Genomic DNA, 457,801 nt, shown 5'->3' on the forward strand with positions numbered 1-457,801 from the left:
GGCATCGCCCGCCGGGATCACATCCTCTTCGGAATTGGACCAGACATTGCCGATGATGTGGTCGGCCGGGAAGCCGACCTTCTGCGCGGTCTTCAGCGCCACCGGATTCATCACGCCCCAGCCGCGCAGCACCACATAGTCGGGCTTGGCACGCCGAATCGAGAGCCATTGCGATTGCTGCTCGTTGCCGGGATGCGGCACCTCGATCTGCTCGACGCTGAAATGATACTTGTCCGCGAGGAGCTTGTAGATCGGGATCGTCTCCTTGCCGTAGGGCGAGCCGTGATAGAGCACGACGATCTTCTTGTCCTTGAGCTTGTCGACGCCGCCTTCGCGGCTCGCGATGTAGTTCACGATGCCCGAGGTCTCGCTGTAAGGATTGAGCAGCAGCGGGAAGACGTAGGGAAAGACGCGACCGTCGGTTGAATCGGTGCGGCCATGGTTGACGGTGATCAGCGGCACCTTGTCCTTGGTGATGCGGTCGATCATGGCGTAGGCGATGCCGACCGAGAGCGGATTCCAGGCGGCGACGCCGGGCCGGTTCTTCAGCCGCTCATAGACCTCGACGCCGCGCTCGACCTCGTACTGGGTCTCGCCCTCGTCCCAGGTCAGTTTTACGCCGTTGACGCCGCCGTCGCGGATGTTGATCAGGTTCAAATAGTCGATGAAGCCGCCGAAGAAGCCGGTACCGCCGGCGGCGTAGGGACCGACCCGATAGCTTTGCAGCGGGAAGAACTGCTCGTCGGCGCGCGCCCCCGGTGCGCCGGCCATGGCCAAGGCAGCCACCAAACCCAGCGCGAACTTCAAATGTCGTAACGTCGTCATCGTCCACTCCTTCATTTGTCAGTTGTAGGAAATGTCCTGCCGTGGCCGTCCAGTGCGGCGGCCGATCGCAGCACGAAAGCGATCCCACAGCGCGATCAGTCCGCGCGGCTCGGTGATCAAAAAGGCGATGATGAGTGCGCCGATCACGATGCGCTGGCTCATCTCCAGCACGCCGGAGTCGAACACACCGCCGAGCAGCGCCGCGCCCAGCCGCGACAGCATCAGCGGGAACACCACGATGAAGGCCGCGCCAAGGAATGCGCCGCGCAACGACGCCAATCCGCCGATGATGATGATGAAGAGAATCTGGAACGAGCGGTCGAGATTGAATCCGGCCGGCTCGACCGTACGCAGGTAGGCGAACGCCCACAGCACGCCCGCGACGCCGATCAGGAACGAGGAGACGCCGAATGCCAGCAGCTTGGTCTGCAGCAGTGGCACGCCGATGACCTTTGCGGCGATTTCGTGATCACGGACGGCGATGAAGTTGCGGCCGGTCTGCGATTGCAGCAGCCGCAATGTCAGGATCGTCGCCACTGTCACGACGGCCAGCGAGAACAGATAACGGCCGGCGGCGCTGGTGAAGGAATAACCGGCAAAGCTAAGCGCCGGCGCATCGATCACGCCGGACGGATTGTCGTTGGAGAACCAACCGAACTTGGTCAGCGCCCATTGCACGAAGAACTGCGCGGCCAGTGTCGAGACCGCAGGATAGAACCCGCGCAGCCGCAGGCTTGGCAGTCCGAACACGATGCCGATCGCCGCCGCGACGAAACCGGCGAGCACCAGATCGAGCAGCAGCGGCAGCTCGGGCACGCGCAGATGAAGATTGTAGGCGGCGTAGGCCCCGACCGCGAAGAACGCGGCCGAGCCGAGCGACACCTGCCCGGCATAACCGGTGAGGACGTTGAGCCCAACCGCGGCGAGCGCAAGCGCGAGGAATGGCGTCAGCACGGCGTCCATCAGGTAATCCGAGCCGGCAAGCGGAATCACGCCGAAGGCGATCACGGCGGCAACGCCGACCAGGATACTCTCGGCGACCGGCCCGGTCCGGTGCGATGTCGAGGCGATGGTGTCCATGCCCTACGCTCTCTCAACCAGTTTCTGCCCGAACAGCCCCGAGGGCCGCACCAGCAGGAACGCCAGCGCCACGACATAGGCGGCCCAGGCTTCAATGCCGCCGCCGACCAGCGGGCCGACATAGACCTCGGCGAGCTTCTCGATCGCGCCGATCAGGAGGCCCCCGACGATGGCGCCGGCGATCGAATCGAAGCCGCCGAGCACGAGCACCGGCAGCGCCTTGAGCACCACCAGCGACAGCGAAAACTGCACGCCGAGCCGCGCGCCCCACAGCAGTCCGGCGACGAAAGCTACGATTCCGGCGACGGTCCACACGATTGCCCAGACCCGCTGCAGGCGAAGGCCGACCGCAAGTGCTGCAAACGGATCGTCGGCGACGGCGCGGAACGACAGGCCGGTCCGCGTGATGCGGAAGAACAGCGCGAACAGCGTCACCAGACTGCCCGCCACCGCCGCCGCGAACAGGTCGAATTGGCTGATGAAGACCCCGGCGATATCGAGCGGCACGTCGCTGATGCCGATGTCGAGGCCGTGGACTTGAGTGCCCCACAGCAGTTGCGCCGCCCCCTCGATCACATATGAGAGCCCGAGCGTTGCCATGAACAGGGTGATCGGCGGCTGGTTGACCAGCGGGCGCAGCACCGCACGCTCGACCCCGACGCCGAGCGCGACCATGATCGCCAACGTCGCCAGCAACGCCAACGGAAACGCGACGCCGCGCTCGACCAGGCTGACGAAGGTCAGCGCCGCGAACAGCAGCATCGCGCCCTGCGCGAAGTTGAGCACGCCCGAAGTTTTGTAAATCACCACGAAGCCGATCGCGACCAGCGAATACATCACGCCCGACAGCAGGCCGCCCACCAGCACTTCGATGAGGAATTGATAGTCAAACATCAAAGTGCGAGCTCCGTTTCGTCCGCATGCGCAACGCCGAGATAGGCATCGACCACCGCCTGGTCTGATCTCACCTGGTCCGGCGTGCCGTCGGCGATCTTGCGGCCGTAGTCGAGCACCGCGACGCGATCGGACAGTCCCATCACCACGCCGATGTCGTGCTCGATCAGGACAATGGTGGCGCCATAGAGGTCGCGCGCGTTGCGGACATGCGCGGCTAATTCGCGCTTCTCGCCGAGCGAGACGCCCGCAAAGGGCTCGTCGAGTAGCAAAAGCGACGGCCGCGCCACCAGAGCGCGCGCCAACTCGACGCGCTTCAGCAAACCATAGGGCAAGGTTCCGGCGGCACGGTCGCGCACCTCGCGAAGGTGCAGGAAGCCGATGACGTCTTCTGCGGCGGCGCGGTTTTCCGTGTCGATCCGCCGCGCCAGAGGCGTGCCCGCGATTTGGCGCAGGAAGCCGGCGCGGACCCGGTGCGCCAGTCCCATCAGGACGTTGTCCCGCACCGAGAGGCCCTTGAACACGGCGAGATTCTGGAACGTCCGCACCACACCATGCTGCGCCAGCCGCGCCGTCGGTACATGGGCGAAGGAATGCTCGCCGAGCCGCACCCGGCCCCGGTCCGGCCGGTAGAGCCCGCTGATGACATTGAGCAGCGAGCTCTTGCCGGCACCGTTGGGGCCGATCACCGCGCGGATCTCGCCTTGTGCCACCTCGAGATCGATGTCGCGCAATGCGGCGACGCCGCCGAACGAGAGCGAGATGTCAGCAAGCGCGAGCACCGGCTGGATCTCGCCACTGCCTCGTTTCACGAACGCACGGTCCGCAACGTCCGCGTGCGTGGACAAGGGCGCAGAGAGCGCCGGCTCGACAAGGCCGCCATCCAATGGAAGAACACCCGCGCTTGCTGCGATCATGGTCACGCCAGTGTTTTCCGCATCACTCGGCGGCCTGGACGTGCTGCAGCGCGTCCGCTTCCAGTGCACGCACCAGCGGAATGATGCGGCGGCCGAAATACTCGACCTCTTCCTGGAAATGCAGGAAGCCGAGCAGCACCAGGTCGACCCCGACCGCCTTGAGCGCGATGATGCGCTCGGCGATCTGATCGGGCGTGCCTATCAGGTTGGTCTTGAAGCCGTCATTGTACTGGACGAGATCCTCGAAGCTCGATTCGGCCCAATTTCCCTGACCTTCCGGTGAGGCCTTGCCGGCGTTCTTGACCTCGAGACCGAAGGCATTGACGGCCTCCGGATCGGCCTTGGCGATGATCTCGTTGAGGACGCTGCGCGCCTCGGCCTCGCTGTCGCGCGCGATCGCGAACGCGTTGACGCCGATCCTGACCGAATGGTTATTGGCCCTTGCCTTGGCTCTAATATCGTCGACCTGCTTCTTGATCTCATCGACTGAATTGCCGTTGGTGAAGTACCAGTCCGACACCCGCGCGGCCATGTCGCGCGCCGCGCGCGAGCTGCCGCCCTGGAAGATCTCGGGCAGCGGCTGGGGCGGCTTCGGCTTCAGCGTGTAGTCGCTGAAGCGATAGAAATCGCCGCGGAAGCTGAAGTTGTCCTGGGTCCAGATCCCGCGCAGCGACCGGATGAACTCTTCCGAGCGCCGGTAGCGTTCGTCGTGATCGAGCCAGGGTTCGCCGATCGCGGTGAACTCGCCACGGAACCAGCCAGAGACGATATTGACCGCAACGCGGCCCTCGTTGAGTTGGCTGATGGTGGCGATCTGCTTGGCGGCGACCGCCGGATTCCAGGGCCCTGGCAGCAGCGCCGCGATCACCTTCAGCTTCGTGGTCGCCGCGAGCAGCGCGTGGCTGAAGGCGACCGGCTCGTGCTGGAACTCGGCGCCATAGCCGGCCGTGAAGCGGATCTGGCTCAGGGCATAGTCGAACCCCGCCTGTTCCGCGATCTGCGCCAGCCGGCGGTTATAATCGATATCCCAGCCGGTTCGCTGCTCGATCTTGCTGATCACGAGGCCGCCGGAAACGTTCGGCACCCAATAGGCGAATTTGATTTGATCATGGTTTGCGGTCATAGGAATGTCCTTCTGGAGTTTGGATTTGCAGATGGATGTGACGCAAGCAGCACGATGCATTCACGCTGCGGTTGGTCAGCGGGCTACGACACGGCTCGTTCGAGCCGTCACTGAGATCGGGATGATGGGAAAGTTGGCGCGATCAGTCCTGATCCGCGCCGGCGCGCAATTGTGCGTCAACAATACGGTGCGCGAGACGACATCAGCTGCGTGACGCAGGTTCGAGATCGGTCAAAGAGGCACCTGAAATTCATTCGCGTTCCCCTCGCAAGCGTCATCGGCGAGCAACCAATACTCTCAGAGAAAGTTGGGACGAGCGAGTCCAAGGCAAACTCTTTTTCAGCGCGTCCGGGAAAGCGGTATTCTTTTGTTGACGCGAAACGCGACGATTGTTGCCATGCGGGCGAAATCTCGGTTGCGAAGACTCGCCTGCTGAAGATAATGGCGAGCGGTTGAACACTAATGTTTCCAAGATTCCGATTTGGGTGGCTGCGCTAGAATTGCTTTCTGGTTTCGAGGCGGTTGTCCGCTTTGTAAGCCTCTGCAAACACAGCACCGCATTTGCAACGTTTTTCAGACCGATCTTTCGTAGGCGAAAGCCGTTCTTGGCCACAGTTGCGCGAACACCGCGCCTCTCTTGATGGCGAGAACGCGATGTCACGCCCCTAACCTTGGCGGCATCTGAAGTCGCGGAAGTACAGGGCTTGACCTCGATGTCATTATCGCACTTCGAACGCCTCCCCGATGATCGCTCGGGAGCGCCGTAACGGTAGCCGGTGAATAAAGAACGACGTCGAGCTTGCAAGGCCTCCTCCTTGGGGCCGCCTCACAATTTGGAGACACTCCGACAGACGGCTAATCGAGAGCCGTATGTTTTGATAGCAAAATCGATGGCCCGTCCAACAAGTGTATCGCTGGACCTCCATTGCATCAGCAGTTGAATTTCCTGCCGTCGGAATGACACGAGCGCAAAGACTGTGGTTATCCGTTTGCCAGATCCAAGCAGCACGTGCGATGCGGCGTCGCTGGCATAGTTTATCCAAGGAGGTTGCAGCCGCCATCAATCGATAGGTTGGATTGGACAGGCTACATTGACCACCTCTATTCAGAAACGAAGTGGTCGGCGCTGTCGCGTTCGGGGCAGCGAGGGTCTATTTCGCCGCAGGGTCTCCCTCACGAAGCGAGGCATGTTTGCCTTTCATTTGGAACGTTATCTCGCGGTGAGATCCTTCTCCGTCGAGACTGTTTCGAAGAACGCTTTTGCCTTTAGATGATTTCGCAGAGCGACCGGCCTGTACGGGCCAAAGCTTGTAAAGTTGCGGACCGAACTCATCGCAAGCCTTTGATAGACCGTCTCGTGAAGTTGCGCGGTTTCTGGCACGTCGCGGACCGCTTTCGACCAATGGAATGCGGTTCCGCCCATCCCGACCATGCATTCGTCGTGCATCATTCCATCGGCCGACGGATAGAGCCGTAACAGGTTCTTGTCGACGATCACGCGACCTGCTTCGGGAATCTTCTCGGTGATGAATTCCACCATCCAGTCGAGTGTGATGTCAGACAGCCGAGACTCGTTCTCAGGATAGCTCCCGCCGATGTCGGCGTGGTTACCCGCGAACCAGATCTGATCGAACTGCTCAGGCTCGCCCTGCCGGTCGGGCCACTTGACAGTCCCGCTCCCTCCCCACGGCACCCGCTTGAAGTCCTTGCGGCCCTCGTCGATCGACTGCAGATGCCGCGCGTACTGGACGTCTGTAGTGAAATGCCGATCGTATGCCCAGTCGGGGAAGAAGCGCTGCCACCCAATCGCGGCGACAGCATCCCAGATTCCTATGAAATAAGCGGAAGCACCTGCAGGGCGTCCGACTTCCGATTTGTAGGTGGATCTGAATTGCGCCGCTCGCTTGTGCGCCTCGTCCCCGTCTCGCGGCATTCCGAGCCAGTATGCGGAAGAGACGGCCTCCTTGGCGACCCGCCTCAAGGATTTTGGTTCGAGGCTGATGGACGCGCCATTCTGGCCTTTCCGCGGAATCCCGCAAAGCTCAAGTACGTGCGCGAGACATCTGACCGTGTATGCACCGCGGCTGAAGCCGAACAGATAGATCCGGTCTCCTGGTTCCCAAACGCCGACAATTGCCACATAGCAGCCGACGATTTTCGTCGTGAGTCCGAAGCCGAACGTCTGCTGAACGGTCTCCTTGAGTCGATTCCAGCCGTTGTCGTGCCTCGGAGCCGGCGTTCCGATGCCCGGAACATAGAGCGCGAGCTGCTTCTTTGGGTCCACGATCGAGTCAGGCCCTGTCCGGGTCGCTCGATACAGCTTGTAGACGTTGGTGCGGCTCTCATCCGGCAAGAGGCCGCCCTCGTTGCCCGTACCGTCAGCGAAGACGAGGATGTTTTTGGGCATGCCACTCCTTCAAATGATGACGGGCTCGAGTGAAGCGTCGGCAATAATGATTCCGGTCGCATCAGAGAAGATCGCTGCGACATCCCTCGCCTTCTGTCGGTACTCATCGTAGACGTCCTGTCCTATCAGCGGGATTGCTTCCGCCAAACTCGCAACTTGACCTTGCTTTTTGGCGACCGCGGCGGCTTTGAGCTTCTGTTCGTCGGTGCGAAGGCCGGCAATGGCGGCATTTAGATCGGAAATGTTGGTAGGCGTCACGAGCTTGCCACCGATATAGACGACCTGACTCAATCCGACGATGCCCAGGATCGTGTTCGGGACGACGAACGTCGATAGCTGATTGACGCCCGCCGCGATCAATCCGCCGATCACCACGAGTCCGAAGATGAAGCTCTGGTATCGATACACATCGAAGACACCGTCTGTCGTGAAGAAATCGCGCCACGTCGCGTTGGACGGATCGACGACGGTCTTGGCCATTGGAATCCAACCACGCCTGAGGAGCCATGCCCGGTTGTCGGCCGACAGCGTATTGCGCTGGCTATCTGTGCCCTTCGCGATTGTGGCTCCGATCCCGCTGATGCCGAGCAGCGTCAAGATCGAGCCCGAAAGGTCTACCAAGGTCCCTGTCTGCAACAGTAGGAGCGTAATTAGGGCGGCGACGGACAGAGAAAAGGCCAACGTCTGGAACGTCGAGAGACTGCCCTTTCCGTCCGGCCCCGCGGAGACCTGGGCAGGGTTCAATGCACGGAGGAACGATGCGAGCGTGTGATCCTGCTTGCGGAGCGCGAACCCGATCCAGACATAAAGGATGAGGATCTCAGCGACGACAGCAAAGATGCTAAACCAGTATGGACTGAGCCGGACGCTCACTGACGAGACCCGCCACGGAGATTGTCCGACCGGGCTGTTGCACGTGTAGAGATAGAGATCGACCCGGCTCCAGAACCAAGCCAGATCGTCGCCCATGTTTAGCGTGACGATGGTCTGATCGGGTTCGAGCAGATGCTTCTGAACCAACGGATCGGATTCTGTCGCGCGGTGGGTGACCGCGTCCTGCCGCTTGAAGAGGTAGGTCTCGTCGCCGTAATCGATGCCCGCGAAGTAACGGACGCCGTCGACGAACGCCGCGCGCACGCCGACGTCAACGTGCTGGTTCGTCGGCAGAAAATTCGTCGCAAGCACGATGGCGGCGCCTACCGGATTACGCCCGGACCGAAGCTCTACCGCAAACTCGTTGGCCCCTACGCACTGCTTCTGCGGATCGCTCGGCGTGACCGCCGCCGGCATCTCGGCACCCGCAGGCGTCGCCCCGGGCTTCTGGGCCGGCTGAGCAGCGCGTGGCGGTTCGGGCGTGGTACTTTGCGCTGCAGGCGCTGGACTATTGGCCGGCGTCGTCGGCTGCTGCTGAGATTTCGCCGGCGTAAGAAGGAGTACGCTCGCGAGCGCAATGGCCCACACGGGAAAAAAACACGATCTAGACATTGCGACACCAAAATCCGAACGACGAAAATGCTATTTACCCATGGTTGCATCGTACTCGCAACTAACCTCGCCGAATGGATGTCGTTCTCCCCGACCAGTCAAGCTTCTTTCGGGTTTGGTCAGGGATTGTCACCGGCTGTCACAGGTTGTTGAGATTGCAGAACCTGCGATAGGGCGGCGCCACCTCAAGCTCGAATAAGATCCTCCCGCCTGTTGCGGCTGCCCCCCACTGTCCCCGGAGCAAGGGGCCGCCGCCACTCCACTGCGCTTCAGGGCTGCAAGCAAAATTGTCCGATTCGCAGTCGTAAGCCGCCGATTACCCCATTTACGCATCGGTAGACTGCTCAAAGAGTGGATTTCGTCTACACTTAGGACCTAACGCTCCGATCCAAAGGCAGCGCGAACCCACGAGCAACGCGTTCGAGGAATGCCGAAGCGCAAGATCGACAAGCTGGCTCGCGCAAAAGCGCGGCCCGATCCTGCCCAATGGGGTGAGGATGAAGTAATGACCCTTGTCGAGGCCGTGGCAGTGTTTTTCCCACTCGGTCCGTTGACAATATCATCGTTGCGCAGAGCCGCGGCCACTGGGACTCTTGAAATCGCCAAAGTTGCGGGCAAGGATCTGACAACCCCTCGAGCGATCTGCAAATTGGTCAAGCCGTCATGCCGGGCCGCAAAGCCAAGCCGCCACGACTCTGGTTTAGAGAGGACGATGAAACCTGGATCATCCTCGATCGTGGCCGGCAAATCCGCACAGGCTGCAGCCGCGACGACATTGACGGAGCTGCGAAGGCGCTCGAGACCTACATCGGCGAGCGACATACCAGCACCATCGGGGCAACTGACCCGAACATCCTCGCGATAGCCGACGTCCTCACAGCCTACGAAATTTCAAAGCGGCCCAAGGACACGGGCAACGAACGCGCGTGGGCACAACATGACCTGCTGCTCATTCGCTTGCTCGATCTTAACAATTTCTTTGGCGATAAAACCGTCAGTCAGCTCAGAGCTCAGCTTTGTCGCGACTTTGTCGATTGGTCCACCGGTACTGTGAACGACAATAATAGGAAAGCTGGCATCAAGCCACGCAACGGGACAGTCTCTGATCAAACGGCACGACGTCGCCTCGAAGATCTACGCGCTGCGGTGAACGCCTACCACGCTGAGCATACGCTCAGCGTCGTTCCAAAGATCACTCTTCCTCCTAAAGCCGAAGGACGACACCGATGGCTAACGCGCAACGAGGCAGCGCGCCTACTCGGAGCAACAATCGGCTACGTGTGGGACACCGAGCAGGAAACGTGGAAGCGCAGCGAGGATGGCGAGCTCGCGCGCCGGGAGCGGTGGATCATTCGTCGTCGCTATGCCGCGGCGCGCTTCTGCCTGATTGGTATCTACAGTGCTCGTCGCGAAGAGACCATCCGGCGCACCCAGTGGCTGCCAACAACGACCCATCCGTGGATGAACCTTGACGCGATGGTCTACCAGGGCAAAGGGGCGCTGGAGCGGTCGACCAAGAAACGGCGGCCGCCGGCAAAGATCGCTAGCCGCCTGCGTCCGCATCTGATTCGCTGGCGCAGGATCGACCAAGCTCGGTCTGCAGAACTCCGCGCCTCAGGAGTCATGAGAGACGGTGAGCAAATTCGCTTCGTCGTGAACCGCATGCACGACGGCAAGCCGCTTGCCGGCAAGATCAGGTCAGCCTGGAATGGTATTCTGGAGGATGCCGGGCTGGGGGACGACGTCGTCCGGCATTCCCTGCGCCATACAGCGGCGACATGGTTGATGCAGGCGGGCGTCGACATGTGGGAAGCCGCCGGCTGGCTTGGGATGACCGTTGAGCAATTAGAGGCCAACTATGGCCATCACCACCCGGACTTTCAGGAAGAGGCGGCGGAAGCGTTTGGGGCAAGGCGCTGAGCTGACCACTACTCTGTGCGAGCTATTCGTGCCAAAATGAGCTCGTAGGTCCGAAGGGAGGACTTGTGGTGCTAGCTGGTGTTCGATGCAACATCCCGACAGGGGCTAGTTCCCTCGCGCTCCCCGATCGTCTTTTTTCCGGTTTAGAACAGTACAAGGCCGTCGCGGACAGCTCTTCGACATCCTTGACGGGTGCCTCGAGGGCGACAGACATGGCTGCCGAGCTTCAAATCGTTGCGCATTTCGTTGCGCACAAAAAACGCAGAACCTATAAGTGCTTGAAAGAATGGTCGGAGTGGCAGGATTCGAACCTGCGACCCCTGCGTCCCGAACGCAGTGCTCTACCGGGCTGAGCCACACTCCGACTGAGAGCCGGGCTTATAGCGTCGGGTTTCCGGGACCGCAAGGCACCCTTTGAGGATTTAGTCATCGTGGATACAGGTCTGAAAACCCACGTTTTGCTCGCCGGCGCCGCCGCTACCGCAACCGCAGCCGGGGTTTTGGCCGAAGGCGGCCTGGTGGCGTTTCCGACCGAGACGGTTTACGGCCTCGGCGCCGACGCCGGCAATGCCGGTGCAATCGCCCGCCTTTACGAGGCCAAGGGCCGGCCCGCCTTCAATCCGCTGATCGCCCACGTCGCCGATCTCGCCGCGGCGCGGCGGATTGCCCTGTTCGACGGCCAGGCGCTGCGGCTCGCGGAGGCATTTTGGCCCGGACCCCTGACCCTGGTGCTGCCAAAGGCCCTGTCCTGCCCGGTGGCGGAACTGGCGACCGCAGGGCTCGATACGGTGGCGATTCGCGTTCCCGCCCACAAGGTGGCGCGCGACATCATCAGGACGTTTGGCGGCGCCGTGGTGGCGCCTTCGGCCAACCTGTCCGGCCACGTCTCGCCGACCACCGCCGAGCACGTCAACGGCGACCTCGCCGGCCGCATCGACCTGATCATCGACGGCGGCCCGGTCGAGGTCGGCGTCGAATCCACCATCGTCGGCTGCTTCTCCGATCCGGTGCTGCTGCGGCCCGGCGGGCTGACCCGCGACGAGATCGAACGCGTGCTCGGCCATCCCCTGCTTTCGCCGCCGCCCGAGGCGGAGAGCGACAGCGCCCAGCCGATCGCGCCCGGCATGCTCGCCTCGCATTATGCGCCGCGCACGCCGGTCAGGCTCAATGCCAGCGACGTCCATGTCGGCGAGGCGCTGCTGGCGTTCGGGTCGGGCAAGGTCGCCCGCAGCGAATGCGCCTCGGTGGTGATGAACCTGTCGACCCGCGGCGATCTCGCCGAGGCCGCCGCCAATCTGTTCGGCTACCTCCGCACCCTCGACAAGCGGAACGCCGATGCGATCGCGGTGATGCCGATCCCCGAGGACGGGCTCGGCGAAGCGATCAATGACCGGCTGCGCCGCGCCGCCGTCGGACGAGGCTAGATTCCAATTCGCGTGAAAGACCAAGAACAAGATGAACATCGCAAAGCCTGCCGTGCCGCCGCTTCCGCCTGAATTGATCGAAAAATTCCGCGCCATCGTCGGCGCAAAATATGCGGTGACCGACGCCGCCGACATCGAACCCTACGTCACCGAGGAGCGCGACCTGTTCCACGGCCGCTCGCCGCTGGTGCTGCGCCCCGGCTCGACCGCAGAGGTCGCCGCGATCTGCAAGCTGGCGAGCGAGCACCGCATCGCGCTGGTGCCGCAGGGCGGCAATACCGGCCTGGTCGGCGGCCAGACGCCGCACAATGGCGAGGTGGTCGTGTCGCTGCGGCGGCTGGACAAGATCCGCGACATCGACGTCGAGTCCAACACCATGACCTGCGAGGCCGGCGTGGTGCTGCAGATCGCGCAGCAGAAGGCTGCCGAGGTCGACCGGCTGTTTCCGCTGTCGCTCGGCGCCGAGGGCAGTTGCACGATCGGCGGCAATCTGTCGACCAATGCCGGCGGCACCGCCGCGCTGGCCTATGGCGTGGCGCGCGAGATGGCGATCGGGCTCGAGGTCGTGCTGGCCGACGGCCGCGTCCTCAACGCGCTGTCGAAGCTGAAGAAGGACAACACCGGCTACGACCTGCGCAATCTGTTCATCGGCGCCGAGGGCACGCTCGGCATCATCACCGCGGCGACATTAAAGCTGTTTCCAAGGCCGCGCGCGATCGAGACCGCCTATGTCGGCCTCAAGTCGCCGGCCGCGGCGCTAAAGCTGCTGTCGATCTCGCGCAACGAGGCGGCGGGCGCGCTGACCAGTTTCGAGCTGCTCGCCGACATCGCGGTCGATTTCTCGATCCGCCACGGCATCGACATCCGCGATCCGCTGACCAGCAAGCACCCTTGGTACGTGCTGATGGAGCTGTCGTCGTCGCGCGACGACGCCCGCGACACGCTGGAGGCGATCCTCGCCAAGGGCATGGAGGACGGCATCGTCGACGACGCCGTGATCGCCGCCAATCTCAGCCAGCGCCAGGCGTTCTGGAAGCTGCGCGACGAAATGTCGGCGGCGCAGAAGCCGGAGGGCGGCTCGATCAAGCACGATATCTCGGTGCCGGTCGCAGCGGTGCCTGCCTTCATCGAATCGGCCAATGCGGCGGTGGTGAAGCTGATTCCGGGCTCGCGGCCTGTGCCGTTCGGCCATCTCGGCGACGGCAACATCCACTACAACGTCTCGCAGCCGGTCGGCGCCGACGCCGCCGACTTCCTGGCGCGCTGGCACGACGTCAACGCCGTCGTGTTCGAGATCGTGCTGCGCATGGGCGGCTCGATTTCGGCCGAGCACGGCATCGGCGTGCTCAAGCGCGACGAATTGCCCGACGTCAAGGACAAGGTCGCGATCGAGCTGATGCGCTCGATCAAGGCGATGCTCGATCCGCAGGGCATCATGAACCCGGGCAAGGTGCTGTGAGTACGGAAGCGACGATGCCCTCGCTCGCCATTGCCCCGATTGCCGACGCCGACGTCACTGACGTCATCGCGCTGTGGCAGGCCTGCGGTCTGACGCGGCCGTGGAACGATCCTGCCGCCGACATCGCGCTGGCACGCCGCGGACCGGGTTCGGCCGTGCTGGTCGGCCACGACGGCACCGCGATCGTCGCAACCGCGATGGTCGGGCATGACGGCCATCGCGGCTGGGTCTATTACGTGGCGGTCGCCCCCGATCGCCAGGGCCAGGGGTTTGGCCGCACCATGATGGCGGCGGCCGAGGATTGGCTGCGCCAGGCCGGCGTGCCGAAGCTGCAATTGTTGGTCCGCCGCGAAAACGCCAAGGCCGGCGCGTTCTACCAATCGCTCGGCTATGAAGAATCGACCTCGGTGATGCTCGCCAAATGGCTCGACGGCCGCGAAGCGACGCCGTGAGGAGTTGGGGTACCGCATGAGCATCGCCGACCGCGTTCGCATCAAGGACGTCCAAACGCTCGCCAAGGGCCGCTACGAGCTCAAGCGCGCGACCTTCGACTATCGGCGCGCCAACGGCGAATGGCAGACCCAGCTGCGCGACATGTTCGAGCGCGGCAGCGGGGCTGCGCTGCTGCCCTACAATCTCACGCAGCGTACCGTGGTGCTGGTGCGCCAGTTCCGCTTTCCCGCCTTCGCCAACGGCTATGACGATCTCCTGATCGAGGTCGCCGCCGGCCTGCTCGACGATGCCGAGCCGGAAGCGCGGATCAGAGCCGAGGCCGAGGAAGAGATCGGCTACCGGCTCATTCATGTGCGAAAAGTGTTCGAGGCCTTCACCAGCCCGGGCGCGGTGACCGAGAAACTGCATTGCTTCGTCGCCGAATACGACGCGGCGATGCGCGTCGGTGACGGCGGCGGGCTCGCCGACGAGGGCGAGGATATCGAGGTGCTGGAGCTCTCGATCGACGAGGCGCTCGCCATGATCGCCGACGGCCGCATCGTCGACGCCAAGACCATCATGCTGCTGCAATACGCCGCGCTGCATCTGTTCAAGTAAACGTGCGCGCGCCGCGGTGTTGAACCTGTTCCGGGGGTTGCAACACTCACAGCATGTCCGGGGCGATCGGCCCCTGAGCTCCGACATTGCCCTGCGGAGCGCATTGTTTTCAAACCGGAGATTCCTATGCGCCGTCTTACGATTGCCTGTGCCACGATTGCCGTCACCGTTGCTGCGCTTGCCGCGGCGAGCCCGGCCAGCGCCAACCCCTATCACCTGATCCGCTGGCAGGATTCCGGCTTCTGCCAGATCTGGGATCAGGGCATCCCGACCACACCGTTCCCGGCGAACTACAGCGTGGTCAGCGTGGAGCTGCCGACCTTCGAGGCCGCGTTCGCGCTGAAGACCGGCCTCCTGAGCAGCGGCACCTGCTCGTTCTGAGCCGCGCTCGATCGCACAGAATTCGTGGTGGGCAAGGCGCGCAAGCGCCGTGCCCGCCACTGCCGTTCGAATGTGAGACCGCGGCGCGCTGACGCTTTGCTCAACCTGCGGTATCGAGCTAAAAAGAGCTCCTTCGAATTCTCGGGGGCTAGTGCGATATGCTCACGCTCTATTCCTACCCGCCGCTGTTCGGCGTCGCCGACAACAACGGCTACGGTCTGAAGGTGTTCGCCTTCCTCAAACTCGCCGGCGTGCCGTTCCGCCACGAGCACATCTTCGACGCCTCAAAGGCGCCGCGCAGCCAATTGCCCTATGTCGTCGACGGCGAGGATACGGTCGGCGACAGCGAGACCATTTTGGCCTGGCTCACGCAAAAATACCGCCTCACCATCGACGCCGCGCTGACGCCGCAGCAGCGCACACAGAACCTGCTGATCACGCGGATGCTCGACGACCTCTATTGGGTGGTGTCGTATTCGCGCTGGCAGGACGAGCGCTACTGGCATCTGTTCCGCGATGCGCTCAAGCGCGAGCACCCGGCGGTGACGGACGAGGTCCTGGTCAAGGCGAAGGCGTTCAACGCCCAGCGCTATTACTACCAGGGCATCGGCCGCTTCGATCCGGATGCCGCGATGGCCCGCGGCCTCGCCGATCTCGCCGCGATCGCGGCGCTGATCCCGGCACAGGGCTATGTGCATGGCGACAAGGCGACCGCGATCGATGCCGGGCTCTACGGCTTCATCGCCAATATCTATTTCTACGACATCGATACGCCGCTGAAGCAGTTCGTGGTCGCCCACGACAACATCGTGCGGCACTGCCGCGCCGTCCATGCCGCGGTGAATCCCACCAAGCCCTAGTGATGCTTGATCAGCGCGTCGCGCGCGGCGGCGAGCTCGAGGAACGCGGGGCCATTGCCGCCGCCATCGGGATGCGCGGTCTTGGCGGCATGCTTGAACGCCTGGTGGACCTCGCTCGGCGCAAGGCGGCGGCCGAGCGGCAGGCCGAGCATCTGACGGTACTGGTCCTCCTGCGTCAGCACTTTGGGTGCGAGGCCGCGCCGGCCGAACTGCGGCGCCGAGAGCATGTGCAGCGCATCGCTGATGATGCCGAGACGGCGCAGCGCCATCGCTTTGGTGCGGCGGTCGGCCGACCTTTGCGCCGATTGTCGGGCGATCGGCAGCACCTGTGCGGCCGCTTGCCGCAGCGTTTCGTCGATGTCGGTCGCCGCGATCTCGGCCACCATCCGTGCCATTTCGCCATAGTCGGGATCGGACGCCTCGCGAAACCGATCGATTGCAAGTTTCCACCGTCTGATATGCGGGTCCATGTTTGTCATCCGAATCTGGATGACAGCAACGCGCAAAGCCGGCTTGGCGTTTCGGTTGGCGCGGTTTTGAATAGTGTTGTCGACAACGCAATCAAAAACGAGGAAACGCCATGCCCTTACTCGCCAATCACATCGCCGTCATCACCGGTGCAGGCTCCGGCATCGGGCGCGCCATCGCGGCCGGCTATGCACGGGAGGGCGCACACGTCGTGCTGCTCGACCAGAACGGCGACGCGGCGGCGGAGGCGGCGAAGGAAATCCGCAACGCCGGCGGCAAGGCCGACAGCTTTACGCTCGACGTCACCGATCGCGACGCCTGCAGCGCGATGGCGAGGCACGTGGCGGACAAGGTCGGTGCTGTCTCGATCCTGGTCAACAATGCCGGCATCGCCCGCCGCAACGGCATGCTCGGCGCCGACGAGGCCGTGATCAAGGATTGGGAAGACATCATCTCGATCAATCTCACCGGCGTCTTCAACGTCACGCATGCGTTTCTCGCACCGCTGCGCAAGAACAAGGGACGCATCGTCAATATCGGCTCGATCCAGTCCTTCGTGCATCTGCGCACGCCGAGCTCGCCGGCCTATACCGCCTCCAAGCACGGCGTGCTCGGCTTCACCAAGGCGCTCGCCGCCGAGCTCGGCAAGGACGGTGTGCGCGTCAATGCGATCGGCCCGGGCTTCATCGAGACGCCGCTGAACGAGAAGGTGCGCGCCAGCAATCCCGATCTGGTGAAAGTGTTCATCGACCACACCCCGCTCGGCCGCGCCGGCAAGGCGGAGGACATCGTGGGCCCCGCGATCTTCCTCGCCTCGGATCTCTCGGCCTATGTCTCGGGATCGATCGTGATGGTCGACGGCGGTTATCGGACGCTGTGACCCGGGGAACCGCAATCGTGGCGATTTCAGGGTATTTTCGTTGCAGCGCAAACAGTTAGAGGCGCGTTAAGGACCTGTTAACCAAACTGGCACACCGTGAAACCACGGGTCTTGGGGTAGTTGGGTACTCGATGTTTCCGCTTCATCGACGAGGCGGGCGTTGATCGGGAGATGTTCATGTCCTACGCGTCCACCCTGCCTGCGCCGGAAGCTGCGCTGCCGTCGCTCGCACCAAATGAAATCGTTCCCTTGCTCATCGGCGCGACCGTCGACGAAGTCGAGCGCGAGCTTGTGCTGCAGACGCTGGCGCGATGCGACGGCAACCGCACCCGCGCCGCGCGCGTGCTCGGGCTGTCGGTGCGCACGTTGCGCAACAAGATCCGCGAATATTCCGCCGAGGGCATCGACGTGCCCGCGCATGGCGACAACGCGGTGGGATAACAACCCGCGTCGGCAACGTCAGATCGGCAAATCGATCGCCAGACGCCGCCAGCGCGACAGCAGCGGGCTGTCGTCGGGGCCGAGATAGCGCGCAAGCGTTACCTCGGCCACCGCGGTGCGCTGCAGCGTCTCGGCGACCAGCGCCGTCGCGTAGTCCCAATAGCCGCGCCGGCGGTGCGGGTCCTCGTCGACCAGCGACTTTGCCAGGATCTCGACATAGATCGCCTCGACCGCTTGCCGCCAAAGCTCGCCTGCGCTTGACGGCGCGGGCGCTGCGCTCTCTCGCGCGTGCCACATCAGCCAGTAGTCCTCCTCGGCGCCGACCCATTCCGTTGGCGGCAACGCCGGATCGAGACAGGGCGAGCGGCATTGCAGCGGCCGCGCGGTAGCTGCGTCGCAGAAGAAGCGATAGCCGAGCTTGTGATACCAGCAGACGCGAAGGAATTTGCGGATGGTGGCCGCTTCATGGGCTTCGAGCTGCCGCCGTCCTATTTGTTCGAGATCGGCGATGACCGTCTCGAGGTGGTCGCGATCGAACGGCTCGACTTCGAGCACCACGCCGATGTTGCGCGGACACAGCTCGTCGAGCATGTCGACCATCTCGCGATAGAACGCGCGCGCCAGGCCGCCGCCCCGCCACGCCGGCGCGACACCGACATAGTTGCAGAAGATCAGATGACTTGTGTGATCGCAGGTGAAGAAGCCGAGCCCGATTGCGCGCTCCGCCGCGCGCAGGATGAAGCAGCGCGAGTCGAGGCAATACGACAGCAGCCGATCGCCGAGCGCGAACTGCCTGCGCTCGCCGAGATCTTCCGACAATACCCAGCGCACGATGTCGTCGGAGCTGTCGCGCTCGCTCAAAGGAAACAGCGCCTCGTAGAGCTCGAGGACGCCGCTGCCGCGAAAGCTCGCTTCGTCCGTCACATCCTGCCGTGTCACGACGATGTCGAGCGGCGGCGTCGCCTCGCCTGCGGCTTCGCCGCCCACGTTCTTCAGAAACCGCAACGCGCTCTCCCTCGTCGCCGGCGCATCGAATTATGACTGTTGATCGCTCGGATCAGTGCGGGCCGGCAGAATTGAAGCCGTCCGCAAACCTCTGTTACAAGCGGCTTCACATCGCGACGGAGCATAGCAGTGGCTGACGACACGACTTCCCGCCAGGGGCTACGGGGACCGCAAGGGCCGCAGGGCCGTCAGGGCGAGCCGGGACGGCCCGGTCCGCAGGGTCATCCGGGCCGGCCGGGGGCGGAAGGTGTGCGCGGCAAGCCGGGCCCGGTGGGCAAGCCCGGTCCGGTCGGCAAGCCAGGTCCTCAGGGCAAGCCGGGCGCGGCAGGAAAGGCCGGACCGCAGGGTCCGCGCGGCGAGGCCGGTCCGCAGGGTCCCCAGGGACCGGCAGGCCCGCGCGGCGAAGCCGGACCGCCCGGCCAGTTGCCGTCGATCGACCAAGTGATGCCGTGGCTGCACATGATCTTCGACGCTTATGAAGACTACAAGCGCACCAGGGAGCGCGAAGCCGCCGAGCAGGCCGAGCGCGACGCCATCGAACGCGCCGCGGCTGAGGCGATCGCCCTCGATGTCGACGCCGTCGACTTCGAGGACGATGAAGATGACGACGACGATCGCAAGAAAAAGAAGAAGCACCGCAAGAAGGACAAGAAGTAGAATCTTCTCGTTCTCAGGGGTGATGGGATGATTTGCTCAACTTACTCGATGTCATCGCCCGGCCTGTGCGCAATTGCGCACATGGACCGGGCGATCCAGTATTCCAGAGACAGGCGTGCTTGAGCCGATAGGCCGCGGCGTACTGGATCGCCCGGTCCATGTGCGCAATTGCGCACAGGCCGGGCGATGACAGCGGTGGATGAGGACAAAGCTTCACACCTCTCAGTTCGGCAGGCTTGCCCTGTAGCCGAACCGCTTGATCAACATCGCGCCCGAACTCGCGTTCACCGGTCCGCACCGGGATTGGCCGGAGGGGCGCATGGCGGCGCGAGGCGAATGTGCTGGAAGACCCAGCGCATCGCGTAGTACCAGGCAATGCCGGCGAACGCCCCGCAGACCGACAGGATGATCACGTCGGTACTGTCGACTGCGCCGCTCGACAACAGCATGCCGCCGGTCCAGAGAACGGCGAACGCGATCGAACCGAGGGTGAGCAGGACGGCAGACTTCATGGCAGCGCTCCGGTGCCGGGGTGAAGGACAACCATGCCTGCCCCGGCGCCGCGATACCGTGAGCTACGTCACGGACGCCGCCGCGCCTCAGCCAAATCGCAGGCGCGAGCGTTCCTTGGCCTTTTCCGCCTCGATCTCGCGATCGCGCGCCGGCGCCGTGGTCTGCAACGAGGTCAGAAGCCGTCGCGCCGCGTCGGAGACCTCGGCCACCGCAAGGTTGAACGCAGCCTCATTGGCCTGCGACGGCTTGTTGAAGCCGGACAGCTTGCGCACGAATTGCAGCGCCGAGGCGTGGATCTCGTCCTCGGTGGCGGGCGGCTCGAAGTTGAACAGCGTCTTGATGTTGCGGCACATGATGAACTCCCTCGCGCCCGCCTGACCGGGGCGACTCTTTTAAGCGTGAGCATGATCTTTCCGGAAAACCGGCACCCACTTTTCCGGATCATACTCTAAGCGTGAGCATGATCTTTCCGGAAAACCGGTACCCACTTTTCCGGATCATGATCTAGGACGATCGGCTGCTGCAAAATACGACATCGTGGACTATTCTGGCAGCCTCATCGTCCAACGGCGGAGCGAGGTTCCCGATGAGCCACGTGGTCTACAAGGTCGTCCAGCACGACGGCGGCTGGGCCTATACCGTCAACGGGGTGTTTTCGGAACCATTTCCAACCCACGCTGCGGCGCTTGCCGCGGCGCGGCGCGCCGCCAACGAGCAACGGGTCCCCGGCCGCACCGAGGCGATCCAGTACGAGACCTCCGACGGCAAGTGGTTGACCGAAACCGCCGCCGGCAATGATCGCCCGGAGACCGAGGTCGAGGACGGGCGCTAAAACGGAACCTGCACTCCGAGCCGATCGAAGAAGGCGCGGCCTCGGTCCGTGATCCGCAACGCGCGAGGAATGCGGTGCGGCGCAACGCAGCGCGTATCGAGCAGTCGCGCCAGCACCGCGTTGGCGAACGGACCGGCGAGATGCGGCACGCGCTCGGTCCAGTCGTTGCAGAGCCGAAGTTGTGGCTGCTGCGCGGGATCGAACTCGATCGCTTCGGCGCGGCACCAGGCCAGCCCCTGTTCGGTGACATGACCGCCGCGGCCGTCGATCGCGACCAGCCGGCGGCGGATCAGTGCGTTGGACAACAGCACGCCGAGCTGGCCCGCCAGGTGATGATAGCAGGTCCGCGATTTCCTGAGCTGCTCGGCCGGCAGCGCCCGCTTGCGCGCGCCGTGGCTCTTCGCCGCAAGGTCGACCAGGTTCTCGATCAGCGCCGCGACGTCGTCGTCCCTGATCCGGTAGTAGCGGAACCTGCCCTGCGCCCAGACCGAGAGCACGCGCGCATCGACCAGCTTCTGCAGATGTGCGCTCGCGCTCTGCGGCGAGATGCCGGCGACCGCGGCAAGCTCGCCCGCCGGCAACGCCTTGCCGTCGGCCAGCGCGCTGACCATCGCTTCCCGGATCGGGTCGCCCAAGGCTTCGGCGATCCGCGAAAATCCGGTCTGCACGGATTGGTGCGTTTCCATCGCATCGGCCTCCACCGCAAACGGCACTCAACGTATATGGGATGCCGCGAAACTCATTTCAGATTTTCCTGAAACATCGGCGCCGCGCCATCGGCTGAGATCGCCCCAGGTCCAACACAAGGATAGGGAACAAGCATGACGGCAAACCACCACGACTCAGAACGTATCTACAGGCTCTGGGACGAAGCCCTCGGCAACAAGGATCTCGAAGCGGCGCTCGCACTCTATGCGCCGGACGCCTCGATCGAGAGCCCGCTGGTTCAGCACCTGATGCAGACCAATGAAGGCATCGTCCGCGGCACGGAGGCGCTGCGCGTCTTCATCACGCGCGTGTTCCAGACCAATCCGCCGCAGCGCAGGCGCTTCAAGCAGGGTTTTTTCAGCGACGGCCGGATCCTCACCTGGGAATATCCGCGCCAGTCGCCGGATGGCGATCAGATGGACCTCGTCGAGGTCATGGAGATCGCGGATGGCCTGATCCAGCGCCACCGCGTCTATTGGGGGTGGTACGCGCTCAACATATTGAGGCAGAGCTAGACAATTCTCCACGGCGTCCCTCTCGGACGGTTTGTCCTGTCATGCTAGGCTTGCGCCCAAGCGGCTGGACAAACGTGCCGCGCCCAGGGAGAACGCACCATGATCCGTTTGTGCGCGGCGCTGTTGGCCGCCCTCATCTCGATTTCGGTACCGGCCATGGCTGCAGACTATCCCGCGCCGCAAGACGGCGAGTGGATCGCGAAGGATTTCAAGTTCCACTCGGGCGAGGTGATGCCGGAACTGCGGCTGCACTACACCACGGTGGGCGCGCCGACCGGACAGCCGGTGCTGGTGCTGCATGGCTCCGGCGGCTCGGCCGCGAGCATGCTGACGCCGACCTTCGCCGGCGAACTGTTCGGGCCCGGCCAGCCGCTCGACGCCACGAAATATTTCATCATCATCCCCGACGGCATCGGGCACGGCAAATCGTCGAAGCCGTCGGACGCGATGCGAACCAGCTTTCCGAAATACGACTACAACGACATGGTCGACGCGCAGTACCGGCTCGTCACCGAAGGCCTCAACATCAAGCACCTGCGCCTGGTGATCGGCAACTCGATGGGCGGCATGCACACCTGGATCTGGGGCGTGCGCTATCCGCAGACGATGGACGTGCTGGTGCCGATGGCCTCGCAGCCGACCGCGATGGCGGCGCGCAACTGGATGCTGCGGCGGATGATGCTGGAGACGATCCGCAACGATCCCGACTACAAGGGCGGCAACTACACGAGCCAGCCGCGGATGATGAAATACGCCATCTCCGCCTACCGTTTTGCCAGCGCCGGCGGCACGCTTGGCTATCAGACGCTGGCGCCATCAGCGCCGCAGGCCGACAAGATGGTGGACGAGCAACTGGCGCTGCCGGTTACCGCCGATGCCAACGACTATGTCTATCAATGGGAGGCCTCGCACGATTACGACCCATCCGCCGGCATGGAGAAGATCGAGGCCACCTTGCTTGCGATCAACGCCGCCGACGATGAGCGCAATCCGCCGGAAACCGGCGTCACCGAGGCTGCGGTGAAGCGGATCAAGCACGGCAATATCTACCTGATCCCGGCGAGCACCGAGACGCGCGGCCACCTCACCACCGGCAATGCCAAGTTCTACGTCAGGCAATTGCAGGAATTGCTGCAGACGGCACCGCAACGCACGATGTAGCGGCAAGCGGAAGCGTGCGATGTCGCAAGCTTGGAGAGAATGACGCTGCCATCTCCGTCATCCTGACTGGAGGACGACATCTTGCACCGCATCAAACCGCGCTGCGCGGCGCCGCTGATTCTTTGAGCATGCATCCGTTGCGCGGTTCGTGTCCAATCACGCCAACAACGGGATTCGCGCGCACCACACACCGCGCGAATGATCCGATACGTCACGTGGAGGAACGGAATGCGAAGGCTGACGCATGTCGCGCTGCTCGCGTGGCTCTCCATGGCAGGCGCCGCGCTCGGTTTCGACAACGGGCAATACGAGAACGTGCCGCCCGAGATTCGCGCCTGGTTCAAGAGCGTGATGGCACCGAACGGCGTGCCCTGCTGCGACATCTCCGACGGCCATCGCACCAGCTACGATGTTCGGAACGGCGCCTATTGGGTGCCGATCGAGGGGGAATGGATGATGGTGCCGGAGCGCGCCATCATCCGCGACCGCGGCAATCCCGTCGGCGAGGCCGTGGTGTGGTACGTGCATCACGGTGGCGGCATCATCATCAGCTGCTTCGTTCCCGCCGATGCAGTGTAGCCGGCATGAAATCGATCGCGGCAGACGCCCGGCTTCGACGCGACACGACGTCGCCTCCCGCGGTTTTGAAGCGATACGGTCTGTTAACCTTACTTCTTAACCAATAATTAAGGATGGGTTTGCGGGCGTTACGGAGCACGGCTTAGCGTCGCACAATGCTCCGTTAACCGAGTTGGTGCGTGCTATGGCGTATCGAACCTTGCTGGCTGCGTCGCTCGGCGTTGCAGCGCTGCTGCTTGCTCCCTCGACCGAAAGCTTCGCCAGATCGGGATCGGCAGCGCCGCGCGGCGCCTCCGCACCATCGGCGCGTCCGGTTCATCCGGCCTTCCGCCATCACGGCCGCGGCGTCAGCACGTTCTGGCCGGGCTATGTTTATGACTACGCGCCATATAGCAGCGAGCCGCTGGCCCAGGCCGCGCCGGCAATCCCGAACGACGTCCGCTACACCTACACCTATGACGTCCCCTGGGACTGGGCCCATCGCTATCCGCCGGCCGTGGTGCCGTCGGATCGCCCGTATGTGTCGAGCTGCCCGACCGAGAGCGTCACCGTCCCCGGACGCGGCGGCGACCGCACCGTCAACATCACCCGCTGCTACTAAAGCGCGACGAAATTAGGTTGAGCTTGAGCGCCATGGGAGGGTTCACTTCTCCCTTGGTAGAGGTCGGGGCGCACCGCCGAGACTGTCGGAACTGACCCGTAGCTGAATAGGGCTTTGGCCATCCGCACTGAAATTTTCATTGACCGAACGGTTCGGTCAATGGCAAACTTCCGCCGGAACTGAAGAGGCGTGCCTTAACCCAACGTGGAAACACAGAAGGGGACTTCAGATGTCGGAACCAGCGCGCAATGTGCGAACTACGTTCATCTGCACAATCCCTTCAGCAATCGTCACGCAAGCCTTGGCGCAGGCAGGTGCAGACGTCGTCGTAATCGATCAGGAGCACGGAGCAATTGGCCCCGAACACCTCCACGCAATGATTGCGTCTACAGCTGGTACGAAATGCCGTCCCATCGTGAGGGTCGGCAAGGCCGATGAGGCCATGGTGAAGCTGGCTCTCGACATGGGGGCCGCAGGGATCGCGTTTCCGCTGGTGAACACCGCGCAAGAGGCGGCAGAATGCGTAGCGATGACACGCTATCCACCCCGGGGCAGGCGTGGCTTCGGCCCTTTTATCGGCCATTCCAGATGGGGAGTATCGTTCGAAGATTATTTGGCCAAAGTTGGGGGCACAATTATTTGCAACATAATCGTCGAAACCAAGTCAGCCATCGACAACATCGAGGAAATTTGCGCGGTTGAGGGCATCAACGCCTTGATCCTCGCGCCGCATGATCTTTCCGTTGATCTCGGATGCCCCGGCCAGTTCGACACCCCGGAATTCTTGAAGGCCGTTGAACGGTTCGAACGAGCTACGACGGCAGCCAAAGTGGCGAAGAGCGCCGTCGCCACGACGGAAGAGCAAGTCCAGTCCGCCATTGCACGCGGCTATGCGAATGTGATGATGGGTTGGGACGTTTTGATGCTCAAGAATGCCGCTGCAAATGCAATCAGCTGGATAAAATAATCTCCGTTCTAGGAGGCAGTCACACGGCGCCGCTAGGTTTACGGCCAAAATTCATCACGCGTTGAAGCGCCGGAAACGCGTTCGATCGCGGAAAGAAAAGAGGCCGCCCACAATGGACGGCCTCTCTCCATTTTAAGGGATAATCTCCGATAGCCCTGCCGCCGCTCAGGACTCCTCGCCCTTGAGATGGCCGACGTGCTTCTGGGTGTAGAGCTCGAGCCCGATGCGCTTGATCAAATCAAGCTGGGTCTCGAGGAAGTCGATGTGGTCTTCCTCGTCCTTCATCAGCTGCTCGAACAGGTCGCGGCTGACATAGTCCTTGACGCCGTGGCAGTAGGTCGCCGCCTCCTGGTACAGCGTGCGCGCGCCGATCTCGGAGGCGAGGTCGCAATCGATGATCTCCTTGACGTCCTGGCCGATCTTGAGCGGGTCCAGCACCTGCAGGTTCGGAAAACCGTCGAGGAACAGGATGCGGTCGACGAACTTGTCGGCGTGCTCCATCTCCTCGATGGATTCCTTGCGCCAAACCTTGGCCATCTCGAGCAGGCCCCAGTTGTTCAGCATCCGGTAGTGCAGCCAGTACTGATTGATGGCGGTCAGTTCGCTGCGCAGCCCCTTGTTCAAATAGTCGATGACCTTCGGGTCGCCTTGCATGATCCACTCCACCTGTCGCCGGCCAAAATCAGCCGAGATCTCAATTTAGAATGCTTCTAAATCAGATTGCGGGCAAGGGCAACCCTTCGCAAAAGCGCACGCGGACCGGATTTTGTGGATTTCAGGGGATCAGCAGGCGGCGAGCGCGAATTCGGCCGGCTCGGCGTCTTCGTTGGCGGCCTTCGGATGGGCGGCGTGCGGACAACCGGCACAGCAGGCCTTGGCGCAAGGTCCCAGCGCCTCGTCGATGATGGCCTTGATCGTGCGCGCGCAGCGGCCGCATTCGGCGCTGCAGCCGAGGCAACCGTAGACTTGCTTGGCGTTGCGGGTCACGGGACCGCCGGCACTTACGGCATTGCGGACATCGTGGTCGCTGAGGACGTTGCAGGAACAGACAATCATCAGAATTCGGCTGGTCGGTCGGTGATGCTGACCATTATCGATATTGTCCGCCCCGCCCGGACGCAAAGGGAAAAAGCGCTTTTTGAAGCAATTCCAAACTGATGCAGGATTCATTTTGGAACGAGTCTAAATCGAAAGCCACCGGGCCGACCGCGGCTTAACCGACATCCACCGAAAGCATTTTTGATTTGTGCACCGCCGAATGAGGCGGCCGCGTTCATTGATCATTCAAGCGAAGTATGGAACCCTTGCTTGGACAAACCGCTTTGCAAGCTCAGCTTTCGGGAAAGGTGAGGTCATGAAGAAAACAGTGCTCGCGCTTTGCGCCGTCGCCACCCTCGCAGTTTCGGCTGTGGCGGTGCCCGCCCCTGCCCATGCTCAACGCGGTGTCGGCGCCGGCGTCGCCGCGGGATTGATCGGAGGCGCCATCATCGGCGGCGCGATCGCCTCGCAGAACGGCTATTACGGCCCCGGCTACTACGGCCCCGGCCCGGCCTATGTGGTCGATCCCGGTTACGGCCCTCCGCCCGGCTGCTTCTGGCAGCGCCAGCGCTTCTGGGACGGCTACGCCTGGCGCGTGCGCAGCGTCAGGGTCTGCGATTAATCGCCGTTCATCTCGATTAAATCGAACCAGATGCCCCGGAAAAACGACTGTACTCCGGGACATCTGTGCTTGATGGCCCGAAAAAACCGCTTTTTAAGTGATCATCGGTTGGACGTTTACTTTCAATTGACTGTTATGCGCTGTTTAGCGAGACAGCAGTTCGAAACCAGCGTGAGTCACCTCAAACCGGCGCCGGCCGATGGCGCCACCTCAGGAGTGCCCTAGACATGAAGAAGACCCTGGCTGCCTTCGTCGCTGTCGCTGCGATCGCTGCTACGTCGTTTGCCCCGACCCCGGCCAGCGCCCAGCGCGGCGTCGGCGCGGGCATCGCCGCCGGCCTGATCGGCGGCGCCATCGTCGGCGGCGCGATCGCTGCCAGCCGTCCCGCCTACGGCGGACCGGTGTATGTGGAAGAGGCGCCCCCGCCCTGCCGCATGGTCCGTGAGCGCTTCTGGGATGGCTACGCCTGGCGCTTCCGCCGCGTCGAGGTCTGCGACTAAGGCTCGCGTCTCGCGCCTATCAAGCTTCGAACCCGGCCCTTGCGGCCGGGTTTTCGTTTTGGGCGATCCGCCTACGGATGCGCTTCAGGAATGCCGTGCCTGAGGCTCAGCACGCGCAGGATGGCGTCCTTGCCTTCGACGAAGCGGCGGCCGTGGGCGGTTCCCGTTTCAAGCCCGGCCTCGGCATCGTCGCCCAGCACGAGCACCGGAAGCGACTGGTTCCCGGCGCCGATCAGTTCGACGACCTCGCGCCGTGGCCGCGGCCAGGCGATCCGCTCAACGTCGATCATTTCAGTGAGTTGCGGAAACGATGCCAGCACGCCTTCCAGGAGCGCGCAGTGCCAGCAGTAGAAGTGCTTGCCGGGAAAGGCCGGATCCTCGAAGCCGGGCGTCAGCAGAAACAGCCTGTCGCGCATCCGTGCCCCCGCTCTAGCGCGCCGAACTCATCGCGCGCAGCACCGTCTCGCTCGGCCAGCAATCGACCTTCAGCCCGGCTTGCTTCTGATAGGCGCCGAGCGCGGCGCGGGTCAGCATCCCGGCCTTGCCGTCGAGCTTGTCCTTGTAGAGGCCGATCTTGGTCAAATGCCGCTGCATCGCCTCGACGTCGGTGGAGCGCAACTGCTTCGATGCCGACCAGGGCGTTGCGAACGGCAGAGCAACGGTCATGCGATCGGCGAGATGGCCGACGAACAGCACGTAGAGATCGGAGAAATTGTACTCCTTGATCACGAAGTAATTCTGCGTGGTCAGGAAGGCGGGGCCGTAGATGCCCTCCGGCTGCAGCAGCGAGGCCGGCCGCGCCTGCTCGGCAGCGCTGAGCTTCTGCCCGCGCACCGGCACGAAGCCGGCGCGCAGCCATTCGCCGATCGGTTTTGTCACTTCGGGCACGCCCATCGTGCAATCGACATTGCCGGGCGCCGTCACCTCATAGGCCCAACGCACGCCGGGCTGCCAGCCCTTGTTGACGAGCTGCTGCGCGGCGGAGGCCAGCGCGTCAGGCACCGAGTGCCAGATGTCGACCTTGCCGTCGCCGTCGAGGTCGACGCCGTGCTTGTAATATTCCGACGGCAGGAACTGGGTGTAGCCGGTGGCACCGGCCCAGGACGACGTCATCGCCTTGCGCGTCACCACGCCCTCGCCGAGGATTTTCAGCGCGAGGATGAATTCGGTGCGATACTGGTCCTTGCGGCGGCCGACGTAGGCCTGCGTCGCCACCACGCGCAGCGTGTCGTAGGGCAGCGCATAGCGGCCGTAATCGGTCTCGCGGCCCCAGATCGCCAGCACGATGGTGGCGGGCACACCGAAGCGCTTTTCGATCGCATCGAGCGAAGCGCGATATTTCTGCAGCAGCCGCTGCCCCTCGCCCGCCAGCCGCGCGATCGAGGCTTCCCTGACGTAATCGGCCGGCACCTGCACGAACTCGGCCTGCGCCGGCGCGCCGGTCTTGGGACGCCCAGGCAAGATCAGGTCGGGCAGCTTGTAGTCGGGCTCGAGCCCGCGCGTCTCGCGATCGAAGGTCTCGCGCGACACGCCGGCGGCCTGCGCCTCCGGCCACAGCGAGGCGATGAACTGGGTGAAGGCGGCGTCGGCGGCGCGCGCGGGCGAGACGGCGGGCAAGGATGCAAGCAGCAGCCCGAAGGCGAGCGCGCGGAGGAAGGTCAAATCCAACAGCCTGTTCACGCAGCGGTCCAATGGGCGCGCCGTGCGGCGGTCACCCGGCGTAGTCGTGCCGTGAGCCTTATCACGGCACCGGATCGCTGTGAACGGCGAAGCCGCAGGCGGCAGCGCTCAGTGCGCGCCCTGCTGCTTCGCTCCCTCGATCGAATCGTTCGACAGCTTGTCGACGACGGCGATGCCGATGGCCGAGAGGATGAAGACGCAGTGGATGATGGTCTGCCACATCACGCCGGTCTCGGTGTAGCTGCTCTTGCCGGACGCCAGCGCGCCGGCCTCGATGAAGGTACGCAGCAGATGGATCGAGGAGATGCCGATGATCGCCATCGCCAGCTTGATCTTCAGCACGCTGGCATTGACGTGGCTCAGCCATTCCGGCTCGTCCGGGTGGCCCTGCAGATTGAGCCGCGACACGAAGGTCTCGTAACCGCCGACGATCACCATCACCAGCAGGTTCGAGATCATCACGACGTCGATCAGGCCGAGCACCGCCAGCATGATCTGCTGCTCGCTGAAATCGAAGGAATGGGCGAACAGGTGCCAGAGTTCCTTGAGGAACAGCACGACATAGACGCCCTGGGCAATGATCAGGCCGACATAAAGCGGCAATTGAAGCCAGCGCGATCCGAAGATCAGCATGGGAACGGGACGCAGCGACCGACCCTTCGCGTGGGCGGGCGCGTCTGACATGGCGGACATATTGGAGAGCTCGCGGAATTGGATTTGCGGAGCGCTCTATCTACGCAATCCCGCGCGCTTGCCAAGCGACAACTGGCCGCAGAACCTGCCGCGAAGCCGTCATGATCCTGAAGATGAAAAGTGGCGCGAGCTTGCTTTATCCATCCGTCATGGCCGGGCTTTGTTCCGGCCATCCACGTCTTTGTACCGACGAAGCAAAGACGTGGATGCCCGGCACAAGGCCGGGCATGACGATATTCAGCTCACCGCGTCAGCTTCTTGTACTTCACGCGGTGCGGGATGATGCTGTCCTGGCCGAGCCGGCGCATCTTGTCCTTTTCGTAATCCTGGAAATTGCCCTCGAACCATTCGACGTGGCTGTCGCCCTCGAAGGCCAGGATGTGGGTCGCGATGCGGTCGAGGAACCAGCGATCGTGGCTGATGATGACGGCGCAGCCGGCGAAATCCTCCAGCGCCTCCTCCAGCGCGCGCAGCGTGTCGACGTCGAGGTCGTTGGTCGGTTCGTCGAGCAGCAGCACGTTGGCGCCGGACTTCAGCATTTTTGCCAGATGCACGCGGTTGCGTTCGCCGCCGGACAGCGCGCCGACCTTCTTCTGCTGGTCGGCGCCCTTGAAGTTGAACGCCGAGCAGTAGCCGCGCGAGTTGACTTCCTTCTTGCCGAGCAGGATCAGCTCGTTGCCGCCGGAGATCTCCTCCCACACGGTCTTGTTGCCTTCGAGCGCGTCGCGCGACTGGTCGACATAGCCGAGATGCACGGTCTCGCCGACCGTGATGGTGCCCTTGTCCGGCGTGTCCTGCTTGGTGATCATCCTGAACAGCGTGGTCTTGCCGGCGCCGTTGGCGCCGATCACGCCGACGATGCCGCCGGGCGGCAGCTTGAAGGTGAGATCGTCGATCAAGAGGCGATCGCCAAATCCCTTGCTGAGGCCTTCGAAGTCGACGACGTTGGCGCCGAGCCGCTCGGCCACCGGAATGATGATCTGCGCGGCCTGGGTCTGCTTCTCGCTCGCCTTCTTGAGCAGTTCCTCATAGCGCTGGTAGCGCGCCTTCGACTTCGCCTGGCGTGCCTTCGGCGAGGACGCCACCCATTCCTGCTCGCGGGCCAGCGTCTTCTGGTGCGCGACCTCCTCGCGGCCTTCCTGCTCCAGCCGCTTCTGCTTCTGCACCAGCCAGGACGAGTAGTTGCCCTCGTATGGGATGCCGCGGCCGCGGTCGAGCTCGAGGATCCAGCCGGTGACGTTGTCGAGGAAGTAGCGGTCGTGGGTGACGATCAGGATCGCGCCGGGATAGTTGCGCAGATGGCCTTCCAGCCACGACACCGACTCGGCGTCGAGATGGTTGGTCGGTTCGTCCAGCAGCAGCAGTTCCGGCTGGTCGAGCAGCAGGCGGCACAGCGCGACGCGGCGGCGCTCACCACCCGACAGTTTTGTGACATCGGCGTCATCGGGCGGGCAGCGCAGCGCGTCCATCGCCTGGTCGACCTTGCTGTCGAGATCCCACAGGCCCTGGGCCTCGATCTCGTCCTGCAGCTTGGTCATCTCGTCGGCGGTCTCGTCCGAGTAGTTGACCGCAAGCTCATTGTAGCGGTCGAGGATCGCCTTCTGCTTGGCGACGCCGAGCATGACGTTGTCACGGACGTTGAGCGCGGGATCGAGATGCGGTTCCTGCTCGAGATAGCCGACGCGGGCGCCCTCGGCGACCCAGGCCTCGCCGGTATATTCCTTGTCGAGGCCGGCCATGATCTTGAGCAGCGTCGACTTGCCCGAGCCGTTGACGCCGAGCACGCCGATCTTGGCGTCCGGGTAGAAGCTCAAATGGATGTTATCGAGCACCTTGCGGGTCGGATAGCTCTTGGTCAGACCCTGCATGAAATAGATGAACTGGCGCGCCATCCGCTGTCCCTGAATTCGATCCGATTTGTGGAAATTTTGCTGCCGCCGATGTAACGGCCGGCCCCCGAAAGCGCAACCGCGCGGGCTCGGTTTTCCGGTCTTTCGCCGCCGGAGGTAACGGGTCCGATACCATGTGCGCGCCGGCCACCCCCGTGTGTGCCCGGGATCACGACAATTGAAACCATCTTTTAATAAATCAGGCCAAAACTCGTCTCGAACGCCGAAAACGGCGTTTTTCGCGGCAAAACCGCGACCGAAACAGCAGAGGCCGCGTCATGGCTGCCATCACCTCGGCATCTCTCGCGCGCCCGGCCTCTAGAGGCGGGGCAACGCTGTTCGCTGAAATCCGCGCCTTCTGGCGTGCCTTCGCCGCCAAGGCCTTCAACCCGTACCGGCCGGAACTGCACTATATGCGCGGCCCGGGCCCGGCCTGCCGCGCCAAGCAGAGGACGTTGTCGCCGGCGGTGCAGTCGATGCTGTCAGACATCCGCACCGCGAAGGCGCAGAAGGCTCCCTCCGCATAACAGCCGTTCAGCCGCGGCCGCTTGCGCGCCTATCGATTGCGCGCGACCATGACGGGCCTTCGACGGTTGATTTCCGCCGTCCTCCTCGCCAATAACGGACCTGCCAATGACGCGGCTCAGCTGTGCAATCCTCGACGATTATTTCGATCTCGCGCTGTCGGTGGCCGACTGGCCCCGCATCAAGGACCGGGTCGACGTCACCGTGTTCGACGAGCCGTTCGCGAGCGAGGCTGATGCCGCCGCCAAGCTGAAGGATGTCGAGATCATCTGCGCGATGCGCGAGCGCACGCCGTTTCCGCGCACCCTGCTCGTGCAGTTGCCGAAGCTGAAACTCCTGATCACCTCGGGCATGCGCAACGCCTCGATCGACGCCGAGGCAGCCAAGGAACGCAGCATCGTGTTTTGCGGCACCCAGTACAGCCGCGATCCCACCGCCGCGCTGACGATGGGTCTGATCCTGGAACTGACCCGCGGCATCGGCCGCGAGAACGCGCGGATGCACGCCGGCGAGCCCTGGCAGACCTTTGCCGGCACCGAGATCGAGGGCAAGACGCTCGGCATCATCGGCCTCGGCAAGCTCGGCAGCAAGGTCGCCGGCATGGCCAAGCCGTTCGGCATGAACGTGATCGCCTGGAGCCCCAACCTCACGCCCGAGAAGTGCAAGGAGGCCGGCGCCGGCTACGCCAGCAAGGACGAGCTGTTCGCGACATCGGACATCGTCACCATCCATGTCGTGCTGAGCCCGCGCTCGCGCGGCCTGGTCAGCGCCGCCGACATCGCGCGGATGAAGCCGTCGGCCTATCTCGTCAACACCGCGCGCGGGCCGATCGTCGACGAGGATGCGCTGTTCGCGGCGCTTCGCGACAGGAAGATCGCCGGCGCCGGCATCGACGTGTTCGCGGTCGAGCCGCTGCCGACAGACCATCCGCTGCGCAAGCTCAACAACGTCGTGATCACGCCGCATCTCGGCTACGCCACCCGCGAGGGCCTGCAGATGCATTACCAGCAGATGGTCGAGTGCATCGATGCCTTCACCAAGGGCGCCGAGCCGCCGCGGCGGCTGGCCTGACCGTCGCGGGCGCCGGTCGACGCGACCGGGTCCGCGGGATGGTCAGGACTTCGGTATCCAGCGGAACGCGCGCCGCAGCTCGGCGCGGCCGTTCCACTTGTACCAGCGTCCATGCGCCAGGATGATCCGCTCCGGATTCCATGCGATCATGCGCGCGACCGCGTCCCGCAGCGCGGCCTTGTTCCGCGCAAACGTCGATCGAAGGTCGCTCGGCGTGCTGCCATCGGGATCGCGCACGCCGCCGAGCCAGGTCAGGAATCGCATCAGGGGCGAGCCGAGGCGATCGGCTTCGAAGTTCTCGATCAGGTCGGTCAGCACCAGCGTTCGCGATGGACGGTGGAAGAACACGATCTCGGTCATGTAGCTGCCGGCGACCGGAAGCGTCGCGATCCACGCGTCCCAGGGATAGCCTGTTTCGCGCTCCAGCAGTTCGCCGTCGAGCGTGAGCGCATCGCCGGCCTGCTCCCTGATGCGGGGAGCGAGGAAGACGCGCGCATTGGGAAACGCGGCGTGCCACTGCGGTATCCACCAATAGTGCAGACGGTTCGGCCCGATGATCCAGCTCGGCACGCCCAGCGATGCGATCTCGGCTTTCAGCTCATCCACCAATGGCGTTGGCGAGTGAATGAACAGACGCCGATCCGGCAGGCGGATGATGGTGGCGCGGGTCGAAAATGGAATCTTGAACCAGCGCGGGCCGAACCGGATCACCGGGCCGTCGACGATCCAGACATCGTCGGCAACCAGTTTTGGCGTATTCAGCGGCGGATAGATCAGGCGGGAGTCGTGCATCGCGTTGCCTCATCGCGGCAACGTCGAGAGCACCAGCTTGTTGCAACAAAAAAGGCGCGCTGTTCGCGCGCCTTTTTCAAAATCGATCGCCGTCGGGCCTAGCGGACCGTCACCGGCGGAGGCAGCGGCTGCACGCTGGTCGGCTGGGTGCCGGGCAGCGGCCCAGCCTGCGCCTGAACCGGTGCGGGTGCGCCGGCCGCGGGGCTGCCGGGGGGCGGCGCTGCGGAGGCCGTCGCCGTTCCCGGGGCCTGTCCACCGGGCAGCACGACCACGCGGGTGCCGACCTTGGTGCGCTCGAACAGGTCGGAGACGTCTTCGTTCAGCATGCCGATGCAGCCCGACGAGACGAACTTGCCGATGGTCGACGGCTGGTTGGTGCCGTGAATGCGATACACGGTCGAGCCGAGATACATCGCGCGGGCGCCGAGCGGGTTGCCGGGGCCACCGGCCATGAAGCGCGGCAGATAGGGCTGACGCTCGATCATCTCGGTCGGCGGATGCCAATCCGGCCACTCGGCCTTGCGGGTGATCTTCTGCACGCCGGTCCAGGTGAAGCCGTCGCGGCCGACACGGACGCCGTAGCGGATCGCCCGGCCATTGCCGAGGACGTAGTAAAGGTAAGTGTTCGGCGTATCGACCACGATGGTGCCCGCGGGCTCCTTGGTGGCGAACGCGACTTCCTGGCGCCGCAGGTTCGGCGGCAGTTGCGCCTTGCCGTCCTCCGGCTGCTCATCCGGCGGCAGTGCCGCGATCTGCAACGGCCGGCCATTGGCATCGACCGGAGGCTGCTGCGACGGCACCGCTCCGGTGACGCTCGTGCCGCCAACCGCTTCCGGCGGGCGCATGCCGCCACGATCATCGCCGCCCGGCGTGGCGGGATAGACCACGCCTGCGGCCGGAACGCCGTTGCTGTCGCGATAGGCATCCTGCTGCTGTGACCCCGGCGGACGGTCGGCGTAGATCACCGGCGGCGGGCCCATCGGGCGGCCGTAACGGGGATCATCAGGCGACATCACCGGGCCGGTCGGTGCGCGCTCGGAGTAGACCGGCGGCGCATTCATCGGACGGCCGTAGCGCGGATCGTCGGGCGACATCACTGGTCCCGCCGGCGCGCGATCGGAATAGGCGCGCGGGGCGTTCATCGGGCGGCCGTAGCGCGGGTCGTCCGGCGACATCACCGGACCGGGCGGCGGCAATGCGGCCGAATCGTGCGGCGCATCGTCGTCATCGTTGATCGCGTCGAAATCCGGCAGGCTGCCCGGCGGATAAGGCTGTGGCGCAGCCGAATAGGTGGTACCCCGGGGCGCCGGATAACCCTGCGCATGCGCGAACGAGGTTCCTGCCACGCCAAGCGCCGCGGCAGCGCAAATCGTCAGAATGCGATTGATCATCATTGCTCTTGTATAGTCCCCAAGCCACACCGGACTGTTAACGGGCAGATGACGGAAGATAGCGGCGCATTCAAGACAAATCCGCGAAATCCGGTCCAATACGGGCATTTTGTGATTGAACATCACGCTGCGGCAAAGATGTCTCACGGCCCGCGAAACGCTGTCCATGTGCCTGAAGTCATCAATCGCCCGCATTTTGTAACAAACAGTCCCCAAGCGTTGCGATATTCTCGAATCGGCCTGATTCGCGCTTCGCGTGCCGGCCTTCCTCGTGTGGTCACCGCGTACCCCTGACATCAAGACCCTCCCGCAGAAGGGGGAACCGCGCCCATGCTCCCCGGACTTCGTTTTCTGTTCGCCGCGATCGTACTGGCGACCTCGCTGCTGATATTCGGGCTGGGAGCCGCCGCGTTACTGCGTGCCGCGCATGAGGAATTCGCCAGCATCCCGGCCCGCCGGGCTCCGCCCGAACCCCCGTTCGCCCAGCAGGTGGACACGCAGCCGGTGCTCGCCATGGTGCGCGTCGACCCGCCCGCCGAGACGGTGACGGCCGACAGCCCGGCGCCGCAGACTTTGCCTTCATCCGAGCCGCCTGCCGCTGCCGAGACGCCGGCCGAGCCCGAGAAGGTCGCCGCCGCGACGACCGCCGATCCCGCTCCGGCGGCCGAGCCGAAGCAGGAGCCGCAGGCGGTCGAGGCGCCGGCACCTGTTGAGGCAGCCGAAGCCCCCGCGCAGGCACCGGCCGTGGAGGCCTCGCCGGCCCCGCAGCCCGCGCCGCCCGTCACTGAGGCAGTCCCGTCTCCCGTCGAGGTCAAAGTCGCCGCGGTGGCCGAGCCGGCTCCGACGACGGCCATCGTGCCGGCCCCCGCTGCACCGACGCCGGTGACGGTTGCGCCCGAACCGCCGCCGCCCTCACCCGAAGCGATCGCGGCGGCGAAGACAATCGCAACGCTGGGGGGACCGGAAGTCGTAGTTGAGCCGGCGGCGGCGCCGAAGGTCGTGGAGAAGAAGTCGAAGGTCGAGGAGAAGAAGAAGTCGGAGCGCAGCGAGCCCAAGCGGACGGCACGCAAGAAGGAACGGCGCCGGGTCACCCGGGCGCGGCCGCCGCGGCAGGCGCTGGTTCAGCAGCAACTCGATCCGTTCGGCCAGCCGGTGCCGGCCACTACGCGGCGCTAAGCCGGCCCGGTCGCGATCGGCGGGCCGCTCGCCTGGCCCCATTCGGACCACGAGCCGTCATAGAGCGCGGTGTCGGTGATGCCGAGCCGGTACAGCGCGAGCGTCAGCACGCCGGCCGAAACGCCGGAACCGCAGCTGGTCACGATCGGCGCATCGAACTTGACGCCGGCGCCAGTGAATGCGGCGCGCAGATCGTCGAGCGGCTTCATCGCGCCGGTCGCGGCATCGAACAGCTGGTTGTAGGGCACGTTGCGGGCGCCCGGGATGTGGCCGGCGCGGATGCCCGGCCGCGGCTCCGGCGCGCGGCCCTCGAAACGGTCGGCGGCGCGCGCGTCGATCACCTGCTCCTTGCGGCTTTCGACATTGGCGATCATCTGCTCGATGCTGCGCACGCGCTTCGCATCATAGCTCGCCTTGAAGGTCGCGGGCTTCCGCTTCACCTCGCCGCTCTCGACCGGCCGGCCCTCGGCGCGCCACTTCTTTAAGCCCCCGTTGAGGATGCGCACATTGCGGTGGCCATAGGACAGAAACATCCACCAGGCGCGCGGCGCTGCCACCCAGCCGCCGCCGTCGTAGATCACGACAGTGTCGGCATTGCTGACGCCGAGCCCGCCGATGTCGCGGCCGAACTGCTCGGCGCTCGGAAACATATGCGGCAGCGGATTGGCATGGTCGGACACCGCGTCGACATCGAAGAACACCGCGCCGGGCAGATGTGTGGCGAGATAGTCGTCCTTCGGCAGCGGCAGCACGCCCGGCAGCTTGAAGGTCGCGTCGAGCACCTTCACGTTGGCATCGTTGAGATGCGCGGCCAGCCATTCGGTGGAAACAAGCGGATCGTCGGCGGTGGTCATGGTGTTTCTTTCCCGTCATTCCGGGGCGATGCGGAGCATCGAACCCGGAATCTCGCAAGGCAATCTCTGGATTCCGGGTTCGAGCTTCGCGCGCCCCGGAATGACGATGGCGAGAACGGCAGCGCCCCTCACCCCTTCTTCTTCGGCTCCCAGGCCTCGATCGGGCCACCGGCGTCGCGCCAGGCGGCAAAGCCGCCGCCCATATGCGCGACCGGCTTCAGGCCCATGTCCTTGGCGGTCTTGGCGGCGAGCGCCGAGCGCAGGCCGCCGGCGCAGTGGAAGATGAACTTCTTGTCCTGCTGGAAGATCGGCTTGGCATAGGGGCTGTTCGGATCGATCCAGAACTCCAGCATGCCGCGGGTGCAGGGGAACGCGCCGGGGATCCTGCCGTCGCGCTCGATCTCGCGGGGATCTCGGATATCGACGATCACGACGTCGTCCTTGCCGATCAGCGTGATCGCATCCTTCGCGCTGATGGTCTCGATCTCGGCATTGGCCTCGTCGATCATCGCCTTGATGCCGCGGTGGATGGTCTGGGGCATGGCGCTCTCCCTCGTTTTGTCTGTCATTCCGGGGCGCGAAGCGAACCCGGAATCTCGATCGAGTTTCATCAACTCGAGGTTCCGGGTTCGCACTCCGTGCGCCCCGGAACGACGGAAACGGCTACCGCACCAGTTCCTTCATCGCATTCTCCAGACCCTCGATCGTGATTGGATACATGCGCTCGGAGAAGATGCGGCGGATGATGGTGGTGGATTCCGAATAGTCCCAGTGCTTCTGCGCCACCGGATTGAGCCACACCGCATGCGGATAGGTGCGGATGATGCGGTCGAGCCAGACCGAGCCGGCCTCCTCGTTGACATGCTCGACCGAGCCGCCGGGCACCATGATCTCGTAAGGCGACATCGAGGCGTCGCCGACGAACACCACCTTGTAGTCGTGCGGATATTTGTGCAGCACGTCCCAGGTCGGCGTGCGATCGGTGAAGCGCCGCTTGTTCTGCTTCCAGACGCCCTCATAGAGGCAGTTGTGGAAGTAGAAATATTCCATGTGCTTGAATTCGGTCTTGGCGGCCGAAAACAATTCCTCGACCTGCTCGATATGCGAATCCATCGAGCCGCCGATATCGAAGAACACCAGCACCTTGACCGCGTTGCGCCGCTCGGGGCGCATGTGCACGTCGAGATAGCCGTGGTTGGCGGTCTCCTTGATCGTGGTGTCGAGATCGAGCTCGTCGGGCGCGCCGGTGCGGGCGAACTTGCGCAGGCGGCGCAGCGCGACCTTGATGTTGCGGATGCCGAGCTCGACATTGCCGTCGAGATCCTTGAACTCGCGCTTGTCCCACACCTTCACGGCGCGGTTGTTGCGGTTCTTCTCCTGGCCGATGCGGACGCCTTCGGGATTGTAGCCGTGGGCGCCGAACGGCGAGGTTCCGGCGGTGCCGATCCACTTGCTGCCGCCCTGGTGGCGGCCCTTCTGTTCCTCGAGGCGCTTCTTCAGGGTCTCCATGAGCTTGTCCCAGCCCATGGCCTCGATCTGCTTCTTCTCTTCCTCGGTGAGATATTTCTCCGCGAGCTTCTTCAGCCACTCCTCGGGGATCTCGGCCTTGTCCATGGCATCGAGCAGGCTCTCGAGCCCCTTGAACACGGAGCCGAACACGCGGTCGAACTTGTCGAGATTGCGCTCGTCCTTCACCAGCGCGGTGCGCGACAGATAGTAGAAATTCTCGACCGACTGATCGGCGAGATCGGCGTCAAGCGCTTCCATCAACGTCAGATATTCCCGGAGCGTGACCGGGACCTGGGCGTCGCGCAGCGATGTGAAGAACTGCAGGAACATGGCTACTTAAATCGCCCGCCCCGCCGGTGCCGTCAAGGGCCCCTCCCCGGCGGGACCCGCGGATCAGCCATTCACCTTCACTTAACCACCCTGGCCAGCTTCGGTCTTGCCGGCCGAAACGTCACATTAAGATGGCGCGTTGATCACTGGAGGCGGCATGACGCCAGTGGACACCGACTTGCCCTACAGCTCCGCCAAGCAACCGAAATTGTTTTCGCCGCGGGCCATCGTGACCACGGTCGTCGTCGCGATGAGCGCGTGCGTGCTCGGACTGCTGGTCTGGAAGGCAATCGAGGGGCGCACCGCGGCGCTGGCCCAGGGCGAGCGGGACATTCACAATCTCACCCATTCGCTCGCCGAACACGCCTCGCATTCGATCCAGGCCATCGACGTGGCCATGGGCGCCATGGTCGACCTGCTGAAATACCAGAAGCCGCGCGTCGACCGCTTCAATGCCGCGCTGCGCAAGACCGCGGACGCCCTGCCGCAGATTGGCGAGATCGGGGTGATCGGCCCGGATGGCGCCAGGATCTACTCGTCCGCCGCGGAACTGCCGGCGCACAACAACGCCGATCGCAGCTATTTCATCGCGCACCGCGATTCCACCGATTCCGCGCTGCATATCAGCGAGCCGCTGGAGTCGCGCCTGACCGGCCGGCCGACCATCGTGCTCTCGCGCCGCATCACCAAGGAGGACGGCAGCTTTGGCGGCATCCTGTTCGCCACCATCGAGAGCCGGTATTTCGACAATTTCTACCAGGCGTTCCGGTTCGGCCCGCATGCCGGGATCACCCTGCTGCGGCTCGACGGCATCGTGCTGGCGCATTGGCCGTCGGGCAAGTGGAACAAGGAGGTGTCGGCGGCTTTCAAGACCAGGATCGAGCAGGACCGAACCGGCTATACCAAGACCACCTCGCCGTTCGACGGGCGGATCAAATATCTCGGTTTCGAGCGGGCCTCGCAATATCCGATCGTGGTGACCGTTGCGCTGCCGGAGGCCGAGGTTCTTGCCGCGTGGCACGAGGATTTGCGCAATGACCTGCTCGTTGCTTTGGTGCTGATGGGAATCGTCGTCCTGTTTGCGGTCCTGCTGGCGCGCGAATTCGGCAAGCGAACCCGGGTTGGACTGATGCTGCGTGAACGCGAGGCGCGCTATCGGCTGCTCGCCGACAACATCGCCGACGTCGTGATTCTGCTCGATCGCAACGGCCGGTTTCTGTTCGTGTCGCAGTCGGTCGAGACCATTCTCGGCCGCAAGGCGGACGATTTGATCGGCAAGTCCTGCTTCGAGTTCGTGCATCCGGACAACCTCGCCGACGTCGCCAAGGCGACGTCGGAGCTGACCGACTGGACGATCACCAAGACGGTGGAATTCAGAACCTATCGCGCCGACGGATCGGAGGTCTGGGTCGAGATCAACTTCAAGCTTGCCGGCGCCGCGGACGATCACCGCGGCATCGAGGTGGTCGGCGTCCTGCGCGATGTGACCGAACGCCGCAAGATGGAGGACGAGCTCAACGCATTGAACGTGCGGCTGGCCGCGCTCGCCACCACCGACGGCCTGACCGGGCTCGCCAATCGCAGAAGTTTCGACGTGGCGCTGCCGCGCGAGTTTCGCGACCGCGAGCACATCTCGCTCATCATGCTCGATATCGACCACTTCAAGGGCTTCAACGACAGCCTCGGCCATCAGGCCGGCGACGAATGTCTGCGTCGCGAACGTGATCGCCGACGCCACCGACAAGACGACGGCGCTGGCGGCGCGCTACGGCGGCGAGGAATTTGCCATCATCCTGCCCAGCGTCGGCGAGCAGGACGCGCTCAAGGTGGCGGAAGCCATCCGTCTCATGGTGCGCTCGCTGGCGATCGCCAATCCCGCCGCGCGCCGCGGCGTGGTGTCGATCAGCGTGGGAATTGCCAGCCGCTCGGCCGTCACCACTGACGAGAGCGAATTGCTGCGCCGGGCCGACCACGCGCTCTACGAAGCGAAGCATTCCGGGCGCGACCGCACCGTGCTGGCGTCGTCGCTGTCGGGTGACAGTCATTCCGCAGGGCGGAAACAGTACGCGTGACATACTATGCGCACGGCGCTGTCCGGGCCCCGCTGCGCTGCGGAATCCGGCCTAGACCGCCCTGCTTTTTCATCTAGTATGACAGCTGACAAGACATTGGACAGGATCTGCGACCGCCGCGAGAGCGGTCGTTTCATGTCGGGCCCCGCGCGGCCGACGAACGAACCAAGGCAAACAGATAGATGAAATTCACGGGTACAAAGGATTACGTCGCCACCGATGATCTCAAGGTTGCCGTCAACGCCGCCATCGTGCTCGAGCGCCCGCTGCTGGTGAAGGGCGAGCCCGGCACCGGCAAGACCGTACTGGCCGAGGAAGTCGCCAAGGCGATCGACGCGCCGCTGCTCACCTGGCACATCAAGTCGACCACCAAGGCGCAGCAGGGCCTCTACGAATACGATGCGGTGTCGCGGCTGCGCGACAGCCAGCTCGGCGATGCGCGCGTCTCCGACATCAAGAACTACATCAAGCGCGGCAAGCTGTGGGACGCCTTCACTGCCGAGAAACGCCCGGTGCTGCTGATCGACGAGATCGACAAGGCCGACATCGAATTCCCCAACGACCTGCTGCTCGAGCTCGACCGCATGGAGTTCTACGTCTACGAGACCGGCGAGAACATCAAGGCGAAGCTGCGCCCGATCGTGATGATCACCTCGAACAACGAGAAGGAACTGCCCGACGCCTTCCTGCGCCGCTGCTTCTTCCACTACATCAAGTTCCCCGACGCCGACACCATGGGCCGGATCGTCGACGTGCACTTCCCCAACATCAAGAAGCGGCTGGTCGAAGAGGCGCTGCGCATCTTCTTCGAGGTGCGCGAGGTGCCCGGCCTGAAGAAGAAGCCGTCGACCTCGGAGCTGCTCGACTGGCTCAAGCTGCTGCTCAACGAGGACATCACGCCGGAGATGCTGCGCGAGCGCGATCCGCGCAAGCTGATCCCGCCGCTGCACGGCGCGCTGCTCAAGAACGAGCAGGACGTGCACCTGTTCGAGCGACTGGCGTTCCTGAGCCGCCGCGAAGTCTAGCTTCGATATCGGCGAGCGCCGGAGCGAAAGCTCCGGCGTTTGCTTCTCAGCCTCAACCAACAAGAAGACCAGGGAAGATGAACGTCCAGACCCAGATCCGGGCCGCCGAGCCCGTTACATCAGAGCATTTTGACGTCCTGATCGCAGGCGCCGGCATCTCCGGCGTCGGCGCCGCCTATCACCTCACCACGCAATGCCCGGGCACGACGTTCGTCGCGCTGGAGACGCAAAAGACCTTCGGCGGCACCTGGTCGACGCATCGCTATCCCGGCATCCGCTCCGACAGCGACCTGCACACCTTCGGCTATCGCTTCAAGCCGTGGACCAGCGCGCCGATCGCGAGCGCGGCCGAGATTTTGAAATACATGGGCGAGGTGATCGAAGAGAACGATCTCGCCCGCCATATCCGCTACCGCCACACCATCACCGCGGCGGAATGGTCCAACGAGACCAATCTGTGGACCATCGATGCCACGCGCATCGACACCGGTGAACACCTGCGCTTCACCGCCAACTTCTTCTGGATGTGCCAGGGCTATTACCGCCACGACGCCGGCTACACGCCGGAATGGACCGACATGGCGAAGTTCAAGGGCACCATCGTGCATCCGCAGACCTGGCCCGACGACCTCGACTACAAGGGCAAGCGGGTGATCGTGATCGGCTCCGGCGCTACCGCCGCGACGCTGATCCCGGCGATGGCCAACGATGCCGGCCACGTCACCATGCTGCAGCGCTCGCCGACCTATTTTCGCACCGGCCGCAACGCGATCGAGATCGCCGAGGAGCTGCGCCGGCTGCAGGTCGACGAGGCCTGGATCCACGAGATCGTCCGCAGAAAAATCCTGTTCGAGCAGGATGCCTTCACCAAGCGGACCTTTGCCGAGCCCGAGGGCGCCAAGAAAGACTTGCTGGCGGCGGTCGAGGCCGTGCTCGGCAAGGATTTTGACATCGCCACCCATTTCACGCCGAGCTACCGGCCGTGGCGGCAGCGCATTGCCTTCGTCCCGGATGCCGACCTGTTCCACGCCATCAAGGGCGGCAAGGCTTCGGTCGTCACCGACGAGATCGAGCGCTTCACCGAGACCGGCATCCTGCTCAAGTCCGGCAAAAAGCTCGAGGCCGACATCATCATCACCGCGACCGGATTCCATCTCTCCGCCAATGGCGGCATCGAGTTCGCAATCGACGGCAAGCCGCTCGATTTCAAGGACACCGTGACCTATCGCGGCATGATGTTCACCGGCGTGCCGAACCTCGTCTGGGTGTTCGGCTATTTCCGCGCCAGCTGGACCTTGCGCGTCGACCTCGTCGCCGACTTCGTCTGCCGCATGCTCAAGCACATGAAGGCGACCGGCGCCAGCAAGGTGACGCCGGCGCTGCGGCCCGAAGACCATAACATGCCGCTGCTGCCGTGGATCGACCCGGAGAATTTCAACCCCGGCTACATGATGCGCGGCATGCACCTGTTGCCGAAGCGCGGCGACAAGCCGGAGTGGCAGCACAACCAGGACTACTGGGCCGAGAAGGACGAATTCCCGGCGATCGACCTCAAGGACAAGGCATTCGTCTACGGGTAGCGCCCGCTTCTGATCCGGTCACCCTATGCCAATCCCGTCACCCTGAGAGGGTGTGAAGCTTTGTCCTCACCACCTGTCATCGCCCGGCTTGACCGGGCGATCCAGTACGCCGCGGCCTCTCGGTACAATCACCACTGCCTCTGGAATACTGGATCACCCGCCTACGCGGGTGATGACACCGAGCAAGTTGAGCAAACCAACCCGTCACCCTGAGGTGGCCGCTTCTTCAGCGGCCCTCGAAGGGTCGACGGCCACCGGTGGCGGCCGATTCATCCTTCGAGGCTCGCAAGAGCTCGCGCCTCCAGCGACAAAGGCGAAGCCTTTGCGCGGGGATGACGGTGATAGGGCGTGCGCGCTGATCGAAAACCTCACGCATACTCCGGCAATTTCGCCGCGGCTTCCGGCGTCTTGCCGCGGATCATGTCGGAGGCCTTGTCGGCGATCATCAGCGTGGACGCGTTGAGGTTGGCCGAGATCATTCGCGGCATGATCGAGGCGTCGATCACGCGCAGGCCTTCCATGCCGTGAACCCGAAGCTGGTCGTCGACCACGGACCACGGTGCATCCGCCGGACCCATCCGGCAGGTGCAGCCGGGATGGAAGGTGGTGGTGCCGCGCTCCGTTGCGGCGGCGAGCAGCTCGTCGTCGCTCTGCACCTTCGGGCCGGGAAAATCCTCGTAAGCGTAATACGGCTTGAGCGGCTCGGAGGCGAGCAGCCGGCGCGCCAGCTTCATGCCGGCGACGACGACGCGGCGGTCGAGTTCTTCGGCGAGATAATTGGTCTGGATGATCGGTGGCGCAAACGGATCGGCGGAGCGAATCCGAACATAGCCGCGGCTCTCCGGCCGCTGCTGCCATGACGCCACCGTCATGCCGGGCTCGTCCTCGAGCTGGCCCTGCACGCCCTCCTTGTAGCTCGCCGGCGTGAAGGTGAGCTGCAGATCCGAGCTCTCGGTGGTCTCGCCGGAATGCCAGAAGCAGTACACCATGGTCGGCGACAGCGACAGCAGGCCGCGCCGCGTCGTCGCCCATTTCAGCGCCTCGACCCACAGGCTGAGGCCGCGGCGCAGCTCGTTGATGGTCCGGATGTTCTTGACCCGCGCCACCGAACGCGGCGCGTAGTGATCCTGCAGGCCCTCGCCGACACCGGGCAGCGCGTGAACCACCTCGATGCCGTGGGTCTTCAACAGCTCGGGCGCGCCGACGCCCGAGAGCTGCAGCAGCTGCGGCGAGTTGTAGGCGCCGCCGGACAGGATGACTTCCTTGTTGGCGCGGATCTCCAAGGGATCGCCGTACTTGCCGCCGCGATTGTAGCGCACGCCGACTGCGCGCTTGCCCTCGAAGATGATGCCGGTGACATGCGCATGGGTGCGCACATCGACGTTCGGCCGCCGGTTGGCCGGATGCAGGAAGGCGGTGGCGGCGCTGACCCTGCGGCCGTTCTGGATGGTGCGCTGGCAGTACGACACGCCCTCCTGGATCTGGCCGTTGTAATCAGGGTTGCGCGGAATGCCGAGGCTGACCGCGCCCGCCATGAAGGCCTCGCAGAGCGGGTCCTGCCAATCCATCGTGGTGACGGTGAGATTGCCGTCGCGGCCGCGGTAGGTGTCGTCGCCCTCGCCGATCCGCTTCTCCATGCGCCGGAAGTACGGCAGCACGTCGGGATAGCCCCAGCCGCGATTGCCGAGCTGCGCCCAGGTGTCGAAATCCTGGCGCTGGCCGCGGTTGTAGATGTGGCCGTTGATCGAGGACGAGCCGCCGAGCGTCTTGCCGCGCGGCGCATAGATGCTGCGCCCGCCGGTGTAGGGACCCACCTCCTGCTGGTAGGCCCAGTTCACGCTCTTCATATGGAAGGTCTTGATGAACCCGGCCGGCAGATGGATGTAGGGATGCCAGTCGCTCGGCCCCGCCTCCAGCACGCACACGCGGGTCGTGCGGTCTTCACTCAAGCGGTTGGTCAGCACGCTCCCGGCGGAGCCTGCGCCGATGATCACATAATCGAAGGTTTCCATCGTTCCGTTTCTGGCGCCGACTCCGTCAGCGCGGTTTATCGTTGAGCTGATAGGTGAGATGCGCCTTCACCGTCGGCCATTCGCTGGCAATGATGCTGTAAACCACGGTGTCGCGCAACGTGCCGTTGGGCGCGATCTGGTGACTGCGCAGGATGCCGTCCTGCTTGGCGCCGAGACGCTCGATGCCGCGACGGCTCTGGTGATTGAAGAAGTGGGTGCGGAACTCGACCGCGATGCAATCGAGCTTTTCGAACGCGTGGGCCAGCAGCAGCAGTTTGCACTGCGTATTGACCGCGCTGCGCTGCACACGCTTGGCGTACCAGGTCGAGCCGATCTCGACACGGCGGTTCGGCGTGTCGACATTCATGTAGGTGGTCATGCCGGCGATCTTGCCGTCGGCGTCGAACACCGTGAACGGCAGCATCGACCCGGCGGCCTGCAGGCCGAGCCTGCGGTCGATCTCTTTCGTCATGTTCTCCGGCTGCGGGATCGCCGTGTACCAGAGATTCGAGAGCTGGCCGTCCTTCACCGCCTCAGTCAGCCCGGCGAGGTGATCGTGCGACAGCGGTTCGAGCCGCGCATGTGCGCCGCACAGGGTGACCGGTTCAAGCCAGGGCATCTTCGATCCTCCCTCCACCTTGTCATTCCGGGGCGATGCGAAGCATCGAACCCGGAATCTCGAGATCCCCGGTGCGCAATTGCGCACCTGGGGTCTGGTGCTTCGCACCATCCCGGGATGACGATTGCGCTAACGCGCAATCGTCATCGATTCAAAAAATTCAGCGGCAATCCGCCCCGCGGCCAGTCCATCGCGATCAGCTCGCCCTTGCCTGACAGCGTGATGTAGGCGGTCTTCAGCTCGGGGCCGCCGAAGGCGATGTTGGTGGTGACGCGGTCGCCGGTCGGCACCTGCTCGACCAGCGTGCCGTCGGGCGCGATCACCGAGATGCAGCCCGAGACCAGCGTCGCGACGCAGACATTGCCGTTCGCTTCGACCGCGAGCGAGTCGAACATCTGGTAGCCGCCGAGGCCGGCGATCGGCTTGCCACGCTCGCCGCGATAGATCACCTCGCGCGGCTTGATCGTGCCGGGCTCGGAAACTTCATAGGCCCACAGCCGTGCAGTCGGCGTCTCCGCGATGTAGACGGTCTTCTCGTCCGGCGACAGGCCGATGCCGTTGGCGGGCAGGATGCCGTGCACGGCCTCGACGATCTCGCTCATCCCGGGCTTCAGGTAATAGAACGCGCCGACATCCATGTCGCGCGCGCGGCGCTTGCCGAGGTCGGAGAACCACAGGCCGCCCTGTTTGTCGAACACCAGATCGTTCGGCCCGCGCAGGCCATGCTCGCCGCACTTCGTCACCACGGTCTCGACTTGGCCGGATTGCAGATCGACACGCTGGATCGAGCCGCCGAGATAATCCTCCGGCTGCGGTCCCGGCATGATCATCTTGCCGGCCGGCATCCAGGAGAAGCCGCCATTGTTGCAGATGTAGATCTTGCCCTCGGGACCAAGTGCCGCACCGTTCGGGCCGCCCGGCACTTTCGCGACAATCTCTTTGCGCCCGTCGGGATAGACCCGTGTCAGCCGCTGGCCGCGGATTTCCACCAGCACCACCGAGCCGTCGGGCAGCACGACTGGCCCTTCGGGAAATTCCAGATCGGTGGCGAGAACTCGGATATTGGCCATGGCATCCTCCCGGCTCATTGGCTGCCGGCGGATTTTATGACGGTCCCGCGCGCGCAACGTTGTCGTTTCGGCCTGTTATGGCAAAGCGGGTTTGGCTTGCCAAGCAAGGCGCCCGCAAGGCTGCCCGGCGTTCAGGTGGGCCGAGCTATGGCCTCAATATTGGTGTCGTCCCTGCGAAGCTATCAGACCCGTCATCCTGAGGTGCGAGCCTCTTCGGCGAGCCTCGAAGGATCGACGGCCACCAGCCGGGCCGATTCATCCTTCGAGGCTCGCCCAGCGGCGCAATTGCGCCGCAAGGCTCGCACCTCCAGCGACAAAGGCGTAGCCTTTGCACGGGGATGACGGTGATCGCTTTTGGCGCATCGATCTCCACGTATCGTCCCGGCGAGATTGTTGCGACATCGAGAGTCATACCACCGTATTCTCGCAACATGATGGTGGGCACGCTGTCGCTTTGCCCACCTACGCCATTGCGCGTCGCCTCAGCTCAGCGTGCCGGCGTGCACCCACCAGCCGGGCTGGTCGGCGCGGAGCTTTTCGCCGGCGGCGCGGGCGTCGGCATCCGTTGCGAAGATCGCAAAGCAGGTCGCGCCGGAGCCTGACATGCGCACGAGGCGGACGCCGTTGGCCTGACGCAGCGCGGACAGCACGTCGCTGATCACAGGCTCGACGCGCGCGGCAGGGGTTTCGAGATCGTTGGTGCCGCTTGCGAGCGCGTCGATCCAGTCGTCGATCGCGCTCGAGGTGTCGGGCCAGGACGGGGCCTGCATCACCACATCGGTGGCGCCGATCAGGAGCTCGCCGTGACGCAGGCCGAGCGCATTGAAGACGTCCTTGGTCGCAACCGGCACGCGCGGATTGACCAGCACGCACGGCAGCGTCGGCAGGTCGAGCGGCAGCAGGCTCTCGCCGACGCCGCTCATGTCGCAGGCGCGCGAGGCGACGCACACCGGCACGTCGGCGCCGGTCTTGAGCGCGACCTCCATGATCCGTTCGTCGTCGAGCGACAGCTCGTTGAGCCGTGCCAAAAGCCGCAGCGCGGCCGCGGCATCCGCCGAGCCGCCGCCGATGCCGGCAGCCACCGGCAGCACCTTCTCCAGCGTGAAGTGGCCGACCTTGAGGTCGGCGACACGCTCGCCGAGCAGGCGCGCGGCCTTGAGCACCAGATTGTCCGAGGTGTCGCCGCAGGCATCCGCCAGCGGCCCGGACATCGAGAGCGCCAGCACCTCGCCCGGCTCCAAGATCAGGCGATCGGCGCAATCCGCAAACGCGACGACGCTCTCCAGATCGTGCAATCCATCGACGCGCCGCCCGACCACCTTCAGCGTCAGGTTGACCTTGGCACGCCCCTCTTCAATCAGCGCCGGCACGGCGAATAGCCCCTAAAAAACAAACATCGTGAAGCGATTAGCGTAAATCGCACCACGATCCTATCCCTTTGTTGGCGCAGAAATTCCGGCACCACTCGTCATGCCCGGGCTTGACCCGGGCATCCATCGCCCGAAAGGGCATCTCGCGAAGGGGGATGGATGGCCGGGTCAAGCCCGGCCATGACGATCTCATTCTGCGGAAGGCCTTGGCCCATCTAGCGAGACGCTAACCGCCCTTGCCGCCGTCGTCCTTCTTCTTGTCGTTGGCGGCGGCAGCCGGCGAGGCATCTTCGGGCAGGCCGTTGTCGATCTTGGCCTGGATCTTCGGGAGCTCGTCCGGCTCCGGCTTGAGGTCGCGGGCATGCGCCCACTGGAACTTGGCCTCCAGCGTGCGGCCGATGCGCCAATAGGCATCGCCGAGATGGTCGTTGATGGTCGGATCTTCCGGCTTCAGGTCGATGGCGCGCTCGAGGTTCTTCACCGCTTCCTCGAAATTGCCGATCCGGTAGTAGGCCCAGCCCAGCGAATCCACGATGTAACCGTCGTCGGGGCGCTGCTCGACGGCACGCTTGATCATCTTCATGCCTTCGTCGAGGTTGATGCCCTGGTCGATCCAGGAATAGCCGAGATAGTTCAGCACATGCGGCTGCTCGGGCTGCAGCTCTAGCGCCTTGCGCATGTCGGTCTCGGCCTTGTTCCACTGCTTGGAGCGCTCCTCGCAGATGCCGCGATAGTAGTAGGTGACCCAGGCATTCTTGTCGCCGCCGGCCGGCAGCGCATCGATCGCCTGCGAATAGGTCATCGCGCAGTCGCCGAACTTCTTGCGGCCGCGCTCGATGTTGCCGAGCGCCAGGATCGCCTCGATGTCCTTCGGGTATTCCGTCGCGACGTCCTTGAGGATCTTGATCGCCTCGTCGCTGCGGTCGGCGGCATCGAGATTGGTCGCGAGCTGGATCTGGGCGTTGCGCTTCAGCGGCGAGGACGCCGGCATCCGCTCATAGATCTTGATCGCCATCTGCGGCTTCTTCACCGATTCATAGAGATCGGCGAGCGAGAGCAGCGCCATCGGATGGCTCGGCTGCAGATAGAGCGCCAGCTGCAGATAGACCAGCGCGAGGTCCTCGCCGCCGCGGCGGGTCAAGGTCGCGCCGATGCCGTAGAGCGCCTCGGCGGCGCCGGCCTGCGGACTATCGACCAGCGGCGGCAGCTTCTTGCCGGCCTTGGTCTCCTTGATGCCGTCAAGCACCAGCGGGTGGCGCGGCAGCTTCTTGTCGAAGGCTTCATACAGCGCGGTGGCGGAGGCGGCATCCTTGTTGCGCGAGGTCCAGCGCGCATATTCATCGACCGTGCGCAGCGCCGAATCGTCCAGCTTGTAGGTGCGCTCGAGCCGGGTGCCGGCGTCCTTCTCCTTGCCGGCGAGCTCGTAGATCATGCCGGCATGCAGGTCCTTGAAGATCGGATACCAGTCCGGCCCGGTCAGCTTGTCGATTCCGGCGATCGCGGCCTTGGAGTCGCCGGCGCCATAGGCCGCCCAGGACGACAGCAGGGTGGCGACGAGGTCGGTGATCGGGCCGCGGATCGACTGGTTGATGTTGGTCTGCGCGGCGGCGTACTTCTTCAGCTTGAGGTCGCGCACGCCGACCACGAGGCGGGCGACGCGGTTGGCCTTGTCCTGGGTCAGGATGCGGTCGGCGAGCTTGACCGCCTCGTCGATGTCGCCGTCGGCGAGCGAGGAGATGAAGGCGCGGTCGAGCAGCTCGGAGTTCTTCGGATCGGTGCGCAGCGCCGAGCGGTAGAACGCCGCGGCCGAGGCCGCATCGCGCTCGACGCTGGCATGGCGGGCGGCCAGATAGCTGCCGGCGGTGGTCAGCGATTTCAAATCGTTCTTGGTCGGGAATTGCGCCGTGTTGTCGGCGGGATGGTCGGGCGTCTGCGCCGCCAGCTGCGCCGGCGCGGCGAGCGCGGCTGCGGCGAGTGCGGCAATGGTCAGGCGGTTGAAACGGGTGAACAGCATCACGGTCGCCTTGCTCCAGGAATTTACGGCCAGATCCTTACAAGATCTCGCTTGCGATCAGCTTCAAAATGCGACCCAAGCGGCGGCATCACGGCCGCCGACAATGCCGCTTTTGGCGTTCAACCGCAAGGATAGGCATGACGAATCAATCGGCAGATTAGGCCCTTAGGGCCGCCGATCCAGCCAGCCTGCTCCGCAAGACGCTTCTAGTGTGGCGGTATCGTGGCCGGCGCGCGCACAAAACGCGTTGAGACACAGAAGGATGCCCTGGAAACAGTTCCGCCTCCGCTCGCAAGCGGAGAAGCGGGGGTGGTCAGGAGCGCGTGCCCTCACGCAATTGTGGTCAGGCTTACATCGCCTCGTAGTTCGGGCCGCCGCCGCCTTCCGGAGGAACCCAGGTGATGTTGCCGTTGGGGTCCTTCACGTCGCAGGTTTTGCAGTGGACGCAGTTCTGGGCGTTGATCTGGAAGCGCGGGCCCGAGCTCTCCTCGACCCATTCATAGACGCCGGCCGGGCAATAGCGGTTGGAGGGACCGGCGAACACGTCGTGCTCGGAGGTCTTCTGCAGGTTCATGTCGGCGACCTTGAGATGGACCGGCTGGTCCTCCTCATGGTTGGTGTTCGACAGAAACACCGACGACAGCTTGTCGAACGTGATCTTGCCGTCCGGCTTCGGATAGGCAATCGGCTGGTGCTGCGTGGCGGGATCCAGCGTCTTGCGGTCGGGCTTGGCGTGCGACTGGGTGCCGAACAGCGAGAAGCCGAGCGTGTTGCACCACATGTCGAAGCCGGAGAACAGCGTTCCGAGGAGATTGCCGAACTTCGACAGCAACGGCTTGGCATTGCGGACCTTGAACAGGTCCTTGCCGATTGCCGAGGAGCGCCAGGCATTCTCGTACTCGACGAGCTCGTCATTGGCGCGGCCGGCGCCGAGCGCTGAGGCGACATGCTCGGCCGCGAGCATGCCGGAGCCCATCGCGTTGTGGACGCCCTTGATGCGCGGCACGTTGACGAAGCCGGCGGCGCAGCCGATCAGCGCGCCGCCCGGGAACGACAGCCGCGGCACCGACTGGTAGCCGCCCTCGGTGATGGCGCGCGCGCCATAAGCGAGACGCTTGCCGCCCTCGAACAGCTCGCGGATGTCGGGATGCGTCTTGATGCGCTGGAATTCGTCGAACGGCGACAGATACGGATCGTTGTAGTTCAGATGCACGACGAAGCCGACCGCGACGCGGTTGTCGTCGTAGTGATAGAGGAACGAGCCGCCGCCGGTCTTGTCGTTCAGCGGCCATCCGAGCGTGTGCTGCACCCGCCCCTTCTTGTGCTTCGCCGGGTCGATCTGCCAGACCTCCTTGAGCCCGATGCCGAACTTCGGCGGCTCGGAGTTGGCGTCGAGGTTGTATTTCGCGATCAGTTGCTTGGACAGCGAGCCACGCGCGCCCTCGGCGAACAGCGTGTACTTGCCGAGCAGCTCCATGCCGCGGGTGTAGGAATCCTTGTGGCTGCCGTCCTTGGCGATGCCCATGTCGCCGGTGGCGATGCCGCGCACCGCGCCCTTGTCGTCATAGAGCACTTCCGCCGCGGCGAAGCCCGGATAGATCTCGACGCCGAGCGCCTCCGCCTTCGGCGCCAGCCAGCGGCAGACATTGCCGAGCGAGCCGATGTAGCAGTGATGATTGTTCATCAAGGGCGGCATGATGAAGTTCGGAATCCGGAACCAGCCCTGCGACGTCGCCCAATAGAAGCGGTCGCTGGTCACCTGGGTCTTGAGCGGACAGTCGGCGTCCTCGCGCCAGTCGGGGATCAGTTTGTCGAGCGACACCGGATCGATCACCGCACCCGAGAGGATGTGCGCGCCGACCTCGGAGCCCTTCTCCACCACCACGATCGACAGCTCCGGATTGAGCTGCTTGAGCCGGATCGCGGCCGACAGGCCCGACGGGCCGGCGCCGACGATGACGACGTCGAATTCCATGGATTCGCGCGGAGGAAGTTCTTCACTCATGATCTGATCTCAGCCCATCGAGAACGCTTCTAAGCTTTTCAGGGTCGTTGTTTCCGATTTTTCGGGGAAGGACAACCATGGAATTGCGCTTCCATGGGTCTGCACAGCCCCGATACCGCCCGGCATGATCTTTTCCGAAATCCGGGCTCCATTTTTCTCGTTCATGCTCTAAATTGCACCCCATCATGGCCCTGACGCCCGAACCCGCCCCTACGCTGCAGCAATTGCTGGCCTTTTACCTCGAGGCCGGGGTCGACTGCGCGCTGGGCGATGAGCCGATCAACCGCTTGGCGGAGGTCGACGCGGTTCCCGCGCCCGCCGCGCCGCGTCCCGGTGCCGCGCTCAATCCGCTGCGTCCGCCGCCGCCGGTGATGCCGTCAGTTCCGCGCAGCGAAATCGCCGTGGCGCCGGACGCCGCGATCGCCTCGGCGCGCGATGCGGCGCGGATGGCGCCGACGCTCGAGGCGCTGCGTGAACTGTTGGAGACATTCGACGGCTGCGCGCTGAAGCACACCGCGACGAAATTGGTGTTCGCCGACGGCAACCCCGAGGCGCGCGTGATGTTCGTCGGCGAGGCGCCGGGCCGCGACGAGGACATCGAGGGCCTGCCGTTCGTCGGCCGCTCCGGCAAGCTGCTCGACCGCATGATCGCGGCGATCGGGCTCGATCGCGGCAAGGCCTATATCGCCAACGTGATCCCGTGGCGGCCGCCCGGCAACCGCACGCCGACGCCGCAGGAGACGCAAATCTGCCTGCCCTTCATCCAGCGCCAGATCGAACTGGTGAACCCCGACGTGCTGGTGACGCTCGGCAATCCCTCGACCCAGGCGCTGCTCGGCACCCGCGAGGGCATCATGCGTACGCGCGGCAAATGGGTCGACTACGACACCGGCACCCGCACCATCCGCGCCATCGCGACGTTCCATCCGGCCTATCTGTTGCGCTCGCCGTCGTACAAGAAGATGACGTGGCTCGATCTGCGCGCGATCGCGAAGGCGTTGGCGGCGGCAAACATGTAAACGTCATCACCCCTTCGGCCGCACGATGGCCCAGCCGATCCGCAAGGTCGGCAGCCGGCCGTTGACCAGCCGGTCGAACGAGCGCGGCACCTCCGGCACCAGGTTCGGAAAACGCTGCGCGATCTCCGGCGGCGGGGTGCCGGCGGTGTCCTGCGCGCGCCACACCACAACGCCGCCGGTCTCGTTGAATTTTGCGATCGACAGCCACGGCGTCCGCCGCGGCGCGGCATCGAGCAACAGATGCGGACGCCGCGCCTGCATCGCGATCAGGCTGGCGAGCTCAGGGTCGCCGGCCACCGCGCGCAGGCGCTGATTGGTGCGGCGCTCATAACTGTCGTCGAAGAAGCGCCCGATCGCGGCCGACGGCAACGAGGTCGCAAGCTCCGTGGTGCTGGTCCAGGGCAGGAACAGCGCCATGACCAGTGCCAGCGCGGCGGGTGCCGCCACGGCAAGCGCCCAGACCGAGCGCAGCAGCCGCTGCCGCCGCAGCCGGATCAGGTCGCCGCTCGCGACCACCACGGCGAGCCCGGACATCAACAGCGCGACGCCGGCGCCGCCGAACACGCGGTCGAGGTTGAACAGGCCGGAGACGAAGCTGCCGACGATGCCTGGTGCGAAGGCGAAGAAGTAGACGAATTGCTGCCCCAGCGGATCGACCGGCGGACGGTAGATGATCGGCGGATCCTCTTTCTCGCGGGCGAACCAGCGCGAATTGAGGATCACAAGCAGCACGATCGCGGCGGTCGCCACGATCAAGCCGCCGAGCACGATGCCCCATCGGGTGGCGCGGGCGCCAAGATCGGCAGCTGCGGGCAGCGGCGGCAGCGACAATGCGTCGGCGCGGACCAGCCAGATCAGATAGGGCAGTGCCAGCACGATGACGACGAGCAGCGCGTAGATCGGATCGACCGCGCGCAAGGTGCGGCGGCCGCGCTCGGTTGCGACCGCAAAGCCCGCGACCAGGAGGATCATGCCGATCGCCGCCGGCGTCGTCAGCAGCAGCAGGCCGCAATCGATCGACCAGGCGAACCAGGCGCTGCGCCGGTTCTGCCCGATCAGCTGCCAGGAATGCAGCAACAGCAGCGCCCACAGCGGACGCGCCAGAATCAGCGGGCCGAACTCGACGCTCGGCGAGGAGAACACGACGACCGTCATCGACAGCAGCACCGCGAGCACGCCCTGCGGCCCGCCGACGATGGCGCGCGCCAATTGATAAAGGGCGATGAAGGTCGCGATCTCGCAGATTTGCGCCAACAGATAGACGCCGAACACGTGGTTGCCGGCGGCGCGGTAGGCGATGTCGGCGAGCCAGAACGAGAGCGGCGGCCCCATGTCGGTGCCGACCTGATATTCGCGGCCGAACGCCAGCACGGTGGCGAGGTTGCCGGGCGGGCTGCCATAGACGATCAGCGGCAGGAACAGCCAGATCGCGGCCTGCGCCAGCACCACGATCCACACCACCAGGCGCGGCCGGGCGCGGATCAGTTCGACGACGAGGGAGGTAAACCGCATGAAACGCCTGAAATGCCCCAACCACCCGTGTCAGCGGCGCAAGCTGGTCCTTGCGGTTTGATAACGGGCGGCGGGGATGGAGGCAACCGGTGTACGCACGACTCTCTCCGCGACAAACCAACAGTGCGACTCGCGGCCACCCCTCTCCCCAACCCTCCCCCGCAAGGGGGGAGGGAGCCCTTCCGTCGGCGGCTCACTCACTTGCTACCGAGGGATAGCTTTCGCGCACGTTCGAACGTACGACTCGATGTGAGGTGGGCACGCAGGTCAGGCTCCCTCCCCCCTTGCGGGGGAGGTGGGGAGAGGGGTGGCCGCAAGCGATGGCGTACGTTTGGACGCTACTCAGCCGCGGAGGCCACGGCTTCGCTCTCCGGATCGACGGTGAACAGGTCCGGCGTCGGCGGCTCCGGGAAATGCTTTAGCCGCGCCGCGACGACGGGGGCGAAGAAGCTGCGGTGATGGGCGCTGGGGCCGAGCCGATCGAGCGCTTCGAGATGCTCGGGCACGGCGTAGCCCTTGTGCTGCTCGAAACCGTAGCCGGGGCAATCCAGCGCCAGTGCGCTCATCAGGCGGTCGCGCGTCACCTTTGCGATGATCGAGGCCGCGGCGATCGACGCCACCAGGCCGTCGCCGCCGATCACCGCCTCGCAGTCGCAAGGCGTGGCGAGCCTGTCGCGGCCGTCGACGAACACGTGCTTGGGCGCCTCGGGGAGCGCGTGCACTGCGCGAGCCAGCGCCCACAGCGAGGCGCGCAAAATATTGTCGCGGTCGATTCGCGCCGGCGAGGCCACCGCGACCGAATAGGCTGCCGTCGCGCAGATCTCCTCGAACAGTTCCTCGCGGCGCTCGGCGGTCAGCCGCTTGGAATCGTCGAGGCCTTTCGGGATGCGCTTCGGATCCAGCACCACCGCGGCGGCGACCACGGGGCCGGCCAGCGGGCCGCGCCCGGCCTCGTCGCAGCCGGCGATCGGCCAGACCCCGCGCTTGATCAGCGCGCGCTCGCGCCGAAAGCTCGGCCGCACGATGACGCGCTTCTCCGGCTTGGCTGGCTCGGCCGGCGTCTTCTTCGCCGCGGTCTTCGCGCCTTTGGGCACGCTGTTGGATTTGTCCCGAATCATGCCGAGATGGTGGCGCAGGCCGAACCGGCAGCGCAACCGGGAACCCGGCGCCCTTCCCCGCTATTCAGGCGCGAGGGGGCGCGTTGCCAAAACAGCAAAAACAACCCCATGCAAAGTAGCCGGCGCCCCGGATGAGGAGGAGCGGAGTACCGCCGCGGCGAGCCCGAACTAGTCCGGCAGCGACACAAGGCGGTCGTCGCCGACCGTAAAGCCCGGCGCGCGGACCACCTCCCAGGCGTGGCCGTCGGGATCGGCGAAATAGCCGCAATAGCCGCCATAGCTGGTCGGCTTCGCCGGATTGAGCAGCTTTGCGCCCTTGGCGAGCGCGAACGCCATCACGGCATCGACCTCGGCATCGTCGCGGCAGTTCCAGGCAATGGAGACGCCATGGAAGCCGGCCGGCCGCGGCTTGTCGGGCAGCGCGGCGTCGGCGGCGAGCAGATGCCAAGGGAACAGCCCGATCACGGTGCCGCCGGTGTCGAAGAAGGCGACCTCCTCGCCGGTCGCGCGCATTTTTCTGGTGAAGCCGAGCGATTCATAGAAGGCGATGCTGGCGCGCATGTCATTGACGCCGAGGGTCAGGACGGTGAAGCGTGGGGTCGGAGCGTTACTCATGGTTACCTCATTCCCGTCATTGCGAGCGAAGCGAAGCAATCCATCTATCCCAACGTTGCGACATGGATTGCTTCGCTTCGCTCGCAATGACGCTCTTGGTTGCAGTTTCGAAGCCCGGATGGAGCGAAGCGTAATCCGGAAACTCTCCGCGGAGAGGCCGGTCCCGGATTGCGCTGCGCTGCATCCGGGCTACTGGTCCCTGCCCTAGAACAAACTCAGCTGCTGGCCATTCCGCTTCGGCCTCGCAAAATGATCGGTGGTCAGCTTGGTGCGGCGCTTGTTCAGGCCGAGCTTTTCGCAGGCGATCTCGAAGCGGCGGCCGATCATCCAGGCCATCGGGCCGGTGCCCTTCATCCGGGTGCCCCATTGCGAATCGTAGTCGCGGCCGCCGCGCATGTCGCGGATCAGGGTGAAGACGTGGCGGTAGCGGTCGGGATAGTTCGCCATCAGCCACTCGCGAAAGAGATCGCGGACCTCGAGCGGCAGCCGCAGCAGCACGTAGCTCGCCTCCTTGGCGCCGGCATGCGCAGCGGCATCGAGAATGCGCTCGATCTCCGAGTCGTTCAGCGCCGGGATGATCGGCGCCGCCATCACCGTGGTCGGGATGCCGGCATCACTGAGCCGCTTGATCGCCTCGAGCCGCTTCGGCGGCGTCGAGGCCCGCGGCTCCATGGTGCGCGCGAGTTTCGGGTCGAGCGTCGTCACCGAGAGCGCGACCTTTGCCAGGTTGCGCTTGGCCATCCGCGCCAGGATGTCGATGTCGCGGGTCACCAGTGCGGATTTGGTCACGATGCCGACCGGATGGCCGGCGCGTTCCAAGACCTCGAGAATGCCGCGCATGATCTTCCGTTCGCGCTCGATCGGCTGATACGGATCGGTGTTGGTGCCGATCGCGATCATACGCGCCTCGTAGCCGGGCGCGGCAAGCTCCTTCTCGAGCAACTCGGGCGCATCCGGCTTGGCGAACAGTTTCGATTCGAAGTCGAGCCCCGGCGACAGGCCGAGATAGGCATGGGTCGGCCGCGCGAAGCAGTAGACGCAGCCATGCTCGCAGCCGCGATAGGGATTGATCGAGCGGTCGAAGCCGATGTCGGGCGAGTCGTTGCGGGTGATCACCTTGCGCGAGGTGTCGAGCGCGACCGAGGTCTTGAACGGCGGCAGGTCGTCGAGGCTCTGCCAGCCGTCGTCGAAGGCCGTCCGCGCCTCGGCCTCGTAGCGACCGCTTGCATTGGACTGCGCGCCGCGGCCACGTCGCCGTTCGCGCTCGATCGCCACCGCGATCTCCGGAAAAGGGGAAGCACCCGCCGGGTTATCGGAGGGCGCCGTTGCCGGCGGGTGCCTGAGGGCATGAGAGGATGCTCTGCTCATGCCCGTGAAGCTAACACAGCTTGAGAACAAATCAAGAACATGTACGGAGAAATTCCACAGAACCGTGGCGCAAAAATCTGCAGACGAGAAGGCTGCTTTGAATATGACATGGTGATAACACAGCGCGGTTTTTCCACCCCTTTGAGCCGTTGAGCCTCAATGCTGAGCGTGATCATTCCGACCGACGGGGTCGAACGCACCGCGGTTGCGACACTGGCGGCGCTGGTGCCGGGCGCCGCCGCGGGGGTCATCCGCGAGGTGCTGCTGGTCGAGCGCACCAATACCGACGTGATGGAGCGCGTTGCCGACGTCGCCGGCTGCCGCTTCCTGCGCTTCGAGGGCAGCCGCGCCGCGGCGCTGGCCGCCGGCGCCAAACAGGCGCGCTCGCCCTGGCTGATGTTCCTGCATCCCGGCGCCGTGCTCGACACCGGCTGGATCGAGGAGACCACCCAGTTCATCCAGATCGTGGCGGCGAGCGGCAAGGACCGCGCCGGCATTTTTCGCTATGCCCGATCGCCCTACACCGATCCCGGGCTGCGCGACGGCTTCAAATTCGTCGCCCGGATGGTCGCCGGCCCCTCGGCCGAACAGGGCCTCTTGATCGCGCGCGAACATTACGAGCGGCTCGGCGGCTACCGGCCCGACGCCCGCCGCTCCGAGGCGCGGCTGCTGCGCCGGCTCGGCCGCTCCTCCCGCACCATGCTGCGCAGCCGGATCATGGTCGCATAGACGATACGCGCCCAAGATATACTTGCCAAAGTCAAATAATTATTTGACACTGGCAAATATCGAGGTGCGCCATGACAGACCCCGACGACCAGGTCACCGCCGTCCGCGGCTTCAACCGCTTCTACACCCGCAAGCTCGGCATGCTGGATCAGCATCTCGTGCACAGCCCGTTTTCGCTGAGCGAGGCGCGGGTGTTGTACGAGCTGGCCCATCGCGAGGACGCCGCCGCGCGGGACATCGGGATCGAGCTCGGGCTCGACGCCGGCTATCTCAGCCGTATCCTGCAGAAATTCGAGGACGACGGCCTGCTCGCCCGCAAGCCGCTGCCGACCGACCGGCGGCAGATCCGGCTCAATCTCACCGCCAAGGGGCGGCAGGCGTTCGCCAAGGTCAGCCGCGCCTCGCATGACGAAGTCGCCGCGATGCTGGCGCCACTGTCGCCGGAGGACCGCATCCGGGTCACCGCCGCAATGGCAACCATCGAACGGCTGCTGGAGCCGCCGGCCGCAAAGCCGGCCGGCTTCCTGCTGCGCAGCCACCGGGTCGGCGACATGGGCTGGGTGATCTCGCGGCAGGGCCGCGCCTATGCGGAGGAATACGGCTGGGACATCAGCTACGAGGCATTGGTCGCCGAGATCTGCGCCCAGTTCATCAGAAACTACGACCCGGCGCGCGAGCATTGCTGGATCGCCGAGGTCGAGGGCGAACCGGTCGGCTCGGTGTTCCTCGTCAACGGCGGTGACGGCATTGCAAAGCTGCGCCTGCTGATGGTGGAGGAGAAGGCGCGCGGGCTCGGCGTCGGACGGGCGCTGGTCGAGCAATGCATCCGCACCGCGCGCGACAACGGCTACAAGAAGATGACGCTATGGACCCAGAGCATCCTGCTCGCCGCCCGCGGCATCTACGACCGTGCCGGCTTCGAGCGGGTCAAGGAAGAGAGGCATCACAGCTTCGGCGTCGACCTGGTCGGCGAGACCTGGGAGCTGGACCTGTGAAGCCGCAGCGCCGCGACGAAGGGCGGCGCGTGACGGCAGAGCTCATCACGTTCTATGCGCTGCGGGCCCATGCGCTGCGCGCCGCGGCGTATCGCAACGCGGTTCGGGCGTTGTGGCGGGCGGTGGTCAGGATGGTCAGAGGCAGGTGATCGGTCCCGCACACTGAGTGCGTAGCCCGGATGCAGCGCAGCGCAATCCGGGACCAGTGTCGCCACCGGATGGACCGCCCCGGATTGCGCTGCGCTGCATCCGGGCTACGGAGCGAAGAACGACTACGCGCTGGCGCCTTTTGCCTTCGGGCGGCGCAGATGCTCATCCAGCCGCGGCATGATCTCGACGAAATTGCAAGGGCGCGTGCGGTAGTCGAGCTGCGCGGCCAGAATGCCGTCCCAGCCGTCGCGGCAGGCGCCGGGCGAGCCCGGCAGGCAGAAGATGAAGGTGGCGCCGGCGACGCCGGCGGTGGCGCGGCTCTGGATCGTCGAGGCGCCGATCTTGGCGTGGCTCAGCATGTGGAAGGCGATCGAGAAGCCATCCATCCGCTTCTCGAACAGCGGCTCGACCGCCTCCGGCGTGACGTCGCGGCCGGTAAAGCCGGTGCCGCCGGTGGTGATCACGGCGTCGACGCCCTCATCCGCAATCCAGCGCCGGATCACGGCTCTGATGGCCTCGACATCATCGGTGACGATCTCGCGCGCCGCGAGCTTGTGGCCGGCCGCGGTGAGGCGGTCGGCGAGCGTGGTGCCGGACTTGTCGTCGGCGAGCGATCGCGTGTCCGAGATCGTCAGCACCGCGATGTTGAGCGGGATGAAGGTTTTGGTTTCGTCGGTTGAGGACATTTCAGCTACTCCACACACTCCGCCGTCATCCTGAGGTGCGAGCCTTGCGGCGCATTTTGCGCCGCGAGGCGAGCCTCGAAGGATGGGCCGCGGGCTCCGTCATCCTTCGAGGCTCGCCGAAGAGGCGAGCACCTCAGGATGACGCGATCTAGAGCTACCCGCCGCTGCCGAACGTATTACACGCCTGCACCGTGCCCTGCTGGTAGCCGCGCATGAACCATTCCTTGCGCTGCGCGGCGGAGCCGTGGGTGAAGGAATCCGGCACCACCCTGCCCGTCGCCTGGCGCTGCAGCGTGTCGTCGCCGATCGCATTCGCGGTGGTCAGGGCGGCATCGATGTCGCCGGCCTCGAGGAAGCCCGGCCGCTTCTTCTCCTCGCGGTTGACCCAGACGCCGGACAGGCAGTCGGCCTGCAGCTCGACCCTGACCTGCAGCGCGTTGGCTTCCCGCTTGTCGCCGGCCTGCTGCTGCAGCCGCGTCACCCGCGGGATGATGCCGAGCAGATTCTGGATGTGATGGCCGGCCTCATGCGCGATGATATAGGCCGCGGTGAACTTGCAGGCGTTGCCGGAGCAGCCGCGGAAGCGGGTCTCGACCTCGCGGAAGAAGCCGGTGTCGAGGAAGATGGTCTTGTCCGGCGGGCAGTAGAACGGGCCCATCGCCGACTGCGCCATGCCGCAGCGGCCGCCGTTGGTGGCGTTGCGGAACAGCACGATCTTCGGGCCGGTGTAGTTCTGGCCGCTCGCCTGGAAGATCTCGCTCCAGCGATCGTCGATCTCACCCAGGATGCCGGCAATCATGCTGCCCATCTCGTCGGTCGGCGCGCCGCGCTTGACCTGACCGCCCGACGACTGCCGGTCGGTCTGATAGGTCGGAGCGTGGCCGCCGCCGGTGAGAATCTCCGCGCCGCCGATCAGGATGCGCGGATCGATGCCGAAGGCGTAGCCGAGCAGGCCGAGCACGATGATGGTGCCGATGCCGAGCCCGCCACCGCCGCCCATCGGAATGCCGAAACCACCGCCGCCTCCGCCCATCCCGCCTTCATCGCGACGGTCTTCGATGTCGTCGCTGCGGCGGAAGTCATCATAGCGCATGGCGGTTTCCCTCCATTCCAGTCCGTGCCCCGATGCGGGACACATCAGACGTAAAATTTTCACTCTGTTAATCAATAACCCGGCCGGCAAAAATTGCCTAGTGCACCGAGGCGGCTGCCCTCGCGGAGTTTGCCGCGCGAGCGAAGGCAATTCTAGCGGTCGAATCGTGCCGGTTTGATGATCGCGCAATTCGCATCGCACCGTGCAGATGCGAAAGCCGACGATGCAAATGACGACGCGCCGCGCGGTTCGAAAGTCGCTGCAATCTTTTACGCGACTATTTCCAATTAAGTCGATTTTTACTTTGCCGGGTCAATGTGTGGTCAGTCGGTTGTTTAGTCCCGCGTCGCCGACAGCGTCGCCTGAGTCAGAGTTCTTGAGTCATGGTAGTGTCGCGTCGCGGGGCGTCTGCAAAGGCGCCCCGCACTAAATTTGAGAATACCCCGTCGAGCCGGATCGTCGTCGGCGATTGCGTCGCCGAGTTGTCGAAGCTCACCGCAAGCTCCGTCGACCTGGTGTTCGCAGATCCACCCTACAATCTGCAGCTCAAGGGCGACCTGAAGCGCCCCGACGAATCGCATGTCGATGCCGTCAACGACGAATGGGACAAGTTCACGTCCTTCGCCGCCTATGACGATTTCACCCGCGCCTGGCTCCTGGCGTGCCGCCGCGTGATGAAGCCGTCGGCGACGCTGTGGGTGATCGGCTCCTATCACAACATCTTCCGCGTCGGCGCCATGATGCAGGACCTCGGGTTCTGGCTCTTGAACGACATCGTGTGGCGCAAGTCGAACCCGATGCCGAATTTCCGCGGCCGCCGCTTCACCAACGCGCACGAGACCATGATCTGGGCCGCGCGCGATGAGAAGGCCAAGGGCTACACCTTCAATTACGAAGCGCTGAAGGCGGCCAATGAGGACGTGCAGGCACGCTCCGACTGGCTGATCCCGCTGTGCACCGGCGAAGAGCGCCTGAAAGGCAACGACGGCAAGAAGGTGCATCCGACGCAGAAGCCCGAGCAACTGCTCGCCCGCGTGCTGCTGTCGTCGTCGAAGCCCGGCGATCTCGTGATCGACCCGTTCAACGGCACCGGCACCACCGGCGCGGTCGCAAAAAGGCTCGGCCGCAACTATATCGGCTTCGAGCGCGACAAGGCCTATGCCGCGGCTGCCGAAGCGCGCATCGCCGCGATCGAGCCGCTGCCGGACGCCACGCTGGCGCCGTTCATGACCGCGCGCGAGGCGCCGCGCGTCGCGTTCTCCGAACTGATCGAGCGCGGCATGATCCTGCCCGGCGCAAAGCTGGTCGACGCCAAGAAGCGCCACGGCGCGCTGGTCCGCGCCGACGGCGCCATCATGCTCGGCGACAAGGTCGGCTCGATCCACCGCATCGGCGCGGTGGCGCAGGGCTCGGGGGCCTGCAACGGCTGGACCTTCTGGCACGTCGAGACCAAGAACGGCCTGAAGCTGATCGACGAGTTGCGCGCCGAGATCCGCTCCGGGATGGCGGCGGGCTGAGCGCAATCTGCCGAATTCTCCACCCGTTATTCCGCGGCGCGCCTCTTGGCGCGAGCCCGGAATGACGAGCCGAGCGTACCGGACGCAGGGCAGCCATTTGTTTTTCGATTGCCGCCCCACGACGCGCGGGCCTAGGATACCGACGCTGTCACTTGCCGTTTCGATTGGTCGCCCGATGCGCAGACAATCCGAGACCTTGCTGCTGGTGCCGCTGCTGCCGATCTTCCTGATCGGCATGTTTCCGATGCTGCTGATCGGCCTGCTCGGATTTTTCGGCCTGATCATTTTCGGCATCCTGCTGGTCTGCGTCGGGCTCACGCTCGGCCTCGAGGCGCATGGCGAATTCAACGAGGGGATCATCGTCCACGGCTACGCGCGTCCGTCCGAACGCGCGACGCAGGTCTCCAACCTGCATGCGGCGACCCGCTCCGCGGCGGTGCTGGAGATCGTCGGACTGGCGCTGGTCGTAACCGGACTGGCCGGCTTTTTCGGCTATGGCTGACCGGCGCGCCGCGCACGGCTCTCTCGCAAACTCGTCGCTTGCGCATCGCAGCAAAGTTTGCGCATGAAGGCACACGCGCGGGCTTTCCCCCCGCAGCGTCCCGATCCCGTCGGTGAAAACATCAACCGGTCATAAAACCAGGGGAGTTCCTCCATGCTCAAATTCTATTTCAACGGCGCGCCGAACCCGATGAAGGTCGCGCTGTTCCTGGAAGAGTCCGGCCTGCCGTTCGAGGCGATCCCGGTCGACACCCGCAAGGGCGAGCAGTTCGCGCCGGACTTTTTGAAGGTCAATCCGAACGGCAAGGTGCCGGCGATCGACGACGACGGCATCCTCGTGTTCGACTCCAACGCCATCCTGCTCTACCTCGCCGAGGAGCACGGCAAGTTCCTGCCGGCCAACACCCCGGCCAACCGCGCCGCGACGCTGTCCTGGCTGATGTTCATCGCAACCGGCCTCGGCCCCTATTCCGGCCAGGCCGTACACTTCAAGCATTTTGCGCCGAAGGATCTCGACTACGCCCACAACCGCTACCAGTACGAGGCGCATCGCCACTACAAGATCCTCGACGATCACCTCGCCAAGTCGCGCTACATGGTCGGCGACGCCTATTCGATCGTCGACATGGCTTTTTGGGGCTGGGTTCGCATGGGAACATTCATCCTCGGCGAGGAAGGTTTCGCGAAGTATCCGAATGTGAAGCGGCTGCTCGACGAGATCTCGGCGCGTCCCGCGGCGGCCCGCGCCAACGCGCTGAAGGACAAGCACACCTTCAAGGCCGAGATGGACGACGAGGCCCGCGGCATCATGTTCGGCCACCTCAAGACCAAGGTGGCGTGAGGCCAGCCGCCTCAACGCGACAAGGGTGGGCACGCTTCGGCTTTGCCCACCCACACAAGCAATTTGCTGGCGCGACCTATCTTCGTCCCTGCGAAAGCACTATGGCATGCACACATCTGGTGCGAGGGCTTACAGGTCAGGAAGGCACCACCGGATGGGTTCCCTCCTCCCTTGCGGGGTCCGAGGCGAGCGAAGCTCGCTCTCGAGGTTAGGGAGAGGGGTAAGCCGCGCGGGCGGTGTTTGTGGCTTACCCCTCTCTCCAACTCTCCCCCGCAAGGGGGGAGAGAGCCCTCCCACCTCCCGTGTAGCCTTAAGCAAGAGACGCTCGTCAACGGTTCAGCCCGCGGCGCGCACCTCGGCTGCCGGGAACGGGCCTAGCGCCCGCTCGGTCAAGACCGAGTCGCAATATTCCCGCACCTCCTTGATCCTGCCGGCCTCGAAGCGGAACACCAGGCAATAATCGTTGTCGTAGCGCTGGCCTTGCTTGGTGAGGTTGTTGCCCTTGGCCTCGACCACGACGATGTCGCCGTCGGCGATGATGCGATGGGCGATGGTGCGTGCGCGCTCGACCAGTTTCGAGCGTACATGGCCGTGCAGGTCGGTCATGATCGATAGCCTACCGGTGAAGCTGCGCGACCAGGAATACTGCCCGGTCACGGTCCAGACCGCGTCGTCGGCGAGCAAGGCCATGAACAGCGACTTCTCGCGTACCGCGGGATCGGGATCGCCCGCGATCGCAAACATCTCCTGCACCAGTTTCTTGTTGTCGGCTGCGCTCATGGCGGCTCTCCATTTGATGGGGTGGTGAGGCCATCATTGCCACGCGGCTGCGCATTCTTCCAATCGATAGACGGTATGATATATATTCGTCCAATGAATTTGAATTCGCTTGACCTCAATCTGCTGGTGGCGCTCGACGCGCTGCTGAAGGAAATCAGCGTCAGCCGCGCCGCGCTGCGGCTGCATCTGTCGCAGCCGGCGACCAGCCACGCGCTGCAGCGGCTGCGCGAGCTGATCGGCGATCCGCTGCTGGTGCGGAGCGGCGCGCGGATGGAATTGACGCCGCGGGCGCAGGCGCTGCGCGCGCCGCTGGCGCAGGCGCTCGACCAGGTCCGCGCGCTGTTCGTATCAGACGATTTCGACGCGATCAGCAGCGAGCGGCACTTTCGGCTGATGATGCCCGACCTCGCGGTCGAGCTCTTGATGCCGCCGCTGATGGAGAAGGTGACGCGGCTCGCCCCCAACGTCACCATCGACGTGGTGCCGTGGCGGGGGCCTGCGATCTTCACGCCGGAGTTCGCCCGCACCATCGATCTCGTGATCTCGATCGGCGACGCCTTCAAGGGCTTTCACCGCCAGCGGCTCTACACCGACCGCGATGCGCTCGCGGTGCGGAGTGGCCACCCGGTCGGCGCCAGGCTGAAGAAGCGCGAGGTCTTCCTCGCGGCGCGCCATGTCGCCGTGATCATCCGCGGCCAGAACGAGGACCTGATCGACACCTGGCTGCGCGCAAAAGGCATCGAGCGGCGGATCGCGCTGGTCGTGCCCGGCTATATCGAGGCGCTGCACGTCACCGCGCGCACCGACCTCGTCGCCTTCGTGCCGCACCGGCTGATCGCGGCGCTGGCGAGGCAATTGTCACTGGTCGCCGTGACGCCGCCGCTCGATCCCGGCATTGACGAGCAGCACATGTTCTATCCGACGCGGGCCCAGATGGATCCCGGCTCGATCTGGCTGCGCAGGCTGATGCTGGAGACCGGACGCGAGCTGGAGCAGAGGAAAGTGTAGGGTGGGTTAGCCGAAGGCGTAACCCACCATTTTGACCGCAATTGCGGATAGGCGATGGGTTACGCTTCGCTAACCCACCCTACGAACCTTGGCCGGCGTGATCGCCTCTTACGCCTTCTGCTCGGCCAGCACCTTCTGCACCGCCGGACGCTGCTCCATCGCGGCGCGATGCGCCTTCACTTTCGGCAGGGTCGCGATGTCGACGCCGTCGCCGTCGAGCCAGAGCGTCAGCGTGTAGAGATAGGGATCGCACACCGTGTAGCTGTCGCCCATCACCCACGGGCCCTTCAGCATGTCACGCTCGATCAGGCCGAAGCTCGCCGCCATGGTCTTCGACACCATCGCCTTCATGTCGGCGAACGAGGTCTCCTGCGTCGCCCAGCGATAGCCGCGCCCCTTGTGGGCGTGGTTCACATGCACGGTGGAGCAGAGATAGGAGTTGAACGCCTGCACCCTGGCAAACTCGAAGGCGTCGTCGAGCGGCGCCAGCTTGGCCTGCGGAAAGGTCTGGGCAATGTAGGCCAGGATCGACGGCGTCTCGGTCAGCACGCCGCGATCGGTCACCAAGGTCGGCACGCGGCCCTTCGGATTGATCTTGAGATATTCCGGGCTGTTCTGCTGGTTGGTCTTGAAGTCGAGCCGCTCGACCGTATGGGGCGCGCCGGCCTCGACCAGCGCGATGTGGGAGGCGAGCGCGCAGGTGCCGGGCACGTAATAAAGCTTGAGCATGTTGCTGTCCTCTCCGAGCCTTGCCGGTTCGTTCAGAACCATGGCTCCGGTTCTTGTTTTGACGCGGCGGAGGTTACCGGCGCGGCCGATTGCCGTCCATCCCCGTAACCTTTCGCGGTTGCCCACCGCAGCGCTGTCATGCCATGACCATGGCCGACCGAAGAGGATTTTTCATGACTGTACTCATCGCGGGTGGCGGAATTGGCGGGCTGACGCTGGCGCTCAGCCTGCATCAGATCGGCGTGCCCTGTCGCGTGTTCGAGAGCGTATCCGAGCTGAAGCCGCTCGGTGTCGGCATCAACGTGCTGCCGCATGCGGTGCGCGAATTGATCGAGCTCGGCCTGCACGATGTGCTCGACGCCTCGGCGGTCCGCACATGCGAGCTCGCCTATTTCTCCAAGCACGGCAAGCCGATCTGGAGCGAGCCGCGCGGGCTCGAGGCTGGCTACAAATGGCCGCAGTTCTCGATCCATCGGGGCAGGCTGCAGCAGATCCTGCTCGATGCCGCGACCGAGCGGCTGGGCCGTGAGAACATTCTCACCAGCCATCACCTCGCCGGCTGGAGCGAGACCGCGGACGGCGTCCGCGCCGATTTCATCGACCGCGCCACCGGCAAGCCTGCGGGCAGCCATGACGGCGCGATCCTGATCGCCGCCGACGGCATCCATTCGGCGGTGCGCGAAAAACTGTATCCGCAGGAAGGGCCGCCGATCTGGAACGGCCGCATCCTGTGGCGCGGCATCACCCGCGCCGACGCCTTCCTCACCGGCCGCACCATGATCATGGCCGGTCACGAGATCCTGAAATTCGTCTGCTACCCGATCTCGAAAGCGGCCGGCGCGGACGGCAAATTCGACATCAACTGGGTCGCCGAGCGCCACATGCCGCCGACCTATCAGTGGCGCCGCGAGGACTATAACCGCACCGCCGATCCGGGCGAGTTCCTGCCGTGGTTCGAGGGCTGGAATTTCGACTGGCTCGACGTCCCCGGCCTGATCCGCAACTGCCCGCACGCCTACGAATATCCGCTGGTCGACCGCGATCCGATTCCGCAATGGACCTTTGGCCGCGTCACGCTGATGGGCGACGCCGCGCACCCGATGTATCCGATCGGCTCCAACGGCGCCTCGCAGGCGATTCTGGATGCGCGCGTGCTGACCCGCGAGATCCTGGCGCAGGGCGCGACGCAGGCCGCGCTCACGGCCTACGAGGCCGAGCGGCGGCCGGCGACCACTGATCTCGTGATGCTGAACCGCCGCAACGGGCCGGAGCAGGTGATGCAGCTCGTCGAGGAGCGCGCGCCGGACGGATTCGGCGTCGTCACCGACGTGCTGTCGCGGCAGGAGCTGGAAGACATCGCCGCCAATTACAAGCGCGTCGCCGGATTCCAGGTCGAGGGCCTGAACGCAAAACCGCCGATCGTGCCGCGCGGCGCAGCGGCGCGGGCCGGTTCAACCTGACATTGCGTGAATCGTCATCACGCTTTAGGTCTTGTTTGGGCATGATCTCCGCGCAAGCGCGTTCCGCGTTGGTCGCGCGCGGGACAATCGAACGGGGGCCGTGGGAATGAGCGACTGGGTGCACAATCTGCCTGTCACGGCAATGGCGCTGGTTGTGTTTGGCTTCACCTATCTGCTCGCGGCCGCGGCGTTGATGGCGGTGACCGCGCTCGCAACGGGCGAGCGGGCAAAGTCGTTCAAGGCCATCTCGCCCGGCCTGCTGCCGGTGCTCGGCATCATCTTCGGCCTGTTCGTGGCATTTACCGCCGCTCAGGTCTGGAGCGACAGCGACCGCGCCAATACGGCGGTCAGCCACGAGGCGAGCGCACTGCGCGCCGTGGTGCTGCTCGCCGCCGGCTTGCCGGCGGAGAAGCAGGCCAAATTGCGCGGCCTGGTGCGCGACTATGTCGAGCAGGCTGCAAACGTGGAATGGCCGATGATGGCGCGCCAGACCGCCTCGCTGCGGGCAAGTCCGCCCAATCTTGTCGAGGCCTTGCAACTCGTCATCGCGCCGCAGGAAGGCCAGCCGATTGCGCAGCGCGAACTGATCTCCGCGCTGCAGTCCGCGCTCGACGCGCGCCGACAGCGGATCATCGTCAGCCAGGCCGAAGTCAATCCGGTCAAATGGTTCTGCCTCTATCTGCTGGCGATCTGCGAGATGCTGGCGATCGCGCTGGTGCATTGCGACAACCGCCTGGCCTCGGCGCTTGCGCTCGGGCTGTTTTCCACGGGCGTCGCCGCCGCGGTGCTGCTGATCGCGGCCCATGACCGTCCCTTCACCGGCCAGATCTCGATCCGCCCCGAGCCGCTGCTGCAAATCATGCCGAACGATCCGGCCGGCCGGTAGGCACTGCGCGCATCGTTCGGGCGTGAGCTGAGGCGTCCGGATCTTATCCCCGTCACCCTGAGGTGAGAGCCTTGCAGCGCAATCGCGCTGCGAGGCGAGCCTCGAAGGGTGCACGGCCCGGCTGATGGCCGTCGACCCTTCGAGGCTCGCAAGAGCTCGCACCTCAGGGTGACGGGACTGGCTTCGGCGCGTGACGCGTTACCGCAGCGCCCGCGCTGCTTCCACCAGGCGGATGCTGCTCGTCGCGGTGGCGAGTAGCGTGCCGTCTTCGGCGGTCAGCCGCCCCTCGACGAAGGCGATGGTCTTGCCGAGTTGCGTGACGGTCGCCTCGCCGGTGATCGGCCCGGGTTTTGCCGGCGCGAGGAAATTCACCGTCATCGTGATCGTCGTGGTGAACAGCTTCCCCTCGGTCATCACGAACACCGCCGGCCCCATCGTGTCGTCGAGCATCGAGGACAGGATGCCGCCCTGGATGAAGCCGGCCGGATTGCAGAAATCCGGCTTGCCGTCGAACGCCATCCTGATCCAGCCGTCCCGCGGACGGGCGTCGACGAGCCGCCAGCCGAGCAGTTTTGCCACAGGCGGCATCGGGATCTGGTCGAGCGCGGTTGCGATCATGGCGGCCTCCGTTTGCCCGCCGTGATAGCCGGGCCCTGCTGCCAGCATGGTGTCAGCAGGCATGATCCGGAAAAGTGGATACCGGTCTTCCGATCAGATCATGCTCAAAAAAACCTAGAGATCGAGCCCGTGCGCGATCACCTTGCGCATCACGTTCGGGAACGCCTCGCCATCCAGCGTCGCGACCGGCACCCAGCGCATGCCGTCGGGCGCGCGGGTCCGTGCCGGAACGCTGGCCGTATAGACCACGAGCTCCAGCGGGAAATGCGTGAACACATGGCTGACCACGCCGGCCTTGCGATGCCAGCGCGCCACGCCTTTCAGCGCAGGCGCCTGCGCCAGCGCCGCGTCGTCCTGTTGTCCGGCATGCCATTCCGACCCCGGCACCTCGGTCATGCCGCCGAGCAGGCCCTTGTCCGGGCGCGAGCGCACCAGCAGTTCGCCGCCGCGCGTCACCACGAAGGCGGCGCCGCGGCGCAGTGTGCCGCTCTTCTTCGGCGCCTTACGCGGAAACGTCTCCTGGTCGCCGCGCCTGCGCGCTGCGCAATCGTCGTTCAGCGGACACAGCGCGCAGGCCGGCTTCTTCGGCGTGCAGATCGTGGCGCCGAGGTCCATCAAGGCTTGCGCACTATCGCCGGCGCGAGATGGGCCGAGCAAGGTCGCGGCCATCTGCTGAATTAGCGGTTTTGCTTGCGGCAGCGGCTCCTCGATGGCGTAGAGCCGCGACACCACGCGCTCGATATTGCCGTCGACCGGCATGGTGCAGCGGTCGAACGCGATCGCGGCGATCGCGGCCGCGGTGTAGGGACCGATGCCCGGCAGCGCGCGCAGACCCTCCTCGGTATCCGGAAACATCCCGTCATGGTCGCGGAGCACCGCGACCGCGCAGGCATGCAGGTTACGCGCCCGCGAATAATAGCCGAGCCCGGCCCACATCCTCAGGACGTCGTCGAGCGAGGCGCGCCCGAGCGCCGACACATCGGGCCAGCGCGTCACGAACTTTTCGAAATAAGGCCCGACCGCCCGCACCGTGGTCTGCTGCAGCATGATCTCCGACAGCCACACCCGGTACGGATCCGCCAGTTCCCCCGCCGCCGCCCGCCACGGCAGCTTCCGGCGATGCCGGTCATACCAGGCAAGCACCCGCGCCGGGCGGTCAGCCTGATGGTCGGTCGGTTTCGGTTTGGCGGCTGCGCGAGAACTCATGGATCTATTCTAGGACAAATCTCTCTACGTCATGCCCGGGCTCGTCCCGGGCATCCACGTCTTTCTTTGTCCGTCAACTGACGGCGCAGTGCTATAACCCCCCGATGTCAAAACCCGGCCCGATCAGCGCAAAGCCCCTCTCGATCCTGCTCAGCGACGTCTTTACCGACGCCTACGCAAAGCAGGGGTTTGCGGCGCGCGAACTGGTGACGCGCTGGGGCGAGATCGCGGGCGAGCGGATCGCGGCCTATTGCGAGCCGCTCAAGATCCAGTGGCCGCGGCCGGTGGAGGGCCAGCCGCAGGAGCCGGCGACCTTGGTGCTGCGGGTCGAGGGGCCGATGGCGCTGGAGATCCAGCACTCCTCCGACGTGATCCTGGAGCGGGTCAACCGCTTCTTCGGCTGGCATGCGGTGGGACGGCTGACCATCCGCCAGGCCCCGCTGTCGCGCCGCGACCGGGTGGTGCGGCCGCGCGCGCCGGACGCCAGGGCGGTGGCCCGGGAGGCCGCAAACCTCAAGGCGGTGGAGGATGACGAGCTGCGCGCGGCGCTCGCCCGTCTCGGCGCCTCGATCAAGCGAAATTGACGTTTTTCGCTGGCTCTGGCGCGGGATCCCGGCATTGCCACAATGGTCGTTTCAAGCTAGCGAAGGCTTCTTTTCGAGACCCCTATTCATTCGGCGTGAACGCGCCAATCGGGAGCTGACCTTGATCATCACGCGCCGCGCCTTCACCACCGCTCTCTCGCTGACCGGGCTCGCCGCCCTCGCCGGCCTGTCGCCGCTGCGGCTGATCACCGGAGCGTTCGCGCAGAGCGCCACCGACGTCGCCAAGCCGCAGTCGCTGCCGGACATGGTGCTCGGCTCGCAGGACGCCAAGGTGACCATCACCGAATATGCCTCGATGACCTGCCCGCACTGCGCCAACTTCAACGCGACCGTGTTCCCGAAGCTCAAGTCGACCTATATCGACTCTGGCAAGGTCCGCTACGTGTTCCGCGAATTCCCGCTCGACATCAAGGCGGCCGCCGGCTCGATGCTGGCGCGCTGCATCGCCAAGGACGACGCGCCGAAATTCTATGCTGTGATCGATCTGTTGTTCCGCCAGCAGGAAGACTGGGTGATGAAGAACACCACCGAGACGCTGACGCGGATCGGCAAGCAGGCCGGCCTCAGCCAGCAGCAGGTCGAGGAGTGCCTGAAGGACCAGAAGCTGCTCGACAAGATCGCGGCCGACCAGAAATACGCCAACGAGGTGCTGAAGGTGAACTCGACGCCGACCTTCTTCATCAACGGCGAGATGCTGAAGGGCGAGACCTCGTTCGAGGAGTTCAGCAAGAAGATCGATCCGCTGCTGAAGAGCTGATCGAGCCCACGGGAACCTAACTCGATGTCGTCCTGCGAAAGCCAGGACGACGAACATCCTCTCGGGTGACGTCGCGGCAAGAATATCGTCGCCCGCGTTCGCGCGGGGCACGATAATTGTGGATGGCCAGCGATCGCGACCACGGCCGTCGCATCATTTCGTTGTTGAAAACTTGATTCGCGCGATGCGAATCTTCAATGACGTGCAGGGAGCGCAAAACCCTGCAAATCCCTTGCAAATCCCTTGGGAAAAGCTGCGTCAAGCGGTTGCCCTGAAGCGCGCACCTCGCCATTGTCGCCCGGCATGAGAGCTGCCCGCAGCAACTCACACCCACACCGACATTGCCTTCTATGGTACTGTCACGGCAGGGAGATTCGCGCCCGGCCAAGCGAGATTTGTGTACATGAAGCTCACGCGCCTCCGCCTTCACGGTTTCAAGTCGTTCGTTGAACCCACCGACTTCATGATCGAACCGGGCCTCACCGGTGTCGTCGGACCGAACGGCTGCGGCAAATCCAACCTCGTCGAAGCGCTGCGCTGGGCGATGGGCGAGACTTCGCACAAATCGCTGCGCGCCGCCGACATGGACGCGGTGATCTTCGCCGGTTCCGGCAATCGGCCGGCGCGCAACCACGCCGAAGTGGTGATGACGATCGACAATTCGGATCGCTCGGCGCCGGCCGCCGTCAACGACAGCCAGCTGCTCGAAATCTCCCGTCGCATCGAGCGCGAAGCCGGCTCGGTCTATCGCATCAACGGCCGCGACGTCCGCGCCCGCGACGTGCAGATCCTGTTCGCCGACGCGGCCACCGGTGCGCGTTCGCCGGCGCTCGTCCACCAGGGCAAGATCGGCGAGATCATTCAGGCCAAGCCCGAGCAGCGCCGCCGCGTGCTGGAAGACGCCGCCGGCGTCGCCGGCCTGCATGCCCGCCGCCACGAGGCGGAACTGCGGCTCAAGGCGGCCGAAACCAACCTGACCCGCGTCGAGGACGTGATCGGCCAGCTCACCGGCCAGATGGAAGGCCTGAAGAAGCAGGCGCGCCAGGCGATTCGCTACCGCGAGGTCGCGGCCAAGGTGCGCAAGTCCGAGGCCATGCTGTTCCACCTGCGCTGGATCGAGGCCAATGCCGACGTCAACGACGCCGCGCACACCCACGATGTCGCGGTGCGCGAGATGGCCGAGCGCACCCGCGAGCAGGCGGAATCGGCGCGCATCCAGGCGATTCGCGCCGCCGAACTGCCGGCGTTGCGTGATGCCGAGGCGCGTGCCGCCGCCGGCCTGCAGCGCCTGACCAATGCGCGCGAGATGCTCGACCGCGAGGAGCAGCGCGCCAAGGAGCGCGTCGGCGAGCTCGATCGTCGCCTCACCCAGTTCGCCCAGGACATCGCCCGCGAGCAGCAGCAAACCTCGGATGCCGACGTCGCCTTGCTGCGGCTCGACACCGAAGACGCCGAGCTGAAGGAAGAGATCAAGACCCGCGTCGAGAAGCGCTCCGGCGTCGACGAGCGCGTCGCGGAGGCCGAGGCGATCCTGGCGGCGACCGAGCGGCAGTTCACCGATCTGACCACGGAGCTCGCCGACCTCACCGCGAAGCGCAACCAGCTCGAGGCCGGCGTGCGCACCCATCGCGACCGGCTGGCGCGGCTCGAGCAGGAGATCGCCAACGTCCAGGCCGAGGAGGAGAAGCTCGCGCAGGAGACCGGCAGTCTCGGCGACATCGACGCACTCGCCGCCGCCATGGAAATGGCGCAGCAGGCGGTGGCCGAATCCGAAGCCGCCGTGCAGGCCAGCGAAGCGCATCACGCCGCGGCGCGGCAGACGCTGGAATCCTCGCGCAATCCGCTGGTCGAGGCCGAGAAGCGCGTGCAGCGACTCGAGACCGAAGCCCGCACGATTTCAAAACTGGTCAACAGCGAGACCAAGAATCTGTGGCCGCCGATCATCGACGGCATCACGGTTGCCAAGGGTTATGAGAAGGCGATCGGCGCCGTGCTCGGCGACGACCTCGACGCGCCGGTCGATCCGTCGGCGCCGATGCGCTGGACCAATATCGGCACCGCCGCCGACGACCCGTCGCTGCCTGACGGCGTCGAGCGGCTGGCCGACCATGTTCAGGCGCCGCCGGAGCTGGCGCGCCGCCTGGCGCAGATCGGCGTCGTGGCCAAGGAGCGCGGCGCGGCGCTGGTGGCGCAACTCAAGACCGGCCAGCGGCTGGTGTCGCTCGAGGGCGACGTCTGGCGCTGGGACGGCTTCGTCGCCGATGCGCATGCCCCGACCGGCGCCGCGCGCCGGCTCGCCGAGCGCGCCCGCCTGGTCGATATCGAGCACGAGCTGGAGCAGGCCCGCCTCGATGCCACCGCCAAGCGCCAGGCGCTGGAGACGGCCGAGATGGAGCTGCGGACCGCGTCGGCCGCCGAGGGTGCGTCCCGCGAGGCCGTGCGCGCCACCCGCCGCGAGGCCGATGCCGCGCGCGAGCGCCATGCCGCGACCGAACGCGAGATCAACCGTCACGCCACGCGCAAATCCGCGCTGACGGAAGCGCACACCCGCGTCGCCGCCGACCGCGCCGAGGCCGAAGCCGCGCATGAGAGCGCGGTCGGCGCGCTGAACGAGTTGCCGCCGGGTGTCGAGACCGAGGCCCAGCTCGCCGCGGTCCGCGCCGAGATCGACAACCAGCGCCGCGCCGCCGCCCAGGTGCGCGCCGAGGCGCAGGCGCTCGCCCGCGAGGCCGAGCTGGCGGACCGCCGCGTGCAGGCGATCCTCGCCGAGCGCAACGAGTGGCAGAACCGCAAGACCAGCGCCGCCTCGCAGGTCGAGACCATCGAGGCCCGCATCGCCGAGGTGTCAATCGAGCGCGAGGAGCTCGCCAACGCGCCGGAAGTGTTCGCCGAGAAGCGCAGCGCGCTGATCACGGAGATCGAGCACGCCGAGGGCGACCGCCGGATCGCCGCCGACGCGCTTGCCACCGCCGAAGCCGCCATGGCGGAGACCGACCGTCTCGCCAAGGCCTCGCTCGAAGCGCTGTCCTCTGCCCGCGAGGGCACCGCGCGCGCCGAGGAGCGCATGGAAGGCACCCGCCGCCGCCTCGCCGATATCGAGCGCGAGATCCACGACATGCTCGAGGTCGAGCCGAACGCGGTCGCCGCGATGGCCGAGATCGAGCCCGGCGCGGAGCTGCCGCCGGTCGCCCAGGTCGAAGAAGAGCTGGAAAAACTGCGCCGCGACCGCGAGCGGCTCGGCGCCGTCAATCTGCGCGCCGAGGAGGAGCTGAAGGAAGTCGAGACCCAGTACACCGCGTTGACCACCGAGCGCGACGACCTGGTGGAGGCGATCAAGCGGCTGCGCCAGGGCATCCAGAGCCTCAACCGCGAGGCGCGCGAGCGCCTGCTGACCTCGTTCGAGACCGTCAACAGCCACTTCAAGCGGCTGTTCACCGAGCTGTTCGGCGGCGGCGAAGCGGCGCTGCATCTGATCGAGAGCGACGATCCGCTCGAGGCCGGCCTCGAGATCATCGCCAAGCCGCCGGGCAAGAAGCCGCAGACGCTGTCGCTGCTGTCGGGCGGCGAGCAGGCGCTGACTGCGCTGGCCCTGATCTTCGCGGTGTTCCTCACCAACCCGTCGCCGATCTGCGTGCTGGACGAGGTCGACGCGCCGCTCGACGACCACAACGTCGAGCGGTTCTGCACCCTGCTGCACGAGATGACGTCGTCGACGGAAACCCGCTTCATCATCATCACGCACAACCCGATCACGATGGCGCGGATGAACCGGCTGTTCGGCGTCACCATGGCCGAACGCGGCGTGTCGCAGCTGGTTTCGGTCGACCTGCAGGGCGCGGTGGATATTCTCGACCAGAACGTGGCGTAGGAGCAGCCGACTCACGTTAAGCTTTGAACGGGGCCTCAGGGTCCCGTCATTGCGAGCCAACGGGTCGCGCGAACGCGCGCCCGATGACGGGCTCCGCGAAGCAATCCATGCCACCACAGGCGGATCGATGGATTGCTTCGCTTCGCTCGCAATGACGTGGCAAAGTGCGTCGTATGACCTCTCCCGACTTGCCCGCTGAACTACGAGCTGCCCTGAACACGCGACTCGAAGGCCTCTCCCGCAGCGACGCCGCGGGCCGCGCGGCGGTGATCTCGCAGACCTATCGCGAAGGCGGCGGCTCCGGGACGATCAGGACCGAGACCGATGCGCTGGCCTACGCGCTGGCGCGGATGCCGGCGACGTATGCCGCCGTTGTGGCGAGCCTCAATGCGCTCACCGAGATCCGACCGGATTTTGCGCCGGCCAGCCTGCTCGATGTCGGCGCCGGCCCGGGCACCGCAACCTGGGCAGCCTCCGAAACATTTTCCTCGCTGCAACGCTTGACCCTGCTCGACGCCAACGGCGCGTTGCGCACGTTGGCGCAGGAACTGTTTCGCGACAGCGCGCGGCTGAACGACGTCAGCTACACGCTCGGCCAGGCCGGCGCGCTGCTCGCGCAGACCGGGCCGGCCGATCTCGTTGTCGCGAGCTACATGATCGGCGAGCTCGGCGATGCCGAACGCGCGGCGCTAGCCGAGGCGCTGTGGGCGAAGACAAAGGACACGCTGCTGGTCGTCGAGCCCGGCACGCCCGCCGGCTATGCGCGGATCATCGCGCTCCGCGCCCGGTTGATCGCTGCCGGCGCCCATGTCGTCGCGCCCTGCCCGCATGACGCCGCCTGCCCGCTGGTGGCGCCGGACTGGTGCCATTTCTCGCAACGCCTGCAGCGCTCGCGCGCGCACAAGCAGGTCAAGGGCGTCGAAGTGCCGTTCGAGGACGAGCGCTTTGCCTATGTCGCACTGAGCCGCGCGAAGGTCGCGGCGCGGCCGTCGCGCGTGCTGGCGCAGCCGGATGTCGGCAAGGTCGAGATCGCAGCCAAGCTCTGCACGGCGGACGGCGTCGTCGTGGCAAAAGTCCCGCGCCGCGCCAAAGCCGACTATGCCGCCGCGCGGCGCTGGCGCTGGGGCGACGCGGTTTAGGCTTTCAGGCGTCCCGGCGATCCGCCGGCCACTCGCATTTCGCGGTCAATCAGCATATATTTGGGACATGAACCAGGTCTTGGAAGACGCCATTGAGAAAGTCCGCCGGCTGCCTGCGGACCGCCAAGCGTATATCGCCGAAGTGCTGGAGCAGATTGCTGCGGCCGGCGCGGACGTGTTCACGATCCCCGACGATCATCGTTCCGCGGTGTTGGAAGGCCTCGATCAGGCCAAGCGCGGCGAACTCGTGAGTGACGAGGAGATGTCGGCCCTCTGGAAGAAATGCGGCCTGTGAAGCTGCGCTTTGCACCGCGGGCACGCAACGACATCGACGATATTCACGAATACATCGCGGAACGCAACAAGCGAGCGGCCACGGCGGTGGTGCGACAGATCCGGCTGACCTGCGAGCTGCTTGCACGATATCCACGCCTCGGGCGAGAAACCGATATGCCAGAGGTCAAGGTCTTTCCGACGTCTCGCTATCCGTATCTGATCTATCACCGGATAACGGAGCAGGAAATAATCATTATTCATGTCCGCGATGGGCGACGGGACACCCCGAAGGCCGGCGAGCTTGGCACCTAGCCCAGGTTACCACCTGGGAGAACGTTGAACTAATTCGGCACCATCTCCGACCAAGGCAATGCCCACCTTTTCGCGGCGGGCTGCCGTATGGCCTGTTTTGGGCTACGGTGCCGCCGTTTCGTCCCATCAGGAGCTGCCTGTCATGTCGACCAGCTGGATCGTTATCGGCGTCATCGTCCTTCTCGTGCTGTTTGCGTTCGGCGCCTACAATCGCCTCGTCGCGCTCCGGCAGCGGGTCGACCAGGCCTTTGCCGACGTCGACGTCCAGCTCAAGCAGCGCCACGACCTGATCCCGAACCTGGTCGAGACCGTGAAGGGCTATGCCGCGCATGAGCGCGGCACGCTGGACGACGTGATCAAGGCGCGCAATTCGGCGCTGTCGGCGCAGGGGCCGGCGCAGGTCTCGGCGGCCGAGAATCAGCTGACCGGCGCGCTCGGCCGGCTGATCGCGCTGTCGGAGGCCTATCCGGACCTCAAGGCCAACGCCAACTTCCAGCAGCTCGCCTCCGAGCTCTCCGACCTCGAGAACAAGATCGCCGCCAGCCGCCGTTTCTTCAACAACGCGGTGCAGGAGTACAACACCGGCATTCAGCAGATGCCGGCCGCTTTGTTCGCCGGCATGTTCGGCTTCACCCGCAAGGACTTTTTCGATCTCGGCGCCAGCCGCGCGGAGGTGGAGACGGCACCGAGCGTGAAGTTCTGACCCGCATGGCCTGCAGCCTGCCCCGTCATTCCGGGGCGATGCGAAGCATCGAACCCGGAATCTCGACCTGCCAGAAAACCTCTGGATTCCGGGTTCGCGCTTGCAGCGCGCTCCGGAATGACGGTGGTTAGCGGAAGCGCAACATGGCCGCCTACGGTCTCTACACGCATATCGCATCGAACAAGTTTCGTTCGATGCTGCTGCTCGCCGGCCTGTTCCTGCTGATCCACGTGCTGGTCTATGCCGGCGCGCTGGTCGCGGAGGTGATGATCGACAGCAACCGGACCGTCGATTATTATTTGCGGCACGCCTCGCGCGACCTCGTCTCAGCGTTTCCCTGGGCGACGCTCGCGGCGGCGGCGTGGATCGTGATCGCCTATTTCTTCCACCAGAACATGATCGACGCCGTCACCGGCGGCGAGAGCGTAACGCGGCAGCAACAGCCGCGGCTGTACAATCTCCTGGAAAATCTCTGCATCTCGCGCGGCATCCCGATGCCGAAGCTGAAGATCATGGACAGTCCGGCGCTGAACGCGTTCGCGGCCGGGCTGAACCCGCGGCAATATTCGATCACCGTCACGACGGGTCTGCTCAATGCGCTGAACGACCAGGAGATCGAGGCCGTGCTCGGCCACGAGCTCACGCATATCAAGAATGGCGACGTGCAGCTGATGGTGATCGCCGTGATCATCGCCGGCGTGGTCGGCTTCTTCGGCGAGATGTTCTTCCGCGTCTTCACAAATCTGTCGTGGAACTCGAGCGGCGGCAGCTGGTCGTCCTCATCATCCTCCCGGTCCTCCTCGTCGGACCGCGACAGCAAGGGCTCCGGCGGCGGCGCGATCATCGTGATCATCATCGCGGTGGTGCTGATCCTGCTGGCCTGGCTGCTGTCGCAGGTGGTCAAGCTCGCGCTGTCCCGCTCGCGTGAATTTCTCGCCGACGCCGGCTCGGTCGAGCTGACCAAAAATCCCGATGCGATGATCTCGGCGCTGCGCAAGATCGAGAACCGCGGCGAACTGGAGGGCGCGACCTCGGCGGTGATGGAACTGTGCGTCGACAATCCGCGCGAGGGCTTTGCCGATCTGTTCGCGACGCATCCGTCGGTGCAGTCCCGGGTCGAGGCCCTGGTGAAATATGCCGGCGGACGCGATCCCGGGCCGCTGGCGCTGCCCGATGAGACCTCGGACGAGCCCGGGACACAGGATCCTGGGGCGCAGGACCAACTGCCGGGACAAGGCGACCAGCCTCCCCCGATCAAGCATGGCCCATGGGGCGATGCGCCGCCCGCGCCGGCCGGCAATCCGCCCGCACCGCCGGGCATCAATCCGCAGCAGGGACCATTGGGACCTCTTCAGGGCCCCTGGGGCCGCCACCTCCGATAGCGCGCTAGCCACCTCAGTCCATTAAGGAAATCCCCACCAAACCAATCGCTGGTGCCTTAAAGGTTTGAATTCCCCCTCGTTTCTGCCATGTTCGCGCCCAAAGCAGATGTGGGGACTTGCCGATCGCCATCGCGGTCGGGAGCGCGCTTTTATAAGGACTTCCATGGCAAAGCCAGTCGTGATCGTGGTGGGCGCAGACAAGGGCGGGGTCGGCAAGACCACGGTCTCGCGGACGCTCCTGGACTATTTCAGTGCCAATAACGTGCAGACCCGGGCATTCGACACCGAATCGCCGCGCGGCACGCTGAAGCGCTTCCATCCTGACATCACCGAGATCGTCGACATGACGACGACCGCGGACCAGATGAAGATCTTCGATACGCTGAATTCCGGTCCGTCGGTGACCGTGATCGACGTCCGCGCCGGCCTCTTGTCGCCCGCGCTGGCCTCGCTGCGCGACATCGGCTTCCTGGACGCGGCGCGCTCCGGCCAGATCACCTTCGCCGTGTTCCATATCCTGGGCCCGTCGATCGCCTCGCTGGACGAGATCGCCGAGACGTCCAGCTTCATGACCGGCGCGAAATATTACCTGGTCAAGAACTTCATCAACGACACCCAGTTCTTCCAGTGGGATCAGTCGACCTACAATTCCTACTTCCACCGCATCAAGGATGCGACCGACCTCACCATCCCCAAGCTCAACGAAATGGCCTATGAGCAGGTCGAGGTCGCCTCGGTTCCATTCCTGAAATTCGTCGCCAACAAGCTGATGACCGACGACGCCGCGAACTACTCCTTCGTGCTGCGCGGCTATGTCCGGCACTGGCTGGCCAACGTCTGGAGCGAGTTCGACCGGATCAAGCTGACCGACCTGGTCGGCGCCAAGTCGACCACCCGCGGCGGCGAAAAATAGTCGCGATCCCGCCCGCGATGGGGCTGGATTAGGGGAAAATTTGGATTGATATAACGGGCGATGTCGTCCACGCCCGTTTACATCATCTGCTCGCCCCGCCCGCAGGTCGGCAAGACGCTGATCGCGCGGCTGCTCAGCGAATTCCTGCTCCTGAAGAACGGGGCGGTGCTGTCCTTCGACATCAACCTGAAGGAGCCGTCGCTGCTCGACTATCTGCCGCGGATCACCGAAACCGCCGATGTGATCGACACCTACGGCAAGATGCAGCTGATGGACCGGGTCATCGTCAATGACGGCATCGCCAAGGTGATCGACCTCGGCTACCACGCCTTCGACGAATTCTTCAAAATGTGCGACGAGATCGGCCTGATGAAGGAGGCGCTGCGCCGCCGCGTCGCGCCGGTGATCCTGTTCGTGGCCGATACCGACCGCGTCTCGGTGCGCAGCTACCAGATGCTGGAGGGCCTGATGCCGCCGAACGCGCTCGTCGTCATCGACAACGAGTTCGTGGTGCGCGGCGAGCTGCCGCCGGCCATGACCCGCAGCCGCATCCTGCGCCTGCGCGCGCTGCCGGTGTTTTTGAAGACCTATATCGACCGGCTGAGCTTCTCCTTCACCGGCTATCTGCGCCAGGAAAAGGATTCCTCGACCGAGCTGCACCAGTGGATCCGCAAGAACTACACCACGTTCCGCGATCTCGAACTCAGCATGCTGCTGCAAAGGTCGTAGTTCTCCCTCGCCCCGCTCTCTTGTCCGCCGAAGCCCGCCTTCGGGCGAAGGCGGATGCGGGGAGAGGGTTGGGGTGAGGGGCTCTCTCCGCAAATTCGATCAACATTGGAGTGCGCGGAGACTCCCCCTCACCCGGATCGCATTGGCATGCGATCCGGCCTCTCCCCGCAAGCGGGGCGAGGCGAAGGAAGATTAATGCCCCTCGAACGCCATCAGGGTGCGCACCGGGACGTCCATCGCGCGCAGCTTGGCGGCGCCGCCGAGATCGGGCAGGTCGACGATGAAGCAGGCCGCGACCACGTCGGCGCCGATCTGGCGCAGCAGCTTCACCGCACCCTCCGCGGTGCCGCCGGTCGCGATCAGGTCGTCGACCAGGATCACGCGCTCGCCGGGCTGCACCGCGTCGGCGTGCATCTCCATCTCGTCGATGCCGTACTCCAGCGAGTAGGCGATCCGCACCGTGGTGTGCGGCAGCTTGCCCTTCTTGCGGATCGGCACGAAGCCGGCCGAGAGCTGGTGCGCCACCGCGCCGCCGAGGATGAAGCCGCGGGCCTCGATGCCTGCGACCTTGTCGACCTTCGATCCGGCCCAGGGATGCACCAACTCGTCGACCGCGCGACGGAACGCGCGGGCGTCCGCGAGCAAGGTCGTGATGTCGTGAAACAGGATGCCCGGCTTGGGGTAATCCGGGATGTGACGAACGGTCGACTTGATGTCCTGGTCGAAGGTCATTGCTCTCGCTTTCTCCGCGTCGTCATTGCGAGCCAACGGGTCGGCGCGTAGCGCCGCCCGATGACAGGTTCCGCGAACCAATCCATCCCTCCGCACCTGCGGGGAAATGGATTGCTTCGTCGCTTCGCGCCTCGCAATGACGGTTCAAATCAATTCGCTCCCGGGTTAAGCCGGAACGCATTCTCCACGATACGCAGTCCCACCTCGCCCCCGAGCGACATCAGCGACTCCGGATGGAACTGGACGCCGGCGACCGGCAGCGTCTTGTGCTCGATCACCATTGCAACGCCGTCCTCGGTGGTCGCGGTCACATCAAGCACATCGGGCACGCTGTCGCGCTCGACGTAAAGCGAATGATAGCGGCCGATCACGATCTCGTTCGGCAGGTTCCGCATCAGCCGACCGCCGCGCACCTGGACGCGCGCGGGCCGACCATGGGCAGGCTGCCCGAGCTGGCCGAGCTGGCCGCCAAAATACTCGCCGATCGCCTGTACCCCCAAGCAGACGCCGAAGATCGGCAGCTGCTTCTCCAGCGCCGTGCCGATGGTCTTGGCGATGCCGAAATCCTCAGGGCGCCCCGGCCCCGGCGACAGCACCAGCAAATCCCAGCCCTTCCGCTTCAGCATGTCCTGGGCATGGATATGCCGGACCACGGTGACATTGGCGCCGACCTGGCGGAAGTAATCCGCCAGCATATGCACAAAGCTGTCGTCGTGATCGATCAGCAGCACATTCTTGCCAGAGCCGGTGGCATCGGGCGCGGAGTCGGACAGCGGCTTCGGCGGATCGCCGCGCAGCGCCTGGAACAGCGCGGCGGCCTTGACCTGGCACTCGCGGTCCTCGGCCGCCGGATCGGAATCGAACAGGCAGGTGGCGCCGACGCGCACCTCGGCGAGGCCGTCCTTCATGCGGATGGTGCGGATGGTGAGGCCGGTGTTGATGCTGCCGTCGAAATTCACCGCCCCGATCGCGCCGGCATACCAGCGCCGCGGCGAGCGCTCGTGATCCTCGACGAACTGCATCGCCCACAGTTTTGGCGCGCCGGTCACCGTCACCGCCCAGGCGTGGGTCAGGAAGGCGTCGAGCGAGTCAAAACCCGGGCGCAGCATGCCCTCGACATGATCGACGGTGTGGAACAGTTTCGAGTAGGTCTCGATCTGCCGCCGCGCCAGCACCTTGATGGTGCCGGGCACGCAGACGCGCGCCTTGTCGTTGCGGTCGACGTCGGTGCACATGTTGAGCTCGAACTCGTCCTTTTCCGAGTTCAGGAGCTTGCGGATCTGCTCGGCGTCGCCGATCGAGTCCGAGCCGCGCGCGATGGTGCCGGAGATCGGGCAGGTCTCGACCCGGCGGCCGTCGGAGCGCACGAACATCTCCGGCGACGCGGAGACCAGGAACTCGCCGTCGCCGAGATTCATCAGCGCGCCATAGGGCGAGGGATTGATGCGGCAGAGCCGCTGGAACACTTCCGCCGGCGAACGCTCGCAGGGCTCGGCGAACAGTTGCCCGGGCACCGCCTCGAACAGATCGCCGCGGGCGAATGCCGCGCGCGCGGTCTCCACCGTCGCCTGGTATTCGCCGGGCGCGTGATCGGCAAACCCCTGCCGGCCGGTCTTGGCGTAGAGGCTCGGCGCGGTCTCGTGTGCGAGACCTAAGGTGGATTTGCCCTTCCACGCGAATTCGTAAGTGAGCGCCACGCCGCGGCCGGTGGCGCGGTCATAGGCCAGCAGGCGATCCGGCACGTAGAGCACGATGTCGCGCTGGTCGGCCTCGCGGGCGCGCTTCTGCACAAGGTCCTCGATCTGGAACACGAGGTCGTAGGCGAAGGCGCCGAACAGCCCGAGCAGCGGGTCGGCATTGGACGTGAACGCCGCCACTATGTCACGCACCAGCGACATCACGCTGGCGCGGCGGGTGCGCTGGTCCTCCTCGACCGGCGCGGCGCCGCGGATGATGTGGCCGGACAGCCTGGTCGCGCTGCGCTCGCTGATCACGACACAGGGCTCGCGCAGCACGTCGCCGAGGAAGGCGATCAAGACCTCGCCGCGCGGGTTCAGCGCGGACAGCGAGAAGTCGGTGCCCGAGGTTTCCAGCACCAGCGGCGGATCGGCAAAGCCGAGATCAAAGCTCTCGTAGCGGCCCGGCACTGTGGTGCCCGAGGACAGCACCACGCCGCGGCGGCGGTCGAGCAGCGCGATCAGGTCGTCGAGGCGGCTGGCGCCGCCGGTGAACTGCTCGACCACGCGCGCGACCGCAAGGCCGCCATTGGTCAGGTATTCGCTTCGGGCCGGCAGGGAGAAGACTGTCCTGTTCATGTGATCCTCTTACGAGACTTGCCGAGAGAGCGCCACACAGGACAAGGGAAGGTACCGTCGCACTGCGATGGCGACCTTCGACGATTTTGGGGAATGAAATCGCACCGGCCACCTATGAGAAGGTGGGCCACCAACGACGGGATGGGCTGGCAACGGCGCGCATGGCCGTTACTCACCACCGGGCGCGGGCCCTGTCAAGGGAGGGGGCGAGCCCCTGCCCCGCTCCGGGACACCCTTTTTCCGGTTTGAACGGACGGAATTCCGCGTAGGATTTGCGCCCAACGGCGGCCGATCGACCGCCCAAAAAACAGACAATGGCGGAGCGCGCGCATGGCGATTTTGGGTCTCGGATATGCCGGGTTCGGTTCGGACGCCCTCGACGACTGGCGGCAGTTCGGCACCGGCCTGGTGGGCTTGCAGGCGATCGAGCGCGGCAACTCGCTGCTCGCGTTTCGAATGGACGACCGCAAGCAACGCATCGTGATCGACCGTGCACAGGGCGAAGGCACGCGCTTCTTCGGCTGGGAGGTGGCGGATGCCGCCGCGCTCGACGCGCTGGCGGCGCGGCTCGAGCGCGCCGGCGTCGGCGTGACCGCCGAGCCGCAGGCGCTCGCCGACGCGCGGCGGGTGCGCTCCCTGATCTCGTTCCACGATCCGGCCGGCAACCGCCTCGAGGCTTTTCACGGCGCGGAGATCGACGACACGCCGTTCAAGCCGGGGCGGTCGATCTCCGGCTTCCGCACCGGGCCGCAAGGCCTCGGCCACGCCGTGCTGACCGTCGAGCACCTTGAGCCGGTGATGGCGTTCTATGTCGACGTGCTCGGCTTCGGCCTCAGCGACTACATCGAAAAACCGTTCCGCGCCTATTTCTTCCACGTCAACCCGCGCCACCACTCGCTGGCGCTGATCGAGACCGGCACCAACGGCATGCATCACCTGATGATGGAGCTGTTTTCGCTCGACGACGTCGGCCAGGCCTATGACATCGCGATGAAGGAAGACCGCGTCAATGTCACGCTCGGCCGCCACACCAACGATCTGATGACGTCGTTCTACGCCAAGTCGCCGTCGGCCTTCATGGTCGAGTGCGGCTGGGGCGGCCGCGAGATCGATCCGGCGAGCTGGACGCCGTTCGAGATGCATGACGGCCCGAGCCTGTGGGGCCATGAGCGGGTCTGGCTGTCGCCGGAGGACCGCGCCATCGCGCGCGAGATGCGGATGCGCGCCGCCGCCGAGGGCAAGCGCGCGCCGGTGCAGGTGATGGAGGGCAATTTCAAGCTGATGTCGGGGACCTGCCCGTGGTGGGACGGGGTGCGCAACAATTGACACTGTGTAGCCCGGATGGAGCGCAGCGCAATCCGGGACCACCTTCTCAACAGAGGCTGTCCCGGATTGCGCTTCGCTCCATCCGGGCTACAGACTTCGCCGGGACGACGCCGATGGTGGTGCAGGCAGCGCTACCCCAGATGCTTGCGGAAAAACTCCGTCGCGCGGCCCCAGGCCAATTCCGCGCACTGCCGGTCGTGGACCGACAGGCGCTGCTCGTTGCCGAAACCGTGCTCGGCGTCGTAGCGGAACAGTTCCAGTGATTTGCCGGCGGCCTTCATGCCCTTCTCGAAACCATCGACCAGCGCCGGCGTGCACCAGTCGTCCTTGTTGGCAAAATGGCCCTGCAGCGGAATCCGGACGTCGGCCGGCTTGGCCGCCTGCTCCGGCGGAATGCCGTAGAACACCACGCCGGCCGTCAGTTCCGGGATCTTGGTGGCGCCGATGATCGTTACCGCGCCGCCGAGGCAGAAGCCGGTGAGGCCGACCTTGGTGCCGTTCTTGCCGAGGTATTGCGCGGCGCCGCGCACCGTCTGCGTGGTGGCGTCCATGAAGTCGAGCGAGTTCATCTCTTTGGCGGCCGCGTCGGTGTCGTGATACGGCACCACGGTGCCCTTGTAGAGGTCGGGCGCCAGCGCATCGAAGCCGGCCAGCGCGAAGCGGTCGCACATGCCCTTGATCTGGTCCTGCAGGCCCCACCATTCCTGGATCACGACCACACCCGGCGCATTGCCGCGCGCGGCATTGGCGAGATAGCCCGACGCATCCTTGCCGTCCGGACGCTTGAAGCTGATGATCGTACCCATAGTTTCCTCCGCGATGTTTGCCGGCCGATTAGGCGGCATTCTGTCCGTACTCGGTGACGGACGCAATTGACGACACCGTCATTCCGGGGCGATGCGTCAAGCATCGAACCCGGAATCTCGAGATTCTCAGGTGCGCAATTGCGCACCATAGTTCGCTCTGGCGAGCGCCCCGGAATGACGTACCTCGAAAACAAAAAAGCCCCCGCAGGGGCTTTTTCACGATCGCGATACGGCGGCCTTCGCGTCAGTGCGCGTCGGCCCAGACCTTCTTCTTGGTGAAGTACATCAGACCGGCGAAGATGATCAGGAACGCGAACACCTGCATGCCGAGGCGCTTGCGCGCTTCCATATGCGGCTCGGCGGCCCACATCAGGAACGTCGTGACGTCGTGGGCATACTGCGCAACCGTCGCCGGCGAGCCGTCGTCAAAGGTCACCTGGCCGTCGGACAGCGGCTTCGGCATCTTGATCGCGTGGCCGGGGAAGTACTTGTTGTAGTACGAGCCCTCCGGGATCGTGACGCCGGCCGGCACCTTGTCCTCGAAGCCTTGCAGGATGGCGTCGACGTAGTCGGGTCCCTGCTCCTGATACTGGCTGAAGAAGTCGATCACGAACCGCGGGAAGCCGCGCTTGTAGGACCGCGCCTTGGCGATCAGCGAGAGGTCGGGCGGCGCCGCGCCGCCATTGGCCGCGCGTGCGGCCTGCTCGTTCGGGAACGGTGACGGGAAGTAGTCTGCCGCACGGCCCGGACGCTCGAACATCTCGCCCTGGTCGTTCGGACCGTCCTTGATCTTGTACTCGGACGCGAACGCCGAAGCCTGCGCCGGCGAGTAGCCGGGGCCGCCGGGATCGGCGAGGTTGCGGAACGCGACATAGGACAGACCGTGGCAGGCCGCGCAGACTTCCTTGTAGACCTTCAGGCCACGCTGCAGCGAACCGCGGTCATAGGTGCCGAAAGGGCCGGAGAACGACCATTTCTGCGCCGGCGGCGCATCGCCGCCCTCCTCGGCCTTGGCGGTCTGGGTGCTGCCGGCGAACAGGCCACCGGCCACCACCAGCGCAAGCATCACGGACGCGGCGGTCGCGACCTTGCCCTTGCTCTTCGCCAGCACGTCGTCGGCGATCGAGTTCGGCACCGGCCGCGGCGTCTCGATCCGCGAGAGCAGCGGCAGCACGATCAGGAAGTAGGCGAAGTAGCAGACCGTCAGGATGCGGCCCGCGATCACGTAGATGCCTTCCGGCGGCTGCGAGCCGAGATAGCCGAGCCCGATGCAGACCACCACGAAGATCCAGAAGAACTGCTTGGCCAGCGGACGGTACTTCGACGAGCGGGTCCTCGCGTTGTCGAGCCAGGGCAGGAACGCCAGGATGATGATGGCGCCGAACATGCAGGCCACGCCGGCGAGCTTGTTCGGGATCGAGCGCAGGATCGCGTAGAACGGCAGATAGTACCATTCGGGCACGATGTGCGCCGGCGTCACGCCCGGGTTCGCCGGAATGTAGTTGTCGGCGTCGCCGAGATAGTTCGGCATGTAGAAGATGAACCAGGAATAGAAGATCAGGAAGCAGGACACGCCGAACATGTCCTTGATCGTCGCATGCGGCGTGAACGGCACGCTGTCCTTCTCGGTCTTCATTTCGACGCCGGCCGGATTGTTCTGGCCCGCGACGTGCAGCGCCCAGACGTGCAGCACGACCACGCCGGCGATCACGAAGGGCAGCAGATAGTGCAGCGAGAAGAAGCGGTTCAGCGTCGGGTTGCCGACCGCATAACCGCCCCACAGCAGCGTCACGATGCTTTCGCCGAAGTACGGGATCGCCGAGAACAAGTTGGTGATGACGGTAGCGCCCCAGAAGCTCATCTGGCCCCACGGCAGCACGTAGCCCATGAAGCCGGTCGCCATCATCAAGAGGTAGATGATGACGCCGAGGATCCACAGCACCTCGCGCGGCTCCTTGTACGACCCGTAATAGAGGCCGCGGAACATGTGGATATAGACCGCGAAGAAGAACATCGACGCGCCGCACGCGTGCATGTTGCGCAGCAGCCAGCCGTAATTGACGTCGCGGACGATCAGCTCAACCGATTTGAAGGCGAAGTCGGCATGCGGCGTGTAGTGCATCGCCAGGATCACGCCGGTCAGGATCTGCAGCGCCAGCATCATCGACAGGATGGCGCCGAAGGTCCACCAGTAGTTCAGGTTGCGCGGCGTCGGATAGGCCACGAACGAGGAGTGGATCAGGCCGAAGATCGGAAGGCGCCGTTCGATCCACTTCAAGGCGGGGTTGGTCGGTTGAAAATCGGATGGTCCGCTCATTGATGCGATCCTGAGAAGAAAAACGACGCGATGGGTTCCGAGTGCAGGCCGAAGCCCCGGATGGTCCGGGGCTTAGCCGATCTGGATTTTGGTGTCGGAAACGAAGGTGTAGGGCGGCACTGCCAGGTTGGCGGGCGCGGGCCCCTGGCGGATACGGCCGGAGGAATCGTACTGCGAGCCGTGGCAGGGGCAGAAGAAGCCGTCGTAATTGCCCTCATGGGCGATCGGGATGCAGCCGAGATGGGTGCAGATGCCGATCACGACCAGCCACTGATCGTGGCCCGCCTTGACGCGCGCCGAGTCGGGCTGCGGATCGGGCAGACTCGAGAGCGCCACGCTCTGGGCTTCCTGGATCTGTTTCTTGGTGCGATGGCTGATGTAGATCGGCTTGCCGCGCCAGAAGACCTTGATGTCCTGTCCCTCGGCGATCGGCGTCAGGTCGACCTCGATCGGCGCACCGGCCGCAATTGTCGCAGCGTCCGGGTTCATCTGGGAAACCAGCGGCCACACGGTGGCGGCTGCGCCGACCGTAGCGACGGCCCCGGTTGCAACAAAAAGGAAATCACGGCGTGTCGGATGGTCCGCCGAAGACGCTGTCGTCACGTTTCCAAGCCCTTTCATATCCGCAGCCGGTGGAACCGCCCCGGAGACGCAGAACGCGCCCAGGAAAGGCTGCCGGCGCCCGCGGCCCCCGCGGCGGCAGAAAACCGCCATTCCACACCCCAAACGGCGGAACAGCAGTCCAGAATCGTTCTATTGGCACCCTTGCCGGACAAGCGCAAGCCCGCTATCGGCTCGCAAGCGTGCAATGCACGAAATCCGCCCCGGGCGATGTTTTATTGAGACAATTTCATCCAGTCTTCACAGGCCGTGAGCACCATGCAGATCGCGCTGTTTCAGCCCGATATTCCCCAGAATACAGGGACCATCCTGCGGCTCTGCGCGTGCCTGGACGTCTCAGCCCATATCATCGAACCGGCGGGTTTTGACACCTCGGACCGGCATTTCCGCCGGGCGGGTATGGACTATCTCGACCATGTGCGGTTGAAGCGTCACGACTCATGGTCGAAGTTCGAGGAATGGCGCGCCGAGGCCTCCTGCCGGCTGATCCTGTTCACGACCAAGGCGGCGAAGTCCTATCTTGATTTCGCCTATGCGGCCTCCGATGTGCTGCTGTTCGGGCGCGAGACGGCAGGGGTCACCGATGCGGTGGTGGCGGCCGCGGATGCGCGGCTCTTGATTCCGATCAAGCCGCCCTTGCGCTCGCTCAATGTGGCGGTCACGGCGGCGATGGCGGTCGGCGAGGCGCTGCGCCAGACCGGCCAGATGCACGACCAGGTAAGTTAGAGGATTTTTGGTGAGCTACGCGGTCAAGGAGATCTTTCTCACCCTGCAGGGCGAAGGCGCCCATGCCGGCCGCGCCTCCGTGTTCTGCCGCTTCGCCGGCTGCAATCTGTGGAGCGGCCGCGAGCAGGATCGCGCCGGCGCCGTGTGCCGGTTCTGCGACACCGACTTCGTCGGCACCGACGGCACGCTCGGCGGGCGCTATCCCGACGCGGCCGCGCTGGCCGACACCATCGCCGCGCAATGGACCGGAGGCGAAGCCGACCGCTACGTGGTGCTGACCGGCGGCGAGCCGCTGCTGCAGGTCGATACGCCCCTGATCGAGGCCCTGCACGGCCGCGGCTTTGCCATCGCGATCGAGACCAACGGCACCATCGCCCCGCCCGACGGGCTCGACTGGATCTGCGTCAGCCCCAAGGCGGCCGCCGAGCTCGTGGTGCGCAAGGGACATGAGCTCAAGCTGGTCTATCCGCAGCCGGAGAACCGGCCGGAGGACTTTGCCGGCCTCGCCTTCGAGCGCTTCTCGCTGCAGCCGATGGACGGCCCGGACGTGATCGAGAACACCGAGCGCGCGATCGCGTATTGCCTGAAGCACCCGCAATGGCGGCTCAGCGTGCAGACGCACAAGGCGCTCGGCATCCGATGAACTCCCTTACCGAATTGGATTGTTGAAAGAGATGTGGGAATTGACGAAAGCGTTTCGGTTCGAGGCTGCGCACGCGCTGCGAGGGACGACCCTTGGCGCCGACAGCGAGGAGATCCACGGTCACTCCTTCCGCGCCGAAGTCACGGTGCGCGGCACGCCGGATCCGGCGACCGGGATGGTGGTCGATCTAGGCGTGCTCGAACAGGCCATGGCGGAAGTGCGGAAGACGCTCGACCACAAGCTGCTCAACAAGATCGAGGCGCTCGGCCCGCCGACGCTGGAAAACCTCTCGCGCTTCATCTGGGAGCGGCTGCAGCATGCCGGAAAACCGACCCGCGTCAGCGTCCATCGCGACAGCTGCAACGAGAGCTGCACCTATTACGGACCGCAGGGATAGAAATGCTCCCCACAGACCCCGCCATCACCGAGGACCGCAAGGCCCGGGCCCGCAGCTGGTTCGAGGCGCTGCGCGACGACATCTGCGTCGCGCTGGAGAAGCTCGAGGACGACGCCCCGGCCACGCTCTATCCCGGCGACGCCGGCCGCTTCACGCGCACGCCGTGGGACCGCACCGACCACTCCGGCAAGCCGGGCGGCGGCGGCGTGATGTCGATCATGAAGGGCCGGCTGTTCGAGAAGGTCGGCGTGCACTGCTCGACCGTGCATGGCGAATTCGCTCCCGAATTCCGCGCGCAGATTCCCGGCGCCGCCGACGATCCGAGGTTCTGGGCCTCGGGCATCTCGCTGATCGCGCATTTGCGCAATCCGAACGTGCCGGCGGTGCACATGAACACGCGCTTCGTCGTCACCACGAAGGCGTGGTTCGGCGGCGGCGCCGATCTGACGCCGGTGCTGGACCGGCGGCGCACCCAGGACGATGCCGATACGGTCGCCTTCCATGCTGCGATGAAAGAGGCGTGCAGCAGTCCTGTCGCCGACTATGAGAAGTACAAGAAGTGGTGCGACGAGTATTTCTACTTGCCGCATCGCAAGGAGGCGCGCGGCATCGGCGGCATCTTCTATGACTGGCACGACAGCGGCGATTGGGACGCCGACCTCGCCTTCACGCAAGACGTGGGACGCAGCTTCCTGAAGATCTATCCCGAGCTGGTGCGGCGCAATTTCGCGCAAGCGTGGAGCGCCGCGGACCGCGACGAGCAGCTGGTGCGCCGCGGCCGCTATGTCGAATTCAACCTGCTCTATGATCGCGGCACCATCTTCGGCCTGAAGACCGGCGGCAATGTCGATTCGATCCTGTCGTCGCTGCCGCCGGAGGTGAAATGGCCGTGAGAGACCTGCCGCGCGCGATGCTGATCGACATGGATGACACCATCCTGTCGGCCTATGGCCGCCCCGAGATCGCCTGGAATACGATCGCCAGCGAATTTGCCGATGAACTCGCACCCCTGCCGCCGGAGCAGGTCGCGACCGCGCTGCTGGCGTCGGCGCGAAAATTCTGGTCGACGGCGGAGCCGATCTGGCGGATCAGGCTCGGCGAGGCGCGGCGCCTCACGGTGCGGGGCGGCTTCGCGGCGCTCGCCGCCGACGGCCACCGCGCGCTGCCGGACGAACTCGCCGACCGCATCGCCGATCGCTTCACCGCCTATCGCGAGGAGGAGATGTTCGTCTTCCCCGGCGCGCATGAGGCGATCGACGCCTTCAAGGCGCTCGGCATCAAGCTCGCATTGGTCACCAACGGCGCCGCCGACATGCAGCGCGCCAAGGTCGAGCGCTTTGCGCTCGGCCATCGCTTCGATCATATCCAGATCGAGGGCGAGCACGGTTTCGGCAAGCCGGAGGAGCGTGCCTATCTGCACGCGATGCAGGCGCTCGGCGTCACCGCGCCGGACACCTGGATGGTCGGCGACAATCTGGAGTGGGAAGTCGTGGCGCCGCAACGGCTTGGCATCTACGCGATCTGGATGGACGTGCACGGCGTCGGATTACCGGTGGGGTCCACGATCAAGCCGGACCGCATCATCCGCTCGCTGGCCGAGTTGGTGCCTGCCGCGCGCTAATAACGCCGCATCGGCCGTTTTCCACGTCAATTGATCGCGTGAGCAGCGGTCCGTGATCGGACTGTCATCACCGCTCGCTAGCCTGCCGGCCGCGTCATCAAGCGCGGAGGGAAGATCATGGAACTGAAGCCAGGCGATGTTGTCATCCTGAAGTCCGGCGGTCACCCGCTGACGGTGGTGGAAGTCAACGAGGAAAACGTCGAGTGTCTCTGGATGGGTGTCGACGGCGACCTGTTTCGCGAGACGCTGCCGGTCATCGCGCTCGAATCGACCGAGCTCGATCCGGAAGAGGATGAAGCGGAAGACGACGAAGAGGAAGACGAGGACGAGGACGAGGAAGAAGAGGACGACGAGGACGAGGACGACGACGGCGACCGCAAGAAGAAGCGCAAGGCGGCGTAGCATTTCCGGTGCGATGCTGCCTGGCGCAACGCCGGCGGCATCGCCTCCGCCCCTCTTCGGCGCGGCCGCATCATCGCCGCGCCACCGTTGCTGTTACAGCCGATGGTCGCGGGTGAACCGGGCGACGGTCTGGTCGGCGATATCGGACAGCGTCTTCGGCTCCAGCGGAAAGTCCGCGGCGAGCCAGGCGTCCTCGGCCAGCGTCAGAACATGTCCCAGCGCCGGCCCCTCGGCAATTCCGCGTGCGATGAAATCCGACGCCCGCAACGGAAAATGCGGCGCGCGCCAGCGCTGCGGCAGCGTGGCGAGCGCGCGCCATTGCTCGACGTCGCCGCGGGTGCCGCTGCGCGCCCAAGCCAGCAACAGCCGGTCGCGATAGGCGTCGTCGCCGAGCCGGTAGAGCCGGCGCCGCGCATGCGCCTCGTCCATGCCGGGCAGGCGCCACCAGCGATGCCCCATCGAATCCAGCGCCTTGGCCTCAGTGTTGGAGAGCCGCAGCCGGCCCGCGATGCGCCGCGCGTCCTCGGTCACCGCGACCGTCAGCGCGGCGAGCCGTCGCATCGCGCTCGGCGAAAGCTCCATGCAGCTCTCGATCCCGATCATCGCCGCGAACGGCCCGGTATAGGCGACGCCGCCGAACAGCGGCTGCAGCAGGCCGCCATCGCCCATCGCGACCACCGCGGCCGCTGCGCCGTCGGCGACCACGAGCTTGAGCATCTCCATGCGGATGCGTTCGGCGGAAAGCTCGCCAAGTCCGTCGCGCCCGCTGACGCAGGCGAGATAGCCGGCGCGATCGACCTCGCCTTCGCCATAGGCGGCGTGGAAGCGGAAGAAGCGCAGGATGCGCAGGTAATCCTCGGCGATGCGCCGCGCGGGATCGCCGATGAAGCGCACCCGGTTTGCAGCGATGTCGTCCAGCCCGCCGACGTGATCGTGCACGACGCCATCCGCATCGACCGACAGGCCGTTGATGGTGAAATCGCGCCGCTCGGCGTCACGCACCCAGTCGCGCCCGAACGTCACCTTCGCCTTGCGGCCATAGGTCTCGGTGTCCTCGCGCAGCGTCGTCACCTCGAACGGCTGGCCCTCGACCACCAGGGTCACGGTGCCGTGCTCGATGCCGGTCGGCACGCTCTTGATGCTGGCGCGCTTGGCGCGGCGCACCACCTCGTCGGGCAGCGCCGTGGTCGCGATATCGATGTCACCGAGCGGAATCTTCATCAGGGCGTTGCGCACCGCGCCGCCGATCACCCGCGCCTCCTCGCCGTCGGCATTGAGCAGCGCCAGCACGCGCGCCGCCGGGCCCGAGGCGAGCCACGGCGCATCGGACAGAAGGCGCGCCTCGCTCATTTCTCAACTCCGGGCACCAGCTTGCCGTTCTCGATATGGGCAGGCACGTAGGTCGAGTTGGGCGGCGCGCCGGTATACTCGGCGAGCAGCAGGAAGCTGACGATGACCAGGACGAGGGCCGCGAGCGTCAGCTTCGCCAGCATGTCGAGCGGCCAGGACGCCGGCAGCGTCACGCCGGCGCGCGTGGCCATGAGGAAGACGGCATAGGCGACGAACGGGATCAGGAAGACACCGACCTCGGTCAGCACCGTGCGGATCATGACAGATAGATCCGCTCATACAGCACGCGCAGGATGCCGGCGGTCGCGCCCCAGATGTAGCGCTCGGCGAACGGCATCGCGTAATAGGAACGGTCCATGCCGCGGAATTCCTTGGTATGGATCTGGTGATTTTCCGGATTCATCAGGAATGCCAGCGGCACCTCGAAGGCATCGACGACCTCGGCCTCGTTGATATCGAGCGCAAAGCCGGGCTCCACCTTGGCGACCGTCGGCAGGATGCGGAAGCCGAATGCGGTGCCGTAGAGGTCGAGATAGCCGACCGGATCGATATATTCCCGCTTCAGCCCGACTTCCTCGCACGCCTCGCGCAGCGCGGCGTCGAGCGGCGAGGCGTCGGTCGCGTCGATCTTGCCGCCGGGAAAGGAAATCTGCCCGGCATGGCTCGACAGATGCGGCGAGCGCTGCGTCAGCAGCACCGTCGGCTCGGGGTGATCGACCACCGGGATCAGCACCGCGGCCGGCCGCACCGGCTGTTCTTTGGCTACGATCTCGAGCATGCGGTCGTTACCGGAGTCTCCGGTGCGCGGAATGATATGCGGATCGACCAGCCCCGCCGGCACCTCGAAATTGAGCCGGGCGCGGGCCCGCGCAAAAAATTCCGACGAGCCGATCCTCGCGGGCTGCGCCTTCACCATCGGCTCGTTCAAAGCGCGTCCCTCACCTGCTTGGCATCCGCCATCGCGAAGAATTCGCCGCCGGACTCGATGCCGAACATCTCTTCACCATCGACCATCCGCGCCTCGCCCATGTCAACCAGATCGTAATAGAGCGCGCGGGTCACCTTGGCCCAGAGGTCGGCGCGGACATGCAGATAGGGCGTCAGCCCGCCATCCTCGGCAGCCTCGAATCGGAGACCGTGGCCCTGCTCGCAATCGACCCAGTCGTCGACATTGGTGCGGAACCTGAGCAGACGCCCGCGCGCGTCGTGCTGCGTCTGCATTTCCACGGCAAGGAACGGTGCATCGTCGACGCGGATCCCGACCTTCTCCACCGGTGTCACGAGAAAGTGCTTGCCGTCCTCGCGCTTCAGAATGGTGGAGAACAGCCGCACCAGCGCCGGCCGGCCGATCGGCGTTCCCATGTAGAACCAGGTGCCGTCGGGCGCGATTCGCATGTCGAGATCGCCGCAAAACGGCGGATTCCACAGATGAACCGGCGGCAGGCCCTTGCGCCCGGCAGGACCCGATGTCGCAGCCTGGTTGGCCGCGGCAGTGAGCCCGTCGAGGCCGGTCTTTTCGAGACCCTTGCCTGCGATATCCGTGGTTTCCCTGCCCTGACCCGTTTGCCCTTGCTTCGCCATTGTTTGCCTTAAAGTTTCAACCCTCAATCTGGCACGTTTTGTGTACGTCTTCTGAGATGTGGTCGGGACGTCATTCTCGCCACATCGTGATGCCGTTCATACCCCGAAATGCCGATAAGGTGGGGATAGTTTAATTCAACGAATACATGGCCTTCTCACCGGTTTAGCATGTGGGCCATGACATGACGACGCGCCGATGCGGTGCGAATGTCGAGAAGGAGCGGACCGAATGGCTGGTGTAGACAGCGTCGAGAAACTGGAGGACGTGATCGTCCGTTCGGCCGAGCAGGTCGCGGGCCAGATTCGAGCCGCCAAGGAGGCGGTGTCCACCGTCATCTTCGGCCAGGACCAGGTAATCGAAAACACCCTGGTGACGATCCTGTCCGGCGGCCACGCGCTGCTGATCGGCGTCCCCGGCCTTGCGAAAACAAAACTGGTCGAGACGCTCGGCGTCACGCTCGGGCTCGATGCCAAGCGCATCCAGTTCACGCCCGATTTGATGCCGTCGGACATTCTCGGCGCCGAAGTGTTGGACGAGAGTTCGGCCGGCAAGCGCTCGTTCCGCTTCATCGCGGGTCCGGTGTTCGCGCAGCTGTTGATGGCCGACGAGATCAACCGCGCCAGCCCGCGCACCCAGTCGGCGCTGCTGCAAGCCATGCAGGAGCAGCACATCACCATTGCCGGCGCGCGGCATGATCTGCCGAAGCCATTCCATGTGCTGGCGACGCAGAACCCGCTGGAGCAGGAGGGCACCTATCCGCTGCCCGAGGCACAGCTCGACCGCTTCCTGATGGAAATCGACGTCGACTATCCCGATCGCGACGCCGAACGGCGCATCCTGTTCGAGACCACCGGTGCCGAGGAAACGGCGGCGAAACCTGCGATGGATGCCGAGACGCTGCTCACGGCACAGCGGCTGGTGCGCCGGCTGCCGGTCGGCGATTCCGTGGTCGAGGCGATCCTGTCGCTGGTCCGCGCCGCGCGCCCCGGCCCCGACGGCGGTGAATCCGGCAAGCTGATCGCCTGGGGACCGGGTCCCCGCGCCAGCCAGGCCCTGATGCTCGCGGTGCGCGCCCGTGCGCTGCTCGACGGGCGGCTCGCGCCCTCGATCGACGACGTGCTCGACCTTGCCGAACCCGTGCTCAAGCATCGCATGGCGCTGACTTTCTCGGCGCGCGCCGAAGGGCGCACCATTCCGGACGTGATCAAGCAATTGAAGACGCGGATCGCTTGATGGCCGCTGACAACAAGCACAAGGACGAGGAGAATGTTGCGGTTCGACGTGCAGATGGCGAAAGCCGATCGCTCGCCGCTTCGCTGCCGCGCCTGGTGCTTGAGGCCCGCCGCATCGCCGCCAATGTGATTCACGGCCTGCACGGCCGCCGTCGCGCCGGCGCCGGCGAAAGCTTTTGGCAGTATCGCCGCTTTGTCTCCGGCGAGCCGGCGCAGCGCGTCGACTGGCGCCGCTCCGGACGCGACGACCATCTCTATGTCCGCGAGCAGGAATGGGAGGCCGCGCACACCGTGTGGATCTGGCCCGACCGCTCGCCGTCGATGGCCTTTGCCTCGCGCGATGCGCGCGACAGCAAGCTCGAGCGCGGCCTGATCGTCGCCTTCGCGCTTGCCGAGCTCTTGGTCGCCGGCGGCGAACGCGTCGGCATTCCCGGCCTGATGAATCCGACCGGCAGCCGCGCCGTGATCGACAAGATGGCGCAGGCGATGCTGCACGATGACAAGACGCGCGCCAGCCTGCCGCCGTCCTTCGTGCCGTCATCGCTCGCCGAGATCGTGGTGCTGTCGGACTTCTGGTCGCCGATTGCGGAGATCACCGCCATGCTGGGCGGGCTCGCCTCGTCGGGCGCGCATGGCACGCTGATCCAGGTGGTCGATCCCGCCGAAGAGACCTTTCCCTATTCCGGCCGCGTCGAATTCGTCGAGCCGGAGATCGGCAGCGTCATCACCGCGGGCCGCGCCGAAAGCTGGACGACCGACTACGTCGCCCGCGTCGCGCTGCATCGCGACCAGATCCGCGCCGAGACCAACCGGCTCGACTGGCTGTTCTCGACCCACACCACCAGCCGCTCCGCGGCCGAGCTGCTGTTGTTCCTGCATGCCGGTATGATGGTGAACAAGGGCGGCGGACGCACCACCGTCAAGGCGGGACGCAGCGCATGATCGCAGGCCTCCCCCTCTCCTTTGCCGAACCGCTGCTGCTGCTGGGCCTGCTCAGCCTGCCCGTGCTGTGGTGGCTGCTGCGCGTGATGCCGCCGCGGCCGCGGCGCATCGAATTCCCGCCGACCCGGCTGTTGTTCGACATCGCGCCCAAGGAGGAGACGCCGTCGCGCACGCCGTGGTGGCTGACCTTGCTGCGGCTTGCCGCTGCAGCCCTCGTCATCCTCGCCGCCGCCGGCCCGATCTGGAATCCGCAAACCGGCATCGCGGCAAGCAAATTGCCGCTGGTGATCCTGCTCGACGACGGCTGGAGCTCCGCCTCGAGCTGGGATGCGCGGATCAGGGCGGCGGACGAGCTGGTCACCGATGCCGACAGCGACCGCCGCGGCGTCGCGCTGGTGCCGTTGTCGGAGCCGGCGCGCGACATCACGCTGATGCCGGCCGGCGCCGCCCGCGTCGCGCTGCGCCAGCTGGCGCCAAAACCCTATTCGGTTGACCGCGTTGAAACCCTCACGGCGCTTGGACGTTTCCTCAAATCGACCGGCGATTGCGATATCGCCTGGCTGTCGGATGGCGTCGACACCGGCCGCGGCAGCGAATTCACCGAAGGCCTTGGCAAGGTGATCGAGGGCCGCAATTTGACGATCTTCTCGGGCGGCGCGCCGTCCGCGCAGGCGCTGGTCGCGGCCGAGAACGCCGCCGCCAAGATGACCGTGAAGGTGCTGCGTACCGAGACCGGCGTTGCCGGCGGCACGGTGCGTGCGGTCGACGCCAAGGGCTCGCCGATCGGCGAGGCCCGCTACGCATTCGCTCCGCAGGAGCGCGAGACCGAGGCCGCCTTCGATCTTCCGGTCGAACTCCGCAACGACATCGCGCGGCTCGAAATCTCCAGCGAGCGCTCGGCCGGCGCCGTGCAGCTGCTCGACCGGCGCTGGCGCCGCCGCGCGATCGGGGTGGTCTCGGGCTCGAGCAGCGACACTGCGCAGCCGCTGCTGGCCTCGACCTTCTATCTCTCCCGCGCGCTGTCGCCATTCGCCGATATCAGGCTCGGCGATCGCGGCGCGCCGCAGCAGGTGATCGCGCAATTCCTCGATCAGCGGCTGCCGATGATCGTGATGGCCGATGTCGGCACGCTGTCGCCGGAGATCCGCGACCGCCTCAACGCCTGGATCGACCAGGGCGGCGTGCTGGTGCGCTTCGCCGGTCCGCGCCTCGCGCAGGCCGATGACGACCTCGTGCCGGTTAAATTGCGCAAGGGCGGCCGCACGCTCGGCGGCAGCCTGACCTGGGAGAAGCCGCAACACATGGCCTCGTTCGCCGCCGACGGGCCGTTCAACGGCCTCACCGTGCCCAAGGACATCACCGTCAACCGGCAGGTGCTGGCCGAACCCGATGCTGTGCTCGCAACCAAGAGCTGGGCGTCGCTGGAAGACGGCACGCCGCTCGTCACCGGCGAGCACCGCGGCAAGGGCGTGGTCAGCCTGTTCCATGTCGGCGCCGACATGCGCTGGTCGGACCTGCCGATGTCCGGCACCTTCGTCGAGATGCTGCGGCGGCTGATCGACATGTCCGGCTACACCTCGACGCCCGGCCCCGGCGTCGCCAGCGATCCTGCGGCCGCGACGGTGGCGCCGCTGCGCACGCTCGACGGGTTCGGCGCATTCGGTCCGCCGCCGTCGACCGCCAAGCCGATGCCGGCGGATTATCGCGACCGCGCCACGGCAGATCATCCGCCCGGCTTCTACGGTCCGGCGGAAAGCCCGATCGCGGTCAACACCCTCGCCTCCGCCGACCGCATCGCGCCGATCGACACTTCCGGCCTGAAGGCGCAGCATGCGAGCTACACCAACACCGAGCCGCGCGACCTGCGCGGCATCATGCTGTCGACCGCGCTGGCGCTGTTCCTGATCGACGCGATCGTGGTGGCGATGCTCGGCGGCGGCATTGCCGCGCTGCTGCGGCGGCGCGCGGCGCCCGCCGTCCTTGTCCTCGCCTTCGTGCTGGCGGCGATGTCGCCCTCGCCGAGCTGCGCCGAGAGCAGCGACGACTTTGCCATCAAGTCGGTGTCGCAGACCCGGCTCGCCTATGTCGTCACCGGCAATGCCGACATCGATTCCGTCGTCAAGGCCGGGATGTCCGGGCTGACGCTGTTCCTGGCGCAGCGCACCGCGCTGGAGGCCGGCGATCCCGTCGGCGTCGACCCGGCGCACGACGAGCTGGCGTTCTTCCCGCTGATCTACTGGCCGATCGTGCCGGGCGCGGCGAAGCCGCCGCAGGACGCCATCAACAAGATCGACGCCTACATGAAGCAGGGCGGCACGGTGATCTTCGACACCCGCGACGCCGTCGAGGCGCCGCCGGGCGACAATGGCGGCGCGCAGACGCCGGCGATGCAGACGCTGCGCGAATTGCTGTCGACCCTCGACATCCCCGAGCTCGAGCCGGTGCCGCGCGAGCACGTGCTGACCAAGACGTTCTATCTGCTGCGCGACTTCCCCGGCCGCTTCAACAACGGCCAGACCTGGGTCGAGGCGCTGCCGCGCGACGACGACGACGAGGCCGCGCAGCGCCCGGCGCGCGGCGGCGACGGCGTGTCGCCGATCATCATCACCTCGAACGACCTCGCCGGCGCCTGGGCGATCCGCCCCGACGGCCAGCCGATGCTGCCGCTGACGCCGGGCGAGCCGCGCCAGCGCGAATTCGCCTTCCGCGCCGGCGTCAACATCGTGATGTACACGCTGACCGGCAACTACAAGGCCGACCAGGTGCACGCGCCTGCCCTGATCGAGCGGCTGGGACAATGAGATGCGAGTGATACATTCAACCGCCCACACCGTCATTCCGGGATGGTGCGTCAGCACCAGACCCGGAATCTCGAGATTCCGGGTTCGATGCTGCGCATCGCCCCGGAATGACGGAGTGACGCCATGAACTACGGCATCGCGTTCACACCGCTGGTCCCCTCGCTCGTGCTGTGGCTCGCGCTCGGCGCGATCGTGGTGATCGCCGCGCTGCTGCTGGTGGCGCGGTCGCGCGGCGCCGCAGTGCGTGTCGCCGCGCTGGCGCTGATCCTGCTCGCGCTGGCCAATCCCTCCTTCACCCGCGAGGACCGCGAGCCGCTGTCCTCGGTCGCCGCGGTCGTGATCGACAAGAGCCCGAGCCAGAATTTCGGCACCCGCAACGAAGAGACCGACAAGGCGCGGCAGGCGCTGGTCGACAGCCTGAAGCAGATCAGGGGCCTCGAAGTCCGCGTCGTCGAGGCCGGCCAGGCCGACGGTGAGACCGACGGCACCAAACTGTTCGGCGCGCTGTCATCGGCGCTGTCGGACGTTCCGGTCGAGCGCGTCGCCGGCGCATTCATGATCACCGACGGCCGCGTGCATGACATTCCGTCCAACGCCCAGGCGCTCGGCTTCCAGGCGCCGGTGCATGCGCTCATCACCGGCCGCAAGGACGAGCGCGACCGCCGCATCGCGATCACGGCGGCGCCGCGCTTCGGCATCGTCGGCCAGACCCAGACCATCACCTTCCGGCTCGACGACCAGGGCGTTGTCGGCGAGCGCGCCAAGGTCACCGTCCGCCGCGACGGCGAGACGATCAACGAGCGCACGATGAGCAGCGGCCAGACCGCCAGCGTCGACATCGACATCAAGCACGCCGGCCAGAACATCGTCGAGATCGAGGCCTCGCCGCTCGCCAACGAGCTGACGCCGGTGAACAACCGCGCCGTGGTCGCGATCGACGGCGTGCGCGACCGGTTGCGCGTGCTGCTGGTCTCCGGCGAGCCGCATGCCGGCGAGCGCACCTGGCGCAACCTGTTGAAGTCCGATCCCAGTGTCGACCTCGTGCACTTCACCATTCTGCGGCCGCCGGAGAAGCAGGACGGCACGCCGATCAACGAGCTGTCGCTGATCGCGTTTCCGACCCGCGAGCTGTTCCAGCAGCGCATCAACGACTTCCAGCTGATCATCTTCGATCGCTACGCCCGCCAGGGCGTGCTGCCGATCGCCTATTTCGACAACATCGCGCGCTACGTCCGCTCCGGCGGCGCGGTGCTGGTCTCTGCCGGGCCCGACTACGCCTCGACCACCAGCATCTGGCGCACGCCGCTGGATTCGGTGCTGCCGGCCGAGCCGGTCGGCGTCACCGAAAAGCCGTTCTATGCGCACTTGAGCGATGCCGGAAAACGCCACCCGGTGACGCGCGGGCTGGAGGGCGCGAACGCCGAGCCGCCGCATTGGAGCCGGTTCTTCCGCACCGTCGATACCCGCAACGCGATCAACCCGCCGGTCATGACCGGCGCCGACGGCAAGCCGCTGCTGCTGCTGTCGCGCTTCGGCGAAGGCCGCGTCGCGCTGCTGCTGTCCGACCATATCTGGCTGTGGGCGCGCGGCTATGAGGGCGGCGGCCCGCATCTCGATTTGTTGCGGCGGATGTCGCACTGGCTGATGAAGCAGCCCGACCTCGACGAAGAGTCGCTGCGCATGCAGGTGCAGGGCAAGGACCTGATGGTGGTGCGCCAGACCATGGCCGACACCGTCTCGCCCGTCACTGTGACGTCGCCGGGCGGCACCACGCGCGAATTGACCCTCACCGCCGGCGATCCCGGCGAGTGGCGTGCAACGCTGCCCGCCAATGAGCTCGGCCTGTGGCAGGCGACCGACGGCACGCTGAAGGCGCTGATCAATGTCGGCCCGACCAATCCGAAGGAGTTTTCGGAAGTCACCTCGACCACCGAGATGCTGAAGCCGCTGGCGCAGGCGACCGGCGGCGACGCGCGGCGCATCGTCGACGGATCGAGCCTCGATATGCCCCGCGTGGTGCCGGTGCGCGCCTCCTCGATCTTCCGCGGCGACGGCTGGCTCGGCGTCAAGATGCGCGACGCCAGCGTCGTCAAGGGCGTCGGCGTGCTGCCGATGTTCGCCGGCATCGTTGGCCTGCTGCTGCTGCTCGGCGCATTCGCGGCGACCTGGCTGCGCGAAGGACGCTGAAGCGGGACGCGTTGCGTCAATCACACACCGGCAACTGATCGACACGGTTCATCTGGCCGACGGTTGACATCACCATCATCGTCAGATGTTATAATGTAACATCGGACGGCATGGGGTCGTGACGCCGTTCCGATCGGGTGGGCGTCAATCGTCATGAAGTGGTTTCGGCGGCACATCAAAACTGGCTCGCGGCTGGCGCTGTTCGCGCTCGCCGTCCAGTTCGCGCTGTCGTTCGGCCATTTCCACCGGATTGCGGCCGCGCAGGCGGCTCCGGCGCTGCAAACCGGGCTGTCGCAGCTCGACTTCGCCTATCTCGGCACTTCGGCGACGCCGGACCTCGCGATCCAGGTGGTCCAGAAGCAGCCGCCAGCCCACCCCGACAATGACCCGCAGCCGGCCGACACTTGCGCGATCTGCGCCATCATCTCGCTGGCCGGCAACCTTCTGGCCGCGACCCCGCCGGTGCTGCTGTTGCCGGAAGCGGTGGAGTTTCTCCACCGCACCACCGATGCCGAATTCCTTCACCTGAAATCCGCGCCCGCGGCATTCCGCTCCCGCGCGCCTCCGCTGTCCTGATCGACTGACCGCCGTGCCCTCGCGCCTTCACGCCCTCAATCCGGGCGTCGGCGAAGGGAAATCGAAGTCGATCCGTCGCATCGGTCGACGGGATCAGGATCGGGACCAATGACATTCCAGGGACGACGAACACTCACCATCGGCGGAGCGAGCTGGCTCCTGCTGTGCGCGGCAAGCCACGGCGCGATCGCCGACGATACGCCATCGGCATCAACGCCGACGCAACTGCCTGACATCACCGTGACGGCGCCAAGCCCGATCCAGCGGCACCGGACCGTGACGACGCGCACGCCGACCCGCGCGGTCCGCGCCGCGCCAAGCCGCAATCGCGAGCGCGCGCCCGCCGCGCAGCCGGCGCCGGCTGTCGCCGCCGCGCCCGCCCCCCAGCAGGGCGTGCTGCCCGTGGTCACCGACCAGTTCGCCACCGTCACCGTGGTGCCGAACGAGGAGCTGCGGCGCCAGGGCGGCGCCACGCTCGGCGATCTGCTGTTTTCCAAGCCCGGCATCACCGGCTCGAGTTTTGCGCCCGGCGCCTCCAGCCGGCCGATCATCCGCGGCCTCGACGTCAACCGCGTCGGCATTGTCGAGAATGGCCTCGGCGGCGGCGGCGCCTCTGATCTCGGCGAAGACCATTTCGTGCCGATCGATCCGCTGTCGACCAACCAGGTCGAGGTGGTGCGGGGACCTGCCGCGCTGCGCTACGGCTCGACCTCGATCGGCGGCGTCGTCAGCGCCACCAACAACCGCATTCCCGATGCGATGCCGACCTGCACGGCCGCGCCGTTCCAAACCTATGGGCTTCCGGCAAAGGCGCCGCTCGCCGACGTCGGCTCGCCCGGTTGCCTCAACGTCGAGACCCGCACCTCGGTCAGCTCGGTCAATCGCGGCGTCGAGGGCGGCATGCTGCTGGACGCCGGCGGCAACAATGTCGCCGTGCATGCCGACGTCTATGGCCGCACGACCAGCGACTACAGCATCCCGAGCTATCCGTATCTGTTCGACCAGACCCGGCCGGTGAACGGCCGCCAGCCGAACTCTGCGACGCAGTCCGACGGCGCGTCGGTCGGCGCATCGTATTTCTTCCAGGGCGGCTATATCGGCGCATCGATCACCCAGAACGATTCGCTCTACCATATCCCCGGCATTGACGGCGCCGATCACCAGACCCGGATCGACGCGCACCAGACCAAGATCGCCGTCAAGGGCGAATACCGGCCCGACGCGGCCGCGATCGACGCAGTGCGGTTCTGGCTCGGTGCGACCGACTATCGCCACAACGAGCTCGGCCTTGCCGATCCGGCCGACTCATCCAGCGACGGCGTACGGCAGACCTTCACCAACAAGGAGCAGGAGGCCCGCGTCGAGGTGCAGATGATGCCGTTCAACGCGCGCTTCGCCACCGTGACGACGGCATTTGGTCTGCAAGCCGGGCACCAGGAACTGACCGCGCCGAGCCCTGACGATCCGACGAGCCCGCTCAACGGATTATGGGACCCCAACAAGAACAACAGGGTCGCTGGTTACGTATTCAACGAGCTAAAGTTCACCGACACCACCAAGGCACAGATTGCGGGGCGGATCGAACATATCGATCTCTCCGGCACAACTCCGGCTTTCATTCCCCCCATATTCGACGTGGCCACCGATCCCGCAAGCATCGGTCCAGCTACAGCGCAAAATCCGAATTTCACGCCCAAGAGCGGCAGCCTCGGCTTGATCCAGAATCTGCCGTGGGATCTGGTAGCAAGCGCGACCGCTCAATACGTCGAACGTGCGCCGAAACCGGCCGAGCTCTTTTCGCGCGGCCCCCACGATGCGACCGCCACCTTCGACATCGGCAATCCCAATCTCGGCATCGAAACCGCCAAATCGATCGAGATCGGCCTACGGCGGGCGACCGGACCGCTGCGGTTCGAGCTCACCGGTTACTACACCAGGTTCGACGGCTTCATATTCCGCCGGCTGACGGGCAACACATGTGACGAGAGCGCGTGCCAGCTGGGCCCCGGCCTCGAACTGAACCAAGCGCGCTACTCGCAGCGCGACGCGATCTTCCGCGGCGCCGAGTTCCAGAGCCAGCTCGACATCGGCCCGCTGAACGGCGGCATCTGGGGCATCGAGAACCAGTTCGACGTGGTGCGCGCCACCTTCACCGACGGCACCAACGTGCCGCGGATTCCGCCGGCGCGGCTCGGCGGCGGATTGTACTGGCGCGACAGCAACTGGTTTGCGCACATCAATCTGGTGCACGCCTTTGCGCAGAACGACATCGCTGTGATCGGCGAGACGCCGACCGCGGGCTACAATCTGCTCAATGCGGAGATCACCTACAACACCAAGCTGACGTCGTCATGGATCGGCGCCAAGGAGATGACGATCGGCCTGGTCGGCAAGAACCTGCTTAACCAGGACATCCGCAACTCCGTGTCCTACACCAAGGACGAGGTGCTGCTGCCCGGCATCGGCGTGCGCGCGTTCGCCAATCTGAAGTTCTGAGCCGAACGTTTCGAGCCAAAGCAACTCCCTCTGCCGTTCGCGGCAGAGGGAGTTACATTCGCGTAGCCCGGATGGAGCGAAGCGCAATCCGGGGACAGCGTGCCACGCGTCCAGAATCCCGGATTTCGCTTCGCTTCATCCGGGCTACGAAGCGTGATCAGTGGCCGACGACGACTTCGCTGATCTGGATTACCGGTTGCTGATCGGTGTAGTTCGGGATGTCGGCCAGGATTTCCTTGCCATGCTGCCCCATACCGGCCGCAAACGCCTCGACCGTGTCGCAGAAGATGTGGCACATCCCGACATAGGTCGCGGGTGCGCCCGGCGCGCCGCCGGCAAGACCCTTGTCGATCGTGTAGTATTTGCAGGCATCGCCCAGCCGCGCCTTCACCAGCGGCATGTGCTTGTCGCGATAATAGTCGTGATCGAAGCGCGCGCCGGGGTTGTTCGGATACATCACACTGACCTTGATCATGGCGCACACTCTCCCTGTTGACATGAATTGCGCCGGTCTGGTCCCGGCGCTTCGCTCAACTGTGCGTCAGATCGTGCAACGGCGCAACCGTTCCGGCGGCGCTCGCGTGCAGGTCAGATCGCCTTGCTCCAATCCGGCTGGATCGGCCCGGAGACGCCCTCGAAGGCGCCATCGGCCAGTTCCATGACGAGCAGACGACTGGGATCGACCGGGCCCGGCATGGTGACCTGCCCCTTCGGAATCAGCTTGAAGCCGACGCGCGAATAGTAGGGCTCGTCGCCGACCAGTACGATCAGCCGGTGGCCCTTGGCGCGGGCGCCGGCGATCGCACGCTCGAGCAGCGCGCGGCCGACGCCGCGGCTGCGGAACGGCGGCTCGACGGTCAGCGGCCCCAGCATCAGGGCCGGCGTCTCGCCGATCAGGATCGGCAGCTGGCGCACCGAGCCGACCAACAGCGTGCCGATCCGTGCCGTGAAGGAGACATCGAGCAGATGATCGACATGCTCGCGCAGCCGGTAGGCGCTGAGCACGAAGCGGCCGGGCCCGAAGGTGCGCTCGTGCAGGCGCTCGATCGCCTGGGCGTCTTTCGGGGTCTCGGGCAGGATGGCCAGGGACAGTTCAGTCATGATGGAGCGCGGGATAGCATCTGATGCGTGCGGGGTCCATCACCGCCACGTCTCGGTGGGCGGCCTGCCGTCGAGCACCTCGGCGATCCGCAGCCGCGTGCCGGGGGTGGTGTCGTCGGGCAGATCAGCCGGATCGAAGAAGCCGCAGGCCACGATCTCGTGGTTCGGCTCCGGCAGCCGGTCCTGGCGGTAGTTCCTGATCACATAGACCACGACATGGTCGCGGCGCGAGACGTGGCTGTTGTAGAAGACGCCGTGCAGCACCGGCTCGCCGACCAGTTCGATCCGGCCCTCCTCGACCAGCTCGCGGCGCAGCGACTCCAAAATGCTCTCGCCGACCTCGACGCCGCCGCCCGGCAGATACCAGCCATGGACATAGCTGTGCTTGACCAGAAACACCTTGTTGTCGGCGTCGAGCACCACGGCGCGGACGCCGAGCGTCATGCTGCGGACCAGCCGCCAGTAGAAATGGAAAATCCACCTGATCTGCGGCTCGAAGCGCTTGCGCAATTCCAGCAGGAGCGTCACTGAACCCTCATGCGTTTGATCCTTGCGCGGATGCCCGCGGCTTGCCAATACAGAGGCGGATTTTCGGGATAGCACATGACCGGTTGCCGGCCACTCGTCACGGAAAGTTCACACGGAAGCGAATGATGGCGGCGTTCCGGCTGGCGCATCTGTCCGACCCGCATCTGCCGCCATTGCCGGCGGCGCGGCTGCGCGATCTCGCCGGCAAGCGCGCCTTCGGCTACCTCAACTGGACCCGCAACCGCCACAAGTACCACCGCCGCGACGTGCTCGACACGCTGGTGGCCGACATGCAGGCGCAGCAGCCGGACCATGTCGCCGTCACCGGCGATCTTGTCAACCTCGCGCTGGAAGGCGAGTTCAATCCGGCCCGGCAATGGCTGGAGGGCGTCGGCCCGCCCGCAGACGTCACCGTGGTCCCCGGCAATCATGACGCCTATGTGCGCGCGACGCGGCACCGCTTCGTCGCCATGTTCGGCGACTATCTGCGCGGCGACGCCGATGGCGCGGCGACGCATTTTCCGTTCGTGCGCCGGCGCGGGCCGATGGCGCTGATCGGGGTCTCCTCGGCAGTGCCGACGCCGCCGCTGATGGCGACCGGCTGGCTCGGCCATGCCCAGCTCGGCGAGCTGGACAAGATCCTGGCGCAGCTGTCCCGCGAGGACGCCTTCCGCGTGCTGCTGGTGCATCACCCGCTGCACTCCGACGGCCGCGCCAAGCGGCTGACCGATGCGCACCAGCTGCTCGCGCTGCTCAAGCGGCACGGCGTCGAGCTGGTGCTGCACGGCCACGACCACATCCATTCGACGATGTGGTTCGACGGCCCCGAGCGCAAGATCCCGGCGATCGGCGTGCCGTCGGCGTCGGCGCTGCCGCGCAAGCATTATCCGGCCGCGGCCTACAATCTGTTTTCGATCGAGCGCGACGGCAATGGCTGGCGCTGCGAGCACACCGTGCGCGGATTTGATTCTCACGACGGCATCCGCGAGCTGCAGCAGATGCGGCTGTGCTGAATGCGACGGCTGCTCCGGAGCATGCGCTAGTCGCCGCCCCCACCGCCGCAGCCACCTCCGCCATCACCGCCGCCGCCGTCGCCGCCACCGTCTCCGCTGCCACCATCACCGCCGCTGCCATCGCTGCCGCCGCTGTCACCGAAGCCGGCCGACGAGCCGTCGATCGACGAGTCGGCGAAATCGCCGCCGCAATAGGGACTGCTGCCGCCGGCGCCGCTGCGACGCAGCGCCTCGCAGTCGGGGTGATAGACAAAGCCGTTCGGGATGTTCAGCTTGGCGTCGAGCGCGAACAGCAGCGGCAGCCGGGTTGGCCGCACAGGATCGAGGTTCTCGTATTTGCAGCAGTACCACCACACCCGGCGCAGTCCCTCATTGCTCCGCCGCCGCTCCTTCACCAGCACCACCGCGGGCGTGTGATGCAGGAAGCTGCCGAAGGCGCGGCGGCAGAACGCATCATATTCGCGGGTGTAGAGGATGAATTCGTGCCAGAGGTCGTCAGCGGCCTGCGAGGGCATCGAGACGTAGCGCTTGCCGCTCATGAGGTAGGCAAGGAAGAACTGGCGCAGGCCGCGCGAGACCAGCGCGCTGTCCTTGCGGGTGAAACCCGGATGGCGCTTCTCGAGCCGGGCAAGCAGCCCCTGCGGCAGGGTGAAGGTGCGGATGAATTCGGCGCGCCGCAGCGTCTGCCACTTGCCGAACAGCACGGCGCTGCCGATCACCGCGGCGGCCGCCACCACGCCCATCAACGCCGACACCGGTGTTACGACCACGATGCCCCCCGCCGCATCGGCGGCTTAAAGATTTCTCAGACTGGCAAACAGCGCGAGACCGAACAGCGCCACCGCGCCCATCAGGAAGCCGAACACGAACATGCCGAAGCCGCCGCGGCGCCGCGGCGTCGCCACCAGAACCGGCGGCGGCGGCCCGAGCGGCTCGACGGCGGGCAGCGGGGTCGCCACCATCGCATGCTCGCGCTCGATCATCCGGCGCGCGACATAATCGGTGACGGCGTCGACCATCACGGAGGCGTCGTGCGATTCGGCGAGCACGATGCGGCCGAACCGCGTGTCCTGCACGAAACGGTAGATGCGCTTGTCGCGGCCCATCAGCACGTGCGCGACGACGTCGATCCACAGCCGCGGCGTCTCGCCCTGGCTGATGCCGCGGTCGAACAGGTCGACCTTCTCCGGCACCTGGGCAAACAGCGGATCCAGCGCCTCGTTGAGGATCTCGAGCCGCGCCACCTCGGCATCGCGCAACTCGACCACGACGCCGGTGCGGTCGGCGGCCTCGATCCGGGCCCGCCGCAGCGCCTCGCGCAGCGTCGGCCGCAATTCGCGGGCCTCACTGCCGGTGTTCTGCGGATCGGACATCGCTGGCGGCCTCAGGTTGCGGTTTTCCCTGCCGTTAACCTATCAGCAACCATGACGTCCGCAAAGGCGGTTGGTTCCCAAGGGGTTGCGCGGCCACTTATCCCCAGCGCAAAAACGCCGAAACGTTGTTCCAAAAACGGACGACCCCACCCGGATGAAACCGGATGGGGCCGCCGTCCTTGGACGTTTCTTGATCCGATCGTGATGCTTTTCGCATCACGATCTATCTCTTGTTTGAGCATGATCCTTTCGGAAAACCGGTTCCCACTTTTCCGGATCATGCTCGAAGGCAACTGTCTCAGGCCGAGACGCGCGACGGCTCCTCGACGATGGAGAAGCGGACGCCGGCCTTGTGGCGGTTCTCTTCAGAGACCTCGCGCCAGCAGTCCTCGGCTTCCTTGCGGGTCTTGAACGGGCCTTTGACCTGGGCCGAGCCTTCCACGAGCTTGTGGAAGTTCATCGAGCCGAACTCACCGCCGATCACCCAGAAATTGCTGCCTTTGGTCATTGTCAGTCTCCTGTTGCCGGCTGACCTCACTCAGCCGCCTGAAAAAAGTTAGCCGAACTGGTTCATCGTGTTGTGGGCGCCGCCCGCCTTCAGCGCGGCCTCGCCGGCGAAGTATTCCTTGTGATCGTCGCCGATGTCGGAGCCCGCCATGTTCTGATGCTTGACGCAGGCGATGCCCTGACGGATCTCCTGACGCTGCACGTTCTTCACATAGCCGAGCATGCCCTGCTCGCCGAAATACTCCCGCGCCAGGTTGTCGGTCGACAGCGCAGCCGTGTGGTAGGTCGGCAGCGTGATCAGGTGGTGGAAGATGCCGGCGCGCTTGGCCGAATCCGCCTGGAAGGTCCGGATGCGCTCGTCGGCTTCGATCGCCAGCGGCGTCTCGTCGTATTCCGGCTTCATCAGGTCGGCGCGGTTGTACTGGCTGACATCCTTGCCGGCTTCCTTCATCGCGTCGTAGACCTGCCAACGGAAGTTGAGCGTCCAGTTGAACGACGGCGAGTTGTTGTAGGCGAGCTTGGCGTTCGGCACGACCTTGCGGATGCGGTCGACCATCGAGGCGATCTGCTCGATATGCGGCTTCTCGGTCTCGATCCACAGGAGGTCGGCGCCGTTCTGCAGCGAGGTGATGCAATCGAGCACGCAGCGATCCGCGCCCGTGCCGGGACGGAACTGGTACAGGTTGCTGGCCAGCCGCTTCGGACGCATCATCTTGCCATTCTGGTTGATGATCACGTCGCCGTTGCGGGCGTTCTCCGGCGTCACTTCCTCGCAATCGAGGAAGCTGTTGTACTGATCACCGATGTCGCCCGGCTTGTGGCTGACCGCGATCTGCTGGGTGAGGCCGGCGCCGAGCGAGTCGGTGCGGGTCACGACGATGCCGTCTTCGACGCCGAGCTCGAGGAAGGCGTGGCGGCAGGCGCGGATCTTCGCCAGGAAGACCTCGTGCGGCACCGTCACCTTGCCATCCTGGTGGCCGCACTGCTTCTCGTCGGACACCTGGTTCTCGATCTGCAGCGCGCACGCGCCCGCCTCGATCATCTTCTTGGCGAGCAGGTAGGTCGCCTCGGCATTGCCGAAGCCGGCGTCGATGTCGGCGATCACCGGCACGACGTGGGTCTGGAAGCTGTCGATCTTCTCGATCAGCGCCTTCTCCTTGGCCTGGTCGCCGGCCTTGCGGGCGGCGTCGAGCGCGCGGAAGATGTCGTTGAGCTCGCGGGAGTCGGCCTGCCGCAGGAAGGTATAAAGCTCCTCGATCAGCGCCGGCACCGAGGTCTTCTCGTGCATCGACTGATCCGGCAGCGGCCCGAACTCGGAGCGCAGCGCGGCGATCATCCAGCCGGACAGATACAGATAGCGGCGATCGGTCTTGCCAAAATGCTTCTTGACCGAGATCAGCTTCTGCTGCGCGATGAAGCCGTGCCAGCAGCCCAGCGACTGGGTGTACTTGGTCGGATCGGCATCATAGGCCGCCATGTCGGCGCGCATCAGCGCCGCGGTGTAGCGGGCGACATCGAGGCCGGTCTTGAAGCGGTTCTGCAGCCGCATCCGCGCCACGGCTTCGGCAGTGACGCCATTCCACGTCGGCTGGGTCTCGAGCAGCGCCTTGGCGGCTTCGACCTCTTTCAGATAGGACGCCGGTCCCTGCAGTGCCCGGTCGCTGAGTCCGCGTGGCTGGTAATTCATGTGCTTGATCCTTCCGATCGACATTCTTGACAGTGCGTTGCGAAATGCGTGTCGGGAGATAAACGCGAGAAAACCAAATACGTATAGATGCCTTGTTTTTTATTGGTGATGTCATGTAACATATGCACTTGTAACAAATGTTGATTTGTAAATTTTGTCACATATAGGTCAGGAAGACTGCCATGGTTCGTGGTTCTGGAGGCGGTTTCTCTTCGCCTTTCCCCGCGCGCGGGGAGAGGCCGACGCGCGCCGAGCGATGCGAAGCATCGTCGGAAGCGCGGCGGGTGAGGGGGACTCTCCGCGAGTCCCGCCGTGGAGAGAGCCCCTCGCCCCAACCCTCTCCCCGTAAGAACGGGGAGAGGGAGAGCACCTCGGGAGTTCCCCATGCCCGCTGAGTCCGGAAAAAAGCTCTTCGTCGGGCCGCGGTTCCGGCGGATCCGCCAGCAGCTCGGGTTGTCGCAGACCCAGATTGCCGAGGGGCTCGGCATCTCGCCGTCCTACGTCAATCTGATCGAGCGCAACCAGCGCCCGGTGACGGCGCAGATCCTGCTGCGGCTGGCCGAGACCTACGATCTCGACCTGCGCGACCTTGCCACCGCCGACGAGGACCGCTTCTTCGCGGAACTGAACGAGATCTTCTCCGATCCGCTGTTCCGCCAGATCGACCTGCCGAAGCAGGAACTGCGCGACCTCGCCGAGCTCTGCCCCGGCGTCACCCACGCGCTGCAACGGCTCTACGCCGCCTACACCGAGGCGCGCCGCGGCGAAACGCTGGTGGCGGCGCAGATGGCCGACCGCGAGGGCACCCAGTTCGAGGCCAACCCGATCGAGCGGGTGCGCGATCTGATCGAAGCCAATCGCAACTACTTTCCCGAGCTCGATACCGCGGCGGAAAATTTGCGCGACGAGCTCAACGTGCCGGCCGAGGGGCTTTACGCTGCGCTTGCCACGCGCTTGCGGGAGAAGCATTCGATCGTCACCCGGGTGATGCCGGTCGACGTGATGCGCGAGACGCTGCGCCGCTTCGACCGCCACCGCCGGCAGCTGTTGATCTCGGAGCTGGTCGACAGTTCCGGCCGCAGCTTTCAGCTCGCGCTGCAGATCGGCTTTGCCGAATGCGGCGCCAGCATCGATGCCATCGTCGGCCGCGCCGGCCCGCTTGACGACACCGCGCGCAGGCTGTACCGCATCACGCTCGCGAATTATTTCGCGGCGGCCGTGATGATGCCCTACCAGGCATTTCATTCCGCCGCCGAGGCGCTGAGCTACGACGTGCACGTGCTGGCGCAGCGCTTCAACGCCGGCTTCGAGCAGGTCTGTCACCGCCTCACCACCTTGCAGCGGCCGAACGCGCGCGGCGTGCCGTTCTTCATGCTGCGCGTCGACAATGCCGGCAACGTCTCCAAGCGGTTTTCGTCCGGCACCTTCCCGTTCTCGAAATTCGGCGGCACCTGCCCGCTCTGGAACGTGCACTCGACCTTCGACATGCCCGACCGCCTGCTCAGCCAGGTGATCGAATTGCCCGACGGCACGCGCTATTTCTCGATCGCGCAGATGGTGCGCCGCCCCGTGGCGCCCTACCCGCAGCCGCAGCCGCGCTTTGCGATCGGTCTGGGCTGCGAAATCCGCCATGCATCGAAGCTCGTCTATGCCACCGGCATGGATCTGGAGAAGGCCGAGGGCACCCCGATCGGCGTCAACTGCCGGCTCTGCGAGCGCGAAAACTGCAGCCAGCGCGCCGAGCCGCCGATCACGCGCAGCCTGATTCTCGACGAGACTACGCGGCGGGTGAGCTCGTTCGCGTTCTCGAATGCGCGGGAGTTGTAACCTGGGTGGGGTGTCTCTCAACACGGGCACCGATCGGGTGGAGAGACCGTCACCCCATCCCGCCCCACGTTTCGCCATGCTCAACGCGAGCCGACCCTCCCCCTCCAGGGCCCTCCAGGGCAGGGTCAAGAGTCAGTCCACCGCCGCAAACGCCTTGCACCAGCCGTCCTTGCTGATCGCGCCCTCGACCACCTTGCAGCCGTCGGGCGCGACGAACAGCGTGCACAGGCCGCAGGAATAGATGCCGTTCGGCATGTCCTGATAGTCGGCCTGCGGTTTTGTCATCTTGTCGGAGGCGGAAGCGGCGCGAAGCAGGAGCGTTGCGGGAAGTCCCACCCCAGCGGCACAAATGAACGCGCGCCGCGAATGATCCTGTCGTTTGGTCATGGTGTTCACCCCATGCGTCTGCGAAAGCACTGCGAAAGCAGGACGACACCGAATATGCAGCACGCTCCGCTCCATGCCCGTCATCCTGAGGTGCGAGCCTTGCAGCGCAATTGCGCTGCTCGGCGAGCCTCGAAGGATGAATCGGCCACCAGCCGGGCCGTGCATCCTTCGAGGCTCGCCGAAGAGGCTCGCACCTCCAGCGACAAAGGCGAAGCCTTTGCGCGGGGATGACGGTGCAGCGATATGCGCTCGCGTTCTCGCGACATGATTTGTCCGAGTTTTGCTCTTCGTTTCGCCCTCTCTTGATCAGAGGGCGCAGGGAAAGCCGGGTGCCGATTGCACCCATGGGCCCGGTGCAACAAAAAAAGCACCGGGGGTAGGACCACAGGTGAAACCGGAAACAACCCGGCTTTCCCTGCGCGATGGGTTACGGCTTATACGTGCTCTCCCCGGCGAGACTGGGCTTTTTTGTCACCGTCCTCGCAAGACGCATTTCCATCCTGCGAGAAGACACCTGCCACTAGGGCGTCAGGCCTGCACGACTTCACCGTCCGCCGCGCGCGTTCTCGTCAGTCGCACGCGCGGCGTCCACCGCATCTCACCGCAACACCATGACGACCGCGAAGCGCCCCTCGATCGGGTGAGACGGGCAAACCATACACCTGAGTTGCCATTCCTGAAAACAGAAATATTTTCGCCGCGCATGCTTGACCTATCCCTAGGGGCAAATCGGCAGCGGGCGCGGCAGGCCTTGTTCCCCGATCCACCTGCGATGCCGGAACCGGAACTCGCAGGTGGGATCCGGCGTTGTCGACGCGGACAGTTGCAGAACGCAATGCACGACCTCCGAACGATGAAGAATTTTCCCGATGCTGCTTTTTCGCCCGAAGTGATCGACCTGATGTCCCGGGCACTGGAGTCTTCGATCGCGACGCTGCCCGATCCGGTCAGCACCTCGCACATCACGCTGATCGCGGAATCGATCCTGCGCACCGCGAACGACGGCGAGCGCGAGGTTGGCGCGCTGCAGCGGATCGCGCTGCTGGAACTGGCGCTGGCCGAGCGCGAGTAAAGCGCGATCAGATCAGGCTGGCCTCGGACTCGATTCACCACCCGACGCGAGAGGTGCACCTCCAGCGCGCGCCGGCCCAACCCGGCCTCCATCATGCGCTACGGTTTGGGCTGATCGTGTTCGCGAAGGTCTGGAAATAGGCCCACGGCTAGCAAACCAGAATTCGCGGCCCCGGGGTCGAGACGCAATCGCCGGTGTGCCATCATGGATGGCTCGACCGGTCCCTTAGGCGAGACCTCCCAGTCGCTACGCCATGTCATTGTTTCTACATCTGAATCTTGGCGATAGGCGAGGTTCATCAAGCCACCCTCTTCCGCGTGCTCCCATTTTTTGATATCAAAAAATATCAGCAATTGTGCTGGATGCATCGGGGTTGCTCCCATGACCATTCAAGATCATTCCGGTTCAGGCCTCTCCACGATCAGGGTCCGGGTCGACGATCGCCCGGCGATTCTGGTCGGCAGCGGCTACGTTGCGCTGCTGATCGCCTTCGTCTTCTTCCTGCTGGCCGGCTGGATCGCCTATGGCGGATTCGCGCGGGATGTCTACGGCGGCGTCCACGTCTCGGGCTGGTCGCTGTTCGTTGCGCTGCTGTGCCTGATCGTCGCGGCGCTGTTCGGCGCGTCGATCTATTCGCTGCAGCCGAACGAGAGCGCGGTGCTGACGCTGTTCGGCGCCTATGCCGGCACCGACTCCGCGCCGGGGCTGCGCGCCACCGTGCCGCTGTTCAAGATCGCAAAGGTGTCGCAGCGCGTCCGCTACCATGAGTGCGGCAAGCTGAAGGTCAACGATCTGATCGGCAACCCGATCGAGATCGGCGCGGTCGTGGTCTGGCGTGTCGACAACAGCGCCAAGGCGATCTTCCAGATCGACGACTATGCCGACTTCGTCGGCGCGCAGACCGAGTCGGCGCTGCGCCACATCGCCGGCCGGCATCCCTATGATTTCGACGAGGCGGTCGCGCATAGCGGTCACGACGATGGCGCCAGCCACGCGCAGATCGCGGCGCGGACGCTGTCGCTGCGCGAGAGCGGCGACCAGGTCACCAACGAGTTGATCGCCGAGCTCCGGGAGCGCCTCGCGGTCGCCGGCGTGACCATCGACGAGGCCTGGATCAACCATCTCGCCTACGCGCCGGAGATCGCGCCGGTGATGCTGCGCCGTCAGCAGGCGAGCGCGGTGATCGCCGCGCGCAAGCTCGTGGTCTCGGGCGCGGTCGACATCGTCAAGGAGGCGCTCGACAAGCTGCGGGAGCAGACCGACATCGATCTCGATCCCGAGCGCAAGGCCGCAATGGTGTCGAATTTGCTGGTCGTGCTGGTGTCCGACAAGGACGCAACGCCCGTAGTCAACACCGGAACGCTGTATGCCTAAGCGCGGCCGCCCCAAGGGGCCGGACAAGGAGCCGATCCTGCTCAGGCTCGGCAGCCCGCTGCTCGACATCCTCGATCGGCTGGCGGCCGCGGAATTCCGCTCGCGGCAAGGCCAGATCGAAAAGCTGCTGCACGAGGCGCTGGTCCGCCGCGGCGCCTGGCCGCCGAAGGCGGGGGAAACTGAGCCGAAAGAGGGGTCCAGCTGAGCCGCGCGCGAGCGGGGCTGTGCCTTGCAAACAGCGGCGATCTGCCTCAGTCTTCGCGCGCCCATCAAGAATAACGAAAGAAAAACGCATGAAGCTTCGCGCGCTCGGCCGCTCCGGCCTCTCCGTTCCTCCCCTCTGCTTCGGTTGCAATGTGTTCGGCTGGACGGTCGACGAGGCCGCATCGTTTCGCCTGCTCGACACCGTGCTGGAGCACGGGCTGAGCTTTCTCGATACCGCCGATGTCTATTCGCGCTGGGTGCCGGGCCATAGCGGCGGCGAGTCAGAGGTCATCATCGGCAAATGGATGAAGGCGCGCGGCAACCGCAACCGCGTCATCCTCGCCACCAAGGTCGGGATGGACATGGGCAACGGCAATGTCGGGCTGAAGGCCGACTATATCGCGCGCGCTGTCGAGGATTCGCTGCGGCGGCTGCAGACCGACACCATCGACCTTTATCAGTCCCACAAGGACGACGAGACGACCCCGCAGGAGGAGACGCTTGCGGCCTATGACAGGCTGATCAAGGCCGGCAAGATCAGGGCGATCGGCGCCTCGAACTTTTCAGCGGAGCGGCTGAAGAGCGCGCTCGAGATTTCCGCAAAGACCGGGCTGCCGCGCTACGACAGCATGCAGCCCGAATACAGCCTGTCGGAGCGGTCGAGCTACGAAGGCGCGCTGCAGCGCGTCTGCGAGGACAACGACGTCGGCGTGATCACGTTCTTCTCCCTCGCCGCGGGATTTTTGACCGGCAAGTACCGCTCGGAGAGCGACTTCGCCAAGAGCCCGCGCGGTCCGCGCAGCATTCCGAAGTACCTCAATCCGCGCGGCCTGCGCATTCTGGCCGGTCTCGACGAGGTCGCCGCGGAAACGCGCGCCGAGCCTGCCGCGGTCGCCCTCGCCTGGCTGATGGCCAAGCCGTCGATCACCGCACCGATTGCCAGTGCGACCAAGCCCGAGCACGTCGCGACGCTGGTCGCGGCGACCAGGCTGGCGCTGACCAAGAGTCAGGTCGAACGCCTCGACGCTGCAAGCGCGTAGCCCGCAGTCCAAAGCGTGATGAGATTGGATCGAATATCGACCGCGCCGGCACTGCGCTCCCTCTCCCCGTTCTTACGGGGAAAGGATTGGGGTGAGGGGCGTCCGCGCGTACACGGTGATAGCTGTATTTGCGGAGCCTCCCCCTCACCCGGAACGCATCTAGCGATGCGTCATAGCCGAGGCTTTGCCTCGGCGTTCTAAGTAACGGCCGCCCAAGGGCGGCCTGCGCCTCTCCCCGCACGCGGGGCGAGGCGGAGCGGAGTCCGCGGTTCAATTGGAGCAGAATTGTCTAGCCCCACGGCCCGCGTGGAGCCGACGGGCCTGACGAGCCACCCCACGGGCTGCGCGGCGGATAGCTCGCACCGGCGGGGCGCGGCGCGGTCTGGGTGCCGAGTTCGGCGGCGAGCTGCTGCAGGGCGGCGATGCGGTTCGCGGTCGAGGGATGGGTGGCGAACAGATTGTCGACGCCGTGGCCCGACAGCGGGTTGACGATGAACATGTGCGCGGTCGCCGGATTGCGCTCGGCCTCCATGTTCGGCACCTGATGCGCGGCGTTCTCGAGTTTCGCCAGCGCCGAGGCCAGCCACATCGGCTGGCCGACGATGCGCGCGCCAAGATTGTCGGCGGCGTATTCGCGGGTGCGGCTGATCGCCATCTGCACCAGCATGGCGCCGAGCGGCGCCAGGATCATCATCGCGATCGAGCCGATGATGCCGGGGCCGTTGTTGTTGCGGTTGCCGCCGAAGAACATGCCGAACTGCGCCAGCATCGAGATCGCGCCGGCGATCGTCGCGGTGATCGTCATGGTCAGGGTGTCGTGATGCTTGATATGGGCGAGCTCGTGCGCGATCACGCCGGCGAGCTCCTCGCGGCTGAGCTGCTGCATCAACCCGGTGGTGACGGCGACCGCCGCGTTCTCCGGATTGCGGCCGGTGGCAAACGCGTTGGGCTGCGCCTCGTCCATCACGAACACCCGCGGCATCGGCAAGCTCGCGCGCTGCGCCAGCTCGGCGACGAGGTTGTAGAGATCGGGCGCGGTGTGCTGATCGACCTGATGGGCGCCGTACATCGACAGCACCATGCGGTCGGAATTCCAGTAGGTGAACAGGTTCATCGCAGCCGCGACGAGCAGCGCGATCACGGCGCCGCTGCCGCCGCCGATCAGATAGCCGACGCCCATGAACAGCGCGGTGAGGCCGGCAAGCAGGAGCGCGGTGCGGAAGTAGTTCATCGTGGTTCCCTGACGGCAGGCGGAATGCTGCCATAACTGTCGCGCCTGAGGTAGGGATTTTGCCGGCGGCACCGCAAGGCCAAGCCGTGCGTCGCAGCGACGCGGGCGCGGGTTACGGATTAGTCATGTGCGGCTAGCCTGTGATCTCTCCGAGCTCGGGCGGCGTACAAGTCGCTCAGTCGGGCTGCAGAGCCGTTGACCCGGCCGATCCGTCTGGCACGATCAAGTCGTGCGCTTCGAGATTCTAGGCGATATCTCCGATGTCGAAACCTTCGCGACCGGGTCCGGTATTCGCGAGATCGCGCGGCTGCGCCGCATCTACGGGCGTGGCCGCTGGCGCAAGCGGAAAGGTATCGCACGCGTGCGATTATCGGATGGCTCGGTTCATACAGCTGAGCTACACTGGTACGAGGCTTCCGGAATCGGCCGCAAGGAATTCAAGATCAAACATCTGCTCTAGGACGATGACAAAAGCACAAGCAAGGCAACTGGTCGTCTGCGTCAATAACGATGGCTACGCAGCTTCACTGGAAAAGCGCAAGATCTACGTGGCGCTTCGCGATGCCGCCGCCGAGAAACACGGCATGTTTCGAATCGTCGATGAATCCGGTGAGGATTACCTCTACCCCAGGACCTTGTTCCGGTCGATCGCCCTTCCGCTAGCCGTGAGACGGGCGGTGCTGGCCGCGTAAGCCAGCAAGCAGCGAGGCTAGCCCGGATGGAGCGCAGCGAAGTCCAGGACAGCGCCCGCGGTGGCAGAGGCTCCGGATTGCGCTTCGCTTCATCCGAGCTACGGGATCGTGGCTACTCCGCGCGGTGCCGACCACCTCCTCCTCGCGCAGCGATTGTAGCCCGGATGAAGCGCAGCGAAATCCGGGGCAGTGCCTGCGGCGAAACCGCTCCCGGATTACGCTTCGCTCCATCCGGGCTACGAGGACCGTGGGGTGAGCAAGGTTCGTAGCCCGCATGAGCGTAGCGATATGCGGGACGGACGGCCCCGGATATCGCTGCGCTCATCCGGGCTACGGCAGCGCAACTACTCCGCGGGCACGCGCGCGGCGGCGGTTTCCTGCTCGCGCAGCGCGATGCGCAGCATGCGGGCGAGCTCGGCGCGGCTGTAGGGCTTGGCGAGGAACAGGATGCCCTCGTCGAGCCGGCCGTCGTGGTCGAAGGCGTTTTCGGTGTAGCCGGAGGTGAACAGCACGCGCAGGGCAGGCCGCCGCCGCAGCGCCTCGGTGGCGAGCTCGCGGCCGTTCATGGCGCCCGACATGATGACGTCGGTGAACAACAGATCGACCGGCGCGCCGCTGTCGAGCACGGCGAGCGCCTCCGCGCCGTTGCTGGCCGACAGCGTGGTGTAGCCGAGGCTCTCGATCTGGGCGAGCACATAAGTGCGCACCAGCCTGTCGTCCTCGACCACGAGCACGATCTCCTGCGCGCCGCGCTGGTTCGGCTGGCGCCGCTCGGGCGCGACCGCCGGCGAGATCACCACCGCGCGCGGCAGGTAGAGCACGACGCTGGTGCCGCGGCCGACCTCGCTGTCGAGCACGATGTGGCCGTTGGATTGCTTGACGAAGCCGTAGACCATGCTCAGCCCAAGGCCGGTGCCCTTGCCGACATCCTTGGTGGTGAAGAACGGCTCGAACACTTTGGCGAGGTCCGCCTCCGCGATGCCCTGGCCGTTGTCGACCAGCGTGATCGCGACATAGTCGCCGGCGGCGAGCCCGTCATGGCCATGCACGTCGGCGGCTTTCAGCTCGGCGGTACCGGTCTCGATCCGCAGTCGGCCGCCCTTCGGCATCGCGTCGCGCGCGTTCAGCGCCAGGTTGATGATCGCGGTGACGAGCTGATTGGAATCGACCAGCGCGCGCGGCAGGCGCGCCGTGGGGCGGAAGTCGATCTCGACCTGGTCACCGATGGTCGGCCGCAGCAGCTCGATGGTGTCGACCATCAGCGCGTTGACGTCGACATCGGTCGGCTGCAGCGGCTGCTTGCGCGCAAACGCGAGCAGATGCCGCGTCAGCGACGCGCCGCGGTCGGCGGCGTCGCGGATCAATCCGGTGATCTCGACCAGCTGCCGGTTGTGGGTGACCGCCTCCGCCAAGATGTCGATGGTGCCGGTGATAACGGTGAGGATGTTGTTGAAGTCGTGCGCGATGCCGCCGGTGAGCTGGCCGACCGCCTCCATCTTCTGCGCCTGGCGGATCTTGCTCTCATTAGCCTCGGCCTCGCGAAACCGCTGCAACAGGAATTCCTGGCGCTGGCGCTGCCGTCCCTCCTCGGCCAGCGCGACATGCGCCTCGCGCAGCTGCTGCTCGGTCGGGATGGCGAGGATTTTCGGGATCAGCGGCCACAGCAGCACCGCGGTGAACACCGAGGCGATCGCGGTCATCGCCTTGAGCAGGCCCTCGAGGCCGTAGATCGGAATCCACAGCGTGTAAATCGCGAACACATGGGTGAGCCCGCAGAGCAGGATGAAGGCGGCGAACAGCCAGGCCATCCAGCCGAACTGGAAATCGCGCCGCTTCGACACCACGATCGCGAGCGCGAACGGGATCGAGAAATACGACGCGGCGATGATGGCGTCCGAAATCACGTGGAGCCAGATCAGCTCCGGCTCCCAGAGCAGGCAGATGCCGTGCGGCGAGAACGTCGATGAATCCAACAGACGCTCGAGAAAACTCCACATGGGTCGCTCCGGGCGTGATCGATCCGCCGACACCCCCTGCCCGCGAATCGCTTTTGCCGATCATACCGGCGGCGACTCGCGCTGCCGAAGCCCAATTGGTCTAAGGCCGCCCACCCCGTTGTTGCCCGGTGCCGCCCTGGTGTATGCAGGCGGACCTCTCCCGATCCCACCCCGGTGACAGCGATGCCAGCATCTTCCGTGAGCGCCCCGATCGTGATCGCAGCGGTGGCGCTGACGCTCTCGTCCGTAGCATCGGCGCAACAGCTGCTGCCCAGCCCCGTAGAACCACGGCCTGCTAAGCCGCGGCCGGTGGCGGCCTCGCCGCGTGCGGCGTCCTGCCACAACGGCCAGAGTTTTGACCGCTTCCTCGCCGAGCTGAAGCAGAAGGCGGTGGCCGCCGGCGTCTCGCAAGCCACTATGGCGGAGGCCGCGCCGTACCTGATCTACGACCAGGGCATCGTCAACCGCGACCGCGGCCAGCGCGTGTTCGGCCAGATCTTCACGGTGTTCGCCGGACGCATGGCCGCGAACTACCGGATGCAGCAGGGCCAGCAATACATCAAGACCTACGCCGCCGCATTCGCGCGCGCCGAGAAGGAGTATGGCGTGCCGCCGGCGGTGATCGCCGCGTTCTGGGGACTGGAGAGCGACTTCGGCGTCCAGATGGGCAATCTGCCGACGCTGAAATCGCTGGTGTCGCTGGCCTATGATTGCCGCCGCTCCGAGATGTTCCAGGCCGAGACCATCGCAGCGCTGAAGATCATCGATCGCGGCGACCTTTCGCCCGAGGAGATGATCGGCTCCTGGGCCGGCGAGCTCGGCCAGACGCAATTCTTGCCGACGCACTATTTCAACTATGCGGTCGACTACGACGGCGACGGCCATCGCAATCTGCTCGCCAGCGGCCCCGACGTGATCGGCTCGACCGCGAACTACATCGCCAATGGCTTGAAGTGGCGGCGCGGCGAGCCGTGGCTGCAGGAGGTGCGGGTGCCGCAGGCGGCCAACTTTCCGTGGGACCAGGCCGACCTGACCATCAAGCTGCCGCGCTCGAAATGGGCCGCACTCGGCGTGACCATGACCGACGGCAAGCCGTTGCCGAACGACGAGATGCCGACCTCGCTGCTGCTGCCGATGGGCCGGCTGGGACCGGCGTTCCTCGCCTACGCGAATTTCGCCGCCTACACCGAATGGAATAACTCGCTGATCTATTCGACCACCGCCGGCTATCTCGCCGGCCGCATCGCCGGCGCCCCGCCGATGCAGAAGCCGCACGCACCGGTGGCGCAGCTGCCGTTCAATGAGATCAAGGAACTGCAGGGCCTTCTGGTGCGCGCCGGCTACGACGTCGGCAAGGTCGACGGCGTGCTCGGCCAGGCGAGCCGCAGCGCCGTGAAGGCGATGCAGATCAAGTATGGCCTGCCGGCGGATTCCTGGCCGACCGCGGAGCTCCTGGCCCGCATGCGCGGCCCGCGCACGCCGCCGGCCGAGGCCGCGATGCCAGGGTTGCGGTAGGCTCCAGTCCGCCGCGCACCACCACCTTATCTCCGTCACCCTGAGGTGGCCGCTTCTTCAGCGGCCCTCGAAGGGTCGACGGCCACCAGCCGGGCCGTGCATCCTTCGAGGCTCGCAAGGGCTCGCACCTCAGGATGACGGGGCTAAGAATGGGGCCCGCGGCAGAATATTTGACCAAGTGTTACAGCCTCGCGCAGTTGTATTCATCCCCCGGCCGCCCCATGTGCAGCATCGCCGTTCGGCACATCCGACCTCCACAGCGCGAGAGCATCACATGTCCTTTCATGACGCCGTCGTCCCCGCCTACCTGCAAATCCTCAACAGCCTGACCGGGCTGCTGACCAAGGCCGAAGCGCATTGCGAGGCCAAGAAGATCCAGCCCGAGGTGCTGCTGGGCGCGCGGCTCTATCCCGACATGCTGCCGCTGACCAAGCAGGTGCAGCTGGTCTGCGATCACGCCGCACGCGGCTGCGCGCGGCTGACGCACAGCGACGTACCGTCGACGCCCGACACCGAGAAGAGCTTTGCCGAATTGAAGCAGCGGCTGGCGAAGACCATCGACTATGTGAAGTCGTTCAAGCCCGAACAGTTCGACGGCGCCGATGCCAAGGACGTCACCTTCCCGGTCGGCCCCGAGCGCACCATGACGCTGAAGGGCCAGCAATTCCTCTCGGCGTTCTCGTTCCCGAACTTCTACTTCCACGCCGTGACCGCGCACGGCATTTTGCGCCACAACGGCGTCGAGATCGGCAAACGCGATTTCCTCGGCGTGAGCTGACGCGAAGGGCGCGTCAAATTCCCCGCCGCGGGATTTTCGTCTCACGCACAATGCCGTGCTACTGCTCCCTGACAACAACAAGACGTCAGGGAGCACGCTTATGTCCGCCACGACCCACGCGCCGAAATCCGTCGATCCCGCGGCTTCGCTGCACGCGGAATCGCTCGGGCAGGCCAAGAGCCACGGCCGCCTCGCCGGCCGGCGCATCATCGTGGTCGGCGCGGGACAGCGCTCAACCGTCGACGAAGAACCGCCGATCGGCAACGGCCGCGCCATGAGCGTGCTGTTCGCGCGCGAGGGCGCTTCCGTCGCGTGCATCGACATCAACAAGGAGGCCGCCGACGACACCGTCGCGCAGATCACGCGCGAAGGCGGCAAGGCCTTCACCGACGTGGTCGACGTCTCCGACGTCGCGCAGATCGCACCGGCAGTCGCGCGCTGTGTGCAAAAGCTCGGCGGGCTCGACGGGCTGGCGCTCAATGTCGGCATCTCCTGCGGGCTGTCGCTGCCGAAGATGACTGCCGAGGCCTGGGATCGCGACTACGCCGTCAATGTGCGCAGCCACATGCTGTTCGCGCAGCAGGCGCTCGCGGTGATGGCGCCGGGCGGCGCGATCATCCTGATCTCCTCGATGGCGAGCCAGCGCGCCGGCGGCCGCAATCCGGCCTATGAATCCTCCAAGGCGGCGCAGATCGCGCTGGGGCGGGCGATCGCGCGGGCCGGCGAAGAGAAAGGCATTCGCTGCAATGTGATCGCGCCCGGCTTCATGGATACGCCGATGGGCCGCGACGCCAGCCGCCGGCGTTCCGACCGCGCCGTGACAGTGCCTTTCGGCCGCCAGGGCACCGGCTGGGAGGTCGGCTATGCTGCGCTGTTCCTGATCTCGAATGAATCTTCCTACGTCAACGCACACCCTGTTCCTCGATGCCGGCCACATGGCTGGCATCGTGCGCGGCTAGCCTGCATTAGGCGAATGCCTCGGCCATTGCGCTTGCCGCTGCAATGCACAAGTCTCCTTCATCAATCACATCCTGGAACCTTCCGATGAGCCAACCGACCAAACTCCTCGAGCCCTACAAGCTTGGCGCGCTGACGCTGCCGAACCGCCTGGTGATGGCGCCCTTGACGCGCAACCGCGCCGAGCCCGGCAGCTTCGTGCCGAGCCCGCTCGCGGTGGACTATTACGGCCAGCGCGCCTCCGCCGGCCTGCTCGTCACCGAAGCGAGCCAGGTCTCGCAGCAGGGCCAGGGTTATCAGGACACGCCCGGCATCTATTCCAAGGAGCAGGTCGCGGGCTGGCGCAAGGTCACCGACCGCGTGCATGAGCGCGGCGGCCGCATCTTCATCCAGCTCTGGCATGTCGGCCGCATCTCGCACACCTCGCTGCAGCCGGGCGGCGGCAAGCCGGTGGCGCCGAGCGCGATCCGCGCCAAGGGCAAGACCTTCGTGAACGGCACCTTCACCGAAATCTCCGAGCCGCGCGCGCTGGAGCTGTCGGAAATTCCCGGGATCATCGACGACTTCAAGCGCGGCACCGCGAACGCGCTGGCCGCCGGCTTCGACGGCGTCGAGATTCATGGTGCCAACGGCTATCTGCTCGACCAGTTTGCCCGCGACGGCGCCAACCAGCGCACCGACGCCTATGGCGGATCGATCGAGAACCGCGCGAGGCTGATGCTGGAAGTATCAAAGGCGGTCGCGACCGAGGCCGGCGCCGAACGGACCGGCATCCGCATCTCGCCGGTGACGCCGGCCAACGACATCACCGACTCCAACCCGCAGCCGCTGTTCGACCATATCGTCGACCAGCTCAATGCGCTGAAGCTGACCTACATCCACGTCATCGAGGGCGCCACCGGCGGCCCGCGCGACATCGCACCGTTCGACTACGCGAGCTTGCGCAAGCGTTTCAAGCAGGCCTATGTCGCCAATAACGGCTACGACTTTGCGCTGGCAGAAAAGGTGCTGGAGCAAGGCGCGGCCGACCTGATCGCGTTCGGCAAGCCGTTCATCTCCAATCCGGATCTGGTCGAGCGTCTCAGGGCCGGTGCCCCGCTCAACGAGTGGGACAAGGCGACCTTCTACGGCGGCGGCGCCAAGGGCTATACGGACTATCCGACGCTGAAGGCGAAGGAAGCGGCGGAGTAAGGTACGCTGCGCTCTCGCCCCGCTCTTGCGGGGTCGAGACGAGCGAAGCTCGCTCTTAGAGGGTTGGGGTGAGGGGCTGCTTCCACGAGCTGTGAACGAGGTGAGACCTGTACCCCCTCACCCGGATCGCATCTAATGATACGATCCGACCTCTCCCCGCAAGCGGGGCGAGGTGAGAAAGAAAAAAGGCCGGGATCGCTCCCGGCCTTCTCAGTTTCATGCAAGGCGTGGGCTGGTACGCCTTACTTCGCCTCGGCGCGCTTGGGCGGCGTTGCCGGCCACGACTTGATCAGGGTGTCGTAGTCGACCGTCTCGCCCTTCGGCTTCTCGTTCGCGAGCTTGCGTTGCGGCGCGATGGTGCCGTCCTTTTCCGCCTTCTTGAACCAGAACTCGGCGGTCTCCTTCTTGTTCAGCTTCGGTCCGCAGGCGCCCTGCACACCGGACTTCTCAAGACGCTCCATCACCGAATCCTGGGCCGCGGCGAGCGCGTCCATCGCCTGCTGCGGCGTCTTGGTACCGGACGACGCATCGCCGATGTTCTGCCACCATAGCTGCGCCAGCTTCGGATAGTCGGGCACGTTGTTGCCGGTCGGGGTCCACTGCACGCGCGCGGGCGAGCGGTAGAACTCGATCAGGCCGCCGAGCTTCGGCGCACGCTCGGTGAACGACTTGTCCCAGATGTCGGATTCACGGATGAAGGTGAGACCGACATGGCTCTTCTTCAGGCTGACCGTCTTGGAGACGATGAACTGCAGATAGAGCCAGGCCGCCTTGCGGCGATCGGCCGGGGTCGACTTCAACAGCGTCACGGAGCCGGCGTCCTGGTAGCCGAGCTTCATGCCTTCCTTCCAGTACGAGCCGTGCGGCGACGGCGCCATGCGCCACTTCGGCGTACCGTCGGCGTTCATCACGGCGATGCCGGGCTTCACCATGTCGGCGGTGAAGGCGGTGTACCAGAACATCTGCTGGGCGATGTTGCCCTGCGCCGGCACCGGGCCCGATTCCGAGAAGGTCATGCCCTGGGCCTGCGGCGGGGCATACTTCTTCAGCCAGTCGAGATATTTGGTGATCGAGTAGACCGCGGCCGGACCGTTGGTGTCGCCACCACGCTCGACCGAGGAGCCGACCGGGCGGCAGCCTTCCATGCGGATGCCCCACTCGTCGACCGGCAGACCGTTCGGAATGCCCTTGTCGCCGTTACCGGCCATCGACAGCCAGGCGTCGGTGAAACGCCAGCCCAGCGACGGATCCTTCTTGCCATAGTCCATGTGGCCATAGACCTTGACGCCGTTGATCTCCTTGATGTCGTTGGTGAAGAACTCGGCGATGTCCTCATAGGCCGACCAGTTCACGGGCACGCCGAGATCGTAGCCATACTTGGCCTTGAACTTGGCCTTGTACTCGGGATTGGTGAACCAGTCGTAGCGGAACCAGTAGAGGTTCGCGAACTGCTGGTCGGGCAGCTGATAGAGCTTGCCGTCCGGCGCGGTGCCGAACGACTTGCCGATGAAGTCGTTGACGTCGAGCATCGGATCGGTGACGTCCTTGCCCTCGCCGGACATGTAGTCCGAGAGCGCAATGGTCTGGTTGTAGCGGAAGTGGGTGCCGATCAGGTCGGAGTCGTTGATCCAGCCGTCATAGACGTTCTTGCCGGACTGCATCTGGGTCTGCAGCTTCTCGACGACGTCACCTTCCTGGATGATGTCGTGCTTGAGCTTGATGCCGGTCAGCTCGGAGAACGCCTTGGCCAGCGTCTGCGACTCGTATTCGTGGGTCGTGATCGTCTCCGAGACGACGTTGATTTCCATGCCCTTGAAGGGCTCGGCCGCCTTGGCGAACCACTCCAGCTCCTTCTTCTGGTCGTCCTTCGACAGCGTCGAGGGCTGGAACTCGGCGATCCACTTCTGGATCACGGCATCGTCGGCGGCGCGGGCCGGCGCAGCCACCGCAAGCGAAGCCGCGATCAATGCGGCCGCGCTGGTCATAGTCAAAAGACTATCCTTCGTCGTTTTAAAATGTCGCATCATGTTTCCTCCGGTTGCAGCGACAAACCAAACCCCAGGCCCGGGTAGACCCCGGATCTGCTCTTCTTCGCTCGGGTCAGACGGTGCGAAAGATCGCCACGGCCGACAGAAGCGAAATCAGTGTTGCGAGCCACAGGCTCGAGATTTCCACGCCCTCGCCGATCGGCAGGGTGAGGATCGGATCGGTGCCGACGAGGCCGATCCACACCAGGTGGATCACCGCCGCCAGCACCAGCGAAATGAACAAACGATCGCCGCGCGTGGTCGGAATGCGCAGCACGCCGACGCGCTCGGCCTCGGGATAAACCGCCGCGAGCCAGGTCATCACGCCGAGCGTCGAGGCGAGCAGCGCGAAGAAGATCGCGGTCGGCAGCGTCCAGGCCATCCATGCAATGGATTCCATGACTCATCTCCCTCCAGGTGACGCACTGCGCCCCCTCGCCCCGTCCTTCACGGGGAGAGGGTTGGGGTGAGGGGCTCTATCCACGCGGTCGATTCGCGGAGAGCCCCCCTCACCCGGATCGCATCTGCGATGCGATCCGACCTCTCCCCGCAAGCGGGGCGAGGTGAAGTTCAGCATGCGGCTGGGCTTCGTCATGGTGCTACACCCGGCCGAGCGCGAAGCCGCGCGCGATATAGTTGCGGACAAACCAGATCACGAGCGCGCCCGGAATGATGGTGAGCACGCCGGCGGCGGCGAGCAGGCCCCAGTCCATGCCGGCGGCGGAGACCGTGCGCGTCATGATCGCCGCGATCGGCTTGGCCTGCACGGATGTGAGCGTGCGCGCCAACAGCAGCTCGACCCAGGAGAACATGAAGCAGAAGAACGCGGCGACGCCGATGCCGCTTGCGATCAAGGGCACCAGGATCTTGATGAAGAAGCGCGGGAACGAATAGCCGTCGAGGAAGGCGGTCTCGTCGATCTCGCGCGGCACGCCGGAGACGAAGCCTTCGAGGATCCACACCGCGAGCGGCACGTTGAAGATGCAGTGCGCGAGCGCGACCGCCCATGGCGTATCGAACAGGCCGATCGCCGAATAGAGGTTGAAGAACGGCAGCGCATAGACCGCGGCCGGCGCCATGCGGTTCGACAGCAGCCAGAAGAACAAATGCTTGTCGCCGAGGAAGCGGTAGCGCGAGAACGCATAGGCCGCAGGCAGCGCCACCGCGATCGAGATGATGGTGTTGAGCACGACATATTCGAGCGAGTTGATGTAGCCCGAATACCAGCTCTCGTCGGTGAAGATGCGCTTGTAGTGCTGCAGCGTCGGCGTGTGCGGCCACAGCGTCATGGTCGAGACGATCTCGGCGTTGGTCTTGAAGCTCATGTTGACCAGCCAATAGATCGGCAGCAGCAGGAAGATCAAAAACAGCGCCATGATCAGGCGACGGCCGGGAATCGAGTGCATCACGCCACTCCTTCCTTGGCCGGGCGCTCGGCACCGGCATTGGTCATCACGGTGTAGAACACCCAGCACACGATCAGGATGATCAAATTGTAGACCAGCGACAGCGCCGCAGCCTTGCCGAGGTCGAACTGGCCGAGCGCGATCTTGACGAGCTCGATCGAGATGAAGGTGGTCGAGTTGCCCGGACCGCCGCCGGTGACGACGAACGGCTCGGTGTAGATCATGAAACTATCCATGAAGCGCAGCAGCACCGCGATCAGCAGCACGCGGTTCATCTTCGGCAATTGGATCGCCTTGAATACCGCCCAGCGCGAGGCGCCGTCGATCTGCGCCGCCTGGTAATAGGCCTCGGGGATCGACTTCAGCCCGGCGTAGCACAGCAGCGCGACCAGGCTGGTCCAGTGCCAGACGTCCATCACGATCACCGTGATCCAGGCGTCGACGTCATTGGAGACGTAATTGTAGTCGAAGCCGAGGTGGTTCAGCACGTAGCCGAGCAGGCCGATATCGGGCCGGCCGAAGATCTGCCAGATGGTGCCGACCACGTTCCACGGAATCAGCAGCGGCAGCGCGAGGATGACGAGGCAGGCGGCGACGGTCCAGCCCTCACGCGGCATCGACAGCGCAACGATGATGCCGAGCGGCACCTCGATGGCGAGGATCACCGCCGAGAAGAACAGGTTGCGGCCGAGCGAGGCCAGGAAGCGGCCGCCGAGATCGGTGGAGGGATCGAGCAGCTCCTTGAACCAGCCGACGCCGTTCCAGAAGAACTGGTTGTTGCCGAAGGTGTCCTGCATCGAATAGTTCACGACGGTCATCAGCGGGATCACCGCGGAGAACGCGACCACCAAAAACACCGGCAGCACCAGGAACCAGGCCTTCTGGTTGACGATCCTGTCCATCAGGCAACCCCCTCGACCAATTGGCTGTCGGCGTAGACGTGGACATGCGCGGGATCGAAGATCAGCCCTGTCGTGTCGCCGGAGACCGAGAAGCCCGGCGGCACGCGTGCTGCGAGCTTGGTGTTGCCGACGCGGACGCGGGCGAACTGGATGCGGCCGAGATCGTCGATCCGCTCGACCTTGGCCGACAGCAGCCCCGAGGCGGGCGTCGCGACATCGACGAATTCCGGCCGCACGCCGATCTCGATCTTTTTGCCCGCTGGCAGGACGCCGTAGTTGCGGCGCAGCCCGATGACGTGACCATCGATCCGCGCCTCGTGGCCGGAGACCTCGGCGGGCACGATGTTCATGCCGGGCGAGCCGATGAAGTAGCCGACGAAAGTGTGCGCCGGCTTGTCGAACAATTCGGCCGGCGTGCCGCTCTGCACCACGCGGCCGTCATGCATCACCACGACAGTGTCGGCAAAGGTCAGCGCTTCGGTCTGGTCGTGGGTGACGTAGATCATCGTGAGATCGAGCTCGCGATGCAGCGCCTTCAGTTTGGAGCGCAGTTGCCACTTCAATTCAGGGTCGATCACCGTCAGCGGTTCGTCGAACAGCACGGCCGCGACATCGGAGCGCACCAGGCCGCGGCCCAGCGAGATTTTTTGCTTGGCATCCGCAGTGAGCCGCGTCGCCTTGCGATTCAGATAGGGGCTCAAGTCGAGCAGGTCGGCGATCTGCCTGACCCGCGCATCGACCTCGGCCTTGGCGACACCGCGGTTCTTCAGCGGGAAGGCCAGGTTCTGGCCCACCGTCATGGTGTCGTAGATGACGGGGAACTGGAACACCTGCGCGATGTTGCGCTTCTGCGTCGACAGCGGCGTGATGTCCTTGCCGTCGAACATGATTTTTCCGCGCGACGGCGTCACGATGCCGGAGATCAGATTGAGCAGCGTGGTCTTGCCGCAGCCGGACGGGCCGAGCAGCGCATAGGCGCCGCCCTGCCGCCAGGTCATGGTGACCGGCTTCAGCGCAAAGGATGCCGGCGGCGCGTCGTTGCCGCCGTAGGAATGGGCCAAATCGACGAGGTCAATGCGGGCCATGAAGCATCTCCCTCACTTGCTCTGCTTGATCGGCGCGTTCGCTTCACGCGAACCGCCGCGCACTTCGCTTGAAAACGCTGTTGCAGGCGACGCGACCAGGCGGTCGGACGCGTCGAACACGAAGATATTGTCGGGATCGAGCGCGGCGTCCAGCATCTGCCCCGGCTCGTACTCGTGCACGCCGTGCAGCACCGCGACCCAATTCGATCCATGGACATGCAAATGCACAAAGCTCTCCGAGCCGGTGATCTCGGTCACCGTCACGGCGGCGGAGAATTTGTGGCGTCCCGCGGCGGCGCTGCCGACCTCGAGCTGATGCGCGCGAAAACCGACGCGGTAGGTGCCGTTGGGCAAATTGGCATAGAGGCCGGCCGCCGGGGCCTGCTCGCCGCCGCCGTAAGTCACCTGCCCGCCCTTCTTCTCGATGCCGATGATGTTGAGCGGCGGATCGGAGAACACCTGCGCGACCCGCAGCGTGTCGGGGTGGCGGTAGACCTTTGGCGTCGCGCCGACCTGCAGCGCCTTGCCCTCCCACATGCACACGGTGTCGCCGCCGAGCAGCAGCGCTTCGGAGGGCTCGGTGGTGGCGTAGACGAAGATCGCCCCCGACGCCTCGAAGATGCGCGGCAGCTCGGTGCGCAATTCCTCGCGCAGCTTGTAGTCGAGATTGGCGAGCGGCTCGTCGAGCAGCACGAGGTCGGCGCCCTTGACCAGCGCCCGCGCGATCGCCGTGCGCTGCTGCTGGCCGCCGGAGAGTTGCAGCGGCGTGCGCTTCAGGAACGGCTCGAGCCGCAGCAGATGGGCGGCTTCCGCGACGCGCTGCTCGATCTCGGCGCGCGGCTTGCCCTGCACCCGCAGCGGCGAGGCGATGTTCTCGTAGACCGTCAGCGAGGGATAGTTGATGAACTGCTGGTAGACCATCGCAACCGAGCGCTGCCGCACGTCGGCGCCGGTGACGTCCTTGCCGTCGACCAGCACGCGCCCGGTGGCCGGCTTGTCGAGGCCGGCAAGCAGCCGCATGATCGAAGTCTTGCCCGACAGCGTCGGCCCGAGCAGCACGCTGAGCGTGCCACGCTCCAGCGTCAGCGAGACATCGCGGATGGTCGGAATGCCATCCACGGTCCGCGTGACGTTTTGCAGCGCGACGCTCATGTCCGTCCTCCCGCTTCGCGAAGGGGACGTTCACCCGAGACGCGGTTGGCGGCCATCCACTCGTCGAGCGCGGCGATTTCACTCGCCGTCATCCGCAGGCCCAGCTTGGATCGTCGCCAGACGACGTCTTCCGCGGTCCGCGCCCACTCGTTGGCCATCAGGTACCTGACTTCGCTCTCCGTCAAGGTGGCGCCGAAGGCGCGGCCGAGATCATCGGCCGATGCTGCATTGCCCAGCAGTTTTGTGGCGCGCGTGCCGTACGCATGCGCGAGGCGATTGGCGTGCGGCTGCGCGAGGAACGGATAGCTGCGCACGAGTTCAGCCGACAGCGCCGTGACCGCGGAGACATCCATGTCGCCGCCGGGCAGCGGCGCCTTGCCGGTCCAGCCTTCCTTGGCCTTCGCGCTGCGCAGATAGGGCGCCAGCCGCTCCAGCGCCTCTTCGGCGAGCCGGCGATAGGTCGTGATCTTGCCGCCATAGATCGACAGCAGCGGAGCACCGCCGGGCGTGTCGAGTTCGAACACATAGTCGCGGGTCGCGGCCTTGGCTTCGCTGGCGCCGTCGTCATACAGCGGTCGCACGCCGGAATAGTCCCAGACCACGTCCTCGGGCTTCACCGGCTTGGCGAGGTATTCGCTGGCGGAGGCGCAGAGATAGGCGATCTCCTCGGCCGTCGCCTTCACCTTGGCCGGGTCGCCGTCATAGTCGCGGTCGGTGGTGCCGATCAGCGAGAAATCGCCCTGATAGGGGATGACGAAGATGATGCGGCCGTCGGCATTCTGGAAAATGTAGGCGCGGTCGTGGTCGTAGAGCTTCTTCACCACGATGTGCGAGCCCTGCACCAGCCGCACCTTTGCGCGCGCATTGACGCCGGCGCCGGACGACAGCACCTGCTCGACCCAGGGACCGCCGGCATTGACCAAGACGCGCGACTTGATGGTCTCGCGCACACCGCTGTCGCGGTCCTCGACCGTGACGTGCCAGACGCCGTCGACCTGCCTGATCTCGACTGCGCGGGTGCGGGTGCGGATCTCGGCGCCGCGATCGGCGGCATCGCGCGCGGTCAGCGCGACCAGCCGCGCGTCGTCGACGAAGCAGTCGGAATACTCAAAGCCCTTGCTGTAGCGGCCCGGGATCAGCGGCTTGCCGACCGCGTCCCGCGTGAGATCCAGCGAGCGCGTCGCCGGCAGCAGATGGCGGCCGCCGATGTGGTCGTACAGGAACAGGCCGAGCCGCAGCAGCCAGGCCGGACGCAGGCCGGCGTGATGCGGCAAAACGAAGCGCAAGGGGCGGATGATGTGGGGCGCGATCTGCCAGAGGATTTCGCGCTCGATCAGCGCCTCGCGCACCAGACGAAACTCGTAATATTCGAGGTAGCGCAGTCCGCCATGCACGAGCTTGGTCGACCAGGACGACGTCCCGCTCGCCAAGTCATTCATTTCACAAAGGAAAACAGAGTTGCCCCGGCCCGCCGCATCGCGCGCGATGCCGCAGCCATTCACACCGCCTCCAATGATGGCGAGGTCGTAAATTCGATCCAAGAACGCTTCCCCGGCAAACCGTCTTCGCTTTGGCGGTCTTACTTTCGGATTGCATTAGATCACAACCAAAAACGAAAGCAAACCGAAAATGGGAACCTTGCGCTGGGGATTTTTTAGGCAAGTGCCTTCGGTCGGGTTAGGTGGCCATTGCCGGACCCGTCACCCTGAGGTACGCGCCTAGCGGCGCAATTTGCGCCGCTAGGCGAGCCTCGAAGGGTGCACGGCCCGCGCTGGTGGCCGTCGACCCTTCGAGGGCCGCTGAAGAAGCGGCCACCTCCAGCGACAACGGCGAAGCCGTTGCGCGGGGGTGACGGGTTGGTTTGCTCAACTTGCTCGGTGTCATCACCCGCGCAGGCGGGTGATCCAGTATTCCAGAGGCAGTGGTGATTGATCCGAGAGGCCGCGGCGTACTGGATCGCCCGGTTAAACCGGGCGATGACAGGTGTAGCTGCGGACAAAGCTTCACACACTCTCAGGGTGACGGGTTGATAGTGTGCGTGTGGAGACTTGAGGCTACGCGCTGCGTAGCGTGGCCGGGGCGGGCTCGGCGGCGGTGTCGTCGATGTCGGGTTGCGGCTTGTCCATCGCCACCACCACTTCGATGCCGCGGCTGTGGCAAATGTTGGCAAGGCCGGTCGGCAGCGGCGAGTCGGTGATAAAGGTCTGGATCTGGCTGATATGGGCGATCCGTACCGGCGCGCTGCGGCGGAGCTTTGTCGCATCCGACACCAGCATGACGTTGCGGGCGTTGGCGATGATCGCCTGTGCGACCTGCACCTCGCGATAGTCGAAATCGAGCAAGGCGCCCTCCTCGTCGATCGCGGAGGCGCCGATGATGGCGTAGTCGACCTTGAACTGGCCGATCAATTGCGTCGCGGTCGAGCCGACCACGGCGCCGTCGGCGCGTCGCACCGTGCCGCCGGCGACCACCACCTCGATGCGCGGATGGCGATACAGCAGCATCGCGACGTTGAGGTTATTGGTGATGACGAGCAGGTCCTCGTGCGAGGTCAGCGCGCTCGCGACTTCCTCCGTCGTGGTGCCGATGTTGATGAACAGGGAGCAGCCGTTCGGGATCCGCGCCGCGGCGGCGGCGCCGATCGCCTTCTTCTCCTCGGCGGCGACGAATCGGCGGGCCTCATAGGCAAGATTTTCCACGCCGGAGGCGATGATCGCGCCGCCGTGGATGCGGGTCAGCGAGCGCTGGTCGCAGAGATCGTTGAGGTCCTTGCGAATCGTCTGCGCCGAGACCTCGAAACGCTTTGCCAGATCCTCCACCATGACCCGGCCGAACGCGCGTGCGATGTTAAGGATCTCGGTCTGGCGATGGGAAAGTCCGGCCACGGTGGCACCCTTGAAGCGGCGAGTCGCCCATGCTGCGACTGTTCGGCGCAGAGGTCAACGATCGCGCTTCTGTCATTCCGGGATGCTGCGCAGCACCAGACCTCAGGTGCGCGATTGCGCACCGGGGAATTCCGGGTTCGATGCTATCGCATCGCCCCGGAACGACATCTCTCCTACGACGCCATCTGCAAGGTCTGGCCGGTCACGAGACGGCGTGCGGCGCGTTCGGCTTCGCGGGCGTTGCGGAAAATCTGGCCCTCGAGGGGGGCGAAACGGTGCGACGCAGCAAAGAACCGGTAACCACTGATATCTCGCACCACGATACCCGCGGTCTGCGAACTCACTTCGATCACGTAGCTATCAGACATAGTCGGCCTCTGTTTGATTCCGGGCCGACAACGGGGTTGCTGGCGGTTTGTTCCTCGCGCCCGCGCCTTGTTTGAGCATGATCTTTTCGGAAAACCGCTTCGCACTTTTCCGGATCATGCTTTAGGTCGTGATCGTCGCACCGTCGCGCTGGATCGGCTGCGGCTGGCCGTGTTCGTCGATCGAAACATAGGTAAAATTGCCGTCAGTCACCAAAATGGCTTGCTGCGCGCGGCGGCGCAGCACCCAGGCTTCGAGATGCACCGTGATCGAGGTGCGGCCAAGCCGCACCAGCGTGGCGTGCACCGAGACCAGATCGCCGACATAGACGGGCTTGCGGAAGTTCATCGCATCGATCGCGACCGTCACGGTGCGCGACTTCGCGACCTTGGAGGCGAACACGCCGCCGCCGACATCCATCTGGCTGAGCAGCCAGCCGCCGAAGATGTCACCATTGGCATTGGTGTCGGCCGGCATCGCCAGCGTGCGGATGCAGAGATCGCCCTGCGGCTCGGCGTCGGTGGAGAGCGGCGGGTGAGCATGGACGTCGGTCGTTTGCGAGTCGGTCACTTGAAAGCCTCCCAGCCGGGATCGGGCGCAAATCGTCCGCCGAACTTGCGCATCAGCGTCTGCATGGTCGACACCACATTGTCGACGCCGCGGCTGCGCGCGTAGTTGAGCGGGCCGCCACGGAACGGCGCATAGCCGGTGCCGAAGATCATCGCGCCGTCGACCATGTCGGCGTTGTCGACGATGCCTTCGCGCAGCGCGGCGACGCAGACATTGGAGATCGGCAGCACCAGGCGGTCGATCATCTCGTCGGTCACCTTGGGGCCGGTCTCCGGCAGCGGCGCTTTCTCCGCCTTGCCGTCCTTCCAGGTGTAGAAGCCCTTGCCGGTCTTGCGGCCGAGCTCGCCTTTGGCGACCTTGTCGCGCAGCCAGGCCGGCGTCGGCGGCAGCGCATCGCCGAACTTCGAGCGCAGCATGTCGCCAACGTCGAGGCAGATATCGAGGCCGACCTGGTCGGCGAGCTCGATCGGGCCCATCGGCATGCCGAACTGCACGGCCGCCGCGTCGATCAGGCGCTGGTCGGTCTTCTCGTCCAGCATCATCATCGCTTCCAGCATGTAGGGCGTCAGCGCGCGGTTGACGAGAAAGCCCGGCGAGCTCTTAACCGGCAGCGGCAGGCGGTCGATCGCGCCGACGAAGGCCAGCGCCTCCTTCAATAGCGTCGCTTCGGTGCCGTCGTGCTTGACGACCTCGACGAGTTGCAGCCGCGACACCGGATTGAAGAAATGCAGGCCGAGCAGCCGCTCCGGCCGGGCAAGCGTGGTGCGCAAATCCTGCAGCGGGATGCTGGAAGTGTTGGTGGCGAGGATCGCGCCCGGCTTCATCCGCGGCTCGAGCGAGGCATAGACCTTCTGCTTCAGCTCGAGCTTCTCCGGCACCGCCTCAATGATCAGGTCGGCGTTGCGGACGCCCTCGCCGTCCATGTCGGGGACCAGGCGGTCGAGCGCGTCGCGCTGGTCGATCTTCTTGCGCTTGATCTTGCCGAACAGCTCGGAGGCCCGCTTCATCACGCCGGCGATCGGCTCGGCCTTCATGTCGGCCAAGGTCACCCGCATGTCCTGGTTGGCGCACCAGGCCGCGATGTCGCCGCCCATCGCGCCGGCGCCGATGACATGGACGTGCTGCACCTTGTTGCCGGGGCCGGCGGCCTTCTTCATCTGCTCGCGCAGGAAGAAGACGCGGATCAAATTCTGCGCTGATGGCGTCACCATCAAATTGGCGAACGAGGCCTTCTCCGCGTTCAGCATCGTCGCGCGGTTGCCGGCATGCTTCTCCCAGAGATCGATCAGCGCGTAGGGCGCCGGATAATGCGCGTGCGGCGCCGCCTTCTCGGCCTCGCGGCGCATTCGGGAGGCGAGAAAGCCTCTGGCGGCGCCGAGATTGAGCAGCTTGTTGAGCGCGCCGGGTCTCGTGCGCTTGAGCCGGCCGAACACCGCGTCCTTGACCGCATTGCGGACGTGGCGCTCCTGCGTCACGGCATCGACCAGGCCGAGCGCCTTGGCGCGGCGGGCGTCGATGGTCCGGCCGGTCAGCATCAGGGTCATCGCCTGCAGCGGGTTGACCAGCTCGGTGAAGCGCACGGTGCCGCCGAGCCCGGGATGCAGGCCGAGCATCACCTCGGGAAAGCCGAACCGCGCGTCGTCGATCGCGATCCGCATCTGGCAGGCGAGCGCGACCTCGAGGCCGCCGCCGAGGCAGAAGCCGTGGATCACCGCGACCGACGGCACGCGCAGCGCCTCGAGCCGGTCGATCACCGCATGCGCGCGGCCGATCTCGGTCTCGACCGCACGCGGATCGCTGGCGCCGCGGAATTCGTTGACATCGGCGCCGGCGATGAAGCCGCTTTTTTTCGCCGAGCGGATCACGAGCCCGGTCGGCCGCTGGCTCTCCAGCGCGGTGACAACAGCGTCGAGCTCTTCCAGCAGATCGGCCGACAGCGTGTTGGCGCTGGCCCCGGCGCGATCGAACAGCAGCCAGGCGATGCCGTCCTCGTCGCGGGTCAGCTTGAAATTCTTGTACGGGCTGTCGGCAGCCGGCGCCGGCCCGAGCTCGAGCACGCGGTCGGCGAGAAGGTCCATGATCCGAGAATCCATGATCACACCATCTCAATCAACATCGCGCCGCCCTGCCCGCCGCCGATACATTCGGTGGCGACGCCGCGCCTGGTGCCGAGCCGCTTCATCGCGTTGACCAGATGCAGCACGATGCGGTTGCCGCTGGTGCCGACGGGATGACCGAGGCTGATCGCCCCGCCGTCGACGTTGAGTTTTGCGCGGTCGATCTCGCCGGCGGCGCCGTCGAGGCCGAGAATCTCGCGGCAGAATTTGTCGTCGTTCCAGGCGGCGAGGCAGCCGAGCACCTGGGTGGCGAACGCCTCGTTCAGCTCCCAGGTCTCGACGTCCTGCAAGGTCAAGTCATTACGCTTCAGCAGCGCGCTCGCCGACAGCACCGGACCGAGCCCCATAATCGACGGATCGAGCGCCGACCACTGGCTGTCGAGAATGACGGCCTTCGGCGTCAAGGCGTGCTTGGCCACCGCCTTCTCGGACGCGAGGATCACCCAGGAGGCGCCGTCGGTGATCTGCGAGGAATTGCCGGCGGTGACCTGGCCCCAGGGGCGCTCGAACACCGGCCTCAGTTTTGCGAGCGTCTCCGGCGTCGAGTCGGGGCGGACGCCGTCGTCATGATCGTAGAACTTGCCGTCGCGAGAGAACGCGGTCTCGACCTCGCCCTTGAGAAAACCCTGCTTCTGCGCATTCGCCAGCCGCTGGTGGCTTTCGGCGGCATAGGCGTCGGACTGGGCGCGGGTGATACCGAAGAGATGGCCGACCTTCTCGGCGGTTTGCCCCATGTTGAGCTCGGTGATCGGATCGGTCAGCCCGCGCTCGAGCCCGATGATCGGTTTGAGATAGCTCGGCTTGACCTTCAGCGCCGCCATGATCTTGGCGCCGATGCCCTTGGCGCCGGCAAGGCCCGCGAACCAGCGCACGCCGGAATTCGGCCACACCAGCGGCGCGTGGCTCAACGCCTCGGCGCCGCCGGCGAGGATGAGGTCGGAAATGCCCTCGCGGATATAGCGATAGCCGGTGTCGATCGACTGCATGCCGGAGCCGCAATTGATCTGCACCGTGAAGGCGACCATCTGCTCGCCCATGCCGAGCCTGAGCGCCGCGACGCGGGCCGGATTCATCTCGTCGGCGATGACGTTGACGCAGCCGAGGATCACCTGGTCGAAGGCGGTGGGCGCGAACGGCTGGCGCGCCAACAGCGGCCGGCCGCATTGCACGGCGAGATCGACCGGGGTGAACGGGCCGGGACCGGAGCGCGCCTTCAGGAACGGCGTCCTGCTGCCGTCGACGATAAAGACCGGTCGCGCCATCAGCTCGCCGCCCTCTGCTCACCAAGCTCCTGGAAGAACTGATGCACGTCGGCGGATTTCTTGTAAATCGGGGACAGCGCCTCGGGCGCAAAATCATCGACCTCGATGACTTTTGTGACGGCTTCATGAGCGGCCGCGAGTCTGGCGCCGTCGCTCTCGGTGATGACGCCCTTCTTGACTGCCTCTTTCCAGTCATGGATGCGCGCCGCACGCAGCTGCTTGGCGGCATCCTCGGCCTCGTGCACGAGGCGGAAGGCCTTCTCCAGCCGCGCGATGCCGCCGTCATCGTCGACAAAGGCGAGATCGGGCGTCAGGCGATCGCGCGCCGCCGATGGCGACAGCACGAGCTGCGCGCATTGATGCACGACACGATCCGACGGTCCGACGACGCGTGCGCCGAATGGCTGGACCAGGAATTTCAGGATGATCGCGACGAAGCGGTTGGGCAGATTGGCGAGGATTTCCGCAAAGCGGTTCTCGATGGTCTTGAAACCGGTCGCCATGCACCATTCCAGCGCCGGCAGATCCTCCTTCTGCCGGCCCTCGTCCTGCCAGCGCTTCAGCACAGCAGAGAGCAGATAGAGCTCAGAGAGAATGTCGCCGAAGCGGGCGGAGAGCATCTCCTTGCGCTTCAGCGCGCCGCCGAGCGTGAGCAGCGCCATGTCGGCGCACAGCGCGAAGGCCGACGAATAGCGCGACAGCTGGCGATAATATTCCGTCGCCTCGCCGGCATCGGGCGCCGGCGCGAACAGGCCAAAGGTCCAGCTGCGGCCCCAGGCGCGGAACATGGTCGCAAGACTGTGGCCGACATGCTTCCAGAACGCGGTGTCGAACGCGGTCAGCCCCTTCTCGCGATCGGTGTCGCCGAGCGCATTCATCTCCTGCAGCAGGTAGGGATGGGCGCGGATCGCGCCCTGCCCGAACACGATCAGGTTGCGGGTGAGGATGTTGGCGCCTTCGACCGTGATGCCGACCGGCACCGAGCGGTAGAGGTTGCCGAGATAGTTTTGCGGCCCGTCGATCACGGCCTTGCCGCCATGGATGTCCATGGCGTCGTCGATCGCGATCCGCATCCGCTCGGTGGCGTGCAGCTTCATGATGCCGGAGATGACGGCGGGATGATGCCCCTCGTTCAGCGCGGCGCAGGTCAGTCGCCGCGCGGCGTCGAGCAGGTAGGCGGTGCCGGCAATGCGCGCCAGCGGCTCCTCGATGCCCTCGAACTTGGAGATCGAGATGCCGAACTGCTCGCGGATGCGGGCATAGGCGCCGGTGGTGCGCGCGGCATAGGCGGCGCCGGCGGCCGACAGCGACGGCAGCGAAATGCCGCGGCCGGCGGCGAGCGCGGTCATCAGCATCTTCCAGCCCTGGCCGAGCCGCTCTTGGCCGCCGATGATGTAGTCGAGCGGGATGAAGACGTCGCGACCCCAATTCGGGCCATTCTGGAACACCTGCATCGCGGGCAGATGGCGGTGGCCGATCGAGACGCCAGGCAGATGGGTCGGGATCAGCGCCACCGTGATGCCGAGCTCTTCTTCCTGGCCGACCAGATGATCGGGATCATAGGCCTTGAAGGCGAGGCCGAGCAGCGTTGCGACCGGGCCGAGCGTGATGTAGCGCTTGTGCCAGTTCAGCCTCAGGCCGATCACCTCACGGCCTTCGAACATTCCCTTGCAGATGATGCCGGTGTCGACCATCGAGGCAGCGTCCGAGCCGGCCTCGGGGCTGGTCAGGCCGAAGCAGGGAATGTCGCGGCCGTCGGCGAGGCGCGGCAGCCATTTCTCCTGCTGCTCCCTGGTGCCGAAGCGCATCAGCAGTTCGCCCGGCCCGAGTGAGTTCGGCACCATCACGGTGACGGCCGCGGTCAGCGAGCGCGAGGAGATTTTGCGCACCACTTCCGAATGCGCATAGGGCGAGAAGCCGAGGCCGCCGAACTCCTTCGGGATGATCATGCCGAAGAATTTGTTCGCCTTGATGAAGGACCAGACCTCGGGCGGCAGGTCGCGCCATTCCCAATTGATCTTCCACTCGTCGAGCATCTTGCAGAGCTCGTCGACCGGGCCGTGCAGGAAGGCGTGCTCCTCGTCGGTCAGCTTGGCCGGCGCATAGGCGAGGAATTTCGGCCAGTCGGGATTGCCGGTGAAGAGATCGGCATCCCACCAGACGTCGCCGGCCTCCAGCGCCTCGCGCTCGGTGTCCGACATCGTCGGCAGCACGCCACGCGCCCAGGAGAAGATCGGTTTTGTAATATTGTCGCGGCGGAAGCTCATGGCGGTCCTCATGAAACGGCAGCGCGGATAGCTGATCTTATCGGAAAGTGCCGTTCACCGGTGAACACTTCGCTGTTCAAATAAAGCGAAATTGACGCGGCCAGCACGCCGTTCGTTAACGGCGCGCCGCGCGTCGGGTTCCGAAAACCGAGGTGCGGCAATCAGGTAGCGGGGGGTGCGCGGTGCTCACCTCTCCCATTGGGAGAGGTCGGCGCGGAGCGCCGGGTGAGGGGTTATGGTCTCTCGTTGGAGCCGCGGCCCCTCACCGATTTGCTGCGCAAATCGACCTCTCCCCGCTGGGGAGAGGTGACGCAAGTCAGCCCGGTCCGGCGCCCTGGGTGGCCAGGTAGACCGCGTAGAGCGACTGGCTGGCGGCCATGAACAGGCGGTTGCGCTTGGGGCCGCCGAAGGTGATGTTGCCGCAGACCTCCGGCAGGCGGATGCGGCCGAGCAGCTTGCCGTCCGGCGACCACACCGTCACGCCGCTGTAGCCGACGGCGCGGCCGGCATTGCTGGAGCACCAGACATTGCCGTTGACGTCGCAGCGGATGCCGTCGGGTCCGCACTTCACGCCGTCGATCATGAAATCGCTGAAGCGCTTGCCGTTCGAGAGCTTGTTGTCGGCGCCGACATCGAACACGAAGACGTCGCCCTTGCCGCCCGGACCGCTGTCGCCTGGCCCCTTGCCGGTCGAGACCACGTAGAGCTTCTTGTAATCCGGCGAGAAGCAGAGGCCGTTCGGGTCAGGCACCTGGTCCTCGGTCACCACGAGATCGACGCGGCCGGAGGGATCGATGCGGTAGCAGTTGGTCGGCAGCTCGCGCTTGCCCGGTACGAAGCCCGCCGGCTGGCCGATCCGCGGATTGAGCTTGCCGGCGGGGTTGCTCGGGCCGCTCGCGGCGTCGGGCTCACCCTCGTAGAGCTGGCCGCCATAGGGCGGATCGGTGAACCAGTAGCTGCCGTCGGGATGCGCGACGATATCGTTCGGCGAGTTCAGGCGCTTGCCATTGTAGGAATCGGCGAGCACCGTCGCGGTGCCGTCGTGCTCGTAGCGCGTCACGCGGCGGGTCAGATGTTCGCAGGACAGCTGGCGGCCCTGGAAGTCGAACGAGTTGCCGTTCGAGTTGTTGGACGGCGTGCGGAACACGCTGACATGGCCGTCATCTTCCGACCAGCGCGTCTGCCGGTTGTTGGGGATGTCGCTCCACAGGAGATAGCGGCCCTGCGAGCTCCAGGCCGGCCCCTCGGCCCAGAGCAGTCCCGTGTAGAGACGCTTGATCGAGGTGTTCGGCTGGGCGAGGTCGTTGAAGGACGGATCGACCGCGATGACGTCGGGGTCCCAGAAGTAGGTGGTCGGCGCCCCGCGCGGGCTGAAGTCGCGCGGCGGGCTGGTGATCGTGGTCGGCGGTCCGACCGGGGCGGCGTTCTGGGCCAGTGCGCTGCCGATACCCGTTGCGCCGGCGGCTGCGGTGACCGCAAGACCCTGGACAAGCGTTCGTCGTGAAACGTTTGGATCGCGCTTCTGTTGGCGTGTCATCGCATCCTCCCACTGGGTTGACCGGCCGTTGATCCGGCCTGGCGGGTGGAGGTTAGACTGCTCCCGGCGAGGTTGCGAGTGACGGTTTTTCATGCCTGCGCGCGAAAAGGTCACGGCGCTGCGTGCGCGCTCTTCACCGCGTCGTTGCGAGCGAAGCGAAGCAATCCATCTATCCCGCGCGTGGATGGATGGATTGCTTCGTCGCTTCGCTCCTCGCAATGACGGCGCGCGGGCTGGCGCCTTCACCTCTCCCCGCTTGCGGGGAGAGGTCGGAGCGCATCGGCAGATGCGTTCCCGGGTGAGGGGGTACAGGTCTCACTGCGTTCACGACTCGCGGAGGCGGCCCCTCACCCCGCCCTCTCCCCGTGAAGAACGGGGAGAGGGAGACGATAGAGCGCGGCTCAATCCGGCCGGATCATCTCGAACATGTTTTCCGGCTTGATCTCGAAATAATCGCCTCGGCGGCCGGCGCGGACGATCGGGTGGGTGAGCGCGGTCTGGTAGACGCCGTCCTTGATGAAGGCCTTGTCGATATAGACGGCGACGACCTCGCCGAGCGTCAGCCAGGCTTCCGCCTTCTTGCCGTCGGCGCCCTGCAGCTGGACGATCTGGCTGACCTTGCACTCGAACGACACCGGGCTCTCGGCGACGCGCGGCACGTTGACGAGCTTGCCGGGGAGCTGCGTGAGGCCCGCCAGCTTGAACTCGTCGACGTCGCGGGCGACATGCGCCGCCGTCGCGTTCATGTGCTTGGCGAGATCCATCGTCGCCAGATTCCAGACGAACTCGCCGGTCTCCTGGATGTTGGCGACGCTGTCCTTCCAGTTGGTCGAGGAGAAGCCGATGATCGGCGGCACGTAGCAGAAGGCGTTGAAGAAGCTGTAGGGCGCAAGGTTGACGTTGCCGTCGGGGTCGCGCGAGGAGATCCAGCCGATCGGGCGCGGCGCGACGATGGCATTGAACGGGTCGTGCTTCAGGCCGTGGCCGTACTTCGGCTCGTAGAAATGCAGGTCTTTCGCGGTCACGGCTGGAGCCTCCTCGTCATTCCGGGATGGTGCGCTAGCACCAGACCCGGAATCTCGAGATTCCGGGTTCGATGCTACGCATCGCCCCGGAATGACGGGCAAGTCAACTGACGAGTGCGTTAGTATATGGGGGTCAGTTGGGCCGGGTGCGCGGCGACAGGCCGGCGATGACGAAATCGATCATTTCGTCGATGGTCGGGCCCGGCTTGGTGGCGCACTGGGCGATCATCTGCGGGTGGAAGAAGCGCATCATCGCGGTGCAGGCGCACAGCGAGGCGAGCTGCAGGTCCTTGACCTCGAATTCGCCGGTGGCCGCGCCGTGCGCGATCACCTCGCCGATGACGCCCGCGATCATCTCCATGTGGGCGACGCAGACGTCCCAGTCCTCCTGCATCGCGATCTCGACCATCTCGTGCAGCTTGTTGTCACCGACATAGCGCTCGGTGTTCATGCGATTGACGGTCGTCATCACCTCGCGCAGGCGAACCACCGCCGGGCCGGGCGTCCGGGCAATGCGTTGCGCCTCGAGCTCGACCTCGCCCATCAGCCGCCGGGCCACGCCCTCGTGGATCGACTTCTTCGAATCGAAGAAGCGGTACACGTTGGCGGGGCTCATCCGCAGCTCTTTGGCGATGTCGGCCACCGTGGTCTTCAGGTAGCCGATCTGCCGGAACAAACGCTCCGCCACCACGAGAATCCGTTCGCGGGTATCGGTTTCGGTATGTTCCGAGATGAGCGTCATGTTTGGCCTACTCAATCTTCAATTATTCGGCCGCCTCAGCAAGCGGAATTGCACGTTGCGCATTCCCGGCATGCTGCGGCGCAGTATCGGCTTGCTCGCTGGGACCGCACTCGTCCAGGGTCTTGCGGAACCAGAGGGCGTAAAGGCCCGGCAAATACAGCAAGGTCAGGAAAGTCGCAACAAACAATCCACCCATGATGGTGATCGCCATCGGGCCCCAGAACGCGGAGCGGGACAGCGGGATCATGGCCAGGATGGCGGCAAGCGCGGTCAGCACCACCGGCCGGGCGCGCCGGACGGTGGCTTCGATGATCGCCTCGCGCCGGGTCAGGCCACTCGCCACATCGCTCTCGATCTGGTCGACCAGGATCACCGCGTTGCGCATGATCATGCCGGCCAGCGCGATCAGGCCGAGCAGCGCCACGAAGCCGAACGGCTGGTTGGCGACGTTGAGCCCGAGCGAAGCGCCGACGATGCCGAGCGGCGCGGTCAGGAACACCAGGAACAGGCGCGAGAAGCTCTGCAGCTGGATCATCAGGAGCGTCAGCATCACCATCACCATCACGGGGAAGAGGATGAAGATCGACGCATTGCCCTTGGCGGATTCCTCGAACGCTCCGCCCGGCTCGATCCGGTAGGCCGGCTCGAGATGGGCCTGGATGTCCTTCAGCTTCGGCGCGATCTGGTTGGTGACGTCGGGCGCCTGCACGCCGTCGACGACGTCGGAGCGCACCGTGATCGCCATGTCGCGGTTGCGCCGCCACAGGATCGGCTCCTCGTGGGCATATTCGAGCTTGGCGATCTGCTGCAGCGGCACCGCCACGCCGTTGCGCGAGGTGATGGTGAGATCGCCGACGCGGCCGAGATCGAGCCGCTCGGCCGGCACGGCGCGGGCGACCACGCCGACCTTTTCGATGCCGTCGCGGATCGTGGTGACCGGCGCGCCCGTGATCAGCATCGACAGCGCCTGCGAGACGTCCTGCGGGGTGAGGCCGAGGGCGCGTGCCCGATCCTGGTCGACGACCAGCTTCAGGTAGGGCGACTGCTCGTTCCAGTCGAGCTGGACGTCCTTGACGCTGGGGTTCTGGCGCATGATCTCGCGCACCTGGTAGGCGATGTCGCGCACCTTGTTGGCGTCGGGGCCGATCACGCGGAACTGGACCGGGAAGCCGACCGGCGGGCCGAAATTGAAGCGGTCGACGCGGACCCGCGCCTCGTTCAGCATGCCGTCAGCGGCCGCCTGCTCGATCTTCGCCTTGACGCGCTCGCGCGCCTCGACGTTCTTGGCGAGGATCACGATCTCGGCGAAGGCCTCGTTCGGCAGCTGCGGGTTGAGGCCGAGCCAGAAGCGCGGCGAACCCTGGCCGACATAGGCGGTGTAGGTCGCGATGTCCTGGTCGTCCTTGAGCAGGCCCTCGGCCTTCTTCACGGCCTTCTCGGTGACGTTGAAGGCGGTGCCTTCCGGCAGCCGGAGCTGCAGGAACAGTTCGGGACGCTCGGACAGCGGGAAGAACTGCTGCTGGACGTGGCCGAAGCCGACGATCGAGGCGACGAACACGCCGACGGTCGCCGCCACCACCGTGATGCGGTGGTTGACGCACCACTGCACCACGCGGCGCAGGCCGCGATACATCCGCGTATCGTAGATCGCATGCGGGTCGTGGTTCTGGTGCACCTTGATGTTGGGCAGCAGCTTGACGCCGATATAGGGCGTGAAGATCACCGCGACGAACCAGGAGGCGACCAGCGCAATCGCCACGATCCAGAAGATGCCGCCGGCATATTCGCCGACCGCAGAATTGGCAAAACCGATCGGCAGGAAGCCGGCCGCGGTGACCAGCGTGCCGGTCAGCATCGGAAACGCGGTGGATTCCCAGGCAAAGGACGCCGCCTTCATGCGGTCCCAGCCCTGCTCCATCTTCACCACCATCATCTCGACCGCGATGATGGCGTCATCGACCAGAAGGCCGAGCGCGATGATCAGCGCGCCGAGCGTGATGCGGTGCAGGTCGAGCGACATCGCGTTCATCACGATGAAGACGATGCCGAGCACCAGCGGCACCGACAGCGCCACCACGATGCCGGTGCGCCAGCCGAGCGCTATGAAGGAGACGAACAGCACGATCGCCAGCGCTTCGACGAAGGAGTGCACGAACTCGCCGACGGCGTGCTCGACCACCTTGGGCTGGTCGGCGATCTGCTCGATCTCGACACCCTGCGGCACCGCCTTGACGAAGTCGGCGGTGGCCTGCTGCACCTGCTTGCCGAGCTCGAGGATGTTGGCGCCCTTGGCGGTGACGAGGCCGATGCCGAGCGCTGGCTTGCCTTCCTGGCGCACGGTGAAGGTCGGCGGATCGACATAGCCGTGGCTGACGGTGGCGATATCGCCGAGCCGGAATACGCGGCCGTTGCTCTCGACCGGGGTCTCGGCCACCGCCTTGACGCCGTCGAGCGCGCCGGTAACGCGCAGCGGCACGCGCTGCGAGGAGGTTTCCACGGTGCCGGCCGGCGTCACGTTGTTCTGCTTGGCGAGCGAATCGAACAGCGCCTGCGGCGTGATGCCGAGCGTCGCCAGCTTGGCGTGGGAGAATTCGACGTAGATGCGCTCGTCCTGGATGCCGTAGAGGTCGACCTTGGTCACGCCCGGCACCTTCAGCAGGCGCTGGCGAAAGCCCTCGGCGACCTTCTTGAGCTGCGCGTAATCGGCGCCGTCGCCGGTCATCATGTAGAGGATCGAATCGACGTCGGAGAATTCGTCGTTGACCACGGGACCTAAGATGCCGGACGGCAGCTGACCCTGCACGTCGACCAGCTTCTTGCGCAGGAGGTAGAAGAGATAGGGCACATCCTTCGGCGGCGTCGAGTCGCGGAAGGTGACCTGCATCGCGGTGAAGCCCGGCTTGGAATAGGTCTGCACCTTCTCGAAGAACGGCAGCTCCTGCAGCTTCTTCTCGATGGGATCGGCAACCTGCATCTGCATTTCCTGCGAGGTCGCGCCCGGCCACATCACCGAGACGTTCACCACCTTGACGGTGAAGAACGGGTCCTCGGCGCGGCCGAGCTTCTCGTAGGAGAAGAAGCCGGCGGCGCCGAGCACGAGCATCAGGAACAGCACCAGCGTCGGATGGCTGACCGCCCAGGCCGAAAGGTTGAAGCGCTTCATCGAACTCTCCAAGTCCAATTCGAAGTCCAATTCGTTTCGACTTCAGCCGTCATTGCGAGCGAAGCGAAGCAATCCATTCTTCCGCTTGCGACGACATGGATTGCTTCGTCGCGGAGCCTGTCATCGGGCGCGCGATCGCGCGACCCGTTGGCTCCTCGCAATGACGAGCGACTAGAACGACAGCGACGAGACGACCCGTACCTTCTGGCTCGGATCGAGCTTCTGCACGCCGAGCGTCACGACCCTGGCGCCCTCGTCGACGCCGCCGGCGATCACGACGTTGTCGCTCTCATAGCCCTTCACCTTGACCGGCTTCAGCGCGAGCTCGCCCTTGTCGTCGACGATGTAGAGCGAGGGATCGCCGCCCTGGCTGTACAGTGCCGACAGCGGCAGTTTTGCCACCCGCTCGCTGGCCTTGTCGGCCAAGGTCAGCGTCGCGGTCATGCCGAGCGAGACGGCCTCGTCGGCATCCGGCAGCGAGAACTTTGCGAGATAGGTGCGGGTGGCGGCATCGGCCTGCGGCGCGACCTCGCGCAGCTTCGCGGCATAGGTCTTCTTGGCGTCCGACCACAGCGTAACCGTGGCTACGCCCGACCTGGCACGAGCGAGAAGCGTCTCTGGGATCGCGACGACGGCTTCCTTCTCACCAAGTCGGGCGACACGGATCGAGGCCTGGCCCGCGGCAACCACCTGGCCGGGCTCGATCATGGTCGCGGTGACGACACCCTTCGTGTCGGCCACCAGCGTTGCGTAAGAGAGAGAATTCTTGGTCAGCTCGACCGAGCGCTCGGCGCGGTTCAGCCGGGCGCGGGCTTCATCGCCGGCGGCCTTGGCGGAATCGAGCTGGGCGTCGGTGGTCCAGCCCTTGGCCTTCAGATCCTTGGCGCGCTGCTCGGCGGCGGCGGCCTGCGCCAGCACGCCGGTGGCGGCGCGGAATTCGGCCTCGGCCTGCTCGGCCTGCAGCTTCAGATCGACCTCGTCGAGGGTGGCCAAGGGCTGATCGACGTCGACTGTCTGTCCGACCTCGACCAGCCGCTTGGCCACCTTGCCGGCAACCCGAAAGCCCATATCGGCTTCGATCCGGGGCTTGATCGTGCCAACAAAACTGCGCTCAGGGGTCTCGGCTTCGTAATGGACGGTCGCCACCAGAACCGGGCGCCCGGGATCGGCCTTTTCGGCCGCCTTTTCGTTGCAGCCGGTCAGCGCGAACACCGCGAAAGCCAGCAGCGCTCCAGTCAAGAGCCTGTAATAGCTCGAGAAAACGGAACGGACGAACATCTGATCTCTCCATCGGGCTGACGACTGATGAAGAGTATCGATTTATCACTGACGAATGTCAATAATCGTCACTGATAACCAATTCGTGAGATTTGGGTGATTAACGGGTGATTCACCGTGTGGGCTGCCGTCGCCGGAAGGAGCCAAACGGATCGCGCGATGAGGTGCAGGACCGGATGGGTAGCGCGAACTTACTTCGTGCCGGCGAACTCGGCCTTGGTCTCGTGGCCGCCGAGGAACACCAGCAGGCCCGCGACCAGCGGCAGCAGCGACAGCACCAGCAAGCCCGTGGACGTGCTGCCGGTCGCTTCCTTGACCCAGCCGATCAGATACGGACCGCCGAACCCGGCGAGGTTGCCGATCGAGTTGATCAGCGCGATCGCGCCGGCGGCCGCGGTGCCGGACAGCCAGGCGGTCGGCAGTGTCCAGAACACCGCAAAGCAGCAGAACACGCCGATCGCCGCGATCGTCAGCACGATCATGGTGATGGTCGGATCGGTGATGTAGCTGGAGATGCCGAGCGCCAGCGCGGTCAGCAGCAGCGGCGCGCCGACGTGGAAGACGCGCTCGCGCGTGGCGTCGGAATGGCGCGCCCACAGGATCATCGCGATGGTGCCGAACAGATAGGGGATCGCGGTGACGAAGCCGGTCTGCGCGTTGGTGAGGCCGAACGCCTTGACGATCTGCGGCAGCCAGAACTGCATGCCGTAGAGCGCGCCGACGAAGCCGAAATAGATCGCGCTGAGCGCCAGCACCTTTGGCGAGGCCAGCGCCTCGCCCAGCGAGAAATGCTTCACCGCCTGCTTGGCCGCGATCTCGGCGTCGAGCTTTGCCTTCAGCCACGCCTTCTGCTCGGCCGAGAGCCAGTCGGCCTTCTCCGGCTTGTCGGTGAGATAGAACCAGGTGACGATGCCGAGCAGCACCGAGGGAATGCCCTCGATGATGAACAGCCCCTGCCAGCCCTTCAGCCCCATCGCGCCGTCGAGCCCGAGCAGGAGACCCGAGATCGGCGCGCCGATCACGGTCGAGACCGGCACGGCGAGCGCGAACGCGGCGAGGAAGCGCGCGCGGTATTGGGCCGGATACCAGTAGGTGAGATAGAGGATGATGCCGGGGAAGAAGCCGGCCTCGGCGACGCCGAGCAGGAAGCGCAGCACATAGAAGCTGGTCTCGCCCGAGACGGTTGCCATCAGCGCCGAGATGACGCCCCAGGTCACCATGATGCGGGCGATCCACTTGCTGGCGCCGAACTTCTCCAGCGCCAGATTGCTCGGCACCTCGAAGATGAAGTAGCCGATGAAGAAGATGCCGGCGCCGAGCGAGAACACCACCGGCGTGAACTTCATGTCCGCGTTCATGGTCAGCGCGGCGAAGCCGAGATTGACGCGGTCGAGATAGGAGAAGAAGTAGGCCAGGATCAGGAACGGTATCAGCCGCCACGAGATTGCACGGATCGTCGATGTTTCGACTTCGCTACGTGCGGCGCCGTCGGACGCGAAGGTTGTGGTCTGGCTCATTGGTTTCCCCCCGGGCTATTGCTTGGCTTGAGGATTATTGGGTCACCCCGCATTGAGCAATGGCAAAATCTCATAGCTCACAGCGCCAAACGGGAACCGAGTGGGACAGCGATCGGCCGAACCGACCACCACCGTCATTGCGAGCGGAGCGAAGCAATCCATGGCTCCGCATATGCGGCTCGATGGATTGCTTCGCTCCGCTCGCAACGACGGATAGAAGTGAGCCCTACTCCGCCAGCTGAAAGCGCTCGAAGCGGCCGAGTTCGTCCTCGATGCGGCGCTTCAGCTCCTTGCGCGCAGCTTGCTTCTTGCCGTTGCCGACCCAGGTCCATTTCTGCATCAAGAGCTTCTTGTTCTGGCGGTCGGTCTTGAGGTCGATGGCGGCGACGATGTCGTCGCCGACCAGCACCGGCAGGGCAAAATAGCCGAACACGCGCTTTTCTTTCGGCACATAGGCCTCGAAACGATGGCCGTAGCCGAAGAACAACTCGGTGCGCTTGCGCTGGATGATCAGGGGATCGAACGGCGACAGGATGTGGACCAGGCCCGGATCGGCATCGCCAACCTGCTCCAGCAGCTCCGGCCGAACCCAGTGCTCCTGCTTGCCGGCGCCCTCGAGCGCGAGCGGGATCAGCTCCTTGCGGCGGACGCGCGCCTCGATCAAGCGGCGCACCGCCTTCTTGCTCGGCGCATCGAGATGGCAGACCGAATCCAGGCTGACGACGCCCTGCGAACGCAGCGCGCGGTCGAGCAGATAGGCCGTCTGCTCCGACGCCGACGCCGGCTTCGGCGGCTTGTCCCAGCCGAAATGCCGCGTCATCAGCTCATAGGTCTTGAGCATGCCGTTGCGCTCGCTGACCGTGGCGACGCCGCCGTAGAAGGCGAGCTGCAGCGCGCGCTTGGACGGCTTGCGGCTCTGCCACAGATGCTCCTTCTCGGTCAGCACGTCGTCGTCGATGTCGCGGATGGTGAGCGGGCCGGCGCGCAGCAGCCGCATGATCTTGCGGGTGTCGGCCGGCGTGACGGACGAATACCATTGATGACCGTCGCGCTTGTGCGCCTTCATCGCCGGCAGGAAGAAGCGAAAATCCTTCGACGGCACGTAGGACAGCGCGTGCGTCCAATACTCGAACACGCTCTTGTCGGTGCTCTGCGCCTGCTTGAGGTCGGCGCGGCGATAGTCCGGAATCCGCGAGAACAGGATGTGGTGATGGCAACGCTCGATCACGTTGATGGTGTCGATCTGCACATAGCCGAGATGGTCGACGGCATCAGCCACCGCCGACGCGCCCTCGGCGAACGGCGCTCTGGTATCGAGCCGCTGCGCGCGCAGCCAGATGCGGCGGGCGGCGGCATTGCTCAACGGCTGGGGGTCGGCTCGGCGGGGCATTTGCCCGGCAATGTAGTGAGATTCGCGCGATTGTGGAGAGCGGTCCGGCTGCGCGTCATCAGTCCAGCGCTTTGCCCGTTCCGGCACCGTGCCGGTCGACATCCCGGTCACCGACAACGCAACCGTGACCAAGATCACATTCGAAGGTTTGAACCGGTCCTAGAGTTCCCGCATCAAAACGACAGCAAGCCAGATCTGGTTGGCACGATTTCAAGGACCAAAGCCATGACCCGCTCTCTCTCCGTTTCCCTTCTGACGATCGGCGCTGCGCTGTCGATGACGGCGGGCCTCGCACTGGCCGGCAGCGACACCGTTCCCGCCGCCAAGATCCTCGATGCGCTGAAGCCGAAATCGGCCACCCGCGGCCTGTCGGCCGGCCCGCAGGTCGACCCCGCGGCCTCGGCCAAGGAATCGGCCAAGGAAGCCGGCTTCCTCAACAGCGTCCGCAACCGCTCCACCCGTTCGCTGTCATCAGGCGAACGCCAGGAGATCGCCGAGATCGCCGCCAACAAGCCGAAGATCGATCTGGAGATCCACTTCGACTACAACTCCGCCGACATCAGCAAGGGCTCGACCCAGGCGGTGCAGGAACTCGGCAAGGCGCTGTCGGACGCCAGCCTGAAGGGCTCGACCTTCGTGCTCGCCGGCCACACCGATGCGGTCGGCGGCGAGAGCTACAACCAGGATCTGTCGGAGCGTCGCGCCGACACCATCAAGAAATACCTGGTCGAGCATTACGGCCTGATCGGTTCCAACCTCGTCACCGTCGGTTACGGCAAGACCAAGCCGAAGGATCCGAACGCGCCGTTCGACCCGACCAACCGCCGCGTGCAGGTCGTGAACATGGAGACCAAGACCGCGTCGCAGTAGGCGTTGCTGCCTCCTCCCGTCATTGCGAGGAGCGAAGCGACGAAGCAATCCATGTCTCCGCTTGCGTGGAGGGATGGATTGCTTCGCGGAGCCTGTCATCGGGCGCGCGTTCGCGCGACCCGTTGGCTCGCAATGACGAGACTTAGATCCAGCTCTGGAACAGCATCAACCGGTTAAACGTCGCCATCGACGTTTCGACGATCGCCGCCGTGACCGGCAGCATTGCGACGAAGCCGATGCAGCCGACCGCCACGAACGCCCACAGCAGCCAGCGCGGCGCTCCCTTGCGGGTCAGCGCATAGACCAGCGCGTAGCTCGCCGTGGTCGCCGCCGGCAGATAGTAATAGATGAAGCCGAGCGTGCGCGGCAGCAGCGCCCAGGCGAGATAGGGGCCGAGATAGAACGCCAGCACCAGGAATGCGTCGCGCTGGCGCGCCACGATCCAGTCGCGCAACGCGACAACGAGCGCGATCAGCGCCGGCCACAGGATCAGCGGATTGCCGAGAAACACCACCGCCGCGATCCGGTCATCGCTGAGCTTGTCGAAGAGATACCAGACCGGCCGCACCAGGAGCGGCCATGACGGCCACGGGCTCATATAGGTGTGGCCTGCGATCGCGGTCGTGGTGTTGTCGGCAAAGATGCGGCGCTGCGCCTCCACGATCGCGGAGACCGAGAAACCGTATAACGGCACGAAGGTCGCGAGATAGACGACCGCCGGGATCAGCACGAAGCAGGCGATGAAGTGATGGACGCGAAAATCCGGCCACAGGTCCGGCCGGTACCAGTCCTCGGCAGTGGCGTCGGCAAAGCGGGTGCGCCAGCTCCGCAGCAGGCTGACAGCCGCGACGATGACGATACAGGTCGCGAGCACGAACAGGCCGCTCCATTTGCAGGCGGCCGAAAAGCCCGCGGCAAGCCCCGCCAGCGCGAAAGCGAGCTGCGGCCGCTGCTGCCTGAAGCCATGGATGAACGCCGCGATCGCGAACAAGCCGAAGGCCAGCGCGAAAATATCCAGCATCGCGATCCGCGACTGTACGAACAGCATCTGGTTGAAGAAGGCGAGCAGCGTGGCCGCGAGCGCGCGTCCCTGTGCGGCGAACAGCGCGAGGCCGCCGAGATAGACGCCGACCAGCGCCAGCGCACCGAACAGCGCGGCGGGATAGCGCCAGCCAAACGGATTGTCGCCAAACACTTTGATGGAGCGTGCGATGATCTCCTTGGCCAGGGGCGGATGCATCGGGTTGAGGATCGGCGCCTCCGGCGCCGGCGAGAGCATCTGCCGCGCCGCCGGCACGTAGTGCACCTCGTCGAAATAGAGCTTGTCGGGCACCGTGATCCCGATCAGCAGCACCATGTGGGCGACGACGAAGATGATCGCGGCGACGACGGCCGTGCGCGGCAGAACAGAATGTGAATCGGGTTGGACGCTCACGGATTGGACGCAATGCGAGGCGAACGCATGTGAGCGAAGGAGCTAGGTTGGCGTCGTGGCGCGTGATGTGTGTGAGCGGAACTTACGTTCATATCCACCGCATTGAACGAATTCACCTTCGTCGGTAACGAGCCTACAGTATCAGATGCAAGCGCGATCCGGTACGATGACAAAGGGTCTTGCAACGCGGCTGATCGACCGCGGCGTCGGGTTGCGGATCGATGCTTGATCCGCCGAGCTGCCTAGCTTCTGGATTTCTTCGCTGACTTTTTCGGTGCTGCCTTGCGCTTTCGAACGGCCTTGGCGACCTTCTTGGCTTTTCGGGCCGGCTTGGCCTTCTTTGCCTTCTTTGCAGTTTTGACCTTCTTGGCCTTTTTGACCTTCTTGGCAGTGGCGCCCGGCTTGGTCGCGCCAGCCGTTGTCTTGCCCGTTGCGGTCGATCCCGGTCCCGGCTCCAGCACCGAGCCCCTGCGTTTGGTGATGGGGAATTTCGGGATGCGCGCCGCGAGTGGCTGACCCTCCGAAACCCAGAACAGACGCTCCAGCATCGCCATGCTCGATGGATCGAAGTAGCGGTCCTGCCAGCTGTCGTTTGGCTCGTTGTGCTTCCAGCTGACGACCTGATCGAAGAATTTCGAGGCGGGGAAGTTCTTCTTCTGATCCTTGTCGCCACCCGCCTTCATCCAGGCTGCGTTGGCGAGCCGCTGGGCCTTCAGCATCTGGTAGTAACGCCAGCGATAGTGGCTGTAGATGTCGAAGACGTGGGTCGCGTAGGCCTGGGCGATGCGGCGGTCGCCGCGCAGGATCAGCAAGTTCTCGTCGTTGTTGTGGGAGGCACGATAGCCCAGATTGTGGCTGCCGGTCGCAACGACGCAGTTGGTCGGGGAGAATGGATCGATCACGACGATCTTGTCGTGCACGATCGCATTGCCGAACCGGTAGAACTCCTTTTCCCATTCCGCAAAGCCGTCGAGAATGCCCGCCGGCGCGATCACGTCGGCGTCCTCGTCCGGATCCCGGAATTTCATGAATTCCTCGGCCTCGGCCTGATCGCTGATCACACCGCGGATCAACAGATACGGCTTCTTCTCCGATACGCCGGACAGGAACTTGACGATTGTGGAAATTTCCGAGCCGGCGCCGCCGGGCTGGAAGCAAAGGAACATCACCGCCTGCTCGGCGGCCTCGCAGAGCGCAAACAACTGCTTGAGGTCGGGCGGCAGCTTGGCGGGTTTTCTGATTAGCCCCGGCATGTTCGGAGAGAACCACACCTGCGCGCTCGGGCCGCCCGCGATTGCAAGCGCGGGCCGCGGCTTGGCATCGTCCTTGCGCAGCGTGTCGCCCTGTATGTCCGGCATCGGCTCGGGCGTCGGAGGAATGCCGGCCGTCTCGGCGTCGGCCTTAAGCTCATGCCAATAGTCGAGATACTGTTTGGCAAGGTCGGACGATTCGACGATCATGCAGTTGTTGGATTGGGTGCAGAGGCCGGTCGCGGTCCAGTTGGTGCTTCCGGTCAATACCGACTTCGGCGCGCCGTCCGGTCCGACATAGACGATGAACTTGTTGTGGCCGATCTGCCCCTTGGGCATGTAGCGCCGGGTCAGTGGCTTGCCTGCCAGTTGTTCCGCCGCGAAGGCATTGCCGTCGTCATATGGCTTTCCATCGTCGCCGGTCCCGTTGTTCGACAGGATGATCTCGACCTTGTCGAGCGAGACCAGTTCGGCGATCAGCTGGGTGTCGGTCAGTTCGTACAGCGACGCATAGCACTTGCCGCCTTCCAGCTTGGCGCGCTTGATGATCGACAGCAAGGCATCAAGCAGCTGTCCGGTCAGGCCGAGCCTGATCGGGTCGCCCTCCTTCCTGATATGCGGATCCAGCGCGGCCGGCGACGGCTTCTTGCCTTCGGCGATCAGCGCTCGTGACAGGTGTTGGGTGGAGAGAATGCCGCGGTTGAAATAGACGCGGATATTTCCATAGGTGTCGGTCGCGGTGACCGCCGGGGTAATCATCGGCTTGAAGTTCGGCACCGGCTGCGGGTTTTGCGGCGGCCCCTGCATCGGCACGATCTTGTAGCGGACGGGTTTGCCACGCTCAGGCGCAAGGTCGCGCCAGCGAAAGTTGGCGATAGGCTGCAGCGTGGTCGGCTTTGCGATCCACTTGTTGGGATCGGTCTCCTCGAATCCAACGTGCGATGTGAGCGGCACTTCGGGGAGATCGACGTCCGCGGGGAGACGATACACGGCGAAGCCAAGACACCCGGGCAGCTTCTCGTCGATGCTCCAGCCGATCTGCACGACATCGTTGTTCGCGTATGCGATTGCCTTCGCCGCCATCACCGCCCCCTCTGATGCAGACGTGCTGATACAGACCTGCGTGCGTTGTAGCAGGACACCTGAATCAAGGCAACCTGTAGTTGTTTCAATGCAAAAGGCGACGAAGAAAGTTTGTCGGATGCTGGCGCGGAGGGCCGCGCCGGCTCGACTGGAGATCACATTCGCGGGGCTGCTCAGCCCGAAACAAAAGCCGGCCGGACCGTGCTCCGGCCGGCGCCGCCACGGTTCACCCAGGACGCATCACACGCCCTGATAGGCCCGGCGCAGGCCTTCGACATCGAGCTTGATCATGCCGAGCATCGCCTGCATCGCGCGTCCGGCGCCGGCCGGGTCCGGTCCGGCGATGGTGTCGTGAACGGCCGTGGGCACGATCTGCCACGGCACGCCGAAGCGATCGCGCAGCCAGCCGCACTGCTCCGCCTTGCCGCCATCGGCGAGCAAGGCGTCCCAGAGCCGGTCGACCTCGGCCTGATCGGCGCAATCGATCGAGAACGAGGCGGCGTGCGAATATTCCATCTTCATGCCGCCGTTCAGCGCGATGTAGCTCTGGCCGGCCAGCGTGAAATAGACCACCAGCACCGTGCCGGCCTTGCCGGCCGGGCAGTCGACGACGTTCTTCTGGACCTTCTCGATCCGGGAATTCGGTAGCAGCGAGACGTAGAAGTTAGCGGCCTCCTCGGCCTCGCCGTCGAACCACAGGCAGGGCGACACTTTTGACATCATGCAACTCTCCTCGCGTCGGCGGATGCGATCAGGCGTTGGCGGCAGCCGGCTGGCCCTTGGTCGCGGCCTCGACGTCCATCCACATCACTTCCCAGATGTGGCCATCGAGATCCTCGAAGCTGCGGCCATACATGAAGCCGTAATCCTGCTTCGGCGAAGGATCGGCGGTGCCGCCGGCGCCCGTCGCCTTGCTCACGGTGTCGTCGACCGCCTCGCGGCCGTCGGCGGAGAGGCAGATCAGCACTTCGCTCGAGGTCCTGGCGTCGGAGATCTTCTTTGGCGTGAACTGGCGGAATTTGTCGTGGGTCAGCAGCATCACGAAGATGGTCTCGGAGATCACCATGCAGGACGCGGTGTCGTCGGAGAATTGCGGATTCTTCGTCGCGCCAATTGCCTCGTAGAAGGCGGTCGATCGGGCGAGATCGGAAACCGGCAGGTTGACGAAGATCATCTTGGCTTGGGACATGGGAAGGCACTCCTTTGGCGGGGTTGTGCCCCAAGGACGAAGCCGAGGGCGCGCTCCCGACATTTGATCTTGAGAATTTTCGTTGCGACGTCCTGCCGCAGGCCTCAGGTGACGATCGGGGTCGGCATGGTCAGGAACGCCCGCGTCACATGCCAGAACAGCTCGCGGTTGGTCGCCAGCGCCACCGAATGGGCGGTGCCGGGCAGGATGACGAACTGGCGGTCGCCGTTCGGCAGCTTGTTGTAAAATTCTTCGAGATCGGGGACGGTCGCGATCCCGTCATATTCGCCGCGGACCAGCAGCACCGGCGCAATCACTTTTTCCGGATGCACCACCGGCAGATTGGCGGTCATGTCGAGATAGGTGCCGGTCGGGATCTGGTCGCCGAACTGCATCTCGACATCAGCCAGCACTTCGACCACGGCGGGATCCGACGTGCCCGGCTTGTCGCGGGTCGCGATCGAGCGGATCATGTCGCGGTCGCGCTTGCGCATATTGTGGCTGCGGTAATAGGCGAGCTGCTCGGCGCGTTTTGCCAGCGTCGGCGAGCCCTCGCCCTTGTAGGTGAAAGCCGCGAACACCAGCCGGTCGATCCGCTCAGGCGCCGCCATCGCATAGGCGCCGGCGCGCAGCGCGCCCGAGGATTCGCCGACGAAGTGATATTTGGTTTGCCCGGTCTCGCGGGCGATCACCTCGACCGCGGCTTTGAGGTCCTCGACGCCGCTCGCGATATCGGCATTGCCGGAGGTGCGTCCCGACTTGCCGTAGTTCTCGTGGTCCATGGTCCAGCAATCGAAGCCGTAGCGCGCGAAGGTGTTGAGCAGTGAATACTCGCCCTTGCCGGGCACGGTGAGGTCGAACACGCGCGATGTCACCGACGAGCCGTGGACGAAGAACACCACGGGCCGCGCCGCCTCGCCCGGTTTCGGCGCGCCGATCCGCTTGCGGAACATCCACAGCGGAATGTCGCGCTTCTTCGCCCAGTACTCGCTGCTCCAGATTTCGCCCTCGGCGGGAACCGCGGTTGCGGCCTGCGCGCCGCCGAGCATGCCCCCTGCCGCTGCAACGCCTAGGCCCTTGATGATGGTGCGGCGCGAATGGTCGGAATGCGTCATAGCTCGCCTCCCTTCATGGTGGGGCTTCGTTCGGTCCCCAAAGGTTGAGCAATGCTAGCATCCACGCCCGTCATTGCGAGCGCAAGCGAAGCAATCCATGCCGCCGCTTGCGGAAGCATGGATTGCTTCGCTTGCGCTCGCAATGACAGCAAATTCGGCGCACGATTTTGTGAATGGCGGCAACGGCGATCGGGACGGGACGGCGGCCGGACTTGCGCCTAGTCTCCGCCGCGGTCCGACCGGAAATATCCGGCGAGAAGCGGGAGCGAAGAATGAGCAGCAACCTCACCGACGAAGAACTTGCCGCCTTGATGCCCTCCGAACTGTGCCAGTACCAGACGCCGATCCCGACCCAGATCGTTTCCAGCGACGAATTCTATCCCGATCCGCAGAATGAACGGCAGCGCGAGGTCGAGGCGCGGCTGCTCGCGATGGCCGACGATCTCGGCGGCAAGCAGGGCCTCGACCGCCGCAGATTTTTTCAGACCGCGGCTGGCATGGCCGCCTCGTTCGTCGCGATGAACCAGGTCTACGGCCCGTTGTTCGATGTGACGCCGGCGGAAGCCGCGACGCCGGCAATGGCGCAGGAGCGCGCCAGCGCGCTGAAGGACCAGTTCATCATGGACATGCACACGCATTTCCTGCGCGACGACACCCGCATCATGGGCTTTGTCGAAATGCGCAAGGCGGTCGGCAAGGCCGGCTGGAACAAGCAGCTCAGCGACCACGAGCAGACCATCGAGGATCTGAAGTTCAACAACTACAAGAAGGAGATGTTTCTCGATTCCGACACCAAGATCTCGCTGATCTCCTCGGCGCCGTCGGATATCGAGCAGGACTGGTTCCTGACCAACGAGCAGATGGCCGACGCCCGCAAGAAGATCAACGACGAGGCCGGCGCGCGGCGGGTGTTCTGCCATGCCATCTTCACCCCCGGCCAACCCGGCTGGCTCGACAAGCTCGACGCCGCATTGGCGCTCAAGCCGGAGTCCTGCAAGGGCTACACCATCGGCGACAACACCCACAAGGAGATCAGCCGCTATCCGTGGCGGCTCGACGACGAGAAGGTGGCCTACAAGGGCTACGAGAAGATGGTGCAGGCGGGCATCAAGAATGTCTGCGTCCACAAGGGGCTGTTCCCGCCCGGCATCGAGAAGCAGTATCCCAATCTGCGCGGCTTTGCCGACGTCGCCGATGTCGGCCAGGCGGCCAAGGACTGGCCGCAGCTCAACTTCATCATCTACCACTCGGCCTATCGCCATGTCGGCGGCGATCCCCGGGTTGCGCTCGCCGAGTTCGAGCGCACCGGCCGCATCGCCTGGACCTCCGACCTCGCCGACATCCCGGCGCAATACGGCGTCAACAATGTCTATGGCGATGTCGGGCAGCTGTTCGCGACCACGCTGGTCGCCGAACCCAATGTCTGCGCCGCGCTGATGGGAACGCTGATCAAGGGCCTCGGCGTCGATCACGTTTGCTGGGGCACCGACGCGCTGTGGACCGGCGCGCCGCAATGGCAGATCGAGGGTTTCCGCCGGCTGGAGATCCCCGAGGTGATGCAGAAGAAGTTCGGCTACGCGTCGCTCGGCCCCGCCGACGGACCGGTGAAATCAGCGATCTTCGGCGACAACAACGCCCGGCTCTACAACGTCCAGCCGAAGCGCGCGATGCTGGAGCTCAAGGGTGACCGCTTTGCGATGATGAAGGCGCAGTATGAGAAGGCCGGCGTCGAGCCGTCGAACACGCGCTACGGCTATGTGGTGCCGAACGGGGCGATTGATCACCGGGTGTTTGTGTGACGCTCTAACCGCGTCATTGCGAGCCAACGGGTCGCAATGACGGTAGGATGGAATCCTACTTCCCCGTGAACCGCGGCTTCCGCTTCTCCGCAAACGCCTTGACGCCTTCCTTGAGATCGTCGCTGTCCCTGACTTCATCGAGCAGCCGCCGCACGTCGGCGACGGTTTCCAGCGGTCCCTTCGGCATCGCCTCGCGCGCCAGCCTCTTCAGCGCGCGGACCACCAGCGGTGCATTGCCGGCAATTTTCGCCGCCATCTCCTGCGCCATCGCGACATGCTGGCCTTTCGGCGCGACCTTGTTGACGAAGCCGATCTGGTAGGCGCGCTCCGCCGACATTTCCTCGCCGACCAGCAGAAACTCCATCGCGATCTTGTGCGGCATCCGCGCCATCACCGATGACACGCCGCCCGCGGTGGTGCCGATCTTGCCCTCGGGATAGATGAAGCGCGTCGTCTCCGACGCCACGCACAGGTCGGCCATCTGCACCAGCACGAAGGCGCCGCCGACGACCCAGCCGGAGGTCGCCGCGATCACCGGCTTGTCCAGTTCGACGCCGAGGCCGGGCACGGCGTGCCACATGTTGACGGGGAGATCGCCGACATCGGCGCCAACGGAGAAGTACTTGTCCTCCGACGAGGCCAGCACAGCGACCCGATCGTCGCTGTCGCGAAACCGTAGCCAGGCGTCACGCAACGCCGTGCACAACGCGTTGTTGAGCGCGTTGTGCTTCTCGCTGCGCGCCATCGTGATGGTCGCGACGTGGTCGGCGCTGTCGTAGCGGACGAGTGTCATGCTGGCCTCCCTCTGATGCCGTCATTCCGGGGCACGCGCAGCGTGAACCCGGAATCTAGAGATTGCAGCGCGAGATTCTCAGGTGCGCAATTGCGCACCATAGTTCGATGCTGCGCATCGCCCCGGAATGACGGTGGGGGTTACCACACCGTCATTTCTTCTCATCCGGATGCCGGTGCACCGGATCGACCCACAGCACCGTCTCCGGCTTCTCCACCGGCTCGATGTCGAGATTGATCGCGACCGCCTCGCCGTCGGAGCGCACCAGCACGCATTCCAGCACCTCATCGCGGCTGGCGTTGATTTCCTGGTGCGGCACGTAAGGCGGCACGAAGATGAAATCGCCGGGCCCGGCTTCGGCGGTGAACTGCAGCTTCTCGCCCCAACGCATCCGCGCCTTGCCCTTCACCACATAGATGATGCTTTCGAGATGGCCGTGGTGATGCGCGCCGGTCTTGGCGTCCGGCTTGATGCTGACCGTGCCGGCCCACAATTTCTGCGCGCCGACGCGGGCGAAATTGATCGCGGCCTTGCGGTCCATGCCGGCGGTCGAGGGCACGTTGGGATCGAGCTGGTTGCCGGGAATCACGCGGACGCCGTCATGCTTCCAGCGCTCGTCGTCATGATGATGGTCGTGGGAATGGGTATGGTCGTGGGAACCGCTCATCGTGCTTGCTTTCGCGAGTAGAGTTTCGTGTACGGAACGCTAGCGAAAAGCGTTGGTTCGAGCGAGGGGAAAATCGGAACATTGCCATGTTCCGGCGCGTTGCCTCCATGCATGACGAAGAAGAAATCCAGGGAGAAATCCAAATCCAGGGAGAAATCCATGGGCAGCACAACGGACAGAATCAAGGGGACCGCCAACGAGGCGATCGGCAAGGTCAAGCAGCGGCTCGGCGAGGCCACCGGCTCTTCGGCGATGCAGGGACGAGGCGCGATCCAGCAAGCCAAGGGCAAGGGCCAGAAGGCGTGGGGCAGCGCCAAGCAACTGGTCAGGAATGCCTTCAACAGGGCCACCGGAACCGGCACCTGGAAGACTTGAACGCCGGACGATGAATTGCGGAGACCGGTCGAACGGGCCGGCCGTTTGCGCGTCAGTGACGCTTGTCAGCCCCGCGGGCGGGCCTTTGCCAGCACATCCGGATTGACCACATCGGTCGGTCTGCCGGCGGCGTAGGCCAAAATCTGATCGAAGATGTCGGTGAACTGGATCTCGTACTCGTCGCGCGAGACGTAGCCGAGATGCGGCGTGCAGACGACGTTGTCCATGTTGAGCAGCGGATCTGAGGTGTCGCGCAGCGGCTCTTTCTCATAGACGTCGACCGCGGCCATGCTGGGCCGGCCGGCGCGCAGCGCACCAACCAGCGCGCCCGGCTCGATCAGCGGCGCGCGGCTGGTGTTGACGATCAGTGCAGTCTGCTTCATGCGTGCCAGATCTTCCGCCTTGACGATGCCGCGCGTGGCGTCGACCAGCCGCATGTGCAGCGAGAGCACGTCGCAGCGCGCGAAGAAATCCGCCTTGCTGGCGGCAGTCTCGTAGCCGTCGGCGCGCGCCTTGGCCATCGCGGCCTCGCGCGCCCAGACCAAGACGTTCATGCCGAAAGCCTTGCCGTAGCCTGCGACCACCGCGCCGATCCGGCCATAGCCGTAGATGCCGAGCGTCTTGCCCCGCACCGAGTGGCCGACGCCGATCTGCCACTTGCCGGCCTTCAGCGCCGCCATCTGCTGCGGGATCGCGCGCATCGCCGCCAGGATCAGGCCCCAGGTGAATTCGGCGGTGGCGTAGGACGGCGTATCCGCATGCTGGCCCGAGGACACGACGATGCCGAGCCGCGTGCAGGTGTCGATATCGATGTGCGGATAGACGCTGCGCTGGCTGATCAGCTTCAGCTTCGGCAGCCGCTCCAGCAGCGGCGTGCGGATCTGGGTCCGCTCCCGGATCAAGACCAGCACGTCGGTGTCGCGCAACCGCTCGACCAGCGCATCGACGTCCTGGACATGATCGTTCCAGACCGTGACGTCGTAGCCGTCGAGCTTGCGGAAGGCGTCGAGGGTGCGCAGCGTGTCGAAGTAATCGTCGAGGATCGAGACCTTCATCGCTGCGCCTCCCCTTGTTGCGGGCTTGCTACTTCACGCCCAGCAGTTCGACGTCGAACATCAGCGTCGCATTCGGCGGGATCACGCCGCCGGCGCCGCGCGCGCCATAGCCGAGCTCCGGCGGGATGATCAGCGTGCGCTTGCCGCCGACCTTCATGCTGGCGACGCCCTCGTCCCAGCCCTTGATGACGCGGCCGGCGCCGATCGGAAACTCGAACGGCTCGTTGCGGTCGACGGAGGAGTCGAATTTCTTGCCCTTCTGGCCGTTCTCGTAGAGCCAGCCGGTGTAGTGCATGACGCAGATCTGGCCGGATTTCGGCGAAGCGCCGGTGCCGACCTTGCTGTCGATGATCTGGAGGCCTGAAGCTGTGGTCATGGGCTTTCCTGCAGTTTGGGCCGCTGCCATCTCGCTGACAACGGGCGTGGAGACCGCGGCCGCAAGGCCGGCGAGCGCAGTCCTGATGATCGTGCGTCGGGAAGATCGCATCTTATCGTTCTCCTTGATATGGCAATCAGTAGCCGAGCGCGCAGCCGTCCTTGCGCGGATCGGAGCCGCCGGTCAGCGTGCCCTTGTCCCAATCGATCCAGATCGCCTGGCCGCCGCCGAGCGGCGGGACCACGCGGACGGTCTTGTGGCCGATCTTCTTCAGCCCTTCGACGATCTCGGCCGGCACGGAGTCCTCGAGCTGGTAGACGCCCTCGTAGTGCAGGCCGCGCGGCATGTCGATCGCCTCCTGCACGTCGCAGCCATAGTCGAGGATGTTGGTCAGCACATGGGTCTGGCCGACCGGCTGGTACTGGCCGCCCATCACGCCGTACGGCATCACGGCGCGGCCGTTCTTGGTGGCCAGCGCCGGGATGATGGTGTGCAGCGGACGCTTGCCCGGCGCGATGCAGTTGGGATGGCCGGGCTGAATGCGGAAGCCGCCGGCGCGGTTCTGCAGCAGGATGCCGGTCTTGTCGGACACGATCGCCGAGCCGAACGAGTGCGCGATCGAATTGATGAACGAGCAGGCGTTGCGGTCCTTGTCGACCACGGTGATGTAGACCGTCGACGGATTCATCGGCGGTGCGACGTTGGGCAGATCGAGCAGCCGGTCCATCCGGATGTTCTTGATGTGCTCGTCGGCGAATTCCTTCGACAGGATGCCGGCGACGTCGACATGCACCTGCTGGGGATCGCCGATATGCTGCTCGCGCATCATGTAGGCGATGCGCGCGGCTTCCGCCTCGAGGTGGAAACGCTCGATGCTGAGCGGCTTGAATTGCGTCAGGTCGAAGCGCGACAGGATGTTGAGCATCACCAGCATGGTGATGCCCGGGCCGTTCGGCGGGCACTGCCAGACGTCATAGCCCTTGTACATCGTGCCGATCGGCGACGTCGTCTCGGTCGAATGCGCGGCGAAATCCTCCAGCGTGTGCAGGCCGCCGATGCGGCGCAGCGTGTCGACCATGTCGGCCGCGATCTCGCCGGAGTAGAAGGCGTCGCGCCCCTTCTGGGCGATCGCGCGCAGCGTCTCGCCGAGTTCGGGCTGGCGGATCACGTCGCCGGCCACCGCCGGCTTGCCGTGCGGCAAGAGATAGCGCTCGGTGTTGGTGCCGTTCTTCAGCTTCTCAAAACCGTTCTTCCAGTCGAAGGCGATGCGCGGGGCGACCACATAACCCTCCTCGGCGGCCTTGATCGCCGGCTGCAGCAGCCGGTCGAAGCCGAACTTGCCGTGATCCCGCAGGATCACGTCCCAGGCGTCGATCGCGCCCGGGATGCTGACGGCGTGCGCCGAGGTCAGCGGCACCGAATGGATCTTGCGCTCGAGGTACCAGTCCGCGGTCGCCGCCATCGGCGCGCGGCCGGAGCCGTTATAGGCGATGATCTTGCCCTCGCCGCGCGGCTGGATCAGCGCAAAGCAATCGCCGCCGATGCCGGTCGATTGCGGCTCGATGACGCCGAGCAGTGCGCAGGCCGCGACCGCAGCGTCGGCCGCGGTGCCGCCCTCGCGCATCACCTCGATGGCCGCGAGCGCCGCCTCCGGATGCGAGGTCGCCACCATCGCGTTCTGGGCGTGGACCGTGGAACGGCCGGCGAAATGGAAATTCCTCATAATCGAGCGCTCGCTTGCTTCTGATGTTCTGACGCGGCTGCGGTGGGTGCGAGGTACATGACACATTCATCCCCGGCTGGGCAATGCCTGGCATACCAGTGAATCATCAGGGGAATTATCTCGCTAGCGCATGGCTTTGCGGGGTTTCGCCAGCCTGGTCGGGCTGATAAACCCCCGCCATCATGCCGCTCAAGGTCGCCGCCTTCTACCAGTTCGCCGCGCTGCCCGATTTCCGCGCACTGCGCGAGCCGCTGCGCGCGCTCGCCGCCGGGCACGATCTCAAGGGCAGCGTGCTGCTGGCGCATGAGGGCATCAACGGCACCGTCGCCGGCCCGGCCGCAGGCATCGACGGCTTCGTCGCGGAGTTGCGGCACGGACCGCTGTTCGGCGGCCGGCTCAGTGATCTCGAGCTGAAATTCTCCGCAGCCGCGCAGATGCCGTTCGGGCGGCTCAAGGTGCGGCTGAAGAAGGAGATCGTGACGCTCGGCGACACCACGGTCGACCCGACCCGGCAGGTCGGCACCTATGTCGACGCCGCCGACTGGAACGCGCTGATCGCCTCGCCCGACATGCTGCTGCTCGACACCCGCAACGCCTTCGAGGTCGCGATGGGCACGTTCGAGGGCGCGCTGGATCCCAAGATCGCGCGCTTCGGCGAGTTCAAGCAGTTTGCCGCGCGTCACCTCGATCCCGCCAAGCACAGGAGGATCGCGATGTTCTGCACCGGCGGCATTCGCTGCGAGAAGGCCAGCGCCTATCTGCTCGCCCGCGGCTTTGCCGAGGTCTATCACCTCAAGGGCGGCATCCTGAAATATCTCGAGGCGACGCCGGAGCGCGACAGCCGCTGGCGCGGCGACTGCTTCGTGTTCGACGAGCGCGTCGCGCTCGGCCACGGCCTGCGCCAGCGCGGCTTTGAGGCCACCGCCGATGAGTGACGCCGCAAAGCTCAGCGAACGGATCGATGCGCTGGAGGTCCGCCTGACCTACCAGGACGAGACCATCGAGACGCTGAACCAGACCATCACGGCGCAGTGGAAGCAGATCGACGCGCTGACGCGCCAGATCGCCGAGTTGCGCGACCGGCTGCAGGAGGCCGAGCGCCAGGCGCCGGACCCCGCCAACGAGCGCCCGCCGCACTACTGACCGGCGCCGCCGTGGCGGCGCCAGGCTTACAGGTTGCTCACCTGACGGATCGGCTTGGCGCCGCTGAAGAACAGGCTAGACAGGCGCTGCACCAGCGCCGTCGCGCGGCTTCCTTCGAGGCCCGGGCGCACGCACAGCAAGCGCTTCTGCACCGGCAGCTCCGGCAGGTAGTAGTCCTTGGCCGAAACCAGGAACGGCGGAATCATCCGCTCGGGGCACGCCGTCAGGCCGTAGCCGGCCCGTGCGGCCTCGAGCCGCAGCTGATGGTTCGGGCTTCTGAACACGATCTTGTAGGAGATGTTGTGCTTGGTCAGGGTGCGGATCATCCAGTCGTCACCCGGCCACGCCAGCACCGGGATCGGCGCCCCCGGCCGCAGCACAAAATCGCGTGATCGCACCCAAACCGAGCGTTCGTCGGCCTCGTTGGCGATCGTCATCTCGTCTTCGGCCTCGAGCAACGGATTGCTGTAGACGAAGGCAATGTCGATGTAGCCGTCGATCAAGCCTCTGATGATCGTCGGCGACATGTCGGCGTGGACCAGGACATCGGCCAGCGCGTCGGACGGATGCAGCTTGAGGAATTCCTCGGCGAGCATCGTGCTCAACCCGAGCCGCAGCGGCTGCGGTCCTTCATGAGTGCCACCGAGCCGAAGCAGCTGGTCGTTCGCCTCCAGGATCCGCCGGGCCTGCTGCACGGCGACTTTTCCGAGTTCGGTGGTCGTGGTGCCATTGGCCGTTCTGATGAAGAGCGCGCCGCCGACCAGGCTCTGCAGTCGCTTCACCTGCGAGCTTATCGCCGGCTGGCTGAGACCGAGCCGCTCCCCGGCCTTCGATAGGCTTCCTGTCTCTGCAATGGCAACGACCGTGCGAACGATCTCAGTAGGAATATTCAAATGCTGACGTGGTCTGTGCATCGCGAGCGCTCCAATCTCAGCACGGGACGCAGTTACGATCTCCATAGTATGTGGTTGAGCTATACTAACATTTGGTTGCAGCTTGGTTTAGCTGCAATTTTCGGCGCCGATACAGTATTCCAGCCCCTTATGCATCGTTACGTGCATTGCTACGTAGTGCTACGGTATCGGACGAGGGCATCCGCCAGTCCGCGCTGCTGCACACCCGCATTTCTCCGGACATCGCATCAAGGATTTTGATCGCCCCATAAGGCATCGCGGACCCAATAAATTTGGTGCGGCCATTTGTCCGGATTGGCACCACTGATTCGCGGAAGCGTTTTCATAGTTTTCCTTAATCAAAGCCTCGCAACGTGGTGGCACAAATTGCATTGCGAGGTATGTGCAATGATCAGGTTTTTCCGCTGTCGAAGCGGCACATCGGCCGTCGAATTCGCACTGATGCTGCCGCTGTTTCTCGCCGTGATATTCGGCATCGTCGTGTTCGGCTCGTATCTGGCGATGGTGCATGGCGTTCAGCAACTCGCCGCCGAGGCGGCGCGATCATCGGTCGCCGGGATGACCGACACTGAACGCAACAGCCTCGCGACGAGCTACGTCGCCGCGAACGCTTCGACCTACCCGCTATTGGTGCCCGGCAATCTCACGGTCAGCGCCGCGCCGTCGCCGTCGAACGCCAACGTCTATGTGGTGACGGTCAACTACAACGCGGCCAACAGCTTCATCTACAGCCTACCCTTCGTTCGCGCGCCGTCGACCACCATCGTGCGCTCGGCCGCAATCCAGTACGGAGGATTCTAACAATGAAAATGGCAGGGACCGTCAATCTGGTTCGGCGCTTCGGCGCCGATGAACGAGGCAACTTCGCGATGATCAGCGCGGGCCTGATGACACTGGTCATCGGCTGCGCCGGGCTTGCGGTCGATCTCGGCTCCATCTTCGCCGACCGGCGCAAGACGCAGAGCACCGCCGACCTCGCCGCGATCGTCGCTGCCGCCAATCTGAACAACCCGACCAACGCCGCCACCGCGACGGTGACGCAGAACAATTATCCGGCCAGCGCGCTGGTCAGGGTCGAAACCGGGACCTACACCGCAAACAGCGCGATCGCACCGCAGGCGCGGTTCGTGACCCCGGCCGTCGGCACCCCCAACGCCGCGCGCGTCACGCTGAATACCCAGACCCCGCTTTATTTCGCGCGCTACCTGACCGGCTCGAGCACCTTCTCGATCCGGACCACCGCCACCGCGACGTCCACCGAGATGGCGGCGTTCCAGATCGGCTCGCGGCTGCTCGCGGTCAACGGCGGCGTGCTCAATGCGATGCTCGGCAGCATGCTCGGCACGACGATTTCGCTCTCGGTGATGGACTACAATGCGCTGATCAGCGCCAAGATCGACGCGCTGGATTTCCTGTCGGCGCTGGCGACGCGGGTCAGCCTGACCGGCGTCACCTACAGCGACCTCTTGAGCAGCAACATCAAGGTCGGCGACATCATGGCCGCCGCGCTGACCACGCAGCAGATCACCAACGGCGCGAACGCCGCGACCACCGCGCTGTCGACGATCTCGCAGGCCGTGACCGGCTCCTCGACCAAGATCACGCCCGGCTCGCTGGTCGACCTTGGCCCCTTTGCCAACCTCACGGTGGGGCAGAAGCCCAAGGTCGGCGCCAGCGTTTCGGTATTCGACCTCGTCAGCACGGTGGCGCAGATCGCCAACGGCAGCCACCAGATCGCAACCAGCGTGAATCTCGGCCTGCCCGGCATCGCCAATGTGAGCGTGCTCGCCACGGTCGGCGAGCGCCCCGTCGGCTCGAGCTGGATCGCGGTCGGCACCCAGGGCGTCAGCGTCCACACCGCGCAGACCCGGCTGCTGGTGTCGGTCCAGGTGCTCGGCAGCGGCAGCGTCTCGACGATCAACCTGCCGATCTATGTCGAGGTCGCCTCCGGCACCGCGACGCTCAATGCGGTGTCCTGCGGCCATCCGAACATCAACACGTCCCAGGTCACGATCGGGGTGACGCCGGGAATCATCGATGCGTGGATCGGCAATGTCACCGTTGCCGACATGACCAACTTCACGCACAAGCCGAATCCGCCGCCGGCGACGCTGGTCAATGTGCTGGGCGCCACGGTCAGCGGGCTTGCCCATGCCGGCATGGGCAACACCACGCCGACCAACGTCAATTTCAGCTACAGCGAGATTCAGTCGGGAACGAAGAAGACGGTGACGACGACCAATTTTCTCTCATCGCTGACCAGCAGCCTGCTCGGCGACCTGTCCCTCACCATCGGTGTCGGCCCGCTCGGATTGCCGATTCCGGGACTGGGCGGCCTGGTCACCGGCATCCTGAACGGCGTGACCGGTCCGATCGATCAGGTGCTGGCATCCTTGCTGGCGACGCTCGGCGTCGGTCTCGGCCAGGTCGACGTCACGGTGATGGGCATCCGCTGCGACGGCGCGGTTCTGGTGAACTAGCGCATGACCCCGGAGATGGGTGAAGCGGCTTTCCCTCGCGACCAACGCGGAACGCGTTTGCGCGGCGAACATGCGCAAACAAACAGCCAAAGCGCGATGACGATTCAACACAATCTCGTCGCGCATTAGCGAACGTTCTCGGCCGGCACCATGACAGGGTCAGGAGACCTGCGGTGAGCACAACAATAAAACGGTACAAAACCGACAGCCAGCGAAACATCCTGATGAAGCGCGGCACGATCTACTTCCGCGACAGCAGCCTCGGATGCCTCGTGCTCAACATCTCGACCGGGGGCGCAGGTCTCGCCGTGGAAAGCGACGTCGCAATCCCGCTCGCGTTCGAACTCGAGATCGAGAGCGAACCGATCCGGCGGCGCTGCGTCGTCGCCTGGCGTCTGGAGCGCCGGCTCGGCGTGACCTTCGAGTTTGATCGGGTGCCGCGCCCCGGTCCCGGACCGATCTAGGACTTCGCGTGCTAGAATCCGGCTTGCATCGTGGTTAGCGAAGCGCTGGTGCAAAGCCGCTAATTGTCTCGATCGCCGTCGTGCTTCGAGGGCGCAGGCTGCGTCACGCTGACCGGGTCGGATGCCGGAAAGCTGTCCTCCAGCTCGGCCTCCAGCCGCTTGTGAATTTTGCGGTCGGCGGGCCGCGCCTCGCGCGGCTTGTCGGCATGCTTGTCATGCGCCGCAGGATTGAATTTCTCGGCCATGTCATCCCTCCATTTGAAGGACAACGCGCCCGTGCAAAGCAGGGTTCCAGAGCCGCCTTGCCCGGGACCTTGGCCCAAGACTTGGCCCAAGACGGCACAGCGTGTATCAGGGGCGGCAACTTTTTCGACCTTGATCAGGAACCTTTCGCGTGCCCCAGGCCCCCGCCACCCAACCGCTCATCGAGGTCTTGTCCGGCCGCCGGCAAGCCGTGCCGCCGCTCTGGATGATGCGGCAGGCCGGACGCTATCTGCCCGAATATCGCGAGCTGCGCGCCAAGGCCGGCAGCTTCCTCGATCTCTGCTTCACGCCGGACTATGCGGCGGAGGTGACGCTGCAGCCGATCCGCCGCTTCAATTTCGACGCCGCGATCATCTTTTCCGACATTTTGGTGATCCCCTACGCGCTCGGCCGCGCGGTGCGCTTCGAGGCCGGCGAGGGTCCGCGGCTCGATCCGCTGGCGACGCCCGAGGAAATCGCGACGCTGGCAACGCAGGCCGATTTCGCCAAGCTCGAGCCGGTCTATGAAGCGCTGCGCCGGGTGCGGCGCGAGCTCGCGCCCGAGATCGCGCTGATCGGCTTCTGCGGCGCGCCGTGGACGGTCGCGACCTACATGGTGGCGGGGCAAGGCACGCCGGACCAGGCGCCGGCGCGGATGCTCGCCTACCGCCATCCGGACGCATTCGCCAAGATCATCGACATCTTGGTGGAGAACTCGATTCAGCATCTGGTCGGCCAGATCAAAGCCGGCGCCGATTGCGTGCAGCTGTTCGACACCTGGGCCGGCGTGCTGCCGCCGCGCGAGTTCGCGCGCTGGTCGATCGAGCCGGCGCGGCGCATCGTGGCCGGGGTGCGCAAGCAGGTGCCGGGCGCCAAGATCATCGGCTTTCCGCGCGGCGCCAGCGGCCAGCTGCCGGCCTATGTCGAGCAGACCGCCGTCGACGCGGTCTCGATCGACTGGGCGACCGAGCCAGCGATGATCCGCGAGCGCGTGCAGCCGCGCGCCGCCGTGCAAGGCAATCTCGACCCCTTGGCCCTGATCGCCGGCGGCGCCGCGCTCGACCGCGCCATCGACGACGTGCTGGAGAATTTTGGCAAGGGCCGGCTGATCTTCAATCTCGGCCACGGCATTTTGCCGGAGACGCCGATCGCCCATGTCGAGCAGATGGTGCAGCGGGTGCGGGCGTATCGGGGGTGAAGTAGCCCGCAATCCGCTCTCTCACCGTCACCCTGAGGTGGCCGCTTCTTCAGCGGCCCTCGAAGGGTCGACGGCCGGGTTGCCGCCACGAGTGGAACGTGCCGCGCGTGGAGATTTCCGGGCCGTGCATCCTTCGAGGCTCGCCGAAGAGGCGAGCACCTCAGGATGACGGATTACCGCGCGTCCTCCAGAATCATATCCGAGGCCTTTTCCGCGATCATGATGGTCGGCGCGTTGGTGTTGCCCGACATCAGGTCCGGCATGATCGAGGCGTCGACCACGCGCAAGGCCTCGATGCCGCGCACCTTCAGCCGCTGGTCGACGACGGCGAGCGGATCGTTGCCCATCCGGCAGGTCGAGGTCGGGTGATAGACCGTGCCGCCGGTGCGGCGGCAGAATTCGAGCAGATCGTCGTCGCTGACCACCTTGGCGCCGGGATCGACCTCCGCGACCGCATAAGGCTTCAGCGCCGGCGCCGCCAGAATCTTGCGCAGGATGCGGATGCCGTCGATGAAGGCGCGGCGGTCGGTCTCGGTCGCCAGATAATTGATGCGGATTTCCGGCGGCACGCTGGCGTCGGCGCTCCTGATCTTCAGCGAACCGCGGCTTTCCGGGCGCAGCTGGCAGACCGAGGCGGTGAAGCCCGAGAACGGGTGCAACCTCTCGCCCATCTTGTCGGTCGAGAACGGCAGGAAGTGGATCTGAATGTCGGGCGAGGCCAGCCGCGGGCTGGTCTTGAAGAACGCGCCCGAGGTGCCGGCCGCGATCGTCAGCGGCCCCTTGCGCAGCGCGGCGTAGCGCAGGCCGGCCATGACCCGGCGCACCGGATTGTTGACGATATCGTTCAGCGTGACCGACTGCGCGCAGCGCGTGATGAGGCGCACCTGCATATGGTCCTGCAGATCGTTGCCGACGCCGGGCGCATCGAGCACGATCTCGATGCCGTGCTGCTTCAACAGATCGGCGGGACCGACGCCGGACAGCTGCAGCAATTGCGGCGAGTTGTACGCGCCGCTCGACACCAGGATCTCCTTACGCGCCTTCGCCTTGCGCAGTTGCCCGTGCTGTTTGTACTCCACCGCGCTGGCACGCCTGCCCTCGAACAGGATGCGCTGCGCCAGCGCCGAGGTCTCGACGTGCAGATTGCCGCGCGTCAGCGCCGGCCGCAGATAGGACCACGCGGTGGACGCGCGCCGGCCGCGCCGGGTGGTGGTCTGGAAGAAGCCGGCGCCCTCCTGGGTCGCGCCGTTGAAATCCGGATTGGTCGGAATCCCGACCTCGGCCGCGGCATGCACGAACGCTTCCGACAGCGGATCATGATGCCGCCAGTCCGACACCGGCAGCGGACCGCCGGCACCGTGATACTTGTCGCTGCCGCGCTGCTGATCTTCCGCCTTCCTGAAGTACGGCAGCACGTCGTCATAACCCCAGCCGGCATTGCCGCGCTGGCGCCAGCGGTCGTAGTCCTCGTGCTGGCCGCGCACATAGAGCAGGCCGTTGATAGAGCTGGAGCCGCCGAGCACCTTGCCGCGCGGCTGGAACACCTGCCGGCCGTTCAGACCCGGCTCCGGCTCGGTCTGGTACATCCAGTTGACGGATTTTTCCTTGAACAGCTTGCCGTAGCCGAGTGGGATGTGGATCCAGATGTTGCTGTCCTTCGGGCCGGCCTCGAGCAGCAGCACCGAATGCTTGCCGTCGGCGCTCAGGCGGTTGGCGAGCACGCAGCCGGCCGAGCCGGCGCCGACGATGACGTAGTCGAATTCGGCCGCGTCATGATTGCTGTTCACTGGCTTCCCCCGGGAGATGTTGTTTCCTCGGTGGTACAGACAAAGCAGCGGCTTGAAAAGATTAGCGCCCTGCGCTGAGGTTCTGGAGCAGTTGTCCGACAAGCATATTGAGCTCGTCGGCGCTGGCGGCGGCACCGAACACATAACGGTCGGGCCGCACGATCACCGCCGCGACGGTATTTTGCCGCATCCAGTCAGCGAACAATCCGTCGCGCTCGACCACGGTGAGGATGCCATTGCTGTCCGTGGTCTCGCCTGACGTCGCGATGACGACGCGCTCGCCGGAGAGACGCTGCCAGGCGGCGCGTGACGCATCCGACAACCATGCCAGCGTCTCCGTTGTTGCCGCGACGATCGCGAACTCCGGTTTCAGCAGATCGTCCAGGCGGCAGGTCCGCCGATCCGGCGCACGCACATGGGGCTGCACGAACAGCCGTCCCGCGAGCTTTGCATCGCGCGCGATCAGGCCGGAGACGAGATCGGGAATGAACTTCTGCCGGATCGTCTCCGCCCGGCCGGCCTTCAGATCGGCGCGCAGCCGCGCATCGCGCTCGGCGGCGGCGACCGGATCGAGCTCGCCGATCACCTTGCCGAATTCCTTGGCGCTGGCGACCACCGCGCGGACATGCGGCTTGCGCTCGATCTCGTAGCTGTCGAGCAGCGCCTCGCCGGCGTCGCCGCGCAGCACCAGCCGCAGCTTCCAGGCCAGGTTGGCCGCGTCGCGGATGCCGGCGCAGAGTCCCTGCCCGAGGAACGGCGGCGTCTGGTGCACGGCATCGCCCATCAGCAGCACGCGGCGGTCGCGCCAGCGCTGTCCGAGCAGGGCGTGGAAGCGATAGACCGCCGAGCGCCAGATCGTGAGGTCGGAGATGTCGGTAAAACCTTTCAGCAGTTTTGCGACATTGTCGGGCGCGCCGGCGGCGTCCGGATCCTCGCCCTGCAACAGCTTGATCTCCCAGCGCCGCAGATTGCGCGGGCCGGGGATGAAGGTGCCGGGACGCGCTGGCCAGCAATACTGAAAGCCCTTGGCCGGCCGCTTGGCGGGCTCGCTGGTCAGGGTATCCACCACCATCCACCATTCATCGAAGGCGAGGTCTTCGAGGCCGACACCAAGCTGCTTGCGCACAAAGCTGTTGGCGCCGTCGCAACCGACCAGGTACCGCGCGCGGATCACGAGCTCGTCGCCGGACTCGCGGCGGGCGACCAGGGTGGTCGCATCGTCATCCTGCTGCAGCGACACGCCGGTCGCGCCGAGAAAGACGTCGGCATTGCCGTGTTCGGCCAGCCTGTCGCGCAGCGCCTGTTCCGCCTCCGGCTGCACGAAGGTGACGTTGGGCATCCAGCCGAGCGGAAACGGCGGCGGCATCGGATCGAACTTCTTGATGATCTCGCCGTCGACGCCGAGAAAGTGCGAGCCGTTGTGCGGAGCGATCGCCCGCTCCATGGCGTCGCCGAGCCCGATCGCCTGGAAGATCCGCAGCGCCTCGTGGTCGAGCGTGATCGCGCGCGGCTTGTCGTAGACGACGCCGGCGCGCTCGACCACCGCGACGCGCAAGCCGCTGGTCGCGAGCAGATTGGCGAAGATCGCGCCGACCGGTCCGAGGCCGACGATCGCCACATCATAGATCGAATTCACCGGGGACGCCGACATGCTATTTCGCGAGATAGGCTTCGAGCGTCAGCGGCTTCGGCTTCAGCTGCGGCTCGCGGATCGCGACATCGGCGAACGGCGTCGCCTCCTCGAACCAGGCCTGCCGCGCCGGCAGGCCCCACGGAAACGAGATCGCATGGTCGGACGGATCCCAGCCGACCGGCTCGTTCTCGATGTCCATGATCTGGTAGTGGGTGTTGAACAGCTCGACGCGGTGGCCGTCGGGGTCGCGCATGTAGACATACATCGCGTGCCCCGGCCCGTGCCGCCCCGGGCCGCGCTCGACCGACGCGCCGTAGCCGAGTTCGCCGGCGACGTCGCAGGCGTGCAGCAGATGATGCACCTCGGGCGCCAGGAACGCGAAATGATGCAGGCGCGGGCCGGCGCCGTTGAAGAACACGATGTCGTGCGGATTGCCCTTGCGCTGCAGGAACACGCCGCGCAAATCGAACGCGCCTGAGGGCGCGATGTACTCGCTGAGGCGGAAGCCCGCGGCGGTGTAGAACTCGCACGCCTTGCGCACCTCCGGCGTCAGCACCTGGTAATGATCGATCGAGCCGCAGCGCCGAGCCGCCGGTGTGACGGCTGAACTTGGTGATCATGCGCGGCACGACCGGCATGGTCGCACAAAACTCCAGCGGCGTGCCGGCGGGATCGGTCGCCTGCAGCGTGCGTCCCTGGTGCGGCACATCGACCCACATCGCGGTGCAGCCATGGGCCTCGAAAAACGCCTTCAGCCGCTCGAGGTCATGCTCCTGGAAAACCCGCAGGCCGAGCCGCGCGCACGCCGGCGCGTCGCCCCTGCGCAACACCAGGCTGTGATGGCACGCTTCCTCGATCCCACGGAAATACAGCGCGTCTCCGTCCTCCGCGGTCAGGATCAGCCCGATCACCTTTTCGTAGAACTGCCGGCTCGCCGCGAGGTCGCGGACGTGAAGCACGACATGGCTGGCGCGCGTGATGCGAAACCCGGGATCGTGGTTCGTGGTCGGGAGGCTCATGCGCACCTTCTGGTTTGCCGTCGCGGGACATGACTCATCGCGAAAAACCGACGTGGGATCAAGCAGCGCGGCCGGCGGCAGCTTTTGCCGGTCACGTCACGTCACGGATCCGGCGCCGGGGTCAGGCGTGCATTTGTATCGATTTGTTAGCAATGCCCGCGAACGGGAACCGGAACGCCCACCCGCCGCGGCACGGTTGATCCCAATAGTTCATAGTTTGTCAAAGGTTTGCAGCGAATTTTGCCGACGCGGCGCCGGGGCCCCATCGCGCGAGCAGCGTAGTGATGCGTACCTACCTGAGTTCATATTTCGCGAAACTGTTCGCCGGCGATCTGGCGGCCTTCGGTGCACCACCGACGGATGAAGCGTTGGCCGGCCACATCCGTGCCGAGCAGGTCTCGCTGGTGCTCGGCTATTCCTTCGGCATCATGCTCGCCAATGCCTGCAACGCGCTGGTGCTCGCGGTCGCGCTGTGGCAATCGCCCGACTGGATCTTTGCGCTGGTGTGGGCAACCGCCGTAAGCTGCGCTGCGCTGTTCTTCGGCCTGCAGGCGCGCGCCGCGCGACGGATCGCCAAGCCGCAATTCGTCTCGCGCCGGGCCATGTACCGGCTGGTGCGCAACGCACTGGCGCTCGGCACCGCCTGGGGCATCGTTCCGGTGGCGTTCTTCGCCGACGCTTCCAGCGGCGCGCAATTGGTGATCACCTGCCTGTGCGCCGGAATGCTGGCCGGCGGCGCCCTCGCCTTCGCCACCATCCCGATCGCGGCGATCGCATTCACCGCGCCGATCTTCGTCGGCACCGCGATCTGCCTCGGCCGCGAGGGCGACTACGTCTATCTCCTGGTCGCCGCTTTGGTCGTGGTCTACGGCACCGTGCTGCTGCGCGGCGTCTTCGTCAACGCGTTCGAGTTCCGGCGGCGGATCATCGCCCAGCACGAAGCGGAACGGACGGTGCGGCAGGATTCGCTGACCCATCTGCCGAACCGCGTCGCCTTCAACGAAGCGCTCGATGGCGCGCTGAAGCGGCTGGACCGCTCCGGCGAAGAATTCGCCGTGCTGATGCTCGATCTTGACCGTTTCAAGGAGGTGAACGAGAGGTTCGGCCGTCCGGCCGGCGACGAATTTCTGGTGCAGGTCGCAGCGAGGCTGCAGCGCTGCACGCGCGCGAGCGAGCACGTCGCGCGCATCGGCGGCGACGAGTTTGCGCTGATCATGTCCAATCTGGCCCGGCCCGAGGATGCGCTCGCCATCGCCGAGCGTTTCGTTGCGGCTTTTGCCGACCCGTTCGTGGTCGAGGGATACGAGGTCACTGGCGCGACCAGCGTCGGCATTGTGCTGGCGCCGCGCGACGGCAACACGCCGCATGACCTGCTCAAGCATGTCGACACGGCGCTCTATCGCGCCAAGAAGTCCGGGCCCGGAACGATCTGCTTCTTCGAGGCCAGCGACGACACGTCGGCGCGCGAGCGCCGCGCCTTGCAACACGACCTCGAACACGCGATCGAGGCCGACGAGCTGTTCCTGGTCTATCAGCCGTTCCTGGACATCCGCCAGGGCCGCATCACCGGCTTCGAGGCGCTGCTGCGCTGGCAGCACCCGGTGCGCGGCCTGATCCCGCCGAGCGTCTTCATTCCGATCGCCGAGGAGAGTGGACTGATCCACCAGCTCGGCGAATGGGTGGTGCGCCGCGCCTGCGCGATGCTGGCGCGCTGGCCTGACGGCATCAGGATCGCGGTGAACTTCTCCGCGGTCCAGTTCCAGAATGTCGGCATCCTGCAGACCATCGTCGAGGCGCTCGCAGAAGCGAAGGTCGCGCCCGACCGGCTCGAAATCGAGATCACCGAATCGATGCTGATCTCGAAATACGGCGCGGCGCCCGCGATCCTGAACTCGCTGCTCGAGCTGGGGCTGACGGTCGCGCTCGACGATTTCGGCACCGGTTTCTCGTCGCTGACGTACTTGCGCAAGCTGCCGTTCAGCCGCATCAAGATCGATCAGTCGTTCATCCGCGATATGCTGACCCAGCCGGACTGCGCCGCGATCGTCAAATCGGTGATCGGCCTCGCGCAGGAGCTCAAGATCGGCGTCGTCGCCGAGGGCGTCGAGACGGTCGACCAGCTCGAATATCTCAGGCAGACCAGCTGCGACGAGGTGCAGGGCTATCTGATCGGCCGCCCGATGTCGGCGAGCGAGATCGCCAGCATGCTCGACACCAAGCCGCGGCAGTCCGTGCACGCCGCGTAGCGCGGGATGAAGTTAGGTTAAATCTGTTTGACCGCGGGCTCGTCCACCTCTCCCCGACGGGGAGAGGTCGATTTGCGCAGCAAATCGGGTGAGGGGTCGCGGCTCCAACGAGAGACCGTAACCCCTCACCCGGCGCTGCGCGCCGACCTCTCCCAAGGGAGAGGTGAACTTCCGATGCCGCCCAGCTCAACCCACTCTCATCGTTCCAGCGTTCACATCGCATCTGCGCGGTGCAGCGTGTCGACCGTGACGGTGCCACGGGCGCGCGAGACGCAGGCGCAGATCTTGCGGCCTTCGCGCTTCTGGTGATCGCTGAAGAAGACGTCGCGATGGTCGATCTCGCCGTCGACCTCGACCACATCAAGCGCGCAGACGCCGCATTCGCCGCGGCGGCAGTCGCTCATCACCTCGTGACCGGCGGCGTTGAGCACGTCAAGCATCGAGCGGTCAGGCGGGATCACGAGATCGACGCCCTCCTGCTGCAGCCGGACGCGGAAGGCTTCGGTCGGCAGCAATCCGCTCGATCCGAAGGTTTCGTAGCGCAGGTCGGTCAGCGGCCGGCCGCCGGCTTCCCAGGCGTGCCGCGCCGCGTCCAGCATCCGCATCGGACCGCAGAGCAGCGTCATCGCGCCCTGCGGCAGCGCCGCGAAGGCCGCACCGAGATCGAGCCGGCGGCCCTCGTCGCCGGCATGAACGACCAGGCGCGAACCGAGCAGCGCTTCGAGCTGATCAAGATAAGCGGCATCACCACGCGAACGCACCGCGTAATGCAGCGTGACGTCGGCGTTGCGGCGCGCCAGCGCCTGGACGGCACCGAGGATCGGCGTGATGCCGATGCCGCCCGCGATCAGGCAAAAATGCCGCCGCGTCCAGTCGAGCTGGACCAGCGACGCCGGCAGCGTGATGGTGATGCGCGCGCCCGGCACGAGCGACCACATGTAGCGCGAGCCGCCGCGGCTATCAGGCGCGCGGCGCACCGCGATCCGGTAGCCTTGCGTATCGGCCTCGCCGACCAGCGAATAGGACCGCGTCTCGGGCCGGCCATCGATCGTGACGGCGACCTGGATGTGGCTGCCGACCGGATAGGGCGACACGTTGAAGCCGTCGGGACGCAGCAGGAATTCGCGAATGCCGGGCGTGAGATCCCGGATGGCGACGACGGTTGCGGCCGTCCAGGTGTCGATGAAGCGCACAAGCCTCTCCGTTCAATCAGCCGCCGCCGATTTGATCAGCGCCAGCGCCGGCAACAGGTTGAGATGGGTGCGGTTGCGCAGCGCCAGCCGCAGATTGCGCGCGGCAAGCCGCGCATGCTCGCGCATGATCGCCTCAGCCCGCGCGCCTTCGCGGTTCTCGATGGCGTCGACCACGATGCGATGATGGTCCTGCGCGATCAGCAGGATCTGCCGCGCCTCCGGCAGGGCCGATTGCGCCATCACGAAGCCGCTCGGCGAGGCGAACGGCAGCGCCGAGGCACGGTCGATCTGCCGGATCACCGGCGCACTGCGCGACAGTTCGGTCAGCAGCGCATGGAAGCGCGCGTTCAGCGCGACGTAGGACGAGAACGCCTCGACCGAGATCGGGTCCTGGCGCACCAGGCCGTCGATCTCGTTGAGGCATTCCTTCAGCGGCTCGAGATCGCGCGACGAGACGCCGCGCTCGGCGGCAAAGCGCGCGGCGAGCCCTTCCAGCGTGCCGCGCAGCTCGATCGAATCGAGAATGTCGCGCTCGGAAAACGCCTTCACCATGAAACCCCCGGACGGGATCGCCTCCAGCAGCCCTTCCTCTTCCAGCCGCACCAGCGCCATCCGCACCGGCGTGCGCGATACGCCGGTCGTTTCGACCGCCTGCAATTCCGAGATGCGCTCGCCGGGACGCAAGCCCCCCGAGAGAATGAGATCGCGCAGCGCGAGCTGCGCCCGCACGGTCTGCGACACGGAACGATCGGCCTCGCGCTCGGCCATGGCCTACTCCGCGGCCTGCAGATGTTGCGGCGGATTCTGCGGTGGATTTTCTTGCGCCACCATGCGGTCGATCACGCGCCGCGCCCACATCGCGCCGGCGTCGATATTGAGGTTGTAGAACACCCGATCCGGATTCTCGTCCATCGCGCGCTGCTGCGCCTCCAGGATGATCTCGTCCTCGTGGAAGATGCCGGCGACGCCCTCGCGGATCTCCGTGGTCAGCCGCTGCTCGGTGAGGCGGTGATTGCGGACGAAGGCCCAGAAGTAGTGGCAGGTCTTGTCGGTCTCCGGCGTGATGGTGTTGAGCACATAGCCGTTGACGCCCTGCGCGCGGTCGCCTTCGGGCGCGCCGGTGCCGGCCGGCGCGACGCCGACGTCGATGTTCACGGTGCACGGCGCCTCGAAGCGGATGATCTGCCAGCGGTCGACCGGGCCCGGCTTCTGCAGCTGCTTGGCCCAGAACGGCGGCGGCGCGATGCCCTTCATCCAGCGCGTCACCGTCACGGTCTTGTCGCCATGGGTGACGTCGAACGGCGCCTCGGCGACCGCGTCGTTGCCGATGCTGGAGCCGTGCACAAAAGTCTCGTGCGTCAGGTCCATCAGATTGTCGACGACGAGGCGGTAGTCGCACTTCACATGAATGGTCTTGCCGTCGCCGGCCCAGGCGGGATCGTCGTTCCAGTGCATGTCGGGCACCAGCGCGGGATCGGCCAGCGCCGGATCGCCCATCCAGAGCCAGATGAAGCGGTGGCGCTCGACCACCGGATAGGCGCGCACGCAGGCCGACGGATTGATCGTCTCCTGCGAGGGCATGAAGGTGCAGCGGCCCTGCGCATTGTATTTCAGCCCGTGATAGCCGCAGACCACGGTGTCGCCGTCGAGCCGGCCCTTCGACAGCGGCACCAGGCGGTGCCAGCAGGCATCTTCCAGCGCCACCACCTCGCCGTCGCCGTTCCGGTACATCACGACATGCTTGCCGCAGATCGTGCGCGGCAGCAGCGCGTGCTTGATCTCGGCGTCCCAGCCCGCTGCGTACCAGGCGTTCATGGGGAAGGGTTTTGGCATGCGATCCTCCGCATTGGATACGAGATGCATACAATAATCTGGACGAATAGGCAATATCCGCGGAAAGTCGGCAATTTATGGGGCCTAATGTATACCAGATCATCCAAATGGCCGCCGAGCGACGCAAGGGGAATTCCCTAGCCGCTGTCGAGCCAGAACGATGGTGAGTGACCGGTATGGGAGGGTCGCCGGCAGAGCCGAGACGGCGCGGGCTGCTTACGAGTTCGAGGCCGAGCGGGTCGAGGCCGACTGGATGTCCTTGATGCTGACCACGACGGCGATGCGCTTGACGGTGCCGTTGCGGTAGGCCTGCAGGAACTTGTCGTAGTGCTTGACCGAGATGCAGCCGTTGGAGTCGCCGTTCGGCCCGAGCATGTAGCTGTGCACCAAGAGGCCGACGCGGCCAAAGGTGTCGCTGCCGTCGACCGGGTTCATGCGCAGCGCCGGCACGCCGTGGAACAGCTTTTCGCGCGGCTTCATTTCATAGATGCCGGGCGGCGTCGCGCCGGCATTGCGCGCCTTTACGTGCGCGGGATCGTCGAGCAGGTTGCCGAGGCCGGAATGCGCCTCGTATTTGGTGCCGTCGGGCATGTACACCACGCGGGCGGTGATGTCGTAGACGGCGGTGCTGCCGTCGTAGCCGAGCGCGTTCAGATCCGGGCTCGGACCGGACAGCACGTCATTGGGATCGATCGAAGCCAGCTGCAGCTTGGCCGGCATCATGTCGGCGATTTTCTGCAGGAAGGTGCGGTTGTCGGCCTGCTGGATTGGCGCAGACGGCGGTGCCGAAACATCGTTCCGCGCCAGATTTGCTTCGGCCGGCCGGGAGCGCGGCATCGGCACCGTGGTGGTGGCGACGGCCTGCGGAGGCGTGATCACAGGCTGGTTGGTCAGATCGGCCTGCGTATTGCGCAATTGACCGGCCAGCGCGTCCTCGATCCGATCGAACTCGGTGTTGAAGTCACCACGGTCCGACCGAATGCCGCGGCGCAACGGATAGTAGATCGACGCCGTGCTCAGCGTCGAGCGCGAGCCGAAGCGATCGTCGAAGTTCAGCGCAGCGCTGGTGTTGGCGAGGGCGGCTCCATGCAGCCAGGCGACGGGATTGATGCCGACCATCCAGGCGGCAAAACTCGACGACAAAGCGAGCGCGCCGACGGCGAATGCCGTGCTGCCCACCAAAGAAATGCCGCGGCTTGACTTACGCGCGGCAGCTTTCGTCGTACGTTGACCCATTCATCCCCAAGTTCGGTGCGTCTCGGGCCAGTTACGGCCCCCTCCGGGATTCACCGATCACTCATCATATCAGGGAATTAGAGTAAGGCATAATCGAGACCGATCGGGCAACGATAAGCTTTTTAAGCATTTTTCCGATCGCACTGGCGCGCGAATCAGGGCCGGCGGCGGCCGAAAGCGCCCAAAATAGTCCCGAATCGGGACGATTTTACCGTCAGGCGATCTTCTCTTCCCCGGAGGGTGAAGACCGGGACCGGCTTTCCGATGGCATAGCCCTGGGCGTAATCGACCCCGATCTGGCGGAGTTCCTCCAGGATGGCGGCGCTTTCGACGAATTCCGCCACCACCTGCTTCTGCATGATCTTCGCGGTCTTGGTGATCATCTCGACCATCGCGCGATCGACCTTGCTGTTCAAAATCTCCCTCACGAACGAGCCGTCGATCTTGATGACGTCGACCGGCAGGTGCTTCAGATAGGCGATCGACGACATGCCGGTGCCGAAATCGTCCAGCGAGAAGCTGCAGCCGATCTCGCGCAGCCGCGCGATGAACTTCTGCGCCTCGTCGAGATTGGAGATCGCGCTGGTCTCGGTGATCTCGAAGCACACCTTCTTCGGCGGCACGTCGTGCTGCGCGAACAGCTCGGCGACGAAGTCGACGAAATCGCCATCGCCGATGGTGGCGCCGGACAGGTTGATGGCGTAGCCGACCACCTTGTGCGAACTGCGCCGGCGCTCCGCGATCAGCTCGAAGGCGCGGCGGACCACCCAGCGGTCGATCAGCGGCATCAGCCCGTAGCGCTCGGCGGCGGGCAGGAAGCTGCCGGGCGGCACCAGGCCGCCGCTTTCATCGCGCAGCCGCAGCAGCAGTTCGCGCCGCTCCTGGCCTTTCAGCGCAGCGGTGATGGGACGGATCTCCTGCTCGTAGAGGCAGAAGCGCCCTTCATCCAGGCCTTTGCGGATGCGATTGACCCAGCTCATCTCGGCGACCCGGACCGTCAGATCGGTATCCGCCGGGAAATGCTGCTGGACGCGGTTGCGGCCCTTGTCCTTGGCGAGGAAGCAGGCGACGTCGGCAAGCTGCAGCGCGTCCTGCACGCCGGCGCAATCGCCGAGCCTGACCAGGCCGATGCTGGCGCTGATCCGGAAGCTCGAGCCGTCGTGCACGAAGCTCGATTGCTCGACCACCGCCCTGATCCGCTCGGCAACGTCGGAGGCGACATCGTAGGCGGCGGTGCCGTCGGCGCGCAGCAGGATGCCGAACTCGTCGCCGCCGAGCCGCGCCACCAGCCCGCTGCCGCCGACTTCCGCGGCCAGCAGCCTGGCCACGTGCTTCAACAGCCGGTCGCCGGCCATGTGGCCGCAGGTGTCGTTGACGATCTTGAACTGATCGAGATCGATCAGCATCAAATCGGCGCGCGCGGCCGCGGGTCCCGACATCAAGGCATGAAGCTCGAACTCGAACTGCCGCCGGTTGGCGAGCCCGGTCAGCGCGTCGTGGGAGGCGGCCCAGGCCAGTTCCTCGACCAGCCGCCGCTCGGCGGTCATGTCATGGATGATCATGACGCGGCCCGCCCAGTGCCCGTCATGCACGATCGGGGTTTCGACCACCGAGACCGGCACGCTGGACTGATCCGGCCGCACCAGGAGCCGCTGCTGCAGCCGCTCCTCGCCCTCGGCCTCGGCGGTGCGGAACGATCCCTGCACCGACTGCTCGGTGATGCTGAACAGCGACGACAGCAGCCGGTCGGTGACATCCTGCCCTGCCGCGATCATCCGCTCGGCGGCCGGGTTCATGTAGCCGACGCGATCCTCCGGCGTCGTCACGATGACGGCGTCGCCGATCGAGGCCAGCGTGAGCTGGGCGCGCTCCTTCTCGACCGCAAGCGCGGTCTCGGCGAGCCAGCGCCGCAACAGCATCCGCCGCGTATGGAACAGGACGATGCCGGCGAGGCAGGTTCCGATCAACGCGTTGACCAGCAGCAGCAGCGAGGAGACCTGGCGCGAGGCATGGCCGAGATGATCAGAGAAGCCGATCGCGAGGATGCCGAGCGCCGCGTCGACGGTACCGATCCGTTCCGCCCAGTGCCGGATGGTCGCAGCCGACGGGTCGTGCAGCGCAACGTCGTCCGCGGCCTCGTTGCGGATCGCGATCAGCTGGTCGAGCAGGGCATCCGACTCCTGCCACGCCTTCACCGCGGCAGCGACGTGGTGCATGCCGCGGAAATATTTGAACAGCCAGATCAGGCCGCCGATGTCGTCGTCATGATTGCCCGCCTTGGCGAAGCCGGCGCGCGCCACCGCATCGTTGTTGCCGGGCGATTTCAGCGCGAGCCGCGCGGTGCGATCGGCGAGCGGCACCGCGATCGCGGCGTCGAATTTCTTCAGATAGTCCGGCGTGCCGGTGCTGACATAGGACTGCAGGTAGTAGACGGCGTCCTTCTGCCCCTTCGACCACATGCTCTCGCCCGCCACATAGGCGCGCACCGCGGACATCACCTGGAGGCTGCCCGCCGACACGCTGGCCTGCAGCAACACGATCGCGACCAGTGGCCCGACCACCCGCCACAGGGACCAGCTTCGGAACGAAAAGAACATGCCCAAATGCGCCCACCACAAACCTGCCGGGCAAGCCTAGGAATCGTGACTTAACCTCACGTTGCAAAACGCGATGAGTTTGAAACGACTTGGTTGCAGTGAAATTGCGTCAAACTTTACGCGTCCGGGAGCGGAACCGGGCCGCGCCGCCGCTCACGGCTGCAGCGTTGGCGTGGTGTTCGGCGCCGGCGCCTGCTCCATCTCGGCCTCCTCGGGCAGCTTGTCGGCGTGGACGGCGAGCGGCGTGCCGATCCAGAGCGGATCCTCGGCATGATCGCGGCGCGGATTGGTGGTGTTGGGATGCACCAGGATGCTGAGGCTGCCGCGATTGAGCATCAGCCATGGCACGAAGGTCGGAAACAGTTCGGTGGCAAACGCCACCTGATACATCGCCTGATCATGCGGGCCGACCTTGATGTCGTGCCAGCGTCCGAGCGTGACCAGAAAGCGTTCGCCGATCCATTCGCGCAGCCGCTCCGCCTCGCCGCGGCTGGTCGCGGGATCGTAATAGACATGGGCGTGATAGCTCGCGATCTCGCCGATCGCGCGTGGCGCGTCCATCATCTCGACTTACCTCTCCTTCGACCGCCGCAGGACACTGAACTGGAACGACTGCGTCGCGCCCCACGGCGTGACGTGTTGATGTGGCACCTCGGCGATCAGCTCGAACGCCGGACCGATGGTCCGGCTCAGCGTCGCGGCATCATAGCGCTGCACCGGCAGCCCGCTGCATTTCTCCGGACCGTCGAGCGCGAACGTGGCGATGATGGCATGGCCGCCGGCCCGCACGCCGCGATGCAGCCGCTCGATATAGGCCTCGCGGTCGCGCGGCTCGACCAGGAAATGAAACGCCGCGCGATCGTGCCAGACGTCGAACGGCTGCGGCGGCTGCCAGACGGTGGCATCGGCGGCGATCCACTGCACGGTGCTTGCAGCGGCGCCGACGCGCTCCCTCGCCCTGCGCAGCGCCGCCTCCGACAGATCGAGCACCGTCAGCGCATCAAATCCCCGTTCGAGCAGCGCATCGACGAGGCGCGACGCGCCACCGCCGATATCGACGATCGATGCGTGACGATCGGCAACGGCGCTTTCGATCAGGCGCAGCGACGGCTGCGGATCGGCCTGCGACCAGCTGACCTGCTGTTCGTTCTTTGTCTGATAGACGGTCTGCCAGTGCGATTGACGATCCGGGGCGGTCATGGCGATGGTCTTTGGCGATGTTCTTTGGCGATAAGCTCCAGCAGCAGGCGGTGGCGAGCAACCCGCGTCACGCGCCGGCTAGCCATGAGCTAGGCGCGGCGGCCTCGACCGTCAACCCGACGCAGGCCGCCGCCTGCATGCCGGCCTGCCGCGTTGCGGCAAATGCCGCATTTGCTTCGACGAAATTTCCATTTAACCTGACGGGAGGGTAGCGATCGGGGCGCTCGATATGGCCACTTTTGGCTGGACACGCGTCAACAAGCCTGATCCCGCGGAGGACGCCGCCGTCGACCTGCGCGGCCTCACCGATCCGTCGGCGTTGCTCACCGCGCTCGGCAAGGTGGTGCCGCGCTATCTCGATCTCGCCGACAACGGCGTGCTGGTCTATCCGGCCTGCAAGCGCAAGCCGACCGACCTGTTGGGCGACCTCCGCGCGATCTGGGAACACACCCGGCTCGAGGCGATGCGCTACATCCCGATGGTGCCGCGGCAGGAAGCTGCGCTGCTGGTCGATCCGGCCCGCCAGGCCGAGATGATCGACGCCTTCCTGCGGCAACAGCCGCACGAAAATACGGTGGTCGATTTCACCGGCACCGCGATCGAGGATTACGGCATCGCGATCTACGCCGGGCTGAACTGGCTGAACCATTGCGGCGCGGTCGCGGGCGCCGATCCGCAAAAATTCTCCGGCACGCTGCGCAGCTTTCGGCGGGTCATGGTCGTGGCCCGGCAATGGTGGGCGATCGACGGCGCGGCGGAGCGTTGCCGCCAACTGCTCGAGGCCCGCGAGCGGCCGCCGCTGGTGTTCTTCCTGCTGTGGGCCGAGTGCACCAATCTCGGCCGCGAAATCGCACTCGCGGCCGCCGGCGCGAGCTTGCCGGAGGACGCGCTCGCGCGCGTACGGTCGGCGCTGGATCCGGAAGAGCTCGAGGCGAAGGGCTAGACCCCGACGGAAATGCCCCAAAGCAAACGCGTTTGAAAGTCCGGAAGTTGCCATGTCGACGAGAACTCGCGTATGCATGACGCGCAGGATCGTAACGTGAGACATTCAAAATGGCGATGGAACTGAAGGGCGCGAGCGGCGAGGGATTTGCGACGATTGCCGCCGATGGTCGCGTGCTGGACTCCTGGTTTCTTCAGCCGCGCCTGGTTGCGGAGGCCGGCAAGGCCGCGACGGTCCGGCTGACGAGCGAGGAGATCATCGGATCGCTGGGTGAGTCAGCAGACGGATATGCGCGCCACGACGACATCCGCAATGTCGAGATCGTTGCCATTCGCACGGAAATCGACTCCCTCGCATCCGCGCCGGCTGATGTGCACGACGCCTATCTCCGGCTCCATCTCCTGAGCCACCGGCTGGTCCAACCGAATTGCCTGAACCTTGACGGAATTTTCGGTCTGCTGCCGAACGTGGCCTGGACGACGCTCGGTCCCTGTGAAAGCTCTCGTGTACCGCAAGCGCGCATCGCAGCGCGCAAGCGTGGCCTCGCGTTCGAGGTGACCGGCGTGGACAAGTTTCCGCGCATGACGGACTATGTGACGCCCGCCGACGTGCGCATTGCAGATGCGGATCGCGTCAGGCTCGGAGCCCATTTGGCGGCGGGCACGACCGTCATGCATGAGGGCTTTTGCAATTTCAATGCGGGTACGCTCGGTCCCTGCATGGTCGAAGGCCGGATCAGCGCCGGCGTGGTCGTCGGAAGCGGCAGCGACATCGGCGGCGGAGCCTCGATCATGGGTACGCTGTCCGGAGGCGGCAAGGAGCGGATCACGGTTGGCGAGCGCTGCCTGATCGGAGCCAACGCCGGTATCGGCATTTCATTGGGTGACGATTGCATCGTCGAAGCGGGCTGTTACGTCACGGCAGGCGCGCGCATCCTTTTGCAAGATGGCCGAGTCCTGAAAGCCAAGGAACTCTCGGGCCAGAACGGCCTGCTGTTTCGTCGCAATTCCCAGAGCGGCGCGCTGGAGGCGACCAGACGTAACCAGAATTGGGACGGCCTCAACGCGCAACTTCACGGCTAGGCCGCTCGATCGAAGAGGTCGGCGGCGACATGTGGCGCGCGATGTCACGTTGTGGCTTGGCGTGATCGCCGTTCACCACCAGTATGGCCAGCGCCACGCCTCATAACGGACCCACGACGACTCCAGCGGCGGACCGTATGGATCGACCCGGTCGTCTTCAGGGCGAAAACGATATCGTGGAACAACATTATAATCCCACGGAGTTGGCCTGATCACGGGCGTCGGGATGATAACCCGTCTTGGTTCATGAACGACTTGTACTTTCCGCGCCCGGGCTTCAGCACCGGACGTCCCGAGGTTGCACAGCACGAGGGCCGCTCCGAGAGCGCACGCGACGGTCATTTTCTTCATGCATCGGCCTCCTTGCCTGAGAGTGCAAAAGGACTCGAAGCAAGACAAGCTAATTCTCGCTCGGGCAGACGGTGCACGGCAACAAATCATCGTGGCAAAGCATCATGTGTACGTCCGCTTCTGATCTGATCCCGCGCCGGTCTAGCCGCCCTGCTCGTTCTTTGCCGCGGGTTGCGCCGGCTTCTTGCCGCGGCGCAGGAAGGTGACGCCGATCTGATCGCCATTGACCCAGGCCAGCTTGCAGCGCCGGTAGGCAAGCCCTTTTGTCGAGAGCAGCAGGAAGAACTCTTTCAGTTGCAGGCCTTCGATCGAGGAGCCGACGATCAGCTTGGCGCCCTCCTCGGAGACGTCCTCGATCGCGCATTCACGGCGCCAGGTTCCGTCGATCGCCATCATTTGCGCAGGCATCGGCTTCTCGAACCTGACACGTGGAGTTGATCGTCGTTCGTGCGCTGGCATCGTCTCAGGCGACCGTGTCCGCCGCGGCGGACACGGTCTGAAGCTCCTTGGTCTTGCGCGCAATCAGGCGCAGCAGGTCATTCTGCTTGTAGGTCTCGACGAACTTGATCGCGAAGCCGCTCGGAAGATGCCGGACCACGCGCCCGACGCAGGCGCCGATCGCCAGCGGCGTGCCGAGCGGCGGCTGCGCGGCGGAGGACACTGCGGCACCCGACAGCGACATGTCGATGATGAAGCAGCTCTGCATGCTGCCGTCCGCCAGCGTCAGCATGGCGTGCGGCGCGGCGGGAATGAAGCGCGGGCTGTTGCGCGCGTCGCGGATGCTCGGATCCTTCTGCTTCTTCTCGATCCAGGTCAGCTTGTCCGCGAACTTCTCGCGCATCGCATGCGTCATCTCGAGCTCGTACAGGAAGCTGCCGCTCATGGTCTCGGTGATGCGGCCTTCGAACTTGCCGAACTCCTCGAAATAGGACGTCAGGCGGTCGCCGACCTTGCCGACCACGGGGACGTCCACGATCATGCGGAACGGCGACACGCGCGTGGTGCGGCAGGCGAAGCTGCGCAATCGGCCCTGCGCGTCGTACCAGTTCGGCAACGTGTAGCTGCCGTCCACGGTGATCTTGACTGCGCGCTGCTTGAGGAACTTTTCGACAGACACAACTGGACCCTCGCCTGAGGCGATGAGAGTGCATGGGGTCGGGGATTGACCGGCTCCCTTGCCGGTCCGGCGGTAAGGACGTCCGTGACCGACGCGAATGCAGCAGGAAGGAGAGCAGTGCGGCACGCGTCCCAGCGCGTCGCGGGCTCGTCCTGGCGCGCAGGTACGTACAGGCGTACCGTCGAAAAACTAAGAAAGGCTGAATCGGACAGGGAGCGGGCGACGCACTGTATGGCCGAACCCTTTCCGATTGGTTTATTTTGCGAGCCGTACAACTACCGGAGGAAACATCGCGCAGCGATGCAATCGTGGCGCGCTGTAAACCGCCTGCCTCGTCTTCCGAACGGATGCTACTTTGGTCCGAAACCAGATTTGGAACCCGCGCATGGCCGATACTTCAGAGCAATCGCTTGCCGACGGCAAGATCCTGCAACGCGTCGTCGACGGCGTCGGCGTCGTCACCTTCAACAATCCCGACAAGCGCAACGCGATGTCGCTGGAGATGTGGGAAGGTTTTGGCGAGGCGCTGGCGGCATTGCGCGACGATCCCGCCGTCCGCGTCGTGATCCTGGTCGGGGCCGGCGACAAGGCCTTCGTCTCGGGCGCCGACATCAGCCAGTTCGAGAAGACGAGGCACAACGCGGAGGCCTCCGAGGAATATTCGCGGCGCAGCGAGGCGCAGCGCGCGCTGCTCGCGAGCTATCCGAAGCCGACGATCGCCTGCATCCGCGGTTTCTGCCTCGGCGGCGGCATGCAGGTGGCGATGCTCGCCGACATCCGCATCGCGGGCAAAAGCGGGCAGTTCGGCATTCCCGCCGCCAAGCTCGGCATCGCCTACGGCTATCAGGGCTTGCGCAATCTGGTGTCGCTGGTCGGGCCGTCCTGGGCGCGGCTGATCATGTACACGGGCATGCGGATCGACTCGGCCGAGGCGCTGCGGATCGGGCTGGTCGACCGCGTGCTGCCGGATGCCGAATTGTGGGACGCCACCATGGAGATCGCGCGCACCATCTCCACCAACGCCCCGCTCGCGATCAAGGCCGCCAAGATCACCATCGCCGAGGTGCTGAAGGATCCGGCCGAGCGCGACATGGCCGCGATCAGGCAGATCGGCATCGACTGCATGGACAGCGAGGATTTTCGCGAAGGTCGCCGCGCCTTCATGGACAAGCGCAAGCCGCAGTTCAAGGGGCGGTAGCTATCCGGTGTCATCATCCGCGCAGGCGGGTGATCCAGTATTCCAGAGACGGTAGTGCTTGAGCCAATGGGCCGCGGCGTACTGGATCGCTCGGTCCATGTGCGCAATTGCGCACAGGCCGGGCGATGACAGTTGAGGATGAGGACGCCGCCGCCCCCCGCAACGCGCTATTTCTCGCTGACCGGCACCGTGTAGTTCAGGATCAGCCGCCCGCCGTCGGGATAGATGGTCTGGCCGGTGATGTAGGAGGCATCGCTGGAGGCGAGGAACGCCACCACGGCGGCGACCTCGCTCGGCTCGCCGCAGCGGCCGGCCGGCGTGCGCGACAGCACGCTGCGCCGCGCGTCCTCGGATGAGAAGATCGCAGTCGCCACCATCTCGGTCAGGATCGTGCCGGGCCCGACCGCCACCACGCGGATGCCGTGCGGCGCCAGCGCCACCGCGGCCACCGAGGTGAGCTGCTTCATCGCGCCCTTGGACATCGCATAGGTCGCGAGCGAGGGGATCGCCAGCAGCGCATTGACCGAGGACATGTTGACCACGACGCCGCCGCCGCCCTGCGCGATCATCTGGCGCGCCGCGGCCTGGACGCCGAAGAACGCGCCCTTCAGGTTGATCCCCATCACGTCGTCGAACTCGGCCTCGGTGATCTCGAGAAAATCGCGGTTGCGCGCCACCCCGGCGTTGTTGACCATGACGTCGAGCCGGCCGAACTCCTTCGCCGCGGTGGCGACGATGCGGTCGACATCGGCGCGCTTGCTGACGTCGGCCTCGACGGCGCGCAGGTGGCTGGACGGTCCGAGTTCGCCGGCCGCCCTGGCGAGCGAGGCGGCGTCGACATCCGAGATCACGACCTTGGCGCCGTCGGCCAGGAAGCGTTCGGCGCAGGCCCTGCCGATGCCGCGCGCTGCGCCGGTGATGGCGACGACCTTGCCGGAAAACTTCATGGGAGTGCCTCCAGGACTTCGGTTTGCGCCTTCCGCCAGAGCCTGACTGACGCATGCAGTACGAGCAATAGCCCATTCCCGGACGCGAGGGAACGCGGCGGATTCACCGCTGCGTGCCGTTTTCGACCGCGCTTCAGAAACGACTCCGCCCTGTTCGTCAAGCGGGCAAGTCAGCGCGGCAGCCAACCACTTCGCGCGCCTGCTCCCGCTCGGGATGGCCTGATATAGCGCGATCGATGTCGGCTCACCCAGCCGCCCCACCAATCTCGCTCCGGGAGACCACCATGTCGATCACCGACCGCCGATCGCTGCTGCAGGCTGCGGCCACCATCCCCTTCGTCGCGTCGGCCGCGACCTCGGCGCTGGCGCAGACGCCGGCCGAACCGGCCAAGGGAGCGCCGGCAAAGGACGTGACGCGCAAGCTCGCGCAATATCTCGTCGGCGCGACGTACGAGGACTTGCCGGCCAATGTCCGCAAGGAAGGCGTCCGCACGCTGTTGAACTGGGTCGGCGTCGCGATCGGCGGGTCGCATCACCAGACCGTCGACATCGCGGTCTCGGCGCTGGCGCCGTTCTCGGGTCCGGCGCAGGCATCGCTGTTCGGGCGGCGCGAACGCTTCGACATCATGAACGCCGCCTTCCTCAACGGCGTGTCGAGCCACATTTTCGACTATGACGACACCCATTTGAAGACGGTGATCCATCCGGCCGGCCCGGTTGCGTCCGCCATTCTCGCGCTGTCGGAGCTGCAGCCGGTGTCGGGCAAGGAGTTTCTCAACGCGCTGGTGCTGGGGGTCGAGACCGAATGCCGGATCGGCAACGCGGTCTATCCCAATCACTACGACGTCGGCTGGCACATCACCGGCACCGCGGGCGTGTTCGGCTCGGCGGCCGCGGTCGGCAAGCTCTTGAACCTCAACGAGCAGCAGATGGTGTGGGCGCTCGGCCTTGCCGCATCGCAGCCGGTCGGCCTGCGCGAATCCTTCGGCTCGATGAACAAGAGTTTCAATCCCGGCCGTGCTGCATCGAACGGCATCTTCGCGGCGATGCTCGCTTCGAAGAATTTTACCTCGTCGGACGGCATGATCGAGGCCAAGCGCGGCTGGGCCAACACGATCAGCACCAAGCAGGACTATGCCGAGATCCTCGGCGACCTCGGCAAGCGCTATGAGGCCGCGCTCAACACCTACAAGCCGTTCGCCTGCGGCATCGTCATGCATCCGGCGATCGACGCCGCGATCCAGCTGCGCAACGAGAACAAGCTGACCGCCGACCAGATCGAGCGCGTCGATCTCAAGGTGCATCCGCTGGTGCTCGAGTTGACCGGCAAGAAGACGCCGCGCGAGGGCCTCGAAGGCAAGTTCAGCATCTACCACGCGGTTGCCGTCGCGCTAGTCGAGGGCGCCGGCGGCGAGAAGCAGTTCAGCGACCGCGCGGTGACCGATCCGACCATCGTCGCGCTGCGCTCCAAGGTGGTGCCGGTCGTTACCCCCGGCATCGATGCGGCGCAGGTCGACGTGACCATCGTGCTGAAGGACGGCCGCACCCTGCATCGTCATATCGAGCATGCGATCGGCAGCGTCGAGGCGCCGATGACCGACAAGCAGCTCGAGACCAAGTTCGCCGACCTCGCGGACGGCATCATTCCGACCGCTGCGGCGCGCCGCGTGATGGACGCCTGCTGGAATATCGAGAGCCTGCCGAATGCCGCCGAGATCGCCAGGATGTCGGTCTCGACCTGAAGTCAGGCTAAGTCGGTCTCGCGGCAGGCTCGCTGCACCTCTCCCGCTTGCGGGGGAGGTCGCATTGCATTGAAGATGCAATGCGGGTGGGGGCTCTCTCCACATTGCGACTCGCGGAGAGAGCCCCCACCCCACCCTCCCCCGCAAGCGCGAGAGGGAGCCCACGGCCTTCGCGATGACTGTTCAACCTGATCTCATCCTGCTCTAAGACATCGTCGAAGGTGGTCACGCTGTCGCCTTGCGTGACCCCGAACTGCGCCGCGCCAAAATCCGGTCGGCCTCGGTGCGCCAGTCCCCGCTGCGGGCGAATTCGGGCGATCCCTTGATCCCGAACACGCCCTCGTCGGCGAGGTCGGCGACCCAGGCCCGGCGTTCCGCCGTGCCCGATGCCGACCATGGCGTCAGCCCGGCCTCGCGCACGGTCTCCGCCACCTCGCGCACCTCGTCGGCCCGCCGCCGTCCGTGCTCGATCACGCGCTGGAAGAAATAGGCACCCTGCTTCTCCCAGTCGATGGCGGGAAAGGTCTCCTTCAGCGAGGCGAGCACCGCATCCTCGACGCCATAGGCGCGCGCGGTCGTAAAACTCTCGATCACCATGGCCTCGAGGCCCTTGATCATGATGCTGCGGCACATCTTGACTGCCGAGGACACGCCGAGCTCGTCGCTCGCGACCTTGGCCGCAAAGCCGAGCGTCACCAGCAGCGGCGCCAGCTCGCGCGCGCCGCTGCCGCCGAGCAACAGCGGCACCTTGATGCGGTACGGCGGCACCGAGGTCATCACCGCGCCCTCGACATAGCGCCCGCCGGCGCCGTCGATAAGAGCTGCGGCGCGCTGCTTGGCGCCGGGCGACGCCGAGTTGAAATCCAGGAACCAGGTGTCCTTCCGGATCGCCGGCGCGCAGGCCTCGGCGACCGCCACCGCCTGGCTCGCCGTCACCGCCGAGACGATGAAGTCGGCGCCGGCTGCCAGCTCGGCATGCGACCGCATCAGCTCGACCCCGATGCGAGCGGCGTGCTCGCGCAGCGACGCGCCCTGCTCGCGGTCGAGCTTGATGTCGTAGGCGGCGACCTTGATATCCTGCTTGCGCAAATCCTCCGCGAGGATGCGGCCGACCTCGCCATAGCCGAGCAGGCCGATCTGCCACCGCCGTGGATCGCTGGAGACTGTCATCAGTTCAAATCCCGTGTTGTATCGTCGAACAGTCGTCGACCGAAGACCAGGTCAGCGTTCGCCCTTGGCGGTGGCGAGCGCCTTGCGCCGCGCGGGTGTCGCCTGATCGAGCGGCGCGGCCTGCAGCGAGGCAGCGGTGGCGCGCACCAGCTGCTCGATGGCGTGGCCGGCATCGGCGCCGTCGGCACTGCCGCGCGACAGGCGCGAGACGCGCTCCGGCGTCACCAGCGAATAATACAGCGCGCCGAGCAGGAAGTGGCTGCGCCAGACGATGTCGGTGCGCGGGATGTGCGGCAGGCTCTCATGGATCGCATCGATGAAGGCGTGGCTGGTGTCGTCAAAAGTCTGCGCGATGATCTTGCGCACCACCTCATTGCCCTCGGCCGACATGATGGCGCGCAGCCGCGTAAACCGCGTGCCGCCGCCGGCGAGGTCGCTGCCCGAAGTGAACGCGGGCAGCACATAGGCGCGCACGATCGCCTCCAGCCGGTCCTGCAGGTCGCGCACCCGCCGCGCGGCCGCCAGCAATTCGGAACGCCGCCGGTTCATCGGCCCGCAATGGCGGCGATAGATTTCCAGCAGCAGGCCGTCCTTGGTCTTGAAATGATAGGTCACGCTGCCGGGATTGGCGCCGGCGGCCTGCGCGATGTCGCGCACCGATACCGCATTGAAGCCGTAGGTCGAGAACAATTCCTCCGCCGCGGCGAGGATCGCCTCCCGCATGTTCGGCTTGCGTGTGCTCGCGGCCTTGACGTCGGCTTTGGCGGCTTTGCGGACCATATTTGTACTATCGTACAAACGATCAGGTCGCGTCAACAAGACGGCGTCAGGCGAGCCTGACGTCCGGCTCGGCGCGACCGCGTGCGCTCGCCTCGAGCAGAAACGTCTTGCCGTGCTCGGGATCTGCGGCGCGCTGCGCCGCGTCCATGTCCTGCCAGGCCGAGGTCACCAGCAGGCGCGAGAAATCGCGGCCGACGAACGCCGGGCAGCTCGATTGCCTTGCCGGCACCTGCAGCGAGCGCAGGCGGCGGCCCGCGGGATCGTAGACATCGACGCAGCCGCCGCCCCAGCGCGCGTTCCAGATCAGCCCGTCGGCATCGACCACCGCGCCGTCGATCCCGCCCGTGCCTTCATGCCGGATCAACACGGCGGGCTCGCCGGCCGGCAATCCGGTCGACGCATCGAGCGGCACGCGGTACAGCAGGTTGGTCGCGGTATCGGCGAAATAGCCGATGTCGCCGGCGGGCGAAAAGCAGATCGCGTTCGGGATGGTGATGTCGGGGTAAAGCCGCGTGATGCGGCCACGGTGCAGCGCATAGATCGCGCCGGCCGCTTTCTCCGCGCGCTTCCCCATGGTGCCGAGCCAGAACGTGCCCGACGGATGCACCCGCGCGTCATTGGAGCGCGTCAGAGCATTGTCGGCCTCGAGCGCGGCGAACAATTCCATGCGGCCGCCGGCGATCTGCCGGATGTAAAGCCCGTCCTCGGTGAGGATCAGCTGCCGCGCATCGTCGATCCGCGCCAGCGCGCTCGCCATCTTCGGCAATTCGTGGATGACCGTGCGTCCGTCGGCAAAGCGATGCTCGAACAGACGGCGCTCGCGGATGTCGAACCACCAGGCCGTGTCGGTCGTGGCATCGTAGGTGGGTCCCTCGCCGAGATGGCAGCGTTCGGCCGACAGCACCGACGTCGGCACGTCTTCCATCAAGGCATCGGCGCCGTGGTCTGTCATGTCGATGCTCCATCCGTTGCGAAACGATAGACGATCGTGCGCCGGTAGGTCTGCCCGGGATCGAGCCGAGCCGACGGAAAATCCGGCCGGTTCGGCGTATCCGGCCAGGCATGCGGCTCCAGACATAGCGCATCCGATTGGCGGTACAGAAGCCCGCCCTTGCCGGCCGTCGAGCCGTCGAGGAAATTGCCGGAATAGAACTGCAGCCCGGGCTGATCGGTGAACAGCTCCATCACCCTTCCGCTGCGCGGCGCCTCGAGCCGGGCGGCGAAACGCAGGCCGGTGCCTGGAGCCAGGCAGAAATTGTGATCGTAGCCGCGCCCGAGCCGGAGTTGCTCGTCGTTCATCCTGATCCGCGCACCGATCGCGGTGGGCTCGCGGAAATCGAACGGCGTGCCGTCGACCGGCCGCGGCGGTTCCGGCAACGGTATAGCCGTCGCGTCGACGGCCAGGAAATGATCCGATGCGATGGTCAGCCGGTGATCGAGGATCTGGGTGCCGGCGCGGGCGCCGTCGAGATTGAAGAAGCTGTGGTTGGTGAGGTTGAGCACGGTCGGGCGATCGGTGGTCGCCTCGTAGGTCACCGACAGCTCGGTAGCGTTGCGCACGCAATAGGTGACGCGGGCTTGCAGATTGCCGGGATAGCCCTCCTCGCCATGCGGGCTCTCGCGCTCCAGCACCAGCGTCGGCTCCGGATGGTCGGTGAGCGCGGCGATCCGCCAAAGCTTCCGATCGAACCCCTGCAGCCCGCCATGCAAGCCGTTGGGGCCGTTGTTGGCGTCGAGCGTGACGGGCGTCCCGTCGAGGACAAAACGCGCGCCGGCGATCCGGTTGGCGTAGCGCCCGATCGTCGCGCCGAAGAATTTTCGTTGCGCGAGATAGCCGTCGAACCCGTCATGGCCGAGCACGATGTCGTCGCAATGCCCGTTGCGATCCGGCGTCAGCAGCGCCTGCAGCGCGGCGCCGAAGGAAAGGATCGCGGCCTCGAAGCCGTCGGCGCCGCGCAGCGTCACGCGCTCGACCAGGGTGCCGTCAGGCAGCTTGCCAAAGGGCGCGCGATCGATCGTGGCACTCATGGTCAGTCCTCAAACGCCTCGACGACGTGCCGCCGCCCGAGCATAAAACTGTCGGCGACGAGCTGCAGCGGCGCCAGGTCGACGTCGGATCTGCCGTCGGCCGTCAGCGCGAGAAAGTGACGATAGAGCGCGGGATACTCCTCCTTCTCGGCGTCGACGATCAGCCGGCCGCCATCGCGCAATTGCCTGCCGCCCTTCAGCAGCGCCACGGGTCCGGTATCGGTCTCGCAATGGATCTCCCAGGTCTGCGGGCCGGTCTGGCGGAAATCGAACGCGGCATGAACCGGCAGGCCGTTTTGATCGGAGAGTTCGAGCTCCGCCGCAATCGGCGCCGCGCGATTGGACGGAAATATCAGCTCCGCGCTTTTGGCAAACACCGGCTCGCAGAGGATCCGCGTCAGGATCGACAGCGCGTTGATGCCGGGATCGAACACGCCAAAGCCGCCGGGCTCGAAGATCCAGGCCTGCCCGGGATGCCAGACCCGCACGTCCTCCTTCCAGGTGATCGCCACTTTGGTGATGTTGCGGCCGGCCAGCAGGGTCCGCGCCGGCTCGACCGCGGGCGCGAACCGCGAATGCCAGCTTGCGAACAACGTCCGTCCCGCTGCGTGCGCGGCCGCAACCAGCGGCGCGAGCTCGCTGACGGCGGTGCCCGGCGGCTTCTCCAGCAGCACATGCTTGCGCGCGGCGAGCGCGGCGGCGGCCTGCTCGCGACGCAGCTGCGGCGGCGCGCAGAGCGCGACCGCGTCGATCTCCGGACCGTCGCGCAGCAGCGCCTGCAGATCGCGGAAATGCGGCAGGTCCGGCGACGATCGGACGGGATCGGCCACCGCGACCAGCGCAGCGCGTGACGTCCTGGCGATCGCCGGCATATGCTGGCGGCGCGCGATCTCGCCGAACCCGACGATGGCGATACGTAGCGGTTCTGTCACTGCGGACTCATGTCTTGGATTTGCCGTCGTACAAGGCGGGATCGACCACCGCCGCGCCGTGGCGGCGGATGCCGTGGAAGATGGCTCCGGTCATCGCGGCGGCGGCATCGGCGGCACGACCGTCGGCGATCGCATCGACGATGCGCTGGTGCCAGTTCAGCACCGTCTCGCGGTCGGCCGGATCGACCGGCGCGCTGACGACGAAGGATGCGCGCAGCGCGGCCTCGATCACGCCGTCGACCGAGCGCATGAACGGATTGCCCGACGCGTTGGCGACCGCGATATGCAGCGCCAGATCGCCGTCAGTGAAGGCATCGGAATCCGACGGCTCGCGGCGCATGATCTCGACGCAGCGGCGCAGCTCGGCGATGTCCGCGTCGGTGCGGCGCAACGCGGCCAGCGCCGCCGTGCGCGGCTCGATCGCAAGCCGGATCTCGGCGAGATCGCCGAGGAACTGCTTGTCGATGCCGACGTCGAGATGCCAGGCCAGCACGTCGGCATCGAACATGTTCCAGGCATTGCGCCCGCGCACCACGGTGCCCACCCGCGCCTTGGTGGTGAGCAGGCCCTTGGCCACCAGCGTCTTGATACTTTCCCGCAGTACCGGGCGCGACACGCCAAAGCTCGACGTCAGTTCGGCATCGCCCGGCAGCCGCGCGCCCTCGGCATAGCGGCCGGCGATGATGTCGATGCCGATGCTGCGCGCCACCTCGGCGTGGTTGGAATGCGCACGCCGCGCCGGAATGATCACGAGACCGGAAGTCATCGATCGATCGGCTGCCCCTGATCGGCTCATGCCGCAAGGATGACCACAAGTCGGCGCCAATTCCTAGTCATATAATCTTACTTTTGGTGGCGCCCGGGCTACTTTGCATGGGGTTGTTTTCGCTGGTTTGGCCGCGCCCCCCCTGCGATGACCCGCAAGCGGGAGGGGAGCAGCCAAATTCATCGCCAGATCACCGTGTCAGCGCGCGGCCTCGAACCCGCCGAGCACGGCGGTCAGGTTGGCGCCGAGGATATCGGAGAGATAGCCGCCCTCCTGCACCAGCACGGTCGGCAAGCCGATCCGGGCGAGCCGCTCGCCGATACGGCGAAAACCGTCGGTGGTGACGGCAAGGCCCGCCAGCGGATCCTTTTCCGAGGCATCGAGGCCGAGCGCGACCACCAACGCCGTCGGCGCAAAGGCGCGGATCGCCCTCTCCGCCGTTGCCAGCGCCTTGATGTAATCGTCGTCGCCGGTGCCTCTGGCGAGGGGAATGTTGAGATTGGTGCCGAGACCGGCGCCGGCACCGCGCTCATGCGCATAACCCCAGACGAAGGGATAGAAGAATGACGGATCGGCGTGGATCGAAACGGTGAACACGTCCGGCCGCTCGTAGAAGATGCCTTGCGTGCCGTTGCCGTGGTGCACGTCGACGTCGAGGATCGCGACGCGCTCGTGCCGCTGGCGCAGATGCTCGGCGGCGATCGCGCTGTTGTTGAGGAAGCAGAAGCCGCCGGCGAGATCGCGATAGGCGTGATGGCCGGGCGGACGGCACAGCGCATACACCGCGTCCTCGCCATCGAGCACCATTTGCGCCGCGCTCACCGCGACATCGCTCGACGCGCAGGCGCCGGCCCAGGTGCCGGGACCGATCGGCGCGGCAGTGTCGACCGTGTGCCACCCCAGCTTGCCGACGATATGCGTCGGATAGGTGCCGGCGTTGCGCACCGGATGCATGTTGGCGATCATCTCCGGCCCGGCATCGCCGAGCGCGGTCCAGGCGTCCCAGGCTTCGGCGAGAAAGCTCAGATATTCCGGGCTGTGCACGCGCGCCCGCGGCCCCTGCCCGAATGTCGTCGGCTCGACCAGCGTGTGCTTGCCGGCCTTCAGCCCCGCCAGCAGGCGGTCGGCGCGCTCCGGCTGCTCGGTGGTGCGCTGGACCACACCGCGGACCAGGAAGAATTGCGGATCATGGCTGCGGTGCAGATCACTGTAGACGGCCTTCACGGGACACTCCTGCTCAATCGGTAGCGTTGTAGACTATCAGCGGCAACGATGATCCGAAACACCGCCTCGATTTCATGCTATGCCCGCATGCACGGCAGTGATTCAAACATGCAGGGGACGAATTCCGGCGATGGCGCGCAGCAAGGCGGAGACCGAGGATGCGACGACCGCGCGGCGTGGCCGGCCGCGCTCCGCCGCGACCACGGCCGCGATCCTGCAGAGCGCCTACGCGCTGATGGCGAGCACCGGCCTTGCCGCCACCACCATCGATGCGATCGCAAAACACTCCAACGTCTCGAAGATGACGATCTACAAATGGTGGCCGTCGCGCGAGGCCTTGCTGATCGATGCCTTCCTCGACCAGGCCTCGCGCGCCGTGCCGCTGCCTGATACGGGCAACCCGGTGGCCCGGATCCGCCGCCATGTTGGCACCTATGTCGAGGCATTGCAGGGCGAGTTCGGACGGGTGCAGCTCGCGGTGATCTCGGAATGCATCTCCAGGACCGGATCGGCGGAGCTGTTCTACGAGCGCTACCTCGGGCTGCGCCGCACCAAAATGCTGGAGATCATCGCCGCCGGCCAGAAGGACGGCAGCATCGGTGCGCCCGGCGTCCCCGGCGATATCTATGACGCGATCTACGGCAGCCTGTTCTATCGCTATGTGTTCGGCATCGGGCCGTTGACGCCGGCCTATGCGCGCAATCTCGTCAATCTGGTGCTGCGGCCGCGCGCGGACGCGTGATCGCGGGCTCTCTTGCTCGAACATCAAGTAGTCTGCCGCTGGCGGCGAAACCAGGCCCAGGTCTCGCGCGTCACGGCGCGATAGTTGCGGCCGCGATACACGATGTGGCCATCGACGATGGCGTTCAGCTTCGGCAGCGCATGAAACGGCACCGTCGGATAGGCATGGTGCTCGACATGGTAGGGCATATTCCAGGCGAACCACTTCATGACCCTGCCGGTCATCGTGGTGCGGGTGTTCTCGAACGCGCTCCGCGTCCGCTCGCACCCGGTGTGCTCGGCATAGAGATACGGACGCAGGATGAGCTGGCCGGCCAGCAGTGGCACGATCCACACCCAGAGCAGGATCGCGCTGTGCAGCACCAGCGACGCCGCCAGGAGCAGCAGATAGCCCGCAAGATAGAGCCTTGCTTCCAGCACGATCGATCCGCGCTTGGCTTGCGGAATCCACGGCACGATCACCTGTCCGGTGATCGCATGCCGCAGCATCAGCCGGATGCGGACCAGCACCTGCAACAGCCCCGAATAGGCGATCGCGAGCTGCGTATCCGATTTTGGCTTGGGGCCGACAATCAGCTCCGGATCCTTCTCGGGATCCTGAGTGTAGCGATGATGGTCCCAGTGGAACAGGCGGTAGTATTCATAAGGCAATCCGATCATGAACGCGGAGAGATTGCCGACGGCGAGATTGAGCGCATGGCTGCGGAACGCCGTCTTGTGCGCGGTCTCATGCACCACCATGAACAGGAACGCGACGAAATAGCCCTGCACGGCGATCAGCGGCACGGCCCACGCCAGGCCGTAGCGCGACGCGACCAGCCAGATCAGTGCGCCGACGATCGCGATCATACCGTAGTGGCTCGCCGCGCGCACCGCGCCTGAAAAGTTCGACTTGACCGACAAATCGCGCACATCAGCGGCGCTCAGCGGCTTCAGGCGAGGTCCGCCGTCATGGGTCTCTGCGATGCTCATGATCGTCCCATCGGTCAGCGTTGCAGGAGCGCCGAGATCTCGGCGTTGATGAAGGCGCGGTCCGCGGCGTTGTTGACCGGATTGCCGGCGCGGTGGCCGTGGATCGATGGGATCGCGTGCAACGCAGCCGAGCGCGCATTGACCAGGCGGCCGAGCTCGTCCTCGTTGTTGCGCATGTCGAAGTAGCGGTCGGTACGCCCGGGCATCAGCAGCATATGCGCGCTGATCGCTGCGAGCGCGCGATCGAAGTCGCCGCCGAATTCATCGCAGCGGCTGATGTCGCCAGCTTGCCAGATCGCAATCTGCGCCAGCAGGTCGTTGGCATCGCGCCGCGCGAACGTCGTGTCCCACGAGCCGGCGAGGTAGTCCTCGAGAGATGTGAACCCAGCCTCGCGCCAGACTTCCTCGCGATAGAACTCGTGCGACATCGCCCAGCCGGCATAGACGCGCCCCATCGCGCGAAAGCCCGCCGTCGGCTTGGCGACGAAGCGGCCATCTCGATAGGCGGGATCGGCGGTCAGCGCTGATTTCACGCCTTCGAGGAACACATGGTTGTACGGCGAGCATCGCGCGCTGCCGCAGACCACCGCCGCGCGCTCGACCATCTCGGGGTGGCGCGCGGCCCAATGATAGGCCTGCATGCCGCCCATCGACCAGCCATAGACCAGCGCGAGCTTGGTCACGCCGAACCGCTCGACCAGCAGCCGCCGCTGAACGGCAACGCCGTCGTAATAGCTGAAGGCGGGAAACCGCGCCGCGCCCAGCATGTCGCGCGAATTCGACGGCGAGGATGACAGGCCGTTGCTGAACTGGTTCGCGATGACGATGAAGTAGCGGTCGGGATCGAGCGCCCCACCCCTCTGCACCAGCCATTCGATGTCGGCATGCTGGGCGGAGAAGGACGTCGGATACAGGATGACGTTGTCCTTGGCCGCGTTCAGCGTGCCAAACGTCTTGTACGCCAGTTTGAGCCGCGGGAACACGGCGCCGCCCTGCAGCGTGACGTCACCGGCTTCGAAGATCTCGTAATCGCGTGGCGCGGTCATTGCCGATCGCCTCCGGTCAGGCTGCCCGCGCGGCGGTTGCGCGCTTAATAACTGTACTATTAGTACATTATTTGTCAACGGTGACATGACACCGGGCCGATCAATTCAAAACCGGTATGGATCGATACCCGTTTGGGCTTGGACCCATTGCCGTCAACTCTCTAGGAGAGCCCTCGAGGAAATTTTCGAGGAGGCGCTAATGAGCGCAATTGCAACAGCTGCGGATACGCGGCGATCCCGCGTCCGACTTCTGATCGTGACGATGCTGTTTCTCGTCACCACCGTGAACTACGCCGATCGCGCCACGCTCTCGATTGCCGGCCCCGCCCTCTCCAAGGAACTGCAGCTCGACCCAATCGCGATGGGTTATGTGTTCTCGGCGTTCGGCTGGTCCTATGTGATCGCGCAGGTTCCCTGCGGCTGGCTGCTCGACCGTTTCGGCTCGAAATGGGTCTACGCGATCAGCATCATCGTCTGGTCGATCTTCACTGCGGTGCAGGGCCTAGTCGGCTTCCTGTCCGCGGGCGCCGCCGTGATCATGCTGTTCGCATTGCGCTTCCTGGTCGGCATCGCCGAGGCGCCGTCATTCCCGGCCAATGCCCGCATCGTCGCGTCCTGGTTCCCCGGCAATGAGCGCGGCACCGCGTCGGCCTTCTTCAATTCGGGGCAATATTTCGCGACCGTGATCTTCGCGCCGCTGATGGGCTGGATCGCGCACAGTTACGGCTGGCGCCACGTGTTCTACGTGATGGGCGGGCTCGGCATCGTGATGGGCATCGCCTGGATCAAGACGATCCACGAGCCGAAGGAGCATCCCGCGATCAACGAGGCCGAGTTCGACTACATCAAGCAGGGCGGCGCGCTGGTCGACATGGATGCGGCCAAGGGCGGCAAGACGCACCATGGCGGCCCGGGTTGGAACCATATCCGCCAGTTGCTCGCCAACCGCATGATGCTCGGCGTCTATATCGGCCAGTACTGCATCAACACGCTGACCTATTTCTTCCTGACCTGGTTTCCCGTCTATCTGGTGAAGGAGCGCGGGCTGTCGATCCTGCAGGCCGGCTTCGTCGCGACGCTGCCGGCGCTGTGCGGCTTCATCGGCGGCGTGCTCGGCGGCGTGATCTCGGACGCCATCCTGCGCCGCACCGGCTCGCTGACCATGGCGCGCAAGATCCCGATCGTCGGCGGCATGCTGCTGTCGATGTCGATCATCGCCTGCAACTATGTCGATGGCCAGGCGCTAGTGGTCGGCTTCATGGCGCTCGCCTTCTTCGGCAAGGGCATCGGCGCGCTCGGCTGGGCTGTCGTTTCCGACACCTCGCCGAAGGAAGCCGGCGGCGTCTCCGGCGGCCTGTTCAACACCTTCGGCAACCTGTCCTCGATCACGACGCCGATCATCATCGGCTACATCCTGGCCGCCACCGGCTCGTTCAACGGCGCGCTGGTGTTCGTCGGCGCCAACGCGCTGGTCGCGGCGATCGCCTACCTCTTCATCGTTGGCGAGATCAAGCGGGTGCAACTGAAGGCGGCATAAGGGAGTGATGGCTTCACCTCTCCCCGCCCTTCTGCGGGGAGAGGTCGAAATTCGCGAAGCGAATTTCGGGTGAGGGGCAAGGCAACACATCTCCGCAAAGACAGCCGCTCCGACTCGTTCGGATCGCGCGTGCAAATTGAGACAGTTATTGCGCGAAGAGAGCCCCTCACCCCAACTCTCTCCCCGTAAGAACGGTGAGAGGGGGTAGAAAACCAAACGGCGGCTGCGGCCGCCGTCTTCGTCTGTTTGCGTCCTTGGCCACTGGGAGGCATCGATGCTAGAACGCACAAAACCCCGCGCGATCCATTCCGGGCTTGCATCGATGTTCGACCTCAACCAGCTCCGCTGTTTCGTCACGGTGGCCGAGGAGCTGCATTTCGGCCGCGCCGCAGTGCGGCTCAACATGACGCAGCCGCCGCTGAGCCGGCAGATCCAGGTGCTCGAGCACATCATCGACGCGCCGCTCCTGGAACGCACCAGCCGCTCAGTGCGGCTGACGCCGGCGGGACGCAGCTTTCTGCCCGAGGCGCGGCGCATCCTCAAGCTTGCGGAATCCGCCTCGCAGGTCGCGCGCCGCATCGCGCTCGGCAAGACCGGCTCGCTCAAGATCGGCTTCACCGCGGCGGCCGCCTACGGCTTCCTGCCCGACCTGATCGCGGCCTGCCGCGTGCGGCTGCCGGAGGTCGATTTCTCGCTGAAGGAGATGGTGTCCGGCGACCAGTTCGAGGCGCTCGCCACCGGCCAGATCGATGCCGGCCTGCTGCGCCCGCCGGTGGCGCGGCCCGAGCTTGCGAGCCGGCGCGTCGTCGCCGAGCCGCTGCTCGCGGCGATCCCGAAGAAGCATCCGCTGGCGTCGGCTGAAACCGTCACGCTGAAGGACTTCGACGACCAGCCCTTCGTGATGTATTCGCCCTATGAAAGCCGCTACTTCCATGACCTGCTGGTGGCGCTGTTCACCCGCGCCGACGTGCTGCCGCGCTATGTCCAGCATCTCAGCCAGATCCACGCCATCCTCGCCATGGTGCGCGCCGGGCTCGGCGTCTCGATCGTGCCGGAAGCCGCCGCGAGCCTGAAGATCGCCGACGTCCGGCTGAAGCCGCTGAAGCTGCGCACGCCGGTGCCGGTCGAGCTGTTCATGGTGTGGCGGCGCGATCACGAGAACCAGCTGCTGCCGTCGCTGATCGAGATCGCCGGCGAAATCGCCGCGCCGCATCTGCGCGGCGATTGATGCCGATTCGGCATCGCTCGATACCGCGTTTGGCTTGGACGCGCATCGAACCGTTTCCTAAAAACGACGCCACGGACGCGCGCTCTCGCGCATCCGGTTCCCAGGAACTTTGCAAGAATTTTGCGAGAATTTTGAAGGAGTGGCGCCATGAGCAAGATGACCCCTCAGGAGATGGCCCGGAAAATCGGCGGCGGCCTCCTGTCGTTTCCCGTGACCCCGTTCAAGGCGGATTTTTCGTTCGACGAGGCGACTTACCGCGCGAACGTGGACTGGCTGTGCGGCTATGACGTCGCCGGCCTGTTCGCGGCCGGCGGCACCGGCGAGTTCTTCTCGCTGACGCCGACAGAGGTTCCGCAGATCGTGAAGGTCGCGGTCGACGAAACAAAAGCCCGCGTGCCCGTGCTCGCCGGCACCGGCTACGGCACCGCGATTGCGCGCGAGATTGCCATCGGTGCCGAGAAGGCCGGCGCCGACGGCCTGCTGCTGCTGCCGCCCTATCTCACGCATTCCGAGCAGGACGGCCTCGCTGCGCATGTCGAGGCAATCTGCGCCTCGGTGAAGATCGGCGTCATCGTCTACAACCGCGATAATGCGATCCTGCAGCCCGACACGCTGGCACGGCTGTGCGAGCGCTGCCCGAACCTCGTCGGCTACAAGGACGGTATCGGCGATATCGAACTGATGACCCGGGTCTACACCAAACTCGGCGACCGCCTGACCTATATCGGCGGGCTGCCCACGGCGGAAACCTTTGCGCTGCCCTATCTCGACATGGGCGTCACGACCTATTCATCGGCGGTGTTCAACTTCGTGCCGGAATTCGCCACGAACTTCTACGCCGCGGTGCGCCGGCGCGATCATCAGACCATCCATGCAGGCTTGAAGGATTTCATCCTGCCGCTGATCGCGATACGCAATCGCAAGAAGGGCTATGCGGTGTCGATCATCAAGGCCGGCATGAAGGTGATCGGCCGCGATTCCGGCCCGGTGCGCCCGCCGCTGACCGATCTCACCGAGCAGGAGATCGCCGAGCTCGCGGCGCTGGTGGCAAAGCTGCCGCAGGCGGCGGCGCAACAGGCGGCAGAATAGACCGCAAGGCGAAGAACGAGACAGAGGGAGGAGCAGATGATCCAGGATACGATCCGCGCCGGTTTTTCCGGCGCTCCCGTCGTCACGGCGATGGAGGTGATCCCGGTTGCCGGCCGCGACGGCATGCTCCTCAATCTGAGCGGCGCGCATGCGCCGTTCTTCACCCGCAACCTCGTCATCCTCACGGACAATTCCGGCCACACCGGCGTCGGCGAGGTGCCGGGCGGCGAGAAGATCCGCAAGACGCTGGAGGACGCCAGCGACCTCGTCGTCGGCCAGACCATCGGCGCGCTCAACAACATCCTGGCGTCGATGCGCGAGAAATTCGCCGACCGCGACGCCGGCGGCCGCGGCAAGCAAACCTTTGACCTCCGCGTCACCATCCATGCGGTGACCGCGGTGGAGTCAGCGCTGCTCGACCTGCTCGGCCAGCATCTCGCGCTCCCGGTCGCGGCGCTGCTCGGCGAGGGCCAGCAGCGCGCAAGCGTCGAGACGCTCGGCTATCTCTTTTTCGTCGGCGACCGCAGGAAGACCAGCCTTCCCTATGTCGAAGGCGAGACCGGCAAGCCCGACTGGTTCAATCTGCGTCACCAGGAGGCGATGACTTCGGAGGCGATCGTGCGCCTTGCCGAGGCCACCCAGGCGCATTACGGCTTTGCCGATTTCAAGCTCAAGGGCGGCGTGCTGCGCGGCGAACAGGAGATCGAGGCCGTCACGGCGATCGCAAAGCGCTTCCCGAACGCCCGCGTCACGCTCGATCCGAACGGTGCCTGGTCGCTCGACGAGGCGATCCGGCTCTGCAGCAACATGGGTGGCGTGCTCGCCTATGCCGAGGATCCCTGCGGCGCCGAGGCCGGCTTCTCCGGCCGCGAGATCATGGCCGAGTTCCGCCGCGCCACGGGGCTACCGACCGCAACCAACATGATCGCCACCGACTGGCGCCAGCTCAGCCACGCGCTGCGGCTGGGTGCCGTTGACATACCGCTTGCCGATCCGCATTTCTGGACCATGCAGGGCTCGGTGCGGGTGGCGCAGACCTGCCGCGACAACGGCCTGACCTGGGGCTCGCACTCCAACAACCACTTTGACATTTCACTGGCGATGTTCACCCATGTCGGCGCCGCCGCGCCCGGCAAGGTGACCGCGATCGACACCCACTGGATCTGGCAGGACGGCCAGGCGTTGACCAAGGAGCCGCTGCAGATCAAGGGCGGCAAGATCGCGATACCGGACCGGCCGGGCCTCGGCATCGAGATCGATCGCCCTGCCATCGAAGCCGCGAACGCGCTATACAAGCAGCATGGCCTCGGCGCCCGCGACGATGCGCTCGCCATGCAGTTCCTGATCCCGGGCTGGACCTTTGACGACAAGCGTCCCTGCCTCGTGCACTAACAACGAAAAGGTTGGAGAGAACCATGACCGCTCATCAGAAGAATTTTATCGCCGGCGAATGGATCGACGGATCAGGCATCACGCGGGACATTAACCCCTCCAACACCAACGACGTGGTCGGCGAATACGCCAAGGCCGACAAGGCGCAGACCGAAAAGGCGATCGCCGCCGCCAAGGCCGCCTTCCCGGCCTGGTCGCGCGCGACGCCGCAGGAGCGCTTTGACGCGCTGAACAAGATTTCGGTCGAGATCCTCGCCCGCAAGGAAGAGCTCGGCCGCCTGCTGGCGCGCGAGGAAGGCAAGACGCTCCCCGAGGGCATCGGCGAGGTCGCGCGCGCCGGGCAGATCTTTGCGTTCTTTGCCGGCGAGGCGCTGCGGCTGACCGGCGAGAAGGGCGCGTCGGTACGTCCCGGCCTCGAGGTCGAGATCACGCGCGAGCCGGTCGGCGTCGTCGGCATGATCACGCCATGGAACTTCCCGATCGCGATCCCGGCCTGGAAGATCGCGCCCGCGCTCTGCTACGGCAACACCGTGGTGTTCAAGCCGGCCGAATTGGTGCCGGGCTCCGCACATGCGCTGTCCGAGATCATCGCGCGCTCCGGGCTTCCCTCAGGCGTCTTCAATCTCGTGGTCGGCTCGGGCTCGGTGGTCGGCCAGACCCTGCTCGAGCATCCTGATGTCGCCGCGATCTCCTTCACCGGCTCGGTCGCGACCGGGCGCAAGATCGCGCAGGCCTGCGTGCTCTCGACGCCGATGAAGAAGTTCCAGCTCGAGATGGGCGGCAAGAACCCGCTGGTGGTGCTCGACGACGCCGACCTCAAGGTCGCGGTCGAGGTCGCGGTCAACGGCGCTTATTTCTCGACCGGCCAGCGCTGCACGGCGTCGTCGCGCCTGATCGTCACCGCAGGCATTCACGATCGCTTCGTCGCCGCGATGACCGAGCGGATGAAGGGTCTCTCGGTCGACGACGCCCTGAAGAGCGGCGTGCATGTCGGCCCCGTCGTCGACCAGAGCCAGCTCGACCAGGACCTCCGCTACATCAAGATCGGCCAGGACGAAGGCGCCCGCCTGCACTGGGGCGGCGAACTGCTCAACCGCGAGACGCCCGGCTTCTATCTGCAGCCCGCACTGTTCACCGAGACCACCAATTCGATGCGCATCGCGCGTGAGGAAATCTTCGGCCCGGTCGCCTGCGTGATCCGCGCCAAGGATTATGAGGAGGCGCTGGCGATCTCCAACGACACCGAGTTCGGCCTCGCCTCCGGCATCTGCACGACCAGCCTGAAATACGCCTCGCACTACAAGCGCAACAGCGAGTCCGGCATGGTGATGGTCAACCTGCCGACCGCCGGCGTGGATTACCACGTGCCGTTCGGCGGCCGCAAAGGCTCGAGCTACGGCGCGCGCGAACAGGGCGCCTATGCCCGCGAGTTCTACACCACGGTGAAGACGGCCTACACGTTCCCGGGTTGAGACCGTAGGGTGGGTTAGCCGAAGGCGTAACCCACCATATGACCACGACGCACAAACATGGTGGGTTACGCCTTCGGCTAACCCACCCTACAAATCCTGGAGTCCGCATGGACCAGTCGATCGGCGCCAAGGAGCAGCCCCGCTACATCAAGCTCAACGCGCGCGACAATGTCGCGATCGTGGTCAATGATTTCGGCCTGCCCGCCGGCTCGCGCTTCGCCTGCGGCCTGACCTTGCGCGCCTTCGTGCCGCAGAGCCACAAGACCGCGCTGGAAGGCATCGCCGAGGGCGCGCCGATCATCCGCTACGGCGAAGTGATCGGATATGCGCTATCGCCGATTCTGGCCGGCGAATGGGTCGACGAAGCGCGCATCCGCATGCCCGAGGCGCCGCCGCTCGATCAGCTCGAGATCGCAACCGCGGTGCCCCCCGCGCTGCCGCCGCTCGAAGGCTTTACCTTCGAGGGTTTTCGCAATCCCGATGGCTCGGTGGGAACAAAGAACATTCTCGGCATCTCCTCGTCCGTGCAATGCGTCAAGGGCACGATGGAATATGCGGTGAAGCGCATTCGCGCCGAGCTGCTGCCGAAATATCCCAATGTCGACGACGTGGTGCCGCTGACCCATGCCTATGGTTGCGGCGTCGCGATCTCGGCGCCCGACGCCGTGGTGCCGATCCGCACCTTGCAGAACCTCGCACTCAATCCGAATTTCGGCGGCGAGATTCTGGTCGTCGGGCTTGGCTGCGAAAAGCTGGCGCCCGAGCGGCTGGTGCCCGAGGGCGTGAGCGACGCCATCGTGCGGATGCAGGACGAGGCGTTCGACGGCTTTGGCGCCATCGTCGAGGCCATCATGACCCAGGCCGAGGCGCGGCTGAAGGTGCTCAACACCCGCAAGCGCGAGACCTGCCCGGCCTCCGATCTCGTGATCGGCCTGCAATGCGGCGGCAGCGATGCGTTCTCCGGCGTCACCGCCAATCCCGCGGTCGGCTTCGCCGCCGACCTGCTAGTGCAGTCGGGCGCGACCGTGATGTTCTCGGAAGTGACCGAGGTGCGCGATGCGATCCAACTTCTCACCCGCCGCGCCGTCAACGAGGAGGTCGGCCGCGCGCTGATCCGCGAAATGGCGTGGTACGACGCCTATCTCGCCCGCGGCGGCGCCGACCGCAGCGCCAACACCACGCCGGGCAACAAGAAGGGCGGGCTTGCCAACATCGTCGAGAAATCCCTCGGCTCGATCGTCAAGTCGGGCTCCGGCCCGATCGCCGGCGTGCTGGCGCCCGGCGAGAAGGCGCGGCAGAAGGGCATGCTGTTCGCCGCGACACCCGCCAGCGATTTCATCTGCGGCACGCTGCAACTCGCCTCCGGCATGACCTTGCAGGTGTTCACCACCGGCCGCGGCACGCCCTACGGCCTTGCGGCTGCGCCGGTGATCAAGGTCGCGACTCGCAGCGAGCTGGCGCGGCGCTGGAAGGATCTGATCGATTTCGACGCCGGCTGCATCGCGACCGGCGAGACGACCATCGAGGAAGCCGGCTGGGATCTGTTCCACCTGATCCTCGATGTCGCCAGCGGCAGGACGAAGCCGTGGTCGGACCGCTGGGGCATTCACAACGATCTCACGCTGTTCAACCCGGCGCCGGTGACTTAGGCCCCGACCGTCATTCCGGGGCAACGCGAAGCGTCGAACCCGGAATGACGAGCAATCCGCTCAGAACCGCTCCAGCCCGCGCACTTCCTTCGCGGCGATCTTGATCAGCGGCTTGACCGCCTGCTGCTCGCGGCCGAGCACCACGCCTGACGCAAAGGCGCGGGCGCGCTCCTTCTGATGCGGCGCCTTCAGCGCGGCATCGACCGCGAGCTTGCGATGCGCCGCGAAATCGTTGAGCGAGCCGAGCGCGTCCTGGACGCGCTTCAGGTGCTTTGACAGCCGCGCAAGCCGCTTCCGCTCGCGCTTGCCCGGAAACAGGCTTTCAAAGAAATCGACCGCATATCTGATCTTCTTGGCCCGGATCCGGACCTTGTGCCGCTCCTCGGCCGACAGGCGGTCGAGACGCCGGCCATCCCTGCGCAGCTTCCTGATCCGGCGATGCAGCACCGCGGCAGCGAACGCGTCGATCGGGCCGCCCTCGTCTTCCGCTGCGACCGTCTGCTTCGCTTCGATCCATTGCAGGGTGTCGATCAGCAAGGAGCGGTACCGCGACGAGCTCACCGCCTTCTTCGCGCGCGCAAAGGCGCGATCACGGCGCCCGGAAAATTCCCGCCTGATCGCGCCGCCACCACGCCGTAGCAGCGCATCATGCGAGGCCGGCTCGATGTCCTCCCTGACGAACACATCAAGTTCACGCGCGGGCGCAAGCTCGTTGGTCAACCACTTCAGCTCGCCCTTGATCTCTTCGGTGCTCGGCCCGGTCAATATCTTCGAGAACAGCGAGATCGCCGCACGCAGCCGGCGCAGGCCGACCCGCATCTGGTGAATGCCTTCAGCCTCGCCTTCGCGAACCGCATCGGCATTTGCCGAAAAGTGCCGGAACGCCGACCGCGCGATCACCCGAAACGCATCGCCGGCCGTCAGCCCGCGGCCCAGCACGATGCTTTCGGCCGAGACGGCGAGATGATCCGCATCGCCGCCAAGCTCGTATCCGTGCTCGGATTTCGAGCGCATGTCGAGCTCGGCGCCGGCCTTGCGTTCCAGTGCCCTCGCAACCCGAAACAGGTCGAGCGGCCGCCCGCTCTTCAGCTCAAGCTCGATCTCCTGAATGGGGTGCGAACGCTGTCCGGCCGTGGTATGGCCGCGATCGATGGCAAGCTCGATCGCGCTCCGCTTGGTGCGCAGCGGCACGGTGATGCGCCGCACCGATGTCTCGAAGACGGGCTTCAGCTTGTCGCGCAGCTTCCGGGATACCAGCCCGTCGAGCGGCGTGCCCTCTACCTTGCCGAGATCGGGCCCATCGCCGTCGAGCTCCCTCTCCCATTCGCCGCGGCCGAACTGCGTGCATTCGGCTGCCTTGATGGTCTGGACGCGCGTGTCGCCGTCCTGCCGCACCCGAAGCGTGATACCATGCCGCTTCAGCTTGTGCTTCGTGGTGTCGAAATAGGTCGAGACCAGCTCGCGCGCGGATGGCTCATGACTCCTGACGCCGGCAATCCGCGGCTTCGCCAGCATCTTCAGCTTGCTCGCGGGAACGCGGAACTTGAGTTCCGTCTCAATCGCCATGGTACCTCCGCGGCATTCATACCGCTCGATCCGACAACGCCGGCGGCGCGTTCACGGCGCAATCACGAAGCGGCCGGGGCAAATTGTCCACAGGCGCAATCGTGGAACTCGGTGAACGCGCGTTCACCACTGTGGCGAAATGATCACGTTCCGCGCGTTGAATAGCCTGAAATGATCTCCCACGTCCTCATTAACAAGGAGGACGTTTCATGAAACAGTCGCAGCATTTTCTCGACAATGCGGAAAACTGCGCCCAGCTCGCCGAGCACGCATCCGACGAACCGACCTGCAATCGCTACAAGCGGATGGAAGCAGCCTGGCGCGCGCTGGCGCGGGAGCAGGACTGGCTCGACGGCGAGAGCTCGCCGTCGGAACACGCAGCCTGAGACTTCAAGGGCGGCCCGAGCTGACGCTGAGATGCGTTCCGGGCCGCCTCTTACTCCGCGGTCCGCTGCCGCTGCCAGCGCAGCAGATAGGCCTGCAGCCGCCAGATGATCGCCGACAGCACGACGCCCACCAGCATCAGCACGACCACCGCGACCATCATGCCGGAGGCCTCGCCGCGCGCCTCCGATTCGATGATGAGCCGGCCGATGCCGCGCTCGGCGCCGATGAACTCGCCGACGATCACGCCGATCAGTGCGAAGGAGATCGCAGGTGTCAGCGAGGCGAACACCCACGCCATGGTCGACGGGATCACCACCGTGCGGGTGATCTGCCACTCGCTGGCGCCGAGCAGCCGCGCGGCGTTGGTAAAACCCTCGTCGATCGAGCGGGCGCCCTCAAAGGTGTTGAAGAACACCAGGAACACGACCAGGATCCAGGAGGTCACGATCTTCGACATGTCGCCGATCCCGAACCCCAGCACGATGATCGGCGCCAGCGCGATCCGCGGGATCGAATTCACCGCGGTGATGAACGGCTGAAAGATCGCGCTCAGGCGATCGGAGCGCCCCAGGATCAGCCCGGCGATGAAGCCGGACACCACGCCGGTGACGAAGCCGAAGAAGGTGTTTTTCAGCGTAATCGCCGTTGCCGCCCACAGATTGTTCTCGTTGCGCGCCAGGCATTTGGCAAAATCGCCGTTGAACCAGCCGTTGAAGACGCCGAGCTTCGAGGTCAGACAACTCTGGATCAAAAAATTGTCCCAGATCATCGACGGCTTGGAGATGAAGTACGGATCGAGCAGGTCCGGCACCAGCCACGGCAATCTCGCGTGCAGATCATGGCCCCATTGCCAGACCGACAGCACGATGGCGCAGATCAGGACCTGCCAACCCACCGTGTTCAGCGTGCTGTATCGCTTCATGCGCTGCGGCCCTTGACGAATTCCTCGCCGAGCGAATGCCAGATGTGCTGGAACAGCTCGGCATAGCGCGGAGTCTCGCGCACCGTCACCGCGTCGCGCGGCCGCGCGAAATCGACCTGGAACACGTCCTTGATGCGGCCCGGCCGTGCCGAGAACAGGATGATGCGGTCGGCGAGCGTCAGCGCCTCGCCGAGATCGTGGGTGACGAACAGCACGGTCTGCTGCTCGCGCTCCCAGATCCGCAAGAGCACCTCGTGCATGTCGATCTTGGTGTGGGTGTCGAGCGCGCCGAACGGCTCGTCCATCAACAAAATCTGCGGCTCGACGATCAGCGTCCGCATCAGCGCCGCGCGCTGCCGCATGCCGCCCGACAGCGCTGACGGATAGGCGTTCTCAAAACCCTTCAGCCCGGCCTGCGCGACGCATTCGGCGATGCGCGCCTTGCGCTCTTGCGCCGGCACGCCCGACAGCTCCAGCCCGTAGCCGATATTGTCGGCGACGGTGCGCCAGGGAAACAGCGTGTCGCGCTGGAACACATAGCCGACGTCAGGTGTCGCCTTGCCGGGGACGACGCGCTTGCCGTCGATCAATATCTCGCCGCCGGTGGGGCGGATCAGCGAGGCGATCATGTTGAGCACGGTGCTCTTGCCGGAGCCCGACGGCCCGAGCAGCGCGACGAACTCGCCGCGGCGGACGTCGAACGTGACATCGCGCACCGCCTCGATCGTGGTCTTGGCGAGTTGGAACGACTTGCTCAGCCCCTTGACCTCGACGCGGCGATCAGCCTGCGAGCGTGGCGCTAACCTTTCGCTTGTCTCCAACGCGCTCAACCCGGATAGGCCTTTCGTGCTGCCTCGATCAGGGTCGAATTGATCACGTCCGCGATCTTCAGCGGCTTGATGCCGGTCATCTCGCGGAACCAGACTTTTTCACCGCGCGCGAAGCTCGCAGCGTCGACTCTGCCGTCATAATCCGCGACCTTCTGGATCGAGGCGATCTCGAGCATGTTGGATTCACGCGACGTGCTGCCGACATATGGCTCGATCGCGTCGTAGACCTCGTCCGCCTTGTGCGCCTTGATCCACTGCGCCGCGCGCCATAGCGCGGTGACATAGGCCTGCATCTTGGCCGGGTCCTTGTCGATCGTCGCCTGCAAGGTGAAATGCCCCGTGACCGGGACCTTGCCGCCGATATGCTTATTCCAGATCGCCTCGTCGGTGCCGTCGAACAGCAATTCGCCCCAACCGTTTTTCTGCGCGTCGGTCAACAGCGACAGCGAAGAGACGAGGATGTCGACCTGCTTCGACTTCAAGGCTCCCAGCATGGTGTCGACATTGCCGGTACCGATCCAGGTCACCTTGTCGTCGAGCCCCATGGTTTCCATGTAGTAGGACGACCAGACATGGTTGGTGCCGCCGAGCGAGGACACCGAGACGATCGGCTTGCGGCCGTCGGGCCGCTTCCACTGCGTAAAAGCCTCCAGCGAATTGATGCCCTGGTCCTTCAGATCCTTGCGGATGATGAACATCACCGAGTTCGACCGCGTATCCACCGGCAACAGCACGCGCGCAGCGCGGCCGTGGTTGGTCAGTTGCATCGGATGGGTGACGTCGCCGATCCCGATGTCGCCCTGCGACGAGGCGATGATCTCGCGGGTCTTCACCCCGCTGCCGCCCTGCAGCAGCTTGCAGTCGAGCCCGGCTTCCTTGAAGTAGCCGATGCGGTCGGCGATGAATTGCGTTTGGTAGACCGGCACCGCGACCGGATAGATCGCGCGGCCGGCCATCGCCTGCGCCCCGGCCCGCCGGGTGGCAAGTGCCGCGCCGCTCGCCGCGATGACCGTCAGCGCCGAGCGTCTCGATATATTGGCCATCAAGCGTTCTCCTTCGCTGACACCTTGTCCAGCGCGCGCAGCACCGCGTCGCCCATCTCGACGGTGGAGAGTTTTTTCGCACCGGCCTCGGCAATGTCAGCGGTGCGCGCGCCGGAGGCGAGCGCGGTCTGCACCGCCTGCTCCAGCAGGTCGGCGTCCTCCGGACGGTTAAGCGTCAGCCGCAGCAGCATCGCGACGCTGAGGATCGAGCCGAGCGGATTGGCGATGCCCTTGCCGGCGATGTCGGGCGCGCTGCCATGCACCGGCTCGTACAGCGCCTTGCGGCGGCCGTAGCGATCGACCGGGCCGAGCGAGGCCGACGGCAGCATGCCGAGCGAGCCCGAGGCCATCGCCGCGCAGTCGGACAGGATGTCGCCAAAAATGTTGCCCGTCACCATCACGTCGAATTGCCGCGGCTCGCGCACGATCTGCATCGCGGCGTTGTCGACATAGAGATGGGTGAGCTCGACGTCCGAGAACTCTTCCTTATGCAGCGCGATCATTTCCTCGCGCCACACCACGCTGGTCTCCAGCACATTGGCCTTGTCGACCGAGCAGACCTTGCCCCGGCGAGTGCGCGCCAGCTCGAAGGCGGCGCGTGCCACCCGGCGGATCTGGTTGGTGGTGTACTGCTCAGTGTTGAAGCCGCGGCGCTGGCCGTCGTGCAGCGTCTCGATGCCGCGCGGCTCGCCGAAATAGATGCCGCTGGTCAACTCGCGAATGATGACGAAATCGACGCCGTCGAGCACTTCGGCCTTGAGCGGCGCAGAGGCCGACAATGACGGACTCGCCGCGATCGGCCTCAAGTTGGCGTAGAGATCGTATTTGCTGCGCAGCCCGAGCAGGCTGCCGGCCTTGCGCGCGGCCGCCGGCACCTCGGTGGTTTCGGGGCCGCCGGTCGCACCCCACAGGATCGCGTCGGCCTCATCCATCGCCTCGGCAGTGTCCTCCGGCAGCACCTTGCCTGTCTTGAGATACGGGATCAGGCCATATTCGGCATCGCGCAGCGTCATCGGCACGCCGCGGTTGGCGGCGAACCATTCGAGCACACGGCGCGACTGCGTGGTGACTTCGGGGCCGATGCCCTCGCCACCGACCACGGCGACCTTGATCATGTTGGATTGCGTGCTCATGCTGATATCCTTGTCGAATGGATCCAGGGGCGTGCCGCGCGGTCGGCGGCCTGGAAGGCGTGGATTTCGTCGTCGCGCTGCAATGTCAGCGCGACCTCGTCGAGGCCTTTGAGCAGCCCCTCGCGCCGCCGCGGGTCGATCTCGAATGGATGCTGCTTGCCCGACGGCGAGACGATGGTCTGCGCCTCCAGGTCGACCGAGACCTTACCGGCGCCCTGCGTCGCCTCGATGTCGGCGGCAAGCTGATCGACCACCGCCTTGTCGACGATGATGGGCAGGATGCCGTTCTGGAAGCAGTTGGCGAAGAAGATGTCGCCGAAGCCGGAGCCGATGATGGCGCGGATGCCGCGCTCCTGCAGCGACCACACCGCGCCCTCGCGCGACGAGCCGCAGCCGAAATTCGGCCCGGTGACGAGGATCTCCGCCTCGCGATACGGCTCGCGGTTGAGGATGAAATCGGGATTCTCCGAGCCATCGGGCAGATAGCGCAGCGATCCGAACGCCCATTTGCCGAGCGTGCCGCGGATCGAATTGCCGACCAGCCGCTCGATGCGGATGATCACGTCGGTATCGATGTTGGCGCGCATGATCGGCGCGGCCGTTGCGGTGAGCTTGTCGAACGGTTTTGGCATTTTTCAGCGCCCCATCATCCTGACGTCGGCGATTGCACCGGCAATAGCCGATGCTGCGGCACTCGCGGGGCTTGCCAGATGGGTCCGCGCCCGCGGCCCCTGCCGGCCGACGAAATTGCGGTTCGAGGTCGAGACCGAGCGCTGCCCGGGCGCCACCACCTCGCCATTGGCGGCAAGGCACATCGAGCAGCCCGGCTCGCGCCATTCGAAGCCGGCCTCGACGAAGACCTTGTCGAGCCCTTCGGCGACCGCCTCGCGCTTGACGTTTTCAGAGCCCGGCACCACCCAGGCGCGGACGCCGGCCGCGACCTTGCGGCCGCGCGCCACCTCGGCGGCCGCGCGCAGATCGCTGAGCCGGCTGTTGGTGCAGGAGCCGATGAACACCCAGTCGACCGGCGTGCCCGCAATCGGCGCGCCGCCCTTAAGACCCATATATTCCAGCGCGGTCTCGATCGCGGCGCGGCGCGCGGGATCGTCGACCGCCTTCGGATCGGGAATTTTGCCGTCGACGCCGATGACATGCTCGGGGCTGGTGCCCCAGGTCACCTGCGGAATGATTTTTGTGACGTCGATCGTGACCTCGCGGTCGAACACGGCGTCGGGATCGCTCGGCAGTTCGCGCCAGGCCTTGACCGCGAGCTCCCACATCTCTCCTGTCGGCGCATAAGGGCGACCGCGCAAATATTCAAAGGTCTTCTCGTCGGGCGCAACCATGCCCATCTTGGCGCCGAGCTCGATCGAGAGGTTGCAGATCGTGAGCCGGCCCTCGATCGGCAGCTCGCGGATCGCGCTGCCGGCATATTCGACCGCATAGCCGGTGCCGCCGGCGGCGCCGATATGGCCGATCAGCGCCAGGATCATGTCCTTGGCGGTGACGCCGAGCGGCAATTTGCCCTCGAACCGCGCGCGCAGCGTTTTCGGCCGGCGCTGGATCAGCGCCTGCGTCGCCAGCACATGGGCGAGCTCGCTCGATCCGATGCCGAAGGCGAGTGCGCCGAGGCCGCCATGGGTGCAGGTGTGGCTATCGCCGCAGACGATGGTTGCGCCCGGCAGGCTCAGGCCAAGCTCCGGCCCAATGACATGGACGATGCCCTGGCCGGGCTGATCGACATCGAACAATGTGATGCCGCTCGCCGAGGTCTCGACCCGAAGCGCGGCCAGCAATTCCAGTCCGATCTTGCTGGTTCCAGCACGGCCGGGCGCGGTCGAGAGCGCGTGATCCGGCGTCGCAAAAGTCAGCTCGGGATTGTGGACCTTGAGCCCCCTGCTCTTCAGATCGAGCAGGCCGCGCGAGCCGCCGAGATCGTGCAGTAGATGGCGGTCGATATGAAGGAGGTCGGTGTCCTCGTTCAACCGGGCAATGACATGCTGGTCCCAGATCTTCTCGAACAGGCTTCGTCCGGGCATCCGCCTTCCCCTGCGCTCTGCGTTTCCATGCGGTTTGATCTAATTGACGCCAATCTGTGCCAAAGTTGCCCTGAAGTGAAGCCATTCCGCCCTAACATCACATATGTGATAAAGCTGCGGCAATTGCCCCGCGCGGAGACAGGCATGCCGAAATCGAGCAAGACGACCATCGTCAAATCGGCGATGCGGACTTTTGCGGTTCTGGAGTTCTTTCGGGAAACAAAGCGGGCTGCGTCCGTGACTGAAATTTCTGCCGCGCTGGAGATGCCCCAATCGAGCACTTCGGTGTTGCTGAGCAGTCTCGTTGAGTTGAACTACCTCGAATACGACCGACTGACCCGGCGTTTCCTACCCAGCTATCGGGTAAACCTGCTTGGTGATTGGATCCGTCGTTCTCCGTTTCGCGATACAAAGCTCACAGACCTGATGGAGGAACTCTGGAGGGCGACTGGCGGCGAAACCGTTATGCTTGGACATCAGGCGGGTGCCGCGGGGATGCAGTATCTACATGTTGTACCCAGCACCTCGCGGCTTCAGTACACTGCTCAAGCCGGTCAAATACGACCGATGGTTCGTACCGCCCTCGGACACGTGCTGCTGAGCCAAATGCCAAACGCAACCGTGCGCGGCATTATCCGTCGCAATAACGCTGAAGAGCCGGATCAATCGATGCGCGTTCGAGAATCGGTCTTTCTCGAAGAGGTCGAGCGCATCCGCCGACGCGGGTTTTCCGAGTCAAGCGGCCGCACGACGCCGGGCGCAAACACGATAGGCATGCTTGTTCCCCTGCCGAAGAGACGCGCTCCGCTCGCTATCGGCATTGGCGGACCAATCGAACGAATCGCGGCAAAGCGCGAGCTCATCATTGAAGTCATGCAGCGTCGGCTGGAAAAACTGACAGATGAAACCGGGCGAGGATCTTCTCAGAAATGACGTCTCAGGACGGCGCATCGTGCGGATGACGGTGACGGATGTCGCAACATCCTGAGCACCAGACGACAGTGCGTAGCCCGGATGCAGCGCAGCGCAATCCGGAGCCGGCCTCCGCGGAGGGACCTACCCGGATTTCGCTTCGCTGCATCCAGGCTACAGGCTAAAGATCTGTCTTCTCCTTCCCCCTGAAAGGGGGAAGGTCGGGATGAGGGTCAGCCGCAGACGACGCTGCTCGTGGAGAGCGCAGATCCCCACCCGCTTTGCTCTTGCGAGCAAAGCGACCTCCCCTTTTCAAGTAGGGGAATCGCATATGGCGCTGGAGGGGTGTTGCAAAGCGGTAGGAACTGGATTCTTTGGGTGTCTCTCGATTCCCGAGGGAGACCTGAATGCGCAAGCTCAAGCGCCTGTTTCGACCGCTCAAGGACCCGCGCGCCAGCAACACTCGACACGATCTGGTGGAGATCCTCGTCATTGCATTGGCGGCCACGCTGGCTGGCGCCAAGACCTGCACCGAGTTCGAGTTCTTTGGGCAAGGCCGCGAGGAGCTGTTGCGACGGTTCCTGGAGCTCAGGCACGGCATCCCGAGCCACGATACGTTCAGCAACGTCTTGCGTGCGCTGGACCCGAAGGGTCTGGAAGCGGTGTTGCGCAAGTTCAGCAAGAGCTTTGGCATCAAGGGCGTGGTCAGCATCGATGGCAAGGCCCTGCGCGGAGCCTTCACGCGTGGCCGGCGGGCCACGCCGCTGCACATGGTCAATGTCTGGGCGGCAGGCACTCGCATGGCCTTGGCTCAGCGGAAGGCCCCCAATCGCAACGAGATTGCCGGTGCTCTCGAAGTTCTCGCGCTGCTCGATCTGGACGGTGCTCTTGTTACCGCCGACGCCTTGCATTGCCGACCCGACACGGCGCAGGCCATCCGCGACCGGAGGGGGCACTATGTGTTGGCCATCAAGAGCAATCGCGGCAAGCTCTTCAAGGCCGCCAGGACGCTGGTCGACACGGCCCGAAGGCCAGCGCGGGCGAGCCAGCGCGGGACCACAACTCACGGCCGCGTCGAGCGTCGGCAGGCCATCGTCGCCCCGGCACCGCAATTGGCGAAGCAATACGACTTCCCCGCTATCGCTGCCGTCGGTCGCATCGACAGTTGGCGCACCAACGCCGGCAGGGCTGCCAAGCATACAGTCCGGTACTTTCTGGCCTCGCGCGTGCTGTCTGCCAGGAAACTGCTCGAAGTCGTGCGCGCCCATTGGAGCATCGAGAACAACCTGCACTGGGTTCTCGACGTTCTATTCGACGAGGACGCCTGCCGCAGCCGCAAGGATCATGCCGCGGAAAATCTCGCCGTCATCCGCAAGCTGGCCATCAATGTCCTGCAGGCAACGCCAGGTCCAGCCCGCATCAGCCACAAAATGCTCCAGGCCAGATGGAACAACGACTTCCTTCTCTCCGCCCTCGCCCATATGCGATAGCCCTACCCCGCAAGGGGGGAGGGAGCCCGACTGGCGTGCTCACCTCACATTGTTTCCCGCCATCACAACAGCTTCCGCTGCGCGAGGTTCTTCATCAGCGCGCCGACGCCGAACGTCCACGGTTCGCATTCGTCGCTGCTGCGCATGCGGTTGACGAGCTTGCCGAGCTGCGGGGCGGCGATGGTGACGATGTCGTCGCGCTTGTGGGTAAAGCCCTCGCCCTTGGTGTCGCGGTCCTTGACGGGTGCGAACATCGTGCCGAGGAACAGCGCAAAGCCGTCGGGGTATTGATGCACGGGGCCGATGGTCTGGGCGACCAGATCGGTCGGGTCGCGGCTGATCTTTGAGATCGAGGAATGGCCTTCGAGCACAAAACCGTCGGTGCCCTTCACGGTGAGGCCGACGTCCATCTTCCTGACGTCGTCGAGTGAGAACGTCGCATCGAACAGGCGGAGCAGCGGGCCGATCGCGCACGAAGCGTTGTTGTCCTTGGCTTTCGACAGCAGCAGCGCCGAGCGGCCCTCGAAGTCGCGCAGGTTGACGTCGTTGCCGAGCGCGGCGCCGACGATCTTGCCGCTAGCTGACACGATCAGCACGACCTCGGGCTCCGGGTTGTTCCAGGTCGATTTCGGATGCAGCCCGGCGTCCATGCCGGTGCCGACCGAGGACAGCGTCGGCGCCTTGGTGAACACTTCGGCGTCGGGGCCGATGCCGACCTCGAGATACTGGCTCCAGGCGTTCTGATCGATCAGCACCTGCTTCAGCCGCGCCGCCTGCTCCGAGCCCGGCTTCAGCTTCGAGAGATCGTCGCCGACCAGGCGCACCACCTCGGCCCGGATCGCCTCCGCCGAAGACGGATTGCCGCGCGCCCGCTCCTCGATCACGCGCTCCAGCATCGAGATCGCGAAGGTAACGCCGGCGGCTTTGAGCACCTGGAGGTCGACCGGCGCCAGCAGATGCGGCTTTGCCGGATCGCGGTGGTCGGGGGGCGTGTTGGCGAGGATCGCCGCGAGGTCGCCGATCCGCTCGCCCTTGGTCGCACGCAGCGCGGCGGCGGGGTCCGCCTCCTCGCACAGTGCGCTCACCGTCGGGAACCGGGCGGTGACGTCGAACACGCCGTCTGCCCGCACCGCGACGACGGCCGGACCGCGCGCCTCGGGCAGCCAGACTCGCCCGACCAGCGTTCCGCTGGTGCGGTCTTCCGGCAGGACATCTTGTGGCGTGAGCGAAATCATTCGGCTTCTCCCGTTTCTGGTCTTTGAGGCTTGTTAGCACAGTCTCGCGGCGGACGTGAAACACCCGTCATGACAATGTCACACACGGGTAACATCGGCCGTCAATGCTCCGGTCCGCTCCATCTAACATACTGAAAGACGGACCTTCATGACCGCCCCCCTCACCGACCAAGCCTTGCATGGTGAAGCCTTGCACGATGAAGCCGCGCACGACGAGGCGCTGCGCGCCCGCATCCATCAGGAGCTTGCCGACAGTCTCGACGAGGAGCTCGAGCTCGAGCTTGACGACGTCAGGCTCGACGAGCTCGAGCACGAGGCGGGGCTCGGGCGGCCGGGGCTCGACCGCAAATTCTATTTCCGCGAGCTGCTGCGACTGCAGGGCGAGCTGGTCAAGCTGCAGGACTGGGTGCAGCACGAGAAGAAGAAGGTGGTGGTGCTGTTCGAGGGCCGCGATTCCGCCGGCAAGGGCGGCGTCATCAAGCGCATCACCCAGCGGCTCAACCCGCGGGTCTGCCGCATCGCGGCGCTGCCGGCGCCGAACGAGCGCGAGCGCACGCAATGGTACTTTCAGCGCTACGTCTCGCATCTGCCGGCCGGCGGCGAAATCGTGCTGTTCGACCGCAGCTGGTACAACCGCGCCGGCGTCGAGAAGGTGATGGGGTTCTGCAACGACGAGCAGTATGAGGAATTCTTCAAGTCGGTGCCGGAATTCGAGCGCATGCTGATCCGCTCCGGCACCATTTTGTTGAAATACTGGTTCTCGATCACCGACAACGAGCAGGCGTTCCGCTTCACGATGCGGATTCAGGATCCGCTGAAGCAGTGGAAGCTGAGCCCGATGGACGTCGAGGCCCGCACCCGCTGGGAGCTCTACACCAAGGCCAAGGAGGCGATGCTGGAACGCACCCACCTGCCGGACTCGCCGTGGTGGATCGTCGACGCCGTCGACAAGAAGCGTGCCCGGCTCAACTGCATCTCGCATCTCTTGAGCCAGATCCCCTATCAGCCGGTCACCCACCAACCCGTGGTGCTGCCGCCGCGGGTGCACAACCCGGATTATCACCGCGGCCCGATCCCGCCGGAGATGTATGTGCCGGGGCGGTATTGAGCCGGGGCGCTCGCCGCGAGCACGCTGCGCTCCCTCGCCCCGTTTTTACGGGGAGAGGGTTGGGGTGAGGGGCCTCCATCCGGCGAGCGCTTCATGGCTTGTTGAGCAGCGTGCCATGCCCCTCACCCGGATTGCATCTTCGATGCAATCCGACCTCTCCCCGCAAAGGGCGGGGAGAGGTGACGCGATAGGCATCACGCGCCTACCAATGGCGCAGGGCGATGGTATTGCCGCCCCCTGACGCCGACGCTAGGCTTCCCCGATTTGGTGCAGGGAGGCCTACGTGACTCAATCCGACGACACAAAGATTTCCGAAGACCGCCGCGACGCGCTGCGCTATGCGCTCGGGATCGGCAGCGGCGCGGCGCTGGCGGCGGCGCTGACGACGCCGGCCGCCGCGCAGGCGCCGGCCGACAACACGCTGGACCGCATCCGCGCCAACAAGGTGCTGCGCATTGCCGTGCTGCCGGGCGAGCTGCCCTATTTCAACAAGGATCTCGCCTCCGGCACCTGGTCCGGCTTCTCGATCGAGATGGCCAACGATTTGGCAAAGCTGCTCGACGTCAAGCTCGAATACGTCGAATCGACCTACGGCAACTCGATCCTCGACCTGCAGGCCAACAAGATCGACCTCGGCTTTGCGCTCAACCCGACGCCGCAACGGGCGCTGGTGGTCGATTTCACCAGCCTGGTGTTCCCGCATCCGTTCGGCGCCATGCTGAAGAAGGGGCTGGAAGCAAAAACCTGGGCCGACATCAACAAGCCCGAGGTCAAGATCGCGGTCGACGTCGGCTCCGCCAACGAGGCGGTGGCGCGGCGCTTTGCGCCCAACGCCACCATCAAGTCGCTGAAGTCGCGCGACGAGGTGATGCTGGAAATGTCGTCGGGCCGGGTCGACTGCGTCGTCAACGCCCTCGTGCTCGGGCTGACCGCGATCGCCAAGAACCCGAACCTCGGCACCTACAAGATCCTGCAATCGCCCGCGGTGACGATCGCGAGCGGCACCGCGGTGCGGCGCGAGAGCGACAAGCGCTGGCGCGATTTCCTCTCGGTGTGGATCGACTACAACCGCGGCATCGGCCAGATGCGCGAATGGTTCGTCAAGGGCCTCGGCCTCGCCGGCGTCAAGCCGGAGGACGTGCCGGTGGAATTGAGTATCTAGCCGCGCGATCGACGCGGCCGCGCCCTCTTTACCTCTCCCCGCTCTTTGCGGGGAGAGGTCGGATCGCATCAAAGATGCGATCCGGGTGAGGGGCGAAGCACACTGCTCAACAAGCCACGCACTGCTCGCCGGATAGAGGCCCCTCACCCCGACCCTCTCCCCGCAAGAGCGGGGCGAGGGAGAACTTAGACCTTGTCATAAGTCAGCCCGCGCTCCAGCCGCCTTGCCGCCAGGGTCGACGGAAACAGGATCGCAAAATAGATCAGCGCCACGATGGTGTAGACCTCGAGCGGGCGGTAGGTGTCCGCGTTGATCAGCGTCGCGTTGTAGACCAGATCGGGTACCGCGATGATCGACACCAGCGAGGTGTTTTTCAGCTGCGTCACCGACTGGTTGACATAGGGCGCCATCATCGGCTTCAGCGCCTGCGGCAGGATCACGAGCCGCATCAAGCGCCAGCCGCGGAAGCCGAGCGCCTTGGCGGCATCCCACTGCCCGACCGGCACGCTCTCGATCGAGCCGCGCACGATCTCGGCATAGAACGCGCCGCCATAGAGCGAGAGCACGCTGACGGCGGCGACATGCGCCGGGATGTTGACGCCGATCACGACCGGGAAGGCGTAGTAGAACCAGATGATCTGCACCAGCAGCGGCGTGCAGCGGAAGGTCTCGATATAGGCGATCAGCAGCCAGTCGATCACCGGAACCCGGCGGAGCCGCGCCATGCCGACGATCAGGCCGATCAGCGTGCCGAGGATGATGGTGCCGATCGTGTAGGCGACGGTCCAGCCGAGCCCGAGCCAGAACAGATGGCTGTACTTGGCAAGGATGCCGAAATCCCAGACGTAGTTCATCCTGCCCCTCGGTTATCGACCATTCGCGCGCCGGCTCATTCCCAGCATCGCAGGCAGGCCCGCGCGAGTCACGCGATATACCGGCTTGGCGCAAACGCGCTCGCATCGAACGGCGGCGCCTCGCCCGCGATCATCGCCGCGATCGCGGCGCCGGTTCCGGGGCCGGTGGTGAAGCCGATGTGTTGGTTGCCGAACGCCAGCCAGAGCCCGCGATGCCGCGGCGCCGCGCCGATCATCGGCAGGCTGTCGGGCAGCGTCGGCCGCGCGCCACGCCAGCGCTCGCCGACCGCATCGCCGAATTCGACCACGCTGCGCGCCATCGGCACCACCGCCTCGAGCTGGGAAAAATTCGACGGCGCGTCGCGCGCGGCAAGCTCGACGCCGCTGGTGACGCGGATGCCCTGCTCCATCGGCGTCATCAGAAAGCTGCCGTCGGAATCATGGATCGGGCGCAGCAATTTGCGCGCCGGGTTCGGCACGAAATGCTGGTGATAACCGCGCTCGAACGCCAGCGGCACGCGATAGCCGAGCGGGCGCAGCAGCTCGGCCGACCAGGGCCCGAGCGCGACCACGAGATGGCGCGCGGCGATCTCGCCATCGGCGAGCAGTACGCGCCAGCCGCCGTCGTGCGGGTCGATCCGCCTGACCTCGGATTGCCTGACCGCGCCGCCGCCATCCGCGAGCATCTTGGCGTAGGCCTTCACCACCGCGCCGGGCGAATCCACCGATGCGGTCTGGGTGTGCAGCAGACCGGTGCTGTAGGCCGGGATGATGTTGGGCTCGAGCGCGGAAATATCCTGGCGGTCGAGCACCTCGCTCTTGATGCCGAATTCGGCGAGCGCCGCCTGCTCGGCCTTGGCGGCCGCAAGCCCGTCACTGCGCCAGGCCTTCAGCCAGCCGCTCTCGCGGATGCGATGCCCGGCGCCGGCCTGCACGATCCAGTCGCGATGCAGTTTGAGCGAGGCGCCGATCAGACCATGCAGCGCGGCCGCGCGCGGCTTTGTCTGTGACGGCGCAGCGCTGGCGAGGAAACGGATCACCCAGCCGGCGTTGGCGATGGCCCACGGGAGATTCCAGCGCAACGCCGGATGCGTGTTGCTGAGGTATTTCGGCAGGTTCTTCCACAGCGCGGGCGTGTTGAGCGGCAGGATCGAACCTGACGAAATGATGCCGGCATTGCCGTAGGAGGTCTCGCTGCCGGGCTCGCGGCGATCGACGATGATGACGGAGAGACCGCGCTGCCGCGCCGCCAGTGCTGCGGAGACGCCGACCATGCCGGCGCCGAGCACGATCACGTCCGTCTGTTGTCCTGCTGCGCCCTCGCCCATGCCGATCACATCAGGGTCAGGCCGCCATCGACCGGCAGCGTGGCGCCGGTGACGTGGCCGGCTTCCGCCGACAGCAGGAAGGCGACGACGGCGGCGACCTCGTCGGGCTCGGCCAGCCGCTGCATCGGATTGGCCTTTGCGACGTGCTCCCAGGTCGCTGTATCGAGCGCGCCGAACAGACCGGGATCCTTGCGGGTGTAGCCGGGCATCACCGCATTGGCGGTGGCGCCGGATGCAGCGAGCTCAATCGCCAGCGACTTCACCAAGACCTCGAGCGCGGCCTTTGCCGCGGCCGAGCCCGGATAAATGGCGCCCGGCAAAAACCGATGCGGCCCAAAACTCGAGACCGCGACGACGCGGCCTGCCGCGCTGCGCGTGAGATCCGGTAGCGCCGCCGCGGTGATCTCGTGGAACGCCGCAGCCATCACCGCGAAGGCGCGCTCCAGCGCGGCGCGCGGCAAACTGGCGAATTCGCGGCGGTCGGCAAAGCCAGCGGCGTGCACGATGGCGTCAACCGGTCCTAACGCGGCGCGCGCAGCATCGACGAGCGCCGCGCCTGTGCCGGCCTCGGCGAGATCGCCGGTGCAAATCTCGACCCTCGCGCCCTTGCCGCGGCATTGCTCGGCCACCGCATCGAGCCGCGCGCGCCCGGCGGCGTCCGCGCCCTGGCCATGCAGCACCAGACATTGATCCGATGCGGCGAGCCGGCGCGCAATCGCGGCGCCAATGCCGGAGCCGCCGCCTGTGATGATCGAAACGCGCATGAGGTGACGTGAGTGGAGTTCAGAGGATGGAGAACTATAGGTGCGATGTCGTGAAATGCAAATTGCGCGCCGTTCAGCACAAGAGCCGTGATCGAAAGCCAGGACCAGCAGCAAGACCAGCAGCACGGCGAGGAGCTATGCCGCAGCGAACTGTCAGCCATCACCGCAGAGCCGTCATGGCGCGCGCCTCACCCCTCGACACCGCCCGGATTGTCATGTCGAATATTGCAGTGAAATGCCCGTGACTGGTGATGCAATGGCGGAAGCTTCTGTTCTGGCCGCGCCGAGCGCGGATCTGGCTGACAACTCCCGCAGGGCGATCTGGGCCGCGGCGATCGGCAATCTGCTCGAGTGGTACGATTTCGGCGTCTATGCCTATCTCGCCGGACTGATCGCGACAAAATTCTTCCCGAACACCGATCCCACCGCCTCGCTGCTCGCCGCCTTCGCGGCCTATGGCGTCGGCTTCCTGGCACGGCCGCTCGGCGGCATCGTGATCGGCCGCCTCGGCGACACCAGAGGCCGCAAGGCGGCACTGATGCTCACCATCTTCCTGATGGCGTTCGGCACGGTAGGGCTCGGTCTGCTGCCGTCCTATGAGGCGATCGGCGTCTGGGCGCCGATCCTGCTGGTCGGCTTGCGCATCGTGCAGGGGCTGGCGGCCGGCGGCGAATGGAGCACCTCCACCGCCTTCATGGTGGAGTGGGCGCCGCAACACCGCCGCGGCCTGTATGGCAGCTTTCAGCAGGTCTCGACCGCCGGCGGCTCGCTGCTCGGCTCCGCCGTCGCCGCCATCATGACCTCGTCGCTCAGCCAGGCGGCGATGCTCGACTGGGGCTGGCGCGTGCCGTTCCTGTTCGGCGTGCTCCTGCTGTTCGTCGGCGCCTATCTGCGCCGCAACGTCGAGGAGACGCCGTCCTATGAAGCAAGCCGCCGGGCCGTCGCCGACCAGCCGGTGATCGCCGGGTTTCCGCTCGGGGCTCTCGCGTTCGGCTTCACCATCTTCTGGACCGTCGCCTATTACACGCTGCTCGCCTGGATGCCGAGCTTCACCCAGCGCTTCGCCGGACTGACGCCATCAGAGGCGTTGTGGTCGAACACGATCGGCCTGATCGCCATGGTGATCGCGGTTCCGTTCTGGGGCGCACTGTCGGACAGGATCGGCCGCAAGCCGCTCCTGATGGCGAGCGCGATCGGCATCGGGCTGCTCGCCTATCCGCTGTTCTCGCTGATGACAGGCGGCACCGGACTCGCGCTGGTGATGCCGCTGCAGATCCTGCTCGGCATCCTGCTCGCGCTCTATTCCGGCGCGGGACCCGCGGCGATCTCGGAAATCTTCCCGACCCATCTGCGCTCGACATGGATGTCGAGCGGCTACGCGCTTTCGGTCGCCATCTTCGGCGGTTTCGCGCCGTTCATCGCGACCTGGCTCATCCAGGCCACGGGATCGCCGGTGTCGCCGACCTATCTCTATCTGCTGCCTGCGGCGGCGATCTCGCTGGCCGTGATCTGCAGCCTGAAGGAAACCGCCGGCACCAAACTGCGATGAGAGGCTGAAGCGCCCGCCATGCTCATTCGATTCGACGGACGCACCGCGATCGTGGCCGGAGCCGCGCGCGGCATCGGCCAGACCATCGCGCGATCGCTGGCCAATGACGGCGCGCGCGTGGTCGCCTGCGACCTGCTGCTCCATGAACTCGCACCGATCGCGGGCCGCGTCGATGGCGGCGGCGAGATCGTCGCGGCCAAGGTCGACGTCACCGATGAGGCCTCCATTGCCGAGGTCGTGGGCATTGCCGACGGCGCCGACATCCTTGTCTATGTCGCGGGCGGCGTACGTGGCCAAAGGCCCCGGCCGCTGGAAGAGGTGAGCGCGGACGATTTCGACGCCATCCTCGATGCCAATCTCAAGGGCGCGTTCCTGTTCATCAAGGCCACAGCGCCCGGCATGAAGACAAAAGGCGGCGGCCGCATTGTCACCATCTCGAGCCGCGCCGGCCTCGCCACCAGCCTCACCGGCATCCAGAGCTATCCCGCCGCCAAGCACGGACAAATCGGCCTGGTCAAACAGCTCGCCCAGGAGCTCGGGCCGTTCGGCATCACCGTCAATTCGGTCGCGCCCGGCTTCATGGCGACCAGCCCCGACTACGAGCGGCAGTGGAACAACTGGCCGGCCGCGTTCCGCGACAATTTCGTCAACACGATCGCGATGCGGCGCATGGGCGCGCCGCAGGACATCGCCGATGCGGTGACATTCCTCGCCTCGGACCACGCCTCATGGATCACAGGGCAGACCATCCCCGTCACCGGCGGCCCGCTGTAACGATCATCCGGGAGAACCATCATGAACGAGACGTCGAAGCTCGAAACATCGAAGCTTGAGCCTTGGCAATGGCCGGAGGCGCACTGGCGCGGACTGGTCAACCAGGTCCGCGCGGGAAGAACCTATCGGCCGAAGAGGTGGAAGGACGGCGCGCGATGCGCGTTCGCGCTGTCATTCGATTCCGATCACGAGACCAACGAGCTGCGCGACGGCGGCAAATCGATCGGACGCATGGCGTGGGGACAATACGGCAATCGCGTCGGCGTCCCGAACATTCTGAAGCTGCTGGCAAAATACGCGGTCCCCGCGACCTTCTATGTACCGGCCGTGTGCGCACTGATCTATCCCGACGAGCAGCGCCGCATCATCGCCGAGGGCCACGAGATCGGCATCCATTCCTGGATCCACGAGTTGAACTCGGTGCTGCCGTATGAGGCCGAAAAGGACCTGATGACGCGCGCCGCCGACGTGCTGGAGAAGACGACCAGGGTGCGACCGGTCGGCGCGCGCACGGCGTCCTGGGATTTCTCGCCGCACACGCTGCGGATCACCAAGGAGGCCGGCCTGCTCTACGATTCCTCGCTGATGGCCGACGTCGATTGCTACGAGCTGCTGCTCGACGGCGAGCCGACCGGCGTCATCGAGTTTCCGGTGGAATGGATCCGCGACGACGCCGTGTATTTCATGATGCACCGGTTCCAGGGCCTGCGTCCGTACACGCCGCCATCGGACGTGTTCGACGTATTCAGGCGCGAGTTCGAGGCGGCCTATGAAGAGGGCGGCGTCTTCCAGCTCACCTGCCACCCGCATATGATCGGCTACCGCTCGCGGCTGTGGATCATCGAGGAGCTGATTCGCCTCGCCAAAGCCAAGGGCGACGTCTGGTGCGCAACCCATGCCGACGTGGTCCGCTACGCGCGCGACCACGCCGCTTGAGGATTTGCCCAAGGAATCTGTTCAAGGAACCTGCTCATGACAAAGACCGCCCTCGTCACCGGCGGCGCGCGCGGCATCGGCCGCGCCTGCGCGCTGGCACTTGCCGATGCCGGCTTCGACGTCGCCCTCGTCGATCTCCTCGAAGTGGAGATGGCCGCAACCGCGCGCGATATCGAGGCGCGCGGCAGACGCGCGCTGACCTTTCAGGCCGATGTCAGCGATTTTGCCCGCGCACATGCCATCGTCGAACAGGTCGGCGCGACATGGAAGCAACTCGACGTGCTGCTGAACAATGCGGGCGCGGCGAACCCGAAGCCGATCCTCGAGATCACCGAGGCGGAGTTCGACCGCACCATCGCGATCAATCTGAAGAGCTGCTTCAACTTCATTCACGCCGCCGCGCCGGTCATGCTGGAGCAGGATGCCGGCGGGCGGATCATCTCGATCTCGTCGATCAACGCGCTGTCGGGCGGCGTCACCAGCGCCGTCAGCAAGCATGCCTACGCGGCTGCCAAGGCGGGAATCCTCGGCCTGACGCGGTCGCTCGCAAAGGAGCTCGGACCCAAAGTGGCCGTCAATGCGATCTGCCCGGGCATCATCGCCACCGACCTGTTGCGCAACCTGCTCGATGACCGGAAGGAACAACTGACCGCCGGCATTGCCATGGGACGGGTCGGCACGCCCGAGGACGTCGCCAGCATCGTGCGCTATCTGGCGACCGAGGCGCACATGTTCATGACAGGCCAGCATTTCGTGGTCGATGGATTTCAGTGGAGCTGCTGAGAAGAGCTCACCGCCACGGCTCGACCAGGATCTTGGTGTGCGCCTCGGGATTGGCGAGATCGGCGAACGCCTGCGCGACGCCGTCGATGCCGACGCGCCCCGTCACCAGCGCGCCGGCGTCGACCTGGCCTTCGGCGATCAGACGCAGCGAGTAGGCAAATTCCTCCGGCGTGTAGCCGAGCACGTACTGGACGTTGAGCTCCTTGATGATGCCGAGCATCGGCTCGGAGCGGTCGGTCTCCATGCAGACGCCGACCACGACGACGCGGGCGTGGCGCGGCGCGCCCTCGAACACCTGCTGCAGCACGCCGGGCACGCCGACGCATTCGAAGATCAACGCCGGCTTCAGCGCCGGCAGATGCGCCTGCAACGGCGGCCGCGCCGCCTTCTCCGCCTCCGTCATCTGGGCGTGCTCGGCCCAGCTCGCATAAGGCTGCGTCTTCGCGGGATCGATCACGACGTCGGCGCCCATCCTTTCAGCAAGGGCGCGCCGCGCCGGCGAGTAATCGGCGGCGACGATCGGACCGAGCCCCCTGATCTTCAGCGCGGCAATCACCGCTAGGCCCACCGGGCCGCAGCCGATCACCAGCGGCACCTCACCGCCTCTGATATCGGCCATCGCCACCGCATGAACGCCGACCGCGAGCGGTTCGGTGAGCGCGGCATGCTCGGCGGCAAGGCCATTGGGCACTTCGAGCAGCAGCGGCTCGGAGAGCAGCATCTGCTCGGCATAGGCGCCGGGATTGTCGTTGGAATAGCCGATGCCCTGCGGCCCCTGCGGCGTCAGCAGCGCGGGCAGCGAACAGACCCGCGTACCGGGCTTCAGCCTGCGCGTGGTGCCCGGACCGTAGTCGAGGATCTCGCAGCAGAACTCATGGCCGAACACGACGTCGCGCGCGAGGTCCATCGGCTTGCGGCCGGGCAGGAATTTGCTCAGCTCCACCATGCGGTGGGCGTGCTTGCGCGCGTGCAGATCGGAGCCGCAGATGCCGCAGGCGAGCGATTTGACCAGCACCTGGCCGGCACCCGGCTTCGGCTCGGGCATGGTGTCGACGACAATCTCGCCGTTCCTGAAGATCGCTGCGCGCATGGTTCCTCCCTGTTTTCACAAACAGTAGCACGGAGGATCACCACGAATAGCGCATAACACCCTTGCCGGCGTAGGATTGCGTCACGTTGGAAAACTCGCCTTCGAAGGTCGCGGCCGCCGACCAGCCGTTGCGCCACTTGATCTCGGCGGAGGCCGTGGTCAGCGCGGAGTCGGAGGCCTGCGCGGCGCCGTTGACCACGAAGGCGGCGCCCGGCAGCGCCTGGAACACGGCGGCGATGTTGCGGTCCGGGTTGAAGTCGTGCGCCCACGCAACGCGGCCGCGCAGCGTCACCACGCCGCTGTCGACGGCGAAGGATTTGTCGGCGCGCAGGCCGAGCTCGCTGCGAGTGTCGGTCACGCTCTTGGCGGTGGTGTTGAGCGCGAAGGCGCCGCTGCCGGCGACAACGGTCTCGGCATAGCCCGGCAGGCCGAACGTCGTGAACTGCCCCGCGGCGTAGGGCGTCAGCCCGAGCCACGGCGTCGCGTAGCGATAGCCGCCTTCGAGCCGGCCCGACCAGGCGTTGGCCTTGAACTCGGCGCGCAGATGATCGGCGCCGGCGGCGGTGACGATGCGATCGGTGGTGACGTCCTGCCAGCCATAGGCCAGCGCGGCGCTGAGATAGGCCGCGCCGATGTTGTGGCGGATGAACGCGCCGGCCTGGAACAGGTCGGAGCGGCCCCAGCCGAGGCCGTTGACGCTGAAATTGGTGCCGCCGCCGGCGACCGCGAAACCGGCCAGCGTATTCGGCGACAGGCGGTAGTCGGCGCCGACCGCAGTGCCGTAGATGCTGCTGGACGTGTTGTTCGAGCCCACCACCGCATTGCCGTCGGTCCGCTGCGAACCGCCATAGCCGGCCGCCCACACGCTCCAGCGCTGCTCGAAGTCGAGCGGGGCCGCCGGCGCCTTGCGGTAGATGCCGGCGAAGGCGTCGCGCGCATCGGTGCGGCGCGCGGCATAGGCGAGCGAGGCGCTCTCCTCGGCGAACGGAGTCGCGCCGGCGCCCGCGCCCAAGCCGCCGTCGCGGCCGGCGACGAACGGATCGGTCAACAGGCCGATGAACAGGTTCATCGCATTGAAGGTCGCCTGCTGCGAGGCGGTGGCGCTCTCGCCCGAGGCCTGGGTCAGGCCGTTCGGCGTCAGCGTGCCATAGACCAGCGGGATGCCGCCGGTGGTGTTGAAGAAATTGACCAGCGTGTTGGCGACCGCCTGCTGGTTGCCGGACAGGCCGCGGCCGAAATCCGGCGGGGTCGGCGGCACGAAATTCAGCGTCAGATTGAGATAGGCGTTGTTGGTGTCATAGCTCAGGCTCGGCGTGAAGTTCGCCGGCAGGTTGGCATTGACCAGCGACGAGAATGCCCCGTTAACGCCACCGCCCGCGCTGATAATCGTGTATTGCTTCGTCACGTAGCTGCCAGGCGCGAAGCTCGCCTTCACCGTGGCGCCGCCGAGTGCCGCCGTGCCGGTCACATTGGTACGGTCGGCCCCCACCGTCGAGACCTCGACCATGTAGCTCGCCGCCGCGGTGAAGACCAAATTGCCCTGCACGGTCAGCGTGCCGATCGAATTGCCCGGCGCCAGCGAGCCGCCGCTGACAACGGTATTGCCGAGAATGCCGTTGCCGCCGAGCGTGCCGCCGGCATTCACCGTGGTGAGGCTTGACGAGGCGATCGAGCCGTTGACGCTGAGCGTGCCGCCATTGATCGTGGTGCCGCCCGAATAGGTGTTCGCACCCGACAAAGTCAGCGTTCCCAAGCCGACCTTCTCTAGCGCGCCGCTCCCGGTGCCGTCCGCGATCACGCCACTGACAGTTGTCGAAAGATTGTTGTTGCCGACGACGAGCGTGTTGCCGCCGCCGATGAAGTACCTGCCCGAGCCTGCGATCGAGCCTGCCGTGATGCGGCCGTCGCCGTTCGGCCCGCGGCTACCCCCGAAATCGACGATGGCGCCACCGTTGGTGATGAACTGCGCGTTGCCGCCGGTCGCGTTGTCGGCGAAACGGACCTCGCTCGGGGGAGGCTGCCCGAAGAAATCGTCGTACGGACTGCCCGGGCTTTCAGTGATGATGATGGCATTGCCCGCCGTGGACCGGCCGCCAAAAGACAACACCGGGGTGGAAAAGCTCGTGCCGTCTGAACGGGTGATGATCGTCGCACTGGCAGCAGTTGCCGTGTCGGAGAAGAAGGTAAAAAAGGTGTTGTAGATCGTCGCATTGGCCGCCGTACTGCTGTTGTTAAAATTCCCGCCCGCGAGGAGCGTTGCCGAGCCGGCCGATGCGAAATCGCCGAACGAGGCTCCGCCGACGAGAGTGGCCTGACCGGCGTTGGTGTTCGCCAAGAAGGTCACGCCACCGTAGATGATGGCATTGGCGGCAGTGCTGGTGTCGGAGCCGCTGCGCACACCGAATGTCGTCGTGCCGAAGATCCGGGCGCTTCCGGCGGAACTGTTGTCGCGAAATACCGTGGTGCCGCCATCCGAGTTGGTGATCGTGGCGTTTCCGGCCGACGTGGCGTTGTAGAACGTCGTGATTCCAGGTCCAGCGTTGAGGGATAACCTGTTGGCATCGTTGGTGATGCTGACGAGGCCCGCGGTGCTCCCGTTGACGATATCCAGCCGACCGTTGACGACGAGCGAGCCGCCGATCGATGAGGCGTGCGTGGCGTCGCCAACCTGCAGCGCCCCACTATAGTCGACGGTCGTGTTGCCTTGGAGGTCGTTGGCGCCGAGCAGCACCACGCGGCCCGAGCCGATCGAGTCGGAAACGGTCAGCGAGGTGCCGTTGCCGGCGGTGATGCCGCCGGAGATCGTGAGCTGCTTGCCAACGCTATTGATAGTGCCGCTCGACGAGTCGCTGATCCTGAAGTTGTTGTTGAAGGTCAGGTCGCTGGTGCCGTCGACCTTGAAGACGCCACCGTTCAGCGTCACCGTGCCGGTGCCGACCGAACTGGCGTTGGTGGCGATCACCGTCGTATGGTCGACCAGCGTACCGCCGGTGTAGGTGTTGACGCCCGAGAGCTGAATGGTCCGTTGGGTGCCCGTGCTGGTCAGGCGTAGCACGCCGGCGCCCGCGCCGTCGGCGATCACGCCCTGCAGATTAACCGCGGCTGAATTGGCATCGATCGTGCCGCCCGCGGCACTGACGGCGATGCTGTTGGCGAAGGCGATGCCGGTAAGGCTCGGCGCCATCTGGAAGATGCCGCCATTGAGGGTGATGGTGCCGCTGCCGAGCGAAGCAACATTCGTCGCTTGTACCGTTCCGGCCGATATCAGCGTGCCGCCGGTATAGGTGTTGACGCCCGACAGCACGGTGGTGCCGGCTCCAGTCAGTTGCAGGACGCCGGTGCCGCCGTTGCCGTTGGCGATGACGCCGGCAATCGTCAGCACCGCGCCGCCATTGTCGATGCCGCCGCCCGTGGTGTTGACCTTGAAGGCGTTGCCGAAGGTCAGGTTGCTGGCGCCGTCGGCCTTGAACGTACCGCCGTCCAGCGTTACCGCGCCGGCGCTGACGGCATTGACGTTGGTCACCTCGATGACGCCGCCGGAAATCGTGGTCCCGCCGGTATAGGTGTTGGCGCCCGCCAGCGTCAGCGTGCCGCTTCCGGTCTTCACCAGCGTGCCGGATCCGCTGGTCGGGCCGATGCAGCCGCACGGATCGAAATCCGCGAGCAGACCGCTGACCGTGCTCGACAGATTGTTGCTGCCGACGATGAGCGTATTGCCGCCGCCGATGTAATAGGTGCCGGAGCCAGCGATCGAACCCGCGGTGATGCGGTGATCGCCGTTCAGCCCGAGGCTGCCGCCGAAATCGACGAAGCCGGTGCCGTTGGTGATGAACTGCGCGTTGCCGCCGGTCGAATTGTCGACGAACGTGGTCGCGGCGCCGCTCTCGGTGGTGATGGTAGCGTCGCCGGCGGTGGCATGCGCGGCAAAGTTCAGGACGCTGCCGGAACGATTGATGATCGTCGCATTGCCCGCGGTCGGCGCCTCGGCGGCGCTGAAGCCGCCGGTGCCGAAATAAAGCAGGCCGCTGTTGTCGATGGATGCGCTCCCCGCCGTGCTGTTCATGAAGAAGAAGACGGACCCGCTGGCCGAGTTCGTGATCTTCGCCGAGCCCGCCGATGAGAATTCGAAGAACTGCGCCGACGTACCGAGGTCGTGATTGGTGATGGTGGCCTGTCCCGCGGTGGTGTGGCCGAGGAACACCACAGAGCTGCCGCTGAAATTGTCGATCACAGCGTTTCCGGCCGTGGCGGTATCGGTGCCGCCGGGCGGACCGAGCGCGTCTCCGAACACCACGGTGCCGCCATTGGTGTTGGTGAACACGGCGTTGCCGGCGGAGCTCGTGTCACGGAAGATCGTGAGCGCGCCGCTGGACGTCAGCACGTTGGCGTTGCCCGCCGTGCTGCTGTCGCGAAACTCGGTGATGCCAAAATTCTTGCTCTCGATCGTCGCGGTGCCGGCCGACGTCGAGTTGTAGAATGTCGTGGTGGCGACGCCGTTGAAGCCGTCGTTGACGATCTTGCTGATCGCGGCCGTATTCGCGTTGACGATGTCGAGCTTGCCGTCGACGGCGATCTCGCCGGCGAGCGACGCAGTACGGGTCGCATCGCCGAGCTGCAGCGTCGCGCAATCGCAGATCGTGGTACCGCCGCTATAGGTGTTGGTACCGAGCATAATCACGCGGCCGAGGCCGCCCGAATTGTCCAGCACCGTCAGCTGGGCGGAGTCGTTGCCGTCACCGATATTGCCGGCGATCGTCAGCTGCACGCCATTGGCGTCGATCGCGCTGCCGGTCGCCGACTGGTTGATCGCGAAGTTGTTGCTGAAGGTCAGGTTGCTGACGCCCTCGGCCTGCAACACCGAATTGTCCAGCGTCACTGCGCCAGTGCCGAGTGAACGGTTGTTGGTGGCGATGACGGTCGTCCCGATCACCGTCGTGCCGCCGCTGTAGGTGTTGACGCCGGAGAGCTGGACGTTCGACGTTCCGGAGTGGGCGGTGTCGACCAGGAACAGCGTGCCGGCGCCGACGCCGTCCGAAATCACGCCCTGCAGATTGACCTGGGCGCCGTTCGCATCGACCGTGCCAAACGCGCCAACGCTGATGTTGTTGGCGAAGGCGATGCTGGAGACCGTCGGCGACTGCATCTGGAAGGTGCCGCCGTTGAGCGTGATGGCGCCGGTGCCGACCGAATCGGCGTTGGTGACCTGCACCGTTCCGGCCGAGATCAGCGTGCCGCCGGTGTAGCTATTGGTGCCCGCCAGCACCAGCGTGCTGTTGCCGAGCTGCTGCACCATGACCGGGCCGCCGCCGCCCTCGGCGACGTTGGCGTTGATGGTGATGGTCTGGCCGTTATCGGCGTTGTTGATCAGGCCGCCGGTCGGCCCCGACCTGCTGAACTGAACCGGGTTGCCGTTGATCGTGAAGTCGCGCGAATTGGCGTTGAAGGTCCAGGAGTCCGGCAGCTTCGGGCCGGGACCGATGTTGATCGTCGGCGATCCCGTCGAATCGAAGATCGCCGATTGCCCAGGAAGGGTTGGTGGCGCGGTGCCCGGATTGGACCAGTTGGTATTGAGCTCGTATTCGGTGGTGGCGGTCGTGCTTCCGGTGCCGCCCCAAACGAAGCTCTGCGCCGCTGCCGGGCCAAGCGGGAACACGCTTGCGGCCGAGGCGCAGAGCGCCAGGGCCGTCACACCACCCCGCGAGCGACTTCCAAACGAAAACGACGACGACAACGAACCAAAAAACCGCACTTCCCTGCCCCAGTAAAATGCCCGGCGGAGCTTGGGGTCAGGCTAGCATGCCGGAACCGGGAAGATTGCCGGTTTGTTTCCGAAACCGTTGAATTCGCTTCCGATCCTGAAACTTTCGGCCGGCCTGTTGTACGCGCGCAACGTTCACGCGACCCGATGTCGCAACCGGCGCACGATTTTCGGCGGCGCGATCAGGCGTTCGGGGACGGCTCGCTGGCGACGGCCAGCAGTTGCGAGCGGCGGACGCGCTCGCGGTGGGCGGTGTAGAGGCCCGAGGCGACGATGAAACCGGCGCCGACGATGGTCCAGCCATCGGGCAGTTCGCCGAACACCAGGAAGCCGAGGATACTGACCCACACCAGCTGGGTGTAGGAGAACGGCGCCAGCACCGAGGCATCGCCGTAGCGGAACGCGAGCACCACGATCCACTGTCCCGCGGTCGACGCGACGCCGACCAGCAGGCCGAACATGATGTCGTGCCAGCTCGGCGCGACCCAGACGAACGGCACCAGCGCCGAGACGATGGCGACGCCGACGATCGACGAATAGGCCATCACGGTGAGCGGACGTTCGCTGCCGCTCATCATCCGCGTCATGATCAGCGTGCACGCCCAGGCCAGCGCCGAAAAGATCGGGAAGAACGCCGCGGGATGGAAGGCGGCGGTGCCCGGCCGCAGGATGATGAAGACGCCGACGAGCCCGACCGCGGTTGCGATCCAGCGCCGCAGGCCGACCTTCTCGCCGAGGAAGGCGATCGACAGCGCGGTGACGAACAGCGGCGAGACGAAGCTGGTGGCGGAGGCTTCCGCGATCGGCAGGAAACTCAACCCGGTGATGAACAGCAGCGAGGAGCCGAGCAGCGCCGAGCCGCGCAGCACGTGCAGGCCGGGCCGCTTGCTGTGCAGCGCGAACAGCGGCGTGCCCGGCAGCATCACCGGCATCATGATCAGCGCGAACACCACGAATCGGATCCAGGTGATCTCGATCGGGGGCAGCGTCTTGGCGAGATATTTCGCGGTGACATCGGAGGTGCCCAGAAACACCGTCGACAGCAGGATCAGCGCGATGCCCTTGAACGGCCGGTCGGTGCGCGCAGCCACTCTGCGCGCGACCGAGGCCTTCTCAGGCAATGCAAGGGGAACGCTGTCCAGCCTGGCGGCTGCGGCGGGGGGCGGAGTCACGACAATCTCGATGGCGCAATAATGGGAATCTGCTGATCGCAGAAAACTCCAATTCCGCAGCAAGGACAATGCCCGAAAACGGGACTCCGATATGCGTCAGCGCGCGCGACGGCCCGTCGCAGCCACGGCACGGCCGCGAATGCAACACTTTGTTAGCAAATGTGTGCGGCGGCCCGCTCCGCGCTCGATGCTCAGAGCATCGGCAGCGAGCGCGGTTTTGGTCCGCGCGGAAACGCCTTGTCGAGCGCTGCGATCTCGCTGTCGCTGAGCTTGAGGTTACCCGCCGCGGCGTTCTCCGCGGCATGATCCGCGCTCGATGCTTTCGGGATCGCGAGCACGGACGGCGCGCGGGTGAGGAAGCTCAGCGCGACCTGGCGCGGCGTCGCCTTGTGCGCCTGCGCGATGGATTGCAGCGCCGCGCCGCCCTTGCTCGACGCCGACGGAAAATCATTGTGGCCGAACGGCGAATAGGCGACGACGGCGACGCCGTGCTGCTCGCACCACGGGATCACCGCGTGCTCGATGGCGCGCTCCTGCAGATGGTAGAGCACCTGGTTGCAGGCGATCTTGCCTTCGCCGGCAACCGCGAGCAGTTGGCCGAGATCGTCGGCGTCGAAATTGCTGACGCCCCAGGAGCGGATCTTGCCGGCCGCGACCAGTTCGTCAAATGCCGCAACGGTGTCGGCAAGCGGATAGGAGCCGCGCCAGTGCAGCAGATAGCAATCGAGGTGATCGGTCTTCAGCCGCTTCAGCGAGCGCTCGCAGGCGGTGATGGTGCCGCGCCGCGACGCGTTGCTCGGCAGCACCTTCGACACCAGGAACAGTTTTTCGCGCTGGCCGGCGATCGCGTCCGCAATCACGAGCTCAGCGTCGCCATACATCTCGGCGGTGTCGATATGGGTCATGCCGGCATCGATGCCGCGCTGTAGCGCCGCGATCGCCGCCTTGCGATCACCGCGATCGAGATACCAGGTGCCCTGCCCGATCACCGGGATCTGCGGGCCGCTCTTGCCGAATTTTTTTGTCTGCACGATCGCCTCGTTTCTCGTTGGCCCTGGCCCACTGAACGATAAATCAATCGAGTGACAATGTCTCCCCATCGTCGTCCCGGCGAAGGCCGGGATCCATAACCACAGGACTGCGTTGTTGAGGCAAGCTGGGGCCGCAGCGTCGCGTCACAATGCAGAGTTGGGGTTATAGGTCCCGGCCTGCGCCGGGACGACGGCGAGTTTGCGGCGCGTTCCGCGCAAGCCCAACGGCGCGGATCCGTCGATCCGCGCCTGGTCTGTCCGCGTTACGCGCGGTCAGCCGTTGAGGTTCATCCACACCGCCTTCGGTTCGGTAAAATTATCGAGCGCGGCGGTGCCGTGCTCGCGGCCGAGGCCGGAGTCGCGCTCGCCGCCCCAGGGCAGCCGCACGTCGGTGTAGCCATAGGTGTTGATCCACACCGTGCCGGCGCGCGCCTTTTTGGCAAAACGCTGGACGCGGCCGATGTCGGCGCTCCAGACGCCGGCGGCGAGGCTGTAGGCGGTGCCGTTGGCGATGCGCAGCGCATCGGCCTCGTCCTTGAACTTGATCACGCTGACGACGGGACCGAAGATTTCCTCCTGCGAGACCCGCATCTCGTGCGCAACGTTGGCGAACACGGTGGGACGGATGAAATAGCCGCGGTCGCCGACGCGTTCGCCGCCGGTCGCAAGCTGCGCGCCTTCCTTTTTGCCGATCTCGACATAGTCGAGGATCGAGCGCATCTGCTTCTCCGAGATCACAGGCCCGAGCGCGGTGGCGCGGTCGGCGGGATCGCCGACGCGCAAGGCCTCGGCGCGCGCAACCAGGCGCTCCACCACCTCGTCATAGACCTTCTCCTGCACCAGCACGCGCGAGCCGGCCGAGCAGACCTGCCCGGCGTTGAAGAAGATGCCGGCGGCCGCGGCTTTCGCGGCGGCTTCGAGATTGGCGTCGTCGAAGATCACGTTGGCGGATTTGCCGCCGAGTTCGAGCGAGACACGTTTGAAGTTGCCGGCGGCCCCCTTCATGATGCCGCGGCCGACGCCGGGCGAGCCGGTGAACGTCACCTTGTCGACATCAGGATGGTTGACCAGCGCGTCGCCGACGACGCGGCCGGGGCCGGTCACGATGTTGAGCACGCCCTTGGGCAGGCCGGCCTCGAGCGCGAGTTCGGCGATCCGCAGCGCCGACAGCGAGGTCAGCTCGGCGGGCTTCATCACGATTGTGCAGCCGCAGGCCAGTGCCGGCGCGAGCTTCCACATCCCGATCATCAGCGGGAAATTCCACGGCACGATCGCGGCGACCACGCCGACCGGCTCGCGCACCGTGTAGGTCAGCGCGTCGTCGCGGGTCGAGACCACGTCGCCGCTGATCTTGTCGGCCCAGCCGGCGTAGTAGGTCAGGGTGTCGACCGCGGCTGGAAAGTCCTGGCGCAGCACGCCCGAGATCGGCTTGCCGGCGTCGAGGCTTTCCAGCGCGACAATCTCGTCGGCGTGCCGCTTCAACAGCTCGGCCCATCGCATCAGGATGTGGCCGCGCTCGGCGGCGCGCATGGTGCGCCACGGCCCTTCGAAGGCGCGGCGGGCGGCGGCGACCGCGCGGTCGACATCGGCCTCATTGCCTTCGGCGATGGTCGCGATCACCTGCTCGGTGGCGGGGTTGAGCGATTTGAAGCTGCGCCCGGACAGCGAGCGGACGCGGGCGCCGTCGATCAGCAGCAGCTCGTCCCGGATGGTCGGCACCTTGCGAGCATCCTGGCGTTCGTGCCCATAGTCATATGCAACAGGCATCATATTTCCTCCTGGTATTGAACTTGAAAGTAGGAGGATTTGCTGCGCAGTAAATATGATATCTTGTACCTATTGGCATGCCAGGATATGAATTCGACTTCATAATTTGAAGGCTGCGATGCTGCAGATCGAGATCGAGACCGTCTGGCGCTTCCGCAAGGAGAACTCACCGCAGACCACGGTGGTGATGCTCGGCATCCTCAACGAGATCAGGAAGACCGGGAAGATCACCAGCGCCGCCAGCGACGCGCATCTGTCCTACCGCCATGTCTGGAACCTGATCGAGCAGTGGACCGAATTCTTCGGCGTGCCGCTGGTCGAGACCCAGCGCGGCAAGGGCTCAAAACTGACGCCGTTCGGCGAGAAGCTGGTGTGGGCCGGCGAGCGCATGCAGGCGCGGCTCGGGCTGCAACTGGAAAACCTGGCGCAGGAGCTGGTCACCGAGATCAAACCGTTCCTCGAGCAGCGGCCGTCCGTCATCCGCGTCCATGCCAGCCACGGCTTTGCGGTGTCGAAACTGCGCGAGTTCCTCGACCGCGAGAGCGGCATGGGCGTCGATCTGCGCTATGTCTCCAACCAGAACTCACTGGTGTCGCTGGCGCAGGGCGCCTGCGATCTCTCCGGCGTGCATCTGCCGCGCGGCGAGTTGCGCGCGCAGGGCATCAAGGCCTGCCGCGAATGGCTCGATCCGCGCGAGGACCGCGTGATCAATTTCGTCACCCGCGAGATGGGCCTGATGGTCAAGCGCGGCAATCCGCTGAAGATCACATCGCTGAAGGATCTGGTCGCGCGCAAGGCCCGCTTCGTCAACCGCGATCACGATTCCGGGACGCGGATCCTGTTCGACCAGCTGCTGGCGCTGCACCGGATCCCGCAAGGCAAAATCAACGGCGCGCAGCACATGGAGTTCACCCATGCCGCGGTCGCCGCCTATGTCGCGAGCGGCATGGCCGATGCGAGTTTCGGCGTCGAGGCGGCGGCGCGGCAGTTCGGGCTGGATTTCATCCGCCTGCTCACCGAGGATTATTTCTTCGTCTGCAAGCGCGCGTTCCTGGAGACCGAGCCGATGCAGCGCGTGCTCGACATCATGAAGAGCAGCGCGTTTCACAAGGCGGTGGGCGCCCTGCCCGGCTACGTCGCCTCCAAGACCGGCGCCGTCAGCGGCGTGAAGGAGTTTCTCGAGAAGCTGCATTCCGACCGCTGATCCGGCCGTGCGGCGTGGCCGGTCAGACGCTCGCTGCGCCTGACCTGCCGTCCGCACTCACGGCATAGCTTCCCGGACCGTTGACCGCGATCAGCGCGAGCGCGCCGAGCAGGCCGAGGTTTTTCATGAAGTTGATGGTCTGGGTGACGACCTGCGCCTCCGGCGCGGCCCAGAAATTGTGAAACATCAGCGTCGCCGCGATCGTGAACAGGAACAGCACGACGGCCGCCTGGCGCGCGAACAGGCCGAGCACTAGCGCGACGCCACAGCCAAGCTCGACCGCGATCGCGCCCGACGCAAGAATGGCGCCGATGCCATCGGCGCCGCCGAGCCGTCCGGCGGTAACGGTGAACGCCATCACCTTGCCGATGCCGCTGTAAAGAAACAGCGGCGCGATCGCCAGCCGCGCAAACAGCAGAACCAGCGACGAGGAAAGCCCGGCGGTCTTGTCGCCTGCCGCAAGTTGAGTGGAACTGGACATCAGCAATCTCCTTGGTGGTGACGTCGTCAATCGGCCGCGCTGCGTTGCGCAGGCTGCGGAAGCGGTTTCAGGCCAAATCGGTAGCTGAGGCTGCGCTGCGGGCGTCCTGACCGGTCATCGCGGGAAAACTCGGCGATCAGCGAGTTCTTGACGCCGAACACCGCATCCGAGTCGAGATACGGACTTTCGGCATCGAAGATGTGGGTGATCAGCGTCTCGTAACCCTTGGCGGCGATCATGAAGTGGACATGCGCCGGACGATACGGATGGCGGCCGAGCGCCTGCAGCATCTCGCCGACCGGGCCGTCATGCGGGATCGGGTAGAACGCCGGCATGATCGACCTGAACGAAAACCGTCCGTCGCGATCGGTCCTGAACCGCGCGCGCATCGTCAGGGATTGCAGGTCGGGTTGCTGCACGTCGTAATAGCCGTCGTCGTCGGCGTGCCAGACGTCGACGGTCGCGTCCGCCAGCGGATCACCGTCGGGCGAGCAGACGACGCCGCTGACGCTCAGCGGCTCGCCCTCCATGCCGCCGGAGATATCGGCGCCCGATTGGACCTCCGGCGCCGCGGCCACGAAGAACGGGCCGAGCACGGTGGTCTCGGTCGCGCCCGCGGGCATCCGATGGTCGATCGCATCGACCAGCATCGAGACGCCGAGCGTATCCGACAGCAGGATGAACTCTTGCCGCCTGTCGTTGCACATCTGCCCGGTCCGGGTCAGGAAATCGATCGCGGCATTCCATTCATCGAAGCTAATCTCGACGTCGCGGACGAAATCATGGAGATGGCGGACCAGGCTCGTCATGATGGTCTTGAGCCGCGCGTCCCCGGTTTGCGCCAGGCTGTCGATCACGGCGTCGGTGATGTTGTGCTCGTCGAAATCGCGCATGGTCGTGCCATCACTCCGCCGGCGCGGTATCGATGGCGGTCGGCCGCGGCGTAGCGGCGAGACCGAGCGAGCCGATCGCGAATGCGCCGACGATCGCGGCACCGCCGATCGCCCAGAACACGACGTCGGGACCGCCGGTTGCCTGCTGCAGCAGCCCGATCACGTAGGGACCGAGGATCGCGCCGACCCGGCCGACGCCGAGTTCCATGCCGACGCCGCTGGCGCGCAGCAGGGTTTCGTAGGAGCCCGCCGTAAAATTGTTCAGCACGTGCTGGGCGCCGATGATGCAGAACCCGGCGATGGCGACGATCGCAAGGTTGACGCCGTGGCCGCTGATGAACACCAGCGCCAGCACGGCGATGCCGCCGCTCAGCCACCACGTCGCGAGATAGCGCGGCGTCAGCACGTGATTGCGGTCGGCCAGCATCGCCAGCGTCAGGCCGCCGACGAACGACATCGCCTGCATCAGCGCGCCGAAGCCGAACGATGCCGCAAAGGTCTCGCCGCGCTTCTGCATCACGGTCGGGATCCAGCCGGTCAGGCCGAAGATCGCAAACAGGCTGAGGAAGGCGGTGATCCAGATCGTCAGCGAGACCCGGCGATAGCGCGGGCTGAGCAGCGCCGCGATCGGATTTGGCATGCTGGCGGCGTCCGCCGAGACAAAGCTCGCGTCACGATAAGCCGCCGCCCGTTCCGGGCGAAGCCGCGCCAGCAGCGTGCGCAACTCCTCGGTGCGACGCCGCGCCGCCAAAAATTGCGGGCTCTCCGGCAGCACCGCGTGCGCCACGAAGGTCAGCGGAATCGACAGTGCGCCGAGATAATACAGGATCTGCCAGCCGTAATGCGGCGTCAGATAGACCCCGACCAGGCCGGCGCAGACGCCGCCGAGCGACCAACCGAGCGTCACGCCCCACAGCGAGAATGCATTGCTGACGCGGCGCGGCGCCATTTCGTTGACGAAGGTGGTGCCGAGCGGCAGCAGCACGCCGAGACCGAGGCCGGTGGCAAAGCGCAGCGCGCAAAAGCTCCAGAAATCGTTTGCGATCGTGGCGGTGAGCAGCGTGAAGACGTTGACGACCCAGAGGCCCGCCAGCAGCGTGCCGCGGCGGCCGAGCCGGTCGGCGACCGCGCCGTGGCCGATCGCGCCGAACAGGAATCCGACCAGACCCGAGCTCACCAGCAGCCCCGCCTGGCTCGGCGACAGGCCCCAGGGTTTTGCGACGTAGTGGATGACATAGGCCGGGTTGAAGGTGTCGTAACCATCGAACAGCGTGATCAGCGTGATCAGGACGCCGAGGATCTTGTGCAGCCGGCCGATGGCCGCGCCGGACAATTCCTCGTGCACGTCGATTGCGGGCGAAGTGCTCACGGTTTCCTCCATGGTGACTGATGATGCGCCCTGCTCTGCGGCAGGTTGGAATGGCTCGGTGTCAGAACTTGAACAGCCGGAGCGCGTTGTCGCGGCCGATCTTGAAACGATCAGCTTCGGAGATCGTCGCGGTATCGAACCACTCGGCGGCGTGGTCGATGTTCTCGAACGGCCAGTCGGCCGAGAACAGGATGCGGTCGGCGCCGATCTCGAGCATCGCGTCGATCAGGGCCTGGGTGCGGAAATCGCCCGACGTCGTGATGTAGAAGTTCTCACGAAAATAGTCGGCGATCTTGCGCTTGGCCGGATAGACGTTCTGCGCGCACATCCACTTGTTGTGATTGTCGACCCGCCACATCGAATACGGCAGGCCCTCGCCCATGTGGCCGAGAATGATCTGCAGCCGCGGATAGACATCGAACAGGCCGGAGCCCATCAGGCGCAGCGCGTGCACCGCGGTTTCCTGGCCGAACGCCCAGGTCGGCCCCATCAGCCAGCGATGACCCTCGTAGATCGCCGCATCCTTCGCCAGCGGATTGCGCGGATGCAGGTAAAAGGGAACGTCGAGACGCTCGACCTCGGACCAGAACGGCCAGAACTCCTTGCGGTCGTAATACAGCGCGCCGTCGTGGCTTGACGACTCGCTGAAGCCGTTGACCAGCGCGCCGCGGAATTTCAGCGCGCCGACGCAGCGATCGAGCTCGCGCGCCGCAGCCTCGGGATCCTGCATTGGCAGCGCGGCGAGGCCCTGGAAGCGCAGCGGCCGCCGCGCGACCTGCTCTGCGAGAAAATCATTGGCGCGGCGCGACAGCTCCAGCGCGCGGTTGCGATCGGGAATCGCCTGCACCGCCGGCGCGTTGAGCGACAGCAGCATCATCTCGATGCCGTGTGCGTCCATCTCGGCAAGGCGGCGCTCCTGAATGTCGAGCAGCCGGGCCTTGAGCTCGACCCAGTCGTCGGCCGGCGAGAAACCCGCGCTGTCGCGCACCGTCTCCTCGATGGCGAAGTGCTCCTCCAGCGCGATCTTTCCCTGCATGGCGTCGTCCTTTCCGGCTTCAAAGCGCGTTTCCGTGTTGACAGGAGGAAACATCCGGTCCAGATATTTGTCAATGAGAACGTTGCAAATGCAAATGATTGATACGCAACTGTTGTCGGTACGAAGACCGGCGGCTATTCCGGGCGGCGATCTCCCGCCAGAAATCAAGCCCGGACCTAAGCTCATGTACCGATTTTCGAATTCGCTCCCCTATCTGCTCGCGCGGCTCGGCGTGCGGATGGGCGATCTGTTCGTCCGCGTCATCCGTCACGAGAAGTTGACGCTGCCGATGTACCGCGTGCTCGCCGCGCTGTCGGAGCAGGGCCATCCGCTGCGGCTCGGCGAAATCGCCGAGTTGACCTCGGCCGACGTCTCGACGCTGTCGCGCATCGTCGCCGAGATGAGCCGCGCCGGCCTGTTGACGCGCGACCGGCCGGAGAACGACCAGCGCAGCCTGCAGGTCGCGCTGACGCCGAAAGGAGCCGAGCTCGCCGGCCGCCTGATGCCGATCGCGCAGCATTATGAAGAGGTCGCAACCGGTGCGATGTCGGCGAAGGAAGCCGCCGAGCTCAAGCAGGTGCTGGTCGCCCTCTACAAGAATCTCGATCAGCTCGAGCAGGAGGTCGAAGGCGGCCTGATCGAGGTCCCTCCGCCCGCAGCGTCGAAGGAGACGCGCGAGCAGAAGCCCGACAGCAAAACCGGCGCCGGCCGGCGGCGCAAGGTACCGAGAAAATAACCACACACCAGGGAGAGGACATGCGCAGGGATCCGATCATCATTGCAGGCGGCGGCATCGGCGGACTTGCTGCGGCGGTCGCGCTGGCGCGCAAGGGATTTTTGGTCACCGTGCTGGAGCGCGCGCCGCGCTACCAGGAGATCGGCGCCGGCATCCAGCTCGGCCCCAACGCCTTCCATGCCTTCGACCATCTCGACCTCGGCGATGCCGCGCGCTCGATCGCGGTGTTCATCGACCAGTTGCGGCTGATGGACGCGATCTCGGCCGAGGAGATCACCAGCGTCGATCTGACCAGCTATTTCCGCCAGCGCTTCGGCAACCCCTATGCGGTGGTGCATCGCGGCGACCTGCACGGCATCTTCCTGCGCGCCTGCGAGATGCATCCCGGCATCACGCTGCGCAGCGATTGCGACGTGATTGGCTACAACCAGGACGGCGAGACGGTCAGCGCGCGGCTGAAATCCGGCGAGCGCGTTAAAGGCCGTCTCCTGATCGGTGCAGACGGGCTCCGATCCCGCATCCGCCAGCAGTTCGTCAATGACGGCCCGCCGCGGATCGCCGGCCACACCACCTATCGCTCGGTGATTCCGACCGAGCAGATGCCTGAAAATTTGCGCTGGAACGCCGCGACGCTATGGGCCGGGGCGAAGTGCCATCTGGTGCACTATCCGCTCTCGGGCTGGAAGGTGTTCAACCTCGCCATCACCTGCCACAACGACCCGCCGGAGGCCTTTGCCGCCAAGCCCGTCACCCACGACGAGGTGCTGGAAGGTTTTCGCGACGTCCACCCGCGCGCGCAGGCGATCATTCATCACGGCAGGGACTGGAAGGCGTGGGTGACCTGCGACCGCGATCCGATCGAGCGCTGGGTCGACGGACGCGTGGTGCTGCTCGGCGACGCTGCGCATCCGATGCTGCAGTATTTTGCCCAGGGCGCCTGCATGGCGCTGGAGGACGCAGTCTGGCTCGCCGAGCTATTGGGCGAGATGCCCGATAACTTCGCGCAGGCGCTGGAGAACTACCGACAGGTTCGCCTGATGCGCACCGCGCGGGTCCAGCTTCAGGCCCGCGAGCTCGGCACCCATGTCTATCATCCGGCCGGCGTGCACGCGCTGCTGCGCAACCAGCTGATGCGCGAGACCAGTCTCGAGCAGTTCTGCGACAAGCTCGCCTGGCTTTACGACTCGCCCTTCGCCAGCCGGCCGAGTATCGCTGCCTAGAGACCACCGATATCGGCGACCAGCACCGAGCCGGTCACCGATTCCGTGATGTAGAGCCGGTCGCGATTGGCGCCGCCGATCGCGACATTGGTGCAGCTCTGACCGGCGCAAGATTTGATGCGTGCGATGCATTCGCCGTTCGGCGCGAAGACAAAGACATGGCCGAGCGAGGCGTGCGCGACGAACAGCCGCCCTGCCCGATCCATCGTCATGCCGTCGGGCCCGCTCGGCCCGAACAGCGAGCAGAACCGCCCGACCTTGGAGATGCTGCCGTCCTTCATGAACGGCGCGCGCCACACCGCATTGTCGCGCGTCATCGCGACGAACAGCACGGCCTCGTTCGGATCGAGCACCAGGCCGTTCGGGCTGATGCCGGTGTCGATCAGGCAGTCGAGCTGGCCGCTGGCGCGCAGCCGATAGACCCGGCCGGTCGGATCGTGCAACCCGGTCTGGCCCTGATCGGTGAAGTAGATGTCGCCGTTGGAGGCGATATGCAGGTCGTTGCAGCCGCGGAACGATTCCGAATTGCGCGAGCGCAAGAGCGGCGTGACCGTGCCGGCCTTGGCATCGAGCTGCATCAGTCCGTGCCGGTAATCGGCGATCAGGATGCGGCCCTTGGCGTCGATCTTCAGCCCGTTCGGCCAGCCGTCATACTCAGTGACCAGCGACCAGGTCTTGTCCGGCGCGATCCGAAAAATGCGGCCGAACGGAATGTCGACGATGTAGAGATTGCCCGCGGCGTCGAACGACGGCCCCTCGATGAAGCAGTCGGTGACCGCACCGGGCCGGTTGGCATCGGCCCATTCGGTCGAAACCTTGCGGCGGAACTCGGCGGGAACTGCGGTGAAGATTTCGGTCGGGATCAGTTTGGGCGGCGTTTCCAGGTACATCATCTTCTTGGTTCACCCGTTTGGTGGAACGGGCGGACCATAGTGATTTCCCCGCGTCATTGCGAGCGCAGCGAAGCAATCCACCTACCCGCTTGCGGAGGTATGGATTGCTTCGCTGCGCTCGCAATGACGTGGATCGCGCGGCAGGCGCCGACGATGTCCTTACTCGGCCGCCTGCGCGCTGCCATAGGCCTCGGAGATCATATAGCCGGATAGCGTGGCGTACGCCGCGGTCCAGGCAGCGGCGACGTCGGGCGTCCAGGCTTCGCCCAGGCCTTTCTCCAGCGTCCACAGCAATGCGCCGCCGACCACGGGATAATGCTCAGGCTTGGCGCCGTAACTGACATGACGCTTGGCGAGTGCACTCGCGGCCGGCAGGATCGCGTCGAGATTGCTCAGCCCGTTGACGACAACGGCAAGCGTTGTCATCAACTTCTTGCGTTGCTCCTTCATGTCGGCCGGAAACATCGCCTTTACGGCGGGCGCGACTTCGAACAAGCGATCGTAAAAGATGACCGCGGCCTGCTCCGAGATCGGCGCGACCTTGCCAAAGCTATCTTGAACCAGCTTGATCTGGGCCGGATTCATCTCAACTCTCCCTCGTTCTCAAACGACTTTGAAAAATACGGGCATTGGTAGCGGACCGCGGCGCGTTGGTTCAGAGCGGCAACGCCGATGCCGAGATCACTTCAAGCCGCCTCGACAAAGCTGTGGCGCTCGTAGAGGAATTCGAGCACGCGCTGCCGGCATTTCAGGTAGGCGGGATTGGTCGCGAGCTCGAGGCGTTTGCGCGGGCGCGCCAGCGGCACCTCCAGCACCTCGCCGATCCGCGCGCTCGGCCCGTTGGTCATCATGACGATGCGGTCCGACAGCAGCACGGCCTCGTCGACGTCGTGGGTGATCATCAGGATGGTGTTGCCGAGCTTCTGGTGCAGCGCCATCACCGAATCCTGTAAGTGCGCCCGGGTCAGCGCATCGAGCGCGCCGAACGGCTCGTCGAGCAGCAGCACCTTCGGCTCCATCGCCAGCGCCCGGGCGATGCCGACGCGCTGCTTCATGCCGCCGGAAATCTCGCTGGGCCGCTTGTCCCTGGCGTGCGCCATCTGCACCAGGCTGAGATTGTGCATCACCCAGGCGTCGCGCTCGGCCCGGCTCTTGGTTTTGGCGAACACCTTGTCGACGCCGAGCCTGACATTCTCGTACACCGTGAGCCACGGCAGCAGGCTGTGGTTCTGGAACACCACGGCGCGATCCGGCCCCGGCGAATTGACCTCGCGATTCTCCAAGAGCACGCAGCCATTGGTGGTGCCGGTGAGGCCGGCGACGATGTTGAGCAAGGTCGACTTGCCGCAGCCGGAATGGCCGATGATCGAGACGTATTCGCCCTTCTCGATCGTCAGATTGATGTCCTTCAAGACCTCCGTCGTGGCGCTGCCGCGGGTAAAGGTCTTGTCGATGTGATCGAGCTTCAGATAGGCCTGCATGATCCCTCCCCTCAGTTCGCCGCGGTGCCGCGGGTCACGACCTTACCCAGTCCCGCGATCAGGCGGTCGAGCAAGAAGCCAATGATGCCGACATAGAACAGCGCCAGGATGATTTCGCTGATATGCGAGGAATTCCACGCATCCCAGATGAAGAAGCCGATGCCGACGCCGCCGATCAGCATCTCGGCGGCGACGATCGCAAGCCACGACAGGCCGATGCCGATGCGCAGGCCGGTGAAGATGTAGGGCGCGGCGGCCGGGATCATGATCTTGGTGAAGAACTCCAGCGGATTGAGCTGCACCACGGCGGCGACGTTGCGGTAGTCCTGCGGGATGTTGCGAATGCCGACAGCGGTGTTGATGATGATCGGCCACACCGAGGTGATGAAGATGACGAAGATCGCCGATGGCTGGCCGTCACGGAACGCGGCGAGCGACAGCGGCAGCCAGGCCAGCGGCGGGATGGTGCGCAACACCTGGAACAGCGGATCGAGCCCGCGCATCGCCCAGACCGACTGACCGACCAGCGTGCCGAGCGCGATGCCGGCGATCGCCGCCAGCGAATAGCCGTAGGCGACGCGCTGCAGGCTGGCGGACAGATGCCAGAACAGGCCCTTGTCGATGCCGCCATGGTCGAAGAACGGATCGAGGATCAGCTCCTTGGTGTCCTTGAACACCTTTGAGGGCGGCGGCAGGCTGGAGCCGGCGCGCCGGCAGATCAGCTCCCACACCACCAGCAAAAGCGCGACCACGATCAGCGGCGGCACCACGCGCACCGCCGCCTCCTTTGCCATCTTGGCGTAGGTCTCGGCGCGCGGGACGCGCTTCGGCGCAATGCTTACGACCGGCGCCGCTGACGGGGTTTGCGGAATCGCGACCGGGGTAATTTCGGTCTTCATGGCAGGCATCGACATCGAAAATAAATCTCCATAATCAAAAGACGGGCCGCGCCGCGCGGCCAACATGGCCAAATCAGACGTCAACGCGCTTGATGGAGAGCGACTTCAGGTAGGCCGCCGGATTCTCCGGATCGAACACCTTGCCGTCGAAGAAGGTCTCCTTGCCGCGCGAGGTCGAGGTCGGAATGTCCGACACGCCGAGCTCCTTGGCGGCTTCCTTCCAGAGGTCCTCGCGGTTGACCTTGGCGATCAGCGCCTTGGTGTCGAAGCCTGGCTCGTACTTGCCCCAGCGGATGTCCTCGGTGAGGAACCAGAGGTCGTGGCTCTGATAGGGATAAGACGCGTTGTCCTGCCAGAACCGCATCTGCTGCGGCGAGTTCTCGACGACGCGGCCGGTGCCGTAGTCGAACTTGCCCTTCATGCGGTCGGTGATGTCCTCCACCGGACAGTTGATCCACTGCCGCTTGGCGCAGATCACGGCGGTCTCCTCGCGGTTTTCCGCCTTCTCGCACCACTGCTGCGCTTCCATCACGGCCATCAGCAGCGCCTTCGCGGCCTTCGGGTTCTTGTCGACCCAGGCGGCGCGCAGGCCGAACGATTTCTCCGGGTGCTTGTCCCAGAGCTCGCCGGTGGTGATCGCGGTGTAGCCGATGTCCTGATGGATGAGTTGCAGATTCCACGGCTCGCAGACGCAGAAGCAATCCATGGTGCCGACCTTCATGTTGGCGACCATCTGCGGCGGCGGCACCACGATGGTTTCGATGTCCTTGTCGGGATCGATGCCGCCGGCCGCGAGCCAGTAGCGGATCCAGAGATCATGGGTGCCGCCGGGGAAGGTCATCGCGGCCTTCACCGCCTTGCCGGAGGCCTTCTTCTTCTCCAGCGCCGCCTTGAACGGCGTGGTGTCGATGCCGACCTTGAGATCGGCATATTCCTTGGCGACCGAGATGCACTGGCCGTTCAGATTGAGCCGCGCCAGGATGTACATCGGCGTCGGCTGATTGTTCTGCGTCACCTTGCCGGACGAGATCAGATACGGCATCGGGGTCAGGATATGCGCGCCGTCGATGCCGTTGCCTTCGGAGCCGAGCACGAGGTTGTCGCGCGTGGTGCCCCACGAGGCCTGCTTCTGCACCTCGACATCAGGCATGCCGTATTTGGCGAAGATGCCCTTTTCCTTGGCGACGAACAGCGGCGAGGCGTCGGTGAGTGCGATGAAGCCGAGCTTGGCGCCCTTCACTTCCGGACCCGCGCCTTGTGCGAACGCGCCGGCGGGAAAGTTCAGCTTCGCGGCGGCGAGCAGCGCCGCGGTGCCGCTGGCGGCCTTGAGGAGTTGGCGACGGCTCGGTCCGCGGCCTGAACGAGGGTCGTTGCGCTTGGTCATGGGCAGTGTCGTCCTTCTGCATCTGTGCTGAGGCTGGGGCCGTCCGTCAGGCGTCGCCGCTGTCGCGCATGAGGGCGCGTTCCGGGGTGGCCCCGGGTGCGGCAGACACAATTCGGATCATTGGTCACAAGGGACGGCGTCGATGGCGTCGACGACTAACTATTCAAACCGCGTGCCAAATCGCTGCATCGCAAAAAAGCAATGCAAGAGAATGAGATGCGAAGGATGTCGCAGGACGCAGCCGCCCTGCCGCGCGCATCCAAATATGGCGCAGCGCTCAATTCTTGTGCGACGCACAAGAATTGAGCAGGCACGTACAACGAGTGATCAGGCGTGCTCGGGGACCTTGGTGCCGAGCGGCGCGGGCGCCATGCCGCCGCCCGGCTTGACGCGAAATTCGTAGGTCATCAGGTGCCAGACACCGTCCGATCGCTTGCCGTCCGGCATCGTGGCATCGCTGCGCTTCTCGACCTTGGCGATCAGGTCGTTCTTCACGCCGAACACGACGTCGGAGTCGATGTACTTGTCGCCATCGATGAAGACATGGGTGATCAGCGGCTCATAGCCCTCGGCATTGACCAGGAAGTGCACATGCGCGGGACGCATCGGGTGGCGGTTGGTCTGGGTGATCATCTGGCCGACCGGACCGTCGGTCGGGATCGGATAGCTGCACGGCAGGATGGTGCGGAAGGTGAAGCGGCCGTCGGCATCGGTGATGAAGCGCGCGCGTGACGACGGGCCTTCGGTGGCGTAGCTCGGCTTCTGCGAGTCGTAGTGGCCGTCGGTATCGGCATGCCAGACATCGACTGGCACGCCGGCCAGCGGCTTGCCGGCGAGATCGGTGACCCGGCTCTGCACGAACATGCGCTCGCCGGGCAGGCTCGCCGAAATGTCGGTGCCGTGCGGCGTCACCTTGTGCTCGCCGACATAGAACGGGCCGAGCACGGTGGTCTCGGTGGCGCCGTCGCGATCCCTGTGGTTGACCGCATCGACCAGCATCGAGACGCCGAGCACGTCGGAGAGCAGGATGAATTCCTGGCGGATGTCGGTGCACTTCTGCCCGGTGCGGGTCAGGAAACCGATCGCGTAGTCCCACTCCTCGAAAGTGAGATCGGTTTTCCGCACATAATCGTGCAGCGACTTCACCAGTTCCTGCAGCAGGAACTTGGCCCGCGGATCGGGCGTCTGGTCAAAGCTCTTGATGACGGCGGCGGTGAGCTCGGTGTCGTTGAACTGGGTCATCTCTGGCGTTTCCCTTGCTAGTTCCTTGCAGCCGCGACGGGCGCAGTTGCGGGCGGGAGCGTATACCAGCGGCGGTTTGCCGGTAAGCCGGGGCCGATTGCTGCGGCGGACACTTTTCGGCTATCAAGACGGCCCTGCAGCCGGAGAAATGCCTGATGCTAGCCCCCACCCCTGCCTCGCCCGAATCCGCGGGCATGTCGACGCCAGCGCTCAATCGCCTCGAAGCGCATCTGAAGGCCCGCTACATCGATGCCGGCCGCTTTCCCGGGACGCAGCTCTTGATCTATCGCCGCGGCAAGATCGTGCATTCCACCGTGCAGGGCTTTGCCGATCTCGAGCGCAAGGTGCCGGTCAAGGACGACACCATCTACCGCATCTATTCGATGACCAAGCCGATTACGTCGGTCGCCTTCATGATGCTGGTCGAGGAAGGCCGCGTCGCGATCGACGAGCCGGTCGCAAAATACATTCCGGAATGGAAAAACCTCGGCGTGTTCCTCGCCGGCAACGCGCCCGCCTTCCTGACCCGCTCGCCGAGCCGGCCGATGCTGATCGTCGACCTCTTGCGCCACACCTCGGGCCTCACCTACGGCTTCCAGCAGCGCTCCAACGTCGACGCCGCCTATCGCGAGCACAAGATCGGCGAGGTCGAAAAGGCCGGCTCGCTCGACAGCATGATCGAGGGCCTCGCCAAGATCCCGCTGGAGTTCTCACCGGGCGAGGCCTGGAATTACTCGGTCGCCACCGACGTGCTCGGCTATCTGGTCGGCAAGATCTCCGGCATGCCGTTCGAGCAGTTTTTGAAGGAGCGTATCTTCAAGCCGCTCGGCATGAACGATACCGATTTCTTCGTGCCGGCCGACAAGGCGCACCGCTTCGCCGCCTGCTATTCCGCCGACCCGCAGGGCGGCTTCAACCCGCTCGCCGCCGAGCGCAAGGGCACGCTGACCCTGCAGGACGATCCGACCACCAGTTCGTTCCTGTCGCCACCCTCGCTGGTCTCCGGCGGCGGCGGGCTGTGCTCGACCGCGGCCGACTACCTCACCTTCTGCCGGGCGCTGCTCAATGGCGGCGAGCTCGGCGGCGTGCGGCTGCTCGGTCCGAAGACGCTTAAGCTGATGACCTCCAATCACCTGCCCGGCGGCGTCGACCTGCCGGCGATGTCGCGCTCGCTGTTCAGCGAGGCCGCCTATAACGGCATCGGCTTCGGCCTCGGATTTGCCGTCACCATGCACCCGTCGCAGACCCTGATCGCCGGCAGCCCGGGGGAATTCAACTGGGGCGGCGCAGCGACCACGTCGTTCTTCATCGACCCGGCCGAGGAGCTGATCACGATCTTCATGACCCAGGTGCTGCCGTCGAGCGCCTATCCGCTCCGGCGCGAGCTGCGGACCATGGTCTACGCCGCGATCACCGAGAGCAACCTCTAAAGGGGGCGCCATTCGGCGGCGCACCCGGCAGGGCGCGCAGCCAAACCAGCGAAAACAACCCCATGCAAAGTAGCCGGCGGGCCCGGCGGGCGACATGGCCACTGCAGGCGACATGGCCACTTGACACGTCGGGCAAGTCACCGGTATTCTTCCATTATTCCGAAACCGCGCAAGCACCCGGGGCTCACGCAGATGGCAGTTGCCGACGTCTGCAACTGCCCTTTCCACATCGTCATGGCCGGTCCATAGGACGTGGCCGATAGCCAAATGCTATAACCCTGCCCCGGGGGCGCGCCGCGGGATTTTTCGGCCCGATATCCTTGGCGGATTTTTCCGCTTCCCCTAAGCTCGCACCATATTGGGCATCGAGCCGGGGACTTCGTGCCAAAACTGACATTGCCAGTCCGTCTCGCGCTGCTGGTCGCGGGAACGATGTTGCCGCTGATCATTTTCGCGGTCGGCATCGTCGTCTACAACTACCAACAGGATCGCCAGGACGCCACGCAGCGCGTGCTCGAGACCGCGCGCAGCATCCGCCTGCTGCTCGATGCGGAGATGCAGCGCATGACCGGCGCCCTGCAGGTGCTGGCGCTGACCAACTCGTTGCGCAACAGCGATTTCGACAGTTTCCGCCGCACCGCGTTCGGCTTCCTCGACCAGTACGGCAAGGACGGCGTGGTGCTGGTGGCCGACCGCCAGGGACGCCAGCTGTTCTCCTCGCTGACGCTGGACACCTCGACCCTGCCGCCGCGCAGCAACCTCGGGATCGTCGAGCGGGTGTTCACGACCAAGCTGCCGGTCTACTCCAACCTGTACTTCGGCGCGGTGAAGCAGCGCCAAATCATCACCGTCGAGGTGCCGGTGCTACGCGACGGCGACGTGATCTACGACATCTCCTTCAGCCCGCCGCTCGAGGTCTTCCAGGCCATGATCGAGAAGCAGCGCCTGAGCCAGGACTGGACCATCTCGATCTTCGACGGCGACGGCATCAACCTGGCGCGCGTCCCCAATCCGCAGGCGACCATCGGCCAGCGCGCCTCGCCATCGCTTTATGTCGAAATGTTCCGCGGCGGCGAAGCGACGCTGCCGACCGTGTCGCTGGAAGGCGTCCCGCTGATCACCGGCTTCACGCGATCGCGCATCACCGGCTGGACCGTCGCCGCGGGGATCGCCGAGGGATCGCTGATTGCGCCGCTGTGGCGCTCGCTGGCGATCACCAGCGTGATCGGCGGCGTCCTGCTGCTGGTCGGGCTCGGCTTCGCGCTGCGGATGGCGACCACGATCGCGCGCGCCGATGCGCTGCACGACCTGCTGATCGAGGAGCTCAACCATCGCGTCAAGAACACGCTGGCGATCCTGCAGTCGATCACGACGCAGACCTTCCGCAACGCAGGCCGCGCCGAGCGCGAGACCTTCGAGGGACGGCTCGGCGCGCTGGCCGAGGCGCACAACCTGCTCAGCATGGCGAAATGGCAGGGCTCCGACCTGCAGGACGTGGTCGGCCGCGTGCTGCAGCCCTATCTGCTCAACAAGCCGGAGCGGATCAGGGTGTCCGGGCCGCGGGTGCCGCTGTCGCCGCGGCTTGCCGTGGTGCTGTCGATGATCGTGCACGAGATCGCGACCAATGCCGCCAAATACGGCGCGCTCTCCAACGACACCGGCACGGTGACGCTGGACTGGGTGGTCCGCGGCAACGAGCCGGGCCGGGCGCTGCGGATGATCTGGGCCGAGGCCGGCGGGCCCGAGGTCGTGGTGCCGGTACAGCGCGGCTTCGGCTCCCGCCTGATCGAGCGCAGCGCCCGCGACCAGCTCGGCGGCGAGGCCACGGTCGATTTTCGGCCCGACGGCGTCGTCTACACGATGACCTGCGCGCTCGACGGCGAGGAATGACCGGCACGGCCCGGCCGCCGTCCCCGCGACATTTTGGCACGCAAGTTGCTAAGGTTGCTTAAGGTGATGCCGGGCTCGTTGCAGGGCTCGGACTGGCAGAAAATGAGGGGGCAGTCATGTCGACTATCGCAGCGGAAGCCATCGCGATCCGCAAGCCGCTTTACACGTCGCTGTTCGTTCAGGTGCTGGTTGCGCTCCTGCTCGGCATCGTCATCGGCATGGCAGCACCGGATTTCGCGGTCGGGCTGAAGATCTTCAGCGACGCCTTCCTGAAGCTGATCTCGATGATCGTGGCGCCGATCGTGTTCTGCGTCGTGGTGCACGGCATCGCCGGCGCCGGCGACCTCAAGAAGGTCGGGCGGGTCGGCGTCAAGGCGCTGCTCTATTTCGAGGCGATGACGACAGTCGCGCTGGTGGTCGGCCTCGTGCTCGCCTACCTGTTCGGGCCCGGCCACGGCATGAACATCGACGCCTCGACGCTGGATCCCAAGGCGCTCGGCAACTATGCCAGCAACGCGCAGAAGCTGAAAGGCGAAGGCATCGGCAGCTTCCTGCTCAACATCATCCCGACCACCTCGTTCGACGCGCTGTCGCGCAACGACGTGCTGCAGGTGCTGTTCTTCGCCATCATCTTCGGCGTCAGCCTGGCGCTGGTCGGCGGCGAGAAGGGCGAGAAGGTCACCTCGTTCATCGACGCGGTTTCGACCGTGCTGTTCCGCGCCATGGGCCTGATCGTGCGCATCGCGCCGATCGGCGTGCTCGGCGCGGTCGCCTACACGGTCGGCAAATACGGCGTCGGCTCGCTGAAGCAACTGCTGTCGCTGGTCGCGCTGTTCTACATCTCGGTCGCAATCTTCGTGCTCGGCGTGCTCGGCACCGTGATGGCGCTGGCCGGCGTCAACATCCTCAAGTTTCTCGGCTACCTGCGCGAGGAGCTGATGATCGTGGTCGCGACCGCGTCATCCGACGCGGTGCTGCCGCAGGTGATGCGCAAGCTGGAACGCTTCGGCGTCAAGGACTCGGTGGTGGGCCTGGTAATTCCGACCGGCTATTCCTTCAACCTCGACGCCTTCTCGATCTATCTGACGCTGGCGGTCGTGTTCATCGCGCAGGCCACCAACACGCCGCTGTCGTTCGGCGATCTGCTGCTGGTGCTCGGCGTCTCCCTGATCACCTCGAAGGGCGCCCATGGCGTACCGGGCTCGGCGATCGTGATCCTGGCGGCAACGCTGAATGCAGTGCCGAGCATCCCAGCGATCGGCCTCGTGCTGGTGCTGTCGGTCGACTGGTTCATCGGCATGGCGCGCGCGGTCGGCAATTTGATCGGCAACTGCGTCGCCACCGTCGTGGTCGCGGCATGGGAGGGCGATCTCGATCGCGAGCAGGCGCGACGCGTGCTCGACGGCACCGATGCAGTGGATGTCACGGCCGGATGATGCGCCCGGCAACGTGCACATAGCGCGCGCTCCGCGATGCGGAACGCCTGGCGACGATCAACGACCTATTTGACGAGCTTGAGGTAGGGCGGAAATCGCCTGACCGCCGGTCGTGGCTCGTCGGACGCCATCATGTCACACAATGCTTTCAACTCGGAATCCGTCACCTTGTGCAATTCCATCCGAAGCTCGAGGATGGCAAGGGACAACAACCGCGCCGTCTCAGCGTTGGCCCGGTCAAGCAGAACGGCCTCGCACTCTTCCAGAGTCGCCAGCAGCGACCGCAACCGTTCTTCCGTATTTGCGACGGGCATATCTTCCACTCCCGAAGCCGCGAGCTGTAATCGAGGCGTACCCCTCTTTCGCTTCATTGGCCTCTCCCGCCAAAGGTCGCCCATTTGTGGCGGGCGCATGGCTGCTCCGGATGATCCCTATCTTTTGTGTAATTGTCCAGCAACATTCCGAAAGCCTGACTTGGACTTATCTCAAACTTTTATCCGATACCGCCGCCCCGGCCCCGCCACATGCCCCGGACCCGCGCGACCTCAAGGTGCAGCTAGCAGGGGTTGCATCTCCGCCGAGACGCTCCTAAAATGATCATCGCCCGTACAAATACGGGCAAAGTGCCTAGTGCCGCCGGTAAGCATGCGGGCAAAATCTGTGACGATCAAACTCGCGCTAGTTGTGGTTCGGTCAATATTTTGCCAAATGTAGAGGGCGGGGTGTCGAGAGACACCTTGGCACGATCGACTCCAGGTAGTCGGGCGTGTCGGTAAAAAGGGTGCTTCCAATGCGCATGTGCGTTTGGATACCATCCCGCGATCTTCTTGGATCTTGCTAGTTCGACGAACTGACGATCCACACGAGCTTAACGCGGTACATCATGGACGTGTCCCTGACCCAGCCGGGCCAGGGATTCCCGATTGAAGGACGGGTCACAAGAATGAACAGATCAGCAGCAAAGAAGATGAAACAGCGCAGTGCCGGCAAACCGGACATTGAGTTGGGCAAGCGAATTCGCCTGCGCCGTGTCGAGCAGAAGATTTCGCAGGCCGAGCTGGGCGACAAGCTCGGCGTCAGCTTCCAGCAGGTGCAGAAGTATGAGAAGGGCGTCAACCGCGTCGGCGCCGCCCGTCTTCAGCAGATCGCATCCGCACTCGATGTGCCGGTGACCTTCTTCTACGACGGCGACAACAAGGCGCGCGAGGTCGAAAGCCTGCTGTTCCTCGACAGCGCTTTCAGCCTGCGGTTGCTGCGCGCCTACAGCAAGATCAAGGACCAGACCGTGCAACGTCAGCTGGTGTCCTTGATGGAATCGATCGCCGCCAACGAAGACTGAGCGGTATCGCCGTTCAGGTCGCGCCGCCGCGGACGCGACCGACTAGCCCGAACGGATCGGCCGCGAGGCCGGTTGCTGTGACACATCCGCCGGTCGGGCCGGGACCATATCAAAGCGCTGCCATCGGCGATGGTGGCGCTTTTTTCTTTGCCGATGCAGATGCCGCGCGTGTGGACCGCGCGCTGATCGCGCACCGCGCGCAAGCCGGCGCGACACCTTGCCATTCTGTCGCGCGGCCAATCGTCGCCCGAATGTGCGGCGACCTCAGAACTCCGCATTTGCCGCGTTGAAGCAGCGTCCGCAAACCAAGTGCGCTGGACCAGTCTGCAGGATCATCTGCAAGCCTCGTCTTTTTGTCGCAGCAACCCGGCGACCGCATGGACGTTTTCAAGCTTCAACCAAGGAGAACTCAATGAACATCAAGCTTGCTGTGATTGGACTGGCCGCGCTCGGAAGCGCAGCCCTGATGTCCGGCGCCGCGTCCGCGATGCCGAACGGGCTGCCGCAGGCCAGCCACATCGCAGGCGAAGCGTCCAATGTCGGCCAGGTGCGCCAGGTCTGCGACCGCTGGGGCCGCTGCTATTGGCAGCCGGGCGGTTACGGCTACGGGCCGCGCCATCATGGCTGGCATCATCGCCCGCATTTCCACCATCGCCACCATCACCACGGGCATCGCCATCACGGCGGACACCACGGCGGTGGACATCACGGCGGGCACCATGGCGGACACCGACGCTAACTTTCAGCGAGGGGGCTTCGGCCCCCTCGTCCTTGTCAGGCTAAAGTGCCGCCAGCACCGCCTTGGCGACGTCGGCGGTGCCGTTGCTGCCGCCGAACTCCATCGGCCGGATGCCGCCGGCATAGGCCTTGTCGACCGCACGCTCGATCCGTTCAGCGGCCTCAGTCGCGCTCTCGATGCCGTGCTTGTCGGCAAGCCAGTCCAGCATCATCGCCGCCGAGAGGATCATCGCGGTCGGGTTGGCCTTGCCCTGCCCCATAATGTCGGGCGCGGTGCCGTGACACGGCTGGAACACGGCGTGACGATCGCCGATATCGGCCGACGGCGCCATGCCCATGCCGCCGATAAGGCCGGCGGTGAGGTCTGACAGGATGTCGCCGAACATGTTCTCCATCACCATGACGTCGAAATCCCAGGGCCGCTTCACCAGCAGCGCCGAGCAGGCGTCGACATAGAGGCGGTCGGTCTTGACGTCGGGATGGCGTTTGGCGGCATCGTCGAACATGTCGCGGAAGAACGCAAATGCCTTGAACACATTCGCCTTGTCGACGCAGGTCAGCCCGCCGCCAACGCGGCCGCGCGCCTTGCGCCGCTCGGCGAGGCGGAAGGAGAATTCGAACAGCCGCTCCGAGGTCTTGCGCGTGATCACCAGGGTCTCGCGCGCCTCGCTCTCGGTGACGACGCCCTTGCCCATCGAGGCGAACAGGCCTTCGGTGGATTCCCTGATCACGACGAGGTCGATACCCTTCTGATCGGCGCCGACGATCGGGCTCGGCACGCCGGGGATTAGCCGCGCCGGACGCACGCCGGCATAGAGATCGAAATGAAAGCGCAGCTCGACCTGCGGCATGATCTCGGTGTTATCGGGGTAGCGCACCGACGGCAGGCCGCAGGCCCCGAGCAGGATCGCGTCCGCTTCCTCGCACAGCCGTACCGTGGAGTCGGGCATCGACTTGCCGGTCTCCTTGTAGTTGTTGGCGCCGGCCGGCGCCTCGGTAAAGCGGAAGCTGAGGCCGGTCGAGGCCTCGATCTTGCGCAGCACTTCGAGCGCCGGCGCCATCACCTCCGGTCCGATGCCGTCGCCACCGAGCACGGCGATGTGGAATGCGTTGTTGGCGGACATGGGAGGCTCCTTCGGAAGACGAACTAGACTGTCATTCCGGGGCGATGCGAAGCATCGAACCCGGAATCTCGAGATTCCGGGTTCGCTTCGCGCCCCGGAATGACGATGTGAACTACGGCGTCAGCACGGCACGGCCGACCAGCTGGCCCTTTTGCAGATTGGTCAGCGCCTCGTTGGCCTTGGCGAGCGGCATCGGCGTCACCGGGATCGCCGGGATCTTCTTGGTGCGGACGAGGTCGAGCAGTTCCTGCGTCTCGCGCAAATTGCCGACATAGCTGCCCTGAATGGTCACCGCCTTGATCGGGATCAGCGGCAGCGCCCAGGTCGCGCCGCCGCCGAACAGGCCGACGATCACGAGCTTGCCGCCCTTGGTCAGGCAATCGAAGCCGAGCTGCGAGGTCTGGGCGTTGCCGACCAGGTCGATCGCGGCGCGGATCGGCTGGCCGGCCTTCTTCATCAGCTGTTCCAGCGCATCGGGCGCCTTGCCGTCGACGGTCGCGAGCGCACCGGCAGCTTCCGCCGCCTCGCGCTTCCTGGCATCGATGTCGACCACGATGGCGCCCTTGCCGCCCATCGCCTTCAACAGCGACAGCGCCATCAGGCCGAGGCCGCCGGCGCCGAAGATTACGATCGGGGTGTCCAGATCCTTCTCGACCTTCTTCAGCGCGCTGTAGGTGGTGACGCCCGAGCAGGCGTAGGGCGCGGCGGTGACGGGATCGAGCCCCTTCAGGTTGAGCAGATATTTCGGATGCGGCACCGTCATGTGATCGGCATAGCCGCCGTCACAATAGACGCCGAGCGCATTCGGCTTGATCGCGCACATGTTCTCGTCGCCGCCGAGGCAGGTCGGGCACTTGCCGCAGCCGAGCCAGGGATAGGCCAGCGCGACGTCGCCGACCTTGAGGTCGCCCTTGTCGGCGTCCTTGACGTCCGGCCCGAACGCGACGACCTCGCCGACCGTCTCGTGACCCATCGTGCGCGGCAGCGAGACGCCGCGATCCTTCAGCGACAGCGGCTTGCGGCCATGGCCGAGATCATAGCCGCCCTCCCAGATATGCAGGTCGGAGTGACAAACGCCGGCCGCCTTGACCTTGATCAGCACCTGGGTGCCCGACGGTTGCGGCGTCGGCTGATCGACTTCCTTCAGCGGCGCATTGAAATCGACGACCTGAAAGCTCTTCATCGCTGTTCTCCCGGTAGCTTTGTTCTTGCGGCGGACCTTGCCACGCCCGTCCCTTGAGGACAAACGCAGTATTGGTCACCCCTTATTCAGACCAGCGGATGATGGCAAGCCGCGAACTGGCCGGGCGCGACGATGCGCAGTTCCGGAACCTCGCTGGCGCAGCGCGCATCGGCCCGCGGGCAGCGGGTACGGAAGCGGCAGCCCGAGGGCGGCGCGATCGGCGACGGCGGTTCGCCGACCGGAATGCTCTGGGTCGGGCGGACATCCGGATCGGGCACCGGGATCGCCTCGATCAGCAGCGCGGTATAGGGATGCGCCGGGCGCGCGAACAGCTGCTCGGACGGCCCGACCTCGCAGAGCCGGCCGAGATACATCACCGCGACGCGGTCGCTGACCGCCTTCACCACCGCGAGATCGTGGGCGATGAACAGCAGCGTCAGGCCGTAACGCGTCTTCATCTCTTCCAAGAGGTTGAGGATCTGGGCGCGGATCGAGACGTCGAGCGCGGAGACCGGCTCGTCGCAGATGATGAACTCCGGATTGAGCACCAGCGCGCGCGCAATGCAGATGCGCTGGCACTGCCCGCCGGAGAACTCGTGCGGCAGTCGCCCGCTCACCAGCGCCGGATCGAGGCCGACCGCCGCCAGCACGTCGCTGACGCGGCGCCGGCGCTCCTCGGGATCCCTGACGCCCGAGATCACCAGCGGCTCGGCGACGATGTCGCCGATCCGCCGCCGCGGATTGAGCGAGGCGATCGGGTCCTGGAAGATCAGCTGCACGCGCTGGCGCATCCGGCGCAAGCTGTCGCCGTGCATGACGGTGAGATCGTGGCCGTCGAACAGCACCTTGCCGGAGACCGCCTGGCGCAATTGCAGCACGGCGCGGCCGAGAGTCGACTTGCCGCAGCCGGATTCACCGACCAGGCCCAGCGTCTCGCCGCGCGCGATCTCGAGGCTGACGTCGGACACCGCATGAATGACCTTGCCGCCGACCGCATATTCGACGACGAGGTTTTCCACCTTCAGCAGCGGATCGGATGCGGCCTGCAGCATCATGGGCGTGCTCCCGCGGCGATCGGGTGGAAGCAGGCGAAGAGATGCTGCGACGTCTCGGCGGGGCTGAGCGACGGTTTCTCCCTGTTGCAGCGCTCGACGGCATAGCGGCAGCGCGGGGAGAACGAGCAGCCCTTCAGCGGCCGGGTCGGATCCGGCGGACGTCCCGAAATCGCCGGCAGCGGCGTATGCGGCGCGGCGTCGAGCTTCGGCAAGGCGGCCAGCAGCGCCTCGGTGTAGGGCATCCGCATCTGTTTGAACAGCGAAGGCGTCGGCGCGCGCTCGACGATACGCCCGGCATACATCACCGCGACCTCGTCGGTGCGGCCGGCGACGACGCCGAGATCGTGGGTGATGATGATCATCGCCATGTGGCGGCGCTGCTGCTCGCGCGCCAACAGATCGAGGATCTGGGCCTGGATCGTGACGTCGAGCGCCGTGGTCGGCTCGTCCGCGATCAAAAGCTTCGGCTCGCAGGACAGCGCCACCGCGATCGCCACCCGCTGGCGCATGCCGCCGGAGAGCTGGTGCGGATATTGCGCCAGCCGCTGCTCGGGCGCGGGAATGCCGACCGCCGCCAGCAGCTCGATGCTCCGCTGCCTGGCCTGCGCCAGGTCGAGCTCGAGATGCTCCTGAATGGTCTCGATCAGCTGGGTGCCGATGGTCAGCACCGGATTGAGCGAGGTCATCGGATCCTGGAACACGACCGCGAGCGAGCGGCCGCGCAGCTTGCGCAACTTCTCTGCCGAGAGGTTCGGCAGATCCTGGCCGTCGAACATCACCCGTCCCGACAGCTTTGCCTTCTTCGGCAGCAGCTGCAGGATCGCCCGCGATAGCATGGTCTTGCCGCAGCCGGACTCGCCGACGATGCCGAGCGTCTTGCCGGCGCCGACCACGAGATCGACCTGGTCGACCGCCCGCAGATTGCCGCGCGGCGTCGGCAAATCGACCACCGCATTCTCGACCGAGAGCAGCGCGCCGTTCATAGCGCGCCCTGCTTCGGGTCGGTCAGCGCCCGCGCGGTGTCGCCGATCAGGTTGAACGAGAGCACGGTCAGGAACATCGCGATCGCCGGAATGAAGGCGAGCCGCGGCGCGACGTCGAGGCTTTCCCGCCCCTCCCCGATCATGCTGCCCCAACTCGAGATCGGCGGCGGCACGCCGAGGCCGAGGAACGACAGCGCGCCCTCGACCACGATGGTGACGGCGACCGCCAGCAGGAAGAAGGCGAGCAGCGGCAGCAGCACGTTCGGCAACAGCTCGCGCAGCAGGATGCGGCTGTGGGTGGCGCCGAGCGCCTGCGCCGCGATGACAAATTCGCGCCGCGCCAGCGACAGCGTCGCGGCGCGCGCCACCCGCATGAAGGCGGGGATGCCGAGCACGCCGAGGATGCAGGTCAGGTTGAAGATCGACTGGCCGAGATAGGCGGTCACCGCCAGCGCCAGGATCAGCGGCGGGAACGCCAGCAGCACGTCCATGCTGCCGACCACGAACGACTCGAAGCGGCCGCGGAAATAGCCGGCAAGCATGCCGAGCGCGCCGCCGAAGACGAGCCCGATCACCGGCGCGCAGAGCCCGACAATCAGCGAGATCCGCGCGCCGTAGATCAGCCGGGACAGTTCGTCGCGGCCGAGGCCGTCAGTGCCGAGCCAGTGCTCGGCCGAGAATGGCGCGCGCCGCTCCAGCATGTCCATGTCGGTCGGGCTCGGCAGCGGCAGCACGTCGGCCAGGATCGCGACCGCGAACACCAGGGTCATCCAGCCGATCGCCAGCCAGAACAGCGTGCCGAGCCAGCGGCCGCGCCGCACCGGCTCCGTGCTGGTCTCGTCGAGGCTGAGTTCAAGCGTGGCCATGGCGGATCCTCGGATCGAGCACGGCGTAGAGCATGTCGACGATGAAGTTCATGATCACGAAGCCGGCCGCGACCAGCAGCACCACGCCCTGCAGGATGATGAGGTCGCGGGTATAGATCGCGCTGACCAGGAGACGGCCGATCCCCGGCAGCGCGAAGATCGTCTCCACGATCACCGCGCCGCCGATCAGCCGGCCGATATTGATGCCGGTGATGGTGACCAGCGTCAGCGACGACGGTTTCAGCGCATGCACGAACAGGATGCGCGACGGCTTTAGGCCCTTCGCCTTGGCGAGTGCGATGTAGTCCTCCTGCAGCGCCGCGATCATGTCCGAGCGCAGCACGCGCATGATGCCGGGCCACTCCGCCAGCGCCAGGGTCAGCGCCGGCAGCACCATGAAGCGCAGATTGGCGAGCGGATCCTCGCTGAACGGCACGTAGCCGGTCGCCGGCAGCCAGCCGAGCCCGACCGCGAACAAATAGATCAAGAGGATCGCGGACAGGAAGCTCGGCACCGAGAGCATGCCGAACGCCGAGCCGGTCATGAAGCGGTCGAAGGCGCTGCCGGCCTTCGCCGCGCAGGCGATCGCCAGCGGCACGCCGATCGCAAGCCCGATCAATTCGGCCAGGACCATCAGTTCGAAGGAAACAGGCACGCGCTCGCCGACCGCCTGCAGCACGGTCTGCCCGGTGCGGAACGAGCGGCCGAAATCGCCCTGCAGGATGTGCCAGAGCCAGCCGAAATAGCGCTGCCAGATCGGCAGGTCGAGCCCCATGTCATGGCGCAGCGCCGCGACGTTCTCCGGCGTCGCCTGGTCGCCGAGGATCACGTAAGCGAGATCGCCCGGCAGCAGCGAGGCGATCACGAAGGTCAGCACGGAGACGGCGATCAGCACCGGCACCAGATACAGGAGCCTCCGCGCAACGAAGAACAGCATGCAGCGCTATTCCTTCCAGGCAGTCGAGACGTCGAGCACCCCATTGAACATTTTCGGCAGGCCCTTCACCTTCGCGCTCGAGATCGCGTAGTAGGTGTTCTGGAAGGTCCAGAACCAGATCGCCTGCTTGTTGATCAGGCGGCTGATCGCACAATAATCTTCGGTGCGCTGGCCGACATCGGCGGTGGAGCGCGCGTGCTCGAGCAGCCGGTCGAGTTCCGGATCGGAATAATTGGCAAGCGCGACCGGGCTGCCGGTGTGGAAGTTGGCGTACATCTGCGGATCGGGATCGGCGAGATCGACGATGCGCCACGGCGTCATCTGGAACTGGCGCATGAACGCGCGCGGCACGATGGTGGCCTGGTCGACCTGCTCGATCTCCATGTTGATGCCGGCGCGCTTCCAGAGCTGCTGCAGCACCTGGCCGACGGTGCGGCCGCGCGGCGTCGCCGTGACCAGCATCTTGAACTCGACCGGCTTGCCGTAATCCTTGACCAGCGCCTTGGCCTTCTCGAGGTCGAACGGCAGCGCGCCGTCGTCCTTGCACTTGACCCAGGAGCCGTCGCCATACGGGTTCGACGCCGGCCGGCTCAGGCCGCTGCTGACCGCCTGCGACATCTTCGGCCGGTCGAGCGCCATCACCACCGCCTGCCGCACCCGGATGTCGTCGAACGGCGGGTTCTTGGTGTTGACGGCATACACCGCCGCGCCCGAGCCCTTGTAGGTGTGCACGGTGAGCTTGGAGTCCTTCTGCGCCTTCAGGATATTGTCGGCGTCGGCCTCGTCGTCCCAGACGATGTCGGCCTCGCCCGATTGCAGCGAGGCGAAGCGCGACTGCGCGTCCGGCAGTGGCTTCAGGATGATGCGGTCGAGATAGGGCTTGCCCTTGTCCCAATAGTCCGGGTTCTTCTCCAGCACCATGCGGTCGCCGGCGGTCCAGGATTTCAGGATGTAGGGACCGGTGCCGACCGGATTGCGGTTGTAGTCGTCGCCCTTGGTCTTCCAGGCGGTCGGCGATTGCATCACGTTGTTGGAACTTTGAATGGACTGCGTCGCCGGAAAATTCACCGCCGGGTCACTAAAATTGTAGACGACGGTGAGATCGTCGGTGGTCTGCACGCTGATGATGTTCGAGATGTAGAAGGCGCAGCGGCACTTGTTGGCGGGATCCTTCTGGCGGTCGAAGTTTTCCTTCACCGCCTGTGCATTGAACGGCGTGCCGTCGTGGAATTTGACGCCCGGCCTGAGCTTGAAGGTCCAGGTCTTGTAGTCGTCGGAATGCGACCACGATACCGCGAGCTTGGGCACCGGCTCGCCCTTGTCGTTGAGGGTGGCGAGCGTGTCGAAGATCGCGGCTGCAGCCGTGTTGGCCGAGGTGTCGTAGACGCCGACCTTGAGCGGATCGAACCCCGGAATATCCAGTTCCTGGCCGACGGTCAGCGAGCCGCCCGACTTCTGCGCGCTGGCGGGTGCTGCGACCGCAGCAGCAAATCCCGCGACAAGAAATAAACGCGCAAACGCGTGCGCGCGACCGACCGGCTTCATCCGTGCTCCCTCCCGAGATGCGCCACGTCCGGTGTTCCGGATCGTTGTGATGGAGCATAACATTGTCCGGAATCGCCGCGCGCGGCAAGGCCATAACGCGGATGAAAAGCCGCGGGTTAGCCACGCACCGATTTTTGCGGTTGCGCCGCCAAAGCTGCGATCTCGTCCTCGGAGAGGCCGACCTCCTGCAGATAGGCGCGTGTGTGCTCGCCGAGCGTCGACATGCGTTTGCCTGCGGCGACCGCCGCACCCGACATGCGGAACGGCAGGTTGAGCACCTTGAAGGCGCCGCCGCCATCCTCGACCTCGGCCAGCGCGCCGCGATGGGCGAGTTGTGGATCGGCCAACGCCTCGCTCACGGTGCGATAGGCCGAGGACGGCACACCGAATTCGTTAAGCGCGTCCAGACAGGCGCGCGTGCTCACCGTGCGCGACCACGCCTCCACGCCGTCCATCAGGCTGGTCCAGTTCTCCCGGCGATCGGAATATTTGGCAAAGCGCGGATCGGACACCCATTCCGGACGGCCGATCACCTGCATCAGGTTTTGAAAGGTCTTCTCGCTGGCGATCGCCACCATCACGTAACCGTCGGAAGTCTGGATCGGCCCGAAGGTCGGGCGCTGGCTCGGCCTCACCTCGAATTGCGACCACTGCACCTCGTTCAAGGTCAGGCTCAGCATCGATTCCAGCATCGAAACGTCGATGTGCTGGCCCTTGCCGGTGACGCTGCGCTGATAGAGCGCCGCCGAGACCGCGCCGAAGGCATAGGTGCCGGTCAAGACGTCGGCGTGGTAGATGCCGCAATGATCCGGCCGGGTGCGGCCGCGCTGATAGGCGAGATGCGCCATCTCGTAACCGGAGGCGGCATGGATCACCGGCGCATAGGCCGGCAGCTCCGCCGACGGGCCGCTCTGGCCGTAGCCCGAGATCGAGCAGTAGATCACCTTCGGATTGATGCCGCTGACCGAGGCGTAGTCGAGCTGCAGCCGCCGCATCACGCCGGGACGGAAATTCTCCACCAGCACGTCGGCGGTCGCGATCAGGCGGCGGATCGCCTCGCCGCCGGCCGGCGACTTCAGGTCGAGCACCAGGCTCTGCTTGCCGACATTGAGCTGGCCGAACGCGGTCGAGCAGTTGTTGCGCAGCGGCGGCCGGGTCCGCATCGTCTCGCCCTCGGCGGGCTCGATCTTGATCACCTCCGCGCCCATGTCGGCGAGCATGCGGGTGCAATGAGGGCCGGCGATCGTGGTCGAAAAATCCAGCACGCGAAGGCCGGAGAAGCTCCGTGTCAAATTCCCCTCATCGTTGCCGGCTATTGTCGTTGCCAAGGCACCCTCCATCGCGCGGTCTTCTTTGATTGCGCGTGACACTAAAGTGAGCCGTGCGGACAGGAAAGCGTCTCGTCCAGACCGGGCCAGCGGGCCGTCTTGCATTTTACTCAACAGCAAACTGGACCCGATCTTGCATAGCCCTTGATGGGGCTGGAACGAGGGCGCGCTTGTTGAAGGTCTTGTTCGTCACGACGGAGATCGACGATTTCGTCCGCGTCGGCGGGCTCGCCGCCGTTTCCGCGGCACTGCCGCGGGCGCTGCGTCCGTGGAGCGATGTCAGGATCATGCTTCCCGGCTACCGGGACGTGGTCGAACAGTTCACTTCCATTGAAATCGTCGGGCAATGCGCCGCACGCGCCGAGATGCCGGCCTGCACGCTGGGGCGCGCATCGACCAAAGACGGGCTGCCGGTCTATGTGCTGCTGTGCCCGGCCCTCTACGACCGGCCAGGCAATCCCTATGGCGACGCGTGCGGCCGCGACTGGCCGGACAACGACATCCGCTTCGGCCGCTTCGCCTCGGCCGCTGCCGAACTTGCAGCCGGCATGCTGGACAAGAACTGGGCAGCCGACCTCGTGCACGCCAATGACTGGCAGGCGGCGCTCACACCGGCTTACCTCGCGTGGCGGGGTCTGCGGATTCCCTCGATCCTGACCATCCACAACCTCGCCTATCAGGGCCTGTTTCCGAAGGAGGCGCTGCGGCGGATCGGCGCACCGGAAAGCTCATTCCACATCGACGGGCTGGAATTCTACGACAAGGTTTCCTTCCTCAAGGGCGGCCTGGTCTACGCCTCGCACCTGACCACGGTGAGCGCGACCTACGCCAGGGAGATCACGACCGCCGAGCTCGGCTGCGGACTGGAGGGCCTGCTGCGGATCCGCTCCGACGCCAACGAGCTCACCGGGATCCTGAACGGCATCGACGAGAGCTGGGACCCGCGCACCTGCGCGCAGCTGGCAAAGCCATTCGCCCCCGGCGACTGGAAGGGCAAGCAGGCCAATGCCGATTACGTCCGCCGGCAGTTCGGGCTTGCGGTCTCGCGCGGGCCGATCTTCGGCCTGGTCGCCCGCCTCGTGCACCAGAAGGGCGTCGACCTCGTGCTGTCGGCGGCCGATGAGATCGTCCGGGACGGCGGACAGATCGTGGTCACCGGCAGCGGCGAGCCCGCATTCGAGGATGCGCTGGTGGCCGCGCACCGGCGGCGGCCGGATGCGATCGGCGTCATCATCGGCTTCAACGATGCGCAGGCGCGCCGGATCTTTGCCGGCAGCGACTTCACTCTGATGCCGTCGCGCTTCGAGCCCTGCGGGCTGAGCCAGATGTACGCTCAGCGCTTCGGCTCGCTGCCGATCGGCCACCAGACCGGCGGCCTCGCCGAGACCATCACCGACGGGGAGACAGGCTTTTTGTTTCCGCAGCCGTCGGCGGAATCGCTCCTCGGCGGCATCCGGCGTGCCTTCGACGCCTATCACGCCAAGGACCGCCTCAACGCGATGCGCACCAGCGCCATGGCCAAGTCGTACAGCTGGGACCTCTCCGCCGCCTGCTACGGCGCGCTCTACAGGAAGCTGGTCATGCCATCGATGGCGGCGTGAGATTCATTCCGCAGCTTCTGCCAGCAATACGTTCGACTGCTGCTCGTGCAGGATCACGCCCGATAGCGGATCGAACTCGCCGATCCAGGGCTTGCGCTGCAGCACAGCTCGGGTGTGGACGTAACCGGCTTCCCAGCGCTTCATAATCCCGACCGGGCTGAAGTCGATATCCTTGGTGTGAGTTTCATGATCGAGCTGGGGAGCCAGCAATCGCACGATATGCATCCGGGTCGGACAGCCGTAGCTCATGAGCTCGCGCACCGCCTCGCTGGTCCGCTCCGCTTCCGGCAGCCGCGCCGCGAGCTGGTTGATGACATGGCGAAGCCGATGCGCCTGCTGCTGGCGCGCGATGTGACTGGCAATTCGGCTGGAATACTGCACGTCCTTGTGACGGTTCAGAACCTCCGCCATCGTCGTCGGCTCGGCGCCGGCCGGATTCCACAGATGCACCGCAAAAATCAGGGAATTCTTGCGCGGATTGTCGTCGAACACGGCCTCGGTCGGCGTATTCGATAATATTCCGCCGTCCCAATAGAGCTCACCGTCGATGCGGATGGCGGGAAAGGCAGGCGGTAGCGCGCCCGACGCCATGAGATGGCGCACATCGAGCTTGCAGTTGCGGCTGTCGAAATAGCGCATCTCGCTGCTGCGGACGTGTGCGGCGCCGACCGTTAGTCGGGGCGAGCATTGATTGACGAGCTCGAAATCCACGAGGTCAGTCAGCGTTCGCTCCAGCGGCGCCGTCGCGTAATAGCCGGCATTATCCGCACCGAGCGGATAGTCGTTGCCGGCATGCGCGAGCGGATTCGGCCGGAAGAACCCGGGAATTCCGTGCGTCACGGTCGACCAGTAGGACAGCTTCTCATTGAAGCCGGGAAAGATGTCGCGAAAGCTCCACACCGGGTTCTGCTCGACCTTCTTCCAGAACTCGCGCAGCCGGGACAGCCGGTTCTGCGGCGAATTGCCGGCGATCAGACCAGCGTTGATCGCGCCGATCGAAGTGCCGATGATCCAGTCCGGCTCGATGCCGGCCTCGTGCAGCGCCTGGTACACGCCGGCCTGGTAGGCGCCGAGCGCGCCACCACCCTGCAGCACAAGCACGACCTGCCCCGGATGGGGCAGCTCCGCGGAGGTCAACCTGCGCGATGAAAAGCCGTCTTGAGCATGGGTCATGTCATACTCCCTGTGCCTGCCCTGCTCGCAGAGCGTCGCGAGCCGACCGTCCTTGAAGTTCGCCTCCCCGCAATCTGCCCGCCGCGCGCAGCAGGCGGAAATGCCGTTTGGCTTCCGAAGCCATGCACGGCCGCTATCGCGGTTCTGCTGTCCCGGACGAGGCTTTCGGGCTAGCTTTGCGCACAGGCAGACAGGGCAGCACCGTCATGGAGATGCATCAGGTCAGGTATTTCCTCGCAGTCACGCGGCTGTTGAACTTCACGCGCGCCGCCGACGAATGCAACGTGACGCAGCCGTCCCTGACACGCGCGATCAAGCAGTTGGAGGCCGAGCTCGGCGGCGACCTGTTCCGGCGCGAGCGCCCGGCCGCGCAACTGACCGAACTCGGTCAACACATGTTGCCCCTGCTGCAGCAATGCTACGACGCGGCTTCCGGTGCGCGGGTGCTGGCCTCTTCCTTCAAGAGCGGAGAGATCGGCGCACTGCGGATCGCGCTCAGCCACGCGATCGACCTTTCGCTGTTGACGCCGCATCTCGACCAGATCAAGCGGCAGTTCAACCGGTTGGAATTCCACTTCCTTCGCGGCAATAGCGCCGAGGTCGCAAAATATCTGAAGAGCGGCGAGGCCGAGCTTGGCATTGCCGCCGAGCTCGGCGCCGATTGGGACCGACTCGACATCTGGCCATTGTTCACCGAGGATTTCGACCTTGTCACGAGCAAGCGACATCCTTTGGCTGCCCGCGACCGCGTCGCCTTCGACGACCTTCGGAATGAGCAGATGCTGTCACGAAGCTACTGCGAACATTGCGAGCATGTCGGCAGATCCCTGCGCGAGCACGGCGTCGCCATCGACCGCCGCCACGAAATCTCCTCCGAGCGTGACCTGATCCAATTGCTTGAGGCGGATATCGGTATCGCCGTCATCCCGCAGACGTCGATGATCCCCGAAACACTGAAGCGCCTGGCCGTCCACGGCCTGGACTCGCGAAGGACGGTGCATCTCTACGGCGTCGCCGGACGCCAACGCACCGCGGTCGCTTCCGCCGTGATGCGAATGCTGCGCGGCACCGACTGGCAGCAATTCCTGAACCGGAATGTCTGACGGTTAGAGCCTTTCCCGTTCCGATGGAATCGGAACGGGTCTCTAGATTCTTGTTTTGACGCGTTTTCTTCACGCGAACCGGTATCGACTTCGCTCGAAAACGCTCTAGACAGGCTTTTCGCCCGCAGTTTTCACCGCGGCGATCAGGTCGTCGATTTCCATTCGCTTGCGGAAATCCGGATCGACGAAGCGGGCCTTCACCCGCCCGTCGCGTCCGACGACGAAGACCGCGGGGATCGGCAGTATCCAGGCCTCATTGCCGTGGAAGCCCGATATGTCCAGATAGGACAGCAGCTGCTGGATCTCTGCGCCGAGCCAGATCGCAAGGTTGAGCGACAACGCGTAGCCATTGTCGAGATCGGTCAGCACCGGAAACGGCGCGGCCGATTCGAGTTTGAATTGCGCGGCGTATTTCTGGGTTTCCGGCATGATCGCAACGATCCGCCCGCCGAGCGTCTCCAGCAGCCCCTGCGCCTTGACGACCGCGCTGACGTTCAAGCGGCAGTATGGGCACCAATGCCCACGATAGAACATCACGACCACCGGCCCGCCGGCGATGAGTGCCTGCAAGCTGACCAGCGAACCGGTCTCGTCCGGCAGCAGGAACGGAGGCATGAGGTCTCCAGGCATTGGCGCATTCTCGCCGCCTCCGTTCTTCTTGAGGCGTGTCACGAGGCGATCGACCGCTTCGCTGTAGGCCGGAAACACATCACGGCTTGTCGCGGCATAGGCCGACAGGCGCTCGTCGAGCGTGCCGTCCATTTCGCGGCAACTCAGGAACGCCTGTCTCAGGCGATCGGCGTCGGCGGGCGACAGTTGCGTCATTCCAGGCTCCTACCGAGGCGGTGGTGGCAATCTTATTTTCGGCTGCGTGCCGCCCGCAAGGGGCGCCGTTCACCTTTTCCATCAGAAGCGGATTCCGCAACGGCTAGAAATGCCGATCGCCAATCGGTTCGATAGCCGGCGTGCATCATGGGGCCAATAGCCGGCGGCTATCGATGCGAAAGCCGATTGGTATTTCAGATCGAGAGCCGGAACGCGCATCCTGCGCGCCAGCGATGCCATGAGCACGCACAGGCCCGACAGGAGTTTCGCCATGACACAGATCGCCAAGCGCTTCACAACTGCTTTCGGCAGCCTGCTGCTCGCGCTGCTGCTGATATCAACCGCGCCGCTCGCCCGCGCCGACGGCGATGACGGTATCGTGCGCATCAAGAGCGCCGTGCCGATGGCCGAGGCGGTTGCACGAATCAAGGTGGATGTCGCCGGCAAGGGCATCCGATTCTTCTCGGAAATCGATCAGTCGAAACTCGCTGCCGATGCCGACATCGCGCTGCGGCCCTCGACGTTGCTGGTGTTCGGCAATCCGCCGCTCGGCACCCAGTTCATCACCTCGAACCCCAATGCCGGGCTCGACTGGCCGGTGCGCCTGTTGCTGACGCAGGACGACAACGGCGATGTCTGGGCGATCTGGACCGATTTTCAATGGATCGCCAGGCGTCACAACATCAGGGATCGCGACGCGCAGTTCAGGATGGCGACCTCGGTGGTCCAATCGATCGTCTCGACCATCACGACGAGGTAACGCAGCGCAGTCCGCATAGGTAAGGCTGTCAGGCTGCGCCGTCGGCGCGGCCTGACGTTGCATTTTCGGCGCGCATTTCATCGATGATGCGGATCAGGAACTGGTGAATCTCTTCGGCCCTGCGATCCGCTTTGGCGTCACGGCTCGCCAAATCAGGGGGCAAGTCTGCGCCTATCCGACCTTCACGTCAGATATCCGCAACATGCTCGGCCGCGCATAGCGCGGTGCTATGGAGTCGAGAGCCAACCGGTATTTCATCTCGCGCGCGATCCCTGAGACACTCCTGCCATCGCCGGCCGCTACCAAGGGCCGAGGCGCAACAAGGAGACCATCATGATGAAATCCACGCCGTCACACATGCTCCGCAACGGCCTGACGCTCGCCGCGATCATCGCCGGGTCGATCGCGGCAGCATCGGCCGCGATTGCCGGGGAATGCCCCGCGGACAAGCTGAAGCCCAGTGTGCGCGAGAAGGTCGACTACAAGCCGGTCGGCGTAACCGACGTCACGCTCGGCGCGATCGACCTCGAGAAGCAACCGGCGCACATCGCGGGCCGCGAGTTGCGCTTCCGCAAGCTGACGATCGAGCCCGGCGGAATCGTCCCCTGGCACAGTCACGACGACCGCCCGGCGCTGATCTTCGTGCAGCAAGGCGAGATCGTCGAATACGCCAGCAACTGCGCCGAGCCGATCGTGCACAAGGCCGGCGATATCCGGCCCGAGGTGTTCGGCACCTCGCACTGGTGGAAGAATCTCGGCAAGGAGACCGTCATTCTCTACGTCGGCGACGTCCGCAGAGATCCGCGCGACCACAACATGTAAGGGATGCAACGAGCGCCCGCCCTGAGCCTTGTTGCCGATGTGACGTCCGGAAGGCCGCGTGATGCCACGGCTCCGGGCGTCACATCTCCCTTCCTCCCGCGAGGCACGCCATGACCGAGACCGCAACGTCGATGAGAGTTGAAGCGGTGGCTGTCGACGGGCCGTTGCCCGGCGCTGCGCTGCGATCCCTGACCATCGGCCTGACCGCTTTTCTGACCGTCGTCGATCTGTTCGCGACGCAGGCCATTCTGCCTTCCCTGACCCGCCACTACAATGTGACGCCGGCGGCGATGGGCTTTGCGGTCAACGCCAGCACGATGGGCATGGCAGTTGCCGGTCTCGTGATCGGCGTGCTCAGCCCGCATATCCAGCGACAACGCGGCATCCTTGTGAGCCTGGTGCTGCTCGCCGTTCCCACTGCCCTGCTCGCGGTCGCACCCAACCTCACGATATTCACGCTGCTCCGCGTGGCACAAGGCCTCTGCATGGCCTCCGCGTTCGCGCTGACTCTGGCCTATCTCGGCGAGCAATGCAGCGTAGCGGACGCCGGCGGGGCCTTCGCGGCCTATATTACGGGTAACGTCGCCAGCAACCTGATCGGCCGCCTGGTCTCGGCGGCGGTCGCAGATTGGTTCGGACTGGCATCGACGTTCTATTTTTTCGCCCTCCTCAACCTCGCAGGCGCCATGCTGGTCTATGCCACGATCAAGCGCGTTCAGCCAATGCATGCGATGCCGGTGGCCCAGTCACCCCTTCAAGTCATGATCGCGCAGTGGCGGGATCCGGCGCTTCGCGCCGCGTTTGCAGTCGGCTTTTGCATTCTGTTCGCCTTCATCGGGACGTTTACGTTCGTAAACTTCGTCCTGGTTCGTCCGCCGCTCTCGCTGGGACGAATGGATCTTGGCTTCGTCTATTTTGTTTTCCTGCCGTCGGTGGTTACGACGCTGCTGGCAGGCAACATTGCCGCGCGGTTCGGAACCCGCCGGGCCCTGTGGGGCGCCCTGGCGGTCACGGGCGTCGGGCTGCCGCTGCTGCTGACGCCGCAGCTTGCCGCGGTGCTGGCCGGAATGGTGCTGGTCGGCGTCGGAACGTTCTTTGCGCAGGCCGTCGCAACCGGCTTTGTCGGACAGGCCGCGCGGGAGAACCGTGGGGTGGCGAGCGGAACTTACCTTGCGTGCTATTTCCTCGGCGGTCTCGTCGGCAGCGCCGCGCTGGGCCAGTTGTTCGATCGCTTCGGATGGACCGCATGCGTTGCCGGGGTCGCGACCGCGCTGGCCGGGGCGGCTTGGCTGACTGCGCGCCTCGTGGTCACGCCGTCCGCCGCGTCTCCGGCATCACCAGCCAGATGATCAGCAGGCCGAGCGCGGCGACGCAGGCCAGCCCGATGAAGGCCGTGCCGCTGCCGAGCTTGTCGCTGACATAGCCGGCCAGCACCGTGCTGAGCGACGCGCCGATGCCGACCGCGGTGCCGACGATGCCCTGCGCCAGGTTGAAATGGCCGCTGCCGAAGGCGACGTCGGCCACCACCAGCGGCACCATCACGCTGAACACGGCAGCGGTGATGCCGTCGAGGATCTGCACCACGACCAGCAGATACGGATCGCGCACCGTTGCGAACAGCAGGCCGCGGATCGCCAGCGCGGCGAACGCGATCAGCAGCAGCGGCCGCCGGCCCCAGGCCTGCGCCTTGCGGCCGACCGACGGCGAGGACAGCGCCACGATCGCCTGCGGCACGATGATGCAGGCCGCGATCAGGACCGGCGCCCACTGGCTCGATCGCGTCGTGACCACGCCGGCCATCAGCGGCAGCATCGCGGCGTTGGCGAGCTGGAACAGCATCATGGCGCCGGCAAAAATCAGCAGCGGGCGCTGCCGTACCAGGCTGAACACGCTGGTCGCCTTCTTGTCGGGCTTGTCGCGCTTCACCTCGCCATGGGCCTGCGCGATGTCGATCTCGCGTTCGCGGATCCGCGCCAGCGACAACAGAGTCGGGATCGCGAGGATGAAGGTGACGAGGAACACCGAGCGGTTCGACAGCAGATAGCCGACGGCGCCCATCAGCGCCGCGGCCGAGCCGTTGCCGAGCGAGGCGAAGCGCGCGTTGCGGCCGAGCCGCTCCCCGATCGCGTGCGGCCCGACCAGGCCGAGGCTGATCGCGGCGATCGCCGGTCCCAGCACGCAGCTCGCCAGCGCATGGAAGGTCGCGGCCACCGTCACCACGGGAAGGATCGGCCAGAGCGCGTAGGCCAGCGCGCAGATGCCGATGGTGGCGACCGCAAACCCTGCGACGATCCGCTCCGAACGCGCCGCATCGACGATGGCGCCGCCCGGCATCTGGCCGAGCAGGCCGATGATGCCGCCGATCGAGAGCACGAAGCCGATCTCGACCTGGGTCCATTTCTGCGTCGTCAGGTAGACCGCGATGAACGGGCCAAAGCCGGTCTGCACGTCAGCCAGGAAGAAGATGAACCAGTCGAGCCCGCGCTGGCTTTCGCGCGACGGCGTGCGCAGCTCCTCCGGATTGGGCTGATCGGGAACGAGCGGCACAATATTGCTGCCGCCGGCTGATCGCTTGTCACGACCGTCGCCAACCGTCTCTAAGGAAGAGTTCGGACGTGCGACCAGCTTTTAATCCCCTAATGTTCGTAATCCCACGGATGGAGGCTTCCGGCCGCACCCAGCACGATGAGCGGCGCATCTTCCTTGTATTCGGGCGCCGCGCTGACCTGCTGCTTGTTCAGGTCGAGCGAGATGCTGTCGCTCTTGCTGGAAACGCCGGCAAAGCGCAGCGCGTTCCAGTCGACGACGATCTTGCGGCTGCCGACGCCGAGGAAGCCGCCGAAATCGATCACCGCGGCGCGAACCTTGCCGTCGCGATCGACGATGACGTCGACGATGCGGCCCATGTCTTCATTGGCGGAGCTGCGCACGTCACGTCCGAGAATGCCGTGGGCGTCGCGCGCGCCGATCACGGTAACCGACGCCGGCGGCGCCGGTTCCTTGGCTTGCTCCTTGGATGGCTCCTTGGCGCCCTCCTTGGCAGGTTCTTTGGCCGGTTCTTTGGCTTGCTCCTTCGCTTGCTCCTTGGCCGGCTCCTTCGGCGCGGCCTGAGCCGCGGCCGGCGGTGCCGATGACGACGGTGACGGCGAAGGTGCCGCCTCGTCGGCGGCGCGGACACCGGCCGCAGTGACCAGCACCGCCGCGGCCAGCGTGACAATGATTCTCGGACGCATGAAACTCTCCCACAATATTCCCAGCCTCACGCGGCGCTGCCGCATGAGCGCGCTCAATGCGTCAGCACGATCGACACCTGGATCTGCCCGCGCGTGCGCAAGACTTCGAGCGACACCTCGCCGTTGTGGCGGCGCAGCCGCAAATCGACGCTGGAGGCGCCGAGCCTGAGATCGCGCAACACCACCTCGTTGAGGAATTCCGGCAGGCGCGGGTCGCGCAGGCGGATCTCGCCGCGCCCTACATCGAATTCGAGCCCGAGCGCCGCCTCCAGCAAGGTGAACGGCGTCGCGCTGGCCCAAGCCTGCGGCGCGCAGGCCACCGGATAGAGCACGGGCCCGCGGCGGGGCTCGCGGCGGAAGCCGCAGAACAATTCCGGCAGCCGCCGCAGCTCCATGTAGCTCGCGGCGTCGAACAGCCCGTTGAACAGATGCGCCACCGAATGCTTCAGGCCGTAGCGCGCGAAGCCGAGCGCGATCAGCGCATTGTCATGCGGCCAGATCGAGCCGTCGTGATAGGACATCGGGTTGTAGCGGGCTTCGCCGACCGCGACGGTGCGAATGCCCCAGCCCGAGAAGAATTTCTGGCTCATCAGATCGGCCGCGACCAGCCGCGCGCGATCCTCGCCCACGATGCCGGTGAAGAGAAGCTGCCCGGCGTTGGAGGTGCGCACCTTGCACGGCTGCTTGGCGCCGTCGAGCGCGACCGCGTAGGTGCCGAGCTCCTCGCACCAGAATGCCTCCTCGAACTGCGCGCGCAGCCGCTCGGCCTCGGCCTCCAGCTTCACCGCCTTCTCGGGCATGCCGAGCCGCTGCGCCGCGCGCGCGGCGAGCCGCTTGCCGACGAACACATAGCCCTGCACTTCCGCCAGCGCGATATTGCCCTCGGCGAGCCGGCCATCGGCATGGAAGATGGCGTCGAACGAATCCTTCCAGCCCTGATTGCGCAGGCCCTCTTCGGTGGCGCGCTGGTATTCGAGAAAGCCGTCGCCGTCCGGATCGCCGGGACCGTCGATCCATTGCAGTCCGGCCTCGATTGCGGGCCACAATTCGCGCAGCGTCTCCTCGTCGCCGGTGCGCTCGAGATAGAGGCCGGCGAGCAGCACGAACAGCGGCGTCGAATCGACGCTGCCGTAATATTGCGCGAACGGCACCTCGCGCAGCGCCGCCATCTCGCCGCCGCGCATCTCGTGCAGGATCTTGCCCGGCGCGGCATCCGCCAGCGGATCGACCGCCTTGGCCTGGAACACGGCGAGCCGCTTCAGCACGCCCTTGGCGATGCGCGGATCGACCCACAGCATCTGCAGCGCGGTGATCAGGCCGTCGCGGCCGAACGTCGTCGAATACCAGGGGATGCCGGCATAGGGATAGCGGCCCTGCGGCGTTTCGGTCATCAGCATGTTGAGGTCGGCCATCGCCTGGCACAGCACCTCGTTGAAGATGTTGTTCGAGGTCTCGATCGAGGCCGCGCCGGCCGACGAATTCCGCATCTCGCGGCGATGCGCCAACAGCCCGCGGAAGAACGGCACCGGCTTCTGCATGATCGGCTTGTTGCAGGACACCGCGACGAACAGCGAGGTGACCTGCGCCGGCGCGAGGTCGAAATGGTAGGTCGCCGCGTTCACCGACAGCCGGGTCGGCCGCGGATCGAAATGCAGCGCCGTGATCCGCGCCAGCGCGTCGAGGCCGTGATATTCCAGCACGACATCGGTCGGCCCCAGCAGCTTGCTTAGCCCGGTGCCGCGGTGCGGCCGGCGCTCGCCGCGCACCTCGAACAGGTCGGCGAAGTCGTTGTCGAACAGCAGCGTGAGGTCGAAGCTGGCCGGACGTTCGCCGTGGTTCTGCAAACCGATGCGCTGATACGCGGTGCCCCGCCACAGGAAGATCGAGCGCACGATGTGCAACGTGTCCTTTGGCAAGGTCAGGCGATCGTCGCGGTAGACGTCGGAATTGGTGAGGTCGACGGTCAGCGACGAGTTGTCGTCGCGCAGGTTGGAGCCGAGCAGCAGCGGCTGGACATTTTCCAGCACCATCTCCAGCCGCGCCAGATAACGCGTGTCGGCATTGAACAGCCCGTCCGGCCCGCCGGCCGAGGCGCCGATGTCGCCATGGCTGTCGAGCACGATGAAGGTGTCGTCGTGCTTGAGCGAGCGCCGCGGCCGGGCCGCCGGCCCGGTCATCGGAATGTAGAACGGCGATTCCACGACGCGTTCGGTGATGCGGGTGGTGATGATCTGCGTAACGACGTCGGCTGTCATCGGAACCTCGGGCGACTTCTTTTGCTCGAAGACTTTTGGCTCGAAGATCTTGGGCTCGAATGTTGGTTCGAACCAACGCACCGCAACGCAAGAACACGTGATGACGCGGGATCAGGCCGCGCTGGTGGAGAGCCGGCCCATCTCGCGCGCGACCAGGTCGCGGTAGGGGCCCCTGCCCTTCACGAGGATATCGGGCGGGCCGTCCTCGACGATCCGGCCGCCCTGCAGCACGATCACGCGGTCGAAGCTGCGCAGCGTCGCCAGGCGATGCGCGATCGCCACCACGGTACGCCCGCGCATCAGCCGCGACAACGCTTCGCGGATCGCCTCCTCGGAGTCCGCGTCGAGCGCGGCGGTGGCCTCGTCGAGCAGCAGGATCGGCGCGTCCTTCAGGAAGGCGCGCGCGATCGCAATGCGCTGGCGCTGGCCGCCGGAGACCTTGACGCCGCGGTCGCCGACGATGGTGTTCATGCCTTCGGGCAGGGTTTCGATGAAGTCGCAGCGCGCCGCGATGGCCGCGCGCAGCACCTCGTCATCGGTCGCATCGGGTCGGCCGTAGCGGATGTTCTCCATGATCGAACGATGGAACAGCGAGATGTCCTGCGGAACCACCGAGATCGCCGCACGCAGGCTGTGCTGGATGACACGGGAGATGTCCTGGCCATCGATGGTGATGTTGCCGTGCTCGACGTCGTAGAAGCGCTGCAGAAGCGTAAACAATGTTGACTTGCCGCCGCCGGACTGGCCGACCAGGCCGACCCGCTGGCCGGGCTGGATGCGCAGGCTGAAGCGCTCGAACACCTGCAAGCCGCCGGGATAGCGGAACGAGACATTGTTGAAGGCAATCGCCGCGCCGCTCTTCACCAGCGGCTCGGCCTCCGGATGGTCCTTCAGCTCGTGCGGCTGCAGCAGCGTCGCCAGCGCCTCGGTCAGCCGGGCGACGTGCTGGGTGACGTCGACCAGGGCAACCGCGAGATCGCGGGTGGCGCTCAGGATCGAGATGCCGAGCGTGCAGACCAGCACGACGTCGCCGGTGGTGGCCGCGCCCTGCTGCCAGAGGCTGAGCGCCCAGGCCAGCATCGCGATGGTCAGAACCACGGTCACGCCGGCGTGAACGAGGCGCAGCTTCTCGAGATAGCGCAGGGAACGGCCCCGCGCGATGAGTTCCCGGTTCACGGTCGAATCGAAGCGGTCGTGCTCGTAGCCGAGGCCGCAGAATGCGCGCACCAGCGGCAGGTTGTTGATCACATCGACCATTTCGCCGTCGACCGACGCCGCCTTGCTGGCGAAATCGTCATGCAGCGGCCGGCCGGCGGCAGCCATGTGGAACATCGCCACCACCATGGTTCCCGCGATCAGGATCAGCACCGCCGACATCGTGACGCTGACGGTTCCAACCAGGGTGATCGCCGCGAATGTCGCAATGCAGGGCGGCAACACGTTCCATACGAACATGTTCTCGACGGTGAACACCGCGTTCGAGGTCGCCGTGATCCGGCTGGTCAGCATCCCCGGCAGCCGGTCCGTGAAATAGCTCGGCGCATGGCCGGTGAGATGGCGGAACAGGTCGCGGCGAAGGTCGCCGGTGACGCTGACAAAGGTGTAGCTCGCCGTCCAACTGGCGATCCGCCACAGGAAGTTGTCGGCCGCGATTAGCGACATGAGCAAAGCGAATGCCAGCCATACGCCATTTGCGGACGAAGGTCCGGCCGACAGCGCGTCGACCAGGTTCTTCACGCCGTATTGCGTGCCTACGGAGCAGGCAACCGCGGCGACGACAGCCGACAAGATGACGACATGTGAAGGCAGGCGCCGGCGCAGATAGCGCAGCACGAACGGAAAGGGGCGGTGCGCATATCCTGACAGATGATCCATGGCGTCCCTGCAAAAACCTGTTGGAAGTGAACGGGATTTCTTGAGTTCGGTTTCCCGTGCACGATGACGTGAAGAGCGGCGGTTCGTTTCCTTGGTGTGGCCACCAATGCGCGACATTTTCGCACCGCTCGCACCGGCAAAAACGTGTTGGAGCGTGATGGCATCACCAAGACCACAGTGTGAAGGAAGAAAGAACCGTCGGAATTCACACGCTTAAGGAACCACGCACGTGCGAGAACGTTCCCGTCTTCGGCATGTCGGGTGCCATCAACGGGCTGAGGGGTCTTGTTCATCCACAATGCACATACAGGAGACGGAGAATGCGCATCGCGCAGGTTGCCCCGCTGACGGAGGCTGTTCCCCCCAAACTCTACGGTGGCACCGAACGGGTCGTGCACTGGCTCACCGAAGAACTTGTTACCCTCGGACATGACGTCACGCTGTTCGCCAGCGGCGATTCACAAACCTCCGCGAAGCTCGATGCGACCTGGCCCAAGGCACTGCGCCTCGATGGTTCGGTCCGCGACCCCAACGCGCTGCACATGGTGATGCTGGAGCGGGTCCGGCAGAAGGCCGATGACGACGAGTTCGATTTCCTGCACTTTCATCTCGACTATTATCCGTGGTCGGCGTTCTCCCGGCAGCCGACGCCGTACGTGACCACGCTGCACGGCCGGCTCGATCTGCCGGAGCACCAGCCGGTGTTCAATACGTTCTCCAAGATTCCCGTGATCTCGATCTCGAACGCGCAGCGGCGGCCGGTGCCGCAGGCGCATTGGGTGCGCACCATCCATCACGGCCTGCCCGAGAACCTGCTGACGCCGCAGCCGGTCAAGCCGTCCTACCTTGCGGTGCTCGGCCGCATCGCGCCGGAAAAAGGCGTCGATCGCGCCATCAAGATCGCGACGCGCTGCGGCATTCCGCTGAAGATCGCCGCCAAGGTCGACCGCGCCGACCAGGAATATTATGACGAGCTGATCAAGCCGCTGATATCAGGCAATCCGCTGGTCGAATTCATCGGTGAGATCACCGACCGCGAGAAGCCGGATTTCCTCAGCGGCGCGCTCGGCCTGCTGGTTCCGATCGATTGGCCGGAGCCGTTCGGTCTCGTGATGATCGAGGCGATGGCCTGCGGCACGCCCGTGATCGCCTACAACCGCGGCTCGGTGCCCGAGATCATCGAGGAGGGCCTGACCGGATTCATCGTCGAGGACGAGATCAGCGCGGTGTCGTCGGTCGGCCGGCTCGAGACGCTGAACCGCGGCGCGATCCGCAAGCAGTTCGAAACTCGCTTCACCGCGCGGCGGATGGCACTCGACTATCTCGCCGCCTATCGCAGCCTGATGGAATCCAAGCCGCGCTTCCAGCTGGTGGCCAGCGCCGAATAACAGTTGCAGCGGCCGATCGGATGATCCGGCGGGCCGACATCATGTCGGTCCGTCGGGTCATCCGATTGTCAATAATAGCGGGCCCTTTGGACGGGAGCTCTTGCGCGGCCAACCTGTCGCTATTCGCGCAATAAGTGATTGCTGCGATGCACTTCCCGAATGGCCTTCTGCATAAGTTTGGCTGATATCGCCTTTGCGATTGCTGAATTACGTGCTCTTATGCTTCCCGCCTGATGAAAAATAAGAAGCGAGCGGACGGAGCAACCGTGCCGCGATCGCACAGGGGGGAATGCCATGACTGGGGACCGCACGCCTGTCACCATTAATAATACCGCTCCGGCCGACGCCTCACGCAAAAAGCTGAACCGCCGCAAATTCCTCGCCAGGACCGGTGGCGTGCTGGCCGCAGGCGCCTTCGGCGCCGTGCCCTTACGCGGCTGGGCCGCCGATCCCATCAATATCGGCGCGCTCTATCCGACCACCGGCAGCATGGCCCAGATCGGCGTCGGCTGCGTCGCCGCCGCTAAGCTCGCGGTCGACATGGTCAACGAGGCCGGCGGCATCAAGTCGCTGGGCGGCGCCAAACTCAACCTGATCGTCTCCGACGTGCAGAGCGACACCACGGTGACGCGCACCGAGACCGATCGCCTGATATCAGGCAACAAGCTGTCGGCGATCCATGGCTGCTACGCCAGCGCGCTGACCCTGATCGCCAGCGAGGTCTGCGAGCGCGCAAAAGTCCCGATCATCACCGGATCGAGCTCGGACCAGCTCAACAAGGGACGCAGCTACACATTCACGCCGTTTGCGCGGGCCTCGCAGTTCGCCAAGACTCAGCTGCAGATGGCCAAGCTCGTCAGCGAGCAGGCCAAGGTCGCCGTGATCTTCGAGAATACGGCGTTCGGCACCTCGACCTCGAACGGGCTCAAGGAGCTGGCGCCGGGCGAAGGCGTCGAAATCGTGATGTTCGAGCCTTATTCGGCCGGCTTCACCGATGCCAGCCCGCTGATCAACAAGGTCAAGGCCTCCGGTGCCAACACCCTGTTCTCGATCTCCTATCTCAATGACCTCATCCTGATCGTGCGCACCGTCAAGCAGGTCGGGCTCAACATCGCCATCAATGGCGGCTCCGGCGGCTTCGTGATGCCGGACTTCTACAAGAATGTCGGCCAGCTGGCCGAGGGCCTGCAGGGCGTCGGGCACTGGAACCACGACGTCAGCGAGGAAGCCCAGAAGGTCAACCTCGAGTTCAAGAAGCGCACCGGCGAGTTCGCCTTCGAATATGCCGGCGGCCTGGTGGCGCAGACCTTCATGCTGGCCGACGCGCTGGAGCGCGCTGCCTCGACCGATCCCAAGAAGGTGCGTGAAGCGCTCTCCACGCTCGACGTCTCCTCGGGCTATGCGGCGATGGCGCCCGGCGGCAAGGTGAAGTTCGGGCCGGACGGCAAGAACGTCCACGGCAAGCCGGTCGGCGTGCAGTGGCAGAATGCCGATCTGGTCAGCGTCTTCCCGAAGGAAGACGCCCGCGCGCCGCTGATGAAGACTTAGAACACCGGTCGCCTCGCATGTGGGAGACACTGGCCCAGGCCGTGATCAACGGCCTGCTCATCGGCGGCATCTACGCGCTTGTCAGCATCGGCGTCACGCTGATCTTCGGCGTGGTCAAGATCGTCAACTTCGCCCAGGGCGAATTCGTGATGATCGGGATGTACATCTCGTTCTTTCTCGCTACCCAGTTCGGCATCGATCCCTTGGTGTCGCTGGTGGTCTCGATGCCGGTGCTGTTCGTCGCCGGCATGCTGATCCAGCACTTTTTGATCCGCCGGGTGCTCGGGCCGAACGACATGCCGCAGATATTCCTGACCTTTGCGCTGTCGCTGCTGCTGCTCAACCTTTCGCTGATGCTCTTCACCGCGAATTACCGCACCGTCCACACCTCCTATTCGGACGCGGCGCTGCACATCGGCGGGCTCTACATTCCCGTCGCAAAGCTGATCGCGTTTGCGGTGGCGATGGCGCTGAGCGGCCTGCTCTGGGTGTTCCTGCACACCACCGATCTCGGCAAGGCGATGCGCGCCGCCTCGCAGAACCGCGACGTTGCCATGCTGATGGGCATCAACCCGAACCGGGTGTTCGCCGTGGCGTTCGGCACCGCGCTGGCGCTGGCCGGCGCCGCCGGCTCGCTGCTGATGCCGTTCTACTCGGCCTATCCGTTCGTCGGCCAGGTGTTCGTGCTGATGGCGTTCGTCGCCGTCGTGATGGGCACGCTCGGCAATGTCGTCGGCGCGCTGATCGCGAGCCTGATGATGGGGGTCGCGGAATCGCTCGGCATCCAGTTCGTCGGCGCCGATTCCGGCCTGATCGTGGTGTTCGCGATGCTGCTGCTGACGCTCGCCTTCAGGCCGAGCGGGCTCGGCGCCAGGAGGGGCCGCTGATGCAGGCGCTCATCAAGCTGAAATGGCTCTGGTTGGCGATCGCGGCCGCGATCATGCTGGCTTTGCCCCAGATCGTCACCTCGTCGTTTGCGATCGACATCCTCATCCGCATCCTGCTGTTCTCCTTCATCGGCGTCGCCTGGAACCTGATGGGCGGCTACGCCAAGCAGCTCTCGCTCGGGCACGCCGCCTATTTCGGGCTCGGCGCCTACACCTCGACGATCATGCAGGTGAACTACGGCATCTCGCCCTGGATCGGGATGATCGCCGGCGGTGTGGTCGCGATGCTGGCGAGCCTGCCGATCGGTTGGCTCTGCTTCCGCCTGCGCGGCCCCTATTTCACCATCGCCACCATCGCGACCGCGCAGGTCTTGATGCTGATCTTCCTGAAATTCCGCGATTTCGCCTGGGGCGCCGAAGGCACCACGATCCCGAACCTCGGCAGCGCGCCCTTGATGATGCAGTTCGAGGAGAAGTCGTCGTACTACTACGTCGTGCTCGGACTACTGGTGATCGGGCTATGGATCACCCACAGAATCGAAAAATCCTGGATGGGCTACTATCTCGTCGCGATCGGCGAGGACGAGGATGCGGCGGAGGCGATCGGCGTCAACGCGCCGAAGATCAAGCGCGACATCTATATGATCAGCGCGTTCCTGACCGCGCTCGCCGGCACCTTCTACACCCAGTACATCTACTTCATCGATCCCGCGACCGCGTTCAGCTTCAACGTCTCGATCGAGGCGGCGCTGGTCTCGATCGTCGGCGGCATCGGCACGCTGTGGGGTCCCGTCATCGGCACCGTGCTCTTGGAGACCACCTCGGCGTTGCTGCAGAGCTGGCTCGGCAGCTCGGTCGGCGGCATCCAGCTCACGGTCTACAGCCTGATCCTGATGGCCGTGATCCTGTGGCGGCCGACCGGGCTGATCGGCTTTGCGACCGACGCCTACCACCGCACCACCCGGCGCAAGCCGGCGCATGCCTGAGGGTCTCGCGATGGCGGAAGCACTGGTCATCAAGGGGCTCAGCAAGCGTTTTGGCGGGTTGAAAGCCGTGCAGGACGTCAGCTTCACGGTGCAGGAGAACGAGACGGTGGCGCTGATCGGCCCGAATGGCGCCGGCAAAACCACGAGCTTTCATTTAATCACCGGATTTCATCGCCCCGACGCCGGCTCGGTGCTCGCCTTCGGCCAGGAGGTCGTCGGCCTCAAGCCGCACGACGTCTGCGCGCTCGGCATGGCGCGCACCTTCCAGGTGGCAAAGCCGTTCGGCGCGATGACGGTGCTGGACAATGTGATGACCGGCGCCTTCCTGCGCGACCGCCATATCGCCGCCGCCGAGCGGAAGGCGCGCGAGGCGATCGAATTCGTCGGCCTCGCCGCCCGCGAGCAGACGCGGGCCAAGGACCTCACCACCATCGATCAGCGCCGGCTTGAGATGGCGCGCGCGCTGGCGACGCAGCCCAAGATCCTGCTGCTCGACGAGGTGATGGCCGGGCTCAACCCGTCGGAGATCGACCAGGCCGTCGCGCTGGTGAAGAAGCTCGCCGCCAGCGGCCTCACCATCGTGATCGTCGAGCATGTGATGCGCGCGATCATGGCGGTGGCCCGCCACATCGTAGTGCTCGACCACGGTCAGAAGATCGCCGAGGGCGCGCCGAAGGAGATCGTGGAGAACCCGGAAGTGATCCGCGCCTATCTCGGCTCCTATGTGCATCCGCCGGCGCAGGGAGACGCCCATGCTTGAGCTCTCCCGCGTCAGCGCCAGCTACGGCTCGGTGCCTGCCATCACCGACGTCAACATCTCCATTGCCCAGGGCGAAGCCGTCGGCCTGTTGGGGGCCAACGGCGCCGGCAAGAGCACGACGCTGCGCGCCGTCTCGGGCCTCGTCAAACTGTTTGCCGGCAAGGTCACGTTCGCCGGCGTCGACCTCGCCAGCCTGCCGCCCTACCGCATCCCCGAGCTCGGCATCGCGCATGTGCCCGAGGGGCGCCAGGTGTTTCCGGAAATGAGCGTGCAGGAAAACCTCGAGATCGGCGCCTTCGTGCCCAAGGCCAAGACGGATCGCGCGCGGACGATGGAGCTGGTCTACAGCATCTTCCCGCGGCTCGCCGACCGCAGGAAGCAGCTCGCCGGCACCATGAGCGGCGGCGAGCAGCAGATGCTCGCGGTCGGCCGCGGCCTGATGCTGAAGCCGCGGCTGTTGATGCTCGACGAACCGTCGCTCGGCCTCGCGCCTGTGATGACCGACGTGACCTTCGAGAAGATCGGCGAGATCCACAAGATGGGCACCGCGATCCTGCTGGTGGAGCAGAATGTCAGCCGCGCGCTGTCGCTGGTGCAGCGCGCCTATGTGCTGGAAAGCGGCAACGTGATCATGCACGGCACCAGCACCGAGCTCGCCAACAACAAGCAGGTGCAGGCGGCGTATCTGGGGATTTGAGGCGTCCCGCTGTTAGTCCCGTCATCCCCGCGCAAAGGCTTCGCCTTTGTCGCTGGAGGATGCACCGCTGTTCAATCCGTCATCCTGAGGCGCGAGCCCTTGCGAGCCTCGAAGGATGAATCGGCCACCAGCCGGGCCGTCGACCCTTCGAGACGCGCGCAAGAGCGCGCTCCTCATGGTGACGGGTTGGTTTGCTCACCTTTCTCAGTGTCATCACCCGCGCAGGCGGGTGATCCAGTATTCCAGAGGCAGTGGTGAATGAACCGAGAGGCCGCGGCGTACTGGATCGCCCGGTTAAACCGGGCGATGACAGGTGTGGGTGAGGACAAAGCTTCACACCCTCTCAGGGTGACGACGGCGCTACGTCACCAACGTCCGCTTCGGCTCGACGATCTCGAACATGCGCGGGAATTCGTCCATCAGCGCCATCAGCTCGCCGAGCTTTAGCGGCTCGCCCGACACCTTGATCTTGCCGGCGTCGACCGCGTCCGGGAACGTGGTCAGCTTGGCGATCACCTCGTCCAGCGTGCCGCGCGCCAGGGTGAAGCTCGCATCCGCATCCGCCGCCTGCGCGCCCTTGACGTAGGTCAGCGCCGAATTCTCCAGATTGAGCACGAACGTCTCGCCGGTATCGGTAAAGCTCCAGTTCAACACGATACGCTTGCCTTCGGCCTTGGGGCCGTTGAGGCGGATGCCGAGCACGTCCCAGAGCTGCTCGGTGCGCAGCGCGGCCAGCGTCTCGCGCGGCATCGGCGAGCGCGGCGGCGTCTTCGGCATGCCCTGGCGCAGCTCCTGCGCGCCGAACAGATAGGCGTTGCGCCAGGTCGAGCTTTCCGCGGCGTAACCGAGCTGCTCGAACGTGTCGGCCAGCATTGCCCGCGCCGCCTGGTTGTCCGGCTCGGCGAACACGAGATGGCTGACCGCCTGCGCCACGAAGCGGAATTCGCCCTTGGAAAAATCCGCCACCGCCCGTTTCAGGATCGCGTCGGCGCCGCCCATGTATTCGACATACTTCTTGCCTGCCTCGACCGGCGGCAGCGGATCCAGATTGACCGGATTCGCGTCGTACCAGCCAAGATATTTCTGGTAGATCGCCTTCACATTGTGCCTGATGTGGCCGTAATAGCCGCGGCCGTGCCAGGCGCCCTCCAGGCTCTGCGGCAGGCGGATCGCCTCCGCGATCTCGGCGGCGTTGAGCCCGTGGTTCATCAGCCGGATGGTCTGGTCGTGCGCGTATTTGTAGAGATCGCGCTGCTGACGGATCATGGTGTCGATCCGCGCCGCGCCCCACACCGGCCAGTGATGCTGGCCGCACATCGCCTCGGCCTTGCCGCCCCACATCTGCAGCGCCTCGCCGAGATATTTCGACCAGGCCAGCGCATCGCGGACATCGGCGCCGCGGAACGGCAGCAGATTATGGAAATTATGCGTGCAGTTTTCCGCGAGGTTGAGCAGTCTGTAGCGCGGGATGAAGAAATGCATCTCCGCCGGCGCCTCGCTGTTCGGCGCCATCTGGAATTCGAATTCGACGCCGTCGATCACCCTGACATCGCCGGTCGCGATGATCAGGTCGGTCGGCCGCAGCAGCGCCACGCCGCCGGCCGCCATGGTCTTGCCGAGCCCGCAGTCGACCTGTCCGTGCACGCCCTTGGCGAGGAACGGCCCGAACTGATACTGCGCGCGGCGCAGCATCGCCGGACCCGCGATGATGTTCTCGGAGACCGCGTGCTCCATGAAAAAATTCGGCGCGATGATCGGCACGCCGGCCGCCAGCATCGCGTCGTCGAGCACGCCGCGGGCGCCGCCCCAATGGTCGGTATGGGTGTGGGTGAAGATGACAGCCGCGACCGGCCGCTTGCCGCGGTGCTGGAAGTATAGCTCCATCGCCGCCCGCGCCCCCTCGATCGAGGTCAGCGTGTCGACCACGATCACGCCGGTGTCGCCCTCGATCAGCGTCATGTTGGCGATATCGAGCCCGCGCACCTGGTAGACGCCGGGCACCACCTCGAACAGACCGTGATGCATGTTGAGCCGCGACTGCCGCCACAGGCTGGGATCGACGGTCGGCGGTGCATTTTCCTCCGCCAGGAAGCCGTAAGGCTCGAGGCTCCAGACCGCGCGGCCCTGCGCCGAGGTGACCTTTGCGTGCTCGATGGTGCCGAGGAAGCCGCGCGCGGCGTCGTCGAAATCCCTGACATCGGAGAACGGCAGCGCCTTCAGCATCGCCGCATGCTGCGCGATGACCGAGGCGGATGCGGGCTTCGGAGCTTGCGATATGTCACCGGCGCTTGTCATGATCGTTCACTCCTCTCACACCACGAAAACCTTGATCATCCGCCTCAGCGAAACTGCACGCCCTCGAACTGGCCGCTGCTGCGCCATCCCTCGATATATTTGAAATAGGCCAACGCCCCCGCGGGATGGCCGACATTGAGCTTGGCGGCGGGACCGGGCTCGCGGCCCTCATTGTTGTAATAGCCCGGCGTGCAATCCGGCCCGCCGATCATGCGGCCGACACCGGTCAGGAGCAGCTCGACCCAGCGGCTCTCGGCCTCCTTGCTGACTTCGATTTGCGTGAAGCCGTTGTCGCGCGCATGACCGACCATCAGCGCGATGGTCCGCGCCGCTTCCGTCAGATTGTGCGGCACGTTGGAGATCAGGTTGGCGCCCTGCGTCGGCTGCACGAAGAACACGTTCGGAAAGCCGTGCACGTGAATGCCGTGCTTGGTGCGCATGCCCTCGCCCCAATAATCCGACAGCTTGACGCCGTCCCGCCCCGTCAGATCGAAGCCCGCCCGCCGGCGATATTCGGTGCCGACCTCGAAACCCGAGGCATAGATGATGCAATCGAGCTCGTATTCCCTGCCCGCGACGACGATCCCTTTCTCGGCAATCCGCTCGACGCCCTTGCCGTCGGTGTCGACCAGATGCGTGCCCGGCGTGTTGAACGCCTGCAGATAGGAATCGTGGAAGCACGGCCGCTTGCAGAGCTGGCCATACCAGGCCTTGAGATTCCTGGCGGTCTCGCGATCGCGGACGATGGTGTCGATCCGGTTACGGATTTCCTCCATCTTCTCGAAGTCGGAATCCTCGAACGCGGCCCGCATGTTTTCTACGGTTCGCTGCTCGTGCGGCAGCACCATGATCTTGGCGCGGATCCGCTTCGACAGGTCGGTCCAGCCATCCTGCACCAGATCCTCTTCGGCGGAGCCGCCGGCCTGGTTGGCGGTGAAATTCTCCAGCCAGCGCTGCTGCCAGCCGGGCGTCGCAATGCCGGCGAACCAGTTCGGATCGATCGGCGCATTGCCGCGCACGTCGACCGACGACGGCGTGCGCTGGAACACGTAGAGCTCCTTGCAGGCTCGCGCGAGATGCGGCACGCACTGCACCGAGGTGGCGCCGGTGCCGATGATGCCGACGCGCTTGTCGGCGAGCCTGTCCATCGGCGCGCCCTGCGGACTGCCGCCGGTGTAGTCGTAATCCCAGCGGCTGGTGTGGAACGAGTGGCCGGCAAAATTCTCGATGCCGGCAATGCCGGGCAGTTTTGGCACGTGCAGCGGGCCGGTGCCGATACCGACATATTGCGCGGTGAAGGCGTCGCCGCGGTTGGTGCGGATCCTCCAGCGCGATTGTCCCTCGTCCCAGTCGAGGCTGACGACCTCGGTGTGAAACAGCGCGTTGTCGTAGAGCCCGAAATGTTTGCCGATGCGCTGGCAATGCGCGAGGATCTCCGGCGCATGCGCGTATTTCTCCGACGGCATGTGGCCGGTCTCTTCCAGCAGCGGCATGTAGACCATCGATGCGGTGTCGCACTGCGCGCCGGGATAGCGGTTCCAGTACCAGGTGCCGCCGAAGTCGCCGCCCTTTTCGACGATGCGCACATCCTTGACGCCGATTTCGGTCAGCCGCGCCGCGGTTGCCAGCCCAGCAAAGCCGCCGCCGATGAAGGCGAAGGTGACGTGGTCGGTCTTCGGCGCCCGCTCGGTGCGCGGCGTATAGGGATCGTCGAGATAATGCGCGAGCTGTCCCTTGATCTGAAGATACTGATCGTTGCCGTCGGGACGCAGCCGCTTATTTCGTTCAGCGAGATATTTCTGGCGCAGCCGCTCCTTGTCGATCGCGGCCGGCTTCGCATCCCGGGATTGATCCGTCATCGTCATCGGAGGGCGCCTCGCTCGATCGGCTTTTCTGTCATTGGTTCCGCAACAGATAAGCTAACATCGACGCGATTGGCAAATCCCCGCCGTCCCGGCATTCTCGGCGTGGCCTGACGGTTGGCCCCCCTCATTCCGGGCGTATTGCCCTGGAATGACCCGCGTTCACTTCTTCACCTTGCTCGCATCCATCTTGATGCTGGCGTCGAGCATTTTGGTCGAGAACGCGGTCGTGACGTCGAACGGCTTCTCCATGCCGAGATAGGTCTGGACCAGTTCATAGTCCTTCTTCATCCGCTCGCCGTCGATCCAGCCGAGCGCCTTGGTCGTGGTGAACTCGTCGGTCATCAGATACTTGATGCGCTCCCACTGCCGCTCCTGGTTCTCCTTGTCGAGGCCGGAGGCCTGGTCGAGCAGCGCCTTGAGGCAGGGCGCGACGTCGGCGACGCAGGCCGCGTAGGCCTTCTGGCTGATCCGCACGAATTCCTCGACCAGCTTCGGGTTCTTCGCGAGGTAGGCGCCGTTGACGATCAGCGAGTTGCCATAGGGGTTGAGCCCGATGTCTTTCCAGTTGACGAAACCGAGGTCCTGGCCGAACTCGATCACCTTGAGATCGTGCTCGTTGTAGAAGTCGCTGATGATATCCACGGTGTGGCTCTTCAGCGCCGCGATCTTCGCGGTCGGCCCGACGTTGACGAAGGAGACCGCGTCGGGCGCGATCCCGGCCGCCTTGGCGAACGCCGGCCACATCACGCGCGAGGCGTCGCCCGGCGGGTTGCCGATCTTGTGGCCGACGAAATCCTTCGGTCCGTTCACGCCGTAGCTCTTCAGCCAGTAGAAGGTCTGGCCGGTATTGGCGTAGATGCTCATCAGCGCCACCACGTCGGCGCCCTTGCTCTTGGCCACCAGCGTGGTGGCGAGGTCGGCGATGCCGAACGGCGAGCCGCCGGAGCCGACCTTCAGCGCCGAGACACCGGAGCCCTTGCCGACCTCGATGGTGAGATCGATGCCGGCCTTCTCGTACCAGCCCTGCGCCTTGGCATAATAAAACGGCGAATGGTCCGCGGTCGGCGTCCAGTTCAACACCAGGTTGACCGCCTCGCCCGCGAACGACGGCGCGATCGGCATCGCCGGTGCGATCGCCAGCCCAATCGTCAAGGCGGCGGCTCTCAATCCCCTCATCGCATCCTCCTCGAACGACAAGGCCGGCCTTGTCGTTGCGTGTCCCTGACGCTACCAATGCAACAGAGGGCGGGACCAGTTGTCAACTGTTTGGTTGGAAATGCTGAAGAGACGATCGGACGACATCAAGCCGCAGCGGCGGGATCCCGTCGCCACCCGGAACAAGCTGCTGACCGCGGCGCGGCGCGAGTTCGCGCAGAACGGGCTGGCCGGCGCCCGGGTCGACGAGATCGCGGCGCGCGCCGGCGTCAACAAGCAGCTGGTCTACCACTATTTCGGCGACAAGGACGCGCTCTACCTCGCCGTGCTGGAATTGGTCTATGAAGAGATCCGCGCCCAGGAGCGCAAGCTCAATCTCGAGGGCCTGCCGCCCGAGCAGGCGATCAAGACGCTGATCGAGGCCTCGTTCGACCATCTCGACGCCCACCCCGATTTCATCGTGCTGTTGAACGACGAGAACCGCGGCGGCGCGCGCCATGTGCGCGGCTCGCGCAAGCTCGAGGCGATGCATTCGCCCCTGGTCAGCATGGTCTCGAAGATCCTCGCCGAGGGCCTGCGCGCGGGAACCTTTCGCAAGGGCGTCAACGCGGTGCATCTCTACATCTCGATCGCCGGCCTCAGCTACTTCTTCTTCTCCAATGCGTCGACCCTGTCGGCGATCTTCGGCAAGGACCTGTCCAGCGCCGCCGAGAAGCGCGCCCGGCGCAAGCATGTGGTCGATCTCGTGCTGAAGTCGCTGCGGCCGTAGCGTTGGGCAGTGGCCCCCCATATTCGGTGTCGTCCCGGTCTTGAGCCGGGACCCATAACCACCAACGCGCGTTGGTTTGCGAAGCTGGGGCCACGGCCCTCGTAGCAACAACGTCCTGTGGTTATGGGTCCCTGCTTTCGCAGGGACGACACCACAATTTGCGGCGCGGCTTGTGAACTTCGACCCGCTAATCAACCAACTGGTTGAAACTTGCCGGCACCCGGGATAGGCTGCGCTCGCGCCCGGAGGACGGCGCGAGCAACGGAGCAGCCTGTGTTCAATGACGGCGGACGGTCGGCGCGGTCGATTGCGATCATCCTGATCGTGCACCTTGCCGTGATCGTGCTCTGGCAGGTCGCCGTCGACGCGTTCCAGGTTCCAAAGTTCATCCTGCCCTCGCCGCTCGCGACCGTGGCGACGCTGGGCGCCGCAAAGTATGCCTGGCTGTCGAACCTGCTGGTGACGGCGGCGGAAATCCTCGGCGGCTTCTGCCTCGGCGCGCTGGTCGGCGTCGCGCTTGCGGTGATCTTCACCTGGTCGCCGCTGGTCAGCCTGCTGCTGCTGCCGCTGTTCGTGACCTTGAACATGATCCCGAAGGTCGCGCTGGGGCCGCTGTTCATCGTCTGGTTCAGCTACGGCATCTTTCCGAACATCCTGATCGCGTTCTCGATCTGCTTCTTCCCGATCCTGCTGACCACCGCGCGTGGCCTCTCCGAGGTCGAGCCCGATCTGCTCGACCTCGTCAAATCGCTGCGCGGCTCGCGCTGGACGCTGTTCCGCAAGATCCAGCTGCCGGGCTCGCTGCCTTACGTGTTCTCCGGCATGAAGGTCGGCGCCATCCTCGCGGTCGCCGGCGCCATCGTCGGCGAGTTCATCGCCTCCGAGCGCGGGCTCGGCTACCTGATGATCCAGGTGCAGTCCTCGCTCGACACCCCGGCGATGGTGATGGCCGTGGTGCTGCTCACGCTGCTCGGCGTCGCGCTGTACGGCCTCGTGCTCGGCCTCGAACGGCTGTTCGTGGTCCGCGACGTCAGGCTGCAATAACAAGGACACAACATGCTGCTCACCCGCGCCACCCTGCCCGCAACGATCCCCGATCTCGATGCGCTCGACGAATTGCTGAGCCGGCCGAGCCAGGCGCTGATCGACAATCTCGGCAAGGTCGACGGTGACATCATGATACTCGGCGTCGCCGGCAAGATGGGACCGACGCTGGCCGATCTCGCCAAGCGCGCGCAACCGCAGCGCCGGGTGATCGGCGTCGCGCGCTTCAGCGACCAGGGCGTCAAGGAGTGGCTGGAGACGCGCGGCATCGAGACCATCAATTGCGATCTACTCGACGAGAACGCGATCGCGCAATTGCCGAAGAGCCCGAACGTGATCTTCATGGCCGGCCGCAAGTTCGGCGCCGAGGGCGACCTGTCGCTGACCTGGGCGATGAATGCCCATGTGCCAGCGCTGGTCGCCCAGGCCTTTGCGACATCGCGGATCGTGGCGTTCTCGACCGGCTGCGTCTATCCGTTCGTACCGGTCGACGGTCGCGGCTCCGACGAGGCGATGCAGCCGAACCCACCCGGCGAATACGCGCAGTCCTGCGTCGGGCGCGAGCGCATGTTCGAATATTTTTCGCGCAAGTTCGCCACTCCCGGGCGGCTGTTCCGCCTCAATTACGCGATCGACATGCGCTACGGCGTGCTGCACGACATCGCCACCAAGGTCCTTACGGGCAAGCCGATCGACGTCAGCCTCGGACATGTCAATTTCATCTGGCAGGGCGACGCCGCCGCGCAGGCGCTGCGCTGCCTCGCGCATTGCGACACGCCGACCTCGCCGATCAATGTCAGCGGCCATGAGATTCTCGCGGTGCGTGACCTCGCCGCAAAGTTCGGCCAGCGTTTCGGCCGCGCGCCGGTGATCGTAGGCAAGGAGGAGCCGACGGCATGGCTGACCGACACCTCGCAAGCGGTGAAATTGTTTGGCCTGCCGATCGTCGATACCGACCAGCTGATCGCATGGACCGCCGATTGGGTGGCGCGGTCGATGCCGAGCCTCGGCAAGCCCACCAAATACGAGGTGCGCGATGGCCGCTACTGACTCGCTCGCGATTGTCGAGCTCGGCGTCGACGACGCGCCGGCAGGCCTCGCGCTGTCGGCGGAAGCGCATTGGAACCAGAACGAGGCCGACTGGCGATTTTTCCTGAGCCGCGGCATCGTGCTCGGCGTGCGCGACGGCGACCAGCTGATCGCCACCGCGGCGCTGCTGCCTTACGCCGACGGCAACGCCTGGATCAGCATGGTGCTGGTCACCGCGCGCTGGCAACGCCGCGGCATCGCGACCCGGCTGGTCGACGCCTGCCTCGATGCGGCGCGACAACGCCAGCTGACGACATGGCTCGACGCCACACCGGCCGGCGCCGCGGTCTACGGTCCGCTCGGCTTCACGCCGACGCTGGAGCTGCGCCGGCTTCGCTTGACCGATCCGCCGCGCGCCGTGGACACCCAGGCGCTGCCGGCCGGAGAACCAGACGAGTTGATCGCCCGCGACCGCCACGCCTACGGCTTTGCGCGCGAAGCGCTGCTGCGCGCGTTCTGCGCGCGCGCCGGCTCGCGCCTCGTCGCCGGCGACAAGGCGATTGCCCTGGTCCGCGACGGCCGCGTCGCCCGCCATATCGGGCCGCTGCTTGCCGACGACGCCGCCAGCGCGCTGGCGCTGGTCGCAGCCATCGCGCAATCCGAGACGCGGCCGCTGATCATCGACGCCGTTCATTCGCAGTTCGACTTCCTGAACGGCCTGACCAGCGCGGGCTGGAGCATCGAGCGGCCGTTCCAGCGGATGCGGTTCGGGCCGCGGACCACGCCGGGTGACGAATCGCCCTTCGCCGTCGCCGGCCCGGAATTTGGATAGGGACACGCCATGCACCACAGCGACATCAAGCCCGAGGTCCGCAAGCTGATCGCCGACGGCACCGTGCTGCCGGCGCATCCGCTCGCGCTCGACGCCGACCGGAAGCTCGACCTCAGGCACCAGCGCGCGCTGACCCGCTACTACATCGACGCCGGCGCGGGCGGCCTTGCGGTCGGCGTCCACACCACGCAATTCGCGATCCGCGACGTCGGCCTCTACCGGCCGGTGCTGGAGCTCGCCGCCGAGACCGCGGCCGCCTGGACCACGCGGCCGCTCGCGATGGTCGCCGGCCTCGCCGGCGCGACCAGCCAGGCGACCGCCGAAGCCAAGGTCGCGCGCGGCATCGGCTATCACGCCGGGCTGCTCAGCCTCGCCGCGATGAAATCGGCCTCCGAGGACGAGATCATCACCCATTGCGAGGCGGTGGCGAAGGAAATCCCGCTGGTAGGCTTCTATCTGCAGCCGGCGGTCGGCGGCGTCATCCTGAGCGCCAATTTCTGGCGACGCTTCGCCGGGATCGACAATGTGATCGCGATCAAGATCGCGCCGTTCAACCGCTACCGCACGCTCGACGTGCTGCGCGGCGTCGCTGCCGCCGGTGCACTCGACCGCGTTGCGCTCTACACCGGCAACGACGACCATATCCTGCTCGACCTCATGCTGCCGTTCGACCTGCGCGACCAAGGCGTCACCACGCGGACATATTTCAAGGGTGGCCTGCTCGGCCACTGGTCGGTGTGGACCGCCAGCGCCATCAAGCAATTCGAGATGTGCAAGGCGGCGCGGCACAAGGAGACGGTCCCGGCGGATTTGCTGGCGCTCGACGCTCGCGTCACCGATTGCAACAGCGCCTTCTTCGACGTCGCCAACAATTTCCACGGCTGCATCGCCGGCTGCCACGAGATCCTGCGCCGCCAAGGGCTGATGCAGGGCATCTGGTGCCTCGATAAGGACGAGGGCCTGAGCCCGGGCCAGATGGCCGAGATCGACCGCGTCTGCCGCGAGCACGCCGACCTCTCGGACGATGCGTTCGTCGCCGAGAACCTGCAGAAATGGCTGGCATGAAGGCGGAGCCCTTCATCAGCCTGCGCAACGTCCGCAAGGTCTACCGGTCCAGGGGCGCCGAATTCCTCGCCGTGTCCGACGTCACCATGGACGTGCAGGAGGGCGAGTTGGTGTCGCTGGTCGGCCCGTCCGGCTGCGGCAAGACCACGGTGCTGAAGATTCTTGCCGGCCTGCATGGCGCCGATTCTGGCACGGTGAAGATCGGCAACGCCACGACGCTGTTCGATCCGGCGCGCGACATCGGCATGGTGTTCCAGCAGGCGCTGCTGCTGAAGTGGCGCACCATCCTCGACAACGTGCTGCTGCCGGCCGAGATCGTCGGCCTGCCGATGAAGGCGGCGCGCGAGCGGGCGCGCGACTTGCTCCGGCTGGTCGGACTTGCCGGCTATGAGGACAAATATCCGCAGCAACTCTCCGGCGGCATGCAGCAGCGCACCGCGATCGCGCGCGCCTTCGTCCATGACCCGAAACTGATCCTGATGGACGAGCCGTTCGGGGCGCTGGACGCGCTGACCCGCGAGCAGATGAACCTGGAGATGCTGCGGATCTGGCGTGAGAGCGGCAAGACCATCATTTTCGTCACCCACTCGATCCAGGAAGCGGTGTTCCTGGCCTCGCACTGCGCCGTGCTGACGGCGGGCCCGGCCAAGATGGCCGAATATTTTCCGATCGACCTGCCCTTCCCCCGCGACCTGCCGATCAAGACCACGGACGCATTCGGCGCCTATGCGCGACGGATCTATTCGAGCCTCGGGCTGAGCGCCTAGAGTCAGGATCATGCCCTACTCATGCGACACCGGCCCGCTGTCGCGATAGGCCCACAGGCATTCGCGCGGCAGCGAGACCGGCGCTTCGACGCCGACCTGATGCCGCGCCGATGTGCCGAGCTCGACCACCTCGAGCCGCTTGCCGAACAGCTCGATGCCATAGGCGGTCTGGGTGCCCTGATAGCGGCGATCGAGCACCTTGGCCGAGAACGTATTGGCGCCATCGGGCCGGCCGATCGCGATATTCTCGGGCCGCAGCGCGACGCGCACCTTCTCGTCCGGCGCCAGCGCGTGGAACAGCGCGACCTCGCCTCGCCTGCCGTCGCCGAAATCGACCACGCCATATTGGCCGTTGCAGGCAACCAGCGTGCCGGCGAGCTCATTGGTGGCGCCGGTGAAATTGGCGACGAACAGGTCGGCGGGGCGATTGTAGATCGCATCGGGCGTGTCCATCTGCAGCAGCTTGCCGTCGCGCATCACTGCCGACTGCGGTCGCCGAGCACCACGGCTTCGGCCTGGTCGTGCGTGACATAGAGCGCGGTCATGCCGGTCTGCTTGAGGATGACGCGCAGATCATCGCGCAGCCGCAGCCGCAGCTTGGCGTCGAGGTTCGACAGCGGCTCGTCGAGCAACAGCAGCTGCGGCCGGTACACCATGCTGCGCGCCAGCGCGACGCGCTGCATCTGCCCGCCCGACAGCGCGACCACCGGCCGGTCGCCATACTCGGACAGCCCGACCAGCGTGAGCGCTTCCTCGACCATGCGGTTGGCCTCGGTGCGGCTGATCTTGCGGTGCTTCAGCGGATAGATCACGTTCTGCCGCACCGTCATGTGCGGCCACACCGCGTAGGACTGGAACACCATGCCGAGGTCGCGCGAGCGCGGCGCGACCTGGACGCCGCGCGCCGGCGACGACACCACCCGGCCCGAGATCGAGATCTCGCCGCCGGTCGGATGCTCGAGCCCGGCGACGCAGCGCAACGTCGTGGTCTTGCCACAGCCGGACGGCCCGAGCAGCACGACGATCTCGCCGGCGGGCACGCTGAAGCTGACGCCGTCGATCGCCGGGCGGCCGACCGCGAACTGCTTCCTGAGTTCGGTGACCTCGAGCGTCGCCGTCATCGTTGCACCCGTCGCCTTACTGCCGATAGCCGTACGTCTTGTCCCAGTCGGCCACCCACGCCGCATGCAGCTTCACATACTCGCCGAAATCCGGATACCACAGCTTCACCACCTTGGGATCGAACCCTTCGGGATAGGCCGGCACCTCCTTCAGCGAGGTGAGGTTGCCGAGCTCCTTGATCATGAAGATCTGCCCTTCCTTGGATAGGCACCAGTTCAAAAACAGCTTTGCAGCGTTCGGATGCGCGGCGGTCTTGGGAATGCCCGACGCATAGGGATTGACCGGCGCGCCCTCGGGCGCGAAGAAGATTTCGATCGGCGCGCCGTCCTTCTTCTTCTGATAGATCACGTTGTAGAGCAGCGGCGCGATGGCGATTTCGCCACGCACCAGCGCGTCGGCGGTCGGGGCGCCGGACGGATACAGCACCGGATGGGTCGCGGCCTGCTTGGCCCAGTAATCCTCGCCGAGCACCTGGCGCTCGAACATGATCCGCGTCCAGGTGGTGCCGCCGGACTGCGCGAACACCTGGCCGATCAGCTTGTCATATTGCTTCTTGGTCAGGTCCATCCAGGATTTCGGCGGGTCCTTCACCAGCTCGGTGTTGTAGGCGATCGACCAGGCGAGCGTGATGCGCGGCCAGTATTTCGGCGAGATCAGCGCATGCGGATCGTAATCGGCCGCGTTCGGCGGCGCGTAATCCTGGAATAAATCCTCCAGCGGCTGCATCAGCGCGCGGTCGGAGTGATCGACCACGTCGGCGATCAGTTTGCCGGCGGCGGCTTCGGTCTTCACGCGGGTGATGAGCTGGCCGCCCGGCGCGCGCACCATCTCGATCTTGATCTCGGGAAAGCGCTTGTTGAAGGCCTTGATCACCTGCTGCTCGATCTCGGCGAAATTGGCGGTGTAGTAGACCAGCTTGCCCTCGGCCTTGGCGGCTGCGATCAGCTCGGGCGCGCCGAACTCCTGCGCCTGCGCGCCGGGCGCCAGCGCCAGGCTCGCGACGCTTGCCAAGGCCAATGTGGTGAAGGTCCGTCTATCCATCGCCAATCCTCCCATTTTGTTGTTATCCGGTCCGCGCCACATTGCCCTGCGCGGCGCCACGCGACAGCCAGTTGGCGCCGCCGATCAGGACGCCGAGCAGCACCGTCTGCACCAGGCTGAACGCCGCGGTCTTGCCGATATTGCCGCCCTCGTAATAGTCGAGCAGCAACACCGACATCACCATGGTGTTGCTGGTGTAAAGGAACAGCGACGAGCCGAGCTCGCGGATCGCCAGCACGAACAAGAGCGTCATCGCCGCCAGCACGCCCGGGCTCGCCAGCGGCAGCACGATGGTCCTGATGGTGCCGAGCATGCCCTTGCCGCAGACCCAGGCGGCCTCCTCGAGCTCGCGATGGATCTGCAGGAACGAGGTCGACAGCGCCTTCACGGTGTCGGGCATGAAGCGCGCGATGAAGGCGAGTGCGAGAATCCAGATCGTGCCGTAGAGCCCGCCGGGCACGCCGATCCAGGCCCAGAGATAGGCGACGCCGACCACGAGGCCGGGGATCGCGACCGGCAGCGTCGAGATCAGGTCGATGCTGCGGCGCCCGGGAACGCGGGTGCGATGGATGGTGTAGCCGATCGCAAAGGCGAGCGCGCCGCCGATGATCGCGGTGATGAGGCCGACTTCGACCGCGTTGTAGATCGAGCGCATCGTCAGCGGATTGTCAAAAATGCTCTCGAAATGCGTCAGCGAATATTGCCGCATGTCGAACAGGCTGGCGACGTCGCGGATGAACATGAACTTGCGGAACGCGGCGACGATCAGCGCCAACGACGGCAGCACCACGACGATGAGGAGATAGACGATGCCGATCGCGAAGGTGAGCCAGCGCCACGGCCCGAGATCGAGGCTGCGCGGCCGGAACGCCTTGCCGGCGACCGTGGTGTAGCTGCGCCCGCTCAGCACCCGCTGCTGCAGATAGACCAGAAACCCGGTCACCACCATCAGGATGATCGCGACCGCGGCCGCGGTGTTGTAGAGCGGCGGCGACCAGTTGGTCAGCTTGAAGATGTAGGTGGTGAGCACGTTGAGGTTGGTCGGCGCGCCCAGCACCGCGGGGATGCCGTAGATGCCGAGCATCACGATGAACGACAGCAGCATGCCCGAGATGATCGCCGGCATGATCAGCGGGAAGGTCACCGTGAACAGCGTCGAGAAGGCGCTGGCGCCGGAGATCTCGGCGGCCTCCTCCAGGCTCGGATCCATGTTGCGCAGCGCCGAGGAGGTAAACATGTAGACATACGGCGCGTAGTAGATGCCGAACACGAAGACGAGACCCCACATCGAATAGAAATCGACGCGCAAGTCGGAGCCCATCCACTTGAACATGGTGTTGATCAGCCCGGTCTTCGGCGAGCCAAGAATCGCCCAGGCCACCCCCGCCACCAGCGGCGGCGCGAACAGCGGCAGGATGCTGGCGGCGGCGATGAAGCCCTTGAACGGCGTGTTGGTGCGCACCACGATCCAGGAAAAGAACAGCCCGATCGCGACCGCGATCGCGGTGCCGCCGCCGCAGGCGATCAGCGTGTTGAGCAGCGCCTCGCCGACATTCGGGTTGGCGAGCACGGCGAGGAAATTCGCGATCGACAGATGGCTGAGGCTGCGCGAGATGCCGTCGACCACCGGATTGGTGTCGGTGAGCGCGCCGAGCAGCAGCATGATGACGGGATAGACCACCAGGAAGGCGAGGATCGCCAGCAACGCCGCGACCCAGAGGCCGGTCAGCATGCGGCGGGCCCCATCGCTGGCGCCACGCGTGACCTCGCTGCGCCGGTCCGCCGGTCCGTGCAATGCGTTTCCCCTCCTGTGGCCGATTCTGTTGCGATGGCCTGCTTGTATGCCAAGGGTAGTCGATCGTTTCGATGACGCAAGCTATCCGAAAGTCGCCTGCACGCGTTAATGTGACACAGTGACGAAGCCGCGCGATTTTCGCCGGATGAACTGTGGGTTGTCCTCGCCCAATGCGCAGCCATTGGTTCCGTCATCCTGAGGCGGCCGCTTCTTCAGCGGCCCTCGAAGGATCGACGGCCACCAGCGGGGCCGATTCATCCTTCGAGGCTCGCCCAGCGGCGCAACTGCGCCGCAAGGCTCGCACCTCCAGCGACAAAGGCTTCGCCTTTGCGCGGGGATGACGGGGATGGTTTGGTTTGATGTCAAACAACTAACTCGGTGTCATCACCCGCGCAGGCGGGTGATCCAGTATTCCAGAGACGGTGGTGATTAAGCCGATGGGTCGCGGCGTACTGGATCGCCCGGTTAAACCGGGCGATGACAGGTGTGGGTGGGAACGCAGTTTTGCATTCTCGCGACATGGATTGTCCGAGCTTTGCTGTTCGTTTCGCCCTCTCCGTTGGCAGAGGGCGCAGGGAAAGCCGGGTGCCGATTGCACCCATGGGCCCGGTGCAGCAAAAAAGCACCGGGGTAGGACCACAGGTGTAACCGGAAACAACCCGGCTTTCCCTGCGCGATGGGTTACGGCTTATACGTGCTCTCCCCGGCGAGACTGGGCTTTTTTGTCACCGTCCTCGCAAGACGCATTCCCATCCTGCGAGAAGACACCTGCCACTAGGGCGTCAGGCCTGCACGACTTCACCGTCCGCCTCGCATGCTGTCGTCACTGACATACGAACCGTCCACCGCATCTCACCGCAACACTATGACGATGCGCAGCGCCCCTCGATCGGGTGAGACGCGAAGACCATACACTGAGTTGCTATTACGAAAAAGCGAAATCTTTTTGCGCGCGGGGATTGACGGGGCGGGCAACTCACTTTTAGTGCGAGCCCCTACCCCCCTCGTCATTCCGCGGCGTGCGAAGCACGAACTATGATGCGCAATTGCGCGCATCTGAGAATCCATTCATCCACCAACGCTGCGGCCCGATGGATTCCGGGTTCTCGCTTCGCGAGCCCCGGAATGACGACGAAGCAACGTCACCCTCGCCGCGCCGGCCAGCGAACCGGCCCGAAGGTTTCCGGGCCGGCGCTCGCGTCACGCGAGGCAGTTGCCTTCGAGCGCCGGCACGATGTCGAGCACCTCGAAGTAGTGGTCCCAGAAGCGCAGCCGCGCCATGGTCGACCACGCGCTGCAAAAGGACTTGTCGCGCCCGGCCGCCAGCCGCCGGGTGTTGCGGGCGATCGAGGGATATCTGCACGCCCCGCGCCGCGATGCCTGACACCGCCCGGCAAGGCCGCTTCGCATACGCATCATGCAGCGGTGCGGCTGGGGAACGCGGGGCCGGCGTAGTACATGCCAGCCCGGAGACAATTTCGGACATGCTCGAAAAGACCCCGATCACCGGCGCAGCCGCGGCGCCCGTCAGCGATGGACTGCCGTGGGAACGGCGGCGCTGGGCGGTGGCGGCGATCTTCACGGCGCTGGCAATGGCCTCGCTCGACACCGCGATCGCCAACATCGCGCTGCCCGCGATCGCGACCGATCTGCAGGTCAGCCCCGCCGAAGTGGTATGGGTCGTCAATGTCTATCAGATCGCCCTGGTCGCGACCTTGCTGCCGCTCGGCGCGCTCGGCGAGATCGTCGGCCACCAGCGCATCTATCTCTGCGGCCTGCTGCTGTTCACATTGGCGTCATTGGGCTGCGCGCTGGCCTGGTCGCTGCCGAGCCTTTTGGTGGCGCGGACCCTGCAAGGCTTGGGCGCCAGCGGCATGATGAGCGTCAACACCGCGCTGGTGCGCTTCGTCTATCCGAGCAAGATGCACGGCCGCGGCTTCGGCCACAACGCGCTGGTCGTCGCCACCGCCTTCACGCTGGGACCGACGATTGCCTCGGGCATTCTGGCGCTTGGCCCATGGCCGTGGCTGTTCGCCGTCAACATTCCCTTCGGCATCATCGCGATCCTGATCGGCCTGAAGACGCTGCCGCCGACGCCGCGCGCCACCCACAGCTTCGACTTCACCGGCGCCGCGCTCGCCTCCGCCTGCCTTGGCCTGTTCATCACCGGGATCGGCAGCGCCGCGCACAAGGCAGCGCCTGCGCTCGTCATCACGGAACTCGTCGGCGCCGTGCTGTTCGGCTGGATCCTGATCCGGCGGCACGCCGATCATCCGGCGCCGATGCTGCCGATCGACCTGTTCCGCCGGCCGATCTTCGCGCTGTCGGCCGCCACCGCGGTCTGCTCATTCGCTGTGCAGGGCCTCGCCTTCGTGTCGCTGCCGTTCTACTTCGAGGACATATTGCACCGCTCACAGGTCGAGACCGGTTTCTTCATGACCCCGTGGCCGCTGGTGGTCGCCTTCATGGCGCCGATCGGCGGCCGGTTGTCCGACCGCTATCCGGCCGGCATCCTCGGCGGCATCGGCATGGTGCTGCTCGGGATTGGCATGGTGCTGCTGGCGACCCTGCCGGCTGAGCCCAGCGTCGCCAACATCGTCTGGCGCACGATGATCTGCGGCATCGGCTTCGGCTTCTTCCAGACCCCCAACATGAAGGCGATCATGTCGAGCGCACCGCCGCATCGCGGCGGCAGCGCCAGCGGCATCGTCGCCACGGCGCGACTGATCGGGCAGACCACCGGCGCCGCGCTTGCCGCGCTGTGCTTCGCGCTGGCCGACCGCGAGGGCGCGACCGTCGCGCTGGCGCTTGGCGCCGGCTTTGCCGCGCTCGGCAGCGTGATGAGCTTCCTGCGCCTCGCAGTGGCCCCTCCGAAAAAAGCATAACAGGATTGCAATTTCCGATTGCGGCCAAACACCGCGGCAACAACTTTCTTCCGCGCAGAAAACGCGTTTTCTTGATTTGAACCGTTCCAGGTTCGAGGCCAAATTCCGCGCCGCTGTTCAATCGATGGATTGGACCAATCAGGGGACCGCGATGGCAAACCTCAAAATCAACGGCAAGACAATCACTGTAGACGTCGAGGACGACACACCGCTGCTGTGGGCGATCAGGGAGAATGTCGGACTGACGGGAACCAAATACGGCTGCGGCATCGCGCAGTGCGGCGCCTGCACCGTGCATATGGATGGCGTGGCGATGCGCTCCTGCGGCGTCACGGTCGGTGAAGCCGCCGGCAAGGACATCACCACCATCGAGGGCCTCGCGGTGGGCGGCGCGCTGCACAAGGTGCAGCAGGCCTGGATCGCCAACGACGTGCCACAATGCGGCTATTGCCAGAGCGGCATGATCATGGCGGTGGCGGCGCTGTTGAAGGACAATCCGAAGCCGACAGACGACGACATCAACGACGCCATCACCAATATCTGCCGCTGCGGCACCTTCCAACAGGTGCGCGAGGCGATCCATGCTGCCGCGAACGCGTAAGGGGGCAGCCATGAATCAGCACGTCAAACTCAATCGCCGTTCCTTCGTGATCGGCACCGCCGCTGCCGGCGCCGGCCTTGCGATCGGCCTCGACCTTCCGTTCGGCGGCCCCGCCGTGGTGCGCGCGGCCGACGGCTCGCCCGAGATCAACGCCTGGGTGGTGATCCGGCCCGACGACACCGTGGTGATCCGCATCGCCCGTTCCGAGATGGGCCAAGGCACGCTGACCGGCCTCGCCCAGCTCGTCGCCGAGGAACTCGAATGCGACTGGTCGAAGGTCACGACCGAATTCCCGACGCCGGGCGAGAGCGTCGCCCGCAAGCGCGCCTGGGGTGATTTCTCCACCGGCGGCAGCCGCGGCATCCGCACCTCGCAGGACTATGTCCGTAAGGGTGGCGCCACCGCGCGCGTGATGCTGATCCAGGCCGCCGCCAACGAATGGAAGGTGCCGGCCGCCGAATGCAAGGCAGCGAACAGCGTCATCACCCACACGCCCTCGGGCAAGACCACGACCTACGGCAAGGTTGCGGAAGCCGCCGCAAAACTCGAGCCGCCGGCCGACGTCAAGCTGAAGGACCCGAAGGACTGGACCATTGCCGGCAAGGGCCTGAAGCGGCTCGACACCGCGGACAAGGTCACGGGCAAGACGATCTACGGTGCCGACGTCAAGCTGCCGGGCATGCTGAACGCGGCGATCAAGGACTGCCCGGTGTTCGGCGGCAAGGTGAAGAGCTTCGACGCCGCCAAGATCGCCAACATGAAGGGCGTCAAGAAGGTGGTGCCGGTCGGCGACAGCGCGGTTGCCGTCGTCGCCGACACTTGGTGGCACGCCAAGACCGCGCTCGACGCGCTGCCGATCGTCTGGGACGAAGGCAACAACGCCAAGGTCTCCAGCGAGACGATTGCGAAGTGGCTGGCCGAGGGTCTCGACAATGCGCAGCCGGCCTATGTCGGCAACCAGAATGGCGACGCCAAGGCCGCGATTGCCGGCGCGGCCAAGAAGGTCGAGGCGGTCTACAGCTATCCCTACCAGAACCACGCCACCATGGAGCCGATGAACGCCACCGTGCTCTACACGCCCGACAAATGCGAGGTGTGGTGCGGCACGCAGAACGGCGAGGCGGCGTTCGCCGCGGCGCTCGAGGCCTCGGGCCTGCCGCCGGAGAAGGTCGACGTGCACAAGCTGCTGCTCGGCGGCGGCTTCGGCCGGCGTGGCATGACCGACTATGTCCGCCAGGCGGTGGCGATCGCCAAGCAGATGCCGGGCACGCCGATCAAACTGCTGTGGTCGCGCGAGGAGGACATGCAGCACGGCAAGTATCACCCGATCACGCAGTGCAAGCTGACCGGCGCCTTCGATGCCGACAACAATCTGATCGCACTGCACTACCGGCTGTCGGGCCAGTCCATCCTGTTCTCGGTGCGCCCCGAAGCGCTGCAGAACGGCATGGATCCCGCCGCGTTCCAGGGCGTCGCGCAGACCGGCGAGGCCGCGATCGGCTATTCGGTGCCGAACCTTTTGGTCGAGCATTCGATGCGCAACCCACACGTTCCGCCCGGCTTCTGGCGCGGCGTCAACGTCAATCACAACGCGATCTACATGGAATGCTTCATGGATGAGCTGGCTCTGGCTGCAGGCCAGGACCCGCTCGAATTCCGCCGCAAGCTGATGGGCAAGCATCCGAAGCATCTGGCGGTGCTCAATGCCGTGGCCGAAAAGATCGGCTGGGGCACGCCGGCGCCGAAGGGCGTCTATCGCGGCATCGCGCAGGTGATGGGCTATGGCAGCTATGTCGCCGGCGCCGCCGAGATCTCGGTGACCGACGGCAGCAAGATCAAGGTGCATCGTATCGTCGCCTCCACCGATCCGGGCTACATTGTCAACCCGGCGCAGGTGGAGCGGCAGATCGCCGGCTCCTTCGTCTATGGCCTCAGCGCGCTGTTCTACGGCGGCTGCACCGTGAAGGACGGCCGCATCGAGCAGAGCAATTTCGACACCTACAACTCGATGCGCATCAACGAAATGCCCAAGGTCGAATCGGTGATGGTGCCGAGCGGCGGGTTCTGGGGTGGGGTCGGTGAACCGACCATCGGCGTCGCGGCGCCGGCGGTGCTCAACGCCTATTTCGCGGCGACGGGCAAGCGTATCAGGAGCTTCCCGCTGCGGACCCAGAACATCTCGTTCGCCTGATGACATCAGAAGCAGCGGCCGCTCGGCCGCTGCTTCGCTTTCCGGATTATCGTGCATGGTGGTCACGCGTCGCCTGACGCGCAGGAATGTCGTCCGTGGCGCCGCTGCCGTCGCAGCGGCGGCCGCATTGGCGCGTCCGGCGCTGGCGCAAGCAACTGCACGGGTCGCGGTGATCGGCGGCGGCTTCGGCGGCACCGCCTGCGCGCGGGCGCTGCGGCGGCTCGATCCGAAGCTGCAGGTCACGCTGATCGAACCGAACAGGATTTTCACCGCCTGCCCGCTCAGCAACGAGGTGATCGCGGGCCTGCGCGAGTTTTCGGCGCAGCAGTTCAGCTATGACAAGGTCGCCGCCGACGGCATTGTTGTCGCCGCGCAAGCGGCCACCAAGGTCGATGCAGCGGCGCGCACGATTGGTCTCGCCGACGGCTCCACGCTGTCCTACGACCGGCTGGTGCTGGCCCCAGGCATCGAGATGCGTTTCGACGCCTTATCAGGATATGACGAGGCAGCGTCCGCGAAGATGCCGCACGCCTGGACCGCCGGCGAGCAGACGCTGCTGCTGCGCCGACAGCTCGAGGCGATGGACGACGGCGGCGTGGTCGTGATCGCGGTCCCCGCCGCGCCGCTGCGCTGCCCGCCGGCGCCTTACGAGCGCGCCAGCCTGATCGCGCATTATCTGAAGGCGCGCAAGCCGCGCTCGAAGATTCTGGTGCTCGACGCCAAGGACAATTATTCGCAGCAAAAGCTGTTCGAGCATGCATGGGCGGAGCTCTATCCCGGCATGATCGAGCGCATCGCGCTGTCGCAGGGCGGCCGGGTGACCGCGGTCAATCCGGCGAGCAATGAAATCGTCACCGACTTCGGCAACTACACCGCCGCGGTTGCCAATGTGATCCCGCCGCAGCGCGCCGGCCGCATCGCCGCGATCGCCGGCGCCGCCGATCGCACCGGATGGTGCCCGATCGATCCGGTGACCTTCGCCTCAAAGCTCGTGCCCAACATCCATGTGATCGGCGACGCCGCGATCGCCGGCGGGATTCCGAAATCCGCCTCCGCCGCGGCCGCGCAGGGCCGGGCCTGTGCGGCGGCGATCGTGGGTGCGCTCGCCGGCAAGCCGCCGGAGCCGCCGCGGCTCGACGGCGCCTGCTACAACACGGTCGCGCCGGGCTATGCGTTCTCGCTGAAGGGCATCTATCAGCCAAAGGACGATCTGTACGCCGAGGCCGAGGTGACCACGAGCCCGGTCGAGGCATCGCGCGAGGTGCGCCAGCGCGAGGCCGACGAGGCGCTGGCCTGGTTCAACGCCATCACGGGAGACGCCTTTGGCTAGGTCCGCTCCCATCGCGTTGCTCGCCGCTGCGATGCTCGCAGCCTGCCCCGCGGTGCGCGCCGACGGCCTGCGCCCGTATGTGGTGGTCGGCGATGCGATTCCGGTTTCGCTGACGGGAACCAATGGCGACGCAACGCGTGGCCGCGCGCTGATCGTTGAGCGTTCCTCCACTTGCATCCTCTGCCACAGCGGCCCATTTCCCGAGCAGGCGTTCCAGGGTGACCTTGCGCCAAATCTCGCCGGCAGCGGCAACCGCTGGTCGGAAGGGCAATTGCGGCTCCGCCTGGTCGATGCGGCGCATCTCAATCCGGCGACGATCATGCCGTCCTACTATCGCGTCGATGGGCTTTCGCGCGTCGGCAATGCGTGGCGCGGCAAGCCGATCCTGTCGGCGGAGCAGATCGAGGACATCGTGGCCTATCTGGTGACACTGCGGGACTGAGACCAATGGCGAATTCGGATCACACCACACGTCGAACCTTTCTCGGACTTGCAGGCGGCGCTGCCGTGCTGGGCGCGGTTCCGATCGTCATCGTGCGCCCGGCGGAGGCCACGCCGGCCATGCTCTCGGCGGCGATCCGCAACGTCGTCGGCGAGGCCGATGTGCGCACCGGCAAGGTCAAGCTCGACATTCCGCCGCTGGTCGAGAACGGCAACACGGTGCCGATGACGGTCAGCGTCAGCAGCCCGATGACGGCGAATGAGTATGTGAAGAGCATCCACGTCTTCAACGAGAAGAACCCGCAGCCGAACATCGGCAACTTCTACCTCGGCCCGCGCGCCGGCCGCGCCCAGGTCTCGACCCGCATCCGCCTCGCCGACAGCCAGAAGGTGACGGCGATCGCGCGGCTCTCCGACGACAGTTTCTGGTCGGCGACCGCCGACGTCGTGGTGACGCTCGCCGCCTGCACCGAGGAGGCGATCTGATGCCATCGGCCCTGATCAACGTGCCGGCCAAGGCGAAGCGCGGCGACGTCATCGAGATCAAGACGCTGATGTCGCACATCATGGAGACCGGCTATCGCCACACGGTGTCGGGCGAGGTGGTGCCGCGCGACATCATCACGAGCTTCGCCTGCCGCTTCAACGGCACGGAAGTCTTTCGCGCCGATTTCTATCCGGCCGTCGCCGCCAATCCGTTCCTCACCTTCTTCACCACGGTGACCGAGAGCGGCAGGTTCGAATTCGAGTGGATCGGCGACAAGGGGTTTTCGGAGACCGCGTCGGCGTCGATCACGGTCGAATGAAGTTTTTCGCCTGCATCGCGATTCTGGCGGCGATGGCGGGGGCTGCGCTCGCCGCCGAGATCCCGCAAGCCGAACGCCGCTCCGGCTACAGTTTCATGGGCCCGGACAGCAAGGCGATGCAGGACGATGACACCGCCAATCCCGGCATGCTCTGGGTGCTCGACGGCGAGGCGCTGTGGCAGCGCAAGGCCGGCACCGCGAGCAAGTCCTGCGCCGACTGCCACAATGACGCGCGGGTCAGCATGAAGGGCATTGCTGCCCACTATCCGGCGTTCGACAAGACGCTGGGAAAGCCGGTCGATCTCGAGGGCCGCATCAACCTCTGCCGCAGCAATCATCAGCAAGCGCCGCCCCTCGCCTACGAAAGTCGCGAGTTGCTCGCGCTGACCGCCTACGTCGCCGAGCAGTCGCGCGGCATGCCGATCGCGGCCGGTGACGATCCCGGGCTTGCGCCATTCGTCGCAAAGGGGCACGAGTTATTCACCCGGCGGCAGGGCCAGCTCAACCTGGCCTGCGCCAATTGTCACGATGATAACTGGGACAAGAAGCTTGCCGGCGCGCCGATCACGCAGGGACAACCGACCGGCTATCCGCTCTACCGGCTGGAATGGCAATCGCTCGGATCGCTGCAGCGGCGCTTACGCGCCTGCATCACCGGCATCCGCGCCCAGGCCTACGACTTCGGCTCGCCGGAGCTGGTCGAGCTGGAATTGTATCTGATGTCGCGGGCACGCGGCATGAAGCTCGAGACGCCCGCGGTGAGGCCCTAGCGCTCGGCGAACGCCTTCTCGACCACGAACTGCGCCGGCTCGCCGTGATTGCCCTCGACAAAACCCCGGCCATTGAGCAGCGTGCGGGTATCGGCGACCAGCGCCGGCGAGCCGCAGATCATGACGCGGTCATGCGCGGCGTCGAGCGCCGGCAGGCCGATGTCGTCGAACAACTTGCCCGTGGTGATGAGGTCGGTGATGCGGCCGCGGTTGCGGAACGGATCGCGCGTCACGGTCGGGTAATAGATCAACTGCTCGCGGACCAGCTCGCCGATCAGCTCGTCGTTCGGCAGTTTTTCCGTGATCATCTCGCCATAGGCGAGTTCCTTGACGCGGCGGCAGCCATGCAGCAGCACGACCTTCTCGAAGCGGTCATAGGTCTCGGGATCCTTGATCACGCTGAGGAACGGGGCAAGCCCGGTGCCGGTGCCGATCAGATAGAGGTTGCGGCCGTCCTCGAGGTTGTCGATCACGAGCGTGCCGGTCGCCTTGCGGCTGACGATGATCTCGTCGCCTTCCTTGAGGTGCTGCAGGCGCGACGTCAGCGGGCCGTCCGGGACCTTGATCGAGAAGAACTCGAGGGTGTCCTCGTAATTGGCGCTGGCGACGCTGTAGGCGCGCAGCAGCGGCTTCTCGCCGACCTTGAGCCCGATCATGGTGAACTCGCCGTTGCGGAAGCGGAAGGTGGGGCTGCGGGTGGTCTTGAACGAGAACAGCGTGTCGGTCCAGTGATGAACGCTGAGGACGCTTTCCTGGTTGAAATTGCTCATCGCGCCAATCCCTGATTTGTGCCGCTCGCTGAAGGGCTTGAAGCCTGTTGACCGGCCTGATCGTTTGTATACGATCATTCGTATACAAACGAATAATCCGGCTTGATCGAAAAGTCAAGCCGGGCTCAAATTCCCGGGCAATTTCGCCATAAACAGAAGGAAACCACCCATGGCTCACGACGCGCCCCAGGCCACCGGCCCCAGCAAGCTGGTGATCCGCAATATCGGGCTGTTGCTGTCGGGAGCCCTGGAGAAGCCGATCCTGGATGCCGACACCATCGTCGCCGAGAACGGCAAGATCACCGCGATCGGCCGTCTCAAGGACGTCGACACCGAGGGTGCCACCACCATCGTCGACGCCAAGGGCACCACGGTGGCCCCCGGCCTGATCGACAGCCACGTCCACCCGGTGGCGGGCGACTGGACGCCGCGGCAGAACCAGATCAACTGGATCGACAGCTATCTGCATGGCGGCGTCACCACCATGATCTCCGCCGGCGAGGTTCATATGCCCGGGCGGCCGCGCGACGTGATCGGCGTCAAGGCGATGGCGATCTTCGCCCAGCGCGCGTTCTGGACGCTGCGGCCGGGCGGCGTGAAGGTGCATGCCGGCGCGCCGGTGATCGAATGCGAGATGGTCGAGGACGATTTCAAGGAGATGGCCGCCGCCGGTGTGAAACTGCTCGGCGAGGTCGGGCTCGGCGGCGTGAAAGACGGCCCCACCGCGCGGAAAATGGTCGGCTGGGCGCGCAAATACGGCATTCAGAGCACGATCCACACCGGCGGTCCCTCGATCCCGGGCTCCGGCCTGATCGACAAGGACGTGGTGCTGGAGGCCGACACCGACGTGGTCGGCCACATCAATGGTGGCCACACCGCCCTGCCCGACGACCAGATCCGCTGCATCTGCGAAGGCTGCAAGCGCGGGCTCGAGCTGGTGCACAACGGCAACGAGCGCTCGGCGCTGTTCACGCTGCGCACCGCGCGCGAGATGGGCGATTTGCACCGCGTCATCCTCGGCACCGACGCGCCGGCCGGCTCCGGCGTGCAGCCGCTCGGCATTTTGCGCATGGTGTCGCTATTGTCGTCGCTCGGCGACCTGCCCGCCGAGCTCGCCTTCTGCCTCGCCACCGGCAACACCGCGCGGATGCGCGAGCTCGATTGCGGCCTGATCGAGGTCGGCCGTTCCGCCGATTTTGTCCTGATGGACAAGGCGCAGCATTCGCCCGGCAAGAACATCCTGCACAGCGTGCAGCTCGGCGATCTCCCGGGCATCGGCATGACCATCATCGACGGCATCGTCCGCACCCAGCGCAGCCGCAACACGCCGCCCGCGGGCAAGGTTCCGGAGATCGTGGCGAAGTGAGACGCACAATTGGCAACCCGTCACCCTGAGAGGGTGTGAAGCTTTGTCCTCACCCACCGCTGTCATCGCCCGGCCTGTGCGCGATTGCGCGCATGGACCGGGCGATCCAGTACGCCGCGGCCTCTCGGTTCATTCACCACTGCCTCTGGAATACTGGATCACCCGCATGCGCGGGTGATGACACCGAGCAAAGTTGAACAAACCAACCGGTCATCCTGAGGTGCGAGCTCTTGCGAGCCTCGAAGGATGAATCGGCCACAGTCGGGCCGTGCATCCTTCGAGGCTCGCAAGAGCTCGCACCTCCAGCGACAAAGGCGAAGCCTTTGCGCGGGGATGACGGCGATGCATTTTGTGCCAGCTCAGCTGACCGGCCCCCGCGCCGCGCGGCTTTGCCGCGCCGGCGTCGTCACCGAAGCTTGTTTTCAGCTGTCACCGTTGCGGTGTAGTCTGCCGGCAAGCGAACCTTAGCCGGCGGCACTCGCAAGAGGCATTTCGATCCGGATTTAAGTTTCCTGCCGTTGCATGCCGCCGTGCCGTGTTGATCCACATCACACAATCAGGAGGGCAGCCGATGACGATGAGGCCAGATCCCACGTTCCACGCCTCGCCGAAGCTGGCGATGGAAGCGCCGGTCGAGAATTTTGCCTACACCGTGCTGCTCAGTCCGGATCATTCCAAGCCGGATGCGCTCGCCGTGATCGACGTCAAGCGCGGCTCGCCGACCTACAGCAAGATCGTCCATACCGTGAGGATGCCCAACAAGGGCGACGAGTTCCACCATTTCGGCTGGAACGCCTGCTCGTCGGCGCTGTCCCCGCTCGCCGGCCACGCCTTCCTCGAGCGCCGTTATCTCATCATCCCCGGCATGCGATCGTCCCGGATCTACATCGTCGATACCAAGCCGGATCCGACACAGGCAAAAATCCACAAGATCATCGAGCCCGAAGAGGTCTTCAAAAAGACCGGCTACTCGCGGCCGCACACCATTCACTGCGGGCCGGAAGGCATCTATGTCTCCACGCTTGGCGGCGGCGGCAAGGACGGCACCGACGGACCACCCGGCATCTTCATCATGGACTGTGAGACCTTCGAGGTGCTCGGCCGTTGGGAGATCGATCGCGGCCCGCAGACCAAGCATTATGACTTCTGGTGGAACCTGCCGCGCGACTACATGGTGAGCAGCGAATGGGCGCTGCCGCCGCAGTTCGAGAACGGCATCGTGCCGGAGGATCTGCTGTCGAACAAATACGGCCATCGCCTGCACTTCTGGGATTTGCGCGCCCGCCGCAACGTCCAGACCATCGACCTTGGCGCCAACCACCAGATGGCGCTGGAGGTGCGGCCGGCGCACGATCCGATCCGCGAACACGGCTTTGTCGGCGTCGTGGTCGACACCACCAACCTCGAAGGCTCGATCTGGACCTGGTGGCGCGAGGGCGGCAAGTTTCACATCGAGAAGACGGCGACGATCCCGCCGGAGCCCGCACCGAAGGACAAGCTGCCGCCGCTGCTGCAAGGCTTTGGCGCGGTGCCGCCGCTGGTCACCGACATCGACCTGTCGATGGACGACCGGTTCCTCTACGTCTCCTGCTGGGGCACCGGCGAGATGCGCCAGTACGACGTCTCCGATCCGCGCAAGCCGAAGCTTTCGGGATCGGTCCGGATCGGCGGCATCGTCGGCCGCGCGCCGCATCCGAACGGACAGGCTTTTGCCGGCGGCCCGCAGATGGTCGAGATCAGCCGCGACGGCAAACGGGTGTACTGGACCAATTCGCTGTACTCGACCTGGGACGACCAGTTTTATCCGCAGGGCATTCCTGGCGCCGAGGTGATGGCGAATGTCGGCGCCAATGGCGGCCTCGAACTGGCCAGGGATTTTTGGGTCGGCCTGCCCGACGGCTATCGCGCGCACCAGATCCGGCTCGACGGCGGCGACTGCTCGACCGACTCGTTCTGCTATCCGTCGGTCTGAATGTGAGTGCGGCCGGCTGGACGCTGGCCTGGCTGTGGCTGGCGGTGATCGCGAGCGGCCTCTACCACGGCATCAACCCGGGAATGGGCTGGCCGCTCGCCGTGTCGGCCGGCCTGATGCAGAGAAGCTCGCGCGCGCTGGTCGCCGCGCTCGGGCCGCTCGCGATCGGTCACCTGCTGGCGATGCTGCTGGTGATCCTCCCCTTCGCGATGCTGGCCGCGCTGGTCGACTGGCAGCGCCCGATCCGGATCGCCGCGAGCCTGCTCGTCATCGCCTTCGGCATCTTCCGGCTGGTCGACCGCCGCCATCCGCGGGCGCTGGCGCGGATCCCGCCGGCGCAGCTCGGCCTGTGGTCGTTCGCGGTCGCGATCGCCCACGGCGCCGCGCTGATGCTGGTGCCGATCTATCTCGGGCTCTGCGAGGCCGCCGATGCCGATCGCGGCCACGCGGCCGCCGGCGCGCTGATCAATGCCAACCTGACGATGGCGCTGCTGGTCTCCGTGGTCCATGCCGGCGCAATGATCATCGCCGGCGGCTGTTTGGCGTGGCTGGTCTATCGATACCTCGGCCTCAAATTCGTATCGCGAAGCTGGTTCAATCTGGATGCGGTCTGGGCCGGCAGCCTGGTGCTGGTGGGTGCCGTCGCGCTGGTGCTTGGCGTGGCAGCGTAGGTTCAGCCGTCATTGCGAGGAGCGAAGCGACGAAGCAATCCATCCTTCCGCGTATGTGGAGCGATGGATTGCTTCGCGGAGCCTGTCATCGGGCGCGCGTTCGCGCGACCCGTTGGCTCGCAATGACGGAAACGTTTGCGTTAGCGCAGCCTGCTCAGCAGCGCGATCAGCGTCTCGCGCTCCTTGGCGTCGAGTGGGGCCAATGTCTCCTTGGAGATCGCGTGCGCGTGGGGAGCGGCCTTTTCGGCCATCTGCTGGCCGGCGCGGGTGAGACTGACCAGCAGGCGGCGGCCATCGTCGGGATCGGGCGACGTTTCCGTGAGGCCGCGCGCCGTCAGGCGGTCGATCACGCCCTTGATGGTCGCGACGTCCATCGAGGTCAGCCGCCCGAGCTGGTTCTGCGAGCAGGCGCCGACCTCCGCCAGCTTCGACAGCGCGGCCCATTGCGTCGGCGTCAGGTTGATGCCGATCTCGCGCGCAAAGATCACGGCGTGGCGCTGCGACACTTGGCGCAGGATGAATCCGATCTGCTCGTCCAGCACATAACCCGGCTTGGTGGCCTTGCCGTTTCGCTTTTGTGCAACTGCCTTCGCCATGGTCTTACCTCGCCCCTACAGCGACAGATGCGCGTCGCGGATATCGGGCCGCGCGTCGAGTTCGGCCATGGTGCCACCAAAGCAGATGCGGCCACGCTCGATGATGTAGGCGCGATCCGAGATCAGCCGGGCAAAATGCAAATTCTGCTCGGAGACCACAATGCTGACGCCCTCCTTCTTCATGGCGAGGATCGCATCGACCATCTGCTCGACGATTTTTGGCGACAGGCCCTCCGACGGCTCGTCGAGCAGCACCAGCGACGGATTGCCCATCAAAGTGCGCGCGATCGTCAGCATCTGCTGCTCGCCGCCGCTCATGCGTCCGCCGGGCCGGTTGCGCATCTCGCCGAGATTGGGAAACAGCTTGAACAGTTTTTCGCGGTCCCATTGCGGCGCGCCGGCCCGCTTCGGCTGGCGGCCAACCTCGAGGTTTTCCTCGACCGTCAGATCGGTGAAGATGCGCCGCTCCTCCGGCACATAGCCGAGGCCGCCGCGCACGATCGCATGGGTCGGCTCGCGCGAGACGTCCTTGCCCTCGAACATGATGCGGCCGGAGCGGTTCTCGACCAGGCCGACGATGGAGCGGAACGTGGTCGACTTGCCGGCGCCGTTGCGCCCGAGCAGCGCCACCACCTCGCCCTCGCCGACCTCCAGCGCAATATCGAACAGGATGTGCGCCGGGCCGTAAAAGCTGTTGAGGTCGTTCACCGTGAGCTTCATGCGGAGGCTCCCTCACGGTGCCGGGCGTCGTAGACCAGGCCTTCGCCGAGATAGATCGCCTGCACCTGGGCGTTGCCGCGGACCTCCTCGGGCGAGCCTTCGGCGATCAGGCTGCCGCGGTTCAGCACCAGGATGCGGTCGGCATGCTCGAACACCACGTCCATGTCGTGCTCGGTAAAGAGCACACCGATCGACTGCTCCCGCGCGATCCGCGCCGTGAGCCGCATCAGCTCGACGCGCTCGCGCGGCGCCATGCCGGCGGTCGGCTCGTCCATCAAAAGCAGTTTGGGCTGGTTGGCGAGCGCGATCGCAAGCTCCAGCCGCTTGAGGTCGCCATAGGCGAGCTCGCCGCAGGGCCGCTCGGCATAGGCGCCCATGCCGACCAGATCGAGCAGCCGGCCGGCCTCGTCGCGGGCGTGGCGCGCGGTCGAGGCCCACAGGTTGAACAGCTCGCCGCCGTGCGAGACCAGCGCGACCTGCACGTTCTCGCGCACCGTCATGGTCGGGAACGTCGCGGTGATCTGGAAGGTGCGGCCGACGCCCATCCGCCAGATCAGGCGCGGCTTCTTGCCGGTGATCTCCTCGCCGAGTAGGCGGACCCGCCCGGAATCCGGAATGATCTGGCCGTTCAGCGCGTTGAAGCAGGTGCTTTTTCCGGCGCCGTTCGGCCCGATCAGCGCCAGGATCTCGCCGGCGCGCAACTCGAACGAGACGCCGCGCATCGCATGCACGCCGCCATAGGACTTTGTCAGTTCCTCGACCGACAGCAATGTGGGGGCCATGCTCATTCGGCGGTCTCGATGCGGGAGGTGAGCACTGACGAAGCCGACGACGCGGACTTGCGCCGGCGATGCAGGAAGGTCTCGAGCGTACCGACGATGCCCTTCGGGAAGGCCACCACGATCAGCACGACGAAGCCGCCGAGCACGAGTTTTGACAGATCGGTCTGGCTGACCAGCCAGATGTTGAGCGCCTTGTAGACGATGGCGCCGATCACCGCGCCCGACACCGTCTCGACGCCACCGAGCAGCACCATCACCAGCGCATCCACCGACAGCGAGATGCCCATATTGTCCGGGAAGACGCTGCCCTTCAGGTAGGCGAACAGCGCGCCGGCGACGCCGGCCACGGTGCCCGCGATCACGAAGGCGGTCCACTGGATGCGCTTGCTGTTGATGCCGATGGCCTCGCTGCGCAGCGGAGAGTCGCGCGTTGCGCGCAGCGCGAAGCCGAACGGCGAGAACACGATGATGCGGAGAATGACGACCGCGAGCGCGGCAATGCCGAGCGCCAGCCAGTAGAAGCGCGCCGGGCTCGCCACCCAGCTCGCCGGCCAGACGCTGAGGATGCCGTTGTCGCCGCCGGTCACCGACACCCACTGGAACGCGATCGACCAGACGATCTGGGCAAAGGCCAGCGTCAGCATCGCAAAATAGACGCCGGAAAGCTGAACGGCGAAGAAGCCGAACACGGCCGCGCCGAGCAGCCCGACGATCGGCCCGAGCAGCAGGCAGACGATCATCGGCAGGCCCGCCTTGGTGGCGAGCAGCGCCACGCCGTAGGAGCCAAGCCCGAAATAAGCGGCATGGCCGAACGACGCCAGCCCGCCGACCGACATCAGGAAATGCAGGCTGGCGGCGAAGATCACGAAGATCGCGATCTCCGAGCCGACCGTGAGCAAATACGGGCTGTTGAGCACTGGCAACGCCGCGGCGACCAGCAGCGCCGCGATCGCGGCGAAGCGTTCGTTCGTGGTCAGCGGCCGCCATGGATTGACGGTGAGGCCCGGCGTGCGCCGCGCCGGCGCCTCCGGCTTGCCGAACAGGCCCCAGGGACGAACGATCAGGACCACCGCCATCACCAGGAACACCAAGATGATGGAGATCTTCGGGAAGATCAGGATGCCGAAGGCGTTGAGCTCCGACACCAAGACTGCGGCGACGAAGGCGCCGATGATGCTACCGAGGCCGCCGATCACCACCACGACGAAGACCTCGACGATGATACGCAGGTCCATCGCATGATTGACGGCATCGCGTGGGATCTGCAGCGCGCCGCCGAGCGCGGCGAGGAAGACGCCGAGCGCAAACACGCTGGTGAACAGCCATTTCTGATTGACGCCGAGCGCCGCCACCATGTCGCGGTCCTGGGTCGCCGCGCGCACCAGGATGCCCCAGCGGGTGCGCTGGAACAGCAGCCAGAGAATGCCGAGCACGACCGGCCCGAGTGCGATGAGGAACAGATCGTAGCTTGGAATGTTCTGGCCGAAGAAATCGATCGCGCCCTTGAAGCCGGGCGCGCGGCGGCCGACCAGATCGTCCGGGCCCCAGATCAGCACCACGAGGTCCTCGACCGTCAGCGTCAGGCCAAAGGTCGCGAGCAGCTGGAACAGTTCGGGCGAATGGTAGATCCGGCGCAGCAGCACCATCTCGACCAGCACGCCGATCACCGCCACCGCCAGCGCTGCGGCGACGATGCCGCCCCAGAAACCGAGCGCGCCCGAGAAACGCTCGGTCAGCGTGAAGGCGACATAGGCGCCGAGCATGTAGAACGCGCCATGGGCAAAATTCACGATCCGCGTCACGCCGAAAATGATCGACAGGCCAGAGGCGACCAGGAACAGCGACGCCGCGCTGGCAAGACCGGTCAGGAACTGGACGACGTAAAAAGCCATGGGCGGTCCGCGTTGGTGTTGATGCGTCGATCATGATCGCCGCGTTCTCTCTTCCACCTCGCCCCGCCTGCGGGGAGAGGTCGGATCGCGAAGCGATCCGGGTGAGGGGGACTCTCCGCGAGCTCAACTCGTGGGGAAAGCCCCTCACCCCAACCCTCTCCCCGCAAGAGCGGGGCGAGGGAGAGGTTCCCTTCACCTCGCCCCGCTTGCGGGGAGAGGTCGGATCGCAAAGCGATCCGGGTGAGGGGGACTCTCCGCAAGTTCGACTCGTGGAGGCAGCCCCTCACCCCGACCCTCTCCCCGCAAGAGCGGGGAGAGGGAGAGGTCTGCAGTCTCAATCCTTCGGCCGCAGCTTCTCGATTTCGGCGTCGCTGGGCAGATAGTCGGAGCCCTTGCGATAGGCGCTATCGACCATGATGCCCTTGCCGTCCTTGAGCGCGGTCTTGCCGGTGAAGGCGCCCAAGGTCGACTGGTGATCGATCTTGCGGAAGGTGATCTCGCCGAACGGCGACGGCATCGAGATGCCTTCGGCCGCGGTGATCAGCTGCTCCGGATCGGTCGAATTGGCTTTGGCGAGGATCGCGGCCGCAGCCTTGATGGTCTGGTAGCCGACGATCGAGCCGAGCCGCGGGTAATCGTTGTACTTGCCTTGGTAGGCCTTCAGGAACGCGTCATGCTCCGGCGTCTTGATCGAATACCAGGGATAGCCGGTGACGATCCAGCCCTCGGGCGTCTCGTCCTTCAGCGGATCGAGGTATTCGGGCTCGCCGGTCAGGAAGCTGACCACCTTGCGGTCCTTGAACAGGCCGCGGGTGTTGCCCTCGCGGACGAGTTTCACGAGGTCGGCGCCGAAGGTGACGTTGAGGATCGCCTCCGGGTTGGCGGCGGCAACCGCCTGCACCACCGGGCCGGCGTCGATCTTGCCCTGCGGCGGCCACTGTTCGTCGACCCACTGGATGTCGGGCCGTTTCTCCGACATCAGCTTCTTGAACACCGCGACCGCCGACTGGCCGTATTCATAGTTCGGCGCGATCGTCGCCCAGCGCTTCGCCGGGAGCTTCGCCGCCTCCTCCACCAGCATCGCGGCCTGCATGTAGTTCGACGGCCGCAGGCGGAAGGTGTAGCGGTTGCCCTTCGACCAGGTGATGGCGTCGGTCAGCGGCTCGGCCGCGAGGAAAAACACCTTCTTCTGATTGGCGAAGTCGCTGACGGCAAGGCCGATGTTGGAGAGGAAGGTGCCCGCAAGCAGCGCGACCTTCTCGCTCGACACCAATTCGTTTGCCGCGGTCTGCGCATCCGCCGGCTTGCCGCCGTCATCCTTGGAGACGACGACCAGCTTCTTGCCGTTGATGCCGCCGGCGGCATTGATCTCTTCCACCGCGAGCTGCCAGCCCTTGCGGTAGGGCTCGGTGAACGCCGGCAGCAAGGAATAACTATTGATCTCGCCGATCTTGATCTCGCTCTGTGCCATAGCGCTGGTCGCCATGGTCGCAACCGCGATCGCCAGACCCGCCCCTACGAAATAACCACGCATCCCGTACCTCCAGTTTGTCTTCAAAGAGATTATCGCAATCCGTCTTCGCCCTTGATTTCGTTCACGGTCAGCCCGCCGACCCGCGGCAGCGGCCGGCCGCTGTCGGTCACCGCGACCGCGACCATGATCTCGTTGGCCCGCGGCGCATCGTTGATCTGCACCTCCATGCCGTCGAAATGGCTGCGCACGAACGCCGCGTCCTTGTGGCCGAGCGGAATGTCCAGCGTGGTGCCGGGGCCCGAGCGCTTCTTCGACGACGGGATCAGCGCGGCGCCCTTGGAGAGCACCTTGCGCACCGGCGCACCCATCTTCGGATGCAGGATCGCGGCCGCATGCTCCAGCTCGCCGTTTTCGCCGACCGCGGCCGCCTTGCCGTAGGAATGCGCCTTGGCGCCGTCGATGCCGAGTGCGGCCACCGCCCGCTTCGACAGCAATTCGCCGAGCTCCTCGCCGATTGCGATCAGCGGCGACAGGTCCTCGACATAGCGGCCGGCAAACGGATTTTCGATCACGGCGATCGCGGCGGCACGCCGGGTCGGCGGCGCGATGGTCTTGCCCATCTCCAGATGGGTCTCCTCGACCACGGTGACGATCTTGCGAATGACGGCGCTCATCTGGCCTCGCTCCCGGTCATGCCTGCAGCACGTTTTGTGTCGTTGTTCCTTGAAACGCGTGCGATGCCGGCGCCTCGCCGCCAATTGCACCGACCAGCCGCGTTTCGCCCAGTAGACGCAATGCCGCGCCCTCGATCAATCCCGACATCAGGAGCAGGCGCGCCTGCGCCGCGCCCGCGTCGAGTGCCCGCTCGATCTCGTGTTCCGCCAAGGGCCCGACATCGCGGGTCACCAGCCGCGCGCCGAGATCGCTGTCCGGCTGCAACTCGTTCGCCGGAAGCCGGACGATCGCGGGATGGCCGGGCAGATCGACCGCATTGGCGATGATGGTCGCCGCGGCATCGGCCCGCGAGGCCGTGCCCGCCAGCACCGTGACGGCATCCGCAATGCCGAGCGAAAAGCTGCGGCCGTGCCGGCCGCTGGTCGCGATACCGCGCACCGGCATGTCGGCATCGATGGCCGTGGTGCGCATCACGCCGTGACGGTCCGGGCGATCCATCAGGCCGACGCTGAACTGCTCCCCGCCGGCGAGATGCAGCGCGATATCGCCGCCATTGTTGACATAGGCGCGATCGAGCGTGGCTTCCCGCAGCATCGCACCGAGGATTTCCTCGGCAACCGAGCCCGCCACCGCCGCCATCGGCGTGATGAAGGTGTCGGCGGCAAATGGCGCGACCGCTGCATGCATGCGCCGCGCGACCACGCCTTTCAGCGCGCAGTGATGTGGATCGGCCGCACTGCGTAACAAAGGCAACTCCGCACAGAGTTCATCCAGCAGGCCAGTGAACCGTTCCGCCGCCGCCCGATAGGCGGCGCTGACATCGGCGTCCCTGCCCTTCGCTCCAATGACCAGATCAATGGGACCGTCCTGCAAATGCAGCCGCTTGCCGTCGGGGAGAAGCGCGATTTGCGGGAGCCGCGTCATGCGCGCCGTCCGGGAATGTAGGGCATCGGCCGGACCTCGGCGCTGTCGCGCAGCGAGGACAGCGGGCGGACATAATCCATGTGGCCGCCAAGCGCCGCATAGTCAGACAGCCGCATCGTGAACTCGATCGGCGCCACCAGCGCCGGCGTCGGCACGTAGCCGAAGGCGCCGGCCGGCATCTGCGTGACATCGACCATGAAGGTGATGCCGCCGCCGGGCCAGACATAGACCGGTGCGCCGCCGCTGGTCACCCGCGTCAGTGCATCCTTGACCGAGCGCGTCAGCCGCACCGGATTGTCGGTGACGCCGGCGCGCAGCGAGCCACCGGCGCCGCCCATGAACAGCACGGTGCACAGCGCCGGCTCGCAATTCTCCTGGATGCGCTCGACCGAAAATCTGAGATCCGCCGGCATCTCGGTCTCGACCGGCCGCAGCGCCTCGTCGAGCACGTAGTAGGAGGCGTGTTCGCCGGTGGTCGAGACCATCAGCATGGTCAACCCCGGCCGCGCCTCCTTCGGATTGAACGGACCGAGGATCGACAAGGGATCGGAAATGTTGGTGCCGCCCCAGCCGGTGCCGGGATCGGCGACCTGGAAATAACGGCCGGGCGTCGAGCGCCGCCCCTTCATCTTGATGCCGGTGTCGGCGATGTCGAGCAGCTTTCCGGCCTGGTGCTCGCTGAGCACGCCGGTGATGTGGTCGTCGACCACCACGACCTCGTCGACCTTGCCGTGCCACTGCTTGGCGAACATGCCGATGGTCGCCGAGCCGCAGCCGACCCGCATCCGTTCTTCCGGCACGCTGTTGACGATCGGCGGCTTGCCGGCCTGCACGATCACGGTGGCACCGCCGTCGATGGTCAGCTCCACCGCCTTGCAGTTGGAGAGGTCCATCAGCGTGTCGCAGGTGACGCGGCCTTCCTTCTTCGAGCCGCCGGTCAGATGATGCACGCCGCCGAGCGACAGCATCTGCGAGCCGTATTCGCTGGTCGTGACATGGCCGACCGCCTCGCCGTCGGCGCGGACAACAGCGGTTTCGGGGCCGAGATAGCGGTCGGTGTCGATCTTCACCTTGACGCCGCAATAGGAGAAAATGCCCTCGGTCACCACCGTGACCATGTCGACGCCGTCGACCTCCGACGAGACGATGAAGGGCGCCGGCTTGTAGTCCGGATAGGTCGTGCCCGCGCCGATCGCGGTGACGAAGATGTCGGGCTGGCGGACGATCTTGCCGTCCCAGTCGCCGCTCACCTGGAACGGCACCAGCTTGCCGCCATGCGACACCGTGCGCTCCAGCACGACATGAGGATCGACGCGGACCAATGTTCCATCATGATTGGCGTAGCGGTCACAGGCACCGGCCGCGCCCGGCTTGATGTAGCACATCACCGGACAGGCATCGCAGCGGATCTTGTCGCCGGCGGCGACGGTCATTGTGTCAGCCATCGTGACCAAGCCTGGACTTGTGGCGGCGGTCGATCATACTTCGCTTGCCTCCGCCGGTGATATCGTTCGTATACGAATGATCCTGCGCGGGAGCTTGCGGCCTGTCAAGCGGCCAATGCGCGGAAAAACTGCCGCTGCCGAATAATAGCCCATTTGCCTAGCCGCCTTGTTCATAAAGCGGGCACGCGCTGCAGCGCGGCATGCCGCCGCTTGCACGTTTGTATACAAACGTTATCCTCCTTCGCGATCGCGCGCGGGGTTGCAGCGCAAACACGAGGGAGAACAAGGGCGATGCGCCTGACCGTGAACGGCAGGAACCATGATGTCGACGCTGCTCCCGACACCGCATTGCTTTACGTGCTGCGCAACGATCTCGAACTGAACGGACCGAAATACGGCTGCGGTCTCGGCGAGTGCGGCGCCTGCGCGGTGCTGATCGACGGCGTCGCCGCGCGGTCCTGCGTGATCCCGATCGAAGGCTGCGTGGGGCGCGACATCGTGACGCTCGAAGGCCTCGGCAGCCGCGAGCATCCCGATCCGGTGCAGGACGCCTTCATCCGCGAACAGGCCGCGCAATGCGGCTACTGCCTCAACGGCATGATCATCACCACCAAGGCGCTGCTGGCGCGCAACGCTGCGCCAAGCGAGCACGAGGTGCTGGAAGCACTGCGCTACAATCTCTGCCGCTGCGGCGCGCATATCGAAATTGTCCGTGCCGCGATGCGCGCCGCCGGCCACGCGCTCGAGGCGCGCGATTGATGGCTGTGACGGAGCAACGCCAGCGCGGCTCGCTGTCGGTCGTGCGCCCTGCGGTGCTGGGCAGCGAAGGCGCATTCGAGACCTTCATCTGCATCACCGCCGACGGCTCGGTCAACGCCTATAACGGCCACGTCGATCTCGGCACCGGCATCCGCACCGCGCTCGGCCAGATCGTCGCCGAAGAGCTCGACGTCTCCTTTGCCCGCGTCGTCGTGATCCTCGGCGACACCGCAACGGTGCCGAACCAGGGCGCGACGATCGCGAGCGAGACCATCCAGATCACCGCCGTCCCGCTGCGCAAGGCCGCCGCCCAGGCGCGGCATTTTCTGGTCGCGCGCGCAGCCGAGCGGTTGGAGCTCCCGATCGAGGAGCTCACGGTCGAGGACGGCCTGATCCGCGGCCACGACAATCGCAGCGTCAGCTATGGCGAGTTGATCGCCGACGACACGATCCAGTTGGAGCTTGCCGACGACGTCCCGGTCAAGGCCGTGGGTGCCTATTCCATCGTCGGCAAATCGGTGCCGCGCGTCGACCTGCCGGCGAAAGCCACCGGCGAGCTGGTCTATGTGCACGATGTGCGGGTGCCGGGCATGCTGCACGGCCGCGTCGTCCGCCCGCCCTATGCCGGCGTCGATGCCGGCCCGTTCGTCGGCACCAGCCTGCTCGCGGTCGACGAAGCCTCGGTGCGCGACATCCCCGGCCTCGTCGCGGTGGTGCGGATCGGCGATTTCGTCGGCGTCGTCGCCGAGCGCGAGGAGAACGCGATCAAGGCCGCGGCCCAGCTCAAGGTGACGTGGAAACCGGGGCCGGCGTTGACCGATCTCAGCGATCTCGAGCAGGCGCTGCGTGCCAATCCGTCGACGCCGCGCCAGCTGATCGACAAGGGCGATGTCGACGCCGCGATCGCGGCGGCCGCAAAGCCGATGCAGCGGACCTACGTTTGGCCGTACCAGATGCACGGCTCGATCGGCCCGTCCTGCGCGGTTGCCGATTACGGCGACGGCGCGATCCGGGTCTGGTCCGGCACGCAGAACCCGCACATTCTGCGCGGCGATCTTGCGCTGCTGATCGAGCGTCCCGAATCCGAGATCGACGTGATCAGGATGGAAGCCGCCGGCTGCTACGGCCGCAACTGCGCCGACGACGTCTCCGCCGACGCGCTGCTGCTGTCGCGCGCCGTCGGCCGCCCGGTGCGCGTGCAGCTCACCCGCGAGCAGGAACATGCCTGGGAGCCGAAGGGCACCGCGCAATTGATGGACGTCAATGGCGGGCTCAATGCCGACGGCAGTGTCGCCGGTTATGACTTCTCCACGCGCTATCCCTCGAACGGTGCGCCGACGCTGGCGCTGCTGCTGACGGGGCGGATCGCGCCTGAAGCCGCCGTGTTCGAGATGGGCGATCGCACCGCGATCCCGCCCTACGACTACGAGAACATGCGCGTCGTCGCCAACGACATGCCGCCGATCGTGCGCGCGTCCTGGTTTCGCGGCGTTTCGGCGCTGCCGAACACCTTTGCCCACGAGTCCTATATCGACGAGCTTGCCGCCGAGGCCGAGGTCGATCCGATCGAATACCGGCTGCGTTACCTGAAGGACAAGCGCGCGATCGATCTCGTCAACGCGGTCGCCGAGCGCGCCGGCTGGACGCCGCGTCCGGTGCGGCAGGAGCCGGAGGCAGAAGGCGACATCGTGCGCGGCCGCGGCTTTGCCTATGCGCTCTATGTCCACAGCAAGTTTCCCGGCTATGGCGCGGCATGGTCGGCGTGGATCGCCGACGTCGCGGTCAACAAGGCGACCGGCGACGTCAGCGTGACGCGCGTCGTCGCCGGGCAGGATTCCGGATTGATGATCAATCCGGAGGGCGTGCGCCACCAGATCGAAGGCAACGTCATCCAGTCGACCAGCCGCGCGCTGATGGAGGAAGTCTCCTTCGAGCGCGGCGCGGTGACGGCGCGGGAATGGGGCGCCTACCCCATCATCAAATTCCCGGAGCTGCCGAAGATCAACGTGCTGATGCTGCCGCGGCGGGATCAGCCGCCGCTCGGCGTCGGCGAGTCCGCCTCGGTGCCGAGCGCGGCTGCGATCGCCAACGCGATCTATGATGCGACCGGCGTGCGTTTTCGCGAGCTGCCGTTCACGCCGGAACGCATTTTGAAGGGATTGCACGGCGAGCAGCCCTCGGCGCCCGCTCCGCTCCCGCCGCCTGCCGCGCCGGCGCAACTCAACAAATGGCAGAACCCGATCGTCAAACGCAGCGGCATCCTCGCCGGTGTTGCGGCACTGTGCGCGGCGGCGATCGGCATCGGTGCCGCCGTGCTGCCGTGGCGCGCTATTGCGCCGATTGCTCAGCCCGATGCATCAGTGTTTTCCGCCGCGACGATTGCGCGCGGCAAGGAGCTTGCGGCGCTCGGCGCCTGCGCGGTCTGCCACACCTCCGAGCATGGCATCTTGAACGCCGGCGGCCGCCCGCTGGAGACGCCGTTCGGCACCATCTACACCACCAACATCACGCCCGATGTCGCGACCGGCATCGGCGCGTGGTCCTACCCCGCCTTCGAGCGCGCGATGCGCGAGGGCATCCACCGCGACGGGCGGCATCTCTACCCCGCGTTTCCATATACGCATTTTGCCAAGGCGAGCGACGCCGACCTGCAGGCGCTCTATGCCTACCTGATGGCGCAGGCGCCCGTGCGCGCCGAGACGCCGCAGAACACCCTCGCCTATCCATTCAACCTGCGTCCGCTGCTGGCCGGATGGAATGCGCTGTTCCACAAACCGGATACGTTCCAGCCCAATCCCGCCAAATCCGAAGTGTGGAATCGCGGCGCCTATCTGATCGAGGGTCTCGGCCATTGCAGCGCCTGTCACTCGCCGCGCAATGCGCTCGGTGCCGAACGGCAGGCCGCCTATCTCGCCGGCGGCTTTGCCGAGGGCTGGGAGGCGCCGGCGCTGACCTCGCTGTCGAAGGCGCCGATCCCCTGGAGCGAGGACGAGCTGTACGCTTACTTGCGCACCGGCGAGTCCCGCCTTCATGGCGTTGCCGCGGGCCCGATGGCACCGGTGGTCAAGGAATTAGCCGCGCTGCCCGACCAGGACATCCGCGCGATGGCGGTCTACCTTGCCTCGTTCAACGAGGCCGCCGATCGGCCGGCCCACGATGCCCTGGCCGCAAGGCTCGAGGCCACGACCGCCGTCACGTCAGCCACGTCCGCCGGCGCCCGGATCTACCAGGGCGCCTGCGCGGTCTGCCACGAGGTCGGAGGTCCCCCGCTGTTCGGCAGCCGGCCCTCGCTGGCGCTGAACAGCAATCTGCACAGCGAGGTGCCCGACAACCTGATCCAGGTGATCCTGCACGGCATCGCCAAGCCCGCGGTCACCGATCTCGGCTACATGCCACCCTTCAAGGACAGCATGAGCGACGGCCAGGTCGCCGAGCTGGTCGGCTTCCTCAGGCGGCAATTCGCCCCCGGCAAGCCGGAATGGACCGGCGTCGCTGCGACGATCGGCCGTATCCGGCAGACCATAGCGCGCTGACCTGCCATGTTCCGCCAAAACCCACTGGGCGGGCGGCGTCCGGCAGGCTAAGGTTCCCGCATGACGGTCACAGATATTGCAACCCGGACCTACAACCACGGCTGGCGGCTCGATCCAATCGTGCGCAGCCTCCTCGACACCGATTTCTACAAGCTGTTGATGCAGCAGATGATCCGGGAATGCTATCCGGACACGCGCACCACCTTTTCGGTGATCAACCGCTCCACCCACATCAAGCTCGCCGAGGTCATCGACGAGGGCGAGCTGCGCGCCCAGCTCGACCACGCCCGCACCATCCGTTTCTCCAAGAAGGAATTGATCTGGCTCGCCGGCAACACGTTCTACGGCAAGACCCAGATGTTCTCGCCCGACTTCATCAACTGGCTCTCGACCTTCCGCCTGCCCGAATACGAGCTGCACAAGGTCGACGGCCAGTATGAGCTGCATTTCCACGGGCCCTGGACCCACACCACGATGTGGGAGATCCCGGCGCTCGCGATCCTCAACGAGCTGCGCTCGCGCGCGGCGACCAAGGACTATGGCCGCTTCGCGCTCGACGTCATCTACGCCCGCGCCAAAGCAAAACTGTGGGCCAAGGTCGAGCGGCTGCGCAAGCTGGACGGCCTGCGGCTGTCCGATTTCGGCACCCGCCGCCGCCATGGCTTTCTGTGGCAGCGCTGGTGCGTCGAGGCGGTGAAGGAAGGGCTCGGCTCCTCCTTCACCGGGACGTCGAACGTGCTGCTCGCGATGGACAACGATCTCGAAGCGATCGGCACCAACGCGCATGAGCTGCCGATGGTGGCCGCCGCGCTCGCCAATTCCGACGAGGAGCTGCGCTGGGCGCCCTACCGCATCCTCGACCAGTGGCGCCACACCTATGGCGGCAATTTGCTGATCGCGCTGCCCGACGCGTTCGGCACAAAGCCGTTCCTGCGCGATGCGCCGGATTGGGTGGCGGACTGGACCGGCTTTCGTCCCGACAGCGCGCCGCCGATCGCAGCCGGCGAAGACATCATCACCTGGTGGAAGCAGAAGGGCCGCGATCCCCGCGAGAAGCTCCTGGTGTTCTCCGATGCGATGGACGTCGGCTCGATCGAGGAGACCTACCATCACTTCAGGGGACGCGTCCGCATCAGCTTTGGCTGGGGTACCAACCTCACCAATGATTTCGTCGGCTGCGCGCCCGACGGCTCGACCGAGCTCGACCCGATCTCGATCGTCTGCAAGGTAACGTCGGTCGACGGCCGCCCGGCCGTCAAGCTCTCCGACAATCCGGAGAAGGCGACCGGCATCCCGTCCGAGGTCGAGCGCTATTTGCGCGTGTTCGGCAATATCGGCCGTGTTCGCACCGCAGTTCACGTATAACGTAGCGTTTTCAAGCGAAGTGGACCCCCGGTTCGCGTAAAGAAAACGCGTCAAACAAAAGACTCTTCGCGAACGAACCATCCTCACCGACTGATCACACGAGTTTCGCATGCCCGCACCCAAGCCGCCTGCCTTCGAAACCCTGAGCCTGCATGCCGGCCAGCGCCCCGATCCCGCGACCGGCGCCCGCGCGGTGCCGATCTATCAGACCACGTCCTACGTGTTCCAGGATGCGGATCATGCCGCAGCGTTGTTCAATCTCGAACGCGCCGGCCACATCTATACCCGCATCTCCAACCCGACGACCGCAGTCCTCGAAGAGCGCATCGCCGCGCTGGAATGCGGCGTCGGCGCGATCTGCACCGCCAGCGGCATGGCCGCGATGCACCTGGCCATCGCGACGTTGCTCAATGCCGGCGACCACATCGTCGCCTCCGCATCGCTCTATGGCGGCACCATCAACATCCTGGCGCACACGCTGCCGCGCTTCGGCATCACCACGACCTTCGTGAAGCCGCGCGCGCTGGACGAGTTCCGCGCCGCCATCAAGCCGAACACCCGACTGGTGATCGGTGAGACCATCGGCAATCCCGGCCTCGAAGTGCTGGATATCCCCGCGGTCGCGCAGATCGCCCATGACGCGAAGATTCCGCTGCTGATCGACAACACGTTTGCGACGCCCTATCTCAGCCAGCCGATCGAGCTCGGCGCCGACATCACGATGAACTCCGCGACCAAGTGGATGGGCGGCCACGGCATCGCGATCGGCGGCGTCATCGTCGATGGCGGCCGGTTCGACTGGCGCGCCTCCGGCAAATTTCCGCAGCTCACCGAGCCCTATGCCGGCTATCACGGCATCGTCTTCGACGAGCAGTTCGGCAAGGCCGCGTTCATCATGCGTGCGCGCACCGAAGGCCTGCGCGATTTCGGCGCCTGCCTGTCGCCGACCAACGCGTTCCAGCTGCTACAAGGCATCGAGACGCTCGGCGTCCGCATGGACCGCCACGTCAGCAACACCAGCGCTGTGCTGGACTTCTTGACGACGAACAAGGCGGTGGACTGGGTGCTGCATCCGTCGCTGGAGAGCCACCCGGACTATGCGCTCGCGAAAAAACTGCTGCCGCGCGGCGCCGGTTCGATCGTCAGCTTCGGCATCAAGGGCGGGCGCGCCGCCGGCAAGAAGTTCATCGAGTCATTGAAGCTGATCAGCCATCTCGCCAATGTCGGCGACGCCAAGACGCTGGTGATCCATCCGGCCTCGACCACGCACCAGCAGATGGATGCCGACCAGCTCAAGGCCGCCGGGATCGGCGAGGAGCTGGTGCGGCTGTCGGTCGGCATCGAAACCGCACAGGACATCATCGACGATCTCGGCCAGGCGCTGCGCGCCTCGCAAAGGGCTTGAGCCATGCAGTTGTCCGTCAACGGATCCGACACTTTTGTTGCCACCGGCGGCAAGCCGTTCGACCCATCACTGCCGGCGGTGGTGATGCTGCACGGCGCCGGCTTCGATTCCTCGACCTGGGCGCTGCACAGCCGCTGGTTCGCCCATCACGGTTTTGCCGTGCTGGCGCCCGACCTGCCGGGCCACGGCCGCTCCGCCGGCAAGCTGCTGGCGACGATTGCCGAGATGGCCGACTGGACCGCAGCGCTGATCACGGCGGCCGGCGCAGCGAAGGCCCGGCTGATCGGCCACTCGATGGGCTCGCTGATCGCGCTCGAGACCTCGGCCCGGCATCCGGACAAGGTCTCCGGCCTCGCACTGATCGGCACCGCCGCGACTATGACGGTTGGCCCCGATCTGCTGAAGGCCGCCGAGGCCAACGACGCTGCGGCGATCGACATGGTCTCGATCTGGGGCCTCGGTTTCAAGGCCGAGCTCGGCGGCAGCCTGGCGCCCGGCCTCTGGATGCACCAGGGCGCGCAGCGGGTGCTGCAGGAGGCGAAGCCCGGCGTGCTGTACAACGACCTCAACGCCTGCAACGCCTACCAGAACGCGCTGGCGGCCGCCGCGCAGGTCAAGGTGCCCGTGACCTTCGTGCTCGGCGAGCGCGACATGATGACCCCCGCCAAGGCCGGCAAGGCGCTCGCCGCGGCGACGCCGAATGCGCGGACCGTGGTGCTGCCGGGCGCCGGCCACATGATGATGGTCGAACAGCCGGACGAGCTGCTGGCGGCACTGCGGTAGCCACGACGGAGGTGCCTCTCTTGCCTTCTCCCCCTGTGGGAGAAGGTGGCGCGCAGCGCCGGATGAGGGGTTGTCTCCACAGACCAGCTCGCGGAGAGATACCCCTCACCCCGCTTCGCTGCGCGAAGCGACCCTCTCCCACAAGGGGAGAGGGTGCAGCGGAGCCCGCGGATGGGCTCTCATTCACTACCGCTTCGCCCTCACTGCTTCGCGGGCTTCCGTTCGATTGGGTGGATGTCGATCGCGCGGAGACGGCCGAGGCGGAGGACGTCCATCGACAGCTTCCGATCGATCCGGCTGTGATCGAGGGCGCGGATAAGGTCGTCGACGCCGTGGATCTCGATGCCGTCGAGCCTGATCGCGACGTCGCCCGGCAATAGCCCTGCCCGCGCGGCCGGGCTGTCCGGCTCGATCTGCATCATGAGCGCGCCCATCTTGTTCTCGACCCCGGCGAGCACCGCATGGCGCCGCGGCACCGGCGCGGTCTGGCCGGCGACGCCGATGAAGGCGCGGCGGACATAGCCGTGGCGGATGATCTCCGACAGCACGAACTGCGCGGTGTTGCTGGCGACCGCGAAGCAGATGCCCTGCGCGCCGTTGATGATCGCCGTGTTGATGCCGATCACCTCGCCCTGCGACGACACCAGCGGCCCGCCGGAATTGCCGGGATTGAGCGCAGCGTCGGTCTGGATCACATCCTCGATGGTGCGTCCGCTGACCGAGCGGATCGAGCGTCCCAGCGCGGAGACCACGCCGGCGGTGACAGTCGATTCAAAGCCGAGCGGATTGCCGATCGCGACCACGAGCTGGCCGCGCCGCAAGGTCTTGGAATTGCCGAGCGAGGCATAGGGCAGATCGCGCGCGCCGTCGGCGCGCAGCAGCGCGAGGTCGGTGTCGGGATCGACGCCGAGCACATGGGCGTCCGTGACGAAACCCTCGGTGTCGCGCAGCCGGATCTCCCTCGACGAGCCGACCACGTGGCTGTTGGTCAGCACGAACCCGTCGGGCGAGATCACGATCCCCGAGCCGAGCCCGCCGCGCTCGCGCGCATTGCGCACTTTCGGCCCGGTCTCGACCCGGACCACGGCCGGGCCGACCCGTTCGGTGACGTCGATCACAGCATTGGAATAGGCATCCAGCAACACCCGGTCGTCCGGGGCAGCGTCAGCCGTCCGCGGTGACGGCCTGTCACCGGCGGTATCTGAGGTAAAATCCAGCATGGCGAGATTCCTTTGGTCTCCACAGATGGTGACCGGTTCCCGCCGCCGCAAGTGGTTACGCCCCCCGCGCAGCCCGCCCCGTTAGGGCGCCCGCCTGAGTTCACCGCCCCGCGCCTTGACCGGATCGAGCAGCGACCAATCGCCGTCCGGCAGTACATGACCCTTTGGGAATGGGGCGCGCAGCTCGAGCCCGAGCGAGCGCAGCACGCGGTCGTCGCGGTAGTAGCATTGCAGCACGACCCGGACGAGCGTAGCGGCCGGCGCGCCGCCGGTGGCGCGAAACTCCTGCGCCACCGCGTCGCGCTTCACCTCGTCGAGCTCGGCGAGCGGCTTGCCGGCAAGCTTCGCCAGATGGTCGAGCGCCCTCGCCACCTGTGCGGTGTCGCGGCCGAGCGTCGCCAGCATATCGGCCTGGATTGCGGGATCGTCGGCGCCCGGCACCTTGTACTCAGAGCTGTCGGGAATGATCATCGCGGCGACGGTGCGGAGGTCGGCGCGCTGGGCTGCTGTCAGTTCAGTGCTGTCGGGCATGTCGGTCTCAATCGAACAGATTGGCGAGGCGCTGCTTCATCTGGTCGGCGATGTAGAGCGCGAGGGCCTGGATGGTGGAGGTCGGGTTGACGCCGCCCGAGGTGACGAAGATGCTGCCGTCGACAATGAAGAGGTTCTTCACGTCGTGCGAGCGGCCCCATTCGTTGACCACGGAACGATCAGGATCGGTGCCCATCCGCGCAGTGCCAAGCAGATGCCAGCCGCCCCACGGGATCGGCGAGTTGATGCAGAGGTCGGTCGCGCCGGCGGCTTCCAGCACCTCGCGGCCGCGCGCCAGCGCGTGGTCCATCATCTTCCGGCTGTTCTCGCTGATCGTGTAGTCGATCTTCGGCGCGGGAATGCCGTGGCCGTCCTTGAGATCAGGATCGAGGGTGACGCGGTTGTGCTCCTCGGGAAGATCCTCGCAGATCGCGGAGAAGCCGAGCCGGTGGCCGTTCAGCCTGCGGAACACGCGGTGGTGATCCTTGCCCCAGGGCAGGATGCCCTTCTGCTCGCTGACCACGGCCTCGAACACCGGCCCTGCGCCGCGCACGAACTGGACGCCGTAGCCGCGGACGAAGCCGCGCGAGAGGTCGGTGTCATACCACTCCTTGCTCCACAGGCAGGTCGGCGGCGCGCGGTTGGAGTCGGTCGGCTCGGCGACATAGCCGTAGATCTGCGCATAGGGATGGAACATCAAATTCTTGCCGACTAGGCCCGACGAGTTGGCGAGCCCGTTCGGAAATTTGCCGGAGACCGAGTTAAGCAGCAGCCGCGGCGTGCCGACGCCGTTGCAGGCGACGATCACGACCTCGGCAGGCTGAAACTGCTCGACGCCGTCCTTGTCGTAGTAGACGACGCCGGTCGCCATGCCCTCGTCGTTGGTCAGGATCTCGCGCACCCGGCAATGCGTCTTCAGCTCGACGCCGGCGCGGATCGCATGCGGCCAGTAGGTGATGTCGGTCGAGGCTTTCGCGCCCTGCGCGCAGGCCGGCGTGCAGTGGCCGAGATTGATGCAGCGCGCCCTGCCCTCGTAATCCATCGTCGCCACTGTCGTATCCGACGGCCACCAGTGCCAGCCTAGCTTGTTCATCGCCCGGCCGATCAGCGGACCGGACAGGCCGAGCGGTTGCGGCGGCATCGGCGGATGCGACAGCGGCGACAGGGGATCGCCCGATAGGCCCGAAGTGCCCATCATGCGGTCGTTCTCCTCGAAGAACGGGGTGAGCGAGTCGTAATCGATCGGCCAGTCGTCGGCGACGCCGTCGAGCGTCTTCACCTTGAAGTCGGACGGATGCAGCCGCGGCCAGTGCGCGGTGTACATCACGGTCGAGCCGCCGACGGCGTTGTAGTTCACCACCTTGATCGGCGAGTTGTCGTCGTTGATCGGGTAATCCTCCGGCCGTTTGCGGACGTTCGGGCTCGACGACCATTCGCCGTAGAATTTGGCTTCCCAGTCGCGGCCGGTGCTCGGATATTCTGATGGATTCATCCAGCCGCCCTGATCGAGGCAGAGGATATGCATTTTGGTGTCGGCGAGGCTCCAGGCCACCGCGGCGCCGGAGGCGCCGGCGCCGATGATCAGGACGTCAACGGGATCGTTCTTCATTCTTGTTCCTTGTTCTCACCATCCCGTCATTCCGGGGCGATGCGAAGCATCGAACCCGGAATCTCGAGATTCCGGGTTCACGCTTCGCGTGCGCCGGAATGACTTGCAAACAAAATTCAATTCACGATTCTCATCGGCAAGCTTCGTATACCGCGGATGAAATTGGAATAGAGCCTTTGCGGCGGGCCCATGATCTCAAAACGCAGATCACGCTGCAGTACCTCCTCCCAGAGGATGCGGAGTTGCTGCTCGGCGAGGCGGTCGCCGACGCAGCGATGGATGCCGGCGCCGAAGGCGAGATGCTGGCGCGGCTTGGCGCGGTCGATGATGAATTCGTCGGCACGCTCGATCTTGTCCTCGTCGCGGTTGCCGGAGATGTACCACATCACCACCTTGTCGCCCTGCTTGATCCGGCGGCCGGCGAGCTCGACATCGTTGCGCGCGGTGCGGCGCATGTGCATCACCGGCGTGTGATAGCGGATGGTCTCGGAGACGAGGCTCGGGATTAGCTCGCGCCTCGCGCGGACCAGCTCGAACTGTTCGGGGTTCTCGCACAGCGCCAGCAGCCCCGCGCTCATGGAATTGCGCGTGGTGTCGTTGCCGCCGACGATCAAAAGCCCGATGGTGCCGATGAACTCGCGCGGCTCCAGGTTTCGCGTCGCCGGCGAATGCGCCAGCATCGAGACCAGGTCGAAGGTCGGCGGCGCATCGATCCGCGCATCCCACAGCCTGCGGAAATATTCGCCCATCTTGATCAGCTCGGCGGTGCGTTCGGCCTCCGAATGCACCACCGCGTCTGGTGACTCGACATTGGCGATCGCGACATCCGACCACCAGGTCAGCTTGGCGCGGTCGGCGTAAGGGAAATCGAACAGCGTCGCCAGCATCATGTTGGTGAGTTCGACCGAGACCCGCTCCGCCCAGTCGAACGTCTCGCCACGCGGCAGCGCGTCGAGCACGGCGGATGTGCGGGTGCGGATCAGCGCCTCGAAATTGGCGAGGTTCGACGGCGCCACGATCGGCGCCACCGTGCGGCGCTGCGCGGTGTGGCCGGGCGGGTCCATCCGGATGAAGCTCGGCCGCTCCTGGCCCTTCGGCTGATCGGCGACCTGGATGCCGCCGAGTTCGGAGGCCGAGGAGAAATTCTGGTGATCCAGCTCGACCGCAAAGATGTCGTCGTAGCGCGTCACCGACCAATACGGCCCATAGGGCGAGGCCTCGCAGTAATGCACGGGGTCGTCGCGACGCAGTTGCGCGAATAGCGGGCGCCAGACGTCGTCCTGATAGAGGTGGGGGTCGCTGACGTCCAAGGACGTCGGCCAGCGCAGCGCCTCTCCCATCGCTTGCCTCCCGCCGGTTCCGCCGCCGCTTCACGGGCGATCGTGTTGTCAGGACGATAGAGGGAATCCCGCGGCCGAGTAAAGCTGCGGCGCGCGCCGTCCGCCACACGGAATGTCGTATCTGGGACATCGAACCCGGCAAATCGCGATAGCAGCCCCGCTTTGCCATGTTTGTCGGCGGCGGCGAGACCGGTTAGCCTTGCCGGCAAGCAACGAGCCGGGGAGCAGCGCCAGGTGGCCGCACAGCGTCAAGACACAACTCCGTCGCAGACGGCGGCAGTGGACTACGACGTCATCGTCATCGGCGCAGGCCTGTCCGGCATGTATCAGCTCTACCGGCTGCGCGAGCTCGGTCTCAAAACGCGGGTGTTCGAGGCCGGCACCGGCGTCGGCGGCACCTGGTACTGGAACCGCTATCCCGGCGCGCGCTTCGATTCCGAGAGCTATTCCTACGGCTATTCGTTTTCGAAGGAGCTGCTGCAGGAATGGGAATGGTCCGAGCATTTCGCCGGCCAGCCGGAGACCTTGCGCTACTGCAACTACGTCGCCGACAAGTTCGATTTGCGCCGCGACATTCAGTTCGAGAGCCGCGTCGCGGCCGCGATCTACCAGGACGCGACGCGAAGCTGGGACGTGACGTTGGCGAGCGGCGCGCGCTACAGCTGCCGCTTCCTGATCACCGCGATCGGCCCGCTGTCGACACCGACGCTGCCGCGCATCGAGGGCCGCGACGATTTCAAGGGCCAGTCGTTCCACACCGCGCGCTGGCCGAAGGAGAAGGTGGATTTTGGCGGCAAGCGCGTCGCCGTGATCGGCACCGGCGCCACCGGGATCCAGACCATCCAGACCATCGCCGGCGAGGTCGGCCACCTCACCGTGTTCCAGCGCACCGCCAACTGGGCCGCGCCGCTGCACAACGGCAAGATCGACGCCGCAACGCAGGCGAAGATCAAGGCCGGCTATCCGAAGATCTTTGCGCGCTGCCAGGAGACCTTCGCCTGCTTCATTCATACGCCCGATCCGCGCGGCGCCTTCGAGGTCAGCGATGCGGAGCGCGAGGCGAATTATGAGAAGCTCTATGGCGAGCGCGGCTTCGGCATCTGGCAGGGCAATTTCAAGGACATCCTGATCGACCGCAAGGCGAATGCGACGATCAGCGATTTCATCGCGCGAAAGATCCGCGAGCGGGTCAAGGACCAGGCGGTGGCCGAGAAGCTGATCCCTAGGAATCACGGCTTTGGCACCCGCCGCGTGCCGCTCGAGACCTTCTATTACGAGGTCTACAACCAGGACAATGTCGATCTGGTCGACCTGACCGAAACGCCGATCGAGCGGATTACGCCAGAGGGTATCCGCACCACCGAAAACGACTACGCCTTCGACATCATCATCTACGCCACCGGCTTCGACGCCATCACCGGCAGTTTTGACGCGATCGATTTGCGCGGCAGCGGCGGCGCGCGGCTGAAGGAGAAATGGACGCACGGGCCGGAGACCTATCTCGGGCTGATGGTCGACGGCTTCCCCAACATGATGATGCTGATGGGCCCGCACACCGCGCTGGGCAACATCCCGCGCAGCATCGAATACAGCGTCGACTGGGTCACCGGCCTGCTCCGTTTCGCGACCGCGAAGGGCCTGACGCTGCTCGACGCCACGCCGGCGGGCACCGCCGCCTGGACCGATCACGTCAAGGCGCTCGGCGTCGGCCTGCTCTCCAACGAGGTCGACTCCTGGATGACCGGCATCAACCGAAACGTCGAAGGCAAGCAGACCCGCATCGTCGCCCGCTACAGCGGCAGCGCGCCGGCCTACCGCGCCAGGTGCGACGAGGTCGCGGCGAAGGGGTATGTGGAGTTGCGGCTGGAGTAGCTCTCGCAAAGAAAGTTGGGGGCGCACCGGCGGAAGGGTTCCCGCTCCCCCTGCGGGAGAGGGTTAGGGAGAGGGGTGCCACACGGCGTGCATTCTCCACATCGATTGTAGCGGCGAGCGATGAACGATTGCCAGAGCAGTGCACCCATCGATCATCTCGCCCGGGGCCACCCCTCTCCCCACCCTCTCCCGCAAGGGGAGAGGGAGCCTGAGAGCGTGCTCACCTCACACGATGCTGGCTACCACGCATCAATGCACGGCCGCTTCCGCGTCGTGCGCGGCTCGACCTTCGGCACCGAGCGAAGGCCCGCCATGATCCAGTGCCGGGTGTCGGCGGGGTCGATCACCTCGTCGATCTCGAGCACGGAGGCGATCGAGACCGCCTTGCCGTTGGCGTAGAGCTCGGCGACCTTGGTCTGGAAGTATTTCTCGCGCTCAACCGGATCCTCAATCGCCTCCATCTCTTTGCGGAAGCCGAGGCGGACGTAGCCTTCGAGGCCCATGCCGCCGAACTCGCCGGTCGGCCAGGCCACCGTGAAGAACGAGGCGTGAAAGCCGCCGCCGATCATCGATTGCGCGCCGAGACCGTAGCCCTTGCGCAGCACGATGCCGAACAGCGGCACGGTGATGCTGGCGCCGGTGACGAACATCCGCGCGACGTGGCGCACGATCGCGGTCTTCTCGGCCTCCGGGCCGACCATGAAGCCGGGCGTGTCGCACAGCGAGATGATCGGGATGTCGAAGGCGTCGCAGAGCTGCATGAAGCGCGCCGCCTTGTCGCCGGCCGGCGCGTCGATGGCGCCGCCGAGATGTTTTGGGTTGTTGGCGATCAGGCCGAACGGTTTGCCCTCGATGCGGATGAACGCCGTGATCATGCCGACGCCGAAATCGCGGCGCAGTTCCAGCACCGAGCCCTCGTCGGCGAGCAGATCGATCACGGTGCGGATGTCGTAGACCCGCAGCCGGTTCTCCGGGATCGCGCGGCGCAGCAGCCGCTGGTCCGGCGCGGTCCAGTTCTGCACCGCGCCCTGGAAGTAGGACAGGTATTTTTGCGCCACCGTCGTCGCCTCGGCCTCGTCCTCGACCAGAATGTCGATCACGCCGTTCGGCGACTGGAACGAGACAGGGCCGACCTCGGCCGGATGATAGACGCCGAGCCCGCCGCCCTCGATCATCGCCGGGCCGCCCATGCCGATCGAGGCATTTTTGGTGGCGATGATGACGTCGCAGACGCCGAGCATCGCAGCGTTGCCGGCAAAACAGTAGCCGGAGACGATGCCAACCACAGGCACGAGGCCGGAGAGCTTTGCGAACTGCACGAAGGACGGGCCGTCGAGACCGGTCATGCCGAGCCGGTCGGTATCGCCGGGACGGCCGCCGCCGCCCTCGGCATAGAACACCAGCGGGAGACGCCACTGCTCAGTCAGCGTGAGCATGCGATCAATCTTCTTGTGGTTCATGTGGCCCTGGGTGCCCGCCAGCACGGTGTAGTCGTAGGCGATCACCATGCAGCGCGCACCCTCGGGGCCGAAATGCTTGGCGTTGACGGTGGCGACGCCGGCGATCAGGCCGTCGGCCGGCGTGTTCTTGATCAGGTCCTCGACCTTGCGGCGGCGGCGCTGCGCCGCGATCGCGAGCGAGCCGTATTCGACGAACGAGCCCTCGTCGACCAGATGCGCGACGTTCTCGCGCGCGGTGCGCTGGTTGGTCTTGCGGCGGCGCTCGACCGAGGCGGGACGGTTCTCGTCCAGCGTGATCGCCTTGCGCGCAATCAGCTCGGCGAGATCAGGACGGATGTGATCGAGGTCGATCGCGGCCTCCGCCTCCGCGGTATGGCCGTCGACCTCGGCCGGCTCGATGAATAGGATCGGCTCGCCATGCATCAGCGTGAGGCCCGGGCCGCCGGCGATCTTCGTCACCCGTCCGCCATGCGGGGCGGTGACCAGATGCTCCATCTTCATCGATTCCAGCACGGCGATCTGCTGGCCGGGACGCACCAGATCGCCCTCCACGACCTCGATCGCCACGATCGTGCCCTGCAGCGGCGCGGGCACCGGTAGTGATCCTTCCGGTGCGGTCTCGGCGACCGCGGCTTTGGTCGTAGCCGCCTCAGCCACTTCGACCAGCGGCTTGGCAAGATTCTCGGCCGCACCGACCAGCGCCGCGACGTGGGTGTCGATGAAGTTGGTGCTGATCTTGTTGCGGGCAAAGCTCTGGTGCGCCAGCACCGCGCCGAGGAACGGGATGTTGGTGGCAACGCCGCCGATGCGGAATTCGCGCAAGGTCCGCGCGGCCTTATGCACCACGTCGGACCATTTCGGGCTGGGCGAATGCACGATCACCTTGGCCAGCAGCGAGTCGAAGGCGGCGCTGGTGCGGTAGCCGGAATAGCCGAACGTGTCGACGCGGACGCCGGGCCCGGACGGCAGGTCGAATACAGCCAGCGTGCCGCCAGTCGGTTTTGTCACCCCCTTCTCGTCCATCACCTCCATGTTGACGCGAAGCTGCATGGCGTAGCCGCGCGGCAGCGGCACGGCGGACTGCGCGAGGCCGAGCGCGGCCAGCGTCGCGCCGGCGGCGACCGCGAGCTGCGAGCGCACCAGATCGACGCCGAGCACCTCCTCCGTGACGGTGTGCTCGACCTGCAGCCGCGGATTGGCCTCGATGAAGGCAAAAGCGCCCTCGCCTTCGCCGGCCTCGTCATCGACCAGGAATTCGAAGGTGCCGAGATTGTCGTAGCGGGCGGCGACGGCGAGTTGCTTCGCCGCCTCGATGATGCGCGCGCGCAAGCCATCGCTGAGCGACGGACTCGGCGCCACCTCGATCAGCTTCTGGTTGCGGCGCTGGATGGTGCATTCGCGCTCCCAGAGATGGCTGATCGCACCAAAGCGGTCGCCGATGATCTGTACCTCGATATGACGCGCCTTGCGGATCAGCCGCTCGACGTAGACGGCATCGCTGCCGAATGCCGCCTTGGCCTCCGACTGGCAGCGCGCATAGGCCTCCGCGAGTTTTGCCGCGTCCTCGACCACCCGCATGCCGCGGCCGCCGCCGCCGGCGATCGCCTTGATCATCACGGCCGCATTGGCGCCGAGTGAGGCGAAGAAGGCTTTTGCCTCGTCCAGTGTGGTTGGGCCCGATGTACCGGCAATAACAGGCACGCCGCATTTCTTTGCCAGCGCCTTTGCCGTGGCCTTGTCGCCGAACAAATCGAGCGCTTCCGGCGACGGGCCGACGAAGCTGATCTTCTCCTCGGCGCAGCGCCGTGCCAGCGCCGCGTTCTCGCTGAGAAAACCGTAGCCTGGATGCAGCGCGTCGCAGCCCGCGGCCTTCGCCGCCGCGACCACCGCCTCGATGTCGAGATAGGCGCGCGCGCCATGGCCGGGGATCTCGCGCGCCTCGTCGGCGGCGCGGACATGCAGCGAGGCAGCGTCGTCGGCCGGATAGATCGCGACCGTGGCAAGGCCGCTCTCATTAGCGGCGCGGGCGATGCGGATAGCGATTTCTCCGCGGTTGGCGATCAGCAATTTCTTGAAGGACATGGTCGGTTCCGTTGAACTCTCAAACGACTGATCTTTTCACCTCTCCCCGCAGGCGGGGCGAGGTGAAGGTGCGCGCGGCGAGATATCCCATCCCTCAGCGATCCTTCATGGTCGGATCGAGCACGATACGCAAGGATTCTCCCAGCGCGTTGAAGGCGAGCGAAACGACGAGGATGGCGAGGCCCGGCGCGTACATCTGCTCCGGCGCGATCTCCATGTACTGGTAGGCGCGCGCCAGCATGGCGCCCCAGCTCGGGTTCGGCGGCTGGATGCCGAGGCCGAGGAACGACAGGCTGGCTTCGGCGAGCAGCGCCGCGGCGAGCAGCAGCGTCACCTGCACGATCACCGGCTGCAGTGTGTTCGGCAGCACGTGGCGCCACAGCACATGCCAGGTTGGCGCACCGAAGCCTCTGGAGGCATCGACATAGAGCTCCTGCCGCACGATCAGCGTGCGGGCGCGGACGATCCGCGCCAGCGCCGGGAACATCGTGATGCCGACCGCGATCATGCCGTTGGTCAGCCCGATGCCGAGCGCGCCGGTGACCGCGATCGCCAGCACGATCGCGGGGAAGGATAAGAAGGTGTCGATGACGCGGCTGATGATGTCGTCGATCCAGCCGCCGAAATAGCCGGCGACCAGGCCGACCGGCAGCCCGATCAGAACTGCAACGCCGACCGCGAGCAGGCTGGCATAGACGGTGGCCGGCGCGCCGTAGATCAGGCGAGACAGCACATCACGGCCGAGATCGTCGGTGCCGAGCAGATGCGCCGGCCCCGGCGGCGCCAGCATGTTGTTGACGTCCTGCGCGGTCGGCGCATAGGGCGCGATCCACGGCGCGCCGATCGCGACGATCACCAGCACCAGCAGCACCAGGATCGACAGCGCGGCGCGGAGATCGCCGACCAGCCAGCGCACGAAGCGGCGCAGCCGCGTCGGCCGTGCCGGTGCCTTCAGGGACCCGAGCGCCGTGTCGGTCATTGCTCGATCCTCGGATCGACGGCAGCGCACAGCAGGTCGGTGACCAGATTGACCGCGATCACCACCACCACCATGGTGAAGACGACCCCCTGCACGATCGGGAAATCGCGCTGGATCGCGCCGCGGACGATCAGGCTGCCGAGGCCGGGGATCGCGAACACCGCCTCGATCACCACGGTCGCCGCCAGCATGCGGTTGACCAAGAGGCTGATGATGGTCAGCAGGTTGACGCTGACATTCTTCAGCCCGTGCTGCCAGAGGATGCGCGACATCGACAGCCCCTTGGCATGCAGCGTGCGGACATATTGTGACGACAGCACCTCGAGCAGCGCGCCGCGCAGCTGGCGCGCGACCTCGGCCATGCCGTAAGCCGCGATCGCAATCCCCGGCAGCAGCGCGTGCCTGACCGCCTCGACCGGCGAGGCGCTGAAGGCCTTTGCGCCGGTCGCCGGCAGCCAGTTCAGCTTCAGGGAAAATTCCGCGACCAGGATCATGGCGAGCCAGAAGCCGGGGATGGCGACGCCGAGCGAGGCGATCAGGCTGACCGCCTTGTCGACCCAGCCGTTCGGCTTGATCGCGGCGAGCACGCCCATCGGGATGCCCGTCAGCAGCGCCAGCAGCATCGCTATCACCACGATCAGAAGGGTGTTCGGGAACGCACGCCCAATCGAGTCGGCGACCTTCTCGCCGGACAGCAGCGATTGCGAGAGGTCGCCCTGCGCGACCTTGCCGAGCCAGGCGCCGTATTGCACCAGGAACGGACGGTCGAGCCCGTAGATATTTTTGATCTCGGCGATGCGTGCGTCGGTGGCGTTGTCGCCGGCCAATGTCACGGCGATGTCGCCGGGCACCAGCTTCAGCAGCGCAAACACCATGAAGGTCGCGAGCAGGATTACCGGCAGCGCCTGCAACAGGCGGCTGCCGACGACCCTGACCGGTGACCGTCGCGCCATGGTTTAACCTTCCAGCCAGACGTCGTCGTATTTCGGCTTGCCGAGCAGGTTCGGACGATAGCCCTGCACCTTCTTGTTCATCGCGACCAGCTCGAACTGGAACGCCAGCGGCGCGACGAGCGCGTTTTCCATCACCAACCGCTGCACGGCGGCAAACGCCTTGCGCCTGGTGTCGATGTCCTCGGAGGCGCGCGACTCCCTGATCGCGGCCTCGAGTTCCGGCGGCACCGGCGCGCGGCCGCCGTTGAAATAGGCGTCCTTGGTGAACATCAGCGAATAGGTCAGGCTCGGATCGGGCCGTCCGGTCCAAGCCGCGAGCAGGCCAGAGCCCTTCTTCTCCGGGCCGAAGAACGCGGCGGAGGCCTCGGCGACCGGCGCGTTGACGAAGCGCAGGTTCATGCCGGCCTTGCGGAGTTGCTCGATCAGGATTTCCTGGCGCTGCACCGAGTCCTGGTCGGGATAGCCGCCGAGCTCGATCTGGGTGCCCTCCTTGAAGCCGGCCTCAGCGAGCAGCTTGCGCGCCCGGCCGGGATCGTAGGGATAGAGCTTTGCGACCTCGGCGTCATAGGCCCAGTGCGACTTCGGCAGGTTCATGTAGGCGGGCTCGGCCAGGCCGGCCAGCGCGCCCTTGACGAAGGACTCGCGATCGATCGCGAAGTTGAAGGCCTGCCGGACCTTCGGGTTGTCGAACGGCGGCTTGGCCCAGTTCAGAAAGATCTGGAATACGTAGAGCGTCGGTCCGTTCACCACCTTGACGCTGGAGGCGCGCTCGATGATCGCCTTCTGCCGCGGCGGCAGCTGGTAGATCAGATCGTTCTGGCCCGCGGTGACCGAGCGCGCGCCGGTGGTCAGTTCCGGGATGATCGAGAACTCGATGCCATCAGGGTAAGGCCGGTTCGGCTTCCAGTATTTCTCGTTGCGCTTGACCACGATCTTCTCGCCGTCGGCCCAGCTGACGAAAGCGTAGGCGCCGGCGCCGACCGGCTTGCGGGTGACGATGCCGCCCTCGGCCGCCTTCAGCGCAGTCGGCGACACCATCATGCCGGCGCGGTCGGAGAGAATGCCGGGCAGCGCCGTGTCCGGCGACTTCAGCTTCAGCGTCACCTGTTGCGGTCCGGTGACCTCGACCGACGACACCGACACCAGGTCGGCCTTGATGTTCGACTTCGCATCGCTGCGGTTGCGCTCGAGATTGAACTTCACCGCTTCCGCATCGAGCGGCGTGCCGTCGTGAAAGGTGACCCCAGGTCGGATGTTGAGCACGAGCGTGGTGGGATCGGTGAACTTCCAGCTTTCGGCGAGCCCCGGCTTCGGCTTCAGCGTGTCGAACTCCCACTCGGTCAAGGTGTCGTACATCGTGAACAGGAAGGCGTGGTCGGAGCCGGCGCCGCCGGTCGCGGGATCGAGGCTCGACGGGTTGGCGGATGCCGAGATTCGCAGGGTGCCGCCCTTCTTCGGCGCGCCCTCGGCGAAGGCGCGGCCGCCGTGCGTTGTGCCGGCGAGCGCGCCCGAGATCAGCGCCATCGCTTCGCGTCGTGTCGTCATCGTCATGGCGCTTCTCCGGTGTTGTTAGCTCGGTGAAAAATTCGGGCGGTCGGCAAAATGGCAGGCCACCCAGTGATCGGGTTTCAGCTCGCGCCAGTCCGGCGCCTGCTGGGCGCAGAGCGGCTGCGCGTGCGGGCAGCGGGTGCGGAAGCGACATCCTGAGGGCGGATCAATGGGACTCGGCACCTCGCCCTGCAGCACGATGCGCGCGTCGGTCCGCATCGCCGACGGCAGCGGCCGTGGCTCGGCCGACAGCAATGCGATGGTGTAGGGATGCAGCGGCCGCTCGGCGACCGCTTCGGTCGGGCCGAGCTCGACGAACTGCCCGAGATACATCACCGCGACGCGCTCGCTGATATGCGAGACCACGGCGAGATCGTGGGTGATGAAGACGTAGGTCAGGCCGAGATCGCGCTGCAAATCGGCAAACAGATTGAGCACGTCGCCGCGGATCGACATGTCGAGCGCGGCCACCACCTCGTCGCAGACGATCAGTTTTGGCCGCAAGGTCAGCGCACGGGCGATCACGACGCGCTGCTTCTGGCCGCCGGAGAGCTGGTGCGGATAGCGCTCGCCGAACTCCTGCGGCAGGCCGACGCGCTCCAGCGCCTCCCGCGCCTGCCGCTCGCGCTCGGCCTTCGTGCCGATGCGGGCGAGCTCCAGCGGCTCGAGCACGGAAGCCAAAATGGTCATGCGCGGGTTCAGCGCCGCATTCGGATCCTGGAAGATGATCTGGTAGTCGCGGCGGTGGCTCTGAAACGCGCCGCGCGACAGCGCCCTCGGATCGATGCCGTCGTGCAAAATCGCGCCGCCGCTCGGCTGCTGCAGGAACACCAGCGCGCGGCCGATCGTGGTCTTGCCCGAGCCTGATTCACCGATGATGCCAAAAGTCTCGCCGCGGCGGACGTCGAAATTGACGCCATCGACCGCCTTGACGGTGGCGCGGCGGTCGGTGGTCTGGAAGCGGACCTGGAGGTCGTGCACCGAGACGATGGGCTCGCGGCGGGGCTCGGCGGATGCTGCGGTCATTGTCTCGCAACCCTCCCTGTCGCCGCGGTCTCGGGCGGATGCAGCGCGCCGGGCAGATTGAGCTCGGCAAAGCGCCAGCAGCGCACCCGGCGGCCGCCGCCGGCGTCCTGCAGCGTCTGCTCGGCCTCGCAGCCCTTTGCGGCGTGCGCGCAGCGGGCGCGAAAGCGGCAGCCGTTTGGCATGTCGGTAATCGACGGCACCCGGCCCGGGATCGACGGCAGCCGGCCATGCCGCGGGCTCAAATGCGGCAGCGAGCGCAGCAGGCCGGACGTATAGGGATGCAGCGGCCGCACCAGCGCCTCGTCCACCGCGGCATCCTCGATCACCTCGCCGGCATACATCGTGATCATCCGCGTGCAGGTTTCGGCGACGACGCCGAGGTCGTGGGTGATCAGCATCAAGGCGGTGTGCGAGGTCTCGCTGATGTCGCGCAGCAGTTCGAGTATCTGCGCCTGCACGGTGACGTCGAGCGCGGTGGTCGGCTCGTCGGCAATCAGAAGCTGCGGGCCGCAGATCAGGCTGGCCGCGATCATGACGCGCTGGCGCATGCCGCCGGAGAGCTGGTGCGGATAATCGTCGATCCGCCGTTCCGGCGAGGCGATGCCGACCCGGCGCAGCATCTCCAGCGTCTTGGCCCGCGCCTCCTCATAGCCGATATCGCTATGAACGCGCAGCGTTTCGGCGATCTGGTGGCCGACGGTGAACACCGGATCGAGCGCGCTCATCGGCTCCTGAAAGATCATTGCGATCCGCTTGCCTCTGATGGCGCGCATCTGCCGCGCGCTGCAGGAGGCGAGATCGACGCCATCGAACAGGATCTTGCCGTCGAGACCAGCGAAATTGCCCGGCAGCAGCCGCAGGATCGACAGTCCCGTAATCGTCTTGCCGCAACCGCTTTCGCCGACGATGCCGACCCGCTCGCCGGGCGCGATGTCGAAATCGATCTTGCGCGTCGCCTGCCAGACCCCGTGCGTGGTCTTGAAGCGGATGCCGAGCCCGCGCACCTGCAGCAGCGGCCGCGCGCCCTCGCGCGCCCCCTCCGCCCCGCGCTGTGCCGGCTCGCCCGCTCCCATCAGCCCGCCGCCCGCTGCTTCTCTTTCACCAGCTGCTCCTCCATCAGCATCTCGGTACCGATGATGCCCTCTTGCGTCAGCTCTGCAAGCTCGACGTCGGAGAGGCCGAGCTGACCACCGAGAATCTCGCGATTGTGCTCGCCGAGCGTCGGAGGCACCGAGCGGATCGCAAACGGCGCAGTGCCCCCGCGGAACGGCAGCGACGGCTGCGGATGCTGTCCGATGAAGGCGCGGTCGATCTGCTGGATAAACCCGCGCGCCTGGAGCTGCGGGTCGTCCAGCAACTCGATCGGCAGCCGCGCCACGCCGGCCGCAATACCGGCCGCCTGCAGCGCGGCCATCGCATCGTCGGGATCGCGCGCCGAGGTCCAGGCCGTGATCGCGGCCTCGATCTCCGGTTCGATCGCGCGACGGCCGGCGGCCGTGCTGAGCGCGCCGTTCGTCGCCCAGTCCTCGCGGCCGAACAGCCGCGCCAGTTTCGGCCACATCGCATCGTCAGACACTGCGACCACGATCCAGTTGTCCTCGCCGGCGCAGCGGAAGCAGCCATGCGGCACGAAATCCGGATGGCGGTTGCCGTACTTCACCGGCGGCTTGCCGTCGATCGAGTGCGCGACGATCCACGGCGCGGCGAACGGCATCATGCATTCGATCTGCGCGAGATCGATGAACTGCCCTTGCCCGGTCAGCCTGGCGTGGATCAGCGCGGTGAGCACGGCCGCAGCGCCGTTGAGGCCGCCGACGACATCGCCGAACGCGGTGTGGCTCATCACCGGCGGTCCGCCGGCGTCACCCACCACGCTGGGCAGGCCCGAACCCTGCTCCAGGGTCGAGCCGTAGGCGCGGCAGTCGCGATGCACGCTGCCGGCGCCGAACGCCGACATCGACATCATCACGAGCTTTGGATTGATCTGGTGCAGCACGTCGTAGCCGAGGCCGAGCTTCGGCAGCACCTCGACCGAATAATTGTCGACCACGAGGTCGGCATCGGCGAGCAGGCGTTTTGCCAGCGCCAGCCCCTTCGGCCGGGTCAGGTCGAGCGTGATGCCGCGCTTGTTGCGGTTCATGATGCAGTAGCGCACCGACTTCTCGTACATCTGCTCCAGCACGTAGGCCGGGCGGCGGTCAACGCCGCGCCACCAGTCCGGATACTGGATCGCCTCGATCTTGATGACGTCGGCGCCGAGATCGGCGAGCGTGCGGGTGCAGATCGGCCCGGCCCAGCCCATCGAGAAATCGACGACGCGGATGCCTTCGAGCGGCAGCCGGTTGGCCGCAGCAGGCTCTGGCGCCGGCACGCGCGGCGCGGCCTCGCGCCGCTGCTGCTCGCCGAGGTCGGGCACGCGGCCGCCGCGCAGCGGCGGCGTCGCCGTCAGTCGCTGCATCGTGCCTGCCGTGAAGCCGCTCTCGTCGCCGATCGTGATCGGAACGATGGCGCCGCGGGCACGCTTCTCCTCGTCGGCGATGAGGTCGGAAATCTCTGGCACTGGCACGATCGGGATCTTGCGCTTCAAGCCCTCGGCGAACCATTGCTGCGCGGTGCGCTGCTTCAGCTTCGGCAGGATTTTCGCTTCGATATCGGCGACACGGCGCAGCCGGTCGACGCCCATGAACAAGGTTGGATCGTCGCGCAGCTCGGGAAGCCCGAGCATCTCGCAGAAGGCGCGCCACTGCGCCGGGGTCACCGTGGTGACGCCGAGCCAGCCCTGCTTCGTCTCATAGATGCCGACCGGAAAGGTCGGCCAGAACCGGTTGACGCCGATCCGCCGCATGATGTCGCCGCGCTGGAACGCCTCGAACATGATGTATTCGGTGACGGCGATGCTGGCCTCGAACAGGCTGAGATGGCTTTCGCGCCCGCGCCCGTCCGTCATGCGCCCGAGCACCGACGAGGAGGCGGCGATGAAGCCCCAGAGACCGCCGAGAATGCCGGTCTGGAAATCCGGCGCGTGCATCGGCGGCCCCTGCTCCGGCCCGACCAGTTTGATCAGCCCGGTCAGCGCGCGGATCGTGGAGTCGGTTGCGGCGAAGTCCGCATAGGGACCGCGATCGCCGAACCAGGAGAGGTCGAGATGGATCATGCCGGGATTGTCTCGCTTGATCGCATCGAGATCGATGTCGGGACAATCCGCCGCATCGATGCCGCGACCATCGAGCAAAATGTCGCAGCCGGCAATCAGCTCATGCAAACGCGACGCGGCGTCCGCGTCGTTGCGGTCGAGCACGACGCTCGACTTGTTGAAATTGAGAAAGGCGAACCAGGCACTGTGCCCCTTCGGCGTCAGCGGTGCGGTGCGGCGCAACGGGTCGCCCTGCGGCGGCTCGATCTTCTGCACATCGGCGCCGAAATCGGCGAACAGCCGCGCGCAATAGCTGGTCGCAGCCGCGCTTCCGATCTCGACTATCCGCAGATGCGACAACGCGCCCATCACGCTCCCTCGCGAACCCCATGACCAGCCGATGACGATGGCTGATTCAGTTTCTTTGTTGCCTGAACTTGAAGCCGCGCCGACTGTGTGATGCAAGTGGAATTTTCTTCCGCTCGACGGAATACGCGTGATGAAGAATGGAGTTGGACAACCATCTCCGTCATCCTGAGGAGGCCGCAACGCGGCCGTCTCGAAGGATGCACGGCCCGCTATATCCGCGCGGAAAAAGCCGGGCTGTCGATCCTTCGAGACGCGCGCAAGAGCGCGCTCCTCAGGGTGACGGTCTGGGAGTGCAGGCGTGCCGAAATCGATTGCACCGCACGCCCGCTCATCTGCGCTGGCGGTCTGCCGCCGTGCGATTGACGCATTGCTCGATCCGCTATTGTGCCGATGCCAACAACAACACAACACGCCCGGGGAACAGATGACCAAGGCCACCACCATCAAAGCCGTCGAAACGCTCGCCTGCGATGCCGGGTGGCGGAATTATCATTTCGTCAAGGTGACGACCGAGGACGGGCTGGTCGGCTGGAGCGAGTATGACGAGGGTTTTGGCGCGCCGGGCGTGACGGCAGCGATCGAGCGGCTGTCGGCGCGGGTGATCGGCAAGAACGCGTTCCAGCATGAGCGGATCTATGCCGAGCTGTTTGCCGCGACGCGCCCGGCCGCCGGCGGCGTGGTCGCGCTGGCGCTGGGCGCGATCGAGAACGCGCTGCTCGACGTCAAGGCCAAGGCGCTCGGGGTGCCCTGCTACGACCTGCTCGGCGGCAAGATCCGCGACCGCGTCCGGGTCTACTGGTCGCATTGCGCGACGTGGCGCATCAATCATCCCGACTGGTACAAGCCGGCCATTGCCGATCTCGACGGCGTCAAGGCGATCGGCCGCGAGGTGCGCGAGAAGAAATTCTCGGCGATGAAGACCAACATCTTCGTCTACACCAACGGTAGGCCGCAAGGCTGGCGACCCGGCTTCGGCTCGCCGTTCCAGCCCGAGATCAATGTCGACCGCACTGTGCTGCGCAATCTCTGCATGCACCTGGAGGCGATCCGCGACGGCGCCGGGCCCGATGTCGATCTCCTGCTCGACCTCAACTTCAACGCCAAGACCGAGGGCTATCTCAAGATCCTGCGCGCGATCGAGAAGATGGACATGTTCTGGGTCGAGATCGACACCTTCAACCCGCAGGCGCTGGGCTATATCCGCCGCCAGAGCCCGCATCCGATCTCGTCCTGCGAGACGCTGCTGGGCTTGCGCGAGTTCCTGCCCTATTTCACCGAGCAGGCGATGGATGTCGCGATCATCGATACGCCGTGGAACGGGGTCTGGCAGTCGATGAAGATCGCGGCCGCCGCCGAGCACTTCGAGGTCAACGTCGCGCCGCATAACTTTTACGGCCATCTCTGCACCATGATAAACGCGCATTTCTGCGCGGCGGTGCCGAATCTGCGGATCATGGAGACCGACATCGACCGCCTGGCGTGGGACCACGAGCTATTCACCCACGTGCCCGAATTCGTCGACGGCCATCTCGTGATCCCGGACCGCCCGGGCTGGGGCACCGAGCCGAACGAGGAAGGCCTGCGCGCGCACCCGCCGAAGAACAAGGGCGGGCTGCTGAACTACGGCCTGAAGAAGTAGGCGCGTAGCAATCACGCGGCTAAACCACCAAACCCGTCATCCCCGCGCAAAGGCTTCGCCTTTGTCGCTGGAGGTGCGAGCCCTGCGGCGCAATTGCGCCGCTTGGCGAGCCTCGAAGATGCACGGCCCCGATATGTCCGCGCGGTGACAGCCGGGCCGTCGACCCTTCGAGGGCCGCTGAAGAAGCGGCCACCTCAGGGTGACGGTCATAGAGCGAGGTGTAACCTCAATTGTCCTCCCGCACCGCCGTGAATGCGCTCTCGATCACGTCGCCGATCGGCTGCCAGGCGTTGCCGTCGAACTGCACCAGGCGCATCTGCTTGATCGGGCGGAAATCCTTCGGGCCGGTGTTGATGACGATCCCCGGCAGCGCGATCGGGCTCTGATAGTTCTTCAGCGAGGCGGCCTGCCGCATGATGTTCTCGCGCGAGAAATCGTCGCCGCATTGGCGCAGCACCTGGTGCAGCGTATCGGCCGCGGCATAGCCGAACATGGCGTTGATGTCGTCCTTGCCGCCGTCGGGGAAATATTGGTCCATGAAGTCGGACCACGCCTTGATATGCGGATCGTCCCGCCACGAGGCGTCGCCGGCGTCCTTCAGGAACGAGGTCGAAATCACGCCGAGCGAATTCTGCAGGCCGGCCGGCTGCAAGGCGGTGGCGATCGAGGCCGACGCGTTGTCGAGGATGAACACCGGATGCCAGTCCATCGCGGCGACGACACGGATCGCGCGCGCGGCGATCGCCGGCGCGCCGTCGAACACGAGAATCTCGGCACCGGAATCCTTCAGGATTCCGAGCTGTTTCTCGATCCTCGTCTCCGATGCATCGAAGGCGAGATCGGCCACGATCCTGCCGGCTGTATCGCCGAGCCCTTCCTGCAATCCCCTGAACAGATCGCGGCCGAACTGGTCGTTCTGCCACAGCACGGCGATCTTGCGGTCGGGATAGGCGACCTGGATGTAGTTGGCGTAGATCCGCCCCTCGGCGCGGAAGGATGGCTGCCAGCCCATGGTCCAGGGATAGGTTTTGGGACGCGCCCACTCTTCGTCGCCCGAGGCGACGAACAGTTGCGGGACATTCTTCTCGTTCAGGTAGTTTCGGACGGCGAGGTTGCTCGGCGTGCCGAACGAGCCGAACATCAGCAGCACGTTCTGCTTCTCGACGAGATCGCGGGTCTGCTCCATCGCGGCCTTCGGATTGGAGCTGTCATCGACCGAGACGAACCTGATCTTGCGGCCGTTGATGCCGCCGCGCGCGTTGACCATGTCGAAATAGGCCGCCTCGGCCCGCCCGATGGTGCCGAACGCCGCAAGCGGCCCGGTGTAGGGCATGACGTTGCCGATGCGGATGTCGTTGTCGGCCGCAGGCTGTGACGCCTGCTGCGCGCGCAACGGCACAGCGACGAGCAGCGCGGCAACCGATAGGGAAAGCGCTATTTGTGTTCTTGTTTGCATCAACATCGCCATGACGTCGGCGATGTTGCCGACGTTCCTCCCGAGCGACCCGACCTTATCGCCCAAGGCAACGCCGGGAAAATGAAATGTTGATGGCGGAGGCCGGCCTCAGCGCAATGTTATGTCGAGCCAGCCCAGCGGATTGACGGTCATACGATCGCCCGTATCGACCAGCACCGTCGTGGTCTCGGCTTCGATGATCGCCGGACCGGTTAGCGCATGGCCGGGCCTGAGATCGTCGAGCGCATAGACCGGCACCTCGCGCCAGCCGCCGAGCCAGGCCTGCCGTTTCCCGCGCGGCGCGCAGGCCGCGGCTGAGGTGACCTCGCCGACATCGCGGCCACCGGGCGCGACCTTGCCGACCGCGGCGACGCGGGCGTTGACGAACACCACCTCCTGCCCGCGAGAGGCGTAGGTATAGAGCTCCTCGTGGCGACGGTGAAAGCGATCCTCGATCTGCGCCACCAGGTCGGCGGCGCTCAGGTCGAGTTCGCCGAGCGGCACGTCGATCTCGAACACCTGCTCGCCATAGCGCATCTCGGCGGAGCGCTCGATCGCGATCTCGCCCCTGAACCAGGAGCGCAGCCGGCCGGCCGCCTGCTGTTCCAGCGCCGCGAACAACGCGCGCACCTCATCGGCGGAAATCCGCCCGGTACCGTAATGGGTACGGCTGACCTCGTAGCGCAAATCGCTGGTCAGCATGCCCCAAGCCGACAGCACGGATGCTACCGTCGGCACGATGATGCGCCGGATCTCGAGCTCACGCGCGACTTCCGCCGCATGCATGCCGGCGGCGCCGCCAAAGCTGAGCAGCGCAAACTTCCGCGGATCGACGCCGCGGCGCAAGGTCATCAGGCGGATGCCGTCGGCCATCTTCAGATTGATCATCTTGGCGATGCCGGCCGCGGCCTCGATCCGCGACAGCTGCAGCGCCTCGGCGATGCGATCGACCGCGGCTTCCGACGCCGCGCGATCGAGGGGCCGCGCGCCGCCCATGAAGGCGGCGGCGTCGAGATAGCCCAGCACGACATTGGCATCGGTGACGGTGGCCGCGAGGCCGCCATTGCCGTAGCAGGCCGGGCCCGGCACCGAGCCCGCGCTCTCCGGCCCGACCCGCAGCGTGCGGCTGGTATCGACGCTGGCAATCGAGCCGCCGCCGGCGGCGATGCTGGCGATGTCGAGGCTGCGCAGCGCGATGCGCTGGCCCGCCAGCATGCCGTCGGCCGAGAGCGAAGCCTGGCCATCTGATATCAGCGAGATGTCGGTCGAGGTGCCGCCCATATCGAACGGCACAAGATCGGGAATGCCGAGCATTTCCGCGCAGCGGCGGCTGCCGGAGATGCCGCCGGCCGGCCCCGACAGCACGGTGCCCGCGGCGAGCCGCGAGGCCTCCTCCACCGGCGCCATGCCGCCATGCGACAGCACCACGAACAGCGAGCCCTTGAAGCCAGCCTCGGTGAGGCTGCGCTCGAGGTTGGTGAGGTAGCGCTGCACCGTAGGCTGAACATAGGCGTTCACGATGGTGGTCGAGACCCGCTCATATTCCTTGATCTGCGGCAGCACGTCGCTTGAGCGCGACACGCTGACGTCAGGCAGTTCCTTCGCGAGCCGTTCGACCGCGGCAAGCTCGTGCGCCGGATTGAGATAGCCGTGCAGGAAGCAGACCGCGACCGAATTCGCGCCCGACCGTTTCACCTCGGCGATGACGTCGCCGAGCGCAGCGGCATCGAGCGGGATGGCCGCGCTGCCGTCTGCCTTCAGCCGCTCGCGCACGCCAAAACGGCGCTCGCGCGGCACCAGCGGCTCCGGCGGCGGCGTGCGCAAATCGTAGCGATCAGGCTTCAGGCCCTCGCGCATCTCGACGACGTCGCGATGGCCCTCGGTGGTGAGCAGCGCCACCTTGGCGCCCTTGCGCTCCAGCAGCGCATTGGTCGCAACCGTGGTGCCGTGCACCAGGCGATCGGTCGCGGCCAGCATCGCCGCGCGCGTCACGCCGAGGCGGCGCGCGAGCTCGTCCAGTCCGGCCATCACGCCGACCGATTGGTCGGCCGGTGTCGATGGCGACTTTGCGAACACGGTGCGGCCGGTTTGATCGGTCGCAACCAGGTCGGTGTAGGTGCCGCCGACGTCTACTCCAATCGTGTACATCACTGCCCTACACCGCTTTCGAAACCAGACCCTGGGCGGCGTCGCGCGCCCGCGCGTCCGCCGAGCGCCTCGAAGGCGGGCCCCAGCCGCCGCCGCCGGACGAGCGGACCTCGAGACAATCGCCGGGACGCAGCTCGATACCGACCTCTTTTGTCCTGAGCACGCGCGGCTCGCGGCCTTCGGAGAGCAGGCGGTAGCGATGCGGCTCGCCGTCCTTGCCGCCGAGCATGCCGCACGGGCCGTGCCGCGCGCCGTCGCCAGCGGTGTTGCCCTTGGCCGGCTTCTGCGTCTCCAGCACCATGTCGAGCGCGACCCCGAGGCCGCCGCGATGCTGGCCGTCGCCGCCGGAATCGGGGCGGAATTCGTGCTGGCGGAAATGCAGGGGGAAGCGCACTTCGGCCACCTCGATGCTGCCGAACTTCAGGCCGCCGACGGTATGCCACTCGCCGATCGACGAATAGCCGTCGCCGCCGATCGAGGCGCCGCCACCGGGCCGCGCCTGGAACATATGCCAGATGAAGTTGCGTCCGTTGCGCGGATCCTCGCCTTGGATCGCGATGCGGAAGCGGCGACCCCATCCGCCCATCACGCGGTTCGGACAGGATGACGCCATCGCCTTGATGATCGCCTCGACGATTTCATTGGACGGATGGCTGGTGCACAGCGTCACGGGGCGGCCGGGATCGGCCCAGACGATGGTGCCTTGCTTTGCGATCACCTTCAGCGGCCGCAGCGCGCCGGTGTTTTTCGGAATGTCGGCGTCGATCAGATAGGCGAACGCCATCGCCACCGCAGCCTGCATGTTGGCATGCGAGGAATTGACGAAGCTGGTCGACTGCGGATCGGAGCCGCTTAGATCGACCTCGATGTCGCTGCCCTTTTTCGTCACCTTGGCTGATATCCTGATGTCGGTGCGGCCATGGCCGTCGTCGTCGAGCAATGCCTCGCCATGGAATACGCCGTCCTTCCAGGTCGACACCACGGCGCGGGTCTGTTGCTCGGTGGCATCAAGGATCGCCTCGATCGCGGCCTCGACGGTGTCGGCGCCGAACTCGCTGAACAGTTTTGCAACCCGGCGCTCGCCGAGATGCGCCGCGCCCAGCATCGCCGCGAGGTCGCCGCGGAATTCTCTGGGGTTACGGATGTTCAGCGCCAGCAAGTCGAGAAGGTCCTCGCGCGGCTTGCCGGCCTCGTAGAGTTTGATGGGCGGAATGCGGATGCCTTCCTGATAGATCTCGGTGGCGCCGGGATTGTAGGCGCCGTGGGTGGCGCCGCCGATGTCGCTCTGATGCGCGCGAACGATGGTCCAGAGCAGCCGCTTGCCGCCGTCGAACACCGGCACGAACGCGGTGACGTCGGGCAGATGGCTGCCGCCGCCCTGATAGGGATCGTTGAGCAGGATGACGTCGCCGGGTGCGACGTCCTTGAAGCGTTCCTCGACCGCAAGCGTCGCCCAGGGCAGCGCGCCGACGTGCACCGGAATGTGATCGGCCTGCGCGATCAGCCGGCCGCGCGTGTCGCAGATCGCCAGCGAGAAATCGCGGCTGGAATTGAGGATCTGCGAATAGGAGGTACGCAGCATGGCCTCGCCCATCTCCCGCACGATCGAGGAGAGACGGTGCTGGACCACGGAGCGGGTGATCGGATCGATCTTGCTGGACATTGTTGCCTTGGGTAGCGGCGGGATTGCGCAAACGAGACGGAGACCGGCCGACCGGAGCCGGAATTCCCTCTTATAGCCAGAGGTTTGCCGATCGCAAACCGGGCGACCCGGCGAACGATGCGATCGATCAGCAAGTCGTGATCGGTCCCATGGAATAGAGCTCGCGCCACTACGTCCCACCCACGAAGCCGACGGCTTCAACGCCTGCGCGGCCCGGCCTCGGCCGTGGCGGGCAGCCGCCTCACGACAACCTTCAGGGTGTTTCAGATGATCCTGCGATTCTTCAGACCCGGCCTCGGCGCCGCGCTGCTCGGCGCGCGCGTCCTGTTTGCCCTCGCCGTCTCTCCGGCCGCAATGGCACAGGAAGCCAATCACCCGGTGCAGGCCGGACAGTCGGCCGAGGAGCGCGCGTTCCTCGCCGAGAACGATACCGCGATGACCAAGATGATGAACGACATGGCGGCCAAGCCGACCGGCGATGTCGATCGCGACTTCGTCGCGATGATGACGCCGCATCACCAGGGCGCCATCGACATGGCTGTGATCGAGCTCCGCTACGGCAAGAACGAACAGCTCCGCCGCATCGCGCAGGAAATCATCGTCGACCAGCAGCAGGAGATTCAGGCGATGAAGCTCGCGATCGGCGAGCCGCTCGCGGCCTCCGCGCCCGCTCCGACAGCACCCACCCCGACAGCACCCGGCCCGGCGGCGCCGGCCGCCGCACACGATCACATGCACATGTCCCACGAGATGAAGATGCAGGAGACCAAGTGATGAACCGTCAGTTCCTGAAGGGCCTGTTGGCCTCGACCATGATCGTGATGTCGACCGCCGCCTTCGCCGGACAGGCGCCGGGTGCGGCGTCCGCGCCCGACATCCCGGTCAGCCATCACGACCGCGTCTACGCCGCTGAGCAGTTCTCCAACACCGTCTCGGTCACCGATCCCGCCGACAACAAGCTGCTCGGCGTCATCCGGCTCGGCGATCCGCAGCCCGGCAATTTCAGTCCGCTCTACAAGGGCCAGGTGCTGGTGCACGGCATGGGCTATTCGCCGGACCACCGCACGCTGGCCGTGGTCTCGATCGGCTCGAATTCGGTGACCTTCATCGACACCGCGACCAATGCGGTCAAGCACACCACCTATGTCGGACGCTCGCCGCACGAGGCGTTCTTCACGCCGGACGGCAAGGAGGTGTGGGTCACGGTGCGCGGCGAGAACTACATCTCGGTGATCGACCCACAGACCTTCAAGGAAACCGCGCGCATCGAGGTGCCGCCCGGCCCGGGCATGCAGATCTTCTCGCCGGACGGCAAGTACGGCTACATCTGCTCGTCGTTCAATCCGGAGACCGACGTGGTCGAGGTCGCCGACCACAAGATCGTCGGCAAGGTGAAGCAGGAAAGCCCGTTCTGCCCTAACATCGCGGCCTCGCCCGATGGCGATCAGGTCTGGTTCACGCTCAAGGACACCGGCAAGACCCAGGTGTTCAGCGCCAAACCGCCGTTCAACGCGATCAAGACGATCGACACCGGCCCGATCACCAACCACGTCAATTTCGCCAAGACGCCCAAGGGGACCTTTGCCTATGTGACGATCGGCGGCACCAACGAGGTCAAGGTATTCCGGACCGATGATTTCTCGCAGGTCGCGACCATTCCGGTCGGCAACCTTCCGCACGGCGTCTGGCCGTCCGGCGACGGCACGCGGATCTATGTCGGCCTGGAAAATGCCGACGCGCTGGCCGCGATCGACACCGCGACCAACAAGGTGATCGCAAACATCCCGATCGGCCAGGCGCCGCAGGCGATCGCCTACGTGCCGAACGCCGCACCCAACCCCGACGATCGGCAGAAACTGCAAGGCCTCGGCGTCGCCGGCCAGGCCGCGCATCTCACCCTGGCACCCAAGAAGCAAGCCAAGGGCGACAAGCCGCCGACCAGCGTCTCGCTGTTCGATCAGGGGCTGAGCCAGGTGCTGCAGGCCTCGGTCACCGGCCTCGAACCGAAGCAGCATTACGTTCTCGCGCTGGCCGACAAGGCCGACGGCAGCGGCATGCTGGAGCCGCTCGCCGCCTTCATGACCAACCCGGCGGGCTCGGCGATCGTCAATGCGGCTGGCCCGATCAGGCAGATCGTGCAAAGCTCGACCAAGGCCGAGCGGCGCTATCTGGTCATCGCGCCCGGCGAGCCGTCCAAGCTCGGCGCGGTCGTGCAGGTCCAGACGCCATGAGCGACATGCTGCACCAGATCGAGCCGGTGATTCCAGCGCTGCGCCGCTATGCGCGTGCGCTGGTCCGCAACCACGCGGCGGCCGACGATCTGGTGCAGGACTGCCTGGAGCGCGCCGTCAGCCACTGGAATCAGCGGCGCGACACCGGCAGTCCGCGGCCCTGGCTGTTTGCGATCCTGCACAACCTTGCCGTCAACCAGTTCCGCCGCGCCTCGACGCGCGGCCAACACATCTCCATCGACGACGCCGGCGAGCACGAGGTCGGAGAAAGCGCCGTGCAGGAGCAGAAATTGATCTATCAGGACGTCCTCGGAAAGCTGGCAAAACTTCCCGATGAGCAGCGCGCCGTGCTGCTGTTGATCGCCGTCGAAGACCTGAGCTATGCGGAGGCCGCCAGGGTGCTCGACATCCCGATCGGCACCGTGATGTCGCGGCTGTCGCGGGCTCGCGAGCGGCTGCAGCAGGAACTCGAACGGCCCGCGGGCAGCCAGGGAAGAAACGTCGTGCAGTTGCGGAGCAATTCATGAGCATTCGCCCCATCTCGGAAGACGATCTGCACGCCTATGTCGACCGCGCGCTCGAGCCCGAGCGGCAGGCCGAGGTCGCCGCCTATCTGGAGAGCCATCCCGACGTGGCAAAGCGCGTCGCCGCCTTCGCCGATCAGCGCGGCTGGCTGCGCTCGGCCCTTGGCCCGATTGCCGAGGAGCCGCTGCCGCCGCAGCTCAATCTGTCCAGGATCATCGAGAGCCGGCGCCGCCGTCCGTCGTCGGCGCGCTGGGCGATCGCGGTGATGCTGATGCTCGCGATCGGCGGCATCGGTGGCTGGACGATGCGCGGCGCGACGCAGGCGCCGGCGAGCGGCCTTGCCGCGCTCGCCCAGGAGGCCAGCGATTCCTACCAGGTGTATGCTTCGGATCGCACCCGGCCGGTCGAGCTGCGCGACAGCACCGAGCTGGTGTCGTGGGTCTCCAGCCGGCTGCGCCAGCCGGTCAAGCTGCCGGATCTGAGCAAGTCGGGATATCGCTTCATGGGCGGCCGCGTGGTGCCGACCGCCCACGGTCCTGCGGCGATGTTCATGTATGACGATGATCACGGCGAGCGGCTGGTCGTGCTGACCCGGCCAATGACGTCGGATCAGAACGCGCCGATGGCGCCGCATGCGGGCGGCAACATCGCCGGCTTTTCCTGGGCCGACGGCGGCATGGGCTACAGCCTGGTCGGGCCGGGCGCAGCCGAACAGCTGAGGCCGCTGGCCAACGAGGTCCGCAAGCAGGCGCGGTCGATCTGATCGGGGGTCTACGCTTTGGTATAGACCCAGAACAGCACGACCCCGATCAGCAGCACGCCCGCCATGTACAAGAGCACCGCGGGCAGACCGAACAACGCGGCGACGCCGGCGGTAATCGACTGCATCAGCGCCGCGCCAAGGAAGAAGGCGAGGTTGACCGCCGACAAGGCCTTGCCGGTGTTCTGGGCGTCGACCAGTTGCCGCGTCATGCCGAAGATCAGCGGCTGCGCCGAGGTCGAAAGCCCGATCAGGATCAGCAGCACGAGATCGTATTGCGACGGCATCACGGCGACGCCGAACAGGTTGGAGACCGCAAGATGCGGTGCGCCGGCGGCGAGCAGCGTCAGCAGCAGCGCCGCGGTCGCATGCGCGGCCGCCACCATGGTGCGGCGATGCCCGAACTTGCGATCGAGCACGCCGATGCAGAGCGGGCCCACGATCATCGCCAGCGTGAACAGGCCAAGCACATTGCCGGCCTCGATGCGGCTCAGCCCCTTGACATCCATCAGCCACGGCCCGCCCCACAACCCGCGCAAGGTCAGCGACGCGCCGAGCGACACCAGCGACAGCGCGATCAATCCGCGCAGACTGCGCGACAGGCCGAGGCGCAACACCTCGGCCATTTGATGCAGCGGCGAGGAATCGTCGGCATGCGCGGCCGGCTGCCGCGGCACCAGCGCGAACACCGCGACCAGCACCGCGAGCGCAAAGCCCTCCGAAACCCAGAAAGCGGCGCGCCAGCCGAACCGGTCGACCACGAAGGCGAGCGGACTCGCCGACAGCAGCATGCCGATATTGCCGATCGACAGGATCAGGCCCGACCACAGGCCGAATTTTGCGGCCGACATCTGCTTGGCCGCAAGCGTCATCGGGCACATCAGCATGCCCGAAGTGGCGACGCCGAGCAGGAATTGCCCGAGCACGAAGCTCGCGGGACCCGCCGCCAGCGCCGAAACCAGCGTTCCGACCACGGTCCCCGCGAGCAGGCTCAGCGACACCGGCCGCACGCCAAAGCGATCCATCGCGGCACCGACCGGCACCTGCGATGCGGCAAAGGCGAAATGATAGACCGAGGTAAGGCTCGCCAGCGCCTGCGGCGAGGCGCCGAAATCGGACGCCATCAGATCGAGGCTGATCGCCGGAATGGTGCGCAGCAACGTCGACAGCATGTGGCCGCAGGCCAATGCCAGGAGTGCAAGAACCAGGGCGCGGAAGCCGATTCCCGCCTCCCGCGTCGTCACCACGCCGTCCATGAATCGCCATCTCCCCGAGCGTCTTGTTCTAGAGCGTCTTGGGGACGGCGTAACACTATTGGGCTGATGGTGCCAACCGCCTAGCCCTCTCCCCGTTCTTCACGGGGTCGAGACGAGCGAAGCTCGCTCTGAGAGGGTTGGGGTGAGGGGCTGTCTCAGTAAAAATGGCAACAGTCGGATATGCGGAGGCTCCCCCTCACCCGCCGCTTCGCGGCGACCTCTCCCCGCAGGCGGGGCGAGGTGACCTCTACTGCTTATGAAACACCAGCGTCCTCAGCTCGATGCTCTCGCGCGGTGCGGCGTCGGCCGGCGTGGTCGGATCGACGAACGCGGTGTGCGGTCCGAACCGGGTGCGGCCGTCGGTCGCCGAGTCGTAGCATTTCAGCAGGATCGCCTCGTCCGGCGTCATCTCGGGAATGTAAAACCAGCGATGGTTCGGGTTGTACTTCACCGAATAGGTCTCGCCGCTGCGGTTCGGATAGATCAGGTCGGAGGCGACGAGATCCTCCGGCGCCACGGTAGTGCCGTCGGCCATCGCCAGCGGTGAATCGCGCAGCGGACCGCGGATCGGGCGCCACAGATTGATCACCTGGACGCGGCCCTTGACCAGCTCCTCGGCCTCGTCGGGCAGATGCTCGAACACGCGGTTGCGGCCGGAGACGTCGGTCTGGTCGACATGGACCCGGGTCGCGGGCTGGCGCGGACCGGCGCCGCGGATGTCTGCTGCACCGTCAACGCGCTTGCGCACGGTGTGATCGAAGATCAGGACGCGATCAGCCTTCAGCGTCGCCTTCAGGAAAGCCTCGACGGCGGGGTAGTAGACCTTGCGGACTTCGTTGTCGTCGTAGAAATCCTTGACGAAGGTCGGATGCTTGACCAGGGCAAAGCCCTCGCGATCGAGCGAGAAGTTCTCGGCGATCAGCCGTCCGTCGAAGATCGGAACGTTGTGGGGTTCGGGCAGCGCGGTGGATTTGGGTTCGCCCGGCGGCGGATCGAAGGCGTAGGTGCGGGGCTTGCCCGGCGTCGGCGCGAGATAGTTGAGTTCGGCGGTAACAAACGGCAGCGACTCGATGCGAGTTTCTTGAAGGCCCATGGTGATCTCCCGGACTCGATTGTTCGTCTATTTGATTTTGGCGGCGCGGGAGGACGCGGCAAGGCCGCGGCGAAAATAGCAACGTTGCGGTTTTGGCAGGTCGGGAATGGAGAAAATCCTTCCGGTGCCGTCCGCGCCGTGTGGTTGGTTATTTTGCGATTCACAGGAGCAGGCGGACTCGCGGCTTACCCCTCTCCCCAACCCTCCCCCGCAAGGGGGGAGGGAGCCTGACCTGCGTGCTCACCTCACTTTGATGAGCGCAGAGCAAGACCCGTGGATTCAATCCACCTGTCGCTCTAGCTGCACTGACGTAAGGGAGGCATCGGCGGATGGGTTCCCTCCCCCCTTGCGGGGGAGGGTTAGGGAGAGGGGTGCCACACGACGCGCTCTTTCAGCATGCCCGCACAAGCGCGAGAAAGCGCATGATAAACTACAGCCCGGCGCCCTGTTCGATCGCCGCGCCGAACGAGCGGTCGACGATCTCCGCCGCGTTCACCTTCTGCCGGATCAGGCCCCAGCGGTCGTAGAGGTCGATGGTTTTCTGCTCGTCGGCGACCACGCCGTCGTCGATCGGCGCGATGCGGATCTTTGCCCGCGCGAGCCAGTTCAACGGCACCGCCGGCGGGATGTTCATCAGCTTGCCCCAGGTCGCCGCATAGCTCTCGACATTGCCTTGCGACCACGCCCGCGCGGCCGCCAGCCGTCGCACGAAATCCTCGAGCTGCGCGCGCTTGTCCTGGATCGCGTTGGGTGTTGCGACCTGGAAACCGAGGCCCGGCGTCAGGCCATCGGCGGTGATGACCAGGCGCGACTTGAACAGCACCTCCTCCTGGCTGACATAGGGCTCCCAGGTCGACCAGGCGTCGACCGAGCCTTGCGTATAGGCGACCTTGGCGTCCGACGGCGCAAGGAACACGATCTGCACGTCGCTCGCCTGCCAGCCCCGCGCCTCCAGCGCCGCCAGGATCAGCTGGTGGCCGATCGAGCCGCGGCCGGTCGCGATCTTCTTGCCGCGCAGATCGTCAAAGCGCCTGATCGCGGAGTTTTCCGGCACCACGATCGCAAGACCCCCGCGCGACTGCCTGACCGCGGCGATCGCCTTGACCGGAATTTTGGCGGCAGCGGCAAAGGTGAACGGTGCATCGCCAACCAGGCCGGTGTCGATCGCGCCAGCTCCCAGCGCTTCCAGCAGCGGCGCGGCCGCGGCGAATTCCTTCCATTCGATCTTGTAAGGGACGTCCTTCAGCACGCCGGCCGCTTCCATCACGGCCTGCGAATTGCCCTTCTGGTCGCCGACGCGCAGCGTCTGCGCGGCGGCGACGTCGAGACCGGCGAGCGCGAGCGCCGCCGCGACAACAAGCCGGATCATTCGGCGGCAATCCCACGCTGCGCGTCGCGCGCGGCGATCAGCTTGCGCGTCAGCGGGATCAGCTCGCGGCCGTAGTCGATCGCATCGACCAGCGGATCGAAGCCGCGGATCAGGAAGTGGCTGATGCCGAGATCGTAGTAGTCGCCGAACACCTCGGCGACCTGCTCGGGCGTGCCGACCAGCGCGGTGGTGTTGCTGTTGGCGCCGGTGAGCTTTGCGATCTCGGTCCACAACCGCTTGTCGATGCGCGTGCCTTGATCGGCCAGCGCCAGCAGCCGCTTGGCGCCGTCGGTCGCGTGGTTGGGCCGGCGATAACCGGTCTTGTCCTGCAGTGCGGTGGCGCGCTCGAGGATCGCGTCGGCCTTTTTCCACGCCTTCTCCTCGGTGTCGGCGAGAATCGGCCGCACCGACAGGCTGAAGCGCGGCGTCGGACGGCCATGCTTGGCCGCCGCGGCGCGCACCCGCGCGGTGACGTCGCGCACCTGGGCGTAGGATTCGCCCCACAGCGCAAAGGTGTCGGCATGCTTGCCGGCGACCTCGACCGCGGCATCCGAACCGCCGCCGACGAAGGTGTAGATGCCGCCTTTCTGCAACGGCTTCACCTGCGAGAATCCGTTCTCGACGTTGTAATACTTGCCGCTGTAGCTGAACGGCCTTTCGCTGGTCCATTCCAGCCGCACGATGTCCAAAAATTCCTCGGTGCGGGCGTAGCGCTCGTCCTTGTCGTCGAGCGTGTTGCCGTCCTGGCGCAGCTCGATGGCGTTGCCGCCGGTGATGACGTGCAGCGAGACACGGCCGCCATAGAACTGGTCCAGCGTCGCGAGCTGGCGCGCCAGCAGCGTCGGCGCGGTGAAGCCCGGGCGCTGCGCGATCATTACCTTGAGCGTCTTGGTGATGGTCAGCACGTGCTGTGCGACCTGCAACGCATCGGGCGTGGTCGAATGGAACGCGAGCAGCGCGCGATCGAAGCCGGCGAGCTCATGGGCCTTGGCGACCGTCTCGATATAGGGCGGGTCGAGCACCGGACCTGACCGAACGATGGTCTCGGAGGCATTGCTGTTGGTGATGAAGCCGATGAATTCGACCGACATGAAAAACTCCGTTGTTGTTGGCTGTTGTTTCAGACGCCCAGCGCCAGGCGTCCGGCGGAGACACGGGTGGAATCGTCCTGCGGGGTGTGGACGCGGCCGCACAGCACGTCGCGATAATGCCGCTCCAGTGGATTGGTTCGCGACAGGCCGTGGTTGCTGGTCAGCTGCAAGGCGTCCTCCACCGCTTTGACGGCGTTGTTGGTCACGGTCAGCTTGATGATGTTAGACTCGATCGCGGTGAGCTGGAAGCCGTCATCGAAATCGGAGGCAAAGCTCTCGATCAGGCGCGCGTTGATTGCAAGGCGCGCCTCGATACCGCCGACCACCTCCTGCACCCGCGGCAGGCTCGCCAGCGGTGCGCCGAGATTGGCCGGCACCCGCTCCTGCAGGAAGGTCACCAACCAGTCACGCGCCGCGCGGGCGACGCCGTCATAGATCGCGGCGACGAAGATCGCGTGCACGGTGCTTTGCGTGAAGTCCGGAACCTTCCAGTCGTCGGGCTTGCGCACGTCGATCTCGGAATCCAGCGGGAACACCACGTCGTCGAAGACCACGGTGTGGCTGCCGCTGGCGCGCAGCCCGAGATGATCCCACGTCTCCTCGATCCGCGTTCCCGGCAATCCGGCCGGGACCAGAAACAATCCGACCCGCGTCTCCGCCTCGTCGGTCTTGGCCCAGACCGCGTACCATTTCAGGATCGGCGCGCCGGTCGAATAGATCTTCGTGCCGGAGAGCCGCCAGCCGGTCGCGGTGCGCCGCGCAATCGTCGCCGGCAGGCCGCCGCGCGCCGGCGAGCCCAGCTCGGGCTCGACCCGGAGCGCGTTGATCAGCGCCACGCCCTCGACCGTCTCCTTCGCGAGCTTGCGCGAGAGCCGGCCAGGCCAGCGCGTGCTGCGCGCCATCACCAGGTGCTGGATGTAGTGCATCGACAGCACCAGCGCGGTCGACGGATCGGCCTTGCCGATGATGCCGAGCACCCGTGCTGTGTCGCGGGCGCCGGCTCCGATGCCGCCGAGCGCCGCCGGCACCGTCAGCGCCAGCAGTCCCTCGCGCGACAGATCGGCAAAATTCTCGAACGGGAAGCTGGCGTCGCGGTCGTGCGCCGGCGCGCGCGCGGCGATGACATCGGCGAGCTTGAGGGCGCGCGCGATGTGCTCCGGCTCGTAGGCCGGCGGCAGCTCCTTGGCTACGGTGATCACCATGTCGCCTCCAGTCCGAGCAGGCCGAGGATCTGCTTGCGCAGCTCGGCCAGATATGGATCGCCGCGATGCCGCGGATACGGCCGCTGAACGGCGATATCGGCCTTGATCCGCGCCGGACGGTCGGAGAGCACGATGACGCGGTTGGCGAGCACCAGCGCCTCCTCGACATCGTGGGTGACCAGCAGCGTGGTAAAGCCCTTGCGCTGCCACAGCGCCACGATTTCCGACTGCATCGCGATCCTGGTCAATGAGTCGAGCTTGCCGAGCGGCTCGTCGAGCACCAGGATCTTTGGATCGTTGACCAGCGCGCGCGCCAGCGCCACGCGCTGCGCCATGCCGCCGGAAAGCTGGTGCGGATAGGCATTGCGGAACGAGGACAGGCCGACCAGCTCGATGACATCGTCGACCCGGTGCCGCTGCGTCTTCAGGATGCCCTGCGCCTCCAGCCCGAGCGCGACATTGTCCCACACCGAGCGCCACGGAAACAGCGTCGGATCCTGGAACACGACGACGCGCGAGGGATGCGGGCCGGTGATGCGCGCCTCGTCCTCGCGCAGCACGCCAGCGCGCGGCTTCTCCAGCCCGGCGACCAGCCGCAGCAAGGTCGACTTGCCGCAGCCGGACGGGCCGAGCAAGGCGACGAACTCGCCCGGCGCGATCGCGAGGTTGACGTTATCGAGCACCGACAGATCAGCGCCGTCGATGTCGAAAGCGTGGCTGACGCCGTCGATATCGAGCTCGGCGCCGACGGCGGGATAGGTGATCGCTTCAGTTGCGGTTTGAGCTGCGGCCTGCGCTACCATTTGACGACGCCCTTCTGCCAGACCAGCAAGCGGTCGCGGGTGCGGAACAGCAGCGTGATCGCGCCGGAGCACAGCAGCGACATCACGATCAGCGCGGCGTACATGTTGGCATAGGCCGCCCAGCCCTGCGCCCATTGCAGATACCAGCCGAGCCCGGCCTTGACCCCAATCATCTCGGCGACAACAAGCACGGCGAAGGACGAGCCGAGCCCCATGAACAGGCCGACGAACACATGCGGCAGCGCAGCGGGGATCGCGACCTTCAGCACCAGGAACGACGGCTTTGCGCCGAGCGTGCGCGCGACGTCGTAATAGGCGCTGCTCACGCTCGCGACACCGGACCAGGTCAACACCGTGACCGGAAAGCCGGTGGCGAGCGCGATCAGGAAGGTCGAGGCGCTCCAGCTCGACGGAAAGGTGAAGAACGCGATCGGCAGCCAGGCGGTGGCCGGCAGCGGGCCGATGAAGCGCAGCACCGGATGCACCCAGTAGCCGACCTTCTGCGACCAGCCGATCGAGACGCCCGTGACGAAGCCAATTGTCGCGCCGATGATGTAGCCGCCGAGCTGCAGCTTCACCGAGGCGAATACGCTGTCGAGCAGCTTTGGCAGGTCGTCGGTATAGACCTCGAGGATCGCCTGCGGCGGCGGGAAGAACGGCAGCGGCAGCCAGGCGAGTTTTGCGGTGGCGAGCTCCCACAGCGTGACGAAGGCGCCGAACGCGACCAGCCACGGCGCCCGCTTGCGCAGCGCCTCGCCGGCGCCGCCGAGATAATCCGCGCTGACCGTGCCGAACAGGATGAAAGCGGCGATCACGATCGCGCCGATGCCGAGCGACTCGGTCCGCGACCAGTCGCCGACGTCGGGCCAGTACAGACATGACAGCCCGAAGGCGAGCCAGGCCAGGCTCGCGGCGAGACCCACACCGTAGCTGCCGTGGCGCAAATTGATGAACGACGCCGCTGTGCGCGGCGCCGTCGTGTCAGACACTGAATACGTCGACATAGATCCGCTCCGCGAATTTGGCCGTGTCGGTGCTCGCCTTGAACACCTGGACCGATTTCAAATCGTCGGCGTAGCCCTTCAGCTCGCTCTTGAGCACGGCGCCGGTCGGGTGATGGTGATGGGTGTGGTAACGCGCCATCGCCTCGAGGTCGGCGAGGCTCGCCGCCTTCGGCGCGTAGGGCTGGAACGATTTTGCCGCCTTGTCCGGATTCTGCGACGTGAACATCGCGGCATCGAGCAGCGCCTGGGTGACCGCGCGCGCAACAAGCGGCTCCTCGCGTACCAAACTGCCACGCAGGCCGACGATGCAGCAGCTCTTGTCGCGATACTCGCCGTCGAGATTGGAGGCGACCTCCTTGTACTGGGGATCCTTGAGCCAGAGATAGGCCAGCGGATCCGACGACAGGAAGGCCTGCACCTCGCCCTTCTCGACCGCGACGTTGAGCAGGTTGCCGGGATAGGCGCGCCAGTCGACATCCCTGAGCGGATCGATGCCGAGCTTGGACAGCTGGATCGAGAAGAAGTTCTTGTCGGGCCCGGCGAGATCGCCGACCGCGACGATCTTGCCCTTGAGGTCGGCGAGCTTGCCGACGCCGGAATTGGTCCGCGTCAGCACCCGCATGCAGCCGCCATGGGTGCCGGCGGCGATCTTGACGTCAAAGCCCTGCTCCAGCGGTTTGAGCCAGCGCAGCGCCATGCCGAGGCCGGCGTCGCTCTTGCCGGTGGCGATCGCCTCCAGCAGTTGATCGGTCGAGCCAGAATAGTTGACCAGCTCGACGTCGAGGTTCTGCTTCTGGAAGAAGCCGTGATCGATTGCGACCGGCAGCGGCGCAAGGCAGACCGCGCCCGCATTCCACGACAGTTTCAGCTTGCGCGGTGCGCCGGTCAGCGGCGGCGCGTCGGAGGCGGTCTTGCAGATCGGGAATTCCGAGAAGTCGATCGCCGGCGCGATCGGACGCGGGGTGAAGGCCTGCGCGCCGTAAGCCCCGATCGGCGCGGCAAACGCCGCGGCGGCGCCCGCACGCAATAATGCGCGGCGATCCATCACCGTCTTCTTGTTGTCGACAGACATGTTCACTCCTGCATTTCGGCACGCGCGCCGAACGTCTCCGCCTGCGCGCGCCGCCGTCCAAAGCTCATGTTCCAGAAAAAGCGGATTTCTCCGGCGCTATTGCACCAAGCAACGCGCAAATGATGCGGCGCGGCAGGTTCATCGTCAATGAAATGGAATTTCGAATGTTGTCGGCGCGACAGCGTTTCTCACCACGAACACATCGCGCGACGATGAAAGGATTTTTGCCGATGTCAGCGCGCAGACTCGCGACGCAGCGGTTGTCGTTGCATCAAATCTGAGCGCTCTGCGGTCGTCCGCATCAGGTCTTCTACAAACGCTACGTCGGACGAGATCGTCGTTGCTCGCCGGCACGGCAATACAGTTTTCCGTTTCGTTGACGGCGAACCGTTTGCTCATCAACCTGATCGGACGCTGACGCGCTTGTTGCCGGGCAGCGAATGAATCAGAAAGAAAATGGACATGCGCAAACTCGCCCGCTCGGGCTCCTCCCATTCCCTCACCCGCCGCACCACGGCCGTGCTGATCGCGGCCGCGATCGCGCTGTCGACGTCTGTCGCAGCGTTGGCGGCTGACGCCGTCGTGCTGAAGGTCGGCGACCAGAAGGGCGGCAACCGCTCGCTGCTCGAGATCTCCGGCCTCGCCAAGGATCTGCCCTACAAGATCGAATGGTCGGAATTCCCCGCGGCGGCGCCGATCCTCGAGGCGCTCAACGCCGGCGCGCTCGACGTCGGCTATACCGGCGATCTCGCCTTCCTCTCGGTCTACGCCGCCGGCGCGCCGATCAAGGCGGTCGGCGGCACCCGCGCCGACCCGAAGACGCAGGCGATCCTGGTGCGAGCGGATTCGCCGATCAAGTCGGCGGCCGACCTGAAGGGCAAGCGGCTCGCCGGCACCCGCGGCGGCTGGGGCCAGTTCCTGATCGACGCGACGCTGGAGAAGGCCGGCAACAAGATCGAGGACGCGGCCTTCGCGCCGCTCGGCCCGGTCGACGCCAAGATCGCGCTCGTTGCCGGCTCGATCGACGGCTGGGCGGTGTGGGAGCCCTACGTTTCCTACGCGACGCTGAAGGACAAGGCGCGCATCGTCGCCGACGGCGAGGGCCTGACGCCGACTGTCACCTTCATCGTCGCCTCCGACAACGCAATCGCGACCAAGCGCGCGGCGGTGCAGGATCTGGTGCAGCGGCTCAACAAGGCGCGGCTGTGGTCGCTCGACCATCTCGCCGAGTACGCCAAGAACACCGCCGAGCTGACAAAACTGCCGGAGGACGTGCTGCTCGCCGCCTACACCGCGCAGAAGACGAGCCCGATTGCGATCGATGAGGCGGTGGTCAAAGAGGTGCAGGCCGCCTCGGACCGCGCGACGCGCTACGGCATCCTCGGCAAGACGCTGGATGTGAGCAAGGCAGTGCACCGCAGCTTCACGACAGGCGCGAGCGTGAACTGACGGCGCGGCCTCTAACCTCCCCTTGAAAAGGGGAGGTCGGGCTGCGCGGAACGCGCAGACCGGATTGAGATCCTGCCTCCACGAACACCGGCGTTCGCGGAGCGTGACCCCCACCCCACCCTCCCCCTTTCAGGGTGAGGGAGCCAACGAGCGGTGCTCACCTCACCGCGCAACACGGAGACGCCCATGTCCGGTCCGCTCCATCTTGCCCTGATCGTCGCCGCGCATCTGGCCTGCATGACGCTGCTGGTGATGATTTCGCTCTAGGCTCACCCGTCATGGCATACGCACAACGATCAGTGTTTGTGGTGGAGACTCGCCAGGCCGCCGCATTCGCGTTCGAGGCGGCGAGCCTGGCGCAGGCGCAGGCGCTGCTCCAGGCACCATGGCTCGCCGCTGCGCTTGATGATTTCCTGCGCCGGCGCCGCGCATCTGAATGGTGCGAGCACGCCCGCATCCGCGCCGCCACGACCGCGGAGGCCGCGCTCTATCGCGGCCTGGCCGACGAGCTTGCCGACGGCTCCGGTCGCTTTCTGGTCGCGGAACTGCCCGACGAGACGAACGAGCCCTAGCGAACTGCATGTGTCAAGGCTTCGGAACGGACCGCCGCCTTAAGAATGCGATGGTTCACTCCGTCTTCCATTCCGCATCGAAGACGTTGATCGCCTTCGGGATCAGCTTGAGGCGGGTGAAGACGTCGGCGATCTTCTGCTGCTCGGCGAGCACGGCGGCATCCACCCGACGGGCGCCAAGCTCGGCACGGTTGACCGAGCGTTCGATGATGTCGGCGGGAAGGCCGATCTTCGGGCTGAGCTCGGCGGCGTACTGCTTGCGATTGTCCCTGATCCAGACATCGATCTCGTCGATCGCCGCCAGCACTGTGGTCAGCACCTTCGGGTTCTCCTCCGCAATCGCGCGCGCGGCGATGTAGAAGGAGACGTTGGCGGCAAGCCCGGTCGCATCCGCGACGCTGCGGGCGCCGAGGCCAATTTCCGCCGCGGCATAATAGGGATCCCAGATCACCCAGGCATCCACCGCGCCGCGTTCGAACGCCGCCCGCGCATCCGCCGGGGCGAGATAGACCGGCTCGATATCCTGATAGGTCAGGCCATTGGCCTCCAGCGCGCGCACCAGGAAGTAGTTGACGTTGGATCCCTTGTTCAGCGCGACGCGCTTCTTGCGCAGGTCAGCAATCGTCTTGATCGGGCTGTCCTTGGGAACGATGATCGCCTCGTTGCGGGGCGAGGCCGGCTCGTATCCGGCGTAAACGATGCTGGCGCCGGCGGCCTGCGCGAAGATCGGCGGCGCCTCGCCCACCGGGCCGAAATCGGCCGCGCCGATGTTCAGGGATTCGAGCAGTTGCGGACCGGCCTGGAATTCGTTCCAGCTTACGGTCCAGCCGAGCGGTGCCAGCTTCCGCTCGAGAATGCCGCGCTCCTTGAGAAAGATCAGATTGCCGCCACCCTTCTGGAATGCGACGCGAAACACTTTGTCCCTGGCTTGCGCGGATGGCAGCGCGTTCCAGCCTGCGAGCAAGCCGGCGATCGCCAGCGCGAGACCTCGACCCAGCCAATTTCGCATGCTCGCTTTCCCCTTCGAAAGACAGTAAGGATGAGAAAGCGTGTTTGATTTTGCCGATCGCAGCAATTTCAAAGATCGACGGTTTCCGGCTCAAGCGTTTCACGCAGCATCGGTGCGGAAGAATTTCTTCGCCGCCCGCAACGACAACAGGGAGAGAGAACCATGCAGCTATCGATGAAGGACCGCGTCGCGGTGGTGACCGGCGGCAGCAAGGGCATCGGGATCGCGGTGGCGCGGCGGTTTGCCGAGTCCGGCGCCAAGGTCGCGATCCTCGCCCGCGGCGCCGCCGATCTCGCGGCCGCGCGCGAGGCGCTCGCCAAAGACGGGCTCGCGGTGCGCGATTATGTCTGCGACGTCTCCAAGGCGGCCGACATCAAGGCCGCCCACGACAGGATCATCGCCGATTTCGGCAAGATCGACGTGCTCGTCAACAATGCCGGCACGGCGCGCACGCTGGCGTTCGAGAACATCAGCGACGAGGCCTGGCAGGAGGATTTTGACCTCAAACTGTTCGCGGCAATCCGCTTCAGCCGGCTGGTCTGGGGCGGCATGAAGCAGCGCAAATGGGGCCGCATCATCAATGTGCTCAACACCTTCGCCAAGGCGCCGGCCGGCAATTCGGCGCCGACCTCGGTGTCGCGCGCGGCCGGCATGGCGCTGACCAAGGTGATGGCCAACGAAGGCGGCGAGCACAACATCCTGGTGAATGCGCTCTTGGTCGGCCTGATCATGAGCGATCAATGGGTCAAGCGCCACGCCGCCACGGCGCCGAACACGGATTTCGGGGAGTTCGCGAAGGGCCTCGCCAAGGGCACGCCGCTCGGCCGCATCGGCACGGCGGAAGAATTCGCCAACCTCGCCTGCCTGCTCGCCTCGGAGCAAGGCTCCTACATCACCGGCACCGCCATCAATGTCGATGGCGGCCGATCGCCGGTTGTCTGAGCGACGTCACATAGGGTGCGGCTTCCTTCACCTCTCCCCGCACGCGGGGAGAGGGAGCCCGCCCAGCTTGCGATGTGACCACGCAAGTCGTCGCTCAAAAGCAAAAGGCCTCCGTCACCGGAGGCCTTTCGATCTTAAACCGCGTCCTTGGCGGCCTTGACCGGCCGGGCGCGGACGATCTTCCGGGCCGGCTTGGCCTTGAACATCATCTCTTCGCCCGTGAAGGGGTTGGTGCCCTTGCGCGCCTTGGTCGCAGGCTTCTTGACCACGACGAACTTGGCGAAGCCGGGGACGAGGAACACCCCGCTCTTCTTCAGCTCCTTGTGGCCGACATCGACCAGTGAGTCCAAGACGTTCTTGACGTCGCGCTTGGAAAGTTCGGTGGTGGTCGCGATCTTCTCGATCACTTGCGACTTCGACAATTGGGTAGCCATGGTTGCTCCATTGATTCTGGAGTTGGCACGATATGGCGGAAAACGCCGAAAAAAACAGGGTTTTCTGCACTCCCCACAGCAATATCGCTGTGGAAAGCCCCCGAATCAGCAATTTTTTCGCGGTTTTTCCAAGTCAAGGCACTTCCGACCCCTGAAATTACAGGGTTTTGCGCGCCTTCCCGCGTACGGCGATGCGCCCTGGAGCGAATCAAAATGCGCCGCTCGGGCGCGCGAGCGCGCAGGCGCAATGCGAGTTGCCGAGCGGTGCGCTGCGCCACTTCAGGTTTCGAAAACGATCGTCCAAAAGGCCGAGCCATTAGAAAATGACTCGGGTTCCCAATCCAAGGTAACATCGGCCGAAGCCCGCCGCCGCCAGCCGGCGGGCCGCTTATGTAAGCGTCGATGTAGCTTTGGAGACCAGCGTATGGATTTGACCCGCCTCGAGATCAACCGCCGCACCGCCCTTTTGACCTCGGCCGCGATCGCGGCCAACGTCATCAATCCGATGCGGGCTTTTGCGCAGGAGGCCCCGCGCAAGGGCGGCGTGTTCAACGTCCACTACGGCGCCGAGCAGCGCCAGCTCAATCCGAGCATCCAGGCCTCCACCGGCGTCTACATCATCGGCGGCAAGATTCAGGAGAATCTGGTCGACCTCGACGCCAACGGCCAGCCGGTCGGCGTGCTGGCCGAGAGCTGGGAGGCTGCGCCTGACGGCAAGACCGTCACCTTCAAGCTGCGCAAGGGCGTGACCTGGCACGACAGCAAGCCGTTCACCTCTGATGACGTCGCCTTCACCGCGATGAACATGTGGAAGAAGATCCTCAACTACGGATCGACGCTGCAGCTATTCCTGACCGCGGTCGACACCCCCGATCCGCAGACCGCGATCTTCCGCTACGAGCGGCCGATGCCGCTCAACCTGTTGCTGCGCGCCCTGCCCGATCTCGGCTACGTCTCCGCCAAGCATCTCTATGAGAGCGGCGACATCAGGCAGAACCCGACCAACCTCGCCCCGGTCGGCACCGGCCCGTTCAAATTCGTCAAATATGAGCGCGGGCAGTATATCATCGCCGACCGCAACCCGGATTACTGGCGGCCGAACGCGCCCTATCTCGATCGCATCGTCTGGAAGGTGATCACCGACCGCGCGGCCGCGGCGGCGCAGATGGAGGCCGGCGAGCTGCATTATAGCCCGTTCTCCGGGCTGACCATCTCGGACATGGCGCGGCTTTCCAAGGACAAGCGCTTCGTCGTCTCGACCAAGGGCAATGAGGGCAACGCTCGCACCAACACCATCGAGTTCAACTTCCGCCGCAAGGAATTGTCCGACATCCGCGTCCGCCGCGCCATCGCGCACGCGATCAACGTGCCGTTCTTCATCGACAACTTCCTCGGCGACTTTGCAAAACTCGGCACCGGGCCGATCCCCTCGATCTCGACCGACTTTTATCCCGGGCCGAACACGCCGCAATACCCTTACGACAAAGCCAAGGCGATCGCGCTGCTCGACGAGGCTGGCTTCAAGGCCTCCGGCGGCAACCGCTTCACGCTAAAGCTGTTGCCGGCGCCGTGGGGCGAGGACATCTCGCTGTGGTCGACCTTCATCCAGCAGTCGCTGGGAGAAGTCGGCATCCAGGTCGACATCGTGCGCAACGACGGCGGCGGCTTCCTCAAGCAGGTCTATGACGAACACGCCTTCGACCTCGCCACCGGCTGGCACCAGTACCGCAACGATCCCGCGGTCTCGACCACGGTGTGGTACCGCTCCGGCCAGCCCAAGGGGGCGCCCTGGACCAACCAGTGGGGCTGGGAGGACAAGACCGTCGACGGCACCATCGACAATGCCCTCACCGAGCTCGACCCGGTCAAGCGCAAGGCGCTCTATGCCGAGTTCGTCAAGGAGGTGAACACCGAGCTGCCGGTCTGGATGCCGATCGAGCAGATCTTCGTCACCGTGATCACGGCCAAGGCGCGCAACCACTCCAACACCCCGCGCTGGGGCTCGACCAGCTGGCACGATCTCTGGCTTTCCGCGTGAGGCGATCTGACGCTCGCGGCGGTGTCTCCTTCCCCCTCTCCCCGTTCTTCACGGGGAGAGGGTCGGGGTGAGGGGCTCTCTCCACCAGATAAGTCCATCGATAGACCTGTACCCCCTCACCCGGATCGCATCTTGCGATGCGATCCGACCTCTCCCCGCAGGCGGGGAGAGGTGACGGAGAAGCCCGAGCCAATCTGATCCGAACCGGTGTCCACTTCGTTCGAAACCGCTATAGATAACCGATGCGCATCTTGAGCCTTGCGGGGCGGCGGCTGGCCGCCTCGATCCCGACCCTGTTCCTGATCCTGATCGGCGTGTTCCTGCTGCTGCAGCTGGCGCCAGGCGACACCGTCGACGCGCTGATGGCGCAGATGGGCGGCGGCGATGCCGCGACCGCAAAACAGCTGCGCGAGTTCTATGGGCTCGACCTCTCGGTTCCGGCGCAGCTTGCCAATTACCTGTGGCGGCTGGTGCGGCTCGACCTCGGCTTCTCCTCGATCTACGGCAAGCCGGTGGCGACCGTGATCCTGGAGCGGCTGCCGCCGACCATCCTGCTGATGATGGCGTCGCTGTCGTTCGCGTTCTTCTTCGGCCTGGTGTTCGGCGTGATCGCATCGCGCGGCGTCAACCGCTGGCCGGATACGCTGATCTCGACGCTCGGCCTGATCTTCTACGCCACGCCCTCGTTCTGGTTCGGCCTGATGGCGATCGTGGTGTTCTCGGTCTACCTGCAATGGCTGCCGCCGGGCGGTTTTGAGGACATCGGCACGGTGCAGACCGGAATCTGGCGCGTGCTCGACATCGCCGCCCACCTGGTGCTGCCGACGCTGACGCTCGGGCTGATCTTCCTCGCGATTTACCTGCGCATCATGCGCGCCTCGATGCTGGAGGTGCTGAATCTCGACTTCGTGCGCACCGCGCGCGCCAAGGGCCTGGACGAGACCCATGTCATCACCCGCCACGTGCTGCGCAACGCCCTGCTGCCGATGGTGACGCTGATCGGCCTGCAGGCCGGCACCATGCTCGGCGGCTCGGTGGTGGTCGAAAGCGTGTTCTCGCTGCCCGGTCTCGGCCGCCTCGCCTATGAATCCGTGGTGCAGCGCGACCTCAACACCCTGCTCGGCATCGTGTTCGTCTCGGCGCTGCTCGTCATCACCGTGAACTTCGTCGTCGACCTGCTCTACGCGCGGCTCGATCCGCGCATCGCGGCGGAGGGCTGACGATGGACGCAATGAACCGCTACTTCCGCAGCCCGGCCGCCGTGATCGGCCTGATCCTGCTGCTGCTCGTGATCGCGATGGCGGTCAGCGCTGGCTTCCTCTACCCGCGCGATCCGCTGGCGCTGGCGGGACGGCCGCTGATCTGGCCGTTCTCCAACCCGCGCTTCCTGCTCGGCACCGACAATTCCGGACGCGATATCGCCGCGCAGATCTTCTACGGCGCGCGCATCTCGCTCTTGATCGGCGGCGTCGCCACCGCGATCGCGATCCTGATCGGCATCCTGGTCGGCGCCTTCGCCGGCTATTACGGCGGCTGGGTCGACAATGTCCTGATGCGGATCACGGAGGCGTTCCAGACCCTGCCGAACTTCGTGCTGCTGCTGGTCTTGGTCGCGGTGTTCGGCTCGACCCTGACCACGGTGACGATCGCGGTCGGCGTGGTGTCGTGGCCGGCGCCGGCGCGGCTGACCCGCGCCGAGTTCCTGTCGCTGCGCAACCGTGAATTCGTCCAGGCCGGCAAGACCCTCGGCATGCGGGACGTGCAGCTGATCCTCGGCGAGATCCTGCCCAACGCGCTGCCGCCGGTCATCGTGTATGCCAGCGTGGTGATGGCGGTCGCGATCCTCCTGGAGAGCGCGCTTGCTTTCTTAAGGCTGTCCGATCCCAACGTCGCCTCCTGGGGCAATCTAATCGGGCTCGGCCGCGACGTGCTCCGCGTGCAGTGGTATGTCTCGGCGATCCCCGGCATTGCGATCCTGGTCACCGTGCTCGCGGTGTCGCTGGTCGGCCAGGGCCTCAACGATGCGCTCAATCCGAGGCTGAAGAGCCGATGAGCGACACCGTCCTTTCGCTCGATCGGCTGACCGTGCGGCTGCCCAGAGGCGCCGACCGGCCGCATGCGCTGTCCGATGTGTCGCTGTCGGTCGCGTCAAACGAGATCCTCTGCGTGGTCGGTGAATCCGGCTCCGGCAAATCGATGATGGCCAACACCATCATGCGGCTGTTGCCGAACGAGGTGAGCATCGAACAGGGCCGGATGATGTTCGACGGCCACGACCTCTGCGCCGCCGACCCGTCCGAGATGCGCGATGTGCGCGGCGCCGGCATCGCGATGATTTTTCAGGAGCCGATGACCGCGCTCAATCCGCTGCGCACCATCGGCGACCAGATCGGCGAGATGTTTGCGATCCACACACAACTCTCGAAGGCCGAGATCGCGGCACGGGTGCAGGCGCTGCTCGAGGACGTCCGGATTCCCGATCCGAAGGCCGCGGCAAAGGCCTATCCGCACGAGCTCTCCGGCGGCCAGCGCCAGCGCGCCATGATCGCGATGGCGCTGGCGCTCGATCCGAAGCTGCTGATCGCGGACGAGCCGACCACCGCGCTCGACGTCACCACGCAGGCGCAGATCTTGAAACTGATCCGCGATCTGCAGCAGCGCAAGAAGACGGCGGTGCTGTTCATCACCCACGATTTCGGCGTGGTCGCCGAGATCGCCGACCGCGTTGTGGTGATGCAGCATGGCGTGATCGTCGAACAGGGCGCGGCGGAGAAGGTGCTGAACGATCCGCAGCATGCTTACACAAAACAGCTGATCGCGGCCGTTCCACCGCTGAAGGCGCCGGCGCCGCGGCTGCTCTCCGGCAAGAGCATCCTGACCATCGACGGCGTCTCAAAAACCTACCGTACCGGCGGCTTCCTCGGCCGCGGCGCCCGGGTCACGGACGCCGTGAAGAACGTATCGCTGCATTTGCCGCGCGGCGCGACGCTCGGCATCGTCGGCGAGTCCGGTTCGGGCAAATCGACGCTGGCGCGCTGCATCGTCCGGCTGATCGATCCCGACGCCGGATCGATCCGGCTCGACGGCAGGGACTGGGCCAAGCTCACGCGCGATGAAGTGCGCGGCGAGACCCGCCACATCCAGATGGTGTTCCAGGATCCGTTCGCCTCGCTCAACCCGCGCCGCAAGGCGGCCGAACTGGTGGCGCAGGGACCGATCGTGCACGGCACCGACCGCGCCACCGCGATTGTGGAAGCGCGAAAGCTGTTCGAGCTTGTCGGCCTCGATCCGTCCGCCGGCGATCGCTACCCGCACGAATTCTCCGGCGGCCAGCGGCAACGCATCGGGCTCGCCCGGGCACTGGCGTTGAAGCCGGACGTGCTGGTTGCCGACGAGCCGGTCTCGGCGCTCGATGTCTCGGTGCAGGCGCAGGTGCTGAAACTGCTCGCGGGGCTGCGGCAGCAGCTCGGCCTCTCCATCATCTTCATCACCCACGATCTGCGGGTCGCCGCGCAGATCTGCGATCTCGTCGCCGTGATGAAGGATGGCGCCGTGGTCGAGCAAGGCCTGACGGCCGAGGTGTTCGGCAACCCGCAGCATCCCTACACGCAGGCGCTGCTGTCGGCGATCCCCGGCGGCGCGTTCGCGCGCGAGCACGGCACCGCAACCGTGTAGCCGGGCACGCGCGGCCTACTCCGCCGCTTGTGGCTTGGGCTCCTCGCGCAGCCGGAAGCGCTTCAGCAATCCGGATACCGTGTCGCGGAAGCCGCCATATTCCAGCTCTGAATAGGGCAGCATCGCAGCGCCGGACCAGCCCTGGCTACGCATCTCGATCGCCTTGCGCTGCGCGCGCTGGCGAACCTCGTCCCACGCAAGGTTGTCAAAGAAATCGGTATAGGACTCCGAGAACTTCCCGTCCCGGTCGATCGAGAAGCCGACGCAGGACACGATCGGCAGGCAGTACATCCCCGTCACCGGGGTGTTGAGCGGCACCGGCATGAGCGGCATCACATGCGAGCCGCGCGCATCGCCGCCCACGAAGTGCGCCTTGGCGAAGGGCGAGATGATTTCTTCGGGCGCGGCGAATATGCCCTGGTTCCTGACGACCGCGACCGGATCATCCTTGCCGGTGTATTTGCCTGCGATGGAGTGAAGACGCTGCGCCGAAACGGCGACGGCGACCTCGCCATAGGTTTTCGAGACGATGCGATCAATGCCGAAGCGCTCGTTGTCGCGAAGCAGCGCCGCAATGTGGTAGCCGTCCGCGGGCGCATCGAGTTCGATCACGCTGTCGCCGGCCGTGTTGTCCATATCGATGATATGGAAACGGAAGCCCTTGATCATCGGGGGCAGCATCAGCCCGGCGCAATACATGGGATCGGCAAAAGCCAGATAGAGCGGCAGGTTGTAGGCGCCGGGGCCGCATTTGTCTGCGGCGAACACCATGAAGGACTCCGCGGGTCTCGCGCCCGCGAGGCTGTGGTCGAAGCTGAGTTCGGCGACGGCCGGGCCCGCGCCGCGAACGTTTCCGGAAGGGGCGTCGACGAGAAGATCCTGGCCGGCGCCGTAGAGCCCGGAGGTCTTCGCAACCGCAGTGGCCGCGAGAAACGTCTTCCAGGCGAATTGGTGGACTTCGGAGCTCCCTTCGCCCCGCGTGTGCGTCATGATGATCGCAATGTCGTCGCCGGTATGGCGCACGAACCCGTCGATCAGGAGACCGTTGTCGATCGCTTTCGCGACCTCCCCTTCGACAGCCGCCATCATGCGCGCAGATGGTTTCGTGTGGCCCCCAACGGAGCCAATGTCAGCCTTGATGACCGAAATGGTGAGTTTCATGAGCATCCCTCCGACCGCAACGCAGCGCCTTCGCCTCGGCGCTCGCTGCGCCGGGGGCGACGGCGCGCTCATTTGCGAAAAGAACGTCGTGTGTTGCGACAGGTTCCCTGCGCAAATTGCTTGGGGAACTATGGCCCCTCCGTCACCGACTGTCGATACGGGCTATCGACGCATCTGGAATAACTCGTGATGCTCGATGGGGTTACCACCCGCCCTATGAAGCGCGGTTGAGAAAAATTGGCAGCCCCCGCTTGTTGGAGTAGAGAGGACGGTAGCGCTCCGTGTTGTACGCGGTGGCAACGTCCAATTTGCGCGGCCCAAGCCTGGCGTCAGGTATAGGCACGAGGTCGTAGCGGCCCTCGACCAGCGCCGACATCAGACCCGTTTTGCCTTCCAGGATCGCATCGTAGGCCAAGTTGCCGAACGTCAGCGCGACAAGCTTGTCGATGAAATCCGGATCGCCCGATCGCAGATCGTAGGTGAGGTCAGAGACGATAGTCTCCTCGCCGGAGCGCCGCTTGATCTCGTCGGCGAATGCTTCGGCCACGCTCGCCTTCCTGCGGTGCCCGTAGGCGTCGGGATCGCCGTATTCCTGCACCTTGTAACCCTCCCACTCGGCGCCCTCGCTGAGCACGATCAGCGCGTAGTTGCTTGGGTTGCCGCGCTTGTCCTCGACGAGAAGCTGGATCAACTTGTCGAGGTTGACCTTGTACTCCGGTATGGCGCATCGGATCGAGGTCGCGTAGGCGGTGTAAAATGCCGTAAACCCGGCATCGCGGCCAAAGATGCGGAAAATGCCAATTCGCTCGTGCGAGCCGACAGTGGTGCGCTGCCGCTGGATGGCTTCGCTGGCGCGGGTGATCGCAGTCGAGAAACCGATGCAGTACTCGGTGTTGCGGACGTCGTTGTCCATCGTCTTCGGGATGGCAATGATCTTGACGCCAAGTCTATTCAGCTTGTCAGCATAGCTGAGCGTATCGTCGCCGCCGATCGCGATCAGATGCTCGATGCCGAGCCCTGCGAGGTTCGCCAGCACCTTGTCCGTGAGGTCCCACGTCTTGGTTGCGATCCCGTCCTTGGTACTCTGGGAAACTGGAAAGTCCTGCCCGACGAGATGATTGGGCAGCTTCTTCATTTTGGAGGGATTGGTGCGGCTCGAGTGCAGCACGGTGCCGCCGCGCCGGTCGATGATGCGCGTGTTTTCGCGGTTCAGCGGGATGACGTAGTGAGACTTGCTGGCCGGGTCGTCGAGGTTCACGTGCGTGAGGGCCTCCCAACCACGGCGGAGACCGACAACCTCAATGTCGTCCTCGCTGCCGCGATAAGTCACACTCTTGATCACAGCATTGAGGCCGGGAACGTCACCGCCTCCGGTGAGAATACCAATGCGCTTCCTCGCCATGCCCACCTCCCAGGATTGGTATGTCGCATAACGCCAGCGTCAGGTTGCGGGTTCCGTAGGCTGTCCGCCGGCGACCCTTCTTGCTCTAGATTTCCCGCGCATCGCGGCGACGGTAGACCAGGAGCATCAGCGGCGCCAGCTTGCGCATCAGGCCGTGCGCCGGGATCGTCACCGGATCGGTGAACGGCAGCGCCAACTCGCTGTCCGGCACGCCCTGCACCGCCTTCGCGAGCTCGCGGCCGAGCGGCATGGTCAGCGCAACGGCGCGGCCGTTGCAGCCGGTCCAGCCAAAGGCGTTCGGCCCGAGCCGATGCATGCGCGGCAGGAAATCCGTGGTCATCCCGACATAGCCGTTCCAGACATAGTCGAACGAGACATCGCCGATCTGCGGCCACAGCCGCTGCAGCCGCTCGGTCACGCGGGCCTTGATCCGCTCGACCTTGTTGCCGGGGCCGAGCACCGCGCCGCCGGTGACGAGGCGGTTGCGGGCGTCGTAGCGCGCGAAATACAGCTCGCCATGGGTGTCCGACATCGCCTGCCGGCCGGGGATGATGGTCTTGCGGACATTGTCCGACAGCGGCTGCGTCGACATCTGCCACGACAGCACCGGCATCACCTCGGTCGCGATCTCCGGCACCAGCGATTTGGCGAACTCGCCGCTATAGGCGTTGGTGGCGACCACCAGCGCGCGGCCGGCAATTTCGCCGTTCGCGGTCTTCACCACCCAGCGATCGCCGCGGCGCTCAAAACTCAGCGCCGGCGAGCGGGCATAGATGCGCGCGCCGAGGCCGATGACGGTGTGCGCGAGGCCGCGCGCCAGTGCCAGCGGATTGATGTGACCGCCGCTCCTGTTCCAGAAACCGCCGTACCAGGCATTCGAGCCGAGCATGTCGCCGACCTGCTCACGCGACAGCAATTCCACCGGCGCGCCGAATTTCGACCATTGCCGCACCCGCCGCTCCGCGATCTTGATACGGCCCGGCGAATGTACCGGCTGCACCCAGCCGGCCTGCTCCTGCTCGGCGTCGATGTTGTAGCGACGCACGATGTCGAACAGCGTCGAAGCGCTGTCGCGCAGCATCGCGACAAAGCGCTCGCCGGTCGCGCCGTGCCTGGCGATGATATCCTCGGGATCGGGCCGCGACAGCGTCGGGATCACCTGCCCGTTGTTGCGGCCGGAGGCGCCCCAGCCCGGCTCGGCGGCCTCGACGATGGCGACGTCGACATTGGCCTCGCGCAGATGCAGCGCGGTCGACAGCCCGGTAAAGCCGCCGCCGATGATGACGACATCGGCCTGCTGCGCGCCGGTCAGCTCAGAGCAATCGGGGCCGGATGGCGTCACCGCGGCCCAGAGCGACTCGGGCCAGCGCACGGCAGTGCTGCTCATCATGATCCTTTCTTGCGGGCGCCTGATCGTTCTGCTTAGCTTTAAAGCATGATCTGGAAAATTGCGTAGCGGTTTTCCGAAAAGATCATGCTCAAACAAGTTTCCTTATTCCAGCCGGGAAGACAAGAAGTGGCACTCAAGAACGTCATCGGAATCGACCACGCCGTGGTCATGGTGAAGGACCTCGACAAGGCCGCCGAGAACTACAAGCGGCTCGGCTTCACCGTGTCGCCGCGCGGCACTCACAGCGCGCATATGGGATCGGGCAACTACACCATCATGTTCGATCCCGACTACATGGAATTGCTCGGCGTGCTGACGCCGACCGAACATAATGCGCCGGCGCGGTCGTTTCTGGAGAAGCGCGGCGAAGGAATCGAGCGGATCGCATTCACCGCGGTAGATTCGGCCGCCGGCGCGGAAGAGATCCGCGCCCGCGGCTACACGCCGGTCGGCCCGACCGACTTCGAGAGGCCGGTGACGCTGCCGAATGGCACGGTCTCCGCGGCAAAATTCCGCACCTTCCAGTGGCCGACCGCCGAGGCGCCCGGCGGCGTCCGCATCTTCGCCTGCCAGCACAAGACCCGCGAGACGGTGTGGATCCCCGAACTGATGACGCACGCCAATGGGGCGAGACGCCTCAAGCAGGTGTTGATCGTCTCGCCCGATGCGGCCACCGATGCGGCACATCTCGCCAAGATGATCGACAACGCCGTGCGGAATGAAGCCGACGGCGCAATCGCGGTGCCGTCGGGCGGCGACCGCGCCGACTTCGTGTTCCTGAGCAAGGACCAGCTCGGCAAGCGCTATCCCGGCGTATCGCTGGACGGGCTGCCCGATCGCGGCGGCGCCGGCCTCGTGATCGCGGCCGATCTTGCCAAAACGGAGCAAGCGCTGGGCGCGACCGGCGTCAAGAGCGGCAGCAGCATCTGCGTGCCGCCGGCGGCCGGCAACGGCACCCTGCTCGCCTTCGTCAAGGCATAGCGGCCCTGCCCTGCGACGCCGCAGCAGGCCATACAGACGAACTTGCGACATCGATGCGATCACGATCGCATCGTTGTTCTTGCGGCATCGCTTGATGCAGCAACGATCTGGAAAACCGGTTTTCACTTTTCCGGTTCATGTTCTAGTATCTCTCCCAAACAAGAACCGTCCAGGGAGAGAACCATGCCGCATCACCTGATCTCGCGCCGCCAGATGCTGGCCGGCACGGCCGCCACAGGCGCGCTTGCATTGACCGGGTCTCCGGCCCGCGCCGAGGTGAACTGGAAGAAATATTCCGGCACCACGCTTGAGGTGATCCTGGCCAAGGGGCCGCGCGGCGACAATCTGCAAAAATACATCAAGGAATTCACCGAGCTGACCGGCATCAAGGTCGAGTCGGAGCAGATCCCCGAGCAGCAGCAGCGCCAGAAGGCGGTGATCGAGCTCGCGTCGGGCAAGCCGAGCTTCGACGTCATCCACCTGAGCTACCACGTACAGAAGCGGCAGTTCGAGAAGGCCGGCTGGCTCGCCGACATGTCCGGCTACATGAAGGATCCGACGCTGACCGCGCCCGACCTCGTCGAGAGCGACTTTTCCGCGGCCGGGCTGCAATACGCCAAGAACGACAAAGGGCAGATGCTGTCGCTGCCGTGGTCGGTCGACTACTTCATCCTCTACTACAACAAGGAGCTGTTCCAGAAGAAGGGCGTCGCGGTGCCGAAGACGCTGGACGAGATGGTCGCGGCCGCGGAAAAGCTCACCGATGCCAAGGACGGCACTTTCGGCTTCGTCGGGCGCGGCCTGCGCAACGCCAACATGACGTTGTGGACCAACTTCTATCTCAACTATGGCGGCGAATTCCTCGACGGCAAGGGCAACATCCTGACCGACGGGCCCGAGGCGATCGCCGCAACGAAGCTCTATCAGACGCTGCTGACCAAGGTCGCGCCGCCCGGCGTCGCCGGCTTCAACTGGATGGAGTCGATGGCCTCGTTCACCCAGGGCCGCTCGGCGATGTGGATCGACGGCGTCGGCTGGGCGCCGCCGCTGGAAGACCCGGCGGCTTCCCGCGTCGTCGGCAAGGTCGGCTACACCGTGGTGCCCGCCGGACCGAAGGGACAATATTCGGCGACCTATGGCGACGGCATCGGCATTGCCGCGGCCAGCAAGAACAAAGAAGCCGCCTATCTGCTTTGCCAATGGGTGGTCTCGAAGAAGCAGGGCGCGCGGCTGTTGCAGGCCGGCGGCGGCGTCCCGTTCCGCAATTCGATCCTGAACGATCCCGAGGTGCAGCAGGGCGTGAAGATGCCGAAGGAATGGCTGCAATCGGTGGTCGATTCTGCAAAGATCTCCAAGCTCGGCCTGCCCGTCGTGATCCCGGTCGCCGAATTCCGCGACATCGTCGGTGCGGCGCTGACATCGACCCTGTCGGGCGCCGATCCTGCGACCGAGCTGAAGAAGGCGCACGAGCAGTATCGCCCGATCCTGGAGCGCAGCGAAAAAGCGTGAGCGTGGTGACAGAAGCTCCGGCAGTCGCGCAACGCGCCGCGCCGGAACGTGAATGGCGTCCGCCGTCCTACTGGCCGTTCGTGATCCCGGCGCTCGTCGTGGTGCTGGCGGTGATCATCTTCCCGTGGGTGTTCACGATCTGGATGAGCCTCAACGAATGGAAGGTGGGCTCGCCGATCACCTTCGTTGGCCTCGCCAATTATCTGCGGCTGCCGGCCGATCCGCGCTTCGTCGAGGCGGTCGGCCATACGCTGGTCTACACGGCGTTGTCGGTGCTGCTGCCGCTGATCCTCGGCACGCTGGCGGCGATCGTGTTTCACCAGCAATTTGCCGCGCGCGGTTTTCTGCGCGGCATCTTCATCATGCCGATGATGGCGACACCGGTTGCAATCGCGCTGGTGTGGACCATGATGTTCCACCCGCAGCTCGGCGTGCTGAACTATCTGCTGTCGCTGGTCGGCCTGCCGCCGCAGCTCTGGGTGTTCAACCCGACCACCGTGATCCCGTCGCTGGTGCTGGTCGAGACCTGGCAATGGACGCCGCTGGTGATGCTGATCGTGCTCGGCGGCCTCGCCGCGATCCCGACCGAGCCCTACGAGAGCGCGCAGATCGATGGCGCCAGCTTCTGGCAAGTGTTCCGCTTCATCACGCTGCCGCTGATCATGCCGTTCCTGTTCATCGCCGGCATGATCCGCATGATCGACGCGGTGAAGAGTTTTGACATCATCTTCGCGATCACCCAGGGCGGCCCCGGCTCGGCGTCGGAGACCATCAACGTCTATCTCTACAGCGTCGCCTTCGTCTACTACGACCTCGGCTACGGCTCGGCGATCGCCGTGGTGTTCTTCCTGCTGATCGTCGCGTTGGCCGCGCTGCTGCTCTACATGCGCAAGCGGATGCTGTGGACGTCAGAGCTCGGGAGCGGCGCATGAACCCGCGTCGGATTCCAAGTCAGATCCTTGGCCAGATCGGGCTTTGGCTGTCGGTGCTCGTGATCGTCTCGCCGGCGATCCTGTTCTTTCTCTGGATGGCCTCGCTGTCGCTGAAGTTCGAGATCGACAACGCCGCTTATCCGCCGGTGTTTTTCCCGGAGCATATCGCCTGGAAGAACTACGCCGACGTGGTCGCCTCCAATCGTTTCCTCACCTACTTCATGAACAGCCTGATCGTCACCGGCGCCGCCACCGGCCTTGCGATGTTGGTCGGCGTGCCCGCGGGCTACGGCATCGCGCGGATGGCGGCGCATAAATCTGCGGTCGTGATCCTGATCGCGCGCATCACGCCGGGGCTGTCCTACCTGATCCCGCTGTTCCTGCTGTTCCAGTGGCTCGGCCTGCTCGGCACGCTGGTGCCGCAGATCATCATCCATCTCGTGGTCACGGTGCCGATCGTGATCTGGATCATGATCGGCTACTTCGAGACCACGCCGCTCGAGCTCGAGGAAGCCGCGCTGATCGACGGTGCCACGCGCTGGCAGGTGTTCCGCCATGTCGCGCTGCCGATCGCGAGGCCCGGGCTCGCGGTCGCCTTCATCCTCGCGGTGATCTTCTCCTGGAACAATTTTGTGTTCGGCATCGTGCTGGCCGGGCGCGAGACCCGCACCCTGCCGGTCGCGGTCTACAACATGATCTCGTTCGACCAGTTGAGCTGGGGCCCGCTCGCCGCCGCCGCGCTGATCGTCACCGCGCCGGTGCTGCTGCTCACCGTGATGGCGCAGCGGCAGATCGTCGCCGGGCTGACGGCGGGCGCGGTGAAGGGCGGTTAGCGAATCCCGTCATTGCGAGCGAAGCGAAGCAATCCATAGCTCCGCAAGTGGAGGCATGGATTGCTTCGTCGCTTTGCGCCTCGCAATGACGGGCGTAACCACTTGAACACTGCGATCCGTTATGCTTATGCCCCGAGCGCCTTCAGCACCGCAGCGGAATCAGTGACCCAGCCGAAAATCCCGCCCTGGGCCTTGATCATGTTCAGGCCCATCTCGTGGAATTCCGGGAAGTAGGAGGCGCAGCCGTCGCCGATCACGACGCAGCGATAGCCGCGGTCGTTGGCCTCGCGCACCGTGGTGTTGACGCAGACCTCGGTGGTGACGCCGCAGACCAAGAGGTTCTCGATGCCGTATTTCTGCAGGACGTCGCCGAATTCGGTGGCGTAGAACGCGCCCTTGCCGGGCTTGTCGATCACGATCTCGCTCTCGAGCGGATAGAGCGCGGGGATGATGTCGTGCCCCGCCTCGCCGCGGATCAAAATTCGTCCCATCGGCCCGGGGTCGCCGATCCGCAAGGACGGTGCACCGCGTTCGACTTTCGCGGGCGGGGCGTCGGAGAGATCGGGCAGATGGCCCTCGCGGGTGTGGATCACGAGCATGTCGTAATCGCGCGCCGCCGCCAGCACCGCGGCGATCGGCTGCACCGCGCGGGCAAGCTGGCTGACATCATTGCCGAGCGTCTCGCCGAAGCCGCCGGGCTCGAGAAAATCGCGCTGCATGTCGATGATGACGAGCGCGGTCCGGCTCCAGTCGAGCGTAATCGGCTCCGGGTCCGCCGCGATCGTGCCGCTTGAGATTGTCATCACACCCCCCGCCCAACGCAATATCCCGTGCATGGCAAGCAATCGACGTGCCATTGTATACGATGATTTCGACCGTCTTGGCATGATGATTGCTGGATCGACGTCGACCGAACGGCAAGGACCGACGGGTCGCCGCGTCGAACAATCGGGAGGACAGGCATGAACGGACTTGGTGGTCTCAACAAGTCACCCAATGGGGTGGTGATCGGGCTGGTGCAGCTGCAACTGCCCGTGGTCGCGACGAGGGCCGATCTGGCGCGGCAGACCGAGCGCATTGTCTGGATGGTCGGCAAGGCGCGGCGCAATCTCGCCACCATGGACCTCGTCGTATTTCCTGAATACTCCCTGCACGGCCTGTCGATGGACACCAATCCGGAGATCATGTGCCGGCTCGACGGGCCCGAGGTGGCGGCGTTCAAGAGGGCCTGCATCGACAACAGGATCTGGGGCTGCTTCTCGATCATGGAGTACAACCCCCATGGCAACCCCTATAATTCGGGCCTGATCATCGACGATTACGGCGAGATCAAACTCTATTACCGCAAGTTCCATCCCTGGATTCCGGTCGAGCCGTGGGAGCCTGGCGACATCGGCATCCCCGTGATCGAGGGACCGCGGGGCGCCAAGATCGCGCTGATCATCTGCCACGACGGCATGTTTCCTGAAATGGCGCGAGAATGCGCCTACAAGGGCGCTGAGATCATGATCCGCACCGCGGGTTACACCGCGCCGATCCGCGAAAGCTGGCGTTTCACCAACCAGGCCAACGCGTTCCAGAACCTGATGGTGACGGCCAATGTCTGCATGTGCGGTTCGGATGGTTCGTTCGACTCGATGGGCGAAGGCATGATCGTCAATTTTGACGGCAGTATCATCGCGCACGGCACCACCGGACGCGCCGACGAGATCATCACCGCCGAGGTGCGGCCCGACCTCGTGCGTGAGGCGCGGATCAACTGGGGCGTCGAGAACAACATCTATCAGCTTTGGCACCGCGGATATGTCGCGGTGAAGGGCGGCGCGATGGACTGCCCCTACACGTTCATGCAAGACATGGTGTCCGGCCGCTTCCGCCTGCCGTGGGAAGACCAGGTCAGGATCACCGACGGCACATCCTGCGGCTTTCCCGCGCCGACACGCGTGTTCGGAAAGGCAGCGAAAGCCGCCGAGTGACCTTTCCTACTTGAAGAAATGCACCAGCCCGATGCTGAGGCCGAGCAGCAGCAGCAGCGACAGCGTCACCGCGGCGGTCACCCGGCCGCCGACGGTCGAGAGCACGCGCACGTCGACGCCGAGCCCGAGGGCTGCCATCGAGAGCACGGTGAGGATCACCGCGGTCTTGGTCACCGGCGCGATCACGATATCGGGCACCAGCTGGAGCGAGCGCAAAGCGGCCAGCGCCAGAAAGCCGATGATGAACCAGGGCACCAGCTTGAACGGTGAGATCGGGACTGTCTTGGCGTTGCCGGCCTTGCGCTTGCGCCGGGCGACGAACAGCGACAGGCCGACCACGATCGGGCCCAGCATCAACACCCGCACCAGCTTGACCAGCGTGCCGATCTGGGTCGAGACGATGCCGGCCGGCACCGTCGCGGCCAGCACCTGCGGCACCGCATAGACGGTGAGGCCGGCCAGGATGCCGTATTGGGTCGCCGACAGCTTGAGCAGCGGAATCAAGAGCGGCAGGCCGAGCACCATCAGCACACCGAGAATCGCGGTGAACGAGATCGACGAGGCGATGTCGTCGCCGTCGGCCTCGATCACCGGGGCAACCGCCGCGATCGCCGAATTACCGCAGATCGAGTTGCCGCAGGCAATCAGGATCGAGAGTTTTGTCCTTAGCCCGAGCATCCGGCTGAGCCCGAAACTCACCATCAACATGATCACGACGGTCACCGCGATGGCGCCGATCAGGAGCCAGCCCGAGGCCACGATCGCGGCAAAGCTGATCGAGGCGCCGAGCAGCATCACCGCGACCTCGAGCAGCTGCTTGGCGCTGAAGGCGATCCCGGAGCGCCAGCGCTCCGACGGCTGCCAGGCGGTACGCACCGCCATGCCGAGCAGGATCGCGACCACCAGCGCCTCGATATAGGGATGGTCGAAGACGTGCTCCTCGGCGGCCTGGATGCCGAGCGAGATCACGGTGATCACCCCGCAGAGCAGGATGCCGGGAATGAGCAGGAACAGGCGCTTCAGCGCGCCCGGCTTCTGCTGGCGGTCAGGCCCTTTCGATAGCTCCGGCACAAAATCCTCGTCTTCGGAGAAGATTTTATGCGCCAGATCGCGCCCGTTGAGCAACTCATTTTCGGATTACCGCGATGCAGAGAAGTTCTATCTCGCAATTGATGTCAATATCGCGGGATTGACGATGCGCACAGTCGGCGCGGCGCCGGAACTGCTACGCGGAGTTCGACGAGGAATAGAGGAATACGAGAATCGGTGCTGGCACGCGCTAAAGCGCGGCGAACAGGCCCTGCGCCCATGCCACGGCACCGTCGAAGCTGAACACGCCCGGCTCGAAATAGGCCGCCCGCGCCAGCACAATGCCGACCACCAGTACCCAGAACACGCTGGTGCCCGCGGTCTTCAGCCAATTCGACGCACGGGTGCTGGCGATCGAATTGTCGACCGCGGGGACCGGCTCGCCGAAGGGATCGAATGCGGATTGGCTCATCGTTCTGACCGTCTGGAATGTGGCCTAACATGTCGCGACGGCGGGCGCAGAAGCAAGGGTCGTGAAATGCCTTTTGCGGCGACTCCTTGGAAGGACGTTTTCCGGCGCAAAAGCCGCGGAGCATTTTCTTCTTAGGTGCCCCTGGCTGGCCTCAACCATCGGTTACGCGCTGCGGCGCCAGGCGCGGCAGCGTGATCCGCATGCGGGTCCCGATCCCCGGCGTGCTGTCGAGCTGAAGCTCTCCGCCCAGCCGGTTGGTGACGATGTTATGGACGATGTGCAGGCCGAGCCCGATCCGGCCGTTGTCGCGGCGCGTGGTGAAGAACGGGTCGAACGCCTGCCGCCGCACCTCGCTCGCCATCCCGCAGCCATCGTCGGCGAACAGGATGTCCACTCGATCCGCGCCCGCGGCGCGCAGCCGGATCGTGATGGTGCCGCCCTTGCCGTCCGGAAACGCGTGCGCGACCGAATTGACGAACAGGTTGGTCAGCACCTGGCCGTAAGGACCGGGATAGCTGTTCATCGCAAGATCCGGCGCGAAATCGACTTCGAGCGCCAGGTTGTTCTTCGGCAATGCCGGGCGCAGGTTCGCGAGCACCTGTTCGGTCACCTCGCCGAGATCGAACGGGCGCCGCTCGAAATAGCTGCGATCGACCGCCACCTGCTTGAACGACTGCACCAGGTCGGCCGCGCGCTTGAGATTGCCGACCAGCAGCGATGATGCGCTTTCGACCACTTCGACGAAATCGCTCAGGCTCGACCGCTTCAGCTTGCCGCGCGCCGCCTCCGCGGCGAAGTCGGCGCATTTCTGCTCCAGCACCGAGGCGACCGTGAGACTGGTGCCGACCGGACTGTTGATCTCGTGCGCGACGCCGGCCACCAGCCGGCCGAGCGCCGCAAGCTTCTCCGCCTCGATCAGCGAGGCCTGGGTCTCCTGCAGATGGTGCAGGGCGCGCTCGGCCGCATCGCGGGCCGCACGGATCTCGCGTTCGCTCCGCTTGCGCTCGGTGATCTCCTCGGCCGCGACGTTGACGCCGACGACATTGCCGCCCGGCCCGAGTTGCGGGTGCCAATGCGTGATCCAGCAGCGCTCGTCATTGTGGCCCGGGCGCTGGCCGTAGACCTCGACGCCGGTGACGGGTTGCCCGGTCTCCATGATCGAGCGAACGATGCCTTCGACCGCCGCGGCCAGCGCCGGCACGCAATCGCGCACGGTGCGTCCGAGATGGCCCTCGACCGAGATGCCGCAAATCTCGGTGAGACGCTGGTTGATCTGCAGATAGCGGCAGTCGGGAGAGAGGTAAGCAAGGCCGATCGGCGCCGTGTCGTAGATCAACTGCAGCGCCGGTTGCTTGGGGAATTGAATCTCGTGGACGACGGACGACCCCATGTCCTTCTCCCCGGTTTTTGCAAGTCTAGCGCCTCACGACTGGCTCGCAAGTAGCCCTCAGCCATGCTGAATTCAGGGCGGAACCCGTCCAGATTCGGCACGACCGGGCGTTGACACAGATCAAGGCCGCGCCGGGGGAAACGCGTCAGCTTCCACTATTTGCCGCCGGCCGGAAATTCTCGATGAAGCGCAGCAGCACGCGCGCGCCGGTGTCGGCGTCGGCGAGCTCGACATGCTCGGCCGGATTGTGGCTGACGCCGCCGCGGCAGCGGACGAAGAGCATGCCGATATCGGCGACATCGACCATCGCCATGCCGTCATGCCCCGCCCCGCTCGGCAGTTCGAAGCTGGCAAAGCCCTCGGCGGCGACGGCGTCCGCGAGCTGCGCCTTCAGCCACGGCGCGCAGGGCACGCTGCGGTTCTCGTGGGTGACGTCGATCTGCAGCGCCAGATTTCGGCGCGATGCGATCGCCTCGATTCGCCGCACGATATCGGCCACCGCGCGCTTGCGATGCATGTCGCTCTGCGAACGGATGTCGATCGTGAACGAGACTTTTCCCGGGATCACGTTGGTGGCGCCGGGCATCGCGGTGATATAGCCGACGGTGCCGACGAGGCCAGCTTCATCGCTCCGGCAAAATTCCTCGATCGCGACGATGCATTCGGCGGCGCCCGCCAGCGCGTCGCGCCGCATCGGCATCGGCACGGTGCCGGCATGGCCGGCGGTGCCGGTGAGGCTGGCGGCGAGCCGGGTTGCGCCGGCGATGGCGCTCACCACGCCGACCGGCAGACCCTTCTGCTCCAGCACCGGCCCCTGCTCGATGTGCAGCTCGACATAGCCGAGCAGCTCGCGGCGGACGCGCGCCGCCTTGCCGATGTGATCGGGGTCGAGCCCGAACTGGAGCAGCGCTTCGCGCATCGAGATGCCGTCGCGGTCGCGCACCGTGAGCGCGGCCTCGTCGAAAGTACCGGCCACCGCGCGGCTGCCGAGCAGGGTCGAGGCGAAGCGCACGCCCTCCTCGTCGGCAAAGCCCACGACCTCGATCGCAAAGGGCAGCCGCTTGCCGCGGCGGTTCAGATCGGCAACGCAGGCGATCGCGGTGATGACGCCGAGCGGGCCGTCCCATTTGCCGGCGTCGCGCACCGTGTCGTAGTGCGAGCCGAGCATCAGGCACGGCAGGCCCGGCCGTTCGCCCTCATAGCGGCCGCAGACATTGCCGATGGCATCGAGATGCGCGGCCATGCCGGCCTCGCGCATCCAGGACTGGATGAGATCGGCGGCCTTGCGGTGCTCCGCCGTAAGGAAGATGCGCGCCAGGTGCTCCGGCGTCTCCGAGATGGCGGCAAGCTCGCCGATCCGTGCCACGATCGCTTCGCCAAGGGATGACGGTTTCATCTCGCTCATGCTGTTTCAGTCCCAACCCCGGCGGCGGGGCGCCGCCCCGCACGTGTCCCACTCGTAGCAGCCTCGACCCGATTCACCAGCCGGCAATTGGTGCATCGATCGCTCTCGCCAGCCGCCGGCCGGTTACCGGCTGCTTAACGGCATTGCATACAACGGCGATCGAGCGCCCAAAATATATGCAGATTGTTCCACTGCAGAGCTCGGGCATGTCCATGACGATAGGCGGCCCCCTTCAATTTCAGATGCTTAGCTACGTCTGCCCGCGAAACGCGCTCTGGCACGAAGCTTGCGACACCTCTCCCAAGCTCCGCCGTGACGGCGCGGCTGCGACGAGGACAGGCGGCGGACCGCTGGAGGGAGCAGGCGATGGATTTTGGCAGGATTTCACGACGGCATTTATTGCAGGGCAGCGCCGCGCTGGCGCTCGGCAGCACGCTCGGCATCCGCGGCGCGGCTGCGGCCGAGACCACCATCGGCTTCATCTATGTCGGCTCGCGCGACGACTATGGCTACAACCAGGCGCATGCGCAGGGCGCCGCGGCGCTGAAGAAACTCCCCGGCATCAAGGTGGTCGAGGAAGAGAAGGTGCCGGAGACCGACGCGGTCGAGAAGACCATCGAGTCCATGATCAACCTCGACGGTGCCACGCTGCTGTTCCCGACCTCGTTCGGCTACTACAACCCGCACGTCCTCAAAATGGCGACCAAGTTTCCAAAGCTGAAATTCGAGCATTGCGGCGGCCTGTGGAGCGAAAAGGACCCGAAAAATGCCGGCAGCTATTTCGGCTATATCGACGAGGCGCAGTTCATCTCCGGCATCGTGGCCGGCCACTCGACCAAGAGCGGCAAGCTCGGCTTCGTCGCCGCCAAGCCGATCCCGCAGGTGCTGCGCAACATCAACGCCTTCACGCTCGGCGCCCGCCTCGCCAATCCGAAGGCGACCACGCAGGTGATCTTCACCGGCGACTGGTCGATGCCGGTCAAGGAAGCCGAGGCGACCAACAGCCTGATCGACCAGGGCGTCGACGTGCTGACGTGCCATGTCGACGGGCCCAAGACCATGGTCGAGAACGCCGCGCGGCGCGGCGCCATGGTGTGCGGCTATCACGTCAACCAGTCGCCGCTGGCACCGAAGGCCTATCTCACCGGCGCCGAGTGGAACTGGGAGGCGCTGTATCCAAAGTTCGTCAAGATGATCACCGCGGGTGAAGCGATCCCGAACTTCTATCGCGGTGGGCTCAAGGAGGAGATCGTCAAGGTCTCGCCCTATGGCGAGGCGGTGTCGGCGGAGGCGCGCAAGCACGCCGATGACGTCAAGGCCAAGTTCATGGCCGGCGACTTCACCATCTTCAAGGGCCCGGTCGTCGACAACAAGGGCAAGACCGTGATCGCCGCCGGCACCGACCGCGGCCAGCAGGATCCCGAGCTCGAGAAGATGGATTATCTGGTCGAGGGCGTGATCGGAGCCACCGCGTGACGGCGGAAGTGGAATCCGTGGAAGCGGTCGGCGTTGCGCCGGCCGCCGATCCCGGATTCCTCCAGCGCTACGGTGCGAGCATCGAATATGTGCTGATCCCATGCGCGGCGCTGCTCGGCGCGCTCGCGGTGTTCGGCGGCTTTGTCGCGCTGTACGGCAAGAACCCGCTCGACCTCTATTTCTACATGTATTACGGCGCGTTCGGCACGTGGTTCTCCTGGCAGAACACCCTGACCCGCGCCGCGCCCTTGATCCTGACCGCGCTGTGCACTGCGCTGCCGGCGCAGCTCGGGATGGTGATCATCGGCGGCGAAGGCGCGCTCCTGATCGGCGCGCTGTCGGCGACATCGGCCGCGCTGGCGTTGCAGGGCGCGGCGCCGATCGTCGTGCAGATCGCGATGGTGATCGCGGGCGTGATCGGCGGTGGTCTCTGGATCACGCTGTCCGGGGGCCTGCGGCAATACCGCGGCGTCAACGAGACGATCTCGAGCCTGCTCTTGGTCTATATCGCGCTCGCGATCCTCAACCATCTGGTCGAGGGTCCGCTGCGCGATCCGGCCAGCCTCAACAAGCCGTCGACCCGCGAGATCGGCGCCGCCAACATGATCGGCACCATTCCCGGCACCGACGTGCATTGGGGCCTGGTGTTTGGCCTCGTCGCGGCCGTCGCCGCCTACGTCCTGATCTATCACACCACCTTCGGTTTTGCGGCGCGCGTCGCCGGCGGCAACGTCCGCGCGGCGAAGATCGTTGGACTCAATGTCGGCCGGCTGATCCTGACCGTCTGCTTCCTTGCCGGCGCCTGCGCCGGGCTTGCCGGCATGATCGAGGTCGCGGCGGTGCAGGGCCGCACCAATGCCAACCTCGCGGCCGGCTACGGCTTCACCGGCATCCTGGTGGCGTTCCTGGCGCGGCAGAATCCGCTCGCGATCATTCCGGTGGCAATCCTGCTCGGCGGCATCAGCGCCTCCGGCGGTCTGTTGCAGCGGCGGCTCGGCCTGCCCGACGCCTCGGTGCTGGTGTTGCAAGGCATCATCTTCGTATTCGTGCTGGCGAGTGACGCGCTCTACGGCCGCATCGGTCTCTTCAAGGGAAAATCCTGAGATGGCAGACGCTTCACTCGGGCTCTGGACCGTCCCGCTCGCCGTGTTCGGCGGCGCGATCCGCGTCTCGACGCCGTTCCTGTTCGTCAGCCTCGGCGAGTGCATCACCGAGCGAAGCGGCCGCATCAATCTCGGCCTCGAGGGCACGCTGGTGATGGGCGCGATGAGCGCCTATGGCATCTCCTATCTGTCCGGCTCGCCGTGGCTCGGGGTGCTTGCGGCCGGCATCACCGGCGCACTGTTCGGCGCGCTGCATGCCGGCATCTGCTCGCTGCCGCGCGTCAACGACATCGCGGTCGGCATCGCCTTGATGCTGCTCGGCACCGGCCTCGCCTTCTTCCTCGGTAAGCCGCTGATCGAGCCGACCGCCGCACGGCTGCCGGCGATCGATTTCGGCTGGTGGAGCGACGTGCCGCAGGTCCGCGCCGCGCTGCGCATCAACGTGCTGTTCCTGATCGGGGTGGCGATTGCGCCCCTGCTCTATTGGGCGTTCAAGAGCACGCGCTGGGGCCTGTTGATCCGCACCGCCGGCGAAAGCGCCGACGCGGCGCGCGCCATGGGCCATTCGGTGCTGCTGATCCGCTTGCGCGCCACCATGGTCGGCGGCTTCCTCGCCGGCATCGGCGGCTCGTTCCTGTCGCTGTTCTATCCCGGCAGCTGGAATGAAGGCCTCTCGTCCGGACAGGGCATCACGGCGGTGGCGCTGGTGATTTTCGCGCGCTGGGACCCGCTGCTGTGCCTGTGGGCCTCGCTCGCCTTCGGCGGCGCCGCGGCACTCGGGCCGGCGCTGCAATCGGTCGGCATCACCTCCGGCTATCACCTATTCAACGCCGCGCCCTACATTTTGACCTTGGCGATCATGATCATCACCTGCTCGCCGAAGCGCACGCTGACCGGCGCGCCGGCCGAATTGTCCATCACCCGATAGGTTTTGCGAGATCGTCCCATGCCCGAGCGCTTCATCAAGTCCGAGCCCTACGCCTGGCCCTACAATGGCGACCTGCGGCCGCAGAACACTGCGCTCATCATCATCGACATGCAGACCGATTTCTGCGGCGTCGGCGGCTATGTCGACAAGATGGGCTACGATCTTTCGTTGACCAGAGCCCCAATTGAGCCGATCAAGAAACTGCTCGCGGTGATGCGCGCGCAGGGCTTTCACATCATCCATACCCGCGAAGGCCACCGCCCTGATCTCGCCGACCTGCCCGCCAACAAGCGCTGGCGCTCGCGGCAGATCGGCGCCGGGATCGGCGATCCCGGCCCCTGCGGCCGCATCCTGGTGCGCGGCGAGCCGGGCTGGGAGATCATTCCCGACCTCGCGCCGCTGCCGGGCGAACCCATCATCGACAAGCCCGGCAAGGGCTCGTTCTGCGCGACTGACCTGGAGCTTATGCTGCGGCTGCGCGGCATCGAGAACATCGTGCTGACAGGGATCACCACCGACGTCTGCGTCCACACCACGATGCGCGAGGCCAACGACCGCGGCTTCGAATGCGTGCTGGTCGAGGATTGCTGCGGCGCGACCGACAAGGGCAATCACGACCACGCGCTGAAGATGATCAAGATGCAGGGCGGCGTGTTCGGCGCGGTGGCGACATCCGCCGACCTGATCGGGGCGCTGTCGTGATCATCGGCGAGACGCCGGCCCCATCAGGCGCGTTCGGCGTCGACGCCATCGCCATGACGATGCGGTTCGGCGATTTCACCGCGCTCGACAATGTCGAGCTCAAGGTGCGGCCCGGCTCGTTCCACGCCCTGCTCGGCGAGAACGGCGCCGGCAAGAGCACGCTCGTCAAGTGCATCATGGGCTATTACCACGCGACCGAGGGCGACATCCTGGTCGGCGGCCGCGAGCAGGCCATCGCCAACCCGAAGGATGCCCACGCACTCGGGCTCGGCATGGTCTACCAGCATTTTACCCTGGTGGGCGCAATGACCGTCGCCGAGAACCTGGTGCTGGCGCGCGACGACGTGCCCGCCGTGGTCGACTGGCGTAAGGAGAAGAGAGAGCTCGAGGCCTTTCTGGCGCGGATGCCGTTCAAGGTGCCGCTCGACGCCAAAGTCTCCGACATTTCCGCCGGCGAACGGCAGAAGTGCGAGATCTTAAAACAGCTCTATCTGAAGCGCCGCTTTCTGATCCTGGACGAGCCGACCTCGGTGCTGACGCCGGGCGAAGCCGACGAGGTGCTCGGCATGCTGCGCGCCATGGTGGTCGCGGGCGAACTGACGATTCTGATGATCACGCACAAGTTCCGCGAGGTGATGGCGTTTGCCGACGAGGTGACGATCCTGCGCCGTGGCAAGCTCGCCGGCACCGGCCGTGTCGCCGACCTCACGCCGGATGAAATGGCGCGCACCATGATCGGCGCCGAGCAACTGACGGTGCAGCCGCCGCGCACCGGCGAGACCGGCGCGCCGCGGCTCGAGCTCGACCGGCTGACTGCGCTCGACGATGCCGGCGCGATCGCCGTGCACGGCGTGTCGCTGACCGTGCGGAGCGGCGAGATCGTCGGCATCGCCGGCGTCTCCGGCAACGGCCAGCGCCAGCTCGTCGAGGTACTGGCCGGCCAGCGCGCGGCCGAGAGCGGCGTGATCCGGGTCCAGGGCGAGGCCTATGCGGCGAGCCGCGAGGAGATGCGCCGGCACAGGATGTCGCTATTGCCGGAGGAGCCGCTGAAGAACGCCTGCGTCGGCGGCATGAGCGTCGCCGACAACATCGCGTTCCGCGAATTCGACCGCACCCCGTTCGCGCGCGGCGGCTGGTGGCTGAACCGCGCGGCGTTCCGCGAGGACGCGACGCGCAAGATCAACCGCTACAAGATCAAGACCCGCACGCCGGAGACGCCGATCGCGGCGCTGTCCGGCGGCAACGTGCAGCGCGCGGTGCTGGCGCGCGAGCTCTCCGCTGACGTCGAGGTGCTGATCGCCGCCAATCCCTGCTTCGGCCTCGATTTTGCGGCGGTGGCACAGATCCACGCCGAGATCATGGCCGCGCGCAACCGCGGCGCGGCGGTGCTGCTGGTGAGCGAGGACCTTGACGAGCTGCTGGAGCTGTCCGACCGCCTGGTGGTGATGTTCCACGGCGAATTCGTCCACTCTATCAGCACCAGCGAAGCCGACCTCACCGAGATCGGCCGGCACATGGCCGGCCATTGAGGCCACGACGCGTCGCCCTGTCGCCGAAAGCCAATAATCAAACGCTTCTCATTCGGTAGTACTTCGGCAACATGAGCCCCGCGCCGGCAAGCTCGGCTTCAAGCATATCTGAAAAACAAAGAAGCCATTCGTTGAGGCCGCGCTCGCGCCAGAGGTGTGCCCCCTTGAAGACGGACGGGCGAAGCGCCAATCCGGCGATGTTATTCTTGTAACCAAGGATGCTGAACCATCTCGCTCCATTCGCTTCGTGCGGCGTGAAAGACTCTTGATTGCTGTCTTCCGGAGAGAAGCTCTCAAGCCAGCTACCGACAACAAGGAGATAGTACTGAACCGGATAGACCCTCCCGCGCGGTGACCGTATTTCGACGGGGTAGAACCGGTGCAAGTCAGGCTCGAACCGCTCGACAATTTTCTTCACAGCCGCGTCAACAGCCCACATGCGGTTGCTTAGACTGATGACCGAGGCAAGTTCATTGTACCCCTTGTCGGTCTGAAAAAATCTCGGCGGCTCATGAACTTCAATCGGTGTAACTATCAGGTCGTCGGGGCCCGGCTGCCTGTGTCCAGATTCATAAAGGAATTTTTCGACAACGCAGTACGCGTATTTCGATGCGTCGCGATAGAAGCTTTTTTGCGCTTCCGGCATTTGATCTTGATAGTACTTGACAAGCCGATGCCTCCAACCGTCGCCATATTGGTCGACGGGCCCCTCCTCATTGCCGTATGGCCCGTAAGGACCGCCGCTGCGCGGAAGATACATTCCCCAGACCATCGCGTTTAGCCCCCTCATCCCGGAATTGGTGACGCTTGCGACCGCGCAACCGCCGCCCGACGTTGGTAAATCAATAGGCAACCGGCCGAAGCGGCCTCTCGACTAGTACCGCCCCTCGTCAGTCTGAAGGTATCCGGCCGCTTGCGACGGCGCGGTCGTCCAGCGCGCAAACAGCGCCCGCCACGAACCGCCATGCAGGATCGCGAGGCAAACAACGACGCTCACGCCGGCGATGATGTCGGTGAAATAATGCCCTCCCACGGTGGGTGTTGCGGCGAGCATCAACACATTCAAGACAAGGAATGCCGGGAAAAGTAGTTTTACGCCCCGGGAGGCGTAGATCAGCATCACGGCGAGTGCCGCGTGGAAGGATGGGAACGTGATCAGGCCATTGACTTGCGCCAGCGAGATGCGCGTCATCTGACCGGCGCGCAGCGCGTTGAAGTCGGCCAGATGATAGGCGTCGGCGCGCTCAGTGACCCCAAAGTGGACCCAGGCGCTTGCGGCCGGTATGATCCACGAGATCGGAATGATCACGAGCAGCGTTGCGACAAAAAGCCAAACGAATTCGCGCATTCTTTCAATTCGATCGCACGCGCTCAGCCACAGCAGCAGGACGGCGACCTGCATCATGCTGCTATCGTACGCAATAACGAGAACCCCCTTGATCGTCGGTCTTGCATCGACCCATTCAAAGAAGGCCAGCCAGTCCAGCTTCAGCGCGGCGTCGGCCTCAGCGAGTTGACGATCAATCAAGGGGAAATTTGCGGTGACGGTCAGATAGCTCAAGACCGCTCCGGCGGCGGTAAAGACGACGAGCTGGGCGCACGCCGTCGCGAGCTCAGAGATACGTCGATCCGGCCTGAACTTCGTGTAGACAAGCACGAGCAGAAGCACCGAGCAGAGCGCAATCGCCTTCGCCGGACTGACAGTGACCGACATCCCGGACGCGAGAAGCCAGATCAGGTCGACGGCGACGACGCTTGCAATGACCAACCATAGAACTCGAACCTCGACGACTTGATTGGTCACCGTTGTGCCTTCCCACGATACGCCGGTATCGCGGTCCGGCACTCCAGGATACATCGTAGTGCGGGCAGCTTAAGGTTGCACCCGCCCGATCGTTAAAATTCTTCAGAATGCGGGACTTTCTGCTAACCATCAGTTGGGCGACGGCGCGACCGCGCGCTCACGCCGCGGCGCGCGGCGCAGGAAGTTGCGGCCGAAGCCGTCGTCATCCGCGGGCGCCAGGATCGCCCGGTCGCGCGGCAGGGCATCCGGCATCTCGTCGCGGATGAAAGCCAGCAGCTTCTCGCGGATCTCGCAGCGCAGGTCCCAGGATTGCGGCGCGTTGCGTGCGCTGACCAGCGCGCGCAGCTCGATGGTGCGCGGATGGGTGTCGATCACCTGCAGATTGACCACCGCACCATCCCACAGCCGCGACTCCTTCGCGACCTGCTCCAGCCGCTTGCGGATTCGCGGCACGTCGGCGCTGTAGTCGACATGCAGCGCGATCGCGCCGATCAGCGATTGCGCGTCGCGGGTCCAGTTCTGGAACGGACGCTCGATGAAATAGGCCAACGGCACCACCATGCGCCGCCAGTCCCACAGCCGGATCACGACATAGGTCGAGGCGATGTCCTCGACCCAGCCCCATTCGTTCTCGATGATCACGGCGTCCTCGATCCGGATCGGCTGGGTGACCGCGATCTGCACGCCGGCGATCAGATTGCTGAGCAGCGGCCTTGCGGCAAGACCGACGATCAAGCCGGCGGCGCCCGCGGACGCAAACAGGCTGACGCCATACTGCCGGACCGAATCGAACGTCATCAGCGCGGTGGAGACCGCGATGATCACGATCAGCGTGTCGGTGACCCGCTTGAAGACGCGAACCTGGGTGACGTGCTTGCGCGCCAGAAAGTTCTCGGCGATGTCGAGACGAAACTTGTCGAGATATCTGGCGGAGGCCATGTCGACGGCGCGGATCGAGATCCAGCCGACCAGTGCGATCACGGCAACGCCGAAGAAGTGGCTGAGCGTCTGCCGCAGCACGTCGTGGAGCGGCGCCAACGGCAGCACCAGCGCGACCGCCGCGAGGCACAGCGCCAGCCGGGTTGGACCGGATGTGCGGTCGAGCAGCAGCGGCGCGACCGCGTTGCTCGGTTTGAACATGCGGCGCGCTACGCGCAGCGCGATCGAATGGATGACGAGCGCGGCAACGATCGCGCCCGTGATCAGACCGAGGCCGACAACCCAATCCGGCACCCAGCGAAAGGTGTGTTCCAATTCGGCAATGGCGTCCTGCATGCGACCCCGCCTGCTCCCAAGCACTGCTCGGCAGCTAACGCACGGAATTCGCAATCGCTTCTGACATCACCGCAACGCAGCAATTCATCCGATGCATCTCACGATGCAATGGAACCTGGTCGCCTTCGCGCGATCGGGACGCAGCGCTCGCCGATCGCAAGGGGCGCCGGCAGCCGGACATGGCCAGATTGGCGTACCAGTGCTAGGCGAGCCACCGCTTGCGTCTCTTGTAGTGCTTCACATTGCGATAGGATTTTCGTTTGTCACCGGCGACGCCGAGATAAAACTCCTTGACGTCTTCGTTGCTAGCGAGCGCAAGCGTTTCGCCATCCATTACGACGCGGCCGTTCTCGAGGATGTAGCCGTGGCTCGCATATCTGAGCGCCATATTGGTGTTCTGCTCGGCGAGAAGAAAGGATACGCCCTCCTTGACGTTGAGATCCTTCACGATCTCGAAGATCTCTTCCACGATCTGCGGCGCGAGGCCCATCGATGGTTCGTCGAGCAGGATCATCTTCGGGCGCGACATCAGCGCGCGCCCGATCACGCACATCTGCTGTTCGCCGCCCGACGTATAGCCGGCGGCGGAATTGCGTCGCTCCTTGAGGCGCGGGAAATATGCGTAGACCCTTTCAAGGTCCTGCGCGACCGCGAGCTTGCCATCCGTTCGCGTAAAGGCGCCGGTCAGGATGTTCTCCTCGACCGTAAGATGAGAGAAGGCGCGCCGCCCCTCCATCACCTGAATGCAGCCGCGCCGCACCAGTTCGTTTGGCGACATGGATTTCACCTCGACGCCATCGAACAGGATCGAGCCCTTGGTGACCTCGCCGCGCTCTGCGTGCAGCAGATTGGAGATCGCCTTCAGCGTCGTCGTCTTGCCGGCGCCGTTGGCGCCGAGAAGCGCGACCACGCCGCCTCGCGGGACCTCCAGCGAGACGCCCTTCAGCACGAGGATGACGTGATCGTAGACGACCTCGATATTGTTGATCGATAAAATCAGGGCTCCCGCTTCCGTCGCAGCGGTGACGACCTTGGCGATTGACACGCGCAGACCTCCAAACTGCAGCAGGGTCCGGAATCCGGGAGCAGGCAAACCTGCCCCTCCCGGATCATTTGCACGGGCTCAGGTTTCTTTCGCGCAGTCGCGCGGCGTGATCTTCTTCTCCGCGGCATACTTCGCGGACACATCGGCGACGAGCGGTTCGATCAACGATTCATCGGCCGTGAACCAGTCGGAGATCACTTTCCAGCCCTTGCCATCCCATTGCTGGACGCGCCCGTAGCGCGCGCCCTCGTGGTCGGAGCAGGAAATGCTGACCGGCTTCAACATCCCCTCAAAGCCGAGTTCCTTGATACGATCAGCGGTTAGGATGAGGTTCTCAAGCCCCCAACGGACCTGCTCACCGGTCAGCGGCTTCTTGCCGAACTTTTCCTGCGCCTTGCGGATCGCCTCCACGCCAAGCATGGCATTCGTCATGCCGCGGTTGTAGAGAATTTCGCTGATCTTGCCGGGTTCTGTCGAACCTTTGCCCTTCGCGTAGAGATATTTCTCCATGTCGGCGTGAACGGGAAACTTGCCGGCGCCGTGCTGAAGCATCAGCGACTTGTAGCCGGCGGCCTGGTCACCTGCCGGCGTCACATCCGGCTCTGCGCCTGACCACCACACGCCGATCATCTTGTCGCGCGGATAGGCGACGGCAGCCGCCTCCTTGATTGCCGTGCTGTTCATGACGCCCCAGCCCCAGACCAGGACATAGTCCGGGCGGTTCTGGCGGATCGCCAGCCATTGCGACTTCTGCTCGACGCCGGGATGCGTGACTGGGATCGGCGTGAACTCAAAGCCGTATTTCTGCGCCAGCACCTGCAGCATCGGAATCGGCTCCTTGCCATAGGGGCTGTCATGGTACAGCAGCGAAATCTTCCTGCCTTTCAGCTTGTCAACACCGCCGAGTTCCTTGGCGGCGTACTGGATCGCGATATCGGCCGCGGACCAATAGGTGCCGAGCAACGGGAAATTATAGGCGAACACCGCGCCGTTCTTGGAATCGGCACGGCCGTACCCCATCGTGATGATCGGGATCTTGTCGGTCGCGGTCTTTTCGGTGAGTGCGAAGGTGATGCCGGTCGACAGCGGATTGATGAAGGCCGCGCCGGTCGGTCCCTTGCTCTTGAGACGCTCGTAGCACTCCACTCCCTTGTCGGTCGCGTAACCTGTCTCGCATTCCTCGGTCAAAATCCTGACGCCGTTGATGCCACCGTCACGTTCATTGATCAGATTGTAGTAGTCCACAACGCCGTTTGCGTAAGGCGCGCCGTTCACAGCGTACGGTCCGGTTCGATAGGATAGAATCGGAATGAATTGGTCGTTTTGCGCTGCGGCCGGCGCGCCGAATGCCGCGCCGGCCAAGGCGGCCGCCAGTATCGATACGCTGCGTGCAATAATTGTCATGTTATGTCCTCCTCCTTAACGTCGCTCTTTCCTGTATGCGGTGCTTGCTTCGTCTCCGTTGTCAGCGGCCGCCATCCGCGTTGCGATCGAGGCACGATCGCTCCTTCAATATGGAAACGGCCAAAGTCTGAGCTTCTCCTTGCCGATCGATATCAGCCGGGCGAAGCCATGGGGTTCCTTGATGAGCAGATAACAGATCAAGGATCCGAAGATGATGAACTGGAGGTGAGTGATCGTCTGCGTCGACAGTGGCAGGCCGAGTTCGGTTGGAACCACATTCAGCATGATCGGCACGATGAGGATGAAAGCCGCCCCGATGAACGAACCCATGATCGATCCGAGCCCGCCGATGATGACCATGAATAGAAGCTCCAGCGAGCGGTCGATCGAGAACGCAAGCGGCTCCCATGAACCGAGGTAGACGAACGCCCAGAGCGCACCAGCCGTCCCGATGATGAACGACGAGACCGCGAAAGCCGTGAGTTTTGCATAGAGCGGCCGGATGCCGATCAGTTCGGCGGCGATATCCATGTCGCGGATCGCCATCCATTGCCTGCCAAGATTGCCGCGAACAAGGTTCTTCGCCAGCACCGCCATTACGGTCACGAACAACAGGCACAGCAAATAGCGCTCGACCGGCGTGCGAACCACCATACCGAAGAAATTCAGTTCCGGCGCATTCACCGATCCCGACGGAGCGTAGTTGGTAAACCACGGAATCCGCAGGAACGCCCAATCGAAGAAGAACTGTGCGGCGAGCGTTGCGACCGCCAGGTAGAGACCCTTGATCCGCAGACTGGGAATGCCGAACAGGATTCCGGCACCCGCCGCCATCAACCCGCCAAGCAGGATGGACGCCAGCACGGGCAATGGTGGGATCGCGACCGCGAAGCCGAGCCAGGCAAGCGGAATGTGAACGCCGGTCGCCAGCTTGTAGGCGGAATAGGCGCCGATGGCCATGAACGCGCCGCTGCCGAGCGAGATCTGGCCGCAATAGCCGACGAGAATGTTTGTCCCGATGGCGGCGAGCGCCAGGATGAGGAAGGGCAGCAGGATGGCCCACAACAGATAGTCGGTGCGGAACGGCCAGATATGGAAGCTGGCTAACAGCGGCACGCCAATGAAGGCAATCCCGAGCAGGATGGCGAGCGCGATCCGATCCTGACGGATCGGGAAGATCGCCATATCCTCCGCGTAGGTCGTCTTGAACTGGCCAGCTTCGCGATAAAGCACGACGATCTCCTTGCCTCAGATACGTTCGATGATGCGCTCGCCGAACAGACCCTGTGGCCGCAACAGCAGCACTGCCAACGCCAGCACGTAGGCAAACCAATATTCGATGCCGCCGCCGATCGATGGCCCGAGGTACACTTCTGCGAGCTTCTCACCCGCACCGACAATGAGCCCGCCGACGATGGCTCCGGGAATCGACGTGAGTCCTCCGATGATCAGGACCGGCAGCGCCTTCAGCGCCAGGAAGGTGATGGAGAACTGCACGCCAAGCTTGGTCCCCCACACGGTCGCCGCGACCAGCGCAACGAGACCGGCAACGAGCCAGACCACGAACCAGATCCAGCTGATCGGAATCCCGACCGAATGCGCGGCCAGATGGTCGTCGGCGACGGCTCTGAGAGCGCGACCGGTTTTGGTACGCTGAAAGAAGACGGCGAGGCCAGCGACCAGGACGCCCGCGATCAATGCGCCCCAGACATCCAGCTTGTTGACCAGAATCCCACCCGGGAAGAGGCCCTCAAACAAGAACCAGGCGTCGGTCGGGAACAGCCGCAACGGGTAGACATCCGATCCGAAGATCATCTCCGCAGCGCCCTCGATGACGAATGTGACGCCGATCGTCGACATGAACAGCGTCAGGCCGTCCTGGTTGACAAGGGGTCCGATCACGAACCGCTCGATGAGCCAGGCCGTTGCCGCCATGATCACGGCGGCAAAACCGATCGCGACGACCACCGCGACCCAAAGCGGAAGGCCGTTGGCGACCAGGAGGTCGAGGGCGCGAACCAGCGCCAACCCGGCGAGCAATACCATTGCTCCCTGCGCATAGTTGAATACGCCGGATGCCTTGAAGATCAGCACGAAGCCGAGCGCGACCAGCGAATAGAGCACGCCGGACATCAATCCGCCGATCAGGACCTCGAGAAACTGACCCAATGCGATCACGAGTGCTCCTCAGCGCGCAACTCCAAGATAGGCGTCGATGACCGACTGATTCCTCTTCACCTCGTCCGGCGTGCCGTCGGCAATCTTGACACCGTGATCGAGCACTGCCACGCGATCCGACAGATCCATGACCACGGCCATGTCGTGCTCGATCAGGGCGATGGTCGTGCCGTAATGGTTGTTCACGTCGATGATGAAGCGCGACATGTCCTCCTTCTCCTCGAGGTTCATGCCTGCCATCGGCTCGTCGAGCAGGAGAAGATCGGGCTCCATCGCCAAGGCGCGGCCGAGTTCGACACGCTTCTGCAAGCCGTACGGCAAACGCCCAACCGGTACCTTGCGGATTGTCTCGATCTCCAGGAAGTCGATGATCTCCTCGACCTTGCGCCGATGCTCGGCCTCCTCTGCGAGAGCAGGGCCGTAACGCAGCACCTGCCACAACAGCCCCCGGCGCACCTTCAGGGTGCGGCCTGTCATGATGTTGTCGAGCGCGCTCATGCCCTTGAACAGGGCGACATTCTGAAAGGTGCGTGCGATGCCGCCGCGCGCCGCCTCGAACGGCTGCATTTTGGTCCGGGTACGCCCCTTGAAGGTGATGACGCCGTGGTTGGGATGATAGAAGCCGTTGACGACGTTCAGCATCGAGGTTTTGCCGGCGCCGTTGGGGCCTATGATGGCTCGAATTTCGCCTTTTCTGACGTTGAACGAAACGTCCCGCAGCGCCTTGACGCCACCGAAGGCCAGGGCCACGTCCTCGACCTGCAGCAGGATTTCGTTGCTGTCCGGCGCTCTCATGCCGCTCGTCCCAGCGCTTCTGCCGGACCGACGACTTGCATGTCGCGAACCTTGACCCGCGCCGCGATCGTGCCCTTCCGGCCATCCTCAAACGTCACTTCCGTGGAAATGTCGGCGTCTTGCGCTCCGTTGTAGAGTGCCGTGATCAACGAGGCATAGCGTTCGGCAATGAAGCGGCGGCGCACCTTCTGCGTGCGGGTCAGTTCGCCGTCATCCGCATCGAGTTCCTTGTGCAGAATGAGGAAGCGGCGAATCTGGGCGCCCGCAAGCAGCTTCTCCGCGGCCAGGGAGCGGTTCACCGCGGCAACGTCCTTGGCGACCATATCGTAGACCAGCGGATGCCCGGCAAGCTCGTGATAGGACCCGTAGGCGACGTTGTTGCGTTCCGCCCAATTCGCGACCGCGACCGGGTCGATGTTGAGCATCGCGCATACGAAATCCCTGGAGTCGCCGAACGTGATCGCTTCCTTGATGTTGGGATAGAATTTCAGCTTGTTCTCAAGGTACTTGGGGGCAAACATCGTGCCGTCAGCCAGCCGACCGACGTCCTTCGCACGATCGATGATCTTCAGGTGCCCGGTCTTCTCGTCGAAAAAGCCGGCATCGCCGGTCCTGACGTATCCGTCGGATGTCATAGCCTCCGCCGTCTTTGCCTGATCCTTGAAATATCCGAGGAACATGCCGGGCGAGCGAAACTGCACTTCGCCCGATTCCGCAATTCGGATATCGACATTGGGCGCCGGCGGACCCACCGTATCCGAGTAGATCTGGCCATCGGGCTGGCACGTCACATAGAGGAACGCTTCGGTCTGGCCGTAGAGCTGTTTCAGGTTCAGTCCGATCGAGCGGTAGAACGCGAACAGATCCGGGCCGATGGCCTCACCTCCGGTGTATGCGACCCGCAGCCGGGACATGCCAAGAACGTTCTTGAGGGGCTCGTAGACCAGCCAGCGCCCGAGTGCGTAGAGCAAGCGGCCTGACAGCGGCACCGGCCTTCCGGTCAGGACCTGCTCGCCATACCGGCGCCCGACGTCGAGGAAGTAGTTGAACATCCGCCGCTTGATCGGCGCAGCGTCCTCCATGCGGACCATCAGCCGGGTCAACATGGCCTCGAAAATGCGTGGCGGAGCCAGGTAGAAGGTTGGTCCGATCTCATGCCGGTCCTGCTCGATCGTGTCGCGGCTTTCGGGACACGCCATGCAGTATCCAGTGACGAGGCCCTGCACATAGCTGACGTAGTGATCGCCCGCCCAGGCAAGCGGCAGATAGGCGAGCACCACGTCCTGGTCGGTCAGTCGATCGAATCGCGTGGTATCGATTGCGGCATCGATGCCGCCTCGCGACGACACCATGACGCCCTTCGGCGCGCCGGTCGTTCCCGAGGTGTAGAGGATGACCGCGACGTCAGAACCGTCGCCTGTCCGAACCAGTTCATCGATCCGTTCGCCCAGCGCGGCGTCAGCGGCAAGGGCCGCGCGACCGTCCTCGATGACATCGTCGATCGCAATCGATCGATCATGATCGTAGCCCTCAAGCCCACGCCGCTCGTCATAGACGATCTTGTCGAGTTGCGGCAGCCGATCGGACACCGACAGGACTTTGTCGACCTGCTCCTGGTCTTGCGCGGCGACCAGCTTCGCCTCGGCATGGGCGAGAACAAAGGCAAGTTCGTCGGCCACCGCATCCGCGTAGACCGGAACGGGAATTGCGCGCAGCACCTGCGCTGCCATCATGGTCCAGTAAAGCTTCGGCCGGTTGGAGCCGACCACGGCGATCGTGTCGCCCGGCCGCAGGCCCAGGCGATGCAAACCCGCGGCATAAGCGCGCACGACCCCGGCAACTTGCGCCCAGGTCCAGCTCTGCCAGATGCCAAGATCCTTGTGCCGATACGCCGGACGCGTGCCTAACTGCGCTGCATTCCGCAGCAGCAATTTGGGGAACGTGTCAAACGATCCGCCACCGGCCATGTCGGTCTCGATCCCAAAAACCGGCGCGTTGGTTCGCTCCTGTTTTGGTGACGCCTGCCCTCTACTGGCAACAGCCATGCGAGTGCCGCATGTTCCAACCTTACAGCGGATCGAAAATCCTACAAGTCCCACATTGATGGATCTTCCTCGGATCCGTCGGGGAGACCCTCGCGGTAGCGGACTGGCCATCGAGTCCCGAAGCAAATCTCATGGACGACCAATCCGGAAAAGTCTTGCCTGCAAGGCGGACGCTGATCGGCTCGGAAGGGGTAGTCCCAATGGCTGGCAGGCCTACTGCTGGCAGAGTGCCAGACTGAATTCTCCGTCGTTCGAGCTGCCTTCCCCAGTCTGTGGCGCGCTGTCACCAATTGAAGATCGCCGTCTCGGCGTCTGCATTCTTCCGAGGTTTGCCGCCTCATCGACTGAGTCACCGACCTTGGGGTAGCCGGACAAGACTGGATGCCGCTGAAGGTCTGCTTCGAGGTGCTTGGGAGCAGGCGGATCGCACGCAGGACGTCATTCGGCGGGCAACGGCTGGGCCGCTAACGCACGGAATCGGCGATCGCTTCCGATATCGGTGCAACGCAGCAATTCATCCAATGCATCTCAGGGTGCAATGGAACCATGGTCGCGCCAGCACGATTTCGGAATATTGGAAGATTAACCCTGACTTGCCCGACGTGTCAAGCCGCCTTCTCGAACGCTGTCAGTAGCTCGTGATCTGTCGCCTGTTTGTAGCTCGTGAAGTGTCGTGTTTTTGGTGCCCCGGGACAAAGGGGGCACGATGGGCACGGCATCCATTCACGAGGGGGTACGACGGATGCGGTTTTCAGATTTGCTGGAACGGACGGAGGCGAGGGAACTGACGCAGGAGGGCGCTGCGGAGCTCCTCGGGGTCAGTGTTCGGACCTTCCAACGCTGGGCGGAGCGTTATGAGGCGGAGGGCGATGACGGGCTGGTCGACCGACGCATGGGACGGCGATCGCCACGGCGGGCGCCGGAGGCAGAGCTGGAGCGGATGCTGGGACTGTTCCGCGACAAATACGCGGACTTCACGGTGAAGCACTTCCACGAGCAGCTGCAAAAGCGGCATGACTATGTGCTGGGCTATACGGTGACCAAGCTCGCCCTGCAGGCGGCGGGCCTGGTACGGAAGGCGCCGAAGCGTTCGGCGCACCGTAAGAAGCGCCCACGCCGGCCGCTGCCGGGGATGCTGCTGCACCAGGATGGGTCGCGCCACGTCTGGATCGAGGGTCTGCCGGCGATGGACCTGATCGTGACGATGGACGATGCGACCAGCGAGGTCTACTCGATGCTGCTGGTCGAGGAAGAAGGCACGGCCTCGACGTTCCTGGCCCTGGGCGAGGTGATTGGCGAGCGTGGCTTGTTCTGTGCGCTCTACACCGATCGCGGCAGCCATTATTTCCTTACCCCGAAGGCTGGCGAGAAGGTCTCGAAGACGCAACAAACCCAGGTGGGACGGGCTTTGTCGCATCTTGGGATCGAGCATATCGCAGCCTATTCGCCGCAGGCGCGGGGGCGCTCCGAGCGGCTGTTTGGCACGCTGCAGGACCGCCTGCCAAAGGAGCTGCGGCTCGCCGGGATCAAGACGGTCGAAGCCGCCAATGCGTGGTTGAAGGCGCATTACATCGCCGAACACAACGCCGCATTTGCGATCAAGGCCGAACAGCAAAGCACCGCCTTCGTTGCCGACCGCCACGAGGCCTGGCGCGAGGCGCTGTGCGTGATCGAGGAGCGAACCGTCGCCAACGACAATACCGTCGCATGGAAAGGTCGCCGGCTGCAGTTGCCGGAGAGCCGGCTGAGGCCTCACTTCGTCAGGGCCCTGGTGCGGGTGCATGAGTATCCCGATGGCACCGTCAGCGTGTTCCTCGGCCCGCATCGATTGGCGAGGTTTAGCGCCAACGGACAGCAGATCAGCCCCGACGCATCTCAGCCTGGCAGCGTGCTCGGAGCCGTCAAGGACAAGCCCTGGCGGGCGCGCAAGCGCGCGTCCTTGACCGCTCCTGCGCGCGCCGCCGTCGAGACAACGCGGGTCGGGACGGAGAAACGGGCTTCAAATCGAACAAAGAAACCCGCCCGCAGGGCTGACCAGACCGCTCCATCCATGGCATGACAAACCCGGCGCTCCCGTCCACGCCTTCCGGGGGCGCCCAAAACTCCAAAACGAAGGCGACAGATCACGAGCTACAAAAACACGACATCTTCACCCGCTATGGACAGCCGCCTTCTCGAACGCCGGCCGCCGCCGCCGGCTACTTTGCATGGGGTTGTTTTTCGGCATTTGTTCAGCGCCCCCTGCGGGAGGGTATCGCAACTCAGCTGACCTCGAACGCGTGCTCGGCGAGGTGCTTCAAATTGGCGTGCCAGTGCTCGGCGATCGCAAGCCGCGTCGGCACCCAGACATGCTCGTGCTTGCCGATGTAGTCGAGAAACCGCATCAAGGCGGCGGCGCGGCCGGGACGGCCGACGACGCGGCAATGCAGCCCGACCGACATCATCCTGGGCTGCGTCGCGCCCTCGGCGTAGAGCACGTCAAAACTGTCCTTCAGATAGGTGTAGAACTCGTCGCCGCCGCCAAAGCCCTGCTGGTTGATGAAGCGCATGTCGTTGGCATCGAGCGTGTAGGGGATTACGAGATGCGGCTCGGTTCCCGGGGCCTTGATCCAGTACGGCAGGTCGTCGGCATAGGAATCGCAGAGATAGCGCAGGCCGCCCGCTTCCATCAAAAGCCGCAGCGTGTTGATCGAGGAGCGGCCGGTGTACCAGCCGAGCGGCCGTGCGCCGGTCGCCTCGGTGTGCACGGCGATGGCGCGCGCGATCTCGTCGCGCTCCTCGACCTCAGTCATGTCCTTGTGCTCGACCCAGCGCAAGCTGTGGCTGGCGATGTCCCAGCCCGCCTCCAGCATCGCCGCGACGGCATCCGGATTGCGCTTCAGCGCCATCGCGACGCCGAACACGGTCGCCGGCAGCTTGCGCTCGCTAAAGATCCGCCACAGCCGCCAGAAGCCGGCGCGCGAGCCATATTCGAACATCGATTCGATATTGGCGTGGCGCTTGCCGATCCAGGGCTTTGCGCCGAGCACGTCGGACAGAAAGGCTTCCGAGGCGGCATCGCCGTGCAGGATGTTGTTCTCGCCGCCCTCCTCGAAATTGACCACGAACTGCACCGCGACCCGCGCCGCATCCGGCCATTTCGGGTCGGGCGGGTTGCGGCCGTAGCCGCGAAGATCGCGCGGGTAGCGGGGCTCCGTCACATCAAACTTCCTCGAAGCGGATCTTTTGCGCGCCCTTCCACAGCACCGTTTTGCCGAACGTGGTGAGGTTCTCGAGACCCGAGGTCAGCGTGATAAAGTGGTTGCCGGCGAGCTGGCCCATCTTGCTGGCAAAATGCACGCCGCCATAGGCGAGCAGGATCTCGGTCTCGCTGATGCCGCCGGGATAGAGGATGATCTGGCCGGGCGCCGGATAGCTGGTGTGGTTCTCGTAGGAGACGCCGAAATCGAGATCGCCGAGCGGCATCCAGACGCCCTCGCCGCTCCAGCGCACATGGATCGCCTGGCTCTCGAACGGCATCGCCTTGCGGAACGCAGCGACCGTCTTCGGCGCCAGCTGCTCCTCGAAACGGGCGTCAAAGGTGAAGTCGCCGGCGTGGACAATCAGTTTGCTCATCGATCTCTCGTGGGTGCGCTTTGGAGGAAATGACGCCCCAGCATTGCCGCCGGGCGGCGCCGGACGCAAGGCCGTTTCCGGCAATTTGGGCCGCTTTTCGTCTCCCTGCGTCTTCGCAACGCAGATGTGAGCGCCGTCGCGTTGCGCCCCGCCGTCCCGTTTGCCAACCTGACACCGGGCGACAAATCAGGAGATCGCGATGACGACAGACAGCCTGCACGGACATGTGGCCCTCGTGACCGGAGGCTCGCGCGGCATCGGTGCCGCAATCGTCAAGATGCTGGCCGAGGCCGGCGCCGCGGTCGCGATCAACTATCGCGAGCGCGCTACCGAGGCGGAGACGCTGGCCAAGGGCATCGTTGCGGCCGGTGGCCGGGCCGTCGCGATCGCCGCCGATGTCTCCGAGGCCGCCGCCGTCACGGAACTGGTCGAGCGCGCCAGGAACGAGCTCGGCCCGCTCGACATTCTGGTCAACAATGCCGGCATCGCCATCGTGCGCGGCGTCGACGATCTCACCGAGGAGGATTTTGACCGCACCATCACGGTCAACCTCAAATCGGCCTTCCTGTGCACGCAGGCCGTGCTGCCGATGATGCGTACAAGGAAATGGGGCCGCATCGTCAATATCTCCTCCGGCGCCGCGCGGGGCGGCGGCGCGATCGGGCCGCACTACAACGCATCGAAAGCGGGCATGGAGGGATTGACCCGCGGCTATGCGGCGCGCCTCGTCAAGGAGGGCATCACCGTGAATGCAGTGGCGCCCTCGCTGATCGAGACCGACATGATGAAGGGCCAGAGCGGGCTGGTCGGCCGGATTCCGATGGGCCGCTTCGGCACTGCCGAGGAGGTCGCGCAGGCCGTGATGCTGCTGGTCAACAATCCCTACATGACCGGGCAGACCATTGCGATGAGCGGCGGCATGGCGTTCAACTAGCCCTCCAGTCTTGACCGCACGGTCGCTTTGCCTTAACGGCTTGCCGCATGAACCGCTCGATCCTCATCGCCAATTTCTGGTGGCTCGCCGACTGACCGGCGGGCCGAAACGCGTTCATGCATTTTCGGGGCCGCCGCATGGGGCGGCCTTTTTCATGTCAGCAACCCGCATGCGGTGTCCCCGTTCAACCGAAACGGAGACACCTATGGCAAAACCCATCATTCTCACCGGCGACCGCCCCACCGGGCCGCTGCATCTCGGCCACTATGCCGGCTCGCTCAGAAGCCGGCTTGCATTCCAGGACACCCATCAGCAATTTCTGCTGCTGGCCGACATGCAGGCGCTCACCGACAATGCCCATGACACCGGCAAGGTCCGCAACAACGTCGTCGAGGTTGCGCTGGATTACCTTGCCGTCGGCATCGATCCCGAACGCAGCTCGATCTGTCTGCAATCGCAGCTTCCCGCGCTTGCGGAATTGTCGATGCTGTACCTCAACCTCGTCACCGTGGCGCGGCTCGAACGCAATCCCACCATCAAGGACGAGATCCGTGCGCGCGGCTTTGGGCGCGACATTCCGGCGGGTTTTCTGTGTTATCCGGTGGCGCAGGCGGCTGACATCACCGCGTTTCGCGCCACCGTCGTGCCGGTCGGCGAGGACCAGGCGCCGCTGATCGAGCAGACCAACGAGATTGTCCGGCGCGTCAATGCGCTGGCCGGCCACGCGCTGCTGCCGGAAGCACAGGCGATCATTCCGCGCGCGGGACGGCTGCCCGGCGTCGACGGGCGCGCCAAGATGAGCAAATCCGCCGGCAATGCGATTGCGCTCTCGGCTTCATCAGATGACATCACCGCCGCCGTGCGCGCGATGTTCACCGATCCCGACCACCTGCGCGTCGCCGATCCCGGCAAGGTCGAGGGTAATGTCGTCTTCACCTATCTCGACGCGTTCGACGACGATCACGCTGCCGTCGCGGACTTGAAGGCACGCTATCGGCGCGGCGGCCTCGGGGATTCCACCGTGAAGCGGCGGCTGGAGGATATCCTGCAGGCGCTGATCGCGCCGATCCGCGCGCGCCGCGCCGAACTCGCGCGCAATCGCGATCATGTCATTGACGTCATCAGGCGCGGAACCCTGAGGGCGCGGGAGATCACGGAGCGCACCAGGGATGAGGTCATGCAGGGGCTCGGCCTGTTCCGGCTCTGACGCACTTGTCATCAAGCCATGGGGGAACTGGGCTTGCCTTGGCGCCGTTATCTCTCGGGCGAAAACTGAATCTGGAGTTCGTCGTGATCGAACCGAAAGCGCTTCTCGAGCGCGCCGCGCAACTGGCCGATCAGGCCAAGGGTGAAGAGGACGACGCCATCCGCGAACGGCTGCTGCGCATGGCCGACCATTACCGCGATCTCGCCGCGCATGAGGCCTGGGCCAGCGAGAATCCGCCGTCGGTCTCGGCGCTCACGAGCGCGCTCGGCACGCGCGCGCATTGAGCTGAGGTTCAGCTCACGCGGATGCGATAGCTCAGCGAACGGCGCGCGCCCGGCGCGATATGCATCAATCCGGGCTTTTCGACGAACTCGCCGTCGAATGCCGCGGGGCTGGCAAAACCGTGCCACGGCTCGATGCACAGGAACGGGGCGCCGCCGGGCTTCGACCAGATGCCGAGCTCGCGAAAGCCGCTCCAGGACATCTCGATCGCAGGGCCTCGCGTAGCCGCAAAGCGGACCGATGGGCTCGCGACCTGATCGAGGATCACCGCATCGTCATCGAACAGCCGCTCCGACAACGCGAGTGTCCTGCCTTCGACCAGACTTGGTTCTGCCTGCGGCCGCACCAGCCCGTCCTTCAGCCGCCGGACCGGCGCAGGTTCTTCGTTTGCGAAGGTCAGCGTGTAGGCCTCCTTCGGCAATCCCGCACGCAGCGGCCAGTTGAAGGCGGGGTGACCGCCGAGTGACGCGGGCAGCATCTCGTCACCCGTGTTGATGACATCGAAGGCGACCTCGAGCGCGGCGCCGGCAACGGCGTAGGTGACCTCGAGTTTGAACGCGAAAGGATAGCGCGCCCTGGTCTCGGCATCGTCGGTCAGCGCCAGCTTGCAGGCGCGCGCTCCCTGCTCCAGCCAGGCGAAGCGGCGGTCGCGGGCAAAGCCGTGCTGCGTCATCGGATAGGTCTTGCCGCGGTGGTGCAGCACATCGCCCTTCAGCCGGCCGACGATCGGAAACAGCACGGGCGCGTGGCGCGGCCATTGCGCACCCGCCTGCCAGAGCAGTTCGACGTCTTCGGCGTTCCTGAGTGACGACAGTTCGGCGCCTTGCGCCAAAATGGTCGCGGCGATCCCCTCGCCGCGCAGCGTGTGACTGTCGCTCATTGCCTCACCTCGCCGGAACGCGCTCTGCCGGGCAGCAGATGTTGGATCATCGCGCCGGCGTCAACCCCGGCCGATCCGCAACTCCTGCGAGCGAGCACCGGCATCGACCGCAGAACTTTCTCCAATAGGCGATTTTTGTTGCGACATTTTGATCGCGCACCCCATCAATGCGGCGTCCAGGGGTAGAAACCCCTTGATCGAGATCGATCAAACGGGAATTCTTTCCGCCCGGGACGCCGCGTGTTGCGTTGCGGCACCGACCGGGATCAGAGAGAGTGATGACGTTAGCGGCAAGTCCGGCCAAGGAGCGCGCTGTCCGCCCGAAACGGCCACGCCAACTCAGCCAGGCGATGCGTTGCGAAACTGCGTTTCGTTTGATCCTGTCAGAATGCCTCGAGGAAGTGGCGATCAACCACGCGGCAGTCCTTGCCGGCGATCCCAACGCGCTCCACCACACCCGCATCGCGCTGACGCGGCTGAAGGCGGCGATCGCGTTCTACGGACCGATGGTGGCGGACGGTGAATGGACGCGGCTGAAGGCCGAGCTGAAATGGCTGAGCGCCTTTCTCGGCGCGACGCGCGACCTCGACGTCGCGATCGAGAACAGCAAGGGCTCGCCGGAAGAGCGGATGTTCCGGACGGCGCGGACCGAGGCGTTCGAAGCCCTCAAGGGCACGCTGCAGAGCGAGCGCTACCAGCAATGGTTCGACGGCATGTGGGACTGGGTCGGCAGCGGACCGTGGACCACGACCCAGGATCGCCGCGCCGCGCAGCGGCGGGCCGTGCCGGTGTCGGTGTTTCATGCCCGCCGGCTGGCACGGTGGCATCAAAAGCTCTGTCAGAAGAGCCGCGGGCTGCAGGGCATGGGCAGAAACAAGCGCCACCGGGTGCGGATCACCAGCAAGCGGCTGCGCTATGCAATCGAGTTCTCCGAGGGCGGTTTGCCTGCCGACGAATACGCCTCGTGGCGCATCGTCCTGAAGCATCTGCGCAAGGGGCAGCAGCTCCTCGGCGAGCTGAACGATGACGAGGTGCGCCGCGAACTGTTCGAGAGCGCCGACGCGCGCGAATTGCAGAAGCGCAAGCGCAAGGCGAAGCGCCGCAAGGAGCACGAGCGGAAGCGCAGGAGCCACCTGCTGCGCCGCGCCGCGTCGGTCTATCGGAAGGTCGCCGGATGATTGCCGCGCCGCGGCGTCCAGCGCGCGAATATGATGTATAAAACATCATATATCCCACTTGCAGCATCATTAGTTGGCGTGCATAAATGAAAATCGAATTCACGCCAGCCTCAATCGACGACCCGATCGATGATCACTGCGGCGCAGCTTCGGGCTGCCAGAGCCTTGCTCGGTATCGACCAGCGGCAGCTCGCCGAGCTGTCGGACCTCTCGGTACCGACCATCCAGCGCATGGAGGCGAGCGAAGGCACCATTCGCGGCAACGTTGACTCGCTCGTCAAACTGATCGACGCGCTCGGCGCGGCCGGTGTCGAGGTCATCAACGAGGGGGCCGTCAGCAGCGGCGGAGGCCGCGGCGTGCGGCTCAAGGCCGGATCCAGCTCGCCGAAGGTGCGGACGTGACGTCGGCGGTCGCCCAGCAGTTATGGTGTGTAGCCACGCTGCTGGGAACGACCGTTCTGGCGATTGCAACAAGCCGGTCGCGCAGATCGACGGCGATTGTCTATGGCGCAACGCTGGCGATTTCACTGATCGCGCTGTCGCGGTGCCTGCCCGTGCTTGTGGCGGGCGGCAACGCGACAGAACTGGTGCTGCCGGTCGGTCTGCCCTGGCTCGGGGCGCATTTTCGCCTCGACGCGCTCGCCGCTTTCTTTCTTGCGGTGGTCAATCTCGGCGGCGCGGCAGCCAGCCTTTACGGCCTCGGCTACGGCAGCCACGAAACCGCACCGCATCGCGTGCTTCCCTTCTTTCCGGCATTCCTCGCCGGGATGAACCTCGTCGTGCTTGCGGACGATGCGTTCACCTTTCTGCTGTGCTGGGAATTCATGTCGCTGGCATCGTGGGCGCTGGTCATGGCGCACCACCGCGAAGCGGACAATGCGCGGGCGGGATACGTCTATCTCGTGATGGCAAGCTTCGGGACGCTGGCCTTGCTGCTGGCCTTTGGCCTGCTGTCGGGGGCCGGAGGCGGCTACGGGTTTGCCACCATGCGCGCCGCCCAGCATTCGCCGTCCGAAGCTGGGCTGGTGCTCGCGCTGATGCTGCTCGGCGCCGGATCGAAGGCCGGGCTGGCGCCGTTGCATGTCTGGCTGCCGCTCGCCCACCCCGCGGCGCCGAGCCACGTCTCGGCGCTGATGAGCGGTGTGATGACGAAGGTCGCGATCTACGGCTTCATCCGCGTCGTGTTCGATCTGCTCGGACCGCCCAACTGGTCGTCGGCCGTCGTCGTGCTCGTCCTCGGCAGCGCCACCGCGGTGCTGGGAATCCTCAGCGCGCTGATGGAGAAGGACCTCAAGCGTCTCCTCGCCTATTCCACCATCGAGAACATCGGGGTGATCTTCGCCAGCCTCGGCCTCGCGCTCGCCTTTCAGGCGAACGGCCTCGGCCTCGCCGCTGCCCTCGCCTTCACGGCGGCGCTCTTCCACATCCTCAACCACTCGTTCTTCAAGAGCCTGCTGTTCTTTGGCGCCGGCGCCGTGCTGTCGTCGACCGGCCAACGCAACATCGAGACGCTCGGCGGCCTGATCCACCGCATGCCGCTCACGAGCTTTGCCTTTCTCGTCGGCTGCGTCGCAATCTCGGCGCTTCCCCCGTTTAACGGTTTTGCGTCCGAATGGCTGGTCTTTCAGGCCATCCTGCAGAGCCCCGACCTGCCGCAATGGGGCCTCAAGGTCATGGTGCCGGCGGTCGGCGCGTCATTGGCGCTGGCCGCGGCGCTGGCGGCGGCGTGTTTCGTCAAGGCCTTCGGCATCACCTTCCTCGGCCGCGCGCGGAGCCCGGTCGCGGAGGCCGCCGGCGAGGTCGATCGTTGCTCGCTCGCCGCGATGTTCGCCCTGGCGGTGCTGTGTTTCCTGGCCGGAATTCTGCCGGGACTCGTGATCGACGTCCTCTCGCCGGTCGCCCAGGCCCTGCTCGGTCATCGCATGCCGGTCCAGGCAAGCGACCCCTGGCTTTCGATCGTTCCGATCGAGGAGAGCCGCAGCTCCTACAATGGGCTGCTCGTCTTCGTCTTCATCACGGCAACGGCCTCGCTTGCGGTTTACTTCATCCATCGCTTTGCGTCGCACGCGATCCGGCGGGGGCCGGCCTGGGGTTGCGGCTTCACCGACCCCACGCCGGCGGCGCAGTATTCTGGCGTCAGTTTCGTCCAGCCGATCCGCCGGGTTTTCGGAACGCTGGTGTTTCAGGCCCGCGAGCATGTCGAGATGCCGCCGCCCGGCGACCTCCGGCCTGCCCGCCTCAAGGTCGAGATGCATGATCCGGTGTGGGAGGGGCTGTACGCACCGGTGAGCGGGGCGGTGTGGTTTCTTGCCGATCGACTGAACCAGCTCCAGTTCCTGACCATCCGCCGCTATCTCAGTCTGGTCTTTGCCACGCTCGTCACGTTGCTGCTGGTGCTCGCGATATGGTCGTGATCTCGGACATCCTTGTGCAGTTGGTGCAGATGACGCTGGTGCTGCTGCTCGCGCCGCTGTTCACCGGCTTCGTTCGCAAGATCAAGGCCCGCCTGTTGCGCCGCAAGGGAGCGTCCGTCTTCCAGCCTTACCGGGACCTGCTGCGGTTGCTGCGCAAGGAGGTCGTGCTCGCCGAGAACGCGTCGTGGCTGTTCCGCGTCACGCCCTACATCACGTTCGCCGCGATCTGGGTCGCAGCAGCGCTGGTCCCGACGTTTGCGACCGGCCTGCAGTTCAGCTGGAGCGCCGATCTGATCGCGATCGTCGCCCTGCTCGGGAGCGCGCGCTTCTTCCTCGCGCTCGCCGGCATGGATGTCGGCACCAGCTTCGGCGGCATCGGCTCCAGCCGCGAGGTGATGATCGCCGCCCTGGCGGAGCCCGCCATGCTGCTGATGGTGTTCTGCGTCGCACTTATTGCCGGCTCGACCCAGCTCTCGACCGTCGCCACCTTCATGGCGTCGTCCGAAGTCGGACTGCGCATCTCGCTCGGCATGGCGATGATTGCGCTGATCATGGTGGCGCTCGCGGAAAATGCGCGCATTCCGGTCGACAATCCGGCGACGCATCTGGAGCTGACCATGGTGCACGAGGCGATGATCCTCGAATATTCCGGACGCCATCTGGCGATGATCGAGTTCGGCGCCTTTCTCAAGCTGCTCTTCTACGTCTCGCTGATCATCTGCGTGTTCTTTCCTTGGCAGATCACCATCGTCGGCGCGGGCCCCGCATCCTACCTGGCCGGCGCCGGCGCCTACATTTTCAAGCTCGCGGTCGCCAGCCTGCTGCTTGCCGCGTTCGAGACCGCGACGGCGAAGATGCGGGTGTTTCGTGTCCCCGAATTTCTCGGCGCGGCGCTCATGCTCGGCCTGCTCGGGACGCTGCTTCGGTTCGTGTCGCGGAGCTTCTGATGCCTAATCTCGCCTTCGACATCGCCCATCTGCTCGCCGGCAGCCTGGTCCTGGTCAGCTTCATGATGCTGTATCAAGACCGGCTTTACGCGCTGCTCAACGTGTTCGCGCTGCACGCGGTGGTGCTGGCCTGCTCGGTCGCCTGGCAGGCATACATCCAGAATGCGCCGCACCTCTATGTGACGGCGGTCATCGCGCTGGTGTTCAAGGCGGTCATCATCCCGGTGGCGCTGCACCGGATCATCAAGCAGCTCGGCATCCATCGCGACATCGAGACCGCGGTCGGCATCGGCCTTACCATGCTGGCGGGAATGGGATTGGTCGCCCTTTCCATGGTGCTGATGCTGCGGGTGACCGGCACCGCCGATCCGCTGGCGAGGGAAGATCTGGCGTTCGCGCTGTCGGTCGTGCTGCTCGGGCTGCTGGTCATGGTGACGCGGCGCAACGCCGTCAGCCAGGTCGTAGGCTTCATGTCGCTGGAGAACGGACTGGTGCTGGCGGCGACGGGCGCCAAGGGCATGCCGCTGGTCGTGGAGATCAGCGTGGCCTTCTCGATCCTGATCGCGTTCATCGTCATCGGCGTGTTCCTGTTCCGCATTCGGGAAAGGTTCGACACCGTCGACGTCGGCGCTCTTGACGAATTCAGGGGGGAGCGACGATGACTGCCGCGTCGGATGCCGCGGCCTGGGTTCTGCTGATACCGATCGGCGCCGCGGCGGTGCTTGCGGCGCTGCCCGGCTACCGGCTGACCGCGGGGCTCAACATCCTCGCGAGCCTCAGCACGTTTCTGGCCGCGCTGTCGCTGTTCGTCCTCGAGCGCCCGCAACCCGGGCACTACCTGCTGGTCGACGACCTCAACATCGTCTTCATCGTGCTCAACACCTTCGTGGGCTTCACCACCAGCGTTTTCAGCGCGAGCTATATTGCCCACGAGATCGAAACCGGGCGACTGACGCCCGGTTACCTGCGCTTCTACCATGCCATGTACCAGATCATGATGTTCGGCATGAACCTCGCGTTCGTGTCGAACAATATCGGCCTGATGTGGGTCGCGGTGGAGATCGCGACCCTCACCACCGTCCTGATGGTCGGCATCTACCGAACCCACGCCGCGCTCGAGGCCGCCTGGAAATATTTCATCCTGGGCAGCGTCGGCATCGCGCTCGCGCTGTTCGGCACCATCCTCGTCTACATGGCGGCACGGCCCGTCGTCGGCGAGGGCCAGGACGCGATGGTCTGGACGCTGCTGATCAACCAGGCGGCGACGTTCGACCCCGCGCTGCTCAACCTCGCCTTCATCTTCCTGCTGCTCGGATACGGCACCAAGGTCGGCCTCGCGCCGCTGCATGCCTGGCTTCCGGACGCGCATGCGGAGGGCCCCACTCCGATCTCCGCCGTGCTCTCCGGCCTGCTGCTGAACGTCGCGCTTTACGCGGTGCTTCGCTTCAAGATCCTGCTCGCCGCCAACCCTTACGCGATCTCGCCGGGCCCATTGATGGTGACGATGGGACTGACCTCGCTGCTGTTCGCCGCCTTCATGCTTTACCGGCGCCGCGACATCAAACGGCTGTTTGCCTATTCCTCGATCGAGCACATGGGCATCATCGTGTTTGCGTTCGGAATGGGCGGCCCGCTCGCCAACTTCGCGGGGCTGCTTCACATGGTGATGCACAGTCTGACCAAGTCGGGAATCTTCTATGCGGTTGGGCACATCGCCCAGGTGAAGGGCACGCAGCGGATTGCCGACATCCGGGGCTTGACCGAAACGCATCCCGTGCTCGGCTGGGGCCTCGTGGTCGGCGTTGTCGCGATCGCCGGCCTGCCGCCGCTCGGCATCTTCATGACCGAGTTCCTGATCGTCAGTTCCACCTTCGCGCGCCAGCCGCTGCTCGCCATTCCGCTCGTTCTTGGTCTTCTGCTCGCCTTTGGCGCCTTGATGCTGCGCCTCACCGGCCTTGCCTTTGGTGAACCGGAGGGCAACGCCAAACCCGCCGAAGCGTCCTACGTGCCGATGTTCGCGCATTTCGCGCTGGTTCTGACTGCAGGCGTGTACCTTCCGGGACCGCTGGTCGTCTGGTTCCAGCATGTCGCCAGCCTTCTGGGTTAACGCGAGGGAGAACGGTATGCGTTCATTGATCGACGTGATCAGAGCGGGCCGTACAGTTGAACGGCACCATCCGTGGCCGCGCGTCGCAGTCGATGGCGATAGCTGGCTTGCCGTCGCCGGCCTGCTCGCGGACGGCCAGTTGAGCCTGCGCGGGCTCTGGGGCGAGCCGTCGCGCGTGCATATGGCGATCGGCGCGGAGGATGGATCCGATGTCTGCGTGATCAGCCTTGACTGCCCCGATCGGCGCTTTCCCTCGATCGCGGCGCATCACAGGCCGGCACTTCGATTGGAGCGCACGATCCACGACCTGTTCGGACTGGAAGCGATCGGCACGCCGGATTCGCGTCCCTGGCTCGATCACGGCCGATGGCAAATACGCTTTCCGCTGGGCGAACAACGCGCGGCGGCAGCGCCGGATGCGCCGCCGTATCAATTCCTTGCAGCCGAAGGCGAAGACCTGCACCGGATTGCGGTCGGTCCTGTGCATGCCGGCATCATCGAGCCCGGGCATTTCCGCTTCACCGCAAGCGGAGAAGCGGTGGTCAGGCTGGAGGAGCGGCTCGGCTACACCCACAAGGGCGTCGAAGGATTGATGGCGGGAAGCAGCGTTGAACGGGCCGCGCGGCTCGCCGGGCGGGTGTCCGGCGACAGCACGGTCGCCTACGCCCTAGCGTTCTCGCAAGCCGTCGAGGCCGCGCAGCAGATTGCCGTGCCGCCGCGCGCGCTGTGGCTGCGCGCGCTGATGGCCGAGCTTGAGCGTCTGGCCAATCATCTCGGCGACATCGGCGCGATCTGCAACGATGCGTCGTTTGCGCTGATGCACGCGCATTGCGGCGTGCTGCGCGAACGCGTGCTGCGCGCCGCCGACATCGCGTTCGGCCACCGCTTGATGCGCGACGTTGTCGTTCCGGGAGGCCTGGCGCACGACATCGCCGACGCAGGACCGGCCGCAATCCGCGCCGCGCTCGGCGAAATTCGCCGGCATTTTCCCGCGCTGATCGATCTCTACGACAACACCGCGTCGCTTCAGGACCGCACCGTCGGCACCGGCAGCCTCAATCCCGCCCTCGCCAGGCAATTCGCGGCCGGCGGCTATATTGGGCGCGCGAGCGGCCGCAACCACGACGCTCGACGCAAGCCGGGCTATCGCCCCTACGACGTGCTGCGCTTCGAGGTTCCCGTCCTCGACGACGGCGACGTCAACGCCCGTGTCTGGATTCGGATCCGGGAGGTCGAGCAAAGCCTTTCGCTGGCGGATCAGATCATGGACGGGCTCGAAAGCGGCCCGGTCAGGGTGCCGCTGCAAAGCCCCGCAGAGCCGACGGAAGGCATGGCGATCGTCGAAGGTTTCCGCGGAGACATCCTGGCATGGCTGCGCCTCGACGGCGACCGGATCGAACGATGTCACTTGCGTGATCCGTCGTGGTTTCAATGGCCGCTGCTCGAAGCCGCCATCGAAGGCAACATCGTGGCGGACTTCCCGCTCTGCAACAAATCGTTCAACTGCTCCTATTCCGGGCACGACCTCTGAAGAGCCGGACGACATGCGCAAACTCCTGTTTCAGAGCCTGTTCCGCCAACCGCTGACCGAGCAGGCGCCGCGCCCGGACGACGCTGCGCTCGCGGAGCTCGCAGCCATGGTCGGCGACAGCGCAAGACGGCGCCTCGGCCGCAGCCTCTCGATCCGCGAGGTCGATGCGGGATCATGCAACGGATGCGAGCTGGAAATTCACGCCCTGAACAACGCGTATTACGACGTCGAGCGGTTCGGAATCCGGTTCGTCGCCTCGCCGCGTCACGCCGATGTCCTGCTGGTGACCGGCCCAGTCACACACAACATGCGCGAGGCGCTGGAGCGCACGTATCATGCGACACCCGATCCGAAGTGGGTTGTCGCGGCGGGCGACTGCGCCAGGGACGGCGGATGCTTCGCCGGCAGCTACGCCGTAGTTGGCGGCGTCTCTGCAGTCGTACCGGTCGATCTCCACATTCCAGGCTGTCCTCCGCCCCCAATGACGATTCTGCGCGGCCTTCTTGCCTTGCTTGAACAGGTGGACACCGCAATCGCGGCACGGTGAAAGCAGAGCTGGCGACGATCGCGCAACGCTCGCTCCAGGTTCGTTGCATCGGTCAATGGGCTCTCTGCATCTAGCCGCTGTCGCGCAGCACCAGCTCGAAGCCGAGATCGACGCGGCGCTCGCCGCCGCGCTCCAGGGTCAGCGTCGCCGCGGTGCGGCCGATCGCATCGCCATGCACGCTGATCGTGCTCAGCGTCGGCGAGATCAGCCGGCCCATTTCGAGATCGCCGAGGCCGATCACCGCGACCGGCTGCGCTGACGCCGGCCCGTCGCGCAGCAGGCCGGCGCTGCGCAAGCCCGCCATGAAGCCGATCGCATGCGCGTCGTTGGCAGCGAACACCGCGTCGACGTCAGGCAGCCGCGCATGCGCCACCACACTGCCCGTGGCGTTGCGCTCGAGGATCAGCCGGCGCGGCTCTGCAAGACCGCTGGCGAGGATCTCGTCCCTGAAGCCCGACCAGCGCCGCGTCGCGCGCGGATCGTCGCCGCCGATGAACGCGAGGCGCTTGCGCCCCTGCGCGACCAGATGTTTCGCCACCGCAACGCCGGCCTTGTAATTGTCAAAGCCTGCGACCGCGTCGATCGGCGCCGGCGGCAGCTCCCAGGTTTCCACGATCGGGATGCGCGCGTTGCGCAGCAGGCGGCCGCCCTCCTCGGTCGCGGGCGAGCCGACCATGATGATCGCCTCGGGCCGCCGCGACAGCAGCGCCGCCAGCATGCGGTCCTCGCGCGCCGCGTCGTAGCGCGACTGCGCCAGGATCACCGAGAAGCCGCGCGGCTCGAGCGTGTCGGACAGGCCCTGCACCGTGTCGGCGAAGATCGAGTTGGCAATGGTCGGCACCAGCACGCCGACCGAATTGGTGCGCGCGCTCGCCAGCGCGCCGGCGACCAGGTTCGGCACATAGCCGAGCTCGCGCATCGCGCGCTCGACCCGCGCGCGGGTCTCCGGCGCGACCAGATCGGGCAGCCGCACCACGCGGCTCACCGTGATCGAGGAGACGCCGGCACGCTTGGCCACCGCTGACAGCGTGGGCGCGGCGTCGGCCGGGCCGATCTCGGGGGGCAGGTCGGAGCTCATGGGCAGAGGGTGCACGATTCCGGGTTGCCAAGCCATGATGTTAGCGCTAACATGACCTTATGTTAGCGCTAACATAGCGTCAACCGACTGAAGTATAGGGAGAAAGCGGGATGATTTCGGACGAGCAGGTTCAGGCCTACAAGCGCGACGGGGTGATCGTGGTTCCCGAAGTGCTCGATCAGGAGACGCTGGGGCGGGTGCGCACGGTGCTCGCGGAGCTGGTGGCCGGCGCCGCCGCGGTGACCGAGCACACCGACGTCTACGACCTCGAGCCGGGCCACACGCCGGAAAATCCGCGGGTCCGCCGCATCAAGGCGCCGCAGAAGGTGCATCCGATCTTCGACGAGATCGTGCGCAGCCCGGCGGTGATCTCGATCCTGACAAAGCTGATCGGCCCTGGGCTTCGCCTGCACGGCTCAAAGCTGAACATGAAGTCGGCGCAGTACGGCTCGCCGGTCGAATGGCACCAGGACTGGGCGTTCTATCCGCACACCAATGACGACATCCTCGCGATCGGCGTGCTGCTCGACGATTGCGATATCGAGAACGGCCCGATGCTGGTGACACCTGCAACGCACACCGGCGACACGATGTGGGACCATCACGGCGACGACGGCCACTTCGCCGGCCTGATCGATCCCGATCTGATCCAGGACGAGATCAAGCGCGCGGTGCCCTGCATCGGCAAGGCCGGCAGCATGTCGTTCCACCACGTCCGCGCGCTGCACGGCTCGGCTACCAACACCTCGAACCGGCCGCGCAACCTCTTGCTCTACGAAGTGGCGGCGAGCGATGCCTGGCCGCTGATGGGCGTGAAGGATTTTGACGAGTTCAACAGCCGCCTGCTCGCGGGCCCGCCGGTGGTGACGCCGCGGCTCACCGACGTGCCGGTGCGGATGCCGCTGCCGCCGGCGAAACGGCAGGGCTCGATCTACGAGACCCAGTCGGCGTCGAAGAAGTCCTACTTCACGCGCGCCGCCTAGAAAACGACGACAATGCCCGCGGCCACGCCGCGGGCATTGCTGCTTCTCGAGCATGATCCGGAGAAGTGGGTACCGGTTTTCCGAACGGATCATGCTCAACAAGACGATCCATAAAAACAGACATAACGGGGAAACGAATGACCAAGATGGCAGATGGCGCCAGCAAGTCGCGGTTGCGTGTGATTCTCGCCGCCAGCGTCGGATCCGCGCTCGAATGGTATGACTTCTTCCTCTACGGCACCGCCGCGGCGCTGGTGTTCGGCGAGCTGTTCTTTCCAAAGAGCGATCCGGTGGTCGGCACGCTGCTGTCGTTCCTGACCTTCGGCGTCGGCTTCGTGGTGCGGCCGCTCGGCGGCCTGCTGTTCGGCATCCTCGGCGACCGCTATGGCCGCAAGCCGGTGCTGGTCGCAACGCTGCTGATGATCGGCATCGGCACCACCGCGATTGGTTTCCTGCCGACCTATGCGCAGATCGGCATCTGGGCGCCGATCCTTCTGGTCGCGATGCGCGTCGTGCAGGGTCTCGGTGCCGGCGCCGAGTACGGCGGCGCGGTGATCTATCTGGTCGAGAACGCGCCGCCGAAGCATCGCGGCTTCTGGGGCGGTTTTGCGCCGCTCGGCGTGTCCGTCGGCAATCTGCTCGCCGCCGCCGCGTTCGCGCTGGTGACCATGCTGCCGCGGGAGGATTTGATGAGCTGGGGCTGGCGGCTGCCCTTCCTGGCGAGCTTCCTGTTGATCCTGGTCGGCATCTTCGTCCGCATGCGGGTGAGCGAGACGCCTGTTTATACCGACGCGGTGGTCGCGCGCGGCAAGGTCGAGAGCAATCCGGCGATGGAGGCGTTGCGCCGCCACCCGCGCAACTTCTTCGTCGTGCTCGGGGCGCGGATGGCCGAGAACGGGCTCGGCTATTTCTTCCCGGTATTCGGCCTGAGCTACATCATCAACACCGTCGGCGTGCCGAAGGCGGACGCACTCAGCGCGCTGATGCTGGCCTTCGCCATCGAGCTGTTCGCGATCCTCGGCTTCGCGGCGCTGTCGGATCGGATCGGACGGCGGCCGGTCTACATGTTCGGCGCGCTGGCCGGCGTGGTGCTGGCCTTCCCGTTCTTCTGGATGGTCGGCACCAAGCAGTGGATCATGATCGCGCTCGCCTTCATCCTGGCGCGTGCGGTGGTGACGGCGGCGATGTTCGGCCCGCAGGCGGCGTATTTCGCCGAGCTGTTCCCGCCGCAGCGCCGCTTCGCCGGCTTTGCGTTCGCGCGCGAGCTCGGCTCGCTGCTGTCGGGCGGCCCGGCGCCGTTCGTCGCCACCGCGCTGGTGGCGGCCTACGGCACCTGGTGGCCGGTCGCCTGCTACGCGATGTTCCTGTCACTCTGCACGGTGGTGGCGATCTGGATCGGGCCGGAGACCTATCAGGAGAACATCGAGGCCGACGAGACCACGGCGAGCGAATTGCCCGCGGCGATGCCGGCACGGGCCTGATCCGTGGCGCAGCAGCTTCGTGTCCTGCAGTCGCTCTGGGCGATGGAGCGGCGGCTGGCCGATGCGGACGAATGGCCGCTGCAAACCCAGCTCGCGATGATCCGCGATGCCGGGTTTGACGGCGCCGGCGTCCGCTTCATCGATCCTGCCTTCGCGCGCGAGGTCACGAGCTTCCTCCATGCGCACGGCATGATCTGGCAGGCGCAATGCTATCCGAAGACGGTGGACGATCTGAAGGCGGTGCTCGATCTGGTCGGCCAGCTCGGCGCCGATCACGTCAACCTGCAGCCCGACGTCCGGCCGCGCCGGCTCGCCGACTGCATTCCGCTGCTCGAAGGCTGGCGGCGGCTGGCCGAGCAGACCGGCATCGCCGTGCATGTCGAAACCCATCGCGACCGCATGACGACCGACTTGTTCTTCATGCTCGACCTGCTCGACTGCTTCCCCGATCTGCGACTGACCGCCGATCTCTCGCACTATCTGGTCGGCCGCGAATTCGCCTGGCCGGTCGATGACATCAACCACGCGATGATGCATCGCGTCCTCGACCATAGCTGGGGCATCCACGGCCGCGTCGCGAGCCGCGAGAGGTGCAGATCTCGCATCGTTTTCCGCAACACCAGGGCTGGGTGTCGCTGTTCATGGGCTGGTGGGAGTACGCCATCCGCTCCTGGCGCAAGCGCGCCGGCCCCGATGCGACGCTGACCTTTTTGTGCGAGCTCGGCCCGCCGCCCTACGCCATCACCGGGCCCGACGGCAAGGAGCTGTCCGACCGCTGGCAGGACGCGCTGGTCATGAAGGACATGATCCACGCGCTGTGGGACCGCATCGCAAGCGAGCCGGCCGCCTCACGTTGATTCCGCGACGCCGTAGCGGCATCCTGAAGCGGACCGGAATTCGGGACGCTGCGCTGTGCTCGATCAATCGCATCGACTCCTCGCACCTGCGATTGCCTCGGCGATGGCAGCCTTCGTGTTTACGAAGGCGGCCGCCGCCGAGCTCGTGCTTGATGTCGCGACCATGCCGCGCGTTGCCGCGATCGATCCGCGCTTCCAGTCGTACAATATCGAGATGGTCGAGGTGACCGGCGGGCGTTTCTGGAAGCCCTATGCCGAGGCACGGGCCGGCACCAAGGCCGGCCGGCTCGCTCCGCGTTCGCCGATCGATCTCGGCGGCAGCAGGCTGCGCAAGCTCGCGGCTGCGCTGGCGCCGGCCTATCTCCGCGTCAGCGGGACCTCGGCCAACAGCACCTTCGTTGCGAATTCCGACACGCCGTCAGCCGCCCCGCCCGGCGGTTTCAATAGCGTCCTGACACGACAACAATGGCAGAGCGTGGTCGACTTCTCGCGCGCCGTCGACGCGCCGATCGTGACGTCCTTTGCGATCAGCGCCGGCACCCGCGATGCCGGCGGACGCTGGACGGCGACGCAAGCCGAACGCCTGCTCGCCCACACGCTGGCCTTTGGCGGGCACGTTGCTGCAGCCGAGTTCATGAACGAGCCCGACCTCCCGGCGATCGGCGGCGCCCCCAATGGCTACAACGCTGCGGCCTACGCGCGAGATTTCGCCACGTTCCGCAACTTCATAAAGCGCGCCGCGCCTGATGTGACCATTCTCGGGCCTGGCACCGCAAGCACCGGCGCAGATGCCGCCGCGCTGTTTGCCGCAACCGCGCACGGCATCGGTGCGGTCTCCTATCACCACTACGGCGCACTCTCGGCCCGATGCGGCGGCGATCGCACGGCGGAGGCCGCGCTGTCGGACGAATGGCTGGCACGAACCGGCAAAACCTTTGCGTTCTATCGAACGCTGCGCGACCGTCGCGCGCCGGGCAAGCCGATCTGGCTGACCGAGACCGCAGAGGCGGCGTGCGGCGGCAACCGCTGGGCCGCAACCTTCCTCGATACGTTCCGCTATCTCGATCAGCTCGGACGGCTCGCAAAGGCCGGCGTTCAGGTGGTGATGCACAACACGCTTGCCGCGAGCGACTACGGCCTGCTCGACGAGCGAACCCATCTGCCGCGGCCGGACTACTGGGCTGCGCTGCTGTGGCGACGCCTGATGGGAATGACCGTGCTGGATGCCGGCGTCGCGCCGTACCCCGGGCTGCACGTCTATGCCCATTGCGCCCGTGACATGTCGGACGGCGTCGCGCTGCTCGTCATCAACAATGATCGAAAGATCGAGCGCAAGCTGACGCTGCCGGCCGGCGCGCTGCGCTATACACTGACAAGCGCGACGCCCGAGGACGGCACCGTTCAGCTCAATGGCAATACGCTTTCGCTGGGAACCGAAGATCAGATTCCACCGCTCGCCGGCGAAGCCACTGCAGCAGGGACGATCACAATAGCACCGGCAACGATCAGCTTCCTGATCGTTGCCAATGCGGGGAATGCCAACTGTCGGTAGTGCTAAGCCGCGTCGCGGCTGACGTCGGACACCTCAGGCGGCCGCGTAATCAGATGACCGAGCATGATCGCGGTCATCAACCGCTCCATCTCGAGCCGGGCGGTGACGTGGGACATCGTCGGCCGCGCGCCGAGCGCGAGCTGACTGACCTCGTCGATCGCGGTCAATCCGCGCGGGTAGAACTCGCGGAAGATTACCCGCTCGGCCAGCCCATCGACCAGACGGAAGTTCAGCGTCTTCGACAGTTCGCTCAGGGCCTCGCCGACCAGGCGCTTGTTGCGCGAGCCGAGCGTGGAGAGGCGATTGCGCAGCACCACCCATTCGAATGCCGGCTGATCGTGGCTGGCGCGCTCGCGCCGCGCCTCCTCCACCATCTTCGAATAGTGGCTGATGCCGGTCACCTTGAAATCATTGGCGTCGACCGTGCCGAGCACGTCGAAATCGACAAAGCTGTCGTTGAGCGGCGTGATCAGCGTATTGGCGAGCGAATGCGTGAACGTGGTCAGGTAGGTGTCGTGACCGGGGCAATCGATGACGACGAAATCATGGGAACGGCCGAGCCGCTCGACGATCTCGGCCAGCGCGCTGCGGCCGAGCGTCTCGACCTCGCTGCTCCTGCCGCTCACCGTCTCGAAGCACATATGGGTCGGGACACCGAGTTCCTGGTCGGTCTCCCGCGCCCAATCCCGCCGATGATCGACGTAATGGGTGAGCGATTTCTGCTTGTTGTCGAGATCGATGGTGGCGACACGCTGACCCGCCTTGATCAGCGCGATGGCGACGTGCATGGCAATGGTCGATTTGCCCGAGCCGCCCTTGTTGTTTCCTACGACAATTATGCGTGCGTTTGTCATGCGAATCCATACCGGACGCTTGAGCCAAAGCGGGACGAAATTGACTAAATGAATGTTTGCTGATTACCGAATCGAATCTCGCTGATTCGACGAATCTCGACAAGAGTCGTCACAGCAACGTCATGAATAAAATGCGGCGGTTGCGACATCATAGTCACAACCACCTCTTGCACATATCGTGAACGCAGCTAGCGGCCGAGGAATCTAGCGGCCTTATAATCTAGCGGCCCTGGAATATTGCGGCGCGGCGTTCGACGAACGATTTGATGCCTTCGGCGGCGTCTGCGGTGTTGAGCACGCGTTGGCGGATCTCGGGGATGATCGCAATCGCCGCCTGCTCGCCGGCCTCGATAAATTTGCGGCCCGCCTCCTTCGTCACCTGGATGCCGAGCGGCGCGTTGCGCGCGATGATCGCGGCCAGCGCCATCGCGCGCTCGATCTGCTGGCCGGCGGGGACGACCTCCTGCACGAGGCCGATGCGATGCGCCTCGGCCGCGGTGAATTCGTCGCACAGCAGCAGGTGATACATCGCATCGCCCCATCCGGCGCGGCTGATGTAGCGGAAATGCGCGCCGGCCAGCGGCGCGATGCCGCGCTTGGCTTCCATCTGGCAGAAGCGGCTGTCGTCCGCGGCAATCACGATGTCGCCGGCCAGCATCATCTCGATGCCGACCGTGAACACGATGCCCTGCACCGCGGTGATGATCGGCTTCCGGCACCGCTTCGAGAGGCCGAACGGATCGACATTGCCCTCCGGCAACGGCTTGCGTGACGCGGTCGGGCCGAAGAACTTTGGCATGTCGAGGCCCGCGGTGAAGCTGCCGCCGGCGGCGCAGAGCACGCCGACCCAGAGGCCGTCGTCATTGTCGAGCAGCGTCAGCGCGTCGGACAACTGCTCCATCATCTCCGGGCTGAAGGCGTTCTTCTTCGCGGGATTGTCGATGATGATCTTCAGGATGCGGTCATGCCGTTCATGATGGACCCGCCCTTCGCTCGCGCTGCCGGACATCCGTTCCTCCCGTCCTTGTGATTGCCGAATATTCTGGATGATGCTTGTCATCCAGATGTATGATGGTCATAATCCTGACCGAGAGTCAAACGCCGGCGCGAGGTGACGCGAGATGGGCCATTCCCAGGCCGACAAGGCCAGGAGCCGCGAACGCATTCTGAACGAGGCCGCGGCGCAGATCCGCGATGCGGGGCTGGATGCGCTCAGCATCGGCCGCCTGATGCAGCGGGTGAAGCTGACCCATGGCGGCTTCTACGGGCATTTTGCCTCGCGTTCGGAGCTGATCGCCGCGGCGCTCGAGCAGGCGCTGGCGGCGGGCGAAGCCGCGGCACACGCAGCGCGCGCCCCCGACAAGCCGGTCAGCGTCAACGCGATGGCGCGCAGCTATCTCAGCCGCACCCATCGCGACAGCCGCAAGTCCGGCTGCGCCATCTCCGCCCTGATCTCCGATGTCGGTCGCGCCGACGCAGAGTGCCGCGCGGTGATGGAGCCGCACATCGAGGCTTTCATCGCCAAGGTCGCGGAAACCTTCGGCGACGATGACGACGCCCGCGCCACCATGGCGGTGAGCGCGATGGTCGGTGCGCTCGCGATCTCGCGCGTGCTCACCGATCAGAAGCGCTCCGACGCCGTGCTGCGCACGGTGCGCGACGCCGTCATCGCAATGGAATCGGATAAGTGAATTGCCCGCGACGCGGGCGCATTGACGGAGTGAAGCCATGAACGATCGAGCTGTCCTCGAGCCGACTGCCGTGCAGGGAAGCGTGCTGGTTGCCGGCGTCGGCGCCTCGCACGGACTGGGCGCTGCGATCGCGCGCCGCTTTGCCGCCGGCGGCTATCCGGTTGCGATCGCCGGCCGCAACGCCGACAAGCTTGCCGCCACCGCGGCCGAGCTTGCCGCCACCGGTGCGAAGATCGCGCACGTGGTCGGCGATGCCTCCATCGCCGCGGATGTCGCGCGCTTCGTCGCGGCGGCGGAGAAGCTCGCGCCGCTCGCGATGGCCGTGCACAATGCCGGCTCCAACCGGCCGGCGCCGTTCCTCAAGGTCAGCGAGCAGCGCTTCGAGGAGCATTGGCGCGAGCACGCGCTCGGCGGCTTCCAGCTGGCGCAGGCTGCGATCCCGGCGCTGCTCAAGCGCGGCGGCGGCACGCTGGTGTTCACCGGCGCCTCCGGCTCGCTGCGCGGCAAAGCCAACTACTCCCCGTTCGCCTCGGCGAAGGCCGCGCTGCGGGCGCTGGCGCAGAGCGTGGCGCGCGAGTTCGGGCCAAAAAACATTCATGTCGGGCACGTCGTCGTCGATGGCGGCATCGAGGGCGATCGCCTGCTGAGCCTGCGTCCGCAATTGAAGGACGATCGCGGCCCGGACGGGCTGCTCAATATCGCCGCCATCGCCGACGCCTATTGGGTGCTGCATCACCAGCACCGCAGCGCCTGGACGCTTGAGCTCGACCTGCGGCCGTGGGCGGAGCAGTTCTGAGGGGCGCTGCCCTGCATCGCTCCATCCCGACGGAAACCCAGCGTTTCGCGGCACGGCCTTGTTCCGCCGTGAACAGTCTCTAGTTGCTCGGTATCTCCAACCGAAGGCTCCACAGCGCAGGCTTGCGGACATGTCCGCAGCAATACGACCTCTCAGCCCTGCGTGCGATGGGTGGCCCGTGGCGGATGCTCCGCCACGTCGACAACTGGACTGACCGATGACGACCTCTCTCGAATTTGGCCTCGACACATTCGGCGACGTCACCAAGGACGCCGCCGGCGCGCCGCTGCCGCATGCCCAGGTGATCCGCAACGTCGTCGACGAGGCGGTGCTGGCCGATCAGCTCGCCGTCGATTTCATCGGGCTCGGAGAGCACCACCGGGCCGATTTCGCGATCTCCTCCCCCGAAACCGTGCTGGCAGCGATCGCCGCGCGCACCGAGAAGATCCGCCTCGGTTCGGCGGTGACGGTGCTGAGCTCGGACGACCCGATCCGGGTGTTCCAGCGCTTTGCCACCGTCGATGCGGTCTCGAACGGCCGCGCCGAGGTGATTCTCGGCCGCGGCTCCTTCACCGAATCGTTCCCGCTGTTCGGCTTCGACCTGCGCCAGTACAGCGAGCTGTTCGAGGAGAAGCTCGACCTGTTCACCGCGCTGCTCAAGCAGGAGCCGGTGAGCTGGCAGGGCAAGCTGCGTCCGCCGCTGCAGAATCAGTCGGTCTATCCGCCGGTCGAGCGCGGCCGGCTGAAGACATGGATCGGCGTCGGCGGCAGCCCCGAATCGGTGGTGCGCGCGGCGCATTACGATCTGCCGCTGATGCTCGCCATCATCGGCGGCGACCCCAGGCGGTTTGCGCCCTATGTCGACCTGCACAAGCGCGCCTACGAACAGTTCGGCCGCGCGCCGCAGCCGATCGGCGTGCATTCGCCGGGATATGTCGCCGAGACCGACGAAAAGGCCTGTGAGGAGCTGTGGCCGGACTACAAGGTGATGCGCGACCGCATCGGCAAGGAGCGCGGCTGGCCGCCGATGGGCCGTGACGAGTTCGTCTCGGAGGCCGAGCACGGCTCGCTCTATGTCGGCTCGCCGGAAACCGTGGCGCGCAAGATCGCGGCGACGGCGAAGGCGCTCGGCATCGCGCGCTTTCAGCTGAAATATTCGGCGGGGCCGCTGCCGCACGAGAAGCTGATGAAGAGCATCGAGCTCTACGGCCGCAAGGTGGTGCCGCTGGCGCGCGAGATGCTCGCGGCGTGAGTCGCCCGGCGTGACAGCCAGCCAAAGCAAAACCCCCGGCGGTTTCCCGCCGGGGGTTCTGTTTCTATCGAGATCAGATCAACCGGGTCTTACCAGTTGCGCTGAGCGCGCAGGAGCAGCTGATAGGTCTCCTGATCCTTCACTTCGTACAGAGCAGCCGGCTTGCCGATCGATCCGCTCGGGGCAGAGACGACACCCGCGTACTTCTGGTCCAGGTGGGTGTAGACGAAGTCCGCCGAGAAGGTCAGGTTCTTGACCGGGGTCCAGCGGGTGATCACACCGATCTGGGCAATGTTGTAGTCGGGGTTGCAGGAGGTGAGACCCGTACCAGCCGCCGAAGCGAACGTGGTGCGAACCGTACCGCCAACGCCACCGACGCCGCAGAGCAGGGTCTTGGACGTGTCGTTGTACATGATCTGGGCATAAGCGCCGTAGATCGCAGTGTTCCAGTAGGCGTTCCAGTTGTGGGTGTAACCACCACGGAAGCCCCAGGTCTTGATGGTCTGCTGCTGACCGCCGGCCACGAAGACCGTGTCAGGAGCGAAGCCGAAGCCAACGCTCTGATAGAGGCCGGGAACGCCCGTGCCGCTGTAGATCGTGTTGGCACCAGCACCACCCGCCAGGTCCTGGATGTTGTAGCGCGTCGCACCGTCGGTGTAGACGCCCTGGACGTTGATGGTGTCGCCAGGTCCGGTCGGGATGTTCTTGATCGACAAGGCCAACTGACCAGCCCAGCCCCACTTGTCGTCCGGATGACCGGTCAACTCGGTGCCGCCGTAGTAGGCAGCGTGGTTGTCATGCGCAGCGACCGATGCCTGGAACAGACCCCAAGCCTGGTCGACACGCAGCATACCGACGAAGTCCGGCGAGATCGTGCCGGCATAGTCGCTGAGGCCGTAAGCACCACCGGCGCTGAGGTTGTTCACGCCAGCCTGGTAGTAGGCAGCCTGATCCTGAGCCGAAACCGAGAGCGACACGCCGTTGCCGAACTCAGCGGTGTAGGTGAACTGGTTCACACCAGTGACCGTGCCGCCGCCGCCGACGAGACCGTCGTAGATGTTGCCGGGATAGTTGGTCCAGGGGGCGCTGAACTGCGAGACAGCCTTACCCATGGTGAAGCCGGCGAACTGGATGAAGGCGTAGTAGACGCCGACCGTGCCGTAGGAACCGTTGCCGGCACCCGCGTTGTTCGGAGCCGAAGCCGGGGCAACCGTGCCGCCGCCGCCGAGCGGAGCATAGACGGTCGCGCCAGGAGCCGCACCGTTCACGCCGTAGTTGTCGGTGGTCCAGGTGAAGGTCGCATCGAAGAACGTGCGGACCACGCCGTACTCGGTCGCGGTGCGCGTATCGATGTTGAGGTCTTCACGCGAACGCCAGGTGTAGCCGTTGGTGAAACGGTTGTTGGCGCCGCCCGGGCCGCTGGTGTTGCCGGTGTAGACCGAGTTGGTGTTCACCGCGATTTCGGCGCGCAGATAGCCGCCGAGCTTGATGCAGGTATCGGTGCCCGGGATGTAGTAGAATCCGGGACCATACAGGGAGCAAACCTTCACGTACTCGACCGCTTTGGCCTTGACGGGAAGATCGGCCGCCTGAGCTCCGCCGACCGCGACGAGAGCCGCCGCCGAGCCGAGGATAAGGCTCTTAACCATCTTCATGTTAAACCTCCAAGTTGCTCTATCTCAGGGAAGGTTCCGGATCCGCCGGGTAAACACCCTCAGGTTGGTTCCCTTGTCCCCATATCCCCGCTTAGCCATTTCGCGCCTTCGGACACACCCGCTGAACGCGAGGGACTTAAGCGAACCACCTAGAACGGGACGACCTTGGGATGCCCCCCTCCGTCGCAGTTCCATATGAGACAGAAGGCCCCCGATCACGCAACAAAAGACCGCTCGGTTTCGGCCCAGTTGCGGCTGTTTTCGGGCAAATGTTGCACAAATATCACGGGCATTTGAACTGCGGCGTCCTCACAAGATATTGAAATGTAAGGACAATATTTCCAATACCGGCGACCGGCGGAAATTTGGGCAACACCGGGTGGAACGGTGTGTAAAACGGGTAGTCCTACGGAGAAAACGAAAATCGAGGCGGGCTGCAGCCGCGGTGATTCCAGCGCGCCGGCCGGCCGGCGGCGTCAAAAACACCGCCGTCTGAGAAACATAACGCGCCCCCACGGACGCCGGCCGATCCCCGGAATCGGCGCCGGCGCAGCGTCCTGCACAGCCCGGCAGACCGCGGGCGGATCGCGGCAGCCGCCGGATATTCGAGTTCCATGTCAGGGAGATGTCGCCGCGGAGAATCGACCGGTTTGTTCTCCGCGGGCGCGATCCGATGAAAGATATCAACTCCGGCGAAGCGCCGGAGAGGGACGCGCGTACGGCTGCGATCACGACTGGCTGGGGCGGGAGGGATCGAACCTCCGAATGGCGGAATCAAAATCCGCTGCCTTACCGCTTGGCTACGCCCCAATACGCCGACCGAAGGCCACGCCGGTCTACAGAGTGCAACAGGCCATTTCAACAGGGCGACGATCGAAATCAGGCGAAAGCCGCCCGCCGATGTCGGCCCCGTCATTATAGAGAGACGCTGCGACGGCTGAAACCCGATCCTGCTGCGCGAGCCCGCTCCGCAGAGTTGAGAGGCGGCGGGTTTCATGGGATGACAATCGGCAAACGCCTCATCGGGAGTAACGCCATGACCTACCGTGCACCGATCAACGACATCCTGCTGTCTCTCAATCATGGCGCCGGGCTCGCGGCGGCCGTGCAGGCCGGCCACTACGGCGATTTCGATGGCGATATCACCGCCGCCGTGCTCGAAGAGGCCGGCAAGTTCGCCTCCGATGTGCTGGCGCCGCTCAACAAGGTCGGCGACGAGCATGGCATCAAGCTCGACGACGGCAAGGTCACCACCGCGCCCGGCTGGCCCGACGCCTATCAGCGCTGGACCGCCGCGGGATGGAACGCAGTGTCGGGACCGGAAGCGTTCGGCGGCCAGGGCCTGCCGCTTGCGATCAACGCCGCCTGCACCGAGATCTGGAGCGCCTCCAACGTCGCCTTCGGCCTCTGCCCGCTGCTGACGCTGTCGGCGATCGAGGCGCTCGACGCCCACGGCAATGCCGAGCTGAAGCAGATCTATCTGGAAAAGCTGGTCACCGGCGAATGGACCGGCACGATGCAGCTCACCGAGCCCAATGCCGGCTCCGACGTCGGCGCGCTGCGCACCCGTGCCGAAAAGCAGGCCGACGGCACCTACCGGCTCAAGGGTACGAAGATCTTCATCACCTATGGCGAGCACGACATGACCGACAACATCGTGCATTTCGTGCTCGCGCGATTGCCCGATGCGCCCGCCGGCACCAAGGGGATCTCGCTGTTCCTGGTGCCGAAATTCCTGGTCAATGCCGACGGTTCGCTCGGCGCGCGCAACGACATCCATGCGAGCGGCGTCGAGCACAAGCTCGGCATGCACGCCTCGCCGACCTGCACCATGACGATGGGCGATAAGGGCGGCGCGATCGGCTATCTGATCGGCGAAGAGAACCAGGGCATGCGCTGCATGTTCACGATGATGAACCAGGCCCGGCTCGGCGTCGGCCTCGAGGGCGTCGGCATCGCCGACCGCGCCTATCAGCAGGCGCTGGCCTATGCCCAGGAGCGCCGTCAGGGCAAGGCGCTCGGCCGCAAGGGCGACGGCATGGATCCGATCATCGTGCATCCCGACGTCAAGCGCATGCTGATGCAGATGCGCAGCCAGACGGCGGCGGCGCGCACCATCTGCTACGCCACCGCGGTTGCGCTCGATATCTCGGTGCGCGCCAAGGACGCCAAGGTGCGCGCAGACGCCGCCGCGCGCGGCGCGCTGCTGACGCCGATCGCAAAAGCGTTCTCCACCGACACCGGCAACGAGGTCGCCTATCTCGGCGTCCAGGTCCATGGCGGCATGGGGTTCATCGAGGAGACCGGCGCCGCGCAGCATTATCGCGACGCCCGCATCACCTCGATCTATGAGGGCACCAACGGCATCCAGTCGATCGATCTCGTCACCCGCAAGCTCGGGGCCAATGGCGGCGCCTCGGTGTGGGCGCTGCTCGACGAGCTCGATGCAACCGTCAAGCAGGTCGAGACCTCCAACGACCCCGCGTTCGGCTCAACCGGCGCGAAGCTGCGCGATGCGCTCGGCGCGCTGGAGCGCACCAGCAAATGGCTGCTCGAGCGCCTCGCCGCCTCGCCGAACGATGCGCTTGCCGGCGCCACGCCGTATCTGCGGCTGTTCGGCGCCACGCTCGGCGGCTGCATGCTGGCCGGCGAGGCGCTGGCGGCCAAGGCCAATGGCGACGCCGAGCCGCAGCGCTACGTCGCGCTGGCGCGGTTCTTCGCCGAGAACATCGCGGTGCAGGCGCCGTCGCTGGAGAAAACGGTGACGGAGAGCGCCGAGGCAGTGACCGGCGCGGACGCGGTGCTGGCGGGGTAAGCCGCGCATCGCGACGTGAAGGGCGCTGCTGTTCGTCCCGTCACCCTGAGGTGGCCGCTTCTTCAGCGGCCCTCGAAGGATCGACGGCCGCCGGCCGGGCCGTGCGTCCCTCGAGGCTCGCCGAAGAGGCTCGCACCTCCAGCGACAAAGGCGAAGCCTTTGCGCGGGGATGACGGGTTGGTTTGCTCAACTTGCTCGGTGTCATCACCCGCGCAGGCGGGTGATCCAGTATTCCAGAGGCAGTAGTGAATGAACCGAGAGGCCGCGGCGTACTGGATCGCCCGGTCCATGTGCGCAATTGCGCACAGGCCGGGCGATGACAGGTGTGGGTGAGGACAAAGCTTCACACCCTCTCAGGATGACGGGTTGGTTTGGTTCGATGTCAAACAAACTTGTTCGGTGTCATCACCCGCGTTGAGTTGCCCGTCGGGTTGTTTTGCGCACCTCGCACCGTCAAGCTGGATGAGCGCGCGGCAGACGAATGCTGACGCGGAGCCCCTGCGGCGCGTTGTCGTGCAGTGAAAATTCCCCGTCATGGGCCTGGACGACGGCCTGCGCGATCGACAGGCCGAGTCCGAAGCCGCTGCTCTCGTCCATGGTGCGGGCCTCGTCGCCGCGCACGAAGGGCTCGAGCATGGCGGACTTGCTGTGCTCGGGGATTCCCGGCCCGTTGTCTGCGATCTCGATGGTCGCGGTTTGGTCGGTCTCGGTCAGCGTCACCGTCACCTCGCTGGCGAAGCGGACCGCGTTCTCGACCAGGTTGGTGACGGCGCGCCTGATCTCGTCGGGCCTGACCGTCAGCTTGCAGCGCTTCGGACCGTGATAGCGGACGGTGTGGCCGCAGTCGGAAAACTGCTCGCAGACCAGCTGCACCAGCGCCGCGACGTCGACCAGCGTCGGCTTGACCGCATTGCCGCTGCGCAGCAGCGTCAGCACGGATTCGAGCATCGACTGCATCTGGTCGAGGTCGCGCAGGGTTTGCGTGCGGTGCGCCTCGTCCGCGATGAATTCCGAGCGCAGCCGCAGCCGGGTGATCGGCGTTCGCAGATCGTGGCTGATCGCGGCGAGCATGCGCGTGCGGTCGCGCATCAGCGCGGCGATCCTATCCTGCATCGCATTCAGCGCCCGCGCCGCCGACCTGATCTCCTCGGGACCGCTCTCGGGAAACGGCGGCGAGATCCGGTCGACGTTAAAGCTCTCCGCGGCGCGGGCGAATGCCGACAGCGGCGCGCGCAGCGCACGGCCGGCCCAGACCCCGAGCAGAGTCACGCTCATGATGAGAAACAGCAGCGTAGAGATCCACAGGCCGGTGAAGAACGGCGGCATATGCGGCTTGCCGACGGTGGCCTCGAGGAGGCCGCCATCCGCGAGATGAAACAGCACGCTTTCTGCCTCCGAGGCCGATCCCCGCACCAGCTCGATCTGGCCCTCGAACAGCGTGCGAATGACGATCGGCGTTGCCGCAGTCAGGCGTGCCGCGACGGCCGTAGCGTCCTCGATCAAGCGCAGCTGCAGGTTCGGCAGTCCACGGCCGATATTGCTGACCAAGAGCGCGCGCTCGGCCGCGGGCGTCCGCGAGACGATGCGTGCGATCAGCACGAACTGCTGCACCGGCTCATCGGTCAGCAGCCGCGGCTCCTGGCGGCGGAGCAGGAAATATCCCGCCATCAGCAGGTGAATCAGCACCAGCGTGATCAGGATCAGGGCGGCGATCTGACCGCTGATGCGCCTGAAGCTGAAAAGGCCTGCGAGCTTGCCGGACCAGCTCACGCGTCTTCCACCAGCGGCGTAAAGATGTAGCCGCCGGTCCGTACCGTCCTGATCATGGACGCCCCCTCGGCACGGTCGAGCTTGCCGCGCAGCCGGCTGACCAGCACGTCGACGCTGCGCCCGAACGAGCCGCCCGGGCGTCCGGTCAGGCTGAGCAGACTGTCGCGGCTGAGGATGCGGCCGTGCCGCTCGCAGAACGCCTGCAGCAGGTCGAACTCGGCGCTGGTCAGCGGAATCTGCGCGCCTTCCGGATCGCGCAATTCGCGCAGCCGGAAATCGATCGTCCAGCCCTCGAAGCGCAACCGCTGCGATCCGCTCCCCACCAGCGCGGTCAGGCCCGCCGCCTGCCGCCGCAGCACGGCGTTGATGCGCGCCAGCAATTCGCGCGGGTTGAACGGCTTGGTCAGGTAGTCGTCGGCGCCCATCTCGAGGCCGAGGATGCGATCGACCTCGTCGCCTTTCGCGGTGAGGAAGATGATCGGCGTCGAGCGGTCGGCGCGAATCCGGCGGCACAGGCTGAGGCCGTCCTCGCCGGGCAACATCAGATCGAGCACGAGGAGGTCGACGCGATGCTGCGCCATGTAACGATCCATTTCGCGGCCGTTCGCCACCATGCCGACCGAGAAGGCGTGCTCGCTCAGATAACGCGCGATCAGATGACGGGTCTCCTGATCGTCTTCGACGATCAGGACGGTCTGTGGGGTCATGGAACGGTCGAGGCCGTGCTTGCGTTCGACTACGTGCGAATCGATGCGGTCGAAATTCATCGTCCAGTCCGGTGGGTGATATCTGAACCGCGGCCGGCGCGGCGGAATCCGGTCGCGTGCGGCGAGCGAAACAAACGCCAATAGCATGTCGATCGTGGCCATTCAGCAACCTGAATGTTGCGTAATGTAGACTAATATTGCCGCTTTGTTGCCGTCCCGAATTTGGGCCCAATCCGGCGCTTCCGCCCAGCTGCGCAAACGCATCGCGAAAAGCCCACGACGCAACCGCTTCGCTTGTTGCCGAAGTTTGCTTGCGCGGCCGGCATGTGAGCCCGCGCCGGCGTGGCGGCGTGCGTTCAAGGCAATGAATTGCGAGGCGCCGCCGATCCGACCGCCAGTCGCCGCGCACGGCCGCGATGACAAATCCAAACCACTTGAAACGAACCCGCAATCGACAAGCCACACCGCCGCCATCGCGCTCCCGTTTCACAACGGAGGGACGTTGATGTGGAAGGATTCAGTTGATGCGGGGCGCGACGTTCGCGGTGGCGATGGCCGGATTATTGCTTGTGGCGTCACCGCTTGCGGCGCTGTTGCCGGCGCGGGCGATCGCGCAGACCGTGCAAGGGACCGTTCACGGCATCGTCGTTGACGGCAATCGCCGGATCGAGGCCGACACGGTGCGGTCCTACTTCAAGGCCGGCGGCGACGGACGGCTGGACCAGGCGGCGATCGATGACGGGCTGAAGGCGCTGATCGAGACCGGGCTGTTCCAGGACGTCAGGATCGACCGCAACGGCAGCCAGATCGTCGTGCATGTGATCGAGAACGCGGTGATCGGCCGTCTCGCCTTCGAGGGCAACAAGAAGATCAAGGACGAGCAGCTCTCCGGCGAGATCCAGTCCAAGCCGCGCGGCACCTTCTCGCGCGCCACCGTGCAATCGGACACGCTGCGCATCGCCGACATCTACCGCCGCTCCGGCCGCTACGAGGTGCGCGTCACGCCGGAAATCATCGAGCAGCCGAACAACCGCGTCGACCTGATCTTCAACATCGAGGAAGGCGCCAAGACCGTGGTCCGGACGGTCGAGTTCACCGGCAACAACGCCTTTTCGGCCGCGCGGCTGCACGACGTCATCAAGACCCACGAGAGCAATTTCCTGAGCTTCCTCGGCAATAACGACGTCTACGACCCCGACCGCGTCGAGGCCGACCGCGACCTGATCCGGCGCTTCTATCTGAAGAACGGCTACGCCGATGCCATCGTGGTGGCGGCGCTGACCGAATACGACCCCGGCAAGAAGGGCTTTCTCGTCACCTTCAGGATCGAGGAAGGCCAGCAGTACCGCGTGTCCTCGGTCGACTTCCGCTCGACCATCGCCAATTTCGACATCTCGACCCTGCGCGGCTATTCGCGCGTCAGCGTCGGCTCGCTGTACAATGTCGAGCAGGTCGAGAAGTCGGTCGAGGAGATGCAGATCGAGGCGTCGCGCCGCGGCTTTGCCTTCGCCATGGTCCGCCCGGCCGGCGACCGCAACTTCGATGCCCACACCGTGTCGATCGTCTTCAACGTCGACGAAGGGCCGCGCAGCTATATCGAGCGCATCAATTTGCGCGGCAACACGCGGACCCGCGACTACGTCATCCTGCGCGAGTTCGACATCTCGGAGGGCGATGCCTACAACCGCGCGCTGGTCGACCGCGCCGAGCGGCGGCTGAAGAACCTCGACTTCTTCAAATCGGTCAAGCTGACGACCGAGCCGGGCTCCTCCAGCGACCGCGTCGTCCTCAACGTCGACATCGAGGAGAAATCGACCGGCGATTTCTCGGTCTCGGGCGGCTATTCCACCACCGACGGCGCGCTGGCCGAGGTCTCGATCTCCGAACGCAACCTGCTCGGACGCGGCCTCTACGGCAAGGCGTCGGTCACCTACGGCCAGTACACCCGCGGCGCCTCGCTGTCGTTCGTCGAACCGTATCTGTTCGGACAGCGGCTGGCGCTCGGGCTCGACCTCACCTACCGGCAGCAGCTGGCCAGCGACTACACCAGCTACGGCGTCACCACGCTGGGGTTCTCGCCGCGGATCGGGCTGGCGCTGCGCGAGGATCTCTCGCTGCAGCTGCGCTACTCGCTCTATGAGCAGAACATCTCGCTGTCGAGCGCGTACAACAACTGCAACAACAACGCCAACAACGCCTCGCTGGCGTTCAATCCGACGCCGAACTACATCAAGAACGTGCTCGGCGGCATCGATCCGACTAACGCCATCGATTCCGGCTTCTACGGCTATGGCTGCTATGCCGACGGCGAATCCGCGCTGCCGGTGCGCAAGGAGCTCGCCGACGGCACGTCGTGGACCTCGTCGGTCGGCTACACGCTGACCTACAACACGCTCGACAACAACAAGAACCCGACCGACGGCCTCCTGATCGACTTCAAGCAGGACTTTGCCGGCGTCGGCGGCGACGTCAGCTATCTGAAGACGGCGGTCGACGCGAAATACTACACGCCGCTGGTGTCCGACCTGGTCGGGCTGATCCATCTGCAGGGCGGCATCCTGAGCAAGATTGGCGACCAGGACCTGCGCATGCTGGACCACTTCCAGATGGGTCCGAACCTGGTGCGCGGCTTCGCCACCAACGGCATCGGTCCGCGCGACATCACCTATTGGAATCTCGGCGCGGCCGGCGACGCGCTCGGCGGCACCAAATACTGGGGCGCCTCGTTCGAGCTGCAGATGCCGTTCTGGTTCCTGCCGAAGGAAGTCGGCCTGAAGGGCGCGGTCTATGCCGACGCCGGCTCGCTGTGGGACTATCAGGGGCCGACATCCTGGAGCGCGACCGGCGAAGTCAACACCGCGGCGTGTCCCAATTGCGGCCTGCAGTATGACGACAGCAGCATCGTGCGCACATCGGTCGGCGTCGGCCTGATCTGGGCCTCGCCGTTCGGACCGCTGCGCTTCGACTACGCGGTGCCGCTCTCCAAGGGCAAATACGACATCGTGCAGGAGTTCAGGTTCGGCGGCGGAACGTCGTTCTAGGGCGGCGTTTCGGGGCGCGGGAGCGTGCGGCAGCAAGAGGCGCGCCGTCGCACGCCATGCGTGCTAGGATTCTCATCGGTATCGAGCGCTCACCTGATGAGGACAGACATGCCGCCAAGCCTGGTTCAGACGTTTCGTGGCTTTGCTTACAACAACGCATGGGCCAACCACCGCCTGCTCACGGCCTGCGCCGCCCTGAGCCAGGCGGAGTTTGCCGCCGCGCGAACCGGGTTCTTCCCAAGCCTGCAGGCAACGCTGAACCACATCTACGTCATCGACCTGTTCTACATCGATGCGCTCGAGGGCGGCTGGCTCGGCCCGCGCGCGTGGGCCGACGAGGTGCCCTACCCGTCGCTCGCCGAGCTGAAGCCGGCGCAACGCGCGATGGACCAGCGCCTGATCGAGATCTGCGATGCGCTGACGCCGGAGCGGCTGGAGACCATCGTCAAGATCAATCGCGACACCTCGGTGCAGACCGAGCGGCGCGACCGCCTGCTGATGCATCTGTTCCAGCACCAGATCCATCACCGCGGCCAAGCCCACGCCATGCTGTCGGAGACATCCGTCAAGCCACCGCAGCTCGACGAATTCTTCGCCGCCGGCGAAGCGCCGCTGCGGGCGCAGGAGTTCACCGAGCTCGGCTGGACCGAAGGCACGGTGTGGGGCGGTTGACTGCAGCCTTGCGCGCTGACCGATGCGCGTGGCGGGTTCCTGCATGCAACGCGGGGGCTTGAATCCCGCACCTTTCACCCTCACCTCCCGTTGGAACGTGGGGAACCTGCCAAAATGCCATTTGCCTGCCATCGCGGCCAACGCATCCATTATACTGTCGAGGGAACTGGGCCGCTGATCGTGCTGCAGCACGGCCTGCTGCTCGACGCCGCGAGCTGGCGAGAATGTGGCGTTGTTGCGGCGCTCGCCGATCGCTTCCGCGTCGTCTGCATCGATTCGCTCGGCCATGGTCTGAGCGACAAGCCGGCCGACCCTGAGCTATACGGCCAGGCGCAGCGCGCCGGCGACATCGTCGCCGTGCTCGACGATCTCGGTTGCGAGCGCGCGCATGTCGTCGGCCATTCGATGGGCGGCTGGCTCGCCGTCGGCGTCGCCAGGTATTTCCCAAAGCGGCTGGCGTCGCTTGCGATCGGCGGCTGGGATTTTCAAACCGGACTGCCGCGCGGCAATAGCGGCCCGTTGACCTACAGCGCCTTCATCACCTTCGCGCGGCGCACGGTGCCGGAGCTCGTGGCATGGGTGACGCCGGATCTCGAAGGCGGCGTGCGCGCCTGCTTCAATGCGCTGGACCAGCTCGACGGCGCGGAGGATGCCGTGCTCGCCTCACGGGTGCCGGTGCTGCTCTGGAACGGACGCGAGGATGGACCGCACGATCCGATGCTGCGCTTCGCCGAGGACAATGGCCTGCATGCGATGTCGATCCCCGGCGACCACCTCGGCGCGCTGTATCAGAACGGCGCCGTGATCGGCGAGCGCATCGGCGCCTTCATCAGGCAAAGCTAGCGAGCGATGAGATTAGGTCAAGCTGGAGCGGCATCGGAGGCTTCACCTCTCCCTTGGGAGAGGTCGATTTGCGCAGCAAATCGGGTGAGGGGTTACGGTCCATCGAGAGAGCGAGCGCCCTCACCCGGCGCTTCGCGCCGACCTCTCCCCGAACGGGAGAGGTGAACCGAGACCGCAGCAGCCGCGTCACGAAAACAGAAAGGTGCCAATCAGCAGCCCCGCCGCAAACGCCCACAGCCCCAACGTGCAGGCTGAGATGACGCGGACGAGGTTGCGCAGATCTACGTCCTGGAAGGTCTCGTAGAAGCGATCCGGCAATTGCAGGCACCCCCCTATGGTGGCCGCCGTGGCATTCCGTTTGCACCCTGCGTACGGAACTCAGTTTCCTCCCCGGGAACGCCCAAATCAAGGCGTCAATGATCACGCCGGATCACGGATTCGCAGGAGCTGCGCTGCAATATTTCGAGGCCGGCAGGCCGCTCAGGCCGGTATGATTGCCAAAAAAGCCGGCGCATCGTCGCCTGCGAGCCACAGCGGAGGCATCATGAAGCGGATCTGGACGATCATCGGTGTCGCCGACGTGCCACAGAGCTTTGCATGGTACCGGTCATTGCTTGGCTTGCCGGAGGCGGCGCCGGCCCACGACCATTTTGGCCAGATCGTCGATCCCGACGGCACCGTCCTGCTCTGCCTCCATGCCTGGGGCGCCCATGAGCATCCTACGCTGACCAGCCCGCGCAACGCCACGCCGGGCAACGGCCTGCTGCTGTTCTTCCGGGTCGACGATTTTGAGCTGGCCTTGCCGCGGGCCCGCGCGCTGGCCGAGCGGCTCGACGAGGAGCCGCATGTCAATCCGAACACCGGCACGATGGAGTTCTCGCTCCGCGATCCCGACGGATACTACGTCACGATCAGCGCACTCGACTCGTAGCCCACACGAGCAGAGCGACAGCAGGGCCACCCGGATATCGCGGAGCCTGTCATCGGGCGCGTTCGCGCGACCCGTCGGGACGCCACCCTCCCCCACGTCATGTATGGACGGCCCCCTGTCGGCAAGGGCTTTCTTGATGTTTCGGCAAGCGGATCGGGGAGCGGTCATGTATACGGCCTCGAGATGCGGCCATTGACCGCGGGCCCTGATGGAGATCGCTGATCGAATTCCAATCATTGCGGCGCGCTGTGACGCGCGATGACGTGGCGGAGTGTTTCGATCCCGGTTTCCTGACCATTTGCCATCACACCTTGATTGCCCTTCCGATAGGAATGAGCGCGAGCGCGGCGGCTGTCGCCCCTCGACTAGGCAGCAGCCGGCGCGCTCGCGCGGTCGCGGTAAGGTTCTCCTTTGACCAGCATGGCCCAGATGATGCGCGCGGTCTTGGCGGCGAAGGCCACCATGGCGACCTTGTAGGGCCGCCGCGCCAGCAAATCACGCAGCCATGGATCGCTGACGCCGCGCGCCTTCTGCTGCCGCAGATGGGCGCTGGCGCCGTTGATGAAGAGCGCGCGCAGCACGCGATCGCCCTGCTTGGAGATGCGGCCTGGGCGATGCTTGCCCCCGG

The 457,801-nt window shown here is 65.4% G+C and carries 410 protein-coding genes, 2 tRNA genes and 4 pseudogenes (1 of these 416 only partly in view); 187 read left to right on the plus strand and 229 right to left on the minus strand.

The window, feature by feature from the left end:
- The 7 genes from CI41S_RS39495 to CI41S_RS39525 all read right to left on the minus strand — a co-directional run.
- Positions 1-825 carry the 5' portion of an ABC transporter substrate-binding protein gene (locus CI41S_RS39495; RefSeq protein ID WP_139484813.1) on the minus strand. The gene continues 507 nt to the left of window position 1, outside the view, so 825 of the gene's 1,332 nt are visible here — the first part of the coding sequence; the start codon lies at positions 823-825; its stop codon lies beyond the left edge, outside the window.
- Between the two features lie 18 nt (positions 826-843).
- Complete coding sequence (locus CI41S_RS39500) at positions 844-1,905, minus strand: branched-chain amino acid ABC transporter permease (protein WP_139864391.1); 1,062 nt, start codon at positions 1,903-1,905, stop codon at positions 844-846.
- A 3-nt stretch (positions 1,906-1,908) separates the two neighbouring features.
- Complete coding sequence (locus CI41S_RS39505; protein WP_139484811.1) at positions 1,909-2,799, minus strand: branched-chain amino acid ABC transporter permease; 891 nt, start codon at positions 2,797-2,799, stop codon at positions 1,909-1,911.
- The gene (locus CI41S_RS39510) at positions 2,799-3,716 is read right to left on the minus strand and encodes an ABC transporter ATP-binding protein (RefSeq protein ID WP_139864731.1); all 918 of its coding nucleotides are present in this window, start codon (positions 3,714-3,716) and stop codon (positions 2,799-2,801) included. The genes CI41S_RS39505 and CI41S_RS39510 overlap by 1 nt, the downstream gene beginning before the upstream one ends.
- Positions 3,717-3,738: 22 nt before the next feature.
- On the minus strand, positions 3,739-4,839 hold the full coding sequence (gene sfnG / locus CI41S_RS39515) for a dimethylsulfone monooxygenase SfnG (protein ID WP_139864392.1): 1,101 nt from the start codon (positions 4,837-4,839) through the stop codon (positions 3,739-3,741).
- Positions 4,840-6,049: 1,210 nt separating this feature from the next.
- Positions 6,050-7,246, minus strand: coding sequence for a phospholipase effector Tle1 domain-containing protein (locus CI41S_RS39520; RefSeq protein ID WP_139864393.1), 1,197 nt, complete (start codon positions 7,244-7,246; stop codon positions 6,050-6,052).
- 9 nt (positions 7,247-7,255) lie between these two features.
- Complete coding sequence (locus tag CI41S_RS39525) at positions 7,256-8,536, minus strand: hypothetical protein (protein ID WP_139864394.1); 1,281 nt, start codon at positions 8,534-8,536, stop codon at positions 7,256-7,258.
- Between the two features lie 858 nt (positions 8,537-9,394).
- On the opposite strand from CI41S_RS39525, the gene CI41S_RS39530 reads away from it, so the two are divergent.
- On the plus strand, positions 9,395-10,651 hold the full coding sequence (locus CI41S_RS39530; RefSeq protein WP_139864395.1) for a site-specific integrase: 1,257 nt from the start codon (positions 9,395-9,397) through the stop codon (positions 10,649-10,651).
- Positions 10,652-10,938: 287 nt separating this feature from the next.
- On the opposite strand, the gene CI41S_RS39535 is transcribed toward CI41S_RS39530, so the two are convergent.
- A tRNA-Pro gene (locus CI41S_RS39535) sits at positions 10,939-11,015 on the minus strand.
- A 67-nt stretch (positions 11,016-11,082) separates the two neighbouring features.
- On the opposite strand from CI41S_RS39535, the gene CI41S_RS39540 reads away from it, so the two are divergent.
- The 6 genes from CI41S_RS39540 (at position 11,083) to CI41S_RS39565 (ending at position 15,825) form a co-directional block, all read left to right on the plus strand.
- Positions 11,083-12,075: an L-threonylcarbamoyladenylate synthase gene (locus tag CI41S_RS39540; protein ID WP_139864396.1), complete on the plus strand. Its 993-nt coding sequence runs from the start codon at positions 11,083-11,085 to the stop codon at positions 12,073-12,075.
- 31 nt (positions 12,076-12,106) lie between these two features.
- Entirely contained in the window at positions 12,107-13,534 is a 1,428-nt protein-coding gene (locus CI41S_RS39545) for an FAD-binding oxidoreductase (protein WP_139864397.1), read from the plus strand.
- Between the two features lie 14 nt (positions 13,535-13,548).
- The gene (locus CI41S_RS39550; protein ID WP_172628376.1) at positions 13,549-13,986 is read left to right on the plus strand and encodes a GNAT family acetyltransferase; all 438 of its coding nucleotides are present in this window, start codon (positions 13,549-13,551) and stop codon (positions 13,984-13,986) included.
- Between the two features lie 16 nt (positions 13,987-14,002).
- The gene (locus CI41S_RS39555; protein ID WP_139864399.1) at positions 14,003-14,584 is read left to right on the plus strand and encodes an NUDIX hydrolase; all 582 of its coding nucleotides are present in this window, start codon (positions 14,003-14,005) and stop codon (positions 14,582-14,584) included.
- A 126-nt stretch (positions 14,585-14,710) separates the two neighbouring features.
- Positions 14,711-14,965: a hypothetical protein gene (locus tag CI41S_RS39560; RefSeq protein ID WP_139864400.1), complete on the plus strand. Its 255-nt coding sequence runs from the start codon at positions 14,711-14,713 to the stop codon at positions 14,963-14,965.
- A gap of 158 nt (positions 14,966-15,123) precedes the next feature.
- Positions 15,124-15,825: a glutathione S-transferase C-terminal domain-containing protein gene (locus tag CI41S_RS39565; protein ID WP_139864401.1), complete on the plus strand. Its 702-nt coding sequence runs from the start codon at positions 15,124-15,126 to the stop codon at positions 15,823-15,825.
- On the opposite strand, the gene CI41S_RS39570 is transcribed toward CI41S_RS39565, so the two are convergent.
- Positions 15,822-16,295, minus strand: coding sequence for a hypothetical protein (locus CI41S_RS39570; protein ID WP_139864402.1), 474 nt, complete (start codon positions 16,293-16,295; stop codon positions 15,822-15,824). The two genes, CI41S_RS39565 and CI41S_RS39570, sit on opposite strands and share 4 nt — an antisense overlap.
- A 110-nt stretch (positions 16,296-16,405) precedes the next feature.
- Between CI41S_RS39570 and CI41S_RS39575 the strand changes: the two genes are divergently transcribed.
- Together CI41S_RS39575 and CI41S_RS39580 are read left to right on the plus strand one after the other, a co-directional pair.
- On the plus strand, positions 16,406-17,173 hold the full coding sequence (locus tag CI41S_RS39575; protein WP_139864403.1) for an SDR family NAD(P)-dependent oxidoreductase: 768 nt from the start codon (positions 16,406-16,408) through the stop codon (positions 17,171-17,173).
- Between the two features lie 177 nt (positions 17,174-17,350).
- A complete protein-coding gene (locus CI41S_RS39580; RefSeq protein ID WP_139864404.1) occupies positions 17,351-17,614 on the plus strand; it encodes a helix-turn-helix domain-containing protein in 264 nt (87 codons plus the stop codon).
- An 18-nt stretch (positions 17,615-17,632) separates the two neighbouring features.
- Here the strand turns inward: CI41S_RS39580 and CI41S_RS39585 are convergent, their stop codons facing one another.
- A complete protein-coding gene (locus CI41S_RS39585) occupies positions 17,633-18,619 on the minus strand; it encodes a GNAT family N-acetyltransferase (protein WP_139864405.1) in 987 nt (328 codons plus the stop codon).
- Between the two features lie 129 nt (positions 18,620-18,748).
- On the opposite strand from CI41S_RS39585, the gene CI41S_RS39590 reads away from it, so the two are divergent.
- Positions 18,749-19,276 (plus strand): collagen-like domain-containing protein, encoded by a 528-nt coding sequence (locus tag CI41S_RS39590; RefSeq protein ID WP_139864406.1) that lies wholly within the window; start codon positions 18,749-18,751, stop codon positions 19,274-19,276.
- Positions 19,277-19,560: 284 nt separating this feature from the next.
- On the opposite strand, the gene CI41S_RS39595 is transcribed toward CI41S_RS39590, so the two are convergent.
- Both CI41S_RS39595 and CI41S_RS39600 read right to left on the minus strand, forming a co-directional pair.
- Positions 19,561-19,788, minus strand: coding sequence for a hypothetical protein (locus CI41S_RS39595; protein ID WP_139864407.1), 228 nt, complete (start codon positions 19,786-19,788; stop codon positions 19,561-19,563).
- Between the two features lie 87 nt (positions 19,789-19,875).
- Positions 19,876-20,142 carry a DUF2277 domain-containing protein gene (locus CI41S_RS39600; RefSeq protein WP_139484795.1) on the minus strand — a complete coding sequence of 89 codons (267 nt, stop codon included), beginning with the start codon at positions 20,140-20,142 and terminating at the stop codon, positions 19,876-19,878.
- 233 nt (positions 20,143-20,375) lie between these two features.
- Here CI41S_RS39600 and CI41S_RS39605 point away from each other — a divergent pair, with 233 nt between their 5' ends.
- On the plus strand, positions 20,376-20,621 hold the full coding sequence (locus CI41S_RS39605) for a DUF2188 domain-containing protein (RefSeq protein ID WP_139864408.1): 246 nt from the start codon (positions 20,376-20,378) through the stop codon (positions 20,619-20,621).
- On the opposite strand, the gene CI41S_RS39610 is transcribed toward CI41S_RS39605, so the two are convergent.
- Entirely contained in the window at positions 20,618-21,307 is a 690-nt protein-coding gene (locus CI41S_RS39610) for an ArsR/SmtB family transcription factor (protein ID WP_139864409.1), read from the minus strand. The genes CI41S_RS39605 and CI41S_RS39610 overlap by 4 nt on opposite strands.
- Before the next feature lie 135 nt (positions 21,308-21,442).
- On the opposite strand from CI41S_RS39610, the gene CI41S_RS39615 reads away from it, so the two are divergent.
- The 5 genes from CI41S_RS39615 to CI41S_RS39635 all read left to right on the plus strand — a co-directional run bounded on the left by CI41S_RS39615 (position 21,443) and on the right by CI41S_RS39635 (position 25,152).
- Positions 21,443-21,844, plus strand: a complete 402-nt coding sequence (locus CI41S_RS39615) for a nuclear transport factor 2 family protein (protein WP_172628377.1) — start codon at positions 21,443-21,445, stop codon at positions 21,842-21,844.
- A gap of 99 nt (positions 21,845-21,943) precedes the next feature.
- A complete protein-coding gene (locus CI41S_RS39620; RefSeq protein ID WP_139864410.1) occupies positions 21,944-23,005 on the plus strand; it encodes an alpha/beta fold hydrolase in 1,062 nt (353 codons plus the stop codon).
- Positions 23,006-23,233: 228 nt separating this feature from the next.
- The gene (locus tag CI41S_RS39625; protein WP_139864411.1) at positions 23,234-23,584 is read left to right on the plus strand and encodes a hypothetical protein; all 351 of its coding nucleotides are present in this window, start codon (positions 23,234-23,236) and stop codon (positions 23,582-23,584) included.
- A 184-nt stretch (positions 23,585-23,768) separates the two neighbouring features.
- Entirely contained in the window at positions 23,769-24,185 is a 417-nt protein-coding gene (locus tag CI41S_RS39630; RefSeq protein ID WP_139864412.1) for a hypothetical protein, read from the plus strand.
- A gap of 229 nt (positions 24,186-24,414) precedes the next feature.
- Positions 24,415-25,152: an HpcH/HpaI aldolase family protein gene (locus tag CI41S_RS39635; protein WP_139864413.1), complete on the plus strand. Its 738-nt coding sequence runs from the start codon at positions 24,415-24,417 to the stop codon at positions 25,150-25,152.
- 165 nt (positions 25,153-25,317) lie between these two features.
- Here the strand turns inward: CI41S_RS39635 and bfr are convergent, their stop codons facing one another.
- Both bfr and CI41S_RS39645 read right to left on the minus strand, forming a co-directional pair.
- Positions 25,318-25,806 (minus strand): bacterioferritin, encoded by a 489-nt coding sequence (gene bfr, locus CI41S_RS39640; protein WP_139486041.1) that lies wholly within the window; start codon positions 25,804-25,806, stop codon positions 25,318-25,320.
- A 129-nt stretch (positions 25,807-25,935) separates the two neighbouring features.
- Complete coding sequence (locus CI41S_RS39645; protein WP_139864732.1) at positions 25,936-26,208, minus strand: (2Fe-2S)-binding protein; 273 nt, start codon at positions 26,206-26,208, stop codon at positions 25,936-25,938.
- Between the two features lie 298 nt (positions 26,209-26,506).
- On the opposite strand from CI41S_RS39645, the gene CI41S_RS39650 reads away from it, so the two are divergent.
- Complete coding sequence (locus tag CI41S_RS39650) at positions 26,507-26,812, plus strand: hypothetical protein (protein ID WP_139864414.1); 306 nt, start codon at positions 26,507-26,509, stop codon at positions 26,810-26,812.
- 227 nt (positions 26,813-27,039) lie between these two features.
- Positions 27,040-27,312, plus strand: a complete 273-nt coding sequence (locus tag CI41S_RS39655) for a hypothetical protein (protein ID WP_139486039.1) — start codon at positions 27,040-27,042, stop codon at positions 27,310-27,312.
- Between the two features lie 71 nt (positions 27,313-27,383).
- On the opposite strand, the gene CI41S_RS39660 is transcribed toward CI41S_RS39655, so the two are convergent.
- From CI41S_RS39660 to ettA, 4 genes are all read right to left on the minus strand, one after another.
- A complete protein-coding gene (locus CI41S_RS39660) occupies positions 27,384-27,728 on the minus strand; it encodes a DUF3088 domain-containing protein (RefSeq protein ID WP_139864415.1) in 345 nt (114 codons plus the stop codon).
- A gap of 13 nt (positions 27,729-27,741) precedes the next feature.
- A complete protein-coding gene (locus tag CI41S_RS39665) occupies positions 27,742-28,944 on the minus strand; it encodes a lytic murein transglycosylase (protein ID WP_139864733.1) in 1,203 nt (400 codons plus the stop codon).
- Positions 28,945-29,100: 156 nt separating this feature from the next.
- Positions 29,101-29,685: a TIGR00645 family protein gene (locus tag CI41S_RS39670; protein ID WP_139864416.1), complete on the minus strand. Its 585-nt coding sequence runs from the start codon at positions 29,683-29,685 to the stop codon at positions 29,101-29,103.
- A gap of 242 nt (positions 29,686-29,927) precedes the next feature.
- Positions 29,928-31,577 carry an energy-dependent translational throttle protein EttA gene (gene ettA, locus CI41S_RS39675; protein ID WP_139486036.1) on the minus strand — a complete coding sequence of 550 codons (1,650 nt, stop codon included), beginning with the start codon at positions 31,575-31,577 and terminating at the stop codon, positions 29,928-29,930.
- Positions 31,578-31,852: 275 nt separating this feature from the next.
- Between ettA and CI41S_RS39680 the strand changes: the two genes are divergently transcribed.
- The gene (locus CI41S_RS39680; protein WP_139864417.1) at positions 31,853-32,101 is read left to right on the plus strand and encodes a hypothetical protein; all 249 of its coding nucleotides are present in this window, start codon (positions 31,853-31,855) and stop codon (positions 32,099-32,101) included.
- A gap of 106 nt (positions 32,102-32,207) precedes the next feature.
- Positions 32,208-33,170 carry a D-2-hydroxyacid dehydrogenase family protein gene (locus CI41S_RS39685; RefSeq protein ID WP_139864418.1) on the plus strand — a complete coding sequence of 321 codons (963 nt, stop codon included), beginning with the start codon at positions 32,208-32,210 and terminating at the stop codon, positions 33,168-33,170.
- A 42-nt stretch (positions 33,171-33,212) separates the two neighbouring features.
- Here the strand turns inward: CI41S_RS39685 and CI41S_RS39690 are convergent, their stop codons facing one another.
- Complete coding sequence (locus CI41S_RS39690; protein WP_139864419.1) at positions 33,213-33,962, minus strand: DUF4336 domain-containing protein; 750 nt, start codon at positions 33,960-33,962, stop codon at positions 33,213-33,215.
- 98 nt (positions 33,963-34,060) lie between these two features.
- Positions 34,061-35,356: a L,D-transpeptidase gene (locus tag CI41S_RS39695; protein ID WP_139864420.1), complete on the minus strand. Its 1,296-nt coding sequence runs from the start codon at positions 35,354-35,356 to the stop codon at positions 34,061-34,063.
- A 327-nt stretch (positions 35,357-35,683) separates the two neighbouring features.
- Here CI41S_RS39695 and CI41S_RS43945 point away from each other — a divergent pair, with 327 nt between their 5' ends.
- On the plus strand, positions 35,684-36,529 hold the full coding sequence (locus tag CI41S_RS43945; RefSeq protein ID WP_172628378.1) for a hypothetical protein: 846 nt from the start codon (positions 35,684-35,686) through the stop codon (positions 36,527-36,529).
- On the opposite strand, the gene sseA is transcribed toward CI41S_RS43945, so the two are convergent.
- From sseA to CI41S_RS39715, 3 genes are all read right to left on the minus strand, one after another.
- On the minus strand, positions 36,526-37,383 hold the full coding sequence (gene sseA, locus CI41S_RS39705; RefSeq protein ID WP_139864421.1) for a 3-mercaptopyruvate sulfurtransferase: 858 nt from the start codon (positions 37,381-37,383) through the stop codon (positions 36,526-36,528). The two genes, CI41S_RS43945 and sseA, sit on opposite strands and share 4 nt — an antisense overlap.
- 128 nt (positions 37,384-37,511) lie before the next feature.
- Positions 37,512-37,925 (minus strand): rhodanese-like domain-containing protein, encoded by a 414-nt coding sequence (locus CI41S_RS39710; RefSeq protein ID WP_139486029.1) that lies wholly within the window; start codon positions 37,923-37,925, stop codon positions 37,512-37,514.
- Positions 37,926-38,046: 121 nt separating this feature from the next.
- Complete coding sequence (locus tag CI41S_RS39715; RefSeq protein ID WP_139864422.1) at positions 38,047-39,222, minus strand: vWA domain-containing protein; 1,176 nt, start codon at positions 39,220-39,222, stop codon at positions 38,047-38,049.
- 250 nt (positions 39,223-39,472) lie between these two features.
- On the opposite strand from CI41S_RS39715, the pseudogene CI41S_RS45455 reads away from it, so the two are divergent.
- From CI41S_RS45455 to CI41S_RS39730, 3 genes and pseudogenes are all read left to right on the plus strand, one after another.
- A pseudogene (locus CI41S_RS45455) lies at positions 39,473-41,294 on the plus strand (diguanylate cyclase).
- 182 nt (positions 41,295-41,476) lie between these two features.
- Positions 41,477-42,319 carry an AAA family ATPase gene (locus tag CI41S_RS39725; protein WP_139486027.1) on the plus strand — a complete coding sequence of 281 codons (843 nt, stop codon included), beginning with the start codon at positions 41,477-41,479 and terminating at the stop codon, positions 42,317-42,319.
- Positions 42,320-42,396: 77 nt separating this feature from the next.
- A complete protein-coding gene (locus CI41S_RS39730) occupies positions 42,397-43,899 on the plus strand; it encodes a flavin-containing monooxygenase (RefSeq protein ID WP_139864423.1) in 1,503 nt (500 codons plus the stop codon).
- A 368-nt stretch (positions 43,900-44,267) separates the two neighbouring features.
- On the opposite strand, the gene CI41S_RS39735 is transcribed toward CI41S_RS39730, so the two are convergent.
- From CI41S_RS39735 to CI41S_RS43950, 7 genes are all read right to left on the minus strand, one after another.
- Positions 44,268-45,911 (minus strand): GMC family oxidoreductase, encoded by a 1,644-nt coding sequence (locus tag CI41S_RS39735; RefSeq protein WP_139864424.1) that lies wholly within the window; start codon positions 45,909-45,911, stop codon positions 44,268-44,270.
- A 25-nt stretch (positions 45,912-45,936) separates the two neighbouring features.
- Positions 45,937-46,530, minus strand: coding sequence for a GNAT family N-acetyltransferase (locus CI41S_RS39740; protein WP_139864425.1), 594 nt, complete (start codon positions 46,528-46,530; stop codon positions 45,937-45,939).
- A gap of 143 nt (positions 46,531-46,673) precedes the next feature.
- Entirely contained in the window at positions 46,674-47,600 is a 927-nt protein-coding gene (locus CI41S_RS39745; protein WP_139864426.1) for an SMP-30/gluconolactonase/LRE family protein, read from the minus strand.
- A 482-nt stretch (positions 47,601-48,082) separates the two neighbouring features.
- Positions 48,083-48,970, minus strand: coding sequence for a 4-(cytidine 5'-diphospho)-2-C-methyl-D-erythritol kinase (locus CI41S_RS39750; RefSeq protein WP_139864427.1), 888 nt, complete (start codon positions 48,968-48,970; stop codon positions 48,083-48,085).
- Between the two features lie 226 nt (positions 48,971-49,196).
- Positions 49,197-50,984 carry a tetratricopeptide repeat protein gene (locus CI41S_RS39755; RefSeq protein ID WP_139864428.1) on the minus strand — a complete coding sequence of 596 codons (1,788 nt, stop codon included), beginning with the start codon at positions 50,982-50,984 and terminating at the stop codon, positions 49,197-49,199.
- A gap of 349 nt (positions 50,985-51,333) precedes the next feature.
- Positions 51,334-52,992, minus strand: a complete 1,659-nt coding sequence (locus tag CI41S_RS39760) for an electron transfer flavoprotein-ubiquinone oxidoreductase (RefSeq protein WP_139864429.1) — start codon at positions 52,990-52,992, stop codon at positions 51,334-51,336.
- A gap of 6 nt (positions 52,993-52,998) precedes the next feature.
- Entirely contained in the window at positions 52,999-53,154 is a 156-nt protein-coding gene (locus tag CI41S_RS43950) for a hypothetical protein (RefSeq protein ID WP_172628379.1), read from the minus strand.
- Positions 53,155-53,180: 26 nt separating this feature from the next.
- Here CI41S_RS43950 and CI41S_RS39765 point away from each other — a divergent pair, with 26 nt between their 5' ends.
- A complete protein-coding gene (locus tag CI41S_RS39765) occupies positions 53,181-54,008 on the plus strand; it encodes a uracil-DNA glycosylase (RefSeq protein WP_139864734.1) in 828 nt (275 codons plus the stop codon).
- A gap of 6 nt (positions 54,009-54,014) precedes the next feature.
- On the opposite strand, the gene CI41S_RS39770 is transcribed toward CI41S_RS39765, so the two are convergent.
- The 4 genes from CI41S_RS39770 to CI41S_RS39785 all read right to left on the minus strand — a co-directional run bounded on the left by CI41S_RS39770 (position 54,015) and on the right by CI41S_RS39785 (position 58,621).
- Positions 54,015-55,520 (minus strand): glycosyltransferase family 39 protein, encoded by a 1,506-nt coding sequence (locus tag CI41S_RS39770; RefSeq protein WP_139864430.1) that lies wholly within the window; start codon positions 55,518-55,520, stop codon positions 54,015-54,017.
- 338 nt (positions 55,521-55,858) lie between these two features.
- On the minus strand, positions 55,859-56,638 hold the full coding sequence (rnhB, locus tag CI41S_RS39775) for a ribonuclease HII (protein WP_139864431.1): 780 nt from the start codon (positions 56,636-56,638) through the stop codon (positions 55,859-55,861).
- Between the two features lie 168 nt (positions 56,639-56,806).
- Entirely contained in the window at positions 56,807-57,253 is a 447-nt protein-coding gene (locus tag CI41S_RS39780) for a VOC family protein (protein WP_139864432.1), read from the minus strand.
- A gap of 204 nt (positions 57,254-57,457) precedes the next feature.
- Positions 57,458-58,621: a PA0069 family radical SAM protein gene (locus CI41S_RS39785; protein WP_139864433.1), complete on the minus strand. Its 1,164-nt coding sequence runs from the start codon at positions 58,619-58,621 to the stop codon at positions 57,458-57,460.
- A gap of 159 nt (positions 58,622-58,780) precedes the next feature.
- Here CI41S_RS39785 and CI41S_RS39790 point away from each other — a divergent pair, with 159 nt between their 5' ends.
- The 3 genes from CI41S_RS39790 (at position 58,781) to CI41S_RS43955 (ending at position 60,494) form a co-directional block, all read left to right on the plus strand.
- A complete protein-coding gene (locus CI41S_RS39790; RefSeq protein WP_139864434.1) occupies positions 58,781-59,350 on the plus strand; it encodes a glycosyltransferase family protein in 570 nt (189 codons plus the stop codon).
- Between the two features lie 71 nt (positions 59,351-59,421).
- Entirely contained in the window at positions 59,422-60,345 is a 924-nt protein-coding gene (locus CI41S_RS39795; RefSeq protein ID WP_139864435.1) for a bifunctional helix-turn-helix transcriptional regulator/GNAT family N-acetyltransferase, read from the plus strand.
- Positions 60,342-60,494, plus strand: a complete 153-nt coding sequence (locus CI41S_RS43955; protein ID WP_172628380.1) for an RSP_7527 family protein — start codon at positions 60,342-60,344, stop codon at positions 60,492-60,494. Before CI41S_RS39795 ends, CI41S_RS43955 begins: the two co-directional genes overlap by 4 nt.
- Positions 60,495-60,617: 123 nt before the next feature.
- Here the strand turns inward: CI41S_RS43955 and moaB are convergent, their stop codons facing one another.
- A complete protein-coding gene (gene moaB / locus CI41S_RS39800) occupies positions 60,618-61,181 on the minus strand; it encodes a molybdenum cofactor biosynthesis protein B (protein ID WP_139864436.1) in 564 nt (187 codons plus the stop codon).
- A gap of 154 nt (positions 61,182-61,335) precedes the next feature.
- Positions 61,336-62,274 (minus strand): KPN_02809 family neutral zinc metallopeptidase, encoded by a 939-nt coding sequence (gene ypfJ, locus CI41S_RS39805; RefSeq protein WP_139864437.1) that lies wholly within the window; start codon positions 62,272-62,274, stop codon positions 61,336-61,338.
- Positions 62,275-62,657: 383 nt separating this feature from the next.
- Between ypfJ and CI41S_RS39810 the strand changes: the two genes are divergently transcribed.
- From CI41S_RS39810 to CI41S_RS39820, 3 genes are all read left to right on the plus strand, one after another.
- Positions 62,658-63,791 carry a site-specific DNA-methyltransferase gene (locus CI41S_RS39810; protein ID WP_139864438.1) on the plus strand — a complete coding sequence of 378 codons (1,134 nt, stop codon included), beginning with the start codon at positions 62,658-62,660 and terminating at the stop codon, positions 63,789-63,791.
- Between the two features lie 175 nt (positions 63,792-63,966).
- Complete coding sequence (locus tag CI41S_RS39815) at positions 63,967-64,293, plus strand: hypothetical protein (protein WP_139864439.1); 327 nt, start codon at positions 63,967-63,969, stop codon at positions 64,291-64,293.
- Positions 64,294-64,446: 153 nt separating this feature from the next.
- Positions 64,447-65,133 (plus strand): glutathione S-transferase family protein, encoded by a 687-nt coding sequence (locus tag CI41S_RS39820; protein ID WP_139864440.1) that lies wholly within the window; start codon positions 64,447-64,449, stop codon positions 65,131-65,133.
- Between the two features lie 336 nt (positions 65,134-65,469).
- Here the strand turns inward: CI41S_RS39820 and CI41S_RS39830 are convergent, their stop codons facing one another.
- On the minus strand, positions 65,470-65,913 hold the full coding sequence (locus tag CI41S_RS39830) for a nuclear transport factor 2 family protein (RefSeq protein WP_139864441.1): 444 nt from the start codon (positions 65,911-65,913) through the stop codon (positions 65,470-65,472).
- 93 nt (positions 65,914-66,006) lie between these two features.
- Here CI41S_RS39830 and CI41S_RS39835 point away from each other — a divergent pair, with 93 nt between their 5' ends.
- Positions 66,007-66,921, plus strand: coding sequence for a LysR family transcriptional regulator (locus tag CI41S_RS39835; RefSeq protein ID WP_139486007.1), 915 nt, complete (start codon positions 66,007-66,009; stop codon positions 66,919-66,921).
- Between the two features lie 108 nt (positions 66,922-67,029).
- Here CI41S_RS39835 and CI41S_RS39840 read toward each other — a convergent pair whose 3' ends face one another.
- The gene (locus CI41S_RS39840) at positions 67,030-67,650 is read right to left on the minus strand and encodes a glutathione S-transferase family protein (protein ID WP_139486006.1); all 621 of its coding nucleotides are present in this window, start codon (positions 67,648-67,650) and stop codon (positions 67,030-67,032) included.
- A gap of 173 nt (positions 67,651-67,823) precedes the next feature.
- On the opposite strand from CI41S_RS39840, the gene CI41S_RS39845 reads away from it, so the two are divergent.
- Positions 67,824-69,110: a flavin-dependent oxidoreductase gene (locus CI41S_RS39845; protein ID WP_139864442.1), complete on the plus strand. Its 1,287-nt coding sequence runs from the start codon at positions 67,824-67,826 to the stop codon at positions 69,108-69,110.
- Positions 69,111-69,216: 106 nt separating this feature from the next.
- A complete protein-coding gene (locus CI41S_RS39850) occupies positions 69,217-69,996 on the plus strand; it encodes a bestrophin-like domain (protein ID WP_139864443.1) in 780 nt (259 codons plus the stop codon).
- Positions 69,997-70,194: 198 nt separating this feature from the next.
- Here the strand turns inward: CI41S_RS39850 and CI41S_RS39855 are convergent, their stop codons facing one another.
- Positions 70,195-70,614 (minus strand): PaaI family thioesterase, encoded by a 420-nt coding sequence (locus CI41S_RS39855; protein WP_139864444.1) that lies wholly within the window; start codon positions 70,612-70,614, stop codon positions 70,195-70,197.
- A gap of 114 nt (positions 70,615-70,728) precedes the next feature.
- A complete protein-coding gene (gene mutY / locus CI41S_RS39860) occupies positions 70,729-71,820 on the minus strand; it encodes an A/G-specific adenine glycosylase (RefSeq protein ID WP_139864445.1) in 1,092 nt (363 codons plus the stop codon).
- A gap of 104 nt (positions 71,821-71,924) precedes the next feature.
- On the opposite strand from mutY, the gene CI41S_RS39865 reads away from it, so the two are divergent.
- The 10 genes from CI41S_RS39865 to CI41S_RS39910 all read left to right on the plus strand — a co-directional run bounded on the left by CI41S_RS39865 (position 71,925) and on the right by CI41S_RS39910 (position 82,504).
- Positions 71,925-72,404, plus strand: coding sequence for a DUF721 domain-containing protein (locus tag CI41S_RS39865; protein ID WP_139864446.1), 480 nt, complete (start codon positions 71,925-71,927; stop codon positions 72,402-72,404).
- A gap of 121 nt (positions 72,405-72,525) precedes the next feature.
- Entirely contained in the window at positions 72,526-73,182 is a 657-nt protein-coding gene (locus tag CI41S_RS39870; protein ID WP_139864448.1) for a DsbA family protein, read from the plus strand.
- Positions 73,183-73,585: 403 nt separating this feature from the next.
- The gene (gene smc / locus CI41S_RS39875; protein WP_139864450.1) at positions 73,586-77,050 is read left to right on the plus strand and encodes a chromosome segregation protein SMC; all 3,465 of its coding nucleotides are present in this window, start codon (positions 73,586-73,588) and stop codon (positions 77,048-77,050) included.
- A 173-nt stretch (positions 77,051-77,223) separates the two neighbouring features.
- Positions 77,224-78,189: a small ribosomal subunit Rsm22 family protein gene (locus CI41S_RS39880; RefSeq protein WP_139864452.1), complete on the plus strand. Its 966-nt coding sequence runs from the start codon at positions 77,224-77,226 to the stop codon at positions 78,187-78,189.
- 67 nt (positions 78,190-78,256) lie between these two features.
- A complete protein-coding gene (locus CI41S_RS39885) occupies positions 78,257-78,484 on the plus strand; it encodes a hypothetical protein (RefSeq protein WP_139864453.1) in 228 nt (75 codons plus the stop codon).
- Positions 78,481-78,777 carry a type II toxin-antitoxin system RelE/ParE family toxin gene (locus tag CI41S_RS39890; RefSeq protein WP_172628381.1) on the plus strand — a complete coding sequence of 99 codons (297 nt, stop codon included), beginning with the start codon at positions 78,481-78,483 and terminating at the stop codon, positions 78,775-78,777. The genes CI41S_RS39885 and CI41S_RS39890 overlap by 4 nt, the downstream gene beginning before the upstream one ends.
- A gap of 142 nt (positions 78,778-78,919) precedes the next feature.
- Positions 78,920-79,480, plus strand: a complete 561-nt coding sequence (locus CI41S_RS39895; protein WP_139864457.1) for a LemA family protein — start codon at positions 78,920-78,922, stop codon at positions 79,478-79,480.
- A 143-nt stretch (positions 79,481-79,623) separates the two neighbouring features.
- Positions 79,624-80,862 (plus strand): M48 family metallopeptidase, encoded by a 1,239-nt coding sequence (locus tag CI41S_RS39900; RefSeq protein ID WP_139864459.1) that lies wholly within the window; start codon positions 79,624-79,626, stop codon positions 80,860-80,862.
- A 163-nt stretch (positions 80,863-81,025) separates the two neighbouring features.
- Complete coding sequence (locus CI41S_RS39905; protein WP_139481842.1) at positions 81,026-81,775, plus strand: P-loop NTPase family protein; 750 nt, start codon at positions 81,026-81,028, stop codon at positions 81,773-81,775.
- A 60-nt stretch (positions 81,776-81,835) separates the two neighbouring features.
- The gene (locus CI41S_RS39910) at positions 81,836-82,504 is read left to right on the plus strand and encodes a P-loop NTPase family protein (RefSeq protein WP_139864462.1); all 669 of its coding nucleotides are present in this window, start codon (positions 81,836-81,838) and stop codon (positions 82,502-82,504) included.
- 192 nt (positions 82,505-82,696) lie between these two features.
- Here CI41S_RS39910 and CI41S_RS39915 read toward each other — a convergent pair whose 3' ends face one another.
- Together CI41S_RS39915 and CI41S_RS39920 are read right to left on the minus strand one after the other, a co-directional pair.
- Complete coding sequence (locus tag CI41S_RS39915) at positions 82,697-83,236, minus strand: adenine phosphoribosyltransferase (RefSeq protein WP_139481844.1); 540 nt, start codon at positions 83,234-83,236, stop codon at positions 82,697-82,699.
- A 149-nt stretch (positions 83,237-83,385) separates the two neighbouring features.
- Complete coding sequence (locus CI41S_RS39920) at positions 83,386-85,551, minus strand: anthranilate synthase component I (RefSeq protein WP_139864464.1); 2,166 nt, start codon at positions 85,549-85,551, stop codon at positions 83,386-83,388.
- A 330-nt stretch (positions 85,552-85,881) separates the two neighbouring features.
- Between CI41S_RS39920 and CI41S_RS39925 the strand changes: the two genes are divergently transcribed.
- Positions 85,882-86,877: a VOC family protein gene (locus CI41S_RS39925; RefSeq protein WP_139864465.1), complete on the plus strand. Its 996-nt coding sequence runs from the start codon at positions 85,882-85,884 to the stop codon at positions 86,875-86,877.
- A 131-nt stretch (positions 86,878-87,008) separates the two neighbouring features.
- Here CI41S_RS39925 and CI41S_RS39930 read toward each other — a convergent pair whose 3' ends face one another.
- From CI41S_RS39930 to petA, 3 genes are all read right to left on the minus strand, one after another.
- Entirely contained in the window at positions 87,009-87,683 is a 675-nt protein-coding gene (locus CI41S_RS39930) for a dienelactone hydrolase family protein (RefSeq protein ID WP_139864469.1), read from the minus strand.
- 244 nt (positions 87,684-87,927) lie between these two features.
- Positions 87,928-90,000: a cytochrome c1 gene (locus tag CI41S_RS39935; RefSeq protein WP_139864471.1), complete on the minus strand. Its 2,073-nt coding sequence runs from the start codon at positions 89,998-90,000 to the stop codon at positions 87,928-87,930.
- Between the two features lie 72 nt (positions 90,001-90,072).
- Positions 90,073-90,603 (minus strand): ubiquinol-cytochrome c reductase iron-sulfur subunit, encoded by a 531-nt coding sequence (gene petA, locus CI41S_RS39940; protein WP_139864473.1) that lies wholly within the window; start codon positions 90,601-90,603, stop codon positions 90,073-90,075.
- A gap of 276 nt (positions 90,604-90,879) precedes the next feature.
- Here petA and CI41S_RS39945 point away from each other — a divergent pair, with 276 nt between their 5' ends.
- The 6 genes from CI41S_RS39945 to CI41S_RS39975 all read left to right on the plus strand — a co-directional run bounded on the left by CI41S_RS39945 (position 90,880) and on the right by CI41S_RS39975 (position 94,410).
- Positions 90,880-91,347 carry a tRNA (cytidine(34)-2'-O)-methyltransferase gene (locus CI41S_RS39945; RefSeq protein ID WP_139864475.1) on the plus strand — a complete coding sequence of 156 codons (468 nt, stop codon included), beginning with the start codon at positions 90,880-90,882 and terminating at the stop codon, positions 91,345-91,347.
- A 10-nt stretch (positions 91,348-91,357) separates the two neighbouring features.
- A complete protein-coding gene (queE, locus tag CI41S_RS39950) occupies positions 91,358-91,990 on the plus strand; it encodes a 7-carboxy-7-deazaguanine synthase (protein ID WP_139864477.1) in 633 nt (210 codons plus the stop codon).
- A gap of 31 nt (positions 91,991-92,021) precedes the next feature.
- Entirely contained in the window at positions 92,022-92,387 is a 366-nt protein-coding gene (locus CI41S_RS39955; RefSeq protein WP_139864479.1) for a 6-pyruvoyl trahydropterin synthase family protein, read from the plus strand.
- Between the two features lie 2 nt (positions 92,388-92,389).
- On the plus strand, positions 92,390-93,280 hold the full coding sequence (gene hemF, locus CI41S_RS39960) for an oxygen-dependent coproporphyrinogen oxidase (protein ID WP_172628382.1): 891 nt from the start codon (positions 92,390-92,392) through the stop codon (positions 93,278-93,280).
- On the plus strand, positions 93,271-94,008 hold the full coding sequence (locus CI41S_RS39965) for an HAD family hydrolase (protein ID WP_139864480.1): 738 nt from the start codon (positions 93,271-93,273) through the stop codon (positions 94,006-94,008). The genes hemF and CI41S_RS39965 overlap by 10 nt, the downstream gene beginning before the upstream one ends.
- Positions 94,009-94,125: 117 nt before the next feature.
- Complete coding sequence (locus CI41S_RS39975) at positions 94,126-94,410, plus strand: DUF2158 domain-containing protein (RefSeq protein WP_172628383.1); 285 nt, start codon at positions 94,126-94,128, stop codon at positions 94,408-94,410.
- Between the two features lie 93 nt (positions 94,411-94,503).
- Here CI41S_RS39975 and CI41S_RS39980 read toward each other — a convergent pair whose 3' ends face one another.
- From CI41S_RS39980 to CI41S_RS39995, 4 genes are read right to left on the minus strand one after another with little or no spacing between them, the layout of a single operon-like run.
- On the minus strand, positions 94,504-95,760 hold the full coding sequence (locus tag CI41S_RS39980) for a CCA tRNA nucleotidyltransferase (protein ID WP_139864481.1): 1,257 nt from the start codon (positions 95,758-95,760) through the stop codon (positions 94,504-94,506).
- Positions 95,757-96,020 carry a DUF6111 family protein gene (locus tag CI41S_RS39985; protein WP_139482109.1) on the minus strand — a complete coding sequence of 88 codons (264 nt, stop codon included), beginning with the start codon at positions 96,018-96,020 and terminating at the stop codon, positions 95,757-95,759. Before CI41S_RS39985 ends, CI41S_RS39980 begins: the two co-directional genes overlap by 4 nt.
- Positions 96,017-96,676: a CoA pyrophosphatase gene (locus CI41S_RS39990; protein WP_430650070.1), complete on the minus strand. Its 660-nt coding sequence runs from the start codon at positions 96,674-96,676 to the stop codon at positions 96,017-96,019. Before CI41S_RS39990 ends, CI41S_RS39985 begins: the two co-directional genes overlap by 4 nt.
- Positions 96,677-96,684: 8 nt before the next feature.
- Positions 96,685-97,341 carry a DUF1285 domain-containing protein gene (locus CI41S_RS39995; protein WP_139864483.1) on the minus strand — a complete coding sequence of 219 codons (657 nt, stop codon included), beginning with the start codon at positions 97,339-97,341 and terminating at the stop codon, positions 96,685-96,687.
- A gap of 229 nt (positions 97,342-97,570) precedes the next feature.
- Here CI41S_RS39995 and CI41S_RS40000 point away from each other — a divergent pair, with 229 nt between their 5' ends.
- The 6 genes from CI41S_RS40000 to CI41S_RS40025 all read left to right on the plus strand — a co-directional run bounded on the left by CI41S_RS40000 (position 97,571) and on the right by CI41S_RS40025 (position 107,576).
- Entirely contained in the window at positions 97,571-98,575 is a 1,005-nt protein-coding gene (locus CI41S_RS40000; RefSeq protein WP_139482112.1) for an AAA family ATPase, read from the plus strand.
- Positions 98,575-99,516 (plus strand): DUF58 domain-containing protein, encoded by a 942-nt coding sequence (locus CI41S_RS40005; RefSeq protein WP_139864484.1) that lies wholly within the window; start codon positions 98,575-98,577, stop codon positions 99,514-99,516. The genes CI41S_RS40000 and CI41S_RS40005 overlap by 1 nt, the downstream gene beginning before the upstream one ends.
- Positions 99,516-102,317 carry a DUF4159 domain-containing protein gene (locus tag CI41S_RS40010; protein WP_139864737.1) on the plus strand — a complete coding sequence of 934 codons (2,802 nt, stop codon included), beginning with the start codon at positions 99,516-99,518 and terminating at the stop codon, positions 102,315-102,317. Before CI41S_RS40005 ends, CI41S_RS40010 begins: the two co-directional genes overlap by 1 nt.
- A gap of 123 nt (positions 102,318-102,440) precedes the next feature.
- On the plus strand, positions 102,441-104,504 hold the full coding sequence (locus CI41S_RS40015) for a hypothetical protein (protein WP_139864485.1): 2,064 nt from the start codon (positions 102,441-102,443) through the stop codon (positions 104,502-104,504).
- A gap of 153 nt (positions 104,505-104,657) precedes the next feature.
- The gene (locus CI41S_RS40020) at positions 104,658-105,080 is read left to right on the plus strand and encodes a DUF2946 family protein (protein WP_139864486.1); all 423 of its coding nucleotides are present in this window, start codon (positions 104,658-104,660) and stop codon (positions 105,078-105,080) included.
- 108 nt (positions 105,081-105,188) lie between these two features.
- Positions 105,189-107,576 (plus strand): TonB-dependent receptor, encoded by a 2,388-nt coding sequence (locus tag CI41S_RS40025; protein ID WP_139864487.1) that lies wholly within the window; start codon positions 105,189-105,191, stop codon positions 107,574-107,576.
- A 157-nt stretch (positions 107,577-107,733) separates the two neighbouring features.
- On the opposite strand, the gene CI41S_RS40030 is transcribed toward CI41S_RS40025, so the two are convergent.
- The 3 genes from CI41S_RS40030 to CI41S_RS40040 all read right to left on the minus strand — a co-directional run bounded on the left by CI41S_RS40030 (position 107,734) and on the right by CI41S_RS40040 (position 109,205).
- Positions 107,734-108,051, minus strand: a complete 318-nt coding sequence (locus CI41S_RS40030; protein ID WP_139482117.1) for an EthD family reductase — start codon at positions 108,049-108,051, stop codon at positions 107,734-107,736.
- A 113-nt stretch (positions 108,052-108,164) separates the two neighbouring features.
- Positions 108,165-108,677 carry a GNAT family N-acetyltransferase gene (locus CI41S_RS40035; protein ID WP_139864488.1) on the minus strand — a complete coding sequence of 171 codons (513 nt, stop codon included), beginning with the start codon at positions 108,675-108,677 and terminating at the stop codon, positions 108,165-108,167.
- Between the two features lie 39 nt (positions 108,678-108,716).
- Entirely contained in the window at positions 108,717-109,205 is a 489-nt protein-coding gene (locus tag CI41S_RS40040; RefSeq protein WP_139864489.1) for an NUDIX domain-containing protein, read from the minus strand.
- 125 nt (positions 109,206-109,330) lie between these two features.
- Between CI41S_RS40040 and CI41S_RS40045 the strand changes: the two genes are divergently transcribed.
- Positions 109,331-110,218, plus strand: a complete 888-nt coding sequence (locus CI41S_RS40045) for a metallophosphoesterase family protein (RefSeq protein WP_139864490.1) — start codon at positions 109,331-109,333, stop codon at positions 110,216-110,218.
- Between the two features lie 26 nt (positions 110,219-110,244).
- Here the strand turns inward: CI41S_RS40045 and CI41S_RS40055 are convergent, their stop codons facing one another.
- The 4 genes from CI41S_RS40055 to CI41S_RS40070 form a co-directional block, all read right to left on the minus strand.
- A complete protein-coding gene (locus tag CI41S_RS40055; protein WP_175607172.1) occupies positions 110,245-110,988 on the minus strand; it encodes a glycine-rich domain-containing protein in 744 nt (247 codons plus the stop codon).
- Positions 110,989-111,012: 24 nt separating this feature from the next.
- Positions 111,013-111,591 (minus strand): hypothetical protein, encoded by a 579-nt coding sequence (locus tag CI41S_RS40060; protein ID WP_139864491.1) that lies wholly within the window; start codon positions 111,589-111,591, stop codon positions 111,013-111,015.
- A 298-nt stretch (positions 111,592-111,889) separates the two neighbouring features.
- On the minus strand, positions 111,890-112,099 hold the full coding sequence (locus CI41S_RS40065) for a DUF4170 domain-containing protein (RefSeq protein WP_139482122.1): 210 nt from the start codon (positions 112,097-112,099) through the stop codon (positions 111,890-111,892).
- A 48-nt stretch (positions 112,100-112,147) separates the two neighbouring features.
- Positions 112,148-113,785: an isocitrate lyase gene (locus tag CI41S_RS40070; RefSeq protein WP_139482123.1), complete on the minus strand. Its 1,638-nt coding sequence runs from the start codon at positions 113,783-113,785 to the stop codon at positions 112,148-112,150.
- 384 nt (positions 113,786-114,169) lie between these two features.
- Between CI41S_RS40070 and CI41S_RS40075 the strand changes: the two genes are divergently transcribed.
- Positions 114,170-115,612: a helix-turn-helix domain-containing protein gene (locus CI41S_RS40075; RefSeq protein WP_139864492.1), complete on the plus strand. Its 1,443-nt coding sequence runs from the start codon at positions 114,170-114,172 to the stop codon at positions 115,610-115,612.
- Between the two features lie 132 nt (positions 115,613-115,744).
- Here the strand turns inward: CI41S_RS40075 and CI41S_RS40080 are convergent, their stop codons facing one another.
- A complete protein-coding gene (locus CI41S_RS40080; protein ID WP_139864493.1) occupies positions 115,745-115,999 on the minus strand; it encodes an iron oxidase in 255 nt (84 codons plus the stop codon).
- A 772-nt stretch (positions 116,000-116,771) separates the two neighbouring features.
- Here CI41S_RS40080 and CI41S_RS40085 point away from each other — a divergent pair.
- Entirely contained in the window at positions 116,772-117,071 is a 300-nt protein-coding gene (locus CI41S_RS40085) for a hypothetical protein (RefSeq protein ID WP_347339302.1), read from the plus strand.
- Positions 117,072-117,169: 98 nt separating this feature from the next.
- Here the strand turns inward: CI41S_RS40085 and CI41S_RS40090 are convergent, their stop codons facing one another.
- Positions 117,170-117,439: a hypothetical protein gene (locus CI41S_RS40090; RefSeq protein WP_139864494.1), complete on the minus strand. Its 270-nt coding sequence runs from the start codon at positions 117,437-117,439 to the stop codon at positions 117,170-117,172.
- A 13-nt stretch (positions 117,440-117,452) separates the two neighbouring features.
- On the opposite strand from CI41S_RS40090, the gene CI41S_RS40095 reads away from it, so the two are divergent.
- From CI41S_RS40095 to CI41S_RS40105, 3 genes are all read left to right on the plus strand, one after another.
- A complete protein-coding gene (locus tag CI41S_RS40095) occupies positions 117,453-118,445 on the plus strand; it encodes an SPFH domain-containing protein (protein ID WP_139864495.1) in 993 nt (330 codons plus the stop codon).
- On the plus strand, positions 118,438-118,650 hold the full coding sequence (locus tag CI41S_RS40100; RefSeq protein ID WP_210242736.1) for a type II toxin-antitoxin system antitoxin: 213 nt from the start codon (positions 118,438-118,440) through the stop codon (positions 118,648-118,650). The genes CI41S_RS40095 and CI41S_RS40100 overlap by 8 nt, the downstream gene beginning before the upstream one ends.
- Positions 118,651-118,738: 88 nt before the next feature.
- Positions 118,739-119,689 carry an aldo/keto reductase gene (locus CI41S_RS40105; RefSeq protein WP_139864496.1) on the plus strand — a complete coding sequence of 317 codons (951 nt, stop codon included), beginning with the start codon at positions 118,739-118,741 and terminating at the stop codon, positions 119,687-119,689.
- 289 nt (positions 119,690-119,978) lie between these two features.
- Here CI41S_RS40105 and htpX read toward each other — a convergent pair whose 3' ends face one another.
- Positions 119,979-120,920, minus strand: a complete 942-nt coding sequence (gene htpX / locus CI41S_RS40110; protein ID WP_139864497.1) for a zinc metalloprotease HtpX — start codon at positions 120,918-120,920, stop codon at positions 119,979-119,981.
- Positions 120,921-121,149: 229 nt separating this feature from the next.
- Here htpX and CI41S_RS40115 point away from each other — a divergent pair, with 229 nt between their 5' ends.
- Positions 121,150-121,380, plus strand: coding sequence for a hypothetical protein (locus tag CI41S_RS40115; RefSeq protein ID WP_139482129.1), 231 nt, complete (start codon positions 121,150-121,152; stop codon positions 121,378-121,380).
- Positions 121,381-121,384: 4 nt separating this feature from the next.
- Positions 121,385-121,612, plus strand: coding sequence for a hypothetical protein (locus CI41S_RS40120; protein WP_139482130.1), 228 nt, complete (start codon positions 121,385-121,387; stop codon positions 121,610-121,612).
- A gap of 344 nt (positions 121,613-121,956) precedes the next feature.
- On the opposite strand, the gene CI41S_RS40125 is transcribed toward CI41S_RS40120, so the two are convergent.
- A complete protein-coding gene (locus CI41S_RS40125; RefSeq protein WP_139864498.1) occupies positions 121,957-123,609 on the minus strand; it encodes an ATP-binding protein in 1,653 nt (550 codons plus the stop codon).
- A gap of 183 nt (positions 123,610-123,792) precedes the next feature.
- On the opposite strand from CI41S_RS40125, the gene CI41S_RS40130 reads away from it, so the two are divergent.
- The 4 genes from CI41S_RS40130 (at position 123,793) to CI41S_RS40145 (ending at position 128,050) form a co-directional block, all read left to right on the plus strand.
- Positions 123,793-125,124 carry a lytic murein transglycosylase gene (locus CI41S_RS40130; RefSeq protein WP_139864499.1) on the plus strand — a complete coding sequence of 444 codons (1,332 nt, stop codon included), beginning with the start codon at positions 123,793-123,795 and terminating at the stop codon, positions 125,122-125,124.
- 274 nt (positions 125,125-125,398) lie between these two features.
- Positions 125,399-125,902: a DUF1993 domain-containing protein gene (locus tag CI41S_RS40135; RefSeq protein WP_139864500.1), complete on the plus strand. Its 504-nt coding sequence runs from the start codon at positions 125,399-125,401 to the stop codon at positions 125,900-125,902.
- A gap of 100 nt (positions 125,903-126,002) precedes the next feature.
- Positions 126,003-126,950, plus strand: a complete 948-nt coding sequence (locus CI41S_RS40140) for an SDR family NAD(P)-dependent oxidoreductase (RefSeq protein WP_244626840.1) — start codon at positions 126,003-126,005, stop codon at positions 126,948-126,950.
- The gene (locus tag CI41S_RS40145) at positions 126,947-128,050 is read left to right on the plus strand and encodes an alkene reductase (protein ID WP_139864501.1); all 1,104 of its coding nucleotides are present in this window, start codon (positions 126,947-126,949) and stop codon (positions 128,048-128,050) included. The genes CI41S_RS40140 and CI41S_RS40145 overlap by 4 nt, the downstream gene beginning before the upstream one ends.
- Before the next feature lie 242 nt (positions 128,051-128,292).
- Here the strand turns inward: CI41S_RS40145 and CI41S_RS40150 are convergent, their stop codons facing one another.
- The 20 genes from CI41S_RS40150 to CI41S_RS40250 form a co-directional block, all read right to left on the minus strand.
- Complete coding sequence (locus tag CI41S_RS40150; protein WP_172628398.1) at positions 128,293-130,035, minus strand: ABC transporter substrate-binding protein; 1,743 nt, start codon at positions 130,033-130,035, stop codon at positions 128,293-128,295.
- A 115-nt stretch (positions 130,036-130,150) separates the two neighbouring features.
- The gene (locus tag CI41S_RS40155; protein ID WP_139864503.1) at positions 130,151-130,477 is read right to left on the minus strand and encodes a DUF2160 domain-containing protein; all 327 of its coding nucleotides are present in this window, start codon (positions 130,475-130,477) and stop codon (positions 130,151-130,153) included.
- A gap of 199 nt (positions 130,478-130,676) precedes the next feature.
- A complete protein-coding gene (locus tag CI41S_RS40165) occupies positions 130,677-131,483 on the minus strand; it encodes a carbohydrate ABC transporter permease (protein WP_028333212.1) in 807 nt (268 codons plus the stop codon).
- Positions 131,483-132,385 (minus strand): carbohydrate ABC transporter permease, encoded by a 903-nt coding sequence (locus tag CI41S_RS40170; protein WP_139482139.1) that lies wholly within the window; start codon positions 132,383-132,385, stop codon positions 131,483-131,485. The genes CI41S_RS40165 and CI41S_RS40170 overlap by 1 nt, the downstream gene beginning before the upstream one ends.
- Positions 132,385-133,470: an ABC transporter ATP-binding protein gene (locus tag CI41S_RS40175; RefSeq protein ID WP_139482140.1), complete on the minus strand. Its 1,086-nt coding sequence runs from the start codon at positions 133,468-133,470 to the stop codon at positions 132,385-132,387. The genes CI41S_RS40170 and CI41S_RS40175 overlap by 1 nt, the downstream gene beginning before the upstream one ends.
- A 12-nt stretch (positions 133,471-133,482) precedes the next feature.
- Entirely contained in the window at positions 133,483-134,622 is a 1,140-nt protein-coding gene (locus CI41S_RS40180) for an ABC transporter ATP-binding protein (RefSeq protein WP_139482141.1), read from the minus strand.
- Complete coding sequence (gene glpD / locus CI41S_RS40185; RefSeq protein ID WP_139482142.1) at positions 134,619-136,163, minus strand: glycerol-3-phosphate dehydrogenase; 1,545 nt, start codon at positions 136,161-136,163, stop codon at positions 134,619-134,621. Before glpD ends, CI41S_RS40180 begins: the two co-directional genes overlap by 4 nt.
- 513 nt (positions 136,164-136,676) lie before the next feature.
- Positions 136,677-137,507 (minus strand): DeoR/GlpR family DNA-binding transcription regulator, encoded by an 831-nt coding sequence (locus CI41S_RS40190; protein ID WP_139481050.1) that lies wholly within the window; start codon positions 137,505-137,507, stop codon positions 136,677-136,679.
- A gap of 173 nt (positions 137,508-137,680) precedes the next feature.
- Positions 137,681-137,875: a hypothetical protein gene (locus tag CI41S_RS40195; RefSeq protein ID WP_139481051.1), complete on the minus strand. Its 195-nt coding sequence runs from the start codon at positions 137,873-137,875 to the stop codon at positions 137,681-137,683.
- Between the two features lie 121 nt (positions 137,876-137,996).
- The gene (locus CI41S_RS40200; protein WP_139481262.1) at positions 137,997-138,350 is read right to left on the minus strand and encodes an acyl-CoA thioesterase; all 354 of its coding nucleotides are present in this window, start codon (positions 138,348-138,350) and stop codon (positions 137,997-137,999) included.
- Between the two features lie 89 nt (positions 138,351-138,439).
- Complete coding sequence (locus CI41S_RS40205) at positions 138,440-140,536, minus strand: 3-hydroxyacyl-CoA dehydrogenase NAD-binding domain-containing protein (RefSeq protein ID WP_139864504.1); 2,097 nt, start codon at positions 140,534-140,536, stop codon at positions 138,440-138,442.
- 2 nt (positions 140,537-140,538) lie between these two features.
- The gene (locus CI41S_RS40210) at positions 140,539-141,822 is read right to left on the minus strand and encodes an acetyl-CoA C-acetyltransferase (protein WP_139864505.1); all 1,284 of its coding nucleotides are present in this window, start codon (positions 141,820-141,822) and stop codon (positions 140,539-140,541) included.
- On the minus strand, positions 141,822-144,089 hold the full coding sequence (locus CI41S_RS40215) for an acyl-CoA dehydrogenase (RefSeq protein ID WP_172628384.1): 2,268 nt from the start codon (positions 144,087-144,089) through the stop codon (positions 141,822-141,824). The genes CI41S_RS40210 and CI41S_RS40215 overlap by 1 nt, the downstream gene beginning before the upstream one ends.
- 316 nt (positions 144,090-144,405) lie before the next feature.
- Complete coding sequence (locus tag CI41S_RS40220) at positions 144,406-145,626, minus strand: SMP-30/gluconolactonase/LRE family protein (protein ID WP_139864507.1); 1,221 nt, start codon at positions 145,624-145,626, stop codon at positions 144,406-144,408.
- 401 nt (positions 145,627-146,027) lie between these two features.
- Positions 146,028-146,651, minus strand: coding sequence for a flavin reductase family protein (locus CI41S_RS40225; protein WP_139864508.1), 624 nt, complete (start codon positions 146,649-146,651; stop codon positions 146,028-146,030).
- Positions 146,652-146,784: 133 nt separating this feature from the next.
- Complete coding sequence (locus CI41S_RS40230) at positions 146,785-147,393, minus strand: TetR/AcrR family transcriptional regulator (RefSeq protein WP_139864509.1); 609 nt, start codon at positions 147,391-147,393, stop codon at positions 146,785-146,787.
- Positions 147,394-147,415: 22 nt separating this feature from the next.
- On the minus strand, positions 147,416-150,556 hold the full coding sequence (locus CI41S_RS40235; RefSeq protein WP_139864510.1) for an efflux RND transporter permease subunit: 3,141 nt from the start codon (positions 150,554-150,556) through the stop codon (positions 147,416-147,418).
- A gap of 171 nt (positions 150,557-150,727) precedes the next feature.
- Positions 150,728-151,834, minus strand: a complete 1,107-nt coding sequence (locus CI41S_RS40240) for an efflux RND transporter periplasmic adaptor subunit (RefSeq protein WP_139864511.1) — start codon at positions 151,832-151,834, stop codon at positions 150,728-150,730.
- A 191-nt stretch (positions 151,835-152,025) separates the two neighbouring features.
- The gene (locus tag CI41S_RS40245; RefSeq protein WP_139864512.1) at positions 152,026-153,351 is read right to left on the minus strand and encodes an MFS transporter; all 1,326 of its coding nucleotides are present in this window, start codon (positions 153,349-153,351) and stop codon (positions 152,026-152,028) included.
- Positions 153,352-153,577: 226 nt separating this feature from the next.
- Entirely contained in the window at positions 153,578-154,741 is a 1,164-nt protein-coding gene (locus tag CI41S_RS40250; RefSeq protein ID WP_139864513.1) for a winged helix-turn-helix domain-containing protein, read from the minus strand.
- A gap of 225 nt (positions 154,742-154,966) precedes the next feature.
- Here CI41S_RS40250 and CI41S_RS40255 point away from each other — a divergent pair, with 225 nt between their 5' ends.
- Positions 154,967-155,611: an OmpA family protein gene (locus CI41S_RS40255; protein ID WP_139864514.1), complete on the plus strand. Its 645-nt coding sequence runs from the start codon at positions 154,967-154,969 to the stop codon at positions 155,609-155,611.
- A gap of 142 nt (positions 155,612-155,753) precedes the next feature.
- Here CI41S_RS40255 and CI41S_RS40260 read toward each other — a convergent pair whose 3' ends face one another.
- From CI41S_RS40260 to CI41S_RS40280, 5 genes are all read right to left on the minus strand, one after another.
- Complete coding sequence (locus CI41S_RS40260) at positions 155,754-157,046, minus strand: phospholipid carrier-dependent glycosyltransferase (RefSeq protein WP_244626841.1); 1,293 nt, start codon at positions 157,044-157,046, stop codon at positions 155,754-155,756.
- Between the two features lie 242 nt (positions 157,047-157,288).
- Positions 157,289-159,379 carry a phospholipase D-like domain-containing protein gene (locus CI41S_RS40265; protein ID WP_139864515.1) on the minus strand — a complete coding sequence of 697 codons (2,091 nt, stop codon included), beginning with the start codon at positions 159,377-159,379 and terminating at the stop codon, positions 157,289-157,291.
- A 240-nt stretch (positions 159,380-159,619) separates the two neighbouring features.
- Positions 159,620-160,099, minus strand: a complete 480-nt coding sequence (locus CI41S_RS40270) for a VOC family protein (protein WP_139864740.1) — start codon at positions 160,097-160,099, stop codon at positions 159,620-159,622.
- 31 nt (positions 160,100-160,130) lie between these two features.
- Positions 160,131-160,568, minus strand: a complete 438-nt coding sequence (locus tag CI41S_RS40275) for a VOC family protein (protein ID WP_139481063.1) — start codon at positions 160,566-160,568, stop codon at positions 160,131-160,133.
- A gap of 104 nt (positions 160,569-160,672) precedes the next feature.
- Positions 160,673-161,683: an alpha/beta hydrolase gene (locus CI41S_RS40280; RefSeq protein ID WP_139864516.1), complete on the minus strand. Its 1,011-nt coding sequence runs from the start codon at positions 161,681-161,683 to the stop codon at positions 160,673-160,675.
- 272 nt (positions 161,684-161,955) lie between these two features.
- Between CI41S_RS40280 and CI41S_RS40285 the strand changes: the two genes are divergently transcribed.
- Entirely contained in the window at positions 161,956-163,482 is a 1,527-nt protein-coding gene (locus tag CI41S_RS40285; RefSeq protein WP_139481065.1) for an amidohydrolase family protein, read from the plus strand.
- A gap of 55 nt (positions 163,483-163,537) precedes the next feature.
- On the opposite strand, the gene CI41S_RS40290 is transcribed toward CI41S_RS40285, so the two are convergent.
- The gene (locus tag CI41S_RS40290) at positions 163,538-164,275 is read right to left on the minus strand and encodes an enoyl-CoA hydratase/isomerase family protein (protein ID WP_139864517.1); all 738 of its coding nucleotides are present in this window, start codon (positions 164,273-164,275) and stop codon (positions 163,538-163,540) included.
- A 151-nt stretch (positions 164,276-164,426) separates the two neighbouring features.
- The gene (locus CI41S_RS40295; RefSeq protein ID WP_139481067.1) at positions 164,427-164,942 is read right to left on the minus strand and encodes a cupin domain-containing protein; all 516 of its coding nucleotides are present in this window, start codon (positions 164,940-164,942) and stop codon (positions 164,427-164,429) included.
- A 159-nt stretch (positions 164,943-165,101) separates the two neighbouring features.
- On the opposite strand from CI41S_RS40295, the gene CI41S_RS40300 reads away from it, so the two are divergent.
- The gene (locus CI41S_RS40300; protein ID WP_139864518.1) at positions 165,102-165,317 is read left to right on the plus strand and encodes a CsbD family protein; all 216 of its coding nucleotides are present in this window, start codon (positions 165,102-165,104) and stop codon (positions 165,315-165,317) included.
- 65 nt (positions 165,318-165,382) lie between these two features.
- Here CI41S_RS40300 and CI41S_RS40305 read toward each other — a convergent pair whose 3' ends face one another.
- The 3 genes from CI41S_RS40305 to ggt are packed head-to-tail and all read right to left on the minus strand — an operon-like array spanning position 165,383 to position 168,471.
- Positions 165,383-166,372 (minus strand): D-2-hydroxyacid dehydrogenase family protein, encoded by a 990-nt coding sequence (locus CI41S_RS40305; RefSeq protein WP_139481069.1) that lies wholly within the window; start codon positions 166,370-166,372, stop codon positions 165,383-165,385.
- 28 nt (positions 166,373-166,400) lie between these two features.
- Positions 166,401-166,859 (minus strand): FKBP-type peptidyl-prolyl cis-trans isomerase, encoded by a 459-nt coding sequence (locus CI41S_RS40310; RefSeq protein ID WP_139481070.1) that lies wholly within the window; start codon positions 166,857-166,859, stop codon positions 166,401-166,403.
- A 25-nt stretch (positions 166,860-166,884) separates the two neighbouring features.
- Entirely contained in the window at positions 166,885-168,471 is a 1,587-nt protein-coding gene (ggt, locus tag CI41S_RS40315; RefSeq protein ID WP_139864519.1) for a gamma-glutamyltransferase, read from the minus strand.
- A 182-nt stretch (positions 168,472-168,653) separates the two neighbouring features.
- Here ggt and trhO point away from each other — a divergent pair, with 182 nt between their 5' ends.
- A complete protein-coding gene (trhO, locus tag CI41S_RS40320) occupies positions 168,654-169,406 on the plus strand; it encodes an oxygen-dependent tRNA uridine(34) hydroxylase TrhO (protein WP_139864520.1) in 753 nt (250 codons plus the stop codon).
- Positions 169,399-169,614 (plus strand): SlyX family protein, encoded by a 216-nt coding sequence (locus CI41S_RS40325; protein WP_139864521.1) that lies wholly within the window; start codon positions 169,399-169,401, stop codon positions 169,612-169,614. Before trhO ends, CI41S_RS40325 begins: the two co-directional genes overlap by 8 nt.
- A 26-nt stretch (positions 169,615-169,640) precedes the next feature.
- Here the strand turns inward: CI41S_RS40325 and CI41S_RS40330 are convergent, their stop codons facing one another.
- Entirely contained in the window at positions 169,641-170,528 is an 888-nt protein-coding gene (locus tag CI41S_RS40330) for a LysR family transcriptional regulator (RefSeq protein ID WP_244626842.1), read from the minus strand.
- A gap of 387 nt (positions 170,529-170,915) precedes the next feature.
- Between CI41S_RS40330 and CI41S_RS40335 the strand changes: the two genes are divergently transcribed.
- From CI41S_RS40335 to CI41S_RS40345, 3 genes are all read left to right on the plus strand, one after another.
- The gene (locus tag CI41S_RS40335) at positions 170,916-171,329 is read left to right on the plus strand and encodes a TadE/TadG family type IV pilus assembly protein (RefSeq protein WP_139481074.1); all 414 of its coding nucleotides are present in this window, start codon (positions 170,916-170,918) and stop codon (positions 171,327-171,329) included.
- 8 nt (positions 171,330-171,337) lie between these two features.
- Positions 171,338-173,008 (plus strand): pilus assembly protein TadG-related protein, encoded by a 1,671-nt coding sequence (locus CI41S_RS40340; protein WP_139864742.1) that lies wholly within the window; start codon positions 171,338-171,340, stop codon positions 173,006-173,008.
- Between the two features lie 224 nt (positions 173,009-173,232).
- Positions 173,233-173,472, plus strand: coding sequence for a PilZ domain-containing protein (locus tag CI41S_RS40345; protein WP_139864522.1), 240 nt, complete (start codon positions 173,233-173,235; stop codon positions 173,470-173,472).
- 59 nt (positions 173,473-173,531) lie between these two features.
- Here the strand turns inward: CI41S_RS40345 and CI41S_RS40350 are convergent, their stop codons facing one another.
- A complete protein-coding gene (locus tag CI41S_RS40350; protein ID WP_139864523.1) occupies positions 173,532-173,717 on the minus strand; it encodes a hypothetical protein in 186 nt (61 codons plus the stop codon).
- A 149-nt stretch (positions 173,718-173,866) separates the two neighbouring features.
- On the opposite strand from CI41S_RS40350, the gene hemE reads away from it, so the two are divergent.
- Positions 173,867-174,913 carry a uroporphyrinogen decarboxylase gene (gene hemE, locus CI41S_RS40355; protein ID WP_139864524.1) on the plus strand — a complete coding sequence of 349 codons (1,047 nt, stop codon included), beginning with the start codon at positions 173,867-173,869 and terminating at the stop codon, positions 174,911-174,913.
- A 173-nt stretch (positions 174,914-175,086) separates the two neighbouring features.
- Here hemE and CI41S_RS40360 read toward each other — a convergent pair whose 3' ends face one another.
- The 4 genes and pseudogenes from CI41S_RS40360 to CI41S_RS44820 form a co-directional block, all read right to left on the minus strand.
- Positions 175,087-176,700 (minus strand): GMC family oxidoreductase, encoded by a 1,614-nt coding sequence (locus CI41S_RS40360; protein WP_139864525.1) that lies wholly within the window; start codon positions 176,698-176,700, stop codon positions 175,087-175,089.
- 61 nt (positions 176,701-176,761) lie between these two features.
- Positions 176,762-178,351: a bifunctional 3-(3-hydroxy-phenyl)propionate/3-hydroxycinnamic acid hydroxylase MhpA gene (mhpA, locus tag CI41S_RS40365; protein ID WP_139864526.1), complete on the minus strand. Its 1,590-nt coding sequence runs from the start codon at positions 178,349-178,351 to the stop codon at positions 176,762-176,764.
- 1 nt (position 178,352) lies between these two features.
- Positions 178,353-178,889, minus strand: coding sequence for a VOC family protein (locus tag CI41S_RS44815; RefSeq protein WP_244626843.1), 537 nt, complete (start codon positions 178,887-178,889; stop codon positions 178,353-178,355).
- A gap of 151 nt (positions 178,890-179,040) precedes the next feature.
- Positions 179,041-179,352 (minus strand): annotated as a pseudogene (locus CI41S_RS44820) (VOC family protein); the annotation flags it as partial.
- A 284-nt stretch (positions 179,353-179,636) separates the two neighbouring features.
- On the opposite strand from CI41S_RS44820, the gene CI41S_RS40375 reads away from it, so the two are divergent.
- Entirely contained in the window at positions 179,637-181,598 is a 1,962-nt protein-coding gene (locus tag CI41S_RS40375; RefSeq protein ID WP_139864527.1) for a putative bifunctional diguanylate cyclase/phosphodiesterase, read from the plus strand.
- 212 nt (positions 181,599-181,810) lie between these two features.
- On the opposite strand, the gene CI41S_RS40380 is transcribed toward CI41S_RS40375, so the two are convergent.
- The 7 genes from CI41S_RS40380 to CI41S_RS40410 form a co-directional block, all read right to left on the minus strand.
- Positions 181,811-182,791 (minus strand): PDR/VanB family oxidoreductase, encoded by a 981-nt coding sequence (locus CI41S_RS40380; RefSeq protein ID WP_139864528.1) that lies wholly within the window; start codon positions 182,789-182,791, stop codon positions 181,811-181,813.
- Positions 182,792-182,803: 12 nt separating this feature from the next.
- Positions 182,804-183,559, minus strand: coding sequence for a GntR family transcriptional regulator (locus tag CI41S_RS40385; RefSeq protein ID WP_139864529.1), 756 nt, complete (start codon positions 183,557-183,559; stop codon positions 182,804-182,806).
- Positions 183,560-183,562: 3 nt separating this feature from the next.
- The gene (locus tag CI41S_RS40390) at positions 183,563-184,624 is read right to left on the minus strand and encodes an aromatic ring-hydroxylating dioxygenase subunit alpha (protein WP_139864530.1); all 1,062 of its coding nucleotides are present in this window, start codon (positions 184,622-184,624) and stop codon (positions 183,563-183,565) included.
- 216 nt (positions 184,625-184,840) lie between these two features.
- Positions 184,841-185,803 (minus strand): DUF2778 domain-containing protein, encoded by a 963-nt coding sequence (locus CI41S_RS40395; protein ID WP_244626844.1) that lies wholly within the window; start codon positions 185,801-185,803, stop codon positions 184,841-184,843.
- A gap of 212 nt (positions 185,804-186,015) precedes the next feature.
- Positions 186,016-188,457, minus strand: coding sequence for a putative bifunctional diguanylate cyclase/phosphodiesterase (locus CI41S_RS40400; protein WP_139864531.1), 2,442 nt, complete (start codon positions 188,455-188,457; stop codon positions 186,016-186,018).
- Between the two features lie 153 nt (positions 188,458-188,610).
- A complete protein-coding gene (locus tag CI41S_RS40405) occupies positions 188,611-189,021 on the minus strand; it encodes a DOPA 4,5-dioxygenase family protein (RefSeq protein WP_139864532.1) in 411 nt (136 codons plus the stop codon).
- Between the two features lie 6 nt (positions 189,022-189,027).
- Positions 189,028-189,657: a class I SAM-dependent methyltransferase gene (locus CI41S_RS40410; RefSeq protein ID WP_139864533.1), complete on the minus strand. Its 630-nt coding sequence runs from the start codon at positions 189,655-189,657 to the stop codon at positions 189,028-189,030.
- 229 nt (positions 189,658-189,886) lie between these two features.
- On the opposite strand from CI41S_RS40410, the gene CI41S_RS40415 reads away from it, so the two are divergent.
- Complete coding sequence (locus tag CI41S_RS40415) at positions 189,887-190,600, plus strand: hypothetical protein (RefSeq protein ID WP_139864534.1); 714 nt, start codon at positions 189,887-189,889, stop codon at positions 190,598-190,600.
- Between the two features lie 110 nt (positions 190,601-190,710).
- Positions 190,711-191,682: a 2,3,4,5-tetrahydropyridine-2,6-dicarboxylate N-succinyltransferase gene (dapD, locus tag CI41S_RS40420; protein WP_139864535.1), complete on the plus strand. Its 972-nt coding sequence runs from the start codon at positions 190,711-190,713 to the stop codon at positions 191,680-191,682.
- A 492-nt stretch (positions 191,683-192,174) separates the two neighbouring features.
- Here the strand turns inward: dapD and CI41S_RS40430 are convergent, their stop codons facing one another.
- Positions 192,175-192,441 (minus strand): PilZ domain-containing protein, encoded by a 267-nt coding sequence (locus CI41S_RS40430; protein WP_244622483.1) that lies wholly within the window; start codon positions 192,439-192,441, stop codon positions 192,175-192,177.
- A gap of 55 nt (positions 192,442-192,496) precedes the next feature.
- A complete protein-coding gene (locus CI41S_RS40435; protein WP_139486213.1) occupies positions 192,497-193,150 on the minus strand; it encodes a PilZ domain-containing protein in 654 nt (217 codons plus the stop codon).
- 385 nt (positions 193,151-193,535) lie between these two features.
- Between CI41S_RS40435 and CI41S_RS40440 the strand changes: the two genes are divergently transcribed.
- On the plus strand, positions 193,536-194,348 hold the full coding sequence (locus CI41S_RS40440; RefSeq protein ID WP_139864537.1) for an enoyl-CoA hydratase: 813 nt from the start codon (positions 193,536-193,538) through the stop codon (positions 194,346-194,348).
- A 167-nt stretch (positions 194,349-194,515) separates the two neighbouring features.
- On the opposite strand, the gene CI41S_RS40445 is transcribed toward CI41S_RS40440, so the two are convergent.
- Positions 194,516-195,295 (minus strand): SDR family NAD(P)-dependent oxidoreductase, encoded by a 780-nt coding sequence (locus CI41S_RS40445; protein WP_139486215.1) that lies wholly within the window; start codon positions 195,293-195,295, stop codon positions 194,516-194,518.
- 284 nt (positions 195,296-195,579) lie between these two features.
- Here CI41S_RS40445 and CI41S_RS40450 point away from each other — a divergent pair, with 284 nt between their 5' ends.
- Positions 195,580-197,037, plus strand: a complete 1,458-nt coding sequence (locus tag CI41S_RS40450; protein ID WP_139864538.1) for an MmgE/PrpD family protein — start codon at positions 195,580-195,582, stop codon at positions 197,035-197,037.
- Between the two features lie 225 nt (positions 197,038-197,262).
- Here the strand turns inward: CI41S_RS40450 and CI41S_RS40455 are convergent, their stop codons facing one another.
- From CI41S_RS40455 to CI41S_RS40485, 7 genes are all read right to left on the minus strand, one after another.
- Entirely contained in the window at positions 197,263-198,207 is a 945-nt protein-coding gene (locus tag CI41S_RS40455) for a DUF1932 domain-containing protein (RefSeq protein ID WP_139864539.1), read from the minus strand.
- 51 nt (positions 198,208-198,258) lie between these two features.
- Positions 198,259-198,987 (minus strand): TetR/AcrR family transcriptional regulator, encoded by a 729-nt coding sequence (locus tag CI41S_RS40460; protein ID WP_139864540.1) that lies wholly within the window; start codon positions 198,985-198,987, stop codon positions 198,259-198,261.
- Between the two features lie 46 nt (positions 198,988-199,033).
- A complete protein-coding gene (locus tag CI41S_RS40465; RefSeq protein WP_139864744.1) occupies positions 199,034-199,912 on the minus strand; it encodes an SMP-30/gluconolactonase/LRE family protein in 879 nt (292 codons plus the stop codon).
- 23 nt (positions 199,913-199,935) lie between these two features.
- On the minus strand, positions 199,936-201,015 hold the full coding sequence (locus tag CI41S_RS40470; protein WP_139864541.1) for an aldose epimerase family protein: 1,080 nt from the start codon (positions 201,013-201,015) through the stop codon (positions 199,936-199,938).
- 2 nt (positions 201,016-201,017) lie between these two features.
- Positions 201,018-201,947: a Gfo/Idh/MocA family protein gene (locus tag CI41S_RS40475; RefSeq protein ID WP_139864542.1), complete on the minus strand. Its 930-nt coding sequence runs from the start codon at positions 201,945-201,947 to the stop codon at positions 201,018-201,020.
- Between the two features lie 7 nt (positions 201,948-201,954).
- Positions 201,955-202,713, minus strand: coding sequence for a FadR/GntR family transcriptional regulator (locus CI41S_RS40480; RefSeq protein ID WP_139864543.1), 759 nt, complete (start codon positions 202,711-202,713; stop codon positions 201,955-201,957).
- Positions 202,714-202,911: 198 nt separating this feature from the next.
- Positions 202,912-203,937 carry a histone deacetylase family protein gene (locus CI41S_RS40485; protein WP_139864544.1) on the minus strand — a complete coding sequence of 342 codons (1,026 nt, stop codon included), beginning with the start codon at positions 203,935-203,937 and terminating at the stop codon, positions 202,912-202,914.
- Positions 203,938-204,067: 130 nt separating this feature from the next.
- Between CI41S_RS40485 and CI41S_RS40490 the strand changes: the two genes are divergently transcribed.
- On the plus strand, positions 204,068-204,679 hold the full coding sequence (locus tag CI41S_RS40490; protein WP_139864545.1) for a TetR/AcrR family transcriptional regulator: 612 nt from the start codon (positions 204,068-204,070) through the stop codon (positions 204,677-204,679).
- Positions 204,680-204,702: 23 nt separating this feature from the next.
- On the opposite strand, the gene CI41S_RS40495 is transcribed toward CI41S_RS40490, so the two are convergent.
- Complete coding sequence (locus CI41S_RS40495; protein WP_139864546.1) at positions 204,703-205,650, minus strand: fatty acid desaturase; 948 nt, start codon at positions 205,648-205,650, stop codon at positions 204,703-204,705.
- A gap of 14 nt (positions 205,651-205,664) precedes the next feature.
- Entirely contained in the window at positions 205,665-206,696 is a 1,032-nt protein-coding gene (locus CI41S_RS40500) for an alpha/beta fold hydrolase (RefSeq protein WP_139864547.1), read from the minus strand.
- Between the two features lie 199 nt (positions 206,697-206,895).
- Between CI41S_RS40500 and CI41S_RS40505 the strand changes: the two genes are divergently transcribed.
- The 6 genes from CI41S_RS40505 to garD all read left to right on the plus strand — a co-directional run bounded on the left by CI41S_RS40505 (position 206,896) and on the right by garD (position 215,063).
- A complete protein-coding gene (locus CI41S_RS40505; RefSeq protein ID WP_139864548.1) occupies positions 206,896-208,233 on the plus strand; it encodes an MFS transporter in 1,338 nt (445 codons plus the stop codon).
- 322 nt (positions 208,234-208,555) lie between these two features.
- Positions 208,556-209,461: a LysR family transcriptional regulator gene (locus CI41S_RS40510; RefSeq protein ID WP_139864745.1), complete on the plus strand. Its 906-nt coding sequence runs from the start codon at positions 208,556-208,558 to the stop codon at positions 209,459-209,461.
- Between the two features lie 147 nt (positions 209,462-209,608).
- Complete coding sequence (gene kdgD / locus CI41S_RS40515) at positions 209,609-210,550, plus strand: 5-dehydro-4-deoxyglucarate dehydratase (RefSeq protein WP_139864549.1); 942 nt, start codon at positions 209,609-209,611, stop codon at positions 210,548-210,550.
- A 36-nt stretch (positions 210,551-210,586) separates the two neighbouring features.
- Entirely contained in the window at positions 210,587-211,942 is a 1,356-nt protein-coding gene (gene gudD / locus CI41S_RS40520) for a glucarate dehydratase (protein ID WP_139864550.1), read from the plus strand.
- Positions 211,943-211,965: 23 nt separating this feature from the next.
- A complete protein-coding gene (locus CI41S_RS40525) occupies positions 211,966-213,414 on the plus strand; it encodes an aldehyde dehydrogenase family protein (protein ID WP_139864551.1) in 1,449 nt (482 codons plus the stop codon).
- A gap of 107 nt (positions 213,415-213,521) precedes the next feature.
- On the plus strand, positions 213,522-215,063 hold the full coding sequence (garD, locus tag CI41S_RS40530) for a galactarate dehydratase (RefSeq protein WP_139864552.1): 1,542 nt from the start codon (positions 213,522-213,524) through the stop codon (positions 215,061-215,063).
- 60 nt (positions 215,064-215,123) lie between these two features.
- Here garD and CI41S_RS40535 read toward each other — a convergent pair whose 3' ends face one another.
- Complete coding sequence (locus CI41S_RS40535) at positions 215,124-216,629, minus strand: CYTH and CHAD domain-containing protein (RefSeq protein ID WP_139864553.1); 1,506 nt, start codon at positions 216,627-216,629, stop codon at positions 215,124-215,126.
- A 209-nt stretch (positions 216,630-216,838) separates the two neighbouring features.
- Between CI41S_RS40535 and CI41S_RS43960 the strand changes: the two genes are divergently transcribed.
- Positions 216,839-217,015, plus strand: a complete 177-nt coding sequence (locus CI41S_RS43960) for a hypothetical protein (RefSeq protein WP_172627116.1) — start codon at positions 216,839-216,841, stop codon at positions 217,013-217,015.
- Between the two features lie 50 nt (positions 217,016-217,065).
- On the opposite strand, the gene CI41S_RS40540 is transcribed toward CI41S_RS43960, so the two are convergent.
- From CI41S_RS40540 to leuC, 6 genes are read right to left on the minus strand one after another with little or no spacing between them, the layout of a single operon-like run.
- The gene (locus tag CI41S_RS40540) at positions 217,066-217,938 is read right to left on the minus strand and encodes an ABC transporter permease (RefSeq protein WP_139864554.1); all 873 of its coding nucleotides are present in this window, start codon (positions 217,936-217,938) and stop codon (positions 217,066-217,068) included.
- Positions 217,935-218,768: an ABC transporter ATP-binding protein gene (locus CI41S_RS40545; RefSeq protein ID WP_172628385.1), complete on the minus strand. Its 834-nt coding sequence runs from the start codon at positions 218,766-218,768 to the stop codon at positions 217,935-217,937. The genes CI41S_RS40540 and CI41S_RS40545 overlap by 4 nt, the downstream gene beginning before the upstream one ends.
- Complete coding sequence (locus CI41S_RS40550) at positions 218,765-219,811, minus strand: ABC transporter substrate-binding protein (RefSeq protein ID WP_139864556.1); 1,047 nt, start codon at positions 219,809-219,811, stop codon at positions 218,765-218,767. Before CI41S_RS40550 ends, CI41S_RS40545 begins: the two co-directional genes overlap by 4 nt.
- Positions 219,811-220,944 (minus strand): 3-isopropylmalate dehydrogenase, encoded by a 1,134-nt coding sequence (leuB, locus tag CI41S_RS40555; protein WP_139864557.1) that lies wholly within the window; start codon positions 220,942-220,944, stop codon positions 219,811-219,813. Before leuB ends, CI41S_RS40550 begins: the two co-directional genes overlap by 1 nt.
- Positions 220,941-221,576: a 3-isopropylmalate dehydratase small subunit gene (leuD, locus tag CI41S_RS40560; RefSeq protein WP_139864558.1), complete on the minus strand. Its 636-nt coding sequence runs from the start codon at positions 221,574-221,576 to the stop codon at positions 220,941-220,943. The genes leuB and leuD overlap by 4 nt, the downstream gene beginning before the upstream one ends.
- 3 nt (positions 221,577-221,579) lie before the next feature.
- Entirely contained in the window at positions 221,580-222,983 is a 1,404-nt protein-coding gene (leuC, locus tag CI41S_RS40565; protein WP_139864559.1) for a 3-isopropylmalate dehydratase large subunit, read from the minus strand.
- A gap of 144 nt (positions 222,984-223,127) precedes the next feature.
- On the opposite strand from leuC, the gene CI41S_RS40570 reads away from it, so the two are divergent.
- Positions 223,128-223,916 (plus strand): helix-turn-helix domain-containing protein, encoded by a 789-nt coding sequence (locus CI41S_RS40570; protein WP_139864560.1) that lies wholly within the window; start codon positions 223,128-223,130, stop codon positions 223,914-223,916.
- A gap of 386 nt (positions 223,917-224,302) precedes the next feature.
- Complete coding sequence (locus tag CI41S_RS40575) at positions 224,303-225,385, plus strand: ISAs1 family transposase (RefSeq protein ID WP_139864561.1); 1,083 nt, start codon at positions 224,303-224,305, stop codon at positions 225,383-225,385.
- A gap of 62 nt (positions 225,386-225,447) precedes the next feature.
- Here the strand turns inward: CI41S_RS40575 and CI41S_RS40580 are convergent, their stop codons facing one another.
- On the minus strand, positions 225,448-226,620 hold the full coding sequence (locus CI41S_RS40580) for a fumarylacetoacetate hydrolase family protein (protein WP_139864562.1): 1,173 nt from the start codon (positions 226,618-226,620) through the stop codon (positions 225,448-225,450).
- Positions 226,621-226,768: 148 nt separating this feature from the next.
- Between CI41S_RS40580 and ppk2 the strand changes: the two genes are divergently transcribed.
- Positions 226,769-227,728: a polyphosphate kinase 2 gene (ppk2, locus tag CI41S_RS40585; RefSeq protein ID WP_244626845.1), complete on the plus strand. Its 960-nt coding sequence runs from the start codon at positions 226,769-226,771 to the stop codon at positions 227,726-227,728.
- A gap of 283 nt (positions 227,729-228,011) precedes the next feature.
- A complete protein-coding gene (locus CI41S_RS40590; RefSeq protein ID WP_139864563.1) occupies positions 228,012-228,890 on the plus strand; it encodes a transporter substrate-binding domain-containing protein in 879 nt (292 codons plus the stop codon).
- Between the two features lie 185 nt (positions 228,891-229,075).
- Here the strand turns inward: CI41S_RS40590 and CI41S_RS40595 are convergent, their stop codons facing one another.
- From CI41S_RS40595 to CI41S_RS40605, 3 genes are all read right to left on the minus strand, one after another.
- The gene (locus tag CI41S_RS40595; RefSeq protein WP_139864564.1) at positions 229,076-229,744 is read right to left on the minus strand and encodes an amino acid ABC transporter permease; all 669 of its coding nucleotides are present in this window, start codon (positions 229,742-229,744) and stop codon (positions 229,076-229,078) included.
- Between the two features lie 68 nt (positions 229,745-229,812).
- Positions 229,813-231,072: an NAD(P)/FAD-dependent oxidoreductase gene (locus CI41S_RS40600; RefSeq protein WP_139864565.1), complete on the minus strand. Its 1,260-nt coding sequence runs from the start codon at positions 231,070-231,072 to the stop codon at positions 229,813-229,815.
- A 5-nt stretch (positions 231,073-231,077) separates the two neighbouring features.
- On the minus strand, positions 231,078-231,836 hold the full coding sequence (locus CI41S_RS40605) for an SDR family NAD(P)-dependent oxidoreductase (RefSeq protein WP_139864566.1): 759 nt from the start codon (positions 231,834-231,836) through the stop codon (positions 231,078-231,080).
- 256 nt (positions 231,837-232,092) lie between these two features.
- On the opposite strand from CI41S_RS40605, the gene CI41S_RS40610 reads away from it, so the two are divergent.
- The 4 genes from CI41S_RS40610 to CI41S_RS40625 are packed head-to-tail and all read left to right on the plus strand — an operon-like array spanning position 232,093 to position 235,878.
- Positions 232,093-233,385 (plus strand): MFS transporter, encoded by a 1,293-nt coding sequence (locus tag CI41S_RS40610; RefSeq protein WP_139864567.1) that lies wholly within the window; start codon positions 232,093-232,095, stop codon positions 233,383-233,385.
- A gap of 18 nt (positions 233,386-233,403) precedes the next feature.
- Positions 233,404-234,159 carry an SDR family NAD(P)-dependent oxidoreductase gene (locus CI41S_RS40615; protein WP_139864568.1) on the plus strand — a complete coding sequence of 252 codons (756 nt, stop codon included), beginning with the start codon at positions 233,404-233,406 and terminating at the stop codon, positions 234,157-234,159.
- A gap of 21 nt (positions 234,160-234,180) precedes the next feature.
- A complete protein-coding gene (locus tag CI41S_RS40620; protein ID WP_139481552.1) occupies positions 234,181-235,095 on the plus strand; it encodes a polysaccharide deacetylase family protein in 915 nt (304 codons plus the stop codon).
- A 36-nt stretch (positions 235,096-235,131) separates the two neighbouring features.
- Positions 235,132-235,878: an SDR family NAD(P)-dependent oxidoreductase gene (locus CI41S_RS40625; RefSeq protein WP_139864569.1), complete on the plus strand. Its 747-nt coding sequence runs from the start codon at positions 235,132-235,134 to the stop codon at positions 235,876-235,878.
- A 7-nt stretch (positions 235,879-235,885) separates the two neighbouring features.
- Here the strand turns inward: CI41S_RS40625 and CI41S_RS40630 are convergent, their stop codons facing one another.
- The 5 genes from CI41S_RS40630 to CI41S_RS40650 all read right to left on the minus strand — a co-directional run bounded on the left by CI41S_RS40630 (position 235,886) and on the right by CI41S_RS40650 (position 246,696).
- Entirely contained in the window at positions 235,886-236,968 is a 1,083-nt protein-coding gene (locus CI41S_RS40630) for a zinc-binding dehydrogenase (protein WP_139864570.1), read from the minus strand.
- 37 nt (positions 236,969-237,005) lie between these two features.
- Positions 237,006-242,657: an autotransporter domain-containing protein gene (locus CI41S_RS40635; protein WP_139864571.1), complete on the minus strand. Its 5,652-nt coding sequence runs from the start codon at positions 242,655-242,657 to the stop codon at positions 237,006-237,008.
- Between the two features lie 251 nt (positions 242,658-242,908).
- Positions 242,909-243,898 carry a DMT family transporter gene (locus tag CI41S_RS40640; protein WP_139864572.1) on the minus strand — a complete coding sequence of 330 codons (990 nt, stop codon included), beginning with the start codon at positions 243,896-243,898 and terminating at the stop codon, positions 242,909-242,911.
- 191 nt (positions 243,899-244,089) lie between these two features.
- Positions 244,090-244,929 carry an aldo/keto reductase gene (locus CI41S_RS40645; RefSeq protein ID WP_172628386.1) on the minus strand — a complete coding sequence of 280 codons (840 nt, stop codon included), beginning with the start codon at positions 244,927-244,929 and terminating at the stop codon, positions 244,090-244,092.
- 273 nt (positions 244,930-245,202) lie between these two features.
- Positions 245,203-246,696, minus strand: a complete 1,494-nt coding sequence (locus CI41S_RS40650) for an aldehyde dehydrogenase family protein (RefSeq protein WP_139481557.1) — start codon at positions 246,694-246,696, stop codon at positions 245,203-245,205.
- A 118-nt stretch (positions 246,697-246,814) separates the two neighbouring features.
- Here CI41S_RS40650 and CI41S_RS40655 point away from each other — a divergent pair, with 118 nt between their 5' ends.
- On the plus strand, positions 246,815-247,900 hold the full coding sequence (locus CI41S_RS40655) for a substrate-binding domain-containing protein (RefSeq protein ID WP_139481558.1): 1,086 nt from the start codon (positions 246,815-246,817) through the stop codon (positions 247,898-247,900).
- A gap of 22 nt (positions 247,901-247,922) precedes the next feature.
- Here the strand turns inward: CI41S_RS40655 and CI41S_RS40660 are convergent, their stop codons facing one another.
- The 4 genes from CI41S_RS40660 to CI41S_RS40675 form a co-directional block, all read right to left on the minus strand.
- On the minus strand, positions 247,923-248,381 hold the full coding sequence (locus CI41S_RS40660; RefSeq protein ID WP_139481559.1) for a DoxX family protein: 459 nt from the start codon (positions 248,379-248,381) through the stop codon (positions 247,923-247,925).
- Positions 248,382-248,407: 26 nt separating this feature from the next.
- Positions 248,408-249,274, minus strand: coding sequence for an intradiol ring-cleavage dioxygenase (locus tag CI41S_RS40665; protein ID WP_139864574.1), 867 nt, complete (start codon positions 249,272-249,274; stop codon positions 248,408-248,410).
- Between the two features lie 10 nt (positions 249,275-249,284).
- A complete protein-coding gene (locus tag CI41S_RS40670) occupies positions 249,285-250,643 on the minus strand; it encodes an MFS transporter (RefSeq protein ID WP_210242737.1) in 1,359 nt (452 codons plus the stop codon).
- Between the two features lie 61 nt (positions 250,644-250,704).
- Positions 250,705-251,679, minus strand: a complete 975-nt coding sequence (locus CI41S_RS40675) for an amidohydrolase family protein (protein ID WP_139864576.1) — start codon at positions 251,677-251,679, stop codon at positions 250,705-250,707.
- Between the two features lie 184 nt (positions 251,680-251,863).
- Between CI41S_RS40675 and CI41S_RS43965 the strand changes: the two genes are divergently transcribed.
- Together CI41S_RS43965 and CI41S_RS40685 are read left to right on the plus strand one after the other, a co-directional pair.
- The gene (locus CI41S_RS43965; protein WP_172628387.1) at positions 251,864-252,415 is read left to right on the plus strand and encodes a MarR family winged helix-turn-helix transcriptional regulator; all 552 of its coding nucleotides are present in this window, start codon (positions 251,864-251,866) and stop codon (positions 252,413-252,415) included.
- Between the two features lie 20 nt (positions 252,416-252,435).
- Entirely contained in the window at positions 252,436-253,635 is a 1,200-nt protein-coding gene (locus tag CI41S_RS40685; protein WP_139864578.1) for a 3-hydroxybenzoate 6-monooxygenase, read from the plus strand.
- Here CI41S_RS40685 and CI41S_RS40690 read toward each other — a convergent pair.
- The 6 genes from CI41S_RS40690 to CI41S_RS40715 form a co-directional block, all read right to left on the minus strand.
- Entirely contained in the window at positions 253,632-254,528 is an 897-nt protein-coding gene (locus CI41S_RS40690) for an SMP-30/gluconolactonase/LRE family protein (protein ID WP_172628388.1), read from the minus strand. The two genes, CI41S_RS40685 and CI41S_RS40690, sit on opposite strands and share 4 nt — an antisense overlap.
- 159 nt (positions 254,529-254,687) lie before the next feature.
- On the minus strand, positions 254,688-255,113 hold the full coding sequence (locus CI41S_RS40695; protein ID WP_139864579.1) for a globin family protein: 426 nt from the start codon (positions 255,111-255,113) through the stop codon (positions 254,688-254,690).
- A 101-nt stretch (positions 255,114-255,214) separates the two neighbouring features.
- Positions 255,215-256,009 carry an ABC transporter ATP-binding protein gene (locus tag CI41S_RS40700; RefSeq protein ID WP_139864580.1) on the minus strand — a complete coding sequence of 265 codons (795 nt, stop codon included), beginning with the start codon at positions 256,007-256,009 and terminating at the stop codon, positions 255,215-255,217.
- 11 nt (positions 256,010-256,020) lie between these two features.
- The gene (gene ntrB, locus CI41S_RS40705) at positions 256,021-256,923 is read right to left on the minus strand and encodes a nitrate ABC transporter permease (RefSeq protein WP_139864581.1); all 903 of its coding nucleotides are present in this window, start codon (positions 256,921-256,923) and stop codon (positions 256,021-256,023) included.
- Between the two features lie 58 nt (positions 256,924-256,981).
- Positions 256,982-258,292, minus strand: coding sequence for a CmpA/NrtA family ABC transporter substrate-binding protein (locus CI41S_RS40710; RefSeq protein WP_139864582.1), 1,311 nt, complete (start codon positions 258,290-258,292; stop codon positions 256,982-256,984).
- Positions 258,293-258,619: 327 nt separating this feature from the next.
- Positions 258,620-259,534, minus strand: a complete 915-nt coding sequence (locus CI41S_RS40715) for an intradiol ring-cleavage dioxygenase (protein WP_139864583.1) — start codon at positions 259,532-259,534, stop codon at positions 258,620-258,622.
- Positions 259,535-259,689: 155 nt separating this feature from the next.
- On the opposite strand from CI41S_RS40715, the gene CI41S_RS40720 reads away from it, so the two are divergent.
- From CI41S_RS40720 to CI41S_RS40730, 3 genes are all read left to right on the plus strand, one after another.
- Entirely contained in the window at positions 259,690-260,964 is a 1,275-nt protein-coding gene (locus CI41S_RS40720; protein ID WP_139864584.1) for a serine hydrolase domain-containing protein, read from the plus strand.
- Between the two features lie 381 nt (positions 260,965-261,345).
- Positions 261,346-262,854, plus strand: coding sequence for a sensor histidine kinase (locus CI41S_RS40725; RefSeq protein ID WP_172628389.1), 1,509 nt, complete (start codon positions 261,346-261,348; stop codon positions 262,852-262,854).
- 116 nt (positions 262,855-262,970) lie between these two features.
- Entirely contained in the window at positions 262,971-264,290 is a 1,320-nt protein-coding gene (locus CI41S_RS40730) for a dicarboxylate/amino acid:cation symporter (protein WP_139481572.1), read from the plus strand.
- Positions 264,291-264,355: 65 nt separating this feature from the next.
- Here CI41S_RS40730 and CI41S_RS40735 read toward each other — a convergent pair whose 3' ends face one another.
- Positions 264,356-264,661, minus strand: a complete 306-nt coding sequence (locus tag CI41S_RS40735) for a hypothetical protein (protein ID WP_139481573.1) — start codon at positions 264,659-264,661, stop codon at positions 264,356-264,358.
- Positions 264,662-265,233: 572 nt separating this feature from the next.
- On the opposite strand from CI41S_RS40735, the gene CI41S_RS40740 reads away from it, so the two are divergent.
- Both CI41S_RS40740 and CI41S_RS43970 read left to right on the plus strand, forming a co-directional pair.
- Entirely contained in the window at positions 265,234-265,629 is a 396-nt protein-coding gene (locus CI41S_RS40740) for a helix-turn-helix domain-containing protein (RefSeq protein WP_094194089.1), read from the plus strand.
- A 412-nt stretch (positions 265,630-266,041) separates the two neighbouring features.
- Positions 266,042-266,368: a hypothetical protein gene (locus tag CI41S_RS43970; RefSeq protein WP_172626771.1), complete on the plus strand. Its 327-nt coding sequence runs from the start codon at positions 266,042-266,044 to the stop codon at positions 266,366-266,368.
- 40 nt (positions 266,369-266,408) lie between these two features.
- Here the strand turns inward: CI41S_RS43970 and CI41S_RS40750 are convergent, their stop codons facing one another.
- The 8 genes from CI41S_RS40750 to CI41S_RS40785 form a co-directional block, all read right to left on the minus strand.
- A complete protein-coding gene (locus tag CI41S_RS40750) occupies positions 266,409-267,491 on the minus strand; it encodes an isocitrate/isopropylmalate dehydrogenase family protein (RefSeq protein ID WP_139864586.1) in 1,083 nt (360 codons plus the stop codon).
- Positions 267,492-267,603: 112 nt separating this feature from the next.
- Positions 267,604-268,674 carry an alcohol dehydrogenase gene (locus CI41S_RS40755; protein ID WP_139481576.1) on the minus strand — a complete coding sequence of 357 codons (1,071 nt, stop codon included), beginning with the start codon at positions 268,672-268,674 and terminating at the stop codon, positions 267,604-267,606.
- A gap of 86 nt (positions 268,675-268,760) precedes the next feature.
- Positions 268,761-269,729, minus strand: a complete 969-nt coding sequence (locus tag CI41S_RS40760; protein WP_139864587.1) for an ABC transporter ATP-binding protein — start codon at positions 269,727-269,729, stop codon at positions 268,761-268,763.
- Complete coding sequence (locus CI41S_RS40765; RefSeq protein WP_139481578.1) at positions 269,726-270,712, minus strand: ABC transporter ATP-binding protein; 987 nt, start codon at positions 270,710-270,712, stop codon at positions 269,726-269,728. The genes CI41S_RS40760 and CI41S_RS40765 overlap by 4 nt, the downstream gene beginning before the upstream one ends.
- The gene (locus tag CI41S_RS40770) at positions 270,709-271,578 is read right to left on the minus strand and encodes an ABC transporter permease (protein ID WP_139864588.1); all 870 of its coding nucleotides are present in this window, start codon (positions 271,576-271,578) and stop codon (positions 270,709-270,711) included. The genes CI41S_RS40765 and CI41S_RS40770 overlap by 4 nt, the downstream gene beginning before the upstream one ends.
- Positions 271,565-272,515 (minus strand): ABC transporter permease, encoded by a 951-nt coding sequence (locus CI41S_RS40775; RefSeq protein ID WP_139864589.1) that lies wholly within the window; start codon positions 272,513-272,515, stop codon positions 271,565-271,567. Before CI41S_RS40775 ends, CI41S_RS40770 begins: the two co-directional genes overlap by 14 nt.
- A gap of 6 nt (positions 272,516-272,521) precedes the next feature.
- A complete protein-coding gene (locus tag CI41S_RS40780) occupies positions 272,522-274,060 on the minus strand; it encodes an ABC transporter substrate-binding protein (RefSeq protein ID WP_139481581.1) in 1,539 nt (512 codons plus the stop codon).
- 116 nt (positions 274,061-274,176) lie between these two features.
- Entirely contained in the window at positions 274,177-275,400 is a 1,224-nt protein-coding gene (locus tag CI41S_RS40785; RefSeq protein WP_139864590.1) for a CaiB/BaiF CoA transferase family protein, read from the minus strand.
- A gap of 161 nt (positions 275,401-275,561) precedes the next feature.
- On the opposite strand from CI41S_RS40785, the gene glgA reads away from it, so the two are divergent.
- On the plus strand, positions 275,562-276,989 hold the full coding sequence (glgA, locus tag CI41S_RS40790; RefSeq protein WP_139864749.1) for a glycogen synthase GlgA: 1,428 nt from the start codon (positions 275,562-275,564) through the stop codon (positions 276,987-276,989).
- 3 nt (positions 276,990-276,992) lie between these two features.
- Here glgA and CI41S_RS40795 read toward each other — a convergent pair whose 3' ends face one another.
- Complete coding sequence (locus CI41S_RS40795; RefSeq protein WP_139864591.1) at positions 276,993-278,162, minus strand: patatin-like phospholipase family protein; 1,170 nt, start codon at positions 278,160-278,162, stop codon at positions 276,993-276,995.
- A 206-nt stretch (positions 278,163-278,368) separates the two neighbouring features.
- Between CI41S_RS40795 and CI41S_RS40800 the strand changes: the two genes are divergently transcribed.
- The gene (locus CI41S_RS40800) at positions 278,369-279,265 is read left to right on the plus strand and encodes a LysR family transcriptional regulator (RefSeq protein WP_139864592.1); all 897 of its coding nucleotides are present in this window, start codon (positions 278,369-278,371) and stop codon (positions 279,263-279,265) included.
- Between the two features lie 105 nt (positions 279,266-279,370).
- Here the strand turns inward: CI41S_RS40800 and CI41S_RS40805 are convergent, their stop codons facing one another.
- A complete protein-coding gene (locus CI41S_RS40805) occupies positions 279,371-280,090 on the minus strand; it encodes a peroxiredoxin-like family protein (protein WP_139864593.1) in 720 nt (239 codons plus the stop codon).
- 81 nt (positions 280,091-280,171) lie between these two features.
- Positions 280,172-280,363 carry a hypothetical protein gene (locus tag CI41S_RS40810; protein WP_139864594.1) on the minus strand — a complete coding sequence of 64 codons (192 nt, stop codon included), beginning with the start codon at positions 280,361-280,363 and terminating at the stop codon, positions 280,172-280,174.
- Between CI41S_RS40810 and CI41S_RS40815 the strand changes: the two genes are divergently transcribed.
- The 3 genes from CI41S_RS40815 to CI41S_RS40825 all read left to right on the plus strand — a co-directional run bounded on the left by CI41S_RS40815 (position 280,362) and on the right by CI41S_RS40825 (position 283,021).
- On the plus strand, positions 280,362-280,850 hold the full coding sequence (locus tag CI41S_RS40815) for a DUF302 domain-containing protein (RefSeq protein WP_139864595.1): 489 nt from the start codon (positions 280,362-280,364) through the stop codon (positions 280,848-280,850). The genes CI41S_RS40810 and CI41S_RS40815 overlap by 2 nt on opposite strands.
- 333 nt (positions 280,851-281,183) lie before the next feature.
- Positions 281,184-281,672 carry a cupin domain-containing protein gene (locus CI41S_RS40820; RefSeq protein ID WP_244626846.1) on the plus strand — a complete coding sequence of 163 codons (489 nt, stop codon included), beginning with the start codon at positions 281,184-281,186 and terminating at the stop codon, positions 281,670-281,672.
- 110 nt (positions 281,673-281,782) lie between these two features.
- Positions 281,783-283,021: an MFS transporter gene (locus tag CI41S_RS40825; RefSeq protein WP_139864596.1), complete on the plus strand. Its 1,239-nt coding sequence runs from the start codon at positions 281,783-281,785 to the stop codon at positions 283,019-283,021.
- Here CI41S_RS40825 and CI41S_RS40830 read toward each other — a convergent pair.
- The 4 genes from CI41S_RS40830 to CI41S_RS40845 all read right to left on the minus strand — a co-directional run bounded on the left by CI41S_RS40830 (position 282,981) and on the right by CI41S_RS40845 (position 289,035).
- Positions 282,981-284,219 (minus strand): MFS transporter, encoded by a 1,239-nt coding sequence (locus tag CI41S_RS40830; protein ID WP_139864597.1) that lies wholly within the window; start codon positions 284,217-284,219, stop codon positions 282,981-282,983. The two genes, CI41S_RS40825 and CI41S_RS40830, sit on opposite strands and share 41 nt — an antisense overlap.
- An 89-nt stretch (positions 284,220-284,308) precedes the next feature.
- Positions 284,309-284,905, minus strand: a complete 597-nt coding sequence (locus CI41S_RS40835; RefSeq protein WP_139864598.1) for a PRC-barrel domain-containing protein — start codon at positions 284,903-284,905, stop codon at positions 284,309-284,311.
- Between the two features lie 53 nt (positions 284,906-284,958).
- Positions 284,959-287,160, minus strand: coding sequence for an amylo-alpha-1,6-glucosidase (locus tag CI41S_RS40840; protein ID WP_139864599.1), 2,202 nt, complete (start codon positions 287,158-287,160; stop codon positions 284,959-284,961).
- A 111-nt stretch (positions 287,161-287,271) separates the two neighbouring features.
- On the minus strand, positions 287,272-289,035 hold the full coding sequence (locus CI41S_RS40845; RefSeq protein ID WP_139864600.1) for an ABC transporter ATP-binding protein: 1,764 nt from the start codon (positions 289,033-289,035) through the stop codon (positions 287,272-287,274).
- Positions 289,036-289,355: 320 nt separating this feature from the next.
- Between CI41S_RS40845 and CI41S_RS40850 the strand changes: the two genes are divergently transcribed.
- The 6 genes from CI41S_RS40850 to CI41S_RS40875 all read left to right on the plus strand — a co-directional run bounded on the left by CI41S_RS40850 (position 289,356) and on the right by CI41S_RS40875 (position 295,301).
- The gene (locus CI41S_RS40850; RefSeq protein WP_139481593.1) at positions 289,356-290,423 is read left to right on the plus strand and encodes a glycosyltransferase family 4 protein; all 1,068 of its coding nucleotides are present in this window, start codon (positions 289,356-289,358) and stop codon (positions 290,421-290,423) included.
- A 294-nt stretch (positions 290,424-290,717) separates the two neighbouring features.
- On the plus strand, positions 290,718-291,971 hold the full coding sequence (locus CI41S_RS40855; protein WP_139864601.1) for an ABC transporter substrate-binding protein: 1,254 nt from the start codon (positions 290,718-290,720) through the stop codon (positions 291,969-291,971).
- A gap of 17 nt (positions 291,972-291,988) precedes the next feature.
- A complete protein-coding gene (locus tag CI41S_RS40860) occupies positions 291,989-292,858 on the plus strand; it encodes a branched-chain amino acid ABC transporter permease (RefSeq protein WP_139864602.1) in 870 nt (289 codons plus the stop codon).
- A complete protein-coding gene (locus tag CI41S_RS40865; protein WP_139864603.1) occupies positions 292,858-293,844 on the plus strand; it encodes a branched-chain amino acid ABC transporter permease in 987 nt (328 codons plus the stop codon). Before CI41S_RS40860 ends, CI41S_RS40865 begins: the two co-directional genes overlap by 1 nt.
- The gene (locus tag CI41S_RS40870; protein ID WP_139481597.1) at positions 293,837-294,604 is read left to right on the plus strand and encodes an ABC transporter ATP-binding protein; all 768 of its coding nucleotides are present in this window, start codon (positions 293,837-293,839) and stop codon (positions 294,602-294,604) included. Before CI41S_RS40865 ends, CI41S_RS40870 begins: the two co-directional genes overlap by 8 nt.
- Positions 294,597-295,301: an ABC transporter ATP-binding protein gene (locus CI41S_RS40875; protein WP_210242738.1), complete on the plus strand. Its 705-nt coding sequence runs from the start codon at positions 294,597-294,599 to the stop codon at positions 295,299-295,301. Before CI41S_RS40870 ends, CI41S_RS40875 begins: the two co-directional genes overlap by 8 nt.
- A gap of 360 nt (positions 295,302-295,661) precedes the next feature.
- Here CI41S_RS40875 and CI41S_RS40880 read toward each other — a convergent pair whose 3' ends face one another.
- From CI41S_RS40880 to CI41S_RS40890, 3 genes are all read right to left on the minus strand, one after another.
- The gene (locus CI41S_RS40880) at positions 295,662-297,596 is read right to left on the minus strand and encodes an alkyl/aryl-sulfatase (protein WP_139864605.1); all 1,935 of its coding nucleotides are present in this window, start codon (positions 297,594-297,596) and stop codon (positions 295,662-295,664) included.
- A gap of 44 nt (positions 297,597-297,640) precedes the next feature.
- Complete coding sequence (locus CI41S_RS40885; protein ID WP_139864606.1) at positions 297,641-299,461, minus strand: flavin-containing monooxygenase; 1,821 nt, start codon at positions 299,459-299,461, stop codon at positions 297,641-297,643.
- 159 nt (positions 299,462-299,620) lie between these two features.
- Positions 299,621-300,637, minus strand: coding sequence for an ABC transporter substrate-binding protein (locus CI41S_RS40890; RefSeq protein ID WP_139864607.1), 1,017 nt, complete (start codon positions 300,635-300,637; stop codon positions 299,621-299,623).
- A 100-nt stretch (positions 300,638-300,737) separates the two neighbouring features.
- Here CI41S_RS40890 and CI41S_RS40895 point away from each other — a divergent pair, with 100 nt between their 5' ends.
- From CI41S_RS40895 to CI41S_RS40920, 6 genes are all read left to right on the plus strand, one after another.
- Entirely contained in the window at positions 300,738-301,385 is a 648-nt protein-coding gene (locus CI41S_RS40895; RefSeq protein WP_139864608.1) for a TetR/AcrR family transcriptional regulator, read from the plus strand.
- 273 nt (positions 301,386-301,658) lie between these two features.
- Positions 301,659-302,429, plus strand: coding sequence for an ABC transporter permease (locus CI41S_RS40900; protein ID WP_139864609.1), 771 nt, complete (start codon positions 301,659-301,661; stop codon positions 302,427-302,429).
- Positions 302,430-302,441: 12 nt separating this feature from the next.
- On the plus strand, positions 302,442-303,479 hold the full coding sequence (locus CI41S_RS40905) for an NAD-dependent epimerase/dehydratase family protein (RefSeq protein WP_139864610.1): 1,038 nt from the start codon (positions 302,442-302,444) through the stop codon (positions 303,477-303,479).
- The gene (locus CI41S_RS40910; RefSeq protein ID WP_139864611.1) at positions 303,466-304,290 is read left to right on the plus strand and encodes a GNAT family N-acetyltransferase; all 825 of its coding nucleotides are present in this window, start codon (positions 303,466-303,468) and stop codon (positions 304,288-304,290) included. The genes CI41S_RS40905 and CI41S_RS40910 overlap by 14 nt, the downstream gene beginning before the upstream one ends.
- Before the next feature lie 9 nt (positions 304,291-304,299).
- Positions 304,300-305,355, plus strand: coding sequence for a dihydrodipicolinate synthase family protein (locus CI41S_RS40915; protein ID WP_139864612.1), 1,056 nt, complete (start codon positions 304,300-304,302; stop codon positions 305,353-305,355).
- Positions 305,343-306,122, plus strand: a complete 780-nt coding sequence (locus CI41S_RS40920; RefSeq protein WP_139864613.1) for an ABC transporter ATP-binding protein — start codon at positions 305,343-305,345, stop codon at positions 306,120-306,122. The genes CI41S_RS40915 and CI41S_RS40920 overlap by 13 nt, the downstream gene beginning before the upstream one ends.
- A 15-nt stretch (positions 306,123-306,137) precedes the next feature.
- On the opposite strand, the gene CI41S_RS44825 is transcribed toward CI41S_RS40920, so the two are convergent.
- The 5 genes from CI41S_RS44825 to CI41S_RS44835 all read right to left on the minus strand — a co-directional run bounded on the left by CI41S_RS44825 (position 306,138) and on the right by CI41S_RS44835 (position 311,499).
- Positions 306,138-306,599, minus strand: coding sequence for a TOBE domain-containing protein (locus CI41S_RS44825; RefSeq protein WP_244626847.1), 462 nt, complete (start codon positions 306,597-306,599; stop codon positions 306,138-306,140).
- Positions 306,599-307,243, minus strand: coding sequence for an ABC transporter ATP-binding protein (locus tag CI41S_RS44830; protein ID WP_244626848.1), 645 nt, complete (start codon positions 307,241-307,243; stop codon positions 306,599-306,601). Before CI41S_RS44830 ends, CI41S_RS44825 begins: the two co-directional genes overlap by 1 nt.
- Before the next feature lie 16 nt (positions 307,244-307,259).
- A complete protein-coding gene (locus tag CI41S_RS40930; RefSeq protein WP_244626849.1) occupies positions 307,260-308,285 on the minus strand; it encodes an ABC transporter substrate-binding protein in 1,026 nt (341 codons plus the stop codon).
- A 22-nt stretch (positions 308,286-308,307) separates the two neighbouring features.
- Positions 308,308-310,080: an ABC transporter permease gene (locus CI41S_RS40935; RefSeq protein WP_244626850.1), complete on the minus strand. Its 1,773-nt coding sequence runs from the start codon at positions 310,078-310,080 to the stop codon at positions 308,308-308,310.
- A 1,200-nt stretch (positions 310,081-311,280) separates the two neighbouring features.
- A complete protein-coding gene (locus CI41S_RS44835) occupies positions 311,281-311,499 on the minus strand; it encodes a hypothetical protein (RefSeq protein WP_244626851.1) in 219 nt (72 codons plus the stop codon).
- Positions 311,500-311,564: 65 nt separating this feature from the next.
- Here CI41S_RS44835 and CI41S_RS40945 point away from each other — a divergent pair, with 65 nt between their 5' ends.
- From CI41S_RS40945 to soxA, 8 genes are all read left to right on the plus strand, one after another.
- A complete protein-coding gene (locus tag CI41S_RS40945) occupies positions 311,565-312,965 on the plus strand; it encodes an MFS transporter (RefSeq protein ID WP_139864614.1) in 1,401 nt (466 codons plus the stop codon).
- 151 nt (positions 312,966-313,116) lie between these two features.
- On the plus strand, positions 313,117-313,566 hold the full coding sequence (locus tag CI41S_RS40950; RefSeq protein ID WP_172626772.1) for a (2Fe-2S)-binding protein: 450 nt from the start codon (positions 313,117-313,119) through the stop codon (positions 313,564-313,566).
- Between the two features lie 10 nt (positions 313,567-313,576).
- The gene (locus CI41S_RS40955; RefSeq protein WP_139864615.1) at positions 313,577-315,757 is read left to right on the plus strand and encodes a xanthine dehydrogenase family protein molybdopterin-binding subunit; all 2,181 of its coding nucleotides are present in this window, start codon (positions 313,577-313,579) and stop codon (positions 315,755-315,757) included.
- Between the two features lie 55 nt (positions 315,758-315,812).
- Positions 315,813-317,087 carry an NAD(P)/FAD-dependent oxidoreductase gene (locus CI41S_RS40960; protein ID WP_139864616.1) on the plus strand — a complete coding sequence of 425 codons (1,275 nt, stop codon included), beginning with the start codon at positions 315,813-315,815 and terminating at the stop codon, positions 317,085-317,087.
- Between the two features lie 31 nt (positions 317,088-317,118).
- Complete coding sequence (gene soxX / locus CI41S_RS40965) at positions 317,119-317,529, plus strand: sulfur oxidation c-type cytochrome SoxX (RefSeq protein ID WP_139864753.1); 411 nt, start codon at positions 317,119-317,121, stop codon at positions 317,527-317,529.
- Positions 317,530-317,534: 5 nt separating this feature from the next.
- Entirely contained in the window at positions 317,535-318,014 is a 480-nt protein-coding gene (locus CI41S_RS40970) for a SoxY-related AACIE arm protein (RefSeq protein WP_139864617.1), read from the plus strand.
- Complete coding sequence (gene soxZ, locus CI41S_RS40975; protein WP_139864618.1) at positions 318,014-318,334, plus strand: thiosulfate oxidation carrier complex protein SoxZ; 321 nt, start codon at positions 318,014-318,016, stop codon at positions 318,332-318,334. Before CI41S_RS40970 ends, soxZ begins: the two co-directional genes overlap by 1 nt.
- A complete protein-coding gene (gene soxA / locus CI41S_RS40980) occupies positions 318,331-319,104 on the plus strand; it encodes a sulfur oxidation c-type cytochrome SoxA (RefSeq protein WP_139864619.1) in 774 nt (257 codons plus the stop codon). Before soxZ ends, soxA begins: the two co-directional genes overlap by 4 nt.
- On the opposite strand, the gene CI41S_RS40985 is transcribed toward soxA, so the two are convergent.
- Positions 319,101-319,874, minus strand: coding sequence for a ferredoxin--NADP reductase (locus tag CI41S_RS40985; RefSeq protein WP_139481620.1), 774 nt, complete (start codon positions 319,872-319,874; stop codon positions 319,101-319,103). The genes soxA and CI41S_RS40985 overlap by 4 nt on opposite strands.
- 169 nt (positions 319,875-320,043) lie before the next feature.
- Between CI41S_RS40985 and CI41S_RS40990 the strand changes: the two genes are divergently transcribed.
- The 3 genes from CI41S_RS40990 to CI41S_RS41000 all read left to right on the plus strand — a co-directional run bounded on the left by CI41S_RS40990 (position 320,044) and on the right by CI41S_RS41000 (position 323,883).
- Positions 320,044-321,240 (plus strand): amidohydrolase family protein, encoded by a 1,197-nt coding sequence (locus tag CI41S_RS40990; RefSeq protein WP_139864620.1) that lies wholly within the window; start codon positions 320,044-320,046, stop codon positions 321,238-321,240.
- Positions 321,241-321,811: 571 nt separating this feature from the next.
- On the plus strand, positions 321,812-323,212 hold the full coding sequence (locus CI41S_RS40995; RefSeq protein ID WP_139864621.1) for a selenium-binding protein SBP56-related protein: 1,401 nt from the start codon (positions 321,812-321,814) through the stop codon (positions 323,210-323,212).
- Positions 323,213-323,214: 2 nt separating this feature from the next.
- Positions 323,215-323,883 carry a hypothetical protein gene (locus tag CI41S_RS41000; RefSeq protein ID WP_139864622.1) on the plus strand — a complete coding sequence of 223 codons (669 nt, stop codon included), beginning with the start codon at positions 323,215-323,217 and terminating at the stop codon, positions 323,881-323,883.
- A gap of 140 nt (positions 323,884-324,023) precedes the next feature.
- Here CI41S_RS41000 and CI41S_RS41005 read toward each other — a convergent pair whose 3' ends face one another.
- From CI41S_RS41005 to CI41S_RS41045, 8 genes are all read right to left on the minus strand, one after another.
- Positions 324,024-324,479, minus strand: coding sequence for a MarR family winged helix-turn-helix transcriptional regulator (locus tag CI41S_RS41005; RefSeq protein ID WP_139864623.1), 456 nt, complete (start codon positions 324,477-324,479; stop codon positions 324,024-324,026).
- A 15-nt stretch (positions 324,480-324,494) separates the two neighbouring features.
- Positions 324,495-325,199, minus strand: a complete 705-nt coding sequence (locus tag CI41S_RS41010; protein ID WP_139481625.1) for an ABC transporter ATP-binding protein — start codon at positions 325,197-325,199, stop codon at positions 324,495-324,497.
- A complete protein-coding gene (locus CI41S_RS41015) occupies positions 325,196-325,987 on the minus strand; it encodes an ABC transporter ATP-binding protein (protein ID WP_139864624.1) in 792 nt (263 codons plus the stop codon). Before CI41S_RS41015 ends, CI41S_RS41010 begins: the two co-directional genes overlap by 4 nt.
- On the minus strand, positions 325,984-327,873 hold the full coding sequence (locus tag CI41S_RS41020; RefSeq protein ID WP_139864625.1) for an ABC transporter permease: 1,890 nt from the start codon (positions 327,871-327,873) through the stop codon (positions 325,984-325,986). Before CI41S_RS41020 ends, CI41S_RS41015 begins: the two co-directional genes overlap by 4 nt.
- A gap of 334 nt (positions 327,874-328,207) precedes the next feature.
- Positions 328,208-329,407, minus strand: coding sequence for an ABC transporter substrate-binding protein (locus CI41S_RS41030; protein WP_139864627.1), 1,200 nt, complete (start codon positions 329,405-329,407; stop codon positions 328,208-328,210).
- 29 nt (positions 329,408-329,436) lie between these two features.
- Positions 329,437-330,021 carry an amino acid synthesis family protein gene (locus tag CI41S_RS41035; protein WP_139481629.1) on the minus strand — a complete coding sequence of 195 codons (585 nt, stop codon included), beginning with the start codon at positions 330,019-330,021 and terminating at the stop codon, positions 329,437-329,439.
- A 16-nt stretch (positions 330,022-330,037) separates the two neighbouring features.
- Positions 330,038-330,946 (minus strand): UPF0280 family protein, encoded by a 909-nt coding sequence (locus tag CI41S_RS41040; protein WP_139864628.1) that lies wholly within the window; start codon positions 330,944-330,946, stop codon positions 330,038-330,040.
- Positions 330,943-332,391 (minus strand): 6-hydroxynicotinate reductase, encoded by a 1,449-nt coding sequence (locus tag CI41S_RS41045; RefSeq protein ID WP_139864629.1) that lies wholly within the window; start codon positions 332,389-332,391, stop codon positions 330,943-330,945. Before CI41S_RS41045 ends, CI41S_RS41040 begins: the two co-directional genes overlap by 4 nt.
- A 291-nt stretch (positions 332,392-332,682) precedes the next feature.
- Between CI41S_RS41045 and CI41S_RS41050 the strand changes: the two genes are divergently transcribed.
- The 5 genes from CI41S_RS41050 (at position 332,683) to CI41S_RS41070 (ending at position 340,236) form a co-directional block, all read left to right on the plus strand.
- Positions 332,683-333,150, plus strand: coding sequence for a (2Fe-2S)-binding protein (locus CI41S_RS41050; protein WP_139864630.1), 468 nt, complete (start codon positions 332,683-332,685; stop codon positions 333,148-333,150).
- Entirely contained in the window at positions 333,150-336,683 is a 3,534-nt protein-coding gene (locus tag CI41S_RS41055) for a molybdopterin cofactor-binding domain-containing protein (RefSeq protein WP_139864631.1), read from the plus strand. The genes CI41S_RS41050 and CI41S_RS41055 overlap by 1 nt, the downstream gene beginning before the upstream one ends.
- A 60-nt stretch (positions 336,684-336,743) precedes the next feature.
- Positions 336,744-338,048 (plus strand): nicotinate phosphoribosyltransferase, encoded by a 1,305-nt coding sequence (gene pncB / locus CI41S_RS41060; protein ID WP_139864632.1) that lies wholly within the window; start codon positions 336,744-336,746, stop codon positions 338,046-338,048.
- 109 nt (positions 338,049-338,157) lie between these two features.
- Positions 338,158-339,453 (plus strand): O-acetylhomoserine aminocarboxypropyltransferase, encoded by a 1,296-nt coding sequence (locus tag CI41S_RS41065; protein ID WP_139864633.1) that lies wholly within the window; start codon positions 338,158-338,160, stop codon positions 339,451-339,453.
- Between the two features lie 3 nt (positions 339,454-339,456).
- On the plus strand, positions 339,457-340,236 hold the full coding sequence (locus tag CI41S_RS41070; protein ID WP_139864634.1) for an alpha/beta fold hydrolase: 780 nt from the start codon (positions 339,457-339,459) through the stop codon (positions 340,234-340,236).
- A gap of 200 nt (positions 340,237-340,436) precedes the next feature.
- Here the strand turns inward: CI41S_RS41070 and CI41S_RS41075 are convergent, their stop codons facing one another.
- From CI41S_RS41075 to CI41S_RS41090, 4 genes are all read right to left on the minus strand, one after another.
- Positions 340,437-341,456 carry a S1C family serine protease gene (locus tag CI41S_RS41075; RefSeq protein WP_139864635.1) on the minus strand — a complete coding sequence of 340 codons (1,020 nt, stop codon included), beginning with the start codon at positions 341,454-341,456 and terminating at the stop codon, positions 340,437-340,439.
- A gap of 81 nt (positions 341,457-341,537) precedes the next feature.
- Complete coding sequence (locus CI41S_RS41080) at positions 341,538-341,987, minus strand: hypothetical protein (protein WP_139864636.1); 450 nt, start codon at positions 341,985-341,987, stop codon at positions 341,538-341,540.
- A gap of 7 nt (positions 341,988-341,994) precedes the next feature.
- Positions 341,995-343,596 (minus strand): GMC family oxidoreductase, encoded by a 1,602-nt coding sequence (locus tag CI41S_RS41085; protein WP_139864637.1) that lies wholly within the window; start codon positions 343,594-343,596, stop codon positions 341,995-341,997.
- 116 nt (positions 343,597-343,712) lie between these two features.
- Positions 343,713-344,936, minus strand: a complete 1,224-nt coding sequence (locus CI41S_RS41090; protein ID WP_139864638.1) for a cytochrome P450 — start codon at positions 344,934-344,936, stop codon at positions 343,713-343,715.
- Positions 344,937-345,170: 234 nt separating this feature from the next.
- On the opposite strand from CI41S_RS41090, the gene CI41S_RS41095 reads away from it, so the two are divergent.
- On the plus strand, positions 345,171-346,808 hold the full coding sequence (locus CI41S_RS41095) for a flavin-containing monooxygenase (protein ID WP_139864639.1): 1,638 nt from the start codon (positions 345,171-345,173) through the stop codon (positions 346,806-346,808).
- Positions 346,809-347,047: 239 nt separating this feature from the next.
- On the opposite strand, the gene CI41S_RS41100 is transcribed toward CI41S_RS41095, so the two are convergent.
- From CI41S_RS41100 to CI41S_RS41130, 7 genes are all read right to left on the minus strand, one after another.
- On the minus strand, positions 347,048-350,350 hold the full coding sequence (locus tag CI41S_RS41100) for a carboxyl transferase domain-containing protein (RefSeq protein ID WP_139864640.1): 3,303 nt from the start codon (positions 350,348-350,350) through the stop codon (positions 347,048-347,050).
- Between the two features lie 94 nt (positions 350,351-350,444).
- On the minus strand, positions 350,445-351,329 hold the full coding sequence (locus tag CI41S_RS41105; protein ID WP_139864641.1) for an ABC transporter permease: 885 nt from the start codon (positions 351,327-351,329) through the stop codon (positions 350,445-350,447).
- Positions 351,326-352,282: an ABC transporter permease gene (locus tag CI41S_RS41110; protein ID WP_139864642.1), complete on the minus strand. Its 957-nt coding sequence runs from the start codon at positions 352,280-352,282 to the stop codon at positions 351,326-351,328. Before CI41S_RS41110 ends, CI41S_RS41105 begins: the two co-directional genes overlap by 4 nt.
- A 3-nt stretch (positions 352,283-352,285) precedes the next feature.
- Positions 352,286-353,833: an ABC transporter substrate-binding protein gene (locus CI41S_RS41115; protein ID WP_139864643.1), complete on the minus strand. Its 1,548-nt coding sequence runs from the start codon at positions 353,831-353,833 to the stop codon at positions 352,286-352,288.
- Between the two features lie 18 nt (positions 353,834-353,851).
- Positions 353,852-354,856 carry an ABC transporter ATP-binding protein gene (locus CI41S_RS41120; RefSeq protein WP_139864644.1) on the minus strand — a complete coding sequence of 335 codons (1,005 nt, stop codon included), beginning with the start codon at positions 354,854-354,856 and terminating at the stop codon, positions 353,852-353,854.
- Positions 354,853-355,929 carry an ABC transporter ATP-binding protein gene (locus CI41S_RS41125; RefSeq protein WP_139864645.1) on the minus strand — a complete coding sequence of 359 codons (1,077 nt, stop codon included), beginning with the start codon at positions 355,927-355,929 and terminating at the stop codon, positions 354,853-354,855. The genes CI41S_RS41120 and CI41S_RS41125 overlap by 4 nt, the downstream gene beginning before the upstream one ends.
- Positions 355,929-358,358 (minus strand): CaiB/BaiF CoA transferase family protein, encoded by a 2,430-nt coding sequence (locus CI41S_RS41130; protein WP_139864646.1) that lies wholly within the window; start codon positions 358,356-358,358, stop codon positions 355,929-355,931. The genes CI41S_RS41125 and CI41S_RS41130 overlap by 1 nt, the downstream gene beginning before the upstream one ends.
- 424 nt (positions 358,359-358,782) lie before the next feature.
- Here CI41S_RS41130 and CI41S_RS41135 point away from each other — a divergent pair, with 424 nt between their 5' ends.
- Positions 358,783-359,997 (plus strand): mandelate racemase/muconate lactonizing enzyme family protein, encoded by a 1,215-nt coding sequence (locus CI41S_RS41135; RefSeq protein WP_139864647.1) that lies wholly within the window; start codon positions 358,783-358,785, stop codon positions 359,995-359,997.
- Between the two features lie 226 nt (positions 359,998-360,223).
- Here the strand turns inward: CI41S_RS41135 and CI41S_RS41140 are convergent, their stop codons facing one another.
- The 3 genes from CI41S_RS41140 to CI41S_RS41150 form a co-directional block, all read right to left on the minus strand.
- Positions 360,224-361,459, minus strand: coding sequence for an ABC transporter substrate-binding protein (locus tag CI41S_RS41140; protein WP_172628399.1), 1,236 nt, complete (start codon positions 361,457-361,459; stop codon positions 360,224-360,226).
- A gap of 102 nt (positions 361,460-361,561) precedes the next feature.
- Complete coding sequence (locus CI41S_RS41145) at positions 361,562-363,601, minus strand: hydantoinase/oxoprolinase family protein (RefSeq protein WP_139864649.1); 2,040 nt, start codon at positions 363,599-363,601, stop codon at positions 361,562-361,564.
- Positions 363,602-363,608: 7 nt separating this feature from the next.
- Positions 363,609-365,264: a hydantoinase B/oxoprolinase family protein gene (locus tag CI41S_RS41150; protein ID WP_139864650.1), complete on the minus strand. Its 1,656-nt coding sequence runs from the start codon at positions 365,262-365,264 to the stop codon at positions 363,609-363,611.
- Positions 365,265-365,531: 267 nt separating this feature from the next.
- Here CI41S_RS41150 and CI41S_RS41155 point away from each other — a divergent pair, with 267 nt between their 5' ends.
- The 4 genes from CI41S_RS41155 to CI41S_RS41170 are packed head-to-tail and all read left to right on the plus strand — an operon-like array spanning position 365,532 to position 368,783.
- On the plus strand, positions 365,532-366,038 hold the full coding sequence (locus CI41S_RS41155; protein WP_139864651.1) for a DUF305 domain-containing protein: 507 nt from the start codon (positions 365,532-365,534) through the stop codon (positions 366,036-366,038).
- Positions 366,038-367,495, plus strand: a complete 1,458-nt coding sequence (locus tag CI41S_RS41160) for a YncE family protein (protein ID WP_139864652.1) — start codon at positions 366,038-366,040, stop codon at positions 367,493-367,495. The genes CI41S_RS41155 and CI41S_RS41160 overlap by 1 nt, the downstream gene beginning before the upstream one ends.
- Entirely contained in the window at positions 367,492-368,022 is a 531-nt protein-coding gene (locus CI41S_RS41165; protein WP_139864653.1) for an RNA polymerase sigma factor, read from the plus strand. Before CI41S_RS41160 ends, CI41S_RS41165 begins: the two co-directional genes overlap by 4 nt.
- A complete protein-coding gene (locus CI41S_RS41170) occupies positions 368,019-368,783 on the plus strand; it encodes an anti-sigma factor family protein (RefSeq protein WP_139864654.1) in 765 nt (254 codons plus the stop codon). Before CI41S_RS41165 ends, CI41S_RS41170 begins: the two co-directional genes overlap by 4 nt.
- An 8-nt stretch (positions 368,784-368,791) precedes the next feature.
- Here CI41S_RS41170 and CI41S_RS41175 read toward each other — a convergent pair whose 3' ends face one another.
- From CI41S_RS41175 to CI41S_RS41215, 9 genes are all read right to left on the minus strand, one after another.
- The gene (locus tag CI41S_RS41175; protein WP_139864655.1) at positions 368,792-370,036 is read right to left on the minus strand and encodes an MFS transporter; all 1,245 of its coding nucleotides are present in this window, start codon (positions 370,034-370,036) and stop codon (positions 368,792-368,794) included.
- A 247-nt stretch (positions 370,037-370,283) separates the two neighbouring features.
- Positions 370,284-371,129, minus strand: a complete 846-nt coding sequence (locus CI41S_RS41180) for a CmcJ/NvfI family oxidoreductase (protein ID WP_139864656.1) — start codon at positions 371,127-371,129, stop codon at positions 370,284-370,286.
- Between the two features lie 430 nt (positions 371,130-371,559).
- Positions 371,560-372,498 carry an ABC transporter substrate-binding protein gene (locus tag CI41S_RS41185; protein ID WP_139864657.1) on the minus strand — a complete coding sequence of 313 codons (939 nt, stop codon included), beginning with the start codon at positions 372,496-372,498 and terminating at the stop codon, positions 371,560-371,562.
- The gene (locus CI41S_RS41190) at positions 372,495-373,589 is read right to left on the minus strand and encodes an LLM class flavin-dependent oxidoreductase (RefSeq protein ID WP_139864658.1); all 1,095 of its coding nucleotides are present in this window, start codon (positions 373,587-373,589) and stop codon (positions 372,495-372,497) included. The genes CI41S_RS41185 and CI41S_RS41190 overlap by 4 nt, the downstream gene beginning before the upstream one ends.
- A 29-nt stretch (positions 373,590-373,618) precedes the next feature.
- Complete coding sequence (locus CI41S_RS41195; protein WP_139864659.1) at positions 373,619-374,791, minus strand: acyl-CoA dehydrogenase family protein; 1,173 nt, start codon at positions 374,789-374,791, stop codon at positions 373,619-373,621.
- Positions 374,785-375,594 carry an ABC transporter ATP-binding protein gene (locus CI41S_RS41200; RefSeq protein ID WP_139864660.1) on the minus strand — a complete coding sequence of 270 codons (810 nt, stop codon included), beginning with the start codon at positions 375,592-375,594 and terminating at the stop codon, positions 374,785-374,787. The genes CI41S_RS41195 and CI41S_RS41200 overlap by 7 nt, the downstream gene beginning before the upstream one ends.
- Complete coding sequence (locus tag CI41S_RS41205; protein WP_139864661.1) at positions 375,588-376,598, minus strand: ABC transporter permease; 1,011 nt, start codon at positions 376,596-376,598, stop codon at positions 375,588-375,590. The genes CI41S_RS41200 and CI41S_RS41205 overlap by 7 nt, the downstream gene beginning before the upstream one ends.
- Positions 376,576-377,670: an ABC transporter substrate-binding protein gene (locus CI41S_RS41210; protein ID WP_139864662.1), complete on the minus strand. Its 1,095-nt coding sequence runs from the start codon at positions 377,668-377,670 to the stop codon at positions 376,576-376,578. The genes CI41S_RS41205 and CI41S_RS41210 overlap by 23 nt, the downstream gene beginning before the upstream one ends.
- 144 nt (positions 377,671-377,814) lie before the next feature.
- Positions 377,815-378,069 (minus strand): hypothetical protein, encoded by a 255-nt coding sequence (locus tag CI41S_RS41215; protein ID WP_139864663.1) that lies wholly within the window; start codon positions 378,067-378,069, stop codon positions 377,815-377,817.
- A 63-nt stretch (positions 378,070-378,132) separates the two neighbouring features.
- Between CI41S_RS41215 and CI41S_RS41220 the strand changes: the two genes are divergently transcribed.
- Together CI41S_RS41220 and CI41S_RS41225 are read left to right on the plus strand one after the other, a co-directional pair.
- Positions 378,133-379,119 carry an ABC transporter substrate-binding protein gene (locus CI41S_RS41220; protein ID WP_139864664.1) on the plus strand — a complete coding sequence of 329 codons (987 nt, stop codon included), beginning with the start codon at positions 378,133-378,135 and terminating at the stop codon, positions 379,117-379,119.
- 278 nt (positions 379,120-379,397) lie between these two features.
- Positions 379,398-379,691: a hypothetical protein gene (locus tag CI41S_RS41225; protein WP_139864665.1), complete on the plus strand. Its 294-nt coding sequence runs from the start codon at positions 379,398-379,400 to the stop codon at positions 379,689-379,691.
- 55 nt (positions 379,692-379,746) lie between these two features.
- Here the strand turns inward: CI41S_RS41225 and CI41S_RS41230 are convergent, their stop codons facing one another.
- A complete protein-coding gene (locus CI41S_RS41230; RefSeq protein WP_210242739.1) occupies positions 379,747-380,700 on the minus strand; it encodes a sulfonate ABC transporter substrate-binding protein in 954 nt (317 codons plus the stop codon).
- Positions 380,701-380,862: 162 nt separating this feature from the next.
- Between CI41S_RS41230 and CI41S_RS41235 the strand changes: the two genes are divergently transcribed.
- Entirely contained in the window at positions 380,863-381,642 is a 780-nt protein-coding gene (locus tag CI41S_RS41235) for an SDR family oxidoreductase (RefSeq protein ID WP_139864666.1), read from the plus strand.
- A gap of 134 nt (positions 381,643-381,776) precedes the next feature.
- Here CI41S_RS41235 and CI41S_RS41240 read toward each other — a convergent pair whose 3' ends face one another.
- Positions 381,777-382,076, minus strand: coding sequence for an HU family DNA-binding protein (locus tag CI41S_RS41240; RefSeq protein WP_139481669.1), 300 nt, complete (start codon positions 382,074-382,076; stop codon positions 381,777-381,779).
- A gap of 424 nt (positions 382,077-382,500) precedes the next feature.
- Between CI41S_RS41240 and CI41S_RS41250 the strand changes: the two genes are divergently transcribed.
- The 4 genes from CI41S_RS41250 to CI41S_RS41265 all read left to right on the plus strand — a co-directional run bounded on the left by CI41S_RS41250 (position 382,501) and on the right by CI41S_RS41265 (position 387,789).
- Positions 382,501-384,114, plus strand: coding sequence for an ABC transporter substrate-binding protein (locus CI41S_RS41250; protein ID WP_139864668.1), 1,614 nt, complete (start codon positions 382,501-382,503; stop codon positions 384,112-384,114).
- A gap of 242 nt (positions 384,115-384,356) precedes the next feature.
- Positions 384,357-385,334, plus strand: coding sequence for an ABC transporter permease (locus CI41S_RS41255; RefSeq protein ID WP_139864669.1), 978 nt, complete (start codon positions 384,357-384,359; stop codon positions 385,332-385,334).
- A 2-nt stretch (positions 385,335-385,336) separates the two neighbouring features.
- Positions 385,337-386,167 carry an ABC transporter permease gene (locus CI41S_RS41260; RefSeq protein ID WP_139864670.1) on the plus strand — a complete coding sequence of 277 codons (831 nt, stop codon included), beginning with the start codon at positions 385,337-385,339 and terminating at the stop codon, positions 386,165-386,167.
- A complete protein-coding gene (locus CI41S_RS41265) occupies positions 386,164-387,789 on the plus strand; it encodes an ABC transporter ATP-binding protein (RefSeq protein WP_139864671.1) in 1,626 nt (541 codons plus the stop codon). Before CI41S_RS41260 ends, CI41S_RS41265 begins: the two co-directional genes overlap by 4 nt.
- Positions 387,790-387,804: 15 nt before the next feature.
- On the opposite strand, the gene CI41S_RS41270 is transcribed toward CI41S_RS41265, so the two are convergent.
- The 3 genes from CI41S_RS41270 to CI41S_RS41280 form a co-directional block, all read right to left on the minus strand.
- Complete coding sequence (locus CI41S_RS41270) at positions 387,805-388,950, minus strand: fructose-1,6-bisphosphatase (protein ID WP_139481674.1); 1,146 nt, start codon at positions 388,948-388,950, stop codon at positions 387,805-387,807.
- A gap of 214 nt (positions 388,951-389,164) precedes the next feature.
- A complete protein-coding gene (locus CI41S_RS41275; RefSeq protein ID WP_139481675.1) occupies positions 389,165-390,352 on the minus strand; it encodes a 6-phosphofructokinase in 1,188 nt (395 codons plus the stop codon).
- An 85-nt stretch (positions 390,353-390,437) separates the two neighbouring features.
- Positions 390,438-391,739, minus strand: coding sequence for an NAD(P)/FAD-dependent oxidoreductase (locus CI41S_RS41280; RefSeq protein WP_139864672.1), 1,302 nt, complete (start codon positions 391,737-391,739; stop codon positions 390,438-390,440).
- Between the two features lie 129 nt (positions 391,740-391,868).
- On the opposite strand from CI41S_RS41280, the gene CI41S_RS41285 reads away from it, so the two are divergent.
- From CI41S_RS41285 to CI41S_RS41300, 4 genes are all read left to right on the plus strand, one after another.
- Positions 391,869-392,723 (plus strand): VOC family protein, encoded by an 855-nt coding sequence (locus CI41S_RS41285; protein ID WP_139864673.1) that lies wholly within the window; start codon positions 391,869-391,871, stop codon positions 392,721-392,723.
- A gap of 183 nt (positions 392,724-392,906) precedes the next feature.
- Entirely contained in the window at positions 392,907-394,232 is a 1,326-nt protein-coding gene (locus CI41S_RS41290; protein ID WP_139864674.1) for an ABC transporter substrate-binding protein, read from the plus strand.
- Positions 394,229-395,164, plus strand: a complete 936-nt coding sequence (locus tag CI41S_RS41295; protein ID WP_139864675.1) for a carbohydrate ABC transporter permease — start codon at positions 394,229-394,231, stop codon at positions 395,162-395,164. Before CI41S_RS41290 ends, CI41S_RS41295 begins: the two co-directional genes overlap by 4 nt.
- Positions 395,161-395,997: a carbohydrate ABC transporter permease gene (locus CI41S_RS41300; protein WP_172628390.1), complete on the plus strand. Its 837-nt coding sequence runs from the start codon at positions 395,161-395,163 to the stop codon at positions 395,995-395,997. Before CI41S_RS41295 ends, CI41S_RS41300 begins: the two co-directional genes overlap by 4 nt.
- Before the next feature lie 125 nt (positions 395,998-396,122).
- On the opposite strand, the gene CI41S_RS41305 is transcribed toward CI41S_RS41300, so the two are convergent.
- The gene (locus tag CI41S_RS41305) at positions 396,123-396,800 is read right to left on the minus strand and encodes a cysteine hydrolase family protein (RefSeq protein WP_139864677.1); all 678 of its coding nucleotides are present in this window, start codon (positions 396,798-396,800) and stop codon (positions 396,123-396,125) included.
- 159 nt (positions 396,801-396,959) lie between these two features.
- On the opposite strand from CI41S_RS41305, the gene CI41S_RS41310 reads away from it, so the two are divergent.
- A complete protein-coding gene (locus CI41S_RS41310; protein WP_139864678.1) occupies positions 396,960-397,973 on the plus strand; it encodes a formamidase in 1,014 nt (337 codons plus the stop codon).
- A gap of 6 nt (positions 397,974-397,979) precedes the next feature.
- Here CI41S_RS41310 and CI41S_RS41315 read toward each other — a convergent pair whose 3' ends face one another.
- The 4 genes from CI41S_RS41315 to CI41S_RS41330 form a co-directional block, all read right to left on the minus strand.
- Positions 397,980-399,044, minus strand: a complete 1,065-nt coding sequence (locus tag CI41S_RS41315) for a YeiH family protein (RefSeq protein ID WP_139864755.1) — start codon at positions 399,042-399,044, stop codon at positions 397,980-397,982.
- A 208-nt stretch (positions 399,045-399,252) separates the two neighbouring features.
- Positions 399,253-399,474, minus strand: a complete 222-nt coding sequence (locus CI41S_RS41320) for a hypothetical protein (protein WP_139481683.1) — start codon at positions 399,472-399,474, stop codon at positions 399,253-399,255.
- 151 nt (positions 399,475-399,625) lie between these two features.
- Entirely contained in the window at positions 399,626-400,864 is a 1,239-nt protein-coding gene (locus CI41S_RS41325; protein WP_139864679.1) for an ATP-binding protein, read from the minus strand.
- Between the two features lie 145 nt (positions 400,865-401,009).
- Positions 401,010-402,269, minus strand: a complete 1,260-nt coding sequence (locus tag CI41S_RS41330; protein WP_139864680.1) for an allantoate amidohydrolase — start codon at positions 402,267-402,269, stop codon at positions 401,010-401,012.
- A gap of 366 nt (positions 402,270-402,635) precedes the next feature.
- Between CI41S_RS41330 and CI41S_RS41335 the strand changes: the two genes are divergently transcribed.
- Genes CI41S_RS41335 through CI41S_RS41355 form a run of 5 tightly spaced genes read left to right on the plus strand, consistent with a single transcriptional unit; the run spans position 402,636 to position 408,007 of the window.
- On the plus strand, positions 402,636-403,745 hold the full coding sequence (locus tag CI41S_RS41335; RefSeq protein WP_139864681.1) for a BMP family ABC transporter substrate-binding protein: 1,110 nt from the start codon (positions 402,636-402,638) through the stop codon (positions 403,743-403,745).
- Complete coding sequence (locus tag CI41S_RS41340) at positions 403,742-404,848, plus strand: ABC transporter permease (protein WP_139864682.1); 1,107 nt, start codon at positions 403,742-403,744, stop codon at positions 404,846-404,848. Before CI41S_RS41335 ends, CI41S_RS41340 begins: the two co-directional genes overlap by 4 nt.
- 1 nt (position 404,849) lies before the next feature.
- Positions 404,850-405,776, plus strand: a complete 927-nt coding sequence (locus CI41S_RS41345) for an ABC transporter permease (protein ID WP_139864683.1) — start codon at positions 404,850-404,852, stop codon at positions 405,774-405,776.
- 18 nt (positions 405,777-405,794) lie between these two features.
- Positions 405,795-406,478 carry a biuret amidohydrolase gene (gene biuH / locus CI41S_RS41350; protein ID WP_139864684.1) on the plus strand — a complete coding sequence of 228 codons (684 nt, stop codon included), beginning with the start codon at positions 405,795-405,797 and terminating at the stop codon, positions 406,476-406,478.
- The gene (locus CI41S_RS41355) at positions 406,475-408,007 is read left to right on the plus strand and encodes an ABC transporter ATP-binding protein (protein ID WP_139864685.1); all 1,533 of its coding nucleotides are present in this window, start codon (positions 406,475-406,477) and stop codon (positions 408,005-408,007) included. Before biuH ends, CI41S_RS41355 begins: the two co-directional genes overlap by 4 nt.
- A gap of 37 nt (positions 408,008-408,044) precedes the next feature.
- Here the strand turns inward: CI41S_RS41355 and CI41S_RS41360 are convergent, their stop codons facing one another.
- The 9 genes from CI41S_RS41360 to CI41S_RS41400 all read right to left on the minus strand — a co-directional run bounded on the left by CI41S_RS41360 (position 408,045) and on the right by CI41S_RS41400 (position 418,475).
- Positions 408,045-408,779: an imm11 family protein gene (locus tag CI41S_RS41360; RefSeq protein ID WP_139864686.1), complete on the minus strand. Its 735-nt coding sequence runs from the start codon at positions 408,777-408,779 to the stop codon at positions 408,045-408,047.
- Positions 408,780-408,881: 102 nt separating this feature from the next.
- Positions 408,882-409,811 carry a phosphatase PAP2 family protein gene (locus CI41S_RS41365; RefSeq protein WP_172628391.1) on the minus strand — a complete coding sequence of 310 codons (930 nt, stop codon included), beginning with the start codon at positions 409,809-409,811 and terminating at the stop codon, positions 408,882-408,884.
- A gap of 129 nt (positions 409,812-409,940) precedes the next feature.
- Complete coding sequence (locus CI41S_RS41370) at positions 409,941-411,086, minus strand: mechanosensitive ion channel family protein (protein WP_139864688.1); 1,146 nt, start codon at positions 411,084-411,086, stop codon at positions 409,941-409,943.
- Positions 411,087-411,288: 202 nt separating this feature from the next.
- On the minus strand, positions 411,289-412,131 hold the full coding sequence (locus CI41S_RS41375; RefSeq protein ID WP_139864689.1) for an ABC transporter ATP-binding protein: 843 nt from the start codon (positions 412,129-412,131) through the stop codon (positions 411,289-411,291).
- 78 nt (positions 412,132-412,209) lie between these two features.
- Positions 412,210-413,535 (minus strand): ABC transporter substrate-binding protein, encoded by a 1,326-nt coding sequence (locus CI41S_RS41380; protein WP_172628392.1) that lies wholly within the window; start codon positions 413,533-413,535, stop codon positions 412,210-412,212.
- Between the two features lie 105 nt (positions 413,536-413,640).
- Entirely contained in the window at positions 413,641-414,768 is a 1,128-nt protein-coding gene (locus CI41S_RS41385) for a branched-chain amino acid ABC transporter permease (RefSeq protein WP_139864690.1), read from the minus strand.
- 15 nt (positions 414,769-414,783) lie between these two features.
- Positions 414,784-415,713: a branched-chain amino acid ABC transporter permease gene (locus CI41S_RS41390; protein ID WP_139864691.1), complete on the minus strand. Its 930-nt coding sequence runs from the start codon at positions 415,711-415,713 to the stop codon at positions 414,784-414,786.
- Between the two features lie 9 nt (positions 415,714-415,722).
- A complete protein-coding gene (locus tag CI41S_RS41395; protein WP_139864692.1) occupies positions 415,723-416,508 on the minus strand; it encodes an ABC transporter ATP-binding protein in 786 nt (261 codons plus the stop codon).
- Positions 416,505-418,475, minus strand: a complete 1,971-nt coding sequence (locus CI41S_RS41400; RefSeq protein WP_139864693.1) for an AMP-binding protein — start codon at positions 418,473-418,475, stop codon at positions 416,505-416,507. Before CI41S_RS41400 ends, CI41S_RS41395 begins: the two co-directional genes overlap by 4 nt.
- A gap of 820 nt (positions 418,476-419,295) precedes the next feature.
- Between CI41S_RS41400 and CI41S_RS41405 the strand changes: the two genes are divergently transcribed.
- A complete protein-coding gene (locus tag CI41S_RS41405) occupies positions 419,296-420,612 on the plus strand; it encodes an ISNCY family transposase (protein WP_172628393.1) in 1,317 nt (438 codons plus the stop codon).
- Between the two features lie 202 nt (positions 420,613-420,814).
- On the opposite strand, the gene puuE is transcribed toward CI41S_RS41405, so the two are convergent.
- Together puuE and CI41S_RS41415 are read right to left on the minus strand one after the other, a co-directional pair.
- Positions 420,815-421,753 carry an allantoinase PuuE gene (puuE, locus tag CI41S_RS41410; protein WP_139864695.1) on the minus strand — a complete coding sequence of 313 codons (939 nt, stop codon included), beginning with the start codon at positions 421,751-421,753 and terminating at the stop codon, positions 420,815-420,817.
- A gap of 1 nt (position 421,754) precedes the next feature.
- Positions 421,755-422,168, minus strand: a complete 414-nt coding sequence (locus tag CI41S_RS41415) for a DUF3830 family protein (protein ID WP_139481700.1) — start codon at positions 422,166-422,168, stop codon at positions 421,755-421,757.
- A gap of 199 nt (positions 422,169-422,367) precedes the next feature.
- On the opposite strand from CI41S_RS41415, the gene CI41S_RS41420 reads away from it, so the two are divergent.
- The 3 genes from CI41S_RS41420 to CI41S_RS41430 all read left to right on the plus strand — a co-directional run bounded on the left by CI41S_RS41420 (position 422,368) and on the right by CI41S_RS41430 (position 424,593).
- Complete coding sequence (locus CI41S_RS41420; protein ID WP_139481701.1) at positions 422,368-423,102, plus strand: SDR family NAD(P)-dependent oxidoreductase; 735 nt, start codon at positions 422,368-422,370, stop codon at positions 423,100-423,102.
- A 205-nt stretch (positions 423,103-423,307) separates the two neighbouring features.
- A complete protein-coding gene (gene trpS, locus CI41S_RS41425; RefSeq protein WP_139864696.1) occupies positions 423,308-424,309 on the plus strand; it encodes a tryptophan--tRNA ligase in 1,002 nt (333 codons plus the stop codon).
- Positions 424,310-424,392: 83 nt separating this feature from the next.
- A complete protein-coding gene (locus CI41S_RS41430) occupies positions 424,393-424,593 on the plus strand; it encodes a hypothetical protein (RefSeq protein WP_139864697.1) in 201 nt (66 codons plus the stop codon).
- An 8-nt stretch (positions 424,594-424,601) separates the two neighbouring features.
- Here the strand turns inward: CI41S_RS41430 and CI41S_RS41435 are convergent, their stop codons facing one another.
- Entirely contained in the window at positions 424,602-425,471 is an 870-nt protein-coding gene (locus CI41S_RS41435) for an aldose 1-epimerase family protein (protein ID WP_139864698.1), read from the minus strand.
- 374 nt (positions 425,472-425,845) lie between these two features.
- On the opposite strand from CI41S_RS41435, the gene CI41S_RS41440 reads away from it, so the two are divergent.
- From CI41S_RS41440 to CI41S_RS41475, 8 genes are all read left to right on the plus strand, one after another.
- Positions 425,846-426,649 (plus strand): CHAD domain-containing protein, encoded by an 804-nt coding sequence (locus tag CI41S_RS41440; protein WP_244626852.1) that lies wholly within the window; start codon positions 425,846-425,848, stop codon positions 426,647-426,649.
- A 129-nt stretch (positions 426,650-426,778) separates the two neighbouring features.
- A complete protein-coding gene (locus tag CI41S_RS41445) occupies positions 426,779-427,051 on the plus strand; it encodes a helix-turn-helix domain-containing protein (RefSeq protein ID WP_139486206.1) in 273 nt (90 codons plus the stop codon).
- Positions 427,048-429,063, plus strand: a complete 2,016-nt coding sequence (gene hyfB / locus CI41S_RS41450) for a hydrogenase 4 subunit B (protein ID WP_139864699.1) — start codon at positions 427,048-427,050, stop codon at positions 429,061-429,063. The genes CI41S_RS41445 and hyfB overlap by 4 nt, the downstream gene beginning before the upstream one ends.
- On the plus strand, positions 429,054-430,010 hold the full coding sequence (locus CI41S_RS41455) for a respiratory chain complex I subunit 1 family protein (RefSeq protein ID WP_139486204.1): 957 nt from the start codon (positions 429,054-429,056) through the stop codon (positions 430,008-430,010). The genes hyfB and CI41S_RS41455 overlap by 10 nt, the downstream gene beginning before the upstream one ends.
- A complete protein-coding gene (locus CI41S_RS41460) occupies positions 430,010-430,672 on the plus strand; it encodes a hydrogenase-4 component E (RefSeq protein WP_139486203.1) in 663 nt (220 codons plus the stop codon). The genes CI41S_RS41455 and CI41S_RS41460 overlap by 1 nt, the downstream gene beginning before the upstream one ends.
- Positions 430,669-432,117, plus strand: a complete 1,449-nt coding sequence (locus CI41S_RS41465; protein WP_139486202.1) for a hydrogenase 4 subunit F — start codon at positions 430,669-430,671, stop codon at positions 432,115-432,117. The genes CI41S_RS41460 and CI41S_RS41465 overlap by 4 nt, the downstream gene beginning before the upstream one ends.
- Positions 432,118-432,133: 16 nt before the next feature.
- The gene (locus CI41S_RS41470) at positions 432,134-433,648 is read left to right on the plus strand and encodes a hydrogenase large subunit (protein ID WP_139864700.1); all 1,515 of its coding nucleotides are present in this window, start codon (positions 432,134-432,136) and stop codon (positions 433,646-433,648) included.
- Between the two features lie 13 nt (positions 433,649-433,661).
- Positions 433,662-434,195, plus strand: coding sequence for an NADH-quinone oxidoreductase subunit B family protein (locus CI41S_RS41475; RefSeq protein WP_139486200.1), 534 nt, complete (start codon positions 433,662-433,664; stop codon positions 434,193-434,195).
- A gap of 70 nt (positions 434,196-434,265) precedes the next feature.
- Here the strand turns inward: CI41S_RS41475 and CI41S_RS41480 are convergent, their stop codons facing one another.
- Positions 434,266-435,273, minus strand: a complete 1,008-nt coding sequence (locus tag CI41S_RS41480) for a LacI family DNA-binding transcriptional regulator (RefSeq protein ID WP_172627115.1) — start codon at positions 435,271-435,273, stop codon at positions 434,266-434,268.
- A 110-nt stretch (positions 435,274-435,383) separates the two neighbouring features.
- Between CI41S_RS41480 and CI41S_RS41485 the strand changes: the two genes are divergently transcribed.
- From CI41S_RS41485 to CI41S_RS41500, 4 genes and pseudogenes are all read left to right on the plus strand, one after another.
- Positions 435,384-436,256 carry a phytanoyl-CoA dioxygenase family protein gene (locus tag CI41S_RS41485; protein ID WP_139486198.1) on the plus strand — a complete coding sequence of 291 codons (873 nt, stop codon included), beginning with the start codon at positions 435,384-435,386 and terminating at the stop codon, positions 436,254-436,256.
- Positions 436,257-436,393: 137 nt separating this feature from the next.
- The gene (locus CI41S_RS41490) at positions 436,394-437,737 is read left to right on the plus strand and encodes an MFS transporter (protein WP_139486197.1); all 1,344 of its coding nucleotides are present in this window, start codon (positions 436,394-436,396) and stop codon (positions 437,735-437,737) included.
- A 3-nt stretch (positions 437,738-437,740) separates the two neighbouring features.
- Positions 437,741-438,594: pseudogene (locus CI41S_RS41495) on the plus strand (sugar phosphate isomerase/epimerase family protein).
- A 103-nt stretch (positions 438,595-438,697) separates the two neighbouring features.
- On the plus strand, positions 438,698-440,146 hold the full coding sequence (locus CI41S_RS41500) for a glycosyl hydrolase family 79 N-terminal domain-containing protein (RefSeq protein WP_139864701.1): 1,449 nt from the start codon (positions 438,698-438,700) through the stop codon (positions 440,144-440,146).
- Positions 440,147-440,148: 2 nt separating this feature from the next.
- On the opposite strand, the gene CI41S_RS41505 is transcribed toward CI41S_RS41500, so the two are convergent.
- Positions 440,149-441,000 (minus strand): division plane positioning ATPase MipZ, encoded by an 852-nt coding sequence (locus CI41S_RS41505; RefSeq protein ID WP_139864702.1) that lies wholly within the window; start codon positions 440,998-441,000, stop codon positions 440,149-440,151.
- Between the two features lie 220 nt (positions 441,001-441,220).
- Positions 441,221-442,009: a crotonase/enoyl-CoA hydratase family protein gene (locus CI41S_RS41510; protein ID WP_139864703.1), complete on the minus strand. Its 789-nt coding sequence runs from the start codon at positions 442,007-442,009 to the stop codon at positions 441,221-441,223.
- 112 nt (positions 442,010-442,121) lie between these two features.
- Here CI41S_RS41510 and CI41S_RS41515 point away from each other — a divergent pair, with 112 nt between their 5' ends.
- The 3 genes from CI41S_RS41515 (at position 442,122) to CI41S_RS41525 (ending at position 444,739) form a co-directional block, all read left to right on the plus strand.
- The gene (locus CI41S_RS41515; protein ID WP_139864704.1) at positions 442,122-442,691 is read left to right on the plus strand and encodes a TetR/AcrR family transcriptional regulator; all 570 of its coding nucleotides are present in this window, start codon (positions 442,122-442,124) and stop codon (positions 442,689-442,691) included.
- 37 nt (positions 442,692-442,728) lie between these two features.
- Positions 442,729-443,487 carry an SDR family NAD(P)-dependent oxidoreductase gene (locus CI41S_RS41520; RefSeq protein WP_139864705.1) on the plus strand — a complete coding sequence of 253 codons (759 nt, stop codon included), beginning with the start codon at positions 442,729-442,731 and terminating at the stop codon, positions 443,485-443,487.
- Between the two features lie 217 nt (positions 443,488-443,704).
- Positions 443,705-444,739, plus strand: coding sequence for an LLM class flavin-dependent oxidoreductase (locus CI41S_RS41525; protein WP_139864706.1), 1,035 nt, complete (start codon positions 443,705-443,707; stop codon positions 444,737-444,739).
- Between the two features lie 89 nt (positions 444,740-444,828).
- Here CI41S_RS41525 and CI41S_RS41530 read toward each other — a convergent pair whose 3' ends face one another.
- Entirely contained in the window at positions 444,829-446,394 is a 1,566-nt protein-coding gene (locus CI41S_RS41530; RefSeq protein ID WP_139486189.1) for a porin, read from the minus strand.
- A 735-nt stretch (positions 446,395-447,129) separates the two neighbouring features.
- Positions 447,130-447,204: transfer RNA gene (locus CI41S_RS41535), tRNA-Gln, on the minus strand.
- 226 nt (positions 447,205-447,430) lie between these two features.
- On the opposite strand from CI41S_RS41535, the gene CI41S_RS41540 reads away from it, so the two are divergent.
- On the plus strand, positions 447,431-449,209 hold the full coding sequence (locus CI41S_RS41540; protein ID WP_139864707.1) for an acyl-CoA dehydrogenase family protein: 1,779 nt from the start codon (positions 447,431-447,433) through the stop codon (positions 449,207-449,209).
- 453 nt (positions 449,210-449,662) lie between these two features.
- On the opposite strand, the gene CI41S_RS41545 is transcribed toward CI41S_RS41540, so the two are convergent.
- Together CI41S_RS41545 and CI41S_RS41550 are read right to left on the minus strand one after the other, a co-directional pair.
- The gene (locus tag CI41S_RS41545) at positions 449,663-450,979 is read right to left on the minus strand and encodes an ATP-binding protein (protein ID WP_139864708.1); all 1,317 of its coding nucleotides are present in this window, start codon (positions 450,977-450,979) and stop codon (positions 449,663-449,665) included.
- Entirely contained in the window at positions 450,976-451,686 is a 711-nt protein-coding gene (locus CI41S_RS41550) for a response regulator (RefSeq protein ID WP_139864758.1), read from the minus strand. Before CI41S_RS41550 ends, CI41S_RS41545 begins: the two co-directional genes overlap by 4 nt.
- A 524-nt stretch (positions 451,687-452,210) precedes the next feature.
- On the opposite strand from CI41S_RS41550, the gene bamA reads away from it, so the two are divergent.
- The 3 genes from bamA to CI41S_RS41565 all read left to right on the plus strand — a co-directional run bounded on the left by bamA (position 452,211) and on the right by CI41S_RS41565 (position 456,242).
- The gene (bamA, locus tag CI41S_RS41555; protein ID WP_139864709.1) at positions 452,211-454,727 is read left to right on the plus strand and encodes an outer membrane protein assembly factor BamA; all 2,517 of its coding nucleotides are present in this window, start codon (positions 452,211-452,213) and stop codon (positions 454,725-454,727) included.
- Between the two features lie 108 nt (positions 454,728-454,835).
- The gene (locus CI41S_RS41560; protein WP_139864710.1) at positions 454,836-455,399 is read left to right on the plus strand and encodes a DinB family protein; all 564 of its coding nucleotides are present in this window, start codon (positions 454,836-454,838) and stop codon (positions 455,397-455,399) included.
- A gap of 114 nt (positions 455,400-455,513) precedes the next feature.
- Positions 455,514-456,242: an alpha/beta fold hydrolase gene (locus CI41S_RS41565; protein WP_139864711.1), complete on the plus strand. Its 729-nt coding sequence runs from the start codon at positions 455,514-455,516 to the stop codon at positions 456,240-456,242.
- A 186-nt stretch (positions 456,243-456,428) separates the two neighbouring features.
- Here the strand turns inward: CI41S_RS41565 and CI41S_RS45115 are convergent, their stop codons facing one another.
- Positions 456,429-456,560 (minus strand): hypothetical protein, encoded by a 132-nt coding sequence (locus CI41S_RS45115; protein ID WP_256436608.1) that lies wholly within the window; start codon positions 456,558-456,560, stop codon positions 456,429-456,431.
- A 226-nt stretch (positions 456,561-456,786) separates the two neighbouring features.
- Here CI41S_RS45115 and CI41S_RS41570 point away from each other — a divergent pair, with 226 nt between their 5' ends.
- Complete coding sequence (locus tag CI41S_RS41570; protein ID WP_139864712.1) at positions 456,787-457,173, plus strand: VOC family protein; 387 nt, start codon at positions 456,787-456,789, stop codon at positions 457,171-457,173.
- Between the two features lie 365 nt (positions 457,174-457,538).
- Here CI41S_RS41570 and CI41S_RS41575 read toward each other — a convergent pair.
- Positions 457,539-457,801 (minus strand): annotated as a pseudogene (locus CI41S_RS41575) (IS110 family transposase); the annotation flags it as partial.

It is taken from the genome of Bradyrhizobium ivorense (assembly GCF_900696085.1).
Taxonomy (GTDB): domain Bacteria; phylum Pseudomonadota; class Alphaproteobacteria; order Rhizobiales; family Xanthobacteraceae; genus Bradyrhizobium; species Bradyrhizobium ivorense.

Excerpts from the sequence above, each read along its gene's own strand:
- CI41S_RS41170 (WP_139864654.1), top strand. The coding sequence starts at position 368,019 with ATGAGCATTCGCCCCATCTCGGAAGACGATCTGCACGCCTATGTCGAC.
- CI41S_RS41155 (WP_139864651.1), top strand. The coding sequence starts at position 365,532 with ATGATCCTGCGATTCTTCAGACCCGGCCTCGGCGCCGCGCTGCTCGGC.
- CI41S_RS39935 (WP_139864471.1), bottom strand. The coding sequence starts at position 90,000 with ATGAGCGGACCATCCGATTTTCAACCGACCAACCCCGCCTTGAAGTGG.
- CI41S_RS40835 (WP_139864598.1), bottom strand. The coding sequence starts at position 284,905 with ATGCGTCCGAGAATCATTGTCACGCTGGCCGCGGCGGTGCTGGTCACT.
- CI41S_RS41145 (WP_139864649.1), bottom strand. The coding sequence starts at position 363,601 with ATGTACACGATTGGAGTAGACGTCGGCGGCACCTACACCGACCTGGTT.
- CI41S_RS41310 (WP_139864678.1), top strand. The coding sequence starts at position 396,960 with ATGAACGGACTTGGTGGTCTCAACAAGTCACCCAATGGGGTGGTGATC.
- CI41S_RS40410 (WP_139864533.1), bottom strand. The coding sequence starts at position 189,657 with ATGACCGCCCCGGATCGTCAATCGCACTGGCAGACCGTCTATCAGACA.
- CI41S_RS40090 (WP_139864494.1), bottom strand. The coding sequence starts at position 117,439 with ATGCATCCAGCACAATTGCTGATATTTTTTGATATCAAAAAATGGGAG.
- CI41S_RS41175 (WP_139864655.1), bottom strand. The coding sequence starts at position 370,036 with ATGGACGGCGTGGTGACGACGCGGGAGGCGGGAATCGGCTTCCGCGCC.
- CI41S_RS39790 (WP_139864434.1), top strand. The coding sequence starts at position 58,781 with ATGCTGAGCGTGATCATTCCGACCGACGGGGTCGAACGCACCGCGGTT.
- CI41S_RS39615 (WP_172628377.1), top strand. The coding sequence starts at position 21,443 with ATGACGGCAAACCACCACGACTCAGAACGTATCTACAGGCTCTGGGAC.
- CI41S_RS40120 (WP_139482130.1), top strand. The coding sequence starts at position 121,385 with ATGACAAAAGCACAAGCAAGGCAACTGGTCGTCTGCGTCAATAACGAT.
- CI41S_RS40620 (WP_139481552.1), top strand. The coding sequence starts at position 234,181 with ATGAACGAGACGTCGAAGCTCGAAACATCGAAGCTTGAGCCTTGGCAA.
- leuC (WP_139864559.1), bottom strand. The coding sequence starts at position 222,983 with ATGCCCGGACGAAGCCTGTTCGAGAAGATCTGGGACCAGCATGTCATT.
- CI41S_RS39955 (WP_139864479.1), top strand. The coding sequence starts at position 92,022 with ATGTGGGAATTGACGAAAGCGTTTCGGTTCGAGGCTGCGCACGCGCTG.
- CI41S_RS40765 (WP_139481578.1), bottom strand. The coding sequence starts at position 270,712 with ATGAACGGCGCGCTGCTCTCGGTCGAGAATGCGGTGGTCGATTTGCCG.
- CI41S_RS41230 (WP_210242739.1), bottom strand. The coding sequence starts at position 380,700 with ATGCGAAATTGGCTGGGTCGAGGTCTCGCGCTGGCGATCGCCGGCTTG.
- CI41S_RS41265 (WP_139864671.1), top strand. The coding sequence starts at position 386,164 with ATGAGCGACACCGTCCTTTCGCTCGATCGGCTGACCGTGCGGCTGCCC.
- CI41S_RS40870 (WP_139481597.1), top strand. The coding sequence starts at position 293,837 with ATGCCTGAGGGTCTCGCGATGGCGGAAGCACTGGTCATCAAGGGGCTC.
- kdgD (WP_139864549.1), top strand. The coding sequence starts at position 209,609 with ATGAGCAAGATGACCCCTCAGGAGATGGCCCGGAAAATCGGCGGCGGC.
- CI41S_RS40060 (WP_139864491.1), bottom strand. The coding sequence starts at position 111,591 with ATGTCCGATCCGCAGAACACCGGCAGTGAGGCCCGCGAATTGCGGCCG.
- CI41S_RS39965 (WP_139864480.1), top strand. The coding sequence starts at position 93,271 with ATGGCCGTGAGAGACCTGCCGCGCGCGATGCTGATCGACATGGATGAC.
- CI41S_RS40715 (WP_139864583.1), bottom strand. The coding sequence starts at position 259,534 with ATGACCCAGTTCAACGACACCGAGCTCACCGCCGCCGTCATCAAGAGC.
- CI41S_RS40145 (WP_139864501.1), top strand. The coding sequence starts at position 126,947 with ATGAGCCAACCGACCAAACTCCTCGAGCCCTACAAGCTTGGCGCGCTG.
- CI41S_RS40795 (WP_139864591.1), bottom strand. The coding sequence starts at position 278,162 with ATGACCCATGCTCAAGACGGCTTTTCATCGCGCAGGTTGACCTCCGCG.
- bamA (WP_139864709.1), top strand. The coding sequence starts at position 452,211 with ATGCGGGGCGCGACGTTCGCGGTGGCGATGGCCGGATTATTGCTTGTG.
- sseA (WP_139864421.1), bottom strand. The coding sequence starts at position 37,383 with ATGACCACCGCCGACGATCCGCTTGTTTCCACCGAATGGCTGGCCGCG.
- CI41S_RS40015 (WP_139864485.1), top strand. The coding sequence starts at position 102,441 with ATGAACTACGGCATCGCGTTCACACCGCTGGTCCCCTCGCTCGTGCTG.
- CI41S_RS40025 (WP_139864487.1), top strand. The coding sequence starts at position 105,189 with ATGACATTCCAGGGACGACGAACACTCACCATCGGCGGAGCGAGCTGG.
- CI41S_RS41335 (WP_139864681.1), top strand. The coding sequence starts at position 402,636 with ATGGATTTTGGCAGGATTTCACGACGGCATTTATTGCAGGGCAGCGCC.
- CI41S_RS40600 (WP_139864565.1), bottom strand. The coding sequence starts at position 231,072 with ATGGGCGAGGGCGCAGCAGGACAACAGACGGACGTGATCGTGCTCGGC.
- CI41S_RS41275 (WP_139481675.1), bottom strand. The coding sequence starts at position 390,352 with ATGGCGAGGAAGCGCATTGGTATTCTCACCGGAGGCGGTGACGTTCCC.
- CI41S_RS39645 (WP_139864732.1), bottom strand. The coding sequence starts at position 26,208 with ATGATTGTCTGTTCCTGCAACGTCCTCAGCGACCACGATGTCCGCAAT.
- CI41S_RS41160 (WP_139864652.1), top strand. The coding sequence starts at position 366,038 with ATGAACCGTCAGTTCCTGAAGGGCCTGTTGGCCTCGACCATGATCGTG.
- CI41S_RS39770 (WP_139864430.1), bottom strand. The coding sequence starts at position 55,520 with ATGCGGTTTACCTCCCTCGTCGTCGAACTGATCCGCGCCCGGCCGCGC.
- CI41S_RS40240 (WP_139864511.1), bottom strand. The coding sequence starts at position 151,834 with ATGTTCGTCCGTTCCGTTTTCTCGAGCTATTACAGGCTCTTGACTGGA.
- CI41S_RS41135 (WP_139864647.1), top strand. The coding sequence starts at position 358,783 with ATGACCAAGGCCACCACCATCAAAGCCGTCGAAACGCTCGCCTGCGAT.
- CI41S_RS41110 (WP_139864642.1), bottom strand. The coding sequence starts at position 352,282 with ATGGCGCGACGGTCACCGGTCAGGGTCGTCGGCAGCCGCCTGTTGCAG.
- CI41S_RS39690 (WP_139864419.1), bottom strand. The coding sequence starts at position 33,962 with ATGCACGACTCCCGCCTGATCTATCCGCCGCTGAATACGCCAAAACTG.
- CI41S_RS41530 (WP_139486189.1), bottom strand. The coding sequence starts at position 446,394 with ATGAAGATGGTTAAGAGCCTTATCCTCGGCTCGGCGGCGGCTCTCGTC.
- CI41S_RS39945 (WP_139864475.1), top strand. The coding sequence starts at position 90,880 with ATGCAGATCGCGCTGTTTCAGCCCGATATTCCCCAGAATACAGGGACC.
- CI41S_RS40075 (WP_139864492.1), top strand. The coding sequence starts at position 114,170 with ATGCCCGCTGAGTCCGGAAAAAAGCTCTTCGTCGGGCCGCGGTTCCGG.
- CI41S_RS39555 (WP_139864399.1), top strand. The coding sequence starts at position 14,003 with ATGAGCATCGCCGACCGCGTTCGCATCAAGGACGTCCAAACGCTCGCC.
- ggt (WP_139864519.1), bottom strand. The coding sequence starts at position 168,471 with ATGAGGAATTTCCATTTCGCCGGCCGTTCCACGGTCCACGCCCAGAAC.
- CI41S_RS39915 (WP_139481844.1), bottom strand. The coding sequence starts at position 83,236 with ATGACCTTCGACCAGGACATCAAGTCGACCGTTCGTCACATCCCGGAT.
- CI41S_RS40080 (WP_139864493.1), bottom strand. The coding sequence starts at position 115,999 with ATGACCAAACGACAGGATCATTCGCGGCGCGCGTTCATTTGTGCCGCT.
- CI41S_RS39670 (WP_139864416.1), bottom strand. The coding sequence starts at position 29,685 with ATGTCCGCCATGTCAGACGCGCCCGCCCACGCGAAGGGTCGGTCGCTG.
- CI41S_RS39815 (WP_139864439.1), top strand. The coding sequence starts at position 63,967 with ATGCGCAGACAATCCGAGACCTTGCTGCTGGTGCCGCTGCTGCCGATC.
- CI41S_RS40130 (WP_139864499.1), top strand. The coding sequence starts at position 123,793 with ATGCCAGCATCTTCCGTGAGCGCCCCGATCGTGATCGCAGCGGTGGCG.
- CI41S_RS39990 (WP_430650070.1), bottom strand. The coding sequence starts at position 96,676 with ATGGTGAAGGCGCAGCCCGCGAGGATCGGCTCGTCGGAATTTTTTGCG.
- CI41S_RS41020 (WP_139864625.1), bottom strand. The coding sequence starts at position 327,873 with ATGGCTTTTTACGTCGTCCAGTTCCTGACCGGTCTTGCCAGCGCGGCG.
- CI41S_RS39570 (WP_139864402.1), bottom strand. The coding sequence starts at position 16,295 with ATGGACCCGCATATCAGACGGTGGAAACTTGCAATCGATCGGTTTCGC.
- CI41S_RS40685 (WP_139864578.1), top strand. The coding sequence starts at position 252,436 with ATGCGCAGGGATCCGATCATCATTGCAGGCGGCGGCATCGGCGGACTT.
- CI41S_RS40255 (WP_139864514.1), top strand. The coding sequence starts at position 154,967 with ATGACCCGCTCTCTCTCCGTTTCCCTTCTGACGATCGGCGCTGCGCTG.
- CI41S_RS39850 (WP_139864443.1), top strand. The coding sequence starts at position 69,217 with ATGAGCGACTGGGTGCACAATCTGCCTGTCACGGCAATGGCGCTGGTT.
- CI41S_RS39550 (WP_172628376.1), top strand. The coding sequence starts at position 13,549 with ATGCCCTCGCTCGCCATTGCCCCGATTGCCGACGCCGACGTCACTGAC.
- CI41S_RS39835 (WP_139486007.1), top strand. The coding sequence starts at position 66,007 with ATGAATTTGAATTCGCTTGACCTCAATCTGCTGGTGGCGCTCGACGCG.
- ettA (WP_139486036.1), bottom strand. The coding sequence starts at position 31,577 with ATGGCGCGCCAGTTCATCTATTTCATGCAGGGTCTGACCAAGAGCTAT.
- CI41S_RS41470 (WP_139864700.1), top strand. The coding sequence starts at position 432,134 with ATGCGTTCATTGATCGACGTGATCAGAGCGGGCCGTACAGTTGAACGG.
- CI41S_RS41090 (WP_139864638.1), bottom strand. The coding sequence starts at position 344,936 with ATGGGAGAGGCGCTGCGCTGGCCGACGTCCTTGGACGTCAGCGACCCC.
- CI41S_RS39900 (WP_139864459.1), top strand. The coding sequence starts at position 79,624 with ATGGCCGCCTACGGTCTCTACACGCATATCGCATCGAACAAGTTTCGT.
- CI41S_RS41050 (WP_139864630.1), top strand. The coding sequence starts at position 332,683 with ATGCGCCTGACCGTGAACGGCAGGAACCATGATGTCGACGCTGCTCCC.
- CI41S_RS39560 (WP_139864400.1), top strand. The coding sequence starts at position 14,711 with ATGCGCCGTCTTACGATTGCCTGTGCCACGATTGCCGTCACCGTTGCT.
- CI41S_RS39810 (WP_139864438.1), top strand. The coding sequence starts at position 62,658 with ATGGTAGTGTCGCGTCGCGGGGCGTCTGCAAAGGCGCCCCGCACTAAA.
- CI41S_RS39650 (WP_139864414.1), top strand. The coding sequence starts at position 26,507 with ATGAAGAAAACAGTGCTCGCGCTTTGCGCCGTCGCCACCCTCGCAGTT.
- CI41S_RS41180 (WP_139864656.1), bottom strand. The coding sequence starts at position 371,129 with ATGGGCCTTCAAGAAACTCGCATCGAGTCGCTGCCGTTTGTTACCGCC.
- CI41S_RS41405 (WP_172628393.1), top strand. The coding sequence starts at position 419,296 with ATGCGGTTTTCAGATTTGCTGGAACGGACGGAGGCGAGGGAACTGACG.
- CI41S_RS40740 (WP_094194089.1), top strand. The coding sequence starts at position 265,234 with ATGAACAGATCAGCAGCAAAGAAGATGAAACAGCGCAGTGCCGGCAAA.
- soxA (WP_139864619.1), top strand. The coding sequence starts at position 318,331 with ATGAAGTTTTTCGCCTGCATCGCGATTCTGGCGGCGATGGCGGGGGCT.
- CI41S_RS41045 (WP_139864629.1), bottom strand. The coding sequence starts at position 332,391 with ATGGCTGACACAATGACCGTCGCCGCCGGCGACAAGATCCGCTGCGAT.
- CI41S_RS39725 (WP_139486027.1), top strand. The coding sequence starts at position 41,477 with ATGAAATTCACGGGTACAAAGGATTACGTCGCCACCGATGATCTCAAG.
- CI41S_RS41235 (WP_139864666.1), top strand. The coding sequence starts at position 380,863 with ATGCAGCTATCGATGAAGGACCGCGTCGCGGTGGTGACCGGCGGCAGC.
- CI41S_RS39680 (WP_139864417.1), top strand. The coding sequence starts at position 31,853 with ATGGCTGCCATCACCTCGGCATCTCTCGCGCGCCCGGCCTCTAGAGGC.
- CI41S_RS40305 (WP_139481069.1), bottom strand. The coding sequence starts at position 166,372 with ATGAAGGTCTCGATCCTCGACGATTACTTCGACACGCTGCGCACCCTC.
- CI41S_RS40415 (WP_139864534.1), top strand. The coding sequence starts at position 189,887 with ATGGCCACTTTTGGCTGGACACGCGTCAACAAGCCTGATCCCGCGGAG.
- CI41S_RS41455 (WP_139486204.1), top strand. The coding sequence starts at position 429,054 with ATGGTCGTGATCTCGGACATCCTTGTGCAGTTGGTGCAGATGACGCTG.
- CI41S_RS40720 (WP_139864584.1), top strand. The coding sequence starts at position 259,690 with ATGCTAGCCCCCACCCCTGCCTCGCCCGAATCCGCGGGCATGTCGACG.
- CI41S_RS40960 (WP_139864616.1), top strand. The coding sequence starts at position 315,813 with ATGGTGGTCACGCGTCGCCTGACGCGCAGGAATGTCGTCCGTGGCGCC.
- CI41S_RS40430 (WP_244622483.1), bottom strand. The coding sequence starts at position 192,441 with ATGCCTGCGCAAATGATGGCGATCGACGGAACCTGGCGCCGTGAATGC.
- CI41S_RS40610 (WP_139864567.1), top strand. The coding sequence starts at position 232,093 with ATGGCGGAAGCTTCTGTTCTGGCCGCGCCGAGCGCGGATCTGGCTGAC.
- CI41S_RS41215 (WP_139864663.1), bottom strand. The coding sequence starts at position 378,069 with ATGAGCAAACGGTTCGCCGTCAACGAAACGGAAAACTGTATTGCCGTG.
- CI41S_RS40440 (WP_139864537.1), top strand. The coding sequence starts at position 193,536 with ATGGCCGATACTTCAGAGCAATCGCTTGCCGACGGCAAGATCCTGCAA.
- CI41S_RS40265 (WP_139864515.1), bottom strand. The coding sequence starts at position 159,379 with ATGGCGGCGAAGGCAATCGCATACGCGAACAACGATGTCGTGCAGATC.
- CI41S_RS40700 (WP_139864580.1), bottom strand. The coding sequence starts at position 256,009 with ATGCAGGCCTATCTGAAGCTCGATCACATCGACAAGACCTTTACCCGC.
- CI41S_RS40690 (WP_172628388.1), bottom strand. The coding sequence starts at position 254,528 with ATGATGTACCTGGAAACGCCGCCCAAACTGATCCCGACCGAAATCTTC.
- CI41S_RS41460 (WP_139486203.1), top strand. The coding sequence starts at position 430,010 with ATGCCTAATCTCGCCTTCGACATCGCCCATCTGCTCGCCGGCAGCCTG.
- CI41S_RS40820 (WP_244626846.1), top strand. The coding sequence starts at position 281,184 with ATGATGAAATCCACGCCGTCACACATGCTCCGCAACGGCCTGACGCTC.
- CI41S_RS40000 (WP_139482112.1), top strand. The coding sequence starts at position 97,571 with ATGGCTGGTGTAGACAGCGTCGAGAAACTGGAGGACGTGATCGTCCGT.
- CI41S_RS40605 (WP_139864566.1), bottom strand. The coding sequence starts at position 231,836 with ATGCGCGTTTCGATCATCACAGGCGGCGGCTCCGGCATTGGCGCCGCG.
- CI41S_RS39595 (WP_139864407.1), bottom strand. The coding sequence starts at position 19,788 with ATGAAGTCTGCCGTCCTGCTCACCCTCGGTTCGATCGCGTTCGCCGTT.
- CI41S_RS40470 (WP_139864541.1), bottom strand. The coding sequence starts at position 201,015 with ATGAGTGCCACGATCGATCGCGCGCCCTTTGGCAAGCTGCCTGACGGC.
- CI41S_RS39625 (WP_139864411.1), top strand. The coding sequence starts at position 23,234 with ATGCGAAGGCTGACGCATGTCGCGCTGCTCGCGTGGCTCTCCATGGCA.
- CI41S_RS41300 (WP_172628390.1), top strand. The coding sequence starts at position 395,161 with ATGAACCCGCGTCGGATTCCAAGTCAGATCCTTGGCCAGATCGGGCTT.
- CI41S_RS40990 (WP_139864620.1), top strand. The coding sequence starts at position 320,044 with ATGGCTCACGACGCGCCCCAGGCCACCGGCCCCAGCAAGCTGGTGATC.
- CI41S_RS41570 (WP_139864712.1), top strand. The coding sequence starts at position 456,787 with ATGAAGCGGATCTGGACGATCATCGGTGTCGCCGACGTGCCACAGAGC.
- CI41S_RS40805 (WP_139864593.1), bottom strand. The coding sequence starts at position 280,090 with ATGACGCAACTGTCGCCCGCCGACGCCGATCGCCTGAGACAGGCGTTC.
- CI41S_RS39905 (WP_139481842.1), top strand. The coding sequence starts at position 81,026 with ATGGCAAAGCCAGTCGTGATCGTGGTGGGCGCAGACAAGGGCGGGGTC.
- dapD (WP_139864535.1), top strand. The coding sequence starts at position 190,711 with ATGGCGATGGAACTGAAGGGCGCGAGCGGCGAGGGATTTGCGACGATT.
- CI41S_RS40200 (WP_139481262.1), bottom strand. The coding sequence starts at position 138,350 with ATGCCGGCCGACACCAATGCCAATGGTGACATCTTCGGCGGCTGGCTG.
- CI41S_RS39565 (WP_139864401.1), top strand. The coding sequence starts at position 15,124 with ATGCTCACGCTCTATTCCTACCCGCCGCTGTTCGGCGTCGCCGACAAC.
- CI41S_RS40405 (WP_139864532.1), bottom strand. The coding sequence starts at position 189,021 with ATGATGGACGCGCCACGCGCGATCGGCGAGATCGCGAGCTATCACGCC.
- CI41S_RS40810 (WP_139864594.1), bottom strand. The coding sequence starts at position 280,363 with ATGGCGAAACTCCTGTCGGGCCTGTGCGTGCTCATGGCATCGCTGGCG.
- CI41S_RS41305 (WP_139864677.1), bottom strand. The coding sequence starts at position 396,800 with ATGACAATCTCAAGCGGCACGATCGCGGCGGACCCGGAGCCGATTACG.
- CI41S_RS40460 (WP_139864540.1), bottom strand. The coding sequence starts at position 198,987 with ATGGTCCGCAAAGCCGCCAAAGCCGACGTCAAGGCCGCGAGCACACGC.
- CI41S_RS41400 (WP_139864693.1), bottom strand. The coding sequence starts at position 418,475 with ATGGCCGGTGGCGGATCGTTTGACACGTTCCCCAAATTGCTGCTGCGG.
- CI41S_RS40295 (WP_139481067.1), bottom strand. The coding sequence starts at position 164,942 with ATGAGCGGTTCCCACGACCATACCCATTCCCACGACCATCATCATGAC.
- mutY (WP_139864445.1), bottom strand. The coding sequence starts at position 71,820 with ATGAGTTCTCGCGCAGCCGCCAAACCGAAACCGACCGACCATCAGGCT.
- CI41S_RS43950 (WP_172628379.1), bottom strand. The coding sequence starts at position 53,154 with ATGAACGAGAAAAATGGAGCCCGGATTTCGGAAAAGATCATGCCGGGC.
- CI41S_RS40230 (WP_139864509.1), bottom strand. The coding sequence starts at position 147,393 with ATGACGCTCATCTCGGAACATACCGAAACCGATACCCGCGAACGGATT.
- CI41S_RS40985 (WP_139481620.1), bottom strand. The coding sequence starts at position 319,874 with ATGAGCAATTTCAACCAGGAAAGCGTCCTCAGCGTTCATCACTGGACC.
- CI41S_RS41500 (WP_139864701.1), top strand. The coding sequence starts at position 438,698 with ATGGCAGCCTTCGTGTTTACGAAGGCGGCCGCCGCCGAGCTCGTGCTT.
- CI41S_RS41330 (WP_139864680.1), bottom strand. The coding sequence starts at position 402,269 with ATGAGCGAGATGAAACCGTCATCCCTTGGCGAAGCGATCGTGGCACGG.
- CI41S_RS41255 (WP_139864669.1), top strand. The coding sequence starts at position 384,357 with ATGCGCATCTTGAGCCTTGCGGGGCGGCGGCTGGCCGCCTCGATCCCG.
- CI41S_RS39830 (WP_139864441.1), bottom strand. The coding sequence starts at position 65,913 with ATGAGCGCAGCCGACAACAAGAAACTGGTGCAGGAGATGTTTGCGATC.
- leuD (WP_139864558.1), bottom strand. The coding sequence starts at position 221,576 with ATGCCAAAACCGTTCGACAAGCTCACCGCAACGGCCGCGCCGATCATG.
- CI41S_RS39530 (WP_139864395.1), top strand. The coding sequence starts at position 9,395 with ATGCCGGGCCGCAAAGCCAAGCCGCCACGACTCTGGTTTAGAGAGGAC.
- CI41S_RS40035 (WP_139864488.1), bottom strand. The coding sequence starts at position 108,677 with ATGACTGAACTGTCCCTGGCCATCCTGCCCGAGACCCCGAAAGACGCC.
- CI41S_RS39505 (WP_139484811.1), bottom strand. The coding sequence starts at position 2,799 with ATGTTTGACTATCAATTCCTCATCGAAGTGCTGGTGGGCGGCCTGCTG.
- CI41S_RS40615 (WP_139864568.1), top strand. The coding sequence starts at position 233,404 with ATGCTCATTCGATTCGACGGACGCACCGCGATCGTGGCCGGAGCCGCG.
- CI41S_RS39920 (WP_139864464.1), bottom strand. The coding sequence starts at position 85,551 with ATGAACAGGACAGTCTTCTCCCTGCCGGCCCGAAGCGAATACCTGACC.
- CI41S_RS40095 (WP_139864495.1), top strand. The coding sequence starts at position 117,453 with ATGACCATTCAAGATCATTCCGGTTCAGGCCTCTCCACGATCAGGGTC.
- CI41S_RS39840 (WP_139486006.1), bottom strand. The coding sequence starts at position 67,650 with ATGCTCAAGCTTTATTACGTGCCCGGCACCTGCGCGCTCGCCTCCCAC.
- CI41S_RS40085 (WP_347339302.1), top strand. The coding sequence starts at position 116,772 with ATGCCGGAACCGGAACTCGCAGGTGGGATCCGGCGTTGTCGACGCGGA.
- CI41S_RS39985 (WP_139482109.1), bottom strand. The coding sequence starts at position 96,020 with ATGATCCGCACGGTGCTGACCGAGGTCGGTGTCTTCCTGATCCCGTTC.
- CI41S_RS40140 (WP_244626840.1), top strand. The coding sequence starts at position 126,003 with ATGTCCGCCACGACCCACGCGCCGAAATCCGTCGATCCCGCGGCTTCG.
- CI41S_RS40890 (WP_139864607.1), bottom strand. The coding sequence starts at position 300,637 with ATGAGGGGATTGAGAGCCGCCGCCTTGACGATTGGGCTGGCGATCGCA.
- CI41S_RS41525 (WP_139864706.1), top strand. The coding sequence starts at position 443,705 with ATGACGACCTCTCTCGAATTTGGCCTCGACACATTCGGCGACGTCACC.
- CI41S_RS41150 (WP_139864650.1), bottom strand. The coding sequence starts at position 365,264 with ATGTCCAGCAAGATCGATCCGATCACCCGCTCCGTGGTCCAGCACCGT.
- CI41S_RS41565 (WP_139864711.1), top strand. The coding sequence starts at position 455,514 with ATGCCATTTGCCTGCCATCGCGGCCAACGCATCCATTATACTGTCGAG.
- mhpA (WP_139864526.1), bottom strand. The coding sequence starts at position 178,351 with ATGTCGGCGTCCCCGGTGAATTCGATCTATGATGTGGCGATCGTCGGC.
- CI41S_RS40625 (WP_139864569.1), top strand. The coding sequence starts at position 235,132 with ATGACAAAGACCGCCCTCGTCACCGGCGGCGCGCGCGGCATCGGCCGC.
- CI41S_RS40465 (WP_139864744.1), bottom strand. The coding sequence starts at position 199,912 with ATGGAAGACGTGCCGACGTCGGTGCTGTCGGCCGAACGCTGCCATCTC.
- CI41S_RS39855 (WP_139864444.1), bottom strand. The coding sequence starts at position 70,614 with ATGATCGCAACCGCGCTCGACCAGATCCCGATGCCGCCTGTGGCAAAA.
- CI41S_RS40510 (WP_139864745.1), top strand. The coding sequence starts at position 208,556 with ATGTTCGACCTCAACCAGCTCCGCTGTTTCGTCACGGTGGCCGAGGAG.
- CI41S_RS41505 (WP_139864702.1), bottom strand. The coding sequence starts at position 441,000 with ATGACAAACGCACGCATAATTGTCGTAGGAAACAACAAGGGCGGCTCG.
- CI41S_RS39600 (WP_139484795.1), bottom strand. The coding sequence starts at position 20,142 with ATGTGCCGCAACATCAAGACGCTGTTCAACTTCGAGCCGCCCGCCACC.
- CI41S_RS40175 (WP_139482140.1), bottom strand. The coding sequence starts at position 133,470 with ATGGCCCGCATTGACCTCGTCGATTTGGCCCATTCCTACGGCGGCAAC.
- CI41S_RS39730 (WP_139864423.1), top strand. The coding sequence starts at position 42,397 with ATGAACGTCCAGACCCAGATCCGGGCCGCCGAGCCCGTTACATCAGAG.
- CI41S_RS40955 (WP_139864615.1), top strand. The coding sequence starts at position 313,577 with ATGAATCAGCACGTCAAACTCAATCGCCGTTCCTTCGTGATCGGCACC.
- CI41S_RS40775 (WP_139864589.1), bottom strand. The coding sequence starts at position 272,515 with ATGCTGTTCTTCGTTGCGCGGAGGCTCCTGTATCTGGTGCCGGTGCTG.
- CI41S_RS40880 (WP_139864605.1), bottom strand. The coding sequence starts at position 297,596 with ATGACAAGCGCCGGTGACATATCGCAAGCTCCGAAGCCCGCATCCGCC.
- CI41S_RS41120 (WP_139864644.1), bottom strand. The coding sequence starts at position 354,856 with ATGACCGCAGCATCCGCCGAGCCCCGCCGCGAGCCCATCGTCTCGGTG.
- sfnG (WP_139864392.1), bottom strand. The coding sequence starts at position 4,839 with ATGACCGCAAACCATGATCAAATCAAATTCGCCTATTGGGTGCCGAAC.
- CI41S_RS41360 (WP_139864686.1), bottom strand. The coding sequence starts at position 408,779 with ATGGTCTGGGGAATGTATCTTCCGCGCAGCGGCGGTCCTTACGGGCCA.
- CI41S_RS41165 (WP_139864653.1), top strand. The coding sequence starts at position 367,492 with ATGAGCGACATGCTGCACCAGATCGAGCCGGTGATTCCAGCGCTGCGC.
- soxX (WP_139864753.1), top strand. The coding sequence starts at position 317,119 with ATGCTCGCAGCCTGCCCCGCGGTGCGCGCCGACGGCCTGCGCCCGTAT.
- CI41S_RS40895 (WP_139864608.1), top strand. The coding sequence starts at position 300,738 with ATGCTGAAGAGACGATCGGACGACATCAAGCCGCAGCGGCGGGATCCC.
- CI41S_RS39740 (WP_139864425.1), bottom strand. The coding sequence starts at position 46,530 with ATGCCCTGGCTTGAACCGGTCACCCTGTGCGGCGCACATGCGCGGCTC.
- CI41S_RS39820 (WP_139864440.1), top strand. The coding sequence starts at position 64,447 with ATGCTCAAATTCTATTTCAACGGCGCGCCGAACCCGATGAAGGTCGCG.
- CI41S_RS40655 (WP_139481558.1), top strand. The coding sequence starts at position 246,815 with ATGCTGCAGATCGAGATCGAGACCGTCTGGCGCTTCCGCAAGGAGAAC.
- CI41S_RS41480 (WP_172627115.1), bottom strand. The coding sequence starts at position 435,273 with ATGAGCTCCGACCTGCCCCCCGAGATCGGCCCGGCCGACGCCGCGCCC.
- CI41S_RS41200 (WP_139864660.1), bottom strand. The coding sequence starts at position 375,594 with ATGGTAGCGCAGGCCGCAGCTCAAACCGCAACTGAAGCGATCACCTAT.
- leuB (WP_139864557.1), bottom strand. The coding sequence starts at position 220,944 with ATGAGCACGCAATCCAACATGATCAAGGTCGCCGTGGTCGGTGGCGAG.
- CI41S_RS39795 (WP_139864435.1), top strand. The coding sequence starts at position 59,422 with ATGACAGACCCCGACGACCAGGTCACCGCCGTCCGCGGCTTCAACCGC.
- CI41S_RS41445 (WP_139486206.1), top strand. The coding sequence starts at position 426,779 with ATGATCACTGCGGCGCAGCTTCGGGCTGCCAGAGCCTTGCTCGGTATC.
- CI41S_RS39865 (WP_139864446.1), top strand. The coding sequence starts at position 71,925 with ATGTCAAAACCCGGCCCGATCAGCGCAAAGCCCCTCTCGATCCTGCTC.
- CI41S_RS40325 (WP_139864521.1), top strand. The coding sequence starts at position 169,399 with ATGAGTGACGCCGCAAAGCTCAGCGAACGGATCGATGCGCTGGAGGTC.
- CI41S_RS40785 (WP_139864590.1), bottom strand. The coding sequence starts at position 275,400 with ATGGAGGGTGCCTTGGCAACGACAATAGCCGGCAACGATGAGGGGAAT.
- CI41S_RS40340 (WP_139864742.1), top strand. The coding sequence starts at position 171,338 with ATGGCAGGGACCGTCAATCTGGTTCGGCGCTTCGGCGCCGATGAACGA.
- CI41S_RS39545 (WP_139864397.1), top strand. The coding sequence starts at position 12,107 with ATGAACATCGCAAAGCCTGCCGTGCCGCCGCTTCCGCCTGAATTGATC.
- CI41S_RS40525 (WP_139864551.1), top strand. The coding sequence starts at position 211,966 with ATGACCGCTCATCAGAAGAATTTTATCGCCGGCGAATGGATCGACGGA.
- CI41S_RS40665 (WP_139864574.1), bottom strand. The coding sequence starts at position 249,274 with ATGCGCGATTTCGACGAGCACAACATCACCGACGCCGTGATCGACAGC.
- CI41S_RS40780 (WP_139481581.1), bottom strand. The coding sequence starts at position 274,060 with ATGAAGCCGGTCGGTCGCGCGCACGCGTTTGCGCGTTTATTTCTTGTC.
- CI41S_RS40135 (WP_139864500.1), top strand. The coding sequence starts at position 125,399 with ATGTCCTTTCATGACGCCGTCGTCCCCGCCTACCTGCAAATCCTCAAC.
- CI41S_RS43970 (WP_172626771.1), top strand. The coding sequence starts at position 266,042 with ATGAACATCAAGCTTGCTGTGATTGGACTGGCCGCGCTCGGAAGCGCA.
- CI41S_RS40345 (WP_139864522.1), top strand. The coding sequence starts at position 173,233 with ATGAAGCGCGGCACGATCTACTTCCGCGACAGCAGCCTCGGATGCCTC.
- CI41S_RS41520 (WP_139864705.1), top strand. The coding sequence starts at position 442,729 with ATGAACGATCGAGCTGTCCTCGAGCCGACTGCCGTGCAGGGAAGCGTG.
- CI41S_RS40945 (WP_139864614.1), top strand. The coding sequence starts at position 311,565 with ATGCTCGAAAAGACCCCGATCACCGGCGCAGCCGCGGCGCCCGTCAGC.
- CI41S_RS41030 (WP_139864627.1), bottom strand. The coding sequence starts at position 329,407 with ATGCGTGGTTATTTCGTAGGGGCGGGTCTGGCGATCGCGGTTGCGACC.
- CI41S_RS41320 (WP_139481683.1), bottom strand. The coding sequence starts at position 399,474 with ATGAGCCAATCCGCATTCGATCCCTTCGGCGAGCCGGTCCCCGCGGTC.
- CI41S_RS40825 (WP_139864596.1), top strand. The coding sequence starts at position 281,783 with ATGACCGAGACCGCAACGTCGATGAGAGTTGAAGCGGTGGCTGTCGAC.
- CI41S_RS40210 (WP_139864505.1), bottom strand. The coding sequence starts at position 141,822 with ATGGCGCGACCGGTCTTTATCGTCGACGGCAGCAGGACGCCGTTCCTG.
- CI41S_RS40045 (WP_139864490.1), top strand. The coding sequence starts at position 109,331 with ATGGCGGCGTTCCGGCTGGCGCATCTGTCCGACCCGCATCTGCCGCCA.
- CI41S_RS41075 (WP_139864635.1), bottom strand. The coding sequence starts at position 341,456 with ATGCTGGATTTTACCTCAGATACCGCCGGTGACAGGCCGTCACCGCGG.
- CI41S_RS40155 (WP_139864503.1), bottom strand. The coding sequence starts at position 130,477 with ATGGAATCCATTGCATGGATGGCCTGGACGCTGCCGACCGCGATCTTC.
- CI41S_RS39660 (WP_139864415.1), bottom strand. The coding sequence starts at position 27,728 with ATGCGCGACAGGCTGTTTCTGCTGACGCCCGGCTTCGAGGATCCGGCC.
- CI41S_RS41420 (WP_139481701.1), top strand. The coding sequence starts at position 422,368 with ATGACGACAGACAGCCTGCACGGACATGTGGCCCTCGTGACCGGAGGC.
- CI41S_RS39575 (WP_139864403.1), top strand. The coding sequence starts at position 16,406 with ATGCCCTTACTCGCCAATCACATCGCCGTCATCACCGGTGCAGGCTCC.
- CI41S_RS39525 (WP_139864394.1), bottom strand. The coding sequence starts at position 8,536 with ATGCCGGCGGCGGTCACGCCGAGCGATCCGCAGAAGCAGTGCGTAGGG.
- CI41S_RS40855 (WP_139864601.1), top strand. The coding sequence starts at position 290,718 with ATGACTGGGGACCGCACGCCTGTCACCATTAATAATACCGCTCCGGCC.
- CI41S_RS40330 (WP_244626842.1), bottom strand. The coding sequence starts at position 170,528 with ATGCACAGACCACGTCAGCATTTGAATATTCCTACTGAGATCGTTCGC.
- CI41S_RS40540 (WP_139864554.1), bottom strand. The coding sequence starts at position 217,938 with ATGAAGCGATACAGCACGCTGAACACGGTGGGTTGGCAGGTCCTGATC.
- CI41S_RS40300 (WP_139864518.1), top strand. The coding sequence starts at position 165,102 with ATGGGCAGCACAACGGACAGAATCAAGGGGACCGCCAACGAGGCGATC.
- CI41S_RS41100 (WP_139864640.1), bottom strand. The coding sequence starts at position 350,350 with ATGTCCTTCAAGAAATTGCTGATCGCCAACCGCGGAGAAATCGCTATC.
- CI41S_RS39710 (WP_139486029.1), bottom strand. The coding sequence starts at position 37,925 with ATGCCCCAGACCATCCACCGCGGCATCAAGGCGATGATCGACGAGGCC.
- CI41S_RS40235 (WP_139864510.1), bottom strand. The coding sequence starts at position 150,556 with ATGAAGCGCTTCAACCTTTCGGCCTGGGCGGTCAGCCATCCGACGCTG.
- CI41S_RS41130 (WP_139864646.1), bottom strand. The coding sequence starts at position 358,358 with ATGGGCGCGTTGTCGCATCTGCGGATAGTCGAGATCGGAAGCGCGGCT.
- CI41S_RS40250 (WP_139864513.1), bottom strand. The coding sequence starts at position 154,741 with ATGCCCCGCCGAGCCGACCCCCAGCCGTTGAGCAATGCCGCCGCCCGC.
- CI41S_RS39630 (WP_139864412.1), top strand. The coding sequence starts at position 23,769 with ATGGCGTATCGAACCTTGCTGGCTGCGTCGCTCGGCGTTGCAGCGCTG.
- trpS (WP_139864696.1), top strand. The coding sequence starts at position 423,308 with ATGGCAAAACCCATCATTCTCACCGGCGACCGCCCCACCGGGCCGCTG.
- CI41S_RS40375 (WP_139864527.1), top strand. The coding sequence starts at position 179,637 with ATGCGTACCTACCTGAGTTCATATTTCGCGAAACTGTTCGCCGGCGAT.
- CI41S_RS41065 (WP_139864633.1), top strand. The coding sequence starts at position 338,158 with ATGCCCGCACCCAAGCCGCCTGCCTTCGAAACCCTGAGCCTGCATGCC.
- CI41S_RS40845 (WP_139864600.1), bottom strand. The coding sequence starts at position 289,035 with ATGGATCATCTGTCAGGATATGCGCACCGCCCCTTTCCGTTCGTGCTG.
- CI41S_RS40310 (WP_139481070.1), bottom strand. The coding sequence starts at position 166,859 with ATGCGATCTTCCCGACGCACGATCATCAGGACTGCGCTCGCCGGCCTT.
- CI41S_RS41015 (WP_139864624.1), bottom strand. The coding sequence starts at position 325,987 with ATGAGCATGGCCCCCACATTGCTGTCGGTCGAGGAACTGACAAAGTCC.
- CI41S_RS40105 (WP_139864496.1), top strand. The coding sequence starts at position 118,739 with ATGAAGCTTCGCGCGCTCGGCCGCTCCGGCCTCTCCGTTCCTCCCCTC.
- CI41S_RS40650 (WP_139481557.1), bottom strand. The coding sequence starts at position 246,696 with ATGCCTGTTGCATATGACTATGGGCACGAACGCCAGGATGCTCGCAAG.
- CI41S_RS41055 (WP_139864631.1), top strand. The coding sequence starts at position 333,150 with ATGGCTGTGACGGAGCAACGCCAGCGCGGCTCGCTGTCGGTCGTGCGC.
- CI41S_RS40770 (WP_139864588.1), bottom strand. The coding sequence starts at position 271,578 with ATGGCCACGCTTGAACTCAGCCTCGACGAGACCAGCACGGAGCCGGTG.
- CI41S_RS39980 (WP_139864481.1), bottom strand. The coding sequence starts at position 95,760 with ATGAGCGAGGCGCGCCTTCTGTCCGATGCGCCGTGGCTCGCCTCGGGC.
- CI41S_RS40910 (WP_139864611.1), top strand. The coding sequence starts at position 303,466 with ATGGCCGCTACTGACTCGCTCGCGATTGTCGAGCTCGGCGTCGACGAC.
- CI41S_RS40875 (WP_210242738.1), top strand. The coding sequence starts at position 294,597 with ATGCTTGAGCTCTCCCGCGTCAGCGCCAGCTACGGCTCGGTGCCTGCC.
- CI41S_RS40215 (WP_172628384.1), bottom strand. The coding sequence starts at position 144,089 with ATGAGCTTCCGCCGCGACAATATTACAAAACCGATCTTCTCCTGGGCG.
- moaB (WP_139864436.1), bottom strand. The coding sequence starts at position 61,181 with ATGTCCTCAACCGACGAAACCAAAACCTTCATCCCGCTCAACATCGCG.
- CI41S_RS41510 (WP_139864703.1), bottom strand. The coding sequence starts at position 442,009 with ATGTCCGGCAGCGCGAGCGAAGGGCGGGTCCATCATGAACGGCATGAC.
- CI41S_RS40995 (WP_139864621.1), top strand. The coding sequence starts at position 321,812 with ATGACGATGAGGCCAGATCCCACGTTCCACGCCTCGCCGAAGCTGGCG.
- CI41S_RS40860 (WP_139864602.1), top strand. The coding sequence starts at position 291,989 with ATGTGGGAGACACTGGCCCAGGCCGTGATCAACGGCCTGCTCATCGGC.
- CI41S_RS39510 (WP_139864731.1), bottom strand. The coding sequence starts at position 3,716 with ATGATCGCAGCAAGCGCGGGTGTTCTTCCATTGGATGGCGGCCTTGTC.
- CI41S_RS40480 (WP_139864543.1), bottom strand. The coding sequence starts at position 202,713 with ATGACTTCCGGTCTCGTGATCATTCCGGCGCGGCGTGCGCATTCCAAC.
- CI41S_RS41040 (WP_139864628.1), bottom strand. The coding sequence starts at position 330,946 with ATGACGCGGCTCCCGCAAATCGCGCTTCTCCCCGACGGCAAGCGGCTG.
- CI41S_RS40535 (WP_139864553.1), bottom strand. The coding sequence starts at position 216,629 with ATGGCGATTGAGACGGAACTCAAGTTCCGCGTTCCCGCGAGCAAGCTG.
- CI41S_RS41190 (WP_139864658.1), bottom strand. The coding sequence starts at position 373,589 with ATGTCGGTCGAATTCATCGGCTTCATCACCAACAGCAATGCCTCCGAG.
- CI41S_RS40290 (WP_139864517.1), bottom strand. The coding sequence starts at position 164,275 with ATGACACTCGTCCGCTACGACAGCGCCGACCACGTCGCGACCATCACG.
- CI41S_RS40280 (WP_139864516.1), bottom strand. The coding sequence starts at position 161,683 with ATGACGCATTCCGACCATTCGCGCCGCACCATCATCAAGGGCCTAGGC.
- CI41S_RS40920 (WP_139864613.1), top strand. The coding sequence starts at position 305,343 with ATGGCTGGCATGAAGGCGGAGCCCTTCATCAGCCTGCGCAACGTCCGC.
- CI41S_RS39975 (WP_172628383.1), top strand. The coding sequence starts at position 94,126 with ATGGAACTGAAGCCAGGCGATGTTGTCATCCTGAAGTCCGGCGGTCAC.
- CI41S_RS39735 (WP_139864424.1), bottom strand. The coding sequence starts at position 45,911 with ATGGAAACCTTCGATTATGTGATCATCGGCGCAGGCTCCGCCGGGAGC.
- bfr (WP_139486041.1), bottom strand. The coding sequence starts at position 25,806 with ATGCAAGGCGACCCGAAGGTCATCGACTATTTGAACAAGGGGCTGCGC.
- CI41S_RS41370 (WP_139864688.1), bottom strand. The coding sequence starts at position 411,086 with ATGCAGGACGCCATTGCCGAATTGGAACACACCTTTCGCTGGGTGCCG.
- pncB (WP_139864632.1), top strand. The coding sequence starts at position 336,744 with ATGACGGTCACAGATATTGCAACCCGGACCTACAACCACGGCTGGCGG.
- CI41S_RS40885 (WP_139864606.1), bottom strand. The coding sequence starts at position 299,461 with ATGACGATGACGGATCAATCCCGGGATGCGAAGCCGGCCGCGATCGAC.
- hemF (WP_172628382.1), top strand. The coding sequence starts at position 92,390 with ATGCTCCCCACAGACCCCGCCATCACCGAGGACCGCAAGGCCCGGGCC.
- CI41S_RS40660 (WP_139481559.1), bottom strand. The coding sequence starts at position 248,381 with ATGTCCAGTTCCACTCAACTTGCGGCAGGCGACAAGACCGCCGGGCTT.
- CI41S_RS40970 (WP_139864617.1), top strand. The coding sequence starts at position 317,535 with ATGGCGAATTCGGATCACACCACACGTCGAACCTTTCTCGGACTTGCA.
- CI41S_RS40850 (WP_139481593.1), top strand. The coding sequence starts at position 289,356 with ATGCGCATCGCGCAGGTTGCCCCGCTGACGGAGGCTGTTCCCCCCAAA.
- CI41S_RS41010 (WP_139481625.1), bottom strand. The coding sequence starts at position 325,199 with ATGAAGCTCACGGTGAACGACCTCAACAGCTTTTACGGCCCGGCGCAC.
- CI41S_RS39500 (WP_139864391.1), bottom strand. The coding sequence starts at position 1,905 with ATGGACACCATCGCCTCGACATCGCACCGGACCGGGCCGGTCGCCGAG.
- CI41S_RS40450 (WP_139864538.1), top strand. The coding sequence starts at position 195,580 with ATGTCGATCACCGACCGCCGATCGCTGCTGCAGGCTGCGGCCACCATC.
- CI41S_RS41035 (WP_139481629.1), bottom strand. The coding sequence starts at position 330,021 with ATGAGCGCCGTCATTCGCAAGATCGTCACCGTGGTCGAGGAGACCCAT.
- CI41S_RS41395 (WP_139864692.1), bottom strand. The coding sequence starts at position 416,508 with ATGAGAGCGCCGGACAGCAACGAAATCCTGCTGCAGGTCGAGGACGTG.
- CI41S_RS41325 (WP_139864679.1), bottom strand. The coding sequence starts at position 400,864 with ATGGGGTCGTCCGTCGTCCACGAGATTCAATTCCCCAAGCAACCGGCG.
- CI41S_RS40020 (WP_139864486.1), top strand. The coding sequence starts at position 104,658 with ATGAAGTGGTTTCGGCGGCACATCAAAACTGGCTCGCGGCTGGCGCTG.
- htpX (WP_139864497.1), bottom strand. The coding sequence starts at position 120,920 with ATGAACTACTTCCGCACCGCGCTCCTGCTTGCCGGCCTCACCGCGCTG.
- CI41S_RS39885 (WP_139864453.1), top strand. The coding sequence starts at position 78,257 with ATGAACCAGGTCTTGGAAGACGCCATTGAGAAAGTCCGCCGGCTGCCT.
- CI41S_RS41225 (WP_139864665.1), top strand. The coding sequence starts at position 379,398 with ATGGCATACGCACAACGATCAGTGTTTGTGGTGGAGACTCGCCAGGCC.
- CI41S_RS40815 (WP_139864595.1), top strand. The coding sequence starts at position 280,362 with ATGACACAGATCGCCAAGCGCTTCACAACTGCTTTCGGCAGCCTGCTG.
- CI41S_RS40445 (WP_139486215.1), bottom strand. The coding sequence starts at position 195,295 with ATGAAGTTTTCCGGCAAGGTCGTCGCCATCACCGGCGCAGCGCGCGGC.
- CI41S_RS40065 (WP_139482122.1), bottom strand. The coding sequence starts at position 112,099 with ATGACCAAAGGCAGCAATTTCTGGGTGATCGGCGGTGAGTTCGGCTCG.
- CI41S_RS44825 (WP_244626847.1), bottom strand. The coding sequence starts at position 306,599 with ATGCGCGACGGCAAGCTGCTGCAGATGGACACGCCCGATGCGATCTAC.
- CI41S_RS40350 (WP_139864523.1), bottom strand. The coding sequence starts at position 173,717 with ATGGCCGAGAAATTCAATCCTGCGGCGCATGACAAGCATGCCGACAAG.
- CI41S_RS41515 (WP_139864704.1), top strand. The coding sequence starts at position 442,122 with ATGGGCCATTCCCAGGCCGACAAGGCCAGGAGCCGCGAACGCATTCTG.
- CI41S_RS43965 (WP_172628387.1), top strand. The coding sequence starts at position 251,864 with ATGTACCGATTTTCGAATTCGCTCCCCTATCTGCTCGCGCGGCTCGGC.
- CI41S_RS41260 (WP_139864670.1), top strand. The coding sequence starts at position 385,337 with ATGGACGCAATGAACCGCTACTTCCGCAGCCCGGCCGCCGTGATCGGC.
- CI41S_RS40735 (WP_139481573.1), bottom strand. The coding sequence starts at position 264,661 with ATGAAGCGAAAGAGGGGTACGCCTCGATTACAGCTCGCGGCTTCGGGA.
- CI41S_RS40580 (WP_139864562.1), bottom strand. The coding sequence starts at position 226,620 with ATGATTTCGCTCACGCCACAAGATGTCCTGCCGGAAGACCGCACCAGC.
- CI41S_RS40755 (WP_139481576.1), bottom strand. The coding sequence starts at position 268,674 with ATGAAGAGCTTTCAGGTCGTCGATTTCAATGCGCCGCTGAAGGAAGTC.
- CI41S_RS40570 (WP_139864560.1), top strand. The coding sequence starts at position 223,128 with ATGCCGAAATCGAGCAAGACGACCATCGTCAAATCGGCGATGCGGACT.
- CI41S_RS40390 (WP_139864530.1), bottom strand. The coding sequence starts at position 184,624 with ATGCCAAAACCCTTCCCCATGAACGCCTGGTACGCAGCGGGCTGGGAC.
- CI41S_RS41280 (WP_139864672.1), bottom strand. The coding sequence starts at position 391,739 with ATGAGCAGCACTGCCGTGCGCTGGCCCGAGTCGCTCTGGGCCGCGGTG.
- CI41S_RS40695 (WP_139864579.1), bottom strand. The coding sequence starts at position 255,113 with ATGAATCCGGCCCAGATCAAGCTGGTTCAAGATAGCTTTGGCAAGGTC.
- CI41S_RS40125 (WP_139864498.1), bottom strand. The coding sequence starts at position 123,609 with ATGTGGAGTTTTCTCGAGCGTCTGTTGGATTCATCGACGTTCTCGCCG.
- CI41S_RS40030 (WP_139482117.1), bottom strand. The coding sequence starts at position 108,051 with ATGATCAAGGTCAGTGTGATGTATCCGAACAACCCCGGCGCGCGCTTC.
- ntrB (WP_139864581.1), bottom strand. The coding sequence starts at position 256,923 with ATGTCGATGCCTGCCATGAAGACCGAAATTACCCCGGTCGCGATTCCG.
- CI41S_RS39785 (WP_139864433.1), bottom strand. The coding sequence starts at position 58,621 with ATGAGCAGAGCATCCTCTCATGCCCTCAGGCACCCGCCGGCAACGGCG.
- CI41S_RS39755 (WP_139864428.1), bottom strand. The coding sequence starts at position 50,984 with ATGCTGTTCACCCGTTTCAACCGCCTGACCATTGCCGCACTCGCCGCA.
- CI41S_RS40930 (WP_244626849.1), bottom strand. The coding sequence starts at position 308,285 with ATGGATAGACGGACCTTCACCACATTGGCCTTGGCAAGCGTCGCGAGC.
- CI41S_RS41085 (WP_139864637.1), bottom strand. The coding sequence starts at position 343,596 with ATGAAGAACGATCCCGTTGACGTCCTGATCATCGGCGCCGGCGCCTCC.
- CI41S_RS39995 (WP_139864483.1), bottom strand. The coding sequence starts at position 97,341 with ATGGCGAAGCAAGGGCAAACGGGTCAGGGCAGGGAAACCACGGATATC.
- CI41S_RS39925 (WP_139864465.1), top strand. The coding sequence starts at position 85,882 with ATGGCGATTTTGGGTCTCGGATATGCCGGGTTCGGTTCGGACGCCCTC.
- soxZ (WP_139864618.1), top strand. The coding sequence starts at position 318,014 with ATGCCATCGGCCCTGATCAACGTGCCGGCCAAGGCGAAGCGCGGCGAC.
- CI41S_RS39655 (WP_139486039.1), top strand. The coding sequence starts at position 27,040 with ATGAAGAAGACCCTGGCTGCCTTCGTCGCTGTCGCTGCGATCGCTGCT.
- smc (WP_139864450.1), top strand. The coding sequence starts at position 73,586 with ATGAAGCTCACGCGCCTCCGCCTTCACGGTTTCAAGTCGTTCGTTGAA.
- CI41S_RS41210 (WP_139864662.1), bottom strand. The coding sequence starts at position 377,670 with ATGTCTGTCGACAACAAGAAGACGGTGATGGATCGCCGCGCATTATTG.
- CI41S_RS40500 (WP_139864547.1), bottom strand. The coding sequence starts at position 206,696 with ATGACCGCGCCACGCGATTACGAGATCTTCGAAGCCGGTGACGTCACG.
- CI41S_RS40335 (WP_139481074.1), top strand. The coding sequence starts at position 170,916 with ATGATCAGGTTTTTCCGCTGTCGAAGCGGCACATCGGCCGTCGAATTC.
- CI41S_RS39580 (WP_139864404.1), top strand. The coding sequence starts at position 17,351 with ATGTCCTACGCGTCCACCCTGCCTGCGCCGGAAGCTGCGCTGCCGTCG.
- CI41S_RS40385 (WP_139864529.1), bottom strand. The coding sequence starts at position 183,559 with ATGGCCGAGCGCGAGGCCGATCGTTCCGTGTCGCAGACCGTGCGGGCG.
- CI41S_RS40195 (WP_139481051.1), bottom strand. The coding sequence starts at position 137,875 with ATGTCTGATAGCTACGTGATCGAAGTGAGTTCGCAGACCGCGGGTATC.
- CI41S_RS41550 (WP_139864758.1), bottom strand. The coding sequence starts at position 451,686 with ATGACCCCACAGACCGTCCTGATCGTCGAAGACGATCAGGAGACCCGT.
- CI41S_RS39610 (WP_139864409.1), bottom strand. The coding sequence starts at position 21,307 with ATGGAAACGCACCAATCCGTGCAGACCGGATTTTCGCGGATCGCCGAA.
- CI41S_RS41560 (WP_139864710.1), top strand. The coding sequence starts at position 454,836 with ATGCCGCCAAGCCTGGTTCAGACGTTTCGTGGCTTTGCTTACAACAAC.
- garD (WP_139864552.1), top strand. The coding sequence starts at position 213,522 with ATGGACCAGTCGATCGGCGCCAAGGAGCAGCCCCGCTACATCAAGCTC.
- CI41S_RS40455 (WP_139864539.1), bottom strand. The coding sequence starts at position 198,207 with ATGACAGTCTCCAGCGATCCACGGCGGTGGCAGATCGGCCTGCTCGGC.
- CI41S_RS41005 (WP_139864623.1), bottom strand. The coding sequence starts at position 324,479 with ATGGCGAAGGCAGTTGCACAAAAGCGAAACGGCAAGGCCACCAAGCCG.
- CI41S_RS39895 (WP_139864457.1), top strand. The coding sequence starts at position 78,920 with ATGTCGACCAGCTGGATCGTTATCGGCGTCATCGTCCTTCTCGTGCTG.
- CI41S_RS40575 (WP_139864561.1), top strand. The coding sequence starts at position 224,303 with ATGCGCAAGCTCAAGCGCCTGTTTCGACCGCTCAAGGACCCGCGCGCC.
- CI41S_RS39620 (WP_139864410.1), top strand. The coding sequence starts at position 21,944 with ATGATCCGTTTGTGCGCGGCGCTGTTGGCCGCCCTCATCTCGATTTCG.
- CI41S_RS41485 (WP_139486198.1), top strand. The coding sequence starts at position 435,384 with ATGATTTCGGACGAGCAGGTTCAGGCCTACAAGCGCGACGGGGTGATC.
- CI41S_RS39780 (WP_139864432.1), bottom strand. The coding sequence starts at position 57,253 with ATGAGTAACGCTCCGACCCCACGCTTCACCGTCCTGACCCTCGGCGTC.
- CI41S_RS39520 (WP_139864393.1), bottom strand. The coding sequence starts at position 7,246 with ATGCCCAAAAACATCCTCGTCTTCGCTGACGGTACGGGCAACGAGGGC.
- CI41S_RS43960 (WP_172627116.1), top strand. The coding sequence starts at position 216,839 with ATGAAACAGTCGCAGCATTTTCTCGACAATGCGGAAAACTGCGCCCAG.
- CI41S_RS41195 (WP_139864659.1), bottom strand. The coding sequence starts at position 374,791 with ATGGTGATCACCGTAGCCAAGGAGCTGCCGCCGGCCTACGAGCCGGAG.
- CI41S_RS39605 (WP_139864408.1), top strand. The coding sequence starts at position 20,376 with ATGAGCCACGTGGTCTACAAGGTCGTCCAGCACGACGGCGGCTGGGCC.
- CI41S_RS40400 (WP_139864531.1), bottom strand. The coding sequence starts at position 188,457 with ATGTTCTTTTCGTTCCGAAGCTGGTCCCTGTGGCGGGTGGTCGGGCCA.
- CI41S_RS40150 (WP_172628398.1), bottom strand. The coding sequence starts at position 130,035 with ATGACCAGCGCGGCCGCATTGATCGCGGCTTCGCTTGCGGTGGCTGCG.
- CI41S_RS40750 (WP_139864586.1), bottom strand. The coding sequence starts at position 267,491 with ATGTCCGCCAACAACGCATTCCACATCGCCGTGCTCGGTGGCGACGGC.
- CI41S_RS40865 (WP_139864603.1), top strand. The coding sequence starts at position 292,858 with ATGCAGGCGCTCATCAAGCTGAAATGGCTCTGGTTGGCGATCGCGGCC.
- CI41S_RS40730 (WP_139481572.1), top strand. The coding sequence starts at position 262,971 with ATGTCGACTATCGCAGCGGAAGCCATCGCGATCCGCAAGCCGCTTTAC.
- CI41S_RS41415 (WP_139481700.1), bottom strand. The coding sequence starts at position 422,168 with ATGAGCAAACTGATTGTCCACGCCGGCGACTTCACCTTTGACGCCCGT.
- CI41S_RS40270 (WP_139864740.1), bottom strand. The coding sequence starts at position 160,099 with ATGTCAAAAGTGTCGCCCTGCCTGTGGTTCGACGGCGAGGCCGAGGAG.
- CI41S_RS40800 (WP_139864592.1), top strand. The coding sequence starts at position 278,369 with ATGGAGATGCATCAGGTCAGGTATTTCCTCGCAGTCACGCGGCTGTTG.
- CI41S_RS40710 (WP_139864582.1), bottom strand. The coding sequence starts at position 258,292 with ATGACCAAGCGCAACGACCCTCGTTCAGGCCGCGGACCGAGCCGTCGC.
- CI41S_RS41290 (WP_139864674.1), top strand. The coding sequence starts at position 392,907 with ATGCCGCATCACCTGATCTCGCGCCGCCAGATGCTGGCCGGCACGGCC.
- CI41S_RS39880 (WP_139864452.1), top strand. The coding sequence starts at position 77,224 with ATGACCTCTCCCGACTTGCCCGCTGAACTACGAGCTGCCCTGAACACG.
- CI41S_RS41490 (WP_139486197.1), top strand. The coding sequence starts at position 436,394 with ATGACCAAGATGGCAGATGGCGCCAGCAAGTCGCGGTTGCGTGTGATT.
- CI41S_RS41240 (WP_139481669.1), bottom strand. The coding sequence starts at position 382,076 with ATGGCTACCCAATTGTCGAAGTCGCAAGTGATCGAGAAGATCGCGACC.
- CI41S_RS40100 (WP_210242736.1), top strand. The coding sequence starts at position 118,438 with ATGCCTAAGCGCGGCCGCCCCAAGGGGCCGGACAAGGAGCCGATCCTG.
- CI41S_RS39845 (WP_139864442.1), top strand. The coding sequence starts at position 67,824 with ATGACTGTACTCATCGCGGGTGGCGGAATTGGCGGGCTGACGCTGGCG.
- CI41S_RS39745 (WP_139864426.1), bottom strand. The coding sequence starts at position 47,600 with ATGGCCAATATCCGAGTTCTCGCCACCGATCTGGAATTTCCCGAAGGG.
- CI41S_RS40245 (WP_139864512.1), bottom strand. The coding sequence starts at position 153,351 with ATGAGCCAGACCACAACCTTCGCGTCCGACGGCGCCGCACGTAGCGAA.
- CI41S_RS41070 (WP_139864634.1), top strand. The coding sequence starts at position 339,457 with ATGCAGTTGTCCGTCAACGGATCCGACACTTTTGTTGCCACCGGCGGC.
- rnhB (WP_139864431.1), bottom strand. The coding sequence starts at position 56,638 with ATGATTCGGGACAAATCCAACAGCGTGCCCAAAGGCGCGAAGACCGCG.
- CI41S_RS41140 (WP_172628399.1), bottom strand. The coding sequence starts at position 361,459 with ATGTTGATGCAAACAAGAACACAAATAGCGCTTTCCCTATCGGTTGCC.
- CI41S_RS41435 (WP_139864698.1), bottom strand. The coding sequence starts at position 425,471 with ATGAGCGACAGTCACACGCTGCGCGGCGAGGGGATCGCCGCGACCATT.
- CI41S_RS41250 (WP_139864668.1), top strand. The coding sequence starts at position 382,501 with ATGGATTTGACCCGCCTCGAGATCAACCGCCGCACCGCCCTTTTGACC.
- ppk2 (WP_244626845.1), top strand. The coding sequence starts at position 226,769 with ATGACCGCCCCCCTCACCGACCAAGCCTTGCATGGTGAAGCCTTGCAC.
- CI41S_RS39685 (WP_139864418.1), top strand. The coding sequence starts at position 32,208 with ATGACGCGGCTCAGCTGTGCAATCCTCGACGATTATTTCGATCTCGCG.
- CI41S_RS40550 (WP_139864556.1), bottom strand. The coding sequence starts at position 219,811 with ATGGCCAATATATCGAGACGCTCGGCGCTGACGGTCATCGCGGCGAGC.
- CI41S_RS41475 (WP_139486200.1), top strand. The coding sequence starts at position 433,662 with ATGCGCAAACTCCTGTTTCAGAGCCTGTTCCGCCAACCGCTGACCGAG.
- CI41S_RS40760 (WP_139864587.1), bottom strand. The coding sequence starts at position 269,729 with ATGATGCTGCAGGCCGCATCCGATCCGCTGCTGAAGGTGGAAAACCTC.
- CI41S_RS40505 (WP_139864548.1), top strand. The coding sequence starts at position 206,896 with ATGAGCGCAATTGCAACAGCTGCGGATACGCGGCGATCCCGCGTCCGA.
- CI41S_RS41115 (WP_139864643.1), bottom strand. The coding sequence starts at position 353,833 with ATGACGATGACGACACGACGCGAAGCGATGGCGCTGATCTCGGGCGCG.
- CI41S_RS41465 (WP_139486202.1), top strand. The coding sequence starts at position 430,669 with ATGACTGCCGCGTCGGATGCCGCGGCCTGGGTTCTGCTGATACCGATC.
- CI41S_RS39695 (WP_139864420.1), bottom strand. The coding sequence starts at position 35,356 with ATGATGATCAATCGCATTCTGACGATTTGCGCTGCCGCGGCGCTTGGC.
- CI41S_RS44830 (WP_244626848.1), bottom strand. The coding sequence starts at position 307,243 with ATGACGGCGACGCTCGAGGTCACCGAACTCAGGAAGCAGTTCGCGGTC.
- CI41S_RS39930 (WP_139864469.1), bottom strand. The coding sequence starts at position 87,683 with ATGGGTACGATCATCAGCTTCAAGCGTCCGGACGGCAAGGATGCGTCG.
- CI41S_RS40165 (WP_028333212.1), bottom strand. The coding sequence starts at position 131,483 with ATGCACTCGATTCCCGGCCGTCGCCTGATCATGGCGCTGTTTTTGATC.
- CI41S_RS41380 (WP_172628392.1), bottom strand. The coding sequence starts at position 413,535 with ATGACAATTATTGCACGCAGCGTATCGATACTGGCGGCCGCCTTGGCC.
- CI41S_RS40495 (WP_139864546.1), bottom strand. The coding sequence starts at position 205,650 with ATGAGCATCGCAGAGACCCATGACGGCGGACCTCGCCTGAAGCCGCTG.
- CI41S_RS40840 (WP_139864599.1), bottom strand. The coding sequence starts at position 287,160 with ATGACAGCCGACGTCGTTACGCAGATCATCACCACCCGCATCACCGAA.
- CI41S_RS40915 (WP_139864612.1), top strand. The coding sequence starts at position 304,300 with ATGCACCACAGCGACATCAAGCCCGAGGTCCGCAAGCTGATCGCCGAC.
- CI41S_RS40275 (WP_139481063.1), bottom strand. The coding sequence starts at position 160,568 with ATGTCCCAAGCCAAGATGATCTTCGTCAACCTGCCGGTTTCCGATCTC.
- CI41S_RS44835 (WP_244626851.1), bottom strand. The coding sequence starts at position 311,499 with ATGATGCGTATGCGAAGCGGCCTTGCCGGGCGGTGTCAGGCATCGCGG.
- gudD (WP_139864550.1), top strand. The coding sequence starts at position 210,587 with ATGATCCAGGATACGATCCGCGCCGGTTTTTCCGGCGCTCCCGTCGTC.
- CI41S_RS40205 (WP_139864504.1), bottom strand. The coding sequence starts at position 140,536 with ATGGATTCTCGGATCATGGACCTTCTCGCCGACCGCGTGCTCGAGCTC.
- trhO (WP_139864520.1), top strand. The coding sequence starts at position 168,654 with ATGCCGCTCAAGGTCGCCGCCTTCTACCAGTTCGCCGCGCTGCCCGAT.
- CI41S_RS40905 (WP_139864610.1), top strand. The coding sequence starts at position 302,442 with ATGCTGCTCACCCGCGCCACCCTGCCCGCAACGATCCCCGATCTCGAT.
- CI41S_RS39910 (WP_139864462.1), top strand. The coding sequence starts at position 81,836 with ATGTCGTCCACGCCCGTTTACATCATCTGCTCGCCCCGCCCGCAGGTC.
- CI41S_RS40950 (WP_172626772.1), top strand. The coding sequence starts at position 313,117 with ATGGCAAACCTCAAAATCAACGGCAAGACAATCACTGTAGACGTCGAG.
- CI41S_RS41125 (WP_139864645.1), bottom strand. The coding sequence starts at position 355,929 with ATGGGAGCGGGCGAGCCGGCACAGCGCGGGGCGGAGGGGGCGCGCGAG.
- CI41S_RS40595 (WP_139864564.1), bottom strand. The coding sequence starts at position 229,744 with ATGAACTACGTCTGGGATTTCGGCATCCTTGCCAAGTACAGCCATCTG.
- CI41S_RS41540 (WP_139864707.1), top strand. The coding sequence starts at position 447,431 with ATGACCTACCGTGCACCGATCAACGACATCCTGCTGTCTCTCAATCAT.
- CI41S_RS40490 (WP_139864545.1), top strand. The coding sequence starts at position 204,068 with ATGGCGCGCAGCAAGGCGGAGACCGAGGATGCGACGACCGCGCGGCGT.
- CI41S_RS40285 (WP_139481065.1), top strand. The coding sequence starts at position 161,956 with ATGAGCAGCAACCTCACCGACGAAGAACTTGCCGCCTTGATGCCCTCC.
- CI41S_RS41105 (WP_139864641.1), bottom strand. The coding sequence starts at position 351,329 with ATGACCGACACGGCGCTCGGGTCCCTGAAGGCACCGGCACGGCCGACG.
- CI41S_RS41270 (WP_139481674.1), bottom strand. The coding sequence starts at position 388,950 with ATGAAACTCACCATTTCGGTCATCAAGGCTGACATTGGCTCCGTTGGG.
- CI41S_RS41220 (WP_139864664.1), top strand. The coding sequence starts at position 378,133 with ATGCGCAAACTCGCCCGCTCGGGCTCCTCCCATTCCCTCACCCGCCGC.
- CI41S_RS41080 (WP_139864636.1), bottom strand. The coding sequence starts at position 341,987 with ATGCCCGACAGCACTGAACTGACAGCAGCCCAGCGCGCCGACCTCCGC.
- CI41S_RS41205 (WP_139864661.1), bottom strand. The coding sequence starts at position 376,598 with ATGTCGACGTATTCAGTGTCTGACACGACGGCGCCGCGCACAGCGGCG.
- CI41S_RS41185 (WP_139864657.1), bottom strand. The coding sequence starts at position 372,498 with ATGATCCGGCTTGTTGTCGCGGCGGCGCTCGCGCTCGCCGGTCTCGAC.
- ypfJ (WP_139864437.1), bottom strand. The coding sequence starts at position 62,274 with ATGCGCTATGATGACTTCCGCCGCAGCGACGACATCGAAGACCGTCGC.
- CI41S_RS40630 (WP_139864570.1), bottom strand. The coding sequence starts at position 236,968 with ATGCGCGCAGCGATCTTCAGGAACGGCGAGATTGTCGTCGACACCATG.
- CI41S_RS40005 (WP_139864484.1), top strand. The coding sequence starts at position 98,575 with ATGGCCGCTGACAACAAGCACAAGGACGAGGAGAATGTTGCGGTTCGA.
- CI41S_RS40675 (WP_139864576.1), bottom strand. The coding sequence starts at position 251,679 with ATGCAGGGAAAGATCGCGCTGGAGGAGCACTTCGCCATCGAGGAGACG.
- CI41S_RS40180 (WP_139482141.1), bottom strand. The coding sequence starts at position 134,622 with ATGAGCGTCGCGCTGCAAAACGTCACGCGGACCGTGGATGGCATTCCG.
- CI41S_RS43945 (WP_172628378.1), top strand. The coding sequence starts at position 35,684 with ATGCTCCCCGGACTTCGTTTTCTGTTCGCCGCGATCGTACTGGCGACC.
- CI41S_RS39715 (WP_139864422.1), bottom strand. The coding sequence starts at position 39,222 with ATGTTCCTGCAGTTCTTCACATCGCTGCGCGACGCCCAGGTCCCGGTC.
- CI41S_RS40220 (WP_139864507.1), bottom strand. The coding sequence starts at position 145,626 with ATGACACGCCAACAGAAGCGCGATCCAAACGTTTCACGACGAACGCTT.
- biuH (WP_139864684.1), top strand. The coding sequence starts at position 405,795 with ATGCCCGAGCGCTTCATCAAGTCCGAGCCCTACGCCTGGCCCTACAAT.
- CI41S_RS41345 (WP_139864683.1), top strand. The coding sequence starts at position 404,850 with ATGGCAGACGCTTCACTCGGGCTCTGGACCGTCCCGCTCGCCGTGTTC.
- CI41S_RS40170 (WP_139482139.1), bottom strand. The coding sequence starts at position 132,385 with ATGGACAGGATCGTCAACCAGAAGGCCTGGTTCCTGGTGCTGCCGGTG.
- CI41S_RS39635 (WP_139864413.1), top strand. The coding sequence starts at position 24,415 with ATGTCGGAACCAGCGCGCAATGTGCGAACTACGTTCATCTGCACAATC.
- CI41S_RS40070 (WP_139482123.1), bottom strand. The coding sequence starts at position 113,785 with ATGAATTACCAGCCACGCGGACTCAGCGACCGGGCACTGCAGGGACCG.